Origin of the sequence: Streptomyces sp. CA-243310 (assembly GCF_050936775.1) — a bacterium.
In the GTDB taxonomy this organism is placed as follows: domain Bacteria; phylum Actinomycetota; class Actinomycetes; order Streptomycetales; family Streptomycetaceae; genus Streptomyces.
This window is the reverse complement of record NZ_JBNJMF010000001.1, coordinates 280553-737688: the sequence shown is the minus strand read 5'-3', so window position 1 is coordinate 737688 and position 457136 is coordinate 280553. Positions and strand designations below refer to the sequence as shown.

At 70.7% G+C, this 457136-nt stretch carries 400 protein-coding genes, 17 tRNA genes, 6 rRNA genes, 1 other RNA gene, 5 pseudogenes and 1 riboswitch (2 of these 430 running past the window's edge); of the genes and pseudogenes, 220 read left to right on the top strand and 209 right to left on the bottom strand.

Annotated elements, in window-relative coordinates:
• The 5 genes in view from ACQEVM_RS03475 to ACQEVM_RS03455 are tightly spaced (at most 8 nt apart) and all read right to left on the bottom strand, a layout consistent with a single transcriptional unit that may run on beyond the window.
• Positions 1-848 carry the 5' portion of an acyl-CoA dehydrogenase family protein gene (locus tag ACQEVM_RS03475; RefSeq protein WP_433074684.1) on the bottom strand. 313 nt of this gene lie to the left of the window's left edge, so 848 of the gene's 1161 nt are visible here — the first part of the coding sequence; its start codon is at positions 846-848; its stop codon lies off the left edge, out of view.
• Positions 845-2800: a biotin carboxylase N-terminal domain-containing protein gene (locus tag ACQEVM_RS03470; protein WP_433074681.1), complete on the bottom strand. Its 1956-nt coding sequence runs from the start codon at positions 2798-2800 to the stop codon at positions 845-847. The genes ACQEVM_RS03475 and ACQEVM_RS03470 overlap by 4 nt, the downstream gene beginning before the upstream one ends.
• A gap of 8 nt (positions 2801-2808) precedes the next feature.
• Positions 2809-4407 carry an acyl-CoA carboxylase subunit beta gene (locus ACQEVM_RS03465; RefSeq protein WP_433074678.1) on the bottom strand — a complete coding sequence of 533 codons (1599 nt, stop codon included), beginning with the start codon at positions 4405-4407 and terminating at the stop codon, positions 2809-2811.
• The gene (locus tag ACQEVM_RS03460; RefSeq protein ID WP_433074675.1) at positions 4404-6191 is read right to left on the bottom strand and encodes an acyclic terpene utilization AtuA family protein; all 1788 of its coding nucleotides are present in this window, start codon (positions 6189-6191) and stop codon (positions 4404-4406) included. The genes ACQEVM_RS03465 and ACQEVM_RS03460 overlap by 4 nt, the downstream gene beginning before the upstream one ends.
• Positions 6188-6988 carry a TIGR03084 family metal-binding protein gene (locus tag ACQEVM_RS03455; protein ID WP_433074672.1) on the bottom strand — a complete coding sequence of 267 codons (801 nt, stop codon included), beginning with the start codon at positions 6986-6988 and terminating at the stop codon, positions 6188-6190. The genes ACQEVM_RS03460 and ACQEVM_RS03455 overlap by 4 nt, the downstream gene beginning before the upstream one ends.
• A gap of 318 nt (positions 6989-7306) precedes the next feature.
• Here ACQEVM_RS03455 and ACQEVM_RS03450 point away from each other — a divergent pair, with 318 nt between their 5' ends.
• The gene (locus tag ACQEVM_RS03450; protein WP_433074669.1) at positions 7307-8929 is read left to right on the top strand and encodes a CocE/NonD family hydrolase; all 1623 of its coding nucleotides are present in this window, start codon (positions 7307-7309) and stop codon (positions 8927-8929) included.
• A gap of 104 nt (positions 8930-9033) precedes the next feature.
• Here ACQEVM_RS03450 and ACQEVM_RS03445 read toward each other — a convergent pair whose 3' ends face one another.
• On the bottom strand, positions 9034-9993 hold the full coding sequence (locus ACQEVM_RS03445; RefSeq protein ID WP_433074666.1) for an EamA family transporter: 960 nt from the start codon (positions 9991-9993) through the stop codon (positions 9034-9036).
• A gap of 237 nt (positions 9994-10230) precedes the next feature.
• On the opposite strand from ACQEVM_RS03445, the gene serC reads away from it, so the two are divergent.
• The 4 genes from serC to ACQEVM_RS03425 all read left to right on the top strand — a co-directional run bounded on the left by serC (position 10231) and on the right by ACQEVM_RS03425 (position 16439).
• Complete coding sequence (gene serC / locus ACQEVM_RS03440; RefSeq protein WP_433074663.1) at positions 10231-11352, top strand: phosphoserine transaminase; 1122 nt, start codon at positions 10231-10233, stop codon at positions 11350-11352.
• A 297-nt stretch (positions 11353-11649) separates the two neighbouring features.
• Positions 11650-12591, top strand: a complete 942-nt coding sequence (locus tag ACQEVM_RS03435; RefSeq protein ID WP_433074660.1) for a hypothetical protein — start codon at positions 11650-11652, stop codon at positions 12589-12591.
• Complete coding sequence (locus tag ACQEVM_RS03430) at positions 12584-13201, top strand: class F sortase (RefSeq protein ID WP_433074657.1); 618 nt, start codon at positions 12584-12586, stop codon at positions 13199-13201. Before ACQEVM_RS03435 ends, ACQEVM_RS03430 begins: the two co-directional genes overlap by 8 nt.
• 64 nt (positions 13202-13265) lie before the next feature.
• Entirely contained in the window at positions 13266-16439 is a 3174-nt protein-coding gene (locus ACQEVM_RS03425; RefSeq protein WP_433074654.1) for a sacsin N-terminal ATP-binding-like domain-containing protein, read from the top strand.
• Between the two features lie 66 nt (positions 16440-16505).
• On the opposite strand, the gene ACQEVM_RS03420 is transcribed toward ACQEVM_RS03425, so the two are convergent.
• Together ACQEVM_RS03420 and ACQEVM_RS03415 are read right to left on the bottom strand one after the other, a co-directional pair.
• Positions 16506-19004, bottom strand: a complete 2499-nt coding sequence (locus ACQEVM_RS03420) for an HAD-IC family P-type ATPase (protein WP_433074651.1) — start codon at positions 19002-19004, stop codon at positions 16506-16508.
• A gap of 138 nt (positions 19005-19142) precedes the next feature.
• On the bottom strand, positions 19143-19433 hold the full coding sequence (locus ACQEVM_RS03415; protein WP_433074648.1) for a DUF2530 domain-containing protein: 291 nt from the start codon (positions 19431-19433) through the stop codon (positions 19143-19145).
• Between the two features lie 137 nt (positions 19434-19570).
• Here ACQEVM_RS03415 and ACQEVM_RS03410 point away from each other — a divergent pair, with 137 nt between their 5' ends.
• Positions 19571-20998 carry an NCS2 family permease gene (locus ACQEVM_RS03410; protein ID WP_433074645.1) on the top strand — a complete coding sequence of 476 codons (1428 nt, stop codon included), beginning with the start codon at positions 19571-19573 and terminating at the stop codon, positions 20996-20998.
• 52 nt (positions 20999-21050) lie between these two features.
• Here the strand turns inward: ACQEVM_RS03410 and ACQEVM_RS03405 are convergent, their stop codons facing one another.
• On the bottom strand, positions 21051-21233 hold the full coding sequence (locus ACQEVM_RS03405) for a ribbon-helix-helix protein, CopG family (protein ID WP_078999227.1): 183 nt from the start codon (positions 21231-21233) through the stop codon (positions 21051-21053).
• A gap of 153 nt (positions 21234-21386) precedes the next feature.
• Here ACQEVM_RS03405 and ACQEVM_RS03400 point away from each other — a divergent pair, with 153 nt between their 5' ends.
• From ACQEVM_RS03400 to ACQEVM_RS03385, 4 genes are all read left to right on the top strand, one after another.
• Positions 21387-21824, top strand: a complete 438-nt coding sequence (locus ACQEVM_RS03400) for a MarR family winged helix-turn-helix transcriptional regulator (protein ID WP_266574971.1) — start codon at positions 21387-21389, stop codon at positions 21822-21824.
• A 25-nt stretch (positions 21825-21849) separates the two neighbouring features.
• Positions 21850-23190 carry an MFS transporter gene (locus ACQEVM_RS03395; RefSeq protein ID WP_351381329.1) on the top strand — a complete coding sequence of 447 codons (1341 nt, stop codon included), beginning with the start codon at positions 21850-21852 and terminating at the stop codon, positions 23188-23190.
• 75 nt (positions 23191-23265) lie between these two features.
• A complete protein-coding gene (thpR, locus tag ACQEVM_RS03390; protein ID WP_433074640.1) occupies positions 23266-23835 on the top strand; it encodes an RNA 2',3'-cyclic phosphodiesterase in 570 nt (189 codons plus the stop codon).
• A 268-nt stretch (positions 23836-24103) separates the two neighbouring features.
• Entirely contained in the window at positions 24104-25093 is a 990-nt protein-coding gene (locus ACQEVM_RS03385) for an aldo/keto reductase (protein WP_433074637.1), read from the top strand.
• Positions 25094-25169: 76 nt separating this feature from the next.
• Here the strand turns inward: ACQEVM_RS03385 and ACQEVM_RS03380 are convergent, their stop codons facing one another.
• Positions 25170-25853, bottom strand: coding sequence for a GDSL-type esterase/lipase family protein (locus ACQEVM_RS03380; RefSeq protein ID WP_433079784.1), 684 nt, complete (start codon positions 25851-25853; stop codon positions 25170-25172).
• Between the two features lie 76 nt (positions 25854-25929).
• Between ACQEVM_RS03380 and ACQEVM_RS03375 the strand changes: the two genes are divergently transcribed.
• Positions 25930-26946: a WD40 repeat domain-containing protein gene (locus ACQEVM_RS03375; RefSeq protein WP_433074634.1), complete on the top strand. Its 1017-nt coding sequence runs from the start codon at positions 25930-25932 to the stop codon at positions 26944-26946.
• Positions 26947-27072: 126 nt separating this feature from the next.
• On the opposite strand, the gene ACQEVM_RS03370 is transcribed toward ACQEVM_RS03375, so the two are convergent.
• Positions 27073-27981: a DUF3027 domain-containing protein gene (locus ACQEVM_RS03370; protein ID WP_433074631.1), complete on the bottom strand. Its 909-nt coding sequence runs from the start codon at positions 27979-27981 to the stop codon at positions 27073-27075.
• A gap of 334 nt (positions 27982-28315) precedes the next feature.
• On the opposite strand from ACQEVM_RS03370, the gene ACQEVM_RS03365 reads away from it, so the two are divergent.
• From ACQEVM_RS03365 to ACQEVM_RS03350, 4 genes are all read left to right on the top strand, one after another.
• Positions 28316-29695, top strand: coding sequence for an MFS transporter (locus ACQEVM_RS03365; RefSeq protein ID WP_433074628.1), 1380 nt, complete (start codon positions 28316-28318; stop codon positions 29693-29695).
• Positions 29696-29847: 152 nt separating this feature from the next.
• A complete protein-coding gene (locus ACQEVM_RS03360) occupies positions 29848-30339 on the top strand; it encodes a DUF2771 domain-containing protein (protein ID WP_433074625.1) in 492 nt (163 codons plus the stop codon).
• A 34-nt stretch (positions 30340-30373) separates the two neighbouring features.
• Positions 30374-31105, top strand: coding sequence for a futalosine hydrolase (locus ACQEVM_RS03355; protein WP_433074622.1), 732 nt, complete (start codon positions 30374-30376; stop codon positions 31103-31105).
• On the top strand, positions 31089-31943 hold the full coding sequence (locus ACQEVM_RS03350; RefSeq protein ID WP_433074619.1) for a 1,4-dihydroxy-6-naphthoate synthase: 855 nt from the start codon (positions 31089-31091) through the stop codon (positions 31941-31943). The genes ACQEVM_RS03355 and ACQEVM_RS03350 overlap by 17 nt, the downstream gene beginning before the upstream one ends.
• Positions 31944-32022: 79 nt before the next feature.
• Here the strand turns inward: ACQEVM_RS03350 and ACQEVM_RS03345 are convergent, their stop codons facing one another.
• Positions 32023-32406, bottom strand: a complete 384-nt coding sequence (locus ACQEVM_RS03345; protein WP_053681072.1) for a cold-shock protein — start codon at positions 32404-32406, stop codon at positions 32023-32025.
• 176 nt (positions 32407-32582) lie between these two features.
• Here ACQEVM_RS03345 and ACQEVM_RS03340 point away from each other — a divergent pair, with 176 nt between their 5' ends.
• Positions 32583-32843, top strand: coding sequence for a hypothetical protein (locus ACQEVM_RS03340; protein WP_433074615.1), 261 nt, complete (start codon positions 32583-32585; stop codon positions 32841-32843).
• A gap of 36 nt (positions 32844-32879) precedes the next feature.
• Here the strand turns inward: ACQEVM_RS03340 and ACQEVM_RS03335 are convergent, their stop codons facing one another.
• Together ACQEVM_RS03335 and ACQEVM_RS03330 are read right to left on the bottom strand one after the other, a co-directional pair.
• Positions 32880-33533, bottom strand: a complete 654-nt coding sequence (locus tag ACQEVM_RS03335; RefSeq protein ID WP_433074612.1) for an HAD family hydrolase — start codon at positions 33531-33533, stop codon at positions 32880-32882.
• A gap of 119 nt (positions 33534-33652) precedes the next feature.
• Positions 33653-34672 (bottom strand): hypothetical protein, encoded by a 1020-nt coding sequence (locus ACQEVM_RS03330; RefSeq protein ID WP_433074609.1) that lies wholly within the window; start codon positions 34670-34672, stop codon positions 33653-33655.
• Positions 34673-34802: 130 nt separating this feature from the next.
• On the opposite strand from ACQEVM_RS03330, the gene ACQEVM_RS03325 reads away from it, so the two are divergent.
• From ACQEVM_RS03325 to ACQEVM_RS03310, 4 genes are all read left to right on the top strand, one after another.
• Positions 34803-37259, top strand: a complete 2457-nt coding sequence (locus tag ACQEVM_RS03325; RefSeq protein WP_433074606.1) for a helicase C-terminal domain-containing protein — start codon at positions 34803-34805, stop codon at positions 37257-37259.
• A 156-nt stretch (positions 37260-37415) separates the two neighbouring features.
• Positions 37416-37787 carry a hypothetical protein gene (locus ACQEVM_RS03320; RefSeq protein WP_433074603.1) on the top strand — a complete coding sequence of 124 codons (372 nt, stop codon included), beginning with the start codon at positions 37416-37418 and terminating at the stop codon, positions 37785-37787.
• Positions 37788-37983: 196 nt separating this feature from the next.
• Positions 37984-39627: a DNA repair helicase XPB gene (locus ACQEVM_RS03315; protein WP_053681094.1), complete on the top strand. Its 1644-nt coding sequence runs from the start codon at positions 37984-37986 to the stop codon at positions 39625-39627.
• 57 nt (positions 39628-39684) lie between these two features.
• The gene (locus ACQEVM_RS03310; protein WP_053681095.1) at positions 39685-39966 is read left to right on the top strand and encodes a type II toxin-antitoxin system RelE family toxin; all 282 of its coding nucleotides are present in this window, start codon (positions 39685-39687) and stop codon (positions 39964-39966) included.
• On the opposite strand, the gene ACQEVM_RS03305 is transcribed toward ACQEVM_RS03310, so the two are convergent.
• Together ACQEVM_RS03305 and ACQEVM_RS03300 are read right to left on the bottom strand one after the other, a co-directional pair.
• Entirely contained in the window at positions 39868-40860 is a 993-nt protein-coding gene (locus ACQEVM_RS03305; protein WP_433074598.1) for a glycosyltransferase family 87 protein, read from the bottom strand. The genes ACQEVM_RS03310 and ACQEVM_RS03305 overlap by 99 nt on opposite strands.
• A 130-nt stretch (positions 40861-40990) precedes the next feature.
• The gene (locus ACQEVM_RS03300; protein WP_433074595.1) at positions 40991-41176 is read right to left on the bottom strand and encodes a hypothetical protein; all 186 of its coding nucleotides are present in this window, start codon (positions 41174-41176) and stop codon (positions 40991-40993) included.
• A gap of 323 nt (positions 41177-41499) precedes the next feature.
• Between ACQEVM_RS03300 and ACQEVM_RS03295 the strand changes: the two genes are divergently transcribed.
• Positions 41500-43617, top strand: a complete 2118-nt coding sequence (locus ACQEVM_RS03295) for a HelD family protein (protein WP_433074592.1) — start codon at positions 41500-41502, stop codon at positions 43615-43617.
• 104 nt (positions 43618-43721) lie between these two features.
• On the opposite strand, the gene ACQEVM_RS03290 is transcribed toward ACQEVM_RS03295, so the two are convergent.
• The gene (locus ACQEVM_RS03290) at positions 43722-44408 is read right to left on the bottom strand and encodes a copper homeostasis protein CutC (protein WP_433074589.1); all 687 of its coding nucleotides are present in this window, start codon (positions 44406-44408) and stop codon (positions 43722-43724) included.
• 140 nt (positions 44409-44548) lie between these two features.
• Between ACQEVM_RS03290 and ACQEVM_RS03285 the strand changes: the two genes are divergently transcribed.
• Entirely contained in the window at positions 44549-45226 is a 678-nt protein-coding gene (locus ACQEVM_RS03285; protein ID WP_433074586.1) for an HD domain-containing protein, read from the top strand.
• A 95-nt stretch (positions 45227-45321) separates the two neighbouring features.
• Positions 45322-46551 carry a Cmx/CmrA family chloramphenicol efflux MFS transporter gene (locus ACQEVM_RS03280; protein ID WP_433074583.1) on the top strand — a complete coding sequence of 410 codons (1230 nt, stop codon included), beginning with the start codon at positions 45322-45324 and terminating at the stop codon, positions 46549-46551.
• Positions 46552-46664: 113 nt separating this feature from the next.
• Here ACQEVM_RS03280 and ACQEVM_RS03275 read toward each other — a convergent pair whose 3' ends face one another.
• The 3 genes from ACQEVM_RS03275 to ACQEVM_RS03265 form a co-directional block, all read right to left on the bottom strand.
• Positions 46665-48386: an FG-GAP repeat domain-containing protein gene (locus ACQEVM_RS03275; protein ID WP_433074580.1), complete on the bottom strand. Its 1722-nt coding sequence runs from the start codon at positions 48384-48386 to the stop codon at positions 46665-46667.
• Between the two features lie 234 nt (positions 48387-48620).
• Complete coding sequence (locus tag ACQEVM_RS03270; RefSeq protein WP_351381381.1) at positions 48621-48887, bottom strand: DUF4031 domain-containing protein; 267 nt, start codon at positions 48885-48887, stop codon at positions 48621-48623.
• Between the two features lie 7 nt (positions 48888-48894).
• Positions 48895-49269 carry a hypothetical protein gene (locus tag ACQEVM_RS03265; RefSeq protein ID WP_351750254.1) on the bottom strand — a complete coding sequence of 125 codons (375 nt, stop codon included), beginning with the start codon at positions 49267-49269 and terminating at the stop codon, positions 48895-48897.
• 160 nt (positions 49270-49429) lie between these two features.
• Between ACQEVM_RS03265 and ACQEVM_RS03260 the strand changes: the two genes are divergently transcribed.
• The 4 genes from ACQEVM_RS03260 to ACQEVM_RS03245 are packed head-to-tail and all read left to right on the top strand — an operon-like array spanning position 49430 to position 53531.
• On the top strand, positions 49430-50446 hold the full coding sequence (locus ACQEVM_RS03260) for a MurR/RpiR family transcriptional regulator (protein ID WP_433074576.1): 1017 nt from the start codon (positions 49430-49432) through the stop codon (positions 50444-50446).
• A 13-nt stretch (positions 50447-50459) separates the two neighbouring features.
• Positions 50460-51383, top strand: coding sequence for an N-acetylmuramic acid 6-phosphate etherase (gene murQ, locus ACQEVM_RS03255; protein WP_433074573.1), 924 nt, complete (start codon positions 50460-50462; stop codon positions 51381-51383).
• A gap of 26 nt (positions 51384-51409) precedes the next feature.
• Positions 51410-52903: a PTS transporter subunit EIIC gene (locus ACQEVM_RS03250; protein WP_433074570.1), complete on the top strand. Its 1494-nt coding sequence runs from the start codon at positions 51410-51412 to the stop codon at positions 52901-52903.
• A gap of 46 nt (positions 52904-52949) precedes the next feature.
• Positions 52950-53531, top strand: a complete 582-nt coding sequence (locus ACQEVM_RS03245) for a GNAT family N-acetyltransferase (RefSeq protein WP_433074567.1) — start codon at positions 52950-52952, stop codon at positions 53529-53531.
• Positions 53532-53584: 53 nt separating this feature from the next.
• Here ACQEVM_RS03245 and ACQEVM_RS03240 read toward each other — a convergent pair whose 3' ends face one another.
• The 6 genes from ACQEVM_RS03240 to thrC form a co-directional block, all read right to left on the bottom strand.
• Positions 53585-54325 (bottom strand): beta-glucanase, encoded by a 741-nt coding sequence (locus ACQEVM_RS03240; protein WP_433074564.1) that lies wholly within the window; start codon positions 54323-54325, stop codon positions 53585-53587.
• A gap of 154 nt (positions 54326-54479) precedes the next feature.
• Entirely contained in the window at positions 54480-55079 is a 600-nt protein-coding gene (locus tag ACQEVM_RS03235) for a phosphoribosylanthranilate isomerase (protein ID WP_433074561.1), read from the bottom strand.
• 131 nt (positions 55080-55210) lie between these two features.
• Entirely contained in the window at positions 55211-56833 is a 1623-nt protein-coding gene (gene groL, locus ACQEVM_RS03230; RefSeq protein ID WP_053681120.1) for a chaperonin GroEL, read from the bottom strand.
• A gap of 313 nt (positions 56834-57146) precedes the next feature.
• A complete protein-coding gene (locus ACQEVM_RS03225; RefSeq protein WP_030009783.1) occupies positions 57147-57353 on the bottom strand; it encodes a cold-shock protein in 207 nt (68 codons plus the stop codon).
• Positions 57354-57796: 443 nt separating this feature from the next.
• Positions 57797-58075 carry a MoaD/ThiS family protein gene (locus ACQEVM_RS03220; protein ID WP_433074557.1) on the bottom strand — a complete coding sequence of 93 codons (279 nt, stop codon included), beginning with the start codon at positions 58073-58075 and terminating at the stop codon, positions 57797-57799.
• A 34-nt stretch (positions 58076-58109) separates the two neighbouring features.
• Positions 58110-59417, bottom strand: a complete 1308-nt coding sequence (thrC, locus tag ACQEVM_RS03215) for a threonine synthase (RefSeq protein ID WP_433074554.1) — start codon at positions 59415-59417, stop codon at positions 58110-58112.
• A riboswitch (SAM riboswitch) is annotated at positions 59411-59568 on the bottom strand. It overlaps the preceding gene by 7 nt.
• Positions 59569-59776: 208 nt before the next feature.
• Between thrC and ACQEVM_RS03210 the strand changes: the two genes are divergently transcribed.
• Both ACQEVM_RS03210 and ACQEVM_RS03205 read left to right on the top strand, forming a co-directional pair.
• A complete protein-coding gene (locus ACQEVM_RS03210) occupies positions 59777-60727 on the top strand; it encodes a glucosyl-3-phosphoglycerate synthase (RefSeq protein WP_433074551.1) in 951 nt (316 codons plus the stop codon).
• 45 nt (positions 60728-60772) lie between these two features.
• Positions 60773-62206, top strand: a complete 1434-nt coding sequence (locus tag ACQEVM_RS03205) for an alpha,alpha-trehalose-phosphate synthase (UDP-forming) (RefSeq protein ID WP_433074548.1) — start codon at positions 60773-60775, stop codon at positions 62204-62206.
• Positions 62207-62270: 64 nt separating this feature from the next.
• On the opposite strand, the gene otsB is transcribed toward ACQEVM_RS03205, so the two are convergent.
• The 3 genes from otsB to ACQEVM_RS03190 all read right to left on the bottom strand — a co-directional run bounded on the left by otsB (position 62271) and on the right by ACQEVM_RS03190 (position 64758).
• Positions 62271-63122: a trehalose-phosphatase gene (gene otsB / locus ACQEVM_RS03200; protein ID WP_433074545.1), complete on the bottom strand. Its 852-nt coding sequence runs from the start codon at positions 63120-63122 to the stop codon at positions 62271-62273.
• Between the two features lie 33 nt (positions 63123-63155).
• A complete protein-coding gene (locus ACQEVM_RS03195) occupies positions 63156-63392 on the bottom strand; it encodes a DUF3263 domain-containing protein (protein ID WP_053681130.1) in 237 nt (78 codons plus the stop codon).
• 64 nt (positions 63393-63456) lie between these two features.
• On the bottom strand, positions 63457-64758 hold the full coding sequence (locus tag ACQEVM_RS03190) for an extracellular solute-binding protein (protein WP_433074542.1): 1302 nt from the start codon (positions 64756-64758) through the stop codon (positions 63457-63459).
• Positions 64759-64968: 210 nt separating this feature from the next.
• Here ACQEVM_RS03190 and ACQEVM_RS03185 point away from each other — a divergent pair, with 210 nt between their 5' ends.
• From ACQEVM_RS03185 to ACQEVM_RS03175, 3 genes are all read left to right on the top strand, one after another.
• On the top strand, positions 64969-65901 hold the full coding sequence (locus tag ACQEVM_RS03185; RefSeq protein ID WP_433079782.1) for an ROK family protein: 933 nt from the start codon (positions 64969-64971) through the stop codon (positions 65899-65901).
• Positions 65901-67052, top strand: a complete 1152-nt coding sequence (nagA, locus tag ACQEVM_RS03180) for an N-acetylglucosamine-6-phosphate deacetylase (RefSeq protein WP_433074539.1) — start codon at positions 65901-65903, stop codon at positions 67050-67052. The genes ACQEVM_RS03185 and nagA overlap by 1 nt, the downstream gene beginning before the upstream one ends.
• Positions 67053-67153: 101 nt before the next feature.
• A complete protein-coding gene (locus ACQEVM_RS03175) occupies positions 67154-68140 on the top strand; it encodes a 1-phosphofructokinase family hexose kinase (RefSeq protein WP_433074536.1) in 987 nt (328 codons plus the stop codon).
• 150 nt (positions 68141-68290) lie between these two features.
• Here the strand turns inward: ACQEVM_RS03175 and ACQEVM_RS03170 are convergent, their stop codons facing one another.
• Both ACQEVM_RS03170 and cdgB read right to left on the bottom strand, forming a co-directional pair.
• Positions 68291-69352, bottom strand: coding sequence for a CBM35 domain-containing protein (locus ACQEVM_RS03170; protein ID WP_433074533.1), 1062 nt, complete (start codon positions 69350-69352; stop codon positions 68291-68293).
• Positions 69353-69420: 68 nt separating this feature from the next.
• On the bottom strand, positions 69421-71130 hold the full coding sequence (cdgB, locus tag ACQEVM_RS03165; protein ID WP_433074530.1) for a diguanylate cyclase CdgB: 1710 nt from the start codon (positions 71128-71130) through the stop codon (positions 69421-69423).
• A gap of 313 nt (positions 71131-71443) precedes the next feature.
• Between cdgB and ACQEVM_RS03160 the strand changes: the two genes are divergently transcribed.
• A complete protein-coding gene (locus ACQEVM_RS03160; protein WP_351381420.1) occupies positions 71444-72013 on the top strand; it encodes a flavin reductase family protein in 570 nt (189 codons plus the stop codon).
• Between the two features lie 73 nt (positions 72014-72086).
• On the opposite strand, the gene arfB is transcribed toward ACQEVM_RS03160, so the two are convergent.
• Positions 72087-72512: an alternative ribosome rescue aminoacyl-tRNA hydrolase ArfB gene (gene arfB / locus ACQEVM_RS03155; RefSeq protein ID WP_267799122.1), complete on the bottom strand. Its 426-nt coding sequence runs from the start codon at positions 72510-72512 to the stop codon at positions 72087-72089.
• Between the two features lie 154 nt (positions 72513-72666).
• Between arfB and ACQEVM_RS03150 the strand changes: the two genes are divergently transcribed.
• Both ACQEVM_RS03150 and ACQEVM_RS03145 read left to right on the top strand, forming a co-directional pair.
• On the top strand, positions 72667-73242 hold the full coding sequence (locus ACQEVM_RS03150; protein WP_053681146.1) for a TerD family protein: 576 nt from the start codon (positions 72667-72669) through the stop codon (positions 73240-73242).
• Between the two features lie 70 nt (positions 73243-73312).
• On the top strand, positions 73313-73843 hold the full coding sequence (locus ACQEVM_RS03145) for an N-acetyltransferase family protein (RefSeq protein ID WP_433074527.1): 531 nt from the start codon (positions 73313-73315) through the stop codon (positions 73841-73843).
• Between the two features lie 48 nt (positions 73844-73891).
• Here ACQEVM_RS03145 and ACQEVM_RS03140 read toward each other — a convergent pair whose 3' ends face one another.
• Both ACQEVM_RS03140 and ACQEVM_RS03135 read right to left on the bottom strand, forming a co-directional pair.
• Positions 73892-75304 carry a M1 family metallopeptidase gene (locus tag ACQEVM_RS03140; RefSeq protein ID WP_433074525.1) on the bottom strand — a complete coding sequence of 471 codons (1413 nt, stop codon included), beginning with the start codon at positions 75302-75304 and terminating at the stop codon, positions 73892-73894.
• 84 nt (positions 75305-75388) lie between these two features.
• Entirely contained in the window at positions 75389-75949 is a 561-nt protein-coding gene (locus tag ACQEVM_RS03135) for a GlcG/HbpS family heme-binding protein (RefSeq protein ID WP_433074523.1), read from the bottom strand.
• 230 nt (positions 75950-76179) lie between these two features.
• On the opposite strand from ACQEVM_RS03135, the gene ACQEVM_RS03130 reads away from it, so the two are divergent.
• The 3 genes from ACQEVM_RS03130 (at position 76180) to ACQEVM_RS03120 (ending at position 78796) form a co-directional block, all read left to right on the top strand.
• Complete coding sequence (locus tag ACQEVM_RS03130; RefSeq protein ID WP_433074520.1) at positions 76180-77433, top strand: sensor histidine kinase; 1254 nt, start codon at positions 76180-76182, stop codon at positions 77431-77433.
• On the top strand, positions 77430-78050 hold the full coding sequence (locus ACQEVM_RS03125; RefSeq protein ID WP_433074517.1) for a response regulator: 621 nt from the start codon (positions 77430-77432) through the stop codon (positions 78048-78050). The genes ACQEVM_RS03130 and ACQEVM_RS03125 overlap by 4 nt, the downstream gene beginning before the upstream one ends.
• A gap of 242 nt (positions 78051-78292) precedes the next feature.
• The gene (locus ACQEVM_RS03120) at positions 78293-78796 is read left to right on the top strand and encodes a hypothetical protein (RefSeq protein WP_053678538.1); all 504 of its coding nucleotides are present in this window, start codon (positions 78293-78295) and stop codon (positions 78794-78796) included.
• Positions 78797-78876: 80 nt separating this feature from the next.
• Here the strand turns inward: ACQEVM_RS03120 and ACQEVM_RS03115 are convergent, their stop codons facing one another.
• Positions 78877-79551, bottom strand: a complete 675-nt coding sequence (locus ACQEVM_RS03115; protein ID WP_433074513.1) for a pentapeptide repeat-containing protein — start codon at positions 79549-79551, stop codon at positions 78877-78879.
• Between the two features lie 121 nt (positions 79552-79672).
• On the opposite strand from ACQEVM_RS03115, the gene ACQEVM_RS03110 reads away from it, so the two are divergent.
• Complete coding sequence (locus ACQEVM_RS03110) at positions 79673-80665, top strand: zinc-binding dehydrogenase (RefSeq protein WP_433079780.1); 993 nt, start codon at positions 79673-79675, stop codon at positions 80663-80665.
• A gap of 32 nt (positions 80666-80697) precedes the next feature.
• Here ACQEVM_RS03110 and ACQEVM_RS03105 read toward each other — a convergent pair whose 3' ends face one another.
• A complete protein-coding gene (locus ACQEVM_RS03105; protein WP_433074510.1) occupies positions 80698-81594 on the bottom strand; it encodes an aminoglycoside phosphotransferase family protein in 897 nt (298 codons plus the stop codon).
• 115 nt (positions 81595-81709) lie between these two features.
• Between ACQEVM_RS03105 and ACQEVM_RS03100 the strand changes: the two genes are divergently transcribed.
• Positions 81710-82432 (top strand): class I SAM-dependent methyltransferase, encoded by a 723-nt coding sequence (locus ACQEVM_RS03100; protein ID WP_433074507.1) that lies wholly within the window; start codon positions 81710-81712, stop codon positions 82430-82432.
• Positions 82433-82566: 134 nt separating this feature from the next.
• Complete coding sequence (locus tag ACQEVM_RS03095; protein ID WP_433074504.1) at positions 82567-83955, top strand: NAD(P)/FAD-dependent oxidoreductase; 1389 nt, start codon at positions 82567-82569, stop codon at positions 83953-83955.
• 59 nt (positions 83956-84014) lie between these two features.
• On the opposite strand, the gene ACQEVM_RS03090 is transcribed toward ACQEVM_RS03095, so the two are convergent.
• Positions 84015-84089 (bottom strand) — tRNA-Thr (locus ACQEVM_RS03090).
• Between the two features lie 211 nt (positions 84090-84300).
• On the opposite strand from ACQEVM_RS03090, the gene ACQEVM_RS03085 reads away from it, so the two are divergent.
• The 3 genes from ACQEVM_RS03085 to ACQEVM_RS03075 all read left to right on the top strand — a co-directional run bounded on the left by ACQEVM_RS03085 (position 84301) and on the right by ACQEVM_RS03075 (position 86919).
• Positions 84301-85389, top strand: coding sequence for an ABC transporter ATP-binding protein (locus tag ACQEVM_RS03085; protein ID WP_433074501.1), 1089 nt, complete (start codon positions 84301-84303; stop codon positions 85387-85389).
• A gap of 293 nt (positions 85390-85682) precedes the next feature.
• Positions 85683-86096 (top strand): hypothetical protein, encoded by a 414-nt coding sequence (locus ACQEVM_RS03080; protein WP_433074498.1) that lies wholly within the window; start codon positions 85683-85685, stop codon positions 86094-86096.
• 52 nt (positions 86097-86148) lie between these two features.
• A complete protein-coding gene (locus tag ACQEVM_RS03075) occupies positions 86149-86919 on the top strand; it encodes a nucleotidyltransferase family protein (protein WP_433074495.1) in 771 nt (256 codons plus the stop codon).
• A 117-nt stretch (positions 86920-87036) separates the two neighbouring features.
• Here the strand turns inward: ACQEVM_RS03075 and ACQEVM_RS03070 are convergent, their stop codons facing one another.
• The gene (locus tag ACQEVM_RS03070) at positions 87037-88614 is read right to left on the bottom strand and encodes a DoxX family membrane protein (RefSeq protein ID WP_433074492.1); all 1578 of its coding nucleotides are present in this window, start codon (positions 88612-88614) and stop codon (positions 87037-87039) included.
• A gap of 171 nt (positions 88615-88785) precedes the next feature.
• Here ACQEVM_RS03070 and ACQEVM_RS03065 point away from each other — a divergent pair, with 171 nt between their 5' ends.
• The 3 genes from ACQEVM_RS03065 to ACQEVM_RS03055 are packed head-to-tail and all read left to right on the top strand — an operon-like array spanning position 88786 to position 91069.
• A complete protein-coding gene (locus ACQEVM_RS03065; RefSeq protein WP_433074490.1) occupies positions 88786-89931 on the top strand; it encodes a hypothetical protein in 1146 nt (381 codons plus the stop codon).
• A complete protein-coding gene (locus tag ACQEVM_RS03060; protein ID WP_433074487.1) occupies positions 89868-90389 on the top strand; it encodes a hypothetical protein in 522 nt (173 codons plus the stop codon). Before ACQEVM_RS03065 ends, ACQEVM_RS03060 begins: the two co-directional genes overlap by 64 nt.
• Before the next feature lie 53 nt (positions 90390-90442).
• Positions 90443-91069 (top strand): NUDIX hydrolase, encoded by a 627-nt coding sequence (locus tag ACQEVM_RS03055; protein WP_433074484.1) that lies wholly within the window; start codon positions 90443-90445, stop codon positions 91067-91069.
• 126 nt (positions 91070-91195) lie between these two features.
• Here the strand turns inward: ACQEVM_RS03055 and rlmB are convergent, their stop codons facing one another.
• The 5 genes from rlmB to ACQEVM_RS03030 all read right to left on the bottom strand — a co-directional run bounded on the left by rlmB (position 91196) and on the right by ACQEVM_RS03030 (position 95825).
• Positions 91196-92167, bottom strand: a complete 972-nt coding sequence (gene rlmB / locus ACQEVM_RS03050; RefSeq protein ID WP_433074481.1) for a 23S rRNA (guanosine(2251)-2'-O)-methyltransferase RlmB — start codon at positions 92165-92167, stop codon at positions 91196-91198.
• Between the two features lie 109 nt (positions 92168-92276).
• The gene (cysS, locus tag ACQEVM_RS03045; RefSeq protein ID WP_433074478.1) at positions 92277-93677 is read right to left on the bottom strand and encodes a cysteine--tRNA ligase; all 1401 of its coding nucleotides are present in this window, start codon (positions 93675-93677) and stop codon (positions 92277-92279) included.
• Between the two features lie 91 nt (positions 93678-93768).
• Positions 93769-94275: a 2-C-methyl-D-erythritol 2,4-cyclodiphosphate synthase gene (gene ispF, locus ACQEVM_RS03040; RefSeq protein ID WP_433074475.1), complete on the bottom strand. Its 507-nt coding sequence runs from the start codon at positions 94273-94275 to the stop codon at positions 93769-93771.
• Complete coding sequence (gene ispD, locus ACQEVM_RS03035; RefSeq protein WP_433074473.1) at positions 94265-95011, bottom strand: 2-C-methyl-D-erythritol 4-phosphate cytidylyltransferase; 747 nt, start codon at positions 95009-95011, stop codon at positions 94265-94267. Before ispD ends, ispF begins: the two co-directional genes overlap by 11 nt.
• A gap of 331 nt (positions 95012-95342) precedes the next feature.
• A complete protein-coding gene (locus ACQEVM_RS03030) occupies positions 95343-95825 on the bottom strand; it encodes a CarD family transcriptional regulator (protein WP_003953493.1) in 483 nt (160 codons plus the stop codon).
• 614 nt (positions 95826-96439) lie between these two features.
• Between ACQEVM_RS03030 and ACQEVM_RS03025 the strand changes: the two genes are divergently transcribed.
• Complete coding sequence (locus ACQEVM_RS03025) at positions 96440-97117, top strand: DUF461 domain-containing protein (RefSeq protein WP_433074470.1); 678 nt, start codon at positions 96440-96442, stop codon at positions 97115-97117.
• Between the two features lie 126 nt (positions 97118-97243).
• Here ACQEVM_RS03025 and ACQEVM_RS03020 read toward each other — a convergent pair whose 3' ends face one another.
• On the bottom strand, positions 97244-97924 hold the full coding sequence (locus tag ACQEVM_RS03020; RefSeq protein WP_030009598.1) for a response regulator transcription factor: 681 nt from the start codon (positions 97922-97924) through the stop codon (positions 97244-97246).
• Positions 97921-99159, bottom strand: a complete 1239-nt coding sequence (locus ACQEVM_RS03015; RefSeq protein WP_433074467.1) for a sensor histidine kinase — start codon at positions 99157-99159, stop codon at positions 97921-97923. The genes ACQEVM_RS03020 and ACQEVM_RS03015 overlap by 4 nt, the downstream gene beginning before the upstream one ends.
• 230 nt (positions 99160-99389) lie before the next feature.
• Here ACQEVM_RS03015 and phoU point away from each other — a divergent pair, with 230 nt between their 5' ends.
• Positions 99390-100067: a phosphate signaling complex protein PhoU gene (phoU, locus tag ACQEVM_RS03010; protein ID WP_053680829.1), complete on the top strand. Its 678-nt coding sequence runs from the start codon at positions 99390-99392 to the stop codon at positions 100065-100067.
• 190 nt (positions 100068-100257) lie between these two features.
• Positions 100258-100407 carry a hypothetical protein gene (locus tag ACQEVM_RS03005; protein WP_199826583.1) on the top strand — a complete coding sequence of 50 codons (150 nt, stop codon included), beginning with the start codon at positions 100258-100260 and terminating at the stop codon, positions 100405-100407.
• Between the two features lie 201 nt (positions 100408-100608).
• Here the strand turns inward: ACQEVM_RS03005 and ACQEVM_RS03000 are convergent, their stop codons facing one another.
• Together ACQEVM_RS03000 and ACQEVM_RS02995 are read right to left on the bottom strand one after the other, a co-directional pair.
• Positions 100609-101001 carry a hypothetical protein gene (locus ACQEVM_RS03000; protein ID WP_433074463.1) on the bottom strand — a complete coding sequence of 131 codons (393 nt, stop codon included), beginning with the start codon at positions 100999-101001 and terminating at the stop codon, positions 100609-100611.
• 574 nt (positions 101002-101575) lie between these two features.
• Positions 101576-102337 carry a phosphoglyceromutase gene (locus ACQEVM_RS02995; protein WP_386527957.1) on the bottom strand — a complete coding sequence of 254 codons (762 nt, stop codon included), beginning with the start codon at positions 102335-102337 and terminating at the stop codon, positions 101576-101578.
• 207 nt (positions 102338-102544) lie between these two features.
• On the opposite strand from ACQEVM_RS02995, the gene ACQEVM_RS02990 reads away from it, so the two are divergent.
• Complete coding sequence (locus ACQEVM_RS02990; protein WP_433074460.1) at positions 102545-103882, top strand: MFS transporter; 1338 nt, start codon at positions 102545-102547, stop codon at positions 103880-103882.
• A gap of 55 nt (positions 103883-103937) precedes the next feature.
• Here ACQEVM_RS02990 and ACQEVM_RS02985 read toward each other — a convergent pair whose 3' ends face one another.
• Both ACQEVM_RS02985 and mshA read right to left on the bottom strand, forming a co-directional pair.
• Positions 103938-104423 carry a YbjN domain-containing protein gene (locus tag ACQEVM_RS02985; RefSeq protein WP_433074457.1) on the bottom strand — a complete coding sequence of 162 codons (486 nt, stop codon included), beginning with the start codon at positions 104421-104423 and terminating at the stop codon, positions 103938-103940.
• A complete protein-coding gene (gene mshA, locus ACQEVM_RS02980) occupies positions 104416-105798 on the bottom strand; it encodes a D-inositol-3-phosphate glycosyltransferase (RefSeq protein ID WP_433074454.1) in 1383 nt (460 codons plus the stop codon). Before mshA ends, ACQEVM_RS02985 begins: the two co-directional genes overlap by 8 nt.
• A gap of 209 nt (positions 105799-106007) precedes the next feature.
• On the opposite strand from mshA, the gene ACQEVM_RS02975 reads away from it, so the two are divergent.
• The 3 genes from ACQEVM_RS02975 (at position 106008) to ACQEVM_RS02965 (ending at position 109979) form a co-directional block, all read left to right on the top strand.
• On the top strand, positions 106008-106820 hold the full coding sequence (locus ACQEVM_RS02975) for a class I SAM-dependent methyltransferase (protein ID WP_433074451.1): 813 nt from the start codon (positions 106008-106010) through the stop codon (positions 106818-106820).
• A 211-nt stretch (positions 106821-107031) separates the two neighbouring features.
• Positions 107032-108132 (top strand): NlpC/P60 family protein, encoded by a 1101-nt coding sequence (locus ACQEVM_RS02970; RefSeq protein ID WP_433074448.1) that lies wholly within the window; start codon positions 107032-107034, stop codon positions 108130-108132.
• Between the two features lie 545 nt (positions 108133-108677).
• Positions 108678-109979, top strand: coding sequence for a PP2C family protein-serine/threonine phosphatase (locus tag ACQEVM_RS02965; RefSeq protein WP_433074445.1), 1302 nt, complete (start codon positions 108678-108680; stop codon positions 109977-109979).
• A gap of 51 nt (positions 109980-110030) precedes the next feature.
• Here ACQEVM_RS02965 and ACQEVM_RS02960 read toward each other — a convergent pair whose 3' ends face one another.
• From ACQEVM_RS02960 to ACQEVM_RS02930, 7 genes are all read right to left on the bottom strand, one after another.
• Positions 110031-110369, bottom strand: coding sequence for a DUF2516 family protein (locus ACQEVM_RS02960; protein WP_053680866.1), 339 nt, complete (start codon positions 110367-110369; stop codon positions 110031-110033).
• 141 nt (positions 110370-110510) lie between these two features.
• Positions 110511-111113 carry a hypothetical protein gene (locus tag ACQEVM_RS02955; RefSeq protein ID WP_433074442.1) on the bottom strand — a complete coding sequence of 201 codons (603 nt, stop codon included), beginning with the start codon at positions 111111-111113 and terminating at the stop codon, positions 110511-110513.
• A 17-nt stretch (positions 111114-111130) separates the two neighbouring features.
• The gene (locus tag ACQEVM_RS02950; RefSeq protein ID WP_433074439.1) at positions 111131-111547 is read right to left on the bottom strand and encodes a helix-turn-helix domain-containing protein; all 417 of its coding nucleotides are present in this window, start codon (positions 111545-111547) and stop codon (positions 111131-111133) included.
• A gap of 122 nt (positions 111548-111669) precedes the next feature.
• Positions 111670-112554 (bottom strand): RNA polymerase sigma factor SigJ, encoded by an 885-nt coding sequence (sigJ, locus tag ACQEVM_RS02945; protein ID WP_433074436.1) that lies wholly within the window; start codon positions 112552-112554, stop codon positions 111670-111672.
• A 68-nt stretch (positions 112555-112622) separates the two neighbouring features.
• Positions 112623-113414, bottom strand: coding sequence for a putative protein N(5)-glutamine methyltransferase (locus ACQEVM_RS02940; RefSeq protein ID WP_433074433.1), 792 nt, complete (start codon positions 113412-113414; stop codon positions 112623-112625).
• Between the two features lie 225 nt (positions 113415-113639).
• Positions 113640-114884, bottom strand: coding sequence for a GNAT family N-acetyltransferase (locus ACQEVM_RS02935; protein WP_433074430.1), 1245 nt, complete (start codon positions 114882-114884; stop codon positions 113640-113642).
• Between the two features lie 95 nt (positions 114885-114979).
• Positions 114980-115597, bottom strand: coding sequence for an RsiG family protein (locus tag ACQEVM_RS02930; RefSeq protein ID WP_433074427.1), 618 nt, complete (start codon positions 115595-115597; stop codon positions 114980-114982).
• A 132-nt stretch (positions 115598-115729) separates the two neighbouring features.
• On the opposite strand from ACQEVM_RS02930, the gene dtd reads away from it, so the two are divergent.
• Positions 115730-116155 carry a D-aminoacyl-tRNA deacylase gene (gene dtd, locus ACQEVM_RS02925; RefSeq protein ID WP_433074424.1) on the top strand — a complete coding sequence of 142 codons (426 nt, stop codon included), beginning with the start codon at positions 115730-115732 and terminating at the stop codon, positions 116153-116155.
• Between the two features lie 33 nt (positions 116156-116188).
• Here the strand turns inward: dtd and ACQEVM_RS02920 are convergent, their stop codons facing one another.
• The 10 genes from ACQEVM_RS02920 to ACQEVM_RS02875 form a co-directional block, all read right to left on the bottom strand.
• Positions 116189-117157, bottom strand: coding sequence for a YgfZ/GcvT domain-containing protein (locus ACQEVM_RS02920; protein WP_433074421.1), 969 nt, complete (start codon positions 117155-117157; stop codon positions 116189-116191).
• A gap of 55 nt (positions 117158-117212) precedes the next feature.
• Positions 117213-117680: a Fur family transcriptional regulator gene (locus ACQEVM_RS02915; RefSeq protein WP_433074418.1), complete on the bottom strand. Its 468-nt coding sequence runs from the start codon at positions 117678-117680 to the stop codon at positions 117213-117215.
• Positions 117681-117759: 79 nt separating this feature from the next.
• Complete coding sequence (locus tag ACQEVM_RS02910; RefSeq protein ID WP_433074415.1) at positions 117760-118332, bottom strand: FABP family protein; 573 nt, start codon at positions 118330-118332, stop codon at positions 117760-117762.
• 326 nt (positions 118333-118658) lie between these two features.
• Positions 118659-118922 carry a DUF3099 domain-containing protein gene (locus ACQEVM_RS02905; RefSeq protein WP_433074412.1) on the bottom strand — a complete coding sequence of 88 codons (264 nt, stop codon included), beginning with the start codon at positions 118920-118922 and terminating at the stop codon, positions 118659-118661.
• A 161-nt stretch (positions 118923-119083) separates the two neighbouring features.
• Entirely contained in the window at positions 119084-119374 is a 291-nt protein-coding gene (locus ACQEVM_RS02900; RefSeq protein WP_053680793.1) for a DUF1416 domain-containing protein, read from the bottom strand.
• A 78-nt stretch (positions 119375-119452) separates the two neighbouring features.
• Positions 119453-120298, bottom strand: coding sequence for a sulfurtransferase (locus ACQEVM_RS02895; protein ID WP_433074408.1), 846 nt, complete (start codon positions 120296-120298; stop codon positions 119453-119455).
• Positions 120299-120488: 190 nt separating this feature from the next.
• Positions 120489-120572, bottom strand: a complete 84-nt coding sequence (locus ACQEVM_RS02890) for a putative leader peptide (RefSeq protein WP_350206375.1) — start codon at positions 120570-120572, stop codon at positions 120489-120491.
• 161 nt (positions 120573-120733) lie between these two features.
• Complete coding sequence (locus ACQEVM_RS02885; RefSeq protein WP_433074405.1) at positions 120734-121450, bottom strand: LmeA family phospholipid-binding protein; 717 nt, start codon at positions 121448-121450, stop codon at positions 120734-120736.
• 80 nt (positions 121451-121530) lie between these two features.
• On the bottom strand, positions 121531-123150 hold the full coding sequence (locus ACQEVM_RS02880; protein WP_433074402.1) for a hypothetical protein: 1620 nt from the start codon (positions 123148-123150) through the stop codon (positions 121531-121533).
• Between the two features lie 10 nt (positions 123151-123160).
• A complete protein-coding gene (locus ACQEVM_RS02875) occupies positions 123161-123415 on the bottom strand; it encodes a MoaD/ThiS family protein (protein ID WP_053680787.1) in 255 nt (84 codons plus the stop codon).
• A 460-nt stretch (positions 123416-123875) separates the two neighbouring features.
• Here ACQEVM_RS02875 and ACQEVM_RS02870 point away from each other — a divergent pair, with 460 nt between their 5' ends.
• From ACQEVM_RS02870 to ACQEVM_RS02850, 5 genes are all read left to right on the top strand, one after another.
• The gene (locus tag ACQEVM_RS02870) at positions 123876-124667 is read left to right on the top strand and encodes a response regulator transcription factor (RefSeq protein ID WP_433074399.1); all 792 of its coding nucleotides are present in this window, start codon (positions 123876-123878) and stop codon (positions 124665-124667) included.
• Positions 124668-124691: 24 nt separating this feature from the next.
• On the top strand, positions 124692-125714 hold the full coding sequence (locus tag ACQEVM_RS02865) for a LacI family DNA-binding transcriptional regulator (RefSeq protein WP_267801251.1): 1023 nt from the start codon (positions 124692-124694) through the stop codon (positions 125712-125714).
• A gap of 146 nt (positions 125715-125860) precedes the next feature.
• A complete protein-coding gene (locus ACQEVM_RS02860) occupies positions 125861-127081 on the top strand; it encodes a S1C family serine protease (protein ID WP_433074395.1) in 1221 nt (406 codons plus the stop codon).
• Positions 127082-127132: 51 nt separating this feature from the next.
• Positions 127133-127879: a response regulator transcription factor gene (locus tag ACQEVM_RS02855; RefSeq protein ID WP_433074393.1), complete on the top strand. Its 747-nt coding sequence runs from the start codon at positions 127133-127135 to the stop codon at positions 127877-127879.
• Positions 127876-129348, top strand: a complete 1473-nt coding sequence (locus ACQEVM_RS02850) for a sensor histidine kinase (RefSeq protein WP_433074390.1) — start codon at positions 127876-127878, stop codon at positions 129346-129348. The genes ACQEVM_RS02855 and ACQEVM_RS02850 overlap by 4 nt, the downstream gene beginning before the upstream one ends.
• Here the strand turns inward: ACQEVM_RS02850 and ACQEVM_RS02845 are convergent.
• Positions 129328-130206, bottom strand: a complete 879-nt coding sequence (locus ACQEVM_RS02845) for a phosphatidylinositol-specific phospholipase C (protein ID WP_433074387.1) — start codon at positions 130204-130206, stop codon at positions 129328-129330. The genes ACQEVM_RS02850 and ACQEVM_RS02845 overlap by 21 nt on opposite strands.
• 77 nt (positions 130207-130283) lie before the next feature.
• A complete protein-coding gene (locus ACQEVM_RS02840) occupies positions 130284-130853 on the bottom strand; it encodes a TetR/AcrR family transcriptional regulator (RefSeq protein WP_433074385.1) in 570 nt (189 codons plus the stop codon).
• A gap of 156 nt (positions 130854-131009) precedes the next feature.
• Here ACQEVM_RS02840 and ACQEVM_RS02835 point away from each other — a divergent pair, with 156 nt between their 5' ends.
• Positions 131010-131792 (top strand): alpha/beta fold hydrolase, encoded by a 783-nt coding sequence (locus tag ACQEVM_RS02835; protein ID WP_433074382.1) that lies wholly within the window; start codon positions 131010-131012, stop codon positions 131790-131792.
• Positions 131793-131895: 103 nt separating this feature from the next.
• Here ACQEVM_RS02835 and ACQEVM_RS02830 read toward each other — a convergent pair whose 3' ends face one another.
• Positions 131896-133713 (bottom strand): bifunctional metallophosphatase/5'-nucleotidase, encoded by a 1818-nt coding sequence (locus ACQEVM_RS02830; RefSeq protein ID WP_433074379.1) that lies wholly within the window; start codon positions 133711-133713, stop codon positions 131896-131898.
• A gap of 118 nt (positions 133714-133831) precedes the next feature.
• On the opposite strand from ACQEVM_RS02830, the gene mshD reads away from it, so the two are divergent.
• The 7 genes from mshD to pstB all read left to right on the top strand — a co-directional run bounded on the left by mshD (position 133832) and on the right by pstB (position 143150).
• Entirely contained in the window at positions 133832-134761 is a 930-nt protein-coding gene (mshD, locus tag ACQEVM_RS02825) for a mycothiol synthase (protein ID WP_433074376.1), read from the top strand.
• A 229-nt stretch (positions 134762-134990) separates the two neighbouring features.
• Positions 134991-137240 carry an RNA degradosome polyphosphate kinase gene (locus ACQEVM_RS02820; RefSeq protein ID WP_433074373.1) on the top strand — a complete coding sequence of 750 codons (2250 nt, stop codon included), beginning with the start codon at positions 134991-134993 and terminating at the stop codon, positions 137238-137240.
• Complete coding sequence (locus ACQEVM_RS02815; RefSeq protein ID WP_433074370.1) at positions 137221-138165, top strand: CHAD domain-containing protein; 945 nt, start codon at positions 137221-137223, stop codon at positions 138163-138165. The genes ACQEVM_RS02820 and ACQEVM_RS02815 overlap by 20 nt, the downstream gene beginning before the upstream one ends.
• Positions 138166-139007: 842 nt before the next feature.
• Positions 139008-140147, top strand: a complete 1140-nt coding sequence (gene pstS / locus ACQEVM_RS02810; RefSeq protein WP_433074367.1) for a phosphate ABC transporter substrate-binding protein PstS — start codon at positions 139008-139010, stop codon at positions 140145-140147.
• A 124-nt stretch (positions 140148-140271) separates the two neighbouring features.
• Positions 140272-141261: a phosphate ABC transporter permease subunit PstC gene (gene pstC, locus ACQEVM_RS02805; RefSeq protein ID WP_433074364.1), complete on the top strand. Its 990-nt coding sequence runs from the start codon at positions 140272-140274 to the stop codon at positions 141259-141261.
• Positions 141261-142343 (top strand): phosphate ABC transporter permease PstA, encoded by a 1083-nt coding sequence (gene pstA, locus ACQEVM_RS02800; protein ID WP_433074361.1) that lies wholly within the window; start codon positions 141261-141263, stop codon positions 142341-142343. The genes pstC and pstA overlap by 1 nt, the downstream gene beginning before the upstream one ends.
• A 30-nt stretch (positions 142344-142373) precedes the next feature.
• Positions 142374-143150 carry a phosphate ABC transporter ATP-binding protein PstB gene (gene pstB, locus ACQEVM_RS02795; RefSeq protein WP_053675397.1) on the top strand — a complete coding sequence of 259 codons (777 nt, stop codon included), beginning with the start codon at positions 142374-142376 and terminating at the stop codon, positions 143148-143150.
• 163 nt (positions 143151-143313) lie between these two features.
• Here the strand turns inward: pstB and ACQEVM_RS02790 are convergent, their stop codons facing one another.
• Positions 143314-144315, bottom strand: coding sequence for an anion permease (locus ACQEVM_RS02790; RefSeq protein ID WP_433074356.1), 1002 nt, complete (start codon positions 144313-144315; stop codon positions 143314-143316).
• A gap of 5 nt (positions 144316-144320) precedes the next feature.
• Positions 144321-144941, bottom strand: a complete 621-nt coding sequence (locus tag ACQEVM_RS02785; RefSeq protein ID WP_053675393.1) for a DUF47 domain-containing protein — start codon at positions 144939-144941, stop codon at positions 144321-144323.
• Between the two features lie 195 nt (positions 144942-145136).
• Between ACQEVM_RS02785 and ACQEVM_RS02780 the strand changes: the two genes are divergently transcribed.
• Positions 145137-145478 carry a metal-sensitive transcriptional regulator gene (locus tag ACQEVM_RS02780; protein WP_433074353.1) on the top strand — a complete coding sequence of 114 codons (342 nt, stop codon included), beginning with the start codon at positions 145137-145139 and terminating at the stop codon, positions 145476-145478.
• Between the two features lie 88 nt (positions 145479-145566).
• Here ACQEVM_RS02780 and ACQEVM_RS02775 read toward each other — a convergent pair whose 3' ends face one another.
• On the bottom strand, positions 145567-145722 hold the full coding sequence (locus tag ACQEVM_RS02775) for a hypothetical protein (RefSeq protein WP_433074350.1): 156 nt from the start codon (positions 145720-145722) through the stop codon (positions 145567-145569).
• A 146-nt stretch (positions 145723-145868) separates the two neighbouring features.
• Positions 145869-146702 (bottom strand): hypothetical protein, encoded by an 834-nt coding sequence (locus ACQEVM_RS02770; protein WP_433074347.1) that lies wholly within the window; start codon positions 146700-146702, stop codon positions 145869-145871.
• Positions 146703-146908: 206 nt separating this feature from the next.
• On the opposite strand from ACQEVM_RS02770, the gene ACQEVM_RS02765 reads away from it, so the two are divergent.
• Both ACQEVM_RS02765 and ACQEVM_RS02760 read left to right on the top strand, forming a co-directional pair.
• On the top strand, positions 146909-147055 hold the full coding sequence (locus ACQEVM_RS02765; protein ID WP_433074344.1) for a hypothetical protein: 147 nt from the start codon (positions 146909-146911) through the stop codon (positions 147053-147055).
• 136 nt (positions 147056-147191) lie between these two features.
• Positions 147192-147425, top strand: coding sequence for a hypothetical protein (locus ACQEVM_RS02760; RefSeq protein ID WP_433074341.1), 234 nt, complete (start codon positions 147192-147194; stop codon positions 147423-147425).
• A gap of 147 nt (positions 147426-147572) precedes the next feature.
• Here the strand turns inward: ACQEVM_RS02760 and ACQEVM_RS02755 are convergent, their stop codons facing one another.
• From ACQEVM_RS02755 to ACQEVM_RS02740, 4 genes are all read right to left on the bottom strand, one after another.
• Positions 147573-148283 (bottom strand): phosphatase PAP2 family protein, encoded by a 711-nt coding sequence (locus ACQEVM_RS02755; protein ID WP_433074338.1) that lies wholly within the window; start codon positions 148281-148283, stop codon positions 147573-147575.
• Between the two features lie 197 nt (positions 148284-148480).
• The gene (locus tag ACQEVM_RS02750; RefSeq protein WP_433079777.1) at positions 148481-149491 is read right to left on the bottom strand and encodes an NlpC/P60 family protein; all 1011 of its coding nucleotides are present in this window, start codon (positions 149489-149491) and stop codon (positions 148481-148483) included.
• 76 nt (positions 149492-149567) lie between these two features.
• Entirely contained in the window at positions 149568-151259 is a 1692-nt protein-coding gene (locus ACQEVM_RS02745; RefSeq protein WP_433074335.1) for a serine/threonine-protein kinase, read from the bottom strand.
• A 50-nt stretch (positions 151260-151309) separates the two neighbouring features.
• Complete coding sequence (locus tag ACQEVM_RS02740; RefSeq protein WP_433074332.1) at positions 151310-152101, bottom strand: thioesterase family protein; 792 nt, start codon at positions 152099-152101, stop codon at positions 151310-151312.
• Between the two features lie 151 nt (positions 152102-152252).
• Here ACQEVM_RS02740 and ACQEVM_RS02735 point away from each other — a divergent pair, with 151 nt between their 5' ends.
• On the top strand, positions 152253-152783 hold the full coding sequence (locus ACQEVM_RS02735; RefSeq protein ID WP_433074329.1) for a GNAT family N-acetyltransferase: 531 nt from the start codon (positions 152253-152255) through the stop codon (positions 152781-152783).
• A gap of 4 nt (positions 152784-152787) precedes the next feature.
• On the top strand, positions 152788-153609 hold the full coding sequence (locus ACQEVM_RS02730) for a pentapeptide repeat-containing protein (RefSeq protein WP_433074326.1): 822 nt from the start codon (positions 152788-152790) through the stop codon (positions 153607-153609).
• Positions 153610-153759: 150 nt separating this feature from the next.
• On the opposite strand, the gene ACQEVM_RS02725 is transcribed toward ACQEVM_RS02730, so the two are convergent.
• Positions 153760-154614 (bottom strand): alpha/beta fold hydrolase, encoded by an 855-nt coding sequence (locus ACQEVM_RS02725; protein WP_433074323.1) that lies wholly within the window; start codon positions 154612-154614, stop codon positions 153760-153762.
• Positions 154615-154732: 118 nt separating this feature from the next.
• Positions 154733-155353 carry a hypothetical protein gene (locus tag ACQEVM_RS02720; RefSeq protein WP_433074321.1) on the bottom strand — a complete coding sequence of 207 codons (621 nt, stop codon included), beginning with the start codon at positions 155351-155353 and terminating at the stop codon, positions 154733-154735.
• Between the two features lie 381 nt (positions 155354-155734).
• Between ACQEVM_RS02720 and ACQEVM_RS02715 the strand changes: the two genes are divergently transcribed.
• The 6 genes from ACQEVM_RS02715 to ACQEVM_RS02690 all read left to right on the top strand — a co-directional run bounded on the left by ACQEVM_RS02715 (position 155735) and on the right by ACQEVM_RS02690 (position 162760).
• A complete protein-coding gene (locus ACQEVM_RS02715; RefSeq protein ID WP_433079775.1) occupies positions 155735-156043 on the top strand; it encodes a hypothetical protein in 309 nt (102 codons plus the stop codon).
• 102 nt (positions 156044-156145) lie between these two features.
• Entirely contained in the window at positions 156146-156976 is an 831-nt protein-coding gene (locus tag ACQEVM_RS02710) for a hypothetical protein (RefSeq protein ID WP_433074318.1), read from the top strand.
• Positions 156966-158276 (top strand): hypothetical protein, encoded by a 1311-nt coding sequence (locus tag ACQEVM_RS02705; RefSeq protein ID WP_433074315.1) that lies wholly within the window; start codon positions 156966-156968, stop codon positions 158274-158276. The genes ACQEVM_RS02710 and ACQEVM_RS02705 overlap by 11 nt, the downstream gene beginning before the upstream one ends.
• Positions 158273-159835, top strand: a complete 1563-nt coding sequence (locus ACQEVM_RS02700) for an SCO6880 family protein (RefSeq protein WP_433074312.1) — start codon at positions 158273-158275, stop codon at positions 159833-159835. Before ACQEVM_RS02705 ends, ACQEVM_RS02700 begins: the two co-directional genes overlap by 4 nt.
• 19 nt (positions 159836-159854) lie before the next feature.
• Positions 159855-161270, top strand: coding sequence for an ATP-binding protein (locus ACQEVM_RS02695; RefSeq protein ID WP_053676380.1), 1416 nt, complete (start codon positions 159855-159857; stop codon positions 161268-161270).
• 2 nt (positions 161271-161272) lie between these two features.
• Complete coding sequence (locus ACQEVM_RS02690; RefSeq protein WP_433074308.1) at positions 161273-162760, top strand: type VI secretion protein; 1488 nt, start codon at positions 161273-161275, stop codon at positions 162758-162760.
• Here the strand turns inward: ACQEVM_RS02690 and ACQEVM_RS02685 are convergent.
• From ACQEVM_RS02685 to ACQEVM_RS02640, 10 genes are all read right to left on the bottom strand, one after another.
• A complete protein-coding gene (locus ACQEVM_RS02685) occupies positions 162757-163326 on the bottom strand; it encodes a GNAT family N-acetyltransferase (protein WP_433074305.1) in 570 nt (189 codons plus the stop codon). The genes ACQEVM_RS02690 and ACQEVM_RS02685 overlap by 4 nt on opposite strands.
• Positions 163327-163451: 125 nt before the next feature.
• A 5S ribosomal RNA gene (gene rrf, locus ACQEVM_RS02680) occupies positions 163452-163569 on the bottom strand.
• Between the two features lie 74 nt (positions 163570-163643).
• Positions 163644-166766, bottom strand: a 23S ribosomal RNA gene (locus ACQEVM_RS02675).
• Between the two features lie 290 nt (positions 166767-167056).
• A 16S ribosomal RNA gene (locus tag ACQEVM_RS02670) occupies positions 167057-168581 on the bottom strand.
• The 16S, 23S and 5S rRNA genes sit together here, the layout of an rRNA operon.
• A 2873-nt stretch (positions 168582-171454) precedes the next feature.
• A complete protein-coding gene (locus tag ACQEVM_RS02665) occupies positions 171455-171745 on the bottom strand; it encodes a hypothetical protein (protein ID WP_433074302.1) in 291 nt (96 codons plus the stop codon).
• Positions 171742-172098 carry a hypothetical protein gene (locus ACQEVM_RS02660; protein ID WP_433074299.1) on the bottom strand — a complete coding sequence of 119 codons (357 nt, stop codon included), beginning with the start codon at positions 172096-172098 and terminating at the stop codon, positions 171742-171744. Before ACQEVM_RS02660 ends, ACQEVM_RS02665 begins: the two co-directional genes overlap by 4 nt.
• A 110-nt stretch (positions 172099-172208) precedes the next feature.
• Positions 172209-172326 (bottom strand): 5S ribosomal RNA (gene rrf, locus ACQEVM_RS02655).
• Positions 172327-172400: 74 nt separating this feature from the next.
• Positions 172401-175523: ribosomal RNA gene (locus tag ACQEVM_RS02650) — 23S ribosomal RNA — on the bottom strand.
• Positions 175524-175813: 290 nt separating this feature from the next.
• A 16S ribosomal RNA gene (locus ACQEVM_RS02645) occupies positions 175814-177338 on the bottom strand.
• 630 nt (positions 177339-177968) lie between these two features.
• Positions 177969-178502: a MarR family winged helix-turn-helix transcriptional regulator gene (locus tag ACQEVM_RS02640; RefSeq protein ID WP_053676179.1), complete on the bottom strand. Its 534-nt coding sequence runs from the start codon at positions 178500-178502 to the stop codon at positions 177969-177971.
• Between the two features lie 122 nt (positions 178503-178624).
• Here ACQEVM_RS02640 and ACQEVM_RS02635 point away from each other — a divergent pair, with 122 nt between their 5' ends.
• A complete protein-coding gene (locus ACQEVM_RS02635; RefSeq protein ID WP_433079773.1) occupies positions 178625-179914 on the top strand; it encodes an MFS transporter in 1290 nt (429 codons plus the stop codon).
• A 58-nt stretch (positions 179915-179972) separates the two neighbouring features.
• Here ACQEVM_RS02635 and ACQEVM_RS02630 read toward each other — a convergent pair whose 3' ends face one another.
• A complete protein-coding gene (locus ACQEVM_RS02630) occupies positions 179973-181718 on the bottom strand; it encodes a SpoIIE family protein phosphatase (protein WP_433079772.1) in 1746 nt (581 codons plus the stop codon).
• Positions 181719-181875: 157 nt separating this feature from the next.
• Positions 181876-183294, bottom strand: coding sequence for an NAD(P)/FAD-dependent oxidoreductase (locus ACQEVM_RS02625; RefSeq protein WP_433074295.1), 1419 nt, complete (start codon positions 183292-183294; stop codon positions 181876-181878).
• 341 nt (positions 183295-183635) lie between these two features.
• Between ACQEVM_RS02625 and ACQEVM_RS02620 the strand changes: the two genes are divergently transcribed.
• Both ACQEVM_RS02620 and ACQEVM_RS02615 read left to right on the top strand, forming a co-directional pair.
• Positions 183636-184403 (top strand): TetR/AcrR family transcriptional regulator, encoded by a 768-nt coding sequence (locus ACQEVM_RS02620; RefSeq protein WP_433074292.1) that lies wholly within the window; start codon positions 183636-183638, stop codon positions 184401-184403.
• A gap of 419 nt (positions 184404-184822) precedes the next feature.
• On the top strand, positions 184823-186745 hold the full coding sequence (locus ACQEVM_RS02615) for a sigma-70 family RNA polymerase sigma factor (RefSeq protein ID WP_433074289.1): 1923 nt from the start codon (positions 184823-184825) through the stop codon (positions 186743-186745).
• A gap of 32 nt (positions 186746-186777) precedes the next feature.
• Here the strand turns inward: ACQEVM_RS02615 and ACQEVM_RS02610 are convergent, their stop codons facing one another.
• A complete protein-coding gene (locus ACQEVM_RS02610) occupies positions 186778-189987 on the bottom strand; it encodes a BTAD domain-containing putative transcriptional regulator (protein ID WP_433074286.1) in 3210 nt (1069 codons plus the stop codon).
• 353 nt (positions 189988-190340) lie between these two features.
• Positions 190341-192557 carry an asparagine synthase-related protein gene (locus ACQEVM_RS02605; protein WP_433074283.1) on the bottom strand — a complete coding sequence of 739 codons (2217 nt, stop codon included), beginning with the start codon at positions 192555-192557 and terminating at the stop codon, positions 190341-190343.
• Positions 192558-193181: 624 nt separating this feature from the next.
• Here ACQEVM_RS02605 and ACQEVM_RS02600 point away from each other — a divergent pair.
• The 4 genes from ACQEVM_RS02600 to ACQEVM_RS02585 all read left to right on the top strand — a co-directional run bounded on the left by ACQEVM_RS02600 (position 193182) and on the right by ACQEVM_RS02585 (position 198344).
• A complete protein-coding gene (locus ACQEVM_RS02600; RefSeq protein WP_433074280.1) occupies positions 193182-194795 on the top strand; it encodes a sporulation protein in 1614 nt (537 codons plus the stop codon).
• A gap of 19 nt (positions 194796-194814) precedes the next feature.
• Entirely contained in the window at positions 194815-196047 is a 1233-nt protein-coding gene (gene lhgO, locus ACQEVM_RS02595) for an L-2-hydroxyglutarate oxidase (protein WP_433074277.1), read from the top strand.
• Positions 196048-196222: 175 nt separating this feature from the next.
• Entirely contained in the window at positions 196223-197014 is a 792-nt protein-coding gene (trmB, locus tag ACQEVM_RS02590) for a tRNA (guanosine(46)-N7)-methyltransferase TrmB (RefSeq protein WP_329443642.1), read from the top strand.
• Between the two features lie 43 nt (positions 197015-197057).
• A complete protein-coding gene (locus tag ACQEVM_RS02585) occupies positions 197058-198344 on the top strand; it encodes a PrsW family intramembrane metalloprotease (RefSeq protein ID WP_433074274.1) in 1287 nt (428 codons plus the stop codon).
• 50 nt (positions 198345-198394) lie between these two features.
• Here ACQEVM_RS02585 and ACQEVM_RS02580 read toward each other — a convergent pair whose 3' ends face one another.
• Both ACQEVM_RS02580 and ACQEVM_RS02575 read right to left on the bottom strand, forming a co-directional pair.
• Positions 198395-199435 carry a M23 family metallopeptidase gene (locus tag ACQEVM_RS02580; protein WP_433074271.1) on the bottom strand — a complete coding sequence of 347 codons (1041 nt, stop codon included), beginning with the start codon at positions 199433-199435 and terminating at the stop codon, positions 198395-198397.
• Between the two features lie 627 nt (positions 199436-200062).
• A tRNA-Met gene (locus ACQEVM_RS02575) sits at positions 200063-200136 on the bottom strand.
• A gap of 336 nt (positions 200137-200472) precedes the next feature.
• Between ACQEVM_RS02575 and ACQEVM_RS02570 the strand changes: the two genes are divergently transcribed.
• Positions 200473-200545: transfer RNA gene (locus ACQEVM_RS02570), tRNA-Lys, on the top strand.
• 280 nt (positions 200546-200825) lie between these two features.
• Here ACQEVM_RS02570 and ACQEVM_RS02565 read toward each other — a convergent pair.
• The 4 genes from ACQEVM_RS02565 to ACQEVM_RS02550 all read right to left on the bottom strand — a co-directional run bounded on the left by ACQEVM_RS02565 (position 200826) and on the right by ACQEVM_RS02550 (position 205264).
• Positions 200826-203117, bottom strand: coding sequence for a DEAD/DEAH box helicase (locus ACQEVM_RS02565; protein ID WP_433074268.1), 2292 nt, complete (start codon positions 203115-203117; stop codon positions 200826-200828).
• Positions 203118-204067: 950 nt separating this feature from the next.
• Positions 204068-204442, bottom strand: a complete 375-nt coding sequence (locus tag ACQEVM_RS02560) for a fluoride efflux transporter FluC (protein WP_433074265.1) — start codon at positions 204440-204442, stop codon at positions 204068-204070.
• Positions 204439-204909, bottom strand: a complete 471-nt coding sequence (locus ACQEVM_RS02555; protein WP_433074262.1) for a fluoride efflux transporter FluC — start codon at positions 204907-204909, stop codon at positions 204439-204441. The genes ACQEVM_RS02560 and ACQEVM_RS02555 overlap by 4 nt, the downstream gene beginning before the upstream one ends.
• A 4-nt stretch (positions 204910-204913) precedes the next feature.
• Positions 204914-205264, bottom strand: a complete 351-nt coding sequence (locus ACQEVM_RS02550) for a metallopeptidase family protein (protein ID WP_030012899.1) — start codon at positions 205262-205264, stop codon at positions 204914-204916.
• 103 nt (positions 205265-205367) lie between these two features.
• Between ACQEVM_RS02550 and ACQEVM_RS02545 the strand changes: the two genes are divergently transcribed.
• The 3 genes from ACQEVM_RS02545 to ACQEVM_RS02535 all read left to right on the top strand — a co-directional run bounded on the left by ACQEVM_RS02545 (position 205368) and on the right by ACQEVM_RS02535 (position 205649).
• Positions 205368-205440: transfer RNA gene (locus ACQEVM_RS02545), tRNA-Glu, on the top strand.
• A 39-nt stretch (positions 205441-205479) separates the two neighbouring features.
• A tRNA-Asp gene (locus tag ACQEVM_RS02540) sits at positions 205480-205553 on the top strand.
• A gap of 22 nt (positions 205554-205575) precedes the next feature.
• Positions 205576-205649, top strand: a tRNA-Phe gene (locus ACQEVM_RS02535).
• Between the two features lie 40 nt (positions 205650-205689).
• Here the strand turns inward: ACQEVM_RS02535 and ACQEVM_RS02530 are convergent.
• Together ACQEVM_RS02530 and ACQEVM_RS02525 are read right to left on the bottom strand one after the other, a co-directional pair.
• The gene (locus ACQEVM_RS02530) at positions 205690-206550 is read right to left on the bottom strand and encodes a cytochrome c biogenesis CcdA family protein (RefSeq protein ID WP_433074257.1); all 861 of its coding nucleotides are present in this window, start codon (positions 206548-206550) and stop codon (positions 205690-205692) included.
• Positions 206547-207308, bottom strand: coding sequence for a DsbA family protein (locus tag ACQEVM_RS02525; protein WP_433074254.1), 762 nt, complete (start codon positions 207306-207308; stop codon positions 206547-206549). Before ACQEVM_RS02525 ends, ACQEVM_RS02530 begins: the two co-directional genes overlap by 4 nt.
• A 609-nt stretch (positions 207309-207917) precedes the next feature.
• Here ACQEVM_RS02525 and hrpA point away from each other — a divergent pair.
• Complete coding sequence (gene hrpA / locus ACQEVM_RS02520) at positions 207918-211841, top strand: ATP-dependent RNA helicase HrpA (RefSeq protein ID WP_433074251.1); 3924 nt, start codon at positions 207918-207920, stop codon at positions 211839-211841.
• Between the two features lie 69 nt (positions 211842-211910).
• Positions 211911-211984: transfer RNA gene (locus ACQEVM_RS02515), tRNA-Asp, on the top strand.
• A 750-nt stretch (positions 211985-212734) separates the two neighbouring features.
• Here ACQEVM_RS02515 and bldC read toward each other — a convergent pair.
• Both bldC and ACQEVM_RS02505 read right to left on the bottom strand, forming a co-directional pair.
• The gene (bldC, locus tag ACQEVM_RS02510) at positions 212735-212941 is read right to left on the bottom strand and encodes a developmental transcriptional regulator BldC (RefSeq protein WP_003949541.1); all 207 of its coding nucleotides are present in this window, start codon (positions 212939-212941) and stop codon (positions 212735-212737) included.
• 546 nt (positions 212942-213487) lie between these two features.
• Positions 213488-214342, bottom strand: a complete 855-nt coding sequence (locus ACQEVM_RS02505) for a hypothetical protein (protein WP_433074248.1) — start codon at positions 214340-214342, stop codon at positions 213488-213490.
• A gap of 205 nt (positions 214343-214547) precedes the next feature.
• On the opposite strand from ACQEVM_RS02505, the gene ACQEVM_RS02500 reads away from it, so the two are divergent.
• Both ACQEVM_RS02500 and ACQEVM_RS02495 read left to right on the top strand, forming a co-directional pair.
• Complete coding sequence (locus ACQEVM_RS02500; protein ID WP_433074245.1) at positions 214548-215642, top strand: Leu/Phe/Val dehydrogenase; 1095 nt, start codon at positions 214548-214550, stop codon at positions 215640-215642.
• Between the two features lie 288 nt (positions 215643-215930).
• Positions 215931-216200, top strand: coding sequence for a DUF3073 domain-containing protein (locus ACQEVM_RS02495; RefSeq protein WP_267803333.1), 270 nt, complete (start codon positions 215931-215933; stop codon positions 216198-216200).
• An 86-nt stretch (positions 216201-216286) separates the two neighbouring features.
• Here the strand turns inward: ACQEVM_RS02495 and purM are convergent, their stop codons facing one another.
• Positions 216287-217357, bottom strand: a complete 1071-nt coding sequence (gene purM, locus ACQEVM_RS02490) for a phosphoribosylformylglycinamidine cyclo-ligase (RefSeq protein WP_053680253.1) — start codon at positions 217355-217357, stop codon at positions 216287-216289.
• A 136-nt stretch (positions 217358-217493) separates the two neighbouring features.
• Positions 217494-219011, bottom strand: coding sequence for an amidophosphoribosyltransferase (gene purF, locus ACQEVM_RS02485; protein WP_433074241.1), 1518 nt, complete (start codon positions 219009-219011; stop codon positions 217494-217496).
• Between the two features lie 160 nt (positions 219012-219171).
• On the opposite strand from purF, the gene ACQEVM_RS02480 reads away from it, so the two are divergent.
• Together ACQEVM_RS02480 and ACQEVM_RS02475 are read left to right on the top strand one after the other, a co-directional pair.
• Positions 219172-219267 carry a putative leader peptide gene (locus tag ACQEVM_RS02480; protein WP_323178891.1) on the top strand — a complete coding sequence of 32 codons (96 nt, stop codon included), beginning with the start codon at positions 219172-219174 and terminating at the stop codon, positions 219265-219267.
• A gap of 147 nt (positions 219268-219414) precedes the next feature.
• Positions 219415-220860 (top strand): sulfatase-like hydrolase/transferase, encoded by a 1446-nt coding sequence (locus ACQEVM_RS02475; protein WP_433074238.1) that lies wholly within the window; start codon positions 219415-219417, stop codon positions 220858-220860.
• Between the two features lie 104 nt (positions 220861-220964).
• On the opposite strand, the gene ACQEVM_RS02470 is transcribed toward ACQEVM_RS02475, so the two are convergent.
• From ACQEVM_RS02470 to purS, 7 genes are all read right to left on the bottom strand, one after another.
• A complete protein-coding gene (locus tag ACQEVM_RS02470; RefSeq protein ID WP_433074235.1) occupies positions 220965-221789 on the bottom strand; it encodes an META domain-containing protein in 825 nt (274 codons plus the stop codon).
• 72 nt (positions 221790-221861) lie between these two features.
• Positions 221862-222653: a sterol carrier family protein gene (locus ACQEVM_RS02465; RefSeq protein ID WP_433074232.1), complete on the bottom strand. Its 792-nt coding sequence runs from the start codon at positions 222651-222653 to the stop codon at positions 221862-221864.
• 23 nt (positions 222654-222676) lie between these two features.
• Positions 222677-223552, bottom strand: a complete 876-nt coding sequence (locus tag ACQEVM_RS02460) for a M23 family metallopeptidase (protein ID WP_433074229.1) — start codon at positions 223550-223552, stop codon at positions 222677-222679.
• Entirely contained in the window at positions 223549-224037 is a 489-nt protein-coding gene (locus ACQEVM_RS02455) for an ArsR/SmtB family transcription factor (RefSeq protein WP_433074226.1), read from the bottom strand. The genes ACQEVM_RS02460 and ACQEVM_RS02455 overlap by 4 nt, the downstream gene beginning before the upstream one ends.
• Before the next feature lie 131 nt (positions 224038-224168).
• Positions 224169-226418, bottom strand: coding sequence for a phosphoribosylformylglycinamidine synthase subunit PurL (gene purL, locus ACQEVM_RS02450; protein WP_433074223.1), 2250 nt, complete (start codon positions 226416-226418; stop codon positions 224169-224171).
• Entirely contained in the window at positions 226415-227095 is a 681-nt protein-coding gene (gene purQ, locus ACQEVM_RS02445) for a phosphoribosylformylglycinamidine synthase subunit PurQ (protein ID WP_053680243.1), read from the bottom strand. The genes purL and purQ overlap by 4 nt, the downstream gene beginning before the upstream one ends.
• A 2-nt stretch (positions 227096-227097) precedes the next feature.
• The gene (gene purS, locus ACQEVM_RS02440; protein ID WP_008740952.1) at positions 227098-227349 is read right to left on the bottom strand and encodes a phosphoribosylformylglycinamidine synthase subunit PurS; all 252 of its coding nucleotides are present in this window, start codon (positions 227347-227349) and stop codon (positions 227098-227100) included.
• 320 nt (positions 227350-227669) lie between these two features.
• Here purS and ACQEVM_RS02435 point away from each other — a divergent pair, with 320 nt between their 5' ends.
• From ACQEVM_RS02435 to ACQEVM_RS02400, 8 genes are all read left to right on the top strand, one after another.
• On the top strand, positions 227670-227987 hold the full coding sequence (locus tag ACQEVM_RS02435) for a histone-like nucleoid-structuring protein Lsr2 (RefSeq protein WP_351382784.1): 318 nt from the start codon (positions 227670-227672) through the stop codon (positions 227985-227987).
• An 87-nt stretch (positions 227988-228074) separates the two neighbouring features.
• Positions 228075-228146: transfer RNA gene (locus ACQEVM_RS02430), tRNA-Gly, on the top strand.
• 74 nt (positions 228147-228220) lie between these two features.
• Positions 228221-228293: transfer RNA gene (locus ACQEVM_RS02425), tRNA-Gly, on the top strand.
• A 152-nt stretch (positions 228294-228445) separates the two neighbouring features.
• Positions 228446-229414, top strand: coding sequence for an ABC transporter ATP-binding protein (locus ACQEVM_RS02420; RefSeq protein ID WP_433074217.1), 969 nt, complete (start codon positions 228446-228448; stop codon positions 229412-229414).
• Entirely contained in the window at positions 229411-230193 is a 783-nt protein-coding gene (locus ACQEVM_RS02415; RefSeq protein ID WP_433074214.1) for an ABC transporter permease, read from the top strand. The genes ACQEVM_RS02420 and ACQEVM_RS02415 overlap by 4 nt, the downstream gene beginning before the upstream one ends.
• An 82-nt stretch (positions 230194-230275) precedes the next feature.
• Positions 230276-231508, top strand: coding sequence for a sensor histidine kinase (locus ACQEVM_RS02410; RefSeq protein WP_433074211.1), 1233 nt, complete (start codon positions 230276-230278; stop codon positions 231506-231508).
• Entirely contained in the window at positions 231505-232149 is a 645-nt protein-coding gene (locus ACQEVM_RS02405; protein WP_433074208.1) for a response regulator, read from the top strand. Before ACQEVM_RS02410 ends, ACQEVM_RS02405 begins: the two co-directional genes overlap by 4 nt.
• A 22-nt stretch (positions 232150-232171) precedes the next feature.
• Positions 232172-232244 (top strand) — tRNA-Gly (locus ACQEVM_RS02400).
• Between the two features lie 101 nt (positions 232245-232345).
• Here the strand turns inward: ACQEVM_RS02400 and ACQEVM_RS02395 are convergent.
• The 6 genes from ACQEVM_RS02395 to ffs all read right to left on the bottom strand — a co-directional run bounded on the left by ACQEVM_RS02395 (position 232346) and on the right by ffs (position 240596).
• Positions 232346-233263 (bottom strand): phosphoribosylaminoimidazolesuccinocarboxamide synthase, encoded by a 918-nt coding sequence (locus ACQEVM_RS02395; protein ID WP_433074205.1) that lies wholly within the window; start codon positions 233261-233263, stop codon positions 232346-232348.
• A gap of 120 nt (positions 233264-233383) precedes the next feature.
• Complete coding sequence (locus tag ACQEVM_RS02390) at positions 233384-234862, bottom strand: N,N-dimethylformamidase beta subunit family domain-containing protein (protein WP_433074202.1); 1479 nt, start codon at positions 234860-234862, stop codon at positions 233384-233386.
• 181 nt (positions 234863-235043) lie between these two features.
• Positions 235044-236624: a hypothetical protein gene (locus ACQEVM_RS02385; protein ID WP_433074199.1), complete on the bottom strand. Its 1581-nt coding sequence runs from the start codon at positions 236622-236624 to the stop codon at positions 235044-235046.
• 276 nt (positions 236625-236900) lie between these two features.
• The gene (purD, locus tag ACQEVM_RS02380) at positions 236901-238154 is read right to left on the bottom strand and encodes a phosphoribosylamine--glycine ligase (protein ID WP_433074196.1); all 1254 of its coding nucleotides are present in this window, start codon (positions 238152-238154) and stop codon (positions 236901-236903) included.
• A 60-nt stretch (positions 238155-238214) separates the two neighbouring features.
• Complete coding sequence (locus tag ACQEVM_RS02375) at positions 238215-240422, bottom strand: DNA polymerase III subunit gamma and tau (RefSeq protein WP_433074193.1); 2208 nt, start codon at positions 240420-240422, stop codon at positions 238215-238217.
• A gap of 79 nt (positions 240423-240501) precedes the next feature.
• Positions 240502-240596, bottom strand: an RNA gene (ffs, locus tag ACQEVM_RS02370) — signal recognition particle sRNA small type.
• Positions 240597-240842: 246 nt separating this feature from the next.
• Between ffs and ACQEVM_RS02365 the strand changes: the two genes are divergently transcribed.
• From ACQEVM_RS02365 to ACQEVM_RS02355, 3 genes are all read left to right on the top strand, one after another.
• A tRNA-Ser gene (locus tag ACQEVM_RS02365) sits at positions 240843-240930 on the top strand.
• A 303-nt stretch (positions 240931-241233) separates the two neighbouring features.
• The gene (locus tag ACQEVM_RS02360; RefSeq protein ID WP_433074190.1) at positions 241234-242910 is read left to right on the top strand and encodes an Eco57I restriction-modification methylase domain-containing protein; all 1677 of its coding nucleotides are present in this window, start codon (positions 241234-241236) and stop codon (positions 242908-242910) included.
• 11 nt (positions 242911-242921) lie between these two features.
• Entirely contained in the window at positions 242922-243647 is a 726-nt protein-coding gene (locus ACQEVM_RS02355) for a PaeR7I family type II restriction endonuclease (protein ID WP_433074187.1), read from the top strand.
• A 324-nt stretch (positions 243648-243971) separates the two neighbouring features.
• Here the strand turns inward: ACQEVM_RS02355 and ACQEVM_RS02350 are convergent, their stop codons facing one another.
• The 7 genes from ACQEVM_RS02350 to ACQEVM_RS02320 form a co-directional block, all read right to left on the bottom strand.
• Entirely contained in the window at positions 243972-244580 is a 609-nt protein-coding gene (locus ACQEVM_RS02350; RefSeq protein WP_433074184.1) for a hypothetical protein, read from the bottom strand.
• Positions 244573-244998 (bottom strand): hypothetical protein, encoded by a 426-nt coding sequence (locus tag ACQEVM_RS02345; RefSeq protein WP_433074181.1) that lies wholly within the window; start codon positions 244996-244998, stop codon positions 244573-244575. The genes ACQEVM_RS02350 and ACQEVM_RS02345 overlap by 8 nt, the downstream gene beginning before the upstream one ends.
• A 37-nt stretch (positions 244999-245035) precedes the next feature.
• Positions 245036-246088: a hypothetical protein gene (locus tag ACQEVM_RS02340; protein WP_433074178.1), complete on the bottom strand. Its 1053-nt coding sequence runs from the start codon at positions 246086-246088 to the stop codon at positions 245036-245038.
• A gap of 177 nt (positions 246089-246265) precedes the next feature.
• Positions 246266-246778, bottom strand: coding sequence for a hypothetical protein (locus ACQEVM_RS02335; RefSeq protein ID WP_433074175.1), 513 nt, complete (start codon positions 246776-246778; stop codon positions 246266-246268).
• A gap of 55 nt (positions 246779-246833) precedes the next feature.
• Positions 246834-248600 (bottom strand): tyrosine-type recombinase/integrase, encoded by a 1767-nt coding sequence (locus ACQEVM_RS02330; RefSeq protein ID WP_433074172.1) that lies wholly within the window; start codon positions 248598-248600, stop codon positions 246834-246836.
• Positions 248597-248896 (bottom strand): helix-turn-helix domain-containing protein, encoded by a 300-nt coding sequence (locus ACQEVM_RS02325; protein ID WP_433074169.1) that lies wholly within the window; start codon positions 248894-248896, stop codon positions 248597-248599. Before ACQEVM_RS02325 ends, ACQEVM_RS02330 begins: the two co-directional genes overlap by 4 nt.
• 131 nt (positions 248897-249027) lie before the next feature.
• Positions 249028-249573, bottom strand: a complete 546-nt coding sequence (locus ACQEVM_RS02320) for a helix-turn-helix transcriptional regulator (RefSeq protein WP_433074166.1) — start codon at positions 249571-249573, stop codon at positions 249028-249030.
• 266 nt (positions 249574-249839) lie between these two features.
• On the opposite strand from ACQEVM_RS02320, the gene ACQEVM_RS02315 reads away from it, so the two are divergent.
• The 4 genes from ACQEVM_RS02315 to ACQEVM_RS02300 all read left to right on the top strand — a co-directional run bounded on the left by ACQEVM_RS02315 (position 249840) and on the right by ACQEVM_RS02300 (position 255075).
• Positions 249840-251378, top strand: a complete 1539-nt coding sequence (locus tag ACQEVM_RS02315) for a DnaB-like helicase N-terminal domain-containing protein (protein ID WP_433074163.1) — start codon at positions 249840-249842, stop codon at positions 251376-251378.
• Positions 251379-251626: 248 nt separating this feature from the next.
• The gene (locus ACQEVM_RS02310; protein ID WP_433074160.1) at positions 251627-252469 is read left to right on the top strand and encodes a DUF2637 domain-containing protein; all 843 of its coding nucleotides are present in this window, start codon (positions 251627-251629) and stop codon (positions 252467-252469) included.
• Positions 252470-252791: 322 nt separating this feature from the next.
• Positions 252792-253343 (top strand): MobC family plasmid mobilization relaxosome protein, encoded by a 552-nt coding sequence (locus ACQEVM_RS02305; protein WP_433074157.1) that lies wholly within the window; start codon positions 252792-252794, stop codon positions 253341-253343.
• Positions 253344-253347: 4 nt separating this feature from the next.
• Positions 253348-255075, top strand: a complete 1728-nt coding sequence (locus ACQEVM_RS02300; RefSeq protein ID WP_433074154.1) for a relaxase/mobilization nuclease domain-containing protein — start codon at positions 253348-253350, stop codon at positions 255073-255075.
• A 28-nt stretch (positions 255076-255103) separates the two neighbouring features.
• Here ACQEVM_RS02300 and ACQEVM_RS02295 read toward each other — a convergent pair whose 3' ends face one another.
• Genes ACQEVM_RS02295 through ACQEVM_RS02285 form a run of 3 tightly spaced genes read right to left on the bottom strand, consistent with a single transcriptional unit; the run spans position 255104 to position 257623 of the window.
• Entirely contained in the window at positions 255104-255874 is a 771-nt protein-coding gene (locus ACQEVM_RS02295) for a WbqC family protein (RefSeq protein ID WP_433074151.1), read from the bottom strand.
• Positions 255840-256508 carry a YdcF family protein gene (locus ACQEVM_RS02290; RefSeq protein WP_355287974.1) on the bottom strand — a complete coding sequence of 223 codons (669 nt, stop codon included), beginning with the start codon at positions 256506-256508 and terminating at the stop codon, positions 255840-255842. Before ACQEVM_RS02290 ends, ACQEVM_RS02295 begins: the two co-directional genes overlap by 35 nt.
• A 14-nt stretch (positions 256509-256522) precedes the next feature.
• A complete protein-coding gene (locus tag ACQEVM_RS02285; RefSeq protein WP_433074147.1) occupies positions 256523-257623 on the bottom strand; it encodes a helix-turn-helix domain-containing protein in 1101 nt (366 codons plus the stop codon).
• Positions 257624-257774: 151 nt separating this feature from the next.
• Here ACQEVM_RS02285 and ACQEVM_RS02280 point away from each other — a divergent pair, with 151 nt between their 5' ends.
• From ACQEVM_RS02280 to ACQEVM_RS02245, 8 genes are all read left to right on the top strand, one after another.
• On the top strand, positions 257775-258203 hold the full coding sequence (locus ACQEVM_RS02280) for a hypothetical protein (RefSeq protein ID WP_433074144.1): 429 nt from the start codon (positions 257775-257777) through the stop codon (positions 258201-258203).
• Between the two features lie 8 nt (positions 258204-258211).
• Positions 258212-258613: an ATP-binding protein gene (locus ACQEVM_RS02275; protein WP_433079769.1), complete on the top strand. Its 402-nt coding sequence runs from the start codon at positions 258212-258214 to the stop codon at positions 258611-258613.
• Positions 258610-259080, top strand: a complete 471-nt coding sequence (locus ACQEVM_RS02270; RefSeq protein ID WP_433074141.1) for a hypothetical protein — start codon at positions 258610-258612, stop codon at positions 259078-259080. The genes ACQEVM_RS02275 and ACQEVM_RS02270 overlap by 4 nt, the downstream gene beginning before the upstream one ends.
• 52 nt (positions 259081-259132) lie before the next feature.
• Entirely contained in the window at positions 259133-260254 is a 1122-nt protein-coding gene (locus tag ACQEVM_RS02265) for an adenosylhomocysteinase (protein WP_433074138.1), read from the top strand.
• A gap of 5 nt (positions 260255-260259) precedes the next feature.
• Positions 260260-260802 carry an NUDIX hydrolase gene (locus ACQEVM_RS02260; RefSeq protein ID WP_433074135.1) on the top strand — a complete coding sequence of 181 codons (543 nt, stop codon included), beginning with the start codon at positions 260260-260262 and terminating at the stop codon, positions 260800-260802.
• A gap of 247 nt (positions 260803-261049) precedes the next feature.
• Entirely contained in the window at positions 261050-263329 is a 2280-nt protein-coding gene (locus ACQEVM_RS02255; RefSeq protein ID WP_433074132.1) for an NACHT domain-containing protein, read from the top strand.
• Positions 263330-263844: 515 nt separating this feature from the next.
• Complete coding sequence (locus ACQEVM_RS02250) at positions 263845-264738, top strand: phosphorothioated DNA-binding restriction endonuclease (RefSeq protein WP_433074129.1); 894 nt, start codon at positions 263845-263847, stop codon at positions 264736-264738.
• A 467-nt stretch (positions 264739-265205) separates the two neighbouring features.
• On the top strand, positions 265206-265367 hold the full coding sequence (locus ACQEVM_RS02245; RefSeq protein WP_433074126.1) for a hypothetical protein: 162 nt from the start codon (positions 265206-265208) through the stop codon (positions 265365-265367).
• Positions 265368-265387: 20 nt separating this feature from the next.
• On the opposite strand, the gene ACQEVM_RS02240 is transcribed toward ACQEVM_RS02245, so the two are convergent.
• On the bottom strand, positions 265388-265939 hold the full coding sequence (locus ACQEVM_RS02240) for a DUF5994 family protein (protein WP_433074123.1): 552 nt from the start codon (positions 265937-265939) through the stop codon (positions 265388-265390).
• Positions 265940-266382: 443 nt separating this feature from the next.
• On the opposite strand from ACQEVM_RS02240, the gene ACQEVM_RS02235 reads away from it, so the two are divergent.
• Together ACQEVM_RS02235 and ACQEVM_RS02230 are read left to right on the top strand one after the other, a co-directional pair.
• A complete protein-coding gene (locus ACQEVM_RS02235; protein ID WP_433074120.1) occupies positions 266383-267117 on the top strand; it encodes a scabin-related ADP-ribosyltransferase in 735 nt (244 codons plus the stop codon).
• A 101-nt stretch (positions 267118-267218) separates the two neighbouring features.
• Positions 267219-267614, top strand: a complete 396-nt coding sequence (locus ACQEVM_RS02230) for a TOBE domain-containing protein (protein ID WP_433074117.1) — start codon at positions 267219-267221, stop codon at positions 267612-267614.
• 50 nt (positions 267615-267664) lie between these two features.
• Here ACQEVM_RS02230 and ACQEVM_RS02225 read toward each other — a convergent pair whose 3' ends face one another.
• Entirely contained in the window at positions 267665-269128 is a 1464-nt protein-coding gene (locus ACQEVM_RS02225) for a PucR family transcriptional regulator (RefSeq protein WP_433074114.1), read from the bottom strand.
• 221 nt (positions 269129-269349) lie between these two features.
• Between ACQEVM_RS02225 and ACQEVM_RS02220 the strand changes: the two genes are divergently transcribed.
• The 5 genes from ACQEVM_RS02220 (at position 269350) to ACQEVM_RS02200 (ending at position 276729) form a co-directional block, all read left to right on the top strand.
• Complete coding sequence (locus tag ACQEVM_RS02220; protein WP_433074111.1) at positions 269350-270216, top strand: FAD binding domain-containing protein; 867 nt, start codon at positions 269350-269352, stop codon at positions 270214-270216.
• Entirely contained in the window at positions 270213-273041 is a 2829-nt protein-coding gene (locus ACQEVM_RS02215) for a molybdopterin-dependent oxidoreductase (protein ID WP_433074108.1), read from the top strand. The genes ACQEVM_RS02220 and ACQEVM_RS02215 overlap by 4 nt, the downstream gene beginning before the upstream one ends.
• Positions 273042-273118: 77 nt before the next feature.
• The gene (locus tag ACQEVM_RS02210; protein ID WP_433074105.1) at positions 273119-273565 is read left to right on the top strand and encodes a molybdopterin-dependent oxidoreductase; all 447 of its coding nucleotides are present in this window, start codon (positions 273119-273121) and stop codon (positions 273563-273565) included.
• A 377-nt stretch (positions 273566-273942) separates the two neighbouring features.
• Positions 273943-276021 (top strand): RICIN domain-containing protein, encoded by a 2079-nt coding sequence (locus ACQEVM_RS02205; protein ID WP_433074102.1) that lies wholly within the window; start codon positions 273943-273945, stop codon positions 276019-276021.
• 93 nt (positions 276022-276114) lie between these two features.
• The gene (locus tag ACQEVM_RS02200; RefSeq protein ID WP_433074099.1) at positions 276115-276729 is read left to right on the top strand and encodes a hypothetical protein; all 615 of its coding nucleotides are present in this window, start codon (positions 276115-276117) and stop codon (positions 276727-276729) included.
• A 15-nt stretch (positions 276730-276744) separates the two neighbouring features.
• Here ACQEVM_RS02200 and ACQEVM_RS02195 read toward each other — a convergent pair whose 3' ends face one another.
• Genes ACQEVM_RS02195 through ACQEVM_RS02185 form a run of 3 tightly spaced genes read right to left on the bottom strand, consistent with a single transcriptional unit; the run spans position 276745 to position 277982 of the window.
• A complete protein-coding gene (locus ACQEVM_RS02195) occupies positions 276745-276927 on the bottom strand; it encodes a DUF397 domain-containing protein (RefSeq protein WP_433074096.1) in 183 nt (60 codons plus the stop codon).
• Positions 276928-276930: 3 nt separating this feature from the next.
• A complete protein-coding gene (locus tag ACQEVM_RS02190; protein ID WP_433074094.1) occupies positions 276931-277122 on the bottom strand; it encodes a DUF397 domain-containing protein in 192 nt (63 codons plus the stop codon).
• Entirely contained in the window at positions 277119-277982 is an 864-nt protein-coding gene (locus tag ACQEVM_RS02185) for a helix-turn-helix domain-containing protein (RefSeq protein WP_433074091.1), read from the bottom strand. The genes ACQEVM_RS02190 and ACQEVM_RS02185 overlap by 4 nt, the downstream gene beginning before the upstream one ends.
• A gap of 151 nt (positions 277983-278133) precedes the next feature.
• Between ACQEVM_RS02185 and ACQEVM_RS02180 the strand changes: the two genes are divergently transcribed.
• From ACQEVM_RS02180 to ACQEVM_RS02170, 3 genes are all read left to right on the top strand, one after another.
• Positions 278134-278496, top strand: coding sequence for an ATP-binding protein (locus ACQEVM_RS02180; RefSeq protein WP_433074088.1), 363 nt, complete (start codon positions 278134-278136; stop codon positions 278494-278496).
• A 286-nt stretch (positions 278497-278782) separates the two neighbouring features.
• Positions 278783-279742 (top strand): helix-turn-helix domain-containing protein, encoded by a 960-nt coding sequence (locus tag ACQEVM_RS02175; RefSeq protein WP_433074085.1) that lies wholly within the window; start codon positions 278783-278785, stop codon positions 279740-279742.
• Between the two features lie 88 nt (positions 279743-279830).
• Entirely contained in the window at positions 279831-280343 is a 513-nt protein-coding gene (locus ACQEVM_RS02170; RefSeq protein WP_433074082.1) for a hypothetical protein, read from the top strand.
• A gap of 48 nt (positions 280344-280391) precedes the next feature.
• On the opposite strand, the gene ACQEVM_RS02165 is transcribed toward ACQEVM_RS02170, so the two are convergent.
• On the bottom strand, positions 280392-281204 hold the full coding sequence (locus tag ACQEVM_RS02165) for a VOC family protein (RefSeq protein WP_433074079.1): 813 nt from the start codon (positions 281202-281204) through the stop codon (positions 280392-280394).
• A 120-nt stretch (positions 281205-281324) separates the two neighbouring features.
• Here ACQEVM_RS02165 and ACQEVM_RS02160 point away from each other — a divergent pair, with 120 nt between their 5' ends.
• The gene (locus tag ACQEVM_RS02160) at positions 281325-281942 is read left to right on the top strand and encodes an HhH-GPD-type base excision DNA repair protein (protein WP_433074076.1); all 618 of its coding nucleotides are present in this window, start codon (positions 281325-281327) and stop codon (positions 281940-281942) included.
• A 146-nt stretch (positions 281943-282088) separates the two neighbouring features.
• Positions 282089-282562, top strand: a complete 474-nt coding sequence (locus ACQEVM_RS02155) for a cupin domain-containing protein (protein ID WP_107089377.1) — start codon at positions 282089-282091, stop codon at positions 282560-282562.
• On the opposite strand, the gene opcA is transcribed toward ACQEVM_RS02155, so the two are convergent.
• Both opcA and ACQEVM_RS02145 read right to left on the bottom strand, forming a co-directional pair.
• On the bottom strand, positions 282511-283443 hold the full coding sequence (gene opcA / locus ACQEVM_RS02150) for a glucose-6-phosphate dehydrogenase assembly protein OpcA (protein ID WP_433074071.1): 933 nt from the start codon (positions 283441-283443) through the stop codon (positions 282511-282513). The genes ACQEVM_RS02155 and opcA overlap by 52 nt on opposite strands.
• Positions 283444-283524: 81 nt before the next feature.
• A complete protein-coding gene (locus tag ACQEVM_RS02145) occupies positions 283525-285105 on the bottom strand; it encodes a helicase HerA-like domain-containing protein (RefSeq protein ID WP_433074068.1) in 1581 nt (526 codons plus the stop codon).
• Positions 285106-285193: 88 nt separating this feature from the next.
• On the opposite strand from ACQEVM_RS02145, the gene ACQEVM_RS02140 reads away from it, so the two are divergent.
• Positions 285194-285490: a type II toxin-antitoxin system VapB family antitoxin gene (locus tag ACQEVM_RS02140; RefSeq protein WP_008740979.1), complete on the top strand. Its 297-nt coding sequence runs from the start codon at positions 285194-285196 to the stop codon at positions 285488-285490.
• Between the two features lie 79 nt (positions 285491-285569).
• Positions 285570-286235 carry a LytR C-terminal domain-containing protein gene (locus ACQEVM_RS02135; RefSeq protein ID WP_433074065.1) on the top strand — a complete coding sequence of 222 codons (666 nt, stop codon included), beginning with the start codon at positions 285570-285572 and terminating at the stop codon, positions 286233-286235.
• Positions 286236-286335: 100 nt separating this feature from the next.
• Here ACQEVM_RS02135 and upp read toward each other — a convergent pair whose 3' ends face one another.
• Positions 286336-286971, bottom strand: coding sequence for a uracil phosphoribosyltransferase (gene upp, locus ACQEVM_RS02130; RefSeq protein ID WP_053684141.1), 636 nt, complete (start codon positions 286969-286971; stop codon positions 286336-286338).
• Between the two features lie 186 nt (positions 286972-287157).
• On the opposite strand from upp, the gene ACQEVM_RS02125 reads away from it, so the two are divergent.
• From ACQEVM_RS02125 to ACQEVM_RS02080, 10 genes are all read left to right on the top strand, one after another.
• Positions 287158-288102 carry a universal stress protein gene (locus ACQEVM_RS02125; protein WP_433074062.1) on the top strand — a complete coding sequence of 315 codons (945 nt, stop codon included), beginning with the start codon at positions 287158-287160 and terminating at the stop codon, positions 288100-288102.
• Between the two features lie 102 nt (positions 288103-288204).
• Positions 288205-288390 carry a hypothetical protein gene (locus ACQEVM_RS02120; RefSeq protein WP_267803495.1) on the top strand — a complete coding sequence of 62 codons (186 nt, stop codon included), beginning with the start codon at positions 288205-288207 and terminating at the stop codon, positions 288388-288390.
• 331 nt (positions 288391-288721) lie between these two features.
• The gene (locus tag ACQEVM_RS02115; protein ID WP_433074058.1) at positions 288722-289270 is read left to right on the top strand and encodes a hypothetical protein; all 549 of its coding nucleotides are present in this window, start codon (positions 288722-288724) and stop codon (positions 289268-289270) included.
• A 65-nt stretch (positions 289271-289335) separates the two neighbouring features.
• Positions 289336-289764: a tRNA adenosine(34) deaminase TadA gene (tadA, locus tag ACQEVM_RS02110; protein WP_433079767.1), complete on the top strand. Its 429-nt coding sequence runs from the start codon at positions 289336-289338 to the stop codon at positions 289762-289764.
• Positions 289765-289832: 68 nt separating this feature from the next.
• Positions 289833-289919, top strand: a tRNA-Ser gene (locus ACQEVM_RS02105).
• Positions 289920-290135: 216 nt separating this feature from the next.
• The gene (locus tag ACQEVM_RS02100) at positions 290136-290423 is read left to right on the top strand and encodes a hypothetical protein (protein ID WP_159041626.1); all 288 of its coding nucleotides are present in this window, start codon (positions 290136-290138) and stop codon (positions 290421-290423) included.
• A 444-nt stretch (positions 290424-290867) separates the two neighbouring features.
• A complete protein-coding gene (locus ACQEVM_RS02095; protein ID WP_433074053.1) occupies positions 290868-291029 on the top strand; it encodes a hypothetical protein in 162 nt (53 codons plus the stop codon).
• Between the two features lie 384 nt (positions 291030-291413).
• Entirely contained in the window at positions 291414-292346 is a 933-nt protein-coding gene (locus tag ACQEVM_RS02090) for an RNA polymerase sigma factor SigF (protein ID WP_433079765.1), read from the top strand.
• A gap of 223 nt (positions 292347-292569) precedes the next feature.
• On the top strand, positions 292570-293409 hold the full coding sequence (locus ACQEVM_RS02085) for an RNA polymerase sigma factor SigF (protein ID WP_053684131.1): 840 nt from the start codon (positions 292570-292572) through the stop codon (positions 293407-293409).
• Positions 293410-293466: 57 nt separating this feature from the next.
• Complete coding sequence (locus tag ACQEVM_RS02080; protein WP_433074049.1) at positions 293467-294315, top strand: hypothetical protein; 849 nt, start codon at positions 293467-293469, stop codon at positions 294313-294315.
• Between the two features lie 113 nt (positions 294316-294428).
• On the opposite strand, the gene ACQEVM_RS02075 is transcribed toward ACQEVM_RS02080, so the two are convergent.
• Complete coding sequence (locus ACQEVM_RS02075; protein ID WP_433074046.1) at positions 294429-294659, bottom strand: hypothetical protein; 231 nt, start codon at positions 294657-294659, stop codon at positions 294429-294431.
• 263 nt (positions 294660-294922) lie between these two features.
• Between ACQEVM_RS02075 and ACQEVM_RS02070 the strand changes: the two genes are divergently transcribed.
• Both ACQEVM_RS02070 and ACQEVM_RS02065 read left to right on the top strand, forming a co-directional pair.
• Positions 294923-295315, top strand: a complete 393-nt coding sequence (locus tag ACQEVM_RS02070; RefSeq protein ID WP_433079763.1) for a MarR family winged helix-turn-helix transcriptional regulator — start codon at positions 294923-294925, stop codon at positions 295313-295315.
• Between the two features lie 15 nt (positions 295316-295330).
• Complete coding sequence (locus ACQEVM_RS02065; RefSeq protein WP_433074043.1) at positions 295331-296965, top strand: MDR family MFS transporter; 1635 nt, start codon at positions 295331-295333, stop codon at positions 296963-296965.
• Positions 296966-297068: 103 nt separating this feature from the next.
• Here the strand turns inward: ACQEVM_RS02065 and ACQEVM_RS02060 are convergent, their stop codons facing one another.
• The 7 genes from ACQEVM_RS02060 to ACQEVM_RS02030 form a co-directional block, all read right to left on the bottom strand.
• Entirely contained in the window at positions 297069-299285 is a 2217-nt protein-coding gene (locus ACQEVM_RS02060) for an ArnT family glycosyltransferase (protein ID WP_433074040.1), read from the bottom strand.
• Complete coding sequence (locus ACQEVM_RS02055) at positions 299282-300556, bottom strand: glycosyltransferase (protein WP_433074037.1); 1275 nt, start codon at positions 300554-300556, stop codon at positions 299282-299284. The genes ACQEVM_RS02060 and ACQEVM_RS02055 overlap by 4 nt, the downstream gene beginning before the upstream one ends.
• 25 nt (positions 300557-300581) lie before the next feature.
• Complete coding sequence (locus ACQEVM_RS02050) at positions 300582-302042, bottom strand: sensor histidine kinase (RefSeq protein ID WP_433074034.1); 1461 nt, start codon at positions 302040-302042, stop codon at positions 300582-300584.
• Between the two features lie 77 nt (positions 302043-302119).
• Positions 302120-302887, bottom strand: a complete 768-nt coding sequence (locus ACQEVM_RS02045; RefSeq protein ID WP_053684119.1) for a response regulator transcription factor — start codon at positions 302885-302887, stop codon at positions 302120-302122.
• Between the two features lie 109 nt (positions 302888-302996).
• Positions 302997-303857 carry an amidohydrolase family protein gene (locus ACQEVM_RS02040; protein WP_433074030.1) on the bottom strand — a complete coding sequence of 287 codons (861 nt, stop codon included), beginning with the start codon at positions 303855-303857 and terminating at the stop codon, positions 302997-302999.
• A 323-nt stretch (positions 303858-304180) separates the two neighbouring features.
• Positions 304181-305062 (bottom strand): DUF2797 domain-containing protein, encoded by an 882-nt coding sequence (locus tag ACQEVM_RS02035; protein WP_433074027.1) that lies wholly within the window; start codon positions 305060-305062, stop codon positions 304181-304183.
• The gene (locus ACQEVM_RS02030; RefSeq protein WP_053684114.1) at positions 305059-305493 is read right to left on the bottom strand and encodes an Lrp/AsnC family transcriptional regulator; all 435 of its coding nucleotides are present in this window, start codon (positions 305491-305493) and stop codon (positions 305059-305061) included. The genes ACQEVM_RS02035 and ACQEVM_RS02030 overlap by 4 nt, the downstream gene beginning before the upstream one ends.
• A gap of 108 nt (positions 305494-305601) precedes the next feature.
• On the opposite strand from ACQEVM_RS02030, the gene ACQEVM_RS02025 reads away from it, so the two are divergent.
• Entirely contained in the window at positions 305602-306516 is a 915-nt protein-coding gene (locus ACQEVM_RS02025; RefSeq protein ID WP_433074023.1) for an SMP-30/gluconolactonase/LRE family protein, read from the top strand.
• Between the two features lie 56 nt (positions 306517-306572).
• Here ACQEVM_RS02025 and ACQEVM_RS02020 read toward each other — a convergent pair whose 3' ends face one another.
• The 3 genes from ACQEVM_RS02020 to ACQEVM_RS02010 all read right to left on the bottom strand — a co-directional run bounded on the left by ACQEVM_RS02020 (position 306573) and on the right by ACQEVM_RS02010 (position 307671).
• Complete coding sequence (locus ACQEVM_RS02020; RefSeq protein WP_433074020.1) at positions 306573-306941, bottom strand: PH domain-containing protein; 369 nt, start codon at positions 306939-306941, stop codon at positions 306573-306575.
• Positions 306942-307106: 165 nt separating this feature from the next.
• Positions 307107-307179 (bottom strand) — tRNA-Arg (locus ACQEVM_RS02015).
• 401 nt (positions 307180-307580) lie between these two features.
• Positions 307581-307671, bottom strand: a tRNA-Ser gene (locus tag ACQEVM_RS02010).
• 337 nt (positions 307672-308008) lie between these two features.
• Here ACQEVM_RS02010 and ACQEVM_RS02005 point away from each other — a divergent pair.
• From ACQEVM_RS02005 to ACQEVM_RS01995, 3 genes are all read left to right on the top strand, one after another.
• On the top strand, positions 308009-308443 hold the full coding sequence (locus ACQEVM_RS02005; protein ID WP_433074017.1) for an SSI family serine proteinase inhibitor: 435 nt from the start codon (positions 308009-308011) through the stop codon (positions 308441-308443).
• 120 nt (positions 308444-308563) lie between these two features.
• On the top strand, positions 308564-311950 hold the full coding sequence (locus ACQEVM_RS02000; RefSeq protein ID WP_433074014.1) for a PAS domain-containing protein: 3387 nt from the start codon (positions 308564-308566) through the stop codon (positions 311948-311950).
• A 13-nt stretch (positions 311951-311963) separates the two neighbouring features.
• A complete protein-coding gene (locus tag ACQEVM_RS01995; RefSeq protein ID WP_433074011.1) occupies positions 311964-312539 on the top strand; it encodes an antibiotic biosynthesis monooxygenase in 576 nt (191 codons plus the stop codon).
• Between the two features lie 62 nt (positions 312540-312601).
• On the opposite strand, the gene ACQEVM_RS01990 is transcribed toward ACQEVM_RS01995, so the two are convergent.
• The 15 genes from ACQEVM_RS01990 to ACQEVM_RS01920 all read right to left on the bottom strand — a co-directional run bounded on the left by ACQEVM_RS01990 (position 312602) and on the right by ACQEVM_RS01920 (position 328556).
• Positions 312602-314251, bottom strand: a complete 1650-nt coding sequence (locus ACQEVM_RS01990) for a long-chain fatty acid--CoA ligase (protein WP_433074008.1) — start codon at positions 314249-314251, stop codon at positions 312602-312604.
• A 177-nt stretch (positions 314252-314428) separates the two neighbouring features.
• Positions 314429-314962, bottom strand: coding sequence for a SigE family RNA polymerase sigma factor (locus tag ACQEVM_RS01985; RefSeq protein ID WP_053684103.1), 534 nt, complete (start codon positions 314960-314962; stop codon positions 314429-314431).
• Between the two features lie 189 nt (positions 314963-315151).
• A complete protein-coding gene (locus ACQEVM_RS01980) occupies positions 315152-316318 on the bottom strand; it encodes a lipid-transfer protein (protein WP_433074005.1) in 1167 nt (388 codons plus the stop codon).
• A complete protein-coding gene (locus ACQEVM_RS01975) occupies positions 316315-316704 on the bottom strand; it encodes a MaoC family dehydratase (protein WP_433074002.1) in 390 nt (129 codons plus the stop codon). The genes ACQEVM_RS01980 and ACQEVM_RS01975 overlap by 4 nt, the downstream gene beginning before the upstream one ends.
• Positions 316701-317765, bottom strand: a complete 1065-nt coding sequence (locus tag ACQEVM_RS01970; protein WP_433073999.1) for an acyl-CoA dehydrogenase family protein — start codon at positions 317763-317765, stop codon at positions 316701-316703. Before ACQEVM_RS01970 ends, ACQEVM_RS01975 begins: the two co-directional genes overlap by 4 nt.
• 1 nt (position 317766) lies before the next feature.
• Positions 317767-318921, bottom strand: a complete 1155-nt coding sequence (locus tag ACQEVM_RS01965) for an OB-fold domain-containing protein (protein ID WP_433073996.1) — start codon at positions 318919-318921, stop codon at positions 317767-317769.
• Complete coding sequence (locus ACQEVM_RS01960; protein WP_433073993.1) at positions 318918-320093, bottom strand: acyl-CoA dehydrogenase family protein; 1176 nt, start codon at positions 320091-320093, stop codon at positions 318918-318920. The genes ACQEVM_RS01965 and ACQEVM_RS01960 overlap by 4 nt, the downstream gene beginning before the upstream one ends.
• Positions 320094-320348: 255 nt before the next feature.
• On the bottom strand, positions 320349-320633 hold the full coding sequence (locus ACQEVM_RS01955; RefSeq protein WP_433073990.1) for a hypothetical protein: 285 nt from the start codon (positions 320631-320633) through the stop codon (positions 320349-320351).
• Between the two features lie 1191 nt (positions 320634-321824).
• On the bottom strand, positions 321825-322253 hold the full coding sequence (locus ACQEVM_RS01950) for a DUF6344 domain-containing protein (protein ID WP_433073987.1): 429 nt from the start codon (positions 322251-322253) through the stop codon (positions 321825-321827).
• 660 nt (positions 322254-322913) lie between these two features.
• Positions 322914-323000 (bottom strand) — tRNA-Ser (locus tag ACQEVM_RS01945).
• Positions 323001-323044: 44 nt separating this feature from the next.
• Positions 323045-323980 carry a trypsin-like serine peptidase gene (locus tag ACQEVM_RS01940; protein WP_433073984.1) on the bottom strand — a complete coding sequence of 312 codons (936 nt, stop codon included), beginning with the start codon at positions 323978-323980 and terminating at the stop codon, positions 323045-323047.
• Positions 323981-324231: 251 nt separating this feature from the next.
• Positions 324232-325284, bottom strand: a complete 1053-nt coding sequence (locus tag ACQEVM_RS01935) for a YeiH family protein (RefSeq protein WP_433073981.1) — start codon at positions 325282-325284, stop codon at positions 324232-324234.
• The gene (locus ACQEVM_RS01930) at positions 325284-325838 is read right to left on the bottom strand and encodes a cysteine dioxygenase (protein ID WP_433073978.1); all 555 of its coding nucleotides are present in this window, start codon (positions 325836-325838) and stop codon (positions 325284-325286) included. Before ACQEVM_RS01930 ends, ACQEVM_RS01935 begins: the two co-directional genes overlap by 1 nt.
• Positions 325839-325938: 100 nt before the next feature.
• Positions 325939-326844, bottom strand: coding sequence for a LysR substrate-binding domain-containing protein (locus ACQEVM_RS01925; RefSeq protein ID WP_433073975.1), 906 nt, complete (start codon positions 326842-326844; stop codon positions 325939-325941).
• 191 nt (positions 326845-327035) lie between these two features.
• Entirely contained in the window at positions 327036-328556 is a 1521-nt protein-coding gene (locus tag ACQEVM_RS01920) for a S1C family serine protease (protein ID WP_433073972.1), read from the bottom strand.
• A 234-nt stretch (positions 328557-328790) separates the two neighbouring features.
• Here ACQEVM_RS01920 and ACQEVM_RS01915 point away from each other — a divergent pair, with 234 nt between their 5' ends.
• The 3 genes from ACQEVM_RS01915 to ACQEVM_RS01905 all read left to right on the top strand — a co-directional run bounded on the left by ACQEVM_RS01915 (position 328791) and on the right by ACQEVM_RS01905 (position 331612).
• The gene (locus tag ACQEVM_RS01915; RefSeq protein WP_433073969.1) at positions 328791-329591 is read left to right on the top strand and encodes a glycerophosphodiester phosphodiesterase; all 801 of its coding nucleotides are present in this window, start codon (positions 328791-328793) and stop codon (positions 329589-329591) included.
• 84 nt (positions 329592-329675) lie between these two features.
• Complete coding sequence (locus ACQEVM_RS01910; RefSeq protein ID WP_433073966.1) at positions 329676-330278, top strand: ATP-binding protein; 603 nt, start codon at positions 329676-329678, stop codon at positions 330276-330278.
• 347 nt (positions 330279-330625) lie between these two features.
• Positions 330626-331612, top strand: coding sequence for a DUF5926 family protein (locus ACQEVM_RS01905; RefSeq protein WP_433073963.1), 987 nt, complete (start codon positions 330626-330628; stop codon positions 331610-331612).
• 181 nt (positions 331613-331793) lie between these two features.
• Here the strand turns inward: ACQEVM_RS01905 and ACQEVM_RS01900 are convergent, their stop codons facing one another.
• Together ACQEVM_RS01900 and ACQEVM_RS01895 are read right to left on the bottom strand one after the other, a co-directional pair.
• Complete coding sequence (locus ACQEVM_RS01900) at positions 331794-332354, bottom strand: hypothetical protein (RefSeq protein ID WP_433073960.1); 561 nt, start codon at positions 332352-332354, stop codon at positions 331794-331796.
• Between the two features lie 130 nt (positions 332355-332484).
• Positions 332485-333201, bottom strand: a complete 717-nt coding sequence (locus ACQEVM_RS01895) for a bifunctional DNA primase/polymerase (protein ID WP_433073957.1) — start codon at positions 333199-333201, stop codon at positions 332485-332487.
• A 406-nt stretch (positions 333202-333607) separates the two neighbouring features.
• Between ACQEVM_RS01895 and ACQEVM_RS01890 the strand changes: the two genes are divergently transcribed.
• Positions 333608-335161, top strand: coding sequence for a PP2C family protein-serine/threonine phosphatase (locus ACQEVM_RS01890; RefSeq protein ID WP_433073954.1), 1554 nt, complete (start codon positions 333608-333610; stop codon positions 335159-335161).
• A gap of 92 nt (positions 335162-335253) precedes the next feature.
• On the top strand, positions 335254-336720 hold the full coding sequence (locus ACQEVM_RS01885) for an aminopeptidase P family protein (protein WP_433073951.1): 1467 nt from the start codon (positions 335254-335256) through the stop codon (positions 336718-336720).
• A 113-nt stretch (positions 336721-336833) separates the two neighbouring features.
• Here the strand turns inward: ACQEVM_RS01885 and ACQEVM_RS01880 are convergent, their stop codons facing one another.
• Entirely contained in the window at positions 336834-337313 is a 480-nt protein-coding gene (locus ACQEVM_RS01880; RefSeq protein ID WP_433073948.1) for an ATP-binding protein, read from the bottom strand.
• Between the two features lie 221 nt (positions 337314-337534).
• On the opposite strand from ACQEVM_RS01880, the gene ACQEVM_RS01875 reads away from it, so the two are divergent.
• From ACQEVM_RS01875 to ACQEVM_RS01835, 9 genes are all read left to right on the top strand, one after another.
• Positions 337535-338344 (top strand): hypothetical protein, encoded by an 810-nt coding sequence (locus tag ACQEVM_RS01875; RefSeq protein WP_433073945.1) that lies wholly within the window; start codon positions 337535-337537, stop codon positions 338342-338344.
• Between the two features lie 112 nt (positions 338345-338456).
• Positions 338457-339170, top strand: coding sequence for a YcnI family copper-binding membrane protein (locus tag ACQEVM_RS01870; RefSeq protein WP_433073942.1), 714 nt, complete (start codon positions 338457-338459; stop codon positions 339168-339170).
• A 68-nt stretch (positions 339171-339238) separates the two neighbouring features.
• Positions 339239-339892 carry an SCO family protein gene (locus ACQEVM_RS01865; protein WP_433073939.1) on the top strand — a complete coding sequence of 218 codons (654 nt, stop codon included), beginning with the start codon at positions 339239-339241 and terminating at the stop codon, positions 339890-339892.
• Complete coding sequence (locus tag ACQEVM_RS01860) at positions 339889-340374, top strand: copper chaperone PCu(A)C (protein ID WP_433073936.1); 486 nt, start codon at positions 339889-339891, stop codon at positions 340372-340374. The genes ACQEVM_RS01865 and ACQEVM_RS01860 overlap by 4 nt, the downstream gene beginning before the upstream one ends.
• 22 nt (positions 340375-340396) lie before the next feature.
• Entirely contained in the window at positions 340397-342427 is a 2031-nt protein-coding gene (locus tag ACQEVM_RS01855) for a copper resistance protein CopC (RefSeq protein ID WP_433073933.1), read from the top strand.
• A complete protein-coding gene (efeB, locus tag ACQEVM_RS01850) occupies positions 342424-343719 on the top strand; it encodes an iron uptake transporter deferrochelatase/peroxidase subunit (RefSeq protein WP_433079761.1) in 1296 nt (431 codons plus the stop codon). Before ACQEVM_RS01855 ends, efeB begins: the two co-directional genes overlap by 4 nt.
• A 42-nt stretch (positions 343720-343761) precedes the next feature.
• Entirely contained in the window at positions 343762-344697 is a 936-nt protein-coding gene (gene pheA / locus ACQEVM_RS01845; protein WP_433073930.1) for a prephenate dehydratase, read from the top strand.
• A gap of 526 nt (positions 344698-345223) precedes the next feature.
• A complete protein-coding gene (serS, locus tag ACQEVM_RS01840) occupies positions 345224-346501 on the top strand; it encodes a serine--tRNA ligase (RefSeq protein ID WP_433073927.1) in 1278 nt (425 codons plus the stop codon).
• Positions 346498-347310, top strand: coding sequence for an HAD family hydrolase (locus ACQEVM_RS01835; protein WP_433073924.1), 813 nt, complete (start codon positions 346498-346500; stop codon positions 347308-347310). The genes serS and ACQEVM_RS01835 overlap by 4 nt, the downstream gene beginning before the upstream one ends.
• A 175-nt stretch (positions 347311-347485) precedes the next feature.
• On the opposite strand, the gene ACQEVM_RS01830 is transcribed toward ACQEVM_RS01835, so the two are convergent.
• From ACQEVM_RS01830 to ACQEVM_RS01810, 5 genes are all read right to left on the bottom strand, one after another.
• A complete protein-coding gene (locus ACQEVM_RS01830; protein WP_433073921.1) occupies positions 347486-348133 on the bottom strand; it encodes a rhomboid-like protein in 648 nt (215 codons plus the stop codon).
• An 84-nt stretch (positions 348134-348217) separates the two neighbouring features.
• Positions 348218-348937: an ABC transporter permease gene (locus ACQEVM_RS01825; RefSeq protein WP_433073918.1), complete on the bottom strand. Its 720-nt coding sequence runs from the start codon at positions 348935-348937 to the stop codon at positions 348218-348220.
• Positions 348938-348951: 14 nt separating this feature from the next.
• On the bottom strand, positions 348952-349863 hold the full coding sequence (locus ACQEVM_RS01820; protein WP_433073915.1) for an ABC transporter ATP-binding protein: 912 nt from the start codon (positions 349861-349863) through the stop codon (positions 348952-348954).
• Entirely contained in the window at positions 349860-350747 is an 888-nt protein-coding gene (locus ACQEVM_RS01815; RefSeq protein WP_433073912.1) for an ABC transporter permease subunit, read from the bottom strand. The genes ACQEVM_RS01820 and ACQEVM_RS01815 overlap by 4 nt, the downstream gene beginning before the upstream one ends.
• Positions 350737-351744, bottom strand: coding sequence for an ABC transporter ATP-binding protein (locus ACQEVM_RS01810; protein WP_433073909.1), 1008 nt, complete (start codon positions 351742-351744; stop codon positions 350737-350739). The genes ACQEVM_RS01815 and ACQEVM_RS01810 overlap by 11 nt, the downstream gene beginning before the upstream one ends.
• Positions 351745-351966: 222 nt before the next feature.
• Here ACQEVM_RS01810 and ACQEVM_RS01805 point away from each other — a divergent pair, with 222 nt between their 5' ends.
• From ACQEVM_RS01805 to ACQEVM_RS01790, 4 genes and pseudogenes are all read left to right on the top strand, one after another.
• The gene (locus tag ACQEVM_RS01805; RefSeq protein WP_433073906.1) at positions 351967-352869 is read left to right on the top strand and encodes a M24 family metallopeptidase; all 903 of its coding nucleotides are present in this window, start codon (positions 351967-351969) and stop codon (positions 352867-352869) included.
• Complete coding sequence (locus tag ACQEVM_RS01800) at positions 352866-354647, top strand: SDR family oxidoreductase (RefSeq protein ID WP_433073903.1); 1782 nt, start codon at positions 352866-352868, stop codon at positions 354645-354647. Before ACQEVM_RS01805 ends, ACQEVM_RS01800 begins: the two co-directional genes overlap by 4 nt.
• A 53-nt stretch (positions 354648-354700) precedes the next feature.
• Positions 354701-354859, top strand: a pseudogene (locus ACQEVM_RS01795) (metal-dependent hydrolase); the annotation flags it as partial.
• 10 nt (positions 354860-354869) lie between these two features.
• Positions 354870-355784 carry a MerR family transcriptional regulator gene (locus tag ACQEVM_RS01790; RefSeq protein ID WP_433073900.1) on the top strand — a complete coding sequence of 305 codons (915 nt, stop codon included), beginning with the start codon at positions 354870-354872 and terminating at the stop codon, positions 355782-355784.
• Between the two features lie 103 nt (positions 355785-355887).
• On the opposite strand, the gene ACQEVM_RS01785 is transcribed toward ACQEVM_RS01790, so the two are convergent.
• On the bottom strand, positions 355888-356874 hold the full coding sequence (locus ACQEVM_RS01785) for an aquaporin (RefSeq protein ID WP_433073897.1): 987 nt from the start codon (positions 356872-356874) through the stop codon (positions 355888-355890).
• A gap of 134 nt (positions 356875-357008) precedes the next feature.
• Here ACQEVM_RS01785 and ACQEVM_RS01780 point away from each other — a divergent pair, with 134 nt between their 5' ends.
• From ACQEVM_RS01780 to ACQEVM_RS01770, 3 genes are all read left to right on the top strand, one after another.
• Positions 357009-357548: an RNA 2'-phosphotransferase gene (locus ACQEVM_RS01780; RefSeq protein ID WP_433073894.1), complete on the top strand. Its 540-nt coding sequence runs from the start codon at positions 357009-357011 to the stop codon at positions 357546-357548.
• A gap of 127 nt (positions 357549-357675) precedes the next feature.
• The gene (locus ACQEVM_RS01775; RefSeq protein ID WP_433073891.1) at positions 357676-359622 is read left to right on the top strand and encodes an HSP90 family protein; all 1947 of its coding nucleotides are present in this window, start codon (positions 357676-357678) and stop codon (positions 359620-359622) included.
• Positions 359619-362669 carry a tetratricopeptide repeat protein gene (locus ACQEVM_RS01770; protein WP_433073888.1) on the top strand — a complete coding sequence of 1017 codons (3051 nt, stop codon included), beginning with the start codon at positions 359619-359621 and terminating at the stop codon, positions 362667-362669. Before ACQEVM_RS01775 ends, ACQEVM_RS01770 begins: the two co-directional genes overlap by 4 nt.
• Before the next feature lie 118 nt (positions 362670-362787).
• On the opposite strand, the gene ACQEVM_RS01765 is transcribed toward ACQEVM_RS01770, so the two are convergent.
• On the bottom strand, positions 362788-363690 hold the full coding sequence (locus ACQEVM_RS01765; RefSeq protein WP_433073885.1) for an LLM class flavin-dependent oxidoreductase: 903 nt from the start codon (positions 363688-363690) through the stop codon (positions 362788-362790).
• Positions 363691-363858: 168 nt separating this feature from the next.
• Here ACQEVM_RS01765 and ACQEVM_RS01760 point away from each other — a divergent pair, with 168 nt between their 5' ends.
• Positions 363859-364734, top strand: a complete 876-nt coding sequence (locus ACQEVM_RS01760) for a Cof-type HAD-IIB family hydrolase (protein WP_433073882.1) — start codon at positions 363859-363861, stop codon at positions 364732-364734.
• A gap of 79 nt (positions 364735-364813) precedes the next feature.
• On the opposite strand, the gene ACQEVM_RS01755 is transcribed toward ACQEVM_RS01760, so the two are convergent.
• The 4 genes from ACQEVM_RS01755 to ACQEVM_RS01740 all read right to left on the bottom strand — a co-directional run bounded on the left by ACQEVM_RS01755 (position 364814) and on the right by ACQEVM_RS01740 (position 372740).
• Positions 364814-366550 carry a sensor histidine kinase gene (locus ACQEVM_RS01755; RefSeq protein WP_433073879.1) on the bottom strand — a complete coding sequence of 579 codons (1737 nt, stop codon included), beginning with the start codon at positions 366548-366550 and terminating at the stop codon, positions 364814-364816.
• 14 nt (positions 366551-366564) lie between these two features.
• Positions 366565-370143, bottom strand: a complete 3579-nt coding sequence (gene cydD / locus ACQEVM_RS01750; protein WP_433073876.1) for a thiol reductant ABC exporter subunit CydD — start codon at positions 370141-370143, stop codon at positions 366565-366567.
• 71 nt (positions 370144-370214) lie between these two features.
• A complete protein-coding gene (gene cydB, locus ACQEVM_RS01745) occupies positions 370215-371216 on the bottom strand; it encodes a cytochrome d ubiquinol oxidase subunit II (RefSeq protein WP_433073873.1) in 1002 nt (333 codons plus the stop codon).
• A gap of 18 nt (positions 371217-371234) precedes the next feature.
• Complete coding sequence (locus tag ACQEVM_RS01740) at positions 371235-372740, bottom strand: cytochrome ubiquinol oxidase subunit I (RefSeq protein WP_433073870.1); 1506 nt, start codon at positions 372738-372740, stop codon at positions 371235-371237.
• 189 nt (positions 372741-372929) lie between these two features.
• Here ACQEVM_RS01740 and ACQEVM_RS01735 point away from each other — a divergent pair, with 189 nt between their 5' ends.
• Complete coding sequence (locus ACQEVM_RS01735; RefSeq protein ID WP_433073867.1) at positions 372930-373298, top strand: cyclophilin-like fold protein; 369 nt, start codon at positions 372930-372932, stop codon at positions 373296-373298.
• Between the two features lie 98 nt (positions 373299-373396).
• Here ACQEVM_RS01735 and hisC read toward each other — a convergent pair whose 3' ends face one another.
• Positions 373397-374479, bottom strand: coding sequence for a histidinol-phosphate transaminase (gene hisC / locus ACQEVM_RS01730; protein ID WP_433073864.1), 1083 nt, complete (start codon positions 374477-374479; stop codon positions 373397-373399).
• 361 nt (positions 374480-374840) lie between these two features.
• Here hisC and ACQEVM_RS01725 point away from each other — a divergent pair, with 361 nt between their 5' ends.
• From ACQEVM_RS01725 to ACQEVM_RS01715, 3 genes are all read left to right on the top strand, one after another.
• On the top strand, positions 374841-375956 hold the full coding sequence (locus tag ACQEVM_RS01725) for a LacI family DNA-binding transcriptional regulator (RefSeq protein ID WP_053684018.1): 1116 nt from the start codon (positions 374841-374843) through the stop codon (positions 375954-375956).
• A 237-nt stretch (positions 375957-376193) separates the two neighbouring features.
• A complete protein-coding gene (locus tag ACQEVM_RS01720) occupies positions 376194-377486 on the top strand; it encodes a metallophosphoesterase (protein ID WP_433079759.1) in 1293 nt (430 codons plus the stop codon).
• Between the two features lie 148 nt (positions 377487-377634).
• Positions 377635-378447: a hypothetical protein gene (locus tag ACQEVM_RS01715; protein ID WP_433073861.1), complete on the top strand. Its 813-nt coding sequence runs from the start codon at positions 377635-377637 to the stop codon at positions 378445-378447.
• A gap of 87 nt (positions 378448-378534) precedes the next feature.
• Here the strand turns inward: ACQEVM_RS01715 and ACQEVM_RS01710 are convergent, their stop codons facing one another.
• Together ACQEVM_RS01710 and thiC are read right to left on the bottom strand one after the other, a co-directional pair.
• On the bottom strand, positions 378535-379584 hold the full coding sequence (locus ACQEVM_RS01710; RefSeq protein ID WP_433079757.1) for an aldo/keto reductase: 1050 nt from the start codon (positions 379582-379584) through the stop codon (positions 378535-378537).
• A gap of 200 nt (positions 379585-379784) precedes the next feature.
• Positions 379785-381572 (bottom strand): phosphomethylpyrimidine synthase ThiC, encoded by a 1788-nt coding sequence (thiC, locus tag ACQEVM_RS01705; protein ID WP_433073858.1) that lies wholly within the window; start codon positions 381570-381572, stop codon positions 379785-379787.
• 214 nt (positions 381573-381786) lie between these two features.
• On the opposite strand from thiC, the gene ACQEVM_RS01700 reads away from it, so the two are divergent.
• The gene (locus tag ACQEVM_RS01700) at positions 381787-383178 is read left to right on the top strand and encodes a YibE/F family protein (protein ID WP_433073855.1); all 1392 of its coding nucleotides are present in this window, start codon (positions 381787-381789) and stop codon (positions 383176-383178) included.
• Positions 383179-383239: 61 nt separating this feature from the next.
• Here ACQEVM_RS01700 and ACQEVM_RS01695 read toward each other — a convergent pair whose 3' ends face one another.
• The 4 genes from ACQEVM_RS01695 to ACQEVM_RS01680 all read right to left on the bottom strand — a co-directional run bounded on the left by ACQEVM_RS01695 (position 383240) and on the right by ACQEVM_RS01680 (position 385490).
• On the bottom strand, positions 383240-383689 hold the full coding sequence (locus tag ACQEVM_RS01695; RefSeq protein WP_351749853.1) for an SsgA family sporulation/cell division regulator: 450 nt from the start codon (positions 383687-383689) through the stop codon (positions 383240-383242).
• 96 nt (positions 383690-383785) lie between these two features.
• Positions 383786-384523, bottom strand: a complete 738-nt coding sequence (locus ACQEVM_RS01690) for an IclR family transcriptional regulator (protein ID WP_433079755.1) — start codon at positions 384521-384523, stop codon at positions 383786-383788.
• A gap of 288 nt (positions 384524-384811) precedes the next feature.
• Positions 384812-385039: a DUF5326 family protein gene (locus ACQEVM_RS01685; RefSeq protein ID WP_433073852.1), complete on the bottom strand. Its 228-nt coding sequence runs from the start codon at positions 385037-385039 to the stop codon at positions 384812-384814.
• 133 nt (positions 385040-385172) lie between these two features.
• Positions 385173-385490 carry a cupin domain-containing protein gene (locus ACQEVM_RS01680; RefSeq protein WP_433073849.1) on the bottom strand — a complete coding sequence of 106 codons (318 nt, stop codon included), beginning with the start codon at positions 385488-385490 and terminating at the stop codon, positions 385173-385175.
• Between the two features lie 87 nt (positions 385491-385577).
• Between ACQEVM_RS01680 and ACQEVM_RS01675 the strand changes: the two genes are divergently transcribed.
• The 4 genes from ACQEVM_RS01675 to ACQEVM_RS01660 all read left to right on the top strand — a co-directional run bounded on the left by ACQEVM_RS01675 (position 385578) and on the right by ACQEVM_RS01660 (position 388831).
• Positions 385578-385958: a phage holin family protein gene (locus ACQEVM_RS01675; RefSeq protein ID WP_433073846.1), complete on the top strand. Its 381-nt coding sequence runs from the start codon at positions 385578-385580 to the stop codon at positions 385956-385958.
• An 81-nt stretch (positions 385959-386039) separates the two neighbouring features.
• Entirely contained in the window at positions 386040-387197 is a 1158-nt protein-coding gene (locus ACQEVM_RS01670) for a cystathionine gamma-lyase (RefSeq protein WP_433073843.1), read from the top strand.
• Between the two features lie 176 nt (positions 387198-387373).
• Entirely contained in the window at positions 387374-388279 is a 906-nt protein-coding gene (locus ACQEVM_RS01665; RefSeq protein ID WP_433073840.1) for a LysR family transcriptional regulator, read from the top strand.
• Between the two features lie 72 nt (positions 388280-388351).
• Positions 388352-388831: an NUDIX domain-containing protein gene (locus ACQEVM_RS01660; protein WP_433073837.1), complete on the top strand. Its 480-nt coding sequence runs from the start codon at positions 388352-388354 to the stop codon at positions 388829-388831.
• 33 nt (positions 388832-388864) lie between these two features.
• On the opposite strand, the gene ACQEVM_RS01655 is transcribed toward ACQEVM_RS01660, so the two are convergent.
• Complete coding sequence (locus tag ACQEVM_RS01655; protein ID WP_433073834.1) at positions 388865-390052, bottom strand: globin domain-containing protein; 1188 nt, start codon at positions 390050-390052, stop codon at positions 388865-388867.
• A gap of 141 nt (positions 390053-390193) precedes the next feature.
• On the bottom strand, positions 390194-390844 hold the full coding sequence (locus tag ACQEVM_RS01650; protein WP_053683990.1) for an HAD family hydrolase: 651 nt from the start codon (positions 390842-390844) through the stop codon (positions 390194-390196).
• A gap of 241 nt (positions 390845-391085) precedes the next feature.
• Between ACQEVM_RS01650 and ACQEVM_RS01645 the strand changes: the two genes are divergently transcribed.
• From ACQEVM_RS01645 to ACQEVM_RS01635, 3 genes are all read left to right on the top strand, one after another.
• The gene (locus tag ACQEVM_RS01645; RefSeq protein ID WP_433073831.1) at positions 391086-391982 is read left to right on the top strand and encodes a GNAT family N-acetyltransferase; all 897 of its coding nucleotides are present in this window, start codon (positions 391086-391088) and stop codon (positions 391980-391982) included.
• A gap of 17 nt (positions 391983-391999) precedes the next feature.
• A complete protein-coding gene (locus ACQEVM_RS01640) occupies positions 392000-392464 on the top strand; it encodes an N-acetyltransferase family protein (RefSeq protein ID WP_433073828.1) in 465 nt (154 codons plus the stop codon).
• Between the two features lie 65 nt (positions 392465-392529).
• Positions 392530-393705: a winged helix DNA-binding domain-containing protein gene (locus tag ACQEVM_RS01635; protein ID WP_433073825.1), complete on the top strand. Its 1176-nt coding sequence runs from the start codon at positions 392530-392532 to the stop codon at positions 393703-393705.
• Between the two features lie 11 nt (positions 393706-393716).
• Here the strand turns inward: ACQEVM_RS01635 and ACQEVM_RS01630 are convergent, their stop codons facing one another.
• Entirely contained in the window at positions 393717-395099 is a 1383-nt protein-coding gene (locus ACQEVM_RS01630; RefSeq protein ID WP_433073822.1) for a serine hydrolase domain-containing protein, read from the bottom strand.
• A 248-nt stretch (positions 395100-395347) separates the two neighbouring features.
• On the opposite strand from ACQEVM_RS01630, the gene ACQEVM_RS01625 reads away from it, so the two are divergent.
• Complete coding sequence (locus ACQEVM_RS01625) at positions 395348-396133, top strand: DUF6193 family natural product biosynthesis protein (RefSeq protein WP_433073819.1); 786 nt, start codon at positions 395348-395350, stop codon at positions 396131-396133.
• A 91-nt stretch (positions 396134-396224) separates the two neighbouring features.
• On the opposite strand, the gene dnaB is transcribed toward ACQEVM_RS01625, so the two are convergent.
• Positions 396225-397706 carry a replicative DNA helicase gene (dnaB, locus tag ACQEVM_RS01620; RefSeq protein WP_053683979.1) on the bottom strand — a complete coding sequence of 494 codons (1482 nt, stop codon included), beginning with the start codon at positions 397704-397706 and terminating at the stop codon, positions 396225-396227.
• Between the two features lie 435 nt (positions 397707-398141).
• On the opposite strand from dnaB, the gene ACQEVM_RS01615 reads away from it, so the two are divergent.
• Positions 398142-399479, top strand: coding sequence for an MATE family efflux transporter (locus tag ACQEVM_RS01615; RefSeq protein WP_433073815.1), 1338 nt, complete (start codon positions 398142-398144; stop codon positions 399477-399479).
• Positions 399480-399704: 225 nt separating this feature from the next.
• On the opposite strand, the gene rplI is transcribed toward ACQEVM_RS01615, so the two are convergent.
• The 4 genes from rplI to rpsF form a co-directional block, all read right to left on the bottom strand.
• Complete coding sequence (gene rplI, locus ACQEVM_RS01610) at positions 399705-400151, bottom strand: 50S ribosomal protein L9 (protein WP_053683975.1); 447 nt, start codon at positions 400149-400151, stop codon at positions 399705-399707.
• Between the two features lie 18 nt (positions 400152-400169).
• Positions 400170-400406, bottom strand: a complete 237-nt coding sequence (gene rpsR / locus ACQEVM_RS01605; protein WP_003956534.1) for a 30S ribosomal protein S18 — start codon at positions 400404-400406, stop codon at positions 400170-400172.
• Between the two features lie 43 nt (positions 400407-400449).
• On the bottom strand, positions 400450-401049 hold the full coding sequence (locus ACQEVM_RS01600) for a single-stranded DNA-binding protein (protein WP_433073812.1): 600 nt from the start codon (positions 401047-401049) through the stop codon (positions 400450-400452).
• A gap of 72 nt (positions 401050-401121) precedes the next feature.
• Entirely contained in the window at positions 401122-401412 is a 291-nt protein-coding gene (rpsF, locus tag ACQEVM_RS01595; protein ID WP_004950685.1) for a 30S ribosomal protein S6, read from the bottom strand.
• Between the two features lie 252 nt (positions 401413-401664).
• On the opposite strand from rpsF, the gene ACQEVM_RS01590 reads away from it, so the two are divergent.
• From ACQEVM_RS01590 to ACQEVM_RS01580, 3 genes are all read left to right on the top strand, one after another.
• A complete protein-coding gene (locus tag ACQEVM_RS01590; protein WP_433073809.1) occupies positions 401665-401973 on the top strand; it encodes a hypothetical protein in 309 nt (102 codons plus the stop codon).
• Positions 401974-402104: 131 nt separating this feature from the next.
• Entirely contained in the window at positions 402105-403223 is a 1119-nt protein-coding gene (locus ACQEVM_RS01585) for a lipid II:glycine glycyltransferase FemX (RefSeq protein ID WP_433073806.1), read from the top strand.
• Positions 403224-403296: 73 nt separating this feature from the next.
• Positions 403297-404328 (top strand): alanine racemase, encoded by a 1032-nt coding sequence (locus tag ACQEVM_RS01580; protein ID WP_053683968.1) that lies wholly within the window; start codon positions 403297-403299, stop codon positions 404326-404328.
• 10 nt (positions 404329-404338) lie between these two features.
• On the opposite strand, the gene ACQEVM_RS01575 is transcribed toward ACQEVM_RS01580, so the two are convergent.
• Complete coding sequence (locus ACQEVM_RS01575) at positions 404339-405799, bottom strand: glycosyltransferase family 87 protein (protein WP_433073803.1); 1461 nt, start codon at positions 405797-405799, stop codon at positions 404339-404341.
• Positions 405800-405887: 88 nt separating this feature from the next.
• On the bottom strand, positions 405888-408566 hold the full coding sequence (locus ACQEVM_RS01570) for a transglycosylase domain-containing protein (RefSeq protein WP_433073800.1): 2679 nt from the start codon (positions 408564-408566) through the stop codon (positions 405888-405890).
• 272 nt (positions 408567-408838) lie between these two features.
• Here ACQEVM_RS01570 and ACQEVM_RS01565 point away from each other — a divergent pair, with 272 nt between their 5' ends.
• The 3 genes from ACQEVM_RS01565 to ACQEVM_RS01555 all read left to right on the top strand — a co-directional run bounded on the left by ACQEVM_RS01565 (position 408839) and on the right by ACQEVM_RS01555 (position 411976).
• Positions 408839-409441, top strand: coding sequence for a PadR family transcriptional regulator (locus ACQEVM_RS01565; protein ID WP_053683962.1), 603 nt, complete (start codon positions 408839-408841; stop codon positions 409439-409441).
• A gap of 49 nt (positions 409442-409490) precedes the next feature.
• The gene (locus ACQEVM_RS01560) at positions 409491-410573 is read left to right on the top strand and encodes an inositol-3-phosphate synthase (RefSeq protein WP_433073796.1); all 1083 of its coding nucleotides are present in this window, start codon (positions 409491-409493) and stop codon (positions 410571-410573) included.
• Between the two features lie 134 nt (positions 410574-410707).
• Complete coding sequence (locus ACQEVM_RS01555) at positions 410708-411976, top strand: MFS transporter (RefSeq protein WP_433073793.1); 1269 nt, start codon at positions 410708-410710, stop codon at positions 411974-411976.
• Positions 411977-412063: 87 nt separating this feature from the next.
• Here ACQEVM_RS01555 and ACQEVM_RS01550 read toward each other — a convergent pair whose 3' ends face one another.
• Positions 412064-413506 carry a CCA tRNA nucleotidyltransferase gene (locus ACQEVM_RS01550; protein ID WP_433073790.1) on the bottom strand — a complete coding sequence of 481 codons (1443 nt, stop codon included), beginning with the start codon at positions 413504-413506 and terminating at the stop codon, positions 412064-412066.
• Positions 413507-413693: 187 nt separating this feature from the next.
• Here ACQEVM_RS01550 and ACQEVM_RS01545 point away from each other — a divergent pair, with 187 nt between their 5' ends.
• From ACQEVM_RS01545 to trxA, 7 genes are all read left to right on the top strand, one after another.
• Positions 413694-415961, top strand: a complete 2268-nt coding sequence (locus ACQEVM_RS01545; protein ID WP_433073787.1) for a DUF6049 family protein — start codon at positions 413694-413696, stop codon at positions 415959-415961.
• Positions 415962-416008: 47 nt separating this feature from the next.
• On the top strand, positions 416009-418186 hold the full coding sequence (gene murJ, locus ACQEVM_RS01540) for a murein biosynthesis integral membrane protein MurJ (RefSeq protein WP_433073785.1): 2178 nt from the start codon (positions 416009-416011) through the stop codon (positions 418184-418186).
• A 117-nt stretch (positions 418187-418303) separates the two neighbouring features.
• Complete coding sequence (locus tag ACQEVM_RS01535; protein WP_433073782.1) at positions 418304-420040, top strand: protein kinase family protein; 1737 nt, start codon at positions 418304-418306, stop codon at positions 420038-420040.
• A gap of 165 nt (positions 420041-420205) precedes the next feature.
• On the top strand, positions 420206-420904 hold the full coding sequence (gene sigM, locus ACQEVM_RS01530) for an RNA polymerase sigma factor SigM (protein ID WP_433073779.1): 699 nt from the start codon (positions 420206-420208) through the stop codon (positions 420902-420904).
• The gene (locus tag ACQEVM_RS01525; protein ID WP_433073776.1) at positions 420901-421827 is read left to right on the top strand and encodes an anti-sigma factor family protein; all 927 of its coding nucleotides are present in this window, start codon (positions 420901-420903) and stop codon (positions 421825-421827) included. The genes sigM and ACQEVM_RS01525 overlap by 4 nt, the downstream gene beginning before the upstream one ends.
• Before the next feature lie 124 nt (positions 421828-421951).
• A complete protein-coding gene (trxB, locus tag ACQEVM_RS01520) occupies positions 421952-422911 on the top strand; it encodes a thioredoxin-disulfide reductase (RefSeq protein WP_433073773.1) in 960 nt (319 codons plus the stop codon).
• 54 nt (positions 422912-422965) lie between these two features.
• A complete protein-coding gene (gene trxA / locus ACQEVM_RS01515; protein WP_433073770.1) occupies positions 422966-423310 on the top strand; it encodes a thioredoxin in 345 nt (114 codons plus the stop codon).
• Between the two features lie 84 nt (positions 423311-423394).
• Here trxA and ACQEVM_RS01510 read toward each other — a convergent pair whose 3' ends face one another.
• The 9 genes and pseudogenes from ACQEVM_RS01510 to rpmH form a co-directional block, all read right to left on the bottom strand.
• Positions 423395-424018 (bottom strand): GNAT family N-acetyltransferase, encoded by a 624-nt coding sequence (locus ACQEVM_RS01510; RefSeq protein WP_433073767.1) that lies wholly within the window; start codon positions 424016-424018, stop codon positions 423395-423397.
• A gap of 90 nt (positions 424019-424108) precedes the next feature.
• The gene (locus ACQEVM_RS01505) at positions 424109-425197 is read right to left on the bottom strand and encodes a ParB/RepB/Spo0J family partition protein (RefSeq protein ID WP_433073764.1); all 1089 of its coding nucleotides are present in this window, start codon (positions 425195-425197) and stop codon (positions 424109-424111) included.
• Positions 425194-426285, bottom strand: coding sequence for a ParA family protein (locus ACQEVM_RS01500; protein ID WP_433073761.1), 1092 nt, complete (start codon positions 426283-426285; stop codon positions 425194-425196). The genes ACQEVM_RS01505 and ACQEVM_RS01500 overlap by 4 nt, the downstream gene beginning before the upstream one ends.
• Positions 426286-426570: 285 nt before the next feature.
• Positions 426571-427288, bottom strand: a pseudogene (gene rsmG, locus ACQEVM_RS01495) (16S rRNA (guanine(527)-N(7))-methyltransferase RsmG).
• Positions 427289-427398: 110 nt separating this feature from the next.
• Positions 427399-427908: a protein jag gene (locus ACQEVM_RS01490; protein WP_053683933.1), complete on the bottom strand. Its 510-nt coding sequence runs from the start codon at positions 427906-427908 to the stop codon at positions 427399-427401.
• 14 nt (positions 427909-427922) lie between these two features.
• Positions 427923-429029: a membrane protein insertase YidC gene (gene yidC / locus ACQEVM_RS01485; RefSeq protein ID WP_267799013.1), complete on the bottom strand. Its 1107-nt coding sequence runs from the start codon at positions 429027-429029 to the stop codon at positions 427923-427925.
• A 3-nt stretch (positions 429030-429032) separates the two neighbouring features.
• Entirely contained in the window at positions 429033-429314 is a 282-nt protein-coding gene (yidD, locus tag ACQEVM_RS01480) for a membrane protein insertion efficiency factor YidD (RefSeq protein WP_078950077.1), read from the bottom strand.
• Positions 429311-429685: a ribonuclease P protein component gene (gene rnpA, locus ACQEVM_RS01475; RefSeq protein ID WP_078999676.1), complete on the bottom strand. Its 375-nt coding sequence runs from the start codon at positions 429683-429685 to the stop codon at positions 429311-429313. Before rnpA ends, yidD begins: the two co-directional genes overlap by 4 nt.
• Positions 429686-429707: 22 nt before the next feature.
• The gene (gene rpmH / locus ACQEVM_RS01470) at positions 429708-429845 is read right to left on the bottom strand and encodes a 50S ribosomal protein L34 (protein ID WP_008741645.1); all 138 of its coding nucleotides are present in this window, start codon (positions 429843-429845) and stop codon (positions 429708-429710) included.
• Positions 429846-430211: 366 nt separating this feature from the next.
• On the opposite strand from rpmH, the pseudogene dnaA (ACQEVM_RS01465) reads away from it, so the two are divergent.
• The 12 genes and pseudogenes from dnaA (ACQEVM_RS01465) to ACQEVM_RS01410 form a co-directional block, all read left to right on the top strand.
• Positions 430212-430496 (top strand): annotated as a pseudogene (gene dnaA / locus ACQEVM_RS01465) (chromosomal replication initiator protein DnaA); the annotation flags it as partial.
• Positions 430470-431999 (top strand): chromosomal replication initiator protein DnaA, encoded by a 1530-nt coding sequence (gene dnaA / locus ACQEVM_RS01460; protein ID WP_433079752.1) that lies wholly within the window; start codon positions 430470-430472, stop codon positions 431997-431999. The pseudogene dnaA (ACQEVM_RS01465) and the gene dnaA (ACQEVM_RS01460), both read left to right, overlap by 27 nt.
• 902 nt (positions 432000-432901) lie before the next feature.
• Positions 432902-434032, top strand: a complete 1131-nt coding sequence (gene dnaN / locus ACQEVM_RS01455; RefSeq protein WP_433073754.1) for a DNA polymerase III subunit beta — start codon at positions 432902-432904, stop codon at positions 434030-434032.
• Between the two features lie 178 nt (positions 434033-434210).
• Positions 434211-435086: a phosphogluconate dehydrogenase (NAD(+)-dependent, decarboxylating) gene (gene gnd, locus ACQEVM_RS01450; RefSeq protein WP_053683925.1), complete on the top strand. Its 876-nt coding sequence runs from the start codon at positions 434211-434213 to the stop codon at positions 435084-435086.
• A 101-nt stretch (positions 435087-435187) separates the two neighbouring features.
• Positions 435188-436324 (top strand): DNA replication/repair protein RecF, encoded by a 1137-nt coding sequence (gene recF / locus ACQEVM_RS01445; RefSeq protein ID WP_361770675.1) that lies wholly within the window; start codon positions 435188-435190, stop codon positions 436322-436324.
• On the top strand, positions 436321-436896 hold the full coding sequence (locus tag ACQEVM_RS01440; RefSeq protein ID WP_433073749.1) for a DUF721 domain-containing protein: 576 nt from the start codon (positions 436321-436323) through the stop codon (positions 436894-436896). Before recF ends, ACQEVM_RS01440 begins: the two co-directional genes overlap by 4 nt.
• A 449-nt stretch (positions 436897-437345) precedes the next feature.
• Positions 437346-439400 (top strand): DNA topoisomerase (ATP-hydrolyzing) subunit B, encoded by a 2055-nt coding sequence (gene gyrB, locus ACQEVM_RS01435; RefSeq protein ID WP_433073746.1) that lies wholly within the window; start codon positions 437346-437348, stop codon positions 439398-439400.
• Between the two features lie 41 nt (positions 439401-439441).
• The gene (gene gyrA / locus ACQEVM_RS01430) at positions 439442-442054 is read left to right on the top strand and encodes a DNA gyrase subunit A (RefSeq protein ID WP_433073743.1); all 2613 of its coding nucleotides are present in this window, start codon (positions 439442-439444) and stop codon (positions 442052-442054) included.
• 3 nt (positions 442055-442057) lie between these two features.
• Positions 442058-442693: a DUF3566 domain-containing protein gene (locus ACQEVM_RS01425; RefSeq protein ID WP_433073741.1), complete on the top strand. Its 636-nt coding sequence runs from the start codon at positions 442058-442060 to the stop codon at positions 442691-442693.
• A 153-nt stretch (positions 442694-442846) separates the two neighbouring features.
• Positions 442847-442920: transfer RNA gene (locus ACQEVM_RS01420), tRNA-Ile, on the top strand.
• A gap of 145 nt (positions 442921-443065) precedes the next feature.
• Positions 443066-443200 (top strand): DLW-39 family protein, encoded by a 135-nt coding sequence (locus ACQEVM_RS01415; protein ID WP_208809277.1) that lies wholly within the window; start codon positions 443066-443068, stop codon positions 443198-443200.
• Positions 443201-443334: 134 nt separating this feature from the next.
• Complete coding sequence (locus tag ACQEVM_RS01410; RefSeq protein WP_433073738.1) at positions 443335-444651, top strand: hypothetical protein; 1317 nt, start codon at positions 443335-443337, stop codon at positions 444649-444651.
• Positions 444652-444748: 97 nt separating this feature from the next.
• On the opposite strand, the gene ACQEVM_RS01405 is transcribed toward ACQEVM_RS01410, so the two are convergent.
• Together ACQEVM_RS01405 and ACQEVM_RS01400 are read right to left on the bottom strand one after the other, a co-directional pair.
• Positions 444749-446152 carry a serine/threonine protein kinase gene (locus tag ACQEVM_RS01405; protein ID WP_433073735.1) on the bottom strand — a complete coding sequence of 468 codons (1404 nt, stop codon included), beginning with the start codon at positions 446150-446152 and terminating at the stop codon, positions 444749-444751.
• A gap of 87 nt (positions 446153-446239) precedes the next feature.
• A complete protein-coding gene (locus ACQEVM_RS01400; RefSeq protein WP_053675533.1) occupies positions 446240-446788 on the bottom strand; it encodes a helix-turn-helix domain-containing protein in 549 nt (182 codons plus the stop codon).
• A 160-nt stretch (positions 446789-446948) separates the two neighbouring features.
• Between ACQEVM_RS01400 and ACQEVM_RS01395 the strand changes: the two genes are divergently transcribed.
• Positions 446949-447021: transfer RNA gene (locus ACQEVM_RS01395), tRNA-Ala, on the top strand.
• A 423-nt stretch (positions 447022-447444) separates the two neighbouring features.
• Positions 447445-447978, top strand: a complete 534-nt coding sequence (locus ACQEVM_RS01390; protein ID WP_433073732.1) for a LysM peptidoglycan-binding domain-containing protein — start codon at positions 447445-447447, stop codon at positions 447976-447978.
• 87 nt (positions 447979-448065) lie between these two features.
• Here the strand turns inward: ACQEVM_RS01390 and ACQEVM_RS01385 are convergent, their stop codons facing one another.
• On the bottom strand, positions 448066-448755 hold the full coding sequence (locus ACQEVM_RS01385) for a DUF5324 family protein (RefSeq protein WP_433079750.1): 690 nt from the start codon (positions 448753-448755) through the stop codon (positions 448066-448068).
• Between the two features lie 174 nt (positions 448756-448929).
• Between ACQEVM_RS01385 and ACQEVM_RS01380 the strand changes: the two genes are divergently transcribed.
• Both ACQEVM_RS01380 and ACQEVM_RS01375 read left to right on the top strand, forming a co-directional pair.
• The gene (locus tag ACQEVM_RS01380; RefSeq protein WP_433079748.1) at positions 448930-449457 is read left to right on the top strand and encodes a peptidylprolyl isomerase; all 528 of its coding nucleotides are present in this window, start codon (positions 448930-448932) and stop codon (positions 449455-449457) included.
• A 121-nt stretch (positions 449458-449578) separates the two neighbouring features.
• Positions 449579-450460, top strand: coding sequence for a rhomboid family intramembrane serine protease (locus ACQEVM_RS01375; protein WP_433073730.1), 882 nt, complete (start codon positions 449579-449581; stop codon positions 450458-450460).
• 152 nt (positions 450461-450612) lie between these two features.
• Here ACQEVM_RS01375 and crgA read toward each other — a convergent pair whose 3' ends face one another.
• Positions 450613-450867, bottom strand: coding sequence for a cell division protein CrgA (crgA, locus tag ACQEVM_RS01370; protein ID WP_053675547.1), 255 nt, complete (start codon positions 450865-450867; stop codon positions 450613-450615).
• Positions 450868-450958: 91 nt separating this feature from the next.
• Between crgA and ACQEVM_RS01365 the strand changes: the two genes are divergently transcribed.
• The 6 genes and pseudogenes from ACQEVM_RS01365 (at position 450959) to ACQEVM_RS01340 (ending at position 455006) form a co-directional block, all read left to right on the top strand.
• Positions 450959-451735 (top strand): DUF881 domain-containing protein, encoded by a 777-nt coding sequence (locus tag ACQEVM_RS01365; protein ID WP_053675549.1) that lies wholly within the window; start codon positions 450959-450961, stop codon positions 451733-451735.
• Positions 451704-452453 carry a class E sortase gene (locus tag ACQEVM_RS01360; RefSeq protein ID WP_433073725.1) on the top strand — a complete coding sequence of 250 codons (750 nt, stop codon included), beginning with the start codon at positions 451704-451706 and terminating at the stop codon, positions 452451-452453. Before ACQEVM_RS01365 ends, ACQEVM_RS01360 begins: the two co-directional genes overlap by 32 nt.
• A 79-nt stretch (positions 452454-452532) precedes the next feature.
• Positions 452533-452709 carry a hypothetical protein gene (locus tag ACQEVM_RS01355; RefSeq protein WP_030011120.1) on the top strand — a complete coding sequence of 59 codons (177 nt, stop codon included), beginning with the start codon at positions 452533-452535 and terminating at the stop codon, positions 452707-452709.
• On the top strand, positions 452706-453344 hold the full coding sequence (locus ACQEVM_RS01350) for an aminodeoxychorismate/anthranilate synthase component II (protein WP_433073723.1): 639 nt from the start codon (positions 452706-452708) through the stop codon (positions 453342-453344). Before ACQEVM_RS01355 ends, ACQEVM_RS01350 begins: the two co-directional genes overlap by 4 nt.
• 152 nt (positions 453345-453496) lie before the next feature.
• Positions 453497-454162: pseudogene (locus tag ACQEVM_RS01345) on the top strand (class E sortase); the annotation flags it as partial.
• A 106-nt stretch (positions 454163-454268) separates the two neighbouring features.
• Positions 454269-455006, top strand: coding sequence for a class E sortase (locus ACQEVM_RS01340; protein ID WP_433073720.1), 738 nt, complete (start codon positions 454269-454271; stop codon positions 455004-455006).
• A 166-nt stretch (positions 455007-455172) separates the two neighbouring features.
• Here the strand turns inward: ACQEVM_RS01340 and pknB are convergent.
• Positions 455173-457136 (bottom strand): annotated as a pseudogene (pknB, locus tag ACQEVM_RS01335) (Stk1 family PASTA domain-containing Ser/Thr kinase) (it continues 87 nt past the right edge of the window).

Genomic DNA, 457136 nt, shown 5'->3' with positions numbered 1-457136 from the left:
TGCGCGATGGCCTGGTGGGCCCCGATGGGCTCCTTCCACACCCGGCGGGTCTTGGCGTAGTCCACTGCCTTGGCGAGGGCGTACCGGCCCATGCCGATCGCGAACGCGGCGGTCATGATCCGCTCGGGGTTGAGTCCGGCGAACAGTTGCAGGAGCCCCGCGTCCTCGTCGCCGACCAGGGCGTCGGCGGGCAGCCGCACCTCGTCCAGGACCAGCTCCCACTGCTTCTCGGCGGCCTGGAGTTCCATGTCGATGAGGGAGCGGGAGAAGCCGGGGGTCTCGCGCGGGACGATGAACAGGCAGGGCTTGAGGCTGCCGGTCCGCGCGTCCTCGGTGCGGCCCACGATGAGCGTGGCGTCGGCGATGTCCACGCCGGAGATGAACACCTTGCGCCCGCTCAGCACCCAGTCGTCGCCGTCGCGGCGAGCGGTGGTGGTGATCCGGTGGGAGTTGGAGCCGGCCTCGGGTTCGGTGATGCCGAAGGCCATGGTGCGGGTGCCGTCGGCGAGGCCGGGGAGCCAGGTCCGCTTCTGGGCCTCGGTGCCGAAGCGGGAGATCACCGTGCCGCAGATGGCGGGTGAGACGACCATCATCAGCAGCGGACAGCCGGCGGTGCCCAGTTCCTCCAGGACGATGGAGAGTTCGGCGATGCCGCCGCCTCCGCCGCCGTACTCCTCGGGGAGGTTGACGCCGAGGTAGCCGAGCTTCGCGGCGTCGGCCCACAGTTCGTCGGGGTGGCCGCCCTCGCGGGCGACCCGGGCGAGGTACTCGCGGCCGTACCGCTTTCCGAGGGCTGCGACGGCGGAGCGCAGGGCCTGGTGTTCTTCGGTCTCTACGACGGTGCTCATGCGGGCGTTTCCTCCTGGACTACGGCGAGCAGGGCGCCGAACTCGACCTGTTGGCCGGTGGCGGCGTGGAGCGCGGTGAGCGTGCCGGAGGCGGGCGCGACGATGCGGTGTTCCATCTTCATCGCCTCCAGCCAGAGCAGGGGCTGTCCGGCGGTCACCGCCGAGCCGGGGGCCAGACCCTCGGCGACGCGGACGACGGTGCCGGGCATGGGGGCGAGCAGGGAGCCCGGTTCGGTGCGGTCCTGTGGATCGGAGAACCGGGGCAGGCGGGTGAGGGTGTGGGCGCCGAGCGGGGAGTCCACCCAGATCTCGGCGGCCCCCACACCCCCCTTGTTCGATTTGTGTTTCACGTGGAACACCCGTCGGACCCCGTCGACTTCGAGGGTGACCCGCTCGGGGGTGGTGGCCAGGACGCGGACGCCGGGGTGGTCCACGGGGACCGGGGGGCCGCTGCGGGCCGGGTGGTAGCCGACCTCGTACGGGGCGCCGGCGATCTCGTAACGGCGCGTCTGCGGCTGGGAGACGACGTTGCGCCAGGCGCCGACGCGGGCGGCGAACGGGGCTCCGGCCGCCGGCGCGGCGTCGGCGAGGGCGGCGGCGAGGGCCGCCAGGGCCGGGGCGGTGTCGTCGGGGTTCTCGGCGGTGAGGGCGTCGAGGTGGCGTCCGTAGAAGCCGGTGTCGAGCCGGCCCGCGGTGAACTCGGGGTGGCGCAGGGACCGTACGAGCAGGTCGCGGTTGGTGGTCAGGCCGTGGACCCGGGCGCCGGCGAGGGCCCGGGCCAGGACGCGTACGGCCTCGGCGCGGGTCGGGGCGTGGGCGATCACCTTGGCGAGCATCGGGTCGTAGTGCACGCCGACGCTGTCCCCGTCGGTGAACCCGGTGTCCACGCGGACCGCGCCGGGGACGTCCAGCGTGTGCAGGACGCCGGTCTGCGGGCGCCAGTCGAGGCCCGGGTCCTCGGCGTACAGCCGGGCCTCGACGGCGTGACCGACCGCCTCCGGGGGTTCCGTCGGCAGGGCCGCGCCCTCGGCGACGCGCAGTTGCAGGGCCACCAGGTCGAGGTCGAAGACGGCCTCGGTGACGGGGTGTTCCACCTGGAGGCGGGTGTTCATCTCCAGGAAGTACGGGCGGCCGTCGGCGGTGACGAGGAACTCGACCGTGCCCGCGCCCTGGTAGGACACGGCCCGCGCGGCGGCCACGGCGGCCTGGTGCAGGCTCTCGCGCAGCGGCGCCGGGAGCCCCGGGGCCGGGGCCTCCTCGATGACCTTCTGGTGACGGCGTTGCAGGGAGCAGTCACGGGTGCCGAGGGCCCAGACGGTGCCGTGGGCGTCCGCGAGGACCTGCACCTCGACGTGCCGGCCGCGCTCCACGTAGGGCTCGGCGAACACCTCGCCGTCCCCGAAGGCCGCACGGGCCTCGGCGCGGGCGCCCTCCAGCTCCTCCTTGAGCAGGTCGAGGTCCCGTACGACGCGCATCCCGCGCCCGCCGCCGCCCGCGGCGGCCTTCAACAGCAGGGGCAGGTCGGCGGGGCCGGCCTGCGCCGGGTCGACGGGTTCGAGGAGCGGCACCCCGGCGGCCCGCATGAGGTCCTTGGCCCGGATCTTGGAGGCCATGGCCTCGATGGCCTCGGGCGGCGGCCCGATCCAGGTCAGCCCGGCGGCCCGTACCTCGCGGGCGAAGTCGGCGTTCTCGGAGAGGAATCCGTAGCCGGGGTGGACGGCGTCGGCGCCCGCCGCGAGGGCGGCCCGGACGATCAGGTCGCCGCGCAGGTAGGTGTCGGCGGGGGCCGCGCCCGGCAGCCGGACCGCCGCGTCGGCGGACCGGACGTGCAGGGCGTCCGCGTCGGGGTCGGAGTGCACGGCGACGGTGGCCAGACCCAGGGCGCGGGCGGTACGGAAGATCCGTACGGCGATCTCGCCCCGGTTGGCGACGAGCAGGGAGGTGACGGTCATCTGCGGGCTCACATCCGGAAGACGCCGAAGCCGCCACGGGCGCCCTCGACTGGGGCGTTGTGGACGGCCGACAGGCACAGGCCGAGAACGGTACGGGTGTCGCGCGGGTCGATGACGCCGTCGTCGTACAGCCGACCGGAGAGGAACATCGGCAGGGACTCGGACTCGATCTGCGCCTCGACGAAGGCGCGCATGCCCGCGTCGGCCTCCTCGTCATAGGGCTGCCCCTTGGCGGCGGCCGACTGGCGGGAGACGATCGACAGCACCCCGGCGAGCTGCTGGGGGCCCATGACGGCGGACTTGGCGCTCGGCCAGGCGAAGAGGAACCGCGGCTCGAAGGCGCGCCCGCACATCCCGTAGTGGCCGGCGCCGTAGCTGGCGCCGACGAGGACGGACAGGTGCGGGACGCGGGAGTTGGAGACCGCGTTGATCATCATCGAGCCGTGCTTGACGATGCCGCCCTGCTCGTACTCCTTGCCGACCATGTAGCCGGTGGTGTTGTGGAGGAACAGCAGCGGGATGTCGCGCTGGTTGGCGAGCTGGATGAACTGGGTGGCCTTCTGCGACTCGGCGCTGAACAGGACGCCCTGGGCGTTCGCGAGGATGCCGATCGGGTACCCGTGCAGGCTCGCCCAGCCGGTGACCAGGCTGGTGCCGTACAGGGGCTTGAACTCGTCGAAGTCGGAGCCGTCGACGATGCGGGCGATGACCTCGCGGGGGTCGAAGGGCGTCTTCAGGTCGGCCGGGACGATGCCGAGGAGCTCCTCGGGGTCGTGGACGGGCTCCTCGGCGCGCTGCGGCTCCACCTGGGCCTTGCGGTGGTTGAGGCGGGCCACGACCCGGCGGGCCTGGCGGATCGCGTCGTACTCGTCGAGGGCGTAGTGGTCGGCGAGGCCCGAGGTCCGGGCGTGCATGTCGGCGCCGCCGAGGGACTCGTCGTCGCTCTCCTCGCCGGTGGCCATCTTGACCAGTGGCGGGCCGCCGAGGAACACCTTCGACCGGTCCTTGATCATGATGGTGTGGTCGGACATCCCGGGGACGTACGCGCCTCCGGCGGTGGAGTTGCCGAAGACCACGGCGACGGTGGGGATGCCCTCGGCCGAGAGCCGGGTGATGTCGCGGAAGATCGCCCCGCCCGGGATGAAGATCTCCTTCTGGGACGGGAGATCGGCACCACCGGACTCGACGAGGCTGATGCAGGGCAACCGGTTCTGCCGGGCGATCTCGTTGGCCCGCAGCGCCTTGCGGAGCGTCCAGGGATTGCTGGCACCGCCGCGCACGGTCGGGTCGTTGGCGGTGATCAGGCACTCGACGCCCTCGACGGTGCCGATGCCGGTGATCATCGAGGCGCCGACGGGATGATCGCTGCCCCAGGCGGCGAGCGGGGACAGTTCCAGGAACGGGGTGTCCGGGTCGAGAAGCAGCTCGATGCGCTCCCGGGCGGGCAGTTTGCCGCGCGTCCGGTGCCGGTCGGTGTACTTCTCGCCGCCGCCGAGCAGGGCCTTGTGGTGCTCGGCGTCGAGTTCGGCGAGGCGGGCGAGGGCGGCGGTACGGGCGGCCGTGTGCTCGGGAGCATGTGGATCCACGGTGGTGCCGAGGCGGGTCATGGGCGGGTCCCCTCCGGGGCGGGGTCGGACGACAGGAGGTGCGTCGGGATGTCGACGTGGCGGGCGCGCAGCCATTCGCCGAGGGCCTTGGCCTGCGGGTCGAAGCGGTGGCCCGAGGCGACGCCGGCGCCGAGGATGCCGGTGACGGTGAAGTTGAGGGCCCTCAGGTGCGGGAGTTCGTGACGGGCGACGGGGAGACCTGCGGTCTCGGGGAGCAGCGTGGTGAGGGCGTCGGCCGTGAGGGTCGCGCGGAGCCACTGCCAGGCCGCGTCGCTCTCGGCCCAGACGCCGATGTTGGCGTCGCCGCCCTTGTCGCCGCTGCGGGCGCCGAACAGGGCGCCGAGCGGGGCGCGGGTGGTGGGTGCGCGCTCCGGCGGGGCCGGTGCGGTGGGCCCTGCGGGGCTGTCCGCCACCGCGGCCGTTCCCGGAACCGGGGCCGCGCCCCGGGCCCCTTCGGGGGCTCCGTCCCCGGACCCCCGCCCCTCGAACGACGGCGGGGCCGGCATGGGTGGGATCGGGTGGCGGGTGGTGTCGGGGAGGACGGCCACGTGGGGGACCGTCGCGGCCGGGACCAGGGACGAGGTGAAGACCCCGTACGGCTGGGCCGGGCCCGGAGGGGCGCTCACGTGGAAGCCGGGGTAGCTTCCCAGGGCCAGTTCGACGGCGGCGGCGGTGAGGCCCCGGCCGACCCGGTCCGGGGACGGGTCGCGGACGACCAGGCGGAGCAGGGCGCTCGCGGTCTCCTCCGTGTCCGGGTCGGGGTGGTCCGTGCGGGCCAGGGTCCACGTCACGGTGGCGACTCCCGAAAGGGCCTCCGCGAGTTGCGCCTTGACCAGGTCGGCCTTGGCGTCGACGTCGAGGCCGGTGAGGACGAAGACCACCTCGTTGCGCCAGCCCCCGATCCGGGTCACGCCCACCTTGAGGGTGTCGGGCGGGGCCTCGCCGAGGACGTCGGAGATCGCGACCCGGTCCGGGCCGGCCGGGGCGAGCCGGACGGTGTCGAGGCGGGCCGTCACGTCCGGCCCGAGGTAGCGGACGCCCTGTGTCTCGTAGAGGAGTTGGGCGGTGACGGTGCCGACGGTGATCGCCCCGCCCGTGCCCGCGTGCTTGGTGACGACCGAGGAACCGTCCTCGGCGATCTCCGCGAGCGGGAAGCCGGGGGTGCGGATGTCGTGCCGGGTGAAGAAGGCGTAGTTGCCGCCGGTGGCCTGGGTGCCGCACTCCAGGACGTGGCCGGCGACGACCGCGCCCGCCAACCGGTCGTACGCGTCCGGCGCCCAGTCGAACCACCAGGCCGCCGACCCGCTGACCAGCGCCGCGTCGGTGACCCGGCCCGTGACCACCACGTCCGCGCCCGCCCGCAGGCAGGCGGTGATCCCGGCGCCGCCCAGGTAGGCGTTGGCCGTCAACGCGCCCTCGGAGAAGGGCATCAGGTCGTCGCCCTCGACGTGCGCCACCGAGACGGGCACGCCCAGCTTGGCGGCCAACTCCCTCAGTGCGTCGGCGAGTCCCGCCGGGTTCAGGCCGCCGGCGTTCGCGACGATCCGTACGCCCCGCTCGTGCGCGAGGGCGAGGTTCTCCTCCAGCTGGCGCAGGAAGGTCTTGGCGTAGCCGAGGTCGGGGTTCTTCAGCCGGTCGCGGCCGAGGATCAGCATGGTGAGTTCGGCCAGGTAGTCCCCGGTCAGCACGTCGAGCGGGCCGCCGGTGAGCATCTCGCGCACGGCGGCGAACCGGTCCCCGTAGAAGCCCGAGGCGTTGCCGACGCGCAGCGGGCGCCGGGTCATCGGGAGCCTTCCGGCGCGCGGCCGGGGCCCGCCGGGCCCGCGAAGGCCTGGGCGATGTCCAGCCAACGGTCGGCGTCCGGGCCGGTCGCCGTCAGGTCGGTGTCCGCGCGGTGTACCCGCTGGGTCACCAACAGGCAGAAGTCGAGCGCGGATCCGGTGATCCGCCGGGGGCTGTCGGCGGGCCCGTACGTCCAGGGCTCGGCCCCGTCGGGGGCGGTGAGTTCCACCCGGAACTCCCCCTCGGGCGCCGGCAGGCCCCGGACCGCGTACGCGTAGTCGCGTGCCCGGATCCCGATCCGCGCGACGTGCCGCAGTCGGGCGGTGGGGGTGCGGCGGACGCCGAGGGCGTCGGCGACGTCCTGTCCGTGGGCCCAGGTCTCCATCAGGCGGGCGCTCGCCATGGAGGCGGCCTTCATGGGCGGCCCGTACCAGGGGAAGCGGGTGTCGGGCGAGGCCACCGCGAGGGCCTCGTCGAGGGCGGTGCGGGTGGTCCGCCAGCGGTCGAGCAGTTCGGCGGGGGGCAGCGCGGCCCCCTCGGCGGCGCCCTCGTCCACGAAGGAGTCGGGGGCGGCGAGCGCCTCCTCGACCATCCGCGCGAAGCCGGTCGGGTCGGTGAGGGACCGCAGTGCGGCGCGGTCGGTCCAGTGCAGGTGGGCGATCTGGTGGGCGACGGTCCAGCCGCTCGCGGGGGTGGCCTTCGCCCAACCGGGCTCGGACAGCTCCCCGACCAGGGAATCGAGGTCCCGACTCTCCTCTCGGAGGTCGGCGAAGACGGCGACGGCGGACGGATCGGGCACGGTGCGCTCCCCTTCTCGGCGTGGGGGAAGCCTGGCAGGGGTCCACAAAACAATCAAGCACGCTTGCATGATTTCTTCGGCGGCTGTCACGTTCCCGCCGGCCCGCCCAACTCGCCCGACCGGCAATGGATTTGCTTCCCGGCCGGTCCGGCGAGGGGCGCGGCGGCCAGGTGCGGCACACCCCTCGGGGGCGAATCCGGCCGTACGCCGGGAACGCGGCGCAACTCTCCGTCGTCGCACCGATACTGAGTGCTTCGCTCCGGGCCCAGAGCACACATCCGTTCATGTCATGGCACTCGACGAAGAGGATGAACCGACGTGACGTACGTGAACTCAGCCGACTTCTCCCTCTACCCCGAACTCGACGCGAACGCCCTGCACGCCTTCGTCACCGCCCTCGAAACCGGCGACCTCACCGGCCTGTCCCCCTCCCGCGCCGCCGACGTCGTCGAGGTCCGGTCCGTCACCGTGTTCAACCGCGGCAAGGTGACGGGCGCCGACGGGGACCTGCTGGACGCCGCGCTCTGGCGGCACACCGGGTCGGACCCCCGGCCGGTGATCGTGATGCCCTCGCCGTGGACGAACCTGGGCTGGCTCGCGTACGCCGTCCAGGGCGCGTTGTTCGCGGCGCGCGGCTACAACGTCCTCGCCTACACCGCCCGCGGGTTCGCCGGCTCCGAGGGCCAGGTCGACGTGGCGGGGCCGCTCGACGTCGCGGACGGCAGTCGCGCCCTGGACCACATCGTCGAGCGGACCGCCGGGCCGATCAGCGGAATCGGCTTCCTCGGGGACTCCTACGGATCCGGCATCAGCCAGCTCGTCGCCGCGCACGACACCCGCGTGGACGCGGTCGTCGCGCTCAGCACCTGGGGCGACCTCGGGGAGGCCTTCCTCGAGAACTCGACCCGCCACGTCGCCGCCGTGAAGGCCCTGCAACACGCCGCCGCGAAGGCCCGACTGAGCCCCCGGACGCGGAGCGTCTTCGAGAACGTGCTGGCCGACCGCGACATCGAGGGGACCCTGCGGTGGGCGGAGCAGCGCTCGCCCCTCACGCACGTCAAGGAGCTCAACCGGCGCCAGGTCCCGATCCTCTTCGCGCAGGCCTGGCACGAGACGCTCTTCCCGGGCAATCAGACCGTGCGGATGTTCAACGAACTGACCGGCCCCAAGCGCCTCGACCTCTCCATCGGGGACCACTCCGGGCCCGAGACGTCCGGCCTGCTCGGCCTGCCGAACCGAATCTGGACGGACGCCCACCGCTGGTTCGACCACCACCTGAGGGGCATCGACAACGGCGTCGCCGACCAGGCCCAGGTGGTCAGCGAGGTGATGTGGGGCAAGGGCCTGGAGGCACGTGCCGGCTGGTCCGCGCTCACCGACCGGACCCGGCGCGTCCACCTGACGGGCGCCGGTGAACTCGCGCACGAGCCCGAGGCCGGTTGGACGGCGGGCGTGGTGTGCGGGGTGGACACCCCGGCAACCGTCGCCGACGCGATCGTGACGTCCGGCTACGCGGAGATGGCCGGCCGACCGAAGGTCTACCCGACCGGTGACATCGACCGCGGCACGGCGGCCGTCTGGGCGGCACCGCCCGAGGAGGAGACCGCCCGGCTGCGGGGCACGCCCCGCCTGCGGGTGACGTACCGGGCGGCGAACCCCGGATCCACCTTCGTGGCGTACCTGTTCGACATGGCGCCCGACGGGAGCGCCCACCTCGTCACCCACGCCCCGTTCAGCGACCTCCACTCGCCCCCGGACAGCCTCATCGGCGCGGACATCGAACTCCAGGCGACGGCGTACGACGTCCCGCCCGGGCACCGGCTGCTGCTGGTGATCGACGGCCGCGACCCCTTCTACGGCGACGCCAACCTGCCGCGCGCCACGCTGGCCTTCACCTCCCCGGAGGCCACTCCGTCCTTCCTGGACCTGCCGCTCGGCTGAGCCGACGCGGCGCGAGACCCGTCCGCCTCCCCGCGGGTACGGAACCGCCCCGCCGCCCTCTCGTGGGCGGCGGGGCGGGAGGCGTCCCGGGAACAGGGGACGATTCAGGGGGTCGTCAGGGCCCTCTTGCCGATCTGGGAGCGGACCGCGCCCATGCTCGCCGCGATCACCAGGGCGATGGCGAGGGCGTCCAGCGCGGACAGCGCCTGGTGCAGGACCAGGAAGCCGGCGGTCGCGGCGATGGCCGGTTCCAGGCTCATCAGGATCGCGAAGGTCGGGGCGGGCAGCTTGCGCAGGGCCAGCAGCTCCAGCGTGTAGGGCAGCACCGAGGACATCACGGCGACGCCCAGACCGAGCGCCAGGGTGCTCGGCACCAGGAGGTCGGAGCCCGCCTCGACGATGCCCAGGGGCAGAGAGAGGACCGCGGCGACCGCCATGGCCAGGGCCAGGCCGTCCGCCTGCGGGAACCGGCGCCCGGTACGCGCACTGAACACGATGTACGCCGCCCACATCGCGCCTGCTCCGAGCGCGAACGCCGCGCCCAGCGGATCGAGCCCGCCGAAGCCGCCGCCCCCGTGGCCGGCGAGGAGCACGACCCCCGCCAGGGCCAGGCCCGCCCACAGGACGTTGACCAGGCGGCGGGAGACGACCACCGAGAGGGCGAGCGGGCCGAGGACCTCCAGGGTCACGGCCGGGCCGAGCGGGATGCGGTCGATGGCCTGGTAGAAGAGGCCGTTCATGCCGGCCATGGTCACGCCGAACCACAGGACGGTGGTCCAGTCGGCGCGCTTGTACCCGCGCACCTTGGGGCGGCACAGGACCAGCAGGACCAGCGCCGCGGCCGCCAGCCGGAGCGTGACCACGCCCGCCGCTCCGGCCCTCGGCATGATCATGACCGCGAGGGCCGCGCCGAACTGCACGGAAATCCCGGCCGAGACCACCAGCGCGACCGGCCCGAGACGGGCGCGGGCACCACCGGCCGCCGCCGCCTCGGCGGGGTTCGGGGCGGGCGCGGTCACGGGACGGGAGGCGCGTGGGGACACGGGAGGAGTGGACGCGGTCATCTCCCCAGGCTAAGCCGTCTGTAACGGGTGGCAAGCCGTGTCCCGCCTTACATTGGTCACACCACCACACCGCTCCCGGAGTCACCGGTCGCTCGTTCCGCGAGGTGACGGACCCGCCGACGCGTCCGGACGCCGTCCGCGCCGGGCGTCGGACCGCGCGCCCGCCCTGCGGGACACCGCGTCTCACCGAATGGACGCGGCTCCGAGACCGCGTCCGGGACCCGATACGCTCCGCTCGTGGCTGAGATCCAGATTCCCGCTGACATCAAGCCCGCCGACGGACGCTTCGGCGCGGGCCCCTCCAAGGTGCGGACCGAGGCGCTCGACGCCCTGGCCGCCACCGGTACCTCCCTGCTCGGAACCTCCCACCGCCAGGCCCCGGTCAAGAACCTGGTCGGCTCGGTGCGGCAGGGACTCCGGGACCTCTTCTCGCTCCCCGAGGGCTACGAGGTGATCCTGGGCAACGGCGGCTCCACCGCCTTCTGGGACATCGCGACCGCCGGGCTCATCGAGAAGAAGTCCCAGCACCTGACCTTCGGCGAGTTCTCCTCCAAGTTCGCCACCGCCGCGAAGCTCGCGCCGTGGCTGGACGCGCCGTCCGTGATCTCCTCGGAGCCGGGCACGCACCCCGAGCCGGTCGCCGAGGCCGGCGTGGACGTGTACGCGTACACGCACAACGAGACCTCGACGGGTGTCGCGGCTCCGATCAAGCGGGTCGCGGGCGCCGACGCCGGTTCGCTCGTCCTGGTGGACGCGACCTCGGGCGCTGGCGGTCTGCCCGTGGACATCACCGAGACCGACGTCTACTACTTCGCCCCGCAGAAGTCCTTCGCCTCGGACGGCGGCCTGTGGCTGGCGGCGTTTTCGCCGGCGGCGCTGGAGCGCGCGGCACGTGTGCACGCGTCCGGAACCCGGCACATCCCGGAGTTCTTCTCGCTGCCGACGGCGATCGACAACTCGCTGAAGAACCAGACGTACAACACCCCGGCGCTGTCCACCCTCTTCCTGCTGGACCAGCAGCTGGAGTGGATGAACAGCCAGGGCGGCCTGGAGTTCACGACCGGTCGCACGGCGGCCAGCGCGCGCAACCTCTACGGCTGGGCGGAGGCGTCGAAGTACGCGAACCCGTTCGTCACGGACGCCGACAAGCGGTCCGCGGTCATCGGCACGATCGACTTCTCCGACGACATCGACGCGGCGGCGGTCGCCAAGGTGCTGCGCGCCAACGGCATCGTGGACACCGAGCCGTACCGCAAGCTCGGTCGCAACCAGTTGCGCGTCGCGATGTTCCCCGCGATCGACCCGGCGGACGTGCAGGCGCTGACCGCGTGCATCGACCACGTGATCGAGAAGCTCTGACCCCTTCCCTCCCCCGTTCTCCCCGAGGCCCCCGGTGACGTTCGCGTCGCCGGGGGTCTCGGCGTTCGCGGGGGCCGGGGGCGGCTTCCGTTCCGGGACCTTGGTCCCAAAAATCGGGGCAAAGAGCCCGCAAACGGGATATCCCACAGGCCGCCGCGACCTGCGGTTTCCCCCTGAGGGACCTTCGGCCGGACCCCCTCCCGGCCCACACCGCCCCTGCAACCAAAGCGCCCTGGATGTCCCTCATGTCTGATGTGCCGGGAACGAACCCCGGCAGGTCCGTTCAGGAGGAAATCCATGCGCAAGGCATTCACCATCTCCGGCATCGTCCTCGCCTCGTCGATGGCCCTCGGCGTCACCGGCACCGCGTTCGCCGCCGACACACCCCGCCCGACCCCCACGACCAGCGCGAGCACCGGAGCCGGAGCCGGAGCCGACAGCGGTGCGAAGACCGGCACCACCGACGCGAGCCTGAAGCTCTCCGCCTCCACCGCCAAGCCGGGCGCGAGCGTGGAGATTAGCGTCACCGCCCCCGAGGGCTCCACCTCCCTGGTCGTCTCCTCCGCCGCACTGGGCGACGTCAAGCTGACCGAGGGCAAGAGCGGCACCACCTGGACGGGCACCGCCAAGGTCGCCGACGTCAAGGACGGGAACCACGGCGTCGCCCTCACCGGTTCGGCCCCGGGCGGCAAGGTGCGGGCCACCGCCCAGCTGACGGTCAAGGCCGGCGCGCCGGACCCGAAGCCGCAGTCCCCCACCCTGCGCCTGTCCAAGGACTTCGGCCGCCCCGGCGACAAGGTGGCCGTCACCGTCACCACGGGCGCCGGCGACAAGAGCGCCCAGGTGAAGTCCGACGCCTTCGCCGGCGGCCGGGTCAACCTCACGAGCGACGGCAAGGGCACCTGGACCGGCACCGCCGTCGTCGCGAACGACGTCAAGACCGGCTACTACGGCGTGGACGCCTTCGCCGGCGGCAAGAAGTTCGACACCGTGAAGTTCTCCACCGAGGCCTCCGGCCACGACACGAAGCCCGACGTGAAGCCGGTGACCCCCGTGAAGCCCGTGACCCCGCTGAAGCCGAGCGAGCACAAGAAGCCCAAGGGCTCCGTGAACACCGGCCAGGCCCCCCTCGCCGCCACCGGGACGAACGCCGGGACGAACGCCGGGACCACCGCAATCGCCGGCGCGGCCACCGGGGTCGACGCCGGGGCCGTCCAGGACACGACCCGCAATGCCTGACCTGCCCATCCTCCGCCGGGGCGGCCGCGCACGCCGCGCGGCCGCCCTGGCGGGCACCGCCGGCCTCGCCGTCGTCCTCGCCTCCGGCTGCTCCTCCGCCGCCGACACGGACACCCCGTCCGCCGCGGCCCACCGGGCCGACGTGTTGGCGCCCTCGGTCCCGGACCGCGTCGCCATCCCCGACATCCACGTCGACGCACCCCTCGACACCGTCGGACTCGACGCCGAAGGGGTGATGCGGGAACCGGACTTCGCGAAGCCCAAGGACGCGGCCTGGTACAAGGAGGGTCCGACGCCGGGCGAGGCCGGCGCCGCCGCCATCGTCGGCCACATGGACACCCCGCAGGCGCCCGAGGCCGTCTTCTTCAACCTGGGGAAGCTGAAGAAGGACGAGCAGATCCGGGTCCACCGCACCGACGGCAGCACCGCCGTCTTCGCCGTCGACGCGGTGGACACCTACAAGAAGGACGCCTTCCCCACCGACAAGGTCTACGGGGACACCCGAGGCAAGGCCGAACTGCGCCTGATCACCTGCGGCGGAGCCCTCACCGCCGACCGTCACTGGGACTCCAACGTCGTCGTGTACGCGCACCTCACCGGCCGGGGGTAGCCCGGCACGCGATACCTTCAGGAGTTCGGCCCGGTTCGGCTCGGCAATTCTTGGAGGCAGCGGCGTGAGCGTGCGAGTAACGGCGGCCCAGGGTGGCGTGGACCCCTTCGGCACGGCCCGGCTGCGGCGCGGGGTGCTCGACGCCTGGGGCGCGGGCCCCTCCCGGTTCCGCGAGGACGCCAACGCCGAGGAGGACCTGGCGCTCGGCGGCTACCGGGACCGGCTCGTCGTGGAACTGGCCCAGAACGCCGCCGACGCCGCGGCCCGCGCCCGGGTCCCGGGCCGGCTGCGGCTCACCCTTCACCCGGGCGGCGAGGGCGGGCAGGCGGTGCTCGCCGTCGCCAACACCGGTGCCCCGCTGGACGCCACGGGCGTGGAGTCGCTGAGCACGCTGCGCGCCTCCGCGAAGCGGGAACCCGCCGCCGCCGGGGCGGACGCGGCGAACGGCACGGCCGGCTCGGCGGAGACCGTGGGCCGCTTCGGCGTCGGCTTCGCCGCCGTCCTGGCGGTGTCCGACGAACCGGCGGTGCTCGGCCGGCACGGCGGTGTCCGCTGGTCCCTGGCCGAGGCCCGCGAACTGGCCCGGGACGCCGCCAACGGCAGCCCCGGACTCGGCGACGAGCTGCGCCGCCGCGACGGCCACGTACCGCTGCTGCGCCTGCCGTTGCCCGCCGAGGGCACGGCCCCCGAGGGCTACGACACCGTCGTGGTGCTGCCGCTGCGCGACGGCGCCGCCGAGGAGCTGGTGGAGCGGCTGCTGGCCGGCATCGACGACGCCCTGCTGCTGACCCTCCCCGGGCTGCGCGAGGTCGTCGTGGAGACCCCCGCCGGCGGTCACCGCGTGCTGTACCGGCGCGCCGAGGGCCCGTACACCGTCATCGAGGACTCCGCCTCCGGCACCCACCGCTGGCGCACCGTGCGCCACCACGGCCCCATCGCGCGGGAGTTGCTCGCCGACCGGCCCGTCGAGGAACGGCTGCGCCCCACCTGGACGATCACCTGGGCGGCGCCCGTGGACGCCGACGGGGCGCCCGTGCACCCGCTCACCGCGCCGGTGGTGCACGCGCCGACCCCGACCGACGAGCCGCTCGGCATCCCCGCCCTGCTGATCGCCTCACTGCCGTTGGACACCAGCCGCCGCCACCCCGCTCCGGGGCCGCTGACCGACTTCCTCGTACAGCGGGCCGCCGACGCGTACGCCGAACTCCTCGGCTCCTGGGACCCGGTGAGCACCGGCCTCATCGATCTGGTGCCCGGCCCGCTCGGCAAGGGCCCGCTGGACGGGGACCTGCGCGCGGCCGTGATCGAGCGGCTGCCCCGAACGGCGTTCCTCGCGCCGGCCGCCCCCGCCGAGACCCCCACCCCCGAGACGGCCGGGGAACGCTCCGCCCTGCGACCCTTCGAGGCCGAGGTGGTGGAGGGCGCCGGTTCCGACACCGTGAACGTGCTCGCCGAGGTACTGCCGACGCTGCTGCCCGCCGGGCTGGAACGCCGTGCCGAACTGCGCACCCTGGGTGTCGGCCGGCTCCCGCTGGGCGACGCCATCGAGCGGATCGCGGGCATCGAGCGGACCCCCGAGTGGTGGCACCGGCTGTACGACAGCCTCGCCGGCGTGGACCCCGACCGGTTGTCGGGGCTGCCCGTGCCGCTGGCCGACGGACGCACCGCGATCGGACCCCGACACATCCTGCTGCCCGGCGCCGACACCCCGCCGAGCCTGGCCCGGCTCGGCCTGAAGGTGGCCCACCCGGACGCGGCGCACCCGCTGCTGGAGAAGCTGGGCGCCCTCCCGGCGACCCCGCGCTCCGTCCTGACCACCCCGCAGGTCCGGGCGGCCGTGGCCGCCTCCATGGACGCCAGCGAGATCTGGGACGAGGACGCCGTCGACTCCGACGAACTCGCCGAGATCGTCCTGACCCTGGTCCGCGACGCCGACCTGGCGCCCGGCGACGAACCCTGGCTGGGCGCGCTGGCGCTCCCCGACGAGGACGGGGAACTCACCCCGGCGGGCGAACTCCTGCTGCCCGACTCGCCGTTGGCCTCGGTCATCCGCGAGGACGAGGTCCCCTGCCTGGACGCCGAGCTGGCCGAACGCTGGGACGCCGACACCCTGACCGCCGTCGGGGTACTGGCCACGTTCCAGTTGGTGCGCGCCACCGACGTGGTCCTGGACCCCGACGAACTGGAGCCCCGCGACGGGGACTTCGCCGAACCGGACGACGCGGGCCTGCTCGACGCGGTGGACGTGTGGTGCGAGGACCTGCTGGACCAACTGCCGGACACCCCGCTGCCGCCGGTCGCCACCGAGCTGATCGCCGTACGCGACCTCGACCTGGTCGACGACGACTGCTGGCCGCAGGCGCTGGCCATGCTCGCGCAGCCCCCGCTGCGCGACGCCCTCACCCAGCCCGTGCGGGTGCTGCTCCCGGACGGCACCACCCGTTCCGTGCGCTCGTACACCGCCTGGTGGCTGCGCGACCACCCGGTGCTCGACGGCCGCCGCCCGGCGGGACTGCGCGCGGCCGGCGGCGACCCGCTGCTGGCGGGTCTGTACACCTCGGCGGACGCCACCGGGTTCGAGGACGAGCAGGTGCTGCGCGCCCTCGGCGTACGAACCACCGTGGCGGCCCTGCTCGACGAGCCCGGCGGCGCGGCCGAACTCCTGGGCCGGCTCGCCGACCCGGACCGCGAGGTCTCCGACCGGCAGCTGCACGCCCTCTACGGGGCACTGGCCGATCTGGACCCCGAGCAGGTCACCCTCCCCGACGACCTGCGGGTGGTGGTGGACGGCGAGGTCCGCGTGGTGGACGCGGCCGACGCGGTGATCGCGGACGCCCCCGACCTGCTGCCGCTGACGGCCGGACTGCCGCTGCTGCCGGTCGCCCCGGCGCGCGCCGCCGACCTCGCTGAGCTGCTCCAGGTACGCCGACTGTCGGACACCGTGCCGGCCGAGGTCAGCACGCCGGGCGAGGAGCACGAGGTCCCGGAGTCGGTGCTCCAACTGCTGGGGCCGGCCACCCCGCGCAGCTACGTCGAGCACGAGGAACTCGTGGCGGGCGGCACCGAACTCGACTGGCGCCGCACCCCGGACGGCACCCTGCACGCCTCGACCCTGGAGGGCGTGGCGGCGGGCCTCGCCTGGGCGGCGGGCCAGTGGCCGCGTCGGTTCGAGGTCGCGGCCCTGCTGGAGGACCCGTCGCGCACGGCGGAACTGGCGCGCGACCGCTGGTTCGACTGACGCGCGGGTCCGCTCGACGGACCCCGCACGCCCCCTCTTCGGGTGGGGCGGGCCCTTCGGGGTGGGTCAGGCCGGGAACTTCCGGTCGACCCACCTGAAGGTGAACTCGATCAGGGCCGCCGCGATCACGGCGATGCCGACGGCCGTCCACGGCATCACGGCGCCGACGAGCTTCAGCTGGAAGAACTCCTGGAGCCACGGCACGACGAGGACGACCAGGAACGCCGCGCCCATCGCGCCGACCAGGGCGACCCGCCACCAGGTGTAGGGGCGGGCGATGATCGCCAGGACCCACATGGAGGTCAGGAACAGCGCGAGCGTCGCCGCGCTGGTCTCGGCCTCCAGGGCGTTCGGGCCGCTGTAGTGGTGGCGGGCGATCAGGTACGTCACGAAGGTGGCGACGGCGGCGATCACGCCACCGGGGATCGCGTAGCGCATCACCCGTTTCACGAAGTGCGGCTTCGCGCGTTCCTTGTTCGGTGCCAGGGCCAGGAAGAAGGCCGGGATGCCGATGGTGAGGGTGGAGAGCAGCGTCAGGTGGCGCGGCAGGAACGGGTACTCGACCTGGGAGCAGACCACGAGGACGGCCAGCAGCACCGAGTAGACCGTCTTCGTGAGGAAGAGGGTGGCGACCCGGGTGATGTTGCCGATGACCCGGCGGCCCTCCGCGACCACCGAGGGCAGGGTGGAGAAGCTGTTGTTGAGGAGCACGATCTGGGCCACGGCCCGGGTCGCCTCGGAGCCGGAGCCCATGCTCACGCCGATGTCGGCGTCCTTGAGGGCGAGCACGTCGTTGACGCCGTCGCCGGTCATCGCGACCGTGTGGCCCTTGGACTGGAGTGCGGCGACCATGTCCCGCTTCTGCTGCGGGCTGACCCGCCCGAACACGGCGTTCTCGTCGAGGACCCGGGCCATCTCCGCCTGGTCGGCCGGCAGCTTGCGGGCGTCGACCGTGTTCTGCGCGCCCGGCAGGCCGAGCTTGCCGGCGACCGCGCCGACGGAGACCGCGTTGTCACCGGAGATGACCTTGGTCTTGACGTCCTGGTCCTCGAAGTAGCGCAGGGTGTCGGCGGCGTCGGGGCGCAGCCGCTGTTCCAGGACGACCAGGGCGGTGGGCTTGACCCCGACGGCCACGGCCGGGTCGTCGAGTTCGCGTCCGGAGCGGGCCAGCAGGAGGACGCGCAGCCCTTCCTCGTTGAGGGCGTTGATCTCGTCGAGGGCCGGGTCCCCGGCCGGGAGGAGGACGTCGGGGGCGCCGAGCAGCCAGGTGTTGTTCTCGCCGTCGCCCTCGCTGAAGCCGGCGCCGCTGTACTTGCGGGCGGAGGAGAAGGGCAGCGACTCCGTGCACCGCCAGTCGGCGCTGTCGGGGTAGGCGTCGATGATGGCCTGGAGGCTGGCGTTGGGGCGGGGGTCGGATTCACCGAGCGCGCCGAGGACCTTCTGTACGTAGGCCGGGTCCGCGCCGCCGAGGGGGCGCAGCTCGGTGACGTCCATGCCGCCCTCGGTGAGGGTGCCGGTCTTGTCGAGGCAGACCACGTCGACGCGGGCGAGGCCCTCGATGGCGGGGAGTTCCTGGACGAGGCACTGCTTGCGGCCGAGCCGGATGACGCCGATGGCGAAGGCGACGGAGGTCAGCAGGACGAGGCCCTCGGGGATCATCGGGACGATGCCGCCGACGGTGCGGGCGATGGCGTCCTTGAGGTTGTTGTCCTTGACGACGAGTTGGCTGATGATCAGGCCGATCGAGGTCGGGATCATCATCCAGGTGACGTACTTGAGGATGGTGGAGATGCCGGAGCGCAGCTCGGAGTGGACGAGCGTGAAGCGGGAGGCCTCTTCGGCCAGCTGGGCGGCGTAGGCCTCGCGGCCGACCTTGGTGGCGGTGAAGGCGCCGCCGCCGGCGACCACGAAGGAGCCGGACATGACGGGGTCGCCGGGCTTCTTCAGCACCGGGTCGGCCTCGCCGGTGAGGAGGGATTCGTCGATCTCCAGTCCGTCGGCCTCGCCGACGGTCCCGTCGACGACGACCTTGTCGCCGGGTCCGAGTTCGATGACGTCGTCGAGGACGATCTCGGAGGTGGAGATCTCGCCGGTGGCGCCGTCACGGCGGACGCTCGGTTTGGCCTCGCCGATGACGGCGAGCCCGTCGAGGGTCTTCTTGGCGCGCAGTTCCTGGATGATGCCGATGCCGGTGTTCGCGATGATCACGAAGCCGAACAGGCTGTCCTGGATCGGGGCGACGATCAGCATGATCACCCAGAGCACGCCGATGATGGCGTTGAAGCGGGTGAAGACGTTCGCGCGGACGATCTCGGAGGTGGACCGCGAGGACCGCACGGGGACGTCGTTGACGTCTCCGCGCGCGACGCGCTCGGCGACCTCGGCGGTGCTCAGTCCGCCCGGCTTGAAGCGGGGGGCGGGCGGCTTGATCGGGTGGACCGGGTCCAGTTCGGACCCCGCGTCGATGGCCGTGCCGACCGGGGCGCGGCCGGCCGCGCCGGCCGCCGCGCCGCCCCCGCCGGTCGGCCGCGGTCCCTCGGATTCGGTCTCTGCCCGCTGCGTCATGCTTTCGACGGTAAAGGGCCTTCGAACGCTTCACCCGCCGAGCAGGACGAAGATCCGACTTCGGGATGACCCGAATCCTCCCTCGGGACTCCCCTCGCCCTCGGCGAGGGCACCGAAGGGGGACTGGACCCCTGGGCCCTACTGTGCTCCGGCCGCGCCCGCCCCGCCGGTCCCGGCAGCCTGCTGTTCCTTGTGGCGCTTGATCGCCGCCTCGCGACCGCGGGCGTACCAGATGCCGAACAGACCGAGGGCCGCGCCGGCGAGCGGGGTCCAGACCCACCACAACATGCCCCGGTCGGCGAACCACCCGTAGAAGGGGAGCTGAACGAGGAAGAGGACGAACCAGATGATCGTGCCGCCGACGACGGTCGCGACGACGGGGCCCTCCAGGGGCTCGGGGGCCTCGTGCTGTGCGGTCCATTTCGCCATGTGTCCAAGTCTAGGCGTCGCGAATCGCGGTCTACGCGCGGAGATGGACGCTCCGTCGCTCATGTGTTCATACTGAAACGGTTTGCCTGCGACCGGATTTACTCGTACGAACCACCAAATGACCCCTTGAGGACCGCATGAGCACCTCGGCACCCGCCGCGGCCCCCACCAACGCCCTGGACCGCCACTTCAAGATCTCGGAGCGCGGTTCGACCGTCGCCCGCGAGGTCCGGGGCGGCCTGGCGACCTTCTTCGCGATGGCCTACATCATCGTGCTCAACCCGATCATCCTGGGCAGCGCGAAGGACATGTACGGCCACCAGCTCGACGGCGGCCAGCTCGTCACCGCCACGGTCCTGACGGCCGCGTTCTCCACCCTGCTCATGGGGGTCATCGGCAACGTCCCCATCGCCCTCGCGGCCGGCCTCGGCGTCAACACCGTCGTGGCCCTCCAGCTCGCCCCCCGGATGAGCTGGCCCGACGCCATGGGCATGGTGGTGCTGGCCGGCTTCGTGGTGATGCTGCTGGTCGCCACCGGCCTGCGCGAGCGGGTCATGAACGCCGTCCCGCTGGGCCTGCGCAAGGGCATCGCGATCGGCATCGGCCTGTTCATCATGCTGATCGGCCTGGTCGACTCGGGCTTCGTCACCCGCATCCCGGACGCCGCCCACACCACGGTCCCGCTCCAGCTCGGCGGCAACGGCCACCTGGACGGCTGGCCCGTACTGATCTTCGTGCTCGGCGTGCTGCTCACGCTCACCCTGCTGATCCGCAAGACCCCCGGCGCGATCCTGATCTCCATCGTCGCCATGACCCTGATCGCGGTCGTCGTGCAGCTGGTCACCGACCTGCCGAGCCTCGCCTGGGGGCTGACCGTGCCGGAGTGGCCGGGCAACCCGGTGGCCGCGCCCGACTTCGGGCTCGTGGGTCAGGTCAGCCTCTTCGGCGGCTTCGAGAAGGTCGGGATGCTCACCGGCGTCCTGTTCGTCTTCACCGTGCTGCTGTCCTGCTTCTTCGACGCCATGGGCACCATCCTGGGCGTCGGCGACGAGGCCAAGCTGACGAGGCCGGACGGCACCTTCCCCGGCATCAACCGGGTGCTGCTGATCGACGGACTGGCCGTCGCCTCGGGCGGCGCGACCTCCTCCTCCGCCACCACCTGCTTCGTGGAGTCCACGGCCGGCGTCGGCGAGGGCGCCCGCACGGGCCTGGCGAACGTGGTGACGGGCGGCCTCTTCGCCGTCTCGCTGTTCCTCACGCCGCTGGCGACCATGGTGCCGTCCCAGGCGGCGACCCCGGCGCTGATCGCGGTGGGCTTCCTGATCCTGGCCGGATCGATCAGGGACATCGACTGGAACGACTTCACCATCGCCGTCCCGGCCTTCCTGGCCATGGTGATGATGCCCTTCACCTACTCGATCACGAACGGCATCGGCATCGGCTTCATCAGCTTCTGCGTCCTTCGCCTGACGACCGGCCGGGGCCGCGAGGTCCCGCCCGCCATGTACGTCGTCGCGGCGGTGTTCGTCTTCTACTACGCGATGCCCGCGCTCGGCCTGACGTAGCCCGAACGGACCAACCGGTCCGGACATCCTCACGAAGCTCACGGGGGCACCCTCAGGTGAGCCCGTAGAACTTCTCCGTCTCGTCGACGGCCGTCTTGAACCGCTCGTCGAAATCATCGCGAATGAGCGTCCGGACCACATAGTCCTGGACGCTCATTCCGCGTTTGGCCGCATGAGTCCGGAGGCGTTCGAGCAGCTCCCCGTCTATGCGCATGCTCAGCACATGTGTCCCCATGCCGAAAGAGTCGGGGCAGGAGCCGTGGACGCGGGTCGCTTTTCGGAACCAACTCACCCGTACGAGTGACACCGACGCAACCCGCGCATGTGTGAGGTGTGACGCCTGAAACCGGGTGTTCCTTAGGAAGAGTAATGAGTTATTCTAAGGAACATGCACGACCTTTCCCATGGTGACGACGCCGCCGCCGTGAACGATCTCCGCTCCGCCGTCATGCGGCTGGGCCGCCGACTCAAGCACCAGCGGGTCGACGAGTCACTGAGCCCGACCGAGATGTCGGTGCTCGGCACGCTCGCCCGCTGCGGCCAGGCCACCCCCGGTGAGCTGGCCCGGCGCGAGCACGTCCAGCCGCCGTCGATGACCCGCATCGTCGCGTTGCTGGAAGCCAAGGGACTGGTCAGGCTGGAGCCGCACCCCGACGACCGCCGCCAGAAGGTGGTCAGCCAGACCGAGGAGGCCGAAGCGATGCTCGAAGAGAGCCGTCGCAAGCGCAACGCCTTCCTGGCCGGGCTCGCGGCCGAGCTGACCGAGGACGAATGGGCCAAGCTCCGCGAGGCCGCGCCCGTCCTGGAGAAGCTCGCGCACCTGTAACCGCACACGCCAGGAGGCGACACTTTTGAGTACGGGAACCGGAGCAAACTCCGCACCCGGCCACATATCCACCACCGACGACGCGACTGGGCACAAGCAGTCCATGTTCAGCTCGCTGAAGATCCGCAACTACCGGCTCTTCGCCACGGGACAGGTCGTCTCGAACACCGGCACCTGGATGCAGCGCATCGCCCAGGACTGGCTCGTCCTCTCCCTGACCGGCTCCGCCTCGGCCGTCGGCATCACCATCGCCCTGCAGTTCCTGCCGATGCTGATGTTCGGCCTCTACGGAGGCGTACTCGCCGACCGGCTGCCCAAGCGGCCGCTGCTGCTGGCCACCCAGAGCGCCATGGGCCTGACCGGCGTCGCGCTCGCCGCGCTCACCCTGGCCGGCAACGTCCAGGTCTGGCACGTGTACCTCGCCGCCTTCCTGCTCGGCCTCGTCACCGTCGTGGACAACCCGGCGCGCCAGACGTTCGTCTCCGAGATGGTCGGCAAGGACCAGGTCGCCAACGCGGTCAGCCTGAACTCCGCCAACTTCCAGTCCGCGCGGCTGGTCGGCCCGGCCATCGCCGGCGTGCTGATCACCGCCGTCGGCTCCGGCTGGGCCTTCCTGCTGAACGGGCTGTCCTTCGCCGCCCCCATCGCCGGCCTGCTGATGATGCGGACGAGCGAACTCCACCCGGTGGTGCCGCAGCCGCGCGCCAAGGGACAACTGCGCGAGGGCCTGCGCTACGTCGCGGGCCGGCCGGAGCTGATCTGGCCCATCGTGCTGGTCGGCTTCATCGGCACCTTCGGGTTCAACTTCCCGATCTGGCTGTCGGCCTTCGTCAGCGACGTCTTCCACGGCGACGCCGGCACCTACGGGCTCTTCAACACCCTGATCGCGGCCGGTTCCCTGGCCGGCGCCCTGCTGGCGGCCCGGCGCGGCCACTCCCGGCTGCGGGTGCTCGTGGCTGCCGCCGTGCTGTTCGGGCTGCTGCTCACCGTGACCGCGTTCGCACCGGGGTTCTGGCTGTTCGCGGCGCTGCTCGTGCCGATCGGCATGTTCGGCCTGACGGTCAACGTCACCGCGAACTCCAGCGTGCAGATGGCCACGGACCCCGAGATGCGGGGCCGCGTCATGGCCCTGTTCATGATGGTGTTCACCGGCGGCACCCCCGTGGGGGCACCGCTGGTCGGCTGGATCACCGACACGTACGGGGCGCGCGCCGGCATGGCCGTCGGCGGTCTGATCTCCCTGGCCGCCGCCCTCGCCATCGCGGTGGTGCTGTCCCGGGTCGGCAATCTGCGCCTGCGCGTGAGCCGGCGCGGGGTGGCGTTCGTCCCCTCGGACCGCACCCGCGAGCTGGTCGCCGCCGCCTGACCCCGCCGCCTCCGCCGCCGCCGGTTCGGCCGGCGGAGGCACCCCCGGCGGGACCGGTCGCGCTACCGTCGGGGCATGAGGCTGTTCGCCGCCGTGATGCCGCCCCCGCCCGCCGCCGCCGCGCTGCGGGACGCCGTACGGGCCCTGCCGCACGAACCGGGCCTGCGCTGGACCGCGGAGGGCGGCTGGCACTTCACCCTCGCCTTCATGGGCGAGGTCCGCGAGGCCGTGCTCCCCGACCTGCACGCCCGCCTGGCCCGCGCCGCCGCGCGCACCGAGGCGTTCTCGCTGCGGATCCACGGTGCGGGGCACTTCGGGGAGAACACCCTGTGGGCCGGGGCCGCGGGCGGGCTCGACGGGATGCGGATGCTCGCGGAGCGCGCGGACGCCGCCGCCCGGCGGGCCGGGGTCCCGATGGAGCAGCACCACCGGTACACGCCCCACCTGACCCTGGCCCGCGGCCGGACCGGCGGCGGCGTGGACCTGGGTCCCCTGCTGGAGTCCCTCGCCGGCTTCGAGGGCGCGCCCTGGCGGGTCGACACCCTCAGCCTCGTGCGCAGCGACCTGCCGGTGAGCGGGATCCCGGGCGAGCAACCCCGCTACGAGGTCGTCGGCGCGTGGCCCCTGGCCGCGGCGGCCCGCTGAGCGCGGTGCGTACCGGCAGGGGCGCGGACCGGCATGACGCACGTCTCGTGGCCCCCGGCCCGAGGGCCCGGGGCCGCCGCGTTAGTCTCGACGGGTGGATCCGAAGACCAGAAACCGTGTCATGGCCGGTGTGCTCGTGTTGATGTTCGTCGTCGTCGCCGTGGCGGCGGCCGTCGGCCAGTAGCCGCCGCCCCCTTCCACCACCGGGCAAGGGCTGCCGCACGGCAGCCCTTGCCTGGAGTGGACTCGAAGCAGTTGGCTTGTGCCCATGAAGTACACACAGCTCGGACGCACCGGACTCAAGGTCAGCCGACTTGTACTCGGCACGATGAACTTCGGTCCGCAGACAGACGAACCGACCAGCCACGCCATCCTGGACGCCGCCCTCGACGCGGGTCTGAACTTCGTGGACACGGCCAACGTGTACGGGTGGGGTGAGAACAAGGGCCGCACCGAGGAGATCATCGGCACCTGGTTCGCCCGGGGCGGCGGCCGGCGCGAGAAGACGGTCCTCGCCACCAAGGTCTACGGCTCCATGTCCCGCGGGGCCGAGACCTGGCCCAACGAGGACCGCCTGTCGGCGCTGAACATCCGCCGGGCCGTGGAGGCCAGCCTCAAGCGGCTCCAGACCGACCACATCGACCTCTACCAGTTCCACCACGTCGACCGCCGGACCCCCTTCGAGGAGATCTGGCAGGCCATGGACGTACTGATCCGGCAGGGCAAGATCCTGTACGCCGGATCCTCCAACTTCCCCGGCTACAAGATCGCCCAGGCCAACGAGACGGCCGCCCGGCAGGCCATGGTCGGCCTGGTCAGCGAGCAGTGCCTCTACAACCTCGCCGAGCGCCGCGCGGAGATGGAGATCGTCCCGGCCGCCCGGGAGTACGGCCTCGGGGTCATCCCCTGGTCCCCGCTGCACGGCGGCCTGCTGGGCGGGGTCATCAAGAAGGAGGTCGAGGGGGGCCGCCGCGCCTCCGGGCGGTCCGCGGACGCGCTGGCCAACAGCACGGTACGGGCACAGGTGCAGGCGTACGAGGACCTGCTCGACAAGCACGGCCTGGAGCCCGGCGAGACCGCCCTGGCCTGGCTGCTCACCCGGCCGGGTGTGACGGGCCCGATCGTCGGCCCGCGCACGGCCGAGCAGTTGGAGAGCGCCCTGCGCGCGCTGGAGCTGGAGCTGGGCGAGGAGGTGCTGGCCGGGCTCGACGAGATCTTCCCCGGGCCGGGGCCGTCCCCGGAGGCCTTCGCCTGGTGATCCGGTGGAACGTCGGCCGTCGCCCCCGTCCGCGGGGGGCGACGGCTCCGGGCGAGCCCCCCTCGCGAAGGGCGTGTCACAGGCCCCGGTAGGGACCGCCGATGCCCCACGCCTGGTGCAGGGCCGCGGCGAACTCCCCCGCCAACCGGTGCTCCCCGGAGGCGTTGGGGTGCGTGCCGTCGTAGGTGTCGCGGTGGATGTCGTACGCCTGCGGGCGCGCGGCCAGCAGGATCGGCGAGGCGTCGGTGGACAGGTCGGCGACCGCTTTCGCCAGCAGCTCGTTGAAGCGCGCCACCTCGGCGGCGAACGGGGCGTCCGACTCGGCCCTGACGTTGGGGATGACGGGCAGCAGGACCATGCGGACACCGGGATGGGCGGCGCGGGCCCGCGCGACGAAGAGGCGGACGTTGTCGGCGGTCTGCTCGGCCTTCGTGTAGAAGCCGAGGTCGATGAGGCCGAGCGAGACCAGCAGGACGTCGGCCCGGCCCTCGCGGACGGCCGGTCCGATGAGCGGGGCCATGTGCTGCCACCCCTCGCCCCAACCGGCCAGGTGGCGGCGGGCGGTGGCGGGGAAGCCCGGGTCGGCGTACTCGTGGCTGGTGGGCGCGTCGGTGAGGCTGTCGTACACCTCGCCGCGCGGGCCGACGATCGCGTACGACCCGCCCATGGTGGCGTGGAGGTGCTGCCACATCCGGTAGCGCCAGGTGTAGTCGCCGGCGCGTCCGATGGTCATGGAGTCGCCGACGAACATGAAACGCATCCGGTCATCATCGCGGATCATGCGACAGGTACCCCTGTGATGCCGGACACGCGGTGCGGGCCGGCAGGCTTGGGGGATGCGCCTGCTCCCGACGTTGACCGCCTGCACCGCCGCCCTCGTCCTCGCCGTGTCGGCGGGACCGGCCGCGGCGGCCGACACCCCGTCCGGGTTCACGATCACCGACCCCCGGATCAAGGAGTCCAGCGGGCTGGCGGCCAGCCGGATCCACCCGGGCGTGTACTGGACGCACAACGACAGCGACGACGGGCCGTACGTGTACGCCGTGGACTCCGCGAGCGGGAGGACCGTGGCCCGGGTGACCCTCACCGGGATCGGCCGGCCCCGCGACGTCGAGGCCATCTCGCTGGGGCCGGACGGGCAGCTGTACGTCGGCGACATCGGGGACAACAAGGGCGGCACCTGGGACCACGTGTGGATCTACCGCTTCCCCGAGCCGAAGGTCCTGGCCGACGCGACGGTCCGGGCCGAGCAGTTCACGGTGACGTACGCCGACGGGCCGCGGAACGCCGAGGCCCTGATGGTGCATCCGGTGACGGGGCGGGTGTACATCGCGAGCAAGGACGAGGACAAGGGCGGTCTGTACGAGGGGCCGAGCCGGCTGACCGCCGGTGGGCCGAACGTGTTCCGGCGGGTCGCGGACCTGCCGTGGGTGACGGACGGCGCGTTCTCGCCGGACGGCGGCGCGCTGACCCTGCGCGGGTACTTCTTCGCACGGACCTGGCCGTGGAAGGACGGCCGCCCGGTGGGCTCCGGCGAGGGGGTGGCCGCGCCGTGGCAGGGCCAGGCGGAGTCGGTGACGTACACGGCGGACGGCACGGCGCTGATGTTCGGGGCGGAGGGGGCGGGCAGCCGGGTGGTGGCGGTACCGGTGCCCGCTCGGGCGGGCGCCGCCCCGGCTCCCGCCGGCGGCACCCGGGCGCCGGCCCGACCCGGGTCGCCGGCCGCGGCGACGGGGACGGAGGGCCCGCAGGACAAGGGGAGCTTCGCGAAGGGCGCCCTCGTGCTGGCGGGCGGGACGGTCCTGGTCATGGCGGGACGGCGACTCTCGCGCCGCCGGACGCCCAAGGCCTGACGGCGTCGCAGGTCCGACGGTTCGTGCGGCGCGGGACAACGTCCGCCCGCCGCCGCACCGTTCGACGCCGAACGGGCGGCGCGCTCACCCGACCGGGCGAACGGCCCCCGGACGGGGGCCGGCCCGTCAGGAGTGACCGAGGTCCGCGGGGGTGAGGTCACCGGCCGGCACCGAGCCGGTGTCCCGGGACGGCCGCAAGGGGAACTCGTCCGAGGCCATCGAGTCCAGCACCGGCGGCGCGGGACGCAGCGGCTTCGGCATGACCGCGGCCTCCGAGTGACCGCCGCAACCGTAGGACAGAGAGACCAGCCGGCCGTCCGCGGGGCCGAACTCGTTCGCGCAGACGCCGAAGGCCTGGCCCAGCGAGCCGCCGATCGCGACGAGGAACCCGCACGACACACAGGAGGCGGGCGCCGCCTGGGCCATCGGGGTCTTCGCGCCGAACGCCTCGTCCCAGCGGTCCGCCGCGCTGTGCAGGCCGTAGCGGGACAGCACCCGCGCCCGCCGCATGCCCAGTTCCTCGGCGACCGAGGTGATGGAGCCGCGCACCGGCACGACGGTGCGGTCGGTGACGTCCGCGTCCTCGGCCTCGACCAGTTCGGCCATCTCGGTGGACACGACCGAGTTCGGCGGCGGCGCGTCCTCGCCCGACCAGCCGGACTCCAGTCGCAGGTCCTCGGCGTCGGTGGGCAGCAGGTCCCCGGGGCCCATGTCCCCGGGCCGCAGCCGCTCGCTCCACGGCACCCACTCGGGCGCCAGCAGGGCGTCGTCACCCGGAAGCAGCACCGTTTCGTCGAGGGTGACGTTCTTCGCACGGGAGGCCCGGGTCACGGTGACGGCCCAGCGCCAACCGCGGTAGCCGGGATCCTTGCACTCGAAGAAGTGCGTGACGACCCGGTCGCCCTCGGCGATGACCGAGAGGTGCTCGCCCACCACTCCGGGGGCGGCGGCTTCCTCGGCCGCCGCGCGGGCGAGGTCTACCGCCTCGGCGCACAGGCGGTCGGGGGTACGGCTTCGCGTCGTCGCAGCACTCACAGGTCTCGTTCTCTCCTACGCCGTCTCACGAGTGCGCCGTCCGTACTGTCGTCCACAACGACCCGTCGGCTGTCCCTACGTAGCGCGGGCGGAGCGGACCAGAGGGCCGCGTCGACGTCCACGCCCGATCGGGTCCGGGCGCACCTACCTGCGATCCATTCTGCGGGATCACGAAGAGGCGCGCGGCCAGAGCAACCGCCGGTGGCGCGCTACGCACGCTACCTCCTCCGAAGCCTTCGGCCCACATGCAAGGTCCGATTCGCGGACAACCCAAGACCGGCCACGGGGTCCGAAACGCGCCGGAGGCCGTTCGGGAGGCGTCCGAGGGGGCCGAGTGGGGCACTATGGGCCCGTGGCACCCGTACGGTCGTCCGACGACGGCTCGGGACCGGCCAGGCGGGCCGGCCGGGCTGTCGGGCGCGCCCTGCACCAGCCCATCACCGGCACGGCCCGCGGGATCCGGCGGGTCACGCACGCCCACGGGGCCGGCGAGTCGGGGCTCGGCAGACTCATCGAACTCCACGCCATCAACGGCGCCGGCGACGTCATGATCACCGTGGCGCTGGCCTCCACGGTGTTCTTCTCCGTCCCCACGGACGAGGCACGCGGCCGGGTGGCGCTCTACCTCGCCATCACCATGGCCCCCTTCGCCCTGCTGGCCCCCGTCATCGGCCCGCTGTTGGACCGACTGCCGCACGGTCGGCGCGCCGCGATGGCCGCGGCGATGCTGGCCCGGGCCCTGCTCGCGGTGATGATGTCCGGCGCGGTGGCCACCGGCGGACTGGAGCTGTACCCGGCGGCCCTGGGCGTCCTCGTCGCGTCGAAGGCGTACGGGGTGGTCCGCAGCGCCGTGGTGCCCCGACTGCTCCCGCCGAAGTTCTCCCTCGTCAAGGCGAACTCCCGGGTCACGCTGGCCGGCCTGCTCGCCACCGGGGCCGCCGCGCCGGTCGCGGCCGGACTCCACACGATCGGTCCGCCCTGGCCGCTGTACGGGGCGTGCGCGATCTTCATCTGGGGCACCTTCGCCGCGTTCACGCTGCCGCACAAGGTCGACGAGGCCAAGGGCGAACGGCGGGCCCGGCTGTCCACGCACGAGGCGCACTCGCGCAAGCCCGGCCTTCGGACCGTGAGCCGTCCGGTGCTGTGCGGGCTGATGGCCAACGCCGCCATGCGCGGACTGTCCGGGTTCCTGATCTTCTTCCTGGCGTTCCTGCTGCGCGACCACCCGTTGGCCGGCCAGAGCGCGGCGGTGTCGCTGGGCATCGTGGGCGTCGCGGCCGGTCTGGGCAACGCGGTCGGCACGGCGGTCGGCGCATGGCTGCGCGCACGGGCGCCGGAGACCATCATCGCGGCGGTGCTGTCGCTGACCCTGGGGGTCGCGGTCCTGGCGGCCGTCTTCGTCAGCGGTCTGTTCATGGCGGTGCTGGCGGCCACGGCGGGGTTCTGCCAGGCCCTGGCGAAGCTGTCGTTGGACGCGATGATCCAGCGGGACGTCCCGGAGGCGGTGCGCACCTCGGCGTTCGCGCGCTCGGAGACCCTGTTGCAGATGGCGTGGGTGCTGGGCGGCGCGATCGGGATCGCGCTCCCGCTGAACGGGGTGCTGGGCATGGCCGTCGCTGCGGCCATCGTCGCCGCCGGCACCACGATGGCCCTGCGCGGCATCCTCACCTCCCCGCGCCGGCCGCAGGGTTCCGCGCGGGCCCGGGTGGCGTAGTCGCCGGGCGCGCCGTCCGCCGGGTCGACCGTCGGGCCGGCTCCCGGGCGAACTGCCCGGACGGCGCCGTCCGGGCCGGCCTCGGAGCCACGCGCACCGCCGGAGGACCCCCGTGCGGCGACGAGGCCGGGCGGCCCGATAGCCTTCGGCTCATGACCGCACCGCTTTTCTCGGGTAGGGCCCGCCGCAGCGTCGCGGCCCTCGGAGCCGTGTCCGCCGGCCTCCTCCTCCTGTCCGCCTGCGACAAGCCGACGCCGCTCGCGACGGTGACCGTCGGCACGTCCTCGGTGTCCGCCGAGGCCGCCTGCCAGAACGACGGCAAGGAACTCTCCGTGGACAAGGTCCAGGAGTGCCTCACCAACGTGAAGGAAGCCAAGACCGTCGAGTACGGCCGCGGCGACACGCTGCGCCTCGGTGTCGAGCCCGAGGTCGTCGAGGACGGCAGGCAGTGGCAGGCCCTCCTGGACGGCCAGCCCATCACCGAGCCCTCCTCGAACACCTACCGCAGCTTCAGCGGCGCCGACGTCTTCGCGACGGGCGGCCAGGGCGAGGCGCCCACGTCGAAGATGCTCGGCTTCGTCCAGGTGGGCGACGGGGGCAAGCCGCTCGCCGTCTGGGCGTTCAAGCTCAAGCTCAAGTCCTAGCGGCTCCACGCAGTACTCGGCGAAGGGCAGCAGGGTGCGCGCGCTCATCGTGACCGCCGTGGCCGCGGAGGCAGACTCCGTGGTCGCCGGTCTCACCCCTCATCCGGACCCGGCCACGCCGGACCCGCGCACCCTGTCCCGCGGCGGCTACCGCGTCACCCGCCGGGACCTGCCCGGCCTCGCCGTCGACGTGCTCGTCGGCGGCGTCGGCCCGGCCGCCGCGGCGGCGGCCACGGCCACCGCGCTCGCGCTGGCCGACTACACGATCGTCGTGTCCGCCGGCATCGGCGGCGGGTTCGCGCCCGCCGCCCCGCTCGGCACGCTCGTCGTCGCCGACGCGCTGGTGGCCGCCGACCTGGGCGCCGACACACCCGACGGGTACCTGTCCGTCGACGCGCTCGGCTTCGGCCGGAGCGCGCACCTGCCGCCCGCCGAACTCGCCGCCCGCGCCGCCGAGGCGACCGGGGCGCTGCTCGCACCCGTCCTCACCGTCTCCACCGTCACCGGCACCGCCGCGCGGGCCGCCGAACTCGCCGCCCGGCACCCGCTCGCCGGCGCGGAGGCCATGGAGGGCTTCGGGGTGGCGGAGGCAGCCGCCGCGCACGGGTTGCCCGTCCTGGAGATCCGCGCCGTGTCCAACGCGGTCGGACCCCGGGACCGCGACGCCTGGCGGATCGGGGACGCGCTGGCCGCGCTGGGCGACGGCTTCCGCGCGCTGGGACCCGTACTCGCCCACTGGGGAGGACAGCATGAACAGCACAGGTGAGCCGCTCCGCATCGCCTATTCGCCGTGCCCGAACGACACGTTCGTCTTCGACGCCTGGGCGCACGGCCGGGTCCCCGGGGCGCCCGCACTGGACGTCACCTTCGCCGACATCGACGTCACCAACGGCATGGCCGAGCGCGGCGAGCTGGACGTGCTGAAGGTGTCGTACGCCGTGCTGCCCTGGGTGTTGGAGGAGTACGCGCTGCTCCCCTGCGGCGGGGCACTGGGGCGTGGCTGCGGCCCGCTGGTCCTCACCCGTGAACCCGGGGTGGACCTGACCGGCAGGACCGTTGCCGTGCCGAGCGAACGGTCCACCGCCTACCTGCTGTTCCGGCTCTGGGCGGCGGACGTGCTGCCCGAGGGGGTCGGCAAGGTGGTCGTGCTGCCGTTCCACGAGATCATGCCCGCGGTGCGCGACGGCCGGGTGGACGCCGGACTGGTCATCCACGAGGCCCGGTTCACCTATCGGGACTACGGGCTGCACTGCCTGGCCGACATGGGCGAGCACTGGGAGTCCACCACCGGCCTGCCGATCCCGCTCGGGGCGATCATCGCCCGGCGCTCGCTGGGCGCGGACACGCTGCGCGCGCTCGCCGACGCGGCCCGCACATCGGTGCGGATGGCGTGGGAGGACCCCGAGGCGTCCCGGCCGTACGTGCGCGCCCACGCGCAGGAGCTGGACCCGAAGGTCGCCGACCAGCACATCGGTCTGTACGTCAACGAGTTCACGGCCGACCTCGGCGACGCCGGTTACGCGGCCGTCCGCGGGCTGCTGACCAGGGCCGCGGCCGAGGGGCTGGTTCCGGCCATCGGGCCGGACGCGCTGGGCTTCCCGTAGCCGCGAGAGGTACCGAACCGACCGCGCCCCGCCGCTCTTTCGAGTGGCGGGGCGCGGTCGTGCGCGGAGTCGGCGGGGGTCAGACGTCGAGTTGGTCGGCGACCGCCCGCAGCAGGCCGGCGATCTTCCCGCCGTGCACCTTGTCGGGGTAGCGGCCGCGTTCCAGCATGGGGGTGATGTTCTCCAGCAGGGTCGTCAGGTCCTGCACGATCGAGGCCAGCTCGTCCGGCTTGCGGCGCTGAGCGGCCGCGACCGAGGGCGTCGGATCCAGCACGGTCACCGAAAGTGCCTGGTCACCGCGTTGTCCCGCGACGACACCGAACTCGACGCGCTGGCCCGGCTTGAGGGCGTCCACCCCGGCAGGCAGCACCGACGAGTGGACGAAGACGTCGCCGCCGTCGTCGCGGGAGAGAAAGCCGAAGCCCTTCTCACTGTTGAACCACTTGACCTTGCCGGTAGGCACGTCCGTCCTCTGTCCTTGCACTCGTCGGGTCCGGGACACCGCGTGGGCGGTTCCGGATAGCAGCGTGGCGGGTCCCCTGACCCGCCACCTCCAGGCTAGTGCTCCGGAATCCGGAGACAAGTCGTTCGCCGGTCCTTCGCGCTCCGCCGCTTCGGCCAGGGAACTACCCTGGTGGGGTGACTGTTACTCCTCATCCCGACGACGACGCGGCCCGGCCCGGCGACGGACTGGTCAAGGCCGGCGGCATCGTGTTCATCGCCGGCGCCGTCGCCACGCTCGCGACGATGGCCCCGCTCTTCCTCGACACCGACCCGTTCCCCTCGTACGCGTGGGCCGTCTGCATGCTGATGGGCGTCGGCTTCGTCATCTCGGCGGCGGGCGTGCTCCGCTCGGCCGCGGCGCAGCGCAAGGCGGCCCGGGCCTCCCAGGCCGCCTGAGGACGTCGGCGCGCGCGGACGGGTCCCGCGTCGGGCTCAGACCTCGCGCGTACGGACGTACTCCTTGAGCCACTGCGGCAGCGCGGTGAGGTCGGGGAGCACCACGTCGGCGCCCGCCGCGCGCAGCTCCGGCTCCGGGCAGGGGCCGGTCGGCACGGTCACCGAGACCGCGCCGGCCGCGCGGGCACCGCGTACGTCGCCCACGTGGTCGCCGACGTAGACCTGGGCGCCGTACTCGCGCAGGGCGACCGCCTTCGCCTCGGCCCACAGCCAACCGACGACCGCGTCCGGCTCGATGCCCAGGTGCCGAAGGTGCAGGACGGCGTTCGGCTGGTGCTTCGCCGTGACCACGATCGCTCGGCCGCCGAGCGCCTGAACGGCCTCGATCGCCTCGCGGGCGCCGGGCATCGCCGGAGTGGGGTCGATGGCGTGTGTGGGATAGATCTCCCGGTAGCGGTCGGCCATCGCGGGGATCTCCGCCGCCGGGAACCAGTTCGCGAGCTCCTCGTCCAGCGGCGGACCGAGCCGCGTGACCGCCTGGTCCGCGTCGATGAACGTACCGGTCTCGGCCGAGAGCGCCTGGTAGGCGGCCTTGATGCCGGGGCGCGAGTCGATGAGGGTCATGTCGAGGTCGAAGCCGACCGTCAGCAGGGGGACGGCGGGTGTGGTGGACGTGGTCTCGGAGCTCATGCGGCCATTGTGCCGAGCCGGACCACGCGGGCGGGAACGTGGGCCGGGGTCCGGCCGGCCGGTCCGTGAACACCGCCGAGTCCCAGGGGTACCTCCCACCCGCGGCGGGCCCGGGACCCCTACCTGCGGCGGGCCCGCCACGCCAGGTAGAGCGCGGAGGCGACGCCCGCGACCCGGGCCAGCCACGGCCACATGTCCTGGAACACCCCGGACATCTGGTCGCCGGCCAACGCGTCGCCCCAGCGGCCGTCGCCGCGGCCCCACAGCCACACCACCGCCCCGGCGAAGACCGCGCCGGGCACGCCGAACACCACCGCCTTGCGCTCGGTCGGCCCCAGCACCCGCGAGGCGTATGCGAGGAGCCAGCCGCCCAGGAGGAGCAGCCAGTAGCCGGTGACCGCGCCGACGACGAGCACCAGGGCCGCCAGCAGCAGGAAGGCGTGCGGTTTGGGGCGGGCGACGGCGACGACCGCGGCGGCGGGGGCGGGTTCGGCCGCCGCCGCCTTCCGCTTCCGCCTGCGTTCGCGCAGGAAGCGCGCGAGGGTCCGCGTGCGGGACTCGGGCGGTCCGGGCGGCTGCTTGGGCTGCGGCGCCGTGCCGGCCGGGTCCTCGTCCTCCTCCGGGTCCTTGAAGAGGTCCGGGACCTCGATCCCGCCCGCGAAGCCCTCGACCTGCGGCCCCCCGAACCCGCCCGGCCCGCCCGGGGACAGCCGCCACCAGTCGGGCTCGGCGTCGCCCCCGTCGCCCAGTTCGTCGAGCCCGGCCAGGTGCGGCGGCACGTTCTCGGCGGGGCGCGGCCGCGGGGCGGGTTTGCGGCGCAGGCCCGTGCGCTGCGTCGGCACGGCGGGCGACGGGTCGGGGACGGGGTCGGGGCGCGCGGGAGCGGCGGAGGAACCGGACGCCGGCCGGCTCAGGGTGCCCAGCGTGTCCAACACCTCCTCCGGCGTGCCGATCCGTTCCAGGATGCGCCGTACCGCCGCCGGGGTCTCCGGCTCGTACTTGGCGCGCCGACGGTCGATCTCGTCCCGCAACCCCGACACCAGCCGCATCCGGTCGCCCGACGGCAACTGTCGCCGCTGCGCCAAGTCCCCGACCCTGCTGAGATATTCGTAGACCAGTTGGTCGCTCTCGATGCCCACGCCCCGACTCCTCCCGTCCCGTCTGTCCCGAAGGTAGCGCGTGCGCCCGTGGAGCCGGCGCGGGCGCAGCGGATACCGTTGACCGGATGGGGACCGGCCGACGACCGGCCGACGTGACCAGGAGGCGACAGTGCCCGAGCCCAGCAACGCCGCGGGAGCTGCCGGAACCGCGGCGAGCGTCCCGCGCTCCCTCGCCGAGGCGCTGCGCGCCCGCGACGACGTGGCGCTCACCGCGCTGCTGCACGCCCGCCCGGACCTGCTGAACCCGGTGCCGGGCGATGTGACCCAGCTGGCCACCCGGGCCGGTACCCGGGCGTCGGTGGTGCGCGCCCTGGACCGGCTGGACCGGTTCGCCCTCCAGACGGCGGAGGCCCTCGCGGTCGCCCCGGACCCGTGCCCGTACCCGGTGCTGGAGGCGCTGCTGACCGGCGACACCGGAACGGCCTCCGCCGAGGACAACGGTGCCCGCGCCGCCCTCCCCCGGGCCCTGGGTACCCTGCGCGACCAGGCCCTGGTGTGGGGCGACCACGAACGGCTGCGCTTGGTGCGCACCGCCCGGGAACTGCTCGCTCCGGCCGCCGGGAGACCGTCCCCGACCGGGCTGGGCCCGACGGTCGCCGAGGCCACCGCGGGGATGTCCCCGACCCGGGTGCAGGAGATCGTGGCGGCGGCCGGGCTGCCCGCCACCCACGACCCGGTGTCGGCGGTGACCGCGCTGACCGGGCTGTTCACCGACCCGGAACGCATGTCGGCGCTCCTCGACGAGGCGCCCGCGGAGGCGCACCAGGTGCTGGGGCGGCTCGTGTGGGGGCCGCCGTACGGGGAGGTGACCCCGAACCCGACCCCGCCGGTGCGCTGGCTGCGCGACCGGGGACTGCTGCTGCCCTCCTCGGCGCGGACCGTGGTCCTGCCGCGCGAGGTGGCGCTGTACCTGCGGGGCGGGCTCGCGCACCGCGTGACGGAGCCCGTGGCGCCCGCGGTGCCCGCGCACCGCGAGCACCGTCCACAGCTTGTGGACGCGAACGCGGCGGGGCAGGCGCTCGCCGCGCTGTCGACCGTCGAGGAGCTGGTGAAGTCCTGGGAGCACGCCGGTCCGGCGGTGCTGCGGGCCGGCGGGCTGTCCGTACGGGACCTCAAACGGGCGGCGTCGACCCTGGACACCACCGAGACCTCGGCCGCGTTCTGGATCGAACTCGCTTACGCCGCAGGGCTATTGGCGAGCGACGGCGAGGCCGACGAGCGGTACGCGCCGACCCCCGCCTTCGACGACTGGTGCGAACTCCCGCCCGCGGAACGCTGGTCGACGCTCGCGCGGGCCTGGCTGCCCGCCACCCGCACCTCCGCCCTCGTCGGCGAACAGGACGGCAAGGGCCGCACCCTGGCGGCCCTCGGCCCGGACCTCGACCGGTCCGCCGCACCGGAGGTCCGCCGACGGGTCCTCGACCTGCTCGCCGAACTGCCCGAGGGCGGTTCCGCCGATCCGGACACCCTCTTCGCCCGGCTCGCCTGGGAACGCCCGGTGCGCGGTACGAGCGATCTGCGCGCCCGCCTCGCGCACTGGACCCTGACCGAGGCCGAGGTGCTCGGCGTCACCGGCCGCGGCGCGTTGGCCGCCTTCGGCCGGGCCCTGCTGGAACACCGCGACCCGGCGCCGCTGCTCGCCCCGCTGCTGCCCGAGCCGGTCGACCACGTCCTGCTCCAGGCCGACCTGACGGCGGTGGCGCCCGGGCCGCTGCGCCGCGGGATCGGCGACGTCCTGGCCACACTGGCCGACGTGGAGTCCAAGGGCGGGGCGACGGTGTACCGCTTCACCCCGGGCTCGGTGCGCAGGGCCCTGGACTCCGGGCACACCGCCGTCGACCTGCACGCCTTCCTCGCCGAGCACAGCCGCACCCCCGTCCCGCAACCGCTGGCGTACCTGATCGACGACGTGGCGCGGCGGCACGGGCACCTGCGCGTGGGCGCCGCCTCCTCGTACGTGCGCTGCGACGACGACGCCATGCTGGGCGAGATCCTCGCCGACAAGCGCTCCGCCGGACTGGGGCTGCGCCGCCTCGCGCCCACGGTGCTGGCCGCACAGGCCGACCCGACGGTGCTGCTCGACGGGTTGCGGGCGATGGGCTACGCCCCGGCCGCCGAATCCCGTACCGGCGACGTGCTCGTCGCCCGGGCCGACGCGCACCGCAGCCCGGCGCGTTCGGCGCCGGCCCCGGTGCCGGACGGTCCGCCGGTCCCGGACGCGACCCTGCTCGGGGCGGCCGTACGGGCCATCCGCGCGGGCGACCTGGCGGCGACGGCGGTCCGCAAGGAACCCGCGCCGGCCGCGGGCCTCGCCGGCGCCCCGGGCGAACTCCCGCGCACGAGCGCGGCGGAGACCCTGGCGACGGTGCAGGCGGCCGCGCTGACGGGGTCGGCGGTGTGGATCGGGTACGTCAACGCGGAGGGCGCGGCGAGCCAGCGCGTCATCGCCCCGGTGCGGGTGGAGGGCGGCTTCGTCACCGGCTACGACCACACGGCCGACGAGGTGCGCACGTACGCGCTGCACCGGATCACGGGTGTCGCGGAACTGGCCGAGGACCAGGTCTAGAACCCCCCGTTTCGGCGCGACGCCCGCCCGGTCCCCGGTCGTGGAGGACGCCCCGTCGGGCATCCGGTCGGGACTGCGGGCCGGCATGACCGTCCGATCCGTCAACGCCCCCGGGATGGGCCGCCGCCGGTTACCTTCGAGCCTGTGGACGGCAGCGTGGACAGGGGAATCGCCCCGCACGTGCTCGGCGTGGCGCGCACCGATGACCTGCGGCGCTTCGCCCACGGCGTCCTCGACACCCTCGCGGCCGGGACCGGCGAATCCGACTTCCTGGACCTGTACGACGACGGCCGCACCCAGGCGATGGCGGTCGTCGGCTTCGACGAGGACCTGCCGTACGTCATCGTCGACGCCTACACCGACTTCTTCGGCCCCGCCCGGGATCGGATCGACGCCCCGCCGAGCGACGAGGCAACGCACGCCAAGCCGATCGCCACCGCCCACCTGGAGGTGGTCAGCGCCTCCCGGGCCGACCCGCAGGCCCTGGAGTCCGGCGCCCTCGCCCTGCTGGCCGCGCTCGACGGCTGACCGGCACCGGACGTACCCGCCCCTGCCACCCGCGCCCGGTCGGAAGCCCGGCACCCCCGGCACCCTCGCGCCACGTCCCGGCACCCCGGCTGCCGGATCCGTCGGCCCCAGAACCACCCCGCCCGCGGGGCGATGCGGCAGACTGGAGGTTTGGCCGTCCGCGTTCGGGCGGTCGCCACCACCGGAAGGGACCTCTGTGAACGGGCCTCTCATCGTCCAGAGCGACAAGACACTCCTTCTCGAGGTCGACCACGAGCTGGCCGGCGCCGCGCGCCGGGCCATCGCCCCGTTCGCCGAGCTGGAGCGGGCCCCCGAGCACATCCACACCTACCGGATCACCCCGCTCGGTCTGTGGAACGCCCGCGCCGCCGGCCACGACGCCGAGCAGGTCGTGGACGCCCTCGTGGAGTTCTCCCGCTACCCCGTCCCGCACGCCCTGCTCGTCGACGTCGCCGAGACCATGGCCCGCTACGGCCGGCTCACCCTCTCCAAGCACCCCGTGCACGGTCTGGTCCTGACCAGCACCGACCGGCCCGTGCTGGAGGAGATCCTGCGGTCCAAGCGGATCATCCCGCTCGTCGGCGCCCGGCTCGACCCCGACACCGTGGCCGTACACCCCTCCGAGCGCGGGCAGATCAAGCAGACCCTGCTCAAGCTGGGGTGGCCGGCCGAGGACCTCGCCGGGTACGTCGACGGCGAGGCGCACCAGATCGACCTGGTCGAGGACGGCTGGGCGCTGCGCCCGTACCAGCAGCAGGCCGTCGAGGGCTTCTGGCACGGCGGCTCCGGCGTGGTCGTGCTGCCCTGTGGCGCCGGCAAGACGCTGGTCGGCGCGGGTGCCATGGCGATGGCCAAGGCGACCACGCTGATCCTGGTCACGAACACCGTCTCGGCCCGCCAGTGGAAGCACGAGCTGATCAAGCGGACGTCCCTGACGGAGGAGGAGATCGGCGAGTACTCCGGCACCCGCAAGGAGATCCGGCCCGTCACGATCGCCACGTACCAGGTGCTGACGACCAAGCGGAAGGGCGTCTACCCGCACCTGGAGCTCTTCGACTCCCGGGACTGGGGCCTGATCCTGTACGACGAGGTGCACCTGCTGCCCGCGCCGGTCTTCAAGTTCACCGCCGACCTCCAGGCCCGCCGTCGCCTCGGGCTGACGGCGACGCTGGTGCGCGAGGACGGGCGCGAGTCGGACGTGTTCTCGCTGATCGGGCCCAAGCGGTTCGACGCCCCCTGGAAGGAGATCGAGGCGCAGGGCTACATCGCCCCGGCGGACTGCGTCGAGGTGCGCGTCAACCTCACCGACTCCGAGCGGCTCGCCTACGCCACCGCCGAGACGGAGGAGAAGTACCGCTTCTGCGCGACGACGGCGACGAAGCGGAAGGTCACCGAGGCGCTGGTGCGCAAGCACCAGGGCGAGCAGACGCTGGTCATCGGGCAGTACATCGACCAGCTCGACGAACTCGGCGAGCACCTGGACGCGCCCGTCATCAAGGGCGAGACCTCCAACGCGCAACGCGAGAAGCTCTTCAACGCCTTCCGCGAGGGCGAGATCAGCGTCCTCGTCGTCTCCAAGGTCGCGAACTTCTCCATCGACCTGCCCGAGGCCACGGTCGCCATCCAGGTGTCCGGCACCTTCGGCTCCCGGCAGGAGGAGGCACAGCGCCTCGGCCGCGTGCTGCGCCCGAAGGCGGACGGCCACGAGGCGCGCTTCTACTCGGTCGTCGCCCGCGACACGATCGACCAGGACTTCGCCGCACACCGCCAGCGCTTCCTCGCCGAACAGGGCTACGCGTACCGGATCATGGACGCCGACGAGCTCCTGACCAACGACTGAGGGGGGTCGGGGCGGGGCACTACGCTGGAAGTGACCCGCCCGGGCAAGGAGAGACGCATGGCGCACCAGGAGATCTACGAAGTCCTCTTCACGGAGTCGGCGGGCCGCGACCGGGATCGACTGGACCCGCCGCGCCGGGCGTCCTTCGACAAGGCCCTCGACATCCTGGCGCGTGACCCCTACACGGAGTTGTCCCGGCCGATAGGCGCGGGCGAACAGGATCGTGAGATCCGGCTGACGTCACAGATCGTGGCGGAGTACATGGTGTCGCGCGGGCGTCTGCTGCTCGTGGTGCTGCGGGTCTTCGACGACGCGGACATCCTCCTCCCCGAGGGCTGATCTCGGGGAGGGCACCCGCTCCCGCCCCTCGCCCGACACCTCGTCCGGCTCTCCCCCGGTCTCCCCCACGACCGGTACGGCGACCGGTACGGCCGCCGCCGGCCCGGCGTGCTCCGGGCGGTCGTGGGCCCGGGGACGGCCGGCGCGGCGGGCGCGGTGCCCCCGGTGGGCCCGGCGGACCGTTCGCGCGAGGTACGCCAGCAGCGGGACGCACCACACCCACAGGGGCGGCCAGTCCGGCAGCAGGGCCGGGCCGGTCGCGGGCAGGTGCCGGGTCCAGAACTCGGCGGATGCCTGCGGGAACACGACCAGGCCCAGCAGGCCGGTACCGACGAACGCGGCCAGGGCCGTCAGGCCGGTCCGGACACGGCCCGCCAGCAGCAGGTACGCGATGAGGACCGCCGGGGTCAGGGTGATCCCGGCGGCGGTGCCCAGAGCGAATCCCCGGCCCAGCGCGGCACGGGGGCGGCTCAGGTCCCAGACGGCGAGGCAGGCCAGCGCCAGGTTGATCTGACCGGGCAGCGGGGCCTGGAACAGCGGCTCCAGCCACAGCCCGGCGATGGTCGCGGCCAACACCGGACCCGGCCGTGCGCGCAGTCCCGCGAGTCGGCACGACAGCAGGATCAGCAGGGCGAGCAACCCGGCACTGCCGAGGAGGAGCACGGCCCTCAGCACACCGGTCGGCAGCCAGGCGGCCGGCGTGAACAGGATCGCCGCGAACGGCGGATAGGCGGCCGGCGGATGCCACTCGGCGGCGGAGAAACCGCGTGCGAGCGCGTCGGCCATGGGGACGCGCAAGGCGATGCAGAGCACACCCAGCGCGAGCAGCGAGCCCGTCACCAGCACGCCGGCGAGGAACGACGGCAAGCGGTCGGGGGCGGGACTCCGGGTCACGAAGCGTGACCCTAGTGGATCAGCGGCGGGCCGCAGTCGGATCAGGCCACGGCCCCGGTGCGGGCGAGCCGTCGGAACCGGGCCGAGGGGACGGGGTACGCGGACGCGCCGGCGAGGCGCGGCGTCCTCGTCAGCGGCGTATGACGCCCGCGTCGTCGGCGTACTCGCCCAGGACGACGACGCTCATCGCGGTGGCGACGAAGACCTTGGCGGCGCGCAGGAGGCTGCCGACGCCGAGGCGCGGACGGGAATCGGAAGTGGCGGTGGCCCCGCTCGGGAGGCCGCCCCGGATCGGTGTGAAGGTTGCGGTGCTCATGTATCCATGATGCGTTTTCGCCCCGGATGTCACATCGGCCGCGGGACGGAACCACCAGGGCTTCCGTGTCCTCCTCAAGACGCAGAACACCCCCGAGTCCCCCTACCCGAGGTCTGACACCCGGGGGTATGACACCCGGACGGGCGTCCCGCCGCGGGGAACCTCCACCCCCCGAAACCCGTTCGCGCGCCATCCCGACCATGACTAGAATCTCCGCTCTTGCCGCCTCCCGCCGCACCGGGGAGAGCCGCCCGCCGCACGGAAACCGGCGGGCATCTGTCCGTTCCGATCGCCGCAGATGATCAGCAGCTGGAGGCAGTCCCGTGCCCGCGCACGCCCCCGAGCCCGCCACCGTCACCGCCACCGGCGGGGCCCCCGTCGAAACCGACCCCGCGCACCCCCTCGCCCGCGAACAGGCGCACCTCGCCGCCTCCCGCTCCGCGCTCCGCGCGATGCGCGAGGACGTGGAGTCCCTCGACATCCGCGACGTCACCGCGAACTGGGTCAACGCGATCGTCCTCCAGGCCCAGATCGACGACCGCGTCAAGGCCCTCGCCGACCTCGCGCACACCCCGCTCTTCTTCGGCCGCCTCGACTACCTGCACGCGCCGGGCGCCGCACTCGCCGAGGGCGCGGGGGGCGAGCAGTTCTACATCGGCCGTCGGCACGTCCACGACGCCGGCGGCGACCCGATGGTGATCGACTGGCGCGCGCCCGTCTCCCAACCGTTCTACCGGGCCTCCAAGACCGACCCGCAGGACATCGCGCTGCGCCGCCGCTTCGGGTACACCGGCGGCTCGCTGACCGCGTACGAGGACGAGCACCTCTCCGACCCGGCCGAGGCGGCCTCCGTCAGCAGGTTGCTCCAGCAGGAGATCGAGCGACCGCGCGTGGGCCCCATGCGGGACATCGTGGCCACGATCCAGCCCGAGCAGGACGAGATCGTCCGCTCCGGCCTGTCGGGCTCCGTGTGCGTGCAGGGGGGTCCCGGCACCGGGAAGACCGCCGTCGGCCTGCACCGGGTCGCGTACCTCCTGTACGCGCACCGCGACCGGCTCGCCCGCACCGGCACGCTCGTCATCGGCCCGAACCGGTCCTTCCTGCACTACATCGAGCAGGTGCTGCCGGCCCTGGGCGAGCTGGAGGTCAAGCAGGGCACGGTCGACGACCTCGTCTCGCGGGACGGCCTGGAGGTGCGCGGCACCGACAGCGCGGCCACCGCGGTGGTCAAGGGCGACGCCCGGATGGCGTCGGTGCTGCGCAACGCGGTCCACTCCCACGTCAGCCACCCCGAGGAGCCGCTGATGGTGGTCCGCGGCTCGCGCCGGTGGCGGGTGCCGGCGTACGAGCTGACGGAGATCGTCGAGGAGCTCCAGAAGCGGGAGATCCGCTACGGCGCCGCCCGCGAGGCGCTCCCGCAGCGGATCGCGCACACGATCCTCGTACGGATGGAACAGGCGGGTGAGGCCCCGGACGACCGGGTCCAGGACGCGGTGGCCCGGAACCCGACCGTCAAGGCGGCGGTGAAGGCGATCTGGCCGCCGGTCGAGCCCGCGAAACTGGTGCTGCGGCTGCTCTCCGACCCGAGGTTCCTGGCGGAGCACGCCGCCGGGATCCTGTCGGACGACGAGCAGGAACTCCTGCTGTGGTCGAAGCCGTACCGGAGCGCGAAGTCGGCGAAGTGGTCGGCGGCCGACCTGGTCCTGATCGACGAGGCGGCCGACCTGGTGGAGCGCACGCACTCGCTCGGCCACGTCGTGCTCGACGAGGCCCAGGACCTGTCCCCGATGCAGTACCGGGCGGTCGGACGGCGCTGCACGACGGGCTCCGCGACCGTCCTCGGCGACCTCGCGCAGGGCACCACCCCGTGGGCCACGCGCAGTTGGGACGAGGCTCTGACCCACCTGGGCAAGCCGGAGGCGGTGCTGGAGGAGCTGACGGCGGGCTTCCGCGTGCCGCGCGAGGTGATCGCGTACGCCTCGCGGCTGCTGCCGGCGATCTCCCCCGGCCTGGCCCCCGTCTCCTCCGTCCGCGAGACCCCCGGCTCCCTGCTGATCGAGGAGAGCGCCGACCCCGCCGACCTCACGGCCGCGGTCCTCGACGCCTGCCGCGCCTCCTTCGCGCACGAGGGGTCCATCGGCCTGATCGCGGCGGACGCCCGCGTCCCGGAGATCGCGGAGGCCCTGCGGGCGGCGGACATGCCGTACCTGGATCCCGGTGAGGAGACGACGGCGCAGTCCCGTCTGACGCTGGTGCCGGCGTCGCTGGCGAAGGGCCTGGAGTACGACTACGTGGTCCTGGACGAGCCGGGGGCCGTCGTCGCCGGCGAACCGGACGAGCGGACGGGGCTGCGGCGGCTGTACGTGTGCCTGACCCGTGCGGTCTCCGGGCTCCGGGTGATCCACACGACCGGCGCCCTCCCGGAGGCCCTGACCCCCTGACCCCGGGGGTGCGGGTTCGGCGCGCGTACCGGTGACCCGCCCGCCGGTGACCCGCCGGTCCCGCCCGCCCCCGGTCCGGGCCGCCGGCGGTCAGCCCGGCGCCGTCAGCCCAGCGCCGTGCGCCACTGCGCGACCGCCGCCGGGGACACCGGCCGGCCCCACCCGGAGGGACGGGCCGCGCCGCCGATGTGGAAGGCGTCGACGCCCGCCTCGCGGAGCACCGGGAGGTGGGCCAGGGTGAGACCGCCGCCGACCAGGATCCGCGCCCCGTACCCCGGCTCGCCGCCGCGCGCGGCCTCCGCCAGCAGCGTCGGCAGGCCCGCGTCGACGCCCGTCGCGGAGCCCGCGGTGAGGTAGGTGTCCAGGCCCGGCAGATCGGCGAGCGCCTTGCGCAGGTGGTCGCGGTCGGCCGCCCGGTCGATGGCCCGGTGGAAGGTCCACGGGCAGCCGTCCAGCTCCGAGACGACCGCTTCCACAGCGGCGAGGTCGGGGCTGCCGTCCGGGTGCAGGAAGCCGAGGACGAACTCCCGGGCCCCTTCGGCCCGCAGCGCCCGCGCCTGGTCGACGAGGAGGTCGAGCGGTCCGGCCGCGAAGCCGTCCGTGCGGCGGATCATCACGCGCAGCGGGATGTCGACCGCCGCACGGATCGCCGCGAAGGTCTCGCGCGGCGGCGTGAGCCCGTCGGCGGCCATGTCGGTGACCAGCTCCAGTCGGTCCGCCCCACCGGCCTGGGCGGCGGTCGCGTCCTCCACGTCGAGGGCGATCACCTCCAGGAGCGCACGGTTGCTCATTCGATTCCATCCATCCTTCGGAAAACTGCCCGTATGTGACCCGTATGCGACCCGCGGAAAATAGGTCTAGTCCAATATCCAGGGTACGGGCCTCGGCCCGCGCTTCACCAGCACAATCACGCCACCCGCACAATGTGCCCATGACCCCTGACCCGGCGCACGACACCGCGCCGCCCGACACCGCCCCGCTGCGCACCCGCTGGCAGGCCACCGTCACCGCCGCCGGGGCGGCGCCCGACACCGACCCCGCCCCGTACGCGAAGCGCCTCCTCGCGGCCTGGGCGGAACCCCAGCGGCGCTACCACACCACCGCGCACCTGGCCGCCGTCCTCGCGCGGATCGACGTCCTCGCGCCGCACGCGCACGACCTCGCCGCCGTGGAGCTGGCGGCGTGGTTCCACGACGCCGTCTACCGCCCGGACCGCTCCGAGAACGAGGAGCGCAGCGCCGTGCTCGCCGAGCGCGCCCTGCCCGAGCTGGGCATCGACGCCGACCGCACCGCCGAGGTGGCCCGCCTGGTCCGGCTCACCGTCACCCACGACCCGGCCCCCGGGGACGTCGACGGCGAGGTCCTCTGCGACGCCGACCTCGCCGTGCTCGCCGGGGAGCCCGACGCGTACGCCGCGTACGTCGCCGCCGTGCGCGCCGAGTACGGGTTCGTTCCGGACGACGCGTTCCGCGAGGGCCGGGCCGCCGTCCTGGGGCAGCTGCTGGCCCTGCCCCGACTGTTCCGCACCCCGTACGGCGCCGCGCACTGGGAGGCGCCGGCCCGCCGCAACCTGGCCGCCGAACTGGCCACCCTCAGCGAGACGAGCTGACGCGCGAACGCCGGCGGACGTGCGCGTTCCGGGGAATGCGAGAGCGTTCGCGGTGGTTTGTGACTGTCATGCCCGCAGCCTCCACACGATCCCGCATGCCCGTCGCCGTCTACGTCCTCGGCCTGTCCGTCTTCGCCCTCGGGACCAGCGAATTCATGCTCTCCGGGCTCCTGCCACCCATCGCCGAGGACATGGGCGTCAGCATCCCGCAGGCGGGCCTGCTCATATCCGCCTTCGCGATCGGCATGGTCGTCGGGGCACCCCTGCTGGCCGTCGCCACGCTGCGACTGCCGCGCCGCACCACCCTCGTCTCCCTGATCGGCCTCTTCGGCCTCGGGCAGGTCGCGGGCGCGCTGGCCCCCTCGTACGAGCTGCTCTTCGCCTCCCGCGTGGTCTCCGCCCTCGCCTGCGCCGGCTTCTGGGCCGTCGGCGCGGCCGTGGCCATCGCCATGGTCGACAAGGACCAGCGGGCCCGCGCGATGGCCGTCATGATCGGCGGCCTGTCCATCGCCAACGTCCTCGGCGTGCCCGCCGGCGCCTTCCTCGGGGAGCACCTGGGCTGGCGCTCCGCGTTCTGGTCGGTCGGCGCCGCCTCCGCGGTCGCCCTCGTCGGCATCCTGACGCTGATCCCGAGGATTCCGCTGCCCGCCGAGAAGCCGCGGATCAAGAGCGAGCTGCGGATCTACCGGGACCGCCAGGTGTGGCTGTCCATCGGCATGACCGCCCTCGCCGCAGGCGGCGTCTTCTGCGCGTTCAGCTACCTGTCGCCGCTGCTCACGGACGTGGCCGGACTGGACTCCGGGTGGGTGCCGTGGATCCTGGGCCTCTTCGGGGCGGGCGCGCTGGTCGGCACCACCATCGGCGGGCGGGTCGCCGACGCGCACCTGTTCGGCGTGCTGATCTGGGGCATCACCGCCTCGACGGTCTTCCTCACGGCCCTGGCCCTGCTGGCCTCCGTGCAGGTGGCGGCGATCGGGCTGTCGTTCCTGCTCGGCGTCTCGGCGTTCTTCACGGCCCCGGCCCTGAACGCCCGCATGTTCAACATCGCGGGAGCCGCACCCACCCTGGCGGGCGCCACCACGACCGCCGCGTTCAACCTCGGCAACACCGGGGGCCCCTGGCTCGGCGGTACCGTCATCGACGCCGGAATGGGCTTCTCCGCCACGGCCTGGGCGGGCGCGGCGATGACGGTCACCGCGATCGGCCTGGCCGTGGCCGCGCTGCGGCTGGACCGGCGGGACGGCGGGGGCAGGACGGTCCGCGCGTCCCGGATCGTCGCGTCCGCCGGCAGTGCCGCGGAACCGCAGCCGGCCCGGACCCACTGAGCGCGTCACCGACACTGAGCGCGTCACCGACAGCGAGACGGCCTCCGCCCACGAGGGGCGGAGGCCGTCTCACGCTCTTCCGCCCGGCTTCCATCCGGCCGGGCGGACCGGACCTAGAACAGCAGGTTGTACGTCTGCCAGCCGGTACCGATCTTCACGCGCGAGGCGTACGGCTTCGCCGCGACGCCGGTGCCCGCGTAGGACCAGAGCCCACCCGCGGCGTCCCGCGCGACCAGGTCGGCCTTGCCGTCCGAGTTCAGGTCACCCGGGGCCAGCACGGTGTTGTAGATCTGCCAGCCGGTGCCGATCTCGGCCCGGGGGCCGAAGGGCGTCGCGCCGACACCCGTGCCCGGGTACAGCCACAGCTTGCCCGCCGTGTCCCGGGCCAGCAGGTCGGGCCTGCCGTCGCCGGTCGCGTCGGCTCCGCCGACCAGCGAGGTGAAGATGTTCCAGCCCGCGCCCATCTTCACCCGGTTGCCGAACGGCGCCGCGGTGTTCCCCGTGCCCGGGTACAGCCACATCGTGCCCGCGGTGTCCCGCGCCAGCAGGTCCGCGTTCTTGTCGCCGGTCAGGTCCGAGGCGCCCGTCAGCGAGTTGAAGGCGTTCCAGCCCGCGCCGAGCTTCAGCCGGTCCTTGAAGATGCCGCCGTCACCGGACATCCGGTAGAACCACAGCACGCCGGCCTTGTCCCGGGCCACCGCGCCCGGACCGGTGCTCTGCACGGTCAGCGGACCCAGCCGGGTGATCGCCGAGTACCGGTTCCAGTCCGGGGCGCCGCCGACCAGCGAGGACGAGTCGAAGGGCTGCGCGCCCCTGCCCGTGCCGCGGTAGTCGTACAGATCGCCGTCCGCGCTGCGGCCCACGACCCGGAAGCGCTCGGACACCGGGATCGAGCTGCCGATCGTGAAGTCCGCCGCCTTCTCCGGGTTGCCCGTGCCGAAGGTGTACACCTCGTAGACGGCTGTGTTGCGCAGCCGCCACGCCGGCGCGCCGGCCGCGGCCTTCAGCCCGTAGGTGACCGTGTAGTCGCCGGGCTTGGTGATGTCGCAGCGGATCTCGTTGCCCCAGCCGGGCTCGCCGAGCGAGTGGTCGCATGCCGCGCCCGCCGCGCCGCCCGCGGTGACCCCGTCGACGCTGACCTTCAGCTCACCCTGGTCCCAGTGCCGGAAGCCCGGGGCCTCGGTCAGGCTCATCTGGAGGCGACCCTTGTCGACCGCGTGCAGCTTCACGGTGTGCTGCACCGTGCCGCCCGCCGGCAGCTGCGGGGTCGTCGGCGTCATGGTGTTCTGCGCGACCTGCGCCTTGGTCTTCGCCGTGATCGTCGCGTGCGCCCGGCGGGGACCGATGGGCTTCGAGCCGGCGGTCTGCGCCTCCTTGATGCCCGCGTCGATGCTCGCGCCGCGCGGCACGTAGACGAGGCCGTAGTAGGCGGTCGTGCCGTTCGCCGCGGTGCTCGCCGCCGAGACCTCGGGGGCCGAGCTGTTCCAGCTCTTCAGGTCGCACAGGTAGACACCGGCGATCCCGGCCTTCGCCTTGCAGGCGTCCGTCGGGTCGACCTTCAGCCCGGCCGGCACCCCGCCGCCGGACCAGCCGGCGTCCGTGAGCGGCTTCTTGCTCAGCGCGTACACGTACGTGCCGTCGGGCTCACCGGAGTTCTGTCCGCCGGTGGCCGGCGGGGACAGCCAGACCCGGCCCTCGCCCGGCATGAGGACCTTGTCCCCGATGTCGTAGAACTCGAACGTCGGATCCCCGGCCGCCACGGCCGTCCCCGCCCCCACGACGCCACCGGTGACGAGCAGCGTCGCCGCGATCCCGGCGCCCAAAAATCTTCGCAAAGTTCCCCCCAAGAGATTGGCTGATCGGCCGGACGCTAACACGCCGCGCCGACAGCCGGTCCGCCCGGGTTCCCGGAAGTCCGCGAAGGCTCCACGCCCAGGCCGGCGGCGCCTCCACGCCCTGCCCGCGTTGTCCTGGGATGGTCTCGATGTCCCCTCGGGACGGCAGAAAACACACCCCTGCCTCCGGGCCACTTCCGCGTCACGACCGGGGGGCGGCGCGCCGGGGACGATCTACGCCGGGCGCCCCTTCGGGCGGCGCAGGCCCGCCGATGTCAGCCGGCGGACGAGTTCCTTGCTGCCGATCTCCACCGCGCCCGCCCCGACCGCGTCCGCGTACCGGTACGAGGGCACGTCGTAGTGGTCCCGCTCGAAGGCCCTGGGCGGGCAGCCGATCGTCGCGGCGAAGGCGTGGAGTTCCTCGTACGAGACGTCGCTGACCAGGTGCGACCACATCCGGCCGTGCCCCGGCCAGGTCGGCGGATCGATGTACACCGTCACCGGCGGCTCACCGCCGGCCGAAGACGGGGGCGAGCCCGCCGACGGCCGCCACCCGGACGCCCGCCTCGGAGCACACCCAGTGCGGGTCGGGCCCGAGTTCCGGTTCGACGTCCAGCGCGTGCGGCTCGCCGTGCGCACAGACGGGACACAGGGGCCAGCGGCCGTACTTCTCCAACAGCGCGTCCTGGACGTCCTGGGCGACGAGCCCCGCGAGGAAGTCGACGCCCTCGGGCCACTGCTCCACCCACCAGCGCCGGTGCGTGACGGCGTCCTCCACCAGGGAGACGACATCGGCCTCGGCGACGTCGCCCGCGACGAGATCGGTCAGTACGAGGGCACGGGCGGCGTGCAGCGCCTGCTCCAGGGGGGTCGCGTGGTCCATGCGCCCATTGTGAACCCGCGACGGCCCCGGAACGAAGGCCCCCGGACGAAGAGGACGGAAGGGCCCCGGCCCCGGATCCCGGAAGTCCCGCGGAACCGGGGCCTCATGGCGTCTTGACCCGCCCCCTGTCTGAAAATAGATTTCAGGTGTGAGCGAGAACGTGAAAGAAACTTCCATCACCGGAGCCCGCGCCGACACCGGTACGACCACGGGCACCGGCACGCCCAAGGGCACCGGCACGCCCGCCGGCACGCCCACCCCGCCCCTCCCGGTCGAGGCCCCCGCCCCGGCCGCCCTCCGCGCCCGCGTCCGCAGCCTCGGACCGCACATGACCCGCTCCATGCAGGCCGTCGCCGAGGCCGTCGCCGCCGACCCCGCCGGCTGCGCCAGGCTCACCGTCTCCGCCCTCGCCGCACACACCGGCACCAGCGAGGCCACCGTCGTACGCACCGCCCGCCTCCTCGGCTACCCCGGCTACCGCGACCTGCGCCTGGCCCTCGCCGCGCTCGCCGCGCAGCAGGAGTCCGGCGCGGCCCCCGCCGTCACCGTGGACATAGCGGTCGACGACCCGATCGCCGACGTCGTCGCGAAACTCGCGCACGAGGAGGCGCAGACCCTCGCCGACACCGCCGCCGGCCTGGACCTCGGACAGCTCGCCGCGGCCGTCGCCGCGCTCGCGACGGCCCGCCGCATCGACGTGTACGGCGTCGGCGCGTCCTCCCTCGTCGGGCAGGACCTGGCACAGAAACTGCTGCGCATCGGCCTCATCGCGCACGCCCACACCGACCCCCACCTCGCCGTGACCAACGCCGTCCTGCTGCGCCCCGGCGACGTCGCCGTCGCCATCACCCACTCCGGCACCACCGGTGACGTGATCGAGCCGCTGCGCCGGGCCTTCGAACGCGGCGCGACGACCATCGCCGTCACCGGCCTCCCCGGCGCACCCGTCGCGCACTACGCCGACCACGTGCTCACCACCTCCGCCGCCCGCGAGAGCCGACTGCGCCCGGCGGCCATGTCCAGCCGCACCAGTCAGCTGCTCGTCGTGGACTGCCTGTTCGTCGGGGTCGCGCAGCAGACGTACGAGACCGCCGCGCCCGCCCTGGCCGCCTCCTACGAAGCGCTCGCGCCCCGACACTCCGCCACCGCCCCCACCAGTAGGCGCACCACCCGCTAGGAGCCGCCCGCCCATGACCGCGTACGCCGAACTCCGCGCCCAGCTCGACGCCCTGACCACCGAGGCCTTCCGCCCCGAACTGGCCGAGATCGACCGGCTGTCCACCCTTGAGATCGCCCGCGTGATGAACGCCGAGGACGCCGGCGTCCCGGCCGCCGTCGCCGGCCGGCTGGAGCGGATCGCCGCGGCCGTCGACGACATCGCCCCCCGGATGGCCCGCGGCGGCCGGCTGATCTACGCGGGCGCCGGCACCGCCGGCCGGCTGGGCGTCCTCGACGCCAGCGAGTGCCCGCCCACCTTCAACACGGACCCGTCGCAGGTCATCGGCCTGATCGCGGGCGGCCCGACCGCGATGGTCAAGGCCGTCGAGGGCGCCGAGGACTCCAAGGAGCTGGCCGCCGAGGACCTGACCGCCCTCGCGCTGAGCGCCGACGACACCGTCGTCGGCATCTCCGCCTCCGGCCGCACCCCGTACGCCGTCGGCGCGGTCGAGTTCGCCCGCGCACGCGGCGCCCTCACCGTCGGACTGTCCTGCAACGCCGGCTCCGCCCTCGCCGCCGCCGCCGAGCACGGCATCGAGGTGGTCGTGGGACCCGAGCTGCTCACCGGCTCCACCCGCCTCAAGGCGGGCACCGCGCAGAAACTCGTACTGAACCTCCTCTCGACCGTGACGATGATCCGTCTCGGGAAGACGTACGGGAACCTGATGGTCGACGTGCGCGCCTCGAACGAGAAGCTGCGCGCCCGCTCCCGCCGCATCGTCGCCCTGGCCACCGGCGCGTCCGACGCGGAGATCGAGGCCGCGCTGACCGCCACCGACGGCGAGGTCAAGAACGCCGTCCTCGTCATCCTCGGCGGGGTCGACGGCCCCACTGCGGCCGAACTCCTCACCGCCTCCCAGGGCCACCTCCGGGCCGCCCTCACCCAGATCCGCTGACCCCCGGCAGCAAGGCGAACACCACGATGTCCACTGACAAGAACCGCGCCACGGCCGCCGCGATCCTTCCTCTGGTCGGCGGCCCGGACAACATCACCTCCGTCGCGCACTGCATGACGCGGCTGCGCATCGGCCTGCGCGACCGTTCCCTGGTCCGCGACGAGGCCCTCAAGGCCGTGCCCGGCGTGATGGGCGTGGTCGAGGACGACACGTACCAGATCGTCCTGGGCCCGGGCACCGTCGCCCGCGTGACGCCCGAGTTCGAGGCGCTGGTGGAGGAGGGCCGCTCGGCGGCCGGCCCGCCCGCCCCCGTGACGGCGGACGAACTGGCCGCCCAGGGCGCGGCGATGAAGGACGCGCGCACGGCGCGGAACTCCACACCGGTCAAGCTGTTCCTGCGCCGGATCGCGAACATCTTCGTCCCGCTGATCCCCGCACTGATCGGCTGCGGCATCATCGCCGGCCTCAACGGCGTGCTGACGAACGCGGGATGGCTGCCCGCCGTCGTCCCGGCCCTGGCGGCCATCGCGTCCGGGTTCATGTCGTTGATCGCGGTGTTCGTCGGCTACAACACCGCGAAGGAGTTCGGTGGCACGGCGATCCTCGGCGGCGCGGTCGCCGCGATCATCGTCTTCCCGGGCGTCGCGAAGATCGACGCGTTCGGCCAGCAGCTCTCCCCCGGCCAGGGCGGTGTGCTCGGCGCGCTCGCGGCGGCCCTGCTCGCCGTCCAGGTGGAGAAGTGGTGCCGCAAGTGGGTGCCCGAGGCACTGGACGTCCTGGTCACCCCGACGCTCACGGTGCTGGTCGCCGGCCTGGTCACCCTCTTCGGCCTGATGTTCGTCGCCGGCGAGGTCTCCACCGCGATCGGCTCCTTCGCCAACTGGCTGCTCGCCACCGGCGGCGCCTTCGCGGGCCTCGTCCTCGGCGGGCTCTTCCTGCCGCTGGTGATGCTGGGCCTCCACCAGGCCCTGATCCCGATCCACACCACCCTCATCCAGCAGTCCGGACACACCGTCCTGCTGCCCATCCTCGCCATGGCGGGCGCGGGCCAGGTCGGCGCGGCCCTCGCGGTCTACTACCGGCTCCCGCGCAACCGGTCGATCCGCACGACCATCAAGTCGGCGCTCCCGGCCGGCTTCCTGGGCGTCGGCGAGCCGCTGATCTACGGTGTCTCGCTGCCGCTGGGCCGCCCCTTCGTCACCGCCTGCGTGGGCGGCGCGGCCGGCGGGGCCTTCGTGGGCCTCTTCAACCAGTTGGGCTCATCGTTCGGTTCCACCGCGATCGGCCCGTCCGGTTGGGCCCTGTTCCCGCTGCTCGACGGCACGGCCGGGATGGGCGCGACCCTCGCGATCTACGCCGGCGGGCTGGTCGTCGGCTACCTGGTGGGCTTCGTCGCGACGTACTTCTTCGGCTTCACCCGGCAGATGCTCACCGACCTGAACACCTCCCCGGAACCCGACACCGAACCGGCGTCCGCCCCACAGGACGCCCCGACGCCCGTCCCCGCGCCCACCCACTGACCCCGGGCCAACCCCGCCGGCCCGGCCCCGCCGGCATCATGAACCGATGATCGAATCGATACCCGCCGTGGTCCCGCCCGGCCGGCTGCGCGGCCTGACACAGCCCTCGTTCGAGCTTCCCGGCGGTCTGCGCCTGCGCCCCTGGGAGCCGTCGGACGCACCCGCCCTGACCGCCGCCGGCCTGGACCCGGACATCGTGCACTGGAACCGGACCACCCCCCTCACGGAAGCGGAGGCCGTCACGAAGGTCGCCGTGTTCCGCTCCCGTTGGCAGAACGAGCAGGCCGCGATCTGGGCCGTCGCCCCCGAGAACGCCCCGGCGGTCGGTCTGATCGGCATCGGAGACCTCGACCTGGCCGGCGGGAGCGGGGAAATCCTGTACTGGCTGCTGCCCGAGGGCCGCGGCAAGGGGGCCATGGTCCGGGCGACGGAACTCGTCGGCCGTTGGGCCTTCGCGGAACTCGGCCTGCACCGCGTGCGCATCACCCACTCCGTGGCCAACCCGGCCTCGTGCCGCGTCGCGACCGGGGCCGGCTTCCCCCTGGAGGGCACCATGCGCGGGGCCCTCCTCCACGCGGACGGCTGGCACGACGAGCACCTGCACGCCCGCCTGCGCACGGACGCCTGAGTCGAAGCCCTGCCGTCAGGGGGTCTCCCCCGACCCCCGACCGACACCGGGACCTAGCCCCGGTACACCTTCAGTTGGGACACCTCGTACGACATCTCCCTCGCCCCGGGGTCGGGCGCCGGGTGGTACCTGCCCGCGCACACCGACAGGTTGACGATGAGGTACGCGCGCCAGGAACGGCCCACGCCCCGGTTGTCGCTGAAGACGCGGGCGCCGTTGACCCACCAGACGACGGAGTTCCGCCCGAACTCGACCTTCAGGTCGAGCCACGCGCCGGGCCGGACCGACGGGTCCCGGTGGTAGCGGTGCGCGTCCCGGACGTGGTTGGACAACTCCAGCAGGTCGGGGTTGTCGGGGTGGTACTCGAAGACGTCGATCTCCTGACCGCCGTCCCGCCAGGTCCAGATGGCGGGCCAGGCGCCGCGCTCCGCCGGCAGCTTCACCCGCGCCTCCAGCACGTCACCGGTGCGCACCATGAAGCCTTCGTCACTGCCCTCGGTGGTGAGCAGCCCGGCGTCCCAGTTGCCGTCGGGGCGCCGCGTGGCCCGGAAGACGCCACCGCGACTGTAGGAGGGGTCGGAGACGAGGTGGTCGAGCTTGTTGTCGCCCGGATTGACCGGGCCGCCGTTGGGATAGGCCCAGGAGCGACCGGCGATCCACTGGGTGGGCGAGGCGAAGTCGGCGGTGAAGGCGGGGGCGCGGCGCGGCGAGTACACCGCGGCGCCACCGCCACCATCCCCCGGGGCGAGGCGGCGGGTCAGGCGCCGCAACCATCCGAACATGTCCGTGTCCATGCCTGTGGCATGCCCATCCGACCCGTACCCCCACACATAAATCTTGCTGAGAGTAATCGGGCGACTTCACTAGGCAATCGTCGATGTCGATGTCGATATCGATGCCGAAGGCGAAGCCGATGCCGATGTCGAAGCCGATGCATGCGGCCTCCGATCAGCCCCGCGCGGCCTCGATGAACGCGCGGATCAGCTCCGGGGACTTGACCCCGCGCTCCCGTTCCACCCCGCTGGACACGTCAACGCCCCAGGCCCCGGTCGTCCTCAGCGCCTCGCGCACGGTGTCCGGGGTCAGGCCGCCCGCCAGGAGCCAGCGGCCCTCGGGTGCGGTGAACTCGGCCGAGCCCCAGTTCCACGGCTTGCCCGAGCCCGGGTCCGGGGCGTCGAGCAGCAGCAGGTCCTCGCCGTACTCCCCCGCGGCGGCGACGGCGGCGGCCGTCGCACGGATCAGCGTCCGGCCCTCCGCGCGCAGTTCCTCGTAGTACTCGGGCCCCTCGTCGCCGTGCAGTTGTACGGAGCGCACCCCGCTCTCCCGCGTCAGCCGCCGGACCTCCTCCACCGACTGCCCGCGGAACACCCCGACCGTGAGGACCCCGGCCGGCACCCGGGCGGCGAGCGAGCGCGCGCCGGCGGCGTCGACCGTACGCGGGCTGCCGGGCGCGAAGACGAACCCGACGGCGTCGGCGCCGGCCTCGACGGCGGTGTCGACGTCCCGCGCGGTCCGCAACCCGCAGATCTTGATGAACACGTCAGTCATCGGTCCAGTCAACCACCCGCGGTCCTCCCGACGCCTCCGCGTCCACCCCGCGGAACGCCCGAAGGCGGCACCCCCGTGGGGGGTGCCGCCTTCGGAACGCGAACGGAACTGCCTGATCTGCCGGAGGCGGATCAGAAGTCCATGTCACCGCCCGGCATGCCGCCGCCCGCGGGGGCACCGGCCTTCTCGGGCTTGTCGGCGATGACGGCCTCGGTCGTCAGGAACAGCGCGGCGATCGACGCGGCGTTCTGCAGCGCGGAGCGCGTGACCTTCGCCGGGTCGATGATGCCCTCGGCGATCATGTCGACGTACTCGCCGGTCGCGGCGTTCAGGCCGTGACCGATGGGCAGGTTGCGCACCTTCTCGACGACGACGCCGCCTTCGAGACCACCGTTGACGGCGATCTGCTTCAGCGGGGCCTCGAGGGCCAGGCGGACGGCGTTGGCGCCGGTCGCCTCGTCACCCGTGAGCTCCAGCTTCTCGAAGACCGCGGAGGCCTGGAGGAGGGCCACGCCGCCACCGGCGACGATGCCCTCTTCGACGGCCGCCTTCGCGTTGCGAACGGCGTCCTCGATGCGGTGCTTGCGCTCCTTGAGCTCGACCTCGGTCGCGGCGCCGGCCTTGATGACGGCCACGCCGCCGGCCAGCTTCGCGAGGCGCTCCTGGAGCTTCTCGCGGTCGTAGTCCGAGTCGGAGTTCTCGATCTCGGCGCGGATCTGGTTGACGCGACCCTGGACCTGGTCGCTGTCACCGGCACCGTCGACGATGGTGGTCTCGTCCTTGGTGATGACGACCTTGCGGGCGCGGCCCAGCAGGTCGAGACCGGCGTTCTCCAGCTTGAGGCCGACCTCCTCGGAGATGACCGTGCCGCCCGTGAGGATGGCGATGTCACCGAGCATGGCCTTGCGACGGTCACCGAAGCCCGGCGCCTTGACGGCGACGGACTTGAAGGTGCCGCGGATCTTGTTGACGACCAGGGTCGACAGGGCCTCGCCCTCGACGTCCTCGGCGATGATCAGCAGCGGCTTGCCGGACTGCATGACCTTCTCCAGGAGCGGCAGCAGGTCCTTGACCGAGCCGATCTTGGAGTTGACGATCAGGATGTACGGGTCGTCGAGGGACGACTCCATGCGCTCCATGTCGGTGGCGAAGTACGCCGAGATGTAGCCCTTGTCGAAGCGCATGCCCTCGGTGAGCTCGAGCTCGAGACCGAAGGTCTGCGACTCCTCGACCGTGATGACGCCTTCCTTGCCGACCTTGTCCATCGCCTCGGCGATGAGCTCGCCGATCTGGGTGTCGGCGGCGGAGATGGAGGCCGTGGAGGCGATCTGCTCCTTGGTCTCGACGTCCTTGGCCTGCGAGAGCAGGGCGGCGGAGACGGCCTCGACGGCCTTCTCGATGCCACGCTTGAGGGCCATCGGGTTGGCGCCGGCGGCCACGTTGCGCAGACCCTCGCGTACGAGAGCCTGGGCGAGCACGGTGGCGGTGGTCGTACCGTCGCCGGCGACGTCGTCCGTCTTCTTGGCGACTTCCTTGACCAGCTCGGCGCCGATCTTCTCGTACGGGTCCTCGAGCTCGATCTCCTTGGCGATGGAGACACCATCGTTGGTGATCGTGGGGGCGCCCCACTTCTTCTCAAGGACGACGTTGCGACCCTTGGGGCCAAGGGTGACCTTGACGGCGTCGGCGAGCTGGTTCATCCCACGCTCGAGACCGCGCCGGGCCTCCTCGTTGAACGCAATGATCTTGGCCATCTGAAGTGGTCCTCCCGGACAGGGGTGGATTGCTCCGGACCGCGCCCGCGCCCGCGACGGACGGCCAGCGAGCCCGGCGGTTCCTTCCCGCCGGACCCTGCGGGCCTCACCGGCCCGGTCCTCGTTGAGTAGCACTCTCACCTGGAGAGTGCTAACGCCAATGATTAGCACTCGACCCCCGCGAGTGCAAGCGGCTTCGGGCAACACCCCGCGAACGCGCCGGTCGGACGGGGTCATGCACGAGGGGCCCACATCCCTTGTCCAGGATGTGGGCCCCTCGATGTCCGTGCGTCGGTGGTCGATCGCGCCGGGACTAGCCGAGTGCGAGCTTGACCATGTCCGCCTGCGGACCCTTCTGGCCCTGCGAGATCTCGAACTCGACCCGCTGACCCTCTTCAAGGGTGCGGTACCCGTCCATCTGGATGGCGCTGTAGTGGACGAACACATCCGCACCACCGTCGACCGCGATGAAGCCGTAGCCCTTCTCCGCGTTGAACCACTTGACGGTGCCCTGAGCCATGCCTAACTCCCCTATTACTGGCCCTTGCGCAGGACCGCACTTCGCGGACCCGGGTCAGAACTTGCGCCGGAACGCCTCGACCGCGGCTGAATGTATCCGCACCAGTGCTGTGTGCAACAGGTCATTCCGACGAGAATTCAGGACACGAGGAAACATTGAAATAGAGTGAAAATTTGGCATAGGGCCGGGCAACTCGGGCCTGACATTCGGCACCAAAGACCCATACGGCGCTTGCATGTTGACTCAATGTCAACCATCCGGCGGCCCGCTCATATGCGGCGGGCAAGTACGGCGGAGGGGACTTCCCCAACTCTACCGCGCCCAATCAACCAGAATTGCCCCCTCCGCTTATCGGCGGAAGGGGCAATTCGGATTGCTCTCGTCGGCGCACGGCCCTCGGGGGAAGTCCCCGCGGAAGTCCGTGGATGGAAGTCCGGGACGGTTCAGCAGCCGCCCGCGACCGCCGGAATGATCGAGATGCCGGCGCCGTCGGGCGTCGACGTCTGCAGCCCGCCCTCGAAGCGCACGTCGTCGTCGTTCACGTAGACGTTCACGAAGCGGCGCAGCTTGCCCTGGTCGTCCAGGACGCGGGCGGCGATGCCCGGGTGGCTCTTCTCCAGGGACTCGATGACCTCGGAGAGGGTCGTGCCCTCGGCGGACACCTCGGCCTGGCCGCCGGTGTAGGTGCGCAGGATGGTGGGGATGCGGACGTTGACGCTCATGGTGCTGCTGCCTTTCCGGAGTACGGGGGGAGGGTCAGGCCAGGCCGGCGGCGCGGAACGCGTCCAGGCTCGGGCGGATCGTGGCGGTCTGCCCGCTGTCCGCGGCCACCGCCTCCAGGGTCTTGAGACCGTCACCCGTGTTCAGGATGACCGTGGTCAGCGCGGGGTCGAGCTGCCCGTTGTCGATGAGCTTCTTCGTCACGCCGACGGTCACGCCGCCCGCGGTCTCGGCGAAGATGCCCTCGGTCTGCGCGAGGATCTTGATGGCCTCGACGACCTGCTCGTCGTTGACGTCCTCGACGTAGCCGCCGGTGCGGCGGGCGATGTCCAGGACGTAGGGGCCGTCCGCCGGGTTGCCGATGGCCAGCGACTTGGCGATGGTGTTCGGCTTCTGCGGGCGGACCACCTCGTGGCCGGCCTTGAAGGCGGTCGAGACGGGCGAGCAGCCCTCGGCCTGGGCGCCGAAGATCTTGTACGGCTTGTCCTCGACCAGTCCGAGCCTGATCAGCTCCTGAAGACCCTTGTCGATCTTCGTCAGCTGCGAGCCGGACGCGATCGGGATGACGATCTGATCGGGCAGCTCCCAGCCGAGCTGCTCGCAGATCTCGTACGCGAGGGTCTTGGAGCCCTCGCCGTAGTACGGGCGCAGGTTGACGTTGACGAAGCCCCAGCCCTCGCCGAGCGGGTCGCCGATGAGCTCGGAGCAGAAGCGGTTGACGTCGTCGTAGTTGCCCTCGATGCCGACCAGGTCGCCACCGTAGACACCGGCCATGACGACCTTGCCCTGCTCCAGGTCGTGCGGGATGAACACGCAGGACCGGAAGCCGGCGCGGGCGGCCGCGGCGCCGACGGCCCCGGCCAGGTTGCCGGTGGAGGAGCAGGAGAGGGTGGTGAAGCCGAAGGCGCGGGCGGCCTCGACGGCGATGGCGACGACGCGGTCCTTGAAGGAGTGCGTCGGGTTGCCGGAGTCGTCCTTGACGTAGAGCTTGCCGGTGACGCCCAGCTCCTTGGCCAGGTTCTCGGCGTCCACGAGCTTGGTGAAGCCGGGGTTCAGGCTCGGCTTGGAGGCCACGTCCGCCGGGACGGGCAGCAGCGGCGCGTAGCGCCAGATGTTGTTCGGGCCGGCCTCGATCGCGGCGCGCAGCGCCTCGGGGTCACCGGTGGGCAGGTCGTAGGCGACTTCGAGCGGTCCGAAACACTCGGCGCAGGCGAAGATCGGACCGAGTTCGAAGCGGGTGGCGCACTCGCGGCAGGAAAGGCCGGTGGCGGGTCCGAGATCGACGATTCCGGCAGAGGTGGTGACAGTCTGTGCAGCCATGATGGCGAGGCCCTTTCTCCTCATCTTCCCCATGGCGCACTTCGCCATGAGACGGAATTGGCACCTTCCCTAGTCGGGGACCTCGCTGACGCAGCGGATGTGCGTGATCGCGAGACCGACTGGAGGGTTGCCGGGGCTTCAACGGGCCGTGTCCCTCTGCCCCTCTGGATGAGCGGTATGGCACCGGGTGACGCACTCCATGGCGGGCCCGGGCGTTTGTGCACGTGGACCCCCGGCATGCGGTGGTCCCTCGCGTTGTTCAAGACTGTAACCGAAGCCCCGGGCGGTTGAGACAGCCGTCCGAACGGCGAGATGGATCACACATGGATCACATTTCGTCCGAAACCGCCGACGATCGACCGACCCATCAGGGAGTGCCGAAAGTGCTGGAAGAGGTGGAGCGCTGGCTGGCCGAGCGCTCCTGGTCCGCTGCCGATCGACCGCTCGACCAGCTGCTCGACCGGAAACGGGCGACGGGCACCACGGTGAGCGTGGTGCTGCCCGCGCTCGACGAGGAGGCCACGGTCGGCGAGATCGTCGAGGTGATCCGCCGCGAGCTGATCGAGGGGCCGGCGACGCCGTTGGTGGACGAGCTGGTGGTCGTCGACTCGGGCTCCCGCGACCGGACGGCCGAGGTGGCCGCGAAGGCCGGTGCCCGTGTGGTGCACCGCGACGAGATCCTGCCGCGGCTGCCGGCCCTGCCCGGCAAGGGCGAGGTGCTGTGGCGCTCGCTGCTGGCCACGACCGGCGACGTCGTCTGCTTCGTGGACGCCGACCTGCGCGACTTCTCGGCCTCCTTCGTGTCGGGGATCGTCGGCCCGCTGCTGACCGATCCCGAGGTGCAGTTCGTGAAGGCGATGTACGACCGCCCGCTCGGCGACGCGCCCGGGCAGGGCGGCCGGGTGACCGAGCTGGTGGCCCGCCCGCTGCTCAACCTGCACTGGCCGCTGTTGGCGGGCTTCGTCCAGCCGCTGGGCGGCGAGTACGCGGTGCGCCGGTCGCTGCTGGAGCGGCTGCCGTTCCCCGTCGGCTACGGCGTCGAGCTGGGGCTGCTGGTGGACGCGCTGCACACGGTCGGGCTGGACGCGCTGGCCCAGGTGGACGTCGGGGTACGACTGCACCGGCACCAGGACGGTCAGGCGCTCGGCCGGATGGCCGCGGCGATCTACCGGACGGCGCAACTGCGTCTGTCGCGCGGGCACCTCGTACGGCCGGAGCTGACGCAGTTCGAGCGGGGTCCGGACGGCTTCGTGCCGCGGACGTACGCCGTCGACACCGAGGAACGGCCGCCGATGATCGAGGTCAAGGAGTACGCGGGCCGCCGGGTGGCGTGACGAACCGGACGTTTGAGCGGGTTCCGGCCGGGCTAGGTTCGGCGCATGGCTTCTCAGGTGCTCGTCGCCGCGAATCGCGGCCCGCTCTCGTACTCCCTCGCCGACGACGGCACCCTCGACACCCGGCGCGGCGGGGGCGGTCTGGTCTCCGGGCTCTCCGCCGCCCTCGCGGAGCAGCCGGAGACGGTGTGGATCTGCGCGGCGCTGTCGGACGCGGACCGGGAGGCGGTGCGTCGGGGCGTGTCCGAGCCCGGGGTCCGGATGCTGGACATCGATTCGGCGGTCTACGACGACGCGTACAACGGCATCGCGAACTCGGTGCTCTGGTTCACCCACCACCACCTGTACGACATCCCGCGCGCGCCGGCCTTCGACGCCGAGTTCCGGCGGCTCTGGGAGTCGTACGACGCCTACAACCGGGCCTTCGCGGAGGCGCTCGCCGAGGAGGCGGGCGAGGGCGCGTCGGTGCTGGTGCAGGACTACCACCTGGCGCTGGTGCCGGGCATGCTCCGGGTCCTGCGGCCGGACCTGCGGATCGCGCACTTCACGCACACCCCGTGGGCCTCGCCGGACTCCCTGCGGATCCTCCCGCAGTACGTGGTCGAGGAGCTGTCCTGGGGCATGCTCGGCGCGGACCTGCTCGGCTTCCACACCCGGGAGTGGGCCGACGCGTTCCTGGGGGCCATGGAGCTCGACGACGCGTGGGGCCTGGCGCAGGTGCACGGCACGAGGGTCGAGCACCGCCGGTACTCGATCTGGCCGCAGCGGAACACCGAGGTGGCGGTCTTCGGGCTGGGCGTGGACGGCGAGGAGCTGCGGGCGCTGGCCCACCGGCCGGAGGTGGACGGGAAGCTGGCGGCGCTGCGCGCGGAGGTCGGCGACCTCAAGACGATCGTGCGGGTGGACCGCACGGAGCTGTCGAAGAACATCCTGCGCGGCCTGCTGGCCTACCGGGAACTGCTGGCCACCCGCCCCGAGTGGGTGGGCAAGGTGGTGCACCTGGCGTCGGCGTACCCCTCGCGGCAGGACCTCGCGGTGTACCGGTCGTACACGGAGGCGGTCGCCGCGCTCGCCGCGGAGATCAACGCGGAGTTCGGCACGGAGGACTGGACGCCGGTGCTGGTGTCGGTGGAGGACGACTTCGCGCGTTCCCTGGCGGCCTACCGGCTGGCGGACGTGGCGCTGGTCAACCCGGTGCGGGACGGCATGAACCTGGTGGCGAAGGAGATCCCGGTGGTCTCGGAGCGGGGCGTCGCCCTGGTCCTGTCCACGGGTGCGGGGGCGTTCGGGGAGCTGGGCGAGGACGCGCTGACGGTGAATCCGTTCGACGTGACGCAGACGGCGCAGGCGCTGCACCTGGCCCTGACGATGCCGAGGTCGGAGCGGACGGAGCGCACCAAGCGGCTGGCGTCCGCCGCGACGGCCCTGCCCCCGGCCCGCTGGTTCCGCGCCCAGTTGGACGCCCTGCGGGACATGTGAACGGTCGGCGGTCGGCGCGGGTTCCCCCCGGCCGCCGGCCGCCGAACGCCGGCCGCCCGGGTCGTCAGGCGCGCAGGGTCGCGGCCAGCGTCGCCAGGAGGGCGGCGACCTGTTCGGGTCCGGGGAGGACGAGGTCGGCGCGGGAGGCGAGTTCGGGCACCTCGGAGCCGCTGGCGACGAGCAGGCCCGGCAGTCCGTCGGCGCGCCGCTTCTCGACGGCGGCGTAGGCGGCGAGGTCCCCGAGGTCGTCCCCGGCGTACAGCACCGCCTCGGCGCCCATCTCCGCGAGGTACTCGGTCAGGGCGACGCCCTTGTCCATGCCGGGCGGTCGCAGCTCCAGCACGGCCCGGCCCGGCTCGACCATCAGCCCGTGTCGGGCCGCCAGGTCCGCGAGGGGCTCGCGGAGCGCGGCGAAGGCCGCTTCCGGGTCGGCGGCCCTGCGGGTGTGGACGGCCAGCGCCTGGCCCTTCTCCTCGATCCAGGTGCCGCGCCAGGCACCGATGGACTCCAGGAAGCCCGGCAGTTCGGCGCGTACGGCCGCCACCCCGGGGTGTTCGGCGGGCGCGTGCACGATGCCGGTGACGGCGTCCCACCGCTCGGCCCCGTAGTGCCCGAGCACCACCAGGTGTTCCAGCCCCGGGACGCCGGCGAAGCCGCCGTGGCGGACGGCCACCCCGGCGGGCCGGCCGGTGACGACGGCGACGGCGGCCACCTCGGGGGCGAGCGCGGCCAGTGCCGGTACGGCGTCCGGGTGGGCGCGGGCCTGGTCGGGGTCGGGAACGATGTCGGCGAGGGTGCCGTCGAAGTCGAGGGCGACGACGGACCGGCGCGGTGCGCGGAGCAGGGCTTCGAGCCCCTCGCGTCCGGCGGCTGTGGCGGGCACGGGCATCGGCAGATCGTGCGGGTGGCTCCCCATGGGGACGACCCTAACGGTCCTGTCGTGGGACGGCTATCGCCGGGCCCGCTGCGCTTCGCGGATCCTGCGGAGTCGGTTGACCGTGCCGGGGGCGTGCTCCAGTGCCCGCGGATCGTCCATCAGGGCGTTGAGCAGCTGGTAGTACCGGACGGGGGGCATGCCCAGTCCCTCGCGAATGGCCCGCTCCTTGGCGCCGGGGCCCGACCAGGTACGTCCCTCGTACGCGAGCACGGCGGCCTCGGTGGCCGTCAACCGCCCGTCGTCCGTCATACGGCCAGATTAACGCCGGCCACCGACACCGCCCCGGCGACCCCGGGGCGGCGCGGCGCGGGTGTCACTGGCTCCCGTCCGCCTTCCGCGCGGACTCGGCGATCTCGCCCAGGACCTTCTCGGGCTTGCCGCCGGGCTTGACGGTCGAGCCGATGTTCTTCTTCACGTCCTCGCTGACGCCCGCCCAGGACTTCTTGCCGACCGGGTACAGCTTCGAGGTGGGCAGGGCCGCCAGGAAGGTCTTCAGCTGCGGGGCGGAGCCGCCGGTGGCGTTCTGCATGGCCCGGAAGCCGCTGGTGGTGACGGGCAGCAGGCCGTACTGGGTGGTGAAGGACGTCACGTTGTCGGCCTCGTACAGGAAGTCGAGGAACTGCCCGGACTCCTTCTTGTGGCCGTTCTTGAAGGCCATCACCCAGTCGGCGACGCCCATGGCGGAGTGCTCGGTGCCGTCGACCGTGGGCATGGGCACCATGCCGAACTTGAGGCCCTTCGCGGTGGCCTGCTTGATCAGCGTGGGGTGGCCGTTGAGCATGCCGACCTCGCCTCGGGTGAAGGCGTCGAAGGCGCCCTGGCGGTCGTACTTGCCCGGCTCCACGGAGCCGGTCAGGCCCTGGCCGACCAGCTTGTCGCGCAGGAACTCCAGCGTCTTGACGTTCTCCGCGGAGTCGATCGAGTAGTTCTCCTCGTTGTCGGTGTAGCCACCACCGCCCGCGAGGAGCCAGTTCATCGTCTCGGCCTGGGCCTCCTCGCGGCCGAGCGGCAGCGCGAAGGGGGTGGGGACGCCGTTGGCCTTGAGCTTCTTGGCGGCCGCCTCCAGCTCCGCCCAGCTCTTCGGCTGCCAGCCACCCTTGGCGTCCTTCGCCAGCACGCCCGCGTCCGTGAGCATCTTCTCGTTGTAGAAGAGCAGTCGGGTGCTGGCCACGAAGGGGAGGCCGTACTGGGTGCGCTTGTGCTTGCCGGCGTCGGCGAGCGGGGCGAGGAAGTCGGCTTCGGTCTGCACGGAGAGCAGTTCGTCGGCGGTGTAGAGCTTGTCCGCCTCGGCGTAGTCGGCGTAGGCGCCGATCTGGGCGATGTCGGGGGCCTTGTTCGCCTTCACCATCTCGGCGACCTTCGCGTCGACCTCGGTCCAGGAGTAGACGCTGACCTCGACCTTGACGCCCGGGTGGTCGTTCTGGAACTTCTCGGCGAGGCCCTTCCAGTAGCCGGTCGAGGAGTTCTGCGGATTGTCGCCGTAGTCGGCCGCCACGACCCGGAGGGTCACCTCGTTGTCCCCGGTGAGCGCCGACACGGATCCGCAGCCGGTCAGCGTCGTGGTCAGGCACAGCGCGGCCCCGGTCGCGGCCAGGCTCAGGTAACGGCCCTTCACAGTTCTCGATCCACCCCTTGTTGTACGTACGATTCGACGTAAGGTCTACACCACTTTGGCGACGCGTCCACATTCCGGAGCGCCCGGGGCCCGGACCGTGTCCGGACTGTTGCCGGACCAGGGCCCCGATTTTGTATGGCCGCTCAACAATCCTCCCCATTGGACTAGACCTTTGCCTCCCAAGCGCGCGAGACTGTCTCTGTGAAACCCGTGAAACACGTCATCGCCCTCGATGTGGGCGGCACCGGGATGAAGGCCGCCCTCGTCGCCGAGGACGGCACCCTGCTGCACGAGGCACGCCGCGCCACCGGCCGCGACCGGGGCCCCGAAGCCGTCGTCGAGACGATCCTGGACTTCGCCTGCGAACTCCTCGACCTGGGCCGGGCCCGCTACGCCACGGCCGCCTCGGCCGCCGGCGTGGCCGTGCCCGGCATCGTCGACGCCGAGAACGGGATCGCCGTCTACGCGGCGAACCTCGGCTGGCGCGACGTACCCATGCGCGCACTGCTCGGCAGACGCCTCGGCGGCATCCCCGTGGCCCTCGGCCACGACGTGCGCACGGGCGGACTCGCGGAGGGCCGCATCGGCGCGGGACGGGGCGCGGACCGGTTCCTCTTCGTCCCCCTCGGCACCGGCATCGCCGGCGCCATCGGCATCGCCGGCCGCATCGAGGCCGGCGCCCACGGCTACGCCGGCGAGATCGGCCACATCGTGGTCCGCCCCGGCGGACCCGCCTGCGGCTGCGGCCAACACGGCTGCCTGGAAACCCTCGCCTCCGCCTCCGCCGTCAGCCGCGCCTGGGCCGCCGCCTCCGGCGACCCCGAAGCCGACGCGGCCGACTGCGCCAAGGCCGTCGCCTCCGGCGACGCACGCGCCCGAGCGGTGTGGCAGACCGCCATCGGCGCCCTCGCCGACGGCCTGGTCACCGCGATCACCCTGCTGGACCCCCGCACGCTGATCATCGGTGGCGGGCTCGCCGAGGCGGGGGAAACCTTGTTCACACCACTTCGGACGGCCGTGGAGGAGCGCGTGACGTTCCAGCGGCTGCCCGAGATCGTTCCGGCGGCCCTCGGGGACACCGCCGGATGCCTGGGCGCAGGGCTGCTCGCCTGGGACCTACTCGCCACGGAGGTACCTGCCTGATGTCCGGAAGCGCGCACAGCACTGTTCTCTCCGGCGCCAAGGTGGTGCTGCCCACCGGGATCGTCGCGGGCGGCCGCGTCATCGTCGACGGAGAGCGCGTCGCGGGCAGCGCCCGTGAGGACACCCGCGTCGTGGACCTGACCGGACACTGGATCGTCCCGGGCTTCGTGGACATGCACAACCACGGCGGAGGCGGCGCCTCCTTCACCTCCGGCACCGCCGAAGAGGTCCTCAAGGGCGTACGCACCCACCGCGAGCACGGCACCACCACGGTGATCGCCTCCACGGTCACCGGGGACCTCGACGAGCTGGCCCGGCGCGCGGGCCTGCTCGCCGAACTGACGCAGCAGGGCGAGATCGCGGGCATCCACTTCGAGGGGCCGTTCATCAACGCCTGCCGCAAGGGAGCGCACAAGGAGGACCTGCTCCGCGACCCCGACCCGGCCGAGGTCCGCAAGCTGATCGACGCCTCGCACGGGGCAGCCCGGATGTTCACCCTGGCCACCGAGCTGCCGGGCGGGCTGGACTCTGTACGACTGTTGGCCGAGCACGGGGTCATCGCGGCGATCGGCCACACCGACTCCACGTACGAGCAGACGCGCCAGGCCATCGACGCGGGCGCGACCGTGGCCACCCACCTCTACAACGCCATGCCCGGCCTGGAACACCGCTCCCCCGGCCCGATCGCGGCGCTGCTGGAGGACGAGCGCGTCACCGTCGAGCTGATCAACGACGGTACGCACCTGCACCCCGCAATGCTGGAACTGGCCTTCCACCACGCGGGCGCGCACCGCGTCGCGCTGATCACCGACGCCATGGACGCGGCCGGATTCGGCGACGGCACCTATCACCTCGGACCGCTGGAGGTCGAGGTCAAGGAGGGCGTGGCCCGCCTCGTCGACGGCGGCTCCATCGCCGGTTCCACCCTGACCCTGGACACCGCGTTCAAGCGGTCGGTGACCGTGGACAAGCTCCCCGTCGAGTCCGTCGTCCAGGCGATCTCCGCGAACCCGGCGAAGCTCCTCGGCCTGTACGACGAGGTCGGCTCGCTGGAGCCCGGCAAGTACGCCGACCTGGTCGTCCTGGACGCGGAGTTCGAGGTCAAGGGAGTCATGCGGCGCGGCGAATGGATCGTCAGCCCGGTTTCCTGAGTACCGGATCGGCGGCGGGGACGGGGCGGGCGGCCGGCGGGACTGGGCGGGCCGCCTTCCGTTTGGCATGATCCCGGCATCCACCGAGACCGGGGCCTGCCATGATCCTCACCGTGACGCTCAACACCGCACTCGACGTCACCTACCGGGTGCCGCGACTGCACCCGCACACCTCGCACCGGGTCACCGGCGCCTGCGAACGCCCCGGCGGCAAGGGCCTCAACGTGGCCCGCGTCCTCGCGACCCTCGGCCACGAGGTCACCGCCACCGGCTTCGCGGGCGGGCCGGTGGGCACGGTCCTGCGCGACCTCCTCGCCGACTCGCCCGGCGTGGTGGACGCCCTGGTCCCCTGCGCCGGCGGCACCCGCCGCACCCTGGCCGTCGTCGACGAAGCCTCGGGCGACACCACGCAGTTCAACGAACCGGGCCCGCACATCACCCCCGCCGAGTGGACCGGGTTCCTGTCCCGCTACGGCGAACTCCTCGCCGGCGCCCGGGCGGTCGCCCTGTGCGGCAGCCTGCCGCCCGGCGTGCCGGTCGGCTCCTACGCGCTGCTCATACGGACGGCCCGCGCCGCCGGGGTCCCCGTCCTGCTCGACACCGGCGGCGAGGCCCTGCGCCGGGGCATCGCCGCCCGCCCCGAGATGATCAAACCGAACGCGGCCGAGCTCGCCGAACTCACCGGCTCCCGCGACCCGCTGCCCGCCACCCGCGACGCCCGCCGACGTGGCGCCCACGCCGTGGTCACCTCGCTCGGCCCGGGCGGACTCCTCGCCGACACCGCCGACGGCACCTGGCGCGCGACCCCGCCCCGCGTGCTCAGCGGCAACCCCACCGGGGCCGGCGACTCCGCGGTCGCCGGCCTGCTGTCGGGCCTGGCGGAGGGACTGGACTGGCCGGAGCGGCTGTCGCGCGCCGTCGCCCTCTCGGCTGCCACCGTCCGCGCACCGGCGGCGGGCGAGTTCGACGCGCGCACCTACGAGGAGTTCCGCGACGCCGTCGCCGTCACGGGCGCCGCCCCGACCGGCCCGCCGGACACCCACCGGGGCGCGCGCCCCCACAACCCCCGTGTCGGCCGCCGGACCTGACGCGGGGCCGGAGAACGAACGGGCGGGGCGCGCCACTCGCGTGGTGCGCCCCGCCCGTTCTCGTTCAGCGCGTCCGTTCAGCGCGTCCGTTCAGCGCGTCCGTTCAGCGCGTTCGTTCAGCGCGTCCGAAGCGCGTACCGCGCCGCCCGGTCAGCGCCTGACGTGTCCCCGACCGAGGTTGAGCTGGTCGAAGATCGTCTCGCACTTGTCCCCGGCCTCACACGAGATCTTCATCGTGTTCGTGCCCTTCTTCAGGTTTATCCAGGCGAAGGTGGTCGTCCACCCCTTGTCCCAGGCGCCTTCGGGGGCCTTGGCGAAGTTCGCGAGGTTCAGGCTCTGGTTGGGGCTCTGCCCGTTGATCGTCAGGGTCGCCTTCGCGTCCTTGCCGGGCACCCCGTAGTTCACGAAGAGCGTGTACTTGCCGTCCTCGGGCAGGTCGACCGTCCACGTCAGCGCGGCGCCCTGGTGATTGAACTCACCCACGTACTGGCCGCCGGTGCTCTTCGACCCGGGCACGGCGCTCTGCAACTGCGCGCCGCCCGACAGGAACATGCCGGCGCCCGCCGCGTCACCATTGGGCAGCGGCGCCTGAGAGGCCTCCGGGGAGCCGCTCGGCTCGGGATCCTTCGACTTCTGCGGGGTGACCGGCGCCTGGGACTGACCGGCCGCCTGACCCTTGTCGTCCTTCTTCTTGCCCTCGTTGCCGAAGACGAGCGCCGCGCTGATGCCGATCACGACCGCGCCGACCACCGCGACCGCCGCGATCAGCAGCCCGCGCCGGCTGGAGCCGCCGCCACCGCCGCCACCGTGCCCGCCATGACCGCCGTGCCCGCCCGGGGCCGAGACCACCTGGGTCTGCGGCTGCGCGGACTGGTGCTGCGGCGGAACCCCGTAGCCGCCCGCCTGGAGCGCCTCGGGGGCCTGGTACTGGGCCTCGTAGGACTGCGGGCCCTGCTGGTAGGGGACGGCACCGCGCTGGCCGCGGGACGACCGATCGCCGACCGTGCGCACCTGGTTGTACGAGGTGCGGGGGACACCGGGCTGCGTTCCGGGCTGGCCGCCGCCCGTCGGGCCGGGGTAGCCGTACCCACCGCCCGACGTGGGCGGGGTGGCTCCGGCGGCCTGGCCGTCCGCGTAGAGGTAGCCGAACGGATCGTCGTCCTCGGGCTTCTTCGCCCCACTGTTCGGGCCGTTGTTCGCGGGCGTCGTCATCGCAGGTCACTCCTTTCGACCCACGGGAGCCTACCCCGAACACGTGCACCCACGGGCGGCCGATCGGCTCAGCCGGCCCTGCGGTGTGCCTTGGAACGGGACCGCTTCTCGATGTACATCCGCTGGTCGGCGGAGCGGAGCACCTCGTCCGCGGACATCCCGCAGCCGGCCCAGCCGATGCCGAAACTCGCTCCGACGCGGACCGCCCGGCCGTCCACCCTGATCGGCGGGATGATCGCGTTGCGCAGCCGGACGGCCAGGTCGGCGGCGTCGGCCGCCCCCAGCCCGTCCGCGAGGACGACGAACTCGTCACCACCCAGCCGAGCGACGGTGTCACCGTCCCTGACGCCCGTCGTCAGGCGCCGGGCGACCTCGATCAGGACCGCGTCACCCGTGTGGTGCCCGAACCGGTCGTTGATCGACTTGAATCCGTCGAGGTCACAGAAGAGGACGGCCAGGCCCTTCGTTCCGTCGTCGATGTCCGGGTCGGGCGCGACCGCGTGCACGTGGTGGTCGTACGGCCCCGCCTCACCGTCGGCCGTCGTCCCGCCCACCGCGGCGCCCGGGAACTCGAACGGGTCGGGCGCCGCGAATCCGTGCGGGACCTCGGGTTGAAAGCCGTGCTCGACGGCACCACCCCCCTCGGGCCGCCCCTCGAAGGCCGCGTCCAGCGCCTCCACGGCCGTGGCGCGCACGGACTGGGGCCTGCGACAGAGCCGCGCCCCCAGGCGGGAACGCAGCTCGGCACTGTTCGGCAGGCCGGTCAGCGAATCGTGGCTGGCCCGGTGCGCGAGTTGGAGCTCGTGCCGCTTCCGTTCCTCGATGTCCTCGACGTGCGTGAGCAGGAAGCGGGGCCCGTCGGCCGCGTCGGCCACCACGGAGTTGCGCAGCGACACCCACACGTACGTGCCGTCGCGCCGGCCGAGCCTCAGCTCGGCCCGCCCGCCCTCGGCGGAGGTCCGCAGCAGGGTGCCGATGTCCTCGGGGTGCACGAGGTCGGAGAAGGAGTACCGGCGCAGCACGGAAGCCGGCCGGCCCAGCAACCGGCACAGCGCGTCGTTGGTGCGCAGCAGCCGACCGTGCTGGTCGCCGCCCATCTCGGCGATGGCCATTCCGCTGGGCGCGTACTCGAAGGCCTGGCGGAACGACTCCTCACTGGCACGGAGCGCCTGCTGCTCCCTTTCGAGCCGGACGAGGGCCCGTTGCATGTTCGCGCGCAGGCGTGCGTTGCTGATCGCAATCGCCGCCTGGAAGGCGTACATCTGGAGCGCCTCGCGCCCCCACGCGCCCGGGCGGCGTCCGTTGCGCGGTCTGTCCACCGAAATGACACCCAGAAGTTCCCCGCCGGACGCATACATGGGGGCATAGAGCCGGTCCTCGGGGTGCCACTCGTCCTCGAAGCGCGGATCGGGGCCGTCGGTGTGCCACTGGGGGACGTCGTCCTCCATCAGGACCCAGCCCTCGGTGTGCGGGATGAAGCGGAGTCCGTCCCAGTTCTCACCCATGGACAGCCGGCGGTCCCAGGCGGGGCGGGAACCGACGCGACCCGTGATCAGCGCCTCGGCGGCGGGGTCGCCCGCGAAGGCGGCGACGACGAGATCCCCGTCAGGGCGTACGAGGTTGACACAGGCGAGTTCGTAGCCGAGGCCCACGACGATGCCGTCCACGACGGTCTGCAGGGTGTCCGCGAGGCTCCGGGCCGTATTCAGCTCGGCCACCACCCGATGCAGCTGCCGCAGGGTCGCAAGACGGACGTACGGCTCCGACTCGGTCTCCATTGCTCGCTCTCCCCGAGACCTCGACAGCAACTCCAGGTTTGTCATCGGCGTTTCGTTGCGGTGTCCCGTCCACTGAATCACAGTGAGCTGTGCGGCAGGTACACAGGGTCAACAAATCTTGCCCTCTGTGACTCAAGTCACATGAGATGAATAACGAGGTCTTCCCGGCGACCTTCGGGCCGTGCGCCCCTGGGAGCGCTCCCCCGCATTTCCGAGAGCGAACGTCAGGGGCAGGCCTAGGCCAAGGGGCCGGGGCGCGGCTCGGACTTGCGCCCGATGTGCGCGGCGAGACGGTGAGACTAGCGTTCCAGGCGTGCCGAACACGACCCCCGTACCTCCCGCCCCGTTTCCGACACCGCATCCTGAGGGGGTGAGCAACGACGAGTTCCGCGCGGCCATGTCCCGGCTCACGGCGGGCGTGTGCCTGATCACCGCACACGAACCCGCCCTGACGGCGGACGGCCCGCGCGGCGAGGACGTCGGCATGACGGCGACCGCCTTCATGTCCGTCTCCCTGGATCCCCCGATGGTCCTGGTGAGCCTGCGCGAGGGCTCCCGCATGGACGACCTGCTGGCCGAGCAGCCGCTGTGGGGGGCCTCGATCCTGGCGGACGGCCAGCTCCAGGTGGCGGGCAGGTTCGCCATGAAGGGCCGGATCAGCGACCGTCTGCTGTTCGAGGGCCTGCCCCAGGTCCGCGGCGCCGTCTCCGGGGCCCTGCTGCTCACCGGCGCCCTCGCCACCCTGGAGTGCCGTACCGAGTCACGCGTCGAGGCCGGTGACCACACCCTGGTCCTCGCCCGCGTCCTCACGACCACCCTGCCGACCCCGGACGCGCCGCCGCTGACGTACTTCCGCGGTCGCTACCGCCACCTGGCGGGCTGAGGCGGGGATCCGGCCCTCCGGCACCCCCGGGATCCGCGGACCCCGGGGGTGCCGGGGCGGGCCCCGGCAGCCGTCACCAGTCCCGTGCGGTCCGCCCGCGCTTCGTCTCGCCCCGGGCCTTCTTCTCCCGCAGTCGCCGCTCGTTGATGCCCCGGGGGATCTTCGTGGCCCGCCGGGCCTTCGGCGGCGGCGCCGTCGCCTCCGCCAGCAGCGCGGTCATGCGCACGAGCGCCATCTCCCGGTTCCGGAACTGCGAGCGGTGCTCGGACGCCCGTACCGTCACCACCCCGTCCACCAACCGCGAGGCGAGCCGCTCCAGCGCCCGTTCCTTCCACACGTCCGGCAGCGCCTTGGTCGCCGCCACGTCGAACAGCAGCTCCACGCGCGAGTCCGAGGTGTTGACGTGCTGACCACCCGGCCCGGAGGAACGCGAGAACCGCCAGCCGAGCTCCCCCTCGGGCAACACGACCGAACCACGAATGACATAGGGACCAGGCATGACCCCAATGATCCCGCCCCCGCCCGGCCCCGTCACCCATTTTTCGCCGGGGAGGGGGCCCAGGAACCTACGGACCCCCTCCCCGCGTTATGAAGGGCAGCGGTAACTTGGCCACATCTCGCGGTCATGTGACGACGAAGGGACACCAGTCAAAATGGCAGTAAGCCTGTCCAAGGGCGGCAACGTCTCGCTCACCAAGGAGGCCCCGGGCCTCAGTGCCGTCACGGTCGGCCTCGGCTGGGACGTCCGTACGACGACCGGTGTCGACTTCGACCTGGACGCCTCCGCCATCGCCGTCAACCCGACGGGCAAGGTCGTCTCCGACGGTCACTTCGTTTTCTTCAACAACAAGTCCACCCCGGACCAGACCATCGTCCACACCGGTGACAACCGCACCGGTGAGGGTTCGGGCGACGACGAGGCCATCAACGTCAACCTCGCCGGCCTGCCGGCCGACGTCGACAAGATCGTCTTCCCCGTCTCCATCTACGACGCCGAGGCCCGCAGCCAGAACTTCGGCCAGGTCCGCAACGCGTACATCCGCGTCGTGAACCAGGCCGGCGGCGCCGAGATCGCCCGCTACGACCTCTCCGAGGACGCGGCGACCGAGACCGCCATGGTCTTCGGCGAGCTCTACCGCAGCGGCGCCGAGTGGAAGTTCCGCGCGGTCGGCCAGGGGTACGCCTCCGGCCTGACCGGCATCGCCCAGGACTTCGGCGTCAACGTCTGATCTCGCGGCCCCGCCGCCGGCGAAGCCCCCTCCCCCCGTCCGGGGAGGGGGCTTCGCTACCGTTCGACCGGTGATCCTGCACCCGCTCGTTCCCGTCGACGGCGCCCTCCCCGGCCCGGTCCTCACCGAGATCGCCACGCTCTACGCGACCAACCGCGCGTTCTTCGAGCTCAGCGGCGACTTCCCCGACCCGGCCCGCATCACCGTGGAACAGGTCGCCGAGGCCCTCGCCGACGAACTCGCCCACGAGGGCGCCGAGGTGCTGATGGCCCGGTCCGCCGGCCGTCTCGTCGGACTGGCCGCCACGCTCGCGCACCGGGACGGGCCCTCCCCGGGCGACCCGGACTCCACCGACCCGGACCCCTGGATCGGTCTCCTCCTCATCGACGCGACCGCCCACCGCACCGGACACGGCGCCGCCCTCGCCGCCCTCGTCGCGGACCGCTTCCGTACCGCGGGGCGCGCGGGTCTGCGGATCGCCGTGCTCGACGGCAACCCGGGCGCCCTCGCCTTCTGGCGCGCCCAGGGGTACGTGTTCCTGCGCCACGCCGCCGACCGGGAACGCGGACGCCCCTGCACCGTCCTGCGCAAGGCCCTCTGACCCGGCGCCGCGCACGTGCGGGCGGGGCCCGGGACGGGAGGCGACGGCCTACGCCTCGGGGCGGTCCTCGCCGTACAGCCACACGTCCCAGACCTTCGTCAGGTCGTGGCCCGTCGTCTTCTCCGCGTAGGCGGTGAAGTCGGCCGTGCTCGCGTTGCCGTGCCGGTGCTCCGCGGCCCAACCGCGCAGCAGCGCGGCGAACTTCTCGTCCCCGACCTCCTGGCGGATCCGGTGCAGCACCATCGCGCCGCGCGCGTACACGGGTGCCTCGGAGATGTCCTCCGGGCCCGGCGGGTCGGCCGGCGGGAAGGCGTCCCAGTCGGAGCCGGCGTCCGGATCGACCTTCGTGTCGCCGGCGAGGAACGCGTCGAACCGTTTCTCCGCGCTGAGCCCGCCGTGCTCCTCGGCCCACATCCACTCGGCGTACGTGGCGAAGCCCTCGTTGAGCCACATGTCCTTCCAGGACTTCGGCGACACCGAGTCGCCGAACCACTGGTGGGCCAGCTCGTGCACGATCAGCACCTCGTCGGGAGCGCCCGAGTAGACGGGTTTGGTCTGCGTCTCCAACGCGTAGGTGAGGGTCCCGTCCGGCACCACGATCGTCCCCACCGTGGCGAAGGGGTACGGCCCGAACTTGCCGCTGCCCCACTCCACGACCTCGGGGATCCGGGCCAGCGCGGCGGCGCTGTCCGACGCCTCGTCCGGGGACACGGCGTTGTAGACGCCGATGCCGGAGGGCGTGCGGCCGGTGGACACCTTGAACTTCCCGATGGCGGCGGTCGCCAGGTAGCTCGCCATCGGCTCCGCGTTGTGCCAGGCGAACTCGGTCCGTCCGTCGCCGACCGCGGTGCGGGAGCGCAGCTCGCCGTTGGACACGGCCTCGTAGCCGTTCGGCACGGTCAGCCTGATGTCGTAGGTGGCCTTGTCGCTCGGGTGGTGGTTGCCGGGGAACCAGCCCATCGAACCGACCGGTTCCCCCACCGCGACGGACCCGTCCGCGGTGGTGATCCAGCCCTCCTCGGAGCCGTCCGGGTCGGTGACGGGCTTCGGCGTACCCGTGTAGTCGATCTCGGTACGGAAGACCTCGCCCTTCTTCAGGTCCTCGGGCGGGCGCACCGTCAGCTCGGTCCCCGACCGGTTGAAACGGGCCGCCGCGCCCTGAACGGTGACGTCCTCGACGCGCAGGCCCGCGAAATCGAGGTTGAACGAGCTGAGCCCCTGCTGTGCGCGGGCCGTGATCAGGGCCGTGCCGTGGAGCTGCCTGTCGGCCGGGTCGTAGGCCAGGTCGAGGTCGTAGTGGTCCACCTGGTAGCCGCCGTTGCCGGCCTTGGGGAAGTACGGGTCGCGGACCCCGGACGCACCCGGCCGCCCCTGCACGGTGTCGCCCGTACAGCCCGCGGTGAGGGCGAGCAGGGCGGCGAGGGCGGGGGCGGCGAGGCGGGAGAGCGCGCGTTGATCCACGCGTTCGATCCTAAGCGGGGACCCGGCGGGGCACCGCGTCGACGACAGGGCCGGGCGGGGGCACGGTCGGCGACCGGGCGGGGGTCAGTGGGCGAGGGAGTCCGCGCCGGCCTTCGCGAACTTCTCGTCCAGGTCGCCGCTCGGGGCGCCGGCCACGCCGATGCCGGCGACCGGGGCGCCCTTGGCCTGGACCGGGGTGCCGCCGCCGAGGAAGAGGGTGCCGGGGATGTCCTTCAGGTTCGGGGTCTGGGCGAGCCGACCGGCCAGCACCGAGGTCGGGGCGTTCCAGGACACGGCCGTGTAGGCCTTGCGCTGCGCCGACTCGTAGGACTGCGGGCCGGCGCCGTCGCCGCGCAGGGTGACCAGGGTGTTGCCGTTGCGGTCCACGACCGCGACCGTCACCTTCTGGCCCTCCTTCTCGGCGGCCTTGAGCGCGGCCTGGGCGGCGCGGGAAGCGGCGTCGACGGTGAGGTGGGTCGAGGTGGTCAAGTTCCGGTCGTCGTCCTTCTTCGAGGAAGCGGCCTGGACGGCGGTCGCCGGGGCGGACTCGCCCTGCGCGGCGCTCGCGCCGACGGCGCCGAAGGTCCCGGCGCCGAGCGCGACGGCGAGAGCGGTACCGGTGAGAACGCGGGTGCGGGTGTTCATGTCTGCTCCTGGATGCGTCGGACTCGTTTCCTGCTGCTCCAAGCCTCGGCCCGGGAACCCCGCCCGCCCGTCGCCGTACCGGCTCGCGACGGCCGGCGCACCGGATGACCCGGGGGTCGACCGATCGGTCGATGCGCGCCGGGTACGCGGACGGATTGGCTGGTCAGAGCGCGCCCGCGATCGGCGCGCGCGCCGGCGGCTCCGTTCGAAGGCCTCGCCGACGCGTCAGGATGGACGTACGCACCACCCCACCCCAGGAGCACCCCGTGAGCCCCGCACCGCCGCGGAAACCCGACACCCGCGCCCTGGCCACCGTCATGCACACGGCGTTCTTCCTGCTCCTCGGCGCCTCCGTGGCCCGCTTCCTGCTCCGGCACCCCGGCGAGCCCCGCACCCCGTGGATCATCGCGCTGAGCATCGTCCTCGCCCTGCTGTACGTCCTGGGTCCCGCCCTCGGCGCCGCACCCACCCTGCGCAGGCTCCTGTGGCTCGGCCTGGTGGTGGCCACCTGGGTGGTCCTCGTCGTTCTCGCGCCGAGCTTCGCGTGGTGCGCCGTACCGCTCTTCTACACGGGACTGCGCACCCTGCCGCCCCGCGCGGCCGTCGTGCTCGTGGCCCTGCTCACCGTGTTCGTGGTGGCCGCCCAGCTGAAGCTGTCCCAGGACTTCGACCCGAACCTGCTGCTCGCCCCGCCCGCGGTCGCCGCGCTCGCCACGGCCGTCTTCGTCCACACCGAACGCCAGGCCGAGGCTCAGCGCGCCCTGATCGACGACCTGATCCGGACCCGCCGGGAACTCGCCGCCACCGAGCGCCGCGAGGGCACCCTCGCGGAACGCCAGCGGCTGTCGATGGAGATCCACGACACCCTGGCCCAGCACCTGTCGAGCCAGCAGATGCTGCTCCAGGCCGCCGACCGCACCTGGGACAGCGACCCCGGCACCGCCCGCGCGCACGTCCGTACCGCCACCGACATCGCCGCGCGCGGCCTCGCCGAGGCCCGCCGGCTGGTACACGACCTGGCCCCGCCGGAACTCTCGGGCGGCGCCGGCCTCGCCGACGCCCTGCGCGCCCTCGACGCGGGCCCCGACATCGAGGTCCGCTTCCACCTGGAGGGCGCCCCGGTCCCCCTCCCGGACCGGGCCGAGTCCGCCCTCCTGCGGATCGCCCAGGGCGCGCTGGCCAACGTCCGCGAACACTCCGGCGCCCGAACCGCCGCCCTCACCCTGAGCTTCCTCGGCGACCAGGTGGTCCTGGACGTCGCGGACGACGGCCACGGCTTCCCCCGTTCCCCCGAGTCCACCACCCCGACCGCACCCGTCCGCGACGAGTCCGTCCCCGGCGGGTCCGTCCCCGGCCACCGCGGCCACGGACTCCCGGCCATACGCGCCCGCGTCAGCCAGCTCGGCGGCGACCTCACCGTCGAATCCACCCCGGGCGAGGGCACGGTCCTCTCCGCCTCGATCCCCCTGGAGCCCACCGGATGACGACGATCCTGCTCTGCGACGACCACGTGGTGGTCCGCGCCGGCCTGCTCGCCCTGCTGGGCAGCGAGCCCGACATCGAGGTGCTCGGCGAAGCCGGCAGCGGCGAGGAAGCCGTCGCGCTGGCCGCCAGACTCCGCCCGGACGTGGTCCTGATGGACCTCCAGCTCGGCGCGGGCATCGACGGCGTGGAAGCCACCCGCCGCATCACGGCGCTCGCCGACCCGCCGCACGTGCTGGTACTCACCACCTACGACACCGACGCCGACATCACCCGGGCCATCGGGGCGGGCGCCACCGGCTACCTCCTCAAGGCGGAACGCCCCGAGGAACTCTTCGCCGCGATCCACTCCGCGGCGGCCGGCCGCACCACGCTCTCCGCGCCGGTGGCCAGCCGGGTGATGGCCCACATGCGGGGCACCCGTCCCACCCTGACGGACCGTGAACTGGACATCCTGGGCCAGCTGGCCCGCGGCCTCGGCAACCGGGACATCGCCCGGGCCCTGTTCATCAGCGAAGCCACGGTCAAGACCCACCTGGGCCGCATCTACGACAAGCTCGGCGTGGACACGCGCGCGGGGGCGGTGTCGGTGGCGAAGGAACAGCGACTGCTGCCGTGAAGCGGGCGGTGTCATCGGTCCCGGCCGCGCCGGGCGTCGCCTCAAGCACCGGTCCCGGCCGCGCCGGGCGTCGCCTCAAGCACCGGTCCCGGCCGCGCCGGGCGTCGCCTCAAGCACCGGTCCCGGCCGCGCCGGGCGTCGCCTCAAGCACCGGCGGGGCCGGGGCGGGGCCCCGTGGAGCCCGCGCACTGCTCCCGGGGCCCCGGCGCCGGGAGGGGCGCGCCCGTGACACCATCGGGTACGTGCTCGACATCGGCTACTCCCTCTCCCGGCGCTTCCCCGACCCCCCGCAGACCGACTACCGCTCGGCGGACGTCCACACGCTGCGCCACGACCTGTTCTGCGGGGACGTCTACCTCGCCGACACCCATGCGGACCGGGAAGTGTCCACAGCCTGGGGATGGGTTCCGGTACTGGACTTCGCCTGGGCCCTCTGCGACATCGTCGAGCAGCTCGACCAGGACCCGCGCGGAAGCCGTTCCGCCAACCGGCAGTACGCCGAACTGGACTTCACCGAGTCCAGCGACCGGATGCTGTTCGAGCGCCGCTTCGGCTGGGTGGACATCGAGGCCGACTGGATGCCGGCCGAGGAGGACCCGCTGACCTTCACGCACCGCCTGTTGCGCCGCGAGGCCCGGGACTTCCTGCACGACGTGATCGCGGACCTCGTCGACATGCACGACGGGCTCGGCGACAACCCGGTCATCTGGACGCTCCAGTCCCGCTTCCCCCGCGTCCCCGCGTAACCCGCCGGCCCCACCCGCGCGGCCCCGCGGGAACCCGCCCCGTCCGGCGGCCCCGCGCGGCACCCGCTCCGTACCCCCTCCTACGGCACCACCCGCAGCCCGAGCTGCGCCGCCAGTGCCGGAGCCAGGTCGAACAGCTGCGACGGGCTGATCACCGCCCCCGACAGCGCGTCCACGCCGCGTGCGATGCCCAGCTCGGTCACCTCCCGCAGGTCCACGTCCGTCATCCGCGCCCCGCCGAAGTCCGCCCCGCGCAGCGTGACGTCCCGGAACTCCACGCGCTCCAGCACCGCGCCCCCGAAGTCCGGTTCGACCAGGACGCACCCCTCGAACACCACGTCCTTGAGCCGGGCGCCGCGCAGGTTCAGGTAGTCGATCTTGCCGCCCCGTACGACGACCCGTTCCAGTACGGCGCCGTGCAGTTGGATCCCGCCCAGGCGGGCCTCCACCAGTTCCACGTCCCGCAGCGAGGCTCCCGACAGGTCCGTTCCCACCCCCCGCACCCCCTCCAGCACCGAGTCCAGGAACCGGGCCTTCGTCAGCCCCGTCTCGTCCAACGCGCACCGCCGCAGCGCGCAGTCCATGAACCGGGCCCCGATCCCCTCCTGCCCGACCAGGTCGAGGTCCGCGAACTCGAGCCCGTCGTAGTCCCCGTCCGGCTCCAGTTCGCCGTCCGTCCACGGCGCGAGTTCCGGCAGCCGCACCTCCGGCCGTCGCGCCGCCTTCACCGTCCGAGCCCGCTCGTTTCGCACCATCGCCCCATCGTGACCCACGGCACCGACAAAGCCCCGACGCCCCCCGGCAACCCCCGGCAACCCTTGACCTCAACCCCGGTCGAGGTCCGAGGCTGACCCCATGAACACCACCCCCGACACCATGTACGCCGTTCGCCTGCACGCCTTCGGCCCCGCCGAGAACCTCACCTACGAACGCGTGCCCGTACCCGTACCCGCCCCCGGGCAGGTACGGATCGCCGTCGCCGCCGCCGGCGTCCACCTCCTCGATACCGCGCTCCGCCAGGGCGTACAGGGGCCGGCCCCCGCCCTCCCCGAGCTTCCGACCGTCCCCGGCCGGGAGGTCGCCGGCACCGTCGACGCCCTGGGGCCCGGCACCGATCCCGCCTGGCTCGGCCGCGAGGTCGTCGTCCACCTCGGGTTCGCCCCCGGCGGGTACGCCGAGTACGCGGTCGCCGCCGCCGACCGGCTGCACCCCGTACCGCCGGGCCTCGACGCCGCCCGGGCCGTCGCCATGATCGGGACCGGCCGCACGACCCTGGGGATCCTCGGGTTCGCCGACCTGGGGCCGGGCTCGGTCGCGGTCGTCACGGCCGCCGCCGGCGGCATCGGCACGCTGCTCGTGCAGTACGCGAAGAACGCGGGCGCAACCGTCGTCGCCCTCGCCGGTGGTTCCGTCAAGGCGGGCCTGGCCCGCGCCAACGGCGCCGACCTCGCCCTCGACTACAACGACCCGGGCTGGGCCGAGGCCGTACGCGCCCGGCACCCCGGCGGGGTGGACGTCGTCTTCGACTCCGTCGGCGGGGCCGTCGCGCGGGCGGCCCTCGACCTGCTCGCGCCCGGCGGTCGGCGGCTCGTCTTCGGCTGGTCGGGCGGCGAGCTCGCCCTCACCGATGCCGAGCGAGCCGCCCTCACGGCCCGCCGCGTCAGCAGCGAGGTCGTCCTCGGCCCGGCGATGATGCGGCGGGTCGGCGACCCCGACCCGATCCGCGCCCTGGAGACCCGGGCCCTCGCGGAGGCCGCGGCCGGCCGACTGCGGCCGGCGATCCAGCGCTACCCCCTGTCCCGGGCGGCCGCCGCCCACGACGCCCTCGTGTCGCGCGACACCACGGGCAAGGTAGTCCTCGTCCCCTGAGTCGCGCCGCCCGTCACCCCGCCCGCCGGCCCTCACCCCACCCGGCGGCCGGCCAACAGCAGTTCGGCGGTCACCAACTGCTCCTCCTGCAAGGGCTCCTCGTCCGCCACGTCCCACAGGCAGTTCTGCAACACCCGCCCCAACGTCCAGGCCCGGGCCCGCTCCCGGTCCAGGCCCATCACCTCCGTCATCAGGTCGAAGCGCCACCACACGTCGTCCGCCGCGAAGTGGTCGCCGATCGCCGGCATCAGGTCGAACGCCGGATCGCCGGACAGCGGCTTCGGGTCGATCGCCAACCACGGCTCCCGCCCGCCCGCGAGCACGTTGTCGTAGTGCAGGTCCCAGTGGAGCAGCCGATCCCCCGGCTCCCCCACCACCTCCGCCACCGCCGCCGCGCAGTTCCGCAGCGCCCCGCGCCCCCGCTCGTCCACCCGCCCGAGCGCGCCCGGCACGTCCGCCAACATCGCGCCCGCCACGTCGCCCAGCCCCCGCAGTCCCGCCGGGGCAGGCAGGGCCGTCAACCGCGCCGGCAGTTCCGCGATCACCCGTACCGCCTGTCGTACGTCCCGGGCGGCGAGCACCGACAGGTGCCGGTCCGAGTCCAGCCGTTCCAGCAGCATCGTGCCCGTCGACGCGTCGTGGTCCAGCAGCCGTACGCTGCCGTCCCCGCCCCACGCCCGCAGCGCGAGGTGCTCCCCCGCGGTCTCCTCGTCCGGCGCCTGCAACTTCAGCGCGGCCGGCGTGCCGTCGGACCGCTCCACCGGAAGCACCAACGCCGTCACCCCGTGCAGCCCCGGGCCCGTCCGCGTCAGCTCCCACCGCCCCAGGAACTCCGCCGCCCGCGCCGGCAACGCGGCGATGAACTCCCGCCCCGCGTCGCCGTTGTACCTGATCTGTGCCTCGACCAATCCGGTCGGAATCTCCACCATCCTCCCGACCCTACGTCCGCACACCTGTGCCGCACCGGACCCCGGATGATCCGCCGCCACCCGGGGTACGCACCCCGTCGACACCGGTATGCCGGAGCACCGAGGGAGACCACACATGACCGTTTCGGACCGCTACCGCAAGGCCTGGGACGGCTTCTGGGAGCAGGGCAACGGCGAACCGGGCGAACCGTTCTGGGACGCGGACGCCTCCCTGACCGCCGAACGGGACGTCGCCCTCCTCGCCCCCCACGCCGACCCCGCCCTGCCCCTCGCGGACCTCGGCTGCGGGAACGGCACCCAGACCCGCCACCTCGCCACCCGGTTCGCCGTCGTCGTCGGCGTCGACCTCAGCGCGGCGGCCGTCGAACACGCCCGCCGCGCCGACCCGGCGGGCACCGCCACGTACGAGCAGCTGAACCTGGCCGACGACTCCCAGGCCCACGCCCTCCACGACCGGCTCGGCGACACCCACGTCTACATGCGGGCCGTCCTGCACCAGAGCGACCCCGAGGACCGGCCGGCGGTCGCCGCGTCCGTGGCCACCCTCGTCGGGGACCGCGGCCGGGCGCTGGTCCTGGAACCGACCGGCGAGGCCAAGGCCGTCCTCCAGGCCCACGCCGAATGGTCCGGCGGGCCCTCCCCGAAACTGCGCCGCGTCAAGGAACACGACCTGCGGCCCGGCGAGGTCGCCGAGGGCGAGGTCGCCGGGCTGCTGCGCGACGCCGGGCTGCACGTCCTCGACGAGGGCGAGACGGCCCTCGCGATGAGCGAGACCGGCGCCGACGGCACCCCCGTGATGCTCCCCGCGCGCTGGTTCGTGGCCGGCCGCCGCCCCTGACCCGCCCACGGACGACGGTGCGCGTACGTTCCCCGACGCACCCGCCGCATCAGCCAGAAGGCCGCGGATCCCACCCCGGGACCCGGCACCGCGTCCCTGGACACCCCTTCGCGACGAGGTGTAGCACATCCCCCATGACGATCAACGGCGGAATCTCCTTCTGGCACGCGACGCACGCCGGCGCCCCCGGGCCGCCCCGAACCCCCCTCACCGGCGACGCCACGGCCGACGTGGTCATCGTCGGCGGCGGCTACACCGGCCTGTGGACCGCCTACCATCTCAAGACCTCCGCACCCGACCTCCGCGTCACCGTCCTGGAGCAGAAGACCTGCGGCTACGGGGCCTCCGGCCGCAACGGCGGCTGGCTCTACAACGGCGTCGCCGGCCGCGACCGCTACGCCGAACTCCACGGCCACGACGCCCCGCGCCGCCTCCAGCGGGCCATGAACGACACCGTCACCGAGGTCATCCGCACCGCCGCCAAGGAAGGCATCGACGCCGACATCCACCACGGCGGCGTCCTCGAAGTCGCCCGCACCCCCGCCCAACTGACCCGCCTCAAGGCCTTCCACGCCGCCGAGCTCGCCTTCGGCGAGAGCGACCGCGAGCTGTACGACGCCGGCGACACCCGTGCCCGCGTCGACATCGCGGACGCCGTCGGCTCCAGTTGGTCCCCGCACGGCGCCCGCGTCCACCCCCTGAAGCTGGTCCAGGGCCTGGCCGCCACCTGCGAACGGCTGGGCGTCGTCATCCACGAGTCCACCGCCGTCACCGCCCTCGCCCCCGGCCGGGCCGTCACCGCCCACGGCACCGTCCGTGCCCCGTACGTACTGCGCTGCACGGAGGGCTTCACGGCCGCCCTCAAGGGCCAGAAGCGGTCCTGGCTCCCGATGAACTCCTCGATGATCGCCACGGCCCCGCTGCCCCCCGAGGTCTGGGACTCCCTCGCATGGTCCGGCCGGGAGGTCGTGGGCGACATGGCCCACGCCTACATGTACGCCCAGCGCACCGCCGACGACCGCATCGCGATCGGCGGTCGCGGCGCCCCGTACCGCTTCGCCTCGCGCGCGGCCGGCGCCGAGAACACGGGCAGCACCGACCCCGCCACCGTCGCCGCGCTCACCACCCTCCTGACCTCCTTCTTCCCGCAGCTCGCGGGTACGGAGATCACCCACGCGTGGTCCGGCGTGCTCGGCGTCCCCCGCGACTGGTGCGCCGGCGTCACCCTGGACCGCCTCACCGGCCTCGGCTGGGCCGGCGGCTACGTCGGCTCCGGCGTGGCCACCTCCCACCTCGCCGCCCGCACCCTGCGCGACCTGGTCCTGGGCGACTCCACGGAGCTGACCGCCCTCCCCTGGGTCGACCACCGCGTCCGCCGCTGGGAGCCGGAGCCCTTCCGCTGGCTCGGCGTCCACGCCCTGTACGCCGCCTACCGCGAGGCGGACCGCCGCGAGAGCGCCACGGGCACCCCGGACACCACCGCCCTGGCCCGCCTCGCGAACCGCGTGTCGGGCCGTCACTGACCCCCACCGTCACACGCCGAAGGCCCCGGACCACAAGGATCCGGGGCCTTCACGCACGGAGCCCCCTGTCGGATTCGAACCGACGACCTACGCATTACAAGTGCGTTGCTCTGGCCGGACTGAGCTAAGGAGGCGCAACCGTCATCACTTTACACAGCGGGCCATTCGCGGGGCCATCACGTTCACGGCCGCACCGGGCGGCCCGCCCGGCTCCGAAGTCGGCCGCCGCCGGGTGCTGACAGAACGGGCGTGGTCGGGGTAGCGTCGGGCGGAGTCCGCTTACTGGACTAGACCTTCCACTCGGATCGTCCGGCACGTTCCTGCCGGTAGAAGGGATTCATCACCATGGCTTCTGTCACTTTCGACAAGGCGACCCGGCTGTACCCCGGCGGCGACAAGCCCGCCGTGGACCAGCTCCAGCTGGAGATCGAGGACGGCGAGTTCCTCGTCCTCGTCGGCCCCTCCGGCTGCGGCAAGTCCACCTCGCTGCGCATGCTCGCCGGCCTGGAGGACGTCAACGGCGGTGCCATCCGCATCGGTGACCGCGACGTCACGCACCTGCCGCCCAAGGACCGGGACATCGCGATGGTGTTCCAGAACTACGCGCTCTACCCGCACATGTCCGTCGCCGACAACATGGGCTTCGCGCTCAAGATCGCCGGCGAGGACAAGGCGACCATCCGCCGCAAGGTGGAGGACGCGGCGAAGATGCTGGACCTCACCCAGTACCTCGACCGCAAGCCGAAGGCCCTCTCCGGTGGCCAGCGCCAGCGCGTCGCGATGGGTCGGGCGATCGTCCGCAAGCCGCAGGTCTTCCTGATGGACGAGCCGCTGTCGAACCTCGACGCCAAGCTCCGCGTGTCCACCCGTACGCAGATCGCCGCCCTCCAGCGCGACCTGGGCATCACCACCGTCTACGTCACCCACGACCAGGTCGAGGCCATGACGATGGGCGACCGCGTCGCGGTCCTCAAGGACGGCCTGCTCCAGCAGGTGGACACCCCCCGCAACATGTACGACCGCCCCGCGAACCTCTTCGTCGCCGGCTTCATCGGCTCGCCCGCCATGAACCTGGTCGAGGTCCCGATCACCGACGGCGGCGTGAAGTTCGGCGACAGCGTCGTCCCGGTGTCGCGCGAGGCGCTGTCCGTAGCCGCCGACGCGGGCGACCGCACCGTCACGGTGGGCGTCCGCCCCGAGCACTTCGACATCGGCGACACGGGCGGTCTGACCATCACCGTGAACGTGGTCGAGGAGCTCGGCGCCGACGGCTACGTCTACGGCTCGACCTCCGAGGCCGAGGGCAAGCAGGACATCGTGGTCCGCGTGAACGGCCGCCAGGTCCCCGAGAAGGGCTCGACGCTGCACGTGGTGCCGCGCGGCGGCGAGATCCACGTGTTCTCGACGTCCTCGGGCGCCCGTCTCTCCGACTGACGTCCACACGGCGGCAGATGGGCCGTGAACGGGTGACACACGGAGGGGTGCTCCGCCAAGGGGCGCCCCTTCGGCACGACTTGTACCCGGCCGGCCGGCGCGCACCGCGAGAGCGGCGGCCGAACCCGAGCCGGCCCCGGCCGCCACCACCCCGCCAACCCCTGCGGGAACCCCGGCAGACCGGGCCATTCAGCCCTACTCGTCAACCCTCTATTCGAAAAGCCACGTCGAACCATCCCCCGACCGAGTGACTGAATGTCGCCAAATCCTCACCGAGCGCTACTCTCGCCCTCGTGACCCACTCTGCCCGCCGTATCGGCCGTTCCCTCGCCCTGGTCCTGCCCGTCGTCCTGGTCCTGTCCGGCACCCTCGCGGTCACCATGGTCCCCTGGGCGGACACGTCCTCGTCCCAGGTCCTGACCGCGTCCGCCGAGGGTGTGTCCGTCCCCGCGAAGCCGCGCGCCGCACAGGACGTGCTGCGCGACAAGCTGCTCACCGAGCTGCAGGACGGCGCACAGCCCGGGGCCGTCCTGACGCATCTCCAGCAGGAGGTGGACCGGCGTCCGTCCCTCGCCACGCACTGCGTGGGCATCGCGCGGGCACTCGGCCGCGCCGCGGTGGACGCGTACGGGCCCACGAAGGCCCAGTCGTTCGCCCGGCCCGTGTGCGACACCTCGTACGCGACCGGCGTCGCCTCCATGGGCTGACGCACGCCGCGTCGCCCTCCGTCGGAGTCGGGGCCTCCCTACTCTGACCGCCATGACCGACGCTCCCTCCGCAACACCCCAATCCACCCATGCCGTGGCCGCGTTCCCGGCCCGCCCGACCCAGGCAGTGATCCTGGCGGGTGGCCAGGGTTCGCGGCTGCGCCCGTACACGGACGACCGGCCGAAGCCGATGGTCGAGATCCCGGGCACGGGGGTGCCGATCATCGGGCACCAACTCGCCTGGCTGGCCTCGGAAGGGGTCACCGACGCGGTGGTGTCCTGCGGGCATCTCGCGGAGGTCCTCGAGGACTGGCTGGCCCGGGCGCGCCTGCCGCTGCGGGTGACCACGGTGGTCGAGGAGGAGCCGTTGGGGCGGGGCGGCGGCCTGAAGTACGCCGCGCGCAGGCTCCCGTACCCGGACGAGCCCTGGTACGCGACCAACGGCGACATCTGGACCCGGTTCTCGCTGCGCGAGATGGCGGCCTTCCACACGGAGCGCGGTGCGACCGCGACGCTCGCGCTGGCCCGCCCGCGCATTCCGTGGGGGGTGGTGGAGACGAACGAGTTCGGGCAGGTCCTGGACTTCATCGAGGCTCCGCCGTCGCCTTATCCGGTCAACGCCGGCGTGTACGTCTTCGGCCCCGAATTCACCGAACTCCTGCCCGAGTTGGGCGATCACGAGCGGACCACCTTCCCCCGGCTGGCCCGGGAACGCCGCCTGGCGGGCTTCCCGCTGCCCCAGGGCGCCTACTGGCGGGCCATCGACACCGCCAAGGACCTCACCGAGGCCGCCCGGGAGTTGGCCGCGCAGAGCGGCACCTGAGCGTTTCCCGTCCGACCGTTCACCCCACCGGCCCGGCACGCGCACGGCCGCGGCACGCGAAGGGGCCCGGCGCGCTCCTCGCGCGCCGGGCCCTCCCCGTTCCGTCGTTCCGTCCGGTCAGCCGCCGATCAGGCCGCCCACCAGGCCGGGCTTCCTGGCCGGGGCGCCGCCACTGCCGCCACCGCTGCCGTTGCCCCCGCCCGTCGCGCTGCCCGCGCTGCCGTTCCCGGAGGACGAGGACGGCGCCTTCTGCGGGCTGGACTGGCGCGGGGCGCTGCTGCGCGGGCTGGTCTGGCTGCCGGTGCCGCGGGTCGCGGAGGGCGACTGCGCTCCGGTACCGGCGGTCTCGCGGGCCGTGGTGCCGGTGCTGCCGCGGCTCGGCTTGCCGGTCGGGGCCGAGGCTCCGGCCGACGGCGTGGCCTTCTTCGCGGGCTGCTTCGGGGTGGACGGTCGGGGCGACGGCTGCTGCTTGGTCGGGGTCTGCGGCAGCGGGGTCCCCGGCAGGTAGTTGCTGGGAGCGCGGCCCGGTCCGGGGACGGTGACCACGGCGGTGGAGCGGACGGCGCCGCCGAGCAGCGAGCCGATGAGCAGGGTGAGTCCGCAGACGACGGTGGCCATGACGGCGCCGCGCCGCAGGACGCGCCGGCGCAGCCGCCAGACCTCGCTGCGCGGCCCGAGGGTGCGCCAGGCCTCGCCGGCGAGGCGTCCGTCGAGGGAGTAGACGGGAGCGCCGGCGATGATCAGCGGGCTCCAGGCGGCCAGGTAGATGATGTCGGGCGCGTCGTAGGCGGGGACGGTCTTCCAGCTGACCGTCATCAGCAGGGCGGCCGACAGCAGCGCCCCGAAGCAGGCGGCGAACCGCTGCCACAGGCCGAAGACCGTGAGCACACCGACGATGACCTGGAGGAATGCCACGCTGAGGCCGGCGCCGACCGGGTGCGCGAGCGCGAAGTCGCGCAGGGGTTCGGCGAGTGCCCACGGCTGGAGGGTGTGCAGCCAGGTCACCATGGAGCCGCGTTCGCCGCCGTCGAAGTAGACGGGGTCGCACAGCTTGCCCATGCCGGCGTAGATGGAGATGAAACCGAGGAAGACGCGCAGCGGGAGCAGCACGACGCCCAGGTTCATCCGGCGGCCGGGGTAGTACTGGGCCTGGGCGCGGGAGTCGGCGGCGGGCCGACGGGAGTCCGCCCCGGTTCCACCGCCCGGTCCGTCGCCGTCGCGCGGGTCGTACGGCAGGTCCCGTACGGCGGCCAACGGACGCGTCTCGTCCGGGTCCCCGTAGCTGCGCTGGCCGATGACGGTCGCCGTGGCGAGGGTGTCGTCGGCGAGGTCCTGCGCGAGGTCGACGCGCGGGATGGTCTGGGTGGCGCCGCCGTCGTACTCGTCGGAGCCGCGCCCGGCCTCCCGTACGGCCTGGAGGAGTCCCCCCATGGCCGCGGAGTCGCCGGGGGCGGCCTTGCCGCTCCAGACGACGGGGGCCCGGCGGCGGGTGGCCCCGGCGGCCGCGGCGGCGACGCCGAGGACGGGTGCGCGGCCGGGGGCGTTCGCGGGCTTGGAACGCGCGCTCGGGCTCGGTGCGAGCCGCACGCGGAAGCTGGCGTGGTTGACGATGACCTGTGCGGGATCGCACGGCACCTTGACCATGCTCAGCGCGGGCTGGTCGTCGAACCCTGACGTTCTGGTGTCCACACTCATCTAACCGAGTGATCAGCGCTTAGGACACTGCCTTGACATGAGGGATCTGTCCGAGACCCGTCAAGATCGCCTGGGACTCGGCGAGATGGAACCAATGTTCGGCGAGAGAACGCCATCTGGTGGGAGAATCAGGGGAGTTGTGTCAGGTCGGTCATCTGGGGGGAGCCGCACATGTCCATTCGCGCGTCCGAACAGGGTCAGTCAGGTGAACCGGAAGAGCCGTCCGAGGCGACGGAGGGACTGACGGCGAGTGACCCGAACAGCTCTCTGCGGGGCCTCCTGTTACCGGCGCGGCGGGAGCCGAACCAGTTGGTCTTCGGTGACCTCACCGACTATCCGGTGATGGCGCAGGCCCTCGACAACCAATGGCTGCCCGCCGAACTCGCCGCCTCCCGACAGCATCCGAACGCGGTCTCCGGCCCCTCCCCGGAGACGGTCGCGGCCGCCGCCGGAGAACTGCGCCGCTCCCTGGTGAACAGCGGGACCCTGGTCGTGAACCGGGCGTTCATCCTCAACAACGAGGCGCTGTACTCCTCGTTCCTGCCGACCGCCGATCCGCTGGAGCGCAGCGCGTTCGCCAGGTTGCTCAACTCCCGCGCCCTCGTCCCCTTCCTGTTCACCGAGCGGACGGCGACCACCGACTTCGCCTGGGGCTACGACCGCCAGGTCCACACGGCGTGGGGCCGGTTACTGGAGGAGGAGGCCGAACCCTCGCTCGTCCGCTTCGACTGGGACGACTCGCGCAACGGGCCGACGACCGCCCGGATCGGCAACTGGTTCTCCCAGCAGCTCTCCATCCTGAAGCGGCTCGACGCGGCCGAGCTGGCCCCGAACCTGGGCATCTCCACCGCCCAGGCCCGGGCCATGCGCGACGGGATCCTGCGGGACCTCTACATCTGGGCCGGCGACCAGGACAACGACCAGTCGATCACCCGCAATGCCATCTACCAGCGGTTCCTCTCCCGGCCCGGGACCGATCCGTACGAGAACCTGCTGCTCGACGGGCCGCACGTCGTGCCGCTCAAGCAGTTGATCGACCTGCTCTACAACCTGGGCGTACCCGCCGCGAGCGGCCTGGTGGCGCTCACCCCGCCGGACTCCCCGCCCCGATCGGCCCTCCAGGAACTCCGCAGGGAGGATCCCCGCGAGGACGACCCGGAAGCCATCGGACTGCTGCTGCGGGCCCTGCTCGCCGACGACCTGCACAGGGCGGTCGACGGACCCAATTCGTACGCGGCGCTGGCCTGGCGGACGTGGTGCGACTGCGTCGCGAGGAGGAGTGGCGGGCGTACATCAACGCCCTGTCGGCCTTCCTGAACGGCAGTTTCGCGGACGGCCGGCTGCCCTCGAAGGAGGAGTTCACGGCCGGTACCCGCGAGGTGGCCCGTCGGCACGCGCAGATGCTCCAAGTGACCCGGAGGCTCAGCAGCTCCGACGCCGGCTTCCGCCGCGAGATCGCCACGGTACTGGTGTTGGAGTCGGCCGGGATCGCCATGGAGGTGCTGGCCGGCGAGGCACCGTCCGTGCCGGAGGCGGCCCTGGCCCTCCTCGTCGCGACGGCCGGCCCGCTGACGATCCGGCTCCAGTTCCGCGACCGGGGCGGTGCGCGCGGGCTGGGGCGAGGACTGAGCCACAGCATGACGTTTCCGACCCTGAGGCTGGGCAGTCTCCAAAGGGACTGGACGACGATCCTGCGGGTCCTCGGAGCCGAGGTCACCCCTGTGGACCGTCGCCAGGGCGGCCGAGGCCGGCTCGCGGACCGCCAGACGGACTGACCGAACGGGCCGAACGGGCCGAACGGGCCGAGACGACACGACGGGGGACGCCCATGACCGGCATCGACGAGTACGAGGCCCTGCGCGCGGCGCGGCCCGAGCTGTTCCGCAACCTGCCGGACGGGATCGAGATCCTGACCGACCCGGCGGCCGTCGCGGCGGCGGGCGGGGTCCTCTACCGGGACCGGTACCTGACGCTGCTGCGCGACCCGGTGCGCTTCCCGGACGGTCGCGAGGGCACGTACATCCGGTCGATCGGGACGACGGCCGAGCCCGGGTGCGTGGTGTTGCCGCTGCTGGACGGCGAGGTGGTGCTGATCGAGCACTTCCGGCACGCCACCCGGTCCTGGCACTGGGAACTGCCCCGCGGCTTCGGTACCGGCGGTCTGGACGATCCGGCGAACGCGGCCAAGGAACTGCGCGAGGAGATCGGCGCGGCGCTACGGGAGCTGATCCCGCTGGGCGTGCTGCACCCCGACACGGGGCTGCTCGGCGACCGGGTGCTGCTCTACGCGGCACGGATCGACGGCATGGGCGAGCCGGCGCGCGGGGAAGGCATCCGCAGTGCGCTGACCGTGCCGTTCGCCGAGGCGGAGGCGATGGTCGCGGACGGCCGGATCACCGACGCCTTCACCATGGCGGCCCTGCTGCGCGCCCGCCTGGCGGGCCTGGCGAACTGACCCCGTACCGATGACCCCTGTTCCGGACCGTCGGAGGGCCGCCCCAGGGGGCGGCCCTCCGACGGTCCGGAACAGGGACCTGCGTACGACCCGGGGTGCGGACCGTACCGGGCGATCAGGCGCGGATCAGACGCGGGGGGCGTCGGCGCGGCGACGTGCGGCCTCGTACAGGACGACGCCCGCGGCCACACCGGCGTTGAGGGACTCGGCGCCGCCGGGCATCGGAATCCGGACGAGGTAGTCGCAGTTCTCTCCGACCAGACGGCCCAGGCCCTTGCCCTCGGAACCGACGACGATGACGACGGGACCGACGAGCGCCTCCAGGTCGTTCACCGTATGGGTGCCCTCGGCGGCGAGGCCGACGATGGTCATGCCGGCCTTCTTGTAGTCCTGGAGGGCGCGCGTCAGGTTGGTGACGCGGGCGACCGGGGTACGGGCGGCCGTGCCGGCCGAGGTCTTCCAGGCACCGGCGGTCATGCCGGCGGCGCGGCGCTCGGGGATGACCACGCCGTGGCCGCCGAACGCGGAGACGGAACGGACGATCGCACCGAGGTTGCGCGGGTCCGTGACCCCGTCGAGGGCCACGATCAGCGGGTCCTCGCCGTTGTCGTAGGCGGAGGCGGTGAGGTCCTCCGGGTGCGCGTACTCGTACGGCGGGACCTGGAGCACCATGCCCTGGTGGTTGAGCCCGTTGGTCATCCGGTCGAGCTCGGGACGCGGGGCTTCCATCAGGTTGATGTTGCCGCGCTCGGCCGCGAGCTGGAGGGCCTCGCGGACGCGCTCGTCGTTCTCGATGAACTGCTGGACGTACAGGGTGGTGGCGGGAACACCGTCACGCAGCGCCTCGAAGACCGGGTTGCGGCCGACGACCATCTCGCTCGTGCCCTTGGGACCGCCGCGGCGCGGGGCCGGGCGGCGCTTGGCCGCCTGTCGGGCCATCGCGTTGCTGATGCGGTTCGCCTTGTGCTTCTTGCGGTCCTCGGCCTTGGGCGTGGGGCCCTTGCCCTCCAGGCCCCTGCGCCGCTGGCCACCGCTGCCGACCGTCGCGCCCTTCTTGTTGGACGTGCGGCGGTTCCTGCGCTGGCTGTTCCCGGCCATGACTTCTACCTGTTTTCGTTGGTGCTGCGGTATGTACGTATGAAGAGTGTGCCGCCCGGGGGGCCGGGCGGCACAGTCGGACTGCTCCGGTGGTACTGCTCCGATGGGCTCAGCGGGCGCCGAGCGTCCAACGGGGTCCCGTGGGGCTGTCCTCGATGACCAGGCCGGATTGCTGGAGCTGGTCGCGGATGGTGTCGGCGGTCGCCCAGTCCTTGCGGCCGCGGGCGGACTCGCGCTGCTCCAGGACGAGGCGTACGAGCGTGTCCACGGCGCCGTGCAGGTCCTCGCCCCGGTCGGTCTCGCCCGCCCAGTGCGGGTCGAGCGGGTCCAGGCCGAGGATGCCCAGCATGGCCCGCACCTCGGACAGACGCGCGATGGCCGCGTCCTTGTCGTCGGCGGCCAGGGCGCTGTTGCCCTGGCGGACCGCGGTGTGGACGATGGCCAGCGCCTGCGGGACGCCGAGGTCGTCGTCCATGACCTCGGCGAAGGCGAGCGGGACCTCCGCGGCGGGCTCCACGGGTCCGCCGGCCTTCTCGATGACGCGCTGGTAGAAGCCCTCGATGCGCGCGAAGGCCGACTCCGCCTCGCGCAGCGACTCCTCGCCGTACTCGATCATCGAGCGGTAGTGGGGGGTGCCGAGGTAGTAGCGCAGGACGATCGGGCGCCACTGCTTGAGCATCTCGGAGATGAGGACCGAGTTCCCGAGGGACTTGGACATCTTCTCGCCGGACATGGTGACCCAGGCGTTGTGCACCCAGTACTTCGCGAACTCGTCGCCGTAGGCCTTGGCCTGGGCGATCTCGTTCTCGTGGTGCGGGAAGATCAGGTCGAGCCCGCCGCCGTGGATGTCGAAGGCGCTGCCGAGGTACTTGTGCGCCATGGCGGAGCATTCGAGGTGCCAGCCGGGGCGACCGCGGCCCCAGGGGGTCTCCCAGTCGGGCTCGCCGGGCTTGGTCGCCTTCCACATCGCGAAGTCGCGGGGGTCCCGCTTGCCCGTGATGCCCTTCTCGGAGGGCTGGCGCAGGTCGTCGATGTTCTGGTTGGAGAGTTCCAGGTAGCCGGGGAAGGAACGCACGTCGAAGTAGACGTTGCCGTCCGCCTCGTAGGCGTGACCGCGCTCGATGAGCGTGCGCATCATCTCGATCATCTCCGGCACGTGCCCGGTGGCGCGGGGCTCGTACGTGGGCGGGAGGCAGCCCAGCGCGTCGTAGCCGTCGTTGAAGGCGCGCTCGTTCTCGTAGCCGATGGACCACCAGGGGCGGCCCTGCGTCTCGGCCTTCGCGATGATCTTGTCGTCGATGTCGGTGACGTTGCGGATGAAGGTGACGTCGAGGCCGCGGTAGGCGAACCAGCGGCGCATGATGTCGAAGTTCAGGTACGAACGGACGTGCCCGATGTGCGGGGCGGCCTGCACCGTGGCGCCGCAGAGGTAGATCGAGACACAGCCCGGCGTGAGGGGGGTGAAGTCACGGATCTGCCGGGCGCTGGTGTCGTACAGGCGAATAGTCACGGCATCCAGGGTAGTGCGCGCGTAGCAGTGCCCCGCGACCCTTTGGGGACGCGGGGTGACGTTTGTGGCACGAGACCCGGCGCGAACGCTCTCACTCGGGCGATTTCCCGGTGTTCGTCCGGTAGACGAGGGCCGTGGCGATGGCGGCGAGGCCCTCGGCCCGGCCGGTCAGACCCAGTCCGTCGGTCGTGGTTCCGGACACGGCGACAGGGGCGCCCGCTGCGGCGGCGAGCGCCTTCTGTGCCTCTTCGCGCCGCCTGCCGATCTTCGGGCGGACACCGATCACCTGGATCGCGATGTTGCCGATCTCGAAGCCCTCGGCCCGTACGATCCGGGCGGCCTCCGCCAGCAGGACGACACCGGCGGCGCCGGACCACTCGGGGCGGGAGGTACCGAAGTGCGCGCCGAGGTCGCCGACTCCGGCGGCCGAGAAGAGGGCGTCACAGGCCGCGTGCGCGGCGACGTCGCCGTCGGAGTGACCGGCGAGGCCGTCCTCCCCCTCCCACAACAGGCCCGCGCACCACAGTTCGCGACCGGTCTCGAAGGCGTGCACGTCGGTGCCGATGCCGACCTGCGGGATCAAGGGACTAGTAGGCATCGGTGGCCCTCCTGCGGGCGAGTACGGCCTCGGCGAGGACCAGGTCGAGCGGACGGGTCACCTTGAAGGCCTCTTCGTGGCCGGGCACCACCACGACGGTGACGCCCAGTTGTTCCACCATGCCGGCGTCGTCGGTCGCGCCCTCGCCCCGTACGGCGACCCGCTCGTGGGCCCGTACGAGAGTGGCGAGGTCGAAGCCCTGCGGGGTCTGCACGGCGCGCAGTCGGGCCCGATCGGGCGTGGCGACCACCGGCTCGGGCTCGCCGGGCCTGCCGGGCTCGACCTCCTTGACGGTGTCGGCCAACGGCAGCGCCGGCACCACGGCGGGGGCGCCCCGGCGGACGGCCTCGACGACGGAGTCGACGGTGTCCACGGGTACCAGCGGTCGCGCCGCGTCGTGGATCAGCACGACACGGACGTCGGCCGGCAGCGCGTCGAGCCCGGCGCGCACGGACTCCTGGCGGGTCCCGCCGCCGGGGACCACGAGGGTCTCGGTCCGCTCGGGCAGCGCGTGCTCGTCGAGCATGCGGCGCACCTCGGGTACGTCGTCGGGCGGTGCGACGACCACGACGAGGGAGACCGCGCGGGAGCGGGCCATCGCGCGGACGGCGTGGATCAGCATGGGGATCCCGCCGAGGGTCCGCAGCGCCTTGGGGGCACCGGGACCGAGGCGCAGCCCGCGCCCGGCCGCCGGGATCACGGCGGCGGTGCGGGGGGTGGGCGTTTCGTCAGACATCAGTAGCTCCGAGCCAGGTTTGTGACTTCGGCCGACATGGGTATGGCCTCAAGGGTGCCGGGTGCGACGCCCTCGCCCCTTCCGTGACGACCGGTCGAGCCGGCTGCCCGGACCCGGCACGCCAGTGAGATCCGCACCTCGGTGAGGGTTGCACCACAGTGTGAAAACCAGCAGGGTGGGCACCGCGGAGCGCGTTCCGTGGAACAAGCGGCGCAAGCAGTGGGCACAGGCATGGGTACAGACATGCCGCAGCGCCCGGCGACAAGTTTCCTTGTCATCGGGCACCGCGGCACGACTGTGTACGACCGGTTGCGTACGACCGGTGTTCGCGTCAGGACGCGAGAACCTCGTCGAGGAGAGCCTCGGCCTTGTCCTCGTTGGTGTTCTCGGCGAGCGCGAGTTCACTCACCAGGATCTGGCGCGCCTTGGCGAGCATGCGCTTCTCACCCGCGGAAAGCCCGCGCTCGCGCTCACGACGCCACAGGTCACGCACGACCTCGGCGACCTTGATGACATCGCCAGAAGCGAGCTTCTCCAGATTTGCCTTGTAGCGCCGGGACCAGTTCGTCGGCTCTTCGGCATACGGTGCGCGAAGCACCTCGAAGACCCGGTCCAGCCCGTCCTGGCCGACTACGTCGCGAACGCCGACGAACTCCGCATTGTCCGCAGGCACACGAACCGTCAGGTCGCCCTGGGCGACCTTGAGCACCAAGTAGGTCTTGTCCACGCCTTTGATCTGACGAGTCTCAATGGCCTCGATCAGCGCGGCCCCGTGATGGGGATAGACCACGGTGTCGCCAACCTTGAACGTCATGTGACAGGTACCCCTTCCGTGGCTATCCAGGGTAACACGAGAACGGACTGTTATGAATGGCGTTTTCGCAGGTCAGGGCACATCTCGGGGCTTGACAACAGCGAGGCGAACGTGCTGCGAAGGGCTTCCGGAAGGGGGTATTCGCAGGTCGGAGGTGCTGTGCGGACCAGGAGAAACGGCCACGTTACACCTGACGGGTACCTCGTCCAGTGTGACGTACGTCCCGTTTTGACCGCTTCGACAACCGAAAACCCGACTACTCCGTTCGACTGGCGGGCGGACGTACGGAGCGGTTCCGGCCCAATCCCCGAATTGATCATCGAGGGGTGTTCGAAGGAATCCCGGAATTGATCATCGAACGGCCGGCGCGCGATATGGGGAATGCGAGATCACGGACGGATCCCCCGCGGATCGCGGGGTGATCGTCGAACGGGCACAGGGCGGCCGGCACGCTGCGGAGGGTCGGGTGCGGGGGCGGGGCGGCGGCTCGGTAACCTAAGCGCGCTGACACACCCTTAGGACGGCTTTACCTCAGCCGCCCCAGGGGGAACCTCCCAGCGCACTGGCTGGGGGCGTCCACCCTCCGTCCGAACGTCCAAGGAGTTGCCGCCGCCGTGAGCCGCAGCCTTCGACGCGGCGCCCTCGCCGCTACCGCCGTCGTCTTCTCGATCGCTGCGCTCGCCGCATGCGGAGCGGGCAACAACGCCCAGACCCTCGAGATCAAGCCTGACAACGCCGCCATCACCAAGGGCGATATCAAGATCCAGAACGCTCTGGTGATCACCCAGAGCGAGCAGGACAAGAAGGGCCCGGCGGCCGTCTCGGCGACGGTCTTCAACACCGGCACCCAGGCGCAGACCCTTGACGGCATCACCCTCGCGGGTGGCAAGAGCAAGGTCGTCCTGAAGAACGCCGAGGGCGCGGGCAAGATCACCGTGCCTGCCGGCGGCTCCGTCGTCCTGGGCGGCACGGGCAACGCCTCCGCCGTGGTCGTGGGCGGCCGCGAGGCCGTCGAGGACGGGAACGTCCAGAAGGTCACCTTCCAGCTCAGCAGCACCGGCGACGTGGCGCTGGACGCCTTCGTGGTCCCGGCCGCGGGCATGTACGCGGGCTACGGCCCGACCGTGGCCCCGGCCGCCGCGCCGAGCCCGTCGGCCTCCCCGTCCGGTGCCGCCTCCGGATCCCCCTCGGGCACCCCGTCCGGTGGCCCCTCCGGGTCCGCCGCGGGCACCCCGTCGGGTGCGGCCTCGGGCAAGCCCTCGGGTTCCCCGTCGCAGAGCGCCGCGCACTGAGCCCCAGCCGTCACGACGTACGTACGGGAAGGGCCCCCGACCGCTCCGGCGGTCGGGGGCCCTTCCCGTTTCCCGTTTCCCGTTGCGCGAACCGACCCGGGTCGGGGTCGGATCGGCGGCATCGGCCTACGGCTCGAACTTGTAGCCCAGGCCGCGCACGGTGACCAGGTAGCGCGGGGCGCCCGGGTCCGGCTCGATCTTGGCGCGCAGGCGCTTGACGTGGACGTCGAGGGTCTTGGTGTCACCGACGTAGTCGGCGCCCCAGACCCGGTCGATGAGCTGCATGCGGGTCAGTACGCGGCCCGCGTTGCGCAGCAGCATCTCCAGCAGGTCGAACTCCTTGAGCGGGAGGTCCACCTTGCCGCCGGAGACCGTGACCACGTGCCGGTCCACGTCCATCCGTACCGGACCGGCCTCCAGGGCCGCCGGGGTGACCTCCTCCGGCTCGCCGCGGCGCCGCAGCACCGCGCGGATGCGGGCGACCAGCTCCCGCGAGGAGAAGGGCTTGGTGACGTAGTCGTCGGCTCCTATCTCCAGCCCGACGACCTTGTCGATCTCGCTGTCCTTGGCGGTCACCATGATCACGGGGACGTTGGAACGGCCGCGCAGCTGCCGGCAGACCTCGGTGCCGGGGAGGCCGGGGAGCATCAGGTCGAGGAGGACGAGGTCGGCGCCGTTGCGCTCGAACTCGTCGAGCCCGTCGGGCCCGGTCGCTGCGATGGCGACCTCGAAGCCCTCCTTGCGGAGCATGTAGGACAGGGCGTCGCTGAAGGATTCCTCATCCTCGACGACGAGCACTCGGGTCACGGAAGGACCTCCGGGGCAGGGATGGCTGTTTCGGTTTCAAGCAGGGGTCGGGCGGGTGCGGGGGCCGTCGCAGGAGCCTGCGCGGCCGCTTCGGGCAGGCGCAGGGTGAAGGTGGAGCCCTGGCCCTCGGAGCTCCACACCGACACCTCCCCGCCGTGCGATGCCGCCACGTGCTTCACGATAGCGAGGCCCAGTCCGGTTCCTCCCGTGGCGCGGGAGCGGGCCGGGTCCACGCGGTAGAAGCGCTCGAAGACACGCTCGCGGTCCTTCTCCGGGATGCCGATGCCCTGGTCGGTCACGGCTATCTCGATCAAGTCTCCTCCCGGCGCGGTGACCCGGCGCGCGGCGATGCCGACGCGGGTCCGGGCCGGGCTGTAGTTGACGGCGTTCTCCACCAGGTTCCCGAGGGCCGCCGCCAGCTGCCCCCGATGTCCCCACACCCGCAGTTCGGCGGTGCCGCCGGCGGCCATGGTGATCTGCTTGGAGGTGGCCGTGTGCCGACAGCGGTCGATGGCCTCGGCCACGAGGGTGTCCACCCGCACGGGCTCGGCGTCCTCCAGGGCCTCGTCGTTCTGCACCCGGGAGAGGTCGATGAGTTCCTGTACGAGGTTGATCAGGCGGGTGGACTCGATCTGCATCCGGCCCGCGAAGCGGCTGACCGCCTCGGGGTCGTCGCTGGCGTCCATGACCGCCTCCGAGAGGAGGGAGATCGCCCCGACGGGGGTCTTCAGCTCGTGCGACACGTTCGCGACGAAGTCGCGGCGCACCGCCTCGATGCGGCGGGCCTCGGTGAGGTCCTCGACGAGCAGCAGCACCAGGCGGGAGCCCAGCGGCGCCACGCGGGCGGAGACCGCGAGAGCCTCGCCGCGGCCGGTGCCGCGGCGGGGCAGGTCCAGTTCGATCTGTCGTATCTCGCCGTCCCGGCGGGTGTCGCGCGCCATGTGGAGCATGGGTTCCACGGCGAGCTTGCCGCCGCGGACCAGCCCCAGCGCGTACGCCGCCGAGCTGGCCTTGACCACCGCGTCGCCCTCGTCGAGGACGACGGCGGAGGAGCGGAGCACGGACAGCACGGTGTCCACGCCGGGCGGGAGCACCGCGTTGATGTCGGGGCGCATGGAGCTCCGGGTGGGGCGGGCCTGGTCGCGCTCGCTCCAGCGGAACGCCAGCATCGCGATCACACCGGTGCAAAGACCGGCAATCGCTGCAGCTGCGGCGACCGCCGCGTTCACGTCCATGCACCCAGGTTAAGCAGGTGCAACGGCACTTCCACAGCCGTTCGGGTGGCAGCTCGAACACTCGTCGCCCAGAGTTCACCCTGGCGACGGGGTTGATTCACTTGCGGTGCCGGAGTCGGACGCGTTCGAGGCCCACCGTGGCAACGTGAGGCAAGAAGCCACGCAGCGATAGGGCAGTAGTAGTAAGAGTCCGCGACATCAGCGGGCGAGCAGTCGAGAGAGGGACCACCATGCGCGACGCGTACCACGAGGAACTGGACTCGATCGGAGAAAGCCTGGTCGAGATGGCCCGGCTCGTCGGTTCCGCGATCGGGCGGGCCACGACCTCCATGCTCGACGCCGACCTGAAGCTGGCCGAGAGCGTCATCGCCGGGGACCAGAAGGTCGACGATCTCCAGCACGACCTCGAGGCTCGGGCCATCGCCCTGCTGGCACGACAGCAGCCGGTCGCCACCGACCTGCGCATCGTCGTGACCTCGCTGCGGATGAGCGCCGACCTGGAGCGCTCCGGCGACCTGGCGCAGCACGTGGCGAAGCTGGCGCGACTGCGCTTCCCGGACACGGCGGTCCCGCGTGACCTGCACGCGACCATCCTGGAGATGGGCCAGTTGGCGCAGCGCCTGATGGCGAAGGCGGCCGAGGTCATCATCACGAAGGACGTCGACCTGGCTCTCCAGCTGGAGCAGGACGACGACGAGATGGACCAGTTGCACCGCACGCTGTTCCAGCACCTGATGGACGACCGCTGGAAGCACGGCATCGAGACGGCCGTCGACGTGACGCTGCTGGGCCGGTACTACGAGCGGTTCGCGGACCACGCGGTGTCGGTCGCGAAGCGCGTCGTGTACCTGGTGACGGGTGAGCACGCGGACGAGCTGCAGCAGCCGACGCAGGTGGAGGGCATCTGACGCGTGTGACCGGTCGGGCGGGGTCGGGGGGCGGCGCGCCGTCGGGTCGGGGGCGGGCGCCGGGTGGATCGGGGCGAGCCCCAATGCGCCGTTGACGCGCCGGTGCGGCTGGGCATGAATGAGGCGAAGGCACGAAGGCACCACGCCGTACGACGACGACCTGTGCGCACGCCGCCTGCGAGGAGGATCCATGTCCGATTCCCCCGTCCCCATCACCCCGGAACACGAGCAGCCGCAGCCCCGGGAGCCGCTCCGCCTTCCGTTGCTCGCGGCCTGCGGGTGCGGCTCGGGCTGCGGCTGCGGCTGCCAGTCCGGCGCCCCCTGCCAGTGCGGCGGCTGACCCCGCCCGCCGGATGCACGTACGCGAGGGCCCCGTCCGACCCGTCGGCCGGGGCCCTTCGTGCTGTTCGGCGTCTTCGCCGAACCACCGCAGCCCCGGACATGAGTCGCTGTGAGCGGTGCGCCGAGCGATCGCCTGACAAACGCCACCTCCTGACGGTGTCAGAGCCCCGCACCCGCACGAGGCACCTCGCCAAGTCGGTTACATGACCGCGACGGTGAACGGAACGTCGACCGGGTCGTTGTTGTAGTTGGTCGTCACGATCGTGATGGTGCGGGTCTGCCCATTGCAGCTGCTGTTCGGAATGGCGGTGATCATGGCCCGCTGGTTGTTGACCGTGGCGAGCACTGCCGCGTCGCGCAGGTCGACGGTGGGGTCGGACACCTGCACGCAGTAGTAGCCCGCGGGCCGCCCATTGAGCCGCGCCGACGACGAGACGTTCTTGGTGGACAGGAGCGACCCGTCAGCGGCCACACGGGCAGCAGCGCGCGCATAAGGGGCGTTCATGTCCGCAGGAGCGGCCGAAGCGGTACCGGTCAGGAGCGGCACGGACGCCACTGCTGCGACGACAAGGGTGAGAGATCGGACGCGCATGGTTCTTCCCATCTCGGCCGCATTCATCATGAATTGCGGCCTATCCACTGATCAGTTGGCATAGGTATCGACAGTCGCACCGGCAGTAATCAGCCCGTTGCCACGCAAGTGATCACGTTAGTGGCGATTCCCACGCAATCCCCCTGACCTGCCAAAACATCCCCCGTTCGTGTGAGTTCGGCGCGCTGCCAGCGGTCGAAGGCAGGGGAGATCAAAACGGTCAGCGACACGGGACACGGTCACCGGTTACCGATTACCGGCCGCAGACGCCGCCCCTTCTCGCCCTGAGCTGCGCGAACCGGCGTCCACGCGGCCTGTAACCGGTAACCGGCCGCCCCACAACTACGCGGCGCCCGGAAGGAGCCTCAGCGTCGCGGGCGTCACGGCAGCCGTGACGCCAGAGGCACGCAGGTCCAGGGCGCCGAAGTCGGCCAGCCGGGACCGCGCGCGGGAGGCTCTTGGGAGGGCTCTGCGGCCGGACGGTCCCCCGCGCTGAGGGCCCACAGTGGGCCCGGGGCAAACGAATGCCCCCGATCTGCGCCGTGTGCGCAGGTCAGGGGCATGGTCGCTACAACTACTTCTTCTTGCCCTGGTTCTTGACGGCCTCGATGGCGGCCGCGGCGGCGGCCGGGTCGAGGTAGGTGCCGCCCGGGTTGAGGGGCTTGAACTCGGCGTCCAGCTCGTAGGCGAGCGGGATGCCGGTCGGGATGTTGAGGCCCGCGATGTCCTCGTCGGAGACGCCGTCCAGGTGCTTGACCAGGGCGCGCAGCGAGTTGCCGTGCGCGGCGACCAGGACGGTGCGGCCGGCGAGCAGGTCCGGGACGATGCCGTCGTACCAGTACGGCAGCATGCGGACGACGACGTCCTTGAGGCACTCGGTCTTCGGGCGCAGCTCCGGCGGGATGGTCGCGTAGCGCGGGTCCTCGGACTGCGAGTACTCCGTGCCGTCTTCGAGGGCCGGCGGCGGGGTGTCGTACGAGCGGCGCCACAGCATGAACTGCTCCTCGCCGAACTCGGCGAGGGTCTGGGCCTTGTCCTTGCCCTGGAGGGCGCCGTAGTGGCGCTCGTTCAGGCGCCAGGAGCGGTGGACGGGAATCCAGTGACGGTCGGCTGCCTCCAGCGCCATCTGCGCGGTGCGGATCGCGCGCTTCTGGAGCGAGGTGTGCACGACGTCGGGGAGCAGGCCGGCGTCCTTGAGCAGCTCACCGCCGCGGACCGCCTCCTTCTCGCCCTTCTCGTTGAGATTGACGTCCACCCAGCCGGTGAACAGGTTCTTCGCGTTCCACTCGCTCTCGCCGTGACGGAGGAGGATCAGCTTGTACGGTGCGTCGGCCATGCGTACGAGCCTAATGGACGCTCCGGGGCGCTCGCGCGCGGTGTCCGGGGGGATCCGGGGCCTTTCGCGCGGGCCGCAGGACCCCTCTCGCTCGGCCCTCGGGAGGGGCTCGTTTGACGTTCGGCGTCAATTGACTGGCGGGGCACCACGGGCGTTCGTAGCATGCGGAAAGCCATAGAGGCACTTACATATCCCGGGGGAATCCGTATGTTCACAGGCCGTTTGACACGGATTGCCCGGGAAAGCGTGGGGGGGCTTCCGCGCGCGTTCTGGTGGTTGTGGACGAGCACCCTCGTCAACCGGCTCGGGGCGTTCGTCGCCACGTTCATGACGTTGTACCTGACTTTGGAGCGGGGCTACTCGGGCTCGTTCGCCGGTCTGGTGGTGGCCCTGCACGGGCTGGGCGGTGTGGTGTCCTCGCTGGTCGCGGGGGTGATGACCGACCGGCTGGGGCGGCGGCCGACGCTGGTGGCGGCGCAGGCGTCGACGGCGTTCTCGGTGGCGCTGCTCGGCTTCATGGAACACCCGGCGGCGATTGCCGCGGTGGCCCTGCTGGTGGGCATGACCTCGAACGCCTCGCGCCCGGCGGTGCAGGCGATGATGGCGGACATCGTGCGGCCGGAGGACCGGGTCCGGGCCTTCGCGCTGAACTACTGGGCGATCAATCTGGGCTTCGCCGTGTCCGCGACGGTGGCGGGGTTCATCGCCGAGTACAGCTACCTCGCCGGATTCCTCGGCGAGGCCGCGCTGACCCTGGTGTGCGCGGTGCTGGTGTTCGTGAAGCTGCCCGAGTCCCGGCCGGAGAAGAGCGCCGCGGAGAAGGCGGCGGCCGAGCCCGAGATCGGGATGGGGACGGTGCTGCGGGACGGCCGGTTCATGGGTGTGGTCGGGCTGTCGTTCCTGATCTCGCTGATCTTCATGCAGGGCTCGTTCGGACTGCCGCTGGCCATGGGCGAGGCCGGATTCTCGACGGGTGACTACGGGCTGGTCATCGCCGTGAACGGGGTGCTGATCGTGTTGCTCCAGATCCCGGTCACCCGGTTCATCGAGCACCGGGATCCGCAGATGCTGCTGGTCCTGTCGGCCCTGCTGGCCGGGTACGGATTCGCGCTGACGGCCTTCGGCGGGGCCGTGTGGAGCCTGGGGTTGGCCGTGTGCGTGTGGACGCTGGCCGAGATCGTGAACTCGCCGACGCAGATGGGGCTGGTCGCCCGGCTGTCCCCGCTGCACGGCCGGGGCCGCTACCAGGGCATGTACACGCTGTCCTGGGCCGTGGCCTCGCTGGTGGCCCCCCTGATGGCGGGGTTCACGATCGACCGGTTCGGCGCTTCCTGGCTGTGGGCCGGCACCGCCGGTCTGGGCACGGTGGCGGCGCTGGGCTACTGGTTGCTGATGCGCAACCTGCCCGAGGTGGGCGAGTCGGCGGCGCCGGTTGCGGTGGTCGAGGCTCCGGTCCCGACCCAGGTGCCGGCGGCCCAGCCCGCCGGGGTGGTCCAGACGCCGACGCCGGAGCGGACGCCGGCCGCGACCCCGGCCGAACTCTGACCGGTACCCCCGCTCGAAGGTTCCGCCGCCCGAAGGCGCGATGCCGTGCGGAGCGTCACTCCGGGCGGGTCAGGTGCTTGAAGGCGTCGAGGTTGTAGGTCGGTTCGCCGCGGGAGACCCGCCATTCGTACTCGCGGCGGATGGCGCTCGCGAAGCCGAGTTCCAGCAGGGTGTTGAAGGCGCCGTCCGCCGCCTCCAGGACGGTGCCCAGCAGACGGTCCAGGTCGTCCGGGGTGACCACGGTCAGCGGCAGTCGGGCCGTCAGGTACACGTCGCCGAGGCGGTCGACGGCGTAGGCCATCCCGTACAGCTTGAGGTTGCGCTCCAGCAGCCAGCGGTGGACGCCCGCCTCGTTCTCGTCGGGGTGCCTGATGACGAAGGCGTTGACCGACAGGGAGTGCTTGCCGACCCGCAGCGAGCAGGTCGTGGAGAGCTTGCGGGTGCCGGGGAGGCGGACGACGTACGTGCCCGGGTCCGGGTTCTCCCAGCTCAGCTCGGCGCCGTTCAGCGTGGCTTCGATGATCTCGGCGGTGTCAGCCATGGTGGGAGCGTACGCGACGGCGATGATCATGCATGGCCGCGGTGTAGACGTCGGCGGTGCCCGCCGCGGCCGTGTCCCAGCCGAAGAACTGCGCGTGCCGGGCCGCCTCGCCGCCCATCCGGTCCGTGAGACCGGGGTCGTCGACGAAACGCCGCAGCTCACGGGCATAGTCCACCGGGTCGTGGCCGGGTACGAGGATGCCCGTGACCCCGTCGTTGACGGCCACCGGCAGGCCACCCACCTCGGCGGCCAGGACGGGCGTGCCCGTGGCCTGGGCCTCCAGGGCGACGAGGCCGAAGGATTCGTTGTACGAGGGCATGACCAGGACGGAGGCCGCGCGGAACCAGTCGGCGAGACGGTCCTGCGTGACCGGCGGCTGGAAGTGCACGAGGTCGGTGATGCCGAGTTTCGCCGCGAGTTTCTGCAGCCCCTCCGGTTTGGCGAGCCCGCTGCCGCTCGGCCCGCCGACGACGGGGACGAAGAGCCGCCTGCGCAGCGTCGGGTCCCGGTCCACCAGCTCCGCGACGGCCCGCAGCAGGACGTCGGGGGCCTTGAGGGGCTGGATGCGGCCCGCGAAGAGGGGGATGCAGGCGCCCTGGGGCAGCCCGAGGCGGGCACGGGCGGCGGCGCGGCCGTCGCCGACGGTGAACCGGTCGAGGTTCACGCCGGGGTGGACGACGGCCACCTTCCCGGGGTCGGCCTCGTAGTGCCGTACGAGTTCGTCCGCCTCCTCGGCGGTGTTCGCGATCAGCCGGTCGGCTGCGGAGACGATCTGGGTCTCGCCGATGACGCGGGCGGCCGGTTCGGGCGTGTCGCCCTCGGCCAGCGCCGCGTTCTTGACCTTGGCCATGGTGTGCATGGCGTGGACGAGGGGCACGCCCCAGCGTTCGGCGGCGAGCCACCCGACGTGGCCGGAGAGCCAGTAGTGGGAGTGGACGAGGTCGTAGTAGCCGGGGCGGTGCCCGGCCCAGGCCTGCATCACACCGTGGGTGAAGGCGCACAGCTGCGCCGGCAGCTCCTCCTTGGCGAGACCTTCGTAGGGGCCCGCGTCCACGTGTCGCACGAGGACGCCGGGGGCCAGCTCGACGGCCGACGGGAGCCCTCCGGTGGTGGCCCGGGTGAAGATCTCGACCTCGATGTTGATCGCGGCGAGGCGCTTGGCGAGTTCGACGATGTACACGTTCATCCCGCCCGCGTCGCCGGTCCCCGGCTGGTGCAGCGGTGAGGTGTGCACGCTGAGCATGGCGACGCGGCGCGGCTTGCGGTGGTGGCCGACGGCCGGGAGGCGCAGGCGCGGCGGGTCGTGACGGGTGCTGCGGGCGGCGGCTATCCGACCGCTGATGCTGCCGCCGAGGCGGGACACGTACTGGCTCAAGGGAGCAGTTCCTCTCGCTCGGACGACTCGGGCGACTCGTACGACGCGTACACCGGGTGCCGCGCGGACGGCATGGCGAACGGAGCGCGGGCGGCGCCCTTCCAGCAGTGCAACCCGGACGGCGGTGTCCCGCATTCCGGGGACGACCGTTTTCCTCGGTCGTTTGCCGGATTTTTATGTTGGGTGTGCGCTCCGCATACGCTCGGCGCATGGCCTCCCGCAGCACCCCGCCGCCCCCGAGACGCCCCGTGGGCACCGTGACGCGCGGGACAACGAACCCGAATCGTCTGCGTCGCATGGACCGCTGGATCGCGGCGACGCACGGGGCGGCGCTGCGGCGGGCGACGGCTCCCGTCGCGGTCGACCTCGGTTACGGGGCGGCGCCGTGGACGGCGGTGGAACTGCTGGCGCGGCTGAGGGCGGCGGCCCCCGCCGTGCGGGTGGTCGGCATCGAGATCGAGCCGGCGCGGGTGGCGGGTGCCAAGCCGTACGAACGGGAGGGCCTGGCCTTCCGGCACGGCGGCTTCGAGGTGCCCCTGGACGGCGGCGAGGCACCGATGCTGATCCGCGCCGCGAACGTGCTGCGCCAGTACGACGAGGAGCGGGTCGACGAGGTGTGGCGGCTGCTGTGCGCCCGGCTGGCCCCCGGCGGGCTGCTCGTCGAGGGGACCTGCGACGAGATCGGGCGCCGGCACGTCTGGGTCGCGCTCGGTCCGCAGGGGCCGCGCACGGTGACGTTCGCGACCCGGCTGGGGTCGCTGGAGCGGCCGTCGGACCTGGCCGAGCGGCTGCCGAAGGCATTGATCCACCGGAACGTCCCGGGCGAGCCGGTGCACGCGTTCCTGCGCGACTTCGACCGGGCGTGGGCGGCGGCGGCCCCGTACGCCTCGTACGGGGCGCGGCAGCGCTGGATCCGCACGGCCCGGGCGCTGGCCGGGACTTGGCCGCTGGCGGACGGGCCGGTGCGGTGGAGGCAGGGGGAACTGACGGTGCGTTGGGAGGCGTTGCGCCCGAGGGGGTGAACCTCGCGCGTCGGGGAACCCGCGCCCGGGGCGGCCCGTTGAGTCGGCAGGGGCGGGCGTGACGTGGCCGGTGATGATCAGGGGGGCACCCGAAAGGGTGTCGGAATTCACGGACTCGTGGCACCATCCCGAAGGCAGTGCCAAGTTACTGATGAATAGTCAGATCCGGTGTGGGATGACATCGGTCTGACTCGGGGCACCTGGGGGGACCATGGGGACCGTGAAGCGAGCGCACCGACGGGGCGCATCCGCTCTCACACTGCTGTGCGCGATGGCGATATTGACGGCCCCGGGCCTCGGACTCTCGGGGACGGCGCACGCGGCACCCGCGGCTCCCTCCGTGCCCGGAGCCCCGACGGCGCCCATGCCCGAACCGGGGGCCAAGTCCCTGGAGCAGATCCGCAAGGAGATAGAGGACCTGTACCGCCAGGCGGGAAGCGCCACGGACGCGTACAACCTCGCGGAGAGCGAGACGAAGGTCCAGTCGGAACGGGTCGTCCAGATCGCACAGTTGATCGTGGCCGGCCGGGAGCGGATCACCGGGCTGAAGGACCGGGCCGGCGCCGCCGCCCGGGCCCAGTACCGCTCGGGCGGACTGCCGGCGGGCGCGCGGCTGGTGCTGAGCGACAGCCCGAGCCAGTTCCTGGACTCCAAGGCACGCTTGCGGCAGGGCGAGAAGGCCACCACGGACCTGCTGACCGAGCTGGACCGCACCCAGCACGACCTCCAGCGGTACGCGAAGGACGCGAGCACGGTCTGGCAGAAGCTGGAGGCCAACCGGGTCGAGCGGGAGAAGTCCAAGAAGCGGATCGAGGAGAAGATCAAGGCCGCGCAGGACCTGGAGAGCAAGCTGGAGGCCGAGGAGAAGGCCCGGCTGCTCCAGCTGGAGCAGGAAGCGCAGTACAAGGCCCAGACGCAGTGGCTGTCGTCCGGAGCGATGAAGGACGTCAACGGCAAGGCGACGGACGCGGGCAAGAGAGCGGTCCAGTTCGCCACGGCCCAGATAGGCAGGCCCTACGAGTGGGGCGCCACGGGCCCCGGGTCCTTCGACTGCTCGGGCCTGACCTCACAGGCCTGGCTGGCGGCGGGCAAGGCCATCCCGCGGACCTCGCAGGAACAGTTGCGGCTGCGGAAGGTCGCGGTGAAGGACATGCGGCCGGGCGATCTGATCATCTACTTCGACGACGCGAGCCATGTCGGGATGTACGTAGGGGACGGGGCCATGGTCCACGCGCCACGGCCCGGCCGCGACGTGACGATGGCGGGCGCGGGCTCGATGCCGATCAAGGCGGTCGTCCGCCCGGACGCGTAGCCGCGCGGCGGCGGGTTCGTGGGAGCGGCGGGGTTCTCGCCGGCCCGATCCGGCGGGGCCGGGGGCGCGTGACGCCCGACCCACGGCCCACGGCCCCGGCGAATCCCGACCCCGCGCCCTGCCGGGCGGGGCGGGGTCCCTGCCCGGCCCCGGAGAAGCCGGGGTCGGCTCTGGGTTCCGGGTCCGGGCGGCCCTGCGGGTCAGGCCGGGTCGTTCCGGGGTCAGGCCGGGTGGGCCCTGGGCATGCCTCCAGGCGGGTCCCGCGGCGGGCTCGCCCGCCGGGTCCCGGCGGGGACGGTTCGCGGGGGTCGATTTCGCCCGGTGCGCGTGGTGAAGCCCACATCGGGTCATCCCGGCAGGCCGGACTTCGGTCCTCCCACCGTGAGCTTGGTCATCCCATCAGCCCGCATTTCCCCCGCGATAACGGCATATGACGGAGGCCCTCCCCGGGACCTCCACCGGACTGCCATTCCGCTCCCCCGTTCCGGCCCGCTAGGGTCGAGCGCATGAGCGCACCCTCGGGGGGAGGGAAGGAACCGGAGACGATGCCCGTACCCATACCGCGGCAGAGGGAGAACCTCGCCACGGAGGGCGGCCAGGCCCTTTTGGCCACCGCTTTGGCCACCGCCGTCGAGCACCTCCCGGCCACCATCCCGGTCCCCGTACCCGCGCAGACGTCCCTGACCCTCCTGGTCATCGAGGACGATCCCGCGGGCGGCCTCACCGTGCCCGAGATACTGGACGCCGACGGCCATCGCATACGGCTGCGCACCGCCCGCAACCTCACCGAGGCCACCCGGCTGCTCACGCCCGACGTGCACTGCATCCTGCTGGACCTGTCGCTCGCGAACCCGGGGCCCGGTACCGCCGACGACCGGTTCGCCACGCTCCGCGAGGTCCTGCGCCTCGCCCCGCGTCACGCCGTACTGGTGCTGACCGCCGAGGCGGACGCGGAGCACGCCGCCGAGGCGGTGCGGGTGGGTGCCCAGGACTACCTCTTCCGCGACGAGCTCGACGGCCGGCTGCTGAGCCGGGCCATCCGCTACGCCGTGGAGAGAAAGCGGGCCGACATAGCCCAGTACAAGCTCGCGGAATCGAAACTGCGGGCCCAGGAGAACGCCCGCCTGGAACGCGGACTGCTCCCGAACCCCCTTCTGGAGGGTTCCGACCTCCGCTTCGCCGCCCGCTACCGTCCCGGCCGCAGCCGGGCCCTGCTCGGCGGGGACTTCTACGACACGGTCCGCACTCCGGACGGCACCGTGCACGCGATGATCGGCGACGTCTGCGGCCACGGCCCCGACGAGGCCGCCCTCGGTGTCGAGCTGCGCATCGCGTGGCGGGCGCTGACCCTCGCGGGACTGTGCGGGGACGATCTGCTGGCCACCCTCCAGGAGGTGCTGGAGGTGGAGCGCCCCTGCGAGGAGATCTTCGCGACGCTGTGCACCGTGGACATCGCCCCGGACGGTCGGCGCGCCGGCCTCTGCCTGGCCGGTCATCCGGCGCCGCTGATCTCCAGGCCGGGCCGGGCCGCGCGACTTCTCCCGTACGAGAACAGCGGGCCGGCGCTCGGACTGCTCCCCAAGGCCCGCTGGCCCCGCCGCCAGGTCGAACTGGGCGGGACCTGGAGCCTCATGCTCTACACCGACGGCCTCATCGAGGGGAAGATCGGCGAGGGCAAGGAACGGCTCGGGCAGGACGGGATGGTCGAGATGATCAACCGGCACCTGGATCAGGGGTTGAGCGGTGAGGGCCTGTTGGAGGCTTCCGTCACCGAGGCCCGGCGCCTCAACGGCGGCGAGCTGACCGACGACGTCGCCGTGGTCCTGCTCTCCCGCGCGGAGGGCTGAGCCCGGCGCACGGCGCCGGGCCCACCACCGGGACTCCCTGCCCGGGAGTGCTTATCGGCCGCCGTTGTACGGACCGTACGGACCGTCGCTGCTGCTGCCGCCGCTGCGCCGACCGCCGCCCGACACCTGCTTCAGGGCAGGTCGGACGTCGACCATGAAGACGATGGAGGCGACCAGGCCGGCGATCTGAAGGAACAGCATCCCGAGGAAGAAGTCCACGAGGATCGTGATGCCGAGGATGACCAGCCAGAAGGTCTTGGTCTTCTTGTCAGCTGCCCGGTACGCGTCGTCGCGCGCCATCAGCGCCAGCACGAAGGCCACGACGGCGAGCGCCAGCATGGCGTATCCGAGCAACGGGATGACCCCGTTGTCGAAACCGTTCATCAACATCGCCTCGACCACCTTCTTCCGCGTCTGATGCCGTTCGCCCCCACGCTACCGGGGAAGCGGCCCTCACCCATGACAACGGACCGGACACCTTCCCGGTGCCCGGTCCGTCGCCTGTCCGATCAGCTCGGCTCGCCGGTCGCGTCAGCTCTTGTCGCCGGTCGCGGCGACCGTCTTCTTCGCCGTGCTCTTGCGCGCGGTGGTCTTCCGGGCCGACGGCTTCTCCTCGGCGGAGGTGGAGGCGTCGGCGGGTGCCTCGGCGGAAGCGTCGGCGGCCACCGGCTCGGCGGCCGGCTCCGACTTCGCGGGCGCCGCCGGCTCCACGACCTCGGCGATGTCGACGATCTCGTCGGTCAGCTCGCCGCGCCAGGCCCGTACGGCCTGCTCGCCGTGCTCGGCGACCTTGTCGTACGTCTCCTTGGCGCGCACCGCGTACTCGGCGGCCACGCCGACCCCGCGAAGGGCCAGGTCCTGGGCGGTCTCGCCCAGCTTCTTCGGGTCGATCGCCCCGAAGACCTCGGCGACCTTGGCGCTGACCGCCTCCTGCGCCTCCTTGGCCCTGTCCTGGACGACCTTCGGGTCGGTGTTCTTCACGGCCTCGATGCGTGCGGGGGCCTCGGCGCGCAGCTGCTCGATGAACCCGGGCACCTTCTTGGCCTGCTGCACCGCGAGGTCGGCGGTGCCGGCGGCGAAGTAGAGCGGGGTCGGGTCGGTGAGGGTCTTCTTCAGGTCATCGGCGATGGCCATGTGCTGGTCCTCCCGGATCACAGTCGGTTCGTATGGGGCGGCTCGTCGTCGGCATCGACCGCTGCGGCGGCGTCGGCGGCTTCCGCGGCCGGCGCGTTCTCCTTGCGGAACGAGTCGTAGATCTGGAGCAGCACCTGCTTCTGCCGCTCGTTGAGGGACGGGTCGGCGAGGATGACGGCCCGCGTCTCGACCTCGTCGCGATCCCGCTCGTCCAGGATTCCGGCCTGCACGTACAGCGTCTCCGCGGAGATCCGCAGCGCCTTGGCCAGTTGCTGGAGGATGTCCGCGCTCGGCTTGCGCAGTCCGCGCTCGATCTGGCTCAGGTACGGGTTCGACACCCCTGCGGCGTCGGCCAGTTGCCGCAGCGAAAGCTGGGCCTGCCGCCGTTGCTCACGGAGGTATTCGCCGAGGTTCCCGACGTTGAGCGATGCCATGCCCCGATCCTGCCGCACCTTGCTAACTATTGCAAGCAGACGCTTGCAAAAGCTCCCACTCCGTGAGGGACGACACCCGGCCGGGTCGCATCCACGCGCATGCCCCGGCCGGGGCCCGTGACTCAGAGGTCGAGGGCGCTCAGGTCGAGTTCCTTCAGGCGTTCCGGGTCGGCCAGGACGTCGATGGCGACGATCCGGCCTCCGGCGACCGTGAAGGCCATCATCGACAGGCGGCGGCCGTCCCGCACGACCATGACGCCGGCGGACCCGTTGATCAGCGCGGGGCGGGCGTACGGCGACAGGGAACCGAAGGTGATCGCCTGCGAGGCCACCGTGCGGGCGCCGTTGAACACGAGCGTGTGGCGGGCGCGCGTCACGCCGCCGTCGGAGCGCAGCACCACGTCGGGGGCGAGCACCGAGACGAGCGCCTCGAAGTCGCCGTCGCGCGCCGCGGCGAAGAACGCGCCGACCACCTGGCGCTGGAGTGCGAGGTCCGGGTCGGGGGCGGGGGCCCTGCCGCGCACCCGGCGGCGGGCCCGGCTCGCGAGCTGCCGGGTCGCGGCCGGGGTCTTCTCGATCATCGGGGCGATCTCGTCGAAGGGCACGGCGAACATGTCGTGCAGGACGAACGCGAGCCGCTCGGCCGGTGAAAGCGAATCCAGGACGACCAGCAGCGCCAGGCCCAGGGAGTCCGCCAACAGGGCCTGCTGTTCCGGGTGGAGACCGTCCTCGCCGCTGATGACCGGGTCGGGTGTCCGGCACTCCAACGGGTCCTCGCGGCGGGTCGCCCGGGAGCGCAGCATGTTCAGGCACACCCGGCCGACGACCGTGGTCAGCCAGGCCGCCATGTTCTCGATGGCGTCGGCGTCGGCGCCGGCCAGGCGCAACCAGGTCTCCTGGACCGCGTCATCGGCCTCGCTGACCGAGCCGAGCATCCGGTAGGCCACCGCTCTCAGCCTCGGCCGGTGCTCCTCGAACCGATCCGCCCGCCCCGCCCCCTGGTCCACCGCGCGTCCCCTCCCCCATGTGGTCCGGCCCGCACCCGTCCGTCGACTCCCCTGGAGCGGTGGGCCGTTCAGGCGCCCGGTCGGGCGCCGATCACCACGTTCGCATACAGCTCCCGCGAGCCGACGGCCCGTACCGTGAGGCCGCCCGCCGCCAGCGCCGACGCCGTCACCGGGGACTGCCGGGCGCTCGTCTCGATCAGCAGGTGCCCGCCGGGCGCGAGCCAGCGCAGAGCCCCGGCCGCGACCCGGCGGTGGACGTCCAGACCGTCGGCGCCGCCGTCCAGGGTGGTCAGCGGTTCGTGATCGCGGGCCTCCGGCGGCAGGAAGCCGATCTCCTCCGTGGGCACGTAGGGGGCGTTGACCACCAGGACGTCCACCCGCCCCGCGAGGTCCCCGGGCAGCGCGGCGTACAGGTCGCCCCGGTGGACGGTCCCGCCGTACGGGGCCGTGTTCCGGCGGGCGTAGCCGACGGCCACCTCGTCGATGTCCGACGCGTGCAGTTCGACGCCCGGGACCTGCGAGGCCACCGCCGCGCCCAGCGCGCCCACGCCGCAGCACAGGTCGACGACCACCGCGCCGGGCCGGGCCAGCGCCACGGCCTCCCCCGCGAGGAACTCGCTGCGCCGGCGCGGTACGAACACCCCCTCGCCCACCTCCATGCGCAGGCCGCAGAAGCCCGCCCAGCCCACCACCAGTTCCAGGGGCTCGCCGGCGACCCGGCGGGCCAGCATGCCCGCCAGGTGTCCGTCGTCCCGCGCGGCGGCCGTCAGCAGGTCCGCCTCCTCCTCCGCGAAGACACAGCCGGCCGCGCGCAGGCGTTCCACGAGTGTTGCCACGTACCTCAGTCCTCGGTTTCCCATCCGGTGACGTCCAGGGTCTCCGGCCGTGCCGGATCCGCCAGGATGTCGATTGCGACGATACGGCCGCCGCGCACCGTGAACGCCTTGACCGCCACGGGCCTGCCGCCCGGCCAGATCGTGACGACACCCGGTGCGCCGTTGACCGGTGCCGGTCGGGCGCAGGGGGCGAGCCGGCGGAAGGTGAGCGCCCGCCGGGCCACGTGACGGGGTGCGGGAACGGGCCGGTCAGAAGACGTCCGGGCACCACGGCCGGCGAGCGGTGCGGAAGGCCGCGTCGGCGTGCGCCAGCGCCCCCGGCCGTTCCTCCGTGACCTGCCCCAGCGCGGCCAGTCGGACCGCCGACTCGTCGCCGAGGTACATGGACCCCAGCGCGGACACGTCGAGGCGCAGGTCGGCGGGCTCCTCCGTACGGGCGCAGTCGCCGGTGCCCGTGTCGAGCCGGTAGCGCCCGTCGGCCAGGCCCTCCGCGTCGGTCACTTCCAGGACGAGGACGCCCGGCACGGCGTACGTCCGCGCGCTCAGCGCCCGTACGACGTCGAGCAGCCGCACCCACAGGAAGTCGGCGGCGGTCAGCAGGCGTGCGGCCCGCGGATCGGGCAGCAGCAGCGGGGCGAGGTCATCGGGGGCCCGGTAGCCGGTGCGGACCTTCTGCACCCAGTCGATGGAGCACAGGAAGTGCCACAGGGCCCGTTGCGCGTCGGCGGTGACCGCGATCAGGTCCTTGACCTGCACGGTGTTCTGCGGGAGCTTCGCGTCGCTCCATTGGTCGTCGGCCCGGTAGACGGCGATCCCGGCGGGTTCGCCGTCGGCCGTGCGGTGGACGGCGTGGAACGACTCCTTGTAGGGGCGGTGGGACATCTGCTCCGTGCCGGACGCCAGGTTCCACCAGCGCTCGTCGCGGTCGACGGTGCCGTGCGCGTGCGCGCGCAGCCGCTCGTGCAGGGCGGCGCCTATCCTGCGGGCCTCGGCCGCGTCCACCAGGTCGATCCGCCCGCCGTCCCCGGGCCCGGACCAGCGCGGGTCCAGGCCGGTGCGGGCCACCTCGATCTCCCACTCCGCGACCGAGGCGGCGGGCCCGTAGCCGTACCGGCCGTAGATCGGGTACTCGGCGGCGATGAGCGTGGACAGCACGTCGCCGCGTTCCTTCGCGGCCGTGAGGTCGGCGCGCATCATCCGGGTCAGCAGGCCCCGGCGGCGGTGCGTGGGCGACACGGTGACGTTGGATACGGCGTCGGCGGCGACGACGGCCCCGCCGGGGACGGTCAGCTCCTGCGGGAAGGACCGGAAGGTGGCGACGCAGCGGCCGGTCTCGGAGTCGAAGGCGCCCCGGGTGCGGGCCAGGTCGCCGTACTCGGCCCGTTGGGCGACGTCGGAGTCGGTGACCGGGGCGGTGGTGAGGAAGCCGGTGTTCAGTGCTCGGAGCCAGGCGGGGAGTTCGGAGGCGGCGATCGGCCGGACGTCGGTGCTCATGGCCGGCCACGCTAACCGCCCCGCCGGGAGCACGTCGCCTGAATTTCCGCCGCCCCGAAGGGGCCTGATCACCGCCGGCCCCGGCGGCCCCGCGGCTACGCCAGCAGGTCGTCCACCTGCGCCTCGCCCTCCCGGTACCGGCGGGTGATCTCCGCGCCGGCCTCGTCGGCGGTGCGCTGCAACCGTTGCCTGCGCCGGGAGACCTGCTGCTCGTAGCGCACCAAGCGGCCCATCGCCTCGTGCAGTTCGCCGTCCGTGCGGGCGCCCAGGTCCGACAGTTCCACGTCGCAGAGCATCTCCGCCTCCAGGAGCCGGAACTCCTCGCTGTGCGGGGCGGCGAGCGTGACGTGGCGGGCGGAGGCACTGCGGCTGGACGGGGCGTCGGCGAGGATCTCCGAGAGCCGGTCCACCACCGGCGTCTCGGGGTTCGCGCGCCGGGCCGCCTCGGGGTCGCAGCGGCGGGCGAGTTCGGCGCGCAGGATGTCGATGCGGCCGTGCAGGAGTCTGCGTACGTAGCTCAGATCGGCCTCGTCGCGCTGCGCGTCCCGGCGCAGGGCACGCAGTTCGGGCAGCCCGAGGGCGGTGGCGGGGGTGGTCGGCCCCTGCGACTCGCCGGTGCGCTGCGCGGGAGGTCTCACCGTCGCCGCCACGACGTCGGCGGCCGTCGCCGTCGCCGAAGCGGGCGCAGGTACGGAGGTACCAGAAAGATTCATGTGAACGTGTCCGTCCCCTCGACCGGTGCCGGAGGCACCGCCTGCGTGCATGGTGCCACTCTCCGTGGTGTGGATGCAGTCCCACTGCACCCGATCGGCCCCGGACGGGTGCACGCCTGATACACAGGTGGTATGCGAGCAGTGGTGCAGAGGGTGGACGGCGCGAGCGTCGTGGTGGCCGGCGAGACCGTCGGGGAGATCGTCGGCGAGGGGCTGTGCGTCCTGGTGGGGGTCACCCACGACGACACCCCGGAGAAGGCGGAGCTGCTGGCCCGCAAGCTGTGGTCGGTGCGGATCCTGGAGGCGGAGAAGTCCTGCAGCGACGTGAACGCCCCGCTGCTGGTGATCTCCCAGTTCACGCTGTACGGCGACGCGCGCAAGGGCCGCCGCCCCACCTGGAACGCGGCGGCGCCCGGCCCGGTGGCCGAGCCGCTGGTCGACGAGGTCGTGGCACGGCTGCGGACGCTGGGCGCGACGGTGGAGACGGGCCGGTTCGGGGCGGACATGCGCGTCTCGCTGACCAACCACGGCCCGTTCACCATCGTCATCGACGTGTAGGGCTCGCCATGACGGCGCCCCCACGTGGGCCCGTCACGGCGCGACGACGACCTCCTGCGCGGCGGCCGTCTTCCCGACGAGCAGCGGCGCGTCCAGCGGGACGTTCCGCTTGACCAGCGCCAACGCGATCGGCCCCAGTTCGTGGTGGCGGACGGCGGTGGTCACGAAGCCCAGCTGCCGGCCCTCCTCGCCGTCGGCGGCGAGCCGTACGGGTGTGCCGTGCGCCGGGAGCAGCACCTCGGAGCCGTCCAGGTGCAGGAACACCAGCCGGCGCGGGGGCTTCCCCAGGTTGTGGACACGGGCGACGGTCTCCTGCCCCCGGTAGCAGCCCTTCTGGAGGTGGACGGCGGTGCCGATCCAACCCAGCTCGTGCGGGATGGTGCGGTGGTCGGTCTCCAGGCCGACGCGCGGCCGGTGCGACTCCACGCGCAGGGCCTCGTACGCCAGGAGGCCCGCGGCGGGGCCGTGCGAGGCGGCGAACGCCTCCAGGTCCCCGCGGGGCACGAAGACGTCCCGGCCGTGCGCGGTCTCGCGGACGGCGAGTTCCTTGGCGACCTCGGCGATCGAGCCGGCCGGCAGGTGGACGACCCCGAACTCGGCCGTGCGGTCGGTGACTTCGACGCGGTAGAAGAACTTCATGGACTCCAGGTAGGCGATCAGCGCCTCCTGGGTGTCGGGCTCGACGTGCACCCAGACCGTCTCGCCGTCGTCGACGAGGTACAGGGCGTGCTCGATGTGCCCGTTGGCGGAGAGGATCAGTGCCTCGGTGGCCTGTCCGGGCGGCAGGTCGCTCACGTGTTGGGTGAGCAGCAGGTGCAGCCAGCTCAGCCGGTCCGCGCCGGTGACGGTCACGACACCGCGGTGGGAGAGGTCGACGAACCCCCGGCCGTCCGCGAGGGCGCGTTGTTCGCCGTACAGCTCTCCGTAGTGGGCGGCGACGCCCTCGTCGCGGCCTTCGGCCGGTACGGCGCCGGGGAGATGGAGCAAGGGGCTGCTGGTCATGTCACCAGCGTACGACCCCGGACCCGACGATCCCACGGGGTGTCGCGCGACGGTCCTACGTCTCGGCGGCGCGGTGCTTCGCCGCGTCCTTCGCGCAGAGCCCGAAGATCGCGAAGTGCTTCATGTCGGTCTCGAAGCCGAAGGTCGCGCGGAGCTTCGCGGTGAACTCGGCGGCCACGTCCAGATCGGCCTCGATCACCTCGGCGCAGTCGCGGCACACCAGGTGGATGTGGTGGTGCCGGTCGGCGAGGTGGTAGGTCGGGGCACCGTGTCCGAGGTGGGCGTGCGAGACCAGTTTGAGCTCCTCCAGGAGCTCCAGCGTGCGGTAGACGGTGGAGATGTTGACCCCGGAGGCCGTCCTGCGGACCTCGACGAGGATCTCGTCGGGGGTCGCGTGCTCCAGTGCGTCGACCGCTTCGAGCACGAGTTGGCGCTGCGGGGTCAGCCGGTATCCGCGCTGCCGCAGGTCGCTCTTCCAGTCGAGTCCGCCGTCGGCGGTCCCGGTGCCCTCGGTGCTCACCACCCGGCCAGTGTAAGCACGCGAAGGGGACCGCGGGCGGTCCCGGGGTCCCCTTCGCGCACAGGCTGTGGAAAACGGCCGATCAGCGGAAGAACGCGATGCCGTCGTCCGGCATGTCCGGCAGGTTGCGCGCCATCTCGGCGACCTCCTCCGGGGTGACGACCTTCTTGAGCTGGGCCGACATGTAGGGGCGCAGCTCGACGTCGGGCGTGGCCTTCTCGCCGACCCACATCAGGTCGCTCTTGACGTAGCCGTACAGCCGCTTGCCGCCGCTGTACGGGCCGGAGGCCGCCGTGCGGGCGACCGCGTCGGTGACGACGTCGATCTGCGGCTTCTGGTCGGCGAGGTCGCCGTACCAGACCTCGACGACGCCCTGGTCGCGGACCATGACGATCTCGACCTTGCGGTCCTTGTCGATGCGCCAGTAGCCGGACTCGGATTCGAGCGGCCGCACCTTGTTGCCCTCGGAGTCGAGCACCCAGGTGTGGGAGGTGTACTCCAGGAAGTCCCGGCCGTCGTGGCTGAAGACGACTTCCTGGCCGAAGTTGCACTTCTCCTCGCCGGGGAAGTCGAAGACTCCCGCGCCCTCCCAGTTGCCGAGGAGGAAGGCGAGCGGGACGAGGCCCGGGTTCAGGTCGGACGGGATCTGGATCATGTGTGGCTGCTCAGGCGATCTGTGGGAGGGATCCGGGAGGGACTGCTGCCGCTCAGGGGGTCAGCGCTGGCCCTGGTACAGCTTCTTCACGGCCAGGGCGGTGAAGGCGAGCACGCCGACGCAGACCAGGACCAGCAGGGCGGAGAAGAAAGTCTCAAGCACGGGAGGTGCTCCTCGGAGGTTGCGTTCGGGGGGTCCCCCCGGGACGGAGTCCCCGGAGGTACGGGGCCGGTCCCCCAGCCTACTGGCCCGGGACCCGGCGCACTCTGCGAGGTGGGCCGTACCGGTGGCGGCCGGACGCCCGGCCCCTCTTCCGGCGGGGCGCGTCATTCGTCGCGGCGGTGCTTCCCGTCCAGTTCGTCCCACCACTCGTCCGACTTCTTGTCGCCCGAGGGGTCGTCCCACCAGCGGTCGTCCGGGCCGCGGCGGTTCGCGATCATCGCCGCGACCGGCGGGATGACCATGGCGACGACGCACATCGCCACGGCGGCCGGCACGGAGAAGAGCCGTACGAAGGACCAGGCCGAGACGAAGAGGAGAAGGCAGCCGCCCATCATGAGGAAGTAGGCGCGGCGCCGCCGGGCGTACATGCCTCCAGCGTAGGTCCGGGACCCGCCCTCGCGCAGGGCCCGGGACGGGCCCCTGCGCGGGCGTTCGCACACGGGCCGGGACGGCACGAAGGGCCGCACCCCGTTCCAGTGGCGTCCAACCCCCTGGGGTGCGGCCCTCCGGCCGTTCTCGTGTGGAGCGATCAGACGGCGATGGCCACGTCCGTCACACCGCCGGCGTCCGCGACGACGACGGCGCGGTCCGCCTGGCCGCCCGGGACGAGTGCCCGCAGGGTCCAGGAGCCGGTGGCGGCGTAGAAGCGGAACTGGCCGGTCGCGGAGGTCGGGACCTCCGCGGTGAACTCGCCGGTCGAGTCCAGCAGCCGCACGTAACCGACGACGGGCTCGCCGTCCTTGGTCACCTGGCCCTGGATGGCGGTCTCACCGGGCTTGAGGGTGGCGAGGTCGGGCCCGCCGGTCTTTGCTCCACACATGTCTCTGTCCTGTCCTGGAGGGGTCGTACGTAGGTGCTGCGGGCGCGCGGCCCCGCGGGCCCGCAGGGGCTGCTCGGGTTACTTGGCGGCGCCGAGTTCGATCGGCACGCCGACGAGCGAGCCGTACTCGGTCCACGAACCGTCGTAGTTCTTGACGTTCTCCTGGCCCAGGAGCTCGTGCAGCACGAACCACGTGAGCGCGGAGCGCTCACCGATGCGGCAGTAGGCGATGGTGTCCTTCGCCAGATCGACCTGCTCGGCCTCGTAGAGGGCGGTCAGCTCGTCGTCGGACTTGAAGGTGCCGTCGTCGTTGGCGTTCTTCGACCACGGGATGTTGCGGGCGCTCGGCACGTGGCCGGGGCGCTGCGACTGCTCCTGCGGAAGGTGCGCCGGCGCGAGCAGCTTGCCGGAGAACTCGTCGGGCGAGCGGACGTCCACCAGGTTCAGGGAGCCGATCGCGGCGACGACGTCGTCACGGAAGGCGCGGATGGACTTGTCCTGGGCCTTGGCCTTGTACTGGGTGGCCGGGCGGTTCGGGACGTCCTTGCCGTCGACCAGGTCGCGGGAGTCCAGCTCCCACTTCTTGCGGCCTCCGTCGAGGAGCTTGACGTCCTGGTGGCCGTAGAGCTTGAAGTACCAGTAGGCGTAGGACGCGAACCAGTTGTTGTTGCCGCCGTAGAGGACGACGGTGTCGTCGTTGGAGATGCCCTTGGCGGAGAGGAGCTTCTCGAAGCCCTCCTGGTCCACGAAGTCACGGCGGACCGGGTCCTGGAGGTCGCTCTTCCAGTCGATCCGGACGGCGTTGGTGATGTGGTTCTTGTCGTAGGCGGACGTGTCCTCGTCCACCTCGACGATGACGACGTCGGCGTCGTTCAGGTGGGCCTCGACCCAGTCGGCGTCTACGAGGACGTCGCTGCGGCTCATGGTGTTCTCCTCCGGGGCAGTGTGCGGCGGGGTGGTGCTGGTGCTGCGGCGGGATGGTGCCGAGGGTGCGCGCCGCGGACGGATCGGCCTCGCGGTACCCGTGCGGGGAGGCGTCGGGCGAGCGGGAGGCGGGGTGCGGTCACGCGGGAAAGGCCAGTCGTCCGGCCGGTGGAGCGGAAGCGCTCACACGTCACATGGATCGACAGAGCATGGCGGCGACGCGACACAGGTCTACTGCCCGCCGCTTCGTGAGGTCCGCCTGCTGATGCTTCATAGTCATGGATCGTAGGGACGAATCGGCCGCCCTGTCACCGGTGTGTCATATGTCGAGACAGGATCGTCCGAATGATGGACAGAAAAGCCCCGGCAGGCCGCTCGGGCGGCCTCCGGGGCTCTTCGCGCGACCCGCCCTCCTGAGGGGCGGACCGCACCGTCTCACGATCCGGCCAGGGACACGTTCGTACCGGTCAGCGCCAGGTGCACGCCCGTCTCGTCCGACGTCAGGGTGGAGAGCCGTAGTCCGGCCGGCAGGCCGGCGTCGAGCCGGCGGTCGAAGTCGGTCTTCTTGCGGACGACCTTCTCGATCCCCGGGATCCCCTCCCCCGGGACCTCCTCGGCGCGCACCCGGACGATCTTGCCGCCCGGGGAGTCCTTCGCGTCCTCCAGCGTGACGGTCGAGATCACGCTGCGGGTGAACTTCCGGCCGAGAAAGTCCACCGTCGCGCCGACCTTCACCTTGCCCGGCTGTCCGCCGTAGGAGACGGTCACCCCGGTCTCCGAGGCCGCGGTCAGGTCCGCGTACGAGACCAGCGCCTTGCCCTCGGCCCTGCCGGCCGTGCCCCCGGTGTAGTCGCTGTTCAACTTCACGTCGTGGAAGGCGGCTTCGATCCGCGTCAGCCGCGCCTTGCGGCCTTCGGCGGAGGCGTCCACGCCCGTGAGCACCAGATCCACCTGCTCCATGCGGTGGTCCAACGCCTGGGTCAGGAACGGAAAACCGTGGATGTCCACCTCCACGTCGCCCGACAACCCCTGCCGGGACTGGATCTTCTCGGCCAACTGGTTCTCGGCATAGTTGACCGCCCAGCGGTCGGCGCCCACGAACAGGGCCCCCAGGATCACTCCGATGATGACGATGACCCGCAGAAAGCGCACGTGCCCCTCCCCCAATAGATCAGTACGTGCGCCCTAGTTGACCACGCTTGGAAAGGGAGGGGTCGAACGTGCGGCCGACGTCAGCCCACCACCCGGCCCATCAGGTAGACGGCGGGAGCCGCCGCCGCCAGCGGCAACGCGACACCGGCCGTCATGTGGACGAACTTCGACGGGTAGTCGTACGCGGCCACCCGCAGGCCGACCAGGGCGCACACCCCGGCGGCCAGACCGAGCAGCGCCCCGCCGGCCCCGATGTCCGTCATCGTGCCCACCGCGACGCCCGCACCCGCCGCAGCGGTCAGCGAGACCGCCACGGACGCCGGCGTCGGCAGCGGCAGGGCCCGGGTGAAGACGGCGACCGCCACGGCGGCCCCGCCCACGCTGACGGCGTCGGAGCCGGCCGCCAGGTACCCGGCGCAGACGATGGCGAGGGCGGCGGAGGCCACCGAGGCCATGAGTCCGTACATCCGCTCGTCGGGGTCCGCGTGGCTGCGGAGCTGGAGCACCAGCGTGAGCAGCACCCAGGCACCGAGGGTGCCGATGATCGCGCCGGGCCCGTTCACCTCGTCCACGGCGAGCACGGCGGCGTCCGCGACCACGGCACCGAGGAAGGCGAGGGCGATGCCCTGGCGGGCGGGCCACATGCCGTTGAGGCGGAACCAGCCTGCCGCGGTGAGGCCCTGGAGGGCGATCAGCGGCACGAGCAGCGCGAGGTCGCCGAACGCGGCGGCCGCGGCCAGCAGCAGTCCCAGGGCGGCGGTCAGTATCGCCGGCTGCGGACCGGGGTCGATGATCGGCGACCGGCCCTCGGCGCGGGCCTGCGCCGGGTCGACCGCGCGGAGCGTGTTGCCCGCGAGCGTCGGCGGGGAGTACTCGGACCGCGTTCCGGGGTCGGCGTCGGGGTCCGCAGGGCCCTGCGCGGGCTCCGGGGCGGCCGTCACCGGCGGCAGGTAGGCGGTGGCCTCCACGGCCGGCTCCGCGGGCTGCGGCGGCAGGTACGCCGTCTCCTCGGCCCAGCCGGCCGCGGACGGCGAGGCGGCGGGGGCGGGGGCCGCGGCGGCCGGAGCCTCCTCGCGGAACCAGCCCTCGGGCGCCACGGGCCGGCCGTACGACTCCTGCGGCGGCTGCTGGGACTGCTGGGGCTGCTGCGACTGCTGGAACTGCTGTCCCTGCGACTGCTGAGGCTGCCGGGGCTCCTGGTACGGCGGAAGGTACGCCGTCTCGGCCCACTCCTGCGCGGGCGCCGCCTGCGGCTCCTCGCGGTACCAGGCCTCCGGCGCCGCGGGCTGCCCGTACGACGCCTGCGGCTGCGGCTGGAACTGCTGCCCCTGCGACTGCTGAGGCTGCTGGGGCTGCTGCTGCGGCTGGAACTGCTGCGACTGCTGGGGCTGCGGCTGCTGCCGGGGCTGACCGGAGTCCTGGTACGGCTCCTGGTACGGCGGGGGGTACGCCGACTCGGCCCACCCCTGCGCGGGCGCCGCCTGCGGCTCCTCGCGGTACCAGGCCTCCGGCGCCGCGGGCTGCGCCGGCTGCTGCCCGCTCTGGTCCGGGACCCCGCCCAGCTGCGGCTGCATCGGCTGGTAGCCGGTGTCCCAGGTGTCGGCCTGCCAGGTCTGCGTCCCGTACGGATCGTACGGATCGTGCTGCTGCTCCTGCTGCTCTTGCTGCTGCCTGCGCTGTTGCTCTTCGGGGGTACTCATGGGCTCCCGCTCACCCGCCCGCGAACGGCGGAAGCACCTCGACGGTGCCGCCTTCCGTGAGCAGGACGGCATCGTGCGGGCGCTTGCCCACAGGTTCTTCGTTCACGAGGAAGGAGCAGCGCAGCAGGACCCGGGTCAGTTCTCCCGGGTGGCGTTCGCGCACGGCGTCGAGCGCCTCGCCCAGTGTCCGCGCCGCGTACGGCTCCTCCGCCGTCCCGGCGGCGGCCTTGGCCGCCGCCCAGTAGCGGATGGTTCCGGTTGCCACAGCTGCTCCCCTCGTCGGCTCTCTGTTCGTCGGCATCCATGATGAACCCTCCGAACACCCACCCCCGCGTGCCTCCGCGCGCCCGGCGTGCGCCGGGGTGGTGCGACCAGAGGCCGCCGATCCGGCGAAACCGGGGCATACCCTGGTGACGGGCGTGGCAGGAACCACAGAAGGGGTTCGTCGGAGCCTCTGCCCCGAAAGGACCGGTGGGCTATTCTGGCGGCGTAGAGGATCCGGGCAACGTAGCCCCCGGGTCCTTTTGTGCTTTCAGCGCGTTGAACGGACCGAGAACAGTGCGTCCCCCCGGACCCCAGGGCGCGGGGACCGGGGAGCGCGAGGCAAGACGTACGAAGCAGTGCCGCGAAAGTCCTCGACGGGACCGAGGAGGAACCGACGTGATGGACCAGCGATCCGTGCACACGCACGTGCACAAACGCCCGACCCGGGCAGGTGGTCGGGCATGAGCTCTCTCCTGCTGCTGACCAACGCCCTGCAGCCGTCGACCGAGGTGCTGCCCGCCCTCGGCCTGCTGCTGCACAACGTACGGGTGGCGCCCGCCGAGGGACCGGCCCTCGTGGACACCCCCGGAGCCGATGTCATCCTCATCGACGGGCGCCGCGACCTCCCGCAGGTGCGGTCGCTCTGCCAGCTGCTCCGCTCCACGGGCCCCGGCTGTCCGCTCGTCCTCGTCGTCACGGAGGGCGGCCTGGCCGCCGTCACGGCCGACTGGGGCATCGACGACGTCCTCCTCGACACCGCCGGGCCCGCCGAGGTCGAGGCGCGCCTGCGACTCGCCACCGGCCGGCAGCAGATGAGCTCCGACGACTCCCCGATGGAGATCCGCAACGGCGACCTGTCGGTCGACGAGGCCACCTACTCGGCGAAGCTGAAGGGCCGGGTCCTGGACCTGACCTTCAAGGAGTTCGAGCTGATCAAGTACCTCGCCCAGCACCCGGGACGGGTCTTCACCCGCGCCCAGCTGCTCCAGGAGGTCTGGGGCTACGACTACTTCGGCGGCACCCGGACGGTCGACGTCCACGTGCGTCGGCTGCGGGCCAAGCTCGGCCCCGAGCACGAGTCGCTGATCGGGACGGTGCGCAACGTCGGCTACCGCTTCGTCACCCCCGAGAAGGTCGAGCGGGCGGCGGCGGAAGCGGCGGCCCAGGCGGCTGCGAAGGCGGCGGCGGCCCTCCCCCGTCCGGAGGAAACCCCGGTGACGATCGAGTCGGCGGGACGGCCTGCCCAGAGGTAGGTCACCCCACGTAGACTGCCGCGCGTGGCCAAGGTGACGCGGGATGACGTGGCGCGACTTGCGGGTACCTCTACCGCCGTCGTGAGCTATGTCATCAACAACGGACCCAGGCCGGTTGCCCCGGCCACGCGCGAGCGTGTACTCGCCGCGATCAAGGAGCTGGGCTACCGGCCCGACCGGGTCGCGCAGGCGATGGCGTCCCGGCGCACCGACCTCATAGGCATGATCGTCCCGGACGCCCGGCAGCCGTTCTTCGCGGAGATGGCGCACGCGGTCGAACAGGCCGCCGCCGAGCGCGGGAAGATGGTCCTGGTCGGCAACTCCGACTACCGCGACGAGCGCGAGGTCCACTACCTGCGGGCCTTCCTGGGCATGCGGGTCTCCGGGCTGATCCTGGTCAGCCAGGGCATGAGCGAGCGCGCCGCCTCGGAGATCGAGGCGTGGGACGCGCGGATCGTGCTGCTGCACGAGCGTCCCGAGGCCATCGACGACGTCGCGGTGATCACCGACGACATCGGCGGCGCGCAGCTCGCCACCCGGCACCTGCTGGAGCACGGACACCCGTACGTGGCCTGCATCGGCGGCGTCGAGAACACCCCGTCGGTCGGCGACCCGGTCGCGGACCACGTCGAGGGCTGGCGGCGGGCCATGCTGGAGGCCGGGCGCTCGGTGGAGGGGCGGCTCTTCGAGGCCCCGTACAACCGCTACGACGCGTACACCGTCGCCCTGGAGGTCCTGTCGGGGCCGGACCGGCCCCCGGCGATCTTCTGCGCCACCGACGACCAGGCCATCGGTGTGCTGCGGGCGGCGCGGGAGCTGCGCATCGACGTACCGGGCGAACTGGCCGTGGCCGGCTTCGACGACGTCAAGGAAGCGGCGCTGACCGACCCGCCCCTGACCACCATCGCCTCCGACCGCACGGCCATGGCCCGCGCGGCGGTGGACCTGGTGCTGGACGACGCCCTGCGGGTGGCGGGTTCGCGCCGGGAGCGGCTCAAGCAGTTCCCGTCGGCGCTGGTGATCCGACGGTCCTGCGGCTGCCGCTAGCGCCTCTCGTGGACGGGCTCGGGCCTTCCCGAGCCCGGTCCCGTTCCGGGGCCGGGTCCTGTCCTTATATCGGGCATACGCGGTTCTGTCGGGCTTCTCAGCCGGGACTCAGGAAGCTCTCATGATCCCCGGACACAGTCATAGACATGACCGAGAGCTTCCGCCGCGAAGGCGAGTACCCCCAGGAGAACCGCCCCCAGCCCGCGCCGTTCGGCGAGGACTGGCAGCGCGGACGTGACCGGCTCGCCCAGGAGGCCGCGGCGGGCGCCTACCCGCCACCGCCCCCGTACCCGCCCGCCGCGCCGGCCCCCGGTTGGCACGAGGCGCACCGGCCGCCCGTCGTCCAGGGCGAGACGGTGCCCGCCGAAGGCGGCTGGGACCGGCCCGCGCCCGCCCCGGAGGGGCCGGCCCACGCCGGGCCGGCCCGCGCCAAACGACCCGTGGCCCTGCTCGCCGCCGTCGCGCTGGCCGCCGCCGTCGTGGGCGGTGGCACCGCCGCGGCGGTGCAGCAGTACCTCGGCGGGCAGAACACCGGCGGCGCCGGCATCAGCGGCACCAACGTCTCCCAGTCCAGCAACGGCACCGTCTCCGGCGTGGCCGAGCAGGTCAGCCCGTCCGTCGTGCGCATCGACACCCGCACCTCGTCCGGCCAGGGCACCGGTTCCGGCATCGTCGTCACCGCCGACGGGGAGATCGTCACCAACAACCACGTGGTCGAGGGGGCGTCCGAGATCCAGGTGACGATGAGCGACGGCAAGAAGTACACCGCCAAGACCGTCGGCACCGACCCGGACAAGGACCTCGCCCTGATCAAGCTCCAGGGCGCCAGTGGCCTCAAGGCGGCCAAGCTCGGCAACTCCGACGGGCTCAAGGTGGGGGACGAGGTCGTGGCCATCGGCTCCCCGGACCGGCTGACCGGGACCGTCACCAGCGGCATCGTGTCCGCCCTGAACCGCGACGTGAACGTGCCCAAGTCCGAGCAGCAGGCGCCGCAGGGCCGGCAGGGCGGCGGCTGGCCGTTCTCGTACGACGGTCAGCAGTTCAACGGGAACACCGGCCAGAACACCACCTCCTACAAGGCCATCCAGACCGACGCCTCCCTCAACCCCGGCAACTCCGGCGGAGCCCTCGTCAACATGAACGGCGAGATCGTCGGAATGCCCTCCGCGATCTACTCCCCCTCCAGCGACAGCAGCAGCGCCGGCAGTGTCGGCCTCGGCTTCGCCATCCCCGTCAACACCATCAAGGCCGACCTCGAATCCCTGCGGAGCGGCGGCAGCGGCAGCGCCGGCTCCGGCAACGACGGCTCCGACTCCGGTTCGAGCGACTCGGGCGGCGCCGCCAACGGCTTCGGGACCTCCTTCTAGGCGGCCCGTGCGAGCCTGGTAGGACCGACCACCACCCCCGGGGGGATCCACATGAACGCCGCCGAAGGCGACCAGCAGCGCATCCTCGTCGTCGACGACGAGCCGGCCGTCCGCGAGGCCCTGCGCCGCTCCCTCGCCTTCGAGGGATACGGCGCGCGGACCGCGGTCGACGGCCTGGACGCCCTCGACCAGGCGGCCTCCTACGCCCCCGACCTGATCGTGCTGGACATCCAGATGCCCCGGATGGACGGCCTGACCGCGGCCCGGCGGCTGCGCGCCGCCGGCAGCACCACCCCGATCCTGATGCTGACCGCCCGCGACACCGTCGGCGACCGCGTCACCGGCCTCGACGCGGGCGCCGACGACTACCTGGTGAAGCCGTTCGAGCTGGACGAGCTGTTCGCGCGGGTCCGGGCGCTGCTGCGGCGCAGCTCGTACGCCGCGCCCAGCACCGGCGGGCCGGAGCCCGAGGACGCGCTGACCTTCGGCGACCTGCGGATGGACCTCGCGACCCGCGAGGTCACCCGGGCCGGGCGGCCGGTGGAGCTGACCCGCACCGAGTTCACGCTGCTGGAGATGTTCCTGGCCCATCCCCGCCAGGTGCTGACCCGCGAACAGATCCTGAAGACCGTCTGGGGCTTCGACTTCGAACCCAGCTCCAACTCCCTGGACGTGTACGTGATGTACCTGCGCCGCAAGACCGAGGCCGGCGGGGAGCCGCGCCTGGTCCACACCGTGCGCGGGGTGGGCTACGTGCTGCGCGCCGCCGGGGCCGGGGACCACGGAGGGCCCGAGTGAACCCGGTCGCCAGATTCCGCGCGCTGCCGCTGCGCTCGCGGCTCGCGCTGCTGGTCGCCGTGGCGGTGGCGGTCGCCGTCGCGGCGGTGGCCGGCGTCAGCTGGTTCATGGTCCGCACGCAGTTGGACGACCAGCTGAACAGTTCGCTGCGCTCCACCAACGCCCGCGCCCAGGCGAGCCAGACCCTGAACCAGCTCGGCTGCCAGGAGCGGGCGCTGCCCGGCCCCTTCGTGAACAACCTGAGCGCGCAGGTCCAGATCGTGCTGCCGTCGGGCGGCCGCTGCCTGGTGGACGGCAAGAACACCCTCCCGGTCAGCGACTACGACCTCCAGGTCGCCAAAAGGCTGCGCGACACGGTCCTGTACGACGGCGTGACCACGGACGGCACCCCGGTGCGCGTCTACACGCAGTTCGTGGAGCTGACCTCCAGGGCCGGCGTCCAGGACGCCGCGATCTCGGTGGCCAAGCCCCTCGCGGACATGGACAAGCCGCTCTCGACCCTGGCCTGGGTGCTGCTCCTGGTGTCCGGCATCGGTGTCGTGGGCGCGGGCGCGGCCGGCCTGTGGGTGGCCCGTACGGGCCTGCGGCCGGTCGACGAACTCACCGGGGCCGTCGAGCACATCGCCCGTACCGAGGACCTCACGGTGCGGATCCCCGACGAGGGCGAGGACGAGATCGCCCGGCTGTCGCGGTCCTTCAACTCGATGACGGCGGCGCTGGCCTCCTCCCGGGACCGGCAGGCCCAGCTGATCGCGGACGCCGGTCACGAGCTGCGGACCCCGCTGACCTCGCTGCGGACGAACATCGAGCTGCTGGCGCGCAGCGAGGAGACCGGTCGGGCGCTCCCGCCGGAGGACCGTCGGGAGCTGCTGGCGTCGGTGAAGGCGCAGATGACGGAGTTGGCGTCGTTGATCGGGGACCTCCAGGAGCTGTCCCGCCCGGACGCGGCCTCGCCGGGCCCGCTCGGGGTGGTGGCCCTGCACGAGATCGTCGGGTCCGCGCTGTCGCGGGCCCGGCTGCGCGGTCCGGAGCTGGCGTTCGGCTCGTCGCTGGAGCCCTGGTACGTGCGGGGCGAGGCGGCGGCGCTGGAGCGTGCGGTGGTCAACGTCCTGGACAACGCGGTGAAGTTCAGCCCGCCCGGCGGGCGGGTCGAGGTGGCGCTGCACGCCGGGGAGCTGACCGTACGGGACCACGGGCCGGGCATCCCGGACCAGGACCTGCCGCACGTCTTCGAGCGGTTCTGGCGGTCCCCGTCGGCCCGCGCCCTGCCCGGCAGCGGGCTGGGCCTGTCGATCGTGGCCCGTACGGTGAACCGCGCGGGCGGCAGCGCCGAGCTGCGGGCGGCCCGGGACGGCGGCCCGGGCACGGAGGCGGTGCTCCGCATCCCGGGTGCGCCGACCCCGCCGCCGGCAGCGGATCCGCCGGCGCCACCGTCGGCGGGCGGCGCGTCAGTTGTGCCGGATCAGTGAGGTGACGAGTCCGGAGCGGGTGTTGGGGAAGTCCATGGGGACGATGCCGAGCCCGGTCCGGCCGGCCATCTCCCCGCCGTCCACGAAGCCGTGGACCTGCGGGTTGAGTCGGTCGGAGTTCCAGCGGGGCGGCATGTAGGCGGCCGTGCTGACGTAGTTCACGAACAGCTTGCCGGGCTGCTGGACGGCCTTGCGGAAGTGGTTCTCGATCCGGCCGCGCTTGGCGAACGGCTCGGTGTTGTAGTCGTCCTGGATGTCGAAGACGTTCCCGTCGCCGTAGCGCAGGCCGGGCAGTCCGCCGTTGTCGGCGAGCAGCACCACCTTGCCGCGGGCCTGCCCCAGGGACGGGGGCAGGGTGTCGGCGATCCGGAAGAGGGGGCGCCAGCCCCGGTTGTCGAGGTAGTCGTCGAAGACGGCGCGGAAGGTGGCGTCGCTGTCCTCGGAGTACTCCTGTTTGACGCGCATCAGCACGGTCTCGGAGGGGTGCGCGGCGAGGAAGTTCCAGCAGTCGACGAGGACGTCGCCGAACATCAGGTCCTGGAAGAAGGCCGCGTGGTGGATGGCGAACGAGCCGCCCGTGACCCGACATCGGACGTCGAGGAAGCGGATGCCGGCGTCGAGCTGCTGCGCGATCGAGGTGTTCTGGCAGGCGACGTAGAGCCCGCCCTTGCGGGCGCCGGAGTCGTGGGTGCCGGGGATGGTCATGCGCTGGAGGGGGGTGGAGTCGGCGAGGCCGGCCATCCAGTCCTGCGTGCCGAGCGTGGCCGCCGAGGCCTGGCCCGCCGCCCCGATCCCGAGGGCGGCTCCCGCCGCCATCGCCCCGACCAGGAACCTCCGCCGGTCCATTCCGCTTCCCATGCCCGCCCCTTCGCCGACCCAGTGGTGGGACGGGATCATGGCATGCGGGACCCGGCATTGCTACCCATCGGTAGCGGTCAGCTTTCGAGCAACTCCGCCATGGCGCGCAGGCCTTGGGCGAGCGCGTGGCCGTCCGGCGCCGCCTCCGGGTCGGTCAGGCACTGCACCATCACGCCGCTGAGCAGCGCGATGTGCACCGACCCGAGGGCCCGTACGTCCGATTCGGAGACCTCCTCTTCGGGGACCCCGCGCAGTTGGGCGGCGACCATGCGCCGGGACCGGCGCTGCCCCTCGGCGAGGATCGCGAGCACCTCGGGCGAGGACTGCGCGTGGACGAACGCCTCGACGTTGGCGACCCACAGCCAGCGCATGTCGCCGAAGTCCCGGATCTTGCGATCCCAGGTGTCGGCGTACCGCTCCTCGGCGGTGTCCCCCTCGCCGGCGAGCCGGCCGGCCGCCGCGGCCCACTCGTCCATGGCGTCGAACAGCGCACGGTTCAGGAGCGCCTCGCGCGACCCGAAGTGGTAGCCGATAGCGGCCATGCTCACCTTCGACGCCGAGGCGATGTCGCGCACGGTCGTGCGCAGGTAGCCCTTCTCCTCCAGGCAGCGGCGCGCTCCGGCCAGCAGGTCCTCGCGATTTCCCATGCGGGGATCGTATCCGCGCCCCACTTCTTGGGCGTGCGCCTCAGGCAACCGCCCTATACGAACGTATTGCACACTTGCCCAAATGCCGGCAGCCTGAGACCGGGAACGCCGACGGAACACCCGACGGAACCGACCACCACGGGGGAGAGCCACGCCATGCGCCACGAGCTGAAGATCGACGACCGCACCCTGTCCCACCTGGACTTCGGCGGCCCCGGCCGCCCGCTGCTCGCGCTCCACGGCGGCCTCTCCGAAGGCGCCGCCTTCACCGGCCTCGCCGCCCACCTCGGCGACGCGTGGCGGGTCATCGCCCCCGACCAGCGCGGCCACGGCGACTCCGACCGGGCCCCCTCATACCGGCGCGAGGACTACGTCGCCGACGCGGTGGCCCTCCTCGACCACCTCGGCCTCGACGCCCCCGTCGCCGTCCTCGGCTACTCCCTCGGCGGCCTCAACGCGATCCACCTGGCCGCCGCCCACCCCGACCGGGTCTCCGCACTCGTCAACGTGGACTCCACCGTGGAGATCGACCCCGACGGACCGGAACCGTTCTCCTTCCTGCGCGGCCTCCCGTACACCGGCGAGAGCACCGAGGCGCTCCTCGCGGCCGTCGGCCCGGTCGCCGCCCAGTTCGTCACCGGCGCCCTGCGAACGCTGCCCGACAGCGGTCGCCGGCGACTCCCGTTCCACCCGCAGGACATGCTCGACTCCATCCACGCCTGCCGGGGCGACCACTGGGACGCCTGGCTCGCGACCACCTGCCCCGCCCTGCTGGTCCACGGCACCCGCAGCGCGGCCCTCCCGCGGCGACTGGCCGACGCGATGGTCGCCCGGCGGCCGGGAACCTCGTACGCCCCGCTCGACGGGGACCACTTCCTGCCGTTCACCGACCCGCAGGGCTTCCACGAGGCCGTCGGGGCGTTCCTCGACCGGCTCTGAACGCCTCCCGGCGGCACCGGGGAGCGCCGGGAACGCCGAAGGGGCGACGGGCCGCCGGGCCCGTCGCCCCCTCGGGCGCGCTGTGCGCGCGTGTCGCCGGGTTTTACTTGACGATCGTGATCCGGTTCGCCGCCGGCGGGGCGATCGGGGACTCCTGCGAGGAGTTGTTCGTCAGGTAGGCGTTGAAGCAGTCCAGGTCGGACGCGCCCACCAGCTTGTTCTTGTGCTCCTTCAGGACGGTGAAACCGTCACCGCCGCCCGCGAGGAACTCGTTCATCGCGACCCGGTAGGTCTTGGCGGGGTCGATGGCCGCGCCGTTCAGCTTCACCGAGTCCACGACGACGCGGTCCGCGCCCGCCTTCGTCAGGTCCAGGGTGTACGTGAAGCCCTTCGAGACCTGGAGGATCTTCGGGTTCGCGCCGTTGACCGTGCCGCTGACCTGCTGCTGGAGCGCGGTGATCAGCTGCGCGCCGGTCAGGTCCACGATGTTCATCATGTTGGTGAACGGCTGGACCGTGAAGGACTCGCCGTACGTCACCACACCGTCGCCCTCGGCCCCGGAGGCCTTGAAGGCGAGGTCCGAACGGATGCCGCCCGGGTTCATGACGGCCAGCTGCGCACCGCCCTTGTCGGCCGGGGCCAGGGCCTCCAGCTGCGCGTCGGCGATCAGGTCGCCGAGCGGCTTCTCGTACGCCTCCGAGCCGCGACCCGGGATGTCCGCCGAGATGAAGCCCTGGGGACGGTTGGCGATCGGGGCCGCCAGCTCGTTCCAGCGCCGGATCAGGTCGCTCATGTCCGCGGCCTTGGGCTGCTCGCGGTTGACGACCTTGTTGACCGGCTTGGGCGAGGTGACCGGCGTACGGACGATGTCCTTGGTCTGCCGGTCGTACGTGAGGGTGGTGTCCGTGAACAGCCGGCCGATGGAGGCGGCCGAGGTGACCGTGCGCGGGTTGCCCGCCGGGTCGGGGATGTTGCACGCGTACGCCTGGTGCGTGTGGCCGGTCACCAGCGCGTCGACCTTGGGGTCGACCTTCTTGGCGATGTCCACGATCGCGCCCGAGATGCCGGCGCCCGCGCCGGGGGTGTCGCAGTCGTAGTTGTACGCGCCGTTGGCGGGCAGACCGCCCTCGTGGATGAGCGCGACGATCGACTTCACGCCCTGCTTGTTCAGCTCCGCGGCGTACTTGTTGATCGTCTCGACCTCGTCGCCGAACTTGAGGCCCTTGACGCCCTCGGCGGTGACGACGTCCGGAGTGCCCTCCAGGGTGACGCCGATGAAGCCGATCTTCACGTCCCCCTTCTTCCAGACGAAGGTGGGCGACGTCAGCGGACGCTTGGTCTTCTCGTCCGTCACGTTCGCGGCGAGGTACTGGAACTCCGCTCCGGTGAACGTCTTGCCGAACTCGTAGCAACCCTCGGTCGGGTGGCACCCGCCGTACGCCATGCGGCGCAGCTCGGTCTTGCCCTCGTCGAACTCGTGGTTGCCGACGCTGGACACGTCGAGGCCGAGCTTGTTCATCGCCTCGATGGTCGGCTCGTCGTGGAAGAGCCCCGACAGCATCGGGCTGCCGCCGATCATGTCACCGGCCGCGGCCGTGACGGAGTACTCGTGGCCCTTGCGGGCTTCGCGCAGGCTCGTCGCCAGGTACTCGACACCGCCCGCGGGTATGGCCTTGGTGGTGCCGTCCGCCTGGCGTTCGGTCACGGTGCCGGAGGAACCCTGCGGGGGCTCCAGCGTGCCGTGGAAGTCATTGAACGAAAGCATCTGAACGTCGACGGTCCGGCTCTTGGCCGCACCGCCACCACTCGCGGCTCCGGCCGGAAGGGCGGCGGCGACCATGGCTCCGGCGCCGGCCGTGGCGGCGAGAGCGGCGAGGGTCAACCGGCGGGCTCGGCGGTGCCGTTGTGGCTTCGCTGACATTTAGTCCCCTTTACGGACAGCGAGACAACTTGGGAGGTCCGCCGCAGCCTATGGTCAACGCGCGTAGCACGACAGGGTCCAATGGGTTACGGGCTGGTTGCGGTCGTACGGTGGGGGCATGACTGACGCAGCAGCGGCCCTGGAGCCGGGACGGCAGATTGAGACCCTCGACGAGCTGACGGAGGAACAGGCCGACGCCGTACTGACCCTGATCACGGACGCCGCCCGCACCGACGGCACCACCGCCGTGTCCGAACAGGGACGCATCCAGCTCCGCGGCGGACCCCGCGAGGGCATCCGGCACTTCCTGCTCACCGCCGACGGACGCCTCACCGCGTACGGGCAACTGGAGGACACCGACCCGGTGGAGGCCCCCGCCGCGGAACTCGTCGTCCACCCCTCCCTGCGCGGCCGCGGCCACGGCCGGGCCCTGGGCACCGCCCTGCTGGCCGCCTCGGGCAAGCGCATCCGCGTCTGGGCCCACGGCGGCAAGTCCGCCGCCCGGCACCTCGCGCAGGTCCTCGGCCTGACCCTGTTCCGCGAACTGCGCCAGCTGCGCCGCCCGCTCGGCCCGGAGGCACCGCCGCTGCCCGACCCGGCCCTGCCAGCCGGGGTCACCGTACGCACCTTCGTCCCCGGCGCCGACGACGCGGCCTGGATCGCCGCCAACGCGGCGGCCTTCGCCCACCACCCCGAGCAGGGCTCCCTCACCGAACGGGACCTGGCCGACCGGATCGCGCAGCCCTGGTTCGACGCCAAGGGCTTCTTCCTCGCGGAGCGCGACGGCGAACTGATCGGCTTCCACTGGACGAAGATCCACGCCGAGGAGCGGCTCGGCGAGGTCTACGTCGTCGGCGTCCGCCCCGGCGCGCAGGGCGGCGGCCTCGGCAAGGCCCTCACCGCGATCGGCCTGCGCCACCTCGCGGCGGCGGGCCTGCCCACCGCGATGCTCTACGTCGACGCCGACAACCCGGCCGCCCTCGCCGTGTACGAGGGCCTCGGCTTCACCACCCACGAGGTGGACCTGATGTACCGCACCGAGAGCTGAGGCGCCGGCCGAACCACTCCGTTCGGGCCCCCCGCGCAGTGCGGGAGCCCGAACGGAGCAATCCGTCACCCCGGCGTCCTCCCGTGCGCCAGGCGGACCCTGGAAGCCATTCGCCATTAACCGGGCATTAAGAAGCGCTTGCCAGCATCCGACCATGCAGCCCCGACTCCGCCTGACGGCCGACACTTCCGACGCGCCTGTCCTGCCGCGTGCGCGGAAGAATGGAGTCATGAGCCACAAGCCCAGCGTCGGCCCCACCGAGGTCCCCGCCCAGCACCCGTCTCACACGCCCGCCACGGCGAAGTCGCAGCTCGGCTCCATAGCCGCGCACCGCCCGAACGTCGGCCACGTCGATCTCGATCCGGACCTCGACGCCGACCCGGACACCTACGACGACAAGGAGGGCGGCGAGCTGCCCCCCGGGCGGTTCCTCGACCGCGAACGCAGCTGGCTCGCCTTCAACGAACGGGTCCTGGAACTCGCGGAGGACCCCGCCACCCCGCTGCTGGAGCGCGCCAACTTCCTGGCGATCTTCGCGAGCAACCTCGACGAGTTCTTCATGGTCCGCGTCGCCGGCCTCAAGCGCCGCATCGCCACCGGCGTCGCCACCCGCTCCGCGTCCGGCCTCCAGCCCCGCGAGGTACTGGACCTGATCTGGACCCGCTCGCGCGAGCTCATGGCCCGGCACGCCGCCTGCTACCAGCAGGACATCGCCCCGCAGCTCGCCGAGGAGGGCATCCACCTCATCCGGTGGCCCGACCTCACCGAGAAGGAGCAGGCGCGCCTCTTCACCCTGTTCCGCAACCAGATCTTCCCGGTGCTCACCCCGCTGGCCGTGGACCCCGCGCACCCCTTCCCGTACATCTCCGGCCTCTCCCTGAACCTGGCCGTCGTCGTGCGCAACCCGGTCAGCGGCCACCGCCACTTCGCCCGGGTCAAGGTCCCGCCGCTGCTCTCCCGCTTCCTGGAGGCCTCCCCCCAGCGCTACGTCCCGCTGGAGGACGTCATCGCCGCGCACCTGGAGGAGCTGTTCCCCGGCATGGAGGTGCTCGCGCACCACATGTTCCGCGTGACCCGCAACGAGGACCTCGAAGTCGAGGAGGACGACGCGGAGAACCTCCTCCAGGCCCTGGAGAAGGAACTCATGCGGCGCCGCTTCGGCCCGCCCGTACGCCTGGAGGTCGAGGAGTCCATCGACCCCGGCGTCCTCGACCTCCTCGTACAGGAACTCAAGGTCAGTGCCGCCGAGGTCTACCCGCTGCCGGGCCCCCTCGACCTGACCGCCCTCTTCGGGATCTCCTCCCTGGACCGGCCCGAGCTGAAGTACCCCAAGTTCATCGCCGGCACCCACCGCGACCTCGCCGAGGTGGAATCCGCGTCCGCGCCCGACATCTTCGCCGCGCTCCGCGAACGGGACGTGCTGCTGCACCACCCGTACGACTCCTTCTCCACCTCCGTACAGGCCTTCCTGGAACAGGCCGCCGCCGACCCGGACGTCCTCGCGATCAAGCAGACCCTGTACCGGACCTCCGGCGACTCCCCCATCGTCGACGCCCTCATCGACGCCGCCGAATCCGGCAAGCAGGTCCTCGTACTCGTCGAGATCAAGGCCCGCTTCGACGAACAGGCCAACATCAAATGGGCGCGCAAGCTGGAGGAGTCCGGCTGCCACGTCGTCTACGGGCTCGTCGGCCTCAAGACCCACTGCAAGCTCTCGCTCGTCGTCCGCCAGGAGGGCGACCAACTGCGCCGCTACTCCCACGTCGGAACCGGCAACTACCACCCCAAGACCGCCCGGCTCTACGAGGACCTCGGCCTGCTCACCACCGACCCGCAGGTCGGCGCCGACCTCTCCGACCTCTTCAACCGGCTGTCCGGCTACTCCCGCCGCGAGACCTACCGTCGGCTGCTGACCGCCCCCAAGTCACTGCGCGACGGCCTCGTCTCCCGCATCGACAAGGAAGCCGACCACCACCGGGCCGGCCGCCCCGCGTACGTCCGACTGAAGATGAACTCGATCGTCGACGAGGCCCTCATCGACTCCCTCTACCGGGCCGCCCGCGCGGGCGTCCCGGTCGACATCTGGGTCCGCGGCATCTGCGCCGTGCGCCCCGGCGTCCCCGGACTGTCGGAGAACATCCGCGTCCGCTCGATCCTCGGCCGCTTCCTCGAACACTCCCGGGTCTTCGCCTTCGGCAACGGCGGCGAACCCGAGGTGTGGATCGGCAGCGCCGACATGATGCACCGCAACCTCGACCGTCGCATCGAGGCACTGGTCAGGGTCGCCGACCCGGCCCACCGCACGTCACTGGACCGACTCCTCGAAATCGGCATGTCCGACGACACCGCCTCCTGGCACCTGGGACCCGACGGCGAGTGGACCCGGCACGCCACGGACTCCGAGGGCCAGCCGCTGCGGCACGTACAGGAGATGCTCATAGACGCCCGGAGGCGCCGGCGTGGCACAGCCAAACCATGACCCCCTGGCAGGCGACGTGCTCGGCGCGTACCTGCGGACCCAGGCCACCGCATTCCTGCGCGCGCTGCGCCTGCACGGCGACAGCGCGGCAGGGGCGGCCGACACCGCCGAGGGAACCGACGCGGCGCGCGGCCTGCGGGGGGCCGCGCGCCGGATCGCCGGCTCCCTGGGCACGTTCCGGGTGGTGACCGAGTCGGCCTGGGCCGACTCGCTGCGCACGGAACTCGTCTGGCTGTCCTCCACCCTGGCCGACGAGCACGCGTACGCCGTCCGCCTGGCGCGGCTCATGGACGCCCTGCACCGGCTCTCCGGCACCCCCGAGGTGCCCGCGCCCCGGGGCACCGCCGGCGCGCTCACCGTGGGCTCCGCCCGGGCGGGCGCACTGCTGGAACGGCAGCTCACCCTGGCCCGGACCCGCGCCCACTCGGCCACCCTGTCCGCCCTCGGCTCGTCCCGCTTCCACGCGGTGGCCGACGCGGTGGCCGTCCTCGCCTCCGAGGTCCCGCTCGACCCCGTCGCGGCCCGCGGCCGGGTCGACGACGTACTGGCCCCGCTGGCGGAGGTGGCCGAAACCCGACTGGTCGGCGCCGTGGACGCGCTCCCCGCCCCCGAGGGCGGCACCCCGTACTCCGCGCACGAGGACGGGGCCTGGCACGAGGTCCGCCGCCTCCTGCGGGTCCACCGGTACGCCCGGGAAATCCTCGGCGACGACGTGACCCGGCTCGCCGCCGCCGGCCAGGCCCTCGACCACCACCGCGACGCCTCCGAAGCCGCCGCCGCCTCCGCGACCGCCGCCCGCACCCCCCGCATCGCCCCGGCCACCGCGTACGCCCTCGGCGTCCTGCACGCCGACCAACGCCACGCGGTCGAGGCGGCCCGCCACACCTTCCACACCCTCTGGCACCCCACCCCGGCCCTCCCCTGACCAAGGCACCCTGCCCACCCAGCCCCGCCGGCGTTCGAGCACCCTGCCCACCCCAGCCCCGCCAGCAGTCGAGCCCGCCCGTGCCCACCCCAGCGCCACCAGCAGTCGAGCCCCGCTGCCCACCCCAGCCCCGCCGGCAGTCGAGCCCGCCCGTGCCCACCCCAGCCCCGCCGGCGTTCGAGCACCCTGCCCACCCCAGCGCCGCCGGCGTTCGAGCCCGGCCCATGCCCACCCCAGCGCCACCAGCAGTCGAGCCCCGCTGCCCACCCCAGCCCCGCCGGCAGTCGAGCCCGCCCCTGCCCACCCAGCCCCGCCGGCGTTTGAGGCGCGGGGGTCCGGGGGCAGCGCCCCCGGCAACGGCGCCGCACGGGCCCACTCACCGCCACCGTGCACAGGCCCCGCCCCGCACCGCCCGGCAGGACACCCGCCCCGCAGGACACCCGCCCCCGGCCGGGTTTGCGCGCCAACCCCCCGGGCAGGCCCCCGGCGAAGGCCCAGGCCCAGGCCCACGGCCGACCCCGCCGACACCGCCGATTTCCGGCCACCCCACCACCCCCACCCCACCCCGCCGGCCAGGCAAAGGTCACGGCGGCATAACGTGCGGATAACGCCCCGTTACGCCCAGGTACAAACCCCCCCAACCGCACCGGCCCGCCCGCCACGGTTCACCGTCCGTTCACCGAGGGCCGTCGACCGCTTCACCTGTTCTGCCTAATTTCAGTACCGCAAGGTGCGAGCCGGGCCGAAAAGCCCACTGCCCGCACCCCGCCAACCCGTAGTCCTCTTCGCACGCCGCCCCGATACAGAAAGCGGCCGGCGGCTTCTGGAAGGAACACCCGAAAGTGAAGCTTCAGCGCAAGAGCATGCTTCGTGCCTCCGCCCTCGGGGCGCTTGTCGTGTCCGGCGCCCTGGTCCTCACGGCGTGCGGCTCGGACGACAACACCACGAACGACTCCTCGGCGAGCAGCAAGGCCTCGGCCCCCGCGCCCGGCGACGTCAAGTGCGAGGGTGCCAAGGGCAAGCTGCTCGCCTCCGGCTCGTCCGCGCAGAAGAACGCCGTGGACGTGTGGGTGAAGAACTACATGGCCGCCTGCTCCGGCGTCGAGGTCAACTACAAGTCCTCCTCCTCCGGTGAGGGCATCGTCGCCTTCAACCAGGGCACCGTCGGCTTCGCCGGCTCGGACTCCGCGCTGAAGCCCGAGCAGGTCGAGGAGTCGAAGAAGATCTGCACAGGCGGCCAGGGCATCAACCTGCCCATGGTCGGCGGCCCGATCGCGATCGGCTTCAACGTCGCGGGTGTGGACAAGCTGAACCTGGACGCCGCCACGATCGCCAACATCTTCAACGACAAGATCAAGAAGTGGGACGACGAGGCGATCAAGAAGCTGAACCCCGGCGTCACGCTTCCCGGCACCGCGATCCAGCACTTCCACCGCTCCGAGGACTCGGGCACCACCGAGAACCTGGGCAAGTACCTCAAGGCCACCGCCGGTGACGCCTGGCCGCACGACCCCGCGAAGAAGTGGCCGGCCCCGGGTGGCCTCGGCGCCTCCGGTTCCTCCGGTGTCGCCTCGCAGGTCAAGGCCGTCGACGGTGCCATCGGTTACTTCGAGCTGTCGTACGCCGCGTCGCAGAACATCAAGACCGTCGACCTGAACACGGGCGCCGGCACCCCGGTCAAGGCCACCGGCGAGAACGCCTCCAAGGCCATCGCCGCCGCCAAGATCGCCGGTACCGGTTCCGACCTGGCGCTGAAGCTCGACTACACCACCAAGGCCGAGGGCGCGTACCCGATCGTCCTGGTGACCTACGAGGTCGTCTGCGACAAGGGCAACAAGGCCGAGACGCTCCCGACCGTGAAGTCCTTCCTGAACTACACCGCCTCGGACGCGGGCCAGAAGATCCTCGGCGAGAACGGCTACGCCCCGATCCCGGCCGAGATCAACGCCAAGGTCCGCGAGACCATCGGCAAGCTCGGCTGATTCCAGACTCTCCCGGTGGTCGGATCCCGTCCGATCCGGCCGCCGGGAACCCTCCCCCCTCCACCCGGGGGAATCCGGTGCACCGCCGCCAGGGGGCATGCCCCCCACACAGACCGGAAAGACCATGGCTTCCACCACACCCACCCAGACAGACACGGCTCCGCCTGTCTCCAGGAGCGAGAGGTCCACCGGCCGCGCCGGTGACAAGATCTTCGCCGGCCTCTCCAAGGGCTCCGGCATCGCCCTCCTGGTGATCATGGCGTCGATCGCCGCCTTCCTCACCTACCGCGCGACCATCGCCCTGTCGGAGAACGAAGGAAACTTCTTCACCACCTTCGACTGGAACGCGTCGGCCACGCCCCCCGTCTTCGGCATAGCCGTCCTGCTCTTCGGCACCGTCGTCAGCTCGATCATCGCGATGGCCATCGCGGTTCCGATCGCCGTCGGCATCGCCCTGTTCATCTCGCACTACGCGCCGCGCAAGCTGGCCACGCCCCTCGCGTACGTGGTCGACCTGCTGGCCGCCGTGCCGTCGATCATCTACGGCATCTGGGGCGCCCTCTTCCTCGTCCCGCAGCTCGGCGGACTGAACCTCTGGCTCGACGAGTACCTGGGCTGGACGTACATCTTCGACAAGAGCCAGCCCGGCGTCGCCCGCTCGCTGTTCACCGTCGGCATCCTGCTCGCGATCATGATCCTGCCGATCGTGACCAGCGTCAGCCGCGAGGTCTTCCTCCAGGTCCCGCGCATGAACGAGGAGGCCGCCCTGGCCCTCGGCGCGACCCGCTGGGAAGTCATCCGCATGTCGGTGCTGCCCTTCGGCCGCTCCGGTGTCATCTCCGCCTCGATGCTCGGCCTCGGCCGCGCCCTCGGCGAGACCATGGCCGTGGCGACCGTCCTCTCCCCGAGCTTCCTGATCTCCGGCCACATCCTCGACCCGGGTGGCGGCACCTTCGCGCAGAACATCGCCGCGAAGTTCGACGAGGCCAACGAGTTCGGTCGCGACGCGCTGATCGCCTCCGGTCTGGTCCTCTTCCTCCTGACCCTGCTGGTCAACGGCGCGGCCCGGCTGATCATCGCCCGCCGCAAGGACTTCTCGGGGGCGAACGCCTGATGAGCCACACCCTCCAGGACCAGCGGCCCACCCGGGCCCGCAAGTCCGTCGCCCCCGCCACCCTCACCCGCGGTGGCCTGCCCCGCTGGGCACCGGCCGGCATCGCCGTCCTCTCGATCGTCCTCGGCAGCGGCATCGGCCTCGCCTTCGGTCTCGACAGCAAGATCCAGTGGGGTCTGCTCGCGGCGCTGCTCTTCGTCACCGTCACGTACGTCGCCAGCTCGGTGATCGAGAACCGCCGCCAGGCCAAGGACCGGGTCGCGACCTCCGTCGTCTGGGTCTGCTTCGTCCTCGCGGTCATCCCGCTGCTCTCGCTGCTGTGGACCACCGTCAGCCGCGGCATGAAGGTCCTCGACGGGGCCTTCCTCGGCCACTCCATGAACGGCGTGACCAGCTTCGAGGCCGGCGGCGGCGTCTACCACGCCCTGCTCGGCACCATCGAACAGGTGGCCCTGGCCACCGCCATCGCCGCGCCCATCGGCCTGCTGACCGCCGTCTACCTGGTCGAGTACGGCCGGGGCCCGCTCGCCCGGTCGGTCACCTTCTTCGTCGACGTGATGACCGGCATCCCCTCCATCGTCGCGGGTCTGTTCATCCTGACGACCTGGAACCTGATGCTGGGCTTCGGCCCCTCCGGCTTCGCCGGCGCGATGGCCCTGTCGATCCTGATGATGCCCGTGGTGGTCCGCTCCACCGAGGAGATGCTCAAGCTCGTACCGAACGAGCTGCGCGAGGCCGCCCTGGCCCTCGGCGTGCCGAAGTGGCGCATGATCCTCAAGGTCGTGCTCCCCACCGCGATCGGCGGCATCTCCACCGGTGTGATGCTGGCCGTCGCCCGCATCGCCGGCGAGACCGCGCCGATCATGCTGCTGGTCTTCGGCTCGCAGCTCATCAACGGCAACCCCTTCGAAGGCGCCCAGTCCTCGCTCCCCCTCTACATCTGGGAGCAGTACAAGGTCGGCAGTGAAGCCTCCTACGACCGGGCATGGGCGGCGGCGCTCGTCCTGATCGCCTTCGTCATGATCCTCAACCTGGTGGCCCGCGGCATCGCCCGCTGGAAGGCCCCGAAGACCGGTCGCTGACGCGACTCATGAAAGCGATGTGACCTTCTCATGGCCAAGCGAATCGATGTCAGCGGCCTCTCCGCCTTCTACGGCACCCACAAGGCCATCGACGACATCTCGATGACCGTGGAACCCCGCTCCGTGACGGCCTTCATCGGCCCCTCCGGCTGCGGCAAGTCCACCTTCCTGCGCACCCTCAACCGCATGCACGAGGTCACCCCCGGCGGCCGCGTCGAGGGCAAGGTCCTGCTGGACGACGAGAACCTGTACGGCCCCGGCGTGGACCCGGTCGCGGTCCGCCGCACGGTCGGCATGGTCTTCCAGCGCCCCAACCCCTTCCCCACCATGTCGATCTTCGACAACGTGGCGGCGGGCCTGCGCCTGAACGGCTCGTTCAAGAAGTCCGAGCTGACGGACATCGTCGAGAAGTCCCTCCAGGGCGCCAACCTCTGGAACGAGGTCAAGGACCGCCTGAACAAGCCCGGCTCCGGCCTCTCCGGCGGCCAGCAGCAGCGCCTGTGCATCGCCCGCGCCATCGCGGTCGAGCCCCAGGTCCTGCTGATGGACGAGCCCTGCTCCGCCCTCGACCCGATCTCCACCCTCGCGATCGAGGACCTGATCGGGGAGCTCAAGGAGCGCTTCACGATCGTCATCGTGACGCACAACATGCAGCAGGCGGCCCGTGTCTCGGACCGCACCGCGTTCTTCAACCTCGCCGCCGTCGGCCAGCCCGGCAAGCTCGTCGAGATCGACGACACGGACCGGATCTTCTCCAACCCGTCCGTCCAGGCGACCGAGGACTACATCTCGGGTCGCTTCGGCTGAGTCCCGACCCCCGGATGTGGCGATAGACGTCCCGCGGTGCTGCATGGCGGTGCCACCGCGAGGCGAAAGGAAAAGGGCCGGCTCCCCCTGGGTGGGGGGAGCCGGCCCGCTTTCGTGTCGTGCCCGGTGCGCGGTCGTCGTGACGACCACGCGCACCCGACGGCTAGTTCACGAAGGCCAGGTTCACGATCCAGAAGCTCACCGCGGCGACGAGCGCCGCCGCCGGCATGGTGATGAACCAGCCCAGGATGATGTTCTTGGCGACGCCCCAGCGGACCGCGTTCACCCGCTTCGTGGCACCCACGCCCATGATCGCCGAGGTGATCACGTGGGTGGTGGAGATCGGCGCGTGGAAGAGGTACGCCGAGCCGAACATGATCGAGGCGCCGGTGGTCTCGGCCGCGAAGCCCTGCGGCGGGTCCAGCTCGATGATCTTGCGGCCGAGGGTGCGCATGATGCGCCAGCCACCCGCGTACGTGCCGAGCGACAGCATGACGGCACACACGAGCTTGACCCAGACCGGGATGGCGTCGCCCGCTCCCTGCACATCGGCGATGACCAGGGCCATCATCACGATGCCCATGGTCTTCTGGGCGTCCTGGAGACCATGACCGAGGGCCATGCCCGCGGCGGAGACGGTCTGGGCGATGCGGAAGCCGCGCTTGGCCTTGTGCGGGTTGGAGCGGCGGAACATCCACAGGATGGCGACCATCACCAGGTAACCGATGACCAGACCCACCACCGGCGAGACGAACATCGGGATGACGACCTTGTCGACCACGCCGGTCCAGATGACCTCCGTGCCACCGGCCAGCGCCGCGCCGACCATGCCGCCGAACAGCGCGTGCGAGGACGACGAGGGCAGTCCGAAGTACCAGGTGATCAGGTTCCAGACGATCGCGCCGACCAGCGCCGAGAAGAGGATCCACATCCCCCGGGTGCCGTGGGGCGTCTCGATCAGCCCCTCGCTGACCGTCTTGGCCACGCCGCTGCCCAGGAAGGCACCGGCGAGGTTCATCACCGCGGCCATCGCGAGCGCGGCGCGCGGCGTCAGCGCACGCGTCGAGACCGAGGTCGCGATGGCGTTCGCCGAGTCGTGGAAGCCGTTGGTGTAGGTGAAGCCGAGCGCGACACCGATGGTCACGATCAGAGCAAAGGTGTCCACGAGGTTCAGGACTCCTTGACCGCGATGGTCTCCACCGTGTTCGCGACGTGCTCGAACGCGTCGGCGGCCTCTTCGAGGACGTCGACGATCTGCTTGAGCTTCAGCACCTCCATGGCGTCGTACTTGCCGTTGAAGAGTTGCGCGAGCAGCTTGCGGTGGATCTGGTCGGCCTGGTTCTCCAGGCGATTGACCTCGATCCAGTACTCGGTCAGGTTGTCCATGGTGCGCAGGTGCGGCATGGCCTCGGCGGTCAGTTCGGCCGCCCTGGCCAGTACCTCGATCTGCTGCTCGACGCCCTTGGGGAGTTCCTCCACGTTGTAGAGGACGACCAGGTCGACCGCCTCCTCCATGAAGTCCATGATGTCGTCGAGGCAGGAGGCCAGGTTGTAGATGTCCTCGCGGTCGAACGGCGTGATGAAGGAGGAGTTCAGCTGGTGGAAGATCGCGTGGGTGGCGTCATCCCCCGCGTGCTCCGCTGCCCGCATCCGCTCCGCGATCTCGGCTCGGGCGGAGGAATCCGCTCCGAGCAGTTCCATCAGGAGCTTCGAGCCCGTGACGATGTTGTCCGCGGATGCGGCGAACATGTCGTAGAAGCTCGTCTCCCTGGGGGTCAGACGAAATCGCACGTGAGGTCCTCGGGGTGCATTGGGTTCGGTCAGGCTGATGCTAGGCGCATCCCCCGGCCACGGCTAACCGGCCGTTCCCCAGTGTGCTCCATCAGGCAGAGTGGGCAACCACGGACCCCTGCCCGTACGGTCGGGGCCCGGTATCCTATACCCATGAGGGGTATACATCCCTCGTTCCGGACCACGGGAGGACGCATGACGACCATCGAGGCGGAGGGCTCCGGACCGGAAGCCGGCGCCGACGCGGTCCCGGCGGTGCACGGCTATCACCACCAGAAGGACGAGCACCTCAAGCGACTGCGTCGGATCGAGGGCCAGATCCGCGGTCTGCAGCGCCTCGTCGACGAGGACGTCTACTGCATCGACATACTCACGCAGGTCTCGGCGAGCACGAAGGCCCTCCAGTCCTTCGCGCTCCAACTGCTGGAGGAGCACCTGCGGCACTGCGTCGCGGACGCCGCCGTCAAGGGCGGGGCGGAGATCGACGCCAAGGTCGAGGAAGCCACGAAGGCCATCGCCCGCCTGCTGCGCACCTGATCCCGCACTCCGGGGGCGGCGGGGGCCCGGCCCCCGCGCCGTCCACCACCGGCGGTCCCTGGCCGGCGCGGGTTCGGGGGCCGGTTCGTCAGGGGCAGCCGATGCCCAGCAGAACCTCGTCGATCCGATCCTGGCTCAGCCGCTCCTCGGCCGCCGTCGAGGCCGCGATGATCAGCTCGCCACACAGTTCGATCTCGGCGAGCGCCACGTGGTCCTGCACCGTCGTACCGCCTGCGGGAGTCACGCGCGCCACCTCTCTCTGCCGCCATCGCCCGTCGGCGCTCGGCTTCCCAGCGTAGGGAGCGCACGCCTGCGCGCGCATGACACGGATGGACCATTTCCGGATACCGGGCCATGGCCCGCTCGCATGGTCTGGACCACGAGATCCGACTATCCGGCGATCTTCCCGGCGAAAATGTCCCGGCTTGCGGGCAGTACGACGGTCACCGGAGTACCGAACCCGTAGAGCAGCGTCGTCGAGGAGACATCGATCACGCCATTGTTGACATAGGTGAAACGGTGCCGGACCTTCCGCAGCCGGCCTTCCTCGTCCAGGTAGGCGTCGAACGGCACGGTGTCCGTGCCGAACCCTTTCGCCGCCGCTTCGAGCGCCCCCTTGACCCCCGGCGAGGCACTCCGCGCGGCCCGACCGATGTCCGTGGTACCCCGGTAGTGCCGCACCTTGGTGCCCGCCACCTCGGTCTTCCCCACGTACGTCACCTCCCGCGCACCCCGCAGCAGCTCGACCGCGGCGAGCGGGTCGGTGGCCCCGCCCGTGACCAGGTTCCCGTCGGCGAGGGTCGTCGTGTCGACGCGGACCCACTTGTCGTCGGGGACGCCCGCGCCCCGGTTCTTCATGTAGAGGGCGCCCGGGACGAGGAGTTCGGTGATGGGCCGGTGCTCGGCCTTGCCCGTCGCATCGGCCGGGAGCATCACCAGGAGCTGTCCCATCCGGCTCTTGAAGTCGACACCGCCCTCGCCCCGGATCGTGACCCTGGTCCCGCCGGTGGCCATCTCCATCGCCGTACGGGCCCGCGCGCTGCCGGCCGCGTCCAGCACGTCGGCGGCGCCGCGCACCGCCGCGGCCGGGTCCTCGGGGGGCCTGTCGTCACCGCCGGCGGAGCTTCCGCATCCGCTCGTCGCGGCCACGGTCACGGCCACCGCCACGGCCAGGACCGCCTCACCGGCACGCCCTCGTCTGCGCATGTGCTGGTGCACCACCATCGCCTGCCAACCCCCAACGCGTGACAGCTGTTTGCCCGAGGCCCCCACCCGCTCCGCTTAACGAGGTCCGGGGTTTCCCGTCACGGGCCGGCCCGGTGCCGCGGATCGGCCGCGCCCGGTACCGTGGAGGAGTGGACCCGCACACCCAAGCGACTCCGATCACTGCGCTCGCCGCAGTGCCGCAGCCTCGTCACCCCGAGGAGCCCGTGCGACAGCCCTCGACCGGCCACACCACCGACACGACCGAACGCGGTTCGTTCTGCCTGGCCGTCTGCACCTGCGGCTGGACCGGACCGGCCCGCCGCTCCCGCGACCTGGCCCGCAAGGACGCCACCCGCCACACGGCGGGGTAGGCCGACACCGGCGGGCCGCCACCCGGCAGGAGCCCACCCGACGGAGCAGGCCGCCACACACGCCCTGCGACCGGGCGTGTCGCCCGTTCGGACGGCCCGGCTGGCCGAGCGGTCCGCGACCGGATGCCCTGGAGTCATGCCAGGACCCGCACCCCGCCTCGCGGCCCTCCTCTGGGCCCTGCTGCTCAGCACCCTCACGCCGACCGCGGCCTGGGCCCGGCCGGTGGGATCGGCGGACGGACCGGCCGACGTGGCGTTGGCCGTCGGGGTCACCACGGCGGCGGCCGTGGCCACGGGCCTGTGGTTGCGCTCGCGCTACCGCCGGGACGAGGCGCAGGAGGACCGGGGCGGCGAGAGCGGCGATCCGTGAGCCCCCGCCCCCGCCCGAGGGCGGTCCGGCTCTGCTTCGGCGCGTCGGCGCTGTGTCTGCTGGCGGCCGTGCTCCTCGCCCTGTGGGACGGTCACGTCTGAGGGTGAGCGGTCGGCGGAACCCGTGGCGACCACCGAGCCGGGCCCGTTACGCCGCGAGGTCGCTCTCGTGCGACCGCGGCGCCAGTTCCACGGGCCGGGCCACGACCCGCTCCCCGGCCCGGACCAGCCATCGCGCCCGCGGCCAACGGACCACGGCCCGCACCACCGGTGTCAGCAGCGCCGCCGCGGCCGGCGCGAGCAGCAGTACGACCGCGGTGCCGAGCGCGAGCCCCCCGATCACGTCGGTCGGGTAGTGGACGCCGGTGTACACGCGGCAGAGGCCTTCGAGGAGCGCCAACCCGATTCCGACGTACCCGATCCTGCGGTGGGCGATGAAGAGCCCCACCGCCAGCGCCATCGTCAGCGTGGCGTGGTCGCTCACGAACGAGAACTCCGCGCCCCCGAGCCGCGCGGCCGGTCCCGACCCGGAGCCCAACACCTCCAGCCCCTCGTGCTGGAGGAACGGCCGCGGCCGCCCGACGAACTCCCGCAGCGGCACGTTCAGCAGCAGCGCGATGCCGGCCGCCAACGGCGCCCACACCAACGCGACGAAGGCGTCGACGGCCGCCGGCTCGTCCTGCCTGCGCGCACCGCGCCAACACCACAGGACCAACAGCACCATGGCGAGCGGAAGTCCGTACTCGCCGACGAGGCCCACCGCCCGGTCGAGCCCGTCCGGCGCGTGCCGGGCCAGGCCGTTGATCTCGTACAGCAGGCTGACGTCCACATTCGGCCCACCGGTCGCGAGTCCAGCCATGGCGATGCGGCCCCTTGCTTGCCTAGGTCCCCTGCGGGCGCGCGCGATGCGCGCCCCTTCAACCCCCGGTCGATCAGCCCTCGTGCCCATGGAACGCCCGTTCTGGCCGGGCCGTTCCACTCTCCACCGAATGATCACTCCAACGTTACCCAAGAGTGACTCATCGTCGCAGCTCAGGGCCTTGACTTAACAGAGCGTCACGAGGCAGTCCCGGCAGCCGCGGCACGCTCCGGAAGAGCCTCCGCGCCGTCCTTGGTCACCCGCGTCGCGCCGAAGTAGTCCGGGGTGTCGATCTTGTCGAAGCGGATCACCGCGCCGGTGAACGGAGCGTTGATCATGTAGCCGCCGCCGACGTACAGACCGACATGTCGAATGTCCCGAGAGTTCGTCAGGTCATCGGAGAAGAAGACCAGGTCACCGGGGAGGAGTTCCTCGCGCGAGGGATGGGGGCCGGCGTTGTACTGGTCGTTGGCGACGCGCGGGAGCTCGATGCCCACCGTCTCGTACGCGGCCTTCGTGAGCCCCGAGCAGTCGAACCGCCCGTTCTGGTCGGGCGTCCCGTTGCCGCCCCACAGGTAGGGGGTGCCCAGTTGCTTCTGCGCGAAGTAGATGGCCCCTGCGGCCTGCTGGGACGGCGCCACCCTGCCGACGGGACGCTCGAAGCTCTTCGCCAGGGTGGTAATCGTCTTTACGTACCCCTGGGTCTCCTTGTACGGAGGCACCCCCTGGTACTTGATGACCGCGTACGCCCCCGCGTTGTAGGCCGCGAGCATGTTGCCCGTCGCGTCCCCGGGCACCCGCGCCACGTCCTTGGCCAACTCGCAGTCGTACGAAGCGGCCGACGGAATGGCGTCGTTGGGGTCCCAGATGTCCCGGTCCCCGTCACCGTCGCCGTCGACCCCGTGACCCGCCCAGGTGCCCGGGATGAACTGCGCGATCCCCCGCGCGTCCGCCGGACTGACGGCACTCGGGTTCCAGCCGCTCTCCGAGTACAGCTGGGCCGCGAGCAACGCCGGGCTGATCGCCGGGCAGAGCGCGCCCCATTTCTGCACCAGGGCCTGGTACTTGCCGGGCACCGCCCCCTTCGCGAGCCCCAGCGCACGGCCCGCGGCGCCCGCTCCCGCCAGGCCGGCCGCCGCCGAGTACGTCCCCACGACGAGCAACACGAGGAAGCTCAGGGCCAGCCCGATCCCGATCCCGCCTGCCATCCAGAATCTGCGCACCCGTCAACACTCCCCCATTGCCACCACTTTCGAGCGAATTTGACCCGTGTCGCCGTATCCGCTAGCCCACTCGGAAGCCGTTGCACGCGATGGGCGTATACCGCTTGGCCCCATCCTCGACGCGGTAGAACACCACCGTCCAGTCCCCCTTGTCGGCGCTCAGGGGCACAGCCCCCGGGAAGTCGTCCGGATAGGTCAACTCGCCGTAACCATCAGTGTCCCAGCCGGCGTACAGGTCCACGGGGGCACTCAGAAAGCCCGTCTGCCCCTTCTTGGGCGCGTGCGGTGGTTTCACCGCCATCACCACGGGATAGGGCGCGGGGCGCGCTCCCGGCTCGGCGCCGCGCCGCGAACGGAACTTGACCCTGACCGTGTCGCCCGGGACCCCGTTCGTGTTCGAGGACACCGTCGAGGTCTCCATGCCCCGGCCCGGCGGCCGGAGTTCCGCGGACCCGTCACAGTCACCCGCCCCGTAGCGGGCCATCTCCGCATCGGTGGACAGCTTCCACCGGAAGTCCTCCCCGGCCCAACCGCCCCCCTTGCCGGGCTTCACCGCGCCCGAGGCGGGGGAGCCGGACGCGGGAGCCGCCGGGGTCCCGCTCCCGGGGGTCCGGGCGGCACCTCCACCCCGGTCCTCCCCGAACGGGAACTGCCACAGCAGCACCGCCACCACCGCGACCAGGACGCCCCCCGCCACCGCCCCGACCCGGCCGCGCCGACCGGAGCGGGCCGCGGGACCCTCGTACGGGGTGGCGGCCCCGGCGGACGACGAGGCGACGGCGGGCGGCAGGGCGACCCCGGCCGGCGCTGTGGTGTCGTCCAGGCGCCGGGTCGGGGAGCCGGCCCCGGGCGCCACATCGGCCACGCCGACCACATCTGCCACGCCGGCCGTGCCCGTCGCACGCTCCGACGGCGCCGCCAGCCCCGCGTACACCGGATCCTCCACCAGCGCGCCCCGCACCCCGCAGCGCCGGATCACCTCCGCCGGTTCCGGCCGGTCCGCCGGGTCCTTGGCCACGCAGTCCTCGATCAGCGCCGCCAACCCCGGCTCGACCCCGGCCAGGTCGATCCCCTCGTACACCGACCGGAACCCCACGCCCACCGCCGCCCCGCCCCCGAACGGGGGCCTCCCGGTGGCCGCGTACGCCAACGTCGCACCCAGGGCGAACACGTCCGCCGCCGCCCCGGCGACCCCGCCCACCAGCACCTCGGGCGCCGTGAACCCCGGCGTGCCCGGCGTGCGCCCCGTCTCGGTCAACGGCGTCGACCCCACGCCGTGCGCGATCCCGAAGTCGATCAGCTGAGGCCCCTGCGCCGCCAGAATCACGTTCTGCGGCTTCAGGTCCCGGTGCGTGACCCCGTAGGCGTGCACGCTCGCCAGGCCCTCCGCCAGCGCCGCCCCCAACCCCCGACAGGTGTCCGGCGGCAGCGCGCCCCGCCCGCGCACGGCGTCGGCGAGCGTCGGACCCGCGACGTACTCCGTCGCCAGCCAGTACGGCGCCGCCTCCAACGACGCGTCGATCAGATGCGCGGTGTACGCCGACCGCACGGCCCGTACGGTCTCCACCTCGCGGCGAAACCTGGCCAGCGCCTCGGGATGCCCGACGATCTCCTCCCGCACCACCTTGACGGCGACCAGCCGGCCCCCGGGCGAACGCCCCAGGTACACCCGCCCCATCCCCCCGGCCCCCAGCCGGGCCACCAGCACGTGCAGGCCGATCCGTTCGGGGTCGGCCTCTGTGAGCGGCTCCATCCGGCTGAGCCTGCCATACGTACTGCCCTGCGCGGCAAGGGGGTTGACGTCTAGCGCGGGGCGACGAAGAGGCTCTGCGCACCCCGTCCGATCGGCCCCTTCTCATCGTGCAGCCGGGAGTCCGCGAGCCCGATCCCGGCGCCGTCCACACTGGTCCGCGCCTCCACGCAGACCCATTCGGCCACCGGGTGGCGGTGCAGGTGGACGGTGAGGTCGCCGTTGACGAAGACGAACCGCTCGAAGTCCATGACGGAACTGATCCCGTTGCCGGAGTCGGCCGCGATCAACACCCGGTCCAACGGGGCCGTCTCCTCCCCGGCGATCAACGGCACTCCCATCCGCATCCAGCACGTCCCCGGCCCCGACTCCATGAAGGCCCCTTCGGTGAACCGGCTCTCCATCGCCGTGTGATAGCCGACCTCCCACGGCACGGGGAAGAACGGCGTCGGCCCCACCTCGCCCGGCGGAGGCACCTGCGGCCCCGGCACCACCGCGGGCACGGCCTCCGCGGCCACCCGGATCCGCAACGCACGCGCGAGCATCACCGGCGCCGCCCCCGCCGGCGCGAGGGTCGCCTCGACCAACTCGGTACTGCGGCCGGACCGCAGCACGGTCGTGGCGATCTCCAGCGGACCGATCGGCACCGGGCGCAGGATCTCGTAGGTGATCCGGGCGACCCGCAGGTCCGCGCGGGCACCCACCCGCTCCTCGACGGCCCGCCCGAGCAGCGCCGCCGGCGGACCGGCGTGCTGCGAGCCCGGGTCCCACGGCCCGCGCGTGTACTCGGTGGCCAGGAAACGTCCCGTGTCGACCCGCTCGAAGAAGGCCTCAGCAGCGCTCATGCCCCCGCACGCTACCGACAGGTAACCTCGCGCACCAGCCCCCGCACCGGCCCCACCCCGCACACGACTCACGCCCCACCCGCCCCCGGACGCGGCACCGTCCCCGCCCCGGACTTCAATCAAAGCGGCACGAAATACGCATACTTGACCCATGCCCACCACCGCTCTCGCCCTGCGCCCCTTCCACCCCACCACCGACGCGGCGCCCCTACTCGACTGGATCACCACCGCGGCCGACCTCACCACCTGGGCCGGCCCCTCCTTCTCCTGGCCCCTGGACGAGACCCAACTCGCCTCCTACGCCGTCGAACCCGGCCGCCACACCTGGACCGCCGTACCGTCCCACGGCCCCGAGGCCGCCGAGCCCGTCGGCCACGTCTCGCTGCGCCGCCACGACGACGACCCCGACCACGCCCGCCTCGGCCGCGTCCTGATCGCCCCGCGCGCCCGAGGCCGCGGCCTCGGCGAGAGCCTGCTCTGCGAAACCCTGTCCCGCGCCTTCACCGACCTGCGGCTGCACAGCCTCGACCTGGGCGTGTTCGCGCACAACACCCCGGCCGTCCGCCTCTACGAGAAGCTCGGCTTCCGCACCGTGGAAGTCCTCAAGGACGTCGAGCAGGTGGACGGCGTCTGGTGGACCGCCCTCCAGATGAGGCTGGCCTCGCCCCACCGGTCACAATGAACGGATGTCCACCACGCCTGCCGCCCCCACCCCCGCGCTGCGCGCCGACTGCGCGAACTGCTTCGCCCTCTGCTGCGTGGCCCTGCCCTTCGCCAAGTCCACCGACTTCGCCCTGAACAAGGCCGCCGGAACCCCCTGCGAGAACCTCGGGGACGACTTCCGCTGCGGCATCCACACCCGGCTGCGCGACAAGGGCTTCCCGGGCTGCACCGTCTTCGACTGCCTCGGCGCGGGCCAGCAGGTGTCCCAGGTCACCTTCGGCGGCCGGGACTGGCGCGCACACCCCGACACGGCACGCCAGATGTTCGACGTCTTCCCCGTGATGCGGCAGCTCCACGAGCTCCTCGCCTACCTCACCGAGGCCCTCGCCCTGCCGGCGGCCGCACCGATCCACGCCGACCTGCGGCAGGCACTCGCCACGACCACGGCGGCCACCGGGGCCGACGCCGCCACCCTGATCCCCTTCGACGTCGGCGCCCTCCGCCAGGAGATCAACGCCCTCCTCCTGAAGACCAGCGAACTGGTCCGCGCCACCTCCCCCGCCCGCAGGAAGAACCACCGCGGCGCCGACCTCATGGGCGCCCGCCTCTCCGGCGCCGACCTGCGCGGCGCGACCTTCCGCGGCGCCTACCTGATCGCCGCCGACCTCTCCGGGGCCGACCTCCGCAAGGCCGACCTGATCGGCGCCGACCTCCGCGACGCCAACCTGCGCGACGCCGACCTCCGCGAGGCCCTCTTCCTCACCCAGCCCCAGCTGAACGCCGCCCAGGGATCCCCCGCCACCCGCATCCCCCCTGCCCTCACCCGCCCCTCCCACTGGGCCTGACCCACACCCGGGACCCCCGAGGCCCCGCCCGGCACACGCCCGTGGCCGAGGCCCCTCCGGGCCGGCCCGATCCGGGACACACCCGAGGCCGCAGGGGCGCACGGGAGCACGCGGGAGTCACACCCCCGCCCCGCACTCACACCCCTGCGCTCACACCCCCGCCAGGAACTCCCGCACGGCCGCACCGAACCCCTCCGGATCCTCCGCCCGCGCCCGACGCCCCCTCGGCAGCTCGACCACCGCCCGCACCAGATCCGGCCGACTCGCCTCAAGCCCGTACGCGACGTCCTCGCCCGAGCCCCGCCCCCGCACCACCGCCGGCCCCAAACCCAGCCCCTCCAACACGCCGGCCGCATCCCTCACGCACTCGTCGCGCGCCTCCCCCTCGACCACATCCGCCGCCCCGTACCCGGCCAGATCGAGCCCGATGACGTGCCACCCCGGCCCCGCGTCCCGCGCCGGCGACTCGAAGGACCACCCGTCCTGCGACCACCCGTCCTCAAGTCGGCCGCCCCGGGAATCCCCGTACAGCACGAGCAGCGGCGCCCCCGCGCCGCCGAAATCCGTGTACGCGAGCCCGCGCCCGTCCGCCGCCCGCACCACCCCCGGCAGCGGCCCCAGTCTGTCGATCACCCGCCGCCGCAGCAGCCGGTACTCCTCCCAGCGCCTCGGCAACCGCCCGCTCGGCCGCTTCCCCATCAGCCGCCCCCGCGTGACCGTCTGCCCGAGCCGGAACTGCTCCCGCGTCAGATCAACACTCATCCCCCCGGGCAACACGTTCCAACAGTGGAACCCCTGCTGCCGCCCCTCCGACCAGACCTCACCCACCATCAACTCCCCGCCCAGCAGGTCCTGGACGACCAGAGCCGTGATGTCGCAATGCTCCCAGGCCGGATTCCCGGCCGTCCAGGGCGCCCGCTCCACGTCATCGGGCGAACAGGTCTCGGCCGACCATCCCGCACGGATGGCCGCCTCAAGGTCCGCGAGAGTCCCGGGAGTCGTCATGCCACCAGCCTGACGCGCCCCACTGACAACGAGGCCGCTCCTCCACCACACCACCCGCGCCGACGCCGCGATCCGGCTCGTGCCCCGCACCGCGACACCGACGACGGGCGGCCCCGGATCAGGGCCTGATGAGCGGCGTCCAACCGCTCGGGCAGGTGAGCACACCGGTCGCCACATAGGTGCAGGAGTTCTCGAAGACGTTCCCGTCGGTGGTCAGCACCTTCACCTGCGCGGTCACTTCCAGGATGTTCAGCGACACACCGCACGCGTTGCGCGGGAAGCCCGGGTTCGCGCTGGTGGAGAGGTCCTTCCAGACGTACGGCCCGTTCTCCAGGACCGTGCTGGTCGTCCGACGCCCCAGGAACGCCTTGCCCCGGCTCACCACGGCGCTGAACTCCAGACCGAACCGCCCCTGCGCCGTGTCGACGCCCACGCAGGGCTGAGCCGGACCCCGGTCACCCCTGGGACCCCGATCACCCTTCGGACCGCGGTCACCCTTGGGCCCCTTCGGCCCCCGCGGCCCCGTACAGCCGCTCGACGGCCCGGAGGCGGCGGACTTCAGCACCCTGGCCTTCAACTTCGAGCAACCGTCACCGGCCGCGGGCGCCCCCACCACGGCGGTCGACCCGTGCGCGGCAGCCATCGCCGGAGCCGAAACCCCCGACAGCGCGAACACCAGCGGCACTGCGACACCGCCGGCCAGCCACACGCGCCGACCCGACTTCACTGCGGAACCCATCCCTGCTCCTTGCGTCGTCCAACCGAACGGGGTGGAGCATCCCGCGCAACCCGGCGTGCACATGGAACGACTGACGGAATGTCGGACATGTGTCAGCGGTACGGACCAACGACACGCCGCCCCGTTGAGCCGAACGGCCGCGCCTCACCCGACCCGAAGGCCTGTCGCCGGCACGGCGAGACGGCAATCATTGCCCGGCGTCAACCCCCGTGATACACAGAGTGACCTGGTCAGAGCGTTCCGACAGGGCACAGACCGCGAGCTCGGGTAAAGAGAGCCGCCAAGTCGGCGACGGCGGCGGTTTCATCAGCGAAGATAGTGCGTGACCCATGCCGTCGGGCACGGGCTACCGGAACTACCCATACGGGGGCGGTGAGTTACATGATCCTGGCAGCCGAAAAGGGCGACATCACCACCATCATCGGTGGAATCGCCCCGAACTGGGGGCCGTTCGGCAGTCTCGGCAACGAAGCGAAGGTCATGGTCGAAGTGGTCATGGCCATCGCGATCCTCCTCTGCCTCGGCATCGCCATCTGGGGCGCCGCCAAGCAGCGCATCGGAGCGACCGCACTACGCGACACCTTCAGCGCGGAACAGGGCAAGGGCCTGATCGTGGCCGGCCTCACAGGCGTCTTCATCATCGGCTCCCTGGGCACCCTCTTCACGATCGTCTACGGAATGGCCGTCTAGCCGTGCCGCCCGCCGGCCGTCGTACCTGATGGCGAATCACCACACCGCATCCACGCGGGAACGAGCGCTACCGTCGTACGAGGCGGAGGGGGCGGACACGGAATGAGCAACGACGACCACTACGGCGGCGGCGGCCACGGCGAAGTGGGCGGCACGGGCCAGACCCGTACCCGCCTCCCGGACTCCCCCTCCGACCCCTACGGCAACCCGCGCCGCACCCCGCGCCCCTCCCGCGGCCTCATCACCGCGGTCGGCGTGGTGGTCCTCCTCATCGCCGCCATCGCGTTCGCGAACCAATCCCCGGACTCCCCCGCGAACACCGCGTCGAACAAACCTCCGACCGACGCCGCCACCAGCCCCACCGGCACCGAACCGGTCACCGGCAAGTCCAACGGCATCCCCAAGGGCTTCGCCCACGACGAACAGGGCGCCCAATCGGCGGCCGCGAACTACGCGGTGGCGCTGGGCTCCGACGGGATGCTCAAGAAGGACGTACGACACGCCCTCATGGACGGGATCTACACCCCGGAAGCGGGCTCCCGACGCAAGAGCGCGCAGGATGCGGCCTACTCCCCCGCGTTTCTCGCCACTCTGGGCCTTGACGCGAACGGAACCGCCCCCCAGGGCAGCACCTTCGTCACCCGCGCCGTCCCGATCGGCACCAGAATCGAGAACTACAGCCCCACCAGCGCGAAGGTCGCGGTCTGGTACACGGGGCTGATCGGGATGTCGGGTACCAAATCCACCAATCCGGTGCGCACCACCTGGCAAACCTGGATGTTTGAACTCACCTGGGCCGGCGAGGACTGGAAGGTCACCTCCGACAGCCAGACGGACGGACCGGCGCCAGTCCCCGGCGACGTCGCCGCTTCCACATCAGACGACATCAGCAAGGCCGTCCAGGAGTTCGGAGGGTTCACCTATGCCCGGTAGCCGCCGCCCCCTCCGGATCGCCGGAGCCTTGGCCGCCGTCCAGACAACGCTGGTGTTGTTGTCCGCTCACGCCTTCGCCGCACCCACTCCTGCGCCGAGCCCATCGGGCTCCCCTGCCAAGGACAATCGTTGCGAGGGCATCTTCGGACCCGTCAAGGAGAACTGCGAGCGCCAACTGGGGAACTCCCCCGGCACCGGCACCGGCGTCTCCCCCGCCAACCCCACCGACGCCCTCAACCCCCTGGCCTCCCTCGCCCGCGGCTGCGCAGACGCCGCCGCCTGGATCGTCGGCAAGCTCAGCGAGGCGATCAAGTCCACGGCCACCGTCGACTTCACCAACCCCGCCTTCCTCCAGCAGTACGCCGTCGTCTTCGCCGCGAGCACCATCCTTACCCTGGTCCTCTGGCTCCTCGCCGTCGCCAAGCGCGCCATCCGCGGCGTCCCCCTCACCACCGCCATGTCCGAGGCCATCGGCTTCCTCTGGCTGACCGTCCTCGCCTCCGCGTTCACCCCGCTGATCCTCTACACCGTCGTCTCCGCGACCGACGGCGTCACCGAGGTCATCGCCTCGGCCACCGGCGGCCAGACCGACGTCTTCTTCGGCTCGTTCTCCGAGGCCCTCAAGAAGGGCGACGACATCGGCGGCGGCCCGATCATGCTGATCGTCGTGGCCCTCGTGACCGTCCTGGCCGCCGGGATCCTGTGGCTGGAGCTCGTCATCCGCGCCGCCCTGCTCTACGTCGGCGCCCTTCTCGGCACGGTCGTCTACGCCGGGCTCGTCGACCGCAACATGTGGGGCCACGTCCGCCGCTGGGCCGGCATCATGATCGCCGTCATCCTCGTGAAGCCGGTCATCGTGATCGTCCTCGGCCTCGCCGGCGCCCTCGCGGGCGAGAAGGGCCCCAACGCCGTCTCCGCCGTCGTCTCCGGACTCGCGATCATCCTCCTGGCGATCTTCGCCTCCGCGATGATCTACCGCTTCGTCCCCGGCTTCGGCGACGAGATCGCCTCCGCACGTTCCAACCGCAGCAAGGCCACCGACGGCGCCCAAGCCGCAGCCGTCATCAGCTCCCCTGCCTCCCTCGTCTCCCAGGGCATCAAAACCCACAGCAGCCGCGGCGGCGGCGCCCACCGCGCGAGTGGCGGAGGCGGCGGCGACGCCAACCAGATCTCCGGAGGCATGGCCGCACACAGCAGCCGAGGCTCCGGCGGCGGGTCCGGCGGCGGATCTGTCCCCTCCGCCACACCCCCGCCCCGCACCGGCTCGAGCACGAGGAACACAGGAGGTGACGGGCGTTGACGACCCAGTCCCACCAGCTTCACCCGATCGCGCCCCGTCGCACGTATCTCATCGGCCGCGCCCGGCCGAACGCGATCGTCGGCAAGAACCGCGAAACCGGCGAGATCGCCCTGATCATCGCCGGCGCGTTCCTCGGCATGATGAGCGGACTGCTCGTCCCCGACCTCACCCTGCGCATCGTGAGCCTCGCCGGCTTCCCCATGCTCGCCCTCGCCGCCGTGTACGTCCCCTACAAGGGCCGTACCTTCTACCGGTGGTTCGAGATCAGGCGCAGCTACAAGCGCACCCTGCGCCGCGGCACCACGTACCGCTCCGGCACCATGGAAGCCGGCATCCGCGGCTCCGACGGCCGCGAGGTCGAGGTCGGCCCGCCCCCCGGCATCGGGCGCATCAGCTGGCTCGCGGCGCCCTTCGGCCCCGACGAGATCGCCGTCCTCCTGCACGCCGACCGCAGAACCGTGACCGCCGCCATCGAGATCGAGGGCCCCGGCGTCGGCCTGCGCGACAGCGAGGACCAGGAAGCCCTCGTCGACCGCTTCGGCACCCTCCTCAAGCACGTCGCGAACGGCGACGGCTTCGTCACCCGCCTGCAGATGCTCGCCCGTACCCTCCCCGCCGACCCCGACGCCCACGCCAAGGACGTCGCCCAGCGCGGGGACACCACCGCCCCCGGCTGGCTCCGCGAGTCGTACGACCAGCTCCAGTCGATGGTGTCCACCTCCTCCGAGCAGCACCGCGCCTACCTCGTCGCCTGCATGCACTTCACCCGCGACCTGGCCGCCGAAGCCGTCACCATCGCCCGCGCCTCGACCCCCCACAAGGGCCGCAAGCTCGACCGCGACGCCGGCCTCGCCATCGTCATGGCCCGGGAGCTCACCGACATCTGCGCGCGCCTCGCCGAAGCCGACATCCGCGTACGCCAACCACTCGGCCAGGGCCGACTGTCCTCCCTCGTGCACTCCATGTACGACCCGGACCACCCCATCGACCACATCCAGGCCATGACGAAGCGCAACGCCTGGCCCGCCGAACTCGACGCGGTCGAACCCACCTACCTCCAGGCCAAGACCCGCGAGTCCTCCACCCGCGCCCCCTGGTGCCACGCCACCGCCTGGGTGAAGGAGTGGCCGATGACCCCCGTCGGCGTCAACTTCCTCGCCCCGCTCCTCGTCCACACCCCGGACGTCATCCGCACCGTCGCCGTCACCATGGACCTCGAACCCACCGAGGTCGCCATCGAGCGCATGCTGACGGAGAAGACCAACGACGAGGCCGACGCCAGCCGCGCCGCGAAGATGAACCGCACGGTCGACCCGCGCGACATCGCCGCCCACGGCCGGCTCGACCAGAGGGGTGAAGATCTCGCCAGTGGTGCGGCGGGAGTCAACCTGGTCGGGTACATCACGGTGTCCTCGCGTTCGCCCGAGGCCCTCGCCCGCGACAAGCGCACCATCCGCGCCTCGGCGGGCAAGTCCTACCTGAAGCTGGAGTGGTGCGACCGCGAGCACCACCGCGCCTTCGTCAACACCCTGCCGTTCGCCACCGGCATCCGACGCTAGCCGGAGGGAAGTGCCGCCCATGCGAGATCCCATGTCCGCTCTGACGGACGCCTTCACCAGCTTCCTGTTCGGCAAGGTGGAGACCACCCGCCTGCCCGTCCGCACCTCCACCGGGCAGGCCCAGGCCGTCTACCTGCCGACCGCCGCCCCCGGCCTCGGCGACTCCGGCGTCATCATCGGCCGCGAGGTCTACAGCGGCAAGGGGTACATCTACGACCCCTTCCAGCTGTACGGACAGCAGCTCCCCGCCCCCCACTGGCTGGTACTCGGCGAGTCCGGCAACGGGAAGTCCGCGCTGGAGAAGACGTACGTCCTGCGCCAACTCCGCTTCAAGGACCGCCAGGTCGTCGTCCTCGACGCCCAGGGCGAAGACGGCGTCGGCGAGTGGAACCTGATCGCCCAGCAGTTGGGAATAACCCCCATCCGCCTGGATCCCATCGCCGCGAACGACGACGGGATCCGCCTCAACCCCCTCGACCCGGCGATCACCACGACCGGCCAGCTCGCGCTGCTCCGGACCATCATCGAAGTCGCCATGGGCCACGGCCTCGACGAACGCTCCGGCTTCGCCCTCAAGGTCGCGCACGCCTACGTCGTCGACACGATCCGCGACCGCCAGCCCGTCCTCACCGACATCGTGGAACAACTGCGCCACCCCGAGCCCGAGTCCGCCCAGGCCATGAACGTCGACATAGACGATGTCCGCGCCTGGGGACTCGATGTCGCCCTGGTCATCGACCGGCTCGTCGACGGCGACCTCCGCGGCATGTTCGACGGCCCCACCACCGTCGGCATCGACCTCGACGCGCCACTGATCGTCTTCGACCTGTCCCACATCGACCGCAATTCCATCGCGATGCCGATCCTCATGGCGATCGTCGGCGTCTGGCTGGAACACACCTGGATCCGCCCGGACCGCAAGAAGCGCATCTTCCTCGTCGAAGAGGCCTGGCACATCATCAACAGCCCCTTCGTCGCCCAGCTGTTCCAGCGCCTGTTGAAGTTCGGCCGGCGCCTCGGCCTGTCCTTCGTCGCCGTCGTCCACCACCTCTCCGACGTCGTCGACGGCGCCGCCGCCCGAGAAGCCGCAGCCATCCTCAAGATGGCCTCCACCAGAACGATCTACGCCCAGAAAGCCGACGAGGCCCGCGCCACGGGACGGGTACTCGGCCTGCCCCGCTGGGCCGTGGAGATCATCCCCACTCTCACCCCGGGCATCGCGGTCTGGGACGTCAACGGCAACGTCCAGGTCGTCAAACACCTGATCACCGAGGCCGAACGCCCGCTCGTCTACACCGACCGCGCCATGACCGAATCCTCGGCGCAACACCGACTCCCCGACGATCTGCTGGCCGCCGAACTGGAGGCGGAGGAGCGAGCCCTCCTCATCGAACGCCACCACAACGGTCCCGGATCCGCGACCACGGTGGCGTGACCATGTCCGACCCCAGACGTACGGATCCCCCCGCGCGGGCCGGGGGCGTCCCCGACGGGGCCCTCGTCGGCCTGCTCGCGTTCCTGCTCGGCCTCGCCGTCCTCGTCTGGTCGGCCACCGGCCTCTCGGCCCTGTTCGCCAAAGGCGCCTGGCCGGACACGGTCACGTTCACCCGTACCCCGGACGCGGTCCGAGGCCTGATAACGGAACCCCACGACCTCCCCGGGGCCTGGCCCGAGACCGACCCGGCGGCCCTCTCCGGCTGGGGCCTGTTCTGGGGCCTGTTCATCGGCCAGCTCCTGATCCTGCTGGTCCTGACCATCTTCACGATGGGGATCATCGCCCGCACCAAGGCCCGCCGCACCCTCGTCGGGCACCACGGCCGAATCGACAAGGATCCACCACCCCGACCGGCCCCCACCCCACCGGCCCCGCCGACCGCCCGGCCTCCGGCAGCGTTCGAGGCCGCGAGCCCCGGAACCACGGCGCACGGCACCCTCCGCACCGCGGACCACCCCGCCCCGGCACCGACGCCCGCACCCGCCGCGGTCCCCGTACCGGCGTCCGTGCAGACGCCGGCCCGCCTCGGCTACGCGACGCCCGCGGAACGCCATGCCACCGCCGCCCGGCACATCGCGGCGGCGGAAGGCGCGGTCCTCGTCGTGACGTCCTCCCCCGCACTCTGGTCGGAGACCAAGGACGCCCGCGCCAAGCTCGGCCCGGTCCTCCTCTACGACCCCTCGCACCTCTGCGACACCCCGGCCCGCATGCACTGGAACCCCGCGGAGGGCTGCGCGGACCGCGACCTCGCCGCCACACGCGCCGTAGCCCTCCTGGCGCCCGTACGCCCCCAGGCCCGCATGGACGCCGCGGTGGCCGACACGGCGGAAACGCTCCTGCGCAGTTGGCTCCAGGCCGCGGCCCTCGACAACCGCCCCTTCAAGCAGCTGCACCGCTGGGCCCAGGGCACCAACGCCCAAGACCCCGTCCGCATCCTCCGCACGCACCCCCAGGCGGCCCCCGGCGCGGCCGGCGAACTCGAAAGCGCCCTCACCGCCTACCCGGAGCGCCGCGAACTGGCCCAGCACCTCGGCGCCCGGGCCCTCTCCTGCCTCGGTTCGATCCACATCCGCGAGGCTTGCAACCCGAACCGAACGGATTCCCTCACACTGGCTTCGTTTCTGACCGAAGGGGGCACCCTTTATCTGGTGGGCGAGTCCGTGGAGGACCCGCGCAGCCACCCGGGTGCAATGCCCTTGCTGACCGCACTCGCCTCCAGCGTGGTCGAGCACGGCCGTCGCATGGCCGTACGGTCATCCCGCGGTCGGCTCGACCCACCACTGACGCTGGTCCTGGACGACGTGGCGGCCGTCGCCCCCATCCCGCAGCTCCCGGAGCTCCTCCAGGACGACGCCCTGCCGCTGCTCGCGCTCTGCCGAAGCCGCGAACAGGCCCGCTCCCGCTGGCCGCAGGCCGCCTCCGCCTTCTAACGGCCCGCCACGGGACGTTCCAGTACGTACTCCAGCTCCCGGGCCTCCGGGTCCGAGGGCGTGCCGAACACGATCCGGCCACTGGCCACGAACCCGTACCGGCGATAGAACGCCTCGGCGCGCGCGTTGTCCTCGTGAACGAAGAGACGTACCCGCCCCAGCGCCGGCCCGTCCAGCGACCAGGCCCACTCCAGCGCGGCCGCGAACAGCGCCTCGGTCACTCCGGTCCCCCGCTGTGCGGGCCGTACGAACACCCCCACCAGGTGCCCCTGGGCCTTCTCCACGACCTCACCGAAGTAGTCGATGGTGCCGCCTTCCTCCACGAGCACCGTCACCGACCCGTCCCAGGAACCGTCGGGAGCTTCGGCGACGAACTGTCGGACGCCCCGCCCGCTCGAAGCTCCCGCGGTCCGTCCCTGCCAGAACTCATCGGGCTGGGCCTCGGCCTCCACGATGTTCTCCAGGAAGGCCACCGGAGCGGCAGGATCCCGCAACGCGCTGAGCCGCAGTTCCCTGGCCTTTTCCCACTCACCGGCAGACACCGGCCGCACCCCATGCTGATTCATAGTGCGGATCAAAGCACGGCACCGGTGCGCCCTGCACGCAATAAATCGAAGCCCTGGACCGTAATGGGTCCGGAACGCAGAAAAGCCCCGCACCCTGAAGGGTGCGGGGCTTTCCCACAATGATTGTTCGGCGGCGTCCTACTCTCCCACAGGGTCCCCCCTGCAGTACCATCGGCGCTGAAAGGCTTAGCTTCCGGGTTCGGAATGTAAACCGGGCGTTTCCCTAACGCTATGACCACCGAAACACTATGAAGTTAACCAACCGGATATGAACACAGTTCGTTACTTCAGAACTAACACAGTGGACGCGAGCAACTGAGGACAAGCCCTCGGCCTATTAGTACCAGTCAGCTCCACCCGTTACCGGGCTTCCACATCTGGCCTATCAACCCAGTCGTCTACTGGGAGCCTTACCCTCTCAAGGAGGTGGGAATACTCATCTCGAAGCAGGCTTCCCGCTTAGATGCTTTCAGCGGTTATCCCTCCCGAACGTAGCCAACCAGCCATGCCCTTGGCAGGACAACTGGCACACCAGAGGTTCGTCCGTCCCGGTCCTCTCGTACTAGGGACAGCCCTTCTCAATATTCCTACGCGCACAGCGGATAGGGACCGAACTGTCTCACGACGTTCTAAACCCAGCTCGCGTACCGCTTTAATGGGCGAACAGCCCAACCCTTGGGACCGACTCCAGCCCCAGGATGCGACGAGCCGACATCGAGGTGCCAAACCATCCCGTCGATATGGACTCTTGGGGAAGATCAGCCTGTTATCCCCGGGGTACCTTTTATCCGTTGAGCGACGGCGCTTCCACAAGCCACCGCCGGATCACTAGTCCCGACTTTCGTCCCTGCTCGACCCGTCGGTCTCACAGTCAAGCTCCCTTGTGCACTTACACTCAACACCTGATTGCCAACCAGGCTGAGGGAACCTTTGGGCGCCTCCGTTACTCTTTGGGAGGCAACCGCCCCAGTTAAACTACCCATCAGACACTGTCCCTGATCCGGATCACGGACCGAGGTTAGACATCCAGCACGACCAGAGTGGTATTTCAACGGCGACTCCACAACCACTGGCGTGGCTGCTTCAAAGTCTCCCACCTATCCTACACAAGCCGAACCGAACACCAATATCAAACTATAGTAAAGGTCCCGGGGTCTTTCCGTCCTGCTGCGCGAAACGAGCATCTTTACTCGTAGTGCAATTTCACCGGGCCTATGGTTGAGACAGTCGAGAAGTCGTTACGCCATTCGTGCAGGTCGGAACTTACCCGACAAGGAATTTCGCTACCTTAGGATGGTTATAGTTACCACCGCCGTTTACTGGCGCTTAAGTTCTCAGCTTCGCACGCCCGAAAGCGCACTAACCGGTCCCCTTAACGTTCCAGCACCGGGCAGGCGTCAGTCCGTATACATCGCCTTACGGCTTCGCACGGACCTGTGTTTTTAGTAAACAGTCGCTTCTCGCTGGTCTCTGCGGCCACCCCCAGCTCACGGAGTAAATCCGATCACCAGTGATGGCCCCCCTTCTCCCGAAGTTACGGGGGCATTTTGCCGAGTTCCTTAACCATAGTTCACCCGAACGCCTCGGTATTCTCTACCTGACCACCTGAGTCGGTTTAGGGTACGGGCCGCCATGAAACTCGCTAGAGGCTTTTCTCGACAGCATAGGATCATCCACTTCACCACAATCGGCTCGGCATCAGGTCTCAGCCTTAATGAGGGACGGATTTGCCTACCCCTCGGCCTACACCCTTACCCCGGGACTACCACCGCCCGGGTTGGACTACCTTCCTGCGTCACCCCATCGCTTACCTACTACCACCTTGGATCGGCGGCTCCACCACTTTCCTTTCCCCGAAGGGTCCGGAACGGCTTCACGGCCTTAGCATTAGAGGATTCGATATTGGGCGTTTCAAAGCGGGTACCGGAATATCAACCGGTTGTCCATCGACTACGCCTGTCGGCCTCGCCTTAGGTCCCGACTTACCCTGGGCAGATCAGCTTGACCCAGGAACCCTTAGTCAATCGGCGCACACGTTTCTCACGTGTGTATCGCTACTCATGCCTGCATTCTCACTCGTGAACCGTCCACAACTAGCTTCCGCTGCTGCTTCACCCGGCACACGACGCTCCCCTACCCATCCCAGCGGGCGTTGGCCCTATTGCTGAAATGACACGACTTCGGCGGTACGCTTGAGCCCCGCTACATTGTCGGCGCGGAATCACTTGACCAGTGAGCTATTACGCACTCTTTCAAGGGTGGCTGCTTCTAAGCCAACCTCCTGGTTGTCTCTGCGACTCCACATCCTTTCCCACTTAGCGTACGCTTGGGGGCCTTAGTCGATGCTCTGGGCTGTTTCCCTCTCGACCATGGAGCTTATCCCCCACAGTCTCACTGCCGTGCTCTCACTTACCGGCATTCGGAGTTTGGCTAAGGTCAGTAACCCGGTAGGGCCCATCGCCTATCCAGTGCTCTACCTCCGGCAAGAAACACACGACGCTGCACCTAAATGCATTTCGGGGAGAACCAGCTATCACGGAGTTTGATTGGCCTTTCACCCCTAACCACAGGTCATCCCCCAGGTTTTCAACCCTGGTGGGTTCGGTCCTCCACGAAGTCTTACCTCCGCTTCAACCTGCCCATGGCTAGATCACTCCGCTTCGGGTCTAGAGCGTGCAACTCAATCGCCCTATTCGGACTCGCTTTCGCTACGGCTTCCCCACACGGGTTAACCTCGCTACACACCGCTAACTCGCAGGCTCATTCTTCAAAAGGCACGCAGTCACGACTGTATGTGCAAGCACATACAGCGACGCTCCCACGGCTTGTAGGCACACGGTTTCAGGTACTATTTCACTCCGCTCCCGCGGTACTTTTCACCATTCCCTCACGGTACTATCCGCTATCGGTCACCAGGGAATATTTAGGCTTAGCGGGTGGTCCCGCCAGATTCACACGGGATTTCTCGGGCCCCGTGCTACTTGGGAGATTCTTAAGCAAGCCGCTGATGTTTCGTCTACGGGGGTCTTACCCTCTACGCCGGACCTTTCGCATGTCCTTCGACTACATCAACGGTTTCTGACTCGCCGACCGGCCGGCAGACCGATCAAAAGAATTCCCACAACCCCGCATGCGCAACCCCTGCCGGGTATCACACGCATACGGTTTGGCCTCATCCGGTTTCGCTCGCCACTACTCCCGGAATCACGGTTGTTTTCTCTTCCTGAGGGTACTGAGATGTTTCACTTCCCCTCGTTCCCTCCACACTGCCTATGTGTTCAGCAGTGGGTGACAGCCCATGACGACTGCCGGGTTTCCCCATTCGGACACCCCCGGATCAAAGCTCAGTTGGCAGCTCCCCGGGGCCTATCGCGGCCTCTCACGTCCTTCATCGGTTCCTGGTGCCAAGGCATCCACCGTGTGCCCTTAAAAACTTGGCCACAGATGCTCGCGTCCACTGTGTAGTTCTCAAGCAACGACCAGTCACCCATCACCCCACCAGACAAGCTGGCGAGTTCACTGGGGCCGGCATCGCGAAGATACAACCTTACGGCCGTACCCTCAGATACCCAACAACGTGCCAGGCACGACCCTCCGCCACCATCACCGCTTTCCACGCCCGAGGGCAGTACTTGCAGAATGCTTTGGAAGACCGTGCCAAATAATCAACGTTCCACCCATGAGCTGACCGTGCAGAACATTTGTCTGCAATCGGTACTGTGCTCCTTAGAAAGGAGGTGATCCAGCCGCACCTTCCGGTACGGCTACCTTGTTACGACTTCGTCCCAATCGCCAGTCCCACCTTCGACAGCTCCCTCCCTTACGGGTTGGGCCACCGGCTTCGGGTGTTACCGACTTTCGTGACGTGACGGGCGGTGTGTACAAGGCCCGGGAACGTATTCACCGCAGCAATGCTGATCTGCGATTACTAGCAACTCCGACTTCATGGGGTCGAGTTGCAGACCCCAATCCGAACTGAGACCGGCTTTTTGAGATTCGCTCCACCTCACGGTATCGCAGCTCATTGTACCGGCCATTGTAGCACGTGTGCAGCCCAAGACATAAGGGGCATGATGACTTGACGTCGTCCCCACCTTCCTCCGAGTTGACCCCGGCGGTCTCCTGTGAGTCCCCATCACCCCGAAGGGCATGCTGGCAACACAGGACAAGGGTTGCGCTCGTTGCGGGACTTAACCCAACATCTCACGACACGAGCTGACGACAGCCATGCACCACCTGTATACCGACCACAAGGGGGGCACTATCTCTAATGCTTTCCGGTATATGTCAAGCCTTGGTAAGGTTCTTCGCGTTGCGTCGAATTAAGCCACATGCTCCGCTGCTTGTGCGGGCCCCCGTCAATTCCTTTGAGTTTTAGCCTTGCGGCCGTACTCCCCAGGCGGGGAACTTAATGCGTTAGCTGCGGCACCGACGACGTGGAATGTCGCCAACACCTAGTTCCCAACGTTTACGGCGTGGACTACCAGGGTATCTAATCCTGTTCGCTCCCCACGCTTTCGCTCCTCAGCGTCAGTAATGGCCCAGAGATCCGCCTTCGCCACCGGTGTTCCTCCTGATATCTGCGCATTTCACCGCTACACCAGGAATTCCGATCTCCCCTACCACACTCTAGCTAGCCCGTATCGAATGCAGACCCGAGGTTAAGCCTCGGGCTTTCACATCCGACGTGACAAGCCGCCTACGAGCTCTTTACGCCCAATAATTCCGGACAACGCTTGCGCCCTACGTATTACCGCGGCTGCTGGCACGTAGTTAGCCGGCGCTTCTTCTGCAGGTACCGTCACTTTCGCTTCTTCCCTGCTGAAAGAGGTTTACAACCCGAAGGCCGTCATCCCTCACGCGGCGTCGCTGCATCAGGCTTTCGCCCATTGTGCAATATTCCCCACTGCTGCCTCCCGTAGGAGTCTGGGCCGTGTCTCAGTCCCAGTGTGGCCGGTCGCCCTCTCAGGCCGGCTACCCGTCGTCGCCTTGGTGGGCCATTACCCCACCAACAAGCTGATAGGCCGCGGGCTCATCCTTCACCGCCGGAGCTTTTAACCCCCACCCATGCAGGCAGGAGTATTATCCGGTATTAGACCCCGTTTCCAGGGCTTGTCCCAGAGTGAAGGGCAGATTGCCCACGTGTTACTCACCCGTTCGCCACTAATCCACCCCGAAGGGCTTCATCGTTCGACTTGCATGTGTTAAGCACGCCGCCAGCGTTCGTCCTGAGCCAGGATCAAACTCTCCATGAATGTTTACCCGTAATCGGGTGCACACGCACTTAGAGCGGGCCGATCATGTCGGAATAAGACCGATCGACCACTGCGTCCTCGCTGTGTAATCGCCTGCAAGCACCACAACCCGAAGATTGCGACCTCACAGGTCTTTTTCAAAGGAACCTCATCCACCGAAATGGACGGGGTATCAACTTTTGGCGTTGATTTTTGGCACGCTGTTGAGTTCTCAAGGAACGGACGCTTCCTTTGTACTCACCCTCTCGGGCTTTCCTCCGGGCGCTTCCTTCGTTTCCGACTCTATCAGACTCTTTCGTGTCCGATTCCCGGTCGAAGCGGGTTTCGCTTTCCAGTTCTTCGCTTTGGCGTTTCCCTTTCCGGCGAGTCCGACTCTATCAGAAGTTTTCCACCGGATTTCCCGGCTTCAGACTTTCTGGAAGAAGAGTCGAGGGTGCCCTGTCTGAATTGGATTCATAGGGGCGAGTTGCCGAACCGTTCAGCTCGAGGCAACCGTTCTACTCTACATCGGCCTCGGGCACGGGTCCAATCGGCCCGACGCCGACCCCACCGATCCTCGCCACAAGCCCCTGTCGTGGCTCCTCTGTGCTCGTCGGCGCGGGCGACGGGCGAGTGCTGTCGGCCCGGTGGTCCGCCAGTGCCCTGTGCCCAGGGGCCCACTGCACCGTCCGTGGAGGCCCGGGCCATCCAGCGCATGCCATCAAGGTCCAGGACGGCGCGAGCTCGCCCGGGTGCGTGTTGTCTCCGCGCTGCTGTGCGCTCAACCCGTCCCGGCGGGCCCTGCGACTGCCCGCCCTACGCCTCAGAGGGCCGGGGGGCGCTCCCCGGGGTCTCGGCCTCCGCGGACGAATACCGGTGGGGCCGTTGAGCTGAACAACCACACGGGGTCCACAGCGACGAATCATTCGGCGCCACCCGAGGGCCGGACCTGGTGAGGCGGAGTGAGCCCGCTTCCCTCTCCTCCCGGGCACCGCCGTGAGGGCGATCGTGTCGGGGTGGCAGCCTGGGTGGGTGAGACCCTGGCGTACCTCCACCGAACGCGACCTCCGGCATCTCCTCAACGAGTGGGATCCGATCGGCGTCGCCGACGAAGTACAAGGCGAGTACGACTGCATGCTCGCCCCTCTGCTCGGGGCGGCTTCACCGCGATGCGGACCAGGCGGAAGTGCATGAGGTCCTGGAGGACGAGTTGAAGCATCACTTCGGCCTCGATCCCTGCGGCCTGCGGCCCGACGCGATGGCGGCCCGAGTGGTCACCTGGTGGACGTCTGCCGCGCCGACCGACCGCACCGCCGACAGGTAGGTCGCCTCCTTAACGGACGGACGCACCGACGCGGGGGTACCTGTACCCGACTGCGCTGCGAAGGTGGGATGCCAAACCGGGCCTGGTAGCGGGGGTGCCGTTGTAGATGGCCGCCCAGGCTGACCGCAATGAGGACCTGGACCCGACTCCACGAACGTGCGTCCCATCAGAACGCGGCCGGTACCCGCAGAAGTCGCTTGGGTCCGCGAGCCCATGGATCACACCTGCGGCGGGTTCGGCGGCGAACTGGTCAGGAAGATCCGTCGCAACCCATACCGGCTGCACGGGCACATGATCCGGTGCCCTTCCCCTCTTGGCGGACCAGCAAAGCCACCGCGACAACCGGGAGGTCGGCCCGGCCCGCTGTCCCGGACCCGACCCGACCCGCACAGCCCAGTTCTCGGTCCGCCCGTCTCGCTTGCGCCTCGGTTGGTCACCAGAACCTGGCCCGATTCGACGCTCGAGGCCGGCGAACCCGTTCGGCACCGCGATCCCTCACAGGGAACGCGGCCATCCTGGCGGGCTCTCCGACCCAGGGATGCCTTCCAGACCAACAGGTAGCTGGTCGTGAACATGGTCGAGTCCTGGATGATCGGCGCCCAGTTCAGGTTCATGGCCCCCAAGGGCACACTGGCGGCCCGCCGCTGAACCGGCGGGCTGATTACCTGCCGTGTCAGAAGACAACCGCGCCGATGTGCAGGGTGCCTCGGTCGTCGGGCGGCAGCACAAGCGGGGTCGTGTCTTCGCCAGTGTCCGGGCTGGAGTGCCGGCTGTCGTTGGCCGCGCGGCCGGCGAGTTGGTGGACACTCAGGCATCCCAGGCGATGGATGGATACGTGTAGTCCTCCAGGAGCGCTCCATCCGGACCCCATATGCGTTCGAGGACGCACCGCGGAACCCGGGGCTCTGCCATCCGCCGTGGCGCTCTCCCGATTGAAGCCCTGCTCAGGTAGCCCGCGCGTCATCTCCACCCGGTGAAGTCTCGGAAGGCCGGTCCGATTCCGTCGCCCTCGAGGGCACTGACTACCCGCGTACACATCGCTCGCGCCCTGGGCACGCTGGCCTGCCTGCTGGTCTTCGACGGGGGGACCGGGCACCCGGGCACTCGGTTGGCAGATGTGGCGAACCCTTCGGCCGGCCGACCGATCGCGCTGGAGTCGGCTGAGTCGGCCCTCGACCGTGTGTCGGGCTCCGTGGTCCGCGCAGTCGATGCTGCGGGCCCGGCCGTCGCCGGCGTCTCGCTTCGCATGCCGTGGCCGGACCCGTCCGCAGGCTCCCGCATCGCCCACTGGTTGGTCCCATCCCGCCGAAGCGCATCTTCCTGATCGTGGACGCGTGCCGGCGGGTCGCCGAGCCACTGGGAGCGAGGGCCCGCAATCCGCAACTGCTGCTGCGGAGAGGGGACTTGACTGCAAGTCCGGCACCCGAGGAATCGATCGCTTGCGGTAGCCGACCTCGGGAGACACGGAACCTGCTGCGGCACCTGGCGGCTCGCTCCGTCAATGCACTCCGCTGCCGGGATTCGCAGCGGCCTTCGCGGAACGGTTCGTGGGAAGGGTGCCTCGGCGTCGTCAGAGGTTGACGCGCTTCAGGTAGACACGGCTGCGGTGCGGGATCGTCTGGTACCAGAGCATCAGGTGCTCGTCCTCGTACGTACGGAGCCGCATCGGCTGCTCGTCCTCGTAGAGGCTGCCGTCCTTGGGGTCGATGCCCATCGATGCCAGGTCCACCAGCCCGTCCATGACGGACCCGACCAGCCGCTGCTGTTCCGCGGGCATGTCCCCGAGCACCCACAGCCGGCCGGGATCACATTCCCACGCCCAGCCGGTCTCGTTCTGCACGCCTTCACCGCGGGCGGTCACCGGCCGATCTCCTCCTGGGCCTCGGCCAGAATGCGACTGCTGGTCTCCATCGCCGACCGGAACTCCTGCTCCGTCGCGGTCGGGTCCCCGGCAACGCGTTCTGCCTCATGGAGAGCCGCGGCCCGAGCGGGCCAGCGGTGGATGGCCACGTGCGTCGCCCACTTGATCAGGAAGAACCGCAGTGGATTGATGGCACCCGTCGCCGCAGCACGATCGAACGCCTCGTTGCACTCCTTGTCGAGCACGGCCAGATTCGCCATGTCGATGCGGCGCACGGCGTCCCGGAGCGCTTCCCGCGTCATGGCCGGCTGAGGGATGAGCGGGCCGCCGTCTTCCAGCTGCTGTGCTGTCATCGTGTCCTCCTGGGGAACGCGGCCAGGATACCCAGCCGAACCCGAGAACCTGGTCCGGAACGCAGAAAAGCCCCGCACCCTGAAGGGTGCGGGGCTTTCCCACAATGATTGTTCGGCGGCGTCCTACTCTCCCACAGGGTCCCCCCTGCAGTACCATCGGCGCTGAAAGGCTTAGCTTCCGGGTTCGGAATGTAAACCGGGCGTTTCCCTAACGCTATGACCACCGAAACACTATGAAGTTAACCAACCGGATATGAACACAGTTCGTTACTTCAGAACTAACACAGTGGACGCGAGCAACTGAGGACAAGCCCTCGGCCTATTAGTACCAGTCAGCTCCACCCGTTACCGGGCTTCCACATCTGGCCTATCAACCCAGTCGTCTACTGGGAGCCTTACCCTCTCAAGGAGGTGGGAATACTCATCTCGAAGCAGGCTTCCCGCTTAGATGCTTTCAGCGGTTATCCCTCCCGAACGTAGCCAACCAGCCATGCCCTTGGCAGGACAACTGGCACACCAGAGGTTCGTCCGTCCCGGTCCTCTCGTACTAGGGACAGCCCTTCTCAATATTCCTACGCGCACAGCGGATAGGGACCGAACTGTCTCACGACGTTCTAAACCCAGCTCGCGTACCGCTTTAATGGGCGAACAGCCCAACCCTTGGGACCGACTCCAGCCCCAGGATGCGACGAGCCGACATCGAGGTGCCAAACCATCCCGTCGATATGGACTCTTGGGGAAGATCAGCCTGTTATCCCCGGGGTACCTTTTATCCGTTGAGCGACGGCGCTTCCACAAGCCACCGCCGGATCACTAGTCCCGACTTTCGTCCCTGCTCGACCCGTCGGTCTCACAGTCAAGCTCCCTTGTGCACTTACACTCAACACCTGATTGCCAACCAGGCTGAGGGAACCTTTGGGCGCCTCCGTTACTCTTTGGGAGGCAACCGCCCCAGTTAAACTACCCATCAGACACTGTCCCTGATCCGGATCACGGACCGAGGTTAGACATCCAGCACGACCAGAGTGGTATTTCAACGGCGACTCCACAACCACTGGCGTGGCTGCTTCAAAGTCTCCCACCTATCCTACACAAGCCGAACCGAACACCAATATCAAACTATAGTAAAGGTCCCGGGGTCTTTCCGTCCTGCTGCGCGAAACGAGCATCTTTACTCGTAGTGCAATTTCACCGGGCCTATGGTTGAGACAGTCGAGAAGTCGTTACGCCATTCGTGCAGGTCGGAACTTACCCGACAAGGAATTTCGCTACCTTAGGATGGTTATAGTTACCACCGCCGTTTACTGGCGCTTAAGTTCTCAGCTTCGCACGCCCGAAAGCGCACTAACCGGTCCCCTTAACGTTCCAGCACCGGGCAGGCGTCAGTCCGTATACATCGCCTTACGGCTTCGCACGGACCTGTGTTTTTAGTAAACAGTCGCTTCTCGCTGGTCTCTGCGGCCACCCCCAGCTCACGGAGTAAATCCGATCACCAGTGATGGCCCCCCTTCTCCCGAAGTTACGGGGGCATTTTGCCGAGTTCCTTAACCATAGTTCACCCGAACGCCTCGGTATTCTCTACCTGACCACCTGAGTCGGTTTAGGGTACGGGCCGCCATGAAACTCGCTAGAGGCTTTTCTCGACAGCATAGGATCATCCACTTCACCACAATCGGCTCGGCATCAGGTCTCAGCCTTAATGAGGGACGGATTTGCCTACCCCTCGGCCTACACCCTTACCCCGGGACTACCACCGCCCGGGTTGGACTACCTTCCTGCGTCACCCCATCGCTTACCTACTACCACCTTGGATCGGCGGCTCCACCACTTTCCTTTCCCCGAAGGGTCCGGAACGGCTTCACGGCCTTAGCATTAGAGGATTCGATATTGGGCGTTTCAAAGCGGGTACCGGAATATCAACCGGTTGTCCATCGACTACGCCTGTCGGCCTCGCCTTAGGTCCCGACTTACCCTGGGCAGATCAGCTTGACCCAGGAACCCTTAGTCAATCGGCGCACACGTTTCTCACGTGTGTATCGCTACTCATGCCTGCATTCTCACTCGTGAACCGTCCACAACTAGCTTCCGCTGCTGCTTCACCCGGCACACGACGCTCCCCTACCCATCCCAGCGGGCGTTGGCCCTATTGCTGAAATGACACGACTTCGGCGGTACGCTTGAGCCCCGCTACATTGTCGGCGCGGAATCACTTGACCAGTGAGCTATTACGCACTCTTTCAAGGGTGGCTGCTTCTAAGCCAACCTCCTGGTTGTCTCTGCGACTCCACATCCTTTCCCACTTAGCGTACGCTTGGGGGCCTTAGTCGATGCTCTGGGCTGTTTCCCTCTCGACCATGGAGCTTATCCCCCACAGTCTCACTGCCGTGCTCTCACTTACCGGCATTCGGAGTTTGGCTAAGGTCAGTAACCCGGTAGGGCCCATCGCCTATCCAGTGCTCTACCTCCGGCAAGAAACACACGACGCTGCACCTAAATGCATTTCGGGGAGAACCAGCTATCACGGAGTTTGATTGGCCTTTCACCCCTAACCACAGGTCATCCCCCAGGTTTTCAACCCTGGTGGGTTCGGTCCTCCACGAAGTCTTACCTCCGCTTCAACCTGCCCATGGCTAGATCACTCCGCTTCGGGTCTAGAGCGTGCAACTCAATCGCCCTATTCGGACTCGCTTTCGCTACGGCTTCCCCACACGGGTTAACCTCGCTACACACCGCTAACTCGCAGGCTCATTCTTCAAAAGGCACGCAGTCACGACGTTGCATGCAAGCATGCAACGCGACGCTCCCACGGCTTGTAGGCACACGGTTTCAGGTACTATTTCACTCCGCTCCCGCGGTACTTTTCACCATTCCCTCACGGTACTATCCGCTATCGGTCACCAGGGAATATTTAGGCTTAGCGGGTGGTCCCGCCAGATTCACACGGGATTTCTCGGGCCCCGTGCTACTTGGGAGATTCTTAAGCAAGCCGCTGATGTTTCGTCTACGGGGGTCTTACCCTCTACGCCGGACCTTTCGCATGTCCTTCGACTACATCAACGGTTTCTGACTCGCCGACCGGCCGGCAGACCGATCAAAAGAATTCCCACAACCCCGCATGCGCAACCCCTGCCGGGTATCACACGCATACGGTTTGGCCTCATCCGGTTTCGCTCGCCACTACTCCCGGAATCACGGTTGTTTTCTCTTCCTGAGGGTACTGAGATGTTTCACTTCCCCTCGTTCCCTCCACACTGCCTATGTGTTCAGCAGTGGGTGACAGCCCATGACGACTGCCGGGTTTCCCCATTCGGACACCCCCGGATCAAAGCTCAGTTGGCAGCTCCCCGGGGCCTATCGCGGCCTCTCACGTCCTTCATCGGTTCCTGGTGCCAAGGCATCCACCGTGTGCCCTTAAAAACTTGGCCACAGATGCTCGCGTCCACTGTGTAGTTCTCAAGCAACGACCAGTCACCCATCACCCCACCAGACAAGCTGGCGAGTTCACTGGGGCCGGCATCGCGAAGATACAACCTTACGGCCGTACCCTCAGATACCCAACAACGTGCCAGGCACGACCCTCCGCCACCATCACCGCTTTCCACGCCCGAGGGCAGTACTTGCAGAATGCTTTGGAAGACCGTGCCAAATAATCAACGTTCCACCCATGAGCTGACCGTGCAGAACATTTGTCTGCAATCGGTACTGTGCTCCTTAGAAAGGAGGTGATCCAGCCGCACCTTCCGGTACGGCTACCTTGTTACGACTTCGTCCCAATCGCCAGTCCCACCTTCGACAGCTCCCTCCCTTACGGGTTGGGCCACCGGCTTCGGGTGTTACCGACTTTCGTGACGTGACGGGCGGTGTGTACAAGGCCCGGGAACGTATTCACCGCAGCAATGCTGATCTGCGATTACTAGCAACTCCGACTTCATGGGGTCGAGTTGCAGACCCCAATCCGAACTGAGACCGGCTTTTTGAGATTCGCTCCACCTCACGGTATCGCAGCTCATTGTACCGGCCATTGTAGCACGTGTGCAGCCCAAGACATAAGGGGCATGATGACTTGACGTCGTCCCCACCTTCCTCCGAGTTGACCCCGGCGGTCTCCTGTGAGTCCCCATCACCCCGAAGGGCATGCTGGCAACACAGGACAAGGGTTGCGCTCGTTGCGGGACTTAACCCAACATCTCACGACACGAGCTGACGACAGCCATGCACCACCTGTATACCGACCACAAGGGGGGCACTATCTCTAATGCTTTCCGGTATATGTCAAGCCTTGGTAAGGTTCTTCGCGTTGCGTCGAATTAAGCCACATGCTCCGCTGCTTGTGCGGGCCCCCGTCAATTCCTTTGAGTTTTAGCCTTGCGGCCGTACTCCCCAGGCGGGGAACTTAATGCGTTAGCTGCGGCACCGACGACGTGGAATGTCGCCAACACCTAGTTCCCAACGTTTACGGCGTGGACTACCAGGGTATCTAATCCTGTTCGCTCCCCACGCTTTCGCTCCTCAGCGTCAGTAATGGCCCAGAGATCCGCCTTCGCCACCGGTGTTCCTCCTGATATCTGCGCATTTCACCGCTACACCAGGAATTCCGATCTCCCCTACCACACTCTAGCTAGCCCGTATCGAATGCAGACCCGAGGTTAAGCCTCGGGCTTTCACATCCGACGTGACAAGCCGCCTACGAGCTCTTTACGCCCAATAATTCCGGACAACGCTTGCGCCCTACGTATTACCGCGGCTGCTGGCACGTAGTTAGCCGGCGCTTCTTCTGCAGGTACCGTCACTTTCGCTTCTTCCCTGCTGAAAGAGGTTTACAACCCGAAGGCCGTCATCCCTCACGCGGCGTCGCTGCATCAGGCTTTCGCCCATTGTGCAATATTCCCCACTGCTGCCTCCCGTAGGAGTCTGGGCCGTGTCTCAGTCCCAGTGTGGCCGGTCGCCCTCTCAGGCCGGCTACCCGTCGTCGCCTTGGTGGGCCATTACCCCACCAACAAGCTGATAGGCCGCGGGCTCATCCTTCACCGCCGGAGCTTTTAACCCCCACCCATGCAGGCAGGAGTATTATCCGGTATTAGACCCCGTTTCCAGGGCTTGTCCCAGAGTGAAGGGCAGATTGCCCACGTGTTACTCACCCGTTCGCCACTAATCCACCCCGAAGGGCTTCATCGTTCGACTTGCATGTGTTAAGCACGCCGCCAGCGTTCGTCCTGAGCCAGGATCAAACTCTCCATGAATGTTTACCCGTAATCGGGTGCACACGCACTTAGAGCGGGCCGATCATGTCGGAATAAGACCGATCGACCACTGCGTCCTCGCTGTGTAATCGCCTGCAAGCACCACAACCCGAAGATTGCGACCTCACAGGTCTTTTTCAAAGGAACCTCATCCACCGAAATGGACGGGGTATCAACTTTTGGCGTTGATTTTTGGCACGCTGTTGAGTTCTCAAGGAACGGACGCTTCCTTTGTACTCACCCTCTCGGGCTTTCCTCCGGGCGCTTCCTTCGTTCTTGCGTTTCCGACTCTATCAGAGTCAGTCTCGCTTGTTTTCCGCCTTCCAGGTTCTTCGCTTTCGCGTTTTCCCTTTCCAGCGATTCCGACTCTATCAGAACCTTTCGGCCCTGACTCCCAGTCAGGGGGGTTTGTCTTCCGGGCTGTTGGGCCCTTCCGACTCCCAGAACTCTAGTGGACTTCCCGGGCGATTCATAATCGACCTTCGGAAATTAATTCGGACATGCCGAATTCGTTCCCGGTGGGAGATCGTGCTGAGTTGGGTGCCGCAACGAGGCGGCGGGAGTTGTTGTCACCAAAACCAGTTGACTCTGGGACAACTCGAAGAACCTTACGGATCCGCAGGGGGTGTGTCAACCCCTGGCTTGGAGGTCTTCGACGCGGTCCAGGAGGCGGGTCAGCATGTCGCCCAGGACGCCACGCTCCGCGGTGGAGAGGTCTTGGAGGAGGTCCTCCTCGAAGACCGTGGCCGCGCGCATCGCGTCGAGCCACTTGCTGCGGCCCTCGTCCGTGAGTTCCACGATCACGCGGACCCGGTTGGACTCGTCGCGCTCGCGGGTGACCAGGCCCTCCGACGTCATCCGATCGATCCGGTGGGTCATCGCCGCCGGCGTGAGGCCCAGCTGCTTGGCGAGCTCGCTCGGGCCCATCCGGTACGGGGAGCCGGAGATGACGAGGGCCTTGAGGACCTCCCACTCCGCGTTGCTGATGCCCAGGGCCGCGGTCTGGCGTCCGTACGCGACGTTCATGCGGCGGTTCAGTCGACTCAGCGCCGAGACCACCTTCTCGACCTGGGGATCGAGGTCCTGGAACTCGCGCTGATAGACGGCGATCTGCTCGTCGAGGCTCGGTTCGTGGACAGGCGTAGTGCCGTCTGTGTCACCCATGGCCCGAAGTATGGCACGAGCCCGTTGGCATCTAACTCCTTCGATGTGTAGAGTTAAGGTTCGAACTTTAGGGATGAAGTCTTCAGGCTTCAGTTATCAAGGTGGTGAAAGTGACCAAGGTGATGGGCGCTGCGATGCGGCGGATCCAGGCCGGGAACGCGCTGACCGCGTTCGGCATCGGCTTCACGGTTCCGTTCCTCTACATCTACGTGGCGCAGGTGCGGAATCTGGGCTCCATGGCCGCCACGAGCGCGTTCGTGGCCTTCGCCCTGGGCGCTCTCGTCGCGCTGCCCTTCACCGGTCGGATCATCGACCGACGTGGTCCCGTCCCCGTCGTGATGGGTGCGGCGGTGGCCGCGTCCGTCGGGGCGCTGTCCCTGGGGTTGTCCACCGGGCTGGTGCCGATTCTGCTGTCCGCCCTGGCGCTGGGCGCCGGGCAGGCCGTGATGCAGCCGGCGCTGGCCACGATGATCGTGTGGTGTTCGACCCCGAGCACCCGTACGCGTGCCTTCGCGCTCCAGTTCTTCATGCAGAACCTCGGTCTCGGCATCGGTGGCCTCATCGGCGGCCAGATCGTGGACGTCGCGCACCCGGGCAGCTTCACCCTGCTGTTCGGTATCGAGGCCGTGATGTTCCTGGTCCTGGCGGGTGTCATCGCCACCGTGCGGATGCCGCACGCGCCGAGCATCAAGGACGCCGTGCCGAGGGACCCCTCGCAGGGGGGTGGCGGCTGGAAGCGGATGCTGCGGCACCAGGCCATGGTGAAGCTGCTCGTCCTGGGCTTCGTGCTCTTCTTCGCCTGCTACGGGCAGTTCGAGTCGGGTCTGGCCGCCTTCGGTACCGAGGCCGCCGGGATCTCGCCTTCCACGCTCGGGTTCGCGCTGGCCGCCAACACCGGTGCGATCGTCGTGGCGCAGTTCGTCGTACTGAGGCTCGTGGAGAAGCGGCGGCGGTCGCGGGTGATCGCGCTGGTCGGTCTGATCTGGACCGGTGCGTGGCTCATCGCCGGGTTCTCGGGTCTGGGGCACGGGAGCGCCGTGATGGCTGCGGCCGCGTTCGTGACCACGTACGCGCTCTTCGGGATCGGCGAGGCGATGCTGTCGCCGACGCTCGCGCCGCTCGTCGCGGATCTCGCGCCGGAGGGTTCCGTGGGGCAGTACAACTCCGCGTTCGCGCTGGTCAAGCAGATGGCTTTGGCGCTGGGGCCGTTGGGCGTGCCGCTCGGCGCGGGTGTGCCGATGCTCTACATCGGGGTGTTCGTGGTGGTCTCGCTGGGGATCGCGTGGCTTGCGCTGCGGCTCGGGAAGCAGCTGACTCCGGCGCAGGACAACCCGTCGCTGCTGAAGGGCGCTCCGTCGGCGCCGGCGGTTCCGGTCGCCGTGGCGAAGGCAGCGGAGCCCGCTTCCGTGTAGGTCGCTTCATGACGATGCCCCCGGTCCTTCCTCGGACCGGGGGCATCGTCATGTCGTCCTACTGCTTGTCGGGCTGCTTGTCGGGGAGTGCGAACTCGCACCAGACGGCCTTGCCGCCGCCCGGGGTGCGGCGGGATCCCCAGCTGGAGGCGATGGTGGCGACGATGGAGATGCCGCGGCCGGTTTCGTCGGCCGGTTCGGCGCGGCGGCGGCGGGGGAGGTGGTCGTCGCCGTCGGTGACCTCGATGATCAGGCGGCGGTCGGTGCGGCGCAACCGGAGGTGCATGGGCGGGGTGCCGTGTTGGAGGGAGTTCGCGACGAGTTCGCTGGCGGCCAGTACTCCGAGGTCGCACAGCTCGACGGGGAAGCGCCAGGAGGCGAGGACTCCCTGGGCGAAGGCGCGGGCGCGCGGTGCGGCCTCGATGCCTCCGAGGAGTTCCAGGGCGGCGTTGTGGAACAACTCGGCGTCGGAGCCGGTGCGGGCGGGCTGCTGGAGGACCATCACCGCGACGTCGTCGTCGTGGTCGGCGTCCACGCCGAGAGCGCGCATCAGGCGGTCGCAGATGACGGACGGGGTGCCCTGGGCGCCGGCGAGGGCGCGTTCAAGGGCGGCGACGCCTTCGTCGATGTCCTCGCCGCGCCGTTCGACGAGACCGTCGGTATAGAGGACGGCGGTGGAGCCCGGGCCCAGTGCGATGGTGCCGGAGGTGTGCAGCCAGCCGCCGGTGCCGAGCGGCGGGCCGGTGGGGTCGGCGGCGCGGCGTACGGTGCCGTGCTCGTCGCGGACCAGGATCGGGAGGTGGCCGGCGGAGGCGTACGCGAGCAGGCCCTCGTTGGGGTCGTGGACCGCGTAGACGCAGGTGGCGATCTGGCTGGCGTCGATCTCGGCGGCGAGGCCGTCGAGGAGTTGCAGGACCTCGTGGGGCGGGAGGTCGAGGCGGGCGTACGCGCGGACGGCGGTGCGCAGCTGGCCCATGACGGCGGCGGCGCGGACGCCGCGGCCCATGACGTCGCCGATGACGAGGGCGGTGCGGCCGGCCCCGAGGGTGATGACGTCGTACCAGTCGCCGCCGACGGCGGCCTCGGTGCCGCCGGGCTGATAGGTGGCGGCGATGCGGAGGTCGTCGGGCTGTTCCAGTTCCTGGGGCAGGAGGGAGCGCTGGAGGGTGACGGCCGCCTCGCGCTGGCGGCGCTCGCTGGCGCGCAGCCGTTCCGCGGCCTCGGCGTGGTCGGTGACGTCGGCGAGGTGGACCAGTACGCCGGTGTGGGGCTCCTGCGCGGGGGCGGTGTCGGTCTTGGGGAACTCGACCGGGGTGCAGGTGACGGTGTACGAGCTGCCGCCGCCGGGCGCGGTGCGGTTCTTGGCGGTACGGGGCTTGCCGCTGCGCTGGACCTGGTCGAGGAGCGGGAGCAGGCCGAGGTCGCCGAGTTCGGGGAGTGCCTGGTGGGCGGGGGCGCCGGAGGTGCGGGGGCCGAAGCCGGCGACGTAGGCGTCGTTGACGTAGGCGACGCGGTGGTCGGGGCCGTGGACGAGGGCGACGAGTGCCGGGAGCAGCCCGAGGATCTCCCGTACGGAGAGTTCGTCGAGGGCGGGTGCGGCCGGGAGGGGGCCCGCGCCCGTTCCGGAGACGGTGGGTTCCGCGGGGGCGCCGTCGATCGGGGGCGCCGGGGCGTGGGTGGCCGCGCCGCGGGCTGCGGGGACCGAGCCTTCACCCCGTTTGGCCTGGGCGGCGGCGTGTTCGGTCCGGGCGGCGGCGCGGCGCTGCGTTCCGGGGAACCTGGCGCTCCAGCGGGTGAAGTTCACTGCGTTCAAGCCTCGTGGTGTCGCAAGTGGTCGCTGTGTCTCCCCCAGCTGCCGCTGGGCGGTGCCCCCCAGGAGTCGATCGCGGACGGTGTCACTCTGTGCAGGTGTGAGCCCACCTATGGTCACACGTCCAGTGTGGCCGACCGGACTGACAACGTCAGCTCTGGCCGTCCTTCGGCGGTTGGGGCGCGGGTGGGGGTGACGGGTGCTTGGGGCCGCCTCCTGCCGCGAGTTCGAATTCTGCCCTGGGGTGTTCGAGGGAGCCTAGGGAGACGATCTCGCGTTTGAACAGACCTGAGAGGGTCCATTCCGCAAGAACGCGCATCTTGCGGTTGAAGGTGGGGACGCGGCTGAGGTGGTAAGTGCGATGCATCAGCCAGGCCGGGTAGCCCTTGAGCTTGCGGCCGTAGATGAACGCGACGCCCTTGTGGAGGCCGAGGGAGGCGACGGAACCGGCGTACTTGTGGGCGTACTCGGTGAGGACCTCGTCGCGCAGGGCGGCGAGGAGGTTGTCGGCGAGGGACCGGGCCTGGCGGACTGCGTGCTGCGCGTTGGGGGCGCATTCGCGGCCCGGTTCGGCGGCGGTGATGTCGGGGACGGCTGCCGCGTCACCGGCCGCCCAGGCGTGTTCGACGCCCTCGACGGTGAGGAAGGCCGTGCAGGCGAGGCGGCCGCGTTCGTTCTTGGGCAGGTCGCAGGCGGCGAGGATCGGGTGGGGTTTGACGCCGGCGGTCCAGACGACGGTGCGGGTGGGGAAGCGTGCGCCGTCGCTGAGGACGGCGACGCGGTTCTCGCAGGATTCGAGGCGGGTTTCCAGGCGTACGTCGATGTTGCGTCGGCGCAGTTCACGAACGGTGTAGACGCCCATCTCGGGGCCGACTTCGGGGAGGATCCGGTCGCTGGCCTCGACCAGTACCCATTTCATGTCCTCGGGCTTGATGTTGTGGTAGTACCGGGCCGCGAAGCGCGCCATGTCCTCCAGCTCGCCGAGGGCCTCGACGCCCGCGTATCCGCCGCCCACGAAGACGAAGGTGAGGGCGGCGTCGCGGATGGCGGGATCGCGGGTGGAGGAGGCGATGTCCATCTGTTCGATGACGTGGTTGCGCAGGCCGATGGCCTCTTCGACCGTCTTGAACCCGATGCCGTAGTCGGCGAGCCCGGGGACGGGGAGGGTGCGCGAGACGGAGCCGGGCGCGAGGACGAGTTCGTCGTAGGCGATCTCGATGTCGCCGGCACCCTCCTCGGCGGTGGCGAGGGTGGTGACGGTCGCGACGCGCTTGGCGTGGTCGATGCGCTGGGCCTGACCGATGACGATGCGGCACTTGGCCAGGACGCGGCGCAGGGGCACGACGACGTGGCGGGGGGAGATGGATCCGGCGGCCGCCTCGGGGAGGAACGGCTGGTACGTCATGTAGGGCTCGGGGGTGATCACCGTGACCTCGGCTTCGCCGGATCTCAGCTTTCGTTGGAGCCGGAGCGCCGTGTACATGCCGACGTATCCGCCGCCGACGATGAGGATGCGCGTTCGGGGCGGGGTACCGGGGTCCGTGCCCCGCGAGTTAGCAGCCTTCACCATCCCATGACGCAACGTGGCCGGGAGTTTGTCCACAGGCCCGACAGATTGTGTGACCGGAGAGAGTGGTGGGGCGGGTCGGTCGGAGGCTGCGGATCCGGGTGCAGGAGCGCAGGTCAGCAGGTGCGGAGGGAGTGATTCCGGAGGCTTGCGGCGGAAAAGTGGGGGTGAATGCTCCGATCGGGCGGTGCTCCGTCCGGGGCTGCCCCTTCTGAATTGACTCTGGCTCAACTATGTTCGTAACTCGTCGAGGAGTAGGACCAGGGCCCCGTGACCGTGGCCCCCCTCGGCGTGAAGGCGGGGAGTGTCTCCGGGGGGAGACAGATGATTACCGGGGGAAACATATGCACATTTCCGATTTCCATGGCTCTGCGACCGCTCTGTCTACTGACAGCGGCCGCGTGATGACAGGTGCCACCACGCACGGAATGGGTCGCTCCACGCCGCTGCGCGTCGACGCCCAGCGCAACCTCGAACACGTCCTGCGCGCGGCCCGCGAGGTCTTCGGCGAGCTGGGCTACGGGGCTCCCATGGAGGACGTGGCGCGGCGCGCCCGCGTCGGCGTCGGCACGGTGTACCGGCGCTTCCCGAGCAAGGACGTGCTGGTCCGACGAATAGCCGAGGAAGAGACCGCCCGGCTGACCGACCAGGCCACGTCCGCTCTGGGCCAGGAGGAGGAGCCGTGGCAGGCGCTGTCGCGCTTCCTGCGCACCTCCGTGGCCTCCGGCGCCGGACGGCTGCTGCCGCCGCAGGTGCTGCGGGTCGGCCCGGCCGCCGAGGACGGGATCGAGGAGGCCGAGACGGCGAGGGTTCCGCACCAGCGTCAGGCCGGCGGGACCGGCGGGCCGGACCTTCGGGTCGTGGGCGCGCGGACGGCCGTCGAGGACGAGCTCTCGGACGACTCCGGCGCGGGTGCGCTGCTGGAGGTGGTCGGCCGGCTGGTGGACCGAGCTCGGGAGGCGGGTGAGTTGCGTGCCGACGTCACCGTGGCCGATGTGCTGCTGGTGATAGCGACCGCCGCGCCCGCACTCCCGGACCCGGCGCAGCAGGCCGCGGCTTCGGCCCGGCTGCTGGAGATCCTGCTGGAGGGTCTGCGGTCCCGCACGGTCTGAGTCGGGGTGCGGTGAGCGGCGGGGTGCGGTGAGCGGCTCGGCGTGGTCCTCTGCTTGGTCCTCGGCTCGGCGCTGTGATCGGCTCGGCGCCGTGACCGGCGTGCCGTGATCGGCGGCGTGCCGGGGGCGGCGTGACCGGCGTCGCGGGGTGATCCGTGGGCGGTGACCGGCAGGCGGCTCGGCGTGTGGCGGTGCCTTGCGGCGAGTGGCGTGTCGGGCGGCCTTCGTGTCGGTCTTCGTCGACGTGGTCGACCGGTTCCCTCGAACGGCCACTCGCTCGAACGGGTGAGTATCAGCACGGCGATTCGCCGGATGCTCCTCGGATGAGTGGATGGCCGTGAGAGGGGGCCGGCGCACCCGCGCCGTGTGCCACGCTGGATCGGTGTACCGGTTGAGTGTGCCGTGCGGGGGCTTCCGCAATGAACGTTGACGGGCGAGACGAGTCCCTCGGTGGCGGCGAGGTCGAGGCGGGCAGCCTGCCCGCGCGGCAGGTACCCGCGCAGCGCGAGCCGGGTGGCCGGTACGTCGGTCCGGGAGCCGAGGACGGCGAACCACAGCCATCGGATGCGGACTTGATCGCGCGGATGCGTGGCGGTGACGACGGTTCGTACGAGGAGTTGTTCCGTCGGCACGCCGACTCCGTACGGCGCTACGCGCGCACGTGCTGCCGGGACGCACACACCGCCGACGATCTGACCGGCGAGGTGTTCGCACGGACCCTTCAGGCTGTGCGGGGCGGGGCGGGGCCGGACCATTCGGTGCGGGCGTACCTGCTCACCACCGTGCGGCGGGTCGCGGCCTCGTGGGCGAAGACCGCCAAACGGGAGCACTTGGTCGAGGACTTCGCGGTGTTCGCGGAGCAGGCGGCCACGGGTGCGGAGGGCGGCGCGGGGCTGGCCGGGCTCTCCGGTGACGACACCCTGGAGTGGGGCGCGGACGTTCGGGCGATGCACGAGGCCGAGCAGTCCCTGGCGATGCGCGCCTTCCGGAGTCTGCCCGAGCGGTGGCAGGCCGTTCTGTGGCACACGACTGTCGAGGAGGAATCGCCGAGTGCGGTCGCCCCGCTGTTCGGGCTGAGCCCCAACGCGACCGCGGTGCTGGCCAGTCGGGCACGTGAGGGGCTCAAGCAGGCCTATCTGCAGGCCCACGTGAGTTCGGCGTTGGTCGAGGGCGGGGACTGCGCGCGGTACGCCGACCGGTTGGGCGCGTACGCCCGGGGCGGATTGCGGATGCGGGCGGAGCGGGGGCTGCGCAAGCACTTGGAGGAGTGCGTCAAGTGCCGGCTCGCCGCCGGGGAGCTCAAGGACGTCAACGCGGGGATTCCCGCGCTGTTGCCGGTGGCGGTCATCGGATGGTTCGCGGCCGGGTACGCGGCGAAGGCGGCCGGGGTGGTGGCCGGTGGCGCCGTGGCCGCCGGTGGTGCGGGGGCTGCCGCAGCCGCGGTCGGTGGATCCTCGGCCGGGGCCGCGGGGGCGGGTGGCGGGGCGGGGGCTTCGGCCGGGGCCGGCGGGGCCGTGGTGTCCGAAGGTCTGGGCGTGCCGGCGAAGGCCGCCATCGCCGCCGGGATCGCGGTCGCGGCGGCCGCCGGGGTGGTGTTCGCGCTGGCCGGGGACGATTCCGCGCCGCAGCCCCGGGCGAAGCCGGCGCCCGCGGTGGCGGCGCCGGCGGTGCCCGCTCCCGCCCCGCCCGCGCCGGAGCCGATCCCGCCGGTGGCCAAGGCACCGGTGGTGAAGGCGCCGGTGGCGCGGGTTGCCGTACCGCCTCGACGCAGTGCCGCGCCGGCACCGAGTCGGGCGCCTTCGGCCGGGCCGTCGGCGTCGAAGCCGGCCGTCGTACGCCCGACGCCGAAGCCCTCGCCCACCCGTACGCCGCCGAAGTCGCCGGCTCCGGCGGTGCCCGCGCCGGCGCAGGGGTTCGCGTTGGCGCGGCTCGGGTACTCCGGGTACGGGAAGCACACCGCACCGGAGCTGCGGACCTGGGCCGGCAGTTGGGTGTGGCAACGCTGGGGGCTGGAGGTCGGGGGGCGGCGGTTCTCGCAGGGAATCACCGTCGAATCCCGTTCCTCGGTGGAGATCAACCTCAACCGGCAGTGCGCGAGCTTCTCCGCGCGGGCCGGGGTGGACGGTCTGGCGCTGCTGACCGACGCCGAGGTCCGGTTCTCGGTGTACGGCGACGGGCGGCGACTGTGGCGGTCCGGCGCCCTCGGACATGGCGACGCGCCCGCCCGGGTCGAGGTGTCGTTGGCCGGACACCAGACGTTGCGTCTGGTGGTGGAGCGGGTCGGTCCGGGGCGGCTGCCGGCGTTGGCGAGCTGGGCGGACGGGGTGATCAGCTGTACGTGAGCGCGGTGATCAGCCGCTCTTGAGCAGGGTGATCAGCAGTTGCTCTTGAGCAGGGCCGCGACCTCGGGCGGGGTCATTTCGGCGCCCGCCGTCTCCTCCGCAGCGGAGCGGGCGGGGCCGAGGAGGGCGCGGGCCCGTTCGGGGAACCCGTCGAGGAACGCCTCCTCGGGGACCGAGCGGGGGTGTCCCGAGCGCCATGCGGTGGCCGCCGCGAGGACCCGCAGGGCTTCGCCGGGCCGGTCGGTGGCGGCCAGCAGCCCGGCCGCGGTCTCGGCGAGGGCGGCCAGGACCCTTTCCGCGCAGTGCGTGGAGATCGCGTCGGCGAAGGCGGGCCCCACGCCGGCGAGCGCGGCGCGCGGGCCCTGGTCGTGGGCGACGAGAAGGGCTTCGATGTTGTCGAGCCCCGCGATGAACTGTGGGGGGACGCCGGCTCCCCTGGATTCGGCTCGGGCGACGACGTACTCGGCGCGGGCCTTGGCGTGGTCGCCCCGGTAGAGGGCGATCATCGAGGCGAGCAGGCGGGCGAAGGCCCGTACGTCGTACACCCCTCCGTACTTGCGCGACTCCCGGTCCGACTCGGCGAGGAGTCGTTCGGCGGCTTCCATGGCCCCGGAGCAGTAGGCGGCCTCCGCGATCCGGGCGATGGCGAAGGGCGCCTCTATGTGGGCGCCGACCTCGCGGGCGAGGCGCAGGCACTCCTCGTACTCGATGCGGGCCCAGTCGTACTGGCCGCGGGAGAGGGCGACCTCGCCGGCGGCGCTCGACACCTGCGCCCGCGTCCAGCGGTCGCCGACGCGGTGGGCGATCTCGTGGAGTTCGACGAGATCGGCATCGACGGTGTGCAGGCCTCCGGTCATGTCGATGGCGACATGGGTGCGGAGCATGAGAATGACACCGAGTTCCCAATCCCCTCCGTGTCGGCGGCAGTTCTCGACGGCCTCGTCGAGGTCGGTGTGGAAGTCGAGGAAGTCGCCGGTGAGGAGGGCGGTCGTGGGCCACAGGATGCCGGGGAAGGCGTTGGTCTCCGGGGAGCCGCGGCGGAAGGCTTCCTTGATGCGGCGGGCGAGCGCCCGGTACTCGGGGCTGCGGAACTCCTCTGCCTCGTTGGATTCCGAGCGCAGGAACATCCGGAGCACCTGGAGGCGCAGGCGGGTCAGGTACGCGGGTGACTCCTCGGGCGGTTCGGTCGGAGTGAGGGCGAGGACGCGGACGGTCCACTCGGCGCCCTCGACCCGGTAGTTGCGCAGCCACCAGAACCAGCCCAGGGCGAAGACCAGGCGCTGGGCGGTGTCGGCGTCGCCCTCCCGCACGGCCAGGTCGAGGGCCGCACGGAGGTTGTCCAACTCGCTCTCGACGCGCCGGATCCAGGGCAGCTGGGCGGCCGAGCGCAGCAGGGGTTCGGCTTCCTCCGCGAGGGCGAGGAAGTGCGCGGCGTGGCGCAGGGCGGTCGTGCGGGCCTGCGCCGGCTCGTCGGCGGCGCGGGAGAGGGCGTACTCGTGGATGGTCTCGAGCATCCGGTACCGCATGCCGTCGGGGGTGGGCTCGGCCAGGACGAGGGACTTGTCGACGAGGGAGCCGAGGACGTCGGCCACGTCGAGGGCGGGTTCCGCGCAGACGGCCTCGGCGGCGGTCAGGTCGCAGCCGCCGGTGAAGACGGCGAGGCGGCGCAGGACGGCGCGTTCGGGTTCGGTGAGCAGGTCCCAGGACCAGTCGACGACGGCGCGCAGGGTCTGTTGGCGGGGCAGGAGCGTGCGGGATCCGCCGGTCAGGAGCCGGAAGCGGTCGTCGAGCCGGTCGGCGATCTGGCGCGGGGTGAGCAGCCGCAACCGGGCGGCGGCGAGTTCGATGGCGAGCGGAAGACCGTCGAGGCGGGCGCAGATCTCGGCGACGGCCGCCGGGTCGTCGTCCGGGGTGAACCCGGGCTGGGCGGAGGCCGCCCGGTCGGCGAACAGCCGGTGCGCGGGATCGGGCGGCAGGGGCTCCACGGGGCGCAGCACCTCGCCGGGAACACCGAGGGGTTCACGGCTGGTGGCGAGGACGCGGATGCCGGGGCAGTGCGCGAGGAGCCGGTCGGCGAGGTCGGCGGCCGCGCCGATGACGTGTTCGCAGTTGTCGAGGACGAGGAGCAGGCTGCGGTGGGCGCAGTGGTCGATGAGCAGGGTGGTGGGGTCCTCGGCCGGTGACTTCTCACGGGCGACAAGGCCGTTCTCGCGCAGGCCGAGGGCGCTGAGCACGGCGCCGGGCACGGCCGCGGGGTGGTCGAGGCGGGCGAGTTCGACGAGCCAGCCCGGTTCCGGGTGATCGGCCGCCGCGTGCTCGGCGAGGCGGGTCTTCCCTGAGCCGCCGGGGCCGATGAGGGTGACGAGGCGGTGCCGGGACAGGTCCCCGTGGAGAGCCTCCAGGTCGGGCTCGCGGCCCACGAAGGAGGTGAGGCGGGGGCGGAGGTTGCCGCGCGGTGCCTCCGGCGGTTCGGGGGGTGCGGGGGGTTCCGGGGGCGGACGCAGGAGTTCCGCGTGGAAGGCGCGCAGGGCGGGGCCGGGGTCGGCGCCGAGGCTCTCGGCGAGGGTGCGGCGGGTGCGCTCGTACGCGGCGAGGGCGTCGGCGGGGCGGCCGGCGGCGCGCAGCGTGCGGAGCTGGAGCACGCGGAGGGGTTCGTCGTACGGGTGCTCGTGGATCAGTGCGTCCAGCTCGGGCAGCAGGGACGCCGGGTCCGCGACGGCGGCCCGGAGTTCGGCCTCGACCCGGCCGCGCCGCACGGCCGTGCGGAGAGCCTCCGGGGCGGCGGCGAGGACGGAACGGGCGGGCTCGGGAAGGTCTGCGAGGGCCGGGCCGCGCCAGAGGGCGAGGGCGGAGCGGAGGGTCGCGGCGGCGATGGCGGGAGGCGTCGCGGGGTCGTCGAGCTGTCGGGCGCCATCGCGGGCGAGTCGGGTGAAGCGGTGGAGGTCCACGTCCTCGCGGGCCGCGGCGAGGCGGTAGCCGCCGGTCGGGTCGGCGAGGACGCGGTCGTGCGCGCCGAGGGCGCGGCGCAGCCGGGACACGAGTGCCTGGAGGGCGGCGGGCGCGTCCCGGGGCGGGTCGTCTCCCCACACCTCGTCGACGAGGTCCGCCACGGTGACGGCGAGCGGGGAACCGGCGCGGAGCGCGAGGGAGGCGAGCAGGGCGCGGAGGCGGGCGCCGCCCATGGGGAGGGGGGCGTGGGAGTCGTCGCGGGCCTCGGTGGGACCGAGGAGGAGGTACTGCACCGGGCAATTCTGCCCTTCCCCTGGCCGGGGTGGGTGGGGATTTGTGGCCGCGTGGCGTGGGCGCGTGGCGCGTGGCGCGGGTCTGGGGGCGTTGTCCGTGCGGGGTGCCGCTGCATCGCTGCCGGCCCCGGCCGCCCCGGACGCCTCGAACGCCGGCGGGGCTGGAACCGGGCGGCGATGCGGTGGGAGGCCGCGGATCGGCGGAGCCGGAATCGGCACGTCCCGGGTGACCGGCGTTCGGGGAACGGATGCCGTGTGTACGCGCCCCCGCCTCGCTGCCGACCCCGGCCGCCCCGGACGCCTCGAACGCCCGCGGGGCTGGAAACGGGGCGGCGATGCGGTGGGGTTGGGGGTCAGGAGAGGGCTGGGCGGCGGTGGGGGATGCCTGTGGGGACGGCGCGGCGGCGGGGGGCGGTGGTGCCCGTCCAGCAGGTACCGCGGCGGGCGAGGAGGCGGTGGAGCCACAGTTCCATGGAGACGAGTTCGGCGAGTCCGTCCAGGGGGACGGGCCGGCCGTCGGCGGCGTCGAGCAGGGCCTGTCGGACGACGCGGGCCTCGATCAGGCCCGCGTCCGCCAGCAGGGGGGCGGCGAAGAGGGCGAGCAGGTCGGGCAGGGCGGCGCGCAGGCCGAGTCGGGTCGCGGTCTCGTGGGGGGCGTGGGCGGTGACGCCCCAGCCGGGCGGGAGTTCGCGTACTCCGGCGGAGGACAGGACGCTGCGCAGGATCGTCGCGCGGGCGCCGGGTTGGACGCGCAGGGACTCGGGGAGGGCGCGGGCGGCCCGTACGACCTGGTTGTCGAGGAACGGGGCGTGCAGGCGTTGGCTGCGTACCTCGACGGCCTGCTCGAACACCCGGTGGTCGGCGGCGTGGCGGGCGAGGACGGCGCGGGCGCGGGCCTCGCCGGGGCGCAGCGACAGGGGTGGGCGCCCCGCGGCGGCGGTGAGTCGGATCGCGACCTCGGCGAGGGCTTCGCCGGTGAGCCAGCCCGCGGCGGGGCCGGGGCGGGACCAGGTCAGGGCGGCGAGGGAGGCGTCGACGGGGGTGAGGGCGCCGGCCGAGGGGGCTCCGTCGCGCAGTCGGGCGGCGGCGGCTTCCATGCCCGCGCGGTACGGGGTGCGGGCGAGGCGGCGGGCGGCGGAGTAGACGGTGAGCGGTACGAACAGGGACTCGCCGGCGGCCGAGCGGGCGAGGGCGGCGACGGGGCGCAGGAGGTGGCGTCTGCGGCGGTCCATCAGGAGGTCGGCGAGTCGGGCGGGGTGGGCGTCGAGGACCTGGCGGGCTCCGTGGCCGGTGAAGTGGTCGGCGGAGCCGGCGGCGAGTCTGCGTCGTTCGCGGGCGGCGAAGACGAGGGAGGGGCCGGGTTCGTCGGTGAGCGGGCCGTCGAGTTCGGCGTACGGGAGGGCTTCCTCGGCGGCGGCCACGACCACGTGGTGGAGGCGGGGGTCGGCGGCGATGGCGTGGGCGCGTTCGAGTTCCCCCTCGCGGCCCTGGGGGGTGGCGAGGTCGTTGAAGGTGACGGCGAGGAGGCGTTCGCCGGATTGCCGCAGGACGGAGCCCGGGGAGCCGGGGAGGCCGGCGGCGAGGAGGGCGAGGGTCGCGGAGGCGCTGCCGCCGGAGAGGTCGGCGCCGACGCCGGGGACGGGGGCGCCGCGGGCGGCGCGGCGGTCGGCGGGTCCCATTCCGGGCACGGGGCCGGGGTCGGGGAGCAGGGTGTCGGGGGCATGGCGGGGTGCCGTGAGCCGGGCGCGCACCGCGTCGACCAATGCTTCGCGCACGCCCTCCACGGCGCGCTCGGGGTCGGCCTCGGGGGCGGCCACGGCGAGGGAGGCCACGGATTCGTAGCCGGTGATCTCGCGGGAGCCCTCGCGCAGGATCAGGGTGTGGCCGGGCGGGATGCGTCGAACGCCGACGTACGGTGTGCCGTCGCCCAGTGCCTCGGGGCTGTCGGGGCAGGCCAGGAGGGCGGCGAGGTGGCCGATGTCGAGCTGCGCCTCGATGAGGTCGGCGAGGGGGAGCGCGGCGGTGGCGTACGCGGTTCCGCCCGCCCAGGGCGTGTAGAAGACGGGGCGGGCGCCGGCGAGGTCGCCGAGGACGGTGATGCGACGGCCGGCCTGGACGACGGCGGTGTAGCTGCCGGACCACTGGGTGAGGTGGCGCAGGGCGCCGCCGCGGGCGGCGTACAGGGCGCGGCGCAGTTCGGCGTCGGTGGCTCCGCAGCAGCCGAGGACGGCGAGCCGGGTGAAGGGGTCGGCGGGGTCGGCGGTGACGGTGCGGATCTCGTCGGGGCGCCAGTCGCCGACGGCCCAGAGGGGGTCGGGGTCGCCCCACAGGAGTTGGGCGCCGACGGGTTGGACGGTGCGTTCGGCGTCCTGGGCGGCGGGGTCGTCGGGGTGGGCCGCGTCGGCGATGCCACCGTGCGGAGGGTCCGCGTAGGTGGTTCCGTACGGGGGGCCGTCGGCGCCGGGTCGGTGCGAGGACCCGTACGCGGAACCGGAAACGCCCTGGCCGGAGACGCGTCCGGCCGTGCCGAAGCTCGCGGCGATACTGCTCCACCCGACCAACCAGCGCACGCCGCCGCCTCCCCAGCCCGTGGGCACATGACCGGGGCACGTACAGCGTGGTCGGCGTGCGGGCGCGACCGTACGGACCCCGGGTGGTTCGGGGTCCATGCTGCCACGAGACAGGCGTGCGAGAGGGGTTAAGGGGGGCGCACATGCAAACGAACACGCCCCCGCCACGCGGTATTTGGCGTTCCGTGCCCGGCGTCCCATAGGTCGGTTTCGGCCATTCTTCGGCCGTACTGATTTCCCGCGCCGCCCGGGTTCCCGGGGCGCGGCCCGGGAGGCGGTAGCCACCCCCCGAACCGTTCCGCCACCCGCGGGGATTGAGGCAGCGGCGTCCCCCGGCCCACCCGATCCACGCGGCGGGCCGACCCACGCACCGCACATCGAATCGTCGGGCCCGAGGGGCAACCAGAGCGCACGGCCGGGCGCACGGCCACACGGACGGAGCACGCGCTGACACGTGCGCCCCGGGTGTGGGCCCCACCCCGACTGTGCGTACGGACAACAATCCCGCCATACGGAAGTGGAGGCCTTAACGCTTGGGAGGCGGGGAACTACGCTGGGTTTACGAAATGCCGGGCGCCTATGCCCCGGCGGCGTCTGCGTTCCGCGTGTGACGAGGGGTGGCGCATGTCCAGGGAGCTCCGCGAGCCCAATGAGAAGCTCGGCGCCGTCCTCGCCCTCGCGGGCATCAGCAACGCGGGGCTGGCCCGGCGCGTGAACGACCTCGGCGCACAGCGCGGCCTGACGCTTCGGTACGACAAGACGTCGGTGGCGCGTTGGGTGTCCAAGGGGATGGTGCCGCAGGGCGCCGCCCCGCATCTGATCGCCGCCGCGATCGGGGCGAAGCTGGGGCGGCCGGTGCCGCTGCACGAGATCGGGCTGGCGGACGCCGACCCCGCGCCGGAGGTCGGTCTGGCCTTCCCCCGCGACGTGGGGGCGGCGGTGCGGTCGGCCACGGATCTGTACCGGCTCGACCTCGCGGGTCGGCGGGGCGGTGGCGGGATCTGGCAGTCACTGGCCGGCTCCTTCGCCGTGTCCGCGTACGCGACGCCCGCTTCACGCTGGCTGATATCCCCCGCCGACAGTTCCGTCGCGCGCGAGCCGGGGGCCGGTTCGGGCGAGGCGCAGGCGCGGGAACTCCCGACGGAGGCGCCGTACACCGCGCCCCCGGCCTCGATCGCGGCCACGGCCGCCGCGCCGTCCGAGGTGGTCCCGCGGATCCCGGAGACCCCGCGCGTCGCGTCCACGCCGCGCACCGCGCACGCCCCGCGCGAACCGGGTGGTGCCACGAAGGGCGCCCCGGCGCCGGCGGAGGTGCTCCCGCAGCGCGTGGGCCACAGCGACGTCACCAAGCTGCGTGAGGCCGCCGAGGACGCGCGCCGCTGGGACTCCAAGTACGGCGGCGGCGACTGGCGTTCCTCGATGGTCCCGGAGTGCCTGCGGGTGGACGCGGCGCCCCTGCTGCTCGGCTCGTACACCGACGAGGTGGGGCGCGCGCTGTTCGGCGCCACCGCCGAACTGACCCGGCTCGCCGGGTGGATGGCCTTCGACACCGGCCAGCAGGAAGCGGCCCAGCGCTACTACATCCAGGCGCTCAGGCTCGCCCGGGCCGCCGCGGACGTGCCGCTCGGCGGGTACGTGTTGGCCTCGATGTCCCTCCAGGCGACCTACCGGGACTTCCCGGACGAGGGCGTGGACCTGGCCCAGGCCGCCGTCGAGCGCAACCGCGGCCTCGCGACCGCCCGCACCATGAGCTTCTTCCGCCTCGTCGAGGCCCGGGCGCACGCGAAGGCCGGCGACCCGGTGGCCGCAGGGGCGGCGCTGCGGGCCTCCGAGGGCTGGCTGGAGCGGGCCCGGGAGGGCGACGCGGATCCGACCTGGCTGGGTTTCTACTCGTACGACCGGTTCGCGGCGGATGCGGCGGAATGTTACCGAGACCTCAAACTCCCCCGGCAGGTCCGCCGCTTCACCGAGCAGGCGCTGTCCCGGCCGACCGAGGAGTACGTGCGCTCGCACGGCCTGCGCCTGGTGGTGAGCGCGGTCGCGGAGCTGGAGTCGGGCAACCTCGACGCGGCGTGCGCGGCCGGTACCCGGGCAGTAGAGGTCGCGGGGCGGATCTCTTCCGCGCGGACGAACGAGTACGTACGGGACCTGCTGCACCGGCTGGAACCGTACGGCGACGAACCGCGTGTCGTGGAGCTGCGCGAACGGGCCCGGCCGCTGCTGGTCGCCCCCGCGTAGCCACGTTGTCGGTGGCGGGGTGCAGTATGCAGGGGTGGGAGGTGTCAGCGTGGGCGGCGGCGTGGACTGCGACGTACTGGTGATCGGTGGCGGAATCGTCGGCCTGTCGACAGCGCATGCCTTGGCGCGGCTGGCCCCGGGGACCCGGGTGGTGGTCCTGGAGAAGGAGCCCGGCCCGGCCCGGCACCAGACGGGTCGCAACAGCGGTGTGATCCACAGCGGCATCTACTACCGGCCGGGCTCGCTGAAGGCGCGGTTCGCGGTCGGCGGTGCCGCCGAGATGGTCAAGTTCTGCGCGGAGCACGGGATCGCGCACGAGGTGACGGGCAAGCTGATCGTCGCCACGGAGCGGTCCGAGCTGCCGCGACTGCACGCGCTGGTCCAGCGGGGCCGGGAGAACGGCATCCCCGTGCGGGAGCTGGGCCCGGCCCAGATCTCGGAGTACGAGCCGGAGGTGCGCGGGCTGGCCGCGATCCATGTCGGCACGACCGGGATCGTGGACTACGGCCAGGTCGCGGCCCAGCTGGCGGAGTCCTCCGGGGCCGAAATCGTCTACGGCGGCGCGGTCGACCTGATCTCGCGACGTTCCGGCGGGGTCGCGGTGCGCACCACGTCGGGCACGGTGGTGCGGGCGCGGGTGCTGGTGAACTGCGCCGGGTTGCAGTGCGACCGCATCGCGCGGCTGGCCGGTGACGACCCGGGGATGCGGATCGTGCCCTTCCGGGGCGAGTACTACGACCTGGCGCGGCCCTCGCTGGTCCGGGGCCTGGTCTATCCGGTGCCGGACCCGGCGTTCCCCTTCCTCGGGGTGCACCTGACCCGGGGCATCGGCGGCGGGGTCCACGTCGGCCCGAACGCGGTGCCGGCGCTCGCCCGGGAGGGGTACGGCTGGGGGGTGGTCCGGCCGCGGGACCTCGCCGACGAGCTCGCCTGGCCGGGATCCTGGCGGATGGCCGCGCGGCACTGGCGGTACGGCGCGGGCGAGATCCGACGGTCGCTGTCGAGACGGGCGTTCACCGAGGCCGTGCGGCGGCTGCTGCCGGCCGTGGTGGCCTCGGACCTGGTCCCGGCCGCGGCCGGGGTGCGGGCGCAGGCCGTCCTGCGCGACGGGACGCTCGTGGACGACTTCCTGATCCGGGAGGCGCCGCGCACGGTGCACGTCCTCAACGCCCCGTCGCCCGCCGCGACCGCGTCGCTTCCGATCGGGCGGGAGGTGGCCCGGCGCGCCCTGGCCACCCTGAACACGACCTGACCGGCCTGACCGGCCTGACCGACCCGACGACCTGACCGGCCCCACAACCGACCCGGCCCGACCCCACAACCGGCCCGAGAACCTGATCCGACGGCCTCGGCCCGATGACCCGGCGGGCCGGGAACGGGCGGCGGGGTGGGCCGGGTCGTAGAATCGGCGCATTGTGTCTGAGCCCATGAATCCCCAGTCGCCGAGCGCCCCCGAGGGCGGCGCCACGTACACGCCTCCCAAGTGGCGCACCGAGCCCCGCTTCCCGGACGGGCCCGCGCCCGACCCGGCGGGCTCGCACCACGAGCGCCGGATCCGCAGCTTCCAGCCGCGCCGCAGCCGGGTGACCACCGGGCAGGGCGAGGCCCTGAAACGGCTCTGGGGCACCTGGGGGTTGGACATCGACGGGCACGAGGTCCTCGACCTCAAGGCGATGTTCGACGGGCTGCCGGTGGTCCTGGAGATCGGCTTCGGGATGGGCGAGGCGACCGCGCAGATGGCCGCCGCCGACCCGGACACCGGGATCCTCGCCGCCGACGTGCACACCCCCGGCCAGGGCAACCTGCTCGCGCTCGCCGAACGGGGCGGCATGACCAACGTCCGCGTCGCCAACGGCGACGCGATCATCCTGCTCCGCGAGATGCTTCCGCCGGACTCCCTCGCCGGGCTGCGCGTGTACTTCCCGGACCCCTGGCCCAAGGCCCGCCACCACAAGCGGCGCCTGATCCAGCCCGAGTTCCTCGATCTGGCCGCGACCCGCCTGGCGCCCGGCGCGGTGTTGCACTGCGCGACCGACTGGGAACCGTACGCCGAGCAGATGCTGGAAGTCCTCACCGCGCACCCGAGGTTCGAGAACACCCGGGCGGACGGCGGCTACGCGCCCCGCCCCGACTTCCGACCGCTGACCCGCTTCGAGGGCCAGGGCCTCGACAAGGGGCACGTCGTACACGACTTGCTCTTCCGTCGCTCGGAGAACTGACAACGTCACTCCGTGTGTCAGAGCCGCTCGCTAGGGTGATGGCGTGTATCGAGCGCTCACGGGTGTGCTCGCACGTCCGTCGGGCCGGGCCCGTGCGTGCGTGCTCGTCGTGCTGCTCGCCGTGCCCGGAGTCGCGATCCTCGAACTCGTGCGGGAGCAGACCGGCACACCCGGTTTCTTCGTGGGGTTCGGTCTCGCCCTGCTGCCGGTACCGCCGCTCATGGCGGCGTTCCGGTGGTCGGGGCGGGCCGCGCCCGGCCCTTGGCGGCAGTCGATGTTCTGCTTCGGCTGGGGGGCCTGTACCGCGGCGCTGATCGCCATACTGGCCAACAGCTTCGCCACCCAGTGGATCGCCGCGGCCACCGCCGATCCCACCGATGCCGATCAGCTCGGCTCGGTGGCCATCGCCCCGGTCGTCGAGGAGAGCGCCAAGGCCGCCGCGCTGGTACTGGTGCTCGTCTTCCGAAGACGCCGACTCTCCGGGCCGGTCGACGGCTTCGTGCTCGCCGGGTTCACCGCCACGGGCTTCGCCTTCACCGAGAACATCCTGTACCTGGGCAACGCCTTCGACGAGGACCTGTCCAGTGGCACCGGCGTGCTCGACTCCCTCACGGCGGCGACCTTCTTCGTACGGATCGTCCTGTCCCCGTTCGCGCACCCGCTGTTCACGGTGCTCACCGGCCTCGGTCTCGGCGCCGGCCTGCTGCGCTCGCGCCGGTCGGCGCGGATCGGGCTGCCGCTGCTCGGGCTGGCCTGCGCGATGGCGCTGCACGCGCTGTGGAACAGCTCGTCGGAGTTCGGGGAGTACGGGTTCTACGTGGTCTACGGCTGCGTGATGGTCCCGGCGTTCGGGCTGCTGCTGTGGCTGGCCGTGCGGACCCGGCGTCGGCTGTTGCGGGCCGTCGCCGCCGAACTCGCGGTGTACGCCGCCGCCGGCTGGCTCGGCCGGGCGGAGGTACCGGCCCTGGCGTCGATGCCCGCCCGGTCGCTGGCCCGCGCCCTGGCCCGGCGCACCGGTGGCCGCGCGGCCGGCCGGACCGTCGCCCGGTACCAGTCGGACGCCGCCGCGCTCGCCCTGCTGCGCCACCGCGCCCGCCGGGGCGGGCCGGGCCGGGAGCCGGATTTCGCGCGGCGGGAAAGGGAGTTGCTCGGGAGGATGTGGTTGCGCCGGGCCACGGCGGCGCCCGCCCTCGCGCGGGCGGCGGTGATGGAGGACTTGCTTCCGCCGTGGTTCGACCCGGTCCCGGCCTCGGGGCGGGCAACGCTGACCTCGGTGCCGGCACCGAGGCGCGCGGACGAGAGGCGGCCCGCGGCCGACGTCAGACGCTGAGGCCGCACGAGGACGGGGAGGGGCGCTCCGGCGGCCGGGGGCCCCGGGGGTCAGACGTTGAGGCCCTTGGAGTTCAGCCATGCGAGCGGGTCCATCGTGGAGCCGCCCTGGCGGACCTCCAGGTGGAGGTGGGCTCCGGTGACGTTGCCGGTGGCGCCGACACGGCCGATGGTGTCGCCCGCGCCCACGGACCCGGAGGTCACCGACATGGAGGACAGGTGGCAGTACCAGATCTCGGTTCCGTCATCGAGCTGGAGCACGATCCGGTAGCCGTACGCCCCGGAGTAACCGGCCGAGGTGATCTTCCCGCTGCCCACGGCCTTGACCGGGGTGCCGGTCGGGGCGGCGAAGTCGAGGCCGGTGTGGTGGCCGGAGGACCACATTGAGCCGGAGTCGCCGTAGTGCGAGGTGAGCGTGTAGGCGGAGGTCGGCAGAACGAAGTCGCCTGACGCCTGCGCGGGGCGTTCCGCCTCGGCCTTGGCCGCAGCGGCGGCTTCGGCGGCGGCCTTCTCGGCCGCGACCCGGGCCTTCTCGGCCTTCGCGTCCTGCTCCGCCTTCTCGGCGGCGGCCTTCTCGGCCGCCTCCCGCTTGACCTTGGCCTCCTGGGCGGCGGCTTCCTGTGCGGCGCGCTCGGCGTCCGCCCTGAGTCGGGCGTCGTCGTCGTGCGCCCGCGTCTCGGCCTGCTGGAGGATGCGGTTCAGCAGCGCCGCGCCGGCGTCGGCCTGGCCCTGGGTCCGCTCTCCCCCGCCGACCTGCTGCGGGATGCTCACTGCCCGCGCGGCCTGCACGGCCTCGTCCGCGGCCCCCGAGGCGTGGTCGTCGTTGCCCAGGAGGTCGGGGAACGACGGCATGGTGATGGCCACTTGGGGGCGGTCCTGCGCGGTGGCTATGCCGCCCGCGCCGACGGCGGCGATGACGCCGACACCGAGCACGGTCGAGCTGCGGGCCAGTCCGCCGCGCGGCTTGAGGACGCGGTGCTTGCCGCGGAGCGGCCGGGCCGAGTCCTCGGTCGGGTTCCACTCGCCCCAGGCGCCCGCCGTGGGCGACTCCTGGATGTCGACGCCGTCTTGGGCAGGCGAGTTGGAGGCCACGGGGGCACACTCCTCAAAGCAGGGGAACGCGCGCGGCGCCGTCTCTTGCGACGGCCGGGACGACCGCGCTGCGTTATCGAACGGTAATAGACGTGGGGGAGTGATTCCAAGCTGTTGCGATTGATCGTTAACACCAATCGGCCACTGCCTGAACAGCTTTGGCCTGGACATTGGGCCTGATAGCACTTATCTCGGGCAAAAATCCATGCACACCCTCACCACTTCAGCCACAGTGGCAAAGTGACGACCCATCAGAGGCTTAACGGAGTGCGCCACTTCGGACACGTACCGTTACGCGGGAGGCCCTCACGCGGCCTGCGCCGCCTCGTACGGCGCGCCGAGGCGGGTTCCTTGCCGCTGCGCCGAACGACGCGGTTGATCAGGAGCGCCGGCCCGGAGACGGTGACCACCATCGCGGGCTCGGTCACCGACTCGGCCCGTCCACTGTGCCGCCACCGCCGCATCGCCCCTCAAGGCCGGCGTCGGGAAGGTCCGCGGGCGATCGGGCCGGGGCCGTACGGGTGACGTGTGCACCGGCGTCGGATGGGAGCGACGAAGGCCCGGGACGGAGTACGGGAGAACGACGAAGGCCCGGTCCCCCTGAGGGGACCGGGCCTTCGTACTGAGTAGCGGGGGCAGGATTTGAACCTACGACCTCTGGGTTATGAGCCCAGCGAGCTACCGAGCTGCTCCACCCCGCGTCGGTAAACACAACTCTACGTCATGTGGGGGATGGCCCCCGCCAATTAACCCTCCAAGAGCCCCCCGAAGCGGCATCATCGCAGGTCAGAGGCCTTGAGAATGGATTCAGGACGGTCCTCGGAAGGCCTCGCGCGGCGCCGGCCCCGCCGGTGGGGAGCGCGCGCCGCGCCGGTCGAACGGGCCCTCACCAAGGCTCGGAGACGGGTCGATCCGCCGCGTGCGCGCCCGAGCGAGGGGCGCCGACCACCGGTGGCGGGAAACCGCCGGGCCGCTCCGGTCGATACCCGATCGGCCTTGCGCCCCTCTGCGGCTATGCTCTGGGGTGAGCACGCCGAGGGCCATTAGCTCAATTGGCAGAGCAGCGGACTTTTAATCCGTTGGTTGTCGGTTCGAGTCCGACATGGCCTACAGCTCGCGGTCGAAGGTCATGCCTGCGACCTGGCACAGAGCGCCCCGTCTGGTTTCGGCCAGGCGGGGCGCTCCGTCGTTTCCGGGTGCTCTCGGGCGCAGTTGGCGCGTTGCGGCGTTCCGGTGCCGGACGGCCGCCCCGGGCTCGCAGCGCGGCGCGTGCGGCCTTCGAGGGGCGCTCACGGGAAACGGAAGCGGGAACGGCGACGGGAAACGGGCTCGGCCCCCACCGCACCGGAGTGCCGTGGGGGCCGAGCCCGTGTCAGATGACGCTCAGACGTCAGCCGTTGCGCTTCCAGCGGGGCTTGTCGTCACGACGGCCACCGAAGGAACCGGTCGAACCGGAGCCGGAGGGGCGGTTGTCGTCACGACGGCCGTAGGGGCGGTCGCCGGCGCCGCCGGAGCGGAAGCCACCGGACGGACGGTCGCCACCACCGGAGCGGAAGCCACCGGAGGGACGGTCGCCACCGCGGTCGTCACGGTTGAAGCCGCCCGAGGGACGGTCGTCACGGCGGAAGCCGCCACGGTCGCCACCGCGGTCGTCACGGTTGAAGCCGCCCGAGGGACGGTCGTCGCGACGGAAGCCGCCACCACGGTTGTCGTCACGACGGTCGCCACCGGAACGGAAACCACCGGACGGACGGTCGCCACCGGAACGGAAACCACCGGACGGACGGTCGCCACCGGAACGGAAACCACCACGGTCGCCACCGCGGTCGTCACGGTTGAAGCCGCCCGAGGGACGGTCGTCGCGACGGAAGCCGCCACCACGGTTGTCATCGCGACGGTCGCCACCGGAACGGAAGCCACCGGACGGACGGTCGCCACCGGAACGGAAGCCGCCACCGCGGTTGTCGTCACGACGGTCGCCACCGGAACGGAAACCGCCACGGTCGCCACCACGGTCGCCACCGCGGTCGTCACGACGGTTGTCGCGACGCTCGAAGTTGCCGCGGTCGTCACGACGCTCGAAGGTGCGCTCCTGGACGACGGGCTCGGCAACGGCGGCCGCGACCTCGGCCTCGGCGGCCTCGACCACCTCGGCGACGGCGGCGTCCGGGTCCTCGCCACGCTCGCGGGCGGAGCGGGCGACGAGGCGGTCGGCCTCCTCGCGCAGCTCGCCGGCGCGGCGGGTCAGGCGCTCCAGCTGCTTGGTGAGGTCGGCGACCTCACGCTCGGCCTGCTTGGCGGCGTTGTTCGCGGAGTCGGCCTGGACCTGCGTCAGCGAACGCGCGCCGGTGATCTCGGCGACCTCGGGGTCGAAGGCGCCGACGCCCTGGACGATGTGGCGCGAGGCGTCGACGCCCGCGTCCTCCATCAGGCGGAAGATCTGGCGACGCTGGTGCGGGAGCGCCAGCGACACGACGACACCGGACTTGCCGGCGCGGGCGGTGCGGCCCGAGCGGTGCAGGTAGTCCTTGTGGTCGCCGGCCGGGTCCACGTTCAGGACCAGGTCGATGCCGTCGACGTGGATGCCGCGGGCGGCGACGTCGGTGGCGACGAGCGCGTTGACGTAGCCGTCCTTGAAGTCGGCGAGGACGCGGGTACGGGCGCCCTGCGTCATGCCGCCGTGCAGCGCGTCGGCCTTCACGCCGGCCTCGATGAGCTGCTCGGCGATGCGGTCGGCGCCCAGCTGGGTGCGGACGAAGATGATCGTGCGGCCCTTGCGGGCGGCGATCGCGGCCGTGACGGGCGCCTTGTCCTTCGGCTTCACGACGAGGACGTGGTGGGTCATGGTCGTGACGTTGCCCTGCGCGCTGTCGACCTCGTGCGTGACGGGGTTCGTCAGGTAGCGCTTGACCAGGGTGCCGATCTCGTTCTCCATGGTGGCGGAGAAGAGCATGCGCTGGCCGCCGCCGGGGATCTGGTCGAGCAGCTCGGTGACCTCGGGCAGGAAGCCCAGGTCGGCCATCTGGTCGGCCTCGTCGAGGACCGCGACCTGGACGTTCGCCAGGGAGCAGGCGCCGCGGTTGATGATGTCGCGCAGACGACCGGGGGTGGCGACGAGGACGTCGACACCGCGCTCCAGAGCGAAGATCTGGTTGCTCATGGAGGTACCGCCGCAGACGACCTTCATCTTGAGGCCGAGCACGTCGCCGTAGGGCTGGAGGGCGTCCGCGACCTGCATCGCGAGCTCACGGGTCGGCGTGAGGATGATCGCGCGGGGCTTCTTCTTCTCGGTGTGACCGCCGGCCAGGGAGGCCAGGGTCGGCAGACCGAAGGAGAGGGTCTTGCCGGAGCCGGTGCGGCCTCGGCCGAGGATGTCCTTGCCGGCCAGGGCGTCCGGGATGGTCGCGGCCTGGATCGGGAAGGGGCTCGTGACGCCGTTCTGGGCGAGCTTGCGCACGATGCCGTCCGGCAGACCGAGGTCGCCGAAGGTGATGGTGGGTTCGGCGTCGGCCTCGTCGGCCTCGTCGATGGACTGGTCGGTCACGTCGGCCTCAAGAGCCTCGATGATCTCGTTCGCCTCAGCGGCCTCGATGGCCTCGGTGACCGCGAGGGTCTCGGCGGTGACGATCTCGTTCGAGTCGTTCTCGGGCATGACGGTGCGGTCAGAACTGGAAATGGACATGCGAAATGCGAAACCTTCCGGAGTCTCGGCACGCGCCCAAACTCCGTGAATCGCAAATCGACCGCCTCAATGCGGTCAGCCACGGCTAGGGAGTACGCGCCACACGGCGCTCTTCGGATTCGGCGCCGGGCAATGGGATCAAACGATCTATAACCATACGCACCCTCCTGGGGGTCTGGCAAGTCACTCCCCCCAAGAGGCATCTGACCTGCGACGATCCCCGGAGGTCAGAGCCGGACGACCGCCGACAAACCTCCCCGATACGACTACCCGACGACCGGAGGACTCGGCTCCGGCTGAGGCGGCGTGGGCTCCGGGGTGGGCTGTGTCACAGGCGGTTCGGGCGTGGGTTCCACCACAGGCGGAGTGGGATTCGACCCTCCGGACCCACCGGCGGCCGCGCCACCGCCGGAACCCGATCCCGACCCCGATCCCGTACCGGCGGAACCCGAGCCGCCGGAACCGGCGGCACCACCGGCGGCGGAGCCCCCGCCGGTCGGCTGCTGCGGCCCCTGGCCACCCGCCCCGCCCCCCGGCCCGGCCGACGGCGAGGGAGCGCCCGGCTTGGCGGGCGCGCCCGGACTGGGTGAGGCCCCGGTCGCGCCGGAGGCCTTGCCCGGCTCCACGGTCTTGCCGTCCGGGGTGGTCCCCGTACCGCCCTTAGCGCCGCGGCCGTTGCCGTGGACGCCGGAGCCCCGCCCGGAGACGGTGCCGCCGGCCGAGGCGGCGGCGTCCTTGGCGTCCACCGAGGCGGAGGGGCCGGGTTTCGCTGCGTTCTCGCCGACGCTCATGCAGCCTGCCGATGCCGCCACCGCGAGCGCGGTGACGGCCAATCGGAGGGAAGCGGACAACTGGCGCACGGGTGGCACCTCCGGGACGGGGAGCAGCGGAGCGTTCCGCATGAGCGGGTCAATGTGCCCAACTCCCCGTACCCCGTAAGAGACACGCCCTCAGCCGAAGAGCCGGCCGGCCACCTGCGAGCCCAGGTGCACGGCGCCCAGCCCCACCAGCACCGACGCCAGGACGTTCGCCGCGGCGAGGAACCGGTCGCCGCGCTCGACCAGTCGCAGGGTCTCGTACGAGAACGTCGAGTACGTGCTGAGCGCCCCGCACAGTCCGGTGCCGAGCAGCGGGCCGAGCCGCGTGGAGGCCGCACCGGCCAGCGTCGCCCCGGCCAGCGTCCCCAACAGCAGGCAGGCGGCGGCGTTCACGAGGAACGTGCCCCAGGGGAAGACCGAGTCGTGACGGCCGCGCACGGCCCGGTCGGTCAGGTACCGCAGCGGCGCCCCGACCACGGCTCCGGCCACCACCAGCAGCCAGTTCACGTGCGCCCCCGTTCCCGCAGCGCCGCCCGGGTCATCGCCGCACCGGCCCAGACCGCGCCCAGCGCGGCCACCACCGTCAGACCGGCGTACGTCAGCGCGGTCCCGACGAGGCCATCGTCGAGCAGCCCGGAGAACTCCAGGGCGTAGGTGGAGAAGGTGGTGAAGCCGCCGAGCACCCCGATACCGAGGAAGGGCCGCAGGAGCGGGTGCGGCGAGGTGCGGCCGTCCTCGGCGACCGCCGCCATGAGCACGCCGATCAGCGCGCAGCCCGCGACGTTGACCCAGAAGGTGTCCCAGGGGAAGGTCCCGGGGGCCGCCGGCCACAGCAGGGCCGCACCGTGGCGCGCCGAGGCGCCGATCGCCCCACCGACCGCGACGGCCGCGAGTACCCGTCCCGGCGGTTCGGTGCTCCCGGGTGGATCGGCGTCCGGGTCGATCGACGCGGCGTCCTCGTCGGTACCGGTCACCGGCTCACCCGTAGCCCAGGGCGTGCAGTCGCTCGTCGTCGATCCCGAAGTGGTGGGCGATCTCGTGGACCACGGTGACCTCCGTCTCCGCGACCACGCTCTCCCGGTCCTCGCACATCCGCAACGTGGGGTTGCGGTAGATCGTGATCCTGTCGGGCAGCACCCCGGCGTACCACTCGCCGCGGTCGGTCAGCGGGGTCCCCTCGTAGAGCCCGAGGAGCTCCGGATCGTCTGCGGGCGGCTCGTCCTCGACGAAGACCGCCACGTTGTCCATCAGCCGCGTGAGCTCCGGCGGAATCCGGTCCAAGGCCTCTGCGACGAGCTCTTCGAACTCCTCGCGCGTCATCTCCAGCACCCCGTCATTGTCGCTCCGGGGGAAACCGTTTTGGCGATAGCTCCCCGGATCCCATATGCTTCTGACGTCCCCGACGCGCTGCAAAGTGCCCGGCGGGCCTTTAGCCCTCATCGTCTAGTGGCCCAGGACGCCGCCCTTTCAAGGCGGTAGCACGGGTTCGAATCCCGTTGGGGGTACGCAAAACCGTGTGCGAGACTTGTTCTCGCACATTGCAAGGACCTGTGGAGCAGTTGGTTAGCTCGCCACCCTGTCAAGGTGGAGGTCGCGGGTTCAAGTCCCGTCAGGTTCGCTGAAGCTCGTAAGAGTTTCGTGGCTGGGTAGCTCAGTTGGTACGAGCGATCGCCTGAAAAGCGATAGGTCGCCGGTTCGACCCCGGCCCCAGCCACAAGGAAGAAGGCCCCGTCCTCGGACGGGGCCTTCTTGCGTCACTCCTCCATCGCCTCCGCCGCGTCCTTCACGTCCGTCGCGCTTCGCAGCGTGCGGCGCCACTGCGTCAGGGCGACCGCCCCCGCGGCGGCGGCGACCAGCCCGAGCAGCGCCCAGTCCGGTACCGCGTCGGCGATCGAGCGGACCCGCTGCTCCACCGCGAACGAGTCGTCCACGTCGAGCAGCCCGGGCAGCGCGCTCGCCCCGTCGTAGATCAGGAACAGTGCGCCCAGGGTGATGAAGAACAGCCCGGACAGCACCGAGGTGGTGTGCAGCCCGAACCGGCCCACCCGGAGGGTCCGGCCGCGCAGCCAGCGCTTGCGGCCCAGCTCGAAGCGGTCCCACAACAGGGCCAGCAGGAACAGCGGCGCGGCCATCCCGAGGGCGTAGACGGCCAGCAGCAGGCCGCCGTAGACCGGGCTGCCGCTGACGGCGGCCACGGTCAGCACGCTGCCGAGGATCGGGCCGGCGCAGAAGCCGGCCAGGCCGTAGACCGCGCCGAGCGCGTACACCGACAGCGCGGTGGTCGGCCGGATCCGTCCGGAGAGTTCCGCGATCCGCCGGGAGGCGAAGCCCAAACCGAGGATCTGCGCGATCCCGAGCGCGATGATCAGCCAGCCGCCGACGAGGACGAGCGTCTCGCGGTTGCCGTGGAAGAACCGGCCCGCGTACGAGCCGGCCGCGCCCAGCGGTACGAGGGTGCTCGCCAGGCCCGCGTAGAAGATCCCGGTGCGGGCCAGCAGCCGTGACGTGGAGTCGATCGAGTACGCGAAGAAGGCGGGCAGCAGCAGGGCGCTGCACGGGCTGAGCAGTGCGAGGAGGCCGCCCAGCAGGGCGGCGAGGTATCCGATGTCGGTCACTGCCCGGCCGCCGCCTCGGCGCGGGCGATGGCGGCCTCGAAGGCGTCGAGGGGCTGCGCGCCGGCGACGGGCTGTCCGTTGACCAGGAAGGACGGGGTGGAGGTGACGCCGATGCGGTAGCCCTCCTCCTGGTCGGCGCGCACCGCCGCGGCGGCCTCCGCGCCGGCCATGTCGCGCTTGAAGCGCTCCAGGTCGGGCACCCCGGCCTCGCGGGCCAGCTCGGTGAGTCGGGCCTCGCCGAAGCCCTTCTCCTTGGCCCCGTCGGTGTAGGCGGCCGTGTGGAACCGTTCGAAGCGGTCCTGTCGGCCCGCCGCCCAGGCGGCCTTGGCGGCGGCCTCGGACTCCGCGCCGAAGATCGGGAAGTTGCGCCACTCGATGCGCAGGGTGCCGGCCTCCACGTACTTCTTCACCAGTTCGGGTTCGGTGTCCCGGGCGAACTTGCCGCAGTAGCCGCACTTGAAGTCGGAGTACTCGATCAGTACGACGGGCGCGTCGGCGCGGCCGACGGCGAGCTTGTCGCCGGCGTCGCGGCGGGCGAGCTTCAGCAGTTCGGGGTTGGCCTGCGGCGCGGGGCGGGCGGAGGCGGAGGCGGCTCCGCCGCCCGTGTCGCCGCGCTCCTCGGGGGCGGTGGCCTGCCAGGAGACCAGGCCGAGGGTGACGGCGGCGACGGCGACCCCGGCCGCGATCAGCAGGGGCCGGTGCGGGGAGGGCTTGCGGGAGGAACGGGAAGAAGAGGAGGGAGAGGGGGAAGGGGACATGCGGGTGCTCCGAAGCTGCGGGGTGCGGGTGGAAGGACGGACCGGCGGAGACGACCGGTCCTCCTAGACCCGCATCACGGACAGCTCCACGGGGCCCGGCGTCGTTCGGTCGGGCCCGCGGACGAGGACCCGTACGGGTGTCGTCCGCCAGGCCGCCGGCTGCTCCGCCGCGACGCGGGAGGCCGGGGCGGCGTGCTGTGGGTCACCGCAGCGGGGCGGCACGGCGGGGACCCTGCCGTGGTCCCCGCCGCCGGGAGTGCAGGAGGGGCCCTGTCCGGAGCCCACCGAGGCGGCGGGCGGCGGTGTCGTGGCGGGGGCCGCAGAGGCGGCCGGTACGAGAGCGGCCGGTACGAGAGCGGTCGCGCGCGCGAAGGTCGTCGTCGCGCCGGCGGCCTTCGGGGGCCGCCCCCGGCCGCCGTCGCCGGGATCCCGGCGAGCAGCACCGCGAGGAGGGCGCCCAGCAGACACCACACTCCCCGGGCGCGGAACATGGCGGGCCTCTCACTCGTACGGCGGGCGGGTTCAGGTGATCTCGTCCCGAAATGGTACGGGGAGGGGGCACAAATGCGTTCGCCACCCGGCACTCCCGGGTGAGATCCTCGACCAGGTATGTCTACTTCCTTCGCCGCCCTGCAGACGCTTCTCGGTGAGATCTCCCTCCGCGACGCGCACCGCCTCGGCCGCCGCCTCGAGGGCGCCCGCCGTATCCGCAAGCCCGAGGCCAAGCAGGCCGTGCTCGACGAGATCGCCGCGGAGGCCGAGAAGGCCGCCGCGCGTCTGGCCGGCCGTGCCTCGCGCAAGCCGGAGATCACGTATCCCGAGAACCTTCCCGTCAGCCAGAAGAAGGACGAGATCGCCGAGGCGATACGCGACCACCAGGTCGTGATCGTCGCCGGCGAGACCGGTTCCGGCAAGACCACGCAGATCCCCAAGATCTGCATGGAGCTGGGCCGCGGCGTCCGGGGGATGATCGGGCACACCCAGCCCCGCCGGATCGCCGCCCGCACGGTCGCCGAGCGGATCGCGGAGGAGCTGAAGTCCGAGATCGGGCAGACGGTCGGCTGGAAGGTCCGCTTCACCGACCAGGTGGACCAGGACGCGACCTTCGTCAAGCTGATGACGGACGGCATCCTGCTCGCGGAGGTCCAGACGGACCGCGAGCTGCGCGCCTACGACACGATCATCATCGACGAGGCCCACGAGCGGTCGCTGAACATCGACTTCCTGCTCGGGTACCTGGCCACGCTGCTGCCCAAGCGCCCCGACCTCAAGGTCGTCATCACCTCGGCGACCATCGACCCGGAGCGGTTCTCCCGGCATTTCGGGGACGCGCCGATCGTCGAGGTCAGCGGACGCACGTACCCGGTGGAGGTCCGCTACCGCCCGCTCCTGGAGGAGGAGGGCGACGACTCCGACCGGGACCAGATCACGGCGATCTGCGAGGCCGTGGACGAGTTGCAGTCCGAGGGCCCGGGCGACGTCCTGGTCTTCCTCTCCGGTGAACGGGAGATCCGCGACACCGCGGACGCCCTGAACAAGCGCAACCTGCGCTTCACCGAAGTGCTGCCGCTCTACGCCCGCCTCTCGCACGCCGAGCAGCACCGGGTCTTCCAGCAGCACACGGGCCGCCGGATCGTCCTCGCGACGAACGTCGCCGAGACCTCGCTGACCGTCCCGGGCATCAAGTACGTGATCGACCCGGGCAACGCCCGGATCTCCCGCTACAGCCATCGCACCAAGGTGCAGCGGTTGCCCATCGAGCGGATCTCGCAGGCCAGTGCCAACCAGCGCAAGGGCCGCTGCGGTCGTACGAGCGACGGCATCTGCATCCGGCTGTACTCCGAGGACGACTTCCTCTCCCGCCCCGAGTTCACGGACGCGGAGATCCTGCGCACCAACCTGGCCTCGGTCATCCTCCAGATGACCGCCGCCGGTCTCGGCGAGATCGAGAAGTTCCCCTTCATCGACCCGCCGGACCACCGCAACATCCGCGACGGCGTCCAGCTCCTCCAGGAGCTCGGCGCCCTCGACCCGGCCGAGAAGGACCACAGCAAGCGGCTCACGCCGATGGGCCGGCAGCTCTCCCAGCTCCCGGTGGACCCGCGGCTGGCGCGCATGGTGGTGGAGGCGGACAAGAACAACTGCGTCCGCGAGGTCATGGTCATCGCGGCGGCGCTGTCCATCCAGGACCCGCGCGAGCGGCCCTCGGACAAGCAGACGCAGGCGGACCAGAACCACGCCCGCTTCAAGGACGAGACCAGCGACTTCCTCTCGTTCCTGAACATGTGGCGCTACGTGCGCGAGCAGCAGAAGGAGCGCGGCTCTTCCTCGTTCCGCCGGATGTGCAAGCAGGAGTACCTGAACTTCCTGCGGATCCGCGAGTGGCAGGACATCTACTCGCAGCTGCGCACGGTCGCGAAGTCGATGGGGATCCACGTCAACGAGGCGGACGCCCCCGAGCAGCACGTGCACATCTCGCTGCTGGCGGGTCTGCTGTCGCACATCGGGCTGAAGGACACCGACAAGAACGAGTACCTCGGCGCGCGGTCGGCCAAGTTCGCGATCTTCCCCGGGTCCTCGCTGTTCAAGAAGCAGCCCAGGTTCCTGATGTCGGCGGAGCTGGTGGAGACCTCGCGGCTGTGGGCGCGGGTGAACGCCAAGGTGGAGCCCGAGTGGGTGGAGCCGCTGGCGCAGCACCTGATCAAGCGCACCTACAGCGAGCCGCACTGGGAGAAGGACCAGGCGGCCGTGATGGCGTACGAGAAGGTCACGCTGTACGGCGTGCCGATCGTCGCCCAGCGGAAGATCAACTACGGCCGGATCGACGCCGAGGTCTCGCGCGAGCTGTTCATTCGCAACGCCCTGGTCGAGGGCGACTGGCGCACGCACCACAAGTTCTACGCCGACAACCGCAAGCTCCTCACCGAGGTGGAGGAGCTGGAGAACCGGGCGCGGCGCCGCGACATCGTGGTGGACGACGAGACCCTCTTCGACTTCTACGACCAGCGGATCCCCGAGCACGTGGTCTCCGGGGCGCACTTCGACTCCTGGTGGAAGCAGAAGAAGCGGGACGAGCCCGAACTGCTCGATTTCGAGCGCGAGATGCTCCTGACCGAGAAGGCGGCCGGGGTCACCAAGGCCGACTACCCGGACTCCTGGCTCCAGGGGCCGTTGAAGTTCCGGGTGACCTACCAGTTCGAGCCGGGCGCGGACGCGGACGGCGTGACCGTCCACATCCCGCTCCAGGTGCTGAACCAGGTCACCGAGGAGGGCTTCGACTGGCAGATCCCGGGTCTGCGGGAGGAGGTCGTCACGGAGCTGATCCGTTCCCTCCCGAAGCCGATCCGCCGGCACTACGTGCCCGCGCCGAACTTCGCGACGCGCTTCCTGACCACGGCGCACCCGATGCAGGAGCCCCTGCACGTGACGCTGGCCCGGGAGCTGCACCGGATGGTCGGAGTGCCGGTGTCCGCCGACGACTTCGACCTGGGCCGGATCCCGGACCATCTGAAGATCACCTTCCGGATCGTCGACGAGCGCCGCAAGAACCTCGCCGAGGACAAGGACCTGGAGGCGCTGCGGCTGAGGCTCAAGCCGAAGGCCCGCCAGGCCCTGTCCAAGGCCGCCGCGGCGACCGCCGAGCGGGCGGGCGGGGAGTCCGTCGAGCGTTCCGGGCTGACCGACTGGACCATCGGGACGCTGAGCAAGGTCTTCGAGACCCGGCGGGCGGGTCAGCCGGTCAAGGCGTACCCGGCACTGGTGGACGCGGGCACGAGCGTCTCCGTACGGCTCTTCGACACGGAGGCCGAACAGCGGCAGGCGATGTGGCTCGGCACCCGGCGACTGATCCTGCTCAACATCCCGGTGAACCCGGCGAAGTTCGCCTCGGACAAACTCACCAACCAGCAGAAGCTGGCCCTCTCACGCAATCCGCACGGTTCCATCCAGGCGCTGTTCGACGACTGCGCGACGGCGGCCACCGACCGGATGATCGCCGCCCACGGGGGCCCGGCCTGGGACGAGGCCGCCTTCCGCAAGCTCTTCGACGCGGTGCGCGCCGATTTGGTGGACACGACCGTGCGGACGGTGGACCAGGTACAGCAGGTGCTGGCCGCCTGGCAGGCCTGCGAGCGGCGCCTGAAGGCCACCAACAGCCTGGCCCTGATGGCGAACGTCCAGGACGCGAAGACACAGCTGGCGGCGCTGATGCCGGCCGGCTTCGTGACGCTGACCGGACTGAAGCGGCTGCCGGACCTCATGCGCTACCTGGTGGCCGTGGACCGGCGGCTCCAGCAGATGCCGACGGGCGTCCAGCGCGACACCACGCGCATGGAGAAGGTCCACGAGATGCGGGACGAGTACCTGTGGCTGCTGGAGCAGCTGCCGAAGGGGCGGCCCGTGCCCGAGACGGTCACCGAGATCCGGTGGATGATCGAGGAACTGCGCGTCAGCTACTTCGCGCACGCGCTCGGGACGGCGTATCCGATCTCCGACAAGCGGATCGTGAAGGCGGTGGATGCGGCCGCCCCCTGACCGGGTTCGACTGCACCCCCTGAGCTGTTGTACAGTCTGATTCGTAACCGCCCAGCGGCTACAAATCAAGGACCTGTGGAGCAGTTGGTTAGCTCGCCACCCTGTCAAGGTGGAGGTCGCGGGTTCAAGTCCCGTCAGGTTCGCAGAAACGTCAGGGCCCGTATCCCTCAGGGGATACGGGCCCTGACGCGTTGACGGGCCCATTCACCGCCGACCCACTTGTCGGCCCATTCACCGCCGACCCACTTGTCGGCCCACTCGCCGGCGCGCGGGCCCTGCGGACGCCGAGTCGGGGGCGGTTGGCCCGTCGATCGCCTGAGGGGCGCGGGGCGGGCCGGAGGCCCCTGGGTCACCTCCCGCGACCGCGAGGCGCGCAGAGGGGCCCTGGAGGCCTTTCCGGGGCCGTCGATCGCCTCGTGCGGCCCATCGACCCCCCACGCGTCACGTTCCCGTTTCATCGCGACCGGACCCCTTGCCGCGTTCGGCCGCATTCTCGCGCCCGGGTCGGCGACCGACGGCCACGTCGGGCGAAATCCCTCGTCCGCATGACGCACCCTGTCGCTCACGTCCCCTTACGGGGTGCATTGCCGGGTGTACAAGAGTGATCAGCTGTGACGGGTGTCACCACATGAGTTTTTCGGACTCGCACATTTATCGCAGTCATACGCCGGCTCGATTTTATATGTGCAATGGCACCCACCCCCGGAGGGCTGCCGAGGACCCTCCGCCTCCGCCGCCCTCCGGGCATAAAAAAGATCGCGCTGGACCCGGCGGAGTCCAGCGCGATCGAACAGCGGAACCTGTTGGGGCAGGCTCTGCTGTTTGAAGCTTTTGGGTTTCATCGGATTGGGGGACCCGATTCAGACCCGGCAAAAAGGTCCTGCTTGCGAGCCTCAGGCCTCGCTGCGCTGCTGCGGAATTCCCGCGAGCAGTGCGCGAACCTCAGCCTCGCGGTAACGGCGGTGTCCACCCAGGGTGCGGATGGACGTGAGCTTGCCAGCCTTGGCCCAGCGGGTGACCGTCTTCGGGTCCACGCGGAACATCGTGGCGACCTCAGCCGGGGTCAGCAGCGGCTCGGCATCAGGGGTGCGAGCGGTCATGAGCGGCCTCCTCGGGAGAACCGAACCATCTCGGTTCTTTCCTCTAAATTCTGCACCTTGGCCCACGTTGCCCGAAATGGACATACGCAGGCCGAGTCGGTTATAGGACGAACGGCTTGTCCTCGGCACTACAACTACACCATCCGTCCAGCCTCGACGGCCAAACCGATGGAATTGCCCTCCGAGGTGTTCATCAGCGGCGGAAGCCGATGGACCGTCCCATAACGGACAGTCACCCCACTGTGACGATCAGTCACAGAGCGATCAGGAGTCGTCAGACCCCCCATAGAGTGCAATACCGAGCATTCCGCCCTTACTTGGACGGAAGGAACCCTCCCCGGACTCCTTGTCCTATTTTGGCACGAGGGTAGGGGAAGGGCGCAAGGGTGTAGATAGTGCGTTCCGTCACGCTTGGGCCAATGGCCCGTATCGGGACGTAGGTCCCGGCACTAAGACCCCAATACCGTGATCAAGGCTCTGATCTGCGACTTATGGCCGATCGGACGATACGGGCGACACGGCGGGCGCGCCAGGGGTCTCCGGTACCTAATTGGCGAACAGTCTCTCCCGGACCGCCCGCCAGCGCTCCGCGAGCTCCCCGTACGTCCGGGCCGCGCCCTCCCGGTCCCCGGCCCGCAGCTCCGCGATCCCCCGCGCCAGATCCCGCGCGGAGCGGTCGGCCGCCAGCCCGGCCTCCGGCAGGGTGTGCGTCAGTCCGCCGTAGTCCAGTTCGACCATGGAGCGCGGGTGGAACTCCTCCAGCCAGCTGCCGACCTCCACCAGACCCTCCGTGAGCATGCCGTACCCCTCCGCCTCGCGCAGGGTCCGCAGCCCCCGGGCGAGCCGACGCCGGGCCTGCACCATCGGGGTGCGGTAGCGCAGCCGCTCGCCCGGGACGTACTCCCGCTCCTCGTCGGCCACCAGCACGAACCACCGCAGCGGGACCTGCCAGACCCCGGTCCGGATCCACGGGCGGCCGTCCGGGTTCCGCTCGCGCCACGCCTCGTACTCCTCGGTCGCCCGAAGGCGGGCGGCCGGGGGGAGTGCCGCGTCCAGCACCGGGCGCGGGAACCACTCCACGAGTTCCTCCAGCGCCAGCCAGCCGCGCAGCCTGGTCCGCCACGGGCAGACCAGCAGGGTCCCGTCCCACTCGGTGGTGAAGGCGTCGGCGCTCTCGTGCCGGGGGACCGCCACCAGGGGCACCCGCACCAAGTCCGCGAGCGACCGGCGCAGTTCGTCCTGGGCGGTCGGGGTGTCGTCGCGCCGGGCGTAGTCGGCCCAGTGCGTGCGCTCCGGTTCGGAGAAGGCCGCCAGTGGCTCGTAGACACGCAGGTAGGAGGCGTAGGGGACGGTCGGTACGGGGCGCGCGGAGGGCGGCCGGGGGTCGGGGGATTCGCTCACGCTCTCGTACTCCCCCGCGCCGGCCGGCGGTACTCCGGCGGGCGCCCGCGAGGTCGTCGGGACCCCGCCCGGGACCCGGGAGTGTTTCGATCCCCGGACAGGACGCCTGCGCGGGCCCCTCAGGTCTTACGCTGCTCCCAGCGCGCCCTCCCCCACCCGCAGGGGGGCGTCTTCCCGCCGCATCTCTTCCATGGGAGTCACCACCGTGACCGAAATGACCGACGGCGTCCTGCACACCCTGTTCCGCACGGAACAGGGCGGCCACGAGCAAGTCGTGCTGTGCCAGGACCGAGCCACCGGCCTCAAGGCTGTCATCGCCATCCACTCCACCGCCCTGGGCCCGGCCCTCGGTGGTACCCGCTTCCACGCGTACGCCTCGGACGGGGAGGCCGTGCTCGACGCGCTGAACCTCGCGCGCGGCATGTCGTACAAGAACGCCCTCGCCGGCCTCGACCACGGCGGCGGCAAGGCCGTGATCATCGGCGACCCGGACCTCCTCAAGAGCGAGGAACTGCTGCTGGCCTACGGCCGGTTCGTGGAGTCCCTCGGCGGCCGCTACGTGACGGCCTGCGACGTCGGCACCTACGTCGCGGACATGGACGTGGTGGCCCGCGAGACCCGTTGGGCGACCGGCCGGTCCCCCGAGAACGGCGGCGCCGGCGACTCCTCGGTCCTCACCTCGTACGGCGTCTTCCAGGGCATGCGCGCGAGCGCCCAGCACCTGTGGGGCGACCCGACCCTGCGCGGCCGCAAGGTCGGTGTCGCGGGTGTCGGCAAGGTCGGCCGGCACCTGGTGGAGCACCTGTTGGAGGACGGCGCGGAGGTCGTCATCACCGACGTCCGACGCGAGTCGGTGCAGGAGATCCTCGACCGGCACCCGGGTCGGGTGACCGCCACCTTCGACACGGACTCCCTGATCCGCACCGAGGGCCTGGACATCTACGCCCCGTGCGCGCTGGGCGGTGCGCTCAACGACGCCTCGGTGCCGGTCCTGACCGCCAAGGTCGTCTGCGGCGCGGCGAACAACCAGCTCGCCCACCCGGGCGTGGAGAAGGACCTCGCGGACCGCGGGATCCTCTACGCCCCGGACTACGTGGTCAACGCGGGCGGGGTCATCCAGGTCGCCGACGAGCTCCACGGCTTCGATTTCGACCGGTGCAAGGCCAAGGCGTCGAAGATCTTCGACACCACGCTGGCCATATTCACACGTGCGAAGGAAGACGGTATTCCGCCGGCTGCCGCAGCCGACCGGATCGCCGAGCAGCGGATGGCCGACGCGCGCGGCGCCGTCGCGGTCTGAGACCTTCCGGGCCCCTTGGGACCCGCCGGAGACGCAGAGGAGACGGAACTCACTGCCCTTCGGCGGGTCGCCCGCCAGGAAAGGGTTAAAATCGCAGCTGACCAGCGAGTACGGGGTGTCTCGTTGGTACTGCATCGGCGCGCGTGATGCGGGCGGCGTACCGTATGGCCGCTGAAGCAGGTACCGTTGAACCCCTACGGACGGTCTCTCCACGGAGAGCCCGCTCCGAACCATGAACGCGTGTCAGACTCTGGGGCCGTCGAGCCCCGTCACCGAGGGGGTCGAGCCATGGGGCGCGGCCGGGCCAAGGCCAAGCAGACAAAGGTCGCCCGCCAGCTGAAGTACAACAGCGGCGGGACTGACCTCTCGCGTCTGGCCAATGAGCTGGGCGCATCGCCGACAGAGCCGCTGCCCGTCAGCGCGCCGGTCGAGGTCGATGACGATCTGGATGATGACGAAGACGACCCGTACGCCAAGTACGCGGCTCTCTACAACGGCGATGACGACGAGGACGAGGACGATGAGTCCGGTCCTTCGGCTCAGCGCCGCGGCGCTTGACGCTCTGTACGTCGACGTCTGCAAAAAGTCTCAAAAGTAATGAAACCCGGTCCGGGGCATCGCCCCGGACCGGGTTTCAGTGCTGCTCAGCTCGCGTAGGAACCGGTCAGGGTCGCGCCTTCGGTGTGGTCGCCCCGGTCCAGGATCTCTCCGGCGACCCAGGCGTCCACGCCCCGGTCGGCCAGTGCCGTCAGGGCCACGTCCACCGACTCCTGCGGGACCACGGCCATCATGCCGACGCCCATGTTGAGCGTCTTCTCCAGCTCCAGGCGCTCCACCTGTCCGGCCTTGCCGACCAGGTCGAAGATCGCGCCGGGGGCCCAGGTCGCACGGTCGACCGTGGCGTGCAGGTGATCCGGGATCACCCGCGCCAGGTTCGCGGCGAGGCCGCCGCCGGTGATGTGCGAGTACGCGTGGACCTCGGCCGTGCGGGTGAGGGCGAGACAGTCCAGCGAGTAGATCTTGGTCGGCTCCAGCAGCTCCTCGCCGAGGGTCCGGCCGAGCTCCTCGACGTGACCTTCCAGGGGCATCCCGGCGCGGTCGAGGAGGACGTGCCGGACCAGCGAGTACCCGTTCGAGTGAAGACCGGAGGAAGCCATCGCGATGACGGCGTCCCCCGTACGGATGCGATCCGCGCCCAGCAGCCGGTCGTACTCGACGACTCCGGTGCCGGCGCCCGCCACGTCGAAGTCGTCGGGGCCCAGGAGACCGGGGTGCTCGGCGGTCTCGCCGCCCACGAGGGCGCAGCCGGCGAGGACGCAACCCTCCGCGATGCCCTTCACGATGGCCGCGACACGCTCGGGGTGGACCTTGCCGACGCAGATGTAGTCCGTCATGAAGAGCGGCTCGGCGCCGCAGACGACGATGTCGTCCATGACCATCGCGACCAGGTCGTGGCCGATGGTGTCGTACACGCCGAGGCGGCGGGCGATGTCCACCTTGGTGCCGACGCCGTCGGTGGCGGAGGCGAGCAGGGGGCGCTCGTAGCGCTTGAGGGCGGAGGCGTCGAAGAGGCCGGCGAAACCGCCGAGGCCGCCGAGGACCTCGGGGCGCTGCGTCTTCTTCACCCACTCCTTCATGAGTTCGACGGCGCGGTCGCCCGCTTCGATGTCGACACCTGCTGCTGCGTAGCTGGCACCGGTGGTCTTCTCTGTCATGACAGGAGAGAGCTTTCGTGTCGTTACTGCGGGTGGTGCACAGCCCTGGGAGAAGCTTGAAAGACAGGGCCGGGCGCAGGTCGAGCTGGGGCCGAGCCGGTCCGACCCGACCTGGTGGGGTCGGGTCGGACGAGGGCTACGGGCGCCGGAGCGCGTCGGCGGCGTCGGTACCGCCGGCGAGTTCGGTCTCCAGGAGCTGCTTGCCGAGGAGCTGCGGGTCGGGCAGTTCCATCGGGTACTCGCCGTCGAAGCAGGCACGGCAGAGGTTCGGCTTCTGGATGGTGGTCGCCTCGACCATCGCGTCGAGCGAGATGTACGAGAGCGAGTCGGCACCCATCGACGTGGCGATCTCGTCGACCGTCATGCCGTTCGCGATGAGCTCGGCCCGGGTGGCGAAGTCGATGCCGAAGAAGCACGGCCACTTCACCGGCGGCGAGGAGATCCGGATGTGGACCTCCGCCGCGCCGGCCTCGCGGAGCATCTTGACCAGGGCGCGCTGGGTGTTGCCGCGGACGATCGAGTCGTCCACGACCACCAGGCGCTTGCCCCGGATGACTTCCTTGAGCGGGTTGAGCTTGAGGCGGATGCCGAGCTGGCGGATCGTCTGCGAGGGCTGGATGAAGGTCCGGCCCACGTAGGCGTTCTTGACCAGGCCGGAGCCGTACGGGATCCCGCTGGCCTCGGCGTAGCCGACGGCGGCGGGCGTGCCGGACTCCGGCGTCGCTATCACCAGGTCGGCTTCGACCGGGGCTTCCTTGGCGAGGCGTCGACCCATCTCGACACGCGAGAGGTAGACGTTCCGGCCGGCGATGTCGGTGTCCGGGCGCGCCAGGTAGACGTACTCGAACACACAACCCTTGGGCTTCGCTTCTGCGAATCGGGAGGTGCGCAGGCCGTTCTCGTCGATCGCGATGAGCTCGCCCGGCTCGACCTCGCGGACGAAGCTGGCGCCGCAGATGTCGAGGGCGGCGGTCTCGCTGGCGACCACCCAGCCGCGGTCCAGGCGGCCGAGGACCAGCGGGCGGATGCCCTGCGGGTCACGGGCGGTGTAGAGGGTTCCCTCGTCCATGAACACGAGCGAGAACGCACCCTTGACCAGAGGGAGGACCTTGGTGGCCGACTCCTCGATGGTCAGGGGCTTGCCCTCGTCGTCGACCTGGCCGGCCAGCAGGGCGGTGACCAGGTCGGTGTCATTGGTGGCCGCCACCTGGGTGGCGCGGCCGTCCTGACGGGGGAGGTCGGCGACCATCTCGGCGAGCTCGGCGGTGTTCACCAGGTTGCCGTTGTGACCCAGGGCAATGGAGCCGTGGGCGGTCGCGCGGAAAGTGGGCTGCGCGTTCTCCCAGACGGAGGCTCCGGTGGTCGAGTAGCGGGCGTGACCGACCGCGATATGACCTTGGAGCGAGCCGAGAGAGGTTTCGTCGAAGACTTGGGAAACGAGGCCCATGTCCTTGAAGACGAGGATCTGGGAACCGTTGCTCACAGCGATTCCCGCGGACTCTTGTCCGCGGTGCTGCAGCGCATACAGTCCGAAGTAGGTGAGCTTGGCGACCTCTTCACCCGGAGCCCAGACACCGAAGACGCCGCAAGCGTCCTGGGGGCCCTTTTCGCCGGGGAGCAGGTCGTGGTTGAGTCGTCCATCACCACGAGGCACGCTTCCGAGTGTAGGCGAGATCGACCACTGGTCCGAATTGGGGACGGCCCGTAAAAGTCACAGTGCGGACAGTCGGGTAACCCGTGCGGAGGGTGACTGTCTCGATATCCGGAATGCCCTGGTTGACAGCCCGTCGTCGATTCGTACAAGCTTCCGGCTCATGCAGCCTCTCGGTGACCGCACCGTCACCCTCGTCGAGCGCCGGCACGTGGACCTCGTCCGTGTCGCGAGCGCCATCTGTTGTTGCAGGGCGTAGTTCCGCCCCGCGCTCCGGCGCGTCTTTTCTGATTCTCCCGGCGCCTCTCGCCGATTTCCCCCGCAGTGCCTTTTCGCTCGCCCCAGCCCGTTCCGCCGTGCCGTGCGCCGTCGGGGGCGGGTGGGCGGGCCATGCCCTGGAGCACCCGTGACCTCGTCTGAATCCCACCTGTCCCGACGCGCCTTCGGCGGGGCGGTCGGCGTGAGTGCCGCCGCCGCGGCCTTCGGGGCGGGGGCCGCCTCGCCGGCAGCCGCGGCACCCGCCTCCGCTCCCGCCGACGCCCGGCACGCGGGCCCCGAGGAGCGGGAGTTCAAGGCCGCCCGGGGACGTCACTCCCGGCGGCCGAACATCCTGTTCATCCTCGGCGACGACCTCGGCTGGGCGGACCTGTCCTCCTACGGGTCCCCGCACATCGAGACCCCGAACCTGGACCGGCTCGCCCGCCGGGGAGTCCGGTTCACCGACGCCTACTCCGGCTCCGCGACCTGCTCGCCGACCCGCTTCAGCCTGTACACCGGGCGCTACCCGGGCCGCACCAAGGGCGGGTTGGCCGAGCCGATCGCCGACAAGTCCGTCGGCCTGGAGCCCTCGCACCCGACGCTGGCCTCGCTGCTCAAGGGGTCCGGCTACGCGACCGCGTTGATCGGCAAGTGGCACGCCGGGTACCTGCCGGACCACAGCCCCACCCGGTCCGGCTGGGACGAGTTCTTCGGCAACTTCGGCGGGGCCCTGGAGTACTACTCCAAGCTGGGCCTGGGCGGGGAGTACGACCTCTACGAGGGTGACGCCGAGTACAAGGACCTGCGCTACTACACGCGGATCCTCACCGAGCGGGCGAGCGAGTACGTGTCCCGCGACCACCACGGCAAGCCGTGGCTGCTGAACCTCAACTTCACGACCCCGCACTGGCCTTGGATCGCCGACGGCGACACGGAGGACAGCGCCGAGATCGTCCGCCGGATCAAGGCGGGCGACGGCCGGGCCCTGTGGCACCAGGACGGCGGCTCGGTGGAGAAGTACAAGGAGATGGTCGAGGATCTCGACCGTTCGATCGGCGAGGTGCTGAAGGCCCTGAAGCGCTCCGGCCAGGAGGAGGACACCCTGGTCGTCTTCTCCAGCGACAACGGGGGCGAGCGCTTCTCGTACAACTGGCCGCTCTCCGGCAACAAGGCCTCGCTCCAGGAGGGCGGGATCCGGGTGCCGACCATCGTGCGCTGGCCGGCGCGCCTGGACGGCGGACAGGTCAGCCACGTCCCCGTGTTCAGCCCGGACTGGACGGCGACCCTGCTGGAGCTGGCCGGTGCCCGGCCGGACCGCGCGTACCCGCTCGACGGGGTGAGCCTGGCCGGATACCTGCTGCGGGGCGAGCGGATCGCGGAGCGGAACCTGTTCTGGCGGGTACGGGGCGAGCGGGCGCTGCGCCGCGGGGACTGGAAGTACTACCGGGGCAGGGCCGGCAAGGACCAGCTGTTCAACCTGGCCGGGGACGTCCGCGAGCAGGCCGACAAGGCGGCCGTGGAGCCGGCCAGGCTGGCCGAACTGCGGGCGGCCTGGGAGAAGACGGACGCGACGCTGCTCCCGTACCCGGCCTGATCCGTCCGTCCCCCGCCTGATCCCTCGGGGCGCGGAGGCCGCCGGCGGGCCCGGCCCGGCCGGTGTCCACAGGCTGTGGACACCGGCCGGGCCGGGGGCGGGGGTCATTCGACGGCGGAGGCCGCCTTGGCTCCCATGCCCTTGCCACTGCCGTCGGTGGCGGTGAGGGTCAGGGTGTCGCCCTGGACGCGGTGTTCGAGGGGGCCACTGGCGAACAGCGCGGTCAGCGCGCGTTCGACGTCGCCGGCCGGGCCCGTGCAGGCCATCCGTGTCGCGGTCAGGGGCCCGAGGGTGATCCGGGAGCCCTCGACGACGGCCTTGGAGGAGAACCGGTTGCAGCCGAGGGTGCCACTCACGGCGCCGTCGGCGGCGATGGTGAACCGGGCCTTGCCCGCCGCCTCGGCGGGCAGCGAGGACACCGACGTGCCCTGGATCAGGGAGTCCGCGCTCCAGTCGGTGGCGGTGAGCGGCGCGTCCGGGGTCCGGGGCTTCGTGGTCAGGGAGATGGTGTTCCCGTCAGCGGTCTTCAGGGTGAGCTGCTCGGGCTTGCTCTCGATCGTGAGCGCGCCCCGGAAGAGCTTGGCGAACGCCGTCTCGAACTTGATGTCCGGGCAGGCCATCGCGGTCCTGGAGCCGGGTTGGACGTTCATGGTCGAGCCCTTGATCTCCACCTTGGCCGACAGGCCGTTGCAGCCGTAGTTGCCCGTGGCCTCGTAGGGGGCCTCGGCGCCGATGGCCAGTCGGGCCGCTGCGGGCGCGGTCAGGGTCTTCCCGTCCACGGTCACGCTTTCCACGGACCAACTCGTCCCCGGGAGACCCGGTGAGGGATCCGGGCCGGAGGGGGTCGTCTGGTCCGCGCAGGCGGTCACCGCGGTGGTGACGGTGACAGCGAGCGTGAGGGCGGCGAGGACGTGCCGTTGCTGACGCATGCACCTGGGACGGGCGAGGTGCCCGGACGGTTCCCTTCCGCCCGCCGTCCGATCCTCCGGGGAGGGTTTCCCTCAGCTCATCAGCGGGAGCAGCGGGCCCAGATCGGCCCGTTCGCCGCTCGCGCTGAGCCGTGCCTCGTCCAGCGCCTCTTCCCAGGTCGTCCGGCCCGTGGCGAGCCGGATCCAGGTCAGCGGGTCGGTCTCCACCACGTTGGGCGGGGTGCCCCGGGTGTGCCGGGGCCCCTCCAGGCACTGGACCACGGCGAAGGGCGGGATCCGAAGCTCCACCGAACCCCCGGGGGCCTTGTCCGCGAGGGCGTCGGCGAGCAGCCGGGTGCAGGCGGCGAGGGCCTGCCGGTCGATCGGGATGTCCAGGCCGGCCGCCCGGTTCAGGTCGTCGGTGTGGACGACCAGCTCCACGGTGCGGGTGACCATGAACGGCCCGAAGGCCATCGCGCCGACCCGCAGCCCGAGCAGCCGGCCGTCCGGGACCACCCTCAGCAGTTCGGCGAGCCGCGTCGCCGACTCCTCGTAGAGCGGGCCGAGTTCCTCGCCGGCGGCGGTCTCCCGGGCCAACTCGTCGATCTGTCCGGCGACCCCCGCCGTGGCGAAGGGCCAGTTCCGTACGGTCAGATCGGCTTCGGCCGGTTCGGGCCGCGCCACCGCCTCGGGGATGGAGCGGATGATCCACGCGATGTGCGCGGCGAGGTCCCGTACGGTCCAGGCGCCGAGGTGCGTGGGACGGGCCGACTGCTCGGGGGTCAGCGTCGCCACGGCTGCGGCGACGTGGCCGAACTGTGCGGTGACGGCCGCGCGGATCTTGGCGGAGTCGTAGGTGCGCGGCTTCTTCCGGGCGGTCGGCATGGGGCCGACCCTATCCGGCGCGCTCAACCCGGGAATCCGCCCCGGACCACGCCCTGGTCGGTGTCGCCGGCGGGGGCTTCGGCGGGGGTGTCGACGGCGGCTTCGAAGGTGGCGCCGTTCGCCGGGAGGCCCACCCCGCGCCAGGTGAAGGGCAGGCCCCGGGCCGTCTCCGGGTGCGCCCCGTCCATCAGGTGGAAGTGGACGTGCGGCTCGGTGGAGTTGCCCGAGTTGCCGCAGGCGGCGAGGACCTGTCCGGCGGACACGCGCTCGCCGGCGCGGACCGTGAGCGAGCCCCGACGCAGATGCCCGTACACGGCGTACGCGCCGTCGCCCAGGTCGAGCACCAGGTGGTTGCCCAGGATCGCGCCGGGCCCGGCGAACTGCCGGATCTCCGCCTCGATCAAGATCAGGTAGAGCATGCCGGGCAGGGAGGTGCGCGTCAGGTGGTCGCGGCGCCCGTCGCCCGCCCGGACCACCACCGCGTCGGCGACCGCGTACACAGGTGCGCCGAAGGCCGGGTAGGAGCGCGGGCTGCGCGCGGGTGGCCAGAACCAGGTCGCCGCGGGGCGCGGTCGCTCCTTCGGCTCGGCCACGACGTCGATGGCGAAGGCCTGCCCCATGAGGTGGGTGCCGTGGCTCGGGACCTTGTCCGCCGGGCTGTTGTGGGCGAGCCAGCGTCCCGCGACCGGCGGCTCGATCTCCCGCGCGGGGACGTCGACGTGCGGTGACCGGGCCGCGAGCCGGTTGGCGCAGAACAGGAGCACCCCGCCGGCGGGCGCCGGGGCGAGGACGAGCAGGAGCGGGAAGGGGAAGCCGAGGGCGAAGTCGGTGACCATCAGGGCGACGAAGCCGATCAGGCAGGCGCGGTACAGGCCCATCAGCACGGTGACCCGGTTCACGGCGTGGCCGCCGCGAACAGGACGAGCAGCGGTACGACGCGGGAGGCCGGCACCTCGTGGCGGCCGCGGCCGGTGGTGTGCAGCCAGCCGGTGGCGGTGAGTTGGCGCAGGTGGTGGTAGACCTGTCCGCTGGTGCCGACCCCGTCGAGGTCGGTCAGTTCGGTGGCGGTGCGCCGGCCGGCGAGGATCTCGCGGAGCAGCCGGACGCGTACGGGGCTGCCGAGCGCGGCCAGGGCCTCGGCGGTGCGCTGCGGATCGACCTCGTCGCCGAGCAGGCCCTGCGTGGTGTGGGCCTGCTGCCACTGGTAGTGCTCGCCGGTGGGCAGTGTCGCGGCGCCGGTGAACAGCACGCCGTCGACGCCCCGGTCCTTCCAGCCCTCCAGGGCCCAGAAGGTCCCTTCCGCCGGAGGTGGTTCGGGGGTGTCGCGTTCTTCGAGCGCGGACAGCCGGCGTTCCAGCTCCGTGACGCGTTCTTCGAGGCTCATGGACCGAGATTACGAGACTACGTAATCACGTAAAAGCGTGAATCCGGCCAGGCGCGAGGGGAGACCGGCCGAACGACCGAGCCCCCGCCCGGAGGACTCCGGACGGGGGCTCGACGAAGCGGCGGGCGGGATCAGGCGAGCAGCGCCGGGATCGTCGCCTCGTGAGCGGTCCGCAGCTCCGCGAGCGGAATCGTGAACTCGCCCTGGATCTCGATCTCCTCGCCGTCCACCACGCCGATACGGGCGGCCGGCAGGCCCCGCGCACCGCACATGTCGGTGAAGCGGAGCTCCTCGCTGCGCGGGACGGCCACGACGGCCCGGCCCGCGGACTCGGAGAACAGGAAGGTGAAGGCGTCCAGGCCCTCGGGCACCACGATCCGCGCACCGTTGCCGCCGCGCAGGCAGGACTCGGTGAGCGCCTGGATCACGCCGCCGTCGGACAGGTCGTGCGCGGCGTCGATCATGCCGTCGCGCGAGGCCGAGATGAGGATCTCGCCGAGCAGCTTCTCGCGGCCCAGGTCGACCTTCGGCGGCATGCCGCCGAGGTGCTGGTGCACGACCTCGGACCACGCCGAGCCGCCGAACTCCTCGGCGGTGTCGCCGAGCAGGTACAGCAGCTGGCCGGCCTCCGCGAACGCCATCGGCGTACGGCGGTTGACGTCGTCGATCACACCGAGGACCGCCACGACCGGGGTCGGGTGGATCGCGGTCTCGCCGGTCTGGTTGTACAGCGAGACGTTGCCGCCGGTCACCGGGGTGCCCAGCTCCAGGCAGCCGTCCGCGAGACCGCGGGTGGCCTCGGCGAACTGCCACATGACGCCCGGGTCCTCGGGCGAGCCGAAGTTGAGGCAGTCGGAGATGGCGAGCGGCTTGGCGCCGGTCGCGGCGACGTTGCGGTACGCCTCGGCCAGCGCGAGCTGCGCGCCCGTGTACGGGTCGAGCTTCGCGAAGCGGCCGTTGCCGTCGGTGGCCATGGCGACGCCGAGGTTGGTGTCCTCGTCGATGCGGACCATGCCGGCGTCCTCGGGCTGCGAGAGCACCGTGTTGCCCTGGACGAAGCGGTCGTACTGGTCGGTGATCCAGGACTTGGAGGCCTGGTTCGGGGAGGACACCAGCGCCAGGACCTGCGCGCGGAGCTCCTCGGAGGTCTGCGGGCGGGGCAGCTTGCCCGCGTCGTCGGCCTGGAGGGCGTCCTGCCACGCGGGGCGGGCGAACGGACGGTTGTAGACCGGACCCTCGTGGGCGACGGTGCCCGGGGGCACGTCCACGATCTGCTCGCCGTGCCAGAAGATCTCCAGGCGCTCGCCGTCGGTGACCTCACCGATGACGGTGGCGATGACGTCCCACTTCTCGCAGATCTCCATGAAGCGGTCCACGTGCTGCGGCTCGACGATCGCGCACATGCGCTCCTGCGACTCGCTCATGAGGATCTCCTCGGGCGAGAGCGTCGCGTCGCGCAGCGGGACGGTGTCCAGCTCGACGCGCATGCCGCCGGAACCCGCGGAGGCCAGCTCGCTCGTGGCGCAGGAGAGCCCGGCGCCGCCGAGGTCCTGGATGCCCGCGACCAGCTTCTCCTTGAAGATCTCCAGGGTGCACTCGATGAGGAGCTTCTCCTGGAACGGGTCGCCGACCTGCACGGCCGGCCGCTTGGTCGGCTTGGTGTCGTCGAACGTCTCCGAGGCCAGCACGGACACGCCGCCGATGCCGTCGCCGCCGGTGCGGGCACCGTAGAGGATGACCTTGTTGCCGGGGCCGGAGGCCTGGGCGAGGTGGATGTCCTCGTGCTTCATCACGCCGATGCAACCGGCGTTGACCAGCGGGTTGCCCTGGTAGCAGGCGTCGAAGACGACCTCGCCGCCGATGTTCGGCAGGCCCAGACAGTTGCCGTAGCCGCCGATGCCGGCGACGACGCCCGGCAGGACGCGCTTGGTGTCGGGGTGGTCGGCCGCGCCGAAGCGGAGCGGGTCCACGACCGCGACCGGGCGGGCGCCCATCGCGAGGATGTCGCGGACGATGCCGCCGATGCCGGTGGCCGCGCCCTGGTAGGGCTCGATGTACGACGGGTGGTTGTGCGACTCGACCTTGAAGGTGACCGCGTAGCCCTGGCCGACGTCGACGACGCCGGCGTTCTCGCCGATGCCGACGAGCATGGCGTCGTTCTCCGGGACCTTCTCGCCGAACTGCTTCAGGTGGACCTTGCTGCTCTTGTACGAGCAGTGCTCGGACCACATGACCGAGTACATGGCGAGCTCGGCGCCCGTGGGACGGCGGCCGAGGATCTCCCGGATGCGGGCGTACTCGTCCTCCTTGAGGCCGAGTTCCTTCCACGGCTGGGAGGCGTCCGGGGTGTCGGTGGCGTGCTTGACGGTGTCGAGGCTCATGCGCTGACCAGCTTCTTCAGGACCGAGGTGAAGAACGGGAGACCGTCGGTGCGGCCCGTCCCGATCAGCGGTTCCACCGCGTGCTCGGGGTGCGGCATGAGGCCGACGACGTTGCCCGCGGCGTTGGTGATGCCGGCGATGTCGCGCAGCGAACCGTTCGGGTTCCCGTCCAGGTACCGGAAGGCCACTCGGCCTTCGGCCTCCAGTTCGTCCAGCACCCGCTCGTCGGCGGTGTAGCGGCCGTCCATGTTCTTGAGCGGTACGGAGATCTCCTGGCCGGCGGTGTAGTCGCCGGTCCACGCGGTCTCCGCGTTCTCCACGCGCAACTTCTGGTCGCGGCAGATGAAGTGCAGGTGGTTGTTGCGGAGCATCGCCCCCGGCAGCAGGTGGGCCTCGGTGAGGACCTGGAAGCCGTTGCAGATGCCGAGGACCGGCATGCCGGCCCTGGCCTGCTCGATGATGGTCTCCATCACCGGCGAGAAGCGGGAGATGGCCCCGGCGCGCAGGTAGTCCCCGTAGGAGAAACCGCCCGCGAGGACGACCGCGTCGACCTGGTGCAGGTCCTTGTCGCGGTGCCACAGCGAGACCGGCTCGGCTCCCGCGATGCGGATGGCGCGCAGCGAGTCACGGTCGTCGAGCGTTCCGGGGAACGTGACGACTCCGATGCGAGTGGTCACCCTCAGGCCTCGACCTTCACGGTGAAGTCTTCGATGACGGTGTTGGCGAGGAAGGTTTCGGCCATCTTGTGGATGCGGTCGAGGGCGGCCTGGTCGACCGGTCCCTCCACCTCCAGTTCGAAGCGCTTCCCCTGGCGGACGTCGGCGATCCCCTCGAAGCCCAGCCGCGGCAGTGCACGCTGCACCGCCTGGCCCTGGGGGTCGAGGATCTCCGGCTTGAGCATGACGTCGACTACGACGCGTGCCACTGGCACTCCCGTGTGGTGGTTGGTGCGAAGGCGGTTCCATCAGCGTACCCGGCGAAAATTTCTACGCGGGTAGATATGCCTTGGGCGTGATCCACGACCGGTTTCGGCTTCACCAACGCTTCGCAAAATCCACCGGAAAACCACGCGCCCGGGATTGCGGCGGGACACGCGGAGACAATTAACTGGGCTTCGCAATTCAATGCGAATCACGGTACAAAGGAATCGGTCGGGATTCCGACGGATTGATGCATTGCTCCGAAACATCCACACAGGCGACATCACCGCATGTCAGCACGCGGTGACCTCGCACGAAGGGACCGATATCCGTGGCGCAGCGCGTAGTAGTCACGATCTCCGACGACATCGATGGCGGAGAAGCGGCGGAAACGGTCGTGTTCGCCCTGGACGGTAAGTCGTACGAGATCGACCTCAATGTCGCCAACGCAAAGAAACTGCGGAAGAGCCTCGCCCCCTTCGTGGCCGCCGGGCGCCGACAGGCCCGCTCGGGCAAGGCGTACAAGCACACGTCGATCGCCCCCGATCCGGCGGTCGTCCGGGCCTGGGCCCGGTCGAACCACCACGACGTGCCGCCGCGCGGTCGCATCCCCAAGCGCGTCTACGAGGCCTACAACGCTGCCCACTGACCCCGGATTTGCCATCCACCCCCTCGGATCGGCTAGTGTGTGGATCACGCCAAGGGGCGAGGCCGCAAGGCCGAGACCCGAAGTCGTGCGGGTGTAGTTCAGTAGCAGAACACCCCCCTTCCAGGGGGGAGGCGCAGTGTGCAATCCCTGTCACCCGCTCTGCACGCTTTACCGACCACGGTTGTGGATCAGGTAGAGTGATGCTCGCAGCGCACGGCTTTACGTCGTTGCATGCGGACGTAGCTCAGTTGGTAGAGCACCACCTTGCCAAGGTGGATGTCGCGCGTTCGAGTCGCGTCGTCCGCTCAGTGTGACAAAGGCCCCGATCATTGATCGGGGCCTTTGTCGTGCGTTCACCCCTATACCCGCGCCTTTGCCCGGCCCCGCCTGACATATGTCATCCCCCGTCATGACAGCGCGCACTGCTGCCGCGGCCGGTCCGCCGCGAGCCTTGGTTCATGACCGACACAGTGATGACCGACACGGTGATCCGGGCGGAGGAACTGCGACGCCGCTACGCCGGCGGCTTCGAGGCCGTCCGCGGCGTCTCCTTCTCCGTGGAGCGCGGCGAGATCTTCGCCCTGCTCGGGACGAACGGCGCCGGCAAGACCTCCACCGTGGAACTTCTGGAGGGACTGGCCGCACCCTGCGGGGGGCGGGTACGGGTCTTCGGCCTCGACCCGTTCACGCAGCGGGCCGAGGTTCGGCCGCGCACCGGGATCATGCTCCAGGACGGCGGCTTCCCCTCCGACCTGACCGTCGCCGAGACCGTCCGGATGTGGGCCGGGGTCACCACCGGCGCGCGGCCCGGGGCGGAGGTCCTCGAACGGGTCGGGCTGGCCGCGCGGTCGTCCGTACGCGTCAAGCAGTTGTCCGGCGGTGAACGGCGCCGGCTCGATCTGGCCCTGGCCCTGCTGGGGCGGCCGGAGGTGCTGTTCCTCGACGAGCCGACGACCGGCATGGACCCCGAGGGTCGCCGGGACACCTGGGAACTGGTGCGGGAGCTGCGCGCGGAGGGCACCACGGTGCTGCTGACCACGCACTACCTGGAGGAGGCGGCGGACCTCGCCGACCGGCTGGCGATCCTCCACGAAGGGGAGCCGGTGCTGACCGGTACGCCCGCCGAGGTGACCGCGACCCGGCCCGCGCGGATCCGTTTCACGCTCCCGGAGGCGGTGCCCGCGGCGCGGTTGCCACTGTCCCTGCGGGCGGCGGCGGACGGGCGGCGGGTGGAGATCCGTACCGAACGGCTCCAGGAGAGCCTCGGGGAACTGCTGCGATGGGCGCACGAGGCCGAGGTGGAGCTGGGCGGGCTCGACGCCCGGTCCGCCTCGCTGGAAGAGGCCTTCCTGGAGATCGCGCGGAGCCGCCGGAGCCCCCTCTCCCGGGCCCGGAGCGACGAGGACGAGAGGGCGGGAACCCGATGAGCACGCCGCACCTGATCGCACCGCGCCTGAACCCCCGTCGGCTCGGCGCTCTGGGCCGCTCCGAGCTGATCCTGCTGCGGCGCAACCGGACCGCCCTGTCCATGGCCCTGTTCATGCCGGCGGCCATGATGTTCCTGCTGCGCTCGACGCCGGCCGCCTCGGACGGGCAGAGCGCTGCGGCCCTCGGCCGGGCCACCCTGAGCGGCGGCACCGGACTCGTCCTGCTCCTGGTCGTCTACATGAACCTGGTCTCCGCGTACGTGGCCCGGCGCGAGGAACTCGTCCTCAAGCGGCTGCGCACCGGCGAGGCGGGCGACCTGGAGATCCTCGCCGGCACCGCGCTGCCGGCCGCGGTCGTCGCCCTCGGGCAGATCGGCGTCCTCGTCCTGGCCGGCGCCGCCGCCCTGGACGCGCCGATGCCGGACAACCCGCTGCTCCTGATCGTCGCGGTGCTCGCCGCGATCGTGTTGCTGGCCGGCTTGGCGGCGCTGACCAGCTCCTTCACCCGGAGCGTGGAGAGCGCGGGCATCACCACACTGCCGCTGCTGCTGGTGAGCCTGTTCGGCTCGGGCCTGTTCGTACCGATGGACGGCCTTCCGCGGACGCTGGCATCGGTGTGCGAACTGCTTCCGCTGAGCGGCGTCATGACGCTGGTGCGGGGCGCGTGGGACGGTGCGCCGGCCGGGGACCTGACCGGCGCCGCGCTCGTCACGGTGGCCTGGACCGTGAACACCGTGTTTGCTGTCCACCGGTGGTTCCGCTGGGAACCGCGGCGCTAGGTCCTGTCGTCGAAGTGGGGCCAGGCGAGACTTCGACGACAGGGCCTGGGTAACGACAGCGAAGTCGGGGGGGACGGGGACCGTGTCGAAGCTGACCGGGTGGTGGAAGAACCGCAGCAGTGCGGGGAAGGTCGAGCTCTACACACGCTGGTCGTTCCATCTCTTCGTGGCGATCGAGATCCTGACGTTCGGACTCGGCGGCCTGGTCCTCGGTCCGCGAGACGAGGTCGGCTCGGCCGAACTGGGCCTTCTGGTGCTGGTGTGCGTGCACTCCGTGCTCGTCGGGTTCCTCTCCTCCCGGGCGCTGGACTGGCTGGTGGGGCGCAGGGGCCGGCCCGTGTGGGTGGCGTGGGCGACAGTGATCGTGACGGCCGTCGGATGCCTGACCGTCCTGGTCCTGCGCCGGACCGGGCACATCGACGAGACCGTCGCCCCGATGCTGGTGACGGGCATGACCTGCTTCGCCTCCGGCTCCCTGGTGATGGGCCTGGAGAAGGTCCGGCACATGTGGGGCGTCGCGCCCGCGCACGCCGTGGGCACCGGCCTGACGGTGGTCGCCCTGGGACTGCCGGTCGTGGAGGGCATCGGGTATGCCATCGGGGTGCTGCTGAGCGGTCTGTTCCTCAGCCTCGCCTGTGGCTTCTCGGGGTGGCTGCTGCGGATCGTGTACGAACTCGACCGCGCCCGGGAGCTCCAGGCGCAGCTCGCGGTGGCCGAGGAACGCCTGCGGTTCGGCCGGGACCTGCACGACGTGATGGGACGCAATCTGGCGGTCGTCGCCCTCAAGAGCGAGCTGGCGGTGCAACTGGCCCGGCGCGGCCGTCCCGAGGCGGTGGAGCAGATGATCGAGGTCCAGCGGATCGCCCGCGAGTCGCAGCGCGAGGTGCGGGACGTCGTGCGCGGCTACCGCGAGGCGGACCTGGCCGTGGAGCTGGAGGGCGCGCGCGGGGTGTTGAGCGCGGCAGGGATGGACTGCCGCGTCGAGTTCGAGGCCCGCCGGGCACTGCCCTCCGAGGTGCAGTCGGCCCTGGGCTGGGTGGTCCGGGAGGCGACCACCAACGTCCTGCGGCACGGCGACGCGCAGAGCTGCCTGATCCGGCTCGCCGAGGCCGGGGACGGATCGGGCGCGCTGACCCTGCTGGTGGAGAACGACGGAGCCCCCGAGACGCCGGCGGGCCCGCCCGGTTCGGGACTCGCGGGGCTGCGCGAGCGCCTCGCGGTGGTCGACGGAACCCTGTCGGCGGGCCCGACCGGGGGCGGCCGGTTCCGGCTGTTGGCCCGGATCCCCGAACAACGACTGACGGTGCGGGCATGAGCCCCGCGCCCACGACTGGAGGTGCGGGCGTGAGCCCCGTACGCGTACTGCTCGCCGACGACGAACACCTGATCCGCGGCGCCCTGGCCGCGCTGTTGGCCCTGGAGGACGACCTGCTGGTGGTCGCGGAGGCGGCCTCGGGGCCGGAGGCGCTGGCGATGGCCCGGGCACACCGCCCGGACGTGGCGGTGCTGGACCTGCAGATGCCGGGGGCGGACGGTGTGAGTGTCGCCACATCGCTGAGGTCCGAACTCCCCGGCTGCAAGGTCATGATCGTGACCAGTCACGGCCGGCCCGGCCACCTCAAGCGGGCCCTCGCGGCGGGCGTGCGGGCCTTCGCACCGAAGACGGTGTCGGCGCAGCGACTGGCCGAGCTGATCCGAACCGTGCACGCCGGAGGCCGTTACGTGGACCCCGAGTTGGCGGCCGACGCGATCAGCGCGGGGGATTCTCCGCTGACCGCCCGGGAGGCGGAGGTACTGGAACTCGCGGCGGACGGGGCGCCGATCGCGGAGATCGCGGAGCGGGCCTCGCTCACGCAGGGCACGGTACGCAATTACCTGTCCTCGGCGGCGACGAAGCTGGGGGCCGAGAACCGGCACACGGCAGTGCGCATCGCACGGCAGCGAGGTTGGGTATAGTGGGTACCGCGCTACGGCGCATGCGGACATAGCTCAGTTGGTAGAGCACCACCTTGCCAAGGTGGATGTCGCGCGTTCGAGTCGCGTTGTCCGCTCTGTACGAAGAAGCCCCCCGGTCCTCGGACCGGGGGGCTTCTTCGTGTTCCCGACCTCTCGGGTTCCCCGGCCCGCTCGGCGGGCCGGGGACACGGGACGTTCAGCGGCCGGTCTTGGCGGTCCAGGTCAGGCCGGTGAGCCGCTCGTACGCCTCGATGTACTTGGCGCTGGTCTGCTCCACCACGTCCTGCGGCAGTGCCGGGGGCGGGAGTTCGCCGGCGCGGTCCCAGCCGGAGGCGGGGGAGGTCAGCCAGTCGCGGACGTACTGCTTGTCGAAGGAGGGCTGGGCGCGGCCCGGCTTCCACTGGTCGGCCGGCCAGAACCGCGAGGAGTCCGGGGTCAGCACCTCGTCGGCGGCGACCAGGGTCCCGTCGGCCCCGAAGCCGAACTCGAACTTCGTGTCGGCCAGGATGATGCCCCGGTCGCGGGCGATGTTCCGGGCGCGGGTGTAGACGGCCAGGGTGGCCTGGCGCAGCAGCGCGGCCGTCTCGGTGCCGACGGTGCGCGCGACCTCCTCGTAGGAGACGTTCTCGTCGTGCTCGCCGACGTCGGCCTTGGCGGCCGGGGTGAAGATGGGGCCGGGCAGCTCGGAGCCGTCCACGAGGCCCTCGGGCAGGCCGAGTCCGCAGACCGTGCGGGTCTGGACGTACTCGGCGAGGCCGGAGCCGGTGAGATAACCGCGGGCCACGCACTCGATCGGGACCATGTCGAGGTTCTGGCAGATCAGCGTGCGTCCGGCCCAGTCGGCGGGGGCGCCGGCGGGCAGGGTGGTGCCGATGACGTGGTTCGGGACGATCTCCTTGAGCTGGTCGAACCACCACAGGGAGAGCTGGGTCAGGACCCGGCCCTTGTCCGGGATCTCGGTGGGCAGGACCCAGTCGAAGGCGGACATCCGGTCGCTGGCGACCATGACGAGGTTGCCGTCCTCGTCGCGGTAGAGATCGCGCACCTTGCCGGTGTGGAGGTGGACGAGGCCCGGCACCTGAGCCGGCTCGGGCTTTTCGACGAATCCGGACACGGGGTCTCCCTGTGGTTCTGTACGAGCGCGATCCCATTGTCCCGTACCGGGCCGCGCGCCCTCGCCAGGGGGCGCGGCCCGTCGCGTCGGCCGGGTCCGTGTCAGGCGACGGGGGCCGTGTCAGTCGTGCTTGCAGATCCGGTCGAGGAGATTGGCCGTGGCCCGCTGGACCCGCTCGTCCACGTGGCCCGGGCGGTCGAGCGCCGGGGACCAGGCGAAGGTGCCGGACGCGAACACCCAGGCTCCGCTGGGCGACCGGTACAGGGACGTCTCCTGGTGGCGCTTGGCGCCCTCGCTGTCGAGGTACGGGGAGTGCGCGAGCAGGATGCGGTCCTGGTGCTCGGGGAGCTGGGTGCGCGGGAAGTACCGGTCGGCCTCGCCGGCGACCAGTCCGGCGAGCTCGTCGTTCTCGGCGGCGCCGGTGGAGTCCCAGAGCCAGTGCGTGGCGTTGCGCACGATCAGGGGCGCGGGCTCGGGGACCCGCCCCGCGTACTGGATGCCGAGCAGTTGTTGTTCGGGGCGGTCGACCTCGCGCCACAGGCTGGGGCGGCCGGGTCCGCGCCGCTTTCGACAGGTGAGGAGCCGGTCCTCGACCCCGGACGGCGAGGGTGCCAGTTCGACCTGCCAGTACATGGTGTTGGCGGAGAGGAACACGAGCGAGGTGCCGTGCTCGCGGGCGCGCTCGACGGTGCGGCGCATGGGAGCCGACCAGTACTCGTCGTGCCCGGGGAAGACCAGGCCCCGGTAGCGGGTGGGATCGACGCGGCCCGCGTGCAGGTCCCGGGTGTCGGCGTAGGCGATGTCGTAGCCGTAGCGCTCGGCCCAGCGGATGAAGTCGTAGGCGTGGCCCACGTGGAGAGGCAGGCCGGCGCCCGCGTAGGGGCGGTCGAAGGACACGGTGGTGGCGGCGTCCGCCTCCCCGAGGAGACGGCCCTGCTCGTCCCAGGCGTGGTAGAGGCTCGCGCCCGTGTGGCCGTCCTCCGGGTAGAGGTTGTAGGCCTGCCAGGTGATGTCGGGCAGCAGGAGCAGCAGGTCGGCGGGCTCGTCGTCGCGGACCGTGAAGGGAATGTGGGAGCGGTAGCCGTCGACGGTCGTCAGGACGGCCACGTACGCGCCGACGTTCCAGTACGAGGGGACCTGGAGCCGCCAGGACAGCCACCAGTGGTGGCAGGAGACCGTCCGGTCGGCGGTGAGCGGGGCCGGCTGGACGATGCCGGAGAGCCGGGGACTGGAATGGATCTTGCTGGCGCCGTCCCCCGCGTAGTGGCCGATGCGGTAGATGTCGACGGAGAACTGTTGGGGCGGGTCCACGGTGATGTGGAAGTCGATCGCATCGCCGGGGGAAACCGCTCCGGTGGACGCGAAACCCTTGATCTGCCGGTGGACGTCGTCGGCGGTGAGCGGGCCCCCGCCGCTGCGGGCGCGCGGGATCTGACCGGGGGCGACCGCGGGGTCCACGTACCAGGGGACGACCTGGCCGGTGTCGTCGAAGTACAGCTCGCTCCCCCGGAACCAGGGCAGCGGCCCCTGCCCGAAGGGATCGTTCACCGCGTGCGCGAGCGCACCTGACTCCCACCGCCGGATCTGGTCCGCACTCATCCCGCTCCCCTCCCTCGCTCCCCCGAACGTGCATCCGTCGACCCCAGCACATCACATAACGCGCGCACTCCGTCACCGTTCGTCGCGGAAAAGCCTAGTCACGTGGCCGGCCGGCGTCGGGCCGGATCCGGGGCGAGGGAGCGCGCGCGGGCGCGCGGCCCCGGGCGGCGCCTGCCGCGCCTCACACCAGCCGGACCGGCTTCTCCGGGCGGACGCCGACCTCCCGGAGCCAGTCCCGCAGGGGCTCCGGGTCGCCGTCCTCGACCAGGCACAGCACCCGGGGCGCGAGGTCCGACCGGCGTGCGCCGCCGACCAGCAGCACGGGGCCGTCGAGCCAGTCCAGGCCCGGCGCGGCCCCGGCGGAGTCCACGGCCGCGCAACAGACCAGTGCCGTCACGTGGTCGGTCAGCAGGTCCCGGCCGCTGCGCGGTGCCTGGAGCGGGAAGAGCGGGACGGCGTCCGCGGCCCGTGCCACGGCCGAGTCCGGCCCGGACTCCTCCCTCGCGAGGTCGCCGCTGAGCCTGCCCGCCAGCGACTCCCCGGCGGGGACGGCGTCCGTGAGGAAGGCGATGACCCGCTCCACCGTGGGTGCCGCGGGGGCCGCGAGACCGTCGAGGGCGGCGTGCAGTCGGGCGGCCTCCGTGCGCCACTTCCGGTCCACGACCTCTTCCGGGTACGCGGCCCAGTCCACCGGGGACCAGTCCGGGCCCACCTCGGCCGGACCTCCGTGGAAGAGGCGCGCGGCCAGCAGCGAGGCGGCCTCGTCGACGGCGCCCGGCTGCTCCAGAAGATCGCACGCGGGGCGCTCGCCGAGCCGGGAGGTGAACCCGTCCGCGAGACGGTCGCGGCGGGACAGCTCGGTCAGCGCCGACACCACGCCGGCGTCGAGCCGTGCGGGCCAGCGGCCCATCCGCCAGGCCGGCAGGGCGACCCGGGTGAGCAGCCGATCCCAGCCCGCGTAGGCCAGCCCGACCTGCTCCTGGGCGACGATGCGCAGTCCGTAGTCCACGCCCTGGGCGCGGTCCGAGGCGGCGGCGGCCACCCCGCGCTCCATCTCCGCGGCGTCCACCCGGCACAGCCGCAGCAGCAGCCGGGCCGGCGTGGCGATCCAGCCGAGGCCGGGCCTGCCGCCGACGTCCACGGCGGCGTCGAGACCCCGTACGAAGCCTCGGGCGTCGGCTATGTCGGGGTGCGCGGAGGGGCCCGTGCCGGCGACGACCGGCGCCAGGACGGCACGGAGTTCCGCGACCCGCATCCACCACAGGAACGGCGAGCCGATCACCAGCACGGGGGCCGCGCCGGGCACGGACTCGGGCCGGCCGGCCGCCGTGTCGGCGCGGCGGTGGGCGGGGTGGGTGCGATCCTCCAGCCAGCTGTCGCAGTCCGGGGTCAGGGCTATCGCGGAGGGCGGGGGCACGTCCATGCGGTCGGCGAGATCCCGCACCAGCCGGTACAGGTCGGGGGCGGCGGTCTCGGACAGCGGCACCGTCGGGGTCACGGCGGGGCCGGCCCGCAGCACGACGGCGGCGAAGGCCCCGCCGACCAGCAGCACCAGGGCGGCCACCGCGCAGACGGTCAGGGTCACCGCGGGCCAGGGGTCACCGGCCAGCCGACCCGTCATCCGGGCGGCGACGAGCACCACCGCGAGGGCGGCGGGCAGCAGCGCGAGGGCCAGCGCCCTGCTGCGTACCCGCAGCACGGCGAGGGCTCGGGAACGCGCGGACGGCGTCCCGACTTCAGCGATCGAACCGGTTCCGGACACGGCCGGACCTCACCCCCTCTGCCCTGCGGCGGCTTTGCTCACTCCCCCACTGTGACACCCGCCACCGACATCGCAATGCCGGTGGGCCATGTGCCGGAATGCTTGCGCCGCACCCTAGTTGGGGCCGGCGCGACAGTCAGGCGGTCCGGGCCACCATCACCCGATGGAATGGCTTTGGGTAAAGGTGGGTGCGTTCGAACGCGGCCGGATGCAGTCGCACGCGCGGGCCCGGGCGCGCAGAGTGCGCCCGGGCCCGCGTTCACGTCGTTCCGCTGTTCAGCGGCCTTCGGCGGCCTTCGCCGCGATGTCCGTGCGGTGCTGCGAGCCGTCGAGCCGGATGCGGGCGACGGCCTTATACGCCCTCTCTCGGGCCTGCGCCAGATCGGAACCGGTCGCCGTCACCGAGAGGACGCGACCGCCCGCGCTGACGACGGCGTCGCCGTCACGGCGGGTCCCGGCGTGCAGCACGTACGCGTGCGGGGCGTCCTGTGCGGCCACATCGGCCAGGCCCTCGATCGGGTCACCGGTGCGCGGGGTCTCGGGGTAGTTGTGCGAGGCGATGACGACGGTGACGGCGGCGTCGTCGTGCCAGGCGAGCGGCGGCTCGGTGTCCAGGGTGCCCCGGGCCGCGTTCAGCAGCACGCTCGCGAGCGGGGTGCGCAGGCGGGCGAGGACGACCTGGGTCTCGGGATCGCCGAAGCGGGCGTTGAACTCGATGACCCGGACCCCGCGCGAGGTGATCGCCAGACCGGCGTACAGCAGGCCGGAGAAGGGGGTGCCGCGGTGGCGGAGCTCGTCGACGGTCGGCTGGAGGACGGAGGCCATGACCTCGTCGACCAGCTTCGGGTCGGCCCAGGGGAGCGGCGAGTACGCGCCCATGCCACCGGTGTTGGGGCCCTCGTCGCCGTCGAGCGCGCGCTTGAAGTCCTGCGCGGGCTGGAGGGGGAGGACGGTGACCCCGTCGGTGATGGCGAAGAGGGAGACCTCGGGACCGTCGAGGAACTCCTCGATGACGACCCGGTCGCAGGCCAGCGCGTGGGCACGGGCGGCGGCGAGGTCGTCGGTGACCACGACGCCCTTGCCGGCGGCGAGGCCGTCGTCCTTGACGACGTAGGGGGCGCCGAAGGCGTCGAGGGCGGCGTCCACCTCTTCCGGGGTGGTGCACACGTAGCTGCGCGCGGTCGGGACCCCCGCCGCGGCCATCACGTCCTTGGCGAAGGCCTTGGAGCCCTCCAGTCGGGCCGCGTCGGCGGAGGGGCCGAAGACGGGGATGCCAGCCGCGCGGACGGCGTCGCCGACCCCGGCGACCAGCGGGGCCTCCGGTCCGACGACGACCAGGTCGGCGCCGAGCTCGACGGCGAGGCGGGCCACCGCGTCACCGTCGAGGGCGTCGACCGGGCGCAGTTCGGCCACCTCGGAGATGCCGGCGTTGCCGGGAGCGCAGTACAGCGCGTTGACGTCGGGGTCGAGGGACAGAGAGCGGCACAGGGCATGTTCGCGGGCGCCGCCGCCGATGACGAGGACCTTCACGCCATGAAGCGTAGCCCGCGCTCCGGATTCTCTTTCGTGCGGCCACCCAATGAGACGGCCCTACTCGTTCGTGTATTCCTCCACAACGGTGGCTCCGAGCTCCCGCACGATCAGGTCGTGTCCGGTCAGCGCGCTGTCGACCAGGTCCGGATCGTCCTCCTCGGGGACGTCGTCCTCCAGGGAGACGGGCGGGGGCCCCTGCCGCTCGGGCGGCTGCGGCGGGGGCGCGGACTGCTGGGACGGCTGCTGGTACGAGGCCTGCCGGGACGGCTCCTGCGGAGCCGGGGCCTGCTGCTGCGAGGGCTGTGGGCTGTACGCGGGCGCGGCCGGGGCGGAGTACGAACCCATGGCCGGCACGGGCGCGCCACCGCCGACCACGGCGTCGATCTTCCAGTTGACCTGGAACTGCTCGGCCAGAACGGCCTTGAGGACGTCCTCGCTGCCGCTGCTCGCGAAGTTGTCGCGGGCTCCGACATTGGGGAAGCCGAGCTGCAACGTCGTTCCGTCGAAGCCGGTGACCTGGGCGTTCTGGCTGAGCAGGATCCAGGTGAAACGGCGGCGGTTCTTCACGGCCTCCAGGACGCCGGGCCACATGGCCTGTACCTGGCCCGCTCCGGCGGCCATGCCGGGCGTGGGAATGGCGGGCGCGGGACCGGTCGGGGCGGCGGCGGACGGGGCGGCAGCGGGTGCGGGGGCGCCCGATCCGGGTGCGGTGGCGCTGGGCCAGGCGCCCGCGGTGGGGGCCTGGGCGGCCGGGGCCGGCGCGGCGGGACTCGCGGCTCCGGGCCACGCTCCCGGCTGGGCCGCGGCGGGGGCGGGTGTCCGGGCGCCGGCGCCCGGCTGGGCGGCGCCGGGCCAGGCACCGGGTGCGGTGGCGGGCGCCTGCGCGGGTGCGGGTGTCGCGGGTGTCTCCGCCGGGGCGGGGGTGGCCGGGGTCTGGGCGGGGGGCGGGGGTGTGGCGGGCACGGGCTCCGGTTCGGGGGCTCGGACGGCCGCGCGGGCGGCGGCCATCCCGCCGGCGGGTCCGGCCGGGGCCATGCCGTGGGCCTCGGGCCCGGGGACGTACCCCATGGCGGGCATCGCGGCCGGCGCGCCGGCCGCCGCCGCGAATCCGCCTCGCTCCAGTCGGTCCAGGCGGGCCTGGAAGGAACGCTCGTCGTCGAAGGCGGCGGGCAGCAGCACGCGGGCGCAGATCAGCTCCAGCTGGAGCCGGGGCGAGGTCGCGCCCCGCATCTCGGTGAGTCCGGTGTTGACGAGGTCGGCGGCGCGCGACAGCTCGGCGGCGCCGAAGACGGAGGCCTGGGCCGTCATCCGCTCGACGACGTCGGCGGGGGCGTCGATGAGCCCCTTCTCCCCGGCGTCGGGGACGGCGGCCAGGATCACCAGGTCGCGCAGCCGCTCCAGCAGGTCGGCGACGAACCGGCGGGGGTCGTTGCCGCCCTCCACCACCCGGTCGACGACCTCGAACGCGGCGGCCCCGTCCCCGGCGGCGAAGGCGTCGACGACGGAGTCGAGCAGCGATCCGTCCGTGTAGCCGAGGAGGGACGTCGCCATGGCGTACGTCACACCCTGTTCGGCGGCGCCGGCCAGCAACTGGTCCATCACCGACATCGAGTCACGCACCGAACCGGCGCCGGCCCGCACGACGAGCGGCAGCACGCCGTCCTCGATGGTGGCGCCCTCGCGGTCGCAGACCTCGCCCAGGTAGTCCCGCAGGGTCCCGGGCGGGACGAGCCGGAAGGGGTAGTGGTGCGTCCGGGACCGGATGGTGCCGATGACCTTTTCCGGCTCGGTGGTGGCGAAGATGAACTTCAGGTGCTCCGGAGGCTCCTCGACCACCTTCAGCAGGGCGTTGAAGCCCGCCGAGGTGACCATGTGGGCCTCGTCGATGATGTAGATCTTGTAGCGGCTGGAGGCGGGGCCGAAGAAGGCCTTCTCCCGCAGGTCACGGGCGTCGTCCACACCACCGTGCGAAGCGGCGTCGATCTCGATGACGTCGATGGAGCCGGGGCCGTTGCGCGCGAGGTCCTTGCAGGACTGGCACTCCCCGCAGGGGGTCGGCGTGGGCCCTTGCTCACAGTTCAGGCAGCGGGCCAGGATGCGCGCGCTGGTGGTCTTGCCGCACCCTCGTGGACCGCTGAACAGGTACGCGTGATTGACCCGGTTGTTCCGCAGGGCCTGCATCAGCGGTGCAGTGACATGCTCCTGACCGATGACCTCGGCGAACGACTCGGGGCGGTAGCGGCGGTACAGCGCAAGGGACGACACGTATACGAGGTTATCCGGGCCCACCGACAAGAGCCGCCCGCCGACCCCTCGCATCCCCCGCCGAAGCCGCCCCGGAACGCAAAACGCCCCCCACGCACCCGCCAGAGCCCACTTACCCTTGCTGCCTTCCGGCCCTGGGGGAGTTGGGTGAGATAGCGCCACGTGAGGGGCTGGCCCCACCCTAGCCGATGAAGCGACCCGGAATCGACCCGGGTCGCTCCACCGGTCGCTCGCGGGTCGCCGGCAGCATCCCTCGCGCATGGCTCCCGCCATCACCCGCGGATGGCTCGCGACGCCCCTCACGGATCGCTCCCGGATCCGTCCCGGTTCACCGCCTCGGATCCTCTCCGGATCGCTCCCGGTGCACCGCCCGACGATCACGTTCGCGAGCACCCCTGAACGTCTTGTATTGTTTGCCCCGGAGGATTCGCCTAGTGGCCTAGGGCGCACGCTTGGAAAGCGTGTTGGGGGCAACCCCTCACGAGTTCGAATCTCGTATCCTCCGCCAGTGCCTCACCGGGCAATACGTCGAAGGCCCCCGCAGCTTGCTGCGGGGGCCTTCGACGTTGGTGGTCTCAGTTTTGGTCTCAGTTGCTCCGAGGTGACGCGTCGGCTCGGTTGCTGGTCCGCTCCTCCGCCGCGCACCCCTCAAGGCCGACAAGCCAGAGCGCGCTCTCGTTGGTCATGGGGACGAGTGGATGTCGATCCCACGGGCCCGATGCTCCGCAGATGGAACAGATCACTCCGTTGAGCACGAGCGACGCCTGTGGATAACTCTCGTGGTCGAAATCCTCCCTAGTAGTGTCAAGACGTGGCCACTCCCCTGTTCTTCGACACCACCCTCCACACCCTCCCCTCAGTCCCCGAGGAGGCCGTGGAGCACGGCGAGGTGTTCACGCGGCGTTGGGTCGTCGATCTGATCCTCGACCTTGTGGGCTACACGTCTGACAAAGCCCTCTGCGACCTGAAGCTCGTGGAGCCGGCCTGCGGTTCAGGAGCCTTTCTAGGAGCCGTGGCTTCGCGGATCAGCGCATCCTGCCGCGAGCAAAACCGTCCCATCAGTGACGCAAGCCATGCCGTGCGTGCGCTCGATCTGCTGGAGCGCAACGTCCGCAAGAGCCGCGAAGTCGTCGAGCAGCACTTGGTCGACGACGGCTGGAACCCCACAGATGCCCAGCAGGTGGCGGCGGCCTGGGTCGAGCAGGGTGACTACCTACTCCAGCCCGAAGGGACCCAGCACGCGGACTATGTGGTCGGCAACCCGCCCTACATCCGCCTGGAGGACGTCCCGGCGGACAGGATGACTGTCTATCGACATGCGTGTCCCACCATGGGCGGCCGCGCAGACATCTACGTCGGCTTCTTCGAAGTCGCCCTTCGAAGCCTCGGGGCAGGCGGACAGCTGGGCTTCATCTGCGCGGACCGTTGGATGCGCAATCAGTACGGTCGGCAGTTGCGCCAGCTGGTGACCAAGAGCTTCAGCATGGACCTGGCTCTGGTCATGCACGATGTGGACGCCTTCGACGACCAGGTCTCCGCGTACCCCGCCATCACACTGATCAGCAAGCGGCCCCAAGGCACCGCTGTGGCGGCGGACACCACGCGAGCCTTCGGTGCTCCTGAGGCCACCGCCTTCGCACGCTGGTACGCGACTGACCAGACAGAGTCGGTCACGACACCAGCGTTCCAGGCCGCTCGGATGCCGCACTGGTTCCCGGACGAGGACTCCTGGCCGAGTGCTTCACCTGCACGACTAGCAGTCCTCGAGGAACTGACAGAGCGCTTCCACCTGCTTGAGAGCAAGAAGTCCGGTACCCGAGTCGGCATCGGCATCGCCACGGGAGCGGACAAGGTCTTCCTCACCGACGACGGCACGTTGATCGAAGACGACCGGCTCCTGCCGATGGCCATGGTCCGCGACACCACGAGCGGCACGCTCAACTGGAACGGCACCTACCTAGTCAACCCCTGGACGGCCAACGGCGAGCTGGTCGACCTCGCCGCGTATCCCCGGCTTGCCAGGTATCTCGACGAACACGGAGCCGCGTTGCGCAAGCGCTACGTGGCGGTCAAGCAGCCACACCGCTGGTACAAGACCATCGACAAGGTCGATCACGCGCTGACTCGGCGGCCCAAGCTGCTGCTCCCGGACATGAAGCTGACGATCCATCCGGTACTCGACGAGGGCGGACTGTACCCTCACCACAACCTGTACTTCATCGTCTCGGACGTCTGGGACATGCGCGTGCTGGGTGGTCTCCTACTCTCCAAGGTCGCGGAAGCATTCGTGGAGGCGTACGCGGTCAAGATGCGAGGGGGGACCCTCCGCTTCCAGGCTCAGTACCTCCGCAAGATCCGGGTCCCAGACCCGGAAGCGATCAGCGAGCGCGACCGAGAAGCCTTGGCGGCAGCTTTCGACAAGCGAGACGTGAGGGCCGCCACGGAGGCCGCCCTGCGCGTCTACGGACTTGCCGAGCTTCCTGACTAGGAGAGCGGATCTTGACGGTCACCCGCCAGGACTTCGAGGACGCGATAGCGACCTATTGGGGCGCCAAGCAGCTGCAGCGGGAGCAGTCCGCGATCAAGGCCGCGGTCGGCGCCGGCACCGCCGGATCCGTCCGCGGTGGTAAGCACTTCGACGCGATCGCGATCCTCCTGTCGAAGTTCTTCCTCGAAGCCGGCTACCCGCCCGAGAGCATCCGGGTCACCAAGAAACAAGGTCTGGAACTCCCCGGTTACTACCGCCCCCAGAAGCAGTGGGACCTCGTGGTGGTCCACGAGGAAGTGCTGGTTGCGGCTTTCGAACTGAAGGCCCTCGGTGGGCCGTCGTTCGGAAACAACTACAACAACCGGGTTGAGGAAGCACTCGGCAGCGCGGTGGATCTGCGACGGGCCGCCTTGGCCGAGCTGTATCCGAAGGAGAAGCCCTGGCTCGGTTACTTCTTCATCATGGAGGACGGCAGCGGCTCTCGGAGGCCGGTCAGCATCGCGTCGGGCGCGCTGCCTGCCGATTCAATCTGGCACGGCACCTCGTATCAGGACCGGTTCGGGATCTTCTGCGAGCGCCTTGTGGCCGAGCAGCTGTACGACGCCGCTTGCTATGTCACATCCTCAGCCGAGGACCCCAAGCCCGTCGAACTAGTGAACAGCCTTGACTGGCGGCACTTCTCGGCTGCCATAAACGCCCGCCTCACGTATCTGAAGGAGCTCGGGCTTCCCTGCTAGGAAAGACGAGCGGTGCCCCGACCGATCTGGTCGAGGCACCGCATTCGGCCCCCACCCTCCCTCGATCTTGCGTGACGGTCCGCCGCGGAGTCGGTCGGCCGTTTTCGTGTGGTGGGTAGAGGGTGGGCAGGTCGGGGGCCCAAATATCCTCTCGGGGTGGCGCAGGGTTCCACTGCTCCGGGGTGGTGAGGGGCTCTCGTGGGAACGGGGAGACCTTCTGGTCACCCGGGGCTCGGTAGGAGTGCGAGCCGTTCGAGGGCGACGGTAATAACGGGGGTCCAGAGCCAGTCCCAACGGGGGACGGGGGTGTGCGTGCATTTCGTCTCAAGGCGAGCCGCCGACGGGAGCGCCGGGGGCCGTCCCTCCGGCCGGGGGAGCGGGCACGGGTGGGGGTGGCATGGCGCGGCGCGGGCGCGGGAGGAGGCGGCGGGCGCGGCCTCGGGGGCGAAGGTGCGCTTCCACGGCGGCCATGTATCGCTCGCGGACATCCGCCAGCGCCCGCAGGTCGATGACCGACGTCGGGATCACCATCGCCGTGTCATCCGCCGCCGGGGCCGAGCGCCAAGCATGCTTCATGCTCTGCCCGGCCACCGTTCGCGTACGGGCGACGAGTTCGTCATACGCGGCGCCAACCTCCGGAGTCTCGAAACGGACCCACGCCTCGTGCCAGGTCAGTCTGGACTGGATCTCCCGCAGCTGCTCCGACAGACGGACCCGCTCCTCGGCGGCGGCGTCCGCGCGGCGGCGACGCACGGCGTAGGCCATCTCCGCGTACTGGATGCTCACTTCATACGCGCTCGCGAACAGTTCCTGCTTCCGCTCACGCAGCTGGGCGCGGCGGATGATCCGCGCCTGGACGCCGAGGACGAGGCCGGTCACGAGTGCGGCGAGAACGGCGGCGTAGGGGCCGAATGCCTTGATCGCGTCAGCCAATGATCTGGTCCTGTTCGTCGAGCCCCGGCGAACCGTGGCCGTGGGGTGCTTCGAAGCCCGGCCAGATGCTAGTGGCGCGATAGGCGGACTCCCAGCGCAGATGGCGGACGATGATCGCGATGAGGAGCCGCCCGCCGTCACCGGTCGACCAGCGGCGCGAGGGGGCGTCCTTCGGGTACCAGAGGCAAAGGGAACCGTCGGGGTTGCGGTGGGCGGGGCAGTCGGGTCCGCGTGGGTGGACGCGGGGGAATTCCGGATCGCCGGGAGCGAAGACGATGCGGAGACTGTGTGAGGGCAGGATCTGCACGTGCGGGTAGACCTGGACGGTGAAACCGGACGCGAAGTCGGCGGGCCTGTCCACCTCGCGCACGTCGAGCCCCGTTGAGCGCATCCCGGTCAACAGCTTGGCGCGGGCCATGGGACGGGCGAACCAAGGACGGCGCGCGGGACGCCGGTCACCGCTCAACGGCCGCGCCCTCCCCCCACGAACGCGTCTTCGGGAGGAGCAGGCTCGCGCCGGCGAGACCGAGGCTGGCGGTAGTGCTCAGGGGAGTAGAGGCGGCGGAGAAGGCGCGTTCGCGTTCACGCATCGTCTTGGGGAAGAGCTGCTCCAAGACCTCCGCCACCGTGTCGATGTCGTCGGGGTCAGCTATGGCCTTCGCGAGCTTGTCGGCGGCGACCCGCAGCCGCCGCTCGGCGTCCGCTTCGGGGATCAGCGGCTTGAGGTCTGGCGAGACGGAGCGCGGATCCATGGTCGGCTCGCCGCGCTGGAGGCGCAGGGCGGCCTTCAGCAGCACCGTGTGGACGGCGCTGACGAGGCCCATTCCCGGCTCGACGAACTCGTAAGCCCAGACGGAGAGTTGGTGTGAGGAGAAGCCCGGCTTCGCGGCCTGAGCATTCCACGCCTTGAGGATGCGGATGGCGCGGCGCCGGGTGCGCCGCAGGGCGTCGGCGCCGGACGTCAGCAGCTCTACGTGGCCCTGAGGGTCGCTCGCACTCCATGCCTTTGCGGAGCCCGGGGCCTGCTCCAGGTCGGGGATCCACAGCCCGCGCCTATCACGGCGGCGCAGCGCCACGATGAGATCGACCGTGACATCCGTGCCGTTGACCGGGGCGCCGAAGTGAATCTTGAGGCCCCGCCGGGACGTGCACACCCGCGCCTTGGGGTAGAACGGGGTGCGCTCCGGGTCGCGGAGCTTCGGCCCGATGAACGCGACAAGTTCGTCGGTGATGGTGTGTGGAGCCTCCCCTTCTCCGTCAGGACCAAGCTCCGGATGCTGGACACGGTCCAGGATGATCCCGCCGTCCCCATCGCTGACGGCTCCCGCGTGCGGCTGAATGTGGGTGCGAACGGGGATCGAACCCGAGCTGTACGACGTACGGCCCTCGGGGTGCTGCTCGGCCAACCTGCGCGCCAGCAGCAGACGTTCGCGCGTCGCCGCGAGGACGTCGGGATCTACGTTGATCAGAGTGAGCAGGTCGTCGAACTGATTGTGCAGATGTGCCATGACCGTTCCTTGCGGGCGGAGGTGCGGTGCGTGGACAGACGGCCGGCACGGGTGTGTACCGTGCTCCAAGTCTGACGCACGCCACTGACAACGCCCCCGTTCTGAGCGGGAGTCACAGCCCAGCGCGGCTCGGTCGATAAGACGATCACCGAGGTCAAGCACCGGCACCGCCAGGTCTCACGACTCCCCAGAGTCATCGGGGTCTTCCTTGCCCTGGGTCAGGATCCGGCCTCCGACGAAGACCACAGCCAGAGCCAGCCCGGAACCGACACCGACCATGACCTTCTTCAGTAGACCGTCCACGTGGCGCTTGTGCTCAGAGTCCTTCTGCGAAGCAAGTCTTCCCGTTTCCTGGATGAGTTCGAGGAGGTGCTTCCTCTGTTCCCAGGTCAGGTCGCCTCTGTGGAGTTCTCGCTCGAAGATCACCCGGTTCTCCCGGAGGGCCTGGTAGACCTGATCCAGGCTATGCCTGCCGTCCGCGAGAGTGGCCTCGTGGGCCTTCTCGATGGCTCCGAAGGCATCCGTGGCGAACTTCCTGAACTCGGGGAACTGTTCGACGATCTTCATGGCCACTTCGGTGTCCATGTCAGGCATCATGGCCGCGAACTTGACCGCTTTCTCCTTGGAGAGATGCCTCCAGGTGTCGATCCCGAGCGCGCGCATGATCTCGGCTTCGTTCTTGTACTTCATGCCGTGGGGCCTCCATCGCTCTCCTTCGCAGCGCGTTCTTCCGCGCTGCGGGCCGCTAACTCTGCCCATCGCCGTGCGTGGCGGGATTACGCGCCCGGTCCACAGCCTGTGCGCACGCCTCCCCGTAGGCCGACGGGACCGCGTTCTCGTCCGTGCCACGCACGTGGGCCTCGATCTCCTGGCCTGGCCGACGAGAAGTGTGCCAGCGGACTGGCAGGTCCGTGTACAGATCGGGCTCGAAGTCCCAGGCCCATGTTGACCATCGGGCAGGACTCCCGACGTTGAGCCGTTCACCTCCCGTCAGGAACACGGCACGAGCGTGGTGCACCATTCGGCGGTCGGGAACCTCATGGCGGATGAGCTGGGCTCCACCTCCCACCTCGGCCTCCCAGTGTTCCCGCCCCATCTCCTCGACCTGTGCCGCCTGGCCTGGCCGGTCCTCGCTCCACTGGGCAATCACTTGCTCCGCGTGCTCGCGGGCGGCGAAGGCCAGGCGTCGGCCGCCAAGGTCAGCGAGGTAGACAGCTGAGTCGACCGAGGCAGGGCCGGAGCGCACGGCGGCACGGGAGCCAACCTCCTCCGCGGCGTCCGCAGGCACGGCCCAGAGCAGGGCTCCGATCTTGGCAGCAGTCTGCTGCAGGACGGGGCCGGTCATGTGCTGGTAGCGGCGGCGCATCCGAGCGGACTTGCCGGGCTCCCAGCCCATGATGCTGTCGACGACAGCATCGGAGATTCCGAGGATCAGCAGGACGGTCGCCGCGGTGTGGCGGGCGTCGTGGAGTCGTGCGTCGCGGACACCAGCGGCCTTCAGCAGGTCCTTCCACCGGTGAAAGTCGGTGTTCGGGTTCAAGGGTTCACCGACCGGCGAAGTGAAGACGTACCCCTTCTCAGTCCAGAGGTCCCGAGCGAGAGCGCGCTCTCGGCCCTGCTCCTCCTTGTGCCGGCGGAGCAAATTCATCAGCTCGTCCGGAACACCGATAGGCCGCTGTCCGGCCCGTGACTTCACGTTTTTGGTCTCGCGCCGGACGTTGATCTTCCGCGGGCAGAAGCCGGGCTTGCGCCCACAGCGGTTGCCGCAGCCGTGCTCGTAGCGGGGCCGCAGGCGGCCTCGGCGGACGCGGATGACTCCGAGCTCGAAGTCGACGTCGGTCCACTGCATGCCGAGGACCTCGCCCTGACGGAGGCCGAGTGCCAAGGCAATGACCCAGCGGGCCGTATTGCGGTGTTTTCCCGCCTCCGCCAAGAGGCGCTGGACCTCCTCGACCGAGTACGGCTCGACTTCGTCCTCTTCGAGGCGTGGCGCCTTCGCGATCGTGGCTGGGTTGCGGGTGAGGTGGCCACGGCGCACGGCCTCATTGAGGGCCGTACGGATGGTGCGGTGAGTCTGATGCGCGGTGCCGGCGGCGCTGCCGGTCTCCTGCATCCTCTTGTAAAAGCGCTCCAGGTGTTCCGGCTCCAGCTTCTTCAAGCGGTGTGCACCGAGGCCGGGGATGAGGTGGTGATTCACCGCGACGCGGTAGCCGTCGATGGTGTTCTCGGAGACGTTCGGCGCGGCAATGTTTTCGACCCAGTGGGTAAGCCAGGTCTCCAGCGTCCAGCTCTGTCCGGCCTTGCGGACCGAACCCTTGTCTCGTTGCCGCTCCAGCTCCCGTACGACCTTGGTGACCTCGGCTCGGGTCTTGCGGCTGACGTGACGGCGGTCGGGCTTGCCGTCATCTTTCACGCCGACGGTGACACGGCCATGCCAGCGGCCGTCCTTGCCGAGATAGATGCTGGAAGCTCCGTTGGGCTGACGGCTATTCGCCGACTCGCCCCGAGTCATGCTGCGGCCCCAAAATCGCTGGCCGTGAGGCGCCGAGCCAGGAAGTCGTTCACCGCCTCTGCTGGTATGCGGCGCAAGCTGCCGATCTTGACCGAGGCGATCTCGCCGGAGGTGACGTACTCGTACAGCTTCGTGCGGCCGATGCCGATCCGTCGCGCGGCCTCGGCGACGGTGAGGGCGACAAGGGTGGTCTCGTCTTGGGCGGGCCTACGTTCGGAGATCAGGTTCCGCAGGTCGTCCTCGGGGACGTCCAGCAGGTCGGCTATCAGGGCAAGCGGAAGTTCGCTTCGGTGCAAGGGAGGGTCCTCTCCTGGCAGGCCACGGGACGGCGAATCCCGATGGGCCGGCAAGTCGTTCAGGGATGGGCGTGAAGAGAAGGAACCGGAGACGGCAAGACCTGCGCTGTTCGTAGCAGCGAGGGGCCGAGTCAGCTCTGTTCGGACGGCGCGTCCATGCGCTCGCCGAGGTAGCTGCGAAGCCGAGTTGGTGCTCCAAGGTGGTGATGGAACTCGCCATTCGAGGCGATGGTCAGCTCGTGGGTCAGCAGACCCTTGACCATGTCTTCCTGGTTGGGGTTGGCGTCCGTGTACGCCGCGAGTTCGTCCTGGATCCGGCGCATGTCCTTGCCCAGGGTCCGCCATTCCTTCCATCTCGCGACGTACTCGCCGACGAGACGTCGGACCAGCGGATTGGCGAGCTGGCCGGGGGGGCTGGTCAGCTCGTCGAAGGTCAGATCGAAGACCTTGCAGAAGCCGAGCGCCTCATCGAGGTTGACCCTTCGACGGGGTTTCCCACTCTCGATGCGCCAGATCGCGGACTGGTTGACCGGGTGGCCGGCATCGGCCATCCGCTCGGCGAGCGTGACCGTGCTCCACCCGCGTGCCTCGCGTTCGAGCTTGATGCGCTCCGCGACATGCTCCTCGGCCGGCGGCCGGTCCGGCCCCGCGCGGGAGGCGCCTTCGTCACTGCCCATCACTGCACCTCCTTGCTGGGGCCCGACGAACAGCCGGGGCGATGGTGAAAACTAAACACCATTCCGGAGCCGAATGCAACCGTTGCGCTTCCAAAAACGTCAGGTACTGTAGACGTCCGCCCTCGAACGGCGGTGAACGCAAAAAGCCCCCGACGCTACGAACGTCGGGGGCCAAGCACGAACTCTCGTAACCGCCCATCCCTGAACGATTGACCCGCGTGGCCTGGGATTCGCCGTCCCGTACGGCCCGCAAGTTGAGGAGCTCAATGTCCAGTATGGACGAACCCCGGCCGACCGCGCCACACCTCGCGGGAACCGGCCGCCAGCCCACGGCCAGCGACCTCACCGCGGTTCCGCCGCACGACGTCGACGCCGAGGCCGCCGTGCTGGGGGCCTGCATGCACAAGGGCGCGGTGATCGACGAAGTGCGCCTGCTGCTCGACGCGGCCGATTTCTACCGCCCCGCGCACGAGACGGTCTGGCGTGCCATCCTCGCCCTGCACAGCGAGGACAAGCCGACCGACCCCATCGTCCTGTCGCACCAGCTGCGCGCCCAGGACGACCTGGAACGGGTCGGCGGTGTGGTGTACGTCCACCAGCTCGCCGACGCCGTACCCTCCGCCAGCAGCGCCGCCTACTACGCGGGCATCGTGCGCACGATGGCCGACCTCAGGCGTCTGCGCGCCTCCGGCATCCGGACCGCTCAGCAGGCGATGGAGCCGGGCGCCGATCCGGATGCCATCCGCAGCGAGGTGGAGGCAGAGGTCCAGGCGGAGCGCGAGCGTGCGCTGGCCTCGGGACAGGGCCGGCTCTCCCGGTTCATCACCGACGGATGGCGCTTCGTCACCGAGACCGGCACTGACACCGAACCTCTCTGGGGCACTCGGGAGCAGACGGCGTGGTCGTCGGGCGAGAGCCTGATGATCGTCGGAGCGCCGGGAGTCGGTAAGACCACGCTGGCCCACCAGGTGATCCTCGCTCGTCTGGGCCTGTCTGACAGCGTCCTGGACATGCCGGTCGCACCGAGTCGGCGTGTGCTGTACCTGGCACTGGACCGGTACAAGCAGATCGCCCGCGCCATGGCCCGCAGCGTCGGGCCCGAGCATGAACAGCGCTTGCGCGACGGGCTCGCCGTCTGGCAGGGCCCCCTGCCCGCCAGTCTGGACAAGGAGCCCGACCTCCTCGCCGACCTCGCCGCAGCCCACCAGGCCGACACCATCGTGATCGACAGCCTCAAGGACGCAGTGAGCACGCTGGTCGACGACGCCCTCGGCGTCGCCTACAACAACGCCCGCCAGCGAGCTATCCGCAACGGCGTCGAAATCATGGAACTCCATCATCAGCGCAAGGCCACCGAGGGTGCTCCACGCGCCCAGAAGCCCACCCTGGACCGCGTCTACGGCTCCACGTGGATCACCTCCGGCGCGGGCAGCGTTCTCTTCGTCGCCGGGGAGGCCGGCGACCTCGCCGTCACCCTGCACCACCTCAAAACGCCCACCGGCGAGATCGGCCCCCTCCAGGTCATCCACGACCACGAACGCGGCATCTCGACGCTCGACCCCGCCCTCGACCCGGTCGCCATCCTGCGACAGCGCCCCGACGGCCTGACCGTGCGCGAACTCGCCATGATCCAAAGCGGCCAGAACAACCCCGAGCGCTCGGCCACCGAGAAAGCCAGGCGCACCCTGGACCGACTCGTCAGGGCCGGACTCGCAGGCAAGGCCGAAGGCACCGCAGGCGGCACCGGAGGCGGCCAGCAAGCCCGCTACCGCGCCTCAGTCCGCCATATCGGCGTCGTCTCCTGACCTGATCGCCGAACGCCAGGACCGTACACGAGGGCGTACACGCACCCCTCCCACGCGCACCGGCCCACGCCTCACCGCAGGCGTACACGCCAAGAACGAAACCCCAGGTCAGACGATCACGCGATCGTTCACGCCGTACACGCACACCAGCGTTCACGCGTGAGCCCCCCCTTTAGAAGGGGGCTCGCGTGTACGCCCCCTGCGTGAACGCCGTGATCGCCTCCGCAGAACCACCCCGGAGAAGCCGCATGACCACACCCGCCACGCCTCATGACACCACCCAGCAGGGCAACGCGATGCCCCACGCCGAGCACGTCCAGGACGTGAAGCCACACGCAACGGCCCAGCAGGCGGCCGAGCGGTACGCCCTCGCCGCAGCCGGAACCGTCATCATCGCCCTCACCGCCGGCGGCTTCTGGCTCTCCTACGCACACCTCGCCAAAGTCGCCGGACAGCATGGCCTGGGAAGCTCCCCGGTCCGGCAATGGGCCTGGCCCGCGACCCTGGACGCCTTCATCGTCGCGGGCGAACTGCTCATGCTCCGCGCCGGCCTCCGCCGAGTGACCGACTGGTGGGCGGTCACCCTGACCGCTACCGGGTCGGTCGGATCCATTGCGCTCAACGTGGCCGGTGTCAGCGGCACGAGTAACGCGAGCGTCGTGCCCTTGCTCGACTACGTGGTCGCGGCAGTTCCCCCGACCTCAGCCCTGCTGGCCTTCGGCGTGCTGATGCGGCAGATCCACCAACTGGTCGACCGACCCTTCGACCGCCCTGCACTCAATTCCGCCGAGGCACCGGAACCGCGGGCCACACCATCCGAACGCATCGCCAATCCGCAGGCAACCGACTCCAGCCGAACGCCGCCGCCCCGGATTTCGGAGGGCCAGCCGCGTGGTGGGCGTCCGATCAGCGCGACAGTCGAGGAACTGGTTGAGATCGGGCGAATCGCCGCGGCCGAGCAGCACAAGCTCACACGGGGCATCGTGCAACAGGCCATACGGGCCAAGGGACATACGGTCGGCGGCCAGAGGCTGACCGAAGTCATGGAAGTCCTCCGGTCGGAACCCGGCGTCGGACGAAACCTCGGCTGATCGCCCGCCATCCCGGTGGCCGGAACTCCTACGGCCACCGGTCAAGCGGTCCCCGCCTCTCCGCCGCCGTCACTCATCCACACTCCCGCAGTCGTAGCCGTGGCCTCCGCACGCCACCACCCGGCCCACACCTTCCGGAGAGCTATCCGTGACCCACGACCCGAACCACACTGACGGCTCCATCGATGGGCCGCCGACACTGACGAAGTCCCCTACGCTGACGGAACGTTTGCGGCGGGCGTTCGGACGGACAGCTCCTGGCGGAGCCAGTAGTACCCCGAGTCCGACTCATGGCCGGTCTTCGGGGATCTCCGCCCCAGGGGTGGCGGAGACGGCCCAGCGCCAGGGGGCGCCGGACCGGGAAGTCGGGGCCGAGGGCGGCCCCGACCAGGACGAGCTCCGTACCGCCCAGCAGCAGATCCTCCACCCCACGCCCACCGCCGAGCCGACGGCCGGCGAACGCGATGTGCAGAGCGTCCAGCCGGCGATCCGCCGCTTCACCGGCACCAAGCGAACCGTCCGCGTCGGCCCGCTGCGCTTCACCGCCGACGAGCACGCCGCCCTCCGGGAGGCCGTCGCTGAGCACGGCTACAAGGGGGAATCCGGCTTCGCCGCCGACATCGTCCTCGCCTTCGTCACCGGCCGGTTCACCGCGAACCTTCCCCTGTCAGAGGACCGCCGCCGCACCCATATGTTCCGCGCCCAGGTCCTGCGCGAGCTCAACCGCATCGGCGTCAACGTCAACCAGATCGCCCGCGCGCTCAACAGCGACCTCACCCCGCCCGACATCCGTCAGCGCCTCGACGGACTCCACCACCTGCTCACTCTGATCGCCGAAGCCCTGCGGCGGCCCACTGACCCGACGGAGGTCTGACCGGATGATCGCCGCCATCAAACCGACCGGAGCCAACACCCGCGGCCTGCTCGCCTACCTCTACGGCCCCGGCCGCCACGACGAACACCTCGACCCGCACCTCGTCGACGCCTTCGCCATGCTCGCCATGCCCGACCCCGGACGCGACGAGAACGCCACCCTCACCCAGCTTGCCCGTCACCTCGACGAGCCCGTTTACCTACGGAACAGCGAGTTCGGTAAGCCCGTCACCGACCACGTCTGGCACTGCCCTGTTCGCGCCGCTCCCGAAGACCGCCATCTCTCCGATACCGAGTGGGGCGAGATCGCCCAGCGCATCGTGTCCGCAGCGGGCATCGCCCCCGAGGGCGACGACCTGGCCTGCCGATGGATCGCCGTACGCCACGCCGACGACCACATCCACATCCTCGCCACCACCGTCCGCGAAGACGGCCGACGCCCCAAGCTCCACGACAGCGGCATCCGCGTCGGCGACGCCTGCCGCCGTATAGAGAAGGACTACGGACTGCGCCGCCTGAAGAAGGGCGACCGCACCGCCACCCGCCGGCCCACCCAAGCCGAGATGCACAAGGCCGAGCGACTCGGCTGGGAGCAGACCAGCCGCCAGTGGCTCCAGGACAGCATCCGCGCCGCCATTCCCCACGCCACCAGCGCAGAGGAACTCCTCGCCTACCTCGAAGCCGACGACATCCTGGTCAAGCCCCGCCGAGGCCCCTCCGGAGACCTCCTCGGCTACGCCGTCGGCCGTCCCGGCGACCTGAACAAGGACGGCGAGCAGATCTACCACCCCGGCGGGAAGATCGCCCCCGACCTCACCCTCCCCAAACTGAAAGCCCGCCTTGAGAACGGCGCGCCCGAGGAACACCCCACAGCCCGCCGCAACCGCCCCACCACCCCCTGGCATCAGGCCACCGAAGCCCTCGACACCCTTCGCCCAGAGACCACCACCACGAGCGCCGACGAGGACGCACGGACACAGGCGAACATCAGCGCTCTGGGCGAACTGATCGAAGCCACCGCCCAAGCAGCACCCGCCGACCACCGTGCCCAACTGCGCGCAGCCAGTACGACATTCGCCCGGGCACAGCGGTCACAGATCCGGGCCGAGGACCGCGCCGCCCACGCCCTGCGGACCGCAGCCCGCGACATCGCACACACCGCCACAGGCCCCGACGGCAGCGCCCTCGCAGCCCTGACCGCCGCACTCCTCTGGGCCGCCATCCTCGCCGCACGCTGGCACGAGGCCAAGGGCCACGCCCACCAGGCCGACGCTGCCCGCCAAGCCATCCAGCACCTCCAGTCAGCAGCCGACGCCGCACTCGGCCCGACGCTCACCGCACTCGAAGCCCGGCGCCCTGATGAAGGGACCCGCCGCACTCTGGCCAACGACGTACGCGCAGCCGTCCCCGAGCACGCCGAGCGGATCCTCACCGACCCGGGCTGGCCCGGGCTCGCCACCGTCCTCGCCGACGCCGAAGCCAGCGGCCACAAACCCCACCAGCTCCTCAAGGAAGCGGCAGCCCAACGTGAACTGACCACCGCCCGCCAACCCGCCCGCGTCCTGATCACCCGCATCCAGCACACCGCCCGTAACCCCGCTCCCAACCGCCGCGCCGAAGCAGCCCGCCTGCGGAGCACCACCGCATCAGCCTTCGGCACCCCTTTCCCCGCCGCCCAACTGCCGACCACCACCGCAGCTCCCACGAGCTGGCTGAGCCGCCCACGCCGCTGATCCGGACAAGGCGAACGAGCGGGGGCAGTCAAGCAGCGGCCACCAGAAGGCCGTGGTCCAAGGCAAGCGTCTGCATGCAGGTGGCCACATCCTGCGGGCCGAGTGCCGCCAACGCCGACAGCGCACTGAGCCTTCGGCTGGAGGGCCAGATGTTGGTCGTCGGCGGCTGGAACGGCACAACGGCAATGCCCTTGGCGGCGAATGGTGCCGGGTCGAGGTACGTCATGCCGCCGGTCCCGCACACATACGCGCGGGCACCGGTAACGGCGCAGAGATCGGCGAGCCTCTGAGAGCGTCCCGGCCGGGAGGGCAGATCGCTGCTGGTGAGGATCTGACCCTGCCAGCCGAGCAGGTCGAGCAGGACGCGGGTGGAGGCTGCGGCAACGGCAGCGGTCCTCCCAGTGTCGAAGGCGTCCAACACCGGTTCCAGGAACCGGGCGAGGGCTGGCCAGTAAGGGCTCGCTCCGTAGTGCTGCCGCAGCATCCCCGCGGTCTTCCGGCGGGCCCGGTCGGGATCGTCGATCAACGCGTCCCGGATGAGAGTCGGCCGTCCGTGGGGGAGGCGTGTGGGGACGGTCAGCCACTGCCGACGATCCGGTTCGTCGAGGGCACCGAGGCGGGCTCGGTGCTGGTGGTCGCGGCGGGTGAACTGGACGTCGTCCAGGACGATCCAGTAGTCCGCCGCGAACAGCTTGGCCAGTGTGGTCAGTCTCGGGAGCAGGTTGGGCTGGTGAATTGCGCACAGCCCGCCCGCCTCGGGCAGGTCAGGAAGCGATGAGACGGCTGGTGAAGCCGTCACGGATGAGGGATTCGTACGCAACATGCACGTCCTCCGGGACCTCCTGCTCGATGGCGAATCCGAGCTTCGGATACTCGATAACCCGCTGGAGATCGCCGACGAGCATGTCCAGGACAAGCTTCTCGTCGCCGATGGACTTCACGTAGTCGTCGAACTCCAGCGGCTCCGACGCGCAGAGGATCTCGACGCCGGGCCACAGCTTGCGGGCGGTCGCGAACGACCGCCGTTCCATGTAGGGCTTGGAGACCAGCATCACCGTCGTCGGGGTGATGCCGGCGGAGGCGAGGACCTCTCGGGAGAGAGTCACGTTCTGCCCGGTGTTGCCCGCCTCCGGTTCCAGCAGGATCGCCTCGGCGGGGACGCCGAGGTCGATGGCATGCTCGCGGAAATGGACGGCCTCGCCGCGCGGGAAGACCTTGGCGGTGGTGGGGCTGTTGGCGCCGGTGAAGACCAGGGTCGAGAACAGCCCAGCGCGGTAGAGCTCGACGGAGTGGGTCGCGACACCGAGATCGTGGCTGCCCAGCCCGATCGCCACGTCGACGGGCCGCAGCTGGTGGTGCATCTGGTGGTAGTCCCAGATCAGCACGGCCTGGTGCCGCTGGTCCTCGGTGATGGCCTGCTGGTTGTCGCTCACGCGTCTCTCCCTGGTCACCGTCGCCGGGGGCCGGTCGGCCCCTCGTTCATGGCTCTGATGCCCTCGATACTGCGCAGTTGGTGCACGAGTCCGTACTGCGCGGCCGTGCGGGTGGCCTGATCGAGGACGAGGATTCCATCATCCCGGGTCGCCGCGTCGGAGAGCAGGATGTGGCCATGAGCGGTGTCCAGCCGTACACGTTGCATCGGGGAGTCGGCGGCCCCGCTGCTGCGGGCGATGTCGATGAAGTGCAGGGCCTGAGTGAGGTCGCCGGCGCCACGGCGGGCGAGGGCAAGTTTCTGGTGGGCCACCGACCAGTCGTCAGGTTCGGTGAGGTCCTCGAAGTCGCGGGTCGCGGCCTGCATGACGCGGGTCGCGTAGTCGTGCCGACCGTTCTTGCTCAGCGCCGTGCCCACCCACAGACGGGCCCTGGCGCGGTCCCGGCGGGAAAGCCGGTCGTCGACGGCGAGGGTTTCGTAGTGGCGGGCGGCAGCCTCCAGCTTGCCGGACATTTCTGTGACCACCGCGAGGGAGAGGTCGAGCTGGGCGACACGACGCGGGATGTCGAGCTGGGCGAAAACCGCGCGAGCCCCGTCGTAGGAGTGCTGGGCGGAGAGTGGGCCGAGCACAGAGCCTTGGTCGCGTTTGAGGTCGCCGAGCAGCGCGGTCGAGCGGGCGAAAAGGTACAGGCCCTTCTCATCCAGTTCTCGGGCGTTGAACCGCGTCAGCCACCGGCTGAGCAGGCTGTCGGCGAAGGTGAAGTTCTGACGGGAGAGCGCGACCACGACGCGATCCAGGTCCTCGGCCCACGATTCGTACTCCCAAGCTCGCGGGCCGGCGGCGGTAACGCGCCGTCCGGCGCCTTGCACGGTGCTGGCCATCTCGGACAGGAGTGTCTCGAAACGCAGGTGGGCAGGGGCGTTGGCGCGTCCGAGGGCGGTGTCGAGGATGGCCTGGGTGTCGGGTCTGGGCTCGGTTTCGGCGCGCTTACTCTCCCACTTCGAGACCGTCGCGACGGCTACGCCGAGGTGCTCGGCAAAGGCCCGCACGCTCAGACGTAGAGCGAGACGCAGAGCCCTGGCTTCCAGGCCGGTCCAGTGGTGCACGGTTGCCACGCTCACTCCCTTCCTCCGTCATCGAAGCAGACGCGTGTGGGCGGCGGGACAAAAGTGGAACGGAAGTAGAACGGCAGGTGATTGGTCAGGAGTCCGGCGACATCCATGCTCAGGATCGTCACTACTTGTCGACCCCTTGGACGGTCCCCGCATGGAACCTCTTACGGAACATCGCCTGGTCAGCGGGCCTGCCGTCTACGGCTTCCTGCGGCTGGTGCGGGTCTCCGAAGCCCGGCAGGAGGCGCTGGTCGCCTCGCTCGCCGAGTACTGCCGCAGCCACGAGCTGGAGCTGTCCGGCGTCTTCACCGAACGCGAGGCGAGTACCGGCCCCGGCTCGGCGGCCTTCACCGGTCTGCTGGACGTGTTGGCCCTGCCGGATGTCTATGGCGTGCTCGCCCCGGCCGCGTCACACCTCGGCCCGAAGGCGATAGCCGCTGAACGCGGTCGGCGGATCGAGGCGGCCGGCTCCCGGCTGCTTCTGGTCCGCCGGTCCCACCCCGCATGCCCGCCGATTACCTCCGGCACGGCCGCCCGCCGCCACAGCCCGGGAACCACCCGCCTCCTGGATGCCGAGTCATGAGGGCAACAATGATCGAATCGGTGCAGCGCTTCTTCGAGGGCCGCCCCGAATCCGTGGGACAGGCAAGGGAATTCGTCTCCGCGACCCTGGCCGGATGGGGCCTTGCGGAACGGATCGACGACATCCGCCTCTGCGTCTCCGAGCTGGCAACGAACGCACTGCTCCACGGCACTGTCTCCGACCACGGATTCCTGGTCCGCCTCGACGCCGAGGACGACGTTGTACGCCTGGAGGTGCACGACAGCCGCCGCCGGCGCCCCGAGACTCGCCAGGCCGTCGACACCGACGTGTCCGGACGCGGTCTGGTCTTGGTGGCCGCGCTTGCCGACGGCTGGGGCGTGCAGGACCGCACACCGCTCGGAAAGATCGTTTGGTCCTGCTTCAAGACCGCAGGAGGGACGACCGCGTGAGCGCCATCCTCACTCCGACCGGCCCCGAGCTTCGGCTACTGGTCTCGCTCGCCGTCTGGAGCTGGCCGGGCACCGGTCCGGACGGCCGCGAGATCGCCCACATCCTGATCGCCCACAGTCCTGCCTTCGCCCTCCGAGGCACTGCTGACGCGCCCGAAGCCCGCATGCGGCGTCTCGCAGACAGCCTCGGCGGACTGGGCCGGGCGGGGAACGTCGGCCGGGACGCCGGCCGCTACCTGCACATAATCGGCGACCACGTGTTTCTGCACTTCCCAGGCGCCTCCCGCAGGCTGTGGCTGCCGAGCCGCCCCGACTGGACAGCGCTGGTCGCCCGCACCGGCACAGCCGTTCTCCTGCTCGGTCTGGAACCGCTGTCGCAGTCCGCCGACGCCTCTCAGTTCGACACCTACCTGGATACCGCAAGCGGGGCCGACCGGCTGCTGTTCGGGCTTGCCCGCAGCCGCTGACCCTCTGGAACTCCCTGCACGGCCCCGGTTATACGGATGAGAGGTAACTGCCATGGAAACCTTCGAACGCGCCAAGCTGGACGCATACTTCGCCCGGATCGCCGTCCAGTTCGCCCCTGACGAGCAGACGTCGTCGTTCCTGATCACTCACCTACTGGCCGAGCGCCCCGCATTCGTCCGCGCGGTTGCCGCGATGACGCGGCTCACGGCGGTGCTGCCCAAGCCGAAGTCCGTCCACCCGGCTGCCCAGCGCGAGACCGAGCGGACCGTCGCCGTCGACACCCTGACCCGCGAACTTTTCACCGACCCGGACACCGCGCTGGACTATTTCGAATCCCGGGCCGCCGGGGAACCCGTCTCCCTCCTCGACGTCGGCGGCTACTTCGCCCCCACCCTCGCCGACATCCACAACCACTTCACCGGCCGCCTCGTCGGCGTCGTCGAGGACACCGAGAACGGCCACCGCCGCTACGAAACCCTCGACAAACTGCCCTGCCCCGTCATCTCGGTGGCCCGCTCCCCGCTCAAGGACCCCGAGGACTACCTCGTCGGCCAGTCCGTCGTGTTCTCCACCGAGGCCGTCATGCGCGGCCGCGGCGACATCCTCCACGGCCGCCCCGCCCTCGTGATCGGCTTCGGCAAGCTCGGCTCCTCCATTGCCCGGCTCCTGCACGCCAAGGGCGTACAGGTCACCGTCTTCGACATCGACCCAGTACGCCGCACCCAGGCCCTGTCCCAGGGGTTCACCGTCGCACGCGACCGCGAGACCGCGCTCACCGGCGCCGGCCTGGTGCTCTGCGCGACCGGCGCGGTCTCCTTGCGCGGCGAGGACTTCTCCCACCTGCGCAACGGCGCCTACGTCGCCACCGTCACCTCCAGCGAGGACGAGCTCGACCTCGCCGGCCTGCCGGACGTCTACACCCGCACGGTCGTTGGGGACCACGTCACCCGCTACCAGACCACCGGTCATTACTTCTATCTGGCGAACGGCGGCAATGCCGTCAACTTCATCCACGGCGCGAGCGTTGGACCTTTCATCTTCCTGATCCAGGCCGAGATCCTCGCCGCGATCAGGATGCTCACCCGCGGGGACCTCGCCCCTGGCATCCACGAGGTCCCCGCACCTGACCGCGAGGCCATCGCGGCGACCTGGCTCTCCTACTTCAACAGGTGATCACGGTGCCCATCACGGCCCAGCACATCCGCACCACCATCACCGCGTACCTCGACCAGCACCCCGAGGACAAGCGCGAGATCGCCGTCGTCCAGGGCCTCCTCGACGACGGCGACGACCTCACCAGCCGCAAGGCCCTGCCGGGACACGTCACCGCAGGCGCGATCCTCGTCGGCCGCGACGGCCGTGTCCTGCACATCCTCCACAACGCCACCGGCAAATGGCTGCTGCCCGGCGGTCACATCGAGCCCTCGGACGACACGCTCCTTCAGGCCGCCGGCCGTGAGCTCGCCGAGGAGACCGGCATCCCGCCCTACGTCGTCACCCCGCACAGCGAGATCCCACTACACATCGACGTCCACCCCATCGACGCCAACCCCGCCAAGGACGAGCCTGCCCACCAGCACTTCGACTTCCGCTTCCTCTTCCGTACCACCGCCGACATCGGCGAACTACAGACCGAAGAGGTCACTGACGCCGCGTGGCGCATGGTGGACAGTCTCGCCGATGAGCAGCTGAAGCAACGGGTCGCCCGGGCGCTTCTCTGACCATCCAGGAACCGGCGGATCCCAGCGCACGGCCAGGATGCCGCCGGGGTAGCGGCTATGCCGGAATCTGATTCGGGAGGCTGTGGGCCGGCCTAGGGAAACCCGACCCCCGCAGGGGCCCTCGCCGCGCTGGCTGTCAGAGAGGGCTCTGCGACCACGCATTGCCCAGCTCTGTACCAGAAGAGCTCCTATCAACCCCCGCTCTAGCCATATGATGTGACGTCAGTCACGGTCCGAGGGGGTCCTCATGCCATCGAGCGAGAAGCAGCAGGATGAATCAGAATTCGAGGCCGAGGTCCTGCGGATATCTCGGGCACTCTTCGCGCCAGAGAACGAGTTTCAGGGTTCGACCTACATCGGCACTGCTGAACGTGACGGTGTCTTCGTCGGACCGGACTCAGTCACGATCGTCGAATGCACGGTTTCGGGACGCAAGGACAAGGCAGAGAAGGACGGCAGGAAGCTCCACGAGGCATGCCTAGCCAAGGCCCGAGAACACCCGTTCAAGGCCGTCAAGGGCTTCTTCGTCACTCGGGATGAACCCACCGCCGTCCAACGCGCGGTCATCAAGGGCTTCGGCCCACCTCTCGTCGCCTGCAGCTTCTCCCAGCTGCGCGGGCAGCTCGTCGACTCCCTGAAGTACCTTGAGTTGCGCAGCTCGTACCCCTTCGGCAGTGCGCGCGAGCCGAGTAGTGGCAACCACGAAGACCTCAAGCCGTACGTGGCCGTTGATCCGGTGGAAAGCGGTACTGGGGAGCCGTTCTCGGTTGCTCGCGTGACCGACGAGGTCAAGCACGGCAAATCCGTTCTCTTGTACGGCGATTACGGGGCGGGTAAGAGCATGCTCCTGCGCGAGCTGCACCGGCGTCTCGCAAAGGCTCACCGCAAGAACACATTCGGCCCATTCCCTATCCTGCTCAACCTGCGCGACCACCAGGGCCAGGTCTACCCAGTGGAAGCTCTAGAGCGGCACGCTCGCGAAATCGGCTTTCCTGCACCCGCACAACTGGTCCGAGCGTGGCGTGCGGGCGATGTGACACTTATCTTGGACGGCTTCGACGAGATCGCGACGCCCGGCTGGATCGGCAAGACGTCCGCAATGCGCGATATCCGTCGCCGCTCCGTTGAACTCGTACGCCGCTTTTGCCGCGATACACCCACCTCAACCTCCGTCGTCCTCGCAGGCCGTGCACATTTTTTCGACAGTGAGCACGAGATGCGCAACGCGCTTGGCGCCCGCGACGACGCCCTCTCACTCATGGCGGGGGAGCCATCAGAGGAGCAAGCAAGAGAGATTCTGGACGCTTATGGCTGGCGCGATTCCCTCCCAGACTGGCTTCCCTCACGCCCTCTCCTGCTGAGCTATCTGGGCTCGTCGAGTGCACTCCAGAATTCGATTGAAGGGACGTTCGGTCGCTCAGCCGGCGAAGGTTGGCACATGATGCTGGACCGCATTTCTGAGCGTGAGGCCGACATGGAAATGGGGGTGGACGGATTCACTATCCGAAAAGTTTTGGAACGACTCGCTACCCAGGCTCGGCGCTCAGCAGATGGGCTTGGCCCCATCTCTCAGGAAGAACTAACGTCCGTCTTTCATTCGGTGTGCGGCTATGCCCCTGACGAGGGCTCGTACCAACTTCTACAACGGCTCCCAGGCCTCGGGGCTATGGATAGCGTTGACGGCTCACGGCGCTTCGTCGACGTCTCCCTCGTCGACGCCGCCCGCGCTGGGGACGTCGTGGCCTGCATCCTCGAACCAAACACAGATAGTCCACTGTTGGAGATGACGGGGAGCATTGCGTGTCTGGACGAAGTCGGCGTTGATGTCGCCGCCGTGCGGCTGGAGGAAGAGAGCGCCGCGAGTTCAGGGCGCGCTTACTCGTCTGCGAATGCTTTCCAGCGCCGGGGCGTCTCGGACGCCGTCATCGCGGACATCATCCGCGTCTCCGCGCGCCTATGGCCAGAGGAAGAATCTCGCACACCGATCTCTGTCCACGAGGTGGAGTTTCGGAGCTTTTCCCTGTCCGCCGACGCCAAAGGCTACGACTGGCTGAGTTTCCACGATTGCGTGATCCAGGAACTCGACCTTACAGACCACGACGGTTACGCGCTCCCACATTTCCAGAACTGCCTCATCGGGCAAATGATTGGAGTTGCCAGTTGGTCAGCACTAGAGGATGGCCGGTTCGTCGAATGCGAGGTGGCGCAGTTCGACGCACAGATGTCGACGGCTAAGGGGATCCTCGCCCTGAAGACAACACCGATGAACAAGGTAATACTTACGATACTGAAGAAGGTCTACGCCCAGCGAGGCACGGGGCGGAAGGAGTCTGCACTCTTCCGCGGACTGGATACCAAACACAGAGAGCTAGTTCCAGATGCATTGCAGCGTCTCACCGCAGAGGGGCTCATCACCTCCGCTCGGTCCAGCAGTACCCGACTATGCCTCCCAGTCCGGGGCGCGGCAAGCCGGGTAAGGCGCATCCTTCAAGCTCCCCAGTCGAGTTCCGACAGCGTCCTTGAGTAGTTCGGCTGTGAGTCACTCGCAGCAAGGGCGCTGCGCGTAGCCCGGCGATTGTGATTTGGCTTGGGCGGGTGCGCCCTCGGCTCTCTGCCCGATGGAGACCGCAAAGCGATCAACTGTGTCGGACACCGCGCCGCCAGTCAATGAGCGCGAGCGAGGGGTCTCAGTTCTGGTCTCATTCACCCCCATCCAGCTCCGTCCGGGCGGGGCCAGACAGAACGCTCCGCCGCAGGCCAGGACACGAGTGGACCACGCTGGACCCCAAGGCGAACATTTGGAAAGCGTGTTGGGGGCAACCCCCCACGAGTTCGAATCTCGTATCCTCCGCCAGTGCCTCACCGGGCACTTGAAGGCCCCGACCGGGAAACCGGCCGGGGCCTTCTGCGTTCCCTGGTCTCGGTTCCAGTCTCATTCACTTCGGACATTTACTTACGGATCGAGCCAGAGCCGGGCGACGCCAAGCCCAAGCGTGCGCATGTCCGGATCGGCGTTCGATGGCGCTACTACGATCGCCGGTCATGGACTGGCTGGAGCGCACCGCGAAACTGAGGCAGTGGACGAGAAGCGGGACACGCGCTCCGCACAAGCCGCTGTTGTTCCTTTACGCCCTGGGCCGGTTCCAGCAGGATGCCCGCGCCGAGCTGCGGCACAGCGCGGTCGAGGAAGACCTGAAGCAGCTGCTGGCCGAGTACGGTCCGTCCAACAAGACCACCCCCGCCTACCCGTTCCACCATCTGGTGAGCGATGCGGTGTGGGAAGTGCGCACCGATCACGGGCAAGGCAGCCCGGGCAGCGGAGTGCGGGAATTGCGGGCGTCGGGAGCCGCGGGGCAGCTGGCGCCGGAACTGCGGGCGGCACTACGGCGAGAGCCGTCGCTGCTCGGCCGGATGGCGCGGGTACTGCTCGACCTGAACTTCCCGCCCTCACTCCACGACGAGCTGTGCGGAGCGGTCGGCCTGGAGCTGGAGCCTGCGGAGACCGAACAGCTCTCGACGGTGCGGAGGCAACGTGACCGGCGAATGCGGGAGCTGGTACTGACGGCGTACGAGTATCAGTGCGCCTTCTGCGGCTACGACGGGAGGATCGGCGCGGTGCCGGTCGGGCTGGAGGCCGCGCACGTGCGCTGGTGGGCGTTCGGATGCCCTGACGACGTCGACAACGGGCTGTGCCTGTGCTCGCTGCACCACAGGCTCTTCGACAAGGGCGTCCTCGGCGTCGGTGACGGCCACCGCATCCTGGTCTCGCAGCGATTCGTCGGGCGCAGCCCCGCCGCCCGCGAGCACGTCATAGCGCTCGCCGGCCGGCCGCTCATCGGCCCGCAAGCGGGTGCCCGCCCCGTCGCGGCGGCCCACCGCTCCTGGCACACCAGCCAGGTCTTCCACGGCACCCCACGCCCGGCCACCGCGGCCTGACCGCCGAGCCGATCTGTTCGCCGTCCGGTCCGACGCCCGCCCGGTCGCCGCGAGCAGTGGTGAGGGGACGAACACCCGGAGTATGGCCGGCTGTCTGGCAACCAAAATGGTGACGGTGACCATCCCCGAGGATCTCCTGGACGAGATCCGCGCGGAGGCAGCAGAACGGGGCCTGTCGGCAGAACCACCGAGCAGCGCTGGGCCTGGGTCCTCTCCCGGCTCAAAGTCGCCGACGTCGGGAAGGAGGAGGCCCGCCAGGCCCGCCGGCTCCTTGCGGACGCCAAGCTGCACGGCCACGAGTACGCGATCGACGCGTTTCAGGCGGGACGCCCGGATCGCCGGCTCTCAGCCCGTCAGTGGCTCGCCTCCGGGTAAACCCTTCTGTACGCCACCTGCGGACCCGTGGGATGCGCAATCCTTGATCCCCGTACGGCCCCCCCGTACGGGCCGAATTTCGGTCCTCTCGTGTGCTCCCTGGCCGGCGATACGTCGCCGCCTCGGGCAGCCGCACCGTCCGCACGCTCAGCAACCTCGCACTCGATCCGCCCTACCTCGAAGCGTGGTGCCACCTGCGGAACGCCGAACGGGTCTTCACGCTGTCCCGCGTTCAGGGCGTCATGCCGGTGTAGGCCACGCCGCGCGTACAAGGTCAGCGCTGCAGTCCGGGGATCGGCTTGTCGTCCTCGCCGGGGGCGGGGGACTCGGGGGCGGGGGCCTCGATGGTGGGGGCCTCGATGGTGACGGCCATGAGGATCTGGGTCGCGCGGGTGGTGTTGTCGGCGCGGACCGCCCGGGCCATCGCGGTGCGGGCGGCGGCGGGGCGGGTGCTCGGGGGGACGACCAGGAGCGCGAAGTGGTCGTTCTCGCCGCGGGTGATGAGGACGGTGTCGTCTCCGACCGGGTCGGAGACGAGGTGCACGACGTGGCCGTCGACGACCAGGCGGGTCGGGATGTCCTGCCAGGTCGAGGCGTCCAGGCCGATGCGGGTGATCGGGCCGAGGTGGCCGGTCAGCACCGAGATCAGTTCGGGCAGCTCGGCCACGGGGTCGTTCGAACGGGGCCACCACGCGCCGTCCAGCACGCCTTCACGGGTGTGAGTGGTCTCCAGTCGGAGCAGCGCCGTGCCGGGCTTCGCCGTGTGGTGGATCTCGTCCGGGAGAAGCAGCTCGTAGTGGTGGTGGTGGGTCTCGGAGTCGGCCATGTGGTTCGCCCGTCTCGAGGGAGAGGCCGTACACGCCCGTCGGGCGCACCGCAGGGCGGTGCCGTCGCCGGTCGGGCGCCGGCTTCGTGGTTCAACGGTACTCCGGGGGCGTGATCCCCGCAGGGGCCCGAAGGGTCGCCCGGGCGGGTGGGCGACCGGGCGGGCGGTCGGGAAAGTGGCTGGTGGTGGGGGTTCCGGGGACGGGCTCCGGGGGCTGCGACGGCCTGACGGCCGGACGGCCTGACGCCCCGTACCGAGTACCGCGACGATCCGGAGCCCTGCGGGCCTCCGGCCTCGGCGTCGGCGTCGGCGTGAGGCGGATCCTTTCCCCAGTACGACTGTTCCGCCCGTGTGGGTGGATCGGCCGGACCGTGCCCGGGATGGGTGGATCTTCGCGCCTATAACAGGGCCCGTCATGTTGATCGACTGATGGGCTTCCCACCATGTTGAAGGCCGCTCTCCGGGTCCTCGCCGCCGTCTCCCTCGTCTCCGCCGCAGCCGCGTCCCCGGCCGTCGCCGCGCACGCGGCGCCGCTCGCGCCCGCCACGCACGCCGCGCCCGGGGCGCTCGTCGACGACCTGACCTCGCCCTGTGGGCCGATCGTCGAGTACCGCGCCTGGGACTGGTGGCGTACGACGACCGACCCGAGGATCGCCCGCCCCGTCGCGGCCGCCGCGGCGAACGAGCGCTGGCAGTGGCGCAGCGACACCAACACCCTGTGGCGCGGTGACACGCGGGAGACCGTCGAGGAGATCTTCGAGACCGGATTCACGCCGCGCGGCGACCGGTTGACGCCGCTGGCCGAGTACATCGTCAAGGGTGGCGGGCAGAACAGCGCGCACCTGAGCACCACGTGCGAGAAGTGGGTGGCGCAGAAGTTCGCGACCTACGGCGCCGAGAAGACGGGCTGGGTCTACGAGATCTACGCGCCCGGCGGCATCGACGTGAACGCCACCGCGCACCTGAACAACTACAACTCGCCGTACCTCTGGAACAAGGAGATCGACTTCCCGGGCGGGGTCAAGGGCCGCTACATCAAGGGCGCCTGCAAGTACCGCCTGACCTACACCGACCCGACGACCAAGGTCAGCACCTGGGAGGAGCTCGGCTGCAAGGACAACGCCGGCTTCGCCCCGTACAAGACCGACGCGGCGGCCCGCGCGGGCGCCGCACGCTGAGGCCCTGTCGTCCACCCGGCCGGGAAGCCCCCGGCCGGGAAGCCCCGTCCGGAAGCCCGTCCGGAACCCCCGGCGAGACCCCGCCCGACTAGGCTGCGGGCGTGCCGTCGTACTCCATGGGTCAGGCCGCGAACCTGCTGGGCGTCAGCCCCGAGACCGTCCGCCGCTGGGTGGACGCCGGAAGGCTGCCCGCCCACCGCGCGCCCGACGGGACGCGCACCGTGGACGGGGTGGCGCTCGCCGCCTTCGCGAAGGAGCGGGCGGCGAGCCCGGCGCCGGTCTCGGGGGCCGTGGCGACCTCGGTGCGGAACTCCTTCGCGGGGATCGTCACCGCGGTGCGGGTCGACGACGTGGCGGCCCAGGTGGAGATCCAGTCGGGTCCGCACCGGGTCGTCTCGGTCGTCACGCGGGAGTCGGTGGAGCAGTTGGGGATCGCGGTGGGGGTGTGCGTCACGGCGCGGGTGAAGTCCACCGAGGTGTACATCGACCTGGCCTGAGGCCCCGCGGGCCGTTCGAGGGCCGCGCACCGGCCGGGGCCCCGGCCCGGTCACCCGCAGCGCAGCGCCGCGTACAGGTCGAGCTTGTGGTCGAGGCGCGAGAGGTCGCGGCCGGTCAGGGTCTCGACCCGCTCGATGCGGTAGTGGACGGTGTTGACGTGCAGGTGCAGGGCCTCGGCGGTGCGCGCCCAGGAGCAGTTGTTCGCGAGGAACACCTCCAGCGTCTCCCGGAGCATGCCGTCGCCCAGTGATCCCAGGGTCCGTGCCGCGAAGACGGTGCGGACCTCGGGCGGTACCCCGGCGAGCAGTTCGGTGAGGGTGTCCAGTTGCTCGACTCCGCGTACGGGGACGTCGTCGTCGGCCGCGGTGAGGGCGAAGCGGGCCTGGTTCAGGGACGCGCGCAGCGCCTCGGCGGTGGAGGCTCGGGTGCCCGCGCCGAGGCGCAGGTCCACGTCCGGTTCGGCGCAGGCGCGGACGAGCGGCCACACCGAGCGGAGCAGGGCGGGGACGTCGAGTCCGGCGGAGGGGTCCTCGTACAGGACGGCGGTGTGGTCGCCGACCGCGGACGGGACGGTGTCGAGGTGGCGCAGGGCCTCGGCGAGGGCGTCGCCCGAGGTGGCGGTCAGGACGCGGTACGGGCCTCCGAGCGGGAGCCCGGCGGCGGTCAGCGCCTCGTCGAGGGTGGTCGGGTCGGGGTCCGTGGACAGGACTCGGATCAGTTCCTCGGCGGTGGCGCGGGCGGCGGCGACGCGGCGGGCCTGGCCGTCGCGGTACTGGGCGATGACCTCGGCGATCTCGTGGAGGACGCGGGGCGGCGCGGCGTCGGCGTCGGGCACGTGGAGCTGCCAGGCGTCGTAGGGGGAGCTGTCGGTCTCGATGCGCAGGAAGACGCCGGTCCGCGACGGGACGCCGCCGCGGGCGGCGGTCGTGCGCCGGGCGGGGAGGGCGGGGGCGGAGGGCGTACGGGCGACGGTGCGGCCACTCGCGGTCAGCAGGTAGCAGGCGACGCGGCCCAGGTGGGCGCAGGCGCGGTCGAGGAGTTCGGCGGGTCCGGCGCCGCCTTCGAGGAGGTGGCTGAGTTCGCTGCGGACGTTCTCGGGGAGGGCGAAGAGTCGGGTGGGGCGGCGACTGAGGTCTCCCCATTGGCGCAGGTACACGGCCTCGGTCACGGCGCGGAAGCTGGTCTTGGCGGGGACGGCGACGAGGGGGACGCGGTGGGCGCGGCAGGCGGCGACCAGTTCGTCGGGGACGCCGCCGTGGGTCTCCTCGCCCGCGAGGAGGGCGGTGGCCCCGGCGTGGGCGAGGGCGGAGACGAAACGGTCCGCCTTCGCGAGGTCGCCGTCCGCCCACCACACGAGTCCGCTCAGGACGAGTTCGCCGGGGCCGAGGAAACGGCCGGGGTCCTCCAGGTCGGTGGCGGTGACCCCGCTGACCTCCTGGCCGAGAAGGGCCTCCTCGCCCCAGAGCAGGGTGAGGCCGAGATTGTCGGACTGGAGCAGGTCGAGGACGTGCATGGCAGGGACTCCTTGCGGTGGGCGGCAACCCACATTCGCCAGGCGAATACGAGAATGCCCATCGTAAATGCAAGGGCAAGAGCCCGGCCGGCCTCTTGGTTGATCCTCCAGGGCACACTGCCTCCGGGTCGTTGCTTTCCGTGGCCGGGACCAGTCGCCCCGGCCCCTCCCGCGTTGCTTCACTGACTGAAAACCCCCCTGGGAGAGGCCGGTGGCGCGAAGTGGATCTCAATACGGTGCTCGACGTGCGCGACGCACGCCGCCGGGAGCCCTGGCGGCCGGGTGACGCCTGGCTCGGCGGCGGCACGTACCTCTTCTCCGAGCCGCAGCCGCACCTGCGCCGGCTGATCGACCTCTCCCGGATGGGCTGGCCCCCGTTGTCGTGGCAGCCGGACGGTTCGCTGGACATCGCGGCGACCTGCACCATCACCGAGCTGTCGCGCTTCGGCCGCTCGCTGCCGACGACCGCCGCCCCGCTGATCGAGCAGTGCTGCCGGGCCTTCCTCGCCAGCTTCAAGATCTGGAACATGGCCACCGTCGGGGGCAACCTCTGCAACGGTCTCCCCGCCGGCCCGATGATCTCCCTCACCGCCGCCCTCGACGGCGAGGTGCTGCTCCAGGGGCAGGACGGCGCGACCCGCCGGCTGTCCGTCGTCGACTTCATCCTCGGTGCGGGCGTCAAGGACCTCCGTGACGGTGAGCTGCTGCGTTCCGTACGGGTCCCGGGCCGGGCGCTGGCTTGCCGTACGGCTTTCCGGCAGGCGTCGCTGTACGGACTCGGGCGTTCCGGCGCGCTGGTGATCGGGGCGGCCGATCCGCGGGACGGTTCGCTGACGGTGACGGTCTCCGCCGCGACCACCCGGCCGTTCCGGTTCTGGTTCGCCCTGCCGCCGACCGCGGGCGAGCTGCGGGAGGCGATCGACTCCGGCGTCCGCGCCGAGGAGTGGTTCGACGACATCCACGGCCTGCCCGACTGGCGCCGCCACATGGCCCTCCGCCTCGCCGAGGAGATCCGCCGCGAGCTGGCCCCCGTTGCCGCAGCCCCCGCCCCCCGACCGGCCCCCGACCACCAGGAGGGATCCCGATGAGCACCGACGCGCCCGACAGCCACCGGATCGAGGTCAACGAGCGGGAGTTCACCGAGGAGCCCCGGGCCGGCCAGTGCCTGCGCACGTACCTGCGCGAGCGCGGTTGGTTCGGCGTGAAGAAGGGCTGCGACCAGGGCGACTGCGGTGCCTGCACCGTGCACGTCGACGGGCGGCCGGTGCACAGCTGCCTGTATCCGGCCGTACGCGCCCAGGGCCGCTCGGTGACCACCGTCGAGGGTCTCGCCAAGCCCGGCGGCGAACTGCACCCGGCACAGCAGCAGTTCCTCGACGCGCAGGGCTTCCAGTGCGGCTTCTGCACGGCCGGCTTCCTGATGACCACGGCCGCGCTCCAGGCCGAGCGGGGCACCGCGCACGACGACGGCAAGTTGGACGATCTGCCGCGCGCCTTCAAGGGCAACATCTGCCGCTGTACCGGTTACCGCGCCATCGAGGACGCCGTGCACGGGGTGAAGCACGTCGAGGACCCGGAGGCGGGACAGGCGGTGGGCAAGTCGCTGGGCGCGCCGGCCGGTCCGCTCGTCGTCACCGGCACGGCCCGCTACACCTTCGACGTGGAGGTGCCGGGGCTGCTCCACATGAAGCTGCTGCGTTCCCCGCACCCGCACGCCCGGATCGTCTCCATCGACACCAGCGACGCCCTCCAGGTGCCCGGGGTACACGCGGTCCTCACCCACCACGACGCCCCCGAGCGGCTCTACTCCTCGGCCCGGCACGAGCATCCCACCGAGGACCCGATGGACACCCGCGTCCTCGACGACGTGGTGCGCTTCGTCGGCCAGCGGGTGGCGGCCGTGGTCGCCGACAGCGAGCAGGCGGCCGAGGAGGGCTGCCGCCGGGTGGTCGTCGCGTACGAGGAACTGCCGTACGTCGTCGATCCGGAGGAGGCCATGCTCCCGGGCGCCCCCGTCCTGCATCCCAAGGGGCCCGAGTCGGGCATCTTCCGCGCCGAGAACAACGTGTGCGGCGAGGTCCACAACACGCTGGGGGACATGGCGCAGGGGTACGCGGAGGCGGACGTGATCCACGAGGAGACGTTCCAGACCCAGCGCGTGCAGCACGCCAGCCTGGAGACGCACGGCAGCGTCGCGTACTTCGAGCCCAAGGAGGAGGGCGACGGCGAGCGCATCACCGTCCGCTCCTCCACGCAGGCGCCGTTCCTGACCCGGCGGGCGCTGTGCGCCCTGTACGACCTGAACGAGGACGAGGTGCGCGTGGTCGCGGGCCGCGTGGGCGGCGGGTTCGGCGGCAAGCAGGAGATGCTGACCGAGGACATCGTGGTCCTGGCCGCCCTGAAGCTGCGGCGGCCGGTGAAACTCGAATTCACCCGGGCCGAGCAGTTCTACGGTGCCACCACCCGCCACCCCTTCAAGATCACCATCAAGATCGGCGCCAAGGCCGACGGCACCCTCACCGCGCTGCGCATCCGTGTCGTGTCCAACACCGGCGCCTACGGCAATCACGGTCCGGCCGTCATGTTCCACAGCGTCGGCGAGTCCTTCGCCGTCTACAAGGCGCCGAACAAGGAGGTGGAGGCGTACTCCGTCTACACCAACGGCGTCCCGGCCGGCGCCTTCCGCGGCTACGGCCTGGGCCAGGTCCTGTTCGCCCTGGAATCGGTGATGGACGAGCTGGCCGTCAAGCTGGGCATGGACCCGCTCGTGCTGCGCGAGAAGAACGTGATCGGCGCCGGCGACCACCTGGTGACCCCGATCGGTCACGAGGAGGACCTGTTCATCGCCTCGTACGGGATGAAGCAGTGCATGGACGTCGTCCGCAGGGCCATCGCCGAGGACCGCAGTCACGAGGACGTCCCGGAGGGCTGGCTCACCGGTCAGGGCACGGCGGTCGCGATGATCGCGACCGGCCCGCCGGGCGGGCACTACGCGGACGCGCGGGTCGCCCTGTTGCGCGACGGGACGTACGACATCGCGGTCGGCACGGCGGAGTTCGGCAACGGCACCACCACCGTCCACAAGCAGATCACCGCCGGGGCGCTGAACACGACGGTCGACCGGATCGCGGTCCGCCAGTCGGACACGGACGTGGTCCGCCACGACACCGGCGCGTTCGGTTCGGCGGGCACGGTGGTGGCGGGCAAGGCGGTGATGCTGGCGGCGAACTCCCTCGCGGAGCGGCTCCGGACCTTCGCGGCCCGTCACACGGGTGTGGCGCGTCATCTGTGCGAGCTGCGGGCCGAGGCCTTCGACTGCGCGGGCCGGGTGCTCACGCTCAAGGAGCTGTACGAGGCCGCGTACGACAAGGGGAAGCTCGACGAGATCGCGGCGGACGGGCACTGGGGCGGTTCGCCGCGCTCGGTCGCCTTCAACGCGCAGTGGTTCCGTCTCGCCGTCGACCCGGACACGGGAGAGATGAGGATCCTGCGCAGCGTGCACGCGGCCGACGCGGGCAAGGTGATGAACCCGATGCAGTGCCGCGGCCAGGTGGAGGGCGGTGTGGCGCAGGCGCTGGGCGCGACGCTGTTCGAGACCGTACGGGTGGACGAGCGCGGGGAGGTGACCACGGCGGCGTTCCGTCGCTACCGGCTGCCGCAGTACGCGGACGTGCCGCGTACGGAGGTCCACTTCATGGAGACCTCGGACGCGATCGGGCCGCTGGGCGCCAAGTCGATGAGCGAGAGCCCCTTCAACCCGGTGGCGCCGGCGTTCGCGAACGCCCTGCGGGACGCGACGGGTGTGCGGTTCACGGAGCTGCCGGTGACGCGGGACGTGGTGTGGCGGAGGATCGCGGAGCACGCACGCGGACGCGACGCACGGAATCTGCCAGGCGGAACCGACGAATCTTGACACGCCTGCGGCCCGTATCTTGCCATCAACCTTGCAGATGAGGTTCCGGAATGAGCCCTCCCGGGCATGACGTACGCATGGCCGAACTCATGCTGCACGGGGACCTCGATCACCCGGCGACCCTGAGCGTCGCGGACCTCCGGGAGTGGGAACAGCACAAGGCAGCCGTCACCTTCGACTGTGCGACGAACGGCCCCCAGCACCACGTGTTCGAAGGCGCGCTGCTGCGGGACGTCGTCGCGCAGGCCGGCCCGGCCTTCGACGCCCGGCGGCGCAAGGACCGTTCGCGCTTCCTGATCGCGGTGAGCGGCGGGGACGGTCACCACAGCGTCCTGTCCTGGGCGGAGTTGGACCGCGACTTCGGGGCCACGCCCGTCCTGTTGGCGACCCGCCTCGACGGGGAGGACCTCGACGCGGCGGGCAGTCAGCTGGTGGTGCCCTCGGATCGTTGCGGGGCGCGTTACGTGAGCGCGGTCACGCACGTGTGGTTCGGTGCGCTGACGCCGCCGTCCCTGGGGCTCTGACAAGGACTCCGACGCGGGGTCCGGCGCGGGCGGCGACGCGGCTCCGAGGGGGGCCGGAGCCCGTTCCGGCCGCTTCCTCACGTTTCGTGACCGCAAGAATTCAGCAGGTGAGCGATAGGTGAATCCCTGACTGAATTGTCGTCAATAAGCTTCCACTTCTTATCTCGATTTGATAACGACCTCCTCGATATGGCCTGGACCTTTGCGCCGCTACACGCGTAACTTGCCCTGGCTGTAAAGGAGTTGACAGTTCATCAAATCAAACCAGAAGGTAACGGTCTGATTTCTTGGGGCCAATTCCCGTTTGTCCGAATTCTCCGTACCGCCCTTCTGGCAGGCTTCCGCGCACCCACCCCCCATCACGATTTGAGGTGCGCATGACCAGACGTAGAAGGCGTGAACACCGGCGCAAGCCACGCCGGTTCATACTCGTCACCGCCGCCATGGCCACCGCGGCGGTGATCGCGGGAGGCGTCGCCTACTCCGGACTGGGTGACAACGCCCAGGCGTCCCAGCCCGCACAGGCCGAGGCGCTCGCCGCGGAGATACCCGCGCCCGCCGCCGCACCCGCCCGGGACGCCGAGCCGGCCGTCATCAAGGACGCGCCCGCCAACGAGAACGCCCGCGGCATGATCTACGACGGCCTTAAGGCCGCGCCGAAGGGCGACCGCTGCGTCGGCGTCTACCGCACCGACGCCGGGCACTGCACCCACGGCCCCGACGCACCGCCCAAGGGCGTCGACATCAAGAAGGACATCCCGCCCGTCGTCAAGGCGAAGGCGCCCGCGGCCGACCCGGCCCGCCCCGCGTCCGACGACCCGGCCCCCGCAGAGGGCGGCAAGCGCGCCCAGGACGCGCCCGCCGCCGACGCGCAGGCGGCCACGAACACCGCCAAGGCCGCCCCGGCCCCCGCCGCCTCGGCCGCCTCCGGCCAGGCGGTCGCCGCAGGGCCCGCCGGCCAGACCGTCCAGTGCGACGGCGACGGCAGCACCGGCAACCGCGTCCAGGTCGTCTACGTGCACGGCCCCGACCGCGACCGGTACTCCGAGTACGTGGCCTCGTTCCGCAAGTGGGCCGTCGACGCGGACCTCATCTACTCCACGAGCGCCAAGGAGACCGGCGGCGTCCGGCACATCCGCTACGTGACGGCCGCGGACTGCACGCCGACCGTGATCAACATCGAGCTTCCGGCGTCGGCCCTCTCCGAGTTCAGCGCGAGCAACAAGGCGCTCGCCGGCAAGGGCCTCGACCGCCGCGACCGCAAGTACATGATCTTCGCGGACACGCAGGTCTACTGCGGCATCGGCACCTTCAACGGCGACGAGCGCCACGGCCAGGACAACCTGAGCAACTTCGGCCCCTCCTACGGCCGTACCGACTCCGGCTGCTGGGGCGGCCACACCGCCGCGCACGAGCTGGGCCACAACCTGGGCGCGGTCAACAACAGCGCCCCCAACACCAGCCGCGGCGCGCACTGCACGGACGAGTGGGACGTCATGTGCTACTCGGACACCCCGTACTACCCCAAGATGCGCAACGTCTGCACCAACCAGGCTGCCGAGAACATCCTGGACTGCAACCACGACGACTACTTCCACACCAGTCCCAAGGCGGGCAGCTACCTCGCCACGCACTGGAACATCGCGGACAACCAGTTCCTGATGCGCACGGCCGGCGGCGGGGGCGGGACCGACCCCAACCCGAACCCCAAGCCGACGCCCACCCCGAAGCCCACGCCGAAGCCCACGCCGACCAAGAAGCCCACGGGCGGACCGACGGTCACGGCCGGACAGATCCAGTCCGACTCCGTCGTGGTGAGCTGGCCGAAGGTGGAAGGTGCCGCCTGGTACCAGGTGCAGCTGAACGGCAAGCACCTGACCTGGACCCAGTCGCAGACCCTGCGGATCTACAACCTGAAGCCGGGCAGCGAGTACAAGATCGCCGTGTCGGTGCGGGACTCCGCCGGCCGTGACAGCGGCGCCGGCAAGACCACGACGTTCCGTACGAAGAGCACGGGCGGCGGCGCCACCAAGCCGAACACCCGCTACCTGCTCGGCAACGGCAGCACCGGCATGAACGCCGAACTGTGGGGCGGCCGGACCGCCGACGGAACGGTCCTCGTCGGTGGCCGCGCCAACGGCTACGCCCAGCAGCAGTGGTACTTCGACGACGCGGGCAGCGGTCTCGTCCGCATCCGCTCCGCCGTCTCCGGCAAGTGCCTCCAGCCGGGCAGCACGGCGGCGGCCGGCATGTGGGTCGCGCAGCAGCCCTGCACGAACTCCGGCGCGCAGAAGTGGCGGGTCACCGCCCGCGGCAACGCCGTGACCGTGACGGACCCGGGCGGCGGTTTCGCCCTGACGGTCAGCAACCGCCCGTACTACGGGAACTGGCTGCTCGACCTCCAGCGCGCGGACGGCCGCGCGGCGCAGGCGTGGACGGTCCAGAAGGCCGCCTGACCGTCCTCGTGAACCCCCGGCGGACGGCCCCTCCCCACGCGGGGCCGTCCGCCGGCTCCCTCATCTCGACCCACCGCACTTCGGAGTACCGCGATGATGCGCACCAGACACGCGTTCCTGTTCCTGTTCCTGTTGCTCGCACAGGGCCTGGCCGTATCCACCGACGCGCACGCGCACGGTGACACCGTCAAGGTGGTGATCACCGGACAGCGCGAGGGGCACGTCACCACAGAGATCACCTGGGAGAACGACGGGGATCCCGTCGAAGAGGCCGTGGCCGCCACGGTGAACGCGAGCAACCCCGACGGCTCCCGCACCATGGGCCCCTGGCGACTGGTCCGCGACGCGGGCACGCCCAGCGGCTGGTCCACGACCGAGGTACTGCCGCCGGGCGCGTGGAAGGTCACGGTGGACGTGGGCTTCCCCGACCTGGGCCACGGAGAGAGCGAGATCGCGGTTCCGGTGACCGACCCCGCCCCGTCGACCGCGCCGTCGACCGCCCCCACGGCCGTGCCGAGCCCCGTCGCCTCCGCGACCCCGTCCGCCCCCACCGCCTCGACCCCACAGGTCCCGGACCCGTCCACCGCCCCGGTGGCGAAGAAGTCCGACGACACCGTCTGGTGGACCACGGCGGGCGTGGTGGTCATCGCCCTCGTCGGTGCGGCGGTCGGCATCCTCCTGCGCCGCGCGCGGACCCGCAGGCGCTGACCCGCGCGAGCCGTTTCAGGCCTGGGAGGCGTACGTGACGAAGCCTGCCCAGGCCTGCGGCGTGAGCGCGATCCGGGGTCCGGAGACGTCCTTGGAGTCCCGGACGTGGACCGTGCCGGGGGTCGCGGCGACCTCGACGCAGGAGTCGCCCTCGCTGCCGTCGCTGTAACTGCTCTTGAACCAGTCCGGCTCGGCCATGACCTACCTCTTCGCGGCGTACGAGACGAAGCCCGCCCAGGCCAGTGGTGTGAATCCGAGCTGCGGACCGGAAGCGCTCTTGGAGTCCCGGACGTGGACCGTGCCCGGGGTCGCGGCAACCTCGACGCACTCGGTGATGTCGCTGCTGTCGCTGTAGCTGCTCTTGAACCAGTCCGGATCAGGGTCGTGGATCATGTTTCTCCCAGCAAGTGCTCGATGAAGACCCGAGAGTCCTTCGGCGTCAGAGCCTGGGATCGGATCATTCCATAGCGCAGTTCGAGGGTCTGGAGCTGCTTGGGCTCCGATACATGGCGACCGTTGAACGCATCTTCCGTGCGCCCCACGGCCCTGCCGTCCGCGAACTTCAGTACCTCAAGACCGCCGGCGATGCCGGCATGGACTTCACAGTCTGTCCGCATCACCTGGAACACCACGTGCTTCAAGTCGATGAGTTCGAGGATCCGTTCGAGCTGAGCACGCCACACCATTGTGCCTCCGATGCGCCGAAGGAGCGTGACCTCTTCCTGAACGAGGCTGATCGCAGGCGCCGGGTTGCGGGCAAAGACCGACCGTCGTGACATCCGCCAGGCAAGACCTCGCTCGACCTCATCGGTCGTGTAGGCAGGCAGGTGCATCTCGAACAGTGCCCGGGCGTGAGTGGAAGTCTGCAAGAGACCATGGATGTTGTGCGTGCGGTACGCGCAGATCTCGACTGCGCGGGCTTCCATCTCTGCCAAGTCGCGGATCTTCTTCGGGTACCGAACCTGCGCCAGGTCCGTCTTCATCGCCTTGATCAGTCCGCCGGCACCGAGCGCTTCGTCCACCCTGTCCAAGTACTCGGGCTTGGGGATGCGCGTCCCACCCTCAACCTTGTAGATCAGCCCCTCGCCATACCTGATCCGTGCCGACAGCTCGGACACCTTCATGCCCAAAGCCTCGCGTCGAGCCCGCATCTGACGGCCGAGGGCCGCCACCACGGCTACGCCCTGTTCGTCGCCGGGCCCCACGGACCAGCTGTTCTCTTCCGTACCGTCACTGTCCACGCTCACGCGCATCCACCTCCGACGAGCCGATGCCTTCGGCGCTCTGCGTACCCGCGCGCTTGCCTCGACCAGTCGCGACAGGCTTGGACAGGCCTCGTACAGACCTTGTACGCAAGGCCGTTAAGCCTTCTCAGGCTACGCACGAGCGGCCACGCTGCGTGACATGAATCCTCAACTCAGCTTCTCCCTCCAGCTCTCCGCCACGCCCCGCGCGGCCCGCCTCGCCCGGCTGCTCACCGTCGAGCAACTCCGTTCCTGGGGCGTTCCCTTCGAGGACGCCGCGCAGCTCGTCGAACTGTGCGCGAACGCGATCACGCACGGTCGGGTCCCGGGGCGGGACTTTCGGCTGGACATCAGCGTCGACGCGTCCCGGGCCGTGCGGATCGAGGTGGTCGATCCCCGGGGCGACGTGCCGGTCGGCGAGCCGCGCCGTGGACTGGCGATCGTCGAGGCGCTCTCGGACCGCTGGGGGAGCACTCCCGGGCCCGCTCCGAGGAAGGTGGTATGGGCCGAACTGAAGTGCTGAAGAAGGCATTCGATCCTGGTCGGACCGGGTCGCGGTCCGCCGGGACCCGGTGGCCCGCGATGCTTCTTTTCCTGCTTCGCAGTACCGGGAGAAAGAACCTGCCCTACCCCACCAGCCTCCCGCCGAGGCGCCCTCACTCACACGAGTGAATGGCCCCAACTTGGCCGGCGGGAATGCCCGTTGCCTGTCATATGCTCGGCCCCGACAACTCCAGACACAGGACGGCCCCCGGCCGGGACGGCAATCCCGATCGAGGGCCTGACCACGAGAAGGAACACACTTCCCGATGGCTTTCCAGCACCCTAGCGCCCTCGCGCGCGCGGCGTACGGCGTTCAGCACCGCAACGTGCGCCTCACCCGTCGCTTCACGATCCTCAGCAACGACCTCGTCCAGCACCCGGAGCTGTCGATGAACGCCCGGGGACTCGGCGCGTACATCCAGTCGCTGCCCGCGGGCAGCCCGATCGGCATCAAGGACCTGGCCGGCGAGCTGCCGCTCGGTGAGGTGTGCATCGCCTCGGCCCTGCGCGAGCTGGAGGAGCGCGGTTTCCTGGGGCGCTCCAGGGAACGCCTCCCGAACGGGCAGCTCGTCACCCGTACGGTGTCGCACAACCACCCCAGCGCGGCCGAACTCGCACCCGCAGCCCCGCGGACCCCGCCGCCGCCCCGGCCCGTAACCCCGCCGGAGCCGGCCCTCAAGCACGACCCGGAGCCCGTGCCCGCCCCGGAGCCCGACCCCGCGTCCGAGGAGCCCGAGACCGCGCCCACGACCCCGGTCGAGGCCCCGTCCGAGGCCCCGGTCGAGCCCCCGGCCCCGGCACCCGCACCGGCACCGGCGGTGGCGCTGCCCGCCCCCGTCCACCCGGACAACCCGGCCCGCCGCCAACTCGCCGTCGAACTCCTCCCGGAACTGCGCCGCGCCGACCCCCGACTGCTCCTCGGCGAACGGGACGTCCAGCGCCTGGCGGGCGCCGTGGAAGCCTGGCTGGAACGCGGCGCGACCCACCAGGCGATCACCGCCGCCCTGTGCGCGAACCTCCCCGAGCACCCCCGCAACCCCGCCGGCCTGGTCGCACACCGCCTCACCGTGCAACTCCCGCCACCCCTGGCCGCCCTCCCCCACCGCGCGCCCTTCGTGGCGCCCGACCCCTTCACAAGCTGCGAGACATGCGACCGGGCCTTCCGCAGCCCCACCCGGGGCGGCCACTGCAAGGACTGCAAGGACGGCGGAGCCCGCGCGGCCTGATCCGGTCGGGCACCCTCGCCGTAAGATCGCTTACGTCCCGAACGTCCCGTTCCGGGACCTGAGTTCCGATCGAAGCGAAGGAACACCCGTGGACGACGCACCCCCGACGACCCTTGAGGACACGCGTTTCGGCGCGATCACCGTCCGCCTCGAAGGCCAGGAACGCGTCGCGGTCGACGGTCCCGGAATCCCCCCGGTCTCCCTGGCCCGCGCCCCCGGCTCCGAGCCGGACCCACAGATCCGCATAGGCACCCGCGACCCGGAACACCTCACCCTGACCATCGACGGCCGGACCAGCCCGCTGCTCCCGGCGCAGGGCCGCCTGACCAGGAGTTCGTACCGGGTCGAGGTCGAGCACGAGGGCGCGCGCTACGTACTCCTCCCGGACTCCGTCCCCGGCAGTCGCCTCACCCGCGACGGCACCCACCTCGGGGACTTCACCGCCGACGGCGACGCGCTCGTCATCGCCGAGTGGCAGGAGGGCGTGGACCTCCGGCCCCTGGACGCCTCCGTCGGCTACGCCCTGGCCGCCGCCTTCGGCACGGGCGCCCAACCGATGTGGATGATGATCGTGGACGGTGTGACCTCCGCCCTTCCGTAGCCACCCCGTCGCTGCGGCGGGGCCCCGGAGCCCCGCCGCGCGCCTCCACTACTCGAACTTCGGCATCTCGCCCGTCGTCTTCGACATGTCGATCACCGCGAACGCCGCACCCTGCGGGTCCGCCACCGCCGCGAACCGGCCGAACGGGCTGTCCATCGGCCCGAAGTGCAACTTCCCGCCGTGCTTCTTCGTCTTGGCGACCGCCTCGTCGCAGTCGTCGACACCGAAGTAGACCTGGATGTACGACGGGATCTCCGGCGGGAAGTCGGTCCCCATGTTCATCCGGCCCAGCACCGGGTTCTCCTTGCCGCCCAGGCTGAAGACCTTGAAGTCCATGCCGGCCATCTCCGGGTCGTCACCCGCGTCCATCTGCTGCTCGCCGTACGGGAAGACCTTCGGGAGGAACCCGTCGGCCTTCGCGACGTCCCGGCTGAAGACCTCCGCCCAGGCGTACGAGCCCGCCTCGCCCATGCGCTCGAAACCCTTGTGCTCGCCCGGCTGCCAGATGCCGAACACCGCTCCGCTCGGCTCCTTCGCGATGGCCATCGTCCCGAAGGCGCCGACCTGCATCGGCTCCATCAGCAGCTCGCCGCCCGCGTCCTTGATCTTCTCCGCCGTCGCCGCCGCGTTCGACGAGGCGAGGTACAGACACCACTGCGAGGGAGCGTCGGCCCCCGGCATCGGCGGGACGACGGCCGCCACGGCCTTCCCGTCCTTGTAGGCCTGCGTGTAGTGGCCGTACTCGCTGCTCGCGTCACCGAAGGTCCAGCCCAGCACGTCGGCGTAGAAACTCTTCGCACCCTCCACGTCGGTGAACATCGCGTCCACCCAGCAGGGAGCGCCTTCCGGGAACTCAGTCATGATCGATCGACTCCTGTGTCGGTACGACTGTCGTGTACGACGTGACCCGTCTCGGTTCACACGCTAGGCCGCCGGTGTGCCGCCCGCGCGCGGAAGGCGCGCACGGGGGAGTCTGGAGCCATGGACAAGGAGATCACCATCCGGCTGGCCCAGCAGCCGGAGGCGGACGCCCTGCTCGGCCGGAGCCCGCTCGCCGCGCTGGTCGGCATGCTGCTCGACCAGCAGGTCCCGATGGAATGGGCCTTCTCGGGCCCCCACACGATCGCGCGCCGCCTCGACGCGGACGACCTCGACGCACACCTGATCGCCGCGTACGACCCGGAGGCGTTCGCGGCCCTGCTCAGCGAGAAACCGGCCGTGCACCGCTACCCGGGATCCATGGCGAAGCGGATCCAACAGCTCTGCGCCTACCTGGTGGAGCACTACGACGGGGACGCCGAGGCCGTCTGGCGGGACGCGACGACCGGCGACGAACTGCTCGCGCGCCTCAAGGAGCTGCCCGGCTTCGGGGAGCAGAAGGCCCAGATCTTCCTGGCCCTGCTCGGCAAGCGGTTCGGCGTCCGCCCCAAGGGCTGGCGGGAGGCGGCCGGCGGATACGGTCCGGCGAACATCCACCGCTCCGCGGCGGACATCACCGGCCCGGAGTCACTGGCCAAGGTGCGGGCCTACAAACAGGAGCACAAGGCCGCCGCGAAGGCCGCGAAGACGGCGAAGCCGAAGACCCCGCCGGCGGGCTGACGACGGGCGGGCCACGAAAGGCACGACGTGGGGCCGAAGGCGGGGCGACGGCGGTGCGACGGGCGAGGACGCGGCGAGGGGGCTCCGACAACGGCCCGGACGAGCGGCCCGGGCCGTTGTCGGACCCCCAGTTTATGATCATGATCATGACTGAGAACCTCACCCGCGCCGCCGCTGCCGAGACCATCACCGACGGCCCGGGCAGCGTCATCACGCTCCTCACCGACACCCCCGAACTCACCTGCAACACCGCGAGTTTCGAGGTCGGCGCGGCCGGCGCCCCGGTGCACTTCCACACCAAGGCCACCGAGTTCTTCCACGTCACCGACGGCCTGCTCGACGTCCTCGTCGGCGACGAGATCCACACCCTCGGCAAGGGCGACTTCATCAGCGTCCCGGCCGGCGTGAAGCACGCCTTCGCCCCGGCCGCCGGCCGGACCGCCGAGGTGTTCGTCGGCTTCACCCCCGGCATGGCGCGCTTCGACTACTACCGGCTGCTCGGCCGGGTCCGCGCCGGCGAGGCCACCGTGCAGGACATCATCGACAGCCAGCCGGTGTACGACAACCACTACGCCGAGAGCGAGGCCTGGGCCGGTCGCCCGCGCAGCGCCGAGGCGTAGACCTCGTCGGCGTCGAGCCGCCGCAGCTCCTCCGCGATCAGTTCGGAGAGGCTGCGGACCTTGAGCGCCACCTTGCGGTCCGGCCACCCCGGCAGGATCAGGCCGGCCAGCACGCCCGCGGGCCGGTCCACCCGAATCTCACCCTCACCGGTCTCCAGCACGACGCGGGTGATGACCGGCCCGTCCGTGACCACCCGGCGCACCGGCACCCGCAGCCGGCCCTCCAGCCAGCGCGCCAGCAGCTCGGCGCTCGCGTTGTCCGCCTCGCTCTCCACCGCCGCGCCCGTCACCGGCAGCGGCTTCTGGTCCAGGGCGGCGGCCAACAGCGAGCGCCACGGGGTCAGCCGCGTCCAGGCCAGGTCCGTGTCCCCGGGGGCGTAGAAACGCGCGCGCTCCTCCAGGACGGCGACCGGGTCCACCGCCGCCTGCGCGTCGGTGATCCTGCGCTGGGCCAGCGCGCCCAACGGGTCCCGGGCCGGGTCGGCGGGCGCGTCGGCCGGCCACCAGGCCACCACCGGGGCGTCCGGCACCAGCAGCGGCAGGACGACCGAGCCGGCCTGGTCGGTGAGTTCCCCGTGCAGCCGCAGCAGCACGATCTCCCCCGAACCGGCGTCCGTACCGACCCTCAGCTCGGCATCGAGACGGCTCTGCGGAAGCTTGCGCGGGCCGCGCGTGCTCCGCTTGATCACCGCGATGATGCGGCACGGGTGCTCGCGCGAGGCCTCGGAGGCCGCGCGTACCGCGTCGTAGGCGTTCTCCTCGTCGGTGACCACGACGAGCGTCAGCACCAGCCCCATCGCGGGACTGCCGACGGCTCGCCGGGCATCGAGCAGAGCCCGGTCGATCTTGCTGGACGTGGTGTCGGTGAGTTCGGTCCGCATGCCCCGAGTCTGTCAGCGCCCGCCAAGCGTCCCGCAACCGGTTCGCTGGAATACGCCTCGACTCCCCGACCGGGCCGTCGGCTACTTGCGCCGGCGGGCCGTGCCGAAGAGGGACCGGGAGATCTCGCGGCCCAACTGGGTGCCGATCGAGCGGGCCAGCGAACGGAACATGCCGCTGCCCACGACCTGTTGGGCCAGCGAGGGATCGGGCTTGGGGGCGCTGCGGGCCGCCTTCTCCGCCTGCTTGGCCTGCTTCTCCGCCTCCGCCTCGGCTGCGGCGGCCTCCGCCTCGGCCTCCGCCTCCGCCTGCTCCGCGCTGATCTTCTCGTACGCCGACTCGCGGTCGATCGGCTCCGCGTAACGGGAGTAGAGCAGCGAGGCCTTCACGGCCCCGTCCAGGGTCGCCGCGTCCACGGGCCCCATCAGCGACCGCGGGGCACGCAGCCGGGTCGCGGCGACGGGAGTGGGGGCGCCGTTCTCGCTGAGCACGGTGATCACCGCCTCGCCGGTGCCCAGACCGGTGAGGAGTTCCTCAAGGTCGTAGGGGGAGTTCGGGAAGGTCTTCACCGTCGCCTTGAGCGCCTTGGCGTCGTCCGGGGTGAAGGCGCGCAACGCGTGCTGCACCCGGTTGCCGAGCTGCGCCAACACGTCGGCCGGCACGTCCTTCGGCGTCTGGGTCACGAAGAAGACCCCGATGCCCTTCGAGCGGATGAGCCGCACCGTCTGGGTGATGGACTCCAGGAAGGCCTTGGAGGCGCCGTTGAAGACCAGGTGCGCCTCGTCGAAGAAGAAGACGAGTTTCGGCCGATCGAGATCGCCGACTTCCGGCAGGTCGGTGTAGAGATCGGCGAGCAGCCACATCAGGAAGGTGGAGAACAGCTGCGGTTTGTCCTGGACCGCCGGGAGTTCCAGCACCGAGACCAGACCGCGCCCGTCGGCGGCCGTCCGAAGGAATTCCGAGGTATCGAATTCGGGTTCTCCGAAGAACTCCGACGCACCCTGCTGTTCGAATGCGGTGAGGGCGCGGAGAATCACCCCGGCGGTGACCGTGGAAAGTCCTCCGATGCCCTTGAGCTCGGCCTTTCCCTTGTCGGACACGAGGAAGGCCACCACCGCCCGCAGGTCCTTCAGGTCGATCAGTTCCAGGCCCTTGGAATCGGCGTAGTGGAAGATCAGCCCCAATGACTGTTCCTGGGTCTGATTGAGTTGAAGCACCTTCGACAGGAGCACCGGACCGAAAGCGGTCACCGTGGCCCGCACGGGGATGCCGGTACCGATGCCGCCCAGGGAGTAGAACTCGGCCGGGCAGGCCGCGGCCGACCAGTCCTGAGCCACGTCCGCTGCGCGCTCGCGGACCTTCTCGTTGTCCACGCCGGGCGCCGAGATGCCCGAGACGTCGCCCTTGATGTCGGCGAGGAACACCGGCACGCCGTTCGCCGACAACTGTTCGGCGATCAGCTGGAGGGTCTTCGTCTTCCCGGTGCCGGTGGCCCCCGCGACCAGCCCGTGCCGGTTCAGCATCGACAGCGGAACGCGGATCTGGCGGTCCGGCAGACACCGCCCGTCCCACAGCAGGGCACCCAGGTCCAGCGCGGGTCCGGTGAAGGCGTACCCGGCCGCGATCCGGTCGGCCGGAGACGCGGGGTCGGTGCTCTCGCTCATGCTTCACTCCCGAAATAGCCCTGCCTGTCACCTTTGCACCCACGCAGCGAGGCTGCGCCCGCAGGCACCGGCCCGGTAGGCTTTCCGTGTGATCTTCAAGCGCATCGGAAGCGGCCGGCCGTACCCCGACCACGGCAGGGAAACCACCCGGCAGTGGGCGGACGTAGCCCCGCGCCCGGTCCGGCTCGACCAGCTCGTGACCACCAAGGGGCAGCTCGACCTCGAAACGCTGCTCGCCGAGGACTCCACGTTCTACGGCGACCTCTTCGCGCACGTCGTGAAGTGGCAGGGCGACCTGTACCTGGAGGACGGGTTGCACCGCGCCGTGCGCGCGGCGCTCCAGCAGCGCCAAGTGCTGCATGCACGCGTCCTCGAGATGGACTGATTGCGCCTTTCGGGTCTGCCTTACCCGATCAACAGATCATTTAGTAGGCATCGTTCCGGTACGGCATTACGCTGCGCCCATGAGCATGCTCACACCCCCCGGCATGGGCGGAAAGTACCGCGTAACGGGAGCTGCCTACCCCCGCATGAGCCGACCCCGGCGACGCCGCCGGATCGTGTTCGCCCTGCTCGGATCCGTCCTCGCACTGGCCCTGCTCGGCTACGGGGCTTTGCAGCTCATCGACGTGTTCCGAGGCAACGGCGGCAAGAAGACGGTCGCGGCGGGCAAGGACTGTCCGACCGGCTCCCCGAGCAAGGCCGGACCGGCCTCGGCCGTCTCCGCGCGCCCCGCGACCCCGGCCGCAGCGGTCACCCTCCCCAAGCCCGCAGAGATCACGGTCAACGTCTACAACGCGACCCCGCGCGCGGGCCTCGCCAAACTGGTCGGCGACGAGCTGAAGAAACGCGGCTTCACCATCGGCCAGGTCGGCAACGCGCCCGCCGCCTTCGACAAGAAGGTCCCCGGCATCGGAATACTGCTGGGGGCCCCCACCACCGACAAGGCGGCGTACTCCGTACTCGGCACCCAGCTGACCGGCGTCACCCTGCAGAACGACACCCGCGAGGGCACGGACATCGACCTGATCCTCGGCAACACCTTCAAGGAGCTGAACACGAAGGCGGACGCGGACAAGGCGCTGGCCGTACTGACCCACCCTCTGCCCGCGCCCGCCAAAACGTGCTGAACGGTCGGCCGGCCGAACCGGCCGACCGTTGTCCGGCGAAGCCGGCAGTCTCCTGTCCGGCCGAGCCGGCAGTCGCTTATTCGGCGGAGCCGGCAGTCTCCTATTCGGCGGAGCCGTACATGCGGTCGCCCGCGTCGCCCAGGCCCGGCACGATGTAACCGTTCTCGTTGAGCCGCTCGTCCACGGCGGCCGTCACCACCGTCACCGGCGTGCCCGCAAGCTCGCGCTCCATGATCTCGACGCCCTCGGGCGCGGCCAACAACACCACGGCGGTCACGTCGTCGGCGCCGCGCTTGATGAGCTCCCGGATCGCCGCGACCAGCGTGCCGCCGGTGGCCAGCATCGGGTCGACCACGTACACCTGACGCCCGGAGAGGTCCTCCGGCATGCGCGTCGCGTACGTGGAGGCCTCCAGGGTCTCCTCGTTGCGGACCATGCCCAGGAAGCCCACCTCGGCGGTCGGCAGCAGCCGCACCATGCCGTCCAGCATGCCGAGACCGGCGCGCAGGATCGGCACGACCAGCGGACGCGGGTGCGACAGCTTGACGCCGGTGGTCGGGCCGACCGGGGTCTCGATGTCGGCCTGCTCGGTCCGCACGTCGCGCGTGGCCTCGTACGCGAGGAGGGTCACCAGCTCGTCGGCGAGCCGACGGAAGGTGGGGGAGTCGGTGCGCTTGTCGCGCAGGGTGGTGAGCTTGTGCGCGACCAACGGGTGATCGACGACCTGCAAACGCACAACATCCTCCAAGACTCAGCTGCCGCCAGCTGCCGGGTTTCGACCTGCGACCTGCGAAAACGGCCGCGGTGTGCGACCCACACGCAAAAGGCTACGCGGTGACACGACCGCTGCGCGTCCGAAGCCGCCCGCGGGGCCGCGACACGCGGAGATGCGGCCCGCCCGGACGCCCAGCACCCTTGGTTGATGAGCACCTCCCTCGTCATCGCGGCCGTGGACGGATCGGAACACAGTCTCAAGGCGCTGGAGTGGGCCCGGACCGCCGCACTCCTGCACGGCGGCGGGCTCATGGTCGCGCACGTCCTGCCCGACAGCGCCCAGTTGTACGCGGGCCGGCGCTCCGCCCTGCACTCCGCGTCCGAGCCGGAGCAGTACACCGACCCGGTGAGCGAGCACGTACGGGACCTCCTCGCGCGCGCCCCCGAACTGCCCGCCGAGGTCCGCTACGAGGCCCTGGAGGGGTCCGTGCCCGAGGCACTGCGGGTCATCGGCGCCGAGGCCGACCCCCGGATGCTCGTGATGGGATCCCGGGGACGCGGCGGCTTCGCCGCCCTGCTGCTCGGCTCGAACAGCCGCGCCGTCGCCTCCACCACCACCTGCCCGGTGGTCGTGATCCCGCACGCCGGACGCGTCGTGGAGGCCCCCGGGGAGGAGTCCGCCGGGCGGGTGGTGGTCGGGCTACACGCGGCGGAGACCCCCGACGACGTGCTGGCCTTCGCCTTCGAGGAGGCCGCCGTGCGGGGGACCGCCGTCCAGGTGGTCTCCGCGTACGCCGTCCCGCCCTCGACGATGATGGGCGTCGACAGCCCCTTCGCGGTGATCCCGCCGGAAGGGCTGGCGGACGGCGGCGACGGAGTACCGGCCGAGCGGGAGATGCTCCGCTCCCAGACGCAGCGACTGGCCCCGTTCCGGGTCCGCCACCCGCACGTGCCCGTCGAACAGGCCGCCGTGCCCGGCGAGGCGGCGGGCCGGCTCGTCAACGCCTCCCGCTCGGCCGCGCTCGTCGTGGTCGGCCGCCACCACCCCACGCGGAGCGTGGGCCCGCTCATGATCGGCTCCGTCGCGCACGCCGTGCTCCACCACGCGCACGGCCCGGTCGCCGTGGTGCCCACGCGGACGGAAGACGCCTGAGCTGCGAGAACCCTGGCACGGGGGTGGCATCAATCGGGCGGTCCGGGGGAAGGTGGGTTCGGGGGGCGAGGACGACCGGACCAGCAGCCGGGGTGATGGCCCATGCCAGAAACAGAGCCGAGCGTGGAGAGCGGAGAGGCGGAAACGGCAGCGCAGCGCAGAGCGCGCCGCGCCCAGTTCCTGCGGGACCTGAACGAGGCCCGCGAACTGCGCGACCGCGTCCAGCCGCGACGCGCCCGCGCCGCCCGCATGCGCCAACAGATGCGGATGCGCACCTTCCGCTGGTGATCCGCCCCGGCTCCTCGGATGATCCACCCGGCCTGCCCGGTGATCCGCCCGGCTTCCGGGGCCGTTCGGCCCCGTCGGAGTTTGAGCCGCGCGGCCCCGGGGCAACGCCCCTCGGGGGAATGGCGCCTCGGCCGACGCGGGCCCCCCGGACCCGCCCTCCCGGCGGCGGCGCCCCGGCGCGACACGGCGGAAGACCTCTCGCAAAGCCGCTGTTTCTGCCACGATGCCGATTGGGCGGGGCACGAAGCGGTGGGCAACACGACCGTTTCACCCCATCCTCCGGCCGGGGGGACCTCCAACCGGCACGCCTATGACCAGTGGGAGAGTCACGGTGTATTTCGCCGCACTGCTCGCGCGCACCGAAGATGGGTGGGAAGCGAGCGACCTGGAACTCGACGACGTCGAGTCCCTGACCGATCTGATCGATCTCGCCCGTTCCGCCGCCGTCGACGACGAGCCGGTGGTCGCCCTCATCGAGCAGGAGGACGCCTGGTTCGGCGTCATGCGCCTGGACGGCGAGGAAGACCCTCGGTACTTCGTGTCCAACGCCTCCGTAGCCGGCCGCAGCTCCTACGGCTCGATGCTGACCAAAGAGCTGCTGGGCAGCGATGAGGAGGACGACGAACTCGACGAACTCGACCTGGACGGCACCGAGGACGGCGAGGAGGAGAGCGTCACCGCCTTCGCCGACGAGGACGACGACACCGATCCCCCGCTCGGGACCGGCTCCGAGCCGTTGCCCGCCGGCCCGTTCGGCGACCTCGGGCTGCTGAACGACCTCGGCGTCAGCCCCAAGCAACTGACCGCCCTGCAGGGCGACGCCCTCTCGGAGATCGCCGAATCCCTCGGCGCCACCGAGGTCCTGGAGGCCGTCCGCTAGTGATCGACCAGCACGACACGCACCACCCCGGTCCCGACCCCGTGCGGGACCCCTGGCGGGACTCCATGCGCCTGGCGCTCCGGGAAGCCGCCCTGGCGGTGCCGGCCGGCGACGTGCCGGTCGGCGCCGTCGTGCTCGGCCCGGCGGGCGAGGTCCTGTCCACCGGGCACAACGAACGCGAGGCCGCCGGCGACCCCACGGCGCACGCCGAGGTGCTGGCGCTGCGCCGTGCGGCGACCGCCCTCGGCGAATGGCGACTCCCGGGATGCACCCTCGTGGTCACCCTGGAGCCGTGCGTGATGTGCGCGGGCGCCCTCGTGCAGTCCCGGGTGGCCCGGGTCGTCTACGGTGCGGACGACGAGAAGGCGGGGGCCGCCGGATCGCTGTGGGACCTCGTACGGGACCGCCGGCTCAACCACCGGCCGGAGGTGGTCCGCGGGGTGCTCGCGGACGAGTGCGCCCGGCAGCTGAAGGACTTCTTCCGCGACCTGTGACCGCTGTGACGAGGGTCGCCCCGACACGGATTTCAGAGCACGGCGCACTTTGGGCTAAGCTCTCTCTCGGTAGCGTGTCCGAGCGGCCGAAGGAGCACGCCTCGAAAGCGTGTGATGGTGCAAGCTATCCGTGGGTTCAAATCCCACCGCTACCGCTCTGATCGAGAGCCCCGCCCCGCAAGGGTCGGGGCTCTCGGCTTTCCCCCGGGGCCCCGCCCCTTTCGGGGCTTCCGTGACGTCCGGCCTTCCGGCTTCCGACCCTGCGGCTCCCGACCCCTTCGGGGCCCCGTCCCCCTTCCGCGCCCCGGCCTTTCCGGGGCCCTCCGGGGGACAGGCGCGTGACCGGCCGCCCCCTCGACCGTTGTCACGGCATGACCAAGACCCAGCGCATCCTCGCCGCCTTCGCCCTCGCGGGGGCCGCCGCGGGCCTCGCCGCTCCCGCCGCCTCCGCCGCGCCGATCGCCCCGCTCACCCTCCCGGACCTGCCGACGGCGGCCCCGGGCATGCCGCGCGGGGCGACGCCCGGATCCGTGAAGGAGATCGGCGCCAAGCTCAACGACCTGAACCAGCTCAACCGACTGATGGACCTCCCCAACGACCTCGCGCCCGTGATCGCGCCCGTACAGCCCATCACCGACCTCGCCGGCGGTATCGAATAGCCGCACCGGATTCGAACCGTCGACTCGAACAGTCGGCGGGCGGGCCGCGCGGTCCCGCGAACGGTCCGCGAACGATCCGGAGCGCGGGGCCGCACACGAAGAAGGCCCCGACCGGGGGTCGGGACCTTCGACGTCGGGACGCGGGAAGTGGCATCGGGGGGACAAGCCACTCCCCCCGATGAGGACGGAACCTGCCAGTCCGTACCGCGGTCAGGGGGAAGCCCGCGGCTCGGACCCCGCAGTGAGGCCCTGTCCCTCGCCCACCGATTTCCTGCCAGAACCGGTGGGCTCGCCTCCCATCCTGCGCCTCCCCCGCCCCGCCACCGGGCGGCAAAGGACCCGGAACGCCGGGCCATTGGTCCTTAAAGGGCAGGTGAGTGTCCAAACCCGACCGGTTAGACTCACCCGACTTTGCAGGACCGGTTGGGGAGGCCGACACCGCTCGTGGACACCAAGAAGATCATCACGGGCGCGCTCGGCGTCTTCGTACTCTTCGTGATCATCACCCAGCCGATCAAAGCCGCCGATATGGTCCAAATAGGCTTCCAGGGAATCTCGGACGCCGCCCACGGGATCGGCGAGTTCATGACCGAACTGGTGACCTGAACCCGTACGCTGAAGCGGCTTCCGGACATACCGGCCCCCCACTCCGACGGGTGGGGGGTCTTTTGCGTTATCCATGTTCGAACTGAATGCCCACATATGGGCAATTTACCCTCAACACGGAGATATGCGGTGCTTGCGCATAGTGCACATCTCTTGTGATGCTATGACCGCTTTTGACGGATAGTTGACTGAAGGGGTGGCGTGACCGTGCCGGCCAGTACTGCGCCTCAGGTGCCACCCCAGCAGGACCCTCAGGAGCCACAGCACACCCAGGGCCTTCCCGGCCCGCACGCCGCCCCCGGCGCGCGGGACACCCCCCGCCCTCCCGCCCCGCACGGTGCCCGCGGCCCGCAGGCCGCCACCCCGCCCCACCAGGACGCCCAGGTGCCCCCGCAACAGGAGTCGCCCCGGCAGGAGTCCCCGGCGGGGCCCTCCCGGGAACCGTCCACCCCCTCGCCGACACAGGCGCCCGCGACCGGCGAGACCGCACCGCCTCCCGCATCGCCGCCCCAGGAGGCCCCGCAGGAGCCGCCCGTCGCCCCGAGGCCGCCGAGCCGGGGCGCCGACACCCGGGCGCTCACCCAGGTCCTTTTCGGGCAGCTGAAGGCGCTCCAGCCCGGCACCCACGAGCACGACCGGGTGCGCGGCGCCCTCATCGAGGCCAACCTGCCGCTCGTCCGGTACGCGGCGGCCCGCTTCCGCAGCCGCAACGAGCCGATGGAGGACGTGGTCCAGGTCGGCACGATCGGCCTCATCAACGCGATCGACCGCTTCGACCCCGAACGCGGGGTCCAGTTCCCGACCTTCGCGATGCCGACCGTCGTGGGCGAGATCAAGCGGTACTTCCGGGACAACGTCCGCACCGTCCACGTCCCTCGCCGCCTCCACGAGTTGTGGGTCCAGGTCAACGCCGCCACCGAGGACCTGACGACCCAGCACGGCCGCACCCCCACCACCCCCGAGATCGCCGAACGACTGCGCATCTCCGAGGACGAGGTGCTGTCCTGCATCGAGGCCGGCCGGAGCTACCACGCAACATCGCTGGAGGCCGCACAGGAGGGCGACGGCATGCCCGGACTGCTCGACCGCCTCGGCTACGAGGACCCGGAACTGGCCGGCGTCGAACACCGCGACCTCGTAAGGCATCTGCTCGTACAATTGCCCGAACGCGAACAGCGGATCCTGCTCCTGCGGTACTACAACAATTTGACGCAATCGCAGATCAGCGCTGAGCTGGGCGTATCCCAAATGCACGTGTCGCGACTCCTCGCCAGGAGCTTCGCCCGCTTGCGATCCGCAAACAGGATCGAGGCGTAACCGGATCGGGTGGAGCTTCCCCGACGCGTTTCCCGACAGACCGGGCTCATTCCGCTCTGTCGCTGGAGATACATGTCGACATGGCGCTACAGCGTGTTGCCGACATGTGACATTCTGCTGGAACCGCGTTTGCCGCAGCCCCGCCTCCGGTATTCAGGTGGAGGCTGCGTTCCTCCGACGGGCGCGCAGAAGACGCGACCGTCCGCGACCTCAAGGGGGTGGCATGTCCGTAGACCAGGGCAGCTCACAGGTACTCACGCTCGTCAAGCGTGCGGTGCCGGCAGTGTCCAACCGCTCGGAAGCCATCGACACCCGCACCCTCTCCCGCTCCCTCTTCCAGCGCCTCGCAACCCTGGACGCGGACAGCCCCGAACGAGTGTACGTACGCGACACCCTGATCGAACTGAACCTGCCCCTCGTGCGCTACGCGGCGGCCCGCTTCCGCAGCCGCAACGAGCCCATGGAGGACATCGTCCAGGTCGGCACGATCGGCCTGATCAAGGCGATCGACCGCTTCGACTGCGAACGCGGGGTCGAGTTCCCCACGTTCGCGATGCCGACCGTGGTGGGCGAGATCAAGCGGTTCTTCCGGGACACCTCCTGGTCGGTGCGGGTCCCGCGCCGGCTCCAGGAGCTGCGGCTGGCCCTCACCAAGGCCAGTGACGAGCTCGCCCAGAAGCTGGACCGGTCCCCGACCGTGCCGGAACTGGCCGCCGTGCTCGGCGTCTCGGAGGAGGACGTGGTCGACGGCCTGGCCGTCGGCAACGCCTACACCGCCTCCTCGCTCGACTCGCCCTCCCCCGAGGACGAGGGCGGCGAGGGCTCGCTCGCGGACCGGCTCGGTTACGAGGACACGGCACTCGAAGGCGTCGAGTACCGCGAGTCCCTCAAGCCGCTGCTGGCCAAACTCCCGCCCCGGGAACGGCAGATCATCATGCTGCGGTTCTTCGCCAACATGACCCAGTCGCAGATCGGCGAGGAGGTCGGCATCTCCCAGATGCACGTCTCCCGACTGTTGACCCGCACGCTCGCGCAACTGCGCGTGGGCCTGATCGGCGAGTAGGGAAGCAACCGGTTCCGCACCGTTCCCAATTGACGAAGCGTCAGGAACACTGACGCGATGCGAACGGGATCACGCGCGGCGCTGGCCCTCACCCTCTGCTGCTCGACCGCCGCCGCGGCCCTCACCGGCTGCGGCGGCGCGACGCGCGACGGCCATGTGGCCGTGGGCGCCGCCGCGCCCGGTCCGGAGCGGGGCGCGGGGGAGAACGTACCGCCCCGGGGGCAGGTGGAACTCCAGCGACTCGGCACCCCGCCGACGTCGGGCACCGCATCCGCCTCCACCGGTACGCCGGCCGGCCCGGCCGCACCGCAGACCACGGGCGACGGCGGAAGCGAACCCGCACCGGGCGGCGGCTCGGCATCGACTCCGGGCACGGGCACGGGTGCGGTCACCGCTCCCGGGCACCCGGGCGCGCCTGCGGGCACGCCGGGAGGTACGGGCGGGTCGAGTGCGGGCGGGTCCGGCGGCTCGGGAAGTACCGGCGGTGCCGGCTCGGGAAGTACCGGCGGTTCCGGCTCGGGCGGTTCCGGGACGCCGAAACCGCCGACGAGCCCGCCGGGCACCACACCGATACCGACCCCGGCGCCGACTCCGGCCACGCCGGCGCGGCTGACCCTCGGCGCCCCGACCCGCTCGGGCGCGGCGGAGCGGTGGTGCGAGAACGTCACGGTGAGCTTCACCAACACCGGCACCACGGCGGCCCGCTCCGGCACGATCACCTTCGCGACGCACATCATCGGCGCCCTCGGCGTCGACTGGGCCACCCGTACGACGACGCAGCCCCTGCCCACCCCGATCGCGGGCGGCACGACGAAGACGCGGACCTACACGGTCTGCGTCGAATCCTGGCGCGTCCCCCTGGGCATGCACGTGGACACCCGGAACGTCACCGCCACCTGGAACTGAGCGACGGGGACGGGACGGGACGGCTCCGCAGGGTCGGCGGGGCCTGCCTCCGCGTCACGTCGTCACGTCGTCGCCCGGTCACCTGGTCGCACGGTCACCTGGTCACCTGGTCACTACATGACGACCCACACGACCACCGCGATGACCAGGACCAGAGCCGCCCCGAGGGCGATCCAGGTGCCCGTCTTCGAATCGGCCTGACGCTCGGCCCGCCGCTGCTGTCGCGCGCCGGGCCCGGCCTGGCGGGCCGGAGCGGCCTCCTCCACGAATGCCCGGAACATCTGGGTGCTGCCCGCGGGGTCGTTGTTGCCCTCGGGGACCTGTGAGTTGTGGTTCTCAGCCATGGGTCAGGACCCTAGCGGGTTTTCCCATTCCTTTACCGCCCCACCCCCCGAATTCATTTGCCTGTAGCAACCATCTGCTTCTATGGTTGCCCAAAGCAACAAGATGGGGGGGTTCGGTGCCGACCACGACCGAGACGGCCACCGCGACCGAGACGGCCACCGCGACCGAGACGGCCACCGCGACGACGGTGAACGAGACGACGGCCGGTCCGGGGGAGACGGGTCCGACGACGAGCCCGACGGCCGCTCCCGCCTACGAGGAGCTGGCCCGCCAACTCACCGGCATCGGCGCGGTCAAGCGCGGCCTCGCCCGCACCCTGCCCCCACACTGCCCGCCCGGCTCGGCCGCCGTGCTCACCGTGCTCGACCGGCACGGCGAGATGCGGCTCAGCCGGCTCGCCGAACTCATGGCCATCGACATCTCGGTGACCAGCCGGCACGTGACCCACGTCGCCGAACGCGGCTGGATCGAGCGCGAGACCGACCCCGTCGACGGCCGCTGCCGGATCCTGCGGCTCACCCCGACCGGACGCGCACTCCTGGCCGACCTGGGGACCCGGTACACGCGGGCGCTGGAACGCGCCCTGGCCGACTGGGCCGCCGAGGACCTCGACGCACTCAACACCCTGCTGGCCCGACTCCGATCGAGCTTCTAGAACCCGAGGAAACGCATGGCAACGACCACACCCGACGGTGTGCGGGAAAGCGGCCGGCCGGAGACCACGTCCGACGGCACGCCCATGACGCACCCGCAGATCATGAAGGCCCTGTCCGGGCTGATGCTCGGCATGTTCGTGGCGATCCTGTCGTCCACGATCGTCTCCAACGCCCTGCCCGAGATCATCAGCGACCTCGGCGGCACCCAGTCCTCCTACACCTGGGTCGTCACCGCCGCCCTGCTGTCGATGACGGCCGCGACCCCGCTCTGGGGCAAGCTGTCCGACCTCTTCAGCAAGAAGCTGCTCGTCCAGATATCCCTGGTGATCTACGTCCTCGGCTCCGTGGTCGCCGGCCTGTCCCAGAACACCGGCATGCTCATCGCGTGCCGCGTGGTCCAGGGCATCGGCGTCGGTGGCCTGTCCGCCCTCGCACAGATCGTGATGGCCGCGATGATCTCCCCGCGCGAGCGCGGCCGTTACAGCGGCTACCTCGGTGCGGTGTTCGCCGTCGCCACCGTCGGCGGGCCGCTGCTCGGCGGCGTCATCACCGACACCGACTGGCTCGGCTGGCGCTGGTGCTTCTACGTCGGCGTGCCCTTCGCGATCATCGCGCTGATCGTGCTCCAGAAGACGCTGAAGCTCCCGGTGGTCCGGCGTGACGTCAAGACGGACTGGCTGGGCGCCTTCCTGATCAGCGGCGCCGTGTCGCTGCTCCTGATCTGGGTCACCCAGGCCGGCGACTCGTACGACTGGATCTCCTGGACCAGCCTGGCGATGACCGCCGGATCGGTGGCCCTCGGACTGCTCTTCGTCCTCGTCGAGTCCCGCGCGAGCGACCCGATCATCCCGCTGCGGCTGTTCCGCAACAAGACCATCACCCTGGCCTCGGCGGCCTCCCTGTTCGTCGGCATCGCGATGTTCTCGGGCACGGTCTTTTTCAGCCAGTTCTTCCAGTTGGCCCGCGGCGAGTCCCCCACGATGTCCGGAATCCTCACGATTCCGATGATCGGCGGGCTCTTCGTCTCCTCCACTCTTTCCGGTGCGGTGATCACCAGGACCGGAAAGTGGAAGGCGTGGCTCGTCGCCGGCGGCGTGCTGCTGACCGCCGGGCTCGGACTGCTGGGCACCCTGCGGTACGACACCCCGTACTGGCACATCGCGATCTACATGGCGCTGACCGGACTCGGTCTCGGCATGATGATGCAGAACCTGGTCCTCGCCACCCAGAACCAGGTGGCCCCCGAGGACCTGGGCTCCGCCAGCTCCGTCGTCACCTTCTTCCGCTCGCTCGGCGGCGCCGTGGGCGTCTCGGCGCTCGGCGCGGTCATGGCCAACCGGGTCACCCACTACGTCCAGGACGGGCTGACCGCCCTCGGGCCGAAGGCCGCCGCGATGGGGCACGGGGGCACCGCCGGCGGCGGGATCCCCGACCTCGACAAGCTGCCCGCGCCGTTCCGTACGGTGATCGAGTCCGCCTACGGGCACGGCGTCGGCGACGTCTTCCTGTACGCCGCCCCGTTCGCCCTGCTCTCCCTGCTCCTGGTGCTGTTCATCAAGGAGGTCGCCCTGCAGTCGAAGCCGGCCGCCCACGCGCCGATGGCCGAGAGCGCCCCGCAGGCCCCGGCGACCGCGTCGCTGGGGGCCTGACCCGCCCGGTCCCCCACGTACGCGAGGCTCCGGCAGGGCTGTTGCCCGGCCGGAGCCTCGCGCGTTCCGGGGTCGGTCCGCGGCCGTCCCCGCGGTGGTCGGATCAGGTGCCGGTGGATCCGGAAGCGGTGCCGGTCAGGTCGTAGAAGGTGGCGCCGCCGACCGTTTCGGCCGTGAAGTTGGCCTTCACCCAGGTCTCGATGGCGCTGCTCGCACCCCCGCCCGGACCGCCGCCCATCCGGGTCGTGCCCCGCCCCTGGCCGGTACCGCCGTCCTCGGCGCCGCCCTGACCGGTGGAGCCGCCCTGACCGGTGGAGCCCTGGCCGATGAACCAGTGGATCTTCCCGGCCTTCACGTACGCCTTGAACTGCTCCAGGGTCGGGGAGGGGTCGCTCCCGTTGAAGCCGCCGATCGGCATCACGGGCACGCCCGAGGCGAGCTGGTAGCTCGCCGCGTTCTGCGAACCGATGGCGGCCGCCGCCCAGGTGTACCGCGAGGCGTCGGTGCGCAGGGCGGCCGTGGCCTCGGCGCTCGCCCGGGTGCCGTTGAGCAGTCCGCCGCCGCCGGGTCCGCCGCCGCCCGGGCCGTTCCCGAGCCGCTCGCCGCCTCCGGGAGCCTGTCCGCCGGGGCCACCGGGACCCCCCTGGCCTCCGGGGGCCTGGGCGCCGCCGGGCATGGTCCGCCCGGGACCGCCCTGGGTACCGCCCGGGAACCCGCCCTGGGAGGCCCCGGCCTGGCCGCCCTGGGGGAACGCGCCGCCGCCCGGGCCGTAGAAGGCCCGCATGCCCGGACCGCCACCCGGCCCCCGACCGCCCGCGACGGCCGGACCGGCGGTGACGATCGAGCCCGTGTGCGGGGTGTTCACCGTCGTCAGGCAGTACGCGAGGGGCCCGGCCAGCGCGGCCGCGAGGCCCACCCCGGCCACCGCGAGGAGGACCGGGCGGCCCAGCCGCGCCGCGAACGGCAGGAGCACCGCCGCTCCGAGGCCGGCGACCAGTACCGTCCAGCGCAGCCAGGGCAGGTACCCCTCGGCCCGGCCCAGCAGGACGAAGGCCCACCACGCGGTGAGCGCGAGGGTACCGGCGAGGGTGAGGGAGGCCGCGCGGCTGCCCCGCTCCTCCCACAGGACGGCCACGCCCATGCCGACCAGCGCGGCCACGAAGGGGGCCAGGGCGACGGTGTAGTACTCGTGGAAGATGCCCTGCATGTAGCTGAAGACCACTGCGGTGATCAGCAGCGATCCGCCCCAGGCCAGGAAGGCCGCGCGGGCCATGCCCTCCAGCGAGTCGGTGACCCGGCGGGCCCGCCAGGTGATCACCAGTCCCGCCACGAGCAGCACCAGGGCCGCCGGCAGCAGCCAGGAGATCTGTCCGCCGATGTTGCCGGAGAAGAGCCGATCGACACCGGTCTCACCCCAGCCGCCACCGCCTCCGCCGCCTCCGCCGGGGCGTCCGCCCCCGCCGACGCTGCCGGTCTCGTTGCCGTTGATCCGGCCGAGGCCGTTGTAGCCCAGGGTCAGTTCCAGGAAGGAGTTGTTCTGCGAGCCGCCGATGTACGGGCGGGAGCCGGCCGGCCACAGCTCGACGACGGCCACCCACCAGCCGCCGGCCGCCACCATCGCCAGCCCGGAGAGCAGCAGTTGTCCGAGCCGCCTGCGCAGCCCGGTCGGCGCACAGACCGCGTACAGCAGGGCGAGCGGCGGCAGGATCACGAAGGCCTGGAGGGTCTTCGTCAGGAACGCGAACCCGACCGCGACGCCCGCCCAGACGAGCCACTTGGTGTGCGCCCCGTCGAGGGCCCGCAGGACGCAGTACACCGTGACCGTCAGGAGCAGGGTCAACAGCGCGTCGGGGTTGTTGAAGCGGAACATCAGCGCGGCGACCGGGGTCAACGCGAACGCCGCCCCGCCGATCAGGGCCGCCGCGGGCCCGAACTGTCGGCGCACGGAGGCGTACAGGACGGCGGTGGTGCCGACACCCATCAGGGCCTGGGGAACGAGGATCTGCCAGGCCCCGAGCCCGAACAGTCGGACGGACAGCGCCATCGGCCACAGGGCGGCCGGGGGCTTGTCGACGGTGATGGAGTTCCCGGCGTCCGAGGACCCGAAGAAGAAGGCCTTCCAGCTCTCCGAGCCCGCCTGGACGGCAGCGGAGTAGAAGGAGTTCGCGTAGCCGGAGGCGCCCAGGTTCCACACCAGCAGCAGGCCGGTGGCGAGCAGCAGGGCGACGTACGCGGGACGTTCCCAGCGGGGCCTGCCGATCGCGGCGTCGACCGCGACGGGTGGGGAGGACGGGAAGAGGGGGACTGCTGCCGTGGTCATCGGTGGTCGTCCTTCGCGGGAGTGCCGCGCCGCTCGGGGAAGACCCAGGCGCGGAAGAGCAGGAAGCGCAGCACGGTGGCGGCGAGGTTGGCCGTGATCAGGACGGCGAGTTCGGTGGCGTGGGCCGGTTCGGTGGTGGCCGCGCCGAGCGCCGCCAGGGAGCCGCTGGTCAAGGCCAGGCCGATGCCGAACACGACCAGGCCCTGGGCCTGGTGGCGCACGGCCCGGGCGCGGCCGCGCACCCCGAAGGTGAGCCGGCGGTTCGCGGCGGTGTTGGCCACGGCCGACAGCAGCAGCGCGGCGGCGTTGGCGGCCTGCGGCCCGACCGAGGAACGGAAGGCGGAGTAGAGCAGCAGGTAGAGCAGCGTGCTCAACAGCCCGACGGCGCAGAAGCCGAGGAGCTGCCGGGCCAGCCCGCGCGGCACCTCGGGCAGGGCGGTCCGGTCGCGCGGATCGTCTCCGAAGGGACGGGCGAGCCGGTCCAGCGGCAGCGCCCCGATGGCCAGCGCGCGACCCACCCGCCACATGCCCCGGAGGTCCTCGGCGGCCGTGCGGGCGATGTGGACGGTGGTGTCGGGGTCGTCGACCCAGTCCACCGGCACCTCGTGGATCCGCAGTCCGGCCCGCTCGGCGAGCACCAGCAGCTCGGTGTCGAAGAACCAGCCGGTGTCCTCCACCAGCGGCAGCAGCCGTTCCGCGACCTCCCGCCGAATGGCCTTGAACCCGCACTGGGCGTCGCTGAAGCGGGCGGAGAGGGAGGAGCGGAGCAGCAGGTTGTAGGCGCGGGAGACGAACTCGCGCTTCGCGCCGCGCACCACGCGCGAGGATCGGGCGAGGCGGGTGCCGATGGCGAGGTCGGAGTGGCCCGAGATCAGCGGGGCGACCAGCGGCAGCAGCGCGTTGAGGTCGGTGGACAGGTCCACGTCCATGTACGCGAGCACCGGTGCCTCGGAGTGGGACCACACGGTGCGCAGGGCGCGGCCTCGGCCCTTCTGCTCCAGCCGGGTGCTGCGTACGCCGTCGACGGCGGCGGCGAGGCCGGCCGCGACCTCGGGGGTGCGGTCGGTGCTCGCGTTGTCGGCGATGGTGATCCGGAAGGGGTACGGGAAGGTGCGGGTGAGGTGCTCGTGGAGCCGGCGCACACACGGTCCGAGGTCCTTCTCCTCGTTGAACACCGGGATCACCACGTCGAGTACGGGCACACCGGGCACGAGCGCCAGGGGCGCACGGGCCGGGAGGGCTCCGGGGCCGGGAGAGGTGTCGGTTGGCATGTACCGACAGTCGCCGGTCGGGCTGTCACCGGTGTGTGGTGAGCCTGTGCCCCGTCTGTGAGTCCGTGGCGGTCGCGAGTGGCAGCCGTACCTCGAAGCTGGTCCGACCCGGCCGGCTGCGTACGTCGACCTGTCCCCCGTGGGCCGAGACCACGGCCTGGACGATGGCGAGTCCGAGACCGGTGGAGCCCGCCGACCTGGAGCGGGAGGCGTCGCCGCGGGCGAAGCGCTCGAAGACGTGGGGGAGGAGTTCGGAGGGGATGCCGGGCCCGTCGTCCTCGATCAGCAGCCGGACGGCGGATGTTTCACGTGAAACATGCGCGGTGACGGTGGTGCCGGGCGGGGTGTGGGTGCGGGCGTTGGCGAGGAGGTTGACCAGGACCTGCTGGATCCGGGCCGGGTCGGCGCGGATCGGCGCGGGCTCGTCGGGGAGGTTCAACCGCCAGTGGTGCGCGGGGCCGGCAACCCGGGCGTCGCTGACGGCGTCCACGACAAGCGGGGCCAGATCGGTGTCGGCGTCTCCGGTGGGCAGGGGGCTACCGGCGTCCAACCGGGCCAGGAGCAGCAGGTCTTCGACGAGTCCGGTCATCCGGGTGGCCTCGGACTCGATCCGGCCCAGCGCGTGCCGGGTGTCGGGGCCGGGCTGCTCGTGGCCGCGCCGGGTGAGTTCGGCGTAGCCGCGGATGGAGGCCAGCGGGGTGCGCAGCTCGTGGCTGGCGTCGGCGACGAACTGGCGGACCCGCATCTCGCTCTGCTGCCGGGCGGTGAGGGCGGAGGAGACGTGGCCCAGCATCCGGTTGAGGGCCGCGCCGACCTGCCCCACCTCGGTGCGGGGGTCGGCCTCCGCGTCGGGAACGCGTTCGTGCAGGGCGGGTTCGCCGCTGTGCAGGGGGAGTTCGGAGACCCGGGTGGCGGTGGCGGCGACCCGGTGCAGGGGGCGCAGGGCGACACCGACGAGCGCCTGCCCCGCGAGGGAGGCGGCGATCAGCCCGGCCAGGGTGACGAAGACCTCGACCGCGACGAGGGTGTGGACGGTGGAATCCACGTCGCTGAGCGGGAAGCCGAGTACGAGGCTGCCGTCGGGGGAGGTCAGCACCCGGTAGCCGCCGAGCTGCGGCAGCTCCACGTCGGTCGGGTCGCCCCGGCCCGGGGCGGACGCGTGGGCGGCCTGCTCCAGCGCGGCCGTCTGGCCGTCGGTGAGCGGCTGACGGTGGTCGAGGTCGGGCCCGCCCACGGCCGCGCTGCGGGCAGAGCCGATGACCTTCCCGTCGGAGTCGAGCCGGATCCCGGCGGCGCCGAGGGGGCTGCCGGGGGCCAGGACGAATCCCAGGCTGTTCTCGCGGGCGGCCTTGCCCGCGCCGGGCCCGCGGAGCGCCATGTCGAGGGAGACCCGCAGCTGGTCGTCGAGCTTGTCGACCAGGTTCTCGCGCAGCGCAAGCGTCGTGACGGTGCCGATGGCCGCGCCGACGACGGCGATGAGTGCCACAGCCGACAGGACGAGCCGGGTCCGCAGCGACCACGGCCGGCGGGGCCGGGCGCCTCGTCGGAGTCGACGTACGGGCACTACTCGGCCGGCTTGATCAGGTAGCCGGCGCCGCGGCGGGTGTGGATCATCGGGGGCCATCCGGGGCCGCTCTCCAGCTTCCGTCGCAGGTAGGAGATGTACAGCTCGACGACGTTGGCCTGGCCGCCGAAGTCGTAGGACCACACCCGGTCCAGGATCTGCGCCTTGCTGAGCACGCGGCGCGGGTTGCGCATCAGGTAGCGCAGCAGCTCGAACTCGGTGGCGGTCAGATGGACCTCCCGGCCGTCCCGGGTGACCTCGTGGCTGTCCTCGTCGAGCCGCAGGTCGCCGACGACCAGGACGGATCCCCCGCGCGCGGCCTGCGCCGCGCCGGAGCGGCGGACCAGGCCGCGCAGCCGGGCCACGACCTCCTCCAGGCTGAACGGCTTGGTGACGTAGTCGTCGCCGCCCGCCGTCAGGCCCGCGATCCGGTCCTCGACGGAGTCCTTGGCGGTCAGGAACAGCACCGGGACCTGGGGAAGCTCCCTGCGCAGCCGGCCGAGCACGGCCAGACCGTCCATGTCCGGGAGCATGATGTCGAGCAGCACCACGTCGGGGCGGAACTCCCGGGCCGCGCGGACCGCGCCGGCGCCGTCCCCGGCGCTGCGGACCTCGCAGCCCTCGTACCGCAGGGCCATGGACAGCAGCTCGGAGAGCGCGGCCTCGTCGTCGACCACGAGCACCCGGCAGGGGCCGCCGTCGGGCCGGACGAGGGCCGTGTGATTGCCGGTGGACGTGGACGCGTGTGAGGTGGTCGTCGCAGTCATGGGTACACGCTGACCGTTGCCTCTGAGAGCGTTCTTGCGCCTACCTGTGAATTTCCTGAGAATCGCCGGCCCGCGCGGGGCGGGGCCGCGGCGCGGCTTCGGCGGGTGCTCAGGGCAGCCGGAACAGCCGGGCTCCGTTGTCGTGGCAGACCGCGCGCAGCCACTCGTCCCCGAGGTCGAGGCGCTCCAGGGCCGCGAGCTGGTGCTCGTAGGGGTAGGGGATGTTCGGGAAGTCGGTGCCCAGCAGGATCCGGTCGCCGAGGTCGACGAGGCGTCCCAGGTCCCCGGCCGGGAAGCCGCTGAACTGCTCGGAGAAGTCGGTGAAGGCCATGGTGGTGTCCAGCCGGACCTCGCCGTACCGCTCGGCCAGGTCGAGGAAGTCGGCGTACTCGGGCATCCCCATGTGCGCGATCACCAGGGGCAGCCGGGGGTGGCGGGCCAGCAGCCGGGCGACGGGCTCGGGCCCGGTGTGCTTGCCGGGCACGGGCCCGGAGCCGCAGTGGATCACGACGGGGATCCCTGCCTCGGCCAGCAGTCCCCAGACGGCTTCGAGCCGGTCGTCGTTCGGGTCGTACCCGCCGACCTGGAGGTGCGCCTTGAAGACCCGCGCCCCGGCCTCGACGGCCCGGGCGGTGTACGCCGCCGCCCCGTCCTCCGGGAAGAAGGTCGCGGTGTGCAGGCAGTCCGGGGTCCGCGCGGCGAAATCGGCGGACCAGGCGTTCAGCCAGGCCGCCATCGCCGGCTTGTGCGGGTAGAGCATGGCGGTGAAGGCCCGTACCCCGAACCGCCGGAGCAGCGCGACCCGCTGCTCCTCCTCGTGCCGGTAGGTGATCGGCCACTCGACGCCGGTCAACGGTCCGACCGCGTCGAAGTAGTCCCACACCTTGTCCAGGACGCGCTCGGGCATGAAGTGGGTGTGCACGTCGACCAGGCCGGGCAGCCCGAGCCGCTCCCGGAAGGCACGGAGCACCTCCGCCGTCGACGCCTCCGCCGTACCCCCGGAAATCGGTCCGGTGGTCGGCTCGGGGACCGGCCCTGTGGTCGACTCGGCGTTCGAGTCAGTGTGCGGCGCGGACAAATCCGTGACTCCGTTCGACGGTCGCGACGTGCAGGGTGCAGCTCTCGCCCACCACCCTCCGCGGCGGGCCCCCGGGATGTCCACACGAAAGCCGCCCACGAGGCCAAAGGGATCCAAGACTTGACCATGGACGGCCCGCGCGACCCTCACGACAGGCGCCTCGGCATGGACGCCTCGATCGGGGCGCCTCGACCGGGACACCTCGACCGCGCCGTTCAGAACAGCCCTTCCTGACCGACCTCCGGGGACGGCGGTGCGACCACGGTCGTCGGCACCTCCGCGCCGCCGTCCTCCAGTGGTGCGACGAGCTCCCAGCCGGCGAGCAGCCGGGTGTCCACCACCAGCCCGTCCGCGAAGTGCAGATCCGGTCCGGCCGCGCCCACGAGCGTCCCCGTCACCGTCCCGTCGGCCACCATCTCGGTGACCACCCGTACGGGTTCGGGCAAGGTGTCGAGGCCGAACGGGGCGGCATGATCGACGACTTCGCAGCCCAGTCGCTCCAGCGACTCCGGCCATCCCGGCAGGACCGCGGCCCGGGCGTGCAGCTCGGCCACCTCCTCGGCCCGCTCGGCGCGCGGCGGCAGGTGGGCCCGCACGGCGCGCTTGCGGGCGTACGCGATCCGATCGGGCACCCCGAGGGCGGCCCGGAGCAGTTCCTCGGTGCGCCGGGTCGCCATCAGCGGCCCGCGCCCGAGCCAGGCCCAGGTCACCGCCCCCTGCTCCAGCAACCGGGCCGGACCGCGTTCCTCGGCGGTGATGCCGACCTTGAGCAGGCCGGGCCCGAACCACGCCAGGTACACCCGGTACGGGCGCGGATCGGCGACGTTGGTGTCGGCGGCCACCGAGAAGGACCGGTCCAGCCGGGCGCACTCGGGGCACTGGGAGTTCCCCGCCCGGCCCGGCACCGGCCGGCCGGTCGGACACGGGGTCCGCCTGCCGGCCCGCCACACGCCCAGGCAGTGCCGCTCGCCCCGGGCGGCGAAAGCCAACCGGTGCCCGTACCCGAGCGGGCTGCCGCGCTCCCCGCGCTGCGGCCCGTACCAGCCGATGGAGGGGCCGCCGTCCTTCCAGCGGATGCCGGTGCACCACCAGGTCACAGCGGGAGCGGCCGTTCGAAGAAGGTGTCCAGGACGACGGTGGCCTGGGTTCCGCTGACCCCGTCGATGGCGTAGAGGCGGCGCAGTACGTCCTGCAGCTGCACGGTGGTCGCGGAGCGGACCTTGACCAGCACCGACGCGCTGCCGGCGATCACGTGCGCCTCCTGGATCTCCGGGATGGCCGCGAAGGCCTCCGCCGAGTCCCCCATCCAGGCGTTGGAGTCGACCATCACGTAGGCCAGCACCCCGCTGCCCACCGCGGCCGGGTCCACGTCGACCGTGGTCCGCCGGATCACTCCGCGCTCGCGCAGTTTCCGTACGCGCTCGTGCGTGGCGCCGGCCGAGAGGCCGACTGCCGCGCCGAGGGCCGCGTAGGACTGGCCCGCGTCCTGCTGGAGGCGCAGGACGAGCGCCCGGTCGATGTCGTCCACGCGATCTTCCTCTCATGTGCCCGTCGGGCCTTGCGAAGACGGTACCTGATCCTGCAATCTCACCATCACGCCGAACATCATTCGGCCGATCGAGCAATTGGGGGAACCATGTCAGGTATCGCAGACCTCGCCCTGTACGAGATTCTGGACGATCGTTTCCGTACGGGCCGCTGCGCCAATGGCGACATGCGCCTGGAGCGCCTGTACGGCGACTGCCGTTGGGCGGAAGGACCGCTCTACCTGCCCGCCTGGCGGCAACTCGTGTGGAGCGACATCCCCAACGACCGGATGCTGCGCTGGGACGAGGCGACCGGCGCCGTCTCCGTCTTCCGCTCCCCTGCCGGCCACTCGAACGGCAACACCCTCGACCGCGAGGGCCGCCTGATCACCTGCGAGCAGGGCAACCGACGCGTCACCCGCACCGAACCGGACGGCAGCCTCACGGTCCTGGCGGACCACTGGGACGGCAAGCGGCTCAACAGCCCGAATGACGCGGTGGTGCGCTCGGACGGCTCCGTCTGGTTCTCCGACCCGGACTTCGGCATCACCAACGACTACGAGGGCCACCGCGCCCCGAGCGAGATCGGCGCCTGCAACCTCTACCGCGCCGACCCCGCCACGGGCGAGGTGCGGCTGGTCGCGGACGGCTTCCTGGGCCCGAACGGCCTCGCCTTCTCCCCGGACGAGAGCGAGCTGTACGCCGCCGACACCCGCGCGGGCCACATCCGCGCCTTCAAGGTCACCGACGACGGGACCCTGACGCACGACCGGGTGTTCGCCGTCTGCCCCTCCGTGGACAACATCCGCTTCGACGACCAGGGCCGGCTGTGGGCGGCGGCCATGGCGGACGGCGTGCGCTGCCACGCGCCGGACGGCACCCTGATCGGCCGGCTCCGCGTACCGGAACCGGTCTCGAACATCACCTTCGGCGGCCCGAAGAACAACCGCCTCTTCATCACCGCCACCACTTCGCTGTACTCCCTGGTGATGTCGGTGACCGGCCTCCCCCGCGTGGCCCGCTGACCCCTGCCGCGAACCGGAGCGCACGCAACGGACGCCCCCGGCCCACGACCACCGACCTACCGGGCGACGAACTGCGTGAGGATCGCCTGGACCTCGTAGATGTCGACGCCCTTGGTGAAGGTCTTCTCCACCGCCGGCGTCGGGCTGCCCGATATCCAGATCTTCAGCTCGGCATCGAGATCGAAGTGACCGGCGGTCTCCACCGAGAAGTGCGTGATGCTGCGGTAGGGGATGGAGTGGTACTCCACCTTCTTGCCGGTGATGCCCTGCTTGTCGACGAGCACCAGCCGCCGGTCGGTGAACAGGATGGTGTCGCGGATCAGGAGATAAGCCGCGTGCACCTGCTCCCCGTGCCCCAGCAGCCGCTCGTAGTCCCGCTGCGCCGACACCGGATCGACCGTGTGCGCGTTCCCGAACAGACCCATGGAACTTCCCTTCGAAGACTCGACGACCCTCGAAAGGCTAGCCGGCCCCTCCCCGCACGGCATCGTCCACCAGATCGACCCCCACCCGGAGATTCCCCGGAGGCGCCACGACCGGGGAAACGCGAGAGGCCCTCAGGATTTCTCCTGAGGGCCTCTGGCCTGCTGTGCACTCGGCAGGATTCGAACCTGCAACCTTCTGATCCGTAGTCAGATGCTCTATCCGTTAAGCTACGAGTGCTTGGGCTTCCCGGGGTTTTGCGCCCCGTTGGCCTTGCGAGAACAACAATACATGGACCTCGGCGGGACGCGAAATCCATTAGCCCCACCACCGCTGACCTGCGAAAACGCCCTGGAAGAAGATCATCCGGGCGGGTTCGGGAAGTGACCCCGACCGGGCTGCCGAGGGGTCCGTGGGGGCTCGCGGCGTGATCACGGGAGCAGAACCCCGGCACGACCCCGCTTCGGCGCGCCAGGGCCGGGGAGCGGCCGGAAGTCGTCGACGAGTCGTCCGAAAAGCGGTCGCCCCGAGCCGGTCGAGAAGCCGAGCCGGTCGAGAAGAAGACGGTCACGAGAAGGCGACCGGACGAGGCCCGAACGCACCGAAGCCCCGGTCCTGAGGACCGGGGCTTCGGTGAGGTGCGGAGGCGGAGGGATTTGAACCCTCGATGGGGGGTAAGCCCCAAACCGCATTAGCAGTGCGGCGCCATAGACCGGACTAGGCGACGCCTCCAGCACACCCTCGCGTACGAAGGTGCGTGCAGATGATGACACAGGCTCGGGGCCGGTCACCAATCCGCTCCCACGGTACAAGGAACGACAGGTCCAGGGCAAAGGCTTAGGGCCCCGCGCGCGGCACCGGTGTCGAGGGGCGTACGGCGGGCGTGGGACGGGCGTGGTGAGGGACTACCAACGGGTGAACCGGCGGGCGTTCCGCGGGAACCGGGCAGCCGTTCCGAAGACGGCGGCGCGCCGCCGCACGCACACACGCACGGCGTGCCGCGTGCGCAACGTCGGGGCCGGCACGTCGTTGGTGAGGCGTACGACGTACGGACGACCTGGAGTGCCACATGCTGCGTCTCGCCGCCTTCGCCGTCACCTCCGTCCTGGCCGCAGCGGCCGCCGGACCGCTGCCACCGCTGCCCCTGAACCTGCTGTCGCCGTCCGCGTCGGCTCCCGACCGGCTGACCGTCGCCGTGTCCAACACCGGCAACCCGCTCGCCGACGGCGACTACTCCCTGGAGTGCGACCCGGCCGGAGGCAACCACCCCCGGGCCCAGGACGCCTGCGCCCGGCTCGACACTTTCGCGAAGAACGGCGAGAACCCCTTCGCCCCCGTCTCGAAGCGGCAGTTCTGCACCATGGTCGACGGCGGGCCCGCCACCGCCCGGATCACCGGAACATGGGACGGCAGGAAAGTGGACGCGACGTTCCAGCGGACGAACGGATGCGACATCGCCCGGTGGAACAACATGGAACCTGTGCTTCCGAGTGGGCGTTCCTGACCTGGGAGGATGCGAAGGATGGGCGGAATACACCGCACATCCGCCGCCCCGCCGAGGGCCCGTGCCCTTAGACTCCTCCCGTGACATGCCGGTAGTCGTGGTCAGGGGAGGAAGCTCGTCGTGAGCAGCAGGCCATCCCGAGGCGCTGCTCGCCTCGCAGCAATACTCGACGCTCTTCCCGACGCGCTGTTGCTCGTCAACGCCAACGGCACGGTCGTCAACGCGAATTCGATCGCACTCGAGATCATGGAGAGTCCCGGAACGGGGCTCGTCGGGCGCGGTGTGCTGGACCTGCTGCCCGAGTTCGACTCCAAGTTGATCCCCGGCTCCATGCGCCGACCCGGCGACGACGAGGGCGGGCGGGCCAGGCCGAAGCGGATGACCGCGCGGCGCACCGACGGATCCGAGTTCCCCGTCGAGGTCACCAGCGCCCACCTGGACGGGCGCGACGCCTACCGCGAGCCGGCCCCGTCCTACACCGGTGACGAGCTGCTCATGCTCGTCGTACGGGACCTCTCCGAGACAGTGGACACCGAGGCCGAGCTGGCCCGTTCCCAGCGGCAGACCGAGATGATCCTGCGTGCCGCCGCCGAGGGCGTGGTGGGTACCGACACCGACGGGCGGGTCGTGCTGGTCAATCCGGCCGCGGCGCAGATCCTCGGGTACCGCGCCACCGACCTCGGCAACCGCGAGCTGCACGGGCTGATCCAGCACTCCCGCGCCGACGGCTCGCCGTTCCCGTTCGAGGAATCCCCCCTCGCCGACACCCTGCGCAGCGGACGCAAGCACCGGGTCCGCGGGCAGGTCCTGTGGAACAAGTCGGGACAGCCCGTCTCCGTCGACCTCACCACCTCGCCCGTACGGGACGGGGAGCTGCTCGTCGGCGCCGTCATGACGTTCACGGACCGGCGGTCGTACGACGCCCTCGCGGCCCGCAACGCCCAGTTGATGGCGCTGCTCGACGACTCGCTGCGCGGTCCGCTGGCCGAACTGCGCCGCGAACTGGCGACGCTGGCGGCCGACGATGCCGGTCAACTGTGGCCGGAGGCCAACCAGCTGCTGCACCACCTGGCCGCCGGGTACTCGCGGATGACCACGCTCGTGGACAACGTGCTCGGCTTCCAACGGCTGGACGCGGGCAGCGACAAGCTCGACAAGAAGAAGGTCCTGATCAACACGGTCGTCGCGGCCGGCGTCGACGGCGCGGTCGAGCTGATCGGGCCCGGCCGGGCGCAGTTCGCCGTGCACGCGCCGACCATCGAGGCCGAGGTGGACGGGGAGCGTGTCGCGGCCGCCCTCGCGCACCTGGTCGCGGACGTCGCCGGAGTGGACGCCACCGGCAAGACCGCCCAGGGCAGCGGGTACGCCGACTCCACGATCGTCGTGGCCGCCGCGCAGCGCGGTGACGTCGTACGGATCGAGGTGCGCGGTCCCTACGAAGGGGGCAACCCGGTGCACGAGCCGATCGTGCGGGGCATCGTGGCCGCGCACGGCGGTGTGTTGCAGACGGTCGAGGTCCCGGGCGCGCCGGGCGGTGCGTACGTCCTGGAGTTCCCGCTGGGTGCGGGAGCCGGCACGGTGACCCTGCCCGAACCGGCCAAGGAGCCCGAGGACAAGGCCCCCGAGGGCAAGCCTGGCCGCGAGGGCAAGGGCGAGTCCGGCGGCCGGCGCGCACGGCGGAGCGGGGTGGACGCGTTCCTGGACGACGAGGCCGAGGAGCCGAAGGCCCCCGACGGCCGTGGCCCCCATCCCGGCCAGGGTGGTGGCGGGAGCGCGCTGGCGCTGCCGTCCGGACGGCGACGGGCCGACGGCAGCCCCGCCGACTCCGGGCCGGCGGGATCCGGGCTGGCGCAGTCCCCGGTGAACCCGGCGGGCCTGGGCACCGGGCGTCGCCGGGGTCGCGACGGCGACGGCAGCGGGAACGGCGCCCCGGCCGGCCTCGCCCGGGGTCCCGAGAACGGTGTGAACGGCGGGCAGGGCGGCTCCGGTCGGCCCGTGCCCCCGCAAGGCACCGCGATGCCCGCGTTGCCGCCCGTACCGTCGGTCCCGGTGACCGAGCACCCCGCCGGGCGACGGCGGGCGCTGGGACCCGCGGGGCCGCCCGCGCAGTCCGGCGGGCCCGTGCCGGCGACCGGCCTCGTACCGCCCACCCCGCAGCGTCCCATCGCCCCCGAGGGCGGCTTCGCACTGCCCGCCGGGCCGACCCCGGCGGCGAGCCCGGTTCCGGCGGGGCCCGTCCCGGCCGCCCCGCAGGCGCCCGCGATGGCCGGTTCCGCGCCCGCTCCCGCCGAGGCCGACTCCGACGCTCCGGGCGGACGCCGCGGCCGACGGGTGCTCGGCGCCCCGGTGTCGGAGCCCGAGACCCCCGACGCCGCGCCCGAGGCCGGTGCGCAGGAAGCCGCCGACCCGGCCCACCCCACCGGTCGGCGCCGCGCCCTGCCCGCCCCACCGGCGTGGCCGGTACCCGCCGCCCGGACCGCCGTCGAGGACGACGAGGTCGCGCCGGCCGCCGTCCCCGGTGCCCGGCAGCCGCAGGGCGCCCCGGCGGAGGCCGCGCAGCCGATCAGCGTGCGTGCCCTCGGCACCCTGGGCCAGGGCATCTCCGTCGACGCGAGCGGTTCCGGTCGCAGGCGCCGACTGGCCGAACCCGCTGCTCAGGGACGTGCCTTCGCCATAGGGGCACCCGAGGCGGGCTCCGCCGAGGGCCCGGAGCCGCTGGACGGCCCCGGTGGCGCCGTCGAGGTGGTCAACCGGCCCGTGCCCCGCCCCGTGGACGACGAACTGCCGCCGGAGCCGCTGGACAACCCGCGCCGGCTACTCGTGTGGCCCGCGCCCGACGCGCAGACGCAGCGGGCCCTGAGCGACCGCGGCTACCGGCCGGTGATCGTCAACTCCCGCGAGGAGGTGGACGCGCAGATCGCCGCCTTCCCCGCGGCGCTGTTCGTCGACCCGCTGACCGGGCCGATCACCCGGACCGCCCTGCAGTCGCTGCGTCAGGCCGCGGTGGCCGCCGAGGTCCCGGTCCTGGTCACGGCCGGGCTGGGACACGCCACGCGCGAGGCCGCGTACGGCGCCGATCCGGCCGTCCTGCTCAAGGCGCTCGCGCCCCGCGACAGCGAGCAGCACCCGTCCCGGGTCCTGCTGATCGAGGAGCACGAGGAGATCGCCATCGCCCTGAGCGCCGCCCTGGAGCGGCGCGGGATGCAGGTGGCCCGGGCGGGCGCCGACACCGACGCCGTGGAGCTGGCGACCCGGATGCGCCCGAACCTGGTGGTCATGGACCTGATGCAGGTGCGGCGGCGCCGGGCCGGGATCGTGGACTGGTTGCGTGCCAACGGTCAGTTGAACCGGACCCCGCTGGTCGTCTACACGACTGCCGGGATCGATCCGGCCGAACTGCCCCGGCTGGCCTCGGGCGAGAGCGTCCTGTTCCTCGCCGAACGGGCCACGACCGCGGACGTGCAGGGCCGCATCGTGGACCTGCTGGCAAAGATCGGCACCAACTAGTCATCCTGGCCGCATGGCCATCACCGACACGACCGAGCACACCGTCCCCGCCGACAACGGGGAGGTGAACCTGCTCATCGCCCGTCAGGTGGAACCTGGCCACGAGGAGACGTTCGAGGCCTGGGCCCACGGCATCCTGGAGACCGCCGCGGGCTTTCCGGACCATCTCGGATACGGGCTGTTCCGCCCGGCCTCGGAGGGCGGGCCCTGGTTCCTGGTGCACCGCTTCCGCAACGAGGCCGCGTTCCAGCGGTGGCAGGACTCCGCCGAGCGGGCGCAGTGGTTCTCCAACTGCCTCGGGCACCACCACACCGAGATAGCCCGGCGGGAACTCCACGGCATGGAGACCTGGTTCGCCAAGCCGGGTACGACCCGGCCCGCGCCGCCGCGCTGGAAGATGGCGATCAGCTCGGGGCTGGCCATCTTCCCGATCTCCCTGGCGGGCAACGCGCTGCTCGGGCCGTACCTGGTGGATCTGCACTTCGTGGTGCGCACGGCCGCGTTCGCGATCGTCTTCAGCACCCTCATGACCTATGTGGCCATGCCCGCCGTCAGCAAGCTGCTGCGGCCATGGCTCACCCGGGGCTGACACCGCCGGCGCCGGAGCGTCCTCCGGTTCGTGCGGGAGATCCGCTCGCCGTCGCCGACGCCCTAGTCGAGCCTGGTGACCTCGAGTGCCCCGTCCGCGTACTGCTTCCGGATCACCTTCTTGTCGAACTTGCCGACGCTCGTCTTCGGTACCGCCTCGACGAAGGCCCAGCGCTCCGGGAGCTGCCACTTGGCGATCGACTGGGCGAGGAACGCGTGCAGCCCCGTGTAGTCCACGCTCGCGCCCGCCGTCCGGACGACCGTGGCCAGCGGACGCTCGCCCCACTTCTCGTCGGGGACGGCCACGACCGCCGCCTCGGCCACCTCGGGATGCGCCATCAGCGCGTTCTCCAGCTCGACACTGGAGATCCACTCGCCGCCGGACTTGATGACGTCCTTGGCCCGGTCGGTCAGCGTGAGGAACCCGTCGGCGCTGATCACCCCGACGTCACCGGTCTTGAGCCAGCCGTCCGCGCTGAACTTGTCCTCGGGACGGAGCGGCTCGCCGTCGGCGCCGCCGTAGTAGGCGCCCGCGATCCAGGTGCCGCGCACCTCCAGCTCACCCGCCGAACGGCCGTCCCACGGCAAGTGCTCGCCGCCGGGTCCCACCAGGCGCCCTTCGACACCGGCGGGGAATCTGCCCTGGGTGATCCGGTACGGCCACTCCTCCTCGGCGGTCAGACCGGCCGGCGGGTGCGCCATGGTGCCGAGCGGCGAGGTCTCCGTCATGCCCCAGGCGTGACAGAGGCGGACGCCGAGCTTCTCGTACGCCTCCATGAGGGAGGGCGGACAGGCCGCGCCGCCGATCGTGACCTGCTTCATGGAGGTCAGATCGCGCGGGTTGGCGGTCACCTCGGCGAGCAGCCCCTGCCAGATGGTGGGGACCGCCGCGGCGTGGGTGGGCTTCTCCCGCTCGATCATCTCGGCGAGCGGGGCGGGCTGAAGGAAGCGGTCCGGCATCAGCATGTTGATGCCGGTCATGAACGTGGCGTGGGGCAGCCCCCACGCGTTCACATGGAACTGCGGAACGACGACGAGCGTGGTGTCCCGGTCCGTCAGACCCATCGACTCGGCCATGTTGACCTGCATCGAGTGCAGGTAGACGGAGCGGTGCGAGTAGATGACGCCCTTGGGTTCGCCGGTGGTGCCGGAGGTGTAGCACATGGCCGCGGCCTGGCGCTCGTCCAGCTCGGGCCACGCGTAGGTGTCAGGTCGACCCGCCAGCAGGTCCTCGTACTCGTGCACGCGCACGTCGAGGCCTTCGAGTCCGGAGCGGTCCCCGACGCCCACGACGACGACATGCTCGACGGTGGGCAGGTGCGGCAGCAGCGGGACCAGGAGGGGGAGCAGGGTGCCGTTGACCAGTACGACCCGGTCGGCCGCGTGGTTGACGATGAAGACCAGCTGCTCGGGGGGAAGCCGCAGGTTGAGCGTGTGCAGAACGGCGCCCATGGACGGGATCGCGAAGTACGCCTCCACGTGCTCGGCGTTGTTCCACATCAGAGTCCCTATGACATCCGATTCCCGGACTCCGAGCTCGTCACGCAGAGCGTTGGCCAACTGAGCAGCGCGGGCGCCGATCTCCGCGAAGCTGCGCCGGTGCGGCTCGGCCTCACCCGTCCAGGTCGTCACCTGGGAACTTCCGTGAATCGTCGACCCGTGGGTCAGGATTCGCGAAATCAGCAGTGGTACGTCCTGCATCGTGCTCAGCAAAGCGTCCTCCCGGTGAGCGCTGCGGCGCTGCGGCGGCTACGGATGCTGCCGATTCTGCGCACGTACCGGTCGGCATGTCACTACCTCACGGGCGGAAACCCTGGCGATGTTTCACGTGAAACAGCGCGCGGTGACACGCGTCCTCATGTTTCACGTGAAACACGGCGGCACGCCTCCTCAGCGGACGACGGTGAGTTCCGGGTCCTCGCGCAGCTTGACGAGGGCGCGGGAGACCGCGCTCTTGACCGTGCCCACCGAGACCCCGAGCAGCTCGGCGGTCTGCGCCTCGCTCAGGTCCTCGTAGTAGCGCAACACCACCATCGCCCGTTGCCGGTCCGGCAGCCGGGTCACCGCGCGCCACATGGCGTCGCGCAGCGCCTGTGCCTCCGCGGGATCGGTGGCGGGCGCCTCCTCGCTCTCGGGAAGCTCGTCGCAGACGAACTCGTCCACCTTGCGCTTGCGCCACTGGGAGGTGCGGGTGTTGACCAGGGCCCGTCGTACGTAGCCGTCGAGGGCGCGGTGGTCCTCGATGCGGTCCCAGGCCACGTACGTCTTGGCCAGGGCCGTTTGCAGCAGATCCTCGGCGTCGCAGGGGTTGGCGGTGAGTGAGCGCGCGGTGCGCATCAGGACCGAGCCGCGGGTCCGGACGTACGCCGAGAACGACGGGTACGTCGTCGGATTCGAGGCGAGTGTGCACACAGGCGTGGTCATGCCTCCACGCTAGGAGCGGAGCGGGCTCCCCGGATCGGCCGCAGGTGCCGAAGCGGGGTCCATCTCAGGTTGTAGGGACGGGCCGTACCCCACCTCCTGAAGGTGGAGGAGGCGGCCCGCCCCCGGCCGTTCCCGGGCCTTGGCCGCCCCTCGTACCCCGCCGCACCCAGCCGCCCTCGACCGCCGCCCTCAGCCGTCGGAGCCGAGGATCAGGGCCGAGGTCGGGACCCCGGTGCCGGCGGTGACCAGGGTGTGAGCGGCGCCGGGAACCTGGTTGACGGAGGTTCCCCGGAGCTGGCGGACGGCCTCCGCGATGCCGTTCATGCCGTGCAGGTACGCCTCTCCGAGCTGGCCGCCGTGGGTGTTCAGCGGCAGCGCGTCGGCGGCGACGAAATCGGCGGCCTCACCGGGTGCGCAGAAGCCGAACTCCTCCAGTTGCATGAGCACGAACGGGGTGAAGTGGTCGTAGAGGATGCCGACGTCGATGTCCGAGGCCCGCAACCCGCTCGTTCGCCACAGTTGGCGGGCGACCACGTTCATCTCGGGGAGCCCGCTGAGGTCGTCGCGGTGGAAGGAGGTCATGGCCTCCTGACGACGACCGGCTCCCTGGGCGGCGGCGGTGATCACGGCGGGTTTCCGGCGCAGGTGACGGGCCCGCTCGGTGGTGGTGACGACGATCGCCTGTCCGCCGTCCGTCTCCTGACAGCAGTCCAGCAGCCGCAGCGGTTCGACGATCCACCGCGAGGCGGCGTGATCAGCCAGGGTGATGGGCTTGCCGTGGAAGTACGCGGCGGGATTGTTGGCGGCGTGCCGCCGGTCGGTGACCGCGACATGGCCGAAGGCCTCGGGGGGCAGCTGGTAGGTGTGCAGATAGCGCTGGGCGGCCATCGCCACCCAGGAGGCCGGGGTCAGCAGTCCCCACGGCAGGGACCAGCCCAGTGCCGCACCCTCCGCCGAGGGCTCGCGCTGTTGGACGCCGGAGCCGAAGCGGCGGCCGGAGCGCTCGTTGAAGGCGCGGTAGCAGACCACCACCTCGGCGACGCCGGTGGCGACGGCGAGAGCGGCCTGCTGGACGGTGGCGCAGGCCGCTCCGCCCCCGTAGTGAATGCGCGAGAAGAAGGAGAGGTCCCCGATGCCGGCCGCCTGCGCGACGGTGATCTCGGGGCTGGTGTCCATGGTGAAGGTGACCATGCCGTCGACGTCGGCGGGGCTGAGCCCGGCGTCGTCGAGGGCGGCGTGCACGGCCTCCACGGCCAGCTTCAATTCGCTGCGGCCGGAGTCCTTGGAGAACTCGGTCGCGCCGATGCCGACGATGGCGGCCCGGCCGCCGAGACCGTCGCGGGTACGGACGCTCATGCCGTGTCCCCCAGGGTGACGGTGACGGTGCCCGTGACGTGCAGGCCGACGCCGTTGGCGCCCACGACGCGGATCTCCGCGGTGTCCCCCTCGCGGGCGACGACGGTCGCGGTGAGGGTCATGGTGTCGCCGGGATGGTTGGGGGCGCCGAGACGGATGGCCACCTTGCGCAGCACCGCGGCCGGTCCGAGGTGGTCGGTGACGTACCGGCCGACCAGGCCGTTGGTCGTCAGGATGTTCATGAAGATGTCCGGGGAGCCCTTCTCGCGTGCGAGCTCCGCGTCGTGGTGCACGTCCTGGTAGTCGCGGGAGGCGATGGCACCCGCGACGATCAGCGTGCGGGTGACAGGGATCTCCAGCGGCGGCAGCGTGTCGCCGACGTTCATGCGTCTTCCCCCTCGGGTATCGCGGCGCCGGCGGGCACCGGGTCCGAAACGAGCGCGCCCAGCTCGGCGAGCAGTTCACTGCCGCAGCCCAGGTACGCGTCCAGTTGGCGTCCCCACAGGAAGTGCCGGTGTACGGGATGGTCCAGGTCGGCGCCCATGCCGCCGTGCAGATGCTGGCCCGCGTGAACGACCCGTTTGCCCGCCTCCGAGGCCCACCAGGCCGCCGTGAGCGCGTGCTCGCGCGCCGGCAGGCCCGTGTCGATCCGCCATGCCGCCTCGTACGCCGTGACGCGGATCGCCTCGGTGTCCATGTACGCGTCCGCCGCGCGCAGCATGACTCCCTGGTGGGTGGAGAGCGGCCGGCCGAACTGTTCGCGGGTGCGGGTGTACTCCACCGCGCGGGCCAACGAACCCGCGCAGACGCCCGCCTGGAGGCCCGCGAAGGCGGTGCGGGCGGCGGACAGCACCTCGTCGTGGGCCCGCGGACCGCCCAGTCGTTCGCCCTCGGCCCCGGCCAGGATCAGCGCGCCGGCCGCCCAGGGCGCGGTCGTCTCCACCGTCGAGATCCGCACGCCGGGGGCGTCCGTCGTCACGAACCACAACGCCCCGTCCGCGTCCGGCACCAGGACGTGCGTGGCATCGCGCAGCCAGGGCACGGCCGGCGCGATGCCGGTGAGCCGGCCGCCCGGGCCGGCGGTGATCCGGCCGCGCGCGGGGAAGGCCCCGGTGGCCACCGCCTCGCCGGTGCCCAGGGCGGGCAGCAGACGGGCCCGTTGCGCGGGGCTGCCGTGGCGGGCCACGGGGAGGACTCCGTACGCACAGGTGGCGGCGAACGGAACCTGCGCGGTGGTGCGGCCCTGCTCCTCGGACAGCAGCACCAGACCGAGCAGACCGACCTCCTCTACGGCGGCGATCAGTCCGACCGCGGTCAGGGCCTTCCAGAGCTCGGCGTCGCTGCCGGTGCCGGCGGCGGCGAGGCGTTCATGGGTGGCGAGGTCCCGGAAGATGCGCGCGGCGAGATCGGCCGCGGCTGCCTGCTCCTCGGTGGGGCGGAAATCCATGTCAGCCCGCCTCCGCCCGGAAGACGGGGAGTTCGAGCGTGTCGTCGACGCGTAGGAACTCCAGTTGGACCGGCAGACCGATGCGGACCTTGTCGTACGGGACGCCGGTGATGTTGCTGATCATCCGAACGCCCTCGGCGAGTTCGACGAGCGCGACCGCGTACGGGGGGTCGAAGGCCGGGAACGGCGGGTGGTGCATGACCACGTACGAGAAGACCGTGCCGGCGCCGCTCGCCGCGACGGTGTCCCAGTCGGGGGAGGCGCAGGCGTTGCAGCCGGGGAGCCAGGGGAAGCGGAGGGTCGAGCAGGCCGTGCAGCGCTGGATCAGCAGGGTGTGGTCGCGGACGCCGTCCCAGAAGCCCTGGTTGTCGCGGTTGATCACGGGGCGGGGGCGGGCGGGGCGCGGGGGCGGGGTCGGGGCGGGTCGGGTGGAGTGGCCTTCCCGGCTCGGCCGGGTGGGTTGCTTCGGCTGCCGGGACGGGTTCGCGGCGGGCGCGTACTTGAGGATGCGGAAACGGTGGGTCCCGGCGAGTTCGCCGTTCGCGTGGACGTCCATCCGGGTCGTCACGAAGTACCCCGCACCCAGCTTGGTCGCCTTGCGCGCCGACACCGACTCGATGACGGCGTCGAAGGTGACCAGGTCGCCGGGGCGCAGCGGACGGAGGTACTCCTGCTCGCAGTCGGTCGCCACCACGGAAGTGCACCCCGCGCCGTCGAGGAGCAGGAGCAGCTCGTCGTAGGAGGAGGAACGGTCGGTGTGCCCGGAGAGCCCGCCCATCGTCCAGGCCTGGAGCATGGTGGGCGGGGCGACGACGTCCGGGCCGGTATAGGCGGGGTTGGTGTCCCCCATCGCCTCGCACCAGTGGCGGATCATCGGCTCGTTGACCGCGTCCTTCGCCCGCCCCCCGGTGGCTGCGGGCCTCCCCTCGAAGGCCGTCAGCCGTGCGTGGAACCGGGCTTCCGCCGCGGCGTCCGGCGCGACCCGTGTCGAGACGTGCGGGAGGGTGTCTGCCGCCGCTTCGGGCGGTTCGGACGGTTTGGGCGCCTCGGGTGCTTCGGCTTCGCCGGGCGCCTCGGGTGCTTTGGCTTCGCCGGGCGCCTCGGGTGCTTTGGCTTCGCCGACTCCGTCGGGTGCCTCGGCTGCTTCGGCCGTCATCGCTTCCTTCCCTTCATGCCGAGCCGCATCATGGCGACGATCTCCCGCTGGACCTCGCTGACCCCGCCGCCGAAGGTGTTGATCTGGGCGGCCCGGTTCAGGCGCTCCAGCTCGCCCCCCGCGAAGGCCGAAGGCCCCCGGATCAGCGCCTCCTCGCCGACGACCTCCTGGCACATCCGGTACACCTCGACGGTGGATTCGGTACCGAGGAACTTCACCCCGCTCGCGTCGCCCGGGGCCAGGTCTCCGCTGCCCACGTCCTGGACCAGGCGCCAGTTGAGAAGCCGTACGGCGGCCAGTCGGGCGTGCGCCTCGGCGAGCCGGGCCCGCACCCAGGGGCGGTCGGCGCGGCGTTCGCCGGTGACCGGGTCGGGGGTCCTCGCATGCGCGAGAGCGTGGTCGTAGAAGTCCTCCGCCTGCATGCCGATGGCGGCCAGGGCCACGCGTTCGTGGTTGAGCTGGTTCGTGATCAGGCCCCAACCGCCGTGCTCGGGGCCGACCAGATTCCCGGCGGGGACGCGGATGGAGTCGTAGTAGGTGGCCGTCGTGGTGAGGCCACCCACGGTGTCGATGGGGGTCCAAGCGAAGCCGGCTGCGTCGGTGGGGACCAGGATGATCGAGATGCCCTTGTGCTTGGGGGCCTCGGGGTCGGTGCGACAGGCGAGCCAGATCCAGTCGGCGTTCTGGGCGTTGGACGTGAAGATCTTCTGACCGTCGATGATCCAGTCGGCGTCGCGGACGGCGTACGCGACGTCGGCGTCGCGCACGGCGCGGGTACGGAGCGAGGCGAGATCGGTGCCGGCCTCGGGCTCCGAGTAGCCGATGGCGAAGACGATCTCCCCGGCGAGGATCCGGGGCAGGAAGTAGTCCTTCTGTTGCCGGGTTCCGTACTTCATCAAGGTCGGGCCGACGGTGTTGAGCGTGACCATGGAGACGGGGGCACCGGCCCGGTAGGCCTCGTCGAAGAAGACGAACTGCTCTTCCGCGCCCCTGCCTTGGCCTCCGTACTCGACGGGCCAGCCGAGTCCGAGCAGCCCGTCGGCGCCTATCCGGCGCAACAGGGTGCGTTGTGCGGCCGGATCCTCGGGCAGCCCGTCCGACAGCAGGTTCCCGAAGTACTCCCTCAGTTCGGCGCGAAGCCGCAACTGTCCTTCAGTCGGGGCGAGGTGCACGGCGCAAGCCTCCCGGCATCACATCAACGAGGAGATCTGACTGTCCGTCAGATCTGCTGTGGATGTCAAGGTCCACGAGTCCCCGTCGAGGAGAGGGCGCGCACGGTCACGACGCGACTGGAGCACGCGCGGCCGGCGCCCGGGGCCGGGAAACGCCCGAGGGCGCCCGCGCCACCGGACCCCAGCCGGTCCGGTCACACAGACGCCCTCAACGCTCATCGCGGCTCAGGCCGCATCGGACGATCGGAACAAGGATCAGAACAAGGGGAAGAAGTTGACCGCCAGGTTCGCGTTGTGCTGCTCGAGCGCGGTGAACGCCGACCCGTTGACCTGCGCGGTGCTGTTCTGGTTGGACGCGCCGGAACCGGTGGCAACCTGTTGCGAGGTGGAGGAGTTGCCGTTGTTGTTGCCACCCACGCCACTGCCGACGATGCTCGCGAACGAGCCGTCGTCGGCCGCGGCCACACCGCCGAACAGGGCGACGGCGAGCGGGAGAGCGGCGGCAGCAGCGATGACGCGGGCGGTACGGATGCTTGCCATGTCTTTATCCTCCAGAAAACCGAAGTGGACTTCTCACCAGGGCAGTTGGCCGACCAACCTGGTCATCACGGGTGGTGACGACGTCGCGACCTCAGAGTTGCCCACCGAATCCCCGGCGAACCACCCCGGAGCCGCTGATTCCCCCGCAAGCATGAGCAACATCGGATAAACCCCATTCACACCCCGCCCGCCCCAGGTCAGCGACTCCCCACGCCCCGAAACCCCTGCGACACCAGTGCGGAATCGTTCCGCCAAACCACCGCACCCCGGACATGCCAAAAAGGGACCGCGTCCTCCGGGAACCTCACCGTCTCCCGGACATGCGACCCTGCGTCACCTTGCGGCGACAAGCTCCGCGCTCCCTGCACGCCCCCGGCGCCCGCCGGAGTGAACCGTCCATGCCCCGCTCCGGGGCACGCCGTAGCGCGATCCGCGGTCGTGTGTCGACCGGGCTCAAGCGCCTACCGCTCCACGTGCTGCCGTCGTACCACCGCGCCGGATGCTGTCGCGCGGACAGCGCCTTGCGCCACCACCGCGTGGACGTTCCGTCGCGCCGCCACCTCGGCGGTCGTCGCGTCTCGTGCCTCGTGTCTCGTGTCTCGTGCCTTTACGTTCGCCTTGCCGTCTGCCTTGCCGTCTGGGTTGCCGTTCGCCTCGTGGCTCTTCTTGCCGTTGGCTCGTGGCTCGCCTGTCGGACGTTTCTGTCGGACGTCTCTGTGGTGCGCCGTGTGGTGCGCCGTGTGGTGCGCCGTGTGGTGCGTCCTGCCGCTCGGCCTCGTGGCCGCGCTGCCTTGCCGGTCTCCTGACATCGGTGCCGTACTCGGCGTACCGCTCCGCTGCCGTGCGACGCCGGCCGGCTGCCGCAGTACTGTCCTGGCGACGCGTCCGTACTGCCGGCTTCACGAACTGCCACCCCTGGCCTCTCGACGTCTCGCCGAATGGCCGCGCTGCCGTACCGCCGTATCGCGTTGCTGACGTATCGCGTTGCTGCCGTGTCGCCCTACTGCCCCACTGCCGTGCCGTACCGCTGTGCTGCTGTACCGCTCTGATGTTCTGCTGCCCTGCTGATGCGTCTGTCCGGCATAGGCATGCACGCCTGCGCGTCCGGTCGGTGCTGCTCCGTACCGAAGATGCCCACGGCCCCTACGAGGGCCACGCCCTTGCGCGAGCACGTGTACTGCCCGGCGGCCACTACGCGGCAAGCGCCATGCCTCGTGCGGCGGTTCCGGCCGAGGCGGCGGGGGCGACTGCGGTGACAGACGCGGCAGGGGCGAGCGGTGCGAGCGGCGCGGCATCGTCGACCGAGCTGACGGCGGTACCGGCGTTCCCGGCGGCAAGGGCCGTGGTCGAGCGACGAACGGACGGGGTCTTGCCGTGGGCCTCGGCCCGGATCCGCTGCTTGATGGTGGGCGGGAGCGAACCTCCCCGCATCATCGCCCGCCACGTCCGCCGGGCCATCACGGCCGGCCGACGCACGGTGGTGGTCGGAACCACCGGAGCGGAGAAGGTGGCGGAGGCGGCCGGGGCCGCCTTGGCGCCGAGGCCGAGGGCGGCGAAGAGTGCCACGAGTGCGGCGAGGACGGCGGTCCAGATGGACGTGACGCTGTTGCGGTTTGCCATGACGGGTTGCCTCATTTCGCGATGTTCCGAAGGGCCGATCTGAATACATTCGCCATGATGTGTGCGCAACCGGAACGCCTCCACCACGCGCGCCGATCTTCCGACAAACACCACTCAGAAGGCCTAAATCGCCCTTCGGAGGCCATCAAGCGCATGGGCGGGCGCCCTGAGGCGACACCGCGTAACGGCCGTCGGGATGGCGGAACGACGGGGTCGAGGTGGCCTACGAGAGCGGTCGGAGCCGTACGTTCAACCTCGTCATCGGCGTCGATTCCTCCACTCGGGCACCCGCGCGCTGATCTCCGGGCCTGCGGAGCAGTTCATCCGGGACCCGGGGTCTCACGTGTCGGTCCACAGCGTCCCCGACCGCCTCGATCTCCACCGCTGGGAGCTGTCCGCGTAGCCCCCGCCGGACGACCCTCACCTGCGGCGGGGGCTACGACACCGGGGCGAAGGCCCTGTTCCTCTTCGCCTGCGAACCACTGACGTACGACCGCCGCGACGTCACGCGGCAAATAAAAGATCCTCGCCGACACCTATGCGGGTGAGAGCCGGGAGGGGCGCTGCGGAACCACCGACCGCTCGTTCCCCGCGCGGACGACGAAGGGGCGCCCCCGACGAGGGACGCCCCTTCTGATCAGAACGCCGTCTGACCTGGTGCGGTGGGTGTGGGATTTGAACCCACGGTGACATCGCTGCCACGACGGTTTTCAAGACCGTTCCCTTAGGCCGCTCGGGCAACCCACCTGGCCGGTACAGAGTACCGGGCGGTGGGGGTGTGCGGGGGCTGGTCAGGCCGTTTGTGCCTGGTCGTACGCCGCTTTGGCCTCATTGCCGAAGTACGGGCCGAACATCCGGTTCGGCAGGAAGACGTATCCGAAGCTGTTCACCGAGACCTGGGTACCGAGTCCGGTCGCCTCGTTGAAGTCCTGGAACCAGGGGCCGCCGCTGGAGCCGCCGGTCATGTTGCAGCCCAGCCCGTGGTCCTTGGTGAGCAGGAAGTCCTTGCTGCTGTTGCCGCTGCAGTAGACGAGCTTGGTGCCGTCGTACGGCGCCGCGGCGGGGAAGCCGAAGGAGTACATCTTCTTGTTGTAGCCCCCGTTGAACAGGATTCCCTGGGCCCCCACGACCTGGCTGAGCTTCTGGCCGTTCAGCGGGGCGACCACGGCGAGGCCGACGTCCATGTTCATGTCCTCGCTCGCCGCCCACTGCGCGGTGGCGAAGGTGCGCGTGGCCGACCACTGGCCGAAGGGCGCGCTGCCGTTGTCGTACGCCGGGACGAAGACCCAGTTGGTGTGCCAGGCGCCCTGGTACTTCACGCAGTGCCCGGCGGTGATGACGGTGCTTCCGTTGGCGCTGGTGATCGAGTCGCCGGAGCAGGACGCCGTCCGGTCGCCCATCGTGAAGAACACCCGCCCGGACGTCTTCACCACCGCCCCGCCGCCCGTCCACGCGCCGCCCGCCTGCGGGAACGCGGTGGGTGAGGCGGGAGGGGTCGTGGGTGCCACCCGGGTGGGTCGGTCCGCCGGGGAGGGCGCCCTACGGATGCTCCCCGGCGCCGCCGTGACGTCCAGCGGGGCCGCGGACCGCATGCGCTCGGCCGTCCAGAAGCCCTGGCTGTGTTGCTGTCGGAACGAGACGGGGGCATCGGCGGCGACCGACGGGGTGGCGGCGGTCAGGGCGCCGGCCAGCAGGGCGCCCGCGGCCAAGAGGACCGATAAGGCCATGCGATGACGATTCACGCAGGACTCCTTCTGCCGTGCCCGGGCCGGTCGGGTCCGGGCAGGGTGGGGGTGAAGAGTTGCCGGTGCGGATCGGGTGCAGGGTTGCACGGGCCGTACGAGATGTCAGGCACCGGTCGGAACGTTCGTTCGGTTCCGGCCAGGAAATGGCCAACTCCCTTCCGTTCCGGAACACCTGAGGACGGGCATCCGACGTCATCACCCCCGCCGGACGACTCGGACGGCCCGGTGTGCGGTCAGAGCGTGAGCAGGACACCCGCGTACGAGGCCCCGGCGACCACCACCCATGCCCCGAGGCCGAGAAGCGCCGCCCGCCCCCCGGTCCGGGCCAGGGTCGGCAGGTGTACCGCGCTGCCCAGGCCGAACAGTGCCGCCGCCAGCAGCGCCTCCTGTGTGGTGTGGGCCCACTCCAGCGCCACGTCGGGCAGCACGCCCGTCGCCCGCAGCACGGCGGCGGCCAGGAACCCGGCGACGAACAGGGGTACCGGGGCCGGCCGGCGGCCCGAGGCCGTGCGCACCCCGCGTCGCCGGGCCCGTACGGAGAAGGCCACGGCCGCGACGAGCGGAGCCAGCAGCGCCACCCGCATCAGCTTCACCAGAACCGCCTCGCCCAGGGCCCCCGGACCCGCCGTCTGGGCCGTCGCCACGACCTGGCCGACGTCGTGGACGCTCGCGCCCACCCAGCGCCCGAAGGCGAGGTCGGACAGGGCCAACGGGTCCTGGAGGAGCGGGAGTACCGCGATGGCCAACGTCCCGCAGAGGGTGACCAGGGCCACCGACGAGGCCACGTCCTCCTCGTCGCTGCCGGACACCTGGCTGACGGCGCCGATCGCCGAGGCCCCACAGATCGAGTAGCCGGTCGCGATCAACAGTGGCTGATCGCCCGGCAGTCCGAGCCTGCGCCCCAGCCAGAGGGTCCCGAGGAAGGTGGCCGCGACCACCCCGGTGACCATGGCGACGGTCGCCCAGCCCAACCCCAGCACCTGGTCCAGGCCGAGACCGAGCCCCAGCAGGACGATGCCGATCCGCATCAGCCTCCGGCCCGCCAGCGAGAGGCCCGCCCGCGCGGGACCCCGCACGACGGTCCGCAGACGCGGGAGGTGGGCGACCGCGATGCCGAGCACCACCGCCGCGGTCAGCATCGGCACGGCCGGCACCAACCGGTGGACGCACCAGGCCACGAAGGCACCCGCGACGGCCAGCCCCAACCCCGGCCAAGGGGACGATGTTTCACGTGAAACAACGCGCGCCCGCCCGGGCCGGTGGACGGGGCGATGCAACAGGGCCATCAGTCGGCCGGGAGGGTGTAGACACGGCGGACGCTGCTGCCCAGACGGGAAACGTCGGCGCCGTAGACGTGGAGGGATATCGCCGTCGTACGACAGGAGTTGCGCACCTGGTGGATGTCGCCGGGCGGGGCGAACCCGCAGACGTCGCCCTGGTCGTTGACCACCTCTTCGGTGGGCACCAGTCGGGCGCCGTACGTGCCCGTCGCCGGGGCGAGCCGGTAGCGACGCTCGCTCTCCGTACCCTGGTGGACCCCGGCCACGCACCACGAGACGTGGTCGTGGATGGACGTCTCCTGGCCCGGCAGCCACACCAGTGCCACCACCGAGAAGCTGCCGTCCGGCTCCGCGTGCAGGATGTGCTGCCGGTATCGGTCCGGATGCCCCTCGCACTGTTCGGGGGTGAGCAGGTCGGACGCCCCCAGGTGGGGGGCGATCCGCTCGCCGACCAGATAGGCGGTCAGGTCGGGGGCGAGCCCGCGTTCCACTACCGTACGGATCTCACTGACGAGGGCGGCCATCCTCGCGGTCGTTCTGGCCGGCGTGGTGGTGGTCATAGGGGCAGCGTCGAACAGCCCACCGATCACGTCCAACGACAGTTTTCACCCGAAATCCCAAGCACGGCTTATGGATCGGGTCGGGTGATCGTGTCCGCGGTCAGCAGCCGACCCGGTTCGACGCCACCCGCTTCAGCTCGTCCAACACCACGGCCGTCGCGGGAATCCTCAGGTGGTCCCGGTACACGTACGCGGAGATGTGGCGGCGGGCCGCCGGCTGGAGGGGCCGTCCGCAGACCCGGGTGAGGGCCAATGACGGCAGGACGAGGGCGGGCATCATCGCCACGCCCAGGCCCTGCGCGACCAGGCTCTGGACCACCAGGTTGTCGTCGGTCGCGAACCGGATGTCGGGAACGAAGCCGAGTTCCGCGCACTCGTGCAGCAGATTCGCCCGGCAGCGCGGGCAACCGGCGATCCACCGCTCCTCGGCCAGGTCGGCCAGGTACACGGCCCGGCGCCTGGCCAGCGGATGCCCGGTCGGCAGGAGCACCGTCAGCTGGTCCTCCAGCAGCCTGACCTCGTCGACCTCCTCCGGAACCTCCTCGCGCAGCCCGGGGTAGGTGAAGGCCAGGGTGATGTCGCACTCGCCGCGTTTCAATCTGCGCAGCGACTCCGGCGGCTCACCCTCCAGCAGTTCGACCTGGATGCCCGGATGGGAGGCGGCCAGACCGCTGAGCGCTTCCGGGACGAGGGCGACATTGGCGCTGGGGAATCCACAGACCCGGACCCGACCGGTACTCAGACGTGCGTACGCCTTCAGTTGGGCCTCGGCGGCGGAGAGGCTGCCGAGGATGGAGTCGGCGTGCCTGGCCAGGGACCGGCCGGCCTCGGTGAGTTGCATGGTCCGGCCGATGCGGGTGAACAGCGGGGTGCCGACGGCCCGTTCGAGCGCCTTCATCTGCTGGGTGATCGCGGGCTGGGTGTATCCGAGGGCCCGCGCGGCGGCCGAGTACGAGCCGGAGGCGACCACTTCGTGGAATGTCCGTATGTGCCGGGAATCGAACACGCCCAAAGCATAAGCGGACGTTGGGAGGGGCCGCAGGCTTAATCGCGCCTGCGGCCCCTCTCCATCAAGCCGGCGTCCAGCACCTGTCGAGCGGGCCGGCGAGCGGGCCGTTCGAGCAGAGCCCGTCGACCCGAACCGACGCAGCCGCGACCCGGACCGGTCCGGGTCGCGGCTGCGTGGGTGCGTGGGTGCTACTTGTCCCCGGTCCGCGAACCGAGGGTGATGTCCACGGTGCTCGGCTTGCCGCCGCGCAGGTAGGTCAGCTTCACCGTGTCGCCCGGCTTGTACGTCCAGATCTCGCTGATCAGGGTCGGGCCGCTGTCGATCGACTTGTCGCCCAGCTGGGTGATGATGTCGCCGGGCTTGAGGCCCGCCTTGCCCGCGGGCCCGTTCGGGTCGACCAGTTCGTTGGCGGGGGCGCCGGACTCGGAGATCTTGGCGCCCTCCGTCTTGGCCTGGAGGTCGACGGAGACCGAGATCACCGGGTAGACCGGCTTGCCCGTCTTGATCAGCGACTCCGCGACGTTCTTCGCCTGGTTGATCGGGATGGCGAAGCCGAGGCCGATCGAACCGGCCTGACCGCCGCCGAAGCCGCCGTTGCCGGCCGACTGGATCGCGGAGTTGATGCCGATGACCGCGCCGCGGCCGTCGAGGAGCGGGCCACCGGAGTTGCCGGGGTTGATCGAGGCGTCCGTCTGCAAGGCGCTCATGTACGAGTTCTTGCCGCTGGAGCCGTCACCGGAGGCCACGGGGCGGTTCTTGGCGCTGACGATTCCGGTGGTGACCGTGTTGGACAGGCCGAAGGGGGCGCCGATCGCGATGGTCGAGTCGCCGACGGCCACCTTGTCGGAGTCGCCCAGCGCCAGCGGCTTGAGGCCGGCCGGCGGGTTCTTCAGTTTGAGCACGGCCACGTCATAGCCCTCGGCCCGGCCGATGACCTCGGCCTCGAACCGCTTGCCGTTGGAGAAGGTCGCGGAGAGCTTGCCGCCATTGGCCGCGGAGGCCACCACGTGGTTGTTGGTGAGGATGTGGCCCTGCTCGTCGTAGACGAAGCCGGTACCCGTGCCGCCCTCGCCGTCACCGGCCTTCGCCTCGATGGTCACCACGCTCGGGAGCGCCCCTGCCGCCAGACCGGCGACGGAGCCCGCCTCCCGCTTGAGGTCCTTCGGGGTGCTGGCACTGATGGTGGTGGAACCCGAGCCGTCGTGCGAGCGCTCCGAGGCCCAGTAGCCGATGCCGCCGCCGACACCGCCCGCGATGAGAGCCGCCGCGAGCACGCCCGCGATGAGGCCGCCCCTGCCCTTGGGCTTGGGCGGGGGGCCGTCCGTGGTCAGGGGCGCTCCCCAGCCGCCACCGCCGTGGCCGCCGTCGGCGTACGAGGGAACGGAGGGCGGCGGCGGGGGCCAGCCCTCGGCGCCGTGCGCGGCGGCCGGGGGCTGTGCGTAGGGCGGTGCCTGGGCGTATCCCTGGTCCTGGGCATACCCGGGGGCAACCGGCCCGGCCGGGGTGTGCGGGAGCTGCTGCGTCGGCTCGGGACCGGGAGCGCCGGCCGGGGGCGGCGGGGTGGCCGGGGCGGGGGGAACGGCATCAGCGGGCCGCGGCGGCGCCTGCTCGGCGGCCGGGTCGGGGGTGGAGGCGGGCACGGGCGCAGGCGGTGCGGAAGGGGCCGCGGGGGGCGTCTGGGCCGCGGTGCCCTCGTTCTCGGTGCTCACAGCGCTCTCTCCTCGTCACAAACACGGCTTCTGGTTCTGGAAATATCTGGCGATACCGGTCCGACTGAACGTTCGACGTGCCGCACAAGTTCCAGTGCGAAGCCTTTCCCATGACCCGTCAGAGCACTGTAAGCCGGACCTGTGCGTCTCCCCCCATCCTTTATCCCCGGCATTTCGGGCGCATCCGCAAGCTCGCCACGCCGTGCGGGGTCACCTCGGTGGCACCATGGCCCCGTGACCCACGCAACGCCGCTCCCCATCCAGGTCGTCGCCCACCGCGGCGCCTCGGAGGACGCCCCCGAGCACACCCTGGCCGCCTACCGGAAGGCCATGGAGGACGGGGCCGACGCCCTCGAATGTGACATCCGGCTCACGGCCGACGGCCATCTGGTCCTGGTGCACGACCGCCGGGTGAACCGCACCTCGAACGGCCGCGGCGCGGTGTCCGCCCTGGAGCTGGCCGACCTCGCGGCCCTCGACTTCGGCTCCTGGAAGGACCGCGAGGAGTCGCCGGACTGGGACGCCGACCCCGAGCGCACCTCCGTGCTCACCCTGGAGCGGCTGCTGGAGCTGGTCTCCGACGCAGGGCGCCCCGTGCAGCTGGCGATCGAGACGAAGCACCCGACCCGCTGGGCCGGACAGGTGGAAGAGCGACTCCTCTTCCTCCTCAAGCGCTTCGGACTGGACGCCCCGCCCGCCGAGGGCCCGCACCCGGTCCGCGTCATGAGTTTCTCCGCGCGCTCGCTGCACCGCGTGCGGGCGGCCGCGCCGACGATCCCGACCGTGTACCTGATGCAGTTCATCTCGCCGCGCCTGCGGGACGGCCGGCTGCCGGCCGGCGTGAGCATCGCCGGACCCGGGATGCGCATCGTGCGCAACCATCCCGGTTACATCCGAAAGCTCCAGTCGGCGGGACACTCGGTGCACGTTTGGACTGTGAACGAACCCTCGGACGTTCAGCTCTGCGCTGACTTGGGTGTGGAGGCAATCATCACGAACAGACCGCGCCAAGTTCTGTCACAACTCGGGCGCTGACGCCCCGTTTTGCCCACCTGCCACGTACACCCCACCCGTCACAGGGTGTGCCCCGGCGCATCCGTTCCGTATCTGTCGTCGTGAATGCGCCAGCGGGCACTTCATGAACGGTTTCCGGTCCAGGCCATTGGGGCATCCAGACCTTGGCGTGGGGCTAAGGAGGTTGCGGGGGTGGCGTTGGTGATGGCACATGAAGTGCCCACGTCGTGGTGCATGGACGTACGTCACGGTCCTGCTGGCGTGGGCGAGGCGAGGCGCCGCATGCGCGAACAACTGCGGCTCGGCGGACTGTCGGAATCGGTCGTGGACGATGCCGTCCTGATCCTTTCCGAGCTCCTCAGCAACGCCTGCCGTCACGGGCGGCCGCTGGGATCCCGAGAGGTCGGGGACGGGGAGATACGCGCCGCGTGGCGCGTCGACCCGGCGGGACGGCTGACGGTCGAGGTCACGGACGGCGGCGGACCCACCCGACCGATCCCCTCGACCCCGTCGGTCACCGCGCGAGGCGGCCGGGGGCTGAACATCATCAGCGCGCTGGCCCAGGACTGGGGCGTCCGGGACGGGGCGGCGGGCGAGGTCACCGTATGGGTGGTCGTTGCCTGTGGGACCCGGCACGAGGATTTCGCTACGCGCGTCACAGCCTCGGCGATCGGCTTCGGAACGTCCTTCGACGACCTGAGTCACTGAACCCCGGACCCTGAGCCACTTAACCCCGGATCCGGAGCCACGGATCCTGGTTCCGGAGCCACTGAGCCACGGGTCCTGAACCGGCCCCTGGTCCCGAGTCACCGAACGCGGCCGCGGGCACCCCACGCCCCAGGGCGCACACGGGACGACACCCGGGACCGGGTGACGGGGATCGGGTGACGGGCGGGGATCGGGTGACGGGGAGCAGGTGACGGCGGCGCCGAGGGCGGCCGTCGGGAGCGCACGCCGACCCTGCCCCCGGCCGCACCCCACAGGTTCCCGCGGTGTGAACGGCTAGGCTCGCGCCCAGAAAACCGCCGTACCGCCGCAACCGGGAGACACCCACGATGGCAAAGAAGCGCCCCGCCGCGAAGAACGCGAAGTCGCAGCGCACGCCGCAGCTCAACAACGGGGAGATCCCCGTGGTGGGTGCCCGCGAGCCTTGTCCCTGCGGATCCGGGCGCCGCTACAAGGCCTGTCACGGTGCCGCCGCCGCGCACGCCGTGACCGAGCACGTGCGGCGCCCCTTCGAGGGCCTGCCCGGCGAGTGCGACTGGGTCGCGCTGCGCGAGCTGGTGCCCGCCGCGACCATCCCGCTGACCCTCAAGGACGGCCTGCCCGAGGGCGTTCCCTCGGTCACGCTGGTGACCGTGCTGCCGATGGCCTGGCCGGCGCTGCGCCGCGAGGACGGCTCCGTCCTCCTCGGCCTGCAGAACGACTCGACCACCGGTGACCTGGCCCGGGACATGGCCGACACCCTGGAGCGCGCGCTGGCCGCGGAGCCGGGTACTCCGGTGCCCGCCCGTCGGGTTCCGGCCGAGGGTCCGCGACTTCAGGATCTCCTGGACACGGACAGCGTTTTCCAGCCGGTCGTCCACAGTGGATTCGAATTCTGGATTCCGGATGCGGAGAACGCCCAGAACGCCTCTCCGGAGATCGCCGCCTCGCTGGAACGCGCCAACGCCGCAGCCATTCCCACCGTCAAGCTGGCCGGCGTGGACGCGGCCTACTGGTGCGAGACGCCGGACAAGAACCACCTGCGCTGGGTCATGCCGCAGCCCGAGGAGAAGCTGCTCGACGCGCTGGCCCGGCTGCACGCCGCCGGCACCTCCTCCCTCGGTGAAGGCACCAAGCTCGTCGGTTCCTTCCGCGCCCACGGTCTGATGGTTCCCGTCTGGGACCTGCCCACCGGCGTCTCGGCCAACGACGTCGAGAAGCCCGCCGCGGAACTCGCGGAGCGCCTGGCCGCGGCCCTGGCCACGGACGCGCCCCTGACCACGGAGGAGCGTCGGGCCCGCGCCGGCCTCACGAACCGCCAGGTCACGCTCAGCTGACCACCGCGCGTCCGCAGGACCGGTGACTGGAGTCACAACTCCCGCTAATCGCCTGCAAATCCGTGTCCGAATATCAGAGATCGAATTTGCGAACAGGCGATCTCTTGTTACCGTTCTTGTAGCCCGGTCGCTGGTGCATCCCCCGTCGCCAGCGACCGGGCCCTTCCATTTCAGGCGATGTTCAACCGTCGCCCGGTACCGGTGAGTTGCTCCCGGACCTCAGCAGCAACGCCCCTTCATCATCCGGAACTGCAAACTCCGCCACGGCCGAGTAGCCCTCCGGCCCTCCCACCGAGTCGTCACGCGGTGTTTCGCACAACCCCGGCTCGTCACCCGGTCCGACGGCGCAGCGGATCTGCACGGTGCGACCCGCCGGCCCCATCATCGTCAGCACGGCGTCCAGCGCGCGGCCACTGGTGTTGCGGTAGTAACTGCGGCCCCACGTACTGCCTTCGCCGACCAGGACGCAGGTCTGCGCCTCCACGCCGTGAGGCGAGGAGACCTCGGGACCGCACCGGGCATCCGCACGCGGCTGCACGGGCGGTCCGGGCTGTGCGGGACGGGCGGTGGGCGACGGTTTTCCCTTGGTGCGGGACGAGCCGGAAAGGCCGAGCGTGGAGAGCAACCCGCCGCCCTTTCCGTCATCCTGACCGGCGAAATCCGGCCCGGCGATCGCCCCCGCGAGGGGAAGCGACAAGATGATCAGCACACCGGCGCCGATACCGATCAGGCGGAGATTCATTCGCCGAAGATAGCGATGCGGGAAAGGGGCGCGGAGATCCCCGCGCCCAATTCCCTTGCAAACTCGCCCAGCCGGCACCCGTACGAGTGATCTCCCGGGCGCAGATCGGCGTTCGGGGACACGACTCCGGTCAGTACGCCAACCGGCTTCCGCCGCCCGGCGCTCCGCTGCTCGCCTCGACCAGCGCGTCCACGACCGCCTCCACCTCGGGCAGCCAGATGCCGTCGGGTCCCGCCTCCGGCTCCCGGTTCCAACAGACCTGTCCACCGCCGGACGCGACGGACGGGGGCAACAACAGGTAGCCGCCCTCGCCGTGGAAGCGCAGCGACGAGGGCACGTGGTCCTTGGCGTACAGGAGTTCACCCAGCCGTTCCAACGAATACGGCGCCACCAGCAGGGACCACCTGGTCGGCGTCGCGACGATCGGCCCGAGCCGCATGCCCTGCGCGTCCAGCCGTGCGACGGCGCGCGCGGCGGCGGTGGCCGGCAGGCTCACCGCACACGGAGCGGCCCCGCCGGTGGCCACGAGCAACGGAGCGGCCGGCCGCCTGGCCCACCACCAGGCCACCATCCGGGGGTCGGTGGTGGCGGCGAGCAATCCGGGGTCGAAGGGGTGGGCACCGGGCACCACACAGTCGGGATCGGGGCAGGCACAGCGCACACCGTCGGCGCCGGCCCGGCCCACGCCGGGCAGCACGGGCCACTGCCATTCGGCGGCGCAGACGAGAGCCGCGCCGAGGAGGGACGGAGTACCGCCGTCCGGGATCCGGTCGGCGGGGGAGGTCGGTCGCAGGGTCTTCAAACGATCGCGGAGCCGCTGGAGACGCCTTCCGAGGATCTCGCGCATGAGCGCTCGTTCCTTTCCGTTGAACGCCGAGGGCCACATCACACCAGGTAAGCGGTGTCTCACCACACGTACACGTTGCGCGTCACTGTCCGCCAGAAGCAGGTTCACACGGTTCGTGCAGTTTTCTTACGGGTCCATCAAACGTCCGGCGGGGGCGGAACGCGACCCGCACCGGGTCGAGGCCGGCTGCCGCCGTTAAGGACGACGGGCTGCGCCGGGCGGTTCCCGGCGGGCGCCGGAAGACGTCAACTCGCCCCGGCCACCACCGATTACGTACCCGAGCCCGCAGTGACGCCCGCCCAGTCGATCGCAAAAACCGTCCGCTTGCCGCTTTTTCCGGCCAAGTTTTAGCCTTGGCCGCACAGTGAGTTGCAGTCTCACGGACACCAGGATTCCCACCTGGGCAATGCTGGACATCGCTCCTCGTGTGCGTGTAGATGTGGATCCATTGATGGCGGCGCAGCACGATCTGGGGGTTTGCGATGCTATATGGCGAATCGCACCAGGTGGAAAGGCGGACGCCATGAGCGCCCCGCATCTGCCGAAAGTGGCTGGAATCGATCCAGCAGTTACAGCGTCACCGCACACTCCGGCGCCCACCGCGCCCACGCCCGCACGCAGCACCCCCGCCCAGGCCCCTCCGCCTGCCGCGAGCAGCGTCATCCAGGACCGGCTGGCGGGCATGGTCTCCGACCTCACCACCCTCCACGAACTCACCGAACGCCTCGCCCGGTCCGTCGACCTCGACTCCTCCCTACGCGAATTCCTGCGTGCCGGGGCAGCGCTGGTCGGCGCCCGGCGCGGCCTGGTCGTCCTGGAACCCTCCGACGGGCTCGGCCCCACCACCACGATCGGCCTCGGCCTCGGCCACGCCGACCTCGGCCACATCGAGACGGTGCCGCGCAGCGCCACCTCGTACGGCCGCATCCTGGACGGTCTCCCGGACGCGCACGGCGGCTCCGAGGTGCTCCCCGAACCCGGCGAGGCCCCCGGCACCGGCGGGTTCGGCGTCCCGGTCGACCCGCGTCACCGCGAGGTCGCCGCCCGACTCGGCTACGCGGCCAGCTACGCGTTGCCGCTGACCGCCGAGGCCACCGGTCGACTCGGCGCGGCCGTCTGGCTCTACGACGAGCAGGCCGAACCGAGCGACCGCCAGCGCGACCTCGCGGGCCTGTACGTGCGGCACGCCGCCGAACACCTGGCCCGCATGGTCGAGGTGGAGCGTTCCCGCTCCCACCTGGCCATCGTCGTCGAGGAGCTGCTGCCCAGTCGGCTGCCCCGGATCCCCGGCGTGCAGCTCGCGGCCCGGCACCACACCGGCCCGCGCGGCGGCGGCGACTGGTACGACGCACTGCCGCTGCCCGAGGGGGCCATGGGCCTGGCCGTGGGCTCCGTGACCGGCACCGGTCCGAGCGCCGTCGCCGCGATGGGCCGGCTGCGGGCCTCCCTGCGCGCGTACGCCGTCATGGAGGGGGAGGACCCCGTCGCGGTCCTCTCCGACCTGGAGCTGTTGCTGCGACTGACGGAGCCCGCGCGCTCGGCCACCGCCCTCTTCGCCTACTGCGAGCCGGCCGCCCGGAAGATCATCCTGGCCGGCGCGGGGCACACACCGCCCCTGCTCATCGGCGAGCGGCGAACCGAGTACGTGGAAACCTCGCTCTCCGCGCCGCTCGGGATGCTGGCCTGCTGGGAGGCGCCGAGCGTGGAGATCGAACCGGCTCCCGGAGAAACGGTGCTGCTCTACACCGACGGACTGCTGCGGCGCACCGGCGACCCCATGGACCGCGCGTACGCCCGGCTGCACGCGGCGGCCGCGGGAGTTCCCCGTGCCGCTCGCGACGATCCGGCCGCGATCTGCGACCACATCCTCCGCACCGTCCTGCCGGAAGGGGACGCCACACCGGCATCGGGGGAGGACGCCACCGAGGACGTCGTCCTGCTCGCCGCCCGGTTTGACTGATTTATCACATAGTTCGCCGGGCATCTTCCGCTCACCCATACGATGGACGAGGTCCGTACCCGGTCCTTGCATGTCGTAGCTGAGGAGATGACGTGGCTGACGAGCTCACCCCGGAGACCCCGGAAGAAGAGCAGCCCAAGAAGAAGCACAAGCAGCGCAAGAACGGGCTGTACCCGGGCGTCAGCGAGGAACTCGCGGAAAGCATGCGCACCGGCTGGGCCGACACGGAGCTGCGTGGACTGGAGCCGATCGCCCAGGCCACGCACACCGCCGACCGCCGCGCCGCGCTGTCCGCGCGCTTCCCCGGCGAGCGTCTGGTCGTCCCCGCCGGCCGGCTCAAGACCCGGTCGAACGACACCGAGTACCCCTTCCGCGCCTCGACCGAGTACGCGTACCTCACCGGTGACCAGACCGAGAACGGCGTTCTCGTCCTGGAGCCCACGGGCGAGACCGGCCACACCGCGACCATCTACCTGCTGCCCCGCTCCGACCGCGAGAACGGCGAGTTCTGGCTGTCCGGCCAGGGCGAGCTGTGGGTCGGCCGCCGCCACTCCCTCGCCGAGGCCGAGCAGCTGCTGGGCATCCCCGCCAAGGACGTCCGCGAACTCGCCGAGGCCCTCGCCGAGGCGGAGGGCCCGGTCCGCAACGTCCGCGGCCACGACTCCGTCATCGAGACCGCCCTCACCGACAAGGTGACGAAGGAGCGCGACGAGCAGCTGCGCGTCCACCTCTCCGAGGCCCGCGCGGTGAAGGACGACTTCGAGATCGGCGAGCTGCAGAAGGCCGTCGACTCCACCGTCCGCGGCTTCGAGGACGTCGTGAAGGTGCTCGACAAGGCCGAGGCCACGTCCGAGCGCTACATCGAGGGCACCTTCTTCCTCCGTGCCCGCGTCGAGGGCAACGACGTCGGCTACGGCTCCATCTGCGCCGCCGGCCCGCACGCCTGCACCCTGCACTGGGTCCGCAACGACGGCGACGTCCGCTCCGGCGACCTGCTGCTGCTCGATGCCGGCGTGGAGACCCACTCCCTCTACACCGCCGACGTGACGCGCACCCTGCCGATCAACGGCACGTACACCGACATCCAGCGCAAGATCTACGACGCGGTCTACGAGTCCCAGGAAGCCGGCATCGCCGCCGTCAAGCCGGGCGCGAAGTTCCGCGACTTCCACGACGCCTCGCAGCACGTGCTCGCCGAGAAGCTCGTCGAGTGGGGCCTGCTGGAGGGCCCCGTCGAGCGCGTCCTGGAGCTGGGGCTCCAGCGCCGCTGGACCCTGCACGGCACCGGCCACATGCTCGGCATGGACGTCCACGACTGCGCGGCCGCGCGCACCGAGGCGTACGTGGACGGCACGCTGGAGCCCGGCGTGTGCCTCACGGTCGAGCCCGGTCTGTACTTCCAGGCCGACGACCTGACCGTGCCCGAGGAGTACCGCGGCATCGGTGTCCGGATCGAGGACGACATCATCGTCACCGAGGACGGCAACCGGAACCTCTCCGCCGGTCTGCCCCGCAGCTCGGTCGAGGTCGAGGCCTGGATGGCGCGCCTCAAGGGCTGACATCGCCTGACAACCGGGTGGGCGGGACCCGTTGACGGGTCCCGCCCACCGGCATGTCCGAGGACGGGCGCCGGGGGTGCCGGGCAGTACCGACGGGCTTGCGGCCCCCGCTGCTACGACGCCGTCAACAGGGCGCCGTCACGCCATTTGAGGATCTTGTCGAAGCTGACCACCGCGCCCTGTCCCGGCCCGTTGCAGAAGCGGACGTGGTCGGCGAGTTCCGTGATCAGCCACAGGCCGCGGCCGTGCTCCTTCTCCGAGGCCTCGACCTGCGGGGAGCCGTGACCCTCGACCGTCTTCGGCGGGAAGCCCGGGCCCGAGTCCGTCACCTCGATGCGGCAACGGTCCCCGTCCAGGTAAGCCGTGACCCGGTACGCCGCCCACTCCTCCGGGACCGGTCCGCCGGAGCAGGCGGCCGACGCCGGGCCACCGTGCTCGACCGCGTTCGCACACGCCTCGCTCAGCGCCACCGACAGGTCGAAGGAAATGTCGGGATCCACCCCCGCGGTCTCCATCGTCCCCAGCAGCAACCGCCTGGCGAGCGGCACGCTCGCGGCTTCGCGCCTCAAGTGGAGAGACCACCAGATGCTCATACGGTTACCTATTGCCGCCCGAGGTCGGCCGTAAGCCCCCGAGAGCGGACAGAGCGCTCATTCGGCCGATGTGGCGCTCCCGAGCGGCGGTGTACGGCCGGCGACACCCACCACCGCCACGGGCCCTCTCCGGCCCGCACACCGCTTCCCCGGGGGGACGCATGGGACCTTCCGGACCTGCCGTATGAGCCGCCGGGGGGCAGTGCGATGATGACCCGGCCATGACTGCCCCCCACACGACGCAGGCCGGAGCAGGCCTCCGGACGATCCGGGCCGCGGTGTTCGCCGCGGTCTGCGTCGTGCTGTCCGCCGTCGGGCACGCCCTGGCGTCCTGCGCCACCGTTCCCTGGTGGGCACTCGGCATCGGCTTCGTCGCGGTCCTCGCGGTCGCGACGCCGCTCGCCGGCCGCCGGCGCTCGCTGCCCGGCATCGCCGCCGGGCTCACCGTCGGCCAGTTGGGACTCCACGCGGTCTTCGGCCTCGGCCAGCACAGCGCCGCCTCGGCGGCGGAGCCCGCCCTGTCCGACTCGTCGCTCGCGGCCCTCGCCGCCCGGCTGGTCTGCGGCGGCAACTCCGTTCCGATCAATCCGGCCGACGCCCGGCAGATCCTGGTGAGCGCCGGACTGGACCCGGCCGCGATGGCCGAGCAGGCCGCCGCGCAGGGTCACATGGCCCACGCACACGCGGCCCAGGCCGCAGCCGTTCCGGCGACCGGACTGTTCAGCCCCGCCATGCTGCTCGGCCACCTGCTGGCCGCGCTCGCCGCCGGCTGGCTCCTCGGGCGCGGCGACACCGCGCTGTTCCGGCTCGTCGAGCTGTCCCGGCTCTCCGCCGAAGCCGACCCCGTACGTCCGCTGCGCGCCGCGCTGGCCCTCGTACGCGTCCTCGGCCGCGGGCTCCTCGGAACGTCCTCCCGTACTCCCCGGACCCGACGGACCTCGGTCGCGCCGGTCGCGGCGACCGGGCGGGAGGCCCTCCAGCACACGGTGATCAGGCGCGGCCCACCCGGCGGCCTCGCCCTCGCAGCCTGACGCGGCATCCCCACCTCCCCGGAACACACTGCGGGAGCACCGGTGCCGCGAACTCCGCGCGCGCCCGTGCGCGGGGCCACCGTCACACCGTTTCCCGTGGAGTGTTTCTGCCATGAAGGCCTCTCGCGTCTCGTTCGCCGCCGCCCTCGCCGCCGGTACCGTCCTCGTCCTCTCCGGCACCGCCTTCGCCCACGTCGGCGTACAGCCCGGCGAGGCCACCAAGGGTGGCTACGCCGTCATCAACTTCAAGGTCCCCAACGAGCGTGACAACGCGTCGACGACCCAGCTGGAGGTCAACTTCCCGATCGACCAGCCGCTGACCTCCGTCATGCCGCAGGACGTCCCCGGCTGGACCGTGAAGGTCGAGAAGTCCAAGCTCGACAAGCCGCTCACCGTGCACGGCAAGCAGATCAACGAGGCCGTCACCAAGGTGACCTGGAGCGGCGGCAAGATCGAGCCCGGCAAGTTCCAGCAGTTCCCGGTGTCGGTCGGCAAGCTGCCGGAGAACGCGGACCAGATGGTCCTCAAGGCCATCCAGACGTACGACAACAACGAGGTCGTCCGCTGGATCGAGGAGGCCAAGGAGGGCGCGGCGGAACCGCAGAACCCGGCGCCCGTCCTGAAGCTGGTCGCCGCCAAGGCCGGTGACGACCACCACGCCGCAGGGGACGCCAAGACCGACGACGCCAAGAGCGACGACAAGGCCCACGACGAGGCCGCGAAGAGCGGCTCGGACACGACGGCGCGCGCCCTCGGCATCGCGGGCATCGTGATCGGGCTGGGCGGCGTCGCCTTCGGAATCGCCTCGCGTCGTCGCGCCTCCTGACCCGACGGGCCCGCAGGCCCTGTCATTCGGACCATCCGCACCATCCCCGATCCCAGGGACACCTCCCCATGCGCACCACACGTGTGACGGTCGCCGCGCTCCTCGCGGCGGCCGCCCTCACCCTCACCGCCTGCGGCAGTGAAACCGCCAAGACCGGCGACTCGGTCAAGCAGATCAGCGGCCAGGCCAAGGCCGGGGCCGCGACGGTCCTCGACCGTCCCTTCGACAAGCCGGACCTGGTCCTCACGGACACCACCGGCAAGCCGTGGAACCTGCGCGAGCAGACCAAGGGCCGGCCGACGCTCATCTACTTCGGCTACACCAACTGCCCCGACGTGTGCCCGCTGACGATGAGCAACATCGCCGTCGCCCGCAAGGCGCTTCCCAAGGCGGACCAGGACAAGCTCCAGGTCGTCTTCGTCACCACCGACCCCGAACGGGACACCCCCGACTCCCTCGGCGCGTGGCTCAAGGCACAGGACCCGTCCTTCATCGGACTCACCGGGGACTTCGCCACCATCCAGGCCGGCGCACGCACGCTCGGCATCGGTATCGAGGCCGCCAAGAAGGAGGCCGACGGCAGCGTCGTCTCCATGCACGGCGCCCAGGTCATCGCGTTCTCGCCCAAGACCGACGAGGGCTACGTCCTCTACGGCGAGGGCACCACCGTCGATGACTACACCAAGGACCTGCCGAAGCTCGTCAAGGGAGACACCCCGTGAACGCCCGCACCACCCGCACCCTCGCCGCCACGCTCTCCCTGACGGCAGCGCTCGCCATATCGGGCTGTTCCTCGGACTCCGACACCAAGGCCGACGGCGCCAAGCCGAAGATGACCGTCAGCGGGGCCTTCATGCCCGAGCCGGTCAACGACAAGATGGCCGGCGCGTTCATGGTCATCAAGAACGACTCGAAGACCGCGGACAAGCTCACCGGCGTCACCAGCCCCCTCTCGGACGATCTCCAGATCCACGAGACCAAGGACCAGAAGATGCAGCAGGTCGCGTCGATGGACGTGCCCGCGAACGGCGAACTGAACCTGGAGCGCGGCGGCAACCACGTCATGTTCATGGGTCTCAAGAACAAGCCGAAGGTCGGCGACAAGGTCACCGTCGAGCTGCGCTTCGAGAAGGCCGACCCCGTCAAGGTCGAGCTGGACGTCAAGGAACGGACGTACAACGCGCAGAACTCCAACGCCCACTGACGGACCGAGGAACCGACACGCCATGACGGCCACCGCCCCCGCCCCCGCCCCGGTCCGCGCGCACATCCCGGCCTTCCTGCCGCGATGCGCGCTGGTCCTCGCAGCCCTGCTGGCAACCCTGTTCGCCGCGGCCGCGCCGGCCACGGCACACGCCGCACTCACCGCGAGCGACCCCAAGGACGGGGCGGTGGTCGCCACGGCACCCGCCCAGGTCACCCTCTCCTTCTCGGAGCAGGTCGCCATGGGCGACGACTCCATCCGCGTGATGGACCCGCAGGGCAAGCGCGTGGACACCGGTGAACTCCGCGACATGTGCAGCGGCTCCACCGTCCGCTACGGCACCGCCCTGCACTCCGGCCTGCCCAACGGCACGTACACCGTGGCCTGGCAGGCCGTGTCGGCGGACAGCCACCCCATCTCGGGTGCCTTCACCTTCTCCATCGGCGCCCCGTCGGCCACCCAGGTCGCCCTTCCCTCGCAGCAGGCCGGCGGCGGCCCGGTGGGCGTCGCCTACGGGCTGGCCCGGTACGCCGCCTACGCGGGCTTCATCGTGCTCGTCGGCGGCGCCGCGTTCATCCTGCTGTGCTGGCGGCGGGGATCCATCGAACGTCCCCTGCAGAAGCTCGTGCTGCGCGGCTGGGTCACGTTGACCGCCGCCACGCTGGCGATGCTCGCGCTGCGCAACCCGTACACCGGGTCGGGGAAGTTCGCCGACGTCTTCGACCTCGACGGCCTCAAGGCCGTGCTGGAGACCAAGACCGGCGCCTCCCTCGTCTCCAGGCTGCTTCTCCTCGGCGCGGCCGCGCTCTTCATCGCCGTGCTGTTCGGGGCGTACGCGCGCCGGCAGCAGGCGGCCGGGACGGCGACCATCCCGGCCCCGTCCCGGAAGGAGGCCGAGGCAGGCGACACCGGGGCACAGGACCGCAAGGACACCGCCGATCTCGCCTTCGGACTCGGCATCGGCGGATCCGTCCTGGCCGCCGGAATCGCCGCGACCTGGGCGCTGGCCGAGCACGCCTCCACGGGCATCCAGCCGGGCATCGCGATGCCCGCGGACATCCTGCACCTGCTCGCCGTCGCCACCTGGCTCGGTGGACTCGCCGCCCTGCTGGTCGCCCTCCACAAGGTCCCCGACATCGAGCGCGAGGCCGTCCGGCGCTTCTCCAAGGTCGCCTTCATCAGCGTCCTGGTGGTCACGATCACCGGCGTCTACCAGTCCTGGCGCCAGCTCGGAAGCTGGTCCGCCCTGACCGACACAAGCTACGGACGGCTGCTGCTGATCAAGGTCGCCCTCGTGGCCGTCCTCGTCGGCATCGCCTACGTCTCGCGGGGCTGGACCGCCCGGCTCGCCGAAGGCCGAGTGTCGAACAGGGCGGCCGGGGCGAAGGTCGTTGTTTCACGTGAAACAACGGCCGATGTTTCACGTGAAACATCGCGAAAGACGGTCCCCGCGGCATCGCGTGAAACCGTTCCCTCCGACCCCAAGCGCGCCGCCCAGCTCGCCCGGCAGCGCGCCGCCCGCGAGAACGCGCGAGAGAAGCAGGTCCGGGACTCCGACCCGGGCCGCGCCGGACTGCGCCGCTCCGTGCTCGCCGAGGCGTGTGTGGCCGTGGCACTGCTCGCCGTCACCACCGTCCTGACGAACACCGAACCGGGCCGCGCGGTGCAACAGGAGGTCGGCCGCAACGGCTCGGCCACCGCGGTCCCCAACCGGGCCGTGAAGATCGCCCTGCCCTTCGACACCGGCGGCCAGAACGGCAAGGGCACCGTACGGCTGGAGCTGGACCCCGGCCGGGTGGGTGCCAACACCCTCCACCTCTGGGCCGACGGCCCTGACGGGCAGCCGCTCGACCTTCCCGAGATCAAGGTCGCCTTCACCCTCCCGGCCAAGGACATCGGCCCGCTGCCGCTCGCCCCGGACCGGGCCGCTCCCGGACACTGGGCGTCGTCCGGAGTCCAGCTGCCCCTGGCGGGCGAGTGGCGCATCGACGTGACCGTCCGTACCTCCGACATCGACCAGACGACCGTCCAGAAGAACGTGAAGATCGGCTGACCAGCGTGACCGAGAGCAGCGACAACCACCCCGACATCGAGATCTCCCGGCGCCGGCTGCTGGGCACGGTCGGCGCCGCGGGCGCCGCCGGGCTCGCGCTCGGGGGCGTCGGTGGCGCCCTCACCCACTCGGCACTGTCCGACTCCCCTGCCGGCGGCGCTCCCGGCGCCGCGGGGGCCCTCACCTCCCTCGGCGCCACGGAGGTCGCCTTCCAGGGTGACCACCAGGCCGGCATCGTCACGCCGCTCCAGGCCAAGGGCCACGTGCTGGCCTTCGACCTGGCCCCCGGCGCCGGCCGCACGGAGGCGGCCGCACTGATGCGCCGCTGGTCCGAAACGGCCCGGCGGCTGATGGCGGGAGAGACCGCGCCGAACGCCGACAGCGGCATCGCCCTCGACGCGGGGCCCTCGTCCCTCACCGTCACCTTCGGCTTCGGCCACTCCTTCTTCGAACGCACCGGCTTGGCCGCCCGCCGCCCCACCTCCCTGGACCCGCTGCCGAACTTCTCGTCGGACCGACTGGACCCCCAGCGGAGCAACGGCGACCTGTGGGTCCAGGTCGGCGCGAACGACGGGCTCGTGGCCTTCCACGCGCTGCGCGCCCTGCACAAGGACGCGGGTGAGGCCGCCCGGGTGCGTTGGCAGATGAACGGCTTCAACCGGTCTCCCGGCGCGACGGTCTCCGCGATGACCGCCCGCAATCTGATGGGCCAGGTCGACGGCACCGGCAACCCGAAGCCCTCGGAACCCGACTTCGACAAGCGGATCTTCGTGCCCGCCGGCGGACCCGGCCCCGCGGAGCACTCCTGGATGGCCGGGGGCTCGTACGCCGTCGTCCGCCGGATCCGCATGCTCCTCGACGACTGGGACAGGCAGCCCACGGCCAAGCAGGAGCAGGTCATCGGTCGTACGAAGGCCACCGGGGCGCCCCTCACCGGGGGCGGCGAGACCACCGAGATGGACCTGAACAAGTTCGGCGGCGACGGCAAGCCGGTGATCCCGTCCAACGCCCACGCACGGATCTCGGCTCCCGAGCAGAACGGAGGAGCGGCCATGCTGCGTCGTCCGTTCTCCTTCCACGACGGGATCGCCGCCGACGGAACCCCCGACGCCGGGCTGCTCTTCATCTGCTGGCAGGCCGATCCGCTGCGCGGTTTCGTACCCGTCCAGCGCAAGCTCGACCGCGGTGACGCCCTGTCCGAGTTCATCCGGCACGAGTCCAGTGGTCTGTACGCGGTCCCGCCCGGGCCACGTGCCGGGGAGTACGTCGGGCAGCGGCTGCTCGAAGGGTGAACAGCCCGTCGGTGTCACGGCCTCCGGCATTAGGCTGATCGCATGTCGGCCACTCGTTTCACCTATCTCGGTCCCGAGGGCACTTTCACCGAAGCAGCCCTTCGCACCCTGCCGGAAGCCGCCACCCGGGAGCTCGTCCCGATGGTGTCCGTGCCGGCCGCGCTCGACGCCGTCCGCAACGGTGAAGCCGCCGCCGCGCTCGTTCCGATCGAGAATTCGGTGGAGGGCGGGGTCACCGCCACCCTCGACGAGCTGGCGTCGGGCGAGCCGCTGATGATCTACCGCGAGGTGCTGCTGCCCATCGCGTTCGCGCTCCTCGTCCGGCCCGGTACCAAGCTGTCGGACGTCAAGACGGTCACCGGGCACCCGGTGGCCCAGCCGCAGGTCCGCAATTGGCTGCGGGCGAACCTGCCCGACGCGGTGTGGGAATCGGCCGCGTCCAACGCCGACGGTGCCCGGCTGGTGCAGGAGGGTCGGTTCGACGCCGCCTTCGCGGGCGAGTTCGCCGCCGCCACGTACGGGCTGGAGGCTCTGGTCACCGAGATCCACGACGCGGAGAACGCCGAGACCCGGTTCGTGCTCGTCGGCCGGCCCGCGCGGCCGGCGGCGCCGACCGGCGCCGACAAGACCTCCGTGGTGCTGTGGCTCGGCGACGACCACCCCGGTGCCCTGTTGGAACTGCTCCAGGAGTTCGCCGTGCGCGGCGTCAACCTGATGTTGATCCAATCCCGGCCGACGGGCGCGGGCATCGGCAACTACTGCTTCGCGGTCGATGCCGAGGGCCACATCTCCGACCGGCGGGTCAGCGAGGCACTGATGGGGCTGAAGCGGACGTGTCCGCAGGTTCGGTTCCTCGGTTCGTATCCGCGGGCGGGTGTCGCTCTGGGTGACGTGCGCGCCGCGCGACCCGGTACCTCCGACGGCGACTTCACGGCGGCCTCCGACTGGCTGACGCGCTGCCTCGACGGCCGCGCGTAGGACTTCGTCCACTGTCCACAGAGTTATCCACAGGACGAGATGGTGACCTGGGGACAAGTCGACAGAGCAGCATGACAAGGTCGACAAATCGGTCGGGTGGCCCGGGTTTCGCGCTGGAGAGCGGAAGGTGAACGGCGTCACCCATGCATCGCAGATCAACTCTTTGGGGCGAGTCATTCCCACCCGAATGAGTGTGTGAGGGTGGTTTGAACCCTGATTCGCCCCGCTCGACCGACGGCCCCTAATGAACTGTTGGCGTTTCCACAGATGCGGCACACAGCCTGTGGATAAGACGGTTCAGGCAGGAATTCCTGTGGACAAAGAACTGCCCACAGGGCGCCCCGGAAGGCGTCCACGGCTCGACGTTTGCCCCTTTTCAGGGAATCGGCCCGCTTTTATCGACGTACCGAGAACGATCACATCAGGCCGGCGGCCAACAGTTCTACATTCACGGCAATTAGGGCATAACGACACGCAGCGTGATATCGGTGTGATGCCGGGAACCCCAGCCCGGTAGCCTGGAGGGGTGATTGACCTCCGGCTGCTCCGTGAAGACCCTGACCGTGTCCGCGCCTCGCAGCGCGCTCGTGGAGAGGACGTCGGCCTCGTCGACGCACTGCTCTCCGCCGACGAGCGCCGCAGGTCCTCCGGCATGCGCTTCGACGAATTGCGCAACGAACAGAAGTCGCTCGGCAAGCTCATTCCCAAGGCCTCTCCGGAGGAGCGGGCGGAGCTGCTCACCAAGGCCGAACAACTCAAGCAGGACGTCAAGGCGGCCGAGTCCGAGCAGAACGAGGCGGACGAGGCTGCCAAGCGCCTCCTCCTCCAGCTCGGGAACATCGTCCACACCGACGTCCCCGTCGGCGGCGAGGAGGACTTCATCGTCCTCGAGACGCACGGCGTGATCCGCGACTTCGCCGCCGAGGGCTTCGAGGCCAAGGACCACCTGGAACTCGGCGAGTCGCTGGGCGCCATCGACGTCGAACGTGGCGCCAAGGTGTCGGGTTCGCGCTTCTACTACCTCACCGGCGTCGGCGCCCTCCTGGAGCTGGCCCTGGTCAACGCGTCGATCGCGCAGGCCACCGAGGCCGGCTTCATCCCGATGCTGACCCCCGCGCTGGTGCGTCCGCGCGCCATGGAGGGCACGGGATTCCTCGGCCAGGCCGCGGAGAACGTGTACCACCTGGAGAAGGACGACTACTACCTCGTCGGCACCTCCGAAGTACCGCTCGCCGCTTACCACATGGACGAGATCATCGAGGCCGACAAGCTGCCCCTGCGGTACGCCGGCTTCTCGCCGTGCTTCCGCCGCGAGGCCGGCACCTACGGCAAGGACACCCGCGGCATCTTCCGCGTCCACCAGTTCGACAAGGTCGAGATGTTCTCGTACGTCGCGCCGGAGGAGGCCGAGGCCGAGCACCAGCGGCTCCTGGAGTGGGAGAAGCAGTGGCTGACCAGCCTGGAGCTGCCCTTCCAGGTGATCGACGTCGCCACCGGCGACCTGGGCTCCTCCGCATCGCGCAAGTTCGACTGCGAGGCCTGGATCCCGACCCAGGGCAAGTACCGCGAGCTGACCTCCGCCTCGAACTGTGACGGCTTCCAGGCGCGTCGCCTGTCGATCCGCTACCGCGACGGCAAGAAGACCCAGCCGCTCTCCACGCTGAACGGCACCCTGTGCGCCGTCCCGCGCACGATCGTCGCCATCCTGGAGAACCACCAGCAGGCCGACGGTTCCGTGCGGGTCCCCCCGGTACTGCGTCCGTACCTGGGTGGTCGCGAGGTCCTGGAGCCGATCGCCAAGTGAGCCCGGCCCCTTTCCCCTACAAGCTCGTCGCGACGGATCTCGACGGGACGCTGCTGCGTGACGACGACACCGTCTCGGAGCGCACCCGTGAAGCCCTCCTCGCGGCCACCGCCGCGGGCGCGGCGCACATCATCGTCACCGGCCGGGCCGTGCCCTGGACCCGCCACGTGCTCGACGATCTCGGTTACAAGGGGATCGCCGTGTGCGGACAGGGCGCCCAGGTGTACGACGCGGGTGCGCACCGACTCCTGACCTCGGTGACGCTGGACCGCCAACTGGCCGGTCTGGCGCTGTCGAAGATGGAGGCGGACGTCGGTCCGCTGGCGGTCGCCGCCAGCCGGGACGGAGTGGACGGCGAGGTCCTGTTCGGGCCCGGCTACCAGGTCCAGGAAGGGCTGCCGGCCATATACCTGGAGGACACCGCGGCCATCTGGACCGCGCCGCTGAACAAGCTGTACATCCAGCACCCGGGGCTCGGTGACGACGAGCTCGTCAAGGCGGCCCGGGCGACCGTGGGCAGCCTGGTGGACATCGTGATGGCGGGTCCGGGCGTGGTGGAGATCCTGCCCCTGGGGCTGAGCAAGGCGACCGGCCTGTCGCTGGCCGCGCGTCGGCTGGGAGTGAAGGCGGCGGAGACGATCGCCTTCGGCGACATGCCCAACGACATCCCGATGTTCGGTTGGTCGGCGCACGGTGTGGCGATGGCCAATGCCCACCCGGAGCTCAAGGCCGTGGCCGACGAGGTGACGACCTCCAACCAGGAGGACGGCATCGCGGTCGTGCTGGAACGTCTGCTGGGCGCGGCCTGACCGCAGGGCCCGAAGCACGCGAACAGGAGAAAGGTCCGGGAGCAGCCCGCGCCGCGAGGCGCGCTCGAAGTGGCTGTCCCGGACCTTCTTGTTGCTCCCCGCACGGCTCACTCTGCCCCGGCCGCACGCCCCTTACCAGTCATTTTCCGGTGCCCCCGACTCCTCCCTCACGGGGTCATGTTTCACGTGAAACACGAGTCGGTTGCGGATGCCGGGTCAGCGGCCAGGCCAGCAGGCCCACCGCCAGCGCGATGGCGTGTCCGAGGTCCGTGAAGGTTCCGCCGCTGATGAGGGGGATGCCGAAGAAGGCGACGACTCCCACGAGATAGAACCATCTCCACGGGCCGGGGAGCCGGTAGGTCAGGACTCCGGCGGCTGCGGCGAGTCCGTAGCTGACGCCGATGTCGACGACGTGGACCATGCTGCGCGGGGCCCGGTGGTCCCGGATGGCCATCAGCACCAGCTTCTGGCTGACCAGGGTGGCGGTGATGTGGGCGGTGGCGATGATCACGAGCCAGCGCAGGGTGCCGAGCCAGCGTTCGACGGGAGCGTGGAAGAGCTCGAAGAGCGCCGCGTAGAGGGCGAGCGAGGCCGGGTTCTCGATCCAGAACGCGCTGGAGAGCAGGGCTCGAATGGGGTGCCGGGTGAGCTCGTGAATGTTGCTGCTGTTGCGGTGCAGCAGGACGTGGTCCAGATGATCGGGAGCGATCACCACGACCACACTGGTGACAGCGATGATCAACAGCCAGATGTGCGTACCGGGCGAGGAGCGTATCCAGGACCACAGCGGCCTGGAGGGCTCGGGCTCGGCGTGCGGCATCATGCACCGATGATGACCCGCGAAGCTGTGCCCCGCCCGGCCGGTGGGCCGGGCGGGGCACGGTGTGCGACGGCGGTTCCGCCGGTCCTACTCCTCGCCCGCGAGGGTGAGGCGACGCAGCTTCTGGCCCGCGTAGACGGTGGCCCCGACGGTGACCACGACGAGCAGCACCGAGGCGGTGGGCAGGCCCACGGTGGCGTCGACGTACCCCTCGCCGGCGACCTTCTCGGCCAGGGCCAGGGACCACTGCTGGACGCTCAGCGTCTTCGCCCCGGAGACCAGGCTGCCGAAGAGGGACTCCCAGATCAGGGCGTAGACCAGACCGAAGACGACGGCGTGCCGGCTGACGGTGCCCAGCAGCAGGAACAGTGCGCTGTAGGCGATCGAGGCGACGAGGGCGGCCACGGTGTAGGCGACGGCGATCTGCTGACCGTTGCCGTTGAGGATGAAGCCGGCGATCAGGGTGGGGATCGCGGAGAACACCATCGTGACCGCGATGGCGACGATCAGCTTGGTCATGATGATCGTCGGCCGCTTCACCGGCTTGGAGAGCAGGTAGACGATCGAGCCGTCGTCGATCTCGGGGCCGATGGCGCCGGTGCCGGCGATGACACCGATCAGCGGGACCATCGTCGCGAGGGCGAATCCGCCGAGCAGATCGGCGGCGACCTTGTCGTCCAGGCCGGTGAAGGCGCGGACGGCGATGCTGAGGACGATCAGCAGGGCGGGCAGCGCGAAGAGGATCAGCGCGCGGCGGCGGCCGAGCAGGGCCCGGTAGGTGAGCCGGGCGACAGTGGGGTTGTACATGGTTGCCAGCTCCTTCAGGCCGCGACGAGGTAGGAGAAGACCGACTCGAGGGACTCGTCGGAGGGCGAGACCGTCAGCAGCCGGATGCCGTGCTCGCGGGCGACCCGCGGCAGCAGCTCGGTGAAGCGCCCGAAGTCGACGGCCTGGACGCGCAGGACGCCTTCCTTCAGGTCGACCTCGATACCGGCGGTGGACGGGTCGGCGATCAGGGCCGCGGCGAGGACCCGGTCGTCGGAGGAACGGATCACGTAGCGGTGCGGGCGGTCCGTCATCAGGCGACGGATCTTGCGGAAGTCACCGGAGGCCGCGTGCCGGCCGGCCACGACCACCTCGATGTGGGAGGCGAGCTGTTCGACCTCCTCCAGGATGTGCGAGGAGAAGAGCACGGTGCGGCCGTCGTCACCCATGCGCCTCAGCAGATCCATGAGCTGCATGCGCTGACGCGGGTCCATGCCGTTGAACGGCTCGTCGAGGAGCAGCACCGACGGCTCGTGGACCAGGGCGGAGGCCATCTTGACGCGCTGGCGCATGCCCTTGGAGTACGTGGCGATCTTGCGGTCCTGGGCGTACTCCATCTCGACGGTGGCCAGGGCCCGCTGGGCGGCCGCGTCGTCGAGTCCGTGGAGTTCGGCATTGGCGACGACGAACTCGCGGCCGGTGAGGAAGTCGTACATGGCCTCGCGCTCGGGCACGACACCGATCTGCTTGTAGACCTGCTCGTTGCGCCAGATCGGCGTCCCGTCGAGGGTGACCGTGCCGGTGGAGGGGGCCAGGAAGCCGCCCATCATGTTGATGAGCGTGGACTTGCCCGCACCGTTGGGACCGAGGAGGCCGGTGACACCCGGACCGATGCGCATGGTCACGTCGTTGACGGCGACGACGTTCCCGAACCAGCGGGAGGTGTGGTCGATGTCGATGATGGTCACAGCCCGGCCTTCCGGTAGCGGGCCATCAGGGCGGCGTAGGAGCCGACGATGAGCCCGAGGGCGACGAGCAGGTAGACGAAGCCGATGCCGGCCGTGGGGCCCTCGCCGCCGGGGAAGGCGGAGGTGCCGCCCAGGAAGGCGGTCTGGATGCCGTCGATCAGGGTGATCGGGGAGAACAGGCCGAGCCAGTCGATGGCGCCGGTGGAGCCGGTGTTGTACGCGATGCCCTGGACGGCGGTCACCGCTCCGTACGGGATCACGAGCACGGCGATGATGGCGGCGACGCCGAACCCGCGACGCGGGGTCAGTGCGGCCATGATCAGGCCGAGGCCGGCGAAGAGCAGCGACAGGAGCAGTACGGAGACCAGCCCCTGCCCGAACCCCTCGGTCTGGTCCCCGAAGTCGAACTTCGCGAGCAGCGAGCCGACGTACATGATCAGCAACGGGGTGGCGGTGAGGATGAACAGGGCCGAGGCCATGGCCGCGTACTTGGCCACGACGTAGTCCACGCGCTCGATGGGCCGCGAGAAGTACAGCGGCACCGTCTTGAAGCGCAGGTCCCGGGAGACCGACTGCGGGGCCTGGGAGGCGAGGTACAGGCCGATGATCACCTGGGTGGTCAGGGCGTACGTCGTGTACTTGATCGGCAGCTCGGTGGAGCCGGGCACCGCGATGGCCACCGCGACGATGATCAGTGCGGGAACGCACATCACCGCGAAGAGGAGCATCGGCAGCACCTTGGACTTGGCCGAGCGACCGAGGCCGTACGCGCCGCGCAGCGACTGCGAGAACAGCGAGGTGCGCGCGTAGGCACGGCCGAGCCGGGGGCCGTCGTAGGACCGGTAGCCGATGTTGTGGATCTGGGTCGAGGTGTCAGGCGCCATCGGAACCGGCTCCCTTCTGCTGGGTGGGCCGCACCTGCGGGGCGGGCGGCGCGGACGGGTCGTTGTCGCGGAAGACCTCCGCGATGTGGTGGCGGCGCTGCTCCATGCGGACCAGACCGATACCCAGGTCGGCGACGGTGTCGCGGACCGTGTCGTACGTCTCCTCGCCGATCGCCTCGACGAGGAGGACGTGGCCGGCGCCGGGCAGGCCCTGCTCCTCGCCCACCTGCAGGGTGATGCCCGCCTCGGTGAGCGCCTTGCGCAGGGCGGCGGTGCCGTCCGGGTGGGTGTCGGAGTCGGTTACCTCGACCGCCAGGGTCGTGGTGCTCTGCATGAAGTCGCTGGTGGAGCTGGAACGCAGGAGCTTGCCGCCGTCGACGACCACGACGTGGTCGCAGGTCCGCTCCAGCTCTCCGAGGAGGTGGGAGGTGACCAGGACCGAGATCCCGAAGTCGGTGTGGATGCGGCGGATCAGGCCGAGCATCTCGTCGCGACCGACCGGGTCGAGGCCGTTGGTGGGCTCGTCGAGCAGCACCAACTGGGGGTCGTGGACGAGCGCCTGGGCCAGCTTGACCCGCTGCTTCATGCCCGTGGAGTAGCCGCCGATGGGGCGGTAGCGCTCCTCGTACAGGCCCACGTGGCGCAGGGTGTCGGCGGTCCGTTCACGGGCGGCGGTCGGGGGCAGCCCGGACATGCGCGCCATGTGTACGACGAACTCGGTGGCCGAGACGTCGGGGGGCAGGCAGTCGTGCTCGGGCATGTAGCCGACGCGCTCACGGATGGCGCTGCCATGCGTGGAGACGTCGAGCCCGAGCACGGCGGCACGGCCCTCGGTGGCGGGGGACAGTCCCAGCAGAATCTTGATCAGCGTGGACTTGCCGGCTCCGTTGGCACCCACGAGCCCGGTAACGCCGGGCCCGATGTCCAGGGAGAGCCGGTCGAGGGCGGTCACTCGGGGGTACCGCTTGCTCAGGCTTTCGGTCGCGATGACAGTCACAGGCTCGACGTTAGTGGCGCGGGCCGCGCGGATCGTCAGACCAGGAGCCGGATCCCGTCTCCGCCTTGAGGACTACAGGACCCGCCCAAAGGCTGATGTGGACCGGACAAGTTTGTCCACAGGTCCGTGCACGGGCCTTGACGTGATCGCCGGTCATTGTCACATTCATCAGTGTCAAGTTACGGGCGCGTACGGCTACACGGACACGGACGGACGGCTGGCATGGCTGGGGAAACCAAGCAACGCACGACGCGACGCTCCGCATTCACCGGAGCGACCGGGGCCGCGGGAGTCGCCGGGCTCAGCGCCGAACTGCGCGGATTCAGGGAGGTCCAACGCCTCGCCTACGAGTGCGCCGAAGCCGTGGCAGCGCAACTCCGGCCGGGCGTGACCGAGCGCGAGGCGGCGCGGATGCAGCGCGAGTGGCTGCGCGAGCGCGGCGTGCGGGACTGGTTCCACATGCCGTTCGCGTGGTTCGGGGACCGCACGGCCTTCGCGAACTTCAAGATCCCCCTGCAGTTCTTCCCGACGAACCGGAGGTTGGAACCGGGGATGCCCTTCATCCTCGACATGGCCCCGGTCCACAAGGGCTACGCCGCAGACGTCGGCTACTCGGGGAGCCTCGGTCTGCATCCCGTCCAGGACCGCTTGATGGCGGACCTGCGACCGCACCGCGAGCTGATCCTGAGCCAGGTCCGCGAGCGCCGGTCCCTGCGCGAGATATACGAGAACGTCGAACGACTCATGACCCGGCAGGGCTACGCCAACCGCCACCGGGCCTATCCCTTCGGCGTGATCGCCCACAAGCTGGACCGGGTCCGGGAACGGCGCTGGTCACCGACCGCGTTCGGGTTCGGCACCCAGTCCCTCAAGGGCCTGGCGAGCGACGCCCTGCACGGCCACCGCGAGGGCTGGTCACCCCTGTGGAGCCCCTACCACTTCTCCGATCACGTGCCGCGGCCCGGCCTGTGGGCGGTGGAGCCGCACCTGGGCTTTCGTGGGACCGGCGCGAAGTTCGAGGAGATCCTGGTCGTCACCGACTCCCGGGACCCCGAGGAAAGCGCCTTCTGGTTGGACGACGATCTGCCGCACGTGCGGCGCTGGGCTGAGGAGAAGGCGGCATGAGCGGCATCGGCGGAACGGGTCTGGAAGGCGCGCGCGAGCGCCGGGTGAGCACCGGCGGGATCGAACTGTGCGTCGTCGAGCTGGGGGAGGTGGACCGGCCGACCGTCGTGCTGGTGCACGGCTACCCGGACAGCAAGGAGGTCTGGTCGGAGGTCGCCCGGCGGCTGGCCGAACACTTCCACGTGGTGCTGTACGACGTACGGGGCCACGGCCGCTCGTCGGCCCCCGTCCCGCTGCGCGGCGGCTTCACCCTGGAGAAGCTGACGGACGACTTCCTGGCCGTCGCCGACGCGGTGAGCCCGGACCGGCCGGTGCACCTGGTCGGACACGACTGGGGCTCCGTACAGGGCTGGGAATTCGCGACGGTCTCCCGCACCGAGGGCCGGATCGCCTCGTTCACCTCCATGTCGGGGCCCTCCCTCGACCACTTCGGGCACTGGATCAAGAAGCGGATGGCCCGGCCCACCCCTCGCCGGGCCGCCCAACTCCTCAACCAGGGGGCGAAGTCCTGGTACGTCGCCATGCTGCACACTCCGGTGCTGCCCGAGCTGGCCTGGCGCGGACCGCTCGGCAAGCAGTGGCCCCGGATCCTCCAGCGCATGGAGAAGGTCCCGGCCGGCGACTACCCGACGGCGTCCCTGCCCTCGGACGCCGCGCACGGGGCGTGGCTCTACCGCGACAACGTGCGGTCCCGGATGCGCAGGCCGCGCGCCGACGCCTACGCGCACGTACCCGTGCAGCTGATCACGCCCACCGGGGACGCGTTCCTGTCCGAGCGGCTCTACGACGAACTCGAACTGTGGGCTCCTGACCTGGTACGACGCACCCTGCCCGCGAAGCACTGGGTGCCGCGCACCCGACCGGATCAACTGGCTTCCTGGATCACCGAGTTCGTCAACGCGCGCGAGGAACCGGCGGCGCGGGCCCCGGAGCACAAGGCCCCCGGCCGGTACGCCGACCGGTTCGGCGGCCAACTGGTCCTGGTCACCGGCGCGGCCAGCGGCATCGGACGCGCCACCGCCTTCGCCTTCGCCGAGGCCGGGGCCCGGGTCGTGTGCGTGGACCGGGACGCGGAAGGCGCGGCGCGCACCGCCGACATGGCCCGCCTGGTGGGAGCCCCCCAGGCCTGGGGCGAATGCGTGGACGTCAGCGACGAGCAGGCGATGGAGAAGCTCGCGGAGAAGGTCGCCGCCGAGTACGGAATCGTGGACGTCCTGGTCAACAACGCCGGGATCGGGCTCTCCGGATCGTTCCTCGACACCAGCGCCGAGGACTGGAAGAAGGTCCTCGACGTCAATCTGTGGGGTGTCATCCACGGCTGCCGGATCTTCGGCAAGCAGATGGCCGACCGCGATCAGGGCGGTCACATCGTCAACACCGCCTCGGCCGCCGCCTATCTGCCCTCCAAGACGCTGCCCGCGTACAGCACCTCCAAGGCCGCCGTGTTGATGCTGTCGGAGTGCCTGCGCGCGGAACTCGCCTCGAAGTCGATCGGCGTCTCGGCCATCTGTCCCGGCATCGTCAACACCAACATCACCGCCACCTCCCGCTTCGCCGGCGTGGACGAGGCCGAGGAGAAGCGCCGGCAGGAGCGCTCCTCGCGCTTGTACGGCCTGCGCAACTTCCCGCCGGAGAAGGTCGCGGACGCGATCTTGCTGGCCGTCGTGAAGAACCAGGCCGTGGTGCCGGTGACACCCGAGTCCAAGGGCGCCCTGTTGTTGTCCCGGCTCGCGCCGGGCGCCCTGCGACGGATCGCGAAACTGGAGCCCCGTCTGTGAACGGGCCGGAACCCGGGGGTGAGCGGCAGGGCGACGGGGCCGCGCGGACCCCGCCGACGCGGAGAGAGCGCGGCAGGGCCATACCCCGCTCACTGTGGCGGTCGTACCATCCCTCGCAGGAGGGCTCGCTGCGCAGGGCGGTGGAGTACCTGGCGGCGCCACCTGCCGCCCGGACCGCGGCGGGCGCGGTCGGCCGAGCCCCCATGTCGTAGGGAGCCGGGATTGTCCGATCAGGCGGTAGCCGAGTACCGGATCGAGGATCTGGCGCACCACAGCGGCGCGACGGTGCGCACGATCAGGGCGTACCAGGACCGCGGTCTGCTGCCGAAGCCGGAGCGACGAGGCCGTTCGAACGTCTACCGGGACACGCACCTGGCGCGACTGCGCCAGATCGCGGACCTGCTGGACCGCGGATACACGCTGGCCTCCATCAAGGAGTTGCTGGAGGCGTGGGACGCGGGGCGCGGGCTGGGCGGCGTCCTGGGCCTGGTGGCCGAGGTGCACGGGCCGTGGACCGACGAGGAGGCGGACCGGATCAGCCGGTCCGAACTCAACGAGCGGTTCGGCGGACGACCCGACGACGACGCGGTCGGCGAGGCGTGCGAGCTCGGGGTGCTGGAACGCATCCCGGGCCGCCCGGACGAGTTCCTGGTGCCGTCCCCACAGGAACTGGCGGTGGCCTCGGAGCTGTACGCGGCGGGGGTGCCGCTCGTGGCGATCACCGGCCATCTGCGGGAGTTGCGCGGGCAGGTCGAGCACATCGCCTCGCGCTTCCTGGAGTTCACCACCGAGCACGTCTTCGCCCGCTATCTGGGGCACGTCCCGCCCACGGACACGGACGCGGCGGAAGCGGCGTCGATGGTCCGAAGGCTGCGGCCGCTGGCCCAACAGACGGTGGACGCGGAGCTGGCACGGGCCATGAGGCTACTGGCCACCCGCCACCTCCAGCAGCACCTGGGCGCGGCCGGGGCCGCGCAGCCCTCCGGGCCCACCCCGGTGGCGTTGCCGGCAGCGACGGTACGGGCGGTGCAGGAGCTGGTGGGTCCCGACCATGTGGCGGAGTTCGTCCGGGCGGCGACGGAACGGGAGATCCAGGCCCGGACCATGAACGAACTGGTCGGCAGGAGCGGCCGGTAGTACTCGATCAGTAGTCCACAGGGCGAATCGCCCCCTTGCCTGCAAAACCGACTGAATCGGCTGTGGACAAGTCAAGTATTCCTGTGGGCAACCCTTGCCGGTCTCAAGCAGTGATACCCAGCCGGGTGCCGGGGCGGGCAATATCGGCCATCTTCGTCTCCGGCTCGATCCCCGCTCCGCCGGTTCCGGGCCGGGCGTCGCGCCGCCCTCCGTCGGGGCCCGCGCCGGACGTGGTGTCCGTCGCGGCGTCCGGACCCGCCCCCTGCCCGTCGTCCGGCCCCGCACCCGATCCCGCGTCCGATCGGGCGTCCGAACCGGCTGCGCGCCGGGCACCGTGGTCGGCGCGGTCGGCGCGGTCGGCGCGGTCGGCGCGGTCGGTGCGGTCGGTGCGGGCGGTGCGGTCGGTGCGGGCGCTGCCGTAGAGCACCCCGGCGAGGGCGAGGCCGATGATCCCGCCCAGCAACTGGGCCGCCACGAAACCGGGCAGCGACTGCGGGGCGATCCCGGTGAAGGAGTCGCTGAAGGCGCGTCCGACGGTGCCCGCGGGATTGGCGAAGGAGCCCGACGAGGTGAACCAGATCGCGGCCGCGATGTACGCGGCGACGGCGGCCGGGATCAGCTTGGCCCGGCCGATCCGGCCGAGTCCCTGGATGACCAGTACCAGCCCTGCGGTGGCGACGATCTCGCCGATCAGCAGGTGCCCGCCCCCGCGGACCCGGGTGGCGAAGGTCCCCGGCATCCGTCCGAACATGGCCTCGGCGAGGAGCGCGCCACCGATGGCGCCCACGGTCTGGGCGGCCGTGTAGACGAGGGCGTCCCTGCCGTCGACCCCCTGCCCTCCGGTGCGACGGGCCCACCAGGAGGTGAGCGTGACCACCGGGTTGAGGTGAGCGCCCGACAACGGCCCGAAGAGCGTGATGATCAGGCCGAGGCCGATGGCGGAGGCGAGCGAGTTGGCGACGAGGGCGACACCGGTGTCTCGGCTCAGGGCGGCCGCCTGGATCCCCGAACCGATCACCACCACGAGCAGGCCTGCGGTACCGATGAGCTCGGCGGTCGCACGACGTGGCAGCGAAGCATCGATTGTCATGATTTCTCCCCCAAGGACGGCAACTCAGCGGAAAATGTATTCCGTATCCTGGAAATGCGATAGAGGGAGTCCAGGTTCGGCGGCCGGGCCGAAAATCACTGCCGCGAAGGCTCGCGACCCGGCACGCTGGGGCCATGGATGACAGACGCACCGTGAAGGTGTCCAAATACGTCTCGAAACACCTGCGACACCAGCCGGAACGAATCGGACTGGTGCTCGATCCACACGGGTGGGTGGAGATCGACGACCTCCTGAACGCGGCGGTCGGCCACGGGTTCCCCCTCACCCGGACGGAACTCGACCACGTCGTCGCGGCCAACGACAAACAGCGCTTCGCCATCGACGGCACCCGCATCAGGGCAAGCCAGGGACACACGGTCGCCGTGGACCTGGACCTCCCCGAAGCCGAACCGCCCGCGTACCTCTACCACGGCACCGTCACCGCGGCCCTCGCCGCCATCCGCGCCGAGGGCCTGCGCCCGATGGCCCGTCACCACGTCCACCTGTCCCCGGACCGGGAGACCGCGACCAGGGTGGGCGCGCGACGCGGCCGGCCGGTCGTACTCAGCGTGGACGCGGGCGCGATGCGGGCGGCCGGACACGTGTTCCGGATCAGCGCCAACGGCGTGTGGTTGGTGGACGCCGTACCGCCGGAGTTCCTGCGCTTCCAGTGACGCGGGCCCACACAATTCACAGGGAAAATGTCAGATCATCCCCCTAACCTGTTCCCACTCCGGGATCGGTGAGGGGGGCACCTCGCGATCGCCGAACCATCCATGCGAACACGTGAGGTGACGCCCCATGACGCCCGAATCCACGTCCGAATCCACTCCCGAAGCCGCATCCGACGCCCCGTCCGACGTCGCATCCGGCGCCGCATCCGAAACCCCGTCCGAAGCCCCGACCGAACCCGCGGTCAACAGCTTCCAGGTCGACCTGCGCGGCCTGGTGGACCTGCTCTCCCACCACCTGTACTCCAGCCCGCGCGTCTACGTCCGCGAGCTGCTCCAGAACGCCGTCGACGCCATCACCGCCCGCCACGCGCACCAGCCCGACGCACAGGCCCACATCCGCCTCACCGCCTCCGCCGGCCGTGTCACCATCGAGGACTCCGGCATCGGCCTGACCGCGGCCGAGGCCCACTCCCTCCTCGCCACCATCGGCCGCAGCTCCAAGCGCGGCAACGGCGGGATCGAGGAACAGGGCCTGGAGGACACCCGCCGGCAGTTCCTGGGCCAGTTCGGCATCGGACTGCTCGCCTGCTTCGTCGTCGCGCGTCAGATCCGCGTCGTCACCCGGTCCGCACGCGACCCCCTCGCGGCACCCGTGGAATGGCTGGCCACGGACGACGGTTCCTACACCGTCCGCGAGCTTCCCCACGAAGCGCGCCCGGAACCCGGTACGACCGTCCACCTGGAGACCCGCCCGGGCGCCGAGGAATGGACCGAGCCCGCCAGGGTCGAACGGCTCGCACGCGACTACGGCTCACTGCTCCACCACGACATCACCTTCGACGACGGCGAAGGCGGCGAGCCCCGCCCGATCACCGATCGCCCCGCGGTGTGGGACCGCTCCTTCCGCACCCCGGCCGCCCGTCGCGTCGCGCTCGCCGGACACTGCGCGCAGCTCTTCGGTTTCACCCCGCTCGACAGCATCGACCTCGACCTGCCCGTTGCCGGCGTGCGCGGAGTCGCCTACGTCCTCGCCGAACCCACCAGCCCCGCCCACCGGGCCGGACACCGGGTCCACCTCAAGGGCATGCTGCTGACCGACCAGGCCGACAACCTGCTGCCCGAGTGGGCCTTCTTCGTCCGCGTCGTGCTCGACACCGACACCCTGCGGCCCACCGCCTCCCGCGAGAACCTGTACGACGACGAGACCCTCGCCGCGGTCCGCGAGGCCCTCGGTGCCCGGATCCGTGCCTGGCTCGCCGAACTCGCCGCGAGTGACCCGGAACGGCTGGCTTCCTTCCTCGCCGTCCACCACCTCGGCGTGAAGTCCCTGGCCCGGCACGACGCCGAACTCCTCGGCCTGATGCTGCCCTGGTTGCCGTTCGAGACCAGCGAGGGGTCTATGAGCCTCGAGGAGTTCGCCGCCGCGCACACCGACATCCACTTCACTCGCACCGTCGAGGAGTTCCGCCAGATCGCCCCGATCGCCGCGGCCCACGGCCTCGGCGTCATCAACGCCGGCTACACCTACGACGCCGACCTGCTGGCCCTCCTTCCCGCCGTACGACCCGAACTCAAGGTCACCGAGCTGGACGCCGGCGCCGTCACCGAGCGACTCGACCCGGTCCCGACCAGCGTCGAACTGGCCCTCGCCTCCTTCCTGTCCACCGCCCGCACCCGGCTCGAACCCCAGAGCTGCGACGTGGTGCTGCGCGCCTTCCAGCCCGTGTCCGTCCCCGCGCTCTACCTCGACGACCGGCAGGCCCGCCAGGAACGCGACCGGACCGCGGCCCTCGACAGCGCCGATTCCCTGTGGACCGGCATCCTCGGTGCCCTGCGCGGTTCCGCGCCGCGCGCCCGCCTGGTCCTCAACCACAACAACCCCCTGATCCGCCGCATCGCGAACCTCCCCGACACGACCCTGACCGCGACCGCCGTCGAATCGCTCTACGGCCAGGCACTGTTGATGTCCCAGCGACCGCTGCGCCCCGCCGACTCCACCCTGCTCAACCGCGCCTTCCTGGGCCTCCTGGAATGGGCGACCCACTCCATCGAAACGCGGGAGAACGAGAAGTGAGCAACATGACCCCGGAGGAGATCCGGAAGGCGCTGCACGAGAACCACCTCCTCCCTCACGGCGCCGCACGCAACGCCCAGGCCGAGGCACTCGCCGCGGCGGCCGAGGTCTGCGGTGACCGGGCCCTGTTCCGGAACGCGCTGGTGACCCTGATCGACGCGTACGAGTACAGCTCGGAACGCACCCGCATGATGGTCCCCTTCGCCCGGCTGCTCCAGGAGTACGACCGCGATCCCGGCACCTTCGACCGGGGCGAGGCCCACTCCCTCTTCTGGCGCTTCAAGTGGGTCTCCGGCCAGATCATCAACTCGCCCGAGATCCCGCTGTCTTCCGCCGCCGGCTATCTGGAGGACATGGAGCGTCGCTACCGCCTCGCCGGATACAGCGAGCGCGCGGTGCGTCAGTCCGAGTACTACCTGGCGGACGCCATCGGCGACGACGAGCGCGCGGAGCGCGCGGTCGCCGCCTGGCAGGCCGCCGAGCGCGACGAGATGAGCGACTGCCACGCCTGCGAGACCAACAGCCAGGGCGCGTTCTGGGCCACGAAGGGCGACGACGCCAAGGCGATCGAGATCTGGGAGCCGGTGCTCGCGGGGAAGCAGACCTGTCGGGAGGAACCGCACCGGGTACTCGCCCGATCCTTGCTTCCCCTGCTCCACCAGGGCCGCTTCGACGAGGCCCGCGCCCATCACCTGCGTGGCTACCGACTGGCGCGCGGCAACGAGAGCCTGCTGCGCTCGATCGGCCAGCACATCGAGTTCTGCGCCCTCACCGGCAACGAGGCACGCGGACTGGAGATTCTCTTCGACCACGACACGCACCTCAAGCCGCTCACCGACGTCAAGGCCCAACTGGACTTCCACGGCGGTGTGCTCGTCCTGTTGGAGCGGCTGGCCACGCTCGGCCACGGCGCCGGGGCGTCCGTTCCCTACGAGGGATCCGCCCGCTCCGTCGACGAGCTGTACGCCGTGCTGCGCGCCGGCTGCCTGGACATCGCGCACCGGTTCGACGCGCGCAACGGCAACAGCCGCGTGTCCGACCGGTTCCTCGCCCGGCTCGGTCGGGCCCCACTGGTCGACGTGTTGCCCCTCGGAGTGCGCAGTTCGGCGCTGCCGCAAGCCGCACCGACCGCTGCCCCGACGCCCATCCCGGCCCGGACGCCCGTCCCGGCCGACCCGGACACCTCGGTACGTGCCGGCGTGGACGCGTCGGCGGCGCGGGCCCGTCGTGCCCGCGAGCAGGGACACCCGGGGGCGGATGCGCTCTGGTCCGAACTCGCCGCACGCGTGGCGGCCCTCGCCGAGTCGGAGGTGGATCCGCTGCTCTCCGCGGACCTGGCGGACCACCGGGCCGTCTCCGCGGCTCGTGCCGGAGCCCCCGAGGCGGCGCAATTGCTGGCAGCCGCCCGGGACCGCTACCGGACCCTGGGACAGGCGGAGCGCGCCGCACTGGCGGAGCTGCGCCTGGCGGGCGTCGCCGCACAGACCGGGGCGGATCCGGCGGAGACGCGGAGGCTGCTCGCGACGGCCGTCAGAGCCGCCGAGGCGCTGGATCCGGCCGACCCGGCACGGGCCCTCCGCGTCGCACGCGCCGAGCTGACCACGATCCGACTCGAACCGTATCTGCGGTCGATCGAGGCCACCCACGAGCACGACGAGTCCGGGCACGACCACGAGCACGAGCACGAGCAGGATCACGGCCACGCCGCACTGGCCGCCGAGCTGGACTCCTTCATCACCTCGTACGTGGGGGCGTTGCCCGACGTGGCGGCGGAGGCGCAGGAAATGCTGGGCCGGGTGATCCTCGCGCAGGGCGACCCGGAACGGGCCCTGTCGTCGCTGGCCGCGTCCGCCGACCGCGCCGTCGCGGCGGGCTACCCCTGGCAGGCGGTCGACGCCCTGGTGCTGCGGGCCGGCGTGCTGCTCTCGCTGGGCAGGCCCGAGGAGGCGGAGGAAGCTGCCCGGTCCGGACTCGAACACTCCGCCGAGCTGACCGATCCCGAGGAACAAGGCGTCGTGCGGCTCACCTTGGCCGACACTCTGCTGCGTCGACGCGACGGAGCCGAGGAGGCCGCCGAACACGCGCTGACGGCGGCGCACTGGTTCGACCAGGCGGGGCTGAGCGCGGATGGGGGCGCGCAGGCGCGGCTGCTGCTGGCTCGGGCGTACGCGCGGACCGAGCGGTACGCCGACGCTGCGGAGGTGGTGCAGTCGACGCTGCCGGATCTGTTGGAGCACGGTGAACAGCAGGCCGTCTTCGTCCGGGAGTTTCTCGGGGATCTCCTGCGCGAGGTACGGGAGCTGCCGGCCTCGGCGGAGCAGTACCTGCACGCCGCGGAGCTCACCAAGGACTGGGAGGACCCGCGTCCCCAGGCGGGCTTCGCCCAGGCTGCGGCCGACCAGCTCGCCGGCACGGAGCTGGTGCGAGAGGCGGTCGCCGCGTACGAACGGGCTCTGGAGCTGTATCGGCGCGCGGGCGGTGCGCCGGTCGCGGAGGCGAGGATCCTGCGTTCGTTGGCCTGGTTGGCGCTGCGCGAGGAGATCACCGCGGACACGGTGGCGGCGTCCAGGGCCCTGATGGACGAGGCCGCCGGAGTGCTGGAGGCGGCGTTGGCAGCCGATCCGCAGGACCCGGAGCTCTGGGCCGAACTCGCCCAGACCTGGCATCAGTCGGCCCAGGTCCTGGATCGTCAGGTCCGGGCGATGGAAGGGCCCGCCGAGGAGAACGACGACGAGGGCGGGGCGGAGAACGCTGCCTCGGCGATCACCGCGCTCGGCGAGACGGAGTTCACGGCGCTGCGATGGGAGGAGATCCGTCTGTGGGACCGGGCCGCGGCCGTCTACGCGGAGCTCGGTCACGACCACTTGGAGGACCGCTTCCAGTGCATGAACAACGCCGCCTGGACCGAACAGGAGCTGGGCCGCCCGGAAGCGGGCATCGAGCGGATCACGGCGCTGATGGAGGAGATCCGGGCGCTGCCCGAAGGCGTCCCGCAGGAATGGATGCTGCCGAACGCGGAACGGATCATCGCCCGCCTGCGGGCCTGAGGGCCTGAGGGCCGGCGCCCTGACGCCCTGCGGGACTGACACTCTGCGGTCCGACCCGTCCCGTCGCTTCATCGCGACGGGACGGGGACGGCCCTCGTGTCCGGATCCGGCAGTGGCCTCAGCCGTCGAGCTGAGCCAGCGCCTCGGTGGCGATGCGCTCGAACACGGCCTCGTCGGCGGCGAAGTCCGAGTTCGGAATCGGTGCGTGGACGACCAGTTCCGTGAAGCCCAGCTCCTGATGGCGACCGGCGAAGTCGACGAACGCGTCCACAGATCCGAGCAGTGTGTTGCGCTCCGGCGTGAACCCCGTCAGCAGGACCTTCTCCATCGCCCCGAAGTCGCGGTCGATCTCCACGCAGGCCTTCTCCAGCTTGCCGAGCTGCCCGCGCAGGGCCTCCAGCGACTGCTCGGGAGTCCCCTCGAAGACCTTCGGATCACCCGCCGTCACCCAGGCCTGGCCGTGCCGCGCCACGACCTTCATGCCGCGGGGCCCGGTCGCCGCGACCGCGAACGGCAACCGCGGCCGCTGAACACATCCGGGGATGTTGCGGGCCTCCACGGCGGAGTAGAAGGTGCCGTCCTGGGTCACCGCGTCCTCGGTCAGCAGCCGGTCCAGGAGCGGTACGAACTCGGCGAAGCGGTCGGCCCGCTCTCGTGGGGTCCACGGTTCCTGACCCAGGGCGGTCGCGTCGAAGCCGTTGCCGCCCGCGCCGATACCGAGGGTGACACGCCCGCCGGAGATGTCGTCCAGGGACATGAGGTCCTTGGCCAGGGTCACCGGGTGCCGGAAGTTCGGCGAGGTGACGAGCGTGCCCAGCCGGAGCCGCTCGGTGGCACCGGCTGCCGCGGTCAGGGTGGGAACCGCGCCGTACCAAGGGCCGTCACGGAAGGTTCGCCAGGTGAGGTGGTCGTAGGTGTACGCGGTGTGGAACCCGAGCGCCTCGGCCCTCGACCACTGGTCGCGGCCTCCTTCATGCCACGGTCGGATGGGGAGAATCACAGTGCTCAGACGCAGACTCATACAGGCGAGCGTAAGGCGGTGCCCGCGTGTTTCACGTGAAACATTCGCGGTCCCCGCGCGCCCGGGCGATGTTTCACGTGAAACATCGCCCGGGCGCGCGGGGACACCACAAAGCAGCGGGAATCCCGCACGGCAGGCCGGCCGATCTTGGTCCAGCGCCATGGGCCCATGGGCGAAGATGGAACCGTGACCTCGGCTCCCCAGCGCCCGGACGGGCCAACCCCCTCTCCCCGGCTCATCGCCACCGACCTCGACGGCACCCTGCTGCGCGATGACAAGACCGTCTCGCCCCGCACCGTCGCCGCACTCGCCGCCGCCGAGGAGGCCGGGATCGAGGTCTTCTTCGTGACCGGACGCCCGGCCCGCTGGATGGGCGTGGTCAGCGACCATGTCCACGGCCATGGTCTGGCGATCTGCGCGAACGGCGCGGCCGTGGTCGACCTGCACGCCGGCCCCGAGTTCGTACAGGTCCGGGGGCTCCCTCGGGCCACCGCGCTCACGGTCGTGGACGCCCTGCGGACCGCGGCTCCCGGTACGACCTTCGCCGTGGAACGCACCACCGGGATCAATTACGAGCCGGCTTACCCGCCGTTCTTCCAGGACCCGGGTGCCACGGTGGCCACCGCCGAGAAGCTGCTGCACGAGGAGCTCGACGACAGCGCGGAACCCGTGCTGAAACTGCTCGCGCACCATGCCGAACTGGCACCCGACGCGTTCCTGAGCCTGGCCCGTTCCGTCGCCGGCGGGTACGCGTCGATCACCCGCTCCAGCCCGACCGCCCTGCTGGAGATCAGCGGACTCGGAGTCTCCAAGGCCAGCACCCTGGCGCTGTGTTGCGCCGAGCGCGGGATTTCCCCCGCCGAGGTGGTCGCCTTCGGGGACATGCCGAACGACGTGGAAATGCTCAGCTGGGCGGGTACCTCGTACGCCATGGGCAACGCCCATCCTGACGTGATCGCGGCCGCGTCCGGCCGCACGGTCGCCAACAACGAAGACGGGGTCGCCCTCGTCATCGAGCGCATCCTGACCGAACACACCGGCTAGGAGCCGAACCGGAGGCGGCCGGGCCGGGATGCAGCCGGGCCGGCGCCGACGGCGGCACGACGGGACCGGCGCCGGGCGCTCAGAGCGGGGCCTCCCAGACCAGGGTGGTCCCGCCGCCGTCCTCGCCGATTCCCGGTCCGTACCAGCTGGCCCCGCCGAGCGACTCGGCTCGACGACGCAGGTTCCTCAGCCCGCTGCGGCGGCCACCCTCGGTGATGCCCACCCCGTCGTCCGCCACCTCCAACCGGACGCCGGGCCGGCCGTCGGTGAGGTGAACGGTGGAGTCCAGGACCACCTCGATCCGGGACGCCTCGGAGTGCCGGAACGCGTTCGACAGTGCCTCGCGGAGGGCCGCGATCAGGTTCTTGCCCACCAGTTCACCCACGACCGCGTCGATCGGGCCGAGGAATCGGTGCGCGGGCTTGAAACCGAGGGGGACGGCGGCCATGTTGATCTCTCGCAGTACTCGGGTGCGCAATCCCGAAGGGGCTTCCGCCGGGCCCTGCTGGAGGGCGAAGATCGCTGTGCGGATCTCCTGGATCGTGACGTCCAGTTCATCCACGGCCTTCCCGACCCCGTCGCTGACCTCCGGGACGAGGGACCGTCGCTGCGCGCCCTCCAACATCATTCCGGTGGCGAACAGCCGCTGGATCACCAGGTCGTGCAGATCGCGGGCGATGCGGTCGCGGTCCTCGAACACCGCGAGCCGCTCCCTGTCACGCTGGGCCTCGGCCATCATCAACGCGAGGGCGGCCTGGGAGGCGAACTGGGTCGCCAGGGTCCGCTCGGACTCGGTGAAGGGTCGCTTGCCACGCGCCCGCGGGGTGACCAACGCCCCGAGCACCCGCCCGCCACTGTGTAGCGGCAGCATCATGCAGGGACCGTACTGGCTGGTCAGCTTGCCGATCATGCGGGGGTCGGAGGAGACGTCGTCCACGAAGACGGGCTCGCCGCGCAGCAGCTTGTCCACCACCGGGCTCTCGGCGGGGATGACGACTCCGAGCGAGGTCGCCGGGTTCTCGGCGGACACGGCGACGATCTCCATCCCGCCGTCCTCGGCAGGCAGCAGCACGATCCCGGCCGCGGAGTCGGCCAGCCGGCGGGCCTGCTCGGCCACCACCGCGAGGGCGTCGTCCGCGTCCCCGCCGGACAACAGGGCCGTGGTGACGGCCACCGAGCCGTCGATCCACCGCTCGCGCTGGGTGGCGGCCTCGTACAACCGGGCGTTGCCGATGGCGATGCCCGCCTCGGTGGCCAGCACGCGGACCATGTGGACGTCGTAGTCGTTGAACTCGCCGCCGCCGTTCTTCTCGGCGAGGTACAGATTGCCGAAGATCTCGCCCTGCACCCGGATCGGGACACCGAGGAAGGTCTTCATGGGCGGGTGATGGGCCGGGAAGCCCGAGGACCGGGGATCCTTCGTGAGATCGGCGAGCCGCACGGTGTCCGGGTGGGAGATGAGTGCGCCGAGCAGGCCCCGCTTCCCGTCCGGACGATGGCCGATCTTCCGCGCCGTCTCGGCGCCGATGCCGAAGGTGACGAAGTCCGAAAGGCCGCGGCCCTCGGTGTCGACGACGCCGATCGCCGCGTAGCGGGCGTTGGCCAACTCGGCGGCCGTCTCGCAGATGCGGTCGAGGGTGGAGTGCAGTTCAAGGCCCGTACCGACCGAGCGCATGGCCTCCAGCAGTTGCGGCACCCGGGCGGTGAGCTCGGTGGAGAGGCCCTGCAGACTCCTGGTGGCCTGGGTGGCGGCCTCCAGCGGGTCGGGTGTTCCCCGTGATGGTTCCGGTGGTTCCTGAGACTCCTGCACTGACATGCCCTTGAGCCTAGTTAGTCCCCTTTATTGGGGAAAGTCGGCCTGCTGTTCCCGGCCGGCAGTGCGTCCGCCTCCCGCTCCCGCTCCAGGAGCCGCCGCAGGGGCCCCTCGACGATGGCCAGCTCCTCGTACCCACCGCGCTGTACGACCGCTCCCCGATCCAGGACGATCACCTCGTCCACCGCCTCCAGGCCGGCCAACCGGTGTGTGATCAGCAACGTGGTCCGGCCCTCGGTGGCCGCCAACAAGTCTGCGGTCAGCGCGTCCGCCGTCGCCAGGTCGAGGTGCTCGGCCGGCTCGTCCAGGACCAGGACGGGGAAGTCCGCGAGCAGCGCCCGGGCCAGGGCCAGCCGTTGGCGCTGACCGCCGGAGATCCGCTCCCCGTGCTCGCCGACGAGGGTGTCCAGACCGTCGGGAAGCCCGTCGGCCCACTCCAGCAGCCGCGCCGCGGCGAGCGCCTGCCTCAGCTGTGCCTCGGTCGCGTCGGTGCGGGCCAGGCGCAGGTTCTCACGTACCGAGCTGTCGAAGATGTGCGCGTCCTGGGCACACAGGCCCACGATCCGCCGCACGTCGTCGCTGTCGAGCGAGCGCGTGTCGACCCCGCCCAGGGTGTACGAGCCCTGGTTCTGGTCCAGGAATCGCAGCAGGACCTGTGCCAGCGTGGTCTTGCCCGAGCCCGACGGCCCGACGACCGCGACACGTCGGCCGGCCTCCAACGTCAGCTCGATCCCCTCCAAGGCGTCCCGCTCCTGGCCGAGGTGCCGGGCGGTGAGCCCCGACACCCGCAGGGGGAAGGGCGAAACGGGCATCGCGTGCGGCCGGTCCGGTTCGGCGACCGGAGCCGGCGCGTCGATGACCTCGTAGACCCGCTCGGCACTGCGGCGAACCCGCTGCCGGTACTGCACCGCGAGCGGAAGTCCGGTGACGGCCTCGAAGGCAGCCAGCGGAGTCAGCACGACCACCGCCATCGTCACCCCGGACAGCCTGCCGTCGACCACGGCGTTCGCGCCGAAGAGGGCGGCGACCACCACGGTCAGACCGCACACCAGGGCGGACAGTCCACCGCCGAGCCCCGTCGCAACCGCGCCCCGCGAGGCGATGTCGGTCAGCCCCCGGTCGCTCGCGCGCACGGCGGCCTTCCGGCCCTCCAACGCCCCGGCGACGGTCAGCTCGGCGGTACCGGTCAGCAGGTCGGCCACCCGGGTGGCGAGCCGGCCTCGGGCGGGGGACAGCCGGCGTTCGGCGCGGCGGGCGACGGCGCCGCTGACCAGGGGCACTCCGACACCGGCCGCGAGCAGGCCGACGGCGAGCACGGCGCCGGCTTCCGGCAGCAGCCAGGCGGTGAAGGCCACCGAGCCGGTGCCGACGAGTACGGCCGTGCCGACGGGAAGGAGCCAGCGCAACCAGTAGTCCTGCAGGGCGTCCGCGTCGGCCACCAGCCGGGACAGAAGATCCCCACGCCGCTGTTCGCGCAGTCCGGCCGGGGCTATCCGCTCCAACCGCCGGAACACCGAGACCCGCAGATCGGCGAGCATCCGCAGGACGGCGTCGTGCGACACCAGCCGTTCGGCGTAGCGGAAGACGGCGCGCCCGATGCCGAAGGCACGGGTCGCCGTGACCGCCATCATCAAGTAGAGGACCGGCGGTTGCTCCGAGGCCCGAGAGATCAGCCACCCGGAAACGGCCATCAGACCGACACCGCACCCGACGGCCAGCGCGCCGAGCAACAGCCCGAGCCGGAACCGCCCCTGCCAGGCCGCGGCCACCTCGCGCACCCGCCGGAGCGGATCGCGCCCGCCCGCGTCAGTGCCCGCTTCCTTCGCGGCGCCCTCGGATGCGGCGCCGAGGATCCACTCGCCGGGATCCGCCGGTTCCGTGCCCCGAACCGGCCCCGTTCCCCGCGGGATCCCTGCGGGCGTGGGCGCGTCCGCCACCGGGGAGGGGCCCGCCGGGCCCGCCCCCACGACCACGACACGGTCGGCGACGGCCAGCAGCGCCGGCCGGTGCACCACCAGCAGGACGGTCCGCCCGATCGCGAGCTTCCGTACGGCCTCGACGACTGCGGCCTCGGTCTCCCCGTCCAACGCGGCAGTCGGTTCGTCCAGCAGCAGTACGGGCCGGTCCGCCAGGAAGGCCCGGGCCAGCGCGAGGCGCTGGCGCTGGCCGGCGGACAGTCCCATCCCGCCCTCGCCGAGCACCGTGTCCGCGCCACGGGGCAGCGCGCTCACGAACTCCCGGGCCCCGGCGTCCGTGAGGGCCTCGGCGACGGCTTCGTCGGACGCGTCCGGCCTGGCCAGTCGCACGTTCTCCGCGATCGTGCCCGCGAACAGGTGTGGCCGCTGCGGCACCCACGCGATCCGCTCCCGCCACTGCTCGGGCGCCAGGTCGGCCAGATCCACGCCCGCGACGGACACCCGCCCGGCGGTCGGCTCCACGAATCCCAGCAGCACCTGCAACAGCGTGGACTTGCCCGCGCCGCTCGGCCCGGTGAGGGCCACGCACTCGCCCGGTTCTACGACCAGAGACACCGGTCCGGGCGAGTCCTCGCCCCGGCCCTCGTACCGGACGGCCACACCGTCCAACGCGATGCGAAGCGGGGTGCCTGCCGGCGGGACGACCGAACCGCCGCCCCGCGCGACCGGGGTCTCCAGCACCTCGAAGATCTCCTCGGCTGCCGCCAGCCCCTCGGCCGCCGCGTGGTACTGCGCTCCCACCTGGCGCAGCGGCAGATAGGCCTCCGGGGCCAGGATCAGGATGACGAGTCCGGTGTACAGGTCGAGGTCCCCGTGCACGAGCCGCATGCCGATGGTCACGGCCACCAAGGCCACCGACAGCGTGGCGAGGAGTTCCAGGGCGAAGGAGGAGAGGAAGGCGATGCGCAACGTCCGCATCGTGGCCTGACGGTAGTCGTCGGTGATCTTGCGGATCGACTCGGCCTGGGCCTTGGCCCGACCGAAGACCTTCAGGGTCGCAAGGCCCTCCACCACATCCAGGAAATGCCCCGACAGCCGCGAGAGCAGCCGCCACTGGCGGTCCATCCGGGACTGGGTGGCCATGCCGATGAGGATCATGAACAGCGGGATCAGCGGCAGGGTGACGACGATGATGGCCGCCGACACCCAGTCCTCGGTGACGATCCGCGCGAGCACCGCCACCGGCACGACGACCGCGAGTCCCAGTTGGGGCAGGTAGCGGGAGAAGTAGTCGTCGAGGGCGTCCACGCCCCGGGTGGCCAGCGCCACCAGCGATCCCGTGCGCTGCCCGCTCAGCCATCCGGGCCCCAGATCGGCGGCCCGGTCCAGCAGTCGCCCCCGCAGTTCGGACTTGACCGCGGCACTGGCCCGGTGGGCGGCCAGCTCCGTGAGCCAGGCGATCAGTCCGCGCCCCAGCGCCACCGCCGCGAGCAGCAGCAGTGGCGTCCGGAGCGCCTCACCGTCCAGCCCCTTTTCGAAGGCACCGACCACGATCTCGGCGATGAGCATCGCCTGACCGACGACCAGCCCCGCCCCGGCCAGCCCGAGGGCCACCACCGCGCCCAGGAAGAGACGGGTGGAGCGGGCGTACCGCAGCAGACGCGGGTCGATCGGTTTCACGTGAAACATCCCCTCGGCAGGGTCAGGCAGGCACGGGTCCCCGGCTCGAAGAGCCCGGGACGGTCAGCGACTCAGTGCGCGTCAACGATGTGCTGCGTACCGATGCGCTTGCGGAACACCCAGTAGGTCCAACCCTGGTAGAGCACGACGACCGGAGTGGCCAGCACCGCGAGCCAGGTCATGATCTTCAGGGTGTACGGAGTGGACGAGGCGTTGGTGACGGTGAGGCTCCAGGCGTCGTTCAAAGAGGACGGCATGACGTTCGGGAAGAGCGTCAGGAAGAGCATCGCGACGGCGGAGGCGATGGTGACCCCCGACAGGGCGAACGACCATCCCTCACGGCCGGCCAGATTGAAACCGAGCGCCGCGAGCAGCGCCACGACCGCGACGGCCATGGCGATCATGCTCTTGCCGTCACCCCGCGAGACCTGGGTCCAGGTCAGGAAGACCAGGGCCAGCACGGCGGTGACCACACCCAGCCGGGTCGCCAGGCTCCGCGAGCGGTCCCGGATGTCACCGACGGTCTTGAGCGAGGCGAACACCGCGCCGTGGAAGGTGAACAGGGTGAGGGTGACCAGGCCGCCGAGGAGCGCGTACCCGTTGAGCAGGTCGAGGAAGGTACCGACGTACTCCTTGTGCTGGTCGATCTTCACGCCGCGCACGATGTTGGCGAAGGCCACGCCCCACAGGAACGCGGGAATCAGCGACGTCCAGAAGATCGCGTGTTCCCAGTTGGTCTGCCACTTGTCCTCGGGACGCTTGTGGCGGTACTCGAAGGCGACGCCACGGACGATGAGGCAGACCAGGATGATCAGAAGCGGCAGGTAGAAGCCGGAGAAGAGCGTCGCGTACCACTCGGGGAAGGCGGCGAAGGTGGCACCGCCGGCGGTGAGCAGCCAGACCTCGTTGCCGTCCCACACGGGCCCGATCGTATTGATCAGGACCCGCTTCTCCGTGCGGTCACGGGCGAGCAGCTTGGTGAGTACGCCGATCCCGAAGTCGAAGCCCTCCAGGAAGAAGTAGCCGATCCACAGGACGGCGATGAGCACGAACCAGACGTCGTGAAGTTGCATGGTGTGGTCTCCTCAGCCTCAGTACGAGAAGGCCATCGGCCGGTCGGAGTTCTTGTCGTCCCCGCCGATCTTGGTGGGCGGGTTGAGGTCGGCTTCCGTGAGTTCGGGCGGGCCGGCCTTGACGTACTTCACGAGCAGCTTGACCTCGATCACGGCGAGTACCGCGTAGAGGGCCGTGAAGACGAGCATCGACGTGATGACCTCGCCCTGCGAGACGCTGGGGGAAACGGCGTCACGGGTGCGCAGGACTCCGTAGACCACCCACGGCTGGCGGCCCATCTCGGTGAAGATCCAGCCCCAGGAGTTGGCGATCAGCGGGAAGCCGAGCGTCCAGATCGCGGTGAGCCAGTACAGACGGGTGAAGCGGGGACTCAGCGCCTTCCTGAAGAGCACCAGGTGGGGCCGTTCGTCCTCACCGGTGCGCAGGGCCTGCGGCAGCAGGAACTTGCGTCGCGTCAGCCAGAGACCGATGGCCCCGATGGTGAAGGAGGCCATGCCGAACCCGATCATCCAACGGAAACCCCAGTACGCGACGGGGACCTCGGGCCGGTAGTCGCCGGGCCCGAACTTCTCCTGCTCGGCCTTGTTCACGTCGTTGATGCCGGGCACGTAGGAGTCGAAGGTGTTGTCCGCGAGGAACGACAGCAGGCCGGGCACCTCGATGGCGACCTTGTTGTGCCCCTTGTCGACGTCGCCGTAGGCGAAGATCGAGAAGGGGGCGCCCTTCTCCCCGTCCCACAGCGCCTCTGCCGCCGCCATCTTCATCGGCTGCTGCTTGTACATGATCTTGGCGAGGGTGTCGCCGCTCACCGCGGTGAGCAGGCCACCGACCACGACGGCGATCAGGCCCAGCCGCAGCGAGGTACGCATCACCGGGATGTGGTTCTTGCGCAGCAGGTGGAAGGCGGCGATGCCCACCATGAACGCGCCCCCGGTCAGCAGGGCTGCGGTGAGGGTGTGGAACACCTGCGCCAGGGCGGTGTTCTGCGTCAGGACGAGCAGGAAGTCCGTGAGCTCGGCCCGCCCGGTCTTCTCGTTGATGCGGTAGCCGACCGGGTGCTGCATCCAGGAATTGGCCGCGAGGATGAAGTAGGCGGAGAGGATGGTGCCGATCGACACCATCCAGATGCAGGCCAGGTGGATCTTCTTCGGAAGCTTGTCCCACCCGAAGATCCACAAGCCGATGAACGTGGACTCGAAGAAGAAGGCGATCAGGGCCTCGAAGGCCAGCGGCGCCCCGAAGACGTCACCGACGAACCGCGAGTAGTCGGACCAGTTCATGCCGAACTGGAATTCCTGGACGATGCCCGTGACCACACCCATCGCGATGTTGATCAGGAAGAGCTTGCCCCAGAACTTCGTGGCCTTGAGGTACTTCTCCTTCTCGGTCCGCACCCAGGCGGTCTGCAAGATCGCGACCAGCGCGGCGAGCGAGATCGTCAGGGGGACGAAGAGGAAGTGGTAGACGGTGGTGATGCCGAACTGCCATCGCGCCAGGGTCTCTGGCGCCAGAGCTTGGTCCACGTCGTCGTCTCCTTCGTGTCGCCGTGGTCACAGCCGCAGTTTGCCTGTTGTGTACTGCTCAATACGGGACGAAGCAGGACACGCTTGTGAACGCGTTCACATTCACAAGCATTATGGCGCACATGGTTTTCGGACGCTTGAGCGGGGCCCCCCTAGCCAACGCATTCAACAGATTGTTGAATCCGCCCCATGAAGATTCGAATCTCCTGGCCCATGGGTCAGCTCACCGCGACCCTCGACGAGACCCCGACCAGCAAGGCCCTGACGGAGGCACTCCCGATTTCCGCCTCCGCCAACACCTGGGGCGAGGAGGTCTACTTCGACACCGGGATCTCGGTGGCCCTGGAACACGACGCCCGGCAGGTGGTCGACCCGGGCACCGTGGCGTTCTGGACCGATGGCGACGCGCTCGCGCTGCCCTACGGCCCCACGCCCATCTCACGCGAAGGCGAGAGTCGCCTGGCGAGCCCGTGCAACGTGCTCGGCTCGTTCGACGGCGACCCCCGCCTGTTGGCCACCGTCCGCGACGGCGACCCCATCCGCGTGGAACTCGCGTAGTCGACTCCCGCGGGCGCCCTGCCCGCCCCTGGGGCCCGTACGGCTCTTGAAGCCCGTACAGCCCTCCAGGTCCTACGCCCCCACAGCTCCTACAGCTCCTACAGCTCCTTGAGGAACGCCTCCGCCGCGTGCAGGAAGAGGTCGTTCGCCTCGGTCTCACCGATCGTGACCCGCAGGCCCTCGCCCGCGAAGGGCCGGACCACCACACCGGCCTTCTCGCAGGCCGCCGCGAACTCGGCGGTCCGCTCCCCCAGCCGCAGCCACACGAAGTTGGCCTGCGTCTCCGGGACCACCGTCCAACCCTGCGCGAGCAGCGTGGCGTGCACCCGCGCCCGCTCGCCCACCAGCGCACCGACCCGGCCCATCAACTCGTCCTCGGCCTGCAGCGAGGCGACCGCCGCGTCCTGTGCGAGCTGGCTGACACCGAACGGAACCGCCGTCTTGCGCAGCGCCGCGGCGACCGGCTCGTGCGCCACCGCGAAACCGACACGCAGGCCGGCCAGCCCGTAGGCCTTGGAAAACGTACGCAGCACGCACACGTTGGGGCGGTCACGGTAGAGCTCGATGCCGTCGGGCACGTCCGTGTCGCGCACGAACTCGCGGTAGGCCTCGTCCAGCACCACCAGGATGTCCGAGGGCACCCGGTCCAGGAACCGCACCAGCTCCGCCCGGCGCACCGCGGTACCGGTGGGGTTGTTGGGGTTGCAGACGAAAATCAGACGGGTCCGCTCGGTGATCGCGGCGTACATCGCGTCCAGGTCGTGCACGTCCCCGTCGGTCAGCGGCACCTGCACGGACGTGGCGCCCGAGATCTGCGTGATGATCGGGTACGCCTCGAAGGACCGCCACGCGTAGATGACCTCGTCGCCCGGACCGGCCGTCGACTGGATCAGCGACTGCGCCACCCCGACCGAGCCCGTGCCCGTGGCGATGTGCTCGACCGGTACGCCGAACCGCTCTGCGAGCTCGTTCACCAGCCCGGTGCAGGCCATGTCCGGGTAGCGGTTGAAACGGCCGGCTGCCGCGACGGCAGTCTCCAGGACCCCGGGCAACGGCGGGTACGGATTCTCGTTCGAGGACAGCTTGAACGCGACGGGTCCACCCGCGGCCGCAGGCTTGCCCGGCTTGTAGGTGGGGATGCCGTCCAGCTCGGCGCGCAGCCTCGGGCTCTTCTCGCTCACCGCAGGTCCTCCTCGACCGTCCCGTCGACGTCGCCGTCGACTCAATGCTGCACACCTTATGAGGATTCCGCCGATCCGAGAATGGCAGCGCCAGGATCACAGGGGGAGCGCGCGCATATATGCGCGCGCCGGTGGCCTGCGCCGTGGCGCGCATCCCCCGTGCAGGTGAGTTGCGACCGACCGGACAGCGTCCCGTTTTGGCATGCCCGTACCCGCCGACAAGCTCCACTCCCACCCCAAGCAGCCAATGACCTTCTTTTCCAAGGTCATTGGGGGTGGCGAACCATGCAGAAACGTGCCTGTCAACGCGTGCATATGCACCCAGACCAGCCGCCCCCACGAGCCCTAATATCGGCTCGCCATGACAGCAGCAGGGAAGCATCAGGTGAGCCGGACCGAGACCACCCGGCGGACCGGCGGCCGACAGGGCCGGGCCGGCATCAGAGACGTGGCCGCCGCGGCGGGCGTCTCCATCACGACCGTCTCCGACGCGCTCAATGGCAAGGGACGGCTGCCCGACGCCACCCGACGCCACGTTCGCGAGGTCGCCGACCGACTGGGCTACCGCCCGTCCGCCGCCGCCCGAACCCTCCGCACGGGCAAGTCGGGCCTCATCGGCCTGACCGTGACCACGTACGGGGATGAACCTTTCACCTTCACCGAATTCGCGTACTTCGCGGAGATGGCGAGGGCGGCGACCTCCGCCGCTCTCGCCCGCGGCTACGCCCTCGTCATCCTGCCCGCCACCTCACGACACGACGTCTGGTCCAACGTGGCCCTCGACGGCACCGTCGTGATCGACCCCTCCGACCACGACCCCGTGGTCAGCGAGCTCGTCCGCCAGGGCCTGCCCGTGGTCTCCGACGGCCGACCCGCCGGGTCGCTCCCCGTCACCGCCTGGGTCGACAACGACCACGAGGCGGCCGTACTCAACCTGCTCGACCACCTCGCCGCCGCGGGCGCCCGCCGGATCGGGCTGCTCACCGGCACCACCACCGACACCTACACGCGGCTCTCCACCACCGCCTACCTCAACTGGTGCGAGCGCGTCGGCCAAGACCCCGTCTACGAGTCCTACCCCGCCCACGACCCGTGCGCGGGCGCGGTCGCCGCCGACCGGCTGCTCGCCCGACCCGACCGACCCGACGCCGTCTACGGGCTCTTCGACCCCAACGGCACCGATCTGCTCGCCGCCGCCCGGCGCTACGGGCTGCGTGTCCCCGAGGACCTGTTGCTCGTGTGCTGCAGCGAATCGACCGTGTACGCGAACACCGAACCGCCGATCACCACCCTCTCCCTGAAACCGCGGCGCATCGGCACGGCCGTCGTGCAGTTGCTCATCGACGCGATCGAGGGAGTCGACACCGGCCGGCCCGTCGAACAGGTCGTCCCGACCGAACTGATCATCCGTACCTCCTCACAGCGCAGGCAGCCCCGCACGACCGTCAGTCCGCCGCGCTCACCAGCCCAGGACTGACCGCTCTTCCGAACGAATCGGCGGTACCGGACGCCACACCGGCGGGGCCAACGGCCCCGCCAAAGATTTCAACCACACAGATATCGGTCGAAAGTGGCAGGAAGGACCGGCGCCGACCAGGATTCACCACCCCTGGTGCGTCACAGAGCGCGAGCCGCATTCCTATGATGGGCGCACGACATCACGGACCCTCCGACCCGGAGGTCAGAGGGTCCGCAGGTGTACGGCAGCGCGACGGTGGTGGAGGGGTCGATGACTCAGGGGGCCGGTCAGGGACCCGCGATGCGGACGGACACGCTGCGAGACTTCCGCGTGCCGGTCACCGAACCCGCCCCGTACGCGGCGTCCGTCGGCTTGTCCGGCGAGCAGCCCGTGTACGGCGAGTACCCCGCGTACTACGGCGAGGGCGCGCCCGGACACGGGCAGCCCGAGTATCGGGCGGAGCCGGTGCCCCGTCCGATGGACCACGTCGCGGTGCGCCCGGAGGGCGAACACGTGCCCCACCAGCGGGTCGTCGGCGCGTACACGGGCCTCGCACCCGCCGCGTCGGACGTGCCGGACGCACCCGCGCCGGCCGAGGACGAGGACCCCGACGGCTACACGCCCACGCAGCGCGACCTGCCCATCATCGGCCGGGGCGCACAGGGCGGCCCCGGTGACACGGTCCAGATCCACTACGTCCCCCAGGAGACCGCGGCGCCCGGGCCCGGCCCGCTGTACGTCGTGGGCGACGTACACGGCTACCTGGACGAACTCGTCACCGAGCTCCAGGCCCAGAACCTCATCGACGCCGATCGACGGTGGTCCGCGGGCAACGCCCGGCTCTGGTTCCTCGGAGACTTCACCGATCGGGGCCCCGACGGCATCGGGGTCATCGACCTGGTCATGCGGCTCTCCGCCGAGGCCGCCGCGGCGGGCGGCTACTGCAAGGCCCTCATGGGAAACCACGAGTTGCTGCTCATCGGTGCCAAGCGCTTCGGCGACACCCCGATCCACTCCGGCGCCGGCACCGCCACCTTCCAGGCCGCCTGGCTGCTCAACGGCGGTCAGCGCACCGACATGGAGCGGCTGGAGGACGTGCACCTCCAGTGGATGTCGCGGCTCGACGCGGCCACGCTGGAGGACGGGCACCTGCTGCTGCATTCCGACACCACCGCCTACCTCGACTACGGCAGCTCCATCGAGGACGTCAACGACACCATCCACGAGCTGCTCAACCGCAACGACGCAGACATCACGTGGGACCTTTTCCGAAAGTTCACCAAGCGGTTCGCCTTCCGTGACGAGGAAACCGGCCCGCAGGCCGTACGGGAACTCCTGGGCACCTACGGAGGTGGCCGCGTGGTACACGGCCACAGCCCCATCCCGTACCTGCTCGGCGAGGTGGGCACCGAGGACGGCGACGAACCGCGCGGCCCCGAGGTCGTGGACGGCCCGCACGTATACGCGGACAGGCTGGCCATCGCCATGGACGGCGGGGTCACGATGGCCGGAAAGCTCCTGGTCGTACAGCTGCCTCTGCGCGACTGACCGTTCGCTGAGCGGGGTATTTCCGGAAAGCCCCTGTCACGGCGTGGCATGGTCGCTCTACCATCGCTCTATCCGTAGCAGGCTCTCCTCCGTTTGTGCCGGCGCCCGGGTCTACGCGGGCATACCGGCTTGTACGGAGCATCGGGGGATGCACATGACCAGCGCTCCGCACCTGCTCACCGAAGACCGACCGGAGTTTGATCGGCTCCTCGACGAGGCGCTGCGCACAGCGAACGAACGGCCCGAACTCGCCGCCCTGGGCGAACGACTGAACGCCGAACAGTTGCGCACCATGGCCATGGGCGCCAGCGCGATCCTGACGGCCGCGGCCGCCGCCGAGTACAACCACTTCGTGAAGGTCCGCGAGGATCTGCGCGACGAGGCCCTGACGGCCTCGGGAAGGGCCGGAGAGCACCAGGACGGCGGCCAGGACGGCGGGGCCGGAGTGAGCGCCATCGTGGCCGTACTGGCGCCGGTCCTGGCGGGCACCGCCATGCTGATCTTCCTGCTCGTGGGTTACAGCCTCAAGATGCTCGACCCCGAACCCGCTTTTGCCAAAACGATGCTGACGGCGGGTTGGCTCTTCGGCGCACTCACCGTGGCCGCACTGCTGTTCGCGGTGATCGGGCTGTTGGTGACCGCTGTCCGCAACAGCTCCACCGAGGTGGCGGCCGAGGAGACCGTGGTGATACCCGACGAGCTCTCTCGCGCGCGAGAAGCCTGGCGCAACGCCCTGCTGGAACGGGGCATCATGCCGTTCCTGCGGGACGCCCTGGCCGATCCGAGCACGCGCCCGGGCTCGCCCGTACGACGACTTCCGTCCAGCCGGATGCCCAACCTGGGTTACACCGCACCGGACTTCACGAGTCCAGGCACTTCCGGCGGAACCAGCCGACCCGGCTACTCACCGCCGGACTTCACCAGCCCGGACTTCGGAGGCCCGGAGCACGAATCGGAGTGACCTGATCGGAGGGATTCGCTCCGTAGTACCTGTTTCACGTGAAACGTCCGGGTCTGTTTCACGTGAAACATCGCACGACTTCGGGGTCTACCCTGCCGAGCGGTCCCCGAGCGTCCGCCGCCGCTGCGCGACCTCCGTCAGCGCCGGCGGGCGCCAGACACCGTCGGGCTGGTAGAGGTTGTGGCCCGGCGGCACGATCTCGTCGATCCGGTCGAGCGCCGCGTCATCAAGGACCAGACCCGCTCCGCCTACGAGCGACTCCATCTGCTCCATGGTGCGCGGGCCGATGATCACGGAGGTGACGGCCGGGTGCGCCACCGGGAAGGCCACCGCGAGTTCCGGCAGTGAACAGCCGATCTCGTCGGCCAGTTCGACGAGCCGTTCCACGGCTTCCAGCTTCGCGACGTTGCCGGGAATCACCGGATCGAACCGGGCGGGCGTCAGCGCCGCCCGCCCCGATGTCAGGTCGACCGGCCCACCGAGCCGGTACCTGCCGCTCAGGAAACCGGACGCGAGCGGGCTCCAGGTCAGGACGCCCATACCGTGGCGCCGGGCCACGGGGAGCACATCGGCCTCGATGCCGCGCGCGAGGATCGAGTACGGAGGCTGTTCCGTGCGGAAACGGGGCAGCGCTCGGCGCTCCGAGACGTGGTACGCCTCGACGAGTTCCTCGGCCGGGAAGGTGGAGCACCCGAAGGCCCTGATCTTGCCGGCCCGCACCAGGTCACCGAGTACGGCCAGGGTCTCCTCGACGTCGGTGCCGTGGTCGGGCCGGTGCACCTGGTAGAGGTCGATCCAATCGGTGTCGAGCCTCCGAAGACTGTCCTCGACGGCCCGGACGATCCACCGCCGCGAGTTCCCGCTGCGGTTGCGTCCCTCGCCCATCTGAAAGTGCACCTTCGTGGCGAGCACCACGTCGTCGCGACGCCCCTTGAGGGCCTTGCCCACGATCAGCTCCGACTCGCCCGCGGAGTACATGTCCGCGGTGTCGACGAAGTTGATCCCCCGGTCGAGCGCGGCGTGGATGATCCGTACGCACTCCTCGTGATCCGGGTTCCCCACGGCCCCGAACATCATCGTGCCGAGGCAGTGGGCACTCACCTCGATGCCGGTCCCGCCCAGATTCCTGTATCGCATGGTCATGGCGGTGGACTCTAGGAGTTGAAGCACACTCGAACGCAAGGGAATTCGAGGCGCGAATGTCACCACCGACGGACGAACACGTCACCACCGACGAACGAACGTCGCCGCCGACGGCGAACCTCACCGCCGACAGGCGAAGGCGCCGCCGCTGTCCGATCCCCCCGGTCCGGACAACGGCGGCACCGCGCCCTGCGTCAGTCCGCCAGCGGCAGGTAGACGCGGTTGCCCGAGGCGGCGAACTCGGCGGACTTCTCCGCCATGCCCGCCTGGATCTCGTCCGCCTTCAGGTCACCACCGTGTTCTCGGCGGATGTCCTGGGAGATCTTCATCGAGCAGAACTTGGGCCCGCACATGGAGCAGAAGTGCGCGGTCTTGGCCGGCTCCGCCGGGAGGGTCTCGTCGTGGAAGGCGCGGGCCGTGTCCGGGTCGAGGGCCAGGTTGAACTGGTCCTCCCAGCGGAACTCGAACCGGGCATCCGACAAGGCGTCGTCCCACTCCTGGGCGCCCGGGTGCCCCTTGGCCAGGTCGGCCGCGTGCGCGGAGATCTTGTACGTGATGACACCGGTCTTCACGTCGTCCCGGTTGGGCAGGCCCAGGTGCTCCTTGGGCGTCACGTAGCAGAGCATCGCGGTACCCCACCAGGCGATCATGGCCGCGCCGATGCCGGAGGTGATGTGGTCGTACGCGGGAGCGACGTCGGTGGTCAGCGGGCCGAGCGTGTAGAACGGCGCCTCCTCGCAGATCTCCTGCTGAAGGTCGATGTTCTCCTTGATCTTGTGCATCGGGACGTGGCCCGGGCCCTCGATCATCGTCTGGACGTTGTGGCGCTTGGCGATGGTGTTCAGCTCGCCCAGCGTCCTCAGCTCCGCGAACTGCGCCGCGTCGTTCGCGTCGGCGATGGATCCGGGGCGCAGACCGTCACCCAGCGAGTACGTGACGTCGTACGTCGCCAGGATCTCGCAGAGCTCCTCGAAGTTCGTGTAGAGGAAGTTCTCCTTGTGGTGCGCGAGGCACCACGCGGCCATGATCGAGCCGCCCCGCGAGACGATGCCGGTCTTGCGACGGGCGGTCAGCGGCACGTACGGCAGCAGCACGCCGGCATGCACCGTCATGTAGTCGACGCCCTGTTCGGCCTGCTCGATGACCGTGTCCTTGTAGATCTCCCACGTCAGCTCCTCGGCCCGGCCGTCGACCTTCTCCAGCGCCTGGTACAGCGGCACGGTGCCGATCGGGACGGGGGAGTTGCGCAGCACCCACTCGCGCGTGGTGTGGATGTTGCGGCCGGTGGAGAGGTCCATGACCGTGTCGGCGCCCCACTTGGTCGCCCAGGTCATCTTGTCCACCTCCTCCTCGATGGAGGAGGTGACGGCCGAGTTGCCGATGTTGGCGTTGACCTTCACCAGGAAGCGCTTGCCGATGATCATCGGCTCGATCTCCGGGTGGTTCACATTCGCCGGAAGCACGGCGCGACCTGCCGCGATCTCCTCGCGGACGACCTCGGGGGAGACGTTCTCGCGGATCGCGACGTACTCCATCTCCGGGGTGATCTCGCCCCGTCGGGCGTACGCGAGTTGCGTGACGGCGGCGCCGTCGCGGCCCCGGCGGGGCTGACGGGGCCGGCCCGGGAAGACCGCGTCGAGGTTCTTGAGACCGCCGCGGGGCGACGTGTGCTTGATGCCGTCGTCCTCGGGGCGCACAGGACGACCCGAGTACTCCTCGGTGTCGCCGCGACCGATGATCCAGTTCTCGCGGAGCGGAGCGAGACCCCGGCGTACGTCCGTCTCGATCCGGGGGTCGGTGTACGGACCGGACGTGTCGTAGAGCGTCACGTCCTTGCCGTTGGTGAGGTGCACCTGGCGGACCGGCACCCGGATGTCGGGGCGGGAGCCCGCCAGGTATCCCTTGTGCCAGCCGGGCTGGCGCTCGGTCTGGCCCTCGGCGTCCTGGCTGACGGCAGGCGTGCGTGCATCCTGAATGGTCATGAGACCTGATCTCCCTACGCCGGCATTACCCGGTAACAGGTTCGGCGGTCGACGCAGCCTCTTCCCGTACGTGTCGTGACGACGTGCGTACGGTGATCAGCGCCCTCTCAGCCCGGTGCTCCGAGCTCCCGCGTTGTGCAAAGGTGCCCCCACGCTAGCGTCATCTGTGGCGTGCTGAACAGTGGGCCCCCTCATCTCTTGCGATGATCGGCCGGTGACGACCTCGCCGCAGCCCCCCACCGAGCCCACAGAGCACACCGGTCACGCCGGCCACGAACACGCCCCGCTCGACCATGTGCCAAGCCCCTCCCACGGCCATTCCCACAGCCACAGCCACGGCCCGGCTGCTCCCGTTTCCAAGCACCTGCGCAAGGTCATCGCGGCCGTACTGATCCCCTTCGCCACCGCGGTCTTCATCGGCATGGTGGTCCTCTGGCCGGGGGGCGCCCCCGCCCACGAGCGCACCGGAGTCGGGTTCGACCGCCAGACCCAGCAAGGGAAGGTCGTCACCCTGGCCCAAGTCGACTGCAAGTCGGTGAACGCCTCTCAGGTGCCCCCCACGGGCGACACCTCGACCCCCGAGGGCCGTGAGGCCCAAGCCGCGCAGACCGGCGAGTGCAAGAAGGCCACCATCGAGGTCACCAGCGGCTCCGACAAGGGCCGGACCTTCTTCGAGATCGTCCAACCCGGCGCCCCCCGCCAGTTGGCGAACGGCCAGGAGGTGGTGGTCGCCTACGCCCCCGACGCGCCCCGGGACCTCCAGTACTCCGTGATCGACGTCAATCGGAAGTTCCCCATGGCGCTGCTCGCCGGGATCTTCGCCGTCGCGGTCGTCATCGTCGGGCGAATGCGCGGGCTTTTCGCCCTGATCGCGCTCGCCGTCAGCTTCTCCGTCCTGACCCTCTTCATCCTCCCGGCGATCCTCCAGGGGTCCAACCCGCTGCTCGTCGCGGTCATCGGGGCCAGCGCGATCATGCTGATCGCCCTCTACATGTGCCACGGGCTGACCGCGCGCACCTCGGTCGCCGTGCTCGGCACGCTCGTCTCGCTGCTGCTGATCGGCCTGTTGGGATCCTGGTTCATCGGCTGGGCGTTCCTGAGCGGGAACACCGACGACAACACCGGCCTGATCCACGGTCTCTACCCGGAGATCGACATGAGCGGCCTGTTGCTCGCAGGCGTGATCATCGGTTCCCTGGGCGTGCTGGACGACGTGACGGTCACCCAGACCTCAGCCGTCTGGGAACTTCACCAGGCCGACCCGAAGATGGGCCCGCGCGCCCTGTACCGGGCCGGCATCCGGATCGGCCGCGACCACATCGCGTCCGTGGTGAACACGCTGGTGCTGGCGTACGCGGGCGCCGCGCTGCCCCTGCTCCTGCTGTTCTCGATCGCGAACAGCAGCGTGGGCTCGGTCGCCAACAGCGAACTGGTCGCTGAGGAGATCGTGCGGACCCTCGTGGGATCGATCGGGCTCGTGGCCTCGGTACCGGTCACCACGGCACTGGCCGCGTTGGTGGTCTCCGCCGACCGCCCGGGCGCTCCGGACACCACGCCGGCCGCGGGGCCGGTACGCGGTGGCCGGGGCCGGCGGCGCAAGCGCTGAACTTCGATGGGACCGGACGGGGACATCGGCGGACGGTGAGCGCGACGAACGGGGCAGTGGCTCAGCCCGCGTTCCGCTCGTTCTGCTGGGATTCGTCCAGGATCTTGCCGAGTGCCTCGTCGAGGTTCTCCTCGAAGTCACTCAGAGTGCGCTCCTGACCGAGCGGAACAAGCCTGTCGGTCCGGTCGAGGAACGCGACGAGCGGCGCCGCACCGGCACGGAACAGCGCCCTGTCTCCCCCGACCTGCAGACGGATGTGCACATCCGAGAGCTCTTCCGGCTCGGTGGGGGCGATGTGCACATCACCTTCCCCACAGGACTTGTTGATGCCGTCGAGGAGCAGTTCTCGGCCGAACGCCCAGGTCACAGGCGCGTCTCCGGGGAGGTGGAAGGTCAGGCGCACCGCGTAGGGGTCGTGAGCGTCGTAGCGGAGTTCCACCGGGATCCGGAACGAAAGCTCCTCGGAGACGAGGAAGTTCATCATGACCTCTGCCTGTACGGACTCGCGCATTGCCTACCCCGCTGTCGTGGAAGTGGCCAGGAATGGTCCCTCTAGGCCTCTTGACAAGAGTGGTGGAAGTGCTTGCAGATCACAAGGAGTGAGTTTTCAGATACTGATAGAGAAGGACAGGGTGCTCAACAGCGCGCCTACTTCACTCCGTAGTCGATTGACTACATAGAGCAACTCGCCTTCTCTGTGCAGGGGGAGAGAAATGGCCATGGTCGCGGCCGTGTCTCCCGCCGTGATCGGGATGGCCGCGCACACCGTGCCCAGGGAGTACTCCTGCCGCTCGACGACGGGCTGCATCCTCCCCTGGGATTCGATGCGCTGCTCCAGGGAGTGCATGTCCCGCACCGTGTACGGGGTGATGGCCTCGACCGGGTGCCGCTCGTAGTAGTCCTTGCGCGTCTTGTCGTCGAGCTGGCCCAACAGACACTGGCCGATGGCGTGAGCGTGGCCGGTCTCCCGGAAGTCCGCCCACTCCTCGCACGCCGGGCTGGACTGGGTGTCCGAGACACCCACGACCTCGATCTCACCCTCGCGGAAAACCGCGAAGTAGACGGGCGCCCCCACGGCGTCGCGGAAGTGGGCGAGCGAATCGAGGATCATGCTGCGACGTTTCTGCTGAAGTCCCCCAACGGCCAGCCGTCCTGCGGCGTCACCGAGCACGAAGACTCCGCCCTCGCGGCGCAAATAGCCCTCGTGGCTCAGGGTGCGCAGCAGGTGATACGCGGTGGGAAGCGGGAGCCCAGCCTCGCGCGCCAGTTGTTTCGCCGGCGCTCCCTCGCTGTGGGAGGCCACGGCTTCGAGCAGTCTCAGCGCCCGCTGCACCGAACCGATCAGAGTCGGCACAGCGGAATTGTGAACCGAAGACAAAGCTCACCCCCAGGCATGGCGCGGGCCTTGAGGGGCCCACTCTGCGGGGGCCACCCCCGCACATGCCGTGATCCTGGGGGTCACACGTGTCGGCTATGCGTCATAGCCGCGGGTCAGAGCGGCAGTACCGGCTTTTTCGGTGCCCCGGGAACGGCACAGATTGCCACTCTATCCGCCGATTCCTGGGGTATGGACGGTTTCACGCGTCACGTTCCCTCTGCTGGCTCAATCCCGGTGACGGTCGGGAGGGTTGTCCTACCAGTCGCGGGAGGAGGACTTCGAGCCCCCGCCGGAGAACTTCTTGACCACGAAGATCAGGCCGCCGACCAGGGCGACGAAGAGCAGCAGCTTGAAGACGAGCGCGATCAGCGTGCCGAGCACGGTGGTGATCACACCGCCGAAGACGACCAGAGCCAGCAGTGGAACGGCGATCCACTTGACCCACCACGGCATGCCCTCGAACATCGCTCGGATCCCGTCCATGTCCCCTACCTCTTCCTCGTCCGTGACTTCCTGCTCTCGATGCTAGGAGGCCACGGCTTCGAGCGGGGCCCCGCGAGCCCCCGGAACCCCCTGATCCGACCCCTAGGGGGATCAGGGGCCCGACCCTCGGCCTTCAGCCCTCCGGCGGGGAGAACACCACCAACACCTTGAGCGGCTCGGTGATGTGGTGGAACTTGTGCGGCACTCCGGCCGGCACGTAGACGATGCTGCCGTTGGCCACCGTCTCCGTCTCCTCCCCGACCGTGATCGCGGCCCGGCCGCTCACCACGTAGTACACCTCGTCCTGCCGGTGCGGCTGCTGCGGGTCGCTCTGCCCCGCGTCGAGTGCGTACAACCCGACCGACATGTTCCGCTCCCGCAGGAACTGGAGGTAGGCACCTTCGTTGGCGGCCCGCTCCGATTCGAGTTCGTCCAGCCGGAAGACCTTCATCGTTCTTCTACCCCTTGCTCCGTGGTGCCGCGGGATCCGCTGATCTGCCGATGTCCCGCCAGGATCTTCTCTGCAACGATCGGGCACATGACGAATTTCGTAATCAAGACGCTCGCGAACGCGGCGGCTCTGGCCGTCGCCATCTGGTTGCTGGCCGGCATCACGCTCGACGACGGCAGCAGCACCGGCCGGCGCGCCCTCACCCTCATCCTGGTCGCCCTGGTCTTCGGCCTGGTCAACTTCATCGTCAAGCCCGTGGTGAAGCTGCTCTCACTTCCCTTGTTCGTCCTCACCCTCGGCCTCTTCACCCTCGTCGTGAACGCCTTGATGTTGCTGCTCACCTCCTGGCTTGCCAAGCAGTTCGACCTCAGCTTCCACGTCGACGGATTCTGGACCGCCCTCGTGGGTGGTCTGATCATCTCCATCGTCTCCTGGGCCGTGAACCTGGCCCTTCCCGACAAGAACTGAGTCGGACGGCCTGGAATCGGTCGAGGCCGCGAGGCCCGGCATGCTGAACGCCGTACGCACGGCGGCAAAGGAGCCCACCCCGTGAACGACCCGCACACCCCCGGGACCGACGGATACGGCGACGGCACCCGGGCCGTCCGCGCCGGCCTGCCCGAACCGGTCAAGAACGAGCCGACCCTGCCCGGGCCGGTCTTCGCCGCGCACTTCCACCTGCCCGGCGACGTCGAAGGCCCCTACACCTACGGCCGCGACACCAACCCCACCTGGACCCTGTTGGAGAAGGCCATCGGGGAACTGGAGGCGCCCGGCCGAAGCGGTGTCGAGACGATCGTCTTCGCGTCCGGCATGGCCGCGATCTCCGCCGTCCTGCTCTCCCAGGCCCGTACCGGCGACACCGTCGTCCTTCCCGACGACGGCTACCAGGCCCTGCCGCTGCTCCGCGAGCAGTTGGAGGCGTACGGAATCCACGTCCGCACCGCCCCGACCGCGAACGAGGCCCAGCTGGCCGAGCTCGACGAGGCCCGGCTCCTGTGGATCGAGACCCCCTCCAACCCGGGGCTCGACGTGTGCGACGTACCGCGCCTCGTGGCCGCCGCGCACGCCGGCGGAACCCTGGTCGCCGTCGACAACACCCTCGCCACGCCGCTGGGGCAGCGCCCCCTGGAACTCGGCGCGGACTTCTCCGTCGCCAGCGGCACCAAGGGACTCACCGGCCACGGCGATCTCCTCCTGGGCTACGTGGTGTGCCTCGACCCCGATCTCGCGGCGGCCGTCCGACGCTGGCGCAAGGTCGTCGGTGCCATCCCCGGCCCCATGGAGGCCTGGCTCGCCCACAGGTCCCTCGCCACCATCCAGCTGCGCGCCCAGCGTCAGTGGGCCAACGCCCTGGCCGTCGCCGAGGCCCTCGTCGACCGCGGCGACGTCAGCGGACTGCGCTACCCGGGCCTCTCCTCGGACCCGTCGCACAAGACGGCGGCCCGTCACATGCAGGGCTTCGGGTCGGTGGTCTCCTTCACCCTGGCGGACCGCGAACGGGCGGAACGGTTCATGTCCGCCCTGCGACTGGTCGAGGACGCCACGAGTTTCGGGGGAGTACGGTCCACCGCCGAGCGGCGTGGACGGTGGGGCGGCGACGCCGTGCCGGAGGGGTTCATCCGCTTCTCCGCCGGGGCCGAGGACACCGAGGACCTGGTCGCCGATGTGCTGCGAGCCCTCGACTCCGCCGGTCAGGGCCACTGAGGGGCAAGGCAAGAGCGGTCCGAGCCTCCCCCCTGGTGGCTCGGACCGCCTCGGGTTCCATGTGCGAAGAACCACGTCGACAAGGCTAGTTGACTCTCTGTCAGAGTCCAATCACGGTAACGACAGGGGCCTATCGGCATATTTATAGTTGAAGGCCCCCACCGAGAGGGGCCCTCATGGACCTGGCCCTGCTGCGTACCTTCGTCGCCGTGCACCGAGCGGGCTCGTTCACTCGGGCCGCCACGCTCCTCGGGCTGTCCCAGCCGGCCGTCACCTCACAGATACGCACCCTCGAACGCCAACTGGGGCGCCCCCTGTTCCACCGTCGCGCCCGAGGGGTCACCCCCACCGCCGTCGGAGACGAACTCGCGCACAAAGCCGCCCCGCACCTGGACGCGCTGCTCCGGATCGCCGAGACCGAACGGGAGGCCACCGGAGCCTTACGCACACTGCACGTCGCCGGGCCTCCCGAATTCCTGAGCCTGCGCGTGCTCCCCGCCCTCGCACCGCTGGTCGGTCAGGGCCAGACCCTGCGCACCGCCCTGAGCGCCGACACCGAGGAGAATCTCGACGGCCTGGCCTCCGGGCAACACGACCTCATCGTCACGACCGCCCGGCCGCGCGGCTCCCTGTTCACCGCCACCGCCCTCTGCGACGAGGAACAGGTCCTGGTCGCGGCTCCCTATTGGGCCGCACTCGTCGATCCGGAACCGCTGCGCGAGAAAGGGGCCGGCGCGAGCGCCGCCCTTGACGGAATCCCCGTGGTCGAGGTGCACGAGAGCCTGCCCCTCGTCACCCGCTACTGGGCGGCCGTGTTCGACAGCCTGCCCGACACCGCCGCCACCGTGATCGCCCCCGACCTGAGAGCGGTGCTGGAGTGCGTCCGTGCCGGCGCGGGACTCGCCGTCCTGCCCCGCTACCTGTGCCAAGACGCCCTCGACAGCCGGCGGGTCGTCTCACTGCTGGAGCCCGCCGTGCCACCCCTGCGCACCTGGTTCCTCGTGGTACGCACCGGAAGCCTGGGTCTCGCCCATCTCGCACGGGCCCACGACCGGCTCCTGCACGCAGCCGCGGACTGGTGAATCGCCCTGTCCGGAACCGTCCGTTTCACGGGCCCGCGTTTCAGAAGCGGAAGTCTGGGCCACTCTTCTCCCATGACCGAACGCCCCGTGGTCAAACGCACCGCCCGCGCGATCCTGCTCGACGGTGACGACCTGATCCTCATCAAGCGCACCAGGCCCGGCGTCGACCCGTACTGGATCACCCCAGGCGGTGGAGTGGAGTCCTCGGACGCCACCGTCGTCGACGCCCTCCATCGCGAGGTCCACGAAGAACTCGGTGCGAAGATCACCGATGTGGTCCCCTGCTTCGTCGACACCGTCGAGCACATCGCCGACCGTGGCGTCACCGGCGTGAAGGTGCAGCACTTCTTCGTCTGCCACCTCGAATCCATGGACCCGGACCAACGCCACGGCCCCGAGATCGACGAGCCCGAAGGCGAATACGAGATCGTCCGCGTGCCGTTCAGCCGGGTCGGCATCGCCGCCGTCCATCTCGTCCCGCTGTCCCTGCGCCACTACCTCGACGGCAACATCGAAGGCGTGCGCGCCATGCACGCCGCCGACCTGGGCTGACCCCCTGGACGAGCCGGCAGGCGTCCCGCGGTCTCAACCCCCGACGCCCGCCAGCTCCTCCACCGCGTCGTAGCGGATCCGCTCCCCGGGAATCCCGATCCGCTTGAGCGCGTGCACACCACTGCGGATCATCGCCGGCGGACCCGAGATGAACGCGTCGTACGAACTCCACGGCCCGTGCTCTCCGACCGCCTGGGGCAGCTGTCCGTCCAGCCCACCGCCGATGACGGGACGCACCGACAACCAGGGGTGCGAGCGCTGCAGTCCGAGCAGGGTGTCCTTGTCGTACAGGTCGTGGTCGCTGCGCGCACCGAAGAAGACCTCCATCGGGCGTCGCTCCCCGTGCTCGGCCACGTCCTCGATCAGTGCCTTGATCGGGGCGATTCCGGTGCCGCCGCCCAAGCACAGCATCCCGTTGTCGGTCGTGTGGTCCACCACCATCGAACCGTCCGGAGGGCCCAGGCGCAGCACGTCGCCCGGCCGGGCGTGCCGTACCAGGGCGTTGGATACCCAACCCGCCGGAACGGCCTTGACGTGGAAGGACAGCAAGCCGTCCGCGCGCGGGGCGGAGGCGAAGGAGTAGTGCCGCCACACCCGTGGCCACCACGGGGTCTCCAGGCTCGTGTACTGCCCCGCAACGAACGGATACGGCTGGTCGGGCCTGACGGTCAACACCGCGATGTCCGAGGTGCGCAGATCGTGGGAGACCACCTCCGCGTGCCACCAGGCCGGCGCCTTGATCTGGTCCTCGGACGCCGCGTCGATCATGATCTGGGAGATCGCCGTGTACGCCCGCACCCACGCCGCCTCGGTCTCCGGCCCCCACGTCAGCTCGGCGTACCGGGCCAGCGCGCCCAACAGTGCCTCGCCGACCGCGGGATAGTGGGCCGCCATGGTGCCGTACTTGCGGTGTCCGGTGCCCAGGCGGCGCAGATACGGGCCGAGCACATCCGGGTCGTCGATGTGCTCGGCGGCGGTCAGCAGGGCTTTCAGCAGGCGGTCGCGCTGGGTGTCCATCGCCACGGGGAACATGCCCCGCACCTCGGGATGTCCGGTGAACACCAAGGCGTAGAAGTACGAAGTGACTCGGTCGGCGACGGGCGCGATCTCCGCCAGGGTCCGGCGGATGAGCACGGCATCGGGGGACGGCTCGACCTCACCTTCCCCGGACGGTATCCGGCCCGTCCGCGGTCTTGCCGATCTGGTGGACGGAGCGTCCATGCGGTGCCTCGCTTCGAGAATCTCGGTAGGTCTGCACACGCCACGGCCTCGAATCCGTGGTTCCGGGCTTCACAGCGTGCCGGCCACCCAAGAGCACTGCGCGGGAATGGGCAAATTCCGAGTTTCGAACCCCCTTTCCCCTTAAGATGCCTGAACCCCCGGGCGTGCCGGCCCCAGAAGCTGGTAAGCCTCGCGGAGGTCCCGGCCCTCATAGACGTACGTGGCGCGTTCCGCCAGATACGGCCTGGCATTGACCGCCACGGACCTCGGCACCGCTTCGAAAAGCACCGCATCGGTCAAGGAATCCCCGTACGCCACGCAGTCGCTCCGGGTCACCCCGAACCGTGCGCACAGTCGGTCCGCGACATCGACTTTCAGCTCGGGCGTCAGGATCCCCGCCACATCGAGGGGCCGGGTGAACGGAACCTCCGGGTAGAGCGAGCCGTGCGCGGCGTCCGCGCCCCACTCCAGCAGCAGTTCCACGAAGAAGGACGGCGACAGGGAGATCACCGCGCAGTGGTCCCCGCGCTCCCGGATCTCCTGCCAGACCTCTCGGATCCCCGACAACCACGGGGAACCGTCAAAGGCGGCCCTGACGTGCTCGGACGTCAATCCTGACCACAGCGCGTGGGCCGCCACGGAGAACTCGTGCGGTCCGATCTCACGCGCTGCGAATGCTCGCTCAAGCTCGGCGATCTCCTCGCTCACCCCGAGCTGCCGGGAGATCTCCACCGGCGCCGCCGAGCCGTACATCAGGGTGCCGTCGAGATCGAAAAGGTGGAGGAGTTTCATAGCCGTCGAGGCTAGCCGGTGTGTTTCACGTGAAACACCCTGTTTCACGTGAAACGAACTCCGCCGTCGCCGTAATCGCGCCACGTTTCACGTGAAACATCGAGCCGTTTCACGTGAAACATCCGCCTCCTCTCGGCCCGGCACCCCTCACTCGCGCTCGCTCCCGCGCTCCGCGTCCCCACCCGATCCGATTCCCGGAATCCTCTGGACTCCCCACCGGCTCATGATCCAGTCTGGTCCGGTGACACCACCACAGCTCACCGACCTGCCGATCCGCGCGCTGGCCAGGGACGAACTCCGTCGCTGCGCCGACCTCTCCGAGGACCGCGGCTGGCCCCGCGAGGAGCACAAGTGGGGACTGCTCCTTGCCGCCGGGGACGGCTACGGCATCGACGCCCCCGACGGACGCGGCCTCGCCGCGGCCTGCGTGGTCACCCGATACGGCGGCAGCCCGGCCGCACCGGAACTCGCCGCCATCGGAATGGTCCTCGTCGCCGACCGGTACGCACGTCAAGGCGTCGGCCGCCGCCTCATGACTCACGTCTGCGACCACGTCCTCAAAGGCGTCGCGATCACCCTCCATGCCACCCCCTACGGCCGACCGCTCTACGAGGAACTCGGTTTCGACACCACGAGCCGCGCCGAGATGCTGACGGGCCCCTTCCGGGCGGAACCACCGACGACCAGGGGTCCCGGCGCCGGAACGACCTCGATCAGGCCCGCCGGCGCCGAGGACATCGGACGGATCATCGGGCTGGACACCGAAGTGTTCGGCACCGATCGAACGCACATGATCACGCGGCTGCCCGCCTTCGCGGATCGACTGCTCGTCGCCGAGGACGGCTCCGGGGAACTCATCGGCTACGCGGCCCTCTGGCCCAACATGGAGACCCATGTCATCGGCCCGTTGATCGCCCGCGACACCCTCGTGGCCCAGTCCCTCGTGACGGCCCTGGCGGCCACCACCGACCGCCCTCTGCGCACCGATGTCGACGTACGCCACGAAGAGCTCCTCGCCTGGCTGAAGGACCGCGGACTCGACTCGATCGCCTTCAACGCCGTCATGACCCGCGACATCCCCGATCTCCCCGGTGATTGGGCCCGCCGCTGGGCACCGCTCACCGTCGCCGCGGGCTGAGGAAGGAACCACCACACATGACCGACACCACCGCCGAACTCGCCATCCGACCGGCCACCGAGGCCGATCTGCCCGCCATCGTCGCCATGCTGGCCGATGACCCGCTGGGAGCGACCCGCGAGTCCCCGGACGATCTCGCCCCGTACCTCACGGCCCTCAAGCACATCGACAACGACCCCAACCAGCGATTGGTGGTCGCCGTACGCGAGGACCGGGTCGTGGGCACGCTCCAGCTCACCATCGTCCCGGGGCTCTCCCGCAAGGGAGCCTCCCGCTCCATCATCGAAGGCGTACGCGTCCACGCCGACGAACGGGGCAGCGGCCTGGGAACCCGCTTCATCGAGTGGGCGATCGAGCAGTCCCGTCTACAGAACTGCCAGTTGGTCCAGCTGACCTCGGACGTGTCGCGGGTCGACGCCCACCGCTTCTACGAGCGACTCGGGTTCACCGCGTCCCACCTCGGGTTCAAGCTTCAACTCTGACGGCCCGAACCGCACCGCACCGAAAGGCCGGGCCGTCCGCGACGGTCCGGCCTACGATCGGGAGGATGAGCCCCAGCCTCCCCCTCGTGACCACCATCGAGCGTCGCCACAGGCTCGGCCGTCGGCACCGGCTGGCTCCCTCGGCCCGCGCCGCCCGCGTACACGAGGCGGCGGACGCCGTCGTGGCCCTGCACGCCACCGACGCCGCAACCGTGTTCCTGTCGGCCCGCGCCCGCCTCACCGGGGCGGGTTCCGCAGCCGTCGAGCAGGCGCTGTACGAGGATGTGAGCCTCGTACGACTGCTGAGCATGCGCAACACGCTCTTCGCCGTCTCCGCCGAACTGGCCCCCTACGTGGATGCCTCCACGGCCCGGGGGATCGCCGCCAAGGAGCGCCGTACCTTCCTCAAGCACCTCGACGAGGACGGCCAGGGCCTCGACACGGACTGGCTCGCCCGCGTCGAGCTGGCCGCACTCGACGCCCTCGATCGCCTCGGCCCCTCCACCGGCAGCCAACTCTCCGCCGCCGTGCCCGCTCTGCGGCAGAAGATCACCGTGGGCCGGGGCAAGAAGTACGAGACCGAGACCGGTGTCGCCACCCGCGTCATCCGGCTCCTGGCCGCGGACGGCCTGATCCGCCGCGACCGTCCGCGCGGCTCCTGGACCTCCAGCCAGTACCGCTGGGTCCACACCGACCCCTGGCCGGCCGTACCGGCAGCCGAGGCGCGTGCCGAGATCGCCCGCCGCTGGTTGTACGCGTACGGGCCGGCCACCGAATCCGACCTCAAGTGGTGGACCGGCTGGACCCTCACCGACGTGCGCAAGGCCCTGGCCGTCGTCGGACCCGACCACGTCCGCCTCGAAGACGGCACCGGCGCCCTCGTCAGCCCCGGTGACATCGGACCCGAACCGGCCCCCGAGGCCTGGGCCGCTCTGTTGCCCGGGCTCGACCCGAGCGCCATGGGCTGGGCCGACCGCGGCTTCCACCTCGATCCCGCCCACCGGGGCGCGCTGTTCGACTACGCGGGCAACGTGGGCCCCACCGTCTGGTGGAACGGCGAGATCATCGGCGGTTGGGCCCAGCGACCCGACGGCGAGATCGTCTGGCGGCTGCTCGGCGATCCCGGCCGAGGGGCCGAGGAAGCGGTCATCACCGAGGCGGCCCGTCTCTCGGAGTGGATCGGCGCCGCGCGCATCACCCCCCGCTTCCGCACCCCACTGGAACGCGAGCTGGTGGCGTAGGAGCCGTTGCCTCAGCCGATGCCCCGCCAACCCCGCGGGTCCACGCCGCCGGGCACCGGGGCCTGGGCGTCGTACGGTTCCCGCGTGAACACGAAGGAGCCCAGGTCGAGATGGCTCACGCGGCCGTCCGTGCTGCGTACCGCCCGGAGCGTCTCCCCCGCGTAGTAGCCGTTGAGGCCCGTCCAGCTCCCGTCCGACTCGGCGCGGAAGCGAGCGGTACGACCCGTCGCTCCGACCGGTGCCAACTCCAGGATCCCGTCGGCGGTCAGCCGAACCACCTGGGCCGAGGTGCCCCAGTACCAGGGTCCGCAGAGGTCCAACGCCACCGGATCGGCCTCGCGGAAGGGCCGCCACGGCTCCGGGAACCGGGGTTCCGCCTCTGCCACGATCGTCACCAGGTCCACGGCCACCGTCGTCGCCGGCAGGCCCGACGTGCAGTTGGCCAGCACCACCGCCGCCACGTCGTCCGCCTCGCTCAGCCACAGACCCGCGACGAAGCCGGGCAGCGACCCCCCGTGCCCCACCAGCCTGCGACCGGAGCAGTCCATCAGCTGGAGTCCGAAGCCGTAACCGGGCTCGGCGACGCCCTCCGTCGGGGCGGCCGATGTGCGCATCTCCCGCAGAGATTCGGTACTCAGCACCCGCTCGTCGCCCCGCACGAGGAACGCGGCGAACCTGGCCAAGTCCCTCGTCGTGGACCAGAGCTGGCCCGCCGAAGCCATCAGGCCCAGGTCCTCGGACGGTTCGGGCATCATCACGTCCGCCCACGGATGCACCGCCCACCCGCCCGCGTGCGGAGCCTCCGGTCCCGCAGTCGTACGGTCCAGCCCGAGCGGCTCCAACACCTCGGCCCGGAGCGCCTGTTCCCAGGACGTCCCCCGCACGGCCTCCACGAGTGACCCCAGCAGCGTGTAGCCCGGGTTCGAGTAGTGGAACCGCGTCCCGGGCTCGTGCAGCAGGGGCCGCTCTCCCAGGACGGCGGAGAGATCGGGGCGGAGGGTGGCCGGCGTGCGCTCCCACCACTCGCCCGGCGTCTCGGCGGCCAAACCCGCCGTGTGCGCCAACAGTTGCCGCACCGTCACCTCGCCGGCACCCGTCCCCGGCAGGTACTTCTCCACCGGATCCCCGAGACTCAGCAGGCCCTCGTCCCGCAACCGCATCACCAGCACGGCGGTGAACGTCTTGGTGATCGAACCGATCCGGTACTGCACGTCCCCGTCGGGGCCGTGGCCCTCGACACTCGTACGAGACCCCTCCCAGACCACCTCACCACCCCGGGCGACGGCCGCCACGACCGACGGGGCCCGCCCGTCGCGCTGGGCGACGGCGATCCGGTGCCTCAGCGCGCGTCGGGTGGCGGGAAGCAGTTCCAGGTCTTCGGCAGAGGTGTCCATGATCCCCAGACTCTCAGGTCACACGCCCTGCGCGCTCATCGTTTCGCGCGCTCCTGAACGGAGCCGGCGGCCGTATCCCCGTTCGCGCGTGTCCTCCGCGGCGTTGACCACCGCGTGCCGACCCGGCGCCTCATCACGTCCCGGCACGCGAGCGCGTCGGTGCCCCGGTTCATACCCATCTGGAATTTCCCTCTCTGGATATTCCGAAGTGACGGCGAACCTCTCCGCATCGGCGGGAGACTCGGGCGGTGACTTCGAACTCTGCCGACCCGAGCCGCCACGAGCCGTCGCCCACGAAGCCCGATCCGTATCCGGACCTGATGTCCGCCGGCGGCCTCGCCGCGGCACTGGAGACGGTGGCCGCCGAGCTCGCGCTCGCATGGGATCCGGTCCTGGTGAACGAATCGGATCCGTTGCGATCCGCCGGCATCACGAGCGAGGTCGCCGGCCGGGAGACCTGCTGGATCACGCTCGGATCCGCGGAACGACAGTTCATCCTCAGCGGGTGGTGCAGGGGAGTACGGCTGATCTCGGGCTCCACCCCGGACCTCGGCGAGATGGCCTTGGCCCTGGAGGGGTGGCGAAGCGGCGCGACGCTCCAGGAGATCCACAAGTCGGCCCCGTTCGTCACGGTCACCGAACTGGCACAGGCACACGAACGTGGCCCCGCCGAGGCCGTCGCCGTCGGGTGGCGCCTGCTCCTGGAAGGTCTGCGGCGAAAGGAAGACCTGTTCTACTACGCGCGTTCGACCCTGAGGATCGCCGAGGCCGCGTACGCCGAGCCGAGGCTGCGCCGGCTCTACCCGTTCACCAGTCACCGGTCCCTGCACTTCACGACGTGCGTCGGGATCCCGTACTCACGGGACGTGCCGCACGTGGATCCGCTGAGCAACGGCCGGTACAGGGTCCATGCCCCGTCCCGCCGGACCGTCATCGGCGATGCCGACACCCCACAGGGTGCCGTGGCCCTGGTGGTCTCCGGTCTGCCGGCCGGCTGCGGACCCGCGGTCGCCGGCCCGGCCGGGGATCGATGACGACCGGTGACACCGGCGGCACGCTGTCCGGTGGGACGCCGAGGGAGGGGGCGGGGGCTCGTCGAGGACGAGCCCGCCACACCCCCCGGGATTATGTGTTGGCCATGTCCACGAAGCGCGAGTAGTGGCCCTGGAAGGCCACGGTGATGGTGGCGGTGGGACCGTTACGGTGCTTCGCCACGATCAGGTCCGCCTCGCCGGCGCGAGGGGACTCCTTCTCGTACGCGTCCTCGCGGTGGAGCAGGATCACCATGTCCGCGTCCTGCTCGATCGAGCCCGACTCACGCAGGTCGGAGACCATCGGCTTCTTGTCCGTTCGCTGCTCGGGACCACGGTTCAGCTGGGAGAGCGCGATCACCGGCACCTCGAGCTCCTTGGCCAGCAGCTTGAGGTTTCGGGACATGTCGGAGACCTCCTGCTGACGGCTCTCGGGACGGCGCGAGCCACCCGATTGCATGAGCTGGAGGTAGTCGATGACGACGAGCGAGAGATCGGCGCGCTGCTTGAGCCGGCGACACTTCGCCCGGATCTCCATCATCGACAGGTTGGGAGAGTCGTCGATGTACAGCGGGGCGGCGGACACGTCCGGCATCCGGCGGGCCAGCCGCGTCCAGTCGTCGTCGGTCATCGTGCCCGAGCGCATGTGGTGCAGCGCCACGCGCGCCTCGGCCGAGAGCAGGCGCATCGCGATCTCGTTGCGGCCCATTTCGAGGGAGAAGATGACGCTCGGCAGGTTGCTCTTGATGGAACAGGCGCGGGCGAAGTCGAGCGCGAGGGTCGACTTGCCCATGGCGGGTCGGGCCGCGATGACGATCATCTGGCCGGGGTGCAGGCCGTTGGTCAGCGAATCCAGGTCGGTGAAGCCGGTCGGGACTCCCGACATCTGGCCGCTGCGCGAACCGATCGCCTCGATCTCGTCGAGGGCGCCTTCCATGATGTCGCCGAGCGGCAGGTAGTCCTCCGACGTGCGCTGCTCGGTAACGGCGTAGATCTCCGCCTGGGCGCTGTTGACGATCTCGTCCACATCGCCGTCGGCCGCGTATCCCATCTGCGTGATCTTGGTGCCGGCCGCGACGAGGCGCCGCAGAACGGCTCTCTCGTGGACGATCTCGGCGTAGTACTCGGCGTTGGCCGCCGTCGGGACGGACTGGACCAGAGTGTGCAGGTACGAGGCCCCGCCGACCTTGCTGATCTCGCCGCGCCGGGTCAGCTCCGCGCCGACCGTGATCGGGTCGGCCGGTTCGCCCTTCGCGTACAGGTCGAGGATGGCCTGGTAGATCGTCTCGTGGGACGGTCGGTAGAAGTCGTGGCCCTTGATGACCTCGACCACGTCGGCGATGGCGTCCTTCGAGAGCAGCATGCCTCCGAGCACCGATTGCTCGGCGTCGAGGTCCTGCGGCGGGACGCGCTCGAAGCCGCCGCCCCCGCCGTCCCAGGAGCCTCCCTCACGGCCCTGGTCCTGCTGGTCGTCCCCGCGGCCGCGACCCTCTCCCTTACGGCGTGAGCGGGCGGGCAGACGGTCACCTGGACCGCTGTCGGCCCAGGGGTCGTCCATGGGCTCGGACATGCTCACCGGGCCGCCTCCTCCCGTCCGCTGCGCGGACCTCGCCGTGTCACTCTTTCTACGACACGGCTCTGACATTCGGGGTGCCCGAATCGGCTGTCGGCGCGTCGGGGCAACGCACCACGGTAGGGCCGCGAGCGACGTCAGCCAATCTTGTTATCCACAGGGTGTGTGGATGAGATGTGGACGACGGCGCCAATGCTGTGGGTAACTGCCTCCAAGCTGTGTACGGACCGGGGGACGACGCTGTGGACAAAATCACCCGACCACCCCCCACACCCCGCCTGAGCTGCAATTTCTTGCCGATCTAGGCGTGGGGAAGAAATTTCTTCGCCACTGTCTCAAGATCGCCCCCAATGGGGTGGGAAGAACACCCAAGTCAGCGCTTCGGTAAGGATCCAAAGAGCCTTGCGTCCATTACCTGTGGAAGATTAGATTGAGCACATGACACAGGCCCCCACAGCGCCGAAGACTGCGCCGAGACGACACGACCGCGAGATCCTCGCCTTGGCAGTCCCCGCGTTCGGAGCCCTCGTCGCCGAACCCCTCTTCCTGATGGCCGACAGCGCCATCGTGGGACACCTGGGCACGCCGCAGCTGGCCGGTCTGGGCGTCGCCGCCGCACTGCTCACCACCGCGGTGAGCATCTTCGTCTTCCTCGCCTACGCCACCACTGCGGCGGTCGCCCGCCGGGTGGGAGCGGGCGATCTCCCGGCAGCGATCCGCCAGGGCATGGACGGCATCTGGCTCGCGCTGCTGCTGGGCGCCGCCGTCGTCGCCGTCGTCATGCCCGCGGCCCCCTGGCTGGTCTCCCTCCTCGGAGCCTCCGACAACGTGGCCCCGTACGCGATCACCTACCTCCGGATCTCGGCCCTCGGCATCCCCGCGATGCTCATGGTGCTCGCTGCCACGGGTGTCATCCGAGGCCTCCAGGACACCCGGACCCCGCTCTACGTCGCCATCGGCGGGTTCACCCTCAACGGCGTCCTGAACGTCGCCCTCGTCTACGGGGCCGGTTTCGGCATTGCCGGCTCCGCCTGGGGCACGGTCATCGCCCAGTGCGCCATGGCCGCCGCCTACCTGATCGTGGTCGTACGCGGAGCCCGCCGGCACGGTGCCTCCCTGCGCCCCGACCCGGCGGGAATCAGGGCCTGTGCCCAGGCCGGCGTACCCCTGCTGGTCCGCACCCTGTCACTGCGCGCGGTCCTGATGATCGCCACCGCCGTGGCCGCGCGACTCGGCGACGCCGACGTCGCCGCCCACCAGATCCTGCTCTCCCTCTGGAGCCTGCTCGCCTTCGCCCTGGACGCCATCGCCATCGCGGGTCAGGCGATCATCGGCCGCTACCTGGGAGCCGGGGACACCGAGGGAGCCAAGGCGGTCTGCCGCAGGATGGTCCAGTGGGGGATCGCAGCGGGCATCCTCCTGGGGCTGCTGGTCGCCGTGGCCCGCCCGGTCTTCATCCCCTTGTTCACCGGCGACCCTGCGGTCGAGTCCGCCCTCCTGCCTGCGCTGCTGGTCGTGGCGCTCTCCCAGCCGGTGTCCGGCATCGTCTTCGTCCTGGACGGAGTCCTGATGGGCGCCGGAGACAGCCGCTACCTGGCCTGGGCCATGCTGCTGACCCTCGCCGTGTTCGCGCCGGCAGCTCTCCTCGTCCCGGCCCTCGGAGGAGGCCTGACGGCCCTCTGGTGGGCCATGGCCCTGATGATGCTGGTCCGCATGGTGACGCTCCAACTCCGCGCCCGCTCGGGCCGCTGGCTGGTCGCCGGAGCCACCCGCTGAGCCGCCCGGCCGCCGAAGCTCCCGATGGCCGGTGTTTCACGTGAAACACCGGCGGGCAGCGCTCCTCCTGTTTCACGTGAAACAACGAAGCCGTGAAGCCGTGAAACGCCTCGTTTCACGTGAAACATCGCGCCGCTCGACGCCCGCCACACCCGGCCGCCGCGGATGTCCGGAAACGACGAAGGGCCGCACCCCCAAGGGGGTGCGGCCCTTCGTGCGCAGCACTTAGGCGGCGACGACCTCGACGCCCACGTTCGCGAGGACCTCGGTGTGCAGACGCACGGAGACCTGGTACGAACCGAGGGTCTTGATCGGCGAGCCCAGCTCGACGCGGCGCTTGTCGACCTTCGGGCCGCCAGAAGCCTCGATCGCCGTGGCGATGTCGGACTGCGTGACGGAACCGAAGAGACGGCCGGCGTCACCCGAGCGGGTGGCCAGACGGACCTTCACGCCCTCGAGCTTGGCCTTGATCTCGTTGGCCTGCTCGATGGTCGCGATCTCGTGGATCTTGCGGGCGCGGCGAATCTGCGCCACGTCCTGCTCGCCACCCTTGGTCCAGCGGATCGCAAAGCGACGCGGGATCAGGTAGTTGCGAGCGTAGCCGTCCTTGACGTCAACGACGTCACCTGCGGCACCGAGGCCATTGACCTCGTGGGTCAGGATGATCTTCATTGTTCGGTCACCCTTTCCTTATCGCGCGGTGGACGTGTAGGGCAGCAGCGCCATCTCACGGCTGTTCTTGACGGCCGTGGCGACGTCACGCTGGTGCTGCGTGCAGTTGCCGGTCACGCGGCGGGCACGGATCTTGCCGCGGTCGGAAATGAACTTCCGCAGCATGTTCGTGTCCTTGTAGTCCACGTACACGGTCTTGTCCTTGCAGAACGCGCAGACCTTCTTCTTAGGCTTGCGCACAGGCGGCTTCGCCATTGTGTCTCTCCTGTGTGATCAAGAAGTGGGGTTGCGAGCTGCCCTAGAAGGGCGGCTCGTCCGAGTAGCCACCGCCGGAGCCGCCGGAGCTTCCGCCCCAACCGCCCCCGCCGCCGCCCTGCTGCGCCTGGCCACCGGCCGGCGCGCTGGACGCCCACGGGTCGTCGGAGGGAGCTCCGCCGCCCTGCGGCGCGCCGCCACTGGGGGCTCCGCCCCAGTTGCCACCGCCGCCACCCTGCTGCTGACCACCGCCGCCGTATCCACCCTGGCCACCGCGACCGGTGGTCTTGTTGACCTTGGCCGTGGCGCTCTTCAGGCTGGGGCCGACTTCCTCGACGTCCAGCTCGTAGACCGTGCGCTTGACACCCTCACGGTCCTCGTACGACCGCTGCTTCAGCCGGCCCTGCACGATGACGCGCATGCCCCGCTGAAGGGACTCGGCGACGTTTTCCGCCGCCTGACGCCAGACCGAGCAGGTCAGGAACAGGCCTTCGCCGTCCTTCCACTCATTGGTCTGCTTGTCGAAGATGCGGGGAGTGGACGCGACACGGAACTTCGCGACCGCCGCACCCGAGGGGGTGAAGCGCAGCTCGGGGTCGTCGACGAGATTGCCGACGACCGTGATGACGGTCTCGCCTGCCATGGATGAACCTCTCGGCGGGGATTGCTGCTGGGCTGCTGTGCTACTCGGTCCCGATTACCGCTGAACCGAAGTTCAGTGGGTCTCGGGGCGAAGGACCTTGGTCCGGAGAACCGACTCGTTCAGGTTCATCTGTCGGTCAAGCTCCTTGACGACCGCAGGCTCGGCCTGAAGGTCGATGACCGAGTAGATGCCCTCGGGCTTCTTCTTGATCTCGTAAGCGAGACGACGACGGCCCCAGGTGTCGACCTTCTCGACCTTTCCGTTGCCCTCACGGACGACGGAGAGGAAGTTCTCGATCAACGGGGAGACAGCGCGCTCCTCGAGATCGGGGTCGAGGATGACCATCACTTCGTAGTGACGCATGTGGAACCCACCTCCTTTGGACTCAGCGGCCACGGTCGTTCCGTGGCAGGAGGGTCGTGATGCGTACGCACGGCATCCACAGAGCAGACACCGCGCAGACCGTACAGACTACCTGCTCGACTCCTTCCGGTTGAAATCCGGCGGGAGAGGGCCACACTCTGTATGCATCGGGTGTGCTCGGTGCTATGCCTCCGGCTCCGTCGGAGGAGGCCCCGCAGCACCGCTCTGCTTCAGCCAGGAGGTGCCTTTCCGATGGCACAGGCAACGCGGTCGGCCATCTCGCTCTTCGCGACCGATGGCAAGCCCCATCCGCTGCAGGACACCCTGCTGGCGGCCACCCTGATCCTCGGCGCCGTGGCGTTCGTCACGGGCTTCTTCGACAATCTGCACCTGCTCAGCTCGTGGACAGGGCTGATCGGGATCCTCACCGGCGCCTACGGACAGTTCATCTCGGTGACGACACGCGAGCGCTTCGCGCTGATCATCGGGCTTGGCGCATCGGCCATCGGCTTCTACCTCGGCATGGCGCACGGCGGTCTCTTCGGCGGCTGGCTGAGCTGATCGGGGTACCTCCCGCGACAAGGGCACCGGCCGCCGGCGGCCGGTGCCCGGCCCGTCCCCCAGAAGGGTGGTGCCCCCGTCGCAGTAGGCTTCGCGCCATAGCCAGCGAAGCCGCCGGAGGAGCACCCCGCATGAGCCTGTCCCTGAGGACCATCAGCCGAGAGCAGCATCTGGGTTTCCTCCAGAGCCTGCCCTCCGCTAGCCACTGCCAGGTCCCGGCGTGGGCCGACGTGAAGAACGAGTGGCGCTCCGAGAACCTCGGTTGGTTCGACGGATCCGGCGAACTCGTCGGTGCCGCACTCGTGTTGTACCGCCAACTGCCCAAGGTGAAGCGCTACCTCGCCTACCTCCCCGAGGGCCCGGTCATCAACTGGTACGCCCCGAACCTGGAGGAGTGGCTCCAGCCGATGCTGAGCCACCTCAAGCAGCAGGGCGCCTTCACCGTGAAGATGGGTCCGCCCGTCGTCATCCGGCGCTGGAACTCGACGGCCATCAAGGCGGGCATCCAGGACCCGGACGTCAAGCGCCTGCGCGACGTGGAGGCCTCGGTGATCGAGCCCCGCGCCTTCGAGGTGTCCGACAAGCTGCGCCGCATGGGCTGGCAGCAGGCCGAGGACGGCGGCGCCGGCTTCGGCGACGTCCAACCCCGCTACGTCTTCCAGGTACCGCTGGCCAACCGCTCGCTGGACGACGTCCTCAAGGGCTTCAACCAGCTGTGGCGCCGCAACATCAAGAAGGCCGAGAAGGCCGGCGTCGAGGTGGTCCAGGGCGGCTACGACGACCTGCCGACCTGGCAGCACCTCTACGAGATCACGGCCGAGCGCGACAAGTTCCGCCCGCGTCCGCTCAGCTACTTCCAACGTCAGTGGACGGCCCTCAACTCCGAGGACCCCAACCGGATGCGGCTGTACATCGCCACGCACGAGGGCGAGCCCCTGGCCGCGGCCACGATGATCACCGTCGGCCAGCACGTCTGGTACTCGTACGGGGCGTCGGCCAACCACAAGCGCGAGGTAAGGCCCTCGAACGCCATGCAGTGGCGCATGCTCCGCGATTCGTACGCGCTCGGCGCGAGCGTCTATGACCTGCGCGGCATCAGTGACACGCTGGACGAGAACGACCACCTGTTCGGCCTGATCCAGTTCAAGGTCGGCACGGGCGGCGAGGCCGTCGAGTACGTCGGCGAGTGGGACTTCCCGCTCAACAAGGTGCTGCACAAGGCGCTCGACATCTACATGTCCCGCCGCTGACCCGCACTTTCGCCCCACCCACATACACAGCACCGCTGTACCAAGCGGCTTTCCAGAGAGGCTCCGGACGGGCATGGCGCTCACGCTCTACGTCGACACCGCGCGCTGGCGTGCGCACCAGAAGCAGGTCGCGGACCGGTTCCCCGGGTTGATCCCGGTCTGCAAGGGCAACGGCTACGGCTTCGGCCACGAGCGGCTGTGCGAGGAGGCGACCCGGATGGGCGCCGACATCCTCGCCGTCGGGACGACCTACGAGGCCGCGAACATCAAGGACTGGTTCGGCGGTGACCTGCTCGTCCTCACCCCGTTCCGGCGCGGCGAGGACCCGGTGCCGCTGCCGGACCGGGTGATCCGCTCGGTGTCCTCCGTGGACGGGGTCCGCGGTCTGGTCGGCGCCCGCGTGGTCATCGAGTGCATGAGTTCGATGCGCCGCCACGGTGTCTCGGAACAGGATCTGGGGCAGCTCCACTCCGCCATCGAGGACGTCCGTCTGGAGGGCTTCGCCCTCCACCTGCCGCTGGACCGCCCCGACGGCTCGGACGCCGTCGAGGAGGTCATCGGCTGGATGGACCGGCTGCGCGCGGCCCGGCTGCCGCTGCACACCATGTTCGTCAGCCACCTGAAGGCCGAGGAGCTGACGCGGCTCCAGCAGCAGTTCCCGCAGACCCGCTTCCGGGCCCGCATCGGCACCCGGCTGTGGCTGGGCGACCACGAGGCGACCGAGTACCGCGGCGCGGTCCTCGACGTCACCCGGGTCTCCAAGGGGGAACGGTTCGGCTACCGGCAGCAGAAGGCCGCGTCCGACGGCTGGTTGGTCGTCGTCGCCGGCGGTACGTCACACGGAGTGGGCCTGGAGGCCCCCAAGGCCTTGCACGGGGTGATGCCGCGTGCCAAGGGCGTCGCCCGGGCGGGCCTGGCCACCGTGAACCGCAACCTGTCCCCGTTCGTGTGGGCGGGCAAGCAGCGCTGGTTCGCCGAGCCCCCGCACATGCAGGTGTCGATCCTGTTCGTGCCCTCGGACGCGACCGAGCCGAAGGTGGGCGACGAGCTGGTGGCGCACCTGCGGCACACCACCACGCAGTTCGACCGGGTGTTGGACGCCTGATCCGTTCCGGTCAGTGACCGGGGTCCTGACCCCAGTCGACCCGCTGTCCCTCCGAGGGCGTCGCCTTGTGCGGCGCCCTCGCCCCGTCCGACAGCACGAACACGTCCTCGGCCCGGTCCAGGACGCCCCCGGAGGGGTCGTCCGATCCGTCGCGGCGCACGACGTCCCGCTCGGGCAGCAGGATGTCCCGTACGACCACGGCGCAGAGGTACAGGGTCGCCAGCAGGTGGGCCGCGATGGCCACCTGGTAGCCCTCCACGGGCAGGCCCTGGTGCTTGTCCCCGCTGGAGGTGTAGGCGAGGTAGAACCAGATCCCGAGGAAGTAGACGACCTCGCCGGCCTGCCAGATGAGGAAGTCGCGCCAGCGCGGCCGGGCCAGGGCGGCGAGCGGGACGAGCCACAGCACGTACTGCGGCGAGTAGACCTTGTTGGCCAGGATGAAGGCGGCGACGACGAGGAACGCCAGTTGGGCGAACCGGGGGCGTCGGGGGGCCGTCAGGGTGAGGAGCGCGATCCCTCCGCAGAGCAGCAGGGTCAGGCCCGTGGCGTAGGTGTTCGCGTCCTCCAGGGGGTTCCCGGAGCGCTGGGAGATCAGCAGCCAGACCGAGCCGAAGTCGATGGGCCGTTCCTGGCTGAACGTGTAGAACTTCGTCCACCCGTCCCAGGCGAAGATCATGACGGGCAGGTTCACCACGAGCCAGGCACCGACCGTACCGAGGAAGGCACCGGCGAACGCGCGCCATTTCCCGGCACGCAGGCAGAGCACGAAGAGCACCCCGAGCAGCAGCACCGGGTAGAGCTTGGCCGCGGTGGCCAGACCGATGAAGACACCGAAGAGCACCGTCCGCCCGCGGGACCACAGGAGCATCGCGACGGCGGTCAGGGCGAGGGCGAGCAGATCCCAGTTGATCGTCGCCGTGAGGGCGAAGGCGGGCGCCAGGGCCAACAGCAGCGCGTCCCACGGCCGGCGGCGGTGGGTGCGGGCGACACACACGGCGATGATCGCGGCGCAGACCATCAGCATGCCCGCGTTGACCATCCAGTACATCTGTTCGCGGTGCTGCATGGAGCCGCTGCCGGGCGTCAGCCAGGAGGCCACCTGCATGAAGAGCCCGGTCAGCACCGGGTACTCAAGGTACTCCATGTCGCCGGTGAGTCGGTCCCAGTAGGGGACGAGACCGTCGGCGAAGCCGCGTACGACGTACAGGTGGGGGATGTCGGAGTAGCAGGCGTGCGTGTATTGCGAACCCGCCCCCCGGAACCACGCCCAGTCGTAGCAGGGCAGTTTCTGCGCCATGCCCAACGCGAACATCCCGAGGGCCACGAGGACCACCACCCGCACCGGGGTCAGCCAGTGGCCGCCCAGCCGGGCATGGCGGCCCAGCGGGCCGCCGATGAGCTCGCTGCCGGCCGCGGCGACCTCGTCCTGCTGGGTGGGCAGTACGGGCCGGTCCTCGTGCACCTTCGTCATGCGCTCATCCTGCCGTACGGGGCCGGGCACGGACGAGGGCCGCCGCACGGTGTGCGACGGCCCTCGTCAGGTGGTGATGGCGGACCGGTCAGCCGCCGACACCGGCGGTGGTGCCCCAGCTGCCGCCTCCCGCGCGGCCAGGTCTGCCCGTGGTGGACGGTGACGGGTCTCCGCCTGCTCCGCCGTCGGTTGCTCCGCCGGCTCCCGCGGCGCCGCCGTTGCCGCCGCCGTTGGCTCCGTTCCCGCCGTTGCCGCCGTTGCCACCGCCGATCAGGCCACCTGCGTCGTTGCCGCTGGTGGTACCGCCGTCGGGGTCCGTCTCACACACCTGCCAGGGCCTGCACCTCGGCTTGTCGTCGGTCTTGGAGGGGGACGGCGACACCTTGGGCGGGGAGGTCGACGGCGACGGCGAGGGCGAGGGGGAGATCGACGGCGAGGGCGCCGGAGGCGTGGGAGTCGGCGCGCCGGAGGCGTGGGCGATCACGCCGATCTCGTCCGGCTCCGGGAACTCCTTGACCGGGACCCCCTTGAGGGCCTCGCGCATGTACTCGGTCCAGATCACGGTCGGGATGTCACCACCGTGGATGGAGTCGATGCCTCCGACACCGTTCATGGACTGCAGCGACTGCCCCTTGGCGTTGGGGTCGCTGCGGAACAGGGTGACGGCCGTGGACAGCTCCGGGGTGTAGCCGACGAACCAGGCCGACTTGTTCTTGTCGGTGGTACCGGTCTTGCCCGCGGCGGGCCGCTCCAGCTTCTTGGCCTTGATCGCGGTGCCGTTCTGGACGACGTTCTCCAGAACCTTGGTGATGTTGTCCGCGATGGCGTTGTCCATGGCCCGCTGCGGCTTGGGGGCCTCGAAGCCGGGAAGCTCCACCCCGTCCTTCTTCACGCTGGTCACGGAGAAAGGCTCGTGATGCGTGCCCGAGGCGGCGAAGGTGGCGTACGAGTCTGCCATCCGGATGGCGCTCGGGGTCGAGGTTCCCAGCGCGAACGAGGCGTTGTCGTTCGGGTCCATCGAGTCTTCGAGGATGCCGGTGGACTTGGCCACCTCGCGGACCTTGTCGTGGCCGACGTCGAAGACGAGCTGGGCGAACGGGACGTTGATGGAGCTTTCCATCGCCTTGTTGAGGGTCACGTACCCGTAGGGCGTGGTGCTCTCGTTCTTCTGCTTGAACGGCTCGCCGTTCTTGCCGCGCAGGGGCTTGCCCGCACGGTTGTTGATCACGGTGAGGTCGTCGGCCTTGTACTTGCTGTCGACCGAGATCCCCTCACCGTCGGAGTTCTGGGTGCCGTACTCCATCGCGGCCGCCAGCACGTAGGGCTTCCAGGTCGAGCCGACCGGGACGCCCTGGGTGTCGGCGTTGTTGGTGAAGTGCTTCTTGTCCATGCCGGGCCCGCCGTACAGGGCCACGATCGCCCCGGACTTCGGGTCCACCGACGCGGCGCCGAACTGGACGTGGGTGTCGGTGTTCGGCCGGCGCTTCTCGTCGAGGAAGTCCTTGCGGGTCGCGTCGACGGACTTGGAGAGGGCCTCGACCTTCGCCTTGTCGAAGGTGGTGCGGATCTGGTAGCCGCCCAGCGCCATCTTGTCCGCGCTGATGTGCAGTTTCCTCATCATGTACTGCTTGGCCGTCTCGACCAGGTAGCCGGTCTGGCCCGACAGTCCGCGCGCCTGCTCCGACTCGACGCGTGCGGGGAACTCCGCGTACTTGGCGCGCTCGGCCTGGTCCATCCGACCCACCAGGACCTCGCGGTCGAGCACCCAGGCCCAGCGCTGGCGGGCGCGCTGTTCGTTGAGCTCGGGGGTGGCCGCCGTGCCGAGGCCGCCGTCGGGGTTGTACAGGTTCGGCCCCTTGAGCACGGAAGCCAGGAAGGCGCTCTCCGAGGGGGTCAGGTTCTTGCAGTCCTTGCCGAAGTAGGCGCGTGAGGCGGCCTGGATGCCGTAGGCGTCGCGGCCGTAGTAGGCGGTGTTGAGGTAGCCGGCGAGCACCTCGTCCTTCGGCGCGGTGAGGCCGAGCCTTATCGAGATGAAGAGCTCGGTCACCTTGCGCTTGAGCGTCTGCTCGGAGTCCAGGAAGTTGTTCTTCACGTACTGCTGGGTGATCGTCGAGCCACCCTGGGTGGAACCGCCCTTGGCCATGTTCACCACGGCACGGGCGATGCCCATCGGGTCGACGCCCTTGTCCGTCTCGAAGGACTCGTTCTCCGCGGCGATGACCGCGTTGCGCATCGAGAGCGGGATCTCGTCGATCTGCACGATCTGGCGGTTCATGGAACCACCGGTCGCGACCATCTGACTGCCGTCGGCCCAGTAGAAGACGTTGTTCTGCGCCTGGGCGGCCTTGTTGGCGTCGGGCGTGCTCACCATGGCGATACCGATGCCGGCGCCCGCGATGATCACCGCGAAGAAACCCAGCGTGGTGCCGCTGACGAGCTTCCAGGACGGGACAAACCGTTTCCACCCGTCCCTGTCGGAGCGGGGGTAGTTGACGAGCCGGCGGTTCGGGCGGCTCGCTCCGGTTCCGGATCTGCCCGACGGGGCCCCGTCTCGACCCCGACCGGCCGAACCTCTCTGGGCGGCTCTTCGGGCCTCGACCCGACCGCTGGAGGGGGACTGCTCTCCGTACGAAGCACTGGGAGACGCCGCGCGGGCGTCATGCCCCGCCCCGGCGCCGCGGCCAGAGCGCTGCGGCGCGGGCCGGCGGGACGCGGCGCGGCCGCCGCCCTGGGCTTGCTGCGGCGGTTTACGGCGATGCTCGCTCATCGAACGACTACTCCTCGGGCAGGCGAGTGGCCTGGCAGCGGCGGTGCATTCCGGTTCCCCCCGGTGTCATGCCGCACAGACTACGCACGGTCAAAACCCAATCAGTGCCGAAGTTCACCCCAAATCAGGCAACTTGCGTACGTCGAATTAGTGATGTGACGCCGGTCACCACGTCACCCCTTGTCGCCGGAGGCCGCCCGTTCTATCGTCTGGATGTATCGAGTCGATACATCAGCTCGACATATACTCAGGGGCAGAGGAGGGGCAGGCGGATGAGCAGGCGCTCAGGCATCCTCGAATTCGCCGTCCTCGGCCTGCTTCGCGAATCCCCCATGCACGGCTACGAGCTCCGCAAGCGGCTCAACACCTCGCTGGGGGTGTTCAGGGCGTTCAGCTACGGAACCCTGTACCCCTGCCTCAAGACGCTCGTCGCCAACGGCTGGTTGATCGAAGAGCCGGGCAACGCCCCGGAAGACGCTCTCGCCGCTTCACTCGCAGGGCGCCGCGCCAAGATCGTCTACCGGTTGACGGCAGCAGGTAAGGAGCACTTCGAAGAGCTCCTCTCCCACACCGGCCCGGACACCTGGGAGGACGAGTCCTTCGCCGCCCGTTTCGCCTTCTTCGGTCAAACCGAACGAGAAGTGCGCATGCGGGTGCTGGAGGGTCGCCGCAGCCGGCTGGAAGAGCGTCTGGAGAAGATGCGCGCCTCGCTCGTCCGTACGCGGGAGCGGCTCGACGACTACACGCTTGAGCTGCAGCGCCACGGCATGGAATCCGTGGAGCGCGAAGTGCGCTGGCTGAACGAGCTCATCGAGAGCGAGCGGGCGGGACGGGATCAGAGACGACCCGGTCCGTCCGACGAAACTGCAAAGTGAGGCCTGCATCTCGCAGGCCTCGTCCGAGAACAAACAGGGAGCAACCGGAATGGGTTCGGTTCGCGTAGCCATCGTCGGCGTAGGCAACTGCGCCGCCTCGCTGGTGCAGGGCGTCGAGTACTACAAGGACGCCGACCCGGCGGCCAAGGTCCCCGGTCTGATGCACGTCCAGTTCGGCGACTACCACGTGCGTGACATCGAGTTCGTCGCCGCGTTCGACGTCGACGCGAAGAAGGTCGGCCTCGACCTCTCGGACGCCATCGGCGCCAGCGAGAACAACACCATCAAGATCTGCGACGTCCCGAACGCGGGCGTGACCGTGCAGCGCGGCCACACCCTGGACGGCCTGGGCAAGTACTACCGCCTGACGATCGAGGAGTCCGCCGAGACTCCGGTCGACGTGGTCCAGGTCCTCAAGGACCGCGAGGTCGACGTCCTGATCTGCTACCTGCCCGTCGGCTCCGAGGCGGCGGCGAAGTTCTACGCGCAGTGCGCCATCGACGCGAAGGTCGCCTTCGTCAACGCCCTTCCGGTCTTCATCGCCGGCACCAAGGAGTGGGCGGACAAGTTCACCGAGGCCGGCGTCCCGATCGTCGGCGACGACATCAAGTCGCAGGTCGGCGCGACCATCACGCACCGCGTGATGGCGAAGCTGTTCGAGGACCGCGGTGTCCGTCTTGAGCGCACCATGCAGCTCAACGTCGGCGGCAACATGGACTTCAAGAACATGCTCGAGCGTGACCGCCTCGAGTCGAAGAAGATCTCGAAGACGCAGGCCGTCACCTCGCAGATCCCGGACCGCGACCTGGGCGAGAACAACGTCCACATCGGCCCGTCCGACTACGTCGCCTGGCTCGACGACCGCAAGTGGGCCTACGTCCGCCTCGAAGGCCGCGCCTTCGGCGATGTTCCGCTGAACCTCGAGTACAAGCTCGAGGTGTGGGACTCCCCGAACTCCGCCGGTGTCATCATCGACGCCCTGCGCGCGGCGAAGATCGCCAAGGACCGGGGCATCGGTGGCCCGATCCTGTCGGCTTCGAGCTACTTCATGAAGTCCCCGCCGGTGCAGTACTTCGACGACGAGGCCTACGCGAACGTCGAGAAGTTCATCAAGGGCGAGGTCGAGCGCTAAACCGCTCGCCGCGTCCGCGCGACGCGAAGCGAAGCACCAAGGTCCTTCCGGACACCTGGTCTTCGGCTGCTCTTCCACCGAGGGTCCCCGGGCAATGTGCCCGGGGACCCTCGGTGTGTGTGACCCTTTCCCTCATGCCCGTCGTACGTGATCTGCGCGTACTCCTGCGCCTGAGGGATTTCCGCAACCTGCTCGCCGTACGGCTCTTCTCCCAGGCCGCGGACGGGGTGTACCAGGTCGCACTCGCCACCTACGTGGTGTTCTCCCCGGAGAAGCAGACCTCGCCCGCGGCCATCGCCTCGGCCATGGCTGTGCTCCTGCTGCCCTACTCGGTGATCGGCCCCTTCGCCGGCGTGCTGCTGGACCGTTGGCGGCGACGCCAGGTCTTCCTCTACGGCAACCTGCTGCGGGCCTTCCTCGCCTGCGTCACCGGCGTGCTGATCGTCGCGCACGTCCCCGACTGGCTGTTCTACGCCTCGGCGCTGTCGGTCACCGCCGTCAACCGCTTCGTCCTGGCCGGACTCGCCGCCTCCTTGCCACGGGTCGTCGGCCCCCACCAACTGGTCACCGCGAACGCCCTCTCACCCACCGCCGGAACCCTCGCGGCGACCGCCGGCGGCGGCCTGGCCTTCCTCGTACGACTGCTCGCCGTCGAGTCGAACGCCCTCGTGGTGCTTCTCGGCGCCGCGTTCTACCTCTGCGCCGCGCTCGTCTCCCTGCGGCTGGCCGTCGATCTCCTCGGCCCCGACCAGCCTCCCGGGCGAATCCACCCCTCCATCGCCGAGGGGGTGTCCCTCACGGTGCGGGGCATGGTCGAAGGCCTGCGTCATCTCGCCGACCGCCGGGACGCACGCCTGGCGCTCACCGCGATGACGATGATGCGCTTCTGCTACGGCGCACTGCTGGTGATGCTGCTCATGCTCTGCCGCTACTCGTGGTCGGAGAACGAGTCCGACGGGCTGGCCCTCCTCGGGATCGCGATCGGGGTCTCGGGCGCCGGATTCTTCGCAGCCGCCCTCGTCACGCCCTGGATCGTCGAACGTCTGGGCAACCTGGGCTGGATCACCGTCTGCGCCGCTACGGCGGCGCTGCTCGTCCCGGCACTCGGCCTGTTCTTCGCCGTCGGACCGATGCTCGTCGCGGCCTTCGTCCTGGGACTCGCCACCCAGGGCGCCAAGATCTCCACCGACACCGTGATCCAGTCCCGAGTCGACGACGAGTTCCGCGGTCGGGTGTTCTCCGTCTACGACGTGCTCTTCAACGTCGCTTTCGTCGGCGCGGCCGCCGTGGCCTCGCTCATGCTTCCCGCGGACGGGCAGTCCGTCACCCTGATCCTGAGCGTGGCCGTCCTCTACGGCCTCACCGCGGCGCTGCTGCGCCGCCAGGAGCGCCGTTTCACGTGAAACAAGCGATGTTTCACGTGAAACATCAGGGGGCGACAGGTCGGGGCGGTCGATGTTTCACGTGAAACATCGACCGCCCCGGACGCCTCAGGCCTGACCGGCCCACCATTCCTTGAGAGCCGTGACGGCGGCGTCACGCTCCATCGGTCCGTTCTCCAGCCGCAGCTCCAACAGGAACGCGTAGGCCTTGCCGATCACCGGCCCGGGACCGACACCCAGCACCTGCTGAATCTCGTTGCCGTCCAGGTCGGGCCGGATCGAGTCCAGCTGCTCCTGCTCCTGGAGCTGCGCGATGCGCTCCTCCAGACCGTCGTAGGTGCGGGAGAGCGCGTTGGCCTTGCGCTTGTTCCGGGTGGTGCAGTCGGACCGGGTCAGCTTGTGCAGCCGCTCCAACAGGGGACCGGCATCGCGTACGTAGCGCCGCACGGCCGAGTCCGTCCACTCCCCGTCCCCGTAACCGTGGAAGCGAAGGTGCAACTCCACGAGCCGGGACACGTCCTTGATCATGTCGTTCGAGTACTTCAGCGCGGTCATCCGCTTCTTGGTCATCTTCGCTCCGACCACCTCGTGGTGGTGGAAGGAGACCCGACCGTCGCCCTCGAACCGGCGAGTACGCGGCTTGCCGATGTCGTGCAGCAGGGCGGCCAGACGCAGAACCAGGTCCGGGCCGTCCTCCTCCAGGTCGATCGCCTGCTCCAGCACGATCAGCGAGTGGTCGTAGACGTCCTTGTGGCGGTGGTGCTCGTCACTCTCCAGCCGAAGGGCGGGCAGCTCGGGGAGCACCCGGTCCGCCAGTCCGGTGTCCACGAGCAGACCCAGGCCCGTGCGGGGGTGCGCGGACAGCAGCAGCTTGTTCAGCTCGCCCTGTACCCGCTCCGCCGAGACGATCTCGATCCGCTCGGACATCTCCTTCATCGCCTCCACGACCTCCGGAGCGACCTCGAAGTCGAGCTGCGCCGCGAACCGGGCCGCACGCAGCATGCGCAGGGGGTCGTCCGAGAAAGAGCCCTCCGGAGTGCCGGGGGTGCGCAGAACGCCCTCCCGGAGGTCCTCCAGGCCGCCGTGCGGGTCCACGAACACCTTCTCGGGCAGCGCGACCGCCATGGCGTTCACCGTGAAGTCCCGGCGGACCAGATCCTCCTCGATCGAGTCGCCGTAGGAAACCTCGGGCTTGCGCGAGGTCCGGTCGTACGACTCCGAACGGTAGGTGGTCACCTCGATCTGGAAGCCGAGTTTCTGCGCTCCCACGGTGCCGAAGGCGATGCCCACGTCCCAGACCGAGTCGGCCCACGGCCTGATGATCTTCAGGACGTCCTCGGGGCGGGCGTCGGTGGTGAAATCGAGATCGTTGCCGAGACGCCCGAGCAGCGCATCGCGAACGGACCCTCCGACCAGGGCGAGGCGGAAGCCGGCCTCCTGGAATCGGCGACCGAGTTCGTCGGCGACAGGGGCGACCCGCAGCAGTTCACTGACCGCGCGGCTCTGCACCTGACTCAGGGCATTGGGGCTGTCTTCATTGGCGTTCGGCACAACAGAAAAGGGTACGTGGCCCGCCCGCCGCGGGCCGCCGCGTTTTTGCGGCCACCCCGCCCCACACCGGCGCGGAGGCGGCGCCGATCATGTGGAGCAAGGCGCGGCACTCGCGCACAGCGGGCCTCGTTACCATGCGTGGACGCACAAACGACGACCACTGACACTTCGAGGACGGGCGAAACGCGTGGCCGAGGCGGCAGAAATCCAGGGGGCGGTTCCGGCCCCTGCCCGGCGCCGCTGGCTGCGGCGGGCAGTCGTCATGCTCGCCGGGACACCGGTCCTGGCGGCTCTGGTCTATGCCCCCGCCCCGCCGGCCCAGGCGGCCGAGTCCCCCGTGGACGTCCAGCTGAGCGAGGTGGCACCCAGCGCTCCGGTCAAAACCGACACGCTGACCATTTCGGGCACCGTGGTGAACAACGGCAACGAACCGATCAAGGGCGCACACGTCGGTCTGCGGGTCGGTCCCGTCGTCGGCGACCGCTCGGCGATCGACGACGTCGCGGACCGCAGTGGCTTCCGACCCGGCACCGATCCGGCCGAGATCGACCCCGCCTTCGCCGTGAAGATCGACTCGCTGCCGTCCAAGGTCAGCCGGGAATTCACGATCAAGGTCCCGGTCAACAAGCTGGACCTGGGCAAGGACGGCGTGTACCAGCTCGGCGTCTCCGTGTCCGGGGAGACCACCGGCCGCCCGTACGAGCAGGTCCTCGGCATCCAGCGGACCTTCCTCCCGTGGCAGCCCGAAGCCGCCGCCAAGCGCTCCAACCTCACGTACGCGTGGCCGTTGATCTCCACCACCCGTGTGACGGCGGAGACCGGCTCGGACGAGACACAGACCCCGGTCTTCATCGACGACTCCCTCGCGGCCGAGCTGGGACCCGCCGGCCGGCTCGGGCAGATGGTCTCGCTCGGCAAGGACCTGCCCATCACCTGGGTCATCGATCCGGACCTGCTCTACACGGTCGACGCGATGGCCAAGGGCTACCGGATCCGCAATCCCGACCCCGCCGGGAAGCCCGTCCAGGGCAAGAACAAGGCCGTCGCGGAGAAGTGGCTGAGCGATCTCGAGACCGCGGTGCAGGGCAAGAAGGTCGTCGCGCTGCCCTTCGCCGACCCCGACATCGCCTCCCTCGCGCATCACGGCAAGGACGTGTCCGGCACCCTGGGCCAGCTGAGGCCGGCCACCGACAAGGCGAAGCAGGCCGTCGAGACGGTCCTGCACGTCACCCCGTCCACCGACTTCTCCTGGCCCGTGGACGGTGCCATCGACCCCTCGATCGTCAATGTCGCCACCTCGGCCGGTGCGCACAACGTGCTCACCCGCAGCGACAGCCTCCAGGAGAACGGCTCCCTCGGTTACACGCCCTCGGCCGCCCGCCCCATCGGCGCGGGCACCACGGCCGTCGTCGCCGACGCCCAGCTCTCCACCGCCTTCCAGGGCGACATGCTCAGCGCCGGGAACTCCACGCTCGCCGTGCAGCGGTTCCTCGCCCACACCCTGGCCCTCAACCTGCAGAGCACCGACGAGCAGCGCAGCTTCGTCGTCACCCCGCAGCGGATGCCGTCCGTCAGCCAGGTGGGAACGATGGCCGCAGCCCTGCGCGGGCTCCAGAACGGACGCTGGGCCCAGCCCTCCGACCTGGAGGCCGCAGCGGCCGCGAAGCCCGACCCGGGCGCGGCCACTCAGGTCCCGGGCGCCGGCCAGTACCCGGAGTCCCTGAGCAAGCAGGAGCTGCCGGTCTCGGCGTTCGAGAAGATCCGCACCACGCAGAACACCCTCGACCACTTCAAGGTCATCCTGGCGGCGCCGGAACGCGTGGAGATTCCCTTCGGGAACACCACCAACCGGGAGATGTCCACGTCCTGGCGGGGTCGCCCCGAAGAGGCCCGCGTGTACCGGTACCAGGTGCAGGAGTACCTGATCGGCCTGACCGAGAAGGTCAAGGTCATCCCCAAGTCGGACGCCACCCTGTCCGGACACAGCGCGACCATCCCGGTCAGTGTCCAGAACAGCCTGGTGCAGGACGTCCACAACCTGGTCCTGCGGGTGCGGTCGGCCAATCCCACCCGCCTGATGTTCGACGACAGCGGGGTCGACGAGCAGGAGGTCACCGTTCAGGCCGACCACAGCCAGACCTTGAAGTTCACCGCCAACGCGACCGCGAGTGGTCCCGTGGAGGTCACCGCGCAGCTCTTCACCAAGCAGGGCGTTCCCTACGGCAAGGAGCGCAAGTTCACCGTCGAGGCGACCGAGGTCACCCCCACGGTGATGCTCGTCATCGCAGGTGGTGTGCTTCTCCTCGTACTGGCCGGCATCAAGATGTACGCCAGTCGCAAGCGCGTCGCGGCCCGTACCGCGGCCGAGGAGAGCACGCAGCCGAGTGACGAGTCCCCGGACACCGAACCGCAAAGCGCCGGCGGGTCCGGCGCGGGTGAGACAGTGGACCGTTGATGCGATGCCGTGGCCGGTCGGCCTGGGGACGATGAGGTGGGGTTTCGATGAACGCGCCGTACGACGGTGACCGCGCGCAGGGCACTGGTGGGCCGTCGCCCGCGCAGGGCCCTGCTCCGGGTGCCCCGGTGCCCGGGCAGGTCCCTCCGCCCGCACCCGCGCCGGATCACGACCCGTATGTCCAGGATGCCTACGACTACGACCCGTACCGGTCGCAGGACCTGTCCGCACAGGATCCGGTCATCGAGGTCATGTACGACCGGGCCTCTCACCCCCCGCCGCCGCCGGGTACCTACCAGGAGGCAGGACCGCTCTACGCGGCCCCGCAGGCGCCCTCCCACGGCCCGGATCCGCGTGTCTGGGCCCAGACCCCGCCGCCCGAGCCGGACGGTCCGTCCCGCCACATGCCGTACGGGGACCACGCCACGACCACCCGGTTCGTCGGTGTGGACTCGCTCGTGACCGAGACCGCGGACGACCAGCCGGCACCCGACGCCTTCGCGCACCTCTACCGGGACCAGGAAGCCGCCCCGCGGACGGTCACCGAGGAGGCGCCCGTCGCCACCCCGGCACCGACCAAGCCCGCCGGGAAGGCCTCCGGCCTGCTCAAGTCCAGCGCGCTGATGGCCGCCGGCACGATCGTCTCCCGCATCACAGGCTTCCTGCGCACCCTCGTGATCGGCGGCGCCATCGGCGTCGTCACCCTGAACGACACCTACCAGGTCGCCAACACGCTGCCGACGATGATCTACGTCCTCGTCGGCGGCGGTGCGCTGAACGCCGTCTTCATCCCGCAGCTCGTCCGCGCGATGAAGAACGACGAGGACGCCGGGGAGGCGTACGCCAACCGGCTGCTGACCCTGGTCATGGTCCTGCTGGGCGCGGTCACCGTCATCTGCGTGCTCGCGGCCCCGGTGTTCATCACGATGATGTCGCCGACGATCGCCGACAACCCGGACCGGATGAACGTCGCGGTCTCCTTCGCCCACTACTGCCTGCCCACCATGTTCTTCATGGGCGTGCATGTGGTCCTCGGTCAGATCCTCAACGCCCGCGGTCGGTTCGGCGCCATGATGTGGACGCCGGTCCTCAACAACGTCGTCGTCATCGCCACGTTCGGCGCCTTCATCTGGGCGTTCGGCGGGTTCACCTCCACCGGCATGAACGAATCCGGCATCACCCCCGAGGGCGTACGCCTGCTGGGGCTGGGCACCCTGCTCGGCCTCGTCGTCCAGTCCCTCGCGATGATTCCGTACCTGCGCGACGCCGGCTTCAGGCCGCGCCTGCGCTTCGACTGGAAGGGCCACGGTCTGGGCAAGGCCGCGGGCCTGGCCAAGTGGACGTTCTTCTTCGTCCTCGCCAACCAGATCGGTCTCGTCGTCGTCACCCAGCTCGCCACCTGGGCGGGCGAGGTCGCCGCCAAGCAGGGCCACGGCGGTACCGGCATCACCGGCTACAACTACGCGCTGCTGCTGTGGCAGATGCCCCAGGCCATCATCACCGTGTCGGTCATGACCGCCGTTCTGCCGCGCATCTCCCGTTCCGCCCACGACGGCGACGCCGCCGCGGTCCGCGACGACATCTCCTACGGTCTGCGCACCTCGGCCGTCGCGATCGTGCCCTGCGCCTTCGCGTTCCTCGCGCTCGGTGTCCCGATGGCCACGCTGCTCTACGCCGGCTCCGGCGCGGACGACGCCCAGAACATCGGCTTCATCCTCATGGCCTTCGGCCTGGGCCTGATCCCGTACTCCGTGCAGTACGTCGTCCTGCGCGGTTTCTACGCCTACGAGGACACCCGCACGCCCTTCTACAACACGGTCATCGTCGCCGCCGTCAACGCGGGCGTCTCCGTCATCGCCTTCCTGGTCCTCCCCGAGCGCTGGGCCGTCGTCGGCATGGCCGCCGCCTACGGCCTCGGCTACGCGGTCGGTGTCGGCGTCGCCTGGCGTCGACTGCGCACCCGGCTCGGCGGCGACCTCGACGGGGCCCACGTGATGCGCACCTACACCCGTCTCATCGGAGCCTGCGTCCCCGCGGCCGTCGTGGCGGGCGCCGTGGCGTACGGGGTCACCCAGTGGCTGGGGAACGGAGCCGGCGGTTCCCTCGCTGCGCTGGTCACCGGCTTCATCGCCCTGGCCGCCGTCTTCCTCGTCGCCGCGAAGCGGATGCGCGTCGAAGAGCTGAACTCGATGGTCGGAATGGTCCGCGGACGTTTGGGTCGCTGATGCGCACAACCGTCGGGCCCCATCGCGTGTCGTGCATAGCGTCGGACTGTGGGCACAATTGGCTTGGCTTCGCAGACTGGCCGACAGCGCGCAACGGATGGGGAGGCAGGGACGACGGTGGCGGAACGTAGTACAGCTGCCGTCGACGTGGCCGACAACGGCGGCGACGAGCCGTCGGCCGCACAAGCGGCCAAGGCCACGGCCGACGGGGTGGACACGCAGAACGGACGAGCCGCGGACGGTTCCATGCCCGAAACGGATGGCGAACGCATCAACCCGGCCCCGGCCCCAGTGGCCGCGCCCGAACTCCACAGCGGTCACAAGCTCGCCAGACGCTACCGGCTGGAGGAGTGCGTCACCCGTCTGGACGGATTCAGCAGTTGGCGCGCGATGGACGAGAAGCTCCGCCGCGCGGTGGGCGTCCACCTGCTGCCCGCCGACCACCCCCGGGCACGGGCCGTCCTGGCCGCCGCCCGCTCCTCCGCCCTGCTCGGTGACCCCCGGTTCGTCCAGGTCCTCGACGCCGTGGAGGAGAACGACCTGGTCTACGTCGTCCACGAGTGGCTGCCCGACGCCACCGAACTGACCTCGCTCCTGGCCCTGGGGCCGCTTGAGGCTCACGAGGCCTACCAGCTGGTCAGCCAGGTCTCCCAGGCCATGACCGCCGCGCACCGCGAGGGCCTGGCCCATCTGCGGCTGACGCCCAGCGCGATACTCCGCACCTCCTCGGGCCAGTACCGGATCCGCGGGCTCGCCGTGAACGCCGCCCTGCGCGGCATCACCAGCGACACCCCGCAGCAGGCCGACACCGAGGCCGTCGGCGCGCTCCTGTACGCCGCCCTCACCCAGCGCTGGCCGTACGAGAGCGACGCGTACGGCCTCGCGGGCCTGCCCAAGGGCGTCGGCCTGATCGCTCCCGATCAGGTGCGCGCAGGCGTCCACCGGGGCCTCGGCGAGCTCGCCATGCGGGCTCTCGCCAACGACGGGGCCACGGCCTCCCGCCAGGAGCCCGCCTTCACCACCCCTGAGGAGCTGGCCAAGGCGGTCGCGGCAATGCCCCGCATCCGGCCTCCGGAGCCCGCCTTCACGGCGCCGCCCGAGTATCAGCAGACCACCTACCAGCAGGGCAGCTACGGACGGCCCACGCCCATGGGCCTGCCGACCGTCCAGAACCACGCCGTCACGCCCCCGCCGGCCCCGTTGCAGAGCCGTACCGGCCGCGCCCTCAAGTGGAGCGTCGCCGCCCTGCTGATCGTCGCGCTCGGTCTGGGCAGCTGGCAGCTCGCCGGCACCCTCCTGGGCCGCAACAACCAGGGCGGCAACAACGGCGGCGAGACCAATACCCAGACGGACTCGACGGACGACACCCCGAAGAAGACGGAGCCGGCCAAGCCCCTCAAGATCACGCGGGCTCGAGTGATCGCCTTCGGCGGGTCCGGGGTGAAGCCCGAGGCTGCCGGCAACACCGTCGATGGTGACGCCTCCTCCGCCTGGGTCACTCCCCGTTACCAGAACTACCCCAAGTTCGGGAACCTCGAAGAGAACGGCAGCGGCATCGTTGTCGACCTCGGAAGCGTCCAGAACGTCTCCGAGATCGACGTGGACTTCTACGTGGCCGGACAGCGCGCCGAGATGCGCGGCGCGGCGCCGGAAGCTTCCGCACCCGATTCCCTGTCCGCGTTCCCCCAGCAGATCACCAAGCTGGAGAAGGCGAACAAGAAGTTCCAGACCACCTTGGACACCCCGGTTCGAACCCGCTACGTGCTGATCCACATCACGGAGCTGCCGGACGACGGAACGGGCGGGTACCGCGGTGGCATCAGCGAGATCAAGGTCCTCGGCCGCCCCTCCTGAGCCCCACCCCCGTATGACGAAGCCGCCGCGCCGAAAGGGCCTCCACCCTTTCGGCAGCGCGGCTTCCTCATGTCGGCCGCGACCCGCGCGCCTCCCCCGATCACCCGGTGGCCCTCGTGCTCGACCCACGCAGGCTCTAATCTCCATCCCGGAAGGGAGCGAGGTGTGACGCACGAAGCAACGGCCGACGGCCACAGCGACCAGGAGCTGCTGGCCCTGCACGTCGACGGGGACCCCGACGCCTTCGGTGAACTCGTACGCCGCCACCGCGACCGGTTGTGGGCCGTCGCCCTGCGCACCCTCGGCGACCGCGAGGAGGCGGCCGACGCCGTGCAGGACGCCCTGGTCTCCGCCTACCGGGCCGCCCACACGTTCCGGGGTGACTCGGCGGTCACGACCTGGCTGCACCGGATCACCGTGAACGCCTGCCTCGACCGTGCCCGCAAGGCGGCCACCCGCAAGACCTCGCCGCTCGACGACACGGAGCGGCTGGAGCGACTCCTGGAGCCCCACGAGTCCGCGGAGGCCCCTGCGGAGCGCCAGGACCTCCATCGCGAGCTGCTGGCCGCCCTCGGCACCCTCCCGGCCGATCAGCGGGCCGCGCTGGTCCTCGTCGACATGCAGGGATACCCCGTCGCCGAGGCCGCCCGCCTGCTCGACGTGCCGACCGGCACCGTGAAGAGCCGCTGTGCGCGGGGCCGGGCGAAACTCGTCCCGATGCTCACTCATCTGCGCACGAATGCCGGGGATAACACCGTCACCGAGCGGGGAAGGAACCGGACGCCGGGCCCATCCGTCCCACCAGCGGCAGACCCCAGGCATCCAGACCCAGACGCAGTGAAGGGCGGAGGTGGACGTCCGTGAGCCCCACAACCGGCACGATCCGGCACCCGGACGTCTCGGAGATCTCCGACCTGACCGAAGGGCTGCTCTCGCCGTCGCGCGCCGTCGAAGTAGGCCGGCACCTCGACACGTGTGCCCTGTGCGCCGACGTCCGTGCCTCCCTCGAGGAAATCCGCGCCCTGCTCGGCACCCTTCCCGGTCCCCCCCGAATGCCGTCCGACGTCGCGGGGCGGATCGACGCCGCTCTCGCCGCCGAAGCCCTGCTCGGGTCCACCGCGCACCGCGCCGAGCCCCGGCCCGCCCAGGCGCCCGACAGCGCAGGCGATGTTTCACGTGAAACATCGCCCTCCCGGGTCCCCGGATCCGAACCCCGCCGACCCGATGGTCACCCGACCGGCCCAACCGGCCCCGGCCGTCGCCGCGCCCGCCGCCGGATCGCGGTCATCGCCGGGCTGGCCGGAGCGGCGGCCTGCGCTCTCGGAATCCTCCTCGTCAACGGGCTCGACGGCACACGTCCCCAGAGCACCGCCGGTCGCAGCGACGCGGCGACTTCGACCAGCCGGCCCGCCGAGGGCACCTACACGGCGCAGGGGCTCCAGGAGAGCGTCCGGCAACTGCTCGCCTCGGAGAAGCAAGACCCGGGCGTACAGGGGGAGAAGAACAACACGTACGGAATGGAGAACGCTCCGCCTTCCGGGGTGGCGCCCTCCGACCGGCGGACCACGCCGGTTCCCCCGTGCGTACAGGCCGCCACCGGCCGGCCGGACACCCCGATCGCCACTGAACGGGGCACCTACCGGGGCACCGACGTGTACCTCGTCGTCCTACCGCACCCCGGTGACCCCGCCAGGGCGGACGCCTATCTGGTCGACGCCGGATGCGGTGACACCGCCGCGGCAGCCCCGGGGACGCCCCTCCTGACCAGGACCTACCCGCGGACCTGACACGTTCGGGACGGCACGGGGAAAAGTGGGGAATGCGCGCGCCGTAGGATCCGTTGGGTGGGGTGAAGGTCCGCACCGGCCCCCGGTAGGCAGCACGCAGTCCGCAGAGACGAGGAAAGAACCCGTGAGCGACGTACGAAACGTGATCATCATCGGCTCCGGGCCGGCCGGTTACACGGCCGCCCTGTACACCGCACGCGCTTCGCTCAACCCCTTGGTCTTCGAGGGCGCCGTCACCGCCGGCGGTGCGCTCATGAACACCACCGAGGTCGAAAACTTCCCCGGGTTCCAGGACGGCATCATGGGTCCTGACCTCATGGACAACATGCGCGGTCAGGCCGAGCGCTTCGGCGCCGAGCTGGTCCCTGACGACGTCGTGGCCGTGGACCTCACCGGCGACATCAAGACCGTCACCGACACCGCCGGCACCGTTCACCGCGCCAAGGCCGTCATCGTCACCACGGGTTCCCAGCACCGCAAGCTCGGCCTGCCGAACGAGGACACCCTGTCCGGCCGCGGTGTCTCCTGGTGCGCCACCTGTGACGGGTTCTTCTTCAAGGACCAGGACATCGCCGTCGTCGGCGGCGGAGACACCGCGATGGAGGAGGCGACCTTCCTCTCCCGGTTCGCCAAGAGCGTCACCATCGTCCACCGTCGCGACAGCCTGCGCGCCTCCAAGACCATGCAGGACCGCGCCTTCGCCGACCCGAAGATCAAGTTCGCCTGGGACAGCGAGGTCGCCGAGATCCACGGCGAGCAGAAGCTCTCCGGTCTCACCCTGCGCAACACCAAGACCGGTGAGACCTCCGAGCTGCCCGTGACCGGCCTCTTCATCGCCGTCGGCCACGACCCGCGTACCGAGCTGTTCACGGGGCAGTTGGACCTGGACGACGAGGGCTACCTCAAGGTCACCGCGCCGTCCACGCGCACCAACCTCACCGGTGTCTTCGGCGCCGGCGACGTCGTGGACCACACCTACCGTCAGGCGATCACCGCCGCCGGCACCGGCTGCTCGGCCGCCCTCGACGCGGAGCGCTTCCTCGCCGCGGTGGCGGACGCCGAGAAGGCCCACGCGGCCGTCTGATCCAGCACCACCCCACACCCCGCACACCCCGCAGAAGGAAATAAGGAGGCCGCTGTGGCCGGCACCCTCAAGACCGTGACCGACGCCAGCTTCGATCAGGACGTCCTGGCCAGTGCCAAGCCCGTCCTGGTGGACTTCTGGGCCGAATGGTGCGGCCCGTGCCGCCAGATCGCCCCGTCCCTGGAGGCCATCGCGGCCGAGTACGGCGACGAGATCGAGATCGTCAAGCTGAACATCGACCAGAACCCGGACACCGCCGCCAAGTACGGCGTCATGTCCATCCCGACCCTGAACGTCTACCAGGGCGGCGAGGTCGTCAAGACCATCGTCGGTGCCAAGCCGAAGGCCGCCATCCTGCGCGACCTCGATGGTTTCGTCACCATCAAGCCCGTCGGCTGATCCACCGCTTGTTTCACGTGAAACGGGGCCGCCCCCTGAGGGGGCGGCCCCGTTCGCATACCCGGATCACTTCGCACACCCGGTTCACAGGGGGCGCAGCGCCGGCTCCTTCCGCGCCCGGGCCCCGCCCAACAGCCGGTCCAGCGCCAGCTCCACGTCTTCCTTCCACGACAGCGTCGACCGCAGGTCCAGCCGCAACCTCGGGTGCGCCGGGTGCGGCCGTACCGTTTTGAAGCCCACCGACAGAAGATGGTCCGCCGGCAGCAGACAGGCCGGGCGTTCCCAGCGTGCGTCCCCGAATGCCTCGATCGCCCGAAAGCCCCGCCGCAGCAGGTCTTTCGCGACCGTCTGGACCATGACCCGCCCCAGGCCTTGGCCCTGGTATCCGGGCATGATCCACGCCGTGATCAACTGCACCGCGTCCGGAGACACCGGGCTGGTGGGGAACGAAGCAGCTCGCGGCACGTACGCCGGTGGTGCGTAGAGCACGAAGCCCACCGGCACCTCGTCGACGTAGACCACTCGGCCACACGAGCCCCACTCCAGCAGGACGGCGGAGATCCACGCCTCCTTCTCCAGCTCCGGAGTACCCGCCTTCACGGCGGCCTCACCGGTGACCGGATCGAGCTCCCAGAACACGCAGGCGCGGCAACGTCGGGGCAGATCCTGGAGGTTGTCCAGCGTGAGCGGCACCAACCGACGACCCATACACGCATCGTATCCGCTGCGACAAAAGGGCGGGTCGTGCCGGACACCCGGCACGACCCGCCCCTCGGCTCCGTTGCCGAAGCCTCGCGTCTACTCCCCGGCGAGACCCTGGTCGAGCACCCGGCCCTCGCCCGGTGCGAGCGTCCCCAGGATCCGCTCCAGATCCTCCATCGAGGCGAACTCGACGGTGATCTTGCCCTTCTTCTGACCCAGGTCCACCTTCACCCGGGTCTCGAACCGGTCCGACAGTCGCGTCGCCAACTCGCTGAGCGCCGGCGCCACCCGGGCGCCGGCCCGAGGACCCTTCGGCTTCACGCTGCTCGACGGCTCCGAGCCCATCAGCGTCACGATCTCCTCGACCGCGCGCACCGACAGCCCCTCGGCGACGATCCGGTGTGCCAGCTTGTCCTGGACCTCGGAGTCCTCCACGGACAGGAGGGCCCGCGCGTGACCGGCGGACAGGACGCCCGCCGCCACTCGCCGCTGCACCGAGGCGGAAAGCCTCAGCAGTCGCAGCGTGTTCGACACCTGCGGACGCGAGCGGCCGATCCGGTCGGCCAGCTGATCGTGCGTGCAGTTGAAGTCCTTGAGCAGCTGGTCGTACGCGGCCGCCTCCTCCAGGGGATTGAGCTGCGCCCGGTGCAGGTTCTCCAGGAGCGCGTCCAGCAGCAGCTTCTCGTCGTCCGTGGCCCGGATGATCGCCGGGATGGAGTCCAGCCCCGCCTCCCGGCACGCACGCCAACGCCGCTCGCCCATGATCAGCTCATAGCGACCCGGCGCGGACTGCCGCACCACCACCGGCTGGAGCAGGCCCACCTCCTGGATGGAGGTCACCAGCTCCGCCAACGCGTCCTCGTCGAACACATCACGCGGCTGCCGCGGGTTCGGCACGATCGCGTCCATCGGAAGCTCCGCGAACGTCGCCCCGGCCACTTCATTGGCCGTCGGCCCCGCCTGCTCCGGAACCCGCACCGACGTGGCCGCCTCCGATGTTTCACGTGAAACATCGGCTTGCGCCAGCGCGGCGAGCTTCGCCGCCGCGATACCGCGATCGGACGTCAGCACCTGCCCGGCCACCGGAGACGTCGAACCATCCCCGGCCGCCGGTGTCCTCTCCTGCGGAGCTGCGGGAATCAGCGCGCCGAGCCCCCGTCCCAGCCCCCTACGTCGCTCACTCACTGGATCCCCTCCGCCATGCTCTGCGTGCTGTTCGTGCCCGCGCCCAGATGGGCGTGCTGGGCGTCGTAATGGATTCCGGCCCCCCGCAGCGCGATCTCCCGCGCGGCTTCAAGGTAGGAAAGGGCCCCGCTGGAGCCCGGGTCGTACGTGAGAACCGTCTGACCGTAGCTCGGGGCCTCGGAGATGCGCACCGAGCGCGGGATGCTGGTCTTCAGCACCTCCTTGCCGAAGTGCGTGCGTACCTCGTCCGCCACCTGCGAGGCCAGCCGCGTCCTGCCGTCGTACATGGTCAGCAGGATCGTGGAGACGTGCAGTGTCGGGTTCAGGTGGGCCCGCACCAGATCGACGTTGCGCAGCAGCTGCCCCAGACCCTCCAGGGCGTAGTACTCGCACTGGATCGGGATCAGCACCTCGGCGCCCGCGACCATCGCGTTCACCGTCAGCAGCCCCAGTGAGGGCGGGCAGTCGATCAGGATGTAGTCCAGCGGCTGCTCGTACGCCTGGATCGCCCGCTGGAGCCGGCTCTCGCGGGCCACCAGGGACACCAGCTCGATCTCGGCACCCGCCAGGTCGATCGTCGCCGGGGCGCAGAAGAGACCCTCCACGTCCACCACCGGCTGGACGACCTCCAGCAGGGGCCGGCTGTCCACGAGCACGTCGTAGATGGACGGCACGTCCGCGTGATGGTCGATCCCCAGCGCGGTGGAGGCGTTGCCCTGCGGGTCGAGGTCGATCACCAGCACCCGCGCACCGTGCAGGGCCAGCGAGGCGGCCAGATTCACGGTCGTCGTGGTCTTGCCCACGCCGCCCTTCTGGTTCGCCACCACCATGACCCGCGTCTGCGCGGGTCGGGGCAGGCGTTCACCCGCACGGCCCAGCGCGTCGACCGCGATCTGGGCGGCTCGACCGATGGGTGTGTCTTCGTTGTCCACTAGGGGCGGGGACGATGTTTCACGTGAAACATCGTCGCCCGGCGATTCAGAGCGGGGACCAGGGACCGGATCGGCCATCGGCCCCGCGAGGTTGGCGTCGGACCGCACGGTGTCACTCTCCTCGACATCAGGCTCGCGATGAACAGAGCCTGCCATGTCACCGGGGCCGCGAACCAGCGGGGCCCGAACTCCTGTGGATGAATCCACCGATGTGGACAACTCCGTCCCCCCTGCGGCCTTGCGTTCGCGAGGGGACGCAGCCGCACGACCGCGGCTGATGATTCCGTGCAGCAGAGAGCGACGTTTCACGTGAAACACGATGCCCGGACGGAGTCTCAAGCTCCCTCCGACACTCCGGCACCCCTGCCGATAGGGCCCCAACACGACTGAAATCCCCGCAGAACACACGGGGATTTCAGTGGTCGGTGGTGCCCGACGTCGTCAGCGGCGGCGGCGCGTACGGCTCGTCCGAGCGGCCTTGGCCCGCTTGGCCGCGAACCTCACCCCACCGGGGCTCTCGCCCACCTCGACCCGCACCACCGTGGACAGGGGGTCCACGACGCCCTCACCCACGTGCAGCACCGAGGTCTTCACCACGCCGAGCTTCGCCAGTGCGACCTTCGCCGCCACCAGCTCCTCCTCGGCGGTGTCACCCTTGAGCGCCAGCATCTCGCCGTACGGGCGCAGCAGGGGAACACCCCAGCCGGCCAGGCGGTCCAGCGGAGCCACCGCGCGCGCCGTCACCACGTGTACGGGCTGCACCTTGCCGAGGACCTCCTCGGCCCGGCCGCGCACCACGGTGACGTGGTCGAGGCCCAGCAGTTCCACGGCTTCCTGGAGGAAGTTCGTCCGACGCAGCAGCGGTTCCAACAACGTGATCTTCAGATCCCGGCGCACCAGCGCCAGGGGGATGCCGGGGAGACCGGCTCCGGAGCCCACATCGCACACGGTGACGCCCTCGGGCACGACCTCGGAGAGGACCGCGCAGTTCAACAGGTGCCGCTCCCACAACCTGGGCACCTCACGCGGGCCGATCAGACCGCGCGTGACTCCCGCGTCCGCCAGCAGCTCCGCGTACCGCACGGCTTCCGGGAAAAAACTCGCCGAATACCGCACGCGCCTCTTCGGGCGCCGGGGGAAGCTCAGCTGCCTCCGTCACGGGGACCGTCCTTCCGTACAGAACTCACTCTTCGAACAACGGGCACTGCCAGGCTTACAAACATCGGCCCCGCCTGCGACACAGACGGGGCCGACCTCACGCTCTTCCGGTCAGGCCGGAAGCACAACGACGAAGCGCTGCGGCTCCTCGCCCTCGGACTCGCTCTTCAGACCGGCGGCCGCCACGGCGTCGTGAACGACCTTGCGCTCGAAGGGGGTCATGGGAGCCAGCTTCAGCGGCTCACCGGAGGCCTTCACGTCCGCCGCGGCCTGGGCACCGATCACGGCCAGTTCCTCGCGCTTCTTGGCACGGAACCCGGCGATGTCCAGCATCAGCCGGCTGCGGTCCCCGGTCTCGCGGTGCACGGCGAGGCGGGTCAGTTCCTGAAGGGCTTCCAGGACCTCACCGTCGCGGCCCACGAGCTTCTGCAGGTCGCGAGCCGAGTCGCTGACGATCGACACCGCAGCGCGGTCCGCCTCGACGTCCATGTCGATGTCGCCGTCCAGGTCGGCGATGTCCAGCAGGCCCTCAAGGTAGTCGGCCGCGATCTCACCCTCCTGCTCGAGGCGGGTCAGGGTGTCGCCGCCCTCAGCGGCGGCGGTGGTGGTGCCTTCCGTCACGGGAGGTGCTCCTTCTACTTCTTGGAGGGCTTGCTGGGGGGCGTCTGACGCTTCGACTTGGTCTGCCGCTTCGGCTGCTGCCGCTTGGTCGCGACACCGCCGCTCGCCGCGTCCTCATCGGCCGTGGCCTCAGAACTCTTGATCACGGAGCCGTCCGCCTGCGCGGCCATGCCCTGCTTCGTCAGCGCGGTGATGAACTTGCGCTCGTTGTCGTTGCGGTCCGGGCCCTTGGCCACGATCGCGGCGACGATCTTCTTCTTGCCGCGGCCCTTGATGGCACCGTGCGTGGTGACGTGCTTCACCAGGCGGGTCAGGTACTGGTCCTGGGCCTTGCTTCCCGGCGTCGGGTTCTGGTTGATCACGTACATCTGCTGGCCCATGGTCCACAGGTTCGTGGTCAGCCAGTAGACGAGGACACCGACGGGGAAGTTGATGCCCATGACGGCGAAGATCACCGGGAAGATGTACATCAGCATCTTCTGCTGCTGCATGAACGGCGTCTTGACCGAGAGGTCGACGTTCTTCTGCATCAGCTGGCGCTGCGTGTAGAACTGCGACAGCGACATCATCACGATCATGACCGCGGTCACGACGCGGACGCTGGTCACCGAGGCGTCCAGGCTGGCGATCTTCTCGGCGCTGTCCGTGAACTTCGCGGCGAGCGGGGCTCCGAAGATGTGGGCCTTCTGAGCGCTCACCAGCAGCGACTCGTTGATGTAGCCGATCGGCTTGCCGTTGGCGATGTTCGCGAGCACGTGGTAGAGCGCGAAGAAGAACGGCGACTGCGCGAGGATCGGAAGGCACGAGGAGAGCGGGTTGGTACCCGTCTCCTTGTACAGCTTCATCATCTCTTCGGACTGACGCTGCTTGTCGTTCTTGTAGCGCTCCTGGATCGCCTTCATCTTCGGCTGGAGCGCCTGCATGCCACGCGTCGACTTGATCTGCTTCACGAAGAGCGGGATCAGGCAGATACGAATCAAGATCACCAGGGACACGATGGACAGGCCCCAGGCCCATCCACTGTCGGCGCCGAAGATCGCGCCGTACACCGTGTGGAACTGGACGATGATCCATGACACGGGTGTGGTGATAAAGCTGAACAGACTGGCAATCGTGTCCACTAATCAGGCTCCTTGAGCATTGCGAGATCTACGCAACGCACTGCGCAGCTGCTCGTGCCAACGCGGGCGTTTCCGGGGTGGGACATGATCCACACCGCCCGGGGACCACGGATTGCACCGCAGGATCCGCCAGGCGGTCAGAACCGTCCCCTTCACCGCACCATGCCGGTCGATGGCCGTGAACCCGTAGTGCGAGCACGAGGGGTAGTAGCGGCACACCGGCCCGAGCAGCGGACTGATCGTCCACTGGTACAGCTTGATCAAAGCGAGCAGCGGGTACTTCATCGAGCCGCGCCTCCCAGTAGCCGCTGCATGGCGGCATCCAGGTCACGGGCCAGCTCGTCGAGGCCGGCGTCACCCGAACCGGGCAAGGCCCGCACCACCACCAGGCTACCGGCGGGGAGCTGAGGGAGCCGTTCGCGGACAAGATGGCGCAAACGGCGCTTGACCCGGTTACGTACGACGGCGTTGCCGACAGCCTTGCTGACGACGAAACCCGCACGCGTCGAGGGATCGATCTCCCCCGGCTCGTGCGGGTCCGTTGCACCGCTGGTACGTAGGTGTACGACGAGAAGCGGGCGTCCTGCCCGCCGGCCCCGTCGTACCGCGCTCGCGAAGTCCTCGCGCCGCCTCAGCCGATTTTCGGGAGACAGCACGACGTCACGACCTGCGTGTGGGTTACGCGGAAAGGGCGGCGCGGCCCTTGCCGCGGCGGTTCGCGAGAATCGCGCGGCCGGCACGGGTACGCATCCGCAGGCGGAAGCCGTGGGTCTTGGCACGACGGCGGTTGTTCGGCTGGAAGGTGCGCTTGCTCACTCGGGGGCTCCAGAGAATGAATCGTTGTGGCGGGACATCGCCTGGCTGTCACCGTGCGCCCACGAAGGAGATGAAACTCGCGTGTTCGCCCGAGTGGCACCGCTACATGATCACTGTGTGTGATCTTCGCCCATCGGTAGGCAGGCGGCAGCAGCCATCGACAACTCGACCTCGTCACGGTACGCGCGGCTACGCCATCCGGTCAAACCGAGCCTCGGTGGCCCCACACTGTGCACAGGCTGTGGACAACGACTTGAACCCTACCCACCGGCCTGACTACCGTTGCCTGATCCCGGATTTTTTCGTCCCGACCGTCCCAAAGAACCACACATTCGTGGGACCGGGACCTGTGAGAGAGCGTGCTCTGTGGCTGACGTACCTGCCGATCTTGCCGCAGTGTGGCCACGCGTGCTCGAGAAGCTCCTCGGAGAGGGGCAGCAAGGTATCGAGCCGAAGGACAAGCAGTGGGTCGAACGCTGCCAGCCCCTCGCGCTCGTCGCCGACACCGCCTTGCTGGCCGTCCCCAACGAATGGGGCAAGCGCGTCCTCGAAGGCCGCCTCGCGCCGCTGATCAGTGACGCGCTCAGCCGCGAGTGCGGCCGCCCGATCCGGATCGCGATCACGGTGGACGACTCCGCCGGCGAGCCGACGCCCTCCTCCCAGCAGCGCGAGTCCTACGAGCCGTACGGCGGCCAGCGCTCCGGTGGTCACTCCGGTCACACCGGCCCCGGGGGCCACAACGGTCCCGGCGACGACCAGTTGCCGACCGCCCGGCCCGCCTACCCGGACTACCAGCAGCAGCGCCCCGAGCCCGGTGCCTGGCCCCGCGGCGGTCAACAGGACGACTACGGCTGGCAGCAGCCCCGTCTCGGGGGCTTCCCCGAACGCGACCCGTACGCCTCCCCCCAGCCCGGCTACCTCCAGCAGTCCGAGCCCTCGGGGTACGACCAGGGCGGCTACGAGCAGCAGAAGTACGAGCAGTCCTCGTACGAGCAGCAGGACTCGCACCAGCAGCACAAGTACGAGCGCCAGCAGTACGAGCAGCCCCAGCAGCGCCAGATCCCCAACCGGCCGGCACCCTCGGCCCCGTCCGGCGGCTCCACCTCGGGACCGCTGGAGCCGACCGCCCGGCTGAACCCCAAGTACCTCTTCGACACCTTCGTCATCGGCGCCTCCAACCGCTTCGCGCACGCCGCCGCGGTGGCCGTCGCCGAGGCGCCGGCGAAGGCGTACAACCCGCTCTTCATCTACGGGGAGTCCGGGCTGGGCAAGACGCACCTGCTGCACGCCATCGGGCACTACGCGCGGAGCCTCTATCCGGGCACCCGGGTGCGCTACGTGAGCTCCGAGGAGTTCACGAACGAGTTCATCAACTCCATCCGTGACGGCAAGGGCGACGCCTTCCGCAAGCGCTACCGCGAGATGGACATCCTTCTGGTCGACGACATCCAGTTCCTCGCGAGCAAGGAGTCGACGCAGGAGGAGTTCTTCCACACCTTCAACACGCTCCACAACGCCAACAAGCAGATCGTGCTGTCCTCCGACCGGCCGCCCAAGCAGCTGGTCACCCTGGAGGACAGGCTGCGCAACCGCTTCGAGTGGGGCCTGATCACCGACGTCCAGCCGCCCGAGCTGGAGACCCGCATCGCGATCCTGCGCAAGAAGGCCGTGCAGGAGCAGCTCAACGCCCCGCCGGAGGTCCTGGAGTTCATCGCCTCCCGCATCTCGCGCAACATCCGCGAGTTGGAAGGGGCACTGATCCGGGTCACGGCGTTCGCCAGCCTCAATCGGCAACCGGTGGACCTGGGTCTGACGGAGGACGTCCTCAAGAACCTGATCCCGGGCGGAGAGGACAGCGCGCCCGAGATCACCGCCTCCGACATCATGGCCGCCACCGCGGACTACTTCGGGCTCACCGTCGACGACCTCTGCGGCTCCTCCCGCAGCCGGGTCCTGGTCACCGCCAGACAGATCGCCATGTACCTCTGCCGGGAGCTCACCGACCTCTCCCTCCCCAAGATCGGGGCGCAATTCGGCGGTCGTGACCACACCACCGTCATGCACGCGGACCGCAAGATCCGCGCCCTGATGGCGGAACGACGCTCCATCTACAACCAGGTCACGGAGCTCACCAACCGCATCAAGAACGCCTGACGCCGGCTCTCCGGAGCCGTGCGCGGGCCCCAAGAAGGTCCCGTGAGGGTCCCTCACACCCGTTTACAGGGCGCTCCCGGACCACGACGGGGGCGCCCTTCTTCGTCCGCACGCCCCTGCTCTGTTCGAATACGCCCCCAACGGGGCCCGTCATCCACAGATTGGCCGACTTTCTTCCGTCCACAGCCTGGGGACGGTTCTCGTCACCCACAATCTGTCCACAGGGGTGCAGGTTGAGAGCCCATCAGGCCAGTTCAGACGCCTGTGGAATTGTGAGCAAGGGCCATCCACAGCCTGTGGACAAAGAAAATGTCCACAGCCCCGCCCACCTCTCTGTCCACCGCCGACCCACAGGTTCCCGCATCCTGTGCACAGGCGTGGATGACTTCTCCACACCGTTGTCCACTGTTCGGCAACCCGGAGCCCCCTGTCACCGTCCGGAGTGAAAGCGGTCACACGGAAGTCGACGTTTGGCCTGTGGAGTACTGGGGAAAAGCTGGGGACGCACCTGTGGAGTAGTGAGGGTCATCTGGGGACGGCCTGTGCAGAACTTTCCGTTCTCCACAGAGACACCGTGTTGTCCACCGGTGTCGCCCACAGGGTGTGGGGATAAAAAACGCGGGCTGACCTGCGAGAACGGGCTTATCCACCGTTTCCACAGGCCCTACTACTACCCCCATAGAGAGTTAGCTCGGATTCGGTTTTCAAGCAGGTCCTGTGCACAACTCGGAGGACAGCCGCCCCGACACCTCGCTTCCGACTTGACCGCCGGCAGCGACGAGTGTCGGCGCCGTACGTCAGACTGGTCCCCGGCATCGAGGCCTCGGTCCGTCGGGACAGCGAGCCATCGAGCCGACGACGAAGGCCGGCAGACGAGCGAGCAACAGCAGGAGGCGGTTCCGGTGAAGATCCGGGTGGAACGCGACGTACTCGCGGAGGCGGTGGCTTGGGCGGCCCGCAGCCTCCCGGCCCGGCCGCCGGTACCCGTCCTCGCGGGCCTGCTGCTGAAGGCCGAGGAGGGCACCCTGTCGCTCTCCGGCTTCGACTACGAGGTCTCGGCCCGCGTCTCCGTCGAGGCGGACGTCGAGGCGGACGGCACCGTCCTGGTCTCCGGCCGGCTGCTCGCCGACATCTGCCGGGCCCTGCCCAACCGCCCGGTGGAGATTTCCACAGACGGTGTACGGGCGACCGTGGTCTGCGGCTCCTCGCGATTCACACTCCACACCCTGCCTGTGGAGGAGTACCCGGCGCTGCCGCAGATGCCGACCGCGACCGGCACCGTGCCCGGCGAGGTCTTCGCCTCCGCCGCGGCCCAGGTCGCCATCGCCGCCGGCCGTGACGACACGCTGCCCGTGCTGACCGGCGTCCGCATCGAGATCGAGGGCGACCGCGTCACCCTGGCCTCCACCGACCGCTACCGCTTCGCGGTCCGCGAGTTCCTGTGGAAGCCGGAGAACCCGAAAGCCTCGGCCGTGGCCCTGGTGCCCGCCAAGACGCTCCTGGACACCGCCAAGTCCCTGACCAGCGGCGACACCGTCACCCTGGCCCTTTCGGGATCCGGCGCCGGTGAGGGCCTCATCGGCTTCGAGGGCGCGGGCCGCCGCACCACCACCCGGCTGCTCGAAGGCGACCTCCCGAAGTACCGCACGCTCTTCCCGACGGAGTTCAACTCCATCGCGGTGATCGAGACCGCGCCCTTCGTCGAGGCCGTCAAGCGCGTGGCCCTGGTCGCCGAGCGCAACACCCCGGTCCGCCTGAGCTTCGAGCAGGGCGTGCTCATCCTGGAGGCCGGTTCCTCCGACGACGCACAGGCTGTGGAGCGCGTCGACGCCAAGCTCGACGGCGACGACATCTCGATCGCCTTCAACCCGACCTTCCTGCTGGACGGTCTGAGCGCGATCGACTCGCCCGTCGCGCAGCTCAGCTTCACCACGTCGACCAAGCCGGCACTGCTCAGCGGTCGCCCGGCGATCGACGCGGAGGCCGACGAGGCCTACAAGTACCTGATCATGCCGGTGCGCCTGTCCGGTTGAGTTCGTCCCGTCGGGCCCGGCCTCGCCACCGCGAGGCCGGGCCCGACGGCGTCCGGCGCACGTTCGGGGCGTCCGTGGCGCCCCGGAGCGCGGCCCGGCGTAGGCTCGGATCCCGGGGCGGACCCCGGTACTCCAGGGCCCCCGGCACAGACGGCCACAACGCTTAAGGAACCACCTGATGGAGCTTGGTCTCGTCGGTCTCGGCAAGATGGGCGGCAACATGCGCGAGCGCATCCGCCGCGCAGGCCACACCGTCATCGGATACGACCGCAACCCTGACCTCGCCGATGTCCACAGCCTGCGGGAACTCGTGGACAGCCTGCAGGCCCCCCGCGTGGTGTGGGTGATGGTCCCGGCAGGCGCGGCGACGCAGTCCACCATCGACGAGCTGGGCGAGCTGCTCTCGCCCGGCGACGTCGTCGTGGACGGCGGCAACTCCCGCTGGACCGACGACGAGAAGCACGCCGAGGAGCTGAAGGCCAAGGGCATCGGCTTCGTCGACTGTGGTGTCTCCGGCGGCGTGTGGGGCCTGGCGAACGGCTACGCGCTGATGTACGGCGGCGACAAGGACCACGTCGCCGCGGTCCAGCCGGTGTTCGACGCCCTCAAGCCCGAGGGCGACTTCGGCTCCGTGCACGCGGGCAAGGTCGGCGCCGGCCACTTCGCGAAGATGGTCCACAACGGCATCGAGTACGCCATGATGCAGGCCTACGCCGAGGGCTGGGAGCTGCTGGAGGCGGTGGACTCGGTCACCGACGTCCGCGAGGTGTTCCGCTCCTGGCAGGAAGGAACGGTCATCCGTTCCTGGCTGCTGGACCTCGCCGTGAACGCGCTGGACGAGGACGAGCACCTGCAGCAGCTGCGCGGCTTCGCGGCGGACTCGGGCGAGGGCCGCTGGACGGTCGAGGCGGCCATCGACAACGCCGTGCCGCTGCCCGCGATCACCGCGTCGCTGTTCGCCCGCTTCGCGTCCCGCCAGGACGACTCCCCGCAGATGAAGATGATCGCCGCGCTGCGCAACCAGTTCGGCGGCCACGCGGTCGAGAAGGTCTAGTCGGGAAGGCCCGGCGGCCCGGTGCGGCCGTGCCACCGGGCCGCACCACACGACCACAGCACCACAGCGAGAAGCAGGAAGCCGGGGGAGGTCGGCGCCACATGCACGTTTCGCATCTCTCACTGGCCGACTTCCGCTCGTACGCCCGGGCCGAGGTTCCCCTCGGTCCGGGCGTCACCGCTTTCGTGGGTCCGAACGGCCAGGGAAAGACCAACCTCGTCGAGGCCATCGGCTACCTGGCCACCCTGGGCAGCCACCGGGTGTCCTCGGACGCCCCGCTGGTCCGGATGGGTGCGGAGCGGGCCGTCGTCCGAGCCGCCGTCATCCAGGGCGAGCGGCAGCAGCTCGTCGAACTGGAACTGAACCCGGGCCGCGCGAACCGGGCCCGGATCAACCGGTCCTCGCAGGTCAGGCCTCGGGACGTGCTGGGGATCGTACGGACGGTGCTGTTCGCTCCCGAGGACCTGGCGCTGGTGAAGGGCGACCCGGGGGAGCGCCGCCGCTTCCTCGACGAGCTGGTCACCGCCCGCTCGCCCCGCATGGCCGCCGTCCGCTCCGACTACGAACGCGTGCTGAAGCAGCGCAACACCCTGCTCAAGTCGGCGGCCATGGCACGCCGGCACGGCGGCCGGTCCATGGACCTGTCCACCCTCGACGTGTGGGACCAGCACCTCGCCCGCGCGGGCGCGGAACTCCTGGCCCAACGCCTCGACCTGATCTCCACCCTGCTGCCGCTGGCCGACAAGGCGTACGAGCAGCTCGCGCCCGGCGGCGGACCGCTCGGGTTGACGTACAAGTCCTCGGCGGGCGAGGCGGTGGACAGCGGCGAGGCGCGCACCCGCGAGGCCCTCTACGAGGTCGTCCTGGCGGCGCTCGCCGACGTGCGCAAGCAGGAGATCGAGCGGGGCGTGACCCTGGTGGGTCCGCACCGCGACGACGTGCTGCTGCGGCTCGGCGAGCTGCCGGCGAAGGGCTACGCGAGCCACGGCGAGTCCTGGTCGTACGCGCTGGCGCTGCGCCTGGCCTCGTACGAACTGCTGCGCTCCGAGGGCAGCGAGCCGGTGCTGATCCTCGACGACGTGTTCGCGGAGCTGGACAGCAGGCGCCGGGAGCGGCTGGCCGAACTGGTGTCCCCCGGGGAACAGGTCCTGGTGACCGCGGCGGTCGACGACGACGTCCCGGGGGTGCTGGCGGGGACGCGGTTCGGGGTGTCCGGCGGTGAGGTGACCCGACTGTGAGCGATCACGAGAAGAGCCCGGGGAAGAAGAGCCCCGGCGAGAAGCGACCGGAGCAGGGGCAGCCGGAGCGCAAGGCCCCGGAACCCTCCGGGGTGGACCTGGCCCGACAGGCGCTGGCGGCGGCGCGCGAACAGGCGCGGGCCCGCGGCAACGCGGCGACGGGGAAGAACCGCCGGCAGCAGCCCGGCCTGCGATCCGGCGCCCGCGCCGACGGCCGGGACCCGATGCCGTTGATGGCGGCGCTCGACCGGCTGCGCACCGAACGCGGCTGGGAGATGCCGATGGCGGTGGCGGGCGTCATGGAGCGCTGGTCGGAGATCGTCGGGCCGGAGATCGCCGCGCACTGTGAACCGGAGCGGTACGAGGACCGTGAGCTTCATGTGCGGTGTGACTCCTCGGCATGGGCGGCGCAGCTGAAACTGCTGGCCCCGCAGCTCGTGGCGCGGCTGAACGCCGAGCTGGGGCAGGGCACCGTACGGATGATCAAGGTGTCGGGTCCGGGTGGCCGGCCGAAGCGGCACGGGCCCTGGCGCGCGCCGGGCAGCACGGGGCCGGGCGACACCTACGGGTGAGCGGCCCGCCGCTCCCTGCCGCCCCGGGGGCGACCGTCGCCCCGGGGAGTGCCGGGCGGTGACCCCGCGGCGCCCGACCGCGCACGGTGATCACGGCGCGGAGACGGTCCGGCGACGGGCGGGTTTCGGCCGGGTCGGGTCGGGTCCGCGAACGACCCCGCGGGGGCTCCCGCGGGTGGTGTCCCTCACCGTAGCGAGAGGTTGACAGGCCGAAGCGCTCAATGCCCGTGTGAGCCTCTTTGAGCCCCTCTCCGGATATGGGGAGTCGGAGAGAGGAGGTTCAGGGCGGCACATGCGGACTCAGGTACCCGCAAACCCCCATTCAGGTCCGTGGTACCGGTAGACTGAACCGAATCCCGCCCGCTTGCGGGATCCCGCTGACAAACGCTGACAACGCAGATCGACGCAGCCGCTCCTGCTTGCATGCCTGCTGGCCCGGAGTTCGGCCTGTGCTGTGCCAGAAAGGGCGCTTCGTGGCCGATTCCGGCAACCCCAACGACAACCAGTCCACAGCCGGCGACAACGGTGACCCCGTTGCGTACACCGGCAATCAGATCCAGGTCCTCGAGGGCCTGGACGCGGTCCGCAAGCGGCCCGGCATGTACATCGGTTCGACCGGTGAGCGTGGTCTCCACCACCTCGTCCAGGAAGTCGTCGACAACTCGGTCGACGAGGCCATGGCCGGGCACGCGGACACCATCGACGTCACGATCCTCGCCGACGGCGCTGTGCGCGTCGTCGACAACGGTCGCGGCATCCCCGTCGACATCGTGCCGTCCGAGGGGAAGCCGGCCGTCGAGGTCGTCCTCACCGTGCTGCACGCGGGCGGCAAGTTCGGCGGTGGCGGCTACGCCGTCTCCGGTGGTCTGCACGGCGTGGGTGTCTCCGTCGTGAACGCGCTGTCGACGAGGGTCTCGGTCGAGGTCAAGCGTGACGGCTACCGCTGGACCCAGGACTACAAGCTGGGCGTGCCGACGGCCCCGCTCGCGAAGAACGAGGAGACCGCCGACTCGGGCACCACGGTCACCTTCTGGGCCGACCCCGACGTCTTCGAGACCACCGAGTACTCCTTCGAGACGCTCTCCCGGCGCTTCCAGGAGATGGCCTTCCTCAACAAGGGCCTGACCCTGTCGCTGACCGACGAGCGCGAGTCCGCGAAGGCGACCGTCGGCGCCGACTCCGCCGAGGAGTCCGACGACGACCAGGCGCGCACGGTGAAGTACTACTACGAGGGCGGCATCGTCGACTTCGTGAAGTACCTCAACTCGCGCAAGGGCGAGATGATCCACCCGACCGTCATCGACGTCGAGGCCGAGGACAAGGAGCGCCTCCTCTCGGTCGAGATCGCGATGCAGTGGAACTCGCAGTACACCGAGGGCGTCTACTCCTTCGCCAACACGATCCACACCCACGAGGGCGGAACGCACGAGGAAGGCTTCCGTGCGGCCCTGACGGGTCTGGTGAACCGTTACGCGCGCGAGAAGAAGCTGCTCCGCGAGAAGGACGACAACCTCGCGGGCGAGGACATCCGCGAGGGTCTGACGGCCATCATCTCGGTCAAGCTGGGCGAGCCGCAGTTCGAGGGCCAGACGAAGACCAAGCTGGGCAACACGGAGGCCAAGACCTTCGTGCAGAAGGTCGTCCACGAGCACCTCAACGACTGGTTCGACCGCAACCCGGTCGAGGCCGCGGACATCATCCGCAAGTCGATCCAGGCCGCCACGGCCCGCGTCGCCGCCCGCAAGGCCCGTGACCTCACCCGTCGCAAGGGTCTGCTGGAGTCGGCCTCGCTGCCGGGCAAGCTGTCCGACTGCCAGTCGAACGACCCGACCAAGTGCGAGATCTTCATCGTCGAGGGCGACTCGGCCGGTGGTTCCGCGAAGTCCGGCCGCAACCCGATGTACCAGGCCATCCTGCCGATCCGAGGCAAGATCCTGAACGTCGAGAAGGCCCGTATCGACAAGATCCTCCAGAACACCGAGGTCCAGGCGCTGATCAGTGCCTTCGGTACCGGTGTGCACGAGGACTTCGACATCGAGAAGCTCCGCTATCACAAGATCATCCTGATGGCGGACGCCGACGTCGACGGCCAGCACATCAACACCCTGCTGCTGACCTTCCTGTTCCGCTTCATGCGGCCGCTGGTCGAGGCCGGGCACGTCTACCTCTCGCGCCCCCCGCTGTACAAGATCAAGTGGGGTCGTGACGACTTCGAGTACGCGTACTCGGACCGCGAGCGGGACGCCCTCGTCGAACTCGGCAAGGGGCAGGGCAAGCGGATCAGGGAAGACTCGATCCAGCGCTTCAAGGGTCTGGGCGAGATGAACGCCGAGGAACTGCGCGTCACCACCATGGACGTGGACCACCGCGTGCTCGGCCAGGTCACCCTGGACGACGCCGCGCAGGCGGACGACCTCTTCTCGGTGCTCATGGGCGAGGACGTCGAGGCCCGACGCTCCTTCATCCAGCGCAACGCCAAGGACGTTCGGTTCCTCGACATCTGAGTCGGCCTCCGCTGACCGCCTGAAAGGACTTCTGACCAGCAATGGCCGATGAAATCACCCCCACCGCCGAGAATCCCGCGGCGGAGCCGCCGCAGATGCGGATCGAGCCCGTCGGGCTCGAGACGGAGATGCAGCGCTCCTACCTCGACTACGCGATGTCCGTCATCGTCTCCCGCGCCCTGCCCGACGTACGGGACGGCCTCAAGCCGGTCCACCGTCGCGTGCTGTACGCGATGTACGACGGCGGCTACCGGCCCGAGAAGGGCTTCTACAAGTGCGCCCGCGTCGTCGGTGACGTCATGGGCACGTACCACCCGCACGGCGACAGCTCGATCTACGACGCCCTGGTCCGTCTGGCCCAGCCGTGGTCGATGCGCATGCCGCTCGTGGACTCCAACGGCAACTTCGGCTCCCCGGGCAACGACCCGGCCGCCGCGATGCGCTACACCGAGTGCAAGCTGATGCCGCTGGCCATGGAGATGCTCCGGGACATCGACGAGGACACCGTCGACTTCCAGGACAACTACGACGGCCGCAACCAGGAGCCGACGGTCCTGCCGGCGCGCTTCCCGAACCTCCTGGTCAACGGCTCGGCCGGCATCGCCGTCGGCATGGCCACGAACATCCCGCCGCACAACCTGCGCGAGGTCGCCGCCGGTGCCCAGTGGGCGCTGGAGCACCCCGAGGCCTCCCACGAGGAGCTCCAGGACGCGCTCGTCGAGCGGATCAAGGGCCCGGACTTCCCGTCGGGCGCCCTCGTCGTGGGCCGCAAGGGCATCGAGGAGGCGTACCGGACCGGGCGCGGCTCCATCACGATGCGCGCGGTGGTCGAGGTCGAGGAGATCCAGAACCGCCAGTGCCTGGTGGTCACGGAGCTTCCGTACCAGACCAACCCCGACAACCTGGCGCAGAAGATCGCCGACCTGGTGAAGGACGGCAAGGTCGGCGGCATCGCCGACGTCCGCGACGAGACCTCCTCGCGGACCGGCCAGCGCCTGGTGATCGTCCTCAAGCGCGACGCCGTGGCCAAGGTCGTGCTGAACAACCTGTACAAGCACACCGACCTCCAGTCGAACTTCAGCGCCAACATGTTGGCGCTCGTCGACGGAGTGCCGCGCACCCTGTCGATCGACGCGTTCATCCGCCACTGGGTGACGCACCAGATCGAGGTCATCGTCCGGCGCACGCGCTTCCGCCTGCGCAAGGCGGAGGAGCGCGCCCACATCCTGCGCGGTCTGCTCAAGGCGCTGGACGCGATCGACGAGGTCATCGCCCTCATCCGGCGCAGCAACACGGTCGAGATCGCCCGTGAGGGCCTCATGGGCCTGCTGTCGATCGACGAGATCCAGGCCAACGCCATCCTGGAGATGCAGCTCCGCCGGCTCGCGGCCCTGGAGCGGCAGAAGATCGTCGCCGAGCACGACGAACTCCAGGCCAAGATCAACGAGTACAACGCGATCCTGGCCTCCGAGGAGCGCCAGCGTCAGATCGTCAGCGAGGAACTGGCGGCGATCGTCGAGAAGTTCGGCGACGACCGACGCTCCAAGCTGGTCCCCTTCGACGGCGACATGTCCATGGAGGACCTGATCGCCGAAGAGGACATCGTCGTCACGATCACCCACGGCGGCTACGTCAAGCGGACCAAGACCGAGGACTACCGCTCGCAGAAGCGCGGCGGCAAGGGCGTGCGCGGCACGAAGCTGAAGCAGGACGACCTGGTCGACCACTTCTTCGTGTCCACCACGCACCACTGGCTGCTGTTCTTCACGAACAAGGGTCGTGTCTACCGCTCGAAGGCGTACGAGCTCCCGGACGCCAGCCGTGACGCGCGCGGGCAGCACGTGGCGAACCTGCTGGCCTTCCAGCCGGACGAGAAGATCGCCCAGATCCTCGCGATCCGCGACTACGAGGCGGCGCCCTACCTGATCCTGGCCACCAAGGGCGGCCTGGTGAAGAAGACGGCCCTCAAGGACTACGACTCGCCCCGTTCGGGTGGTGTAATCGCCATCAACCTCCGTGAGACGGAGGACGGCAGCGACGACGAGCTCATCGGCGCGGAGCTGGTGTCCGCCGACGACGACCTCCTGCTCATCAGCAAGAAGGCGCAGTCGATCCGCTTCACCGCGACGGACGACTCGTTGCGTCCCATGGGACGTGCGACGTCCGGCGTGAAGGGCATGAGTTTCCGAGGCGGGGACGAGCTGCTCTCCATGAGCGTGGTGCGGCCGGGTACGTTCGTGTTCACCGCGACGGACGGCGGCTACGCCAAGCGGACGGCAGTGGACGAGTACCGCGTCCAGGGTCGTGGTGGACTGGGCATCAAGGCGGCGAAGATCGTGGAGGACCGCGGTTCTCTCGTCGGCGCGCTGGTGGTCGACGAAACGGACGAGATTCTCGCCATCACGCTCAGCGGTGGTGTGATTCGTACGCGAGTCAACGAAGTCAGGGAGACCGGCCGTGACACCATGGGCGTTCAGCTGATCAACCTGGGTAAGCGCGACGCCGTGGTCGGCATCGCGCGCAACGCGGAGGCCGGTCAGGAAGCTGACGAGGTCGACGAGATCGAGAACGAGATCGGGACCGAGGTGGCCGAAGGACAGGCCGCCGAGGCCGCCGAGGGCACGCAGCCCTCGGCTGGGGAGCACGAGGAGTAAGTCGTGAGTGGAGCCGCGGGCGCCGGACCGGCCAAGACTGGAGCGAACGGTGCCCGTGGCCCCGCCGCGGACTCCCAGGGGGGAACCGTGACGGATACCCGAGGACCGCAGCCGAAGTCGCCGACCGACGCAGGTCCGAGCAGCAGGGGCGGTCAGCCCCACCAGCCTGCGCAGGCCCTCTCGGCGCCCTCGGGCCCGGGGGCGGCGCGCGGGAGCCAGGCCGGGGACACGCAGCGCCGGCCGCGCACCGGGGCCCGTACGGCGCCCCGGACGCGCAAGGCGCGACTGCGGGTGGCCAAGGCCGACCCGTGGTCGGTGATGAAGGTCAGCTTCCTCCTGTCGATCGCGCTCGGTGTCTGCACGGTCGTCGCGTCGGTGGTGCTGTGGATGGTCATGGACGCGATGGGCGTCTTCTCGACCGTCGGCGGCACGATCAGCGAGGCGACCGGATCGAACGAGAGCAACGGGTTCGACCTCCAGTCGTTCCTCTCGCTGCCCCGCGTGCTGATCTTCAGCTCGGTGATCGCGGTCATCGACGTGGTGCTCATGACGGCGCTGGCGACGCTCGGCTCGTTCATCTACAACCTGTCGGCGGGCTTCGTCGGGGGCGTCGAGCTGACGCTCGCCGAGGACGAGTGACCGACCGGTTCGAGGGCCGGCCCACCGGCTGACTGACCTGCGGGGACGCTGTCGTGGCGTCCCCCGGGTCGACCTCCGGAGAGCCCCCGGGAACGGATTTTGGACCTACCGGGTGTGTGCGCTAACCTTCAGGAGTCAGCGCGCAGCGCGGATGGGGCTATAGCTCAGTTGGTTAGAGCGCATCCCTGATAAGGATGAGGCCACAGGTTCAAATCCTGTTAGCCCCACAGTGTCGAAGACCCCCAGGCCCCCGGCCTGGGGGTCTTTGTCGTCGGGCCAGTTGAGGGGTTCCCAGATAACCGATCGGTATCGGTCGGTGTGTATTGTTGGGCGCCAGAAGTCCCCAACGTCAACGAAAGACGAGGTCGCGCGGTGAAGAAGCTGCTCCTGGTCGCACTGGCCGCCATCGGCGGGCTCCTCGTGTACCGCCAGATCCAGGCGGACCGTGCCGAGCAGGACCTGTGGACGGAGGCAACCGACTCCGTGCCTTCTGGTTCTGGCGTGTGAGACCCACGATTGATCCCATGAAGCCCCGGCTGCCGCTGCTGCCGGGGCTTTGTGCTGTTCTGTGTGCTGTTCCGTGACGAACACTTGCGGTATGCAAAGATTTGACTTGCGCTAGCAAACTCGGGGTGCGTGTGATGGATCGGGGACGTCGGATACGGAGCGTCGTGCTGGCGGGGGTCGCCGGGCTGGGGCTCGTGGCGGCGCCGCCGGGGGCCGCGTGGGCGGCGGGCCCGGCGCCGCAGCCGGTGCCGACGTACCGCGCGGCTGACGGGGCGAAGCGGGTCGAGGGCAGGCCCTCCACCGCGGACACCGCGCCGCTGGAGATCGGGACGGTCCACGAGGACACCATCGGCCCGGAGGAACGCTTCTACCAACTCCGGCTCGACGCCGCGTCCGACGTGTACGTCTCCGCGGTGGTCCGTCCGCCCGTCGGTGCCAAGGTCGGCTACGGCGACGGCATCGAGGTCGAGATCATCTCCGGCGCGGGGACCCGCTGCCCCGGCTACGCGCGGGCCGGCTTCGGCTACGACCCCGTCCCGGTGAGCGCGGCGGCCGTGCGGCGGGTCAAGGAGGACGGCGAGTGCCAGGCCGCCGCCACCTACTACGCGAAGGTCACGCGCACCGCGGCCAAGGACTCCGACCGGGGGCGGTGGCCGGTCGAACTCCTCGTCCTGCGCGAGCCGGCCCTCGGCGGCGGCTCCCCCACGGTCGCGCCCAGCGTCTGGCCCTCGGCCTCGCCGACCCTGCCCGGAGGTGCCTCGCTCGCCCGGACCGGCGGCACCGGCTTCAACGACGCGCGCGCCCTCGGGACGGGGGTGTGGCGCGACGACCTGCGGCCCGGGCAGACCCGGTACTACCGCGTCCCGCTGGACTGGGGACAGCAGTTGGGGATCGGCGCGGAGATCGCGGCCGCCAGGATGACGAAGGAGTACGGCTCGGCGTCCAACGGCCTCACGGTCTCGGTCTACAGCCCCTACCGGGCGCTGGTCGACTCCAAGGGCACCTCCTACGACGGCAAGCAGGCCGGGGTCACGCTGCCCAAGACGGCTCCGGTGGCCTACGAGAACCGTTTCTCCGACGACGCGGAGATGCGCGGGACGCGTGTGGCCGGCTGGTACTACGTCGCCGTGACGCTGGGCGGGAAGGTCGGGGAGTTCACCGAGGACGCGGTACCGGTGCCGCTGACCCTGCGGATGGACGTCCTCGGGACCCCCGGAAAGGCGCCGGCGTACCGGGAGAGCCTGAGCGCGGCCGGGTTCGGGGTGGACGCCGCCGACCGCACCGCCGCCAAGGAGGGGCTCACCGGACCGGAGGCCGCCGCGGCCGAGGACGACCGCTCGGTGATGAGGGTGGTGGCCACCGGCGGCTTCGGGGCGGGAACGGTGCTGCTGCTCGTGCTCGGGGGATGGATCCTGCTGTCCCGGCGGGGTGCCGGGGCGGGACGTCGGTAGCTTCCCGGGCTTCCGGGGATGGGCTTCCGGGGAGGGGCTTCCGGGCTCCGGTGCTTCCGGGCTCCGGTGCTTCCGGGGACGGGCCGACGCGGGTGGGTCAGAGGCCGGTCAGTGCCCAGACGCCCACCGCGAAGCAGAGGAGCGCGGCGGCGAGGATGCCGACCGTGACCCGCGCCGGGGGAGGGGCGATCCGCAAGGCGCGGGGCGCGGCCGGGTCGGGGTGTGTCGTCGGGCCGGTCGGTGAGGCCGCTGCGGGCCGGGTCGGCCGGGCGGGCGCTTCGGCGCCGAGCGGGGTGAGGGCCGGCTCGGGTGTGACCGGCGGGGGCAGGTGGAAGCTGCCCGTCTCGGAAGGGCCGTACGCCGCGGGGGGCGGCCCGAACGCGTCGAGGGGCGCGGGCGGCGTCGCGTACGCGGTGGGAGTGGGCGTCGGGGCGGGGACGGCCGTCGGGGTGTGGACGGGTGCGGGCGGGGCCGACGACGGGGTCTGGTCCGGGGGCCGGGGCGGGGGCGGTGCCACGGCACCCGTGCGGCGCGGGTCCGTCGGGGTGGTTCCACCGGGCCCCGTGCCCGTGTGCGGGGCCACGGGGGCGGCGGGACCCCCGAGGGGCACCGCGCCGGTGTTCTGCGGCCCCCGGGGGCCGAAACCGTCGGGGAGGGGGCCGAGTTGGTCGAACACCTCCACCGGTTCCTCGTCCGGTGCGGCGGGCGGAAGCAGCTCCATGGCCTCGGCAAGGGCCTTGCGGGCCCCTGTGGCGGTTCTGAACCGGCTCTGGGGGTCGGGTTGCAGGAGGTTCGCGATGACGTCCCACAGGGGCGCGGGGACGCCTTCGGGGGCATCGGGGGTGCCGTGCGTCAGGAAGCGCTCCACCAGTGCCTGGGAGTCCGGCTTGCGCCCCTGGAGGAGGTACAGGGCGACCAGGCCGGTGGCGAAGAAGTCGGCGGGGAAGTCGGGCTCTGCGCCGAGGAGTTGCTCGGGGGCGGAGTAACCCGGCGTACCCACGACGTAGTTGGTCTCGGTGAGCCGCGGCTCACCCTTGCGCATGGAGATGCCGAAGTCGGACAGCCGCAGGTGCGGCCGTCCGGTTCCGGTGGCCGCCATCAGTATGTTGGCCGGTTTGATGTCGCGGTGGACGACGCCCTCCGCGTGGACCGCCGCCAGTCCCGCCAGGAGCTGGTCGAGCAGCGTGCACACGAACCGTGGCGGCAGGGCGCCGTAGTCCCCGATCACGTGGGCGAGCGAGCCCCCGGCGACCAGCTCCATGGTGAACAGGACCTTGTCGTCGTCCGCCGCCCAACTGGCCGGCGCGAGCACGTGCGGATGATCGATCCGCAGGGCCTGCTCGCGCACGAACCGCAGCAGGGTGTGGGCGTCGCTCTGCATGAGGACCTTCGCGGCCACGTACCGACGACGGCGGTGGTCCCAGGCACGCCAGACGGCGCCCGCTCCACCCCGACCGATCGGATCGATCAGCTCGTACCGGCCCGCGAAGACCTCACCCATCGCTGTGCCCGTCCCCCGTTGTCCGTCGTCGCCGGATGCCCGATACCCGTCGCCTGATGCCCGTTGCCCGTCGTCGTCCGCCGTGACTCAGTTCTGGTGCGACTCGTAGTGCGCCACGGCGTCGGCGGTGCGACCCGCTCCGTACACCCGGAGGAACTCTGCCAGTTCCGGATGGCTGGGGGCGAGGGTCTCCGCCGCGTCGATGATGTCCCCGGCCGCCGAGACCGAGCGCAGCAGCGACTGGATCTCGCGGACGACCCGCTTGACGGTGGGCGCGCCCGAACCGGCTGCCGTCTGCCCGCTGTTGCTGAGGACGGATCCCCCCTGGGTCTTCTTGATCTCGTCCATCCTGTCGGTGGCCTCCCCCGCGCTGACGCTTCCGTCGGCCACCTGACCGGCGAGATCCTGCAGGGCCTGGACCCGCTGGACCACGGCCGGGTTGCCGATCTTGGCGCGCTGGCCGCTCATCAGCTGGGACAACATCGGTGCCGAAAGCCCGAGGACGGCAGCGAGGCGAGCCTGGTTCAAGCCGAGGTCATCTATGAGCCGGCGGAAGAGCGCCCCCAACGGCTCCCCGTACCAACTGCGCTGAAGCTCTCTGGCTCTGGCCGTGGCCTCTTGCTGTACAGCGTCCACTCTTACTACTCCCCTTCGCTGGTGCGAACCTCGCGAGCATCTTACGGAGAGTGGTCGCGGGGCGGGAGTCCCTATCATTTTGCGGGATGAGGGGGTACACCCGGTACTCTGTTCTGCGGAACGACCGCTCTTTCTCCGGGGGCAGCCGTGTCCACTTTTCGGGGCCTTAGCTCAGTTGGTAGAGCGCTGCCTTTGCAAGGCAGATGTCAGGAGTTCGAATCTCCTAGGCTCCACATGTGAAGGGCCTCCCTGACCAGCGGAAACGCTGGTCAGGGAGGCCCTTTTGCGTTCCTGCGGCGGTGTGCGTTCCCTCGCGGGGGGTGTGGCCGGCAGCGGTCGATGACTCGGCGGGGGAGGCGGTGAGGGGGGACGGGACGGCGACTTGGCGGGTCATGCCGATCTGTCGGTTGGATTCGGACAGGCCCGCCGCGCGCTCCCCTCACCTGCCCCGGTGACTTGGACGGGGACGGCGACCGTCCGTTCGGCCGGCCGGCGGTCTCGTGCCGCGCGCGTCGGTGGGACCGGGAAATCCCGGGGCGTCCCGGCCCGCGGTGTCCCCCGGTCGGCTCAGTCACCCGGCCGGTCGGCGCCGGGTGGCCGAGAGTGGAGGGAGGCACTGTGCCAGGGGGCGACACCACGCCGGAGGCGTACACACCATGGGAATCTTCGACTTCCTGAAGTCCGACAAGAAGAAGGCGCACGACGCCGCCGAGACGGCGAAGGAGCAGGTGGAACAGCAGGCGGCGGCGAAGCCCGCCACCCCGGACGTGCCCAACGACCTCGGCGGGAAGTACACCGACGCCGCCGCGGCCACCAAGGCGTCCGCCGACCGGATGGCCGCCGCCGCTCCCCCGAAGCCCGCGCCGGCTCCGCCGAGGCCAGTGCCGGCTCCGCCGAAGCCCGCGCCGGCTCCGCCCAGGCCCCCTGCGGTCGGGCCGGTGGCGCACCACACGCCCACCCCTGCGTCCGCCGCGCACAAGGCGGTTCCGGCGGCGCCCGTGCCGAAGCCGGCGCCCGTCGCGAAGAAGCGGACGTACACCGTCAAGTCCGGCGACTCGTTGTCGGCGATTGCCCGCCGCGAGCTCGGCAACGAGGCCCGTTGGCGAGAGCTGTACGCCATGAACCGGGGAGTCGTCGGATCCAACCCCGACCTGATCCACCCGGGGATGGTCCTCACCCTCCCCAACTGACCGCGGGGCGACGGACACGGCGAGGGGCCCGGATCGAGATCGATCCGGGCCCCTCGCCGTGTCTTCCCGACTGCCGGGCGACTCCCCTTACTGCTGGTCGTCGCCGGCCGAGCGGGCCTCCTGCTCCTTCGCCGCCAGCTCGTCGTCAAAGCTCGCCGGAGCGGAGTCGCGGGCGGACAGTTCGGTGGCCGCCGGCGGTTCGACGAGCCAGTCCGGGTTCGACTGACGGTCCCACCACTTCCAGGCCGCGTACGCCCCGCCGGCCACGACGCCGACCAGCAGAACGCCCTTGAACACCCGGCCCGTGCGGGCCCGGCGCTTCTGGCGCCGCACCAGCTTGCGCACTTCCTCGGCCGACACCTGGCCGCGCAGGGCGGCGAAGGCGGCGGTGGACCGGGAGGCGGCCTCCTCGGCCACCGGCTGCGCCGCGGCGAACGCGCTCTCGAGTCGCGGCTGGGTGTACTCCGCTGCCTGTCGCGCGGCGCGCCGGGTCTGCTTCACCGCCTTCGTCGCGGCCCGGTCCACGTTCGGCGGCACGTGGGAGCGCGCCGCCTTGATGTGGGGGTGCAGATGGGAGTCGTACGTCGTACGCGCGTGCCGGGCAGCCTCGCCGGCCGCGTACGAAATCTTGGGCGCCAGCAGCTCGTTCGCCTCTTGCGCATAGTGCACAGCGGCGTCCTTGGCGGTTCCTGCGTACGGCGCCACCACTTCCGCTGCGTGCCGCATGCTCTCCCTGGCGCTCTCGGCTGCCGCGTGCACGCTGTCCTTGCGGGTCACGGGTTCCTCCTCCTCGGTGGCGGACACAGTTCACCTTTCCACCCTTTGTCGGATCATGCCTGCCTTACCGTCGACCGGCATGCGTGACAGGGCATCCGAGTGGAGGATTTCTGTGCGTGGAAGCACCCCGTGGGAGTATCTGTACCGACAGTGATGACTATGGAAGGCAGATCCGTGGCCGAGAAGCTCTACGCCACCCTGAAGACGAACCACGGCGACATCGAGATCGAGCTGCTGGCCAACTTCGCCCCCAAGACCGTGCGGAACTTCGTGGAGCTCGCCACCGGCGCCCGCGAGTGGACGCGACCCACGGACGGGCAGAAGACCACGGACCCGCTGTACGACGGTACGGTCTTCCACCGGATCATCAGCGGTTTCATGATCCAGGGCGGCGATCCGCTCGGCAACGGCACCGGTGGTCCGGGCTACCAGTTCGGGGACGAGTTCCACCCCGACCTGGCCTTCACCAAGCCGTACCTGGTCGCCATGGCCAACGCCGGGCCGGGCACCAACGGCTCGCAGTTCTTCATCACCGTCGCGCCGACCGCCTGGCTGACCCGCAAGCACACCATCTTCGGCGAGGTCACCGGCAAGGCCGGCCAGAAGGTCGTGGACGCCATCGCCGGACTGCCGACCAACCCGCGCACCGAGCGCCCGCTGGACGACGTGATCATCCAGTCGGTCGTGATCGAGAAGCGCTGACCCCGACCGGGGAGACGCCCGGGAACCTTTTCGCCCCGCCCGTCCGTCCTGGATACGTACGTGGACACCTACCGGACCGGCGGGGTGGCGCCATCCGCCTCGCCACCGATCGAGGGGACCGATGGACACCGACCGTCTGCCGGGCTGTTACCGCCACCCGGACCGGGACACGGGCATCCGCTGCACCCGCTGCGAGCGTCCGATCTGTCCCGAGTGCATGATCAGCGCATCGGTGGGCTTCCAATGCCCCGAATGCGTCCGGGAGGGCTCCGGCACGGGCCACCGTCCCACCGCGAACGCCCCGCGCACCATCGCGGGCGGTGTGGTCGCCGCCGACCCGCACCTCGTCACCAAGATCCTCATCGGCGTCAACGTCGCCCTGTTCTTCGCGACCCTGGCGGCGCCGGGGATCATCCTGCCCCTGGAGCTGGTGGGCGGTTACGTCGACTACTGGGGCGGACCGCTCCACGGCGTCGCCGGCGGCGAGTACCACCGCTTGCTGACCTCGGTGTTCCTGCACACCCAGTGGTGGCACATCATCGGCAACATGCTCGCCCTGTGGGTGATCGGAGGCCCCCTGGAGGCGGCCCTCGGCCGGGCCCGCTACCTGACCCTCTACCTGCTGTCGGGCCTGGGCGGCAGCGCCCTCGTCTACCTGCTGACCCCGGCGTCCACCCAGACCCTCGGTGCGTCGGGCGCGATCTTCGGGCTGCTCGGCGCCACCGTCGTGCTGGCGCGCCGGCTGCGCTACGAGATGCGCCCGGTCCTGATCATGGTCGGTCTGATGCTGTTGTTGACCTTCGTGCGGATCGGGGACGTCGAGGTGTCCTGGCAGGCCCACATCGGCGGCCTGGTCACCGGTGCGCTGGTGGCACTGGGGATGCTCCTGCCCGCCGCGGGCAGAAAGCGGGCGTTGATCCAGTGGGGTACCTGCGCGGCGGTGTTTCTCCTGGTCATGGGCTTGATCATGGTCCGTACGGCCGAACTGACCGCACTCACCTGATCACACCGGCGTCAACTCTCCACAGAGTTATCCACAGATCTTCTGTCTTTTCCTCAGGTGTGGATGACGCTGTGGATAACTCATGGGGAGAGCTTCCCGGGGCGGTCCCGCTGCGCTACGCGCGCGGGACTACCCACACCGCGGGGGGAAGGCTACTTCCACTGCGTGGAGACGCCGAACCCGGCCGCGATGAAGCCGAATCCGACCACGATGTTCCAATTGCCCAGCGACTCGATCGGCAGCTGGGTATCGGTCACGTAGAAGACGACGATCCAGGCCAGACCGATCAGGAAGAAGGCCAGCATGACCGGGGCCACCCAGCTGCGGTTCGTCAGCCTGATCGTCTGCGCCTGCCGCGTGGGCGGCGGGGTGTAGTCGTCCTTCTTGCGGATACGTGACTTCGGCACGAGGGGCTCTCCTGTCGATGCGCTGGGGACCTTGCCTGCCCCGGGCGTCCGTTAGCGTAGTGGACCTGTGGCGTTGAAGGAGAAGGCTACGTTGAGCAATTCCGACGACTCCTCCGCGGGTCCCCGTGGCCGGGCCAGGCCCGTCCGGTTGTTGACCGCTGCCGTTTTCGCCCTGGCCGGCCTCATCTTCGTCACCAGTTTCAACACGTCCAAGGGTACGAACATTCGCACGGACGGCTCACTCCTGAAGCTGTCCGACCTGATCCACGAGCGCAGCCAGGACAACGCCGAGCTGGAGCGGACCACCGCGACCGTGCGCGACCAGGTGGACGCCCTCGCCGAGCGCGACGACGGGAGCACCAGGGCCGAGGACGCCAAGCTGGCCGCCCTGCGCACAGCCTCGGGCACCGAGGAGCTGTCCGGCAAGGGTCTGACGGTCACGCTCAACGACGCTCCGCCGAACGCCACGGCCCGCATCCCCAACGTTCCCGAACCCCAGCCCAACGACCTCGTCATCCACCAGCAGGACCTCCAGGCCGTGGTGAACGCGCTGTGGCTCGGCGGCGCCCAGGGCATCGAGGTCATGGACCAGCGGTTGATCGCCACCAGCGCCGTGCGCTGCGTCGGCAACACGCTGATCCTCCAGGGCCGCGTCTACTCGCCCCCCTACAAGGTGTCGGCCGTCGGCGATCCGCGCGCGTTGCGCAAGGCCCTGGCCGCCTCGCCCGCCCTGCAGAACTACCAGCTGTACGTGAACGCCTACGGGCTCGGCTGGAAAGTGGAGGAGCACAAGGAGCTGACACTCCCCGCCTACTCCGGCACAGTGGACCTCCACTATGCGAAGCCCGTGGAGTCCGCCACGCCCTGACGTCGTACTGCGGCTGCTGGTACGGACGTTCAGCGAGGTGTGTCTGACCGTCGGCACGGTGATCGTGTTGTTCGTCGCGTACGTGCTCCTGTGGACCGGGGTCAAGGCCGACCGGGCCATGGACGGGGAGATGTCCCGGATGCGCGACCGCTGGGCCGCCCCCGCACCCGCCCCCGCTCCGGTGCCGACGAACACCGCCCCGAGCCCCTCGACGGGTCCCTCGACACGGCCGGAACCCGCGCGGATCCCCGAGGGCCGGGCCTTCGCCGAGATGTACGTGCCCCGCTTCGGCCGGGACTGGAACAAGCCCGTGCTGGAGGGCACCGGCACCGAGCTGCTCAAGAAGGGCCTCGGCCACTACCCGGGCAGCGGCCGGCTCGGCGAGACCGGGAACTTCGCGGTCGCCGGGCACCGGCGGACGTACGGGGACCCCTTCAAGGACATCCCCGAGCTGCGGCCCGGGGACAGCGTGATCCTCAAGGACGCGACGACCTGGTACACGTACACGGTCCGGGCCGCGCCGCTGCGCACCCTGCCCGACGAGACCGGGGTGGTCGACGCGGTGCCCGCGCGCTCCCCCTTCACCGACCCCGGGCGCTACCTGACCCTGACCACCTGCGATCCGGAATGGGGACACAGCCACCGGCTGATCGTCTGGGCCGAACTCACGGGCACCCGGGGAGCCGCCGAGGGCGAACCCGAGGGTTTGTCGAGCTGACCCCTGTCGTCGGGCCGCTGCCTTTAGTCTGTTGCGGTACCGCCCCCGCGGTGCGTGGGACGAAAGGGACGCGGACGGAATGTACGGCTGGATCTGGCGGCACCTGCCCGGCAACGCGTGGGTCCGCGCGCTGATCTCTCTCGTACTGGTCCTCGCGGTGGTCTTCGTGCTCTTCCAGTACGTCTTCCCGTGGGCCGAGCCGCTCCTTCCGTTCAACGATGTGACGGTGGACGAGGGATCGGGAGCCACTCCGTGAGCGCGCGCATTCTGGTTGTCGACAACTACGACAGCTTTGTCTTCAATCTGGTCCAGTACCTCTACCAGCTCGGCGCCGAATGCGAGGTCCTGCGCAACGACGAGGTCGAGCTCGCGCACGCGCAGGACGGCTTCGACGGCGTGCTCCTGTCGCCCGGGCCCGGCACTCCCGAGGAGGCCGGCGTCTGCGTGGACATGGTGCGGCACTGCGCGCGGACCGGTGTGCCGGTCTTCGGCGTGTGCCTCGGCATGCAGTCGATGGCCGTCGCCTACGGAGGGGTCGTGGGCCGGGCGCCCGAGCTGCTGCACGGCAAGACCTCGCCCGTGACGCACGAGGGGCTCGGGGTCTTCGAAGGACTGCCGTCGCCGTTCACCGCGACCCGCTACCACTCGCTCGCCGCCGAGCCGCTGACCCTGCCGGACGTGCTGGAGGTCACCGCGCGCACCGAGGACGGCATCATCATGGGGCTGCGGCACCGGGAGCACGACGTCGAGGGCGTGCAGTTCCACCCCGAGTCGGTGCTGACCGAGTGGGGCCACCGCATGCTCGCCAACTGGCTCGTGCGCTGCGGTGACACCGGGGCCGTCGGGCGTTCGGTGGGGCTGGCCCCGGTGGTGGGCAAGGCCGTCGCGTGACGGCGGTCGCGCCGTCCGTGCCCACGGAGGGACGGGCCGCGCGGCGCAGGGCGGCGCAGGAGGCCGCGAAGCGCTCCCACGCGCGGGGGCGCAGGCGGGGCGGGCGTCGGCGTCGGCGCCCGCGCTCGGGCGGTCCGCTGGTGGTGCTGACCCGGACGCTCGGGGAACTGTTCATCACGACGGGCCTCGTGATGCTGCTGTTCGTCACCTACCAGCTCTGGTACACGAACCTGCTGGCGGAACGGGCGGTGGACGGAGCCGCCGGATCGCTGCGTCAGAACTGGGAGCGCAATCCGGGTGCCGCCGCCGCGCCGCAGGTCGAGGCCTTCGAGCCGGGACAGGGCTTCGCGATCATGTACATCCCGAAGCTGGACGTGAAGGTGCCGGTGGCCGAGGGCATCAGCAAGCCCAAGGTGCTGGACAAGGGGCTGGTCGGGCACTACTCCGAAGGCTCCCTGAAGACGGCGATGCCGGCGGACAAGCAGGGCAACTTCGCGGTGGCCGGACACCGGAACACCCACGGGGAGCCGTTCCGCTACATCAACAAGCTGGTGCCCGGCGACCCGATCGTGGTGGAGACGCGGGACGCGTACTACACGTACGAGATGACCTCGGCGTTGGCGCAGACCTCGCCCGCGAACGTGTCGGTGATCAGGCCGGTGCCGGAGGGTTCCGGCTTCACGGCCCCGGGCCGGTACCTCACACTGACGACCTGCACCCCCGAGTTCACCAGCACCTACCGGATGATCGTATGGGGCAGGATGGTCGAGGAACGCCCCCGCAGCCAGGGCGCTCCGCCCGCGCTGAAGAGCCCGTGAGAGCCCTGAGAGCCCGTATCCAAGAGCCCCCGGAGAGCCGGCGGGGCCCGCGAGGGCCCGTGAAGAGCCGCCCGACCGCTCGTACGTCGTAGAGGACGAATCCGCAGTGTCTCGTGCCCGCCGTCGCCGTTCCGCACCGCCGACCCGCAACCGCGGTGTGCTCGCCGGTTTCCTGAGCCTGCTGGGCGAACTCCTGATCACGCTCGGACTGGTCCTGGGCCTGTTCGTGGCCTACTCGCTGTGGTGGACGAACGTGCTCGCCGACCGGCACGCGTCGGCCAAGGGCGACGCAGTCCGCGAGCAGTGGCAGCGCTCGCCCGCTCCCTCCGACCAGAAGCCCGCCGCGCCGGGAGCACTCGACACCCAGGGCGGCATCGGCTTCCTGCACGTGCCCGCGATGAAGAACGGCGAGGTGCTGGTCAAGCCGGGCATCGCCCCGGACGTCCTGAACGACGGGGTCGCCGGCTACTACACGGAGCCGGTCAAGTCCGCGCTGCCGTGGGACACCAAGGGCAACTTCTCGCTGGCGGCGCACCGGGACGGGCACGGCGCCAAGTTCCACAACATCGACAAGCTGCGGAACGGCGACGCGATCGTCTTCGAGACGCGCGACACCTGGTACGTGTACAAGGTCTTCGCGGAGCTGCGCCAGACCTCGAAGTACAACGTGGACGTGCTCAGCCCGATCCCGAAGGAGTCGGGCCGGACCGTCGCCGGCCGCTACATCACGCTCACCACCTGCACACCGGTGTACACCTCGAAGTACCGGTACATCGTCTGGGGCGAGTTGCAGCGGACCGAGAAGGTGGACGGCGACCGCACCCCGCCGGCGGAACTGCGCTGACGTTTCCGCCCGGGACGTCAGCGGCCCCCACCCCGGGGTGCCCCCGGACGGCCCTGGAAGGGCCCTGTGGGCGCCGCTGGGGCGCAAGTGACGAAAGGGGCCCGGCCCCCTCCCGATGGGAGGGGGCCGGGCCCTTCGAGTGCCGCGCCGGCGGGGCGGGGTGGGGTCAGCGGCCGAGACCGCCGATGAAGCCCCCGTTGCCGCCGTTGTTATTGCCGTTGCCCCCGTTGTTGCCGCCGTTGTCCCCGCCGCCCTTGGGGAAGGTGCGGACGTTGATGACGGTGCCCGCCGGGACCTGGCTGCCGGTGCCGGGGTTGGAGTCGAACACCACCGCGTCGTCCTCCGAAGGCCCGCTGAGGACCGCGCCGAAGGACAGGCCGACCCCCTGGAGGGTCTGCTTCGCCTGGCCCACGGTCTGGCCGGTCAGCGCCGGAACGGCGACCGGGGCCACCTGCTCCTTGGCGATGGTGATGTTGACCGTGGTGTCCTTGTCCAGGGCCTCGCCCGGCTTGTACTGCTGCTTGAAGACCGTCTTCGCCGGCGTGCCGGCGGGGGCGTTCTCCTCCGTGACGCTGCCCAGCTTCAGCTTGGCGTCCTGGAGTGCCTTCGCGGCCTGCGCCTGGTTCTTGCCCGTGAGGTCCGGGACCGTGCCCTTCGAGACCTCCTTGGCCACCGTCAGGGTGACCGTGGAACCCTTCTCGGCCTCGGTGCCGGACTTCGGGTCCTGATCGAGGACGATGCCCGCGGGACGGTCCGACTCCACGGTCTTCTTCTGGACCTCGAAGCCCTTGGCCTTCAGGTCCGCCTCGGCCTTGTCGAACTCCAGGCTGCGCACGTCGATGACGGCCACCTTGGGTGCGCCCGAGGAGACCTTGACCGTGACGCTGGTGCCCTTGTCCACCTTGGTGTCGGCGGCCGGACTCTGCTCGCAGATCTTGCCCTTCGGCTGGTTGTCGCACTCCATCTCGCCGCCCTGGACCACCTGGAGGCCGATGTTCTTGCCCCGGTCCTGCGCCGCGGCCAGGGTGTCGCCGACGAACCTGGGCACGCTGGCCTGGTTGTCGGTGTTCCCGTCGAAGATGGTTCTGCCGATGAGGATGGCGCCGACCAGGACGAGGACGCCCGCCAGGACCAGCAGGACCGTCGAGGCGCGGCTCTTCTTCTGCGGCCGGCGACCGTGGCCCTGGTCGTAGCCGCCCTGGTCGCCGTATCCGTAGCCGCCGTCGCCCGAACCCGCCGGCGGCATCATCGAGGTCTGGCCGGAGTCCGCCGGGCGCAGGGCCGTGGTGGGCTGGTCGTACCCCCCTGGTGGCCGTAGCCGCCCTGGTCGGGGTAGCCGTAGCCGGCCGCGCCCATGGAGGCGGTCGCGGTGACGGGCTGGCCGTCGAGGCAGGCCTCGATGTCCGCCCGCATCTCGTCGGCGGACTGGTAGCGGTAGTCGGGGTCCTTGACCAGTGCCTTGAGGACGATGGCGTCCATCACGGGCGTGATCTCGGGGTCGAAGTTCGACGGGGGCTGCGGCTCTTCCCGGACGTGCTGGTAGGCGACGGCCACGGGGGAGTCACCGACGAACGGGGGCCGGACGCAGAGCAGTTCGTACAGCAGGCAGCCGGCCGAGTAGAGGTCGGAGCGGGCGTCGACCTGCTCGCCCTTGGCCTGCTCCGGGGAGAGGTACTGGGCGGTGCCGATGACGGCGGCGGTCTGCGTCATGGTCATGCCGGAGTCGCCCATGGCGCGGGCGATGCCGAAGTCCATGACCTTGACCTGGCCGGTGCGGGTCAGCATCACGTTCGCGGGCTTGATGTCGCGGTGCACGATGCCGGCGCGGTGGGAGTACTCCAGGGCCTGGAGGATGCCGATGCACATTTCGAGCGTGCGCTCGGGCAGCAGCTTGCGTCCGGAGTGCAGCAGCTCGCGCAGGGTGGATCCGTCGACGTACTCCATCACGATGTACGGGATGGAGATGTTGTCGACGTAGTCCTCGCCGGTGTCGTAGACGGCGACGATCGCCGGGTGGTTGAGCGACGCGGCGGACTGGGCCTCGCGGCGGAACCGGGCCTGGAAGGACGGGTCGCGCGCGAGGTCGGCGCGCAGGGTCTTCACGGCGACGGTACGGCCGAGCCGGGTGTC

What these genes read in the sequence shown, in the direction of transcription:
- ACQEVM_RS03470 (WP_433074681.1), bottom strand. Translation starts at nt 2,800, where the DNA reads ATGACCGTCACCTCCCTGCTCGTCGCCAACCGGGGCGAGATCGCCGTA.
- ACQEVM_RS03465 (WP_433074678.1), bottom strand. Translation starts at nt 4,407, where the DNA reads ATGACCCGCCTCGGCACCACCGTGGATCCACATGCTCCCGAGCACACG.
- ACQEVM_RS03460 (WP_433074675.1), bottom strand. Translation starts at nt 6,191, where the DNA reads ATGACCCGGCGCCCGCTGCGCGTCGGCAACGCCTCGGGCTTCTACGGG.
- ACQEVM_RS03445 (WP_433074666.1), bottom strand. Translation starts at nt 9,993, where the DNA reads ATGACCGCGTCCACTCCTCCCGTGTCCCCACGCGCCTCCCGTCCCGTG.
- ACQEVM_RS03435 (WP_433074660.1), top strand. Translation starts at nt 11,650, where the DNA reads ATGCGCAAGGCATTCACCATCTCCGGCATCGTCCTCGCCTCGTCGATG.
- ACQEVM_RS03430 (WP_433074657.1), top strand. Translation starts at nt 12,584, where the DNA reads ATGCCTGACCTGCCCATCCTCCGCCGGGGCGGCCGCGCACGCCGCGCG.
- ACQEVM_RS03420 (WP_433074651.1), bottom strand. Translation starts at nt 19,004, where the DNA reads ATGACGCAGCGGGCAGAGACCGAATCCGAGGGACCGCGGCCGACCGGC.
- ACQEVM_RS03415 (WP_433074648.1), bottom strand. Translation starts at nt 19,433, where the DNA reads ATGGCGAAATGGACCGCACAGCACGAGGCCCCCGAGCCCCTGGAGGGC.
- ACQEVM_RS03410 (WP_433074645.1), top strand. Translation starts at nt 19,571, where the DNA reads ATGAGCACCTCGGCACCCGCCGCGGCCCCCACCAACGCCCTGGACCGC.
- ACQEVM_RS03405 (WP_078999227.1), bottom strand. Translation starts at nt 21,233, where the DNA reads ATGGGGACACATGTGCTGAGCATGCGCATAGACGGGGAGCTGCTCGAA.
- ACQEVM_RS03400 (WP_266574971.1), top strand. Translation starts at nt 21,387, where the DNA reads ATGCACGACCTTTCCCATGGTGACGACGCCGCCGCCGTGAACGATCTC.
- thpR (WP_433074640.1), top strand. Translation starts at nt 23,266, where the DNA reads ATGAGGCTGTTCGCCGCCGTGATGCCGCCCCCGCCCGCCGCCGCCGCG.
- ACQEVM_RS03385 (WP_433074637.1), top strand. Translation starts at nt 24,104, where the DNA reads ATGAAGTACACACAGCTCGGACGCACCGGACTCAAGGTCAGCCGACTT.
- ACQEVM_RS03380 (WP_433079784.1), bottom strand. Translation starts at nt 25,853, where the DNA reads ATGCGTTTCATGTTCGTCGGCGACTCCATGACCATCGGACGCGCCGGC.
- ACQEVM_RS03375 (WP_433074634.1), top strand. Translation starts at nt 25,930, where the DNA reads ATGCGCCTGCTCCCGACGTTGACCGCCTGCACCGCCGCCCTCGTCCTC.
- ACQEVM_RS03360 (WP_433074625.1), top strand. Translation starts at nt 29,848, where the DNA reads ATGACCGCACCGCTTTTCTCGGGTAGGGCCCGCCGCAGCGTCGCGGCC.
- ACQEVM_RS03350 (WP_433074619.1), top strand. Translation starts at nt 31,089, where the DNA reads ATGAACAGCACAGGTGAGCCGCTCCGCATCGCCTATTCGCCGTGCCCG.
- ACQEVM_RS03335 (WP_433074612.1), bottom strand. Translation starts at nt 33,533, where the DNA reads ATGAGCTCCGAGACCACGTCCACCACACCCGCCGTCCCCCTGCTGACG.
- ACQEVM_RS03310 (WP_053681095.1), top strand. Translation starts at nt 39,685, where the DNA reads ATGGCGCACCAGGAGATCTACGAAGTCCTCTTCACGGAGTCGGCGGGC.
- ACQEVM_RS03300 (WP_433074595.1), bottom strand. Translation starts at nt 41,176, where the DNA reads ATGAGCACCGCAACCTTCACACCGATCCGGGGCGGCCTCCCGAGCGGG.
- ACQEVM_RS03290 (WP_433074589.1), bottom strand. Translation starts at nt 44,408, where the DNA reads ATGAGCAACCGTGCGCTCCTGGAGGTGATCGCCCTCGACGTGGAGGAC.
- ACQEVM_RS03285 (WP_433074586.1), top strand. Translation starts at nt 44,549, where the DNA reads ATGACCCCTGACCCGGCGCACGACACCGCGCCGCCCGACACCGCCCCG.
- ACQEVM_RS03280 (WP_433074583.1), top strand. Translation starts at nt 45,322, where the DNA reads ATGCCCGTCGCCGTCTACGTCCTCGGCCTGTCCGTCTTCGCCCTCGGG.
- ACQEVM_RS03265 (WP_351750254.1), bottom strand. Translation starts at nt 49,269, where the DNA reads ATGGACCACGCGACCCCCCTGGAGCAGGCGCTGCACGCCGCCCGTGCC.
- murQ (WP_433074573.1), top strand. Translation starts at nt 50,460, where the DNA reads ATGACCGCGTACGCCGAACTCCGCGCCCAGCTCGACGCCCTGACCACC.
- ACQEVM_RS03250 (WP_433074570.1), top strand. Translation starts at nt 51,410, where the DNA reads ATGTCCACTGACAAGAACCGCGCCACGGCCGCCGCGATCCTTCCTCTG.
- ACQEVM_RS03245 (WP_433074567.1), top strand. Translation starts at nt 52,950, where the DNA reads ATGATCGAATCGATACCCGCCGTGGTCCCGCCCGGCCGGCTGCGCGGC.
- ACQEVM_RS03240 (WP_433074564.1), bottom strand. Translation starts at nt 54,325, where the DNA reads ATGGACACGGACATGTTCGGATGGTTGCGGCGCCTGACCCGCCGCCTC.
- ACQEVM_RS03235 (WP_433074561.1), bottom strand. Translation starts at nt 55,079, where the DNA reads ATGACTGACGTGTTCATCAAGATCTGCGGGTTGCGGACCGCGCGGGAC.
- groL (WP_053681120.1), bottom strand. Translation starts at nt 56,833, where the DNA reads ATGGCCAAGATCATTGCGTTCAACGAGGAGGCCCGGCGCGGTCTCGAG.
- ACQEVM_RS03225 (WP_030009783.1), bottom strand. Translation starts at nt 57,353, where the DNA reads ATGGCTCAGGGCACCGTCAAGTGGTTCAACGCGGAGAAGGGCTACGGC.
- ACQEVM_RS03220 (WP_433074557.1), bottom strand. Translation starts at nt 58,075, where the DNA reads ATGAGCGTCAACGTCCGCATCCCCACCATCCTGCGCACCTACACCGGC.
- thrC (WP_433074554.1), bottom strand. Translation starts at nt 59,417, where the DNA reads ATGAGGAGAAAGGGCCTCGCCATCATGGCTGCACAGACTGTCACCACC.
- ACQEVM_RS03205 (WP_433074548.1), top strand. Translation starts at nt 60,773, where the DNA reads ATGGCTTCTCAGGTGCTCGTCGCCGCGAATCGCGGCCCGCTCTCGTAC.
- otsB (WP_433074545.1), bottom strand. Translation starts at nt 63,122, where the DNA reads ATGGGGAGCCACCCGCACGATCTGCCGATGCCCGTGCCCGCCACAGCC.
- ACQEVM_RS03195 (WP_053681130.1), bottom strand. Translation starts at nt 63,392, where the DNA reads ATGACGGACGACGGGCGGTTGACGGCCACCGAGGCCGCCGTGCTCGCG.
- nagA (WP_433074539.1), top strand. Translation starts at nt 65,901, where the DNA reads ATGTCCGGAAGCGCGCACAGCACTGTTCTCTCCGGCGCCAAGGTGGTG.
- ACQEVM_RS03175 (WP_433074536.1), top strand. Translation starts at nt 67,154, where the DNA reads ATGATCCTCACCGTGACGCTCAACACCGCACTCGACGTCACCTACCGG.
- ACQEVM_RS03170 (WP_433074533.1), bottom strand. Translation starts at nt 69,352, where the DNA reads ATGACGACGCCCGCGAACAACGGCCCGAACAGTGGGGCGAAGAAGCCC.
- cdgB (WP_433074530.1), bottom strand. Translation starts at nt 71,130, where the DNA reads ATGGAGACCGAGTCGGAGCCGTACGTCCGTCTTGCGACCCTGCGGCAG.
- arfB (WP_267799122.1), bottom strand. Translation starts at nt 72,512, where the DNA reads ATGCCTGGTCCCTATGTCATTCGTGGTTCGGTCGTGTTGCCCGAGGGG.
- ACQEVM_RS03150 (WP_053681146.1), top strand. Translation starts at nt 72,667, where the DNA reads ATGGCAGTAAGCCTGTCCAAGGGCGGCAACGTCTCGCTCACCAAGGAG.
- ACQEVM_RS03135 (WP_433074523.1), bottom strand. Translation starts at nt 75,949, where the DNA reads ATGAACACCCGCACCCGCGTTCTCACCGGTACCGCTCTCGCCGTCGCG.
- ACQEVM_RS03130 (WP_433074520.1), top strand. Translation starts at nt 76,180, where the DNA reads ATGGACGTACGCACCACCCCACCCCAGGAGCACCCCGTGAGCCCCGCA.
- ACQEVM_RS03125 (WP_433074517.1), top strand. Translation starts at nt 77,430, where the DNA reads ATGACGACGATCCTGCTCTGCGACGACCACGTGGTGGTCCGCGCCGGC.
- ACQEVM_RS03115 (WP_433074513.1), bottom strand. Translation starts at nt 79,551, where the DNA reads ATGGTGCGAAACGAGCGGGCTCGGACGGTGAAGGCGGCGCGACGGCCG.
- ACQEVM_RS03110 (WP_433079780.1), top strand. Translation starts at nt 79,673, where the DNA reads ATGTACGCCGTTCGCCTGCACGCCTTCGGCCCCGCCGAGAACCTCACC.
- ACQEVM_RS03105 (WP_433074510.1), bottom strand. Translation starts at nt 81,594, where the DNA reads ATGGTGGAGATTCCGACCGGATTGGTCGAGGCACAGATCAGGTACAAC.
- ACQEVM_RS03100 (WP_433074507.1), top strand. Translation starts at nt 81,710, where the DNA reads ATGACCGTTTCGGACCGCTACCGCAAGGCCTGGGACGGCTTCTGGGAG.
- ACQEVM_RS03095 (WP_433074504.1), top strand. Translation starts at nt 82,567, where the DNA reads ATGACGATCAACGGCGGAATCTCCTTCTGGCACGCGACGCACGCCGGC.
- ACQEVM_RS03085 (WP_433074501.1), top strand. Translation starts at nt 84,301, where the DNA reads ATGGCTTCTGTCACTTTCGACAAGGCGACCCGGCTGTACCCCGGCGGC.
- ACQEVM_RS03075 (WP_433074495.1), top strand. Translation starts at nt 86,149, where the DNA reads ATGACCGACGCTCCCTCCGCAACACCCCAATCCACCCATGCCGTGGCC.
- ACQEVM_RS03070 (WP_433074492.1), bottom strand. Translation starts at nt 88,614, where the DNA reads ATGAGTGTGGACACCAGAACGTCAGGGTTCGACGACCAGCCCGCGCTG.
- ACQEVM_RS03065 (WP_433074490.1), top strand. Translation starts at nt 88,786, where the DNA reads ATGTCCATTCGCGCGTCCGAACAGGGTCAGTCAGGTGAACCGGAAGAG.
- ACQEVM_RS03055 (WP_433074484.1), top strand. Translation starts at nt 90,443, where the DNA reads ATGACCGGCATCGACGAGTACGAGGCCCTGCGCGCGGCGCGGCCCGAG.
- rlmB (WP_433074481.1), bottom strand. Translation starts at nt 92,167, where the DNA reads ATGGCCGGGAACAGCCAGCGCAGGAACCGCCGCACGTCCAACAAGAAG.
- ispF (WP_433074475.1), bottom strand. Translation starts at nt 94,275, where the DNA reads ATGCCTACTAGTCCCTTGATCCCGCAGGTCGGCATCGGCACCGACGTG.
- ispD (WP_433074473.1), bottom strand. Translation starts at nt 95,011, where the DNA reads ATGTCTGACGAAACGCCCACCCCCCGCACCGCCGCCGTGATCCCGGCG.
- ACQEVM_RS03030 (WP_003953493.1), bottom strand. Translation starts at nt 95,825, where the DNA reads ATGACGTTCAAGGTTGGCGACACCGTGGTCTATCCCCATCACGGGGCC.
- ACQEVM_RS03015 (WP_433074467.1), bottom strand. Translation starts at nt 99,159, where the DNA reads ATGGACGTGAACGCGGCGGTCGCCGCAGCTGCAGCGATTGCCGGTCTT.
- phoU (WP_053680829.1), top strand. Translation starts at nt 99,390, where the DNA reads ATGCGCGACGCGTACCACGAGGAACTGGACTCGATCGGAGAAAGCCTG.
- ACQEVM_RS03005 (WP_199826583.1), top strand. Translation starts at nt 100,258, where the DNA reads ATGTCCGATTCCCCCGTCCCCATCACCCCGGAACACGAGCAGCCGCAG.
- ACQEVM_RS03000 (WP_433074463.1), bottom strand. Translation starts at nt 101,001, where the DNA reads ATGCGCGTCCGATCTCTCACCCTTGTCGTCGCAGCAGTGGCGTCCGTG.
- ACQEVM_RS02995 (WP_386527957.1), bottom strand. Translation starts at nt 102,337, where the DNA reads ATGGCCGACGCACCGTACAAGCTGATCCTCCTCCGTCACGGCGAGAGC.
- ACQEVM_RS02990 (WP_433074460.1), top strand. Translation starts at nt 102,545, where the DNA reads ATGTTCACAGGCCGTTTGACACGGATTGCCCGGGAAAGCGTGGGGGGG.
- ACQEVM_RS02985 (WP_433074457.1), bottom strand. Translation starts at nt 104,423, where the DNA reads ATGGCTGACACCGCCGAGATCATCGAAGCCACGCTGAACGGCGCCGAG.
- ACQEVM_RS02975 (WP_433074451.1), top strand. Translation starts at nt 106,008, where the DNA reads ATGGCCTCCCGCAGCACCCCGCCGCCCCCGAGACGCCCCGTGGGCACC.
- ACQEVM_RS02970 (WP_433074448.1), top strand. Translation starts at nt 107,032, where the DNA reads ATGGGGACCGTGAAGCGAGCGCACCGACGGGGCGCATCCGCTCTCACA.
- ACQEVM_RS02965 (WP_433074445.1), top strand. Translation starts at nt 108,678, where the DNA reads ATGCCCGTACCCATACCGCGGCAGAGGGAGAACCTCGCCACGGAGGGC.
- ACQEVM_RS02960 (WP_053680866.1), bottom strand. Translation starts at nt 110,369, where the DNA reads ATGTTGATGAACGGTTTCGACAACGGGGTCATCCCGTTGCTCGGATAC.
- ACQEVM_RS02955 (WP_433074442.1), bottom strand. Translation starts at nt 111,113, where the DNA reads ATGGCCATCGCCGATGACCTGAAGAAGACCCTCACCGACCCGACCCCG.
- ACQEVM_RS02950 (WP_433074439.1), bottom strand. Translation starts at nt 111,547, where the DNA reads ATGGCATCGCTCAACGTCGGGAACCTCGGCGAATACCTCCGTGAGCAA.
- ACQEVM_RS02940 (WP_433074433.1), bottom strand. Translation starts at nt 113,414, where the DNA reads ATGGGAAACCGAGGACTGAGGTACGTGGCAACACTCGTGGAACGCCTG.
- ACQEVM_RS02935 (WP_433074430.1), bottom strand. Translation starts at nt 114,884, where the DNA reads ATGAGCACCGACGTCCGGCCGATCGCCGCCTCCGAACTCCCCGCCTGG.
- ACQEVM_RS02930 (WP_433074427.1), bottom strand. Translation starts at nt 115,597, where the DNA reads ATGAATCTTTCTGGTACCTCCGTACCTGCGCCCGCTTCGGCGACGGCG.
- dtd (WP_433074424.1), top strand. Translation starts at nt 115,730, where the DNA reads ATGCGAGCAGTGGTGCAGAGGGTGGACGGCGCGAGCGTCGTGGTGGCC.
- ACQEVM_RS02920 (WP_433074421.1), bottom strand. Translation starts at nt 117,157, where the DNA reads ATGACCAGCAGCCCCTTGCTCCATCTCCCCGGCGCCGTACCGGCCGAA.
- ACQEVM_RS02910 (WP_433074415.1), bottom strand. Translation starts at nt 118,332, where the DNA reads ATGATCCAGATCCCGTCCGACCTGAACCCGGGCCTCGTCCCGCTCGCC.
- ACQEVM_RS02905 (WP_433074412.1), bottom strand. Translation starts at nt 118,922, where the DNA reads ATGTACGCCCGGCGGCGCCGCGCCTACTTCCTCATGATGGGCGGCTGC.
- ACQEVM_RS02900 (WP_053680793.1), bottom strand. Translation starts at nt 119,374, where the DNA reads ATGTGTGGAGCAAAGACCGGCGGGCCCGACCTCGCCACCCTCAAGCCC.
- ACQEVM_RS02895 (WP_433074408.1), bottom strand. Translation starts at nt 120,298, where the DNA reads ATGAGCCGCAGCGACGTCCTCGTAGACGCCGACTGGGTCGAGGCCCAC.
- ACQEVM_RS02890 (WP_350206375.1), bottom strand. Translation starts at nt 120,572, where the DNA reads ATGAAGCATCAGCAGGCGGACCTCACGAAGCGGCGGGCAGTAGACCTG.
- ACQEVM_RS02880 (WP_433074402.1), bottom strand. Translation starts at nt 123,150, where the DNA reads ATGAGTACCCCCGAAGAGCAACAGCGCAGGCAGCAGCAAGAGCAGCAG.
- ACQEVM_RS02870 (WP_433074399.1), top strand. Translation starts at nt 123,876, where the DNA reads ATGAGCTCTCTCCTGCTGCTGACCAACGCCCTGCAGCCGTCGACCGAG.
- ACQEVM_RS02860 (WP_433074395.1), top strand. Translation starts at nt 125,861, where the DNA reads ATGACCGAGAGCTTCCGCCGCGAAGGCGAGTACCCCCAGGAGAACCGC.
- ACQEVM_RS02855 (WP_433074393.1), top strand. Translation starts at nt 127,133, where the DNA reads ATGAACGCCGCCGAAGGCGACCAGCAGCGCATCCTCGTCGTCGACGAC.
- ACQEVM_RS02845 (WP_433074387.1), bottom strand. Translation starts at nt 130,206, where the DNA reads ATGGGAAGCGGAATGGACCGGCGGAGGTTCCTGGTCGGGGCGATGGCG.
- ACQEVM_RS02840 (WP_433074385.1), bottom strand. Translation starts at nt 130,853, where the DNA reads ATGGGAAATCGCGAGGACCTGCTGGCCGGAGCGCGCCGCTGCCTGGAG.
- ACQEVM_RS02835 (WP_433074382.1), top strand. Translation starts at nt 131,010, where the DNA reads ATGCGCCACGAGCTGAAGATCGACGACCGCACCCTGTCCCACCTGGAC.
- ACQEVM_RS02830 (WP_433074379.1), bottom strand. Translation starts at nt 133,713, where the DNA reads ATGTCAGCGAAGCCACAACGGCACCGCCGAGCCCGCCGGTTGACCCTC.
- mshD (WP_433074376.1), top strand. Translation starts at nt 133,832, where the DNA reads ATGACTGACGCAGCAGCGGCCCTGGAGCCGGGACGGCAGATTGAGACC.
- ACQEVM_RS02820 (WP_433074373.1), top strand. Translation starts at nt 134,991, where the DNA reads ATGAGCCACAAGCCCAGCGTCGGCCCCACCGAGGTCCCCGCCCAGCAC.
- pstC (WP_433074364.1), top strand. Translation starts at nt 140,272, where the DNA reads ATGGCTTCCACCACACCCACCCAGACAGACACGGCTCCGCCTGTCTCC.
- pstA (WP_433074361.1), top strand. Translation starts at nt 141,261, where the DNA reads ATGAGCCACACCCTCCAGGACCAGCGGCCCACCCGGGCCCGCAAGTCC.
- pstB (WP_053675397.1), top strand. Translation starts at nt 142,374, where the DNA reads ATGGCCAAGCGAATCGATGTCAGCGGCCTCTCCGCCTTCTACGGCACC.
- ACQEVM_RS02780 (WP_433074353.1), top strand. Translation starts at nt 145,137, where the DNA reads ATGACGACCATCGAGGCGGAGGGCTCCGGACCGGAAGCCGGCGCCGAC.
- ACQEVM_RS02770 (WP_433074347.1), bottom strand. Translation starts at nt 146,702, where the DNA reads ATGGTGGTGCACCAGCACATGCGCAGACGAGGGCGTGCCGGTGAGGCG.
- ACQEVM_RS02760 (WP_433074341.1), top strand. Translation starts at nt 147,192, where the DNA reads ATGCCAGGACCCGCACCCCGCCTCGCGGCCCTCCTCTGGGCCCTGCTG.
- ACQEVM_RS02755 (WP_433074338.1), bottom strand. Translation starts at nt 148,283, where the DNA reads ATGGCTGGACTCGCGACCGGTGGGCCGAATGTGGACGTCAGCCTGCTG.
- ACQEVM_RS02750 (WP_433079777.1), bottom strand. Translation starts at nt 149,491, where the DNA reads ATGGCAGGCGGGATCGGGATCGGGCTGGCCCTGAGCTTCCTCGTGTTG.
- ACQEVM_RS02745 (WP_433074335.1), bottom strand. Translation starts at nt 151,259, where the DNA reads ATGGAGCCGCTCACAGAGGCCGACCCCGAACGGATCGGCCTGCACGTG.
- ACQEVM_RS02740 (WP_433074332.1), bottom strand. Translation starts at nt 152,101, where the DNA reads ATGAGCGCTGCTGAGGCCTTCTTCGAGCGGGTCGACACGGGACGTTTC.
- ACQEVM_RS02735 (WP_433074329.1), top strand. Translation starts at nt 152,253, where the DNA reads ATGCCCACCACCGCTCTCGCCCTGCGCCCCTTCCACCCCACCACCGAC.
- ACQEVM_RS02730 (WP_433074326.1), top strand. Translation starts at nt 152,788, where the DNA reads ATGTCCACCACGCCTGCCGCCCCCACCCCCGCGCTGCGCGCCGACTGC.
- ACQEVM_RS02725 (WP_433074323.1), bottom strand. Translation starts at nt 154,614, where the DNA reads ATGACGACTCCCGGGACTCTCGCGGACCTTGAGGCGGCCATCCGTGCG.
- ACQEVM_RS02720 (WP_433074321.1), bottom strand. Translation starts at nt 155,353, where the DNA reads ATGGGTTCCGCAGTGAAGTCGGGTCGGCGCGTGTGGCTGGCCGGCGGT.
- ACQEVM_RS02715 (WP_433079775.1), top strand. Translation starts at nt 155,735, where the DNA reads ATGATCCTGGCAGCCGAAAAGGGCGACATCACCACCATCATCGGTGGA.
- ACQEVM_RS02710 (WP_433074318.1), top strand. Translation starts at nt 156,146, where the DNA reads ATGAGCAACGACGACCACTACGGCGGCGGCGGCCACGGCGAAGTGGGC.
- ACQEVM_RS02705 (WP_433074315.1), top strand. Translation starts at nt 156,966, where the DNA reads ATGCCCGGTAGCCGCCGCCCCCTCCGGATCGCCGGAGCCTTGGCCGCC.
- ACQEVM_RS02695 (WP_053676380.1), top strand. Translation starts at nt 159,855, where the DNA reads ATGCGAGATCCCATGTCCGCTCTGACGGACGCCTTCACCAGCTTCCTG.
- ACQEVM_RS02690 (WP_433074308.1), top strand. Translation starts at nt 161,273, where the DNA reads ATGTCCGACCCCAGACGTACGGATCCCCCCGCGCGGGCCGGGGGCGTC.
- ACQEVM_RS02685 (WP_433074305.1), bottom strand. Translation starts at nt 163,326, where the DNA reads ATGAATCAGCATGGGGTGCGGCCGGTGTCTGCCGGTGAGTGGGAAAAG.
- ACQEVM_RS02660 (WP_433074299.1), bottom strand. Translation starts at nt 172,098, where the DNA reads ATGACAGCACAGCAGCTGGAAGACGGCGGCCCGCTCATCCCTCAGCCG.
- ACQEVM_RS02640 (WP_053676179.1), bottom strand. Translation starts at nt 178,502, where the DNA reads ATGGGTGACACAGACGGCACTACGCCTGTCCACGAACCGAGCCTCGAC.
- ACQEVM_RS02635 (WP_433079773.1), top strand. Translation starts at nt 178,625, where the DNA reads ATGGGCGCTGCGATGCGGCGGATCCAGGCCGGGAACGCGCTGACCGCG.
- ACQEVM_RS02625 (WP_433074295.1), bottom strand. Translation starts at nt 183,294, where the DNA reads ATGGTGAAGGCTGCTAACTCGCGGGGCACGGACCCCGGTACCCCGCCC.
- ACQEVM_RS02620 (WP_433074292.1), top strand. Translation starts at nt 183,636, where the DNA reads ATGCACATTTCCGATTTCCATGGCTCTGCGACCGCTCTGTCTACTGAC.
- ACQEVM_RS02615 (WP_433074289.1), top strand. Translation starts at nt 184,823, where the DNA reads ATGAACGTTGACGGGCGAGACGAGTCCCTCGGTGGCGGCGAGGTCGAG.
- ACQEVM_RS02600 (WP_433074280.1), top strand. Translation starts at nt 193,182, where the DNA reads ATGTCCAGGGAGCTCCGCGAGCCCAATGAGAAGCTCGGCGCCGTCCTC.
- trmB (WP_329443642.1), top strand. Translation starts at nt 196,223, where the DNA reads ATGAATCCCCAGTCGCCGAGCGCCCCCGAGGGCGGCGCCACGTACACG.
- ACQEVM_RS02565 (WP_433074268.1), bottom strand. Translation starts at nt 203,117, where the DNA reads ATGTCCATTTCCAGTTCTGACCGCACCGTCATGCCCGAGAACGACTCG.
- ACQEVM_RS02525 (WP_433074254.1), bottom strand. Translation starts at nt 207,308, where the DNA reads ATGTCCCCTTCCCCCTCTCCCTCCTCTTCTTCCCGTTCCTCCCGCAAG.
- hrpA (WP_433074251.1), top strand. Translation starts at nt 207,918, where the DNA reads ATGTCTACTTCCTTCGCCGCCCTGCAGACGCTTCTCGGTGAGATCTCC.
- bldC (WP_003949541.1), bottom strand. Translation starts at nt 212,941, where the DNA reads ATGACCGCTCGCACCCCTGATGCCGAGCCGCTGCTGACCCCGGCTGAG.
- ACQEVM_RS02495 (WP_267803333.1), top strand. Translation starts at nt 215,931, where the DNA reads ATGGGGCGCGGCCGGGCCAAGGCCAAGCAGACAAAGGTCGCCCGCCAG.
- purM (WP_053680253.1), bottom strand. Translation starts at nt 217,357, where the DNA reads ATGACAGAGAAGACCACCGGTGCCAGCTACGCAGCAGCAGGTGTCGAC.
- ACQEVM_RS02480 (WP_323178891.1), top strand. Translation starts at nt 219,172, where the DNA reads ATGCAGCCTCTCGGTGACCGCACCGTCACCCTCGTCGAGCGCCGGCAC.
- ACQEVM_RS02470 (WP_433074235.1), bottom strand. Translation starts at nt 221,789, where the DNA reads ATGCGTCAGCAACGGCACGTCCTCGCCGCCCTCACGCTCGCTGTCACC.
- ACQEVM_RS02465 (WP_433074232.1), bottom strand. Translation starts at nt 222,653, where the DNA reads ATGCCGACCGCCCGGAAGAAGCCGCGCACCTACGACTCCGCCAAGATC.
- ACQEVM_RS02455 (WP_433074226.1), bottom strand. Translation starts at nt 224,037, where the DNA reads ATGAGCCTCGAAGAACGCGTCACGGAGCTGGAACGCCGGCTGTCCGCG.
- purL (WP_433074223.1), bottom strand. Translation starts at nt 226,418, where the DNA reads ATGAGCCTCGACACCGTCAAGCACGCCACCGACACCCCGGACGCCTCC.
- ACQEVM_RS02420 (WP_433074217.1), top strand. Translation starts at nt 228,446, where the DNA reads ATGACCGACACAGTGATGACCGACACGGTGATCCGGGCGGAGGAACTG.
- ACQEVM_RS02415 (WP_433074214.1), top strand. Translation starts at nt 229,411, where the DNA reads ATGAGCACGCCGCACCTGATCGCACCGCGCCTGAACCCCCGTCGGCTC.
- ACQEVM_RS02405 (WP_433074208.1), top strand. Translation starts at nt 231,505, where the DNA reads ATGAGCCCCGCGCCCACGACTGGAGGTGCGGGCGTGAGCCCCGTACGC.
- ACQEVM_RS02390 (WP_433074202.1), bottom strand. Translation starts at nt 234,862, where the DNA reads ATGAGTGCGGACCAGATCCGGCGGTGGGAGTCAGGTGCGCTCGCGCAC.
- ACQEVM_RS02345 (WP_433074181.1), bottom strand. Translation starts at nt 244,998, where the DNA reads ATGGCCCGCGCCAAGCTGTTGACCGGGATGCGCTCAACGGGGCTCGAC.
- ACQEVM_RS02340 (WP_433074178.1), bottom strand. Translation starts at nt 246,088, where the DNA reads ATGGCACATCTGCACAATCAGTTCGACGACCTGCTCACTCTGATCAAC.
- ACQEVM_RS02335 (WP_433074175.1), bottom strand. Translation starts at nt 246,778, where the DNA reads ATGAAGTACAAGAACGAAGCCGAGATCATGCGCGCGCTCGGGATCGAC.
- ACQEVM_RS02330 (WP_433074172.1), bottom strand. Translation starts at nt 248,600, where the DNA reads ATGACTCGGGGCGAGTCGGCGAATAGCCGTCAGCCCAACGGAGCTTCC.
- ACQEVM_RS02320 (WP_433074166.1), bottom strand. Translation starts at nt 249,573, where the DNA reads ATGGGCAGTGACGAAGGCGCCTCCCGCGCGGGGCCGGACCGGCCGCCG.
- ACQEVM_RS02315 (WP_433074163.1), top strand. Translation starts at nt 249,840, where the DNA reads ATGTCCAGTATGGACGAACCCCGGCCGACCGCGCCACACCTCGCGGGA.
- ACQEVM_RS02310 (WP_433074160.1), top strand. Translation starts at nt 251,627, where the DNA reads ATGACCACACCCGCCACGCCTCATGACACCACCCAGCAGGGCAACGCG.
- ACQEVM_RS02300 (WP_433074154.1), top strand. Translation starts at nt 253,348, where the DNA reads ATGATCGCCGCCATCAAACCGACCGGAGCCAACACCCGCGGCCTGCTC.
- ACQEVM_RS02280 (WP_433074144.1), top strand. Translation starts at nt 257,775, where the DNA reads ATGGAACCTCTTACGGAACATCGCCTGGTCAGCGGGCCTGCCGTCTAC.
- ACQEVM_RS02275 (WP_433079769.1), top strand. Translation starts at nt 258,212, where the DNA reads ATGATCGAATCGGTGCAGCGCTTCTTCGAGGGCCGCCCCGAATCCGTG.
- ACQEVM_RS02265 (WP_433074138.1), top strand. Translation starts at nt 259,133, where the DNA reads ATGGAAACCTTCGAACGCGCCAAGCTGGACGCATACTTCGCCCGGATC.
- ACQEVM_RS02255 (WP_433074132.1), top strand. Translation starts at nt 261,050, where the DNA reads ATGCCATCGAGCGAGAAGCAGCAGGATGAATCAGAATTCGAGGCCGAG.
- ACQEVM_RS02250 (WP_433074129.1), top strand. Translation starts at nt 263,845, where the DNA reads ATGGACTGGCTGGAGCGCACCGCGAAACTGAGGCAGTGGACGAGAAGC.
- ACQEVM_RS02240 (WP_433074123.1), bottom strand. Translation starts at nt 265,939, where the DNA reads ATGGCCGACTCCGAGACCCACCACCACCACTACGAGCTGCTTCTCCCG.
- ACQEVM_RS02235 (WP_433074120.1), top strand. Translation starts at nt 266,383, where the DNA reads ATGTTGAAGGCCGCTCTCCGGGTCCTCGCCGCCGTCTCCCTCGTCTCC.
- ACQEVM_RS02225 (WP_433074114.1), bottom strand. Translation starts at nt 269,128, where the DNA reads ATGCACGTCCTCGACCTGCTCCAGTCCGACAATCTCGGCCTCACCCTG.
- ACQEVM_RS02215 (WP_433074108.1), top strand. Translation starts at nt 270,213, where the DNA reads ATGAGCACCGACGCGCCCGACAGCCACCGGATCGAGGTCAACGAGCGG.
- ACQEVM_RS02210 (WP_433074105.1), top strand. Translation starts at nt 273,119, where the DNA reads ATGGCCGAACTCATGCTGCACGGGGACCTCGATCACCCGGCGACCCTG.
- ACQEVM_RS02205 (WP_433074102.1), top strand. Translation starts at nt 273,943, where the DNA reads ATGACCAGACGTAGAAGGCGTGAACACCGGCGCAAGCCACGCCGGTTC.
- ACQEVM_RS02200 (WP_433074099.1), top strand. Translation starts at nt 276,115, where the DNA reads ATGATGCGCACCAGACACGCGTTCCTGTTCCTGTTCCTGTTGCTCGCA.
- ACQEVM_RS02195 (WP_433074096.1), bottom strand. Translation starts at nt 276,927, where the DNA reads ATGGCCGAGCCGGACTGGTTCAAGAGCAGTTACAGCGACGGCAGCGAG.
- ACQEVM_RS02190 (WP_433074094.1), bottom strand. Translation starts at nt 277,122, where the DNA reads ATGATCCACGACCCTGATCCGGACTGGTTCAAGAGCAGCTACAGCGAC.
- ACQEVM_RS02185 (WP_433074091.1), bottom strand. Translation starts at nt 277,982, where the DNA reads ATGCGCGTGAGCGTGGACAGTGACGGTACGGAAGAGAACAGCTGGTCC.
- ACQEVM_RS02180 (WP_433074088.1), top strand. Translation starts at nt 278,134, where the DNA reads ATGAATCCTCAACTCAGCTTCTCCCTCCAGCTCTCCGCCACGCCCCGC.
- ACQEVM_RS02175 (WP_433074085.1), top strand. Translation starts at nt 278,783, where the DNA reads ATGGCTTTCCAGCACCCTAGCGCCCTCGCGCGCGCGGCGTACGGCGTT.
- ACQEVM_RS02165 (WP_433074079.1), bottom strand. Translation starts at nt 281,204, where the DNA reads ATGACTGAGTTCCCGGAAGGCGCTCCCTGCTGGGTGGACGCGATGTTC.
- ACQEVM_RS02160 (WP_433074076.1), top strand. Translation starts at nt 281,325, where the DNA reads ATGGACAAGGAGATCACCATCCGGCTGGCCCAGCAGCCGGAGGCGGAC.
- ACQEVM_RS02155 (WP_107089377.1), top strand. Translation starts at nt 282,089, where the DNA reads ATGACTGAGAACCTCACCCGCGCCGCCGCTGCCGAGACCATCACCGAC.
- opcA (WP_433074071.1), bottom strand. Translation starts at nt 283,443, where the DNA reads ATGCGGACCGAACTCACCGACACCACGTCCAGCAAGATCGACCGGGCT.
- ACQEVM_RS02145 (WP_433074068.1), bottom strand. Translation starts at nt 285,105, where the DNA reads ATGAGCGAGAGCACCGACCCCGCGTCTCCGGCCGACCGGATCGCGGCC.
- ACQEVM_RS02135 (WP_433074065.1), top strand. Translation starts at nt 285,570, where the DNA reads ATGAGCATGCTCACACCCCCCGGCATGGGCGGAAAGTACCGCGTAACG.
- ACQEVM_RS02125 (WP_433074062.1), top strand. Translation starts at nt 287,158, where the DNA reads ATGAGCACCTCCCTCGTCATCGCGGCCGTGGACGGATCGGAACACAGT.
- ACQEVM_RS02120 (WP_267803495.1), top strand. Translation starts at nt 288,205, where the DNA reads ATGCCAGAAACAGAGCCGAGCGTGGAGAGCGGAGAGGCGGAAACGGCA.
- tadA (WP_433079767.1), top strand. Translation starts at nt 289,336, where the DNA reads ATGCGCCTGGCGCTCCGGGAAGCCGCCCTGGCGGTGCCGGCCGGCGAC.
- ACQEVM_RS02100 (WP_159041626.1), top strand. Translation starts at nt 290,136, where the DNA reads ATGACCAAGACCCAGCGCATCCTCGCCGCCTTCGCCCTCGCGGGGGCC.
- ACQEVM_RS02085 (WP_053684131.1), top strand. Translation starts at nt 292,570, where the DNA reads ATGTCCGTAGACCAGGGCAGCTCACAGGTACTCACGCTCGTCAAGCGT.
- ACQEVM_RS02080 (WP_433074049.1), top strand. Translation starts at nt 293,467, where the DNA reads ATGCGAACGGGATCACGCGCGGCGCTGGCCCTCACCCTCTGCTGCTCG.
- ACQEVM_RS02075 (WP_433074046.1), bottom strand. Translation starts at nt 294,659, where the DNA reads ATGGCTGAGAACCACAACTCACAGGTCCCCGAGGGCAACAACGACCCC.
- ACQEVM_RS02065 (WP_433074043.1), top strand. Translation starts at nt 295,331, where the DNA reads ATGGCAACGACCACACCCGACGGTGTGCGGGAAAGCGGCCGGCCGGAG.
- ACQEVM_RS02060 (WP_433074040.1), bottom strand. Translation starts at nt 299,285, where the DNA reads ATGACCACGGCAGCAGTCCCCCTCTTCCCGTCCTCCCCACCCGTCGCG.
- ACQEVM_RS02055 (WP_433074037.1), bottom strand. Translation starts at nt 300,556, where the DNA reads ATGCCAACCGACACCTCTCCCGGCCCCGGAGCCCTCCCGGCCCGTGCG.
- ACQEVM_RS02045 (WP_053684119.1), bottom strand. Translation starts at nt 302,887, where the DNA reads ATGACTGCGACGACCACCTCACACGCGTCCACGTCCACCGGCAATCAC.
- ACQEVM_RS02025 (WP_433074023.1), top strand. Translation starts at nt 305,602, where the DNA reads ATGTCAGGTATCGCAGACCTCGCCCTGTACGAGATTCTGGACGATCGT.
- ACQEVM_RS02020 (WP_433074020.1), bottom strand. Translation starts at nt 306,941, where the DNA reads ATGGGTCTGTTCGGGAACGCGCACACGGTCGATCCGGTGTCGGCGCAG.
- ACQEVM_RS02005 (WP_433074017.1), top strand. Translation starts at nt 308,009, where the DNA reads ATGCTGCGTCTCGCCGCCTTCGCCGTCACCTCCGTCCTGGCCGCAGCG.
- ACQEVM_RS01995 (WP_433074011.1), top strand. Translation starts at nt 311,964, where the DNA reads ATGGCCATCACCGACACGACCGAGCACACCGTCCCCGCCGACAACGGG.
- ACQEVM_RS01985 (WP_053684103.1), bottom strand. Translation starts at nt 314,962, where the DNA reads ATGACCACGCCTGTGTGCACACTCGCCTCGAATCCGACGACGTACCCG.
- ACQEVM_RS01980 (WP_433074005.1), bottom strand. Translation starts at nt 316,318, where the DNA reads ATGAGCGTCCGTACCCGCGACGGTCTCGGCGGCCGGGCCGCCATCGTC.
- ACQEVM_RS01975 (WP_433074002.1), bottom strand. Translation starts at nt 316,704, where the DNA reads ATGAACGTCGGCGACACGCTGCCGCCGCTGGAGATCCCTGTCACCCGC.
- ACQEVM_RS01970 (WP_433073999.1), bottom strand. Translation starts at nt 317,765, where the DNA reads ATGGATTTCCGCCCCACCGAGGAGCAGGCAGCCGCGGCCGATCTCGCC.
- ACQEVM_RS01965 (WP_433073996.1), bottom strand. Translation starts at nt 318,921, where the DNA reads ATGACGGCCGAAGCAGCCGAGGCACCCGACGGAGTCGGCGAAGCCAAA.
- ACQEVM_RS01955 (WP_433073990.1), bottom strand. Translation starts at nt 320,633, where the DNA reads ATGGCAAGCATCCGTACCGCCCGCGTCATCGCTGCTGCCGCCGCTCTC.
- ACQEVM_RS01950 (WP_433073987.1), bottom strand. Translation starts at nt 322,253, where the DNA reads ATGGCAAACCGCAACAGCGTCACGTCCATCTGGACCGCCGTCCTCGCC.
- ACQEVM_RS01940 (WP_433073984.1), bottom strand. Translation starts at nt 323,980, where the DNA reads ATGGCCTTATCGGTCCTCTTGGCCGCGGGCGCCCTGCTGGCCGGCGCC.
- ACQEVM_RS01935 (WP_433073981.1), bottom strand. Translation starts at nt 325,284, where the DNA reads ATGGCCCTGTTGCATCGCCCCGTCCACCGGCCCGGGCGGGCGCGCGTT.
- ACQEVM_RS01930 (WP_433073978.1), bottom strand. Translation starts at nt 325,838, where the DNA reads ATGACCACCACCACGCCGGCCAGAACGACCGCGAGGATGGCCGCCCTC.
- ACQEVM_RS01910 (WP_433073966.1), top strand. Translation starts at nt 329,676, where the DNA reads ATGCGCCAGCGGGCACTTCATGAACGGTTTCCGGTCCAGGCCATTGGG.
- ACQEVM_RS01905 (WP_433073963.1), top strand. Translation starts at nt 330,626, where the DNA reads ATGGCAAAGAAGCGCCCCGCCGCGAAGAACGCGAAGTCGCAGCGCACG.
- ACQEVM_RS01900 (WP_433073960.1), bottom strand. Translation starts at nt 332,354, where the DNA reads ATGAATCTCCGCCTGATCGGTATCGGCGCCGGTGTGCTGATCATCTTG.
- ACQEVM_RS01895 (WP_433073957.1), bottom strand. Translation starts at nt 333,201, where the DNA reads ATGCGCGAGATCCTCGGAAGGCGTCTCCAGCGGCTCCGCGATCGTTTG.
- ACQEVM_RS01890 (WP_433073954.1), top strand. Translation starts at nt 333,608, where the DNA reads ATGCTGGACATCGCTCCTCGTGTGCGTGTAGATGTGGATCCATTGATG.
- ACQEVM_RS01880 (WP_433073948.1), bottom strand. Translation starts at nt 337,313, where the DNA reads ATGAGCATCTGGTGGTCTCTCCACTTGAGGCGCGAAGCCGCGAGCGTG.
- ACQEVM_RS01875 (WP_433073945.1), top strand. Translation starts at nt 337,535, where the DNA reads ATGACTGCCCCCCACACGACGCAGGCCGGAGCAGGCCTCCGGACGATC.
- ACQEVM_RS01870 (WP_433073942.1), top strand. Translation starts at nt 338,457, where the DNA reads ATGAAGGCCTCTCGCGTCTCGTTCGCCGCCGCCCTCGCCGCCGGTACC.
- ACQEVM_RS01865 (WP_433073939.1), top strand. Translation starts at nt 339,239, where the DNA reads ATGCGCACCACACGTGTGACGGTCGCCGCGCTCCTCGCGGCGGCCGCC.
- ACQEVM_RS01855 (WP_433073933.1), top strand. Translation starts at nt 340,397, where the DNA reads ATGACGGCCACCGCCCCCGCCCCCGCCCCGGTCCGCGCGCACATCCCG.
- pheA (WP_433073930.1), top strand. Translation starts at nt 343,762, where the DNA reads ATGTCGGCCACTCGTTTCACCTATCTCGGTCCCGAGGGCACTTTCACC.
- ACQEVM_RS01830 (WP_433073921.1), bottom strand. Translation starts at nt 348,133, where the DNA reads ATGATGCCGCACGCCGAGCCCGAGCCCTCCAGGCCGCTGTGGTCCTGG.
- ACQEVM_RS01825 (WP_433073918.1), bottom strand. Translation starts at nt 348,937, where the DNA reads ATGTACAACCCCACTGTCGCCCGGCTCACCTACCGGGCCCTGCTCGGC.
- ACQEVM_RS01815 (WP_433073912.1), bottom strand. Translation starts at nt 350,747, where the DNA reads ATGGCGCCTGACACCTCGACCCAGATCCACAACATCGGCTACCGGTCC.
- ACQEVM_RS01805 (WP_433073906.1), top strand. Translation starts at nt 351,967, where the DNA reads ATGGCTGGGGAAACCAAGCAACGCACGACGCGACGCTCCGCATTCACC.
- ACQEVM_RS01800 (WP_433073903.1), top strand. Translation starts at nt 352,866, where the DNA reads ATGAGCGGCATCGGCGGAACGGGTCTGGAAGGCGCGCGCGAGCGCCGG.
- ACQEVM_RS01785 (WP_433073897.1), bottom strand. Translation starts at nt 356,874, where the DNA reads ATGACAATCGATGCTTCGCTGCCACGTCGTGCGACCGCCGAGCTCATC.
- ACQEVM_RS01780 (WP_433073894.1), top strand. Translation starts at nt 357,009, where the DNA reads ATGGATGACAGACGCACCGTGAAGGTGTCCAAATACGTCTCGAAACAC.
- ACQEVM_RS01775 (WP_433073891.1), top strand. Translation starts at nt 357,676, where the DNA reads ATGACGCCCGAATCCACGTCCGAATCCACTCCCGAAGCCGCATCCGAC.
- ACQEVM_RS01765 (WP_433073885.1), bottom strand. Translation starts at nt 363,690, where the DNA reads ATGAGTCTGCGTCTGAGCACTGTGATTCTCCCCATCCGACCGTGGCAT.
- ACQEVM_RS01760 (WP_433073882.1), top strand. Translation starts at nt 363,859, where the DNA reads ATGGGCGAAGATGGAACCGTGACCTCGGCTCCCCAGCGCCCGGACGGG.
- ACQEVM_RS01755 (WP_433073879.1), bottom strand. Translation starts at nt 366,550, where the DNA reads ATGTCAGTGCAGGAGTCTCAGGAACCACCGGAACCATCACGGGGAACA.
- cydB (WP_433073873.1), bottom strand. Translation starts at nt 371,216, where the DNA reads ATGCAACTTCACGACGTCTGGTTCGTGCTCATCGCCGTCCTGTGGATC.
- ACQEVM_RS01735 (WP_433073867.1), top strand. Translation starts at nt 372,930, where the DNA reads ATGAAGATTCGAATCTCCTGGCCCATGGGTCAGCTCACCGCGACCCTC.
- ACQEVM_RS01725 (WP_053684018.1), top strand. Translation starts at nt 374,841, where the DNA reads ATGACAGCAGCAGGGAAGCATCAGGTGAGCCGGACCGAGACCACCCGG.
- ACQEVM_RS01715 (WP_433073861.1), top strand. Translation starts at nt 377,635, where the DNA reads ATGCACATGACCAGCGCTCCGCACCTGCTCACCGAAGACCGACCGGAG.
- ACQEVM_RS01710 (WP_433079757.1), bottom strand. Translation starts at nt 379,584, where the DNA reads ATGCGATACAGGAATCTGGGCGGGACCGGCATCGAGGTGAGTGCCCAC.
- thiC (WP_433073858.1), bottom strand. Translation starts at nt 381,572, where the DNA reads ATGACCATTCAGGATGCACGCACGCCTGCCGTCAGCCAGGACGCCGAG.
- ACQEVM_RS01695 (WP_351749853.1), bottom strand. Translation starts at nt 383,689, where the DNA reads ATGCGCGAGTCCGTACAGGCAGAGGTCATGATGAACTTCCTCGTCTCC.
- ACQEVM_RS01685 (WP_433073852.1), bottom strand. Translation starts at nt 385,039, where the DNA reads ATGGACGGGATCCGAGCGATGTTCGAGGGCATGCCGTGGTGGGTCAAG.
- ACQEVM_RS01680 (WP_433073849.1), bottom strand. Translation starts at nt 385,490, where the DNA reads ATGAAGGTCTTCCGGCTGGACGAACTCGAATCGGAGCGGGCCGCCAAC.
- ACQEVM_RS01675 (WP_433073846.1), top strand. Translation starts at nt 385,578, where the DNA reads ATGACGAATTTCGTAATCAAGACGCTCGCGAACGCGGCGGCTCTGGCC.
- ACQEVM_RS01665 (WP_433073840.1), top strand. Translation starts at nt 387,374, where the DNA reads ATGGACCTGGCCCTGCTGCGTACCTTCGTCGCCGTGCACCGAGCGGGC.
- ACQEVM_RS01660 (WP_433073837.1), top strand. Translation starts at nt 388,352, where the DNA reads ATGACCGAACGCCCCGTGGTCAAACGCACCGCCCGCGCGATCCTGCTC.
- ACQEVM_RS01655 (WP_433073834.1), bottom strand. Translation starts at nt 390,052, where the DNA reads ATGGACGCTCCGTCCACCAGATCGGCAAGACCGCGGACGGGCCGGATA.
- ACQEVM_RS01650 (WP_053683990.1), bottom strand. Translation starts at nt 390,844, where the DNA reads ATGAAACTCCTCCACCTTTTCGATCTCGACGGCACCCTGATGTACGGC.
- ACQEVM_RS01640 (WP_433073828.1), top strand. Translation starts at nt 392,000, where the DNA reads ATGACCGACACCACCGCCGAACTCGCCATCCGACCGGCCACCGAGGCC.
- ACQEVM_RS01635 (WP_433073825.1), top strand. Translation starts at nt 392,530, where the DNA reads ATGAGCCCCAGCCTCCCCCTCGTGACCACCATCGAGCGTCGCCACAGG.
- ACQEVM_RS01630 (WP_433073822.1), bottom strand. Translation starts at nt 395,099, where the DNA reads ATGGACACCTCTGCCGAAGACCTGGAACTGCTTCCCGCCACCCGACGC.
- ACQEVM_RS01615 (WP_433073815.1), top strand. Translation starts at nt 398,142, where the DNA reads ATGACACAGGCCCCCACAGCGCCGAAGACTGCGCCGAGACGACACGAC.
- rplI (WP_053683975.1), bottom strand. Translation starts at nt 400,151, where the DNA reads ATGAAGATCATCCTGACCCACGAGGTCAATGGCCTCGGTGCCGCAGGT.
- rpsR (WP_003956534.1), bottom strand. Translation starts at nt 400,406, where the DNA reads ATGGCGAAGCCGCCTGTGCGCAAGCCTAAGAAGAAGGTCTGCGCGTTC.
- ACQEVM_RS01600 (WP_433073812.1), bottom strand. Translation starts at nt 401,049, where the DNA reads ATGGCAGGCGAGACCGTCATCACGGTCGTCGGCAATCTCGTCGACGAC.
- rpsF (WP_004950685.1), bottom strand. Translation starts at nt 401,412, where the DNA reads ATGCGTCACTACGAAGTGATGGTCATCCTCGACCCCGATCTCGAGGAG.
- ACQEVM_RS01590 (WP_433073809.1), top strand. Translation starts at nt 401,665, where the DNA reads ATGGCACAGGCAACGCGGTCGGCCATCTCGCTCTTCGCGACCGATGGC.
- ACQEVM_RS01585 (WP_433073806.1), top strand. Translation starts at nt 402,105, where the DNA reads ATGAGCCTGTCCCTGAGGACCATCAGCCGAGAGCAGCATCTGGGTTTC.
- ACQEVM_RS01580 (WP_053683968.1), top strand. Translation starts at nt 403,297, where the DNA reads ATGGCGCTCACGCTCTACGTCGACACCGCGCGCTGGCGTGCGCACCAG.
- ACQEVM_RS01575 (WP_433073803.1), bottom strand. Translation starts at nt 405,799, where the DNA reads ATGACGAAGGTGCACGAGGACCGGCCCGTACTGCCCACCCAGCAGGAC.
- ACQEVM_RS01570 (WP_433073800.1), bottom strand. Translation starts at nt 408,566, where the DNA reads ATGAGCGAGCATCGCCGTAAACCGCCGCAGCAAGCCCAGGGCGGCGGC.
- ACQEVM_RS01565 (WP_053683962.1), top strand. Translation starts at nt 408,839, where the DNA reads ATGAGCAGGCGCTCAGGCATCCTCGAATTCGCCGTCCTCGGCCTGCTT.
- ACQEVM_RS01560 (WP_433073796.1), top strand. Translation starts at nt 409,491, where the DNA reads ATGGGTTCGGTTCGCGTAGCCATCGTCGGCGTAGGCAACTGCGCCGCC.
- ACQEVM_RS01555 (WP_433073793.1), top strand. Translation starts at nt 410,708, where the DNA reads ATGCCCGTCGTACGTGATCTGCGCGTACTCCTGCGCCTGAGGGATTTC.
- murJ (WP_433073785.1), top strand. Translation starts at nt 416,009, where the DNA reads ATGAACGCGCCGTACGACGGTGACCGCGCGCAGGGCACTGGTGGGCCG.
- ACQEVM_RS01510 (WP_433073767.1), bottom strand. Translation starts at nt 424,018, where the DNA reads ATGGGTCGTCGGTTGGTGCCGCTCACGCTGGACAACCTCCAGGATCTG.
- ACQEVM_RS01500 (WP_433073761.1), bottom strand. Translation starts at nt 426,285, where the DNA reads ATGGCAGGCTCTGTTCATCGCGAGCCTGATGTCGAGGAGAGTGACACC.
- yidD (WP_078950077.1), bottom strand. Translation starts at nt 429,314, where the DNA reads ATGAAGTACCCGCTGCTCGCTTTGATCAAGCTGTACCAGTGGACGATC.
- gnd (WP_053683925.1), top strand. Translation starts at nt 434,211, where the DNA reads ATGGAGCTTGGTCTCGTCGGTCTCGGCAAGATGGGCGGCAACATGCGC.
- recF (WP_361770675.1), top strand. Translation starts at nt 435,188, where the DNA reads ATGCACGTTTCGCATCTCTCACTGGCCGACTTCCGCTCGTACGCCCGG.
- gyrA (WP_433073743.1), top strand. Translation starts at nt 439,442, where the DNA reads ATGGCCGATGAAATCACCCCCACCGCCGAGAATCCCGCGGCGGAGCCG.
- ACQEVM_RS01410 (WP_433073738.1), top strand. Translation starts at nt 443,335, where the DNA reads ATGGATCGGGGACGTCGGATACGGAGCGTCGTGCTGGCGGGGGTCGCC.
- ACQEVM_RS01405 (WP_433073735.1), bottom strand. Translation starts at nt 446,152, where the DNA reads ATGGGTGAGGTCTTCGCGGGCCGGTACGAGCTGATCGATCCGATCGGT.
- ACQEVM_RS01390 (WP_433073732.1), top strand. Translation starts at nt 447,445, where the DNA reads ATGGGAATCTTCGACTTCCTGAAGTCCGACAAGAAGAAGGCGCACGAC.
- ACQEVM_RS01375 (WP_433073730.1), top strand. Translation starts at nt 449,579, where the DNA reads ATGGACACCGACCGTCTGCCGGGCTGTTACCGCCACCCGGACCGGGAC.
- ACQEVM_RS01360 (WP_433073725.1), top strand. Translation starts at nt 451,704, where the DNA reads ATGCGAAGCCCGTGGAGTCCGCCACGCCCTGACGTCGTACTGCGGCTG.
- ACQEVM_RS01355 (WP_030011120.1), top strand. Translation starts at nt 452,533, where the DNA reads ATGTACGGCTGGATCTGGCGGCACCTGCCCGGCAACGCGTGGGTCCGC.